The sequence below is a fragment of the Eikenella corrodens genome (genome assembly GCF_003990355.1).
GTDB classification, from domain to species: Bacteria; Pseudomonadota; Gammaproteobacteria; order Burkholderiales; family Neisseriaceae; genus Eikenella; species Eikenella corrodens_B.
Genome location: NZ_CP034670.1, coordinates 169,763 through 631,135, shown reverse-complemented (window position 1 = coordinate 631,135; position 461,373 = coordinate 169,763). Strand labels below are relative to the sequence as shown.

The 461,373-nt window shown below is 55.5% G+C and carries 429 protein-coding genes, 13 tRNA genes, 6 rRNA genes and 11 pseudogenes; 193 read left to right on the top strand and 266 right to left on the bottom strand.

Features of this window, described 5'->3' with window-relative positions:
* Positions 1-39: 39 nt before the first annotated feature.
* The 7 genes from narI to ELB75_RS03245 form a co-directional block, all read right to left on the bottom strand.
* Complete coding sequence (gene narI, locus ELB75_RS03275) at positions 40-726, bottom strand: respiratory nitrate reductase subunit gamma (RefSeq protein WP_126982698.1); 687 nt, start codon at positions 724-726, stop codon at positions 40-42.
* A gap of 24 nt (positions 727-750) precedes the next feature.
* A complete protein-coding gene (gene narJ / locus ELB75_RS03270) occupies positions 751-1,395 on the bottom strand; it encodes a nitrate reductase molybdenum cofactor assembly chaperone (RefSeq protein WP_003823941.1) in 645 nt (214 codons plus the stop codon).
* Complete coding sequence (gene narH / locus ELB75_RS03265) at positions 1,395-2,963, bottom strand: nitrate reductase subunit beta (protein ID WP_126982697.1); 1,569 nt, start codon at positions 2,961-2,963, stop codon at positions 1,395-1,397. The genes narJ and narH overlap by 1 nt, the downstream gene beginning before the upstream one ends.
* 73 nt (positions 2,964-3,036) lie before the next feature.
* On the bottom strand, positions 3,037-3,381 hold the full coding sequence (locus ELB75_RS03260; RefSeq protein ID WP_126982696.1) for a cupin domain-containing protein: 345 nt from the start codon (positions 3,379-3,381) through the stop codon (positions 3,037-3,039).
* Positions 3,382-3,445: 64 nt separating this feature from the next.
* A complete protein-coding gene (locus ELB75_RS03255; RefSeq protein ID WP_126982696.1) occupies positions 3,446-3,790 on the bottom strand; it encodes a cupin domain-containing protein in 345 nt (114 codons plus the stop codon).
* Positions 3,791-3,854: 64 nt separating this feature from the next.
* Positions 3,855-4,199 (bottom strand): cupin domain-containing protein, encoded by a 345-nt coding sequence (locus ELB75_RS03250; RefSeq protein WP_126982696.1) that lies wholly within the window; start codon positions 4,197-4,199, stop codon positions 3,855-3,857.
* A 63-nt stretch (positions 4,200-4,262) separates the two neighbouring features.
* Entirely contained in the window at positions 4,263-7,949 is a 3,687-nt protein-coding gene (locus ELB75_RS03245; RefSeq protein ID WP_126982695.1) for a nitrate reductase subunit alpha, read from the bottom strand.
* Positions 7,950-8,246: 297 nt separating this feature from the next.
* Between ELB75_RS03245 and ELB75_RS03240 the strand changes: the two genes are divergently transcribed.
* Entirely contained in the window at positions 8,247-8,675 is a 429-nt protein-coding gene (locus tag ELB75_RS03240) for a TOBE domain-containing protein (protein WP_035580707.1), read from the top strand.
* A 286-nt stretch (positions 8,676-8,961) separates the two neighbouring features.
* Positions 8,962-9,357 (top strand): annotated as a pseudogene (locus ELB75_RS13195) (TonB-dependent receptor plug domain-containing protein); the annotation flags it as partial.
* A gap of 674 nt (positions 9,358-10,031) precedes the next feature.
* On the opposite strand, the pseudogene ELB75_RS13190 reads toward ELB75_RS13195, so the two are convergent.
* Positions 10,032-10,138 (bottom strand): annotated as a pseudogene (locus ELB75_RS13190) (IS5/IS1182 family transposase); the annotation flags it as partial.
* A gap of 61 nt (positions 10,139-10,199) precedes the next feature.
* Here ELB75_RS13190 and ELB75_RS13110 point away from each other — a divergent pair.
* The 9 genes from ELB75_RS13110 (at position 10,200) to ELB75_RS12425 (ending at position 16,139) form a co-directional block, all read left to right on the top strand.
* Entirely contained in the window at positions 10,200-10,709 is a 510-nt protein-coding gene (locus tag ELB75_RS13110; protein ID WP_126982694.1) for a TonB-dependent receptor domain-containing protein, read from the top strand.
* 24 nt (positions 10,710-10,733) lie between these two features.
* A complete protein-coding gene (locus tag ELB75_RS13105) occupies positions 10,734-11,063 on the top strand; it encodes a TonB-dependent receptor (protein WP_126982693.1) in 330 nt (109 codons plus the stop codon).
* Between the two features lie 500 nt (positions 11,064-11,563).
* Positions 11,564-12,094 carry a DUF2478 domain-containing protein gene (locus ELB75_RS03220; protein ID WP_126982692.1) on the top strand — a complete coding sequence of 177 codons (531 nt, stop codon included), beginning with the start codon at positions 11,564-11,566 and terminating at the stop codon, positions 12,092-12,094.
* Positions 12,091-13,149 carry an ABC transporter substrate-binding protein gene (locus tag ELB75_RS03215; protein ID WP_126982691.1) on the top strand — a complete coding sequence of 353 codons (1,059 nt, stop codon included), beginning with the start codon at positions 12,091-12,093 and terminating at the stop codon, positions 13,147-13,149. The genes ELB75_RS03220 and ELB75_RS03215 overlap by 4 nt, the downstream gene beginning before the upstream one ends.
* Before the next feature lie 298 nt (positions 13,150-13,447).
* On the top strand, positions 13,448-13,765 hold the full coding sequence (locus ELB75_RS03210) for a hypothetical protein (protein WP_126982690.1): 318 nt from the start codon (positions 13,448-13,450) through the stop codon (positions 13,763-13,765).
* Between the two features lie 73 nt (positions 13,766-13,838).
* A complete protein-coding gene (locus ELB75_RS03205) occupies positions 13,839-14,144 on the top strand; it encodes a hypothetical protein (protein ID WP_126982689.1) in 306 nt (101 codons plus the stop codon).
* Positions 14,145-14,240: 96 nt separating this feature from the next.
* Positions 14,241-14,795: a hypothetical protein gene (locus ELB75_RS03200; protein ID WP_126982688.1), complete on the top strand. Its 555-nt coding sequence runs from the start codon at positions 14,241-14,243 to the stop codon at positions 14,793-14,795.
* A gap of 77 nt (positions 14,796-14,872) precedes the next feature.
* On the top strand, positions 14,873-15,175 hold the full coding sequence (locus ELB75_RS03195; protein ID WP_126982687.1) for a hypothetical protein: 303 nt from the start codon (positions 14,873-14,875) through the stop codon (positions 15,173-15,175).
* Between the two features lie 58 nt (positions 15,176-15,233).
* Positions 15,234-16,139 carry a methyltransferase domain-containing protein gene (locus tag ELB75_RS12425; RefSeq protein ID WP_164726777.1) on the top strand — a complete coding sequence of 302 codons (906 nt, stop codon included), beginning with the start codon at positions 15,234-15,236 and terminating at the stop codon, positions 16,137-16,139.
* Between the two features lie 70 nt (positions 16,140-16,209).
* On the opposite strand, the gene ELB75_RS03185 is transcribed toward ELB75_RS12425, so the two are convergent.
* Positions 16,210-16,773: a TIGR01440 family protein gene (locus ELB75_RS03185; protein ID WP_049258144.1), complete on the bottom strand. Its 564-nt coding sequence runs from the start codon at positions 16,771-16,773 to the stop codon at positions 16,210-16,212.
* Between the two features lie 314 nt (positions 16,774-17,087).
* Here ELB75_RS03185 and ELB75_RS12610 point away from each other — a divergent pair.
* Positions 17,088-17,197, top strand: a pseudogene (locus ELB75_RS12610) (IS5/IS1182 family transposase); the annotation flags it as partial.
* Positions 17,198-17,753: 556 nt separating this feature from the next.
* Here the strand turns inward: ELB75_RS12610 and recR are convergent.
* From recR to ELB75_RS03170, 3 genes are all read right to left on the bottom strand, one after another.
* Positions 17,754-18,380 (bottom strand): recombination mediator RecR, encoded by a 627-nt coding sequence (gene recR / locus ELB75_RS03180; RefSeq protein WP_126984188.1) that lies wholly within the window; start codon positions 18,378-18,380, stop codon positions 17,754-17,756.
* Between the two features lie 114 nt (positions 18,381-18,494).
* On the bottom strand, positions 18,495-19,679 hold the full coding sequence (locus ELB75_RS03175) for an LD-carboxypeptidase (protein ID WP_126982686.1): 1,185 nt from the start codon (positions 19,677-19,679) through the stop codon (positions 18,495-18,497).
* Positions 19,680-19,851: 172 nt separating this feature from the next.
* A complete protein-coding gene (locus ELB75_RS03170) occupies positions 19,852-20,283 on the bottom strand; it encodes an HIT family protein (RefSeq protein ID WP_126982685.1) in 432 nt (143 codons plus the stop codon).
* Positions 20,284-20,595: 312 nt separating this feature from the next.
* Here ELB75_RS03170 and ELB75_RS03165 point away from each other — a divergent pair, with 312 nt between their 5' ends.
* From ELB75_RS03165 to ELB75_RS03135, 7 genes are all read left to right on the top strand, one after another.
* Positions 20,596-22,368, top strand: a complete 1,773-nt coding sequence (locus tag ELB75_RS03165; RefSeq protein WP_126982684.1) for a M48 family metalloprotease — start codon at positions 20,596-20,598, stop codon at positions 22,366-22,368.
* Positions 22,369-22,445: 77 nt separating this feature from the next.
* Positions 22,446-22,952: a hypothetical protein gene (locus tag ELB75_RS03160; RefSeq protein ID WP_126982683.1), complete on the top strand. Its 507-nt coding sequence runs from the start codon at positions 22,446-22,448 to the stop codon at positions 22,950-22,952.
* A 253-nt stretch (positions 22,953-23,205) separates the two neighbouring features.
* Positions 23,206-24,144, top strand: a complete 939-nt coding sequence (gene ribF / locus ELB75_RS03155; protein ID WP_126982682.1) for a bifunctional riboflavin kinase/FAD synthetase — start codon at positions 23,206-23,208, stop codon at positions 24,142-24,144.
* Between the two features lie 228 nt (positions 24,145-24,372).
* A complete protein-coding gene (locus ELB75_RS03150) occupies positions 24,373-24,858 on the top strand; it encodes a hypothetical protein (protein WP_126982681.1) in 486 nt (161 codons plus the stop codon).
* A 151-nt stretch (positions 24,859-25,009) separates the two neighbouring features.
* Positions 25,010-25,318 (top strand): hypothetical protein, encoded by a 309-nt coding sequence (locus ELB75_RS03145; protein ID WP_126982680.1) that lies wholly within the window; start codon positions 25,010-25,012, stop codon positions 25,316-25,318.
* Positions 25,319-25,517: 199 nt separating this feature from the next.
* Positions 25,518-27,281, top strand: a complete 1,764-nt coding sequence (locus ELB75_RS03140) for an acyl-CoA dehydrogenase family protein (RefSeq protein ID WP_126982679.1) — start codon at positions 25,518-25,520, stop codon at positions 27,279-27,281.
* Between the two features lie 86 nt (positions 27,282-27,367).
* Positions 27,368-27,775 carry a VOC family protein gene (locus tag ELB75_RS03135; RefSeq protein WP_126982678.1) on the top strand — a complete coding sequence of 136 codons (408 nt, stop codon included), beginning with the start codon at positions 27,368-27,370 and terminating at the stop codon, positions 27,773-27,775.
* Between the two features lie 313 nt (positions 27,776-28,088).
* On the opposite strand, the gene ELB75_RS03130 is transcribed toward ELB75_RS03135, so the two are convergent.
* The 3 genes from ELB75_RS03130 to ELB75_RS03120 all read right to left on the bottom strand — a co-directional run bounded on the left by ELB75_RS03130 (position 28,089) and on the right by ELB75_RS03120 (position 31,294).
* Positions 28,089-28,382 carry a chaperone modulator CbpM gene (locus ELB75_RS03130; RefSeq protein WP_126982677.1) on the bottom strand — a complete coding sequence of 98 codons (294 nt, stop codon included), beginning with the start codon at positions 28,380-28,382 and terminating at the stop codon, positions 28,089-28,091.
* Between the two features lie 3 nt (positions 28,383-28,385).
* Entirely contained in the window at positions 28,386-29,351 is a 966-nt protein-coding gene (locus tag ELB75_RS03125) for a DnaJ C-terminal domain-containing protein (RefSeq protein WP_126982676.1), read from the bottom strand.
* 425 nt (positions 29,352-29,776) lie between these two features.
* Positions 29,777-31,294, bottom strand: coding sequence for a polyamine aminopropyltransferase (locus ELB75_RS03120; protein ID WP_126982675.1), 1,518 nt, complete (start codon positions 31,292-31,294; stop codon positions 29,777-29,779).
* Between the two features lie 261 nt (positions 31,295-31,555).
* Here ELB75_RS03120 and ELB75_RS03115 point away from each other — a divergent pair, with 261 nt between their 5' ends.
* From ELB75_RS03115 to speD, 8 genes are all read left to right on the top strand, one after another.
* Positions 31,556-31,954 (top strand): DUF350 domain-containing protein, encoded by a 399-nt coding sequence (locus tag ELB75_RS03115; RefSeq protein WP_023887633.1) that lies wholly within the window; start codon positions 31,556-31,558, stop codon positions 31,952-31,954.
* Between the two features lie 175 nt (positions 31,955-32,129).
* Complete coding sequence (locus ELB75_RS03110; RefSeq protein ID WP_126984187.1) at positions 32,130-33,179, top strand: SPFH domain-containing protein; 1,050 nt, start codon at positions 32,130-32,132, stop codon at positions 33,177-33,179.
* 130 nt (positions 33,180-33,309) lie between these two features.
* Positions 33,310-33,810, top strand: coding sequence for a hypothetical protein (locus ELB75_RS03105; protein ID WP_126982674.1), 501 nt, complete (start codon positions 33,310-33,312; stop codon positions 33,808-33,810).
* 36 nt (positions 33,811-33,846) lie between these two features.
* Positions 33,847-34,203 carry a hypothetical protein gene (locus ELB75_RS03100; RefSeq protein WP_126982673.1) on the top strand — a complete coding sequence of 119 codons (357 nt, stop codon included), beginning with the start codon at positions 33,847-33,849 and terminating at the stop codon, positions 34,201-34,203.
* A gap of 15 nt (positions 34,204-34,218) precedes the next feature.
* Positions 34,219-34,689: a GNAT family N-acetyltransferase gene (locus ELB75_RS03095; protein WP_126982672.1), complete on the top strand. Its 471-nt coding sequence runs from the start codon at positions 34,219-34,221 to the stop codon at positions 34,687-34,689.
* 51 nt (positions 34,690-34,740) lie between these two features.
* On the top strand, positions 34,741-36,294 hold the full coding sequence (locus tag ELB75_RS03090; RefSeq protein WP_126982671.1) for a DUF4178 domain-containing protein: 1,554 nt from the start codon (positions 34,741-34,743) through the stop codon (positions 36,292-36,294).
* A gap of 3 nt (positions 36,295-36,297) precedes the next feature.
* On the top strand, positions 36,298-36,477 hold the full coding sequence (locus ELB75_RS13100) for a hypothetical protein (RefSeq protein WP_126982670.1): 180 nt from the start codon (positions 36,298-36,300) through the stop codon (positions 36,475-36,477).
* Complete coding sequence (gene speD / locus ELB75_RS03080; RefSeq protein WP_126982669.1) at positions 36,474-36,827, top strand: adenosylmethionine decarboxylase; 354 nt, start codon at positions 36,474-36,476, stop codon at positions 36,825-36,827. The genes ELB75_RS13100 and speD overlap by 4 nt, the downstream gene beginning before the upstream one ends.
* Positions 36,828-37,050: 223 nt before the next feature.
* On the opposite strand, the gene ELB75_RS03075 is transcribed toward speD, so the two are convergent.
* The 6 genes from ELB75_RS03075 to ELB75_RS03045 all read right to left on the bottom strand — a co-directional run bounded on the left by ELB75_RS03075 (position 37,051) and on the right by ELB75_RS03045 (position 43,867).
* Positions 37,051-37,857, bottom strand: a complete 807-nt coding sequence (locus ELB75_RS03075; protein WP_126982668.1) for an integrase core domain-containing protein — start codon at positions 37,855-37,857, stop codon at positions 37,051-37,053.
* 620 nt (positions 37,858-38,477) lie between these two features.
* Positions 38,478-38,591 (bottom strand): 5S ribosomal RNA (rrf, locus tag ELB75_RS03065).
* Between the two features lie 171 nt (positions 38,592-38,762).
* Positions 38,763-41,735, bottom strand: a 23S ribosomal RNA gene (locus ELB75_RS03060).
* Between the two features lie 335 nt (positions 41,736-42,070).
* Positions 42,071-42,145 (bottom strand) — tRNA-Ala (locus tag ELB75_RS03055).
* A gap of 35 nt (positions 42,146-42,180) precedes the next feature.
* Positions 42,181-42,257, bottom strand: a tRNA-Ile gene (locus tag ELB75_RS03050).
* A gap of 69 nt (positions 42,258-42,326) precedes the next feature.
* Positions 42,327-43,867 (bottom strand): 16S ribosomal RNA (locus ELB75_RS03045).
* The 16S, 23S and 5S rRNA genes sit together here with 2 tRNA genes alongside, the layout of an rRNA operon.
* 432 nt (positions 43,868-44,299) lie before the next feature.
* On the opposite strand from ELB75_RS03045, the gene rplU reads away from it, so the two are divergent.
* From rplU to ELB75_RS02965, 16 genes are all read left to right on the top strand, one after another.
* A complete protein-coding gene (gene rplU, locus ELB75_RS03040) occupies positions 44,300-44,608 on the top strand; it encodes a 50S ribosomal protein L21 (RefSeq protein ID WP_126984186.1) in 309 nt (102 codons plus the stop codon).
* A gap of 30 nt (positions 44,609-44,638) precedes the next feature.
* The gene (gene rpmA, locus ELB75_RS03035) at positions 44,639-44,911 is read left to right on the top strand and encodes a 50S ribosomal protein L27 (protein WP_126982667.1); all 273 of its coding nucleotides are present in this window, start codon (positions 44,639-44,641) and stop codon (positions 44,909-44,911) included.
* 176 nt (positions 44,912-45,087) lie between these two features.
* Entirely contained in the window at positions 45,088-46,086 is a 999-nt protein-coding gene (pdxA, locus tag ELB75_RS03030) for a 4-hydroxythreonine-4-phosphate dehydrogenase PdxA (RefSeq protein WP_126982666.1), read from the top strand.
* A 249-nt stretch (positions 46,087-46,335) separates the two neighbouring features.
* A complete protein-coding gene (locus ELB75_RS03025; RefSeq protein WP_126982665.1) occupies positions 46,336-47,142 on the top strand; it encodes an ABC transporter ATP-binding protein in 807 nt (268 codons plus the stop codon).
* 9 nt (positions 47,143-47,151) lie between these two features.
* On the top strand, positions 47,152-47,688 hold the full coding sequence (locus ELB75_RS03020; protein WP_126982664.1) for a DUF4303 domain-containing protein: 537 nt from the start codon (positions 47,152-47,154) through the stop codon (positions 47,686-47,688).
* Positions 47,689-47,724: 36 nt separating this feature from the next.
* Entirely contained in the window at positions 47,725-48,501 is a 777-nt protein-coding gene (mlaE, locus tag ELB75_RS03015; RefSeq protein ID WP_126982663.1) for a lipid asymmetry maintenance ABC transporter permease subunit MlaE, read from the top strand.
* 7 nt (positions 48,502-48,508) lie between these two features.
* Positions 48,509-48,979: an outer membrane lipid asymmetry maintenance protein MlaD gene (gene mlaD, locus ELB75_RS03010; protein ID WP_126982662.1), complete on the top strand. Its 471-nt coding sequence runs from the start codon at positions 48,509-48,511 to the stop codon at positions 48,977-48,979.
* A gap of 44 nt (positions 48,980-49,023) precedes the next feature.
* Positions 49,024-49,614, top strand: a complete 591-nt coding sequence (locus tag ELB75_RS03005) for an MlaC/ttg2D family ABC transporter substrate-binding protein (RefSeq protein ID WP_126982661.1) — start codon at positions 49,024-49,026, stop codon at positions 49,612-49,614.
* A gap of 4 nt (positions 49,615-49,618) precedes the next feature.
* Positions 49,619-49,909: an STAS domain-containing protein gene (locus tag ELB75_RS03000; RefSeq protein WP_126982660.1), complete on the top strand. Its 291-nt coding sequence runs from the start codon at positions 49,619-49,621 to the stop codon at positions 49,907-49,909.
* Positions 49,906-50,841 carry an MlaA family lipoprotein gene (locus tag ELB75_RS02995; RefSeq protein WP_126982659.1) on the top strand — a complete coding sequence of 312 codons (936 nt, stop codon included), beginning with the start codon at positions 49,906-49,908 and terminating at the stop codon, positions 50,839-50,841. The genes ELB75_RS03000 and ELB75_RS02995 overlap by 4 nt, the downstream gene beginning before the upstream one ends.
* 110 nt (positions 50,842-50,951) lie before the next feature.
* Positions 50,952-51,305: a VacJ gene (locus tag ELB75_RS02990; protein ID WP_126984185.1), complete on the top strand. Its 354-nt coding sequence runs from the start codon at positions 50,952-50,954 to the stop codon at positions 51,303-51,305.
* Positions 51,306-51,350: 45 nt separating this feature from the next.
* Positions 51,351-51,779: an acyl-CoA thioesterase gene (locus ELB75_RS02985; protein ID WP_126982658.1), complete on the top strand. Its 429-nt coding sequence runs from the start codon at positions 51,351-51,353 to the stop codon at positions 51,777-51,779.
* Positions 51,776-52,273: a peroxiredoxin family protein gene (locus ELB75_RS02980; RefSeq protein ID WP_126982657.1), complete on the top strand. Its 498-nt coding sequence runs from the start codon at positions 51,776-51,778 to the stop codon at positions 52,271-52,273. Before ELB75_RS02985 ends, ELB75_RS02980 begins: the two co-directional genes overlap by 4 nt.
* 200 nt (positions 52,274-52,473) lie before the next feature.
* Positions 52,474-53,244 (top strand): transferrin-binding protein-like solute binding protein, encoded by a 771-nt coding sequence (locus tag ELB75_RS02975; RefSeq protein ID WP_164726773.1) that lies wholly within the window; start codon positions 52,474-52,476, stop codon positions 53,242-53,244.
* Positions 53,245-53,403: 159 nt separating this feature from the next.
* Entirely contained in the window at positions 53,404-54,306 is a 903-nt protein-coding gene (truB, locus tag ELB75_RS02970) for a tRNA pseudouridine(55) synthase TruB (protein ID WP_126982655.1), read from the top strand.
* Positions 54,307-54,440: 134 nt separating this feature from the next.
* The gene (locus ELB75_RS02965; RefSeq protein WP_126982654.1) at positions 54,441-55,229 is read left to right on the top strand and encodes a Slam-dependent surface lipoprotein; all 789 of its coding nucleotides are present in this window, start codon (positions 54,441-54,443) and stop codon (positions 55,227-55,229) included.
* Positions 55,230-55,448: 219 nt separating this feature from the next.
* Here the strand turns inward: ELB75_RS02965 and ygfZ are convergent, their stop codons facing one another.
* The 3 genes and pseudogenes from ygfZ to ELB75_RS12605 all read right to left on the bottom strand — a co-directional run.
* Positions 55,449-56,306: a CAF17-like 4Fe-4S cluster assembly/insertion protein YgfZ gene (gene ygfZ, locus ELB75_RS02960; protein WP_126982653.1), complete on the bottom strand. Its 858-nt coding sequence runs from the start codon at positions 56,304-56,306 to the stop codon at positions 55,449-55,451.
* Positions 56,307-56,422: 116 nt separating this feature from the next.
* Complete coding sequence (locus tag ELB75_RS02955) at positions 56,423-56,674, bottom strand: NGO1151 family protein (protein WP_035580518.1); 252 nt, start codon at positions 56,672-56,674, stop codon at positions 56,423-56,425.
* Positions 56,675-56,766: 92 nt separating this feature from the next.
* Positions 56,767-56,906, bottom strand: a pseudogene (locus ELB75_RS12605) (IS5/IS1182 family transposase); the annotation flags it as partial.
* A gap of 79 nt (positions 56,907-56,985) precedes the next feature.
* On the opposite strand from ELB75_RS12605, the gene ELB75_RS02950 reads away from it, so the two are divergent.
* Complete coding sequence (locus ELB75_RS02950) at positions 56,986-57,969, top strand: hypothetical protein (RefSeq protein ID WP_126982652.1); 984 nt, start codon at positions 56,986-56,988, stop codon at positions 57,967-57,969.
* Positions 57,970-58,198: 229 nt separating this feature from the next.
* A complete protein-coding gene (locus ELB75_RS02945) occupies positions 58,199-59,734 on the top strand; it encodes a DASS family sodium-coupled anion symporter (RefSeq protein WP_126982651.1) in 1,536 nt (511 codons plus the stop codon).
* Positions 59,735-60,213: 479 nt separating this feature from the next.
* Here the strand turns inward: ELB75_RS02945 and ELB75_RS02940 are convergent, their stop codons facing one another.
* Genes ELB75_RS02940 through ELB75_RS12600 form a run of 3 tightly spaced genes read right to left on the bottom strand, consistent with a single transcriptional unit; the run spans position 60,214 to position 61,584 of the window.
* Positions 60,214-61,101, bottom strand: coding sequence for a polyprenyl synthetase family protein (locus tag ELB75_RS02940; RefSeq protein WP_126982650.1), 888 nt, complete (start codon positions 61,099-61,101; stop codon positions 60,214-60,216).
* Positions 61,094-61,321, bottom strand: coding sequence for an exodeoxyribonuclease VII small subunit (locus ELB75_RS02935; protein ID WP_003823446.1), 228 nt, complete (start codon positions 61,319-61,321; stop codon positions 61,094-61,096). Before ELB75_RS02935 ends, ELB75_RS02940 begins: the two co-directional genes overlap by 8 nt.
* Positions 61,322-61,380: 59 nt before the next feature.
* Positions 61,381-61,584 (bottom strand): hypothetical protein, encoded by a 204-nt coding sequence (locus tag ELB75_RS12600; protein ID WP_206501482.1) that lies wholly within the window; start codon positions 61,582-61,584, stop codon positions 61,381-61,383.
* 109 nt (positions 61,585-61,693) lie between these two features.
* On the opposite strand from ELB75_RS12600, the gene ELB75_RS02930 reads away from it, so the two are divergent.
* Both ELB75_RS02930 and ELB75_RS02925 read left to right on the top strand, forming a co-directional pair.
* Positions 61,694-63,124: a sodium:proton antiporter gene (locus ELB75_RS02930; protein ID WP_126982649.1), complete on the top strand. Its 1,431-nt coding sequence runs from the start codon at positions 61,694-61,696 to the stop codon at positions 63,122-63,124.
* A gap of 380 nt (positions 63,125-63,504) precedes the next feature.
* The gene (locus ELB75_RS02925) at positions 63,505-64,110 is read left to right on the top strand and encodes a nitroreductase family protein (RefSeq protein ID WP_023887805.1); all 606 of its coding nucleotides are present in this window, start codon (positions 63,505-63,507) and stop codon (positions 64,108-64,110) included.
* A 217-nt stretch (positions 64,111-64,327) separates the two neighbouring features.
* On the opposite strand, the gene ELB75_RS02920 is transcribed toward ELB75_RS02925, so the two are convergent.
* From ELB75_RS02920 to ELB75_RS02895, 6 genes are all read right to left on the bottom strand, one after another.
* Positions 64,328-65,314, bottom strand: a complete 987-nt coding sequence (locus tag ELB75_RS02920; RefSeq protein WP_206501481.1) for an ankyrin repeat domain-containing protein — start codon at positions 65,312-65,314, stop codon at positions 64,328-64,330.
* Between the two features lie 341 nt (positions 65,315-65,655).
* Positions 65,656-66,924, bottom strand: coding sequence for a lipid IV(A) 3-deoxy-D-manno-octulosonic acid transferase (waaA, locus tag ELB75_RS02915; protein WP_126982647.1), 1,269 nt, complete (start codon positions 66,922-66,924; stop codon positions 65,656-65,658).
* 358 nt (positions 66,925-67,282) lie between these two features.
* Positions 67,283-68,062 (bottom strand): hypothetical protein, encoded by a 780-nt coding sequence (locus ELB75_RS02910; protein WP_126982646.1) that lies wholly within the window; start codon positions 68,060-68,062, stop codon positions 67,283-67,285.
* Between the two features lie 458 nt (positions 68,063-68,520).
* Positions 68,521-72,417, bottom strand: a complete 3,897-nt coding sequence (locus ELB75_RS02905) for a translocation/assembly module TamB domain-containing protein (protein WP_126982645.1) — start codon at positions 72,415-72,417, stop codon at positions 68,521-68,523.
* Positions 72,418-74,259, bottom strand: coding sequence for an autotransporter assembly complex protein TamA (locus ELB75_RS02900; protein WP_126982644.1), 1,842 nt, complete (start codon positions 74,257-74,259; stop codon positions 72,418-72,420).
* A gap of 103 nt (positions 74,260-74,362) precedes the next feature.
* A protein-coding gene (locus tag ELB75_RS02895; RefSeq protein WP_126982325.1) for an IS5 family transposase occupies positions 74,363-75,158 on the bottom strand; the annotation gives its coding sequence in 2 pieces (ribosomal slippage) (positions 74,363-74,791 and positions 74,793-75,158; 795 coding nt in all).
* Between the two features lie 347 nt (positions 75,159-75,505).
* Between ELB75_RS02895 and sstT the strand changes: the two genes are divergently transcribed.
* A complete protein-coding gene (sstT, locus tag ELB75_RS02890; RefSeq protein ID WP_126982643.1) occupies positions 75,506-76,747 on the top strand; it encodes a serine/threonine transporter SstT in 1,242 nt (413 codons plus the stop codon).
* Between the two features lie 269 nt (positions 76,748-77,016).
* On the opposite strand, the gene dnaJ is transcribed toward sstT, so the two are convergent.
* Entirely contained in the window at positions 77,017-78,138 is a 1,122-nt protein-coding gene (gene dnaJ / locus ELB75_RS02885) for a molecular chaperone DnaJ (RefSeq protein WP_126982642.1), read from the bottom strand.
* Positions 78,139-78,359: 221 nt separating this feature from the next.
* Between dnaJ and ELB75_RS02880 the strand changes: the two genes are divergently transcribed.
* From ELB75_RS02880 to ELB75_RS02865, 4 genes are all read left to right on the top strand, one after another.
* Positions 78,360-78,968, top strand: a complete 609-nt coding sequence (locus tag ELB75_RS02880) for a Maf family protein (protein WP_126982641.1) — start codon at positions 78,360-78,362, stop codon at positions 78,966-78,968.
* A 98-nt stretch (positions 78,969-79,066) separates the two neighbouring features.
* Positions 79,067-80,260, top strand: coding sequence for an NnrS family protein (locus ELB75_RS02875; RefSeq protein WP_126982640.1), 1,194 nt, complete (start codon positions 79,067-79,069; stop codon positions 80,258-80,260).
* Between the two features lie 227 nt (positions 80,261-80,487).
* Entirely contained in the window at positions 80,488-80,826 is a 339-nt protein-coding gene (locus ELB75_RS02870; protein WP_126982639.1) for a CidA/LrgA family protein, read from the top strand.
* A complete protein-coding gene (locus ELB75_RS02865; protein WP_126982638.1) occupies positions 80,823-81,518 on the top strand; it encodes an LrgB family protein in 696 nt (231 codons plus the stop codon). Before ELB75_RS02870 ends, ELB75_RS02865 begins: the two co-directional genes overlap by 4 nt.
* 123 nt (positions 81,519-81,641) lie before the next feature.
* Here ELB75_RS02865 and ELB75_RS02860 read toward each other — a convergent pair whose 3' ends face one another.
* From ELB75_RS02860 to cysS, 16 genes are all read right to left on the bottom strand, one after another.
* On the bottom strand, positions 81,642-82,604 hold the full coding sequence (locus tag ELB75_RS02860) for an IS110 family RNA-guided transposase (protein WP_126982637.1): 963 nt from the start codon (positions 82,602-82,604) through the stop codon (positions 81,642-81,644).
* Positions 82,605-82,780: 176 nt separating this feature from the next.
* On the bottom strand, positions 82,781-83,068 hold the full coding sequence (locus ELB75_RS02855; protein WP_064104049.1) for a DUF2523 family protein: 288 nt from the start codon (positions 83,066-83,068) through the stop codon (positions 82,781-82,783).
* A 29-nt stretch (positions 83,069-83,097) separates the two neighbouring features.
* Positions 83,098-84,378 carry a virulence factor TspB C-terminal domain-related protein gene (locus ELB75_RS02850; protein WP_126982636.1) on the bottom strand — a complete coding sequence of 427 codons (1,281 nt, stop codon included), beginning with the start codon at positions 84,376-84,378 and terminating at the stop codon, positions 83,098-83,100.
* Positions 84,379-84,390: 12 nt separating this feature from the next.
* Positions 84,391-84,705: a hypothetical protein gene (locus ELB75_RS02845; RefSeq protein WP_126982635.1), complete on the bottom strand. Its 315-nt coding sequence runs from the start codon at positions 84,703-84,705 to the stop codon at positions 84,391-84,393.
* Positions 84,677-84,949, bottom strand: a complete 273-nt coding sequence (locus tag ELB75_RS02840) for a type 2 periplasmic-binding domain-containing protein (protein WP_126982634.1) — start codon at positions 84,947-84,949, stop codon at positions 84,677-84,679. Before ELB75_RS02840 ends, ELB75_RS02845 begins: the two co-directional genes overlap by 29 nt.
* Before the next feature lie 11 nt (positions 84,950-84,960).
* Positions 84,961-85,116 (bottom strand): hypothetical protein, encoded by a 156-nt coding sequence (locus ELB75_RS12420; RefSeq protein ID WP_164726771.1) that lies wholly within the window; start codon positions 85,114-85,116, stop codon positions 84,961-84,963.
* Positions 85,117-85,578: 462 nt separating this feature from the next.
* The gene (locus tag ELB75_RS02835) at positions 85,579-86,706 is read right to left on the bottom strand and encodes a zonular occludens toxin family protein (protein WP_126982633.1); all 1,128 of its coding nucleotides are present in this window, start codon (positions 86,704-86,706) and stop codon (positions 85,579-85,581) included.
* A gap of 105 nt (positions 86,707-86,811) precedes the next feature.
* Positions 86,812-87,543 carry a hypothetical protein gene (locus ELB75_RS02830; protein WP_126982632.1) on the bottom strand — a complete coding sequence of 244 codons (732 nt, stop codon included), beginning with the start codon at positions 87,541-87,543 and terminating at the stop codon, positions 86,812-86,814.
* Complete coding sequence (locus ELB75_RS02825; RefSeq protein ID WP_126982631.1) at positions 87,540-87,845, bottom strand: hypothetical protein; 306 nt, start codon at positions 87,843-87,845, stop codon at positions 87,540-87,542. Before ELB75_RS02825 ends, ELB75_RS02830 begins: the two co-directional genes overlap by 4 nt.
* Before the next feature lie 18 nt (positions 87,846-87,863).
* Positions 87,864-88,079 (bottom strand): hypothetical protein, encoded by a 216-nt coding sequence (locus ELB75_RS02820; protein ID WP_126982630.1) that lies wholly within the window; start codon positions 88,077-88,079, stop codon positions 87,864-87,866.
* Between the two features lie 83 nt (positions 88,080-88,162).
* Positions 88,163-88,312, bottom strand: a complete 150-nt coding sequence (locus ELB75_RS12415; RefSeq protein ID WP_153715565.1) for a hypothetical protein — start codon at positions 88,310-88,312, stop codon at positions 88,163-88,165.
* A 267-nt stretch (positions 88,313-88,579) separates the two neighbouring features.
* Entirely contained in the window at positions 88,580-88,795 is a 216-nt protein-coding gene (locus ELB75_RS02815; RefSeq protein ID WP_064104057.1) for a hypothetical protein, read from the bottom strand.
* 13 nt (positions 88,796-88,808) lie between these two features.
* The gene (locus tag ELB75_RS02810) at positions 88,809-89,129 is read right to left on the bottom strand and encodes a hypothetical protein (protein WP_064087737.1); all 321 of its coding nucleotides are present in this window, start codon (positions 89,127-89,129) and stop codon (positions 88,809-88,811) included.
* A gap of 3 nt (positions 89,130-89,132) precedes the next feature.
* The gene (locus ELB75_RS02805) at positions 89,133-90,455 is read right to left on the bottom strand and encodes a replication initiation factor domain-containing protein (protein ID WP_126982629.1); all 1,323 of its coding nucleotides are present in this window, start codon (positions 90,453-90,455) and stop codon (positions 89,133-89,135) included.
* A gap of 68 nt (positions 90,456-90,523) precedes the next feature.
* Complete coding sequence (locus ELB75_RS02800; protein WP_126982628.1) at positions 90,524-90,814, bottom strand: hypothetical protein; 291 nt, start codon at positions 90,812-90,814, stop codon at positions 90,524-90,526.
* A gap of 258 nt (positions 90,815-91,072) precedes the next feature.
* Complete coding sequence (cysS, locus tag ELB75_RS02795; protein WP_126982627.1) at positions 91,073-92,515, bottom strand: cysteine--tRNA ligase; 1,443 nt, start codon at positions 92,513-92,515, stop codon at positions 91,073-91,075.
* A gap of 362 nt (positions 92,516-92,877) precedes the next feature.
* On the opposite strand from cysS, the gene ELB75_RS02790 reads away from it, so the two are divergent.
* Positions 92,878-93,540 (top strand): YiaD family glycine zipper/OmpA-like lipoprotein, encoded by a 663-nt coding sequence (locus ELB75_RS02790; RefSeq protein ID WP_206501501.1) that lies wholly within the window; start codon positions 92,878-92,880, stop codon positions 93,538-93,540.
* A 379-nt stretch (positions 93,541-93,919) separates the two neighbouring features.
* A complete protein-coding gene (locus tag ELB75_RS02785; protein ID WP_126982625.1) occupies positions 93,920-94,609 on the top strand; it encodes a pseudouridine synthase in 690 nt (229 codons plus the stop codon).
* Between the two features lie 61 nt (positions 94,610-94,670).
* On the opposite strand, the gene ELB75_RS02780 is transcribed toward ELB75_RS02785, so the two are convergent.
* Positions 94,671-95,351, bottom strand: a complete 681-nt coding sequence (locus tag ELB75_RS02780) for an IS1595 family transposase (protein WP_126982624.1) — start codon at positions 95,349-95,351, stop codon at positions 94,671-94,673.
* Positions 95,352-95,476: 125 nt separating this feature from the next.
* On the opposite strand from ELB75_RS02780, the gene nudB reads away from it, so the two are divergent.
* The 3 genes from nudB to metG all read left to right on the top strand — a co-directional run bounded on the left by nudB (position 95,477) and on the right by metG (position 98,828).
* Complete coding sequence (gene nudB, locus ELB75_RS02775) at positions 95,477-95,962, top strand: dihydroneopterin triphosphate diphosphatase (protein ID WP_126982623.1); 486 nt, start codon at positions 95,477-95,479, stop codon at positions 95,960-95,962.
* Between the two features lie 36 nt (positions 95,963-95,998).
* On the top strand, positions 95,999-96,472 hold the full coding sequence (gene pncC / locus ELB75_RS02770; protein ID WP_126982622.1) for a nicotinamide-nucleotide amidase: 474 nt from the start codon (positions 95,999-96,001) through the stop codon (positions 96,470-96,472).
* 289 nt (positions 96,473-96,761) lie between these two features.
* The gene (gene metG, locus ELB75_RS02760; RefSeq protein WP_126982621.1) at positions 96,762-98,828 is read left to right on the top strand and encodes a methionine--tRNA ligase; all 2,067 of its coding nucleotides are present in this window, start codon (positions 96,762-96,764) and stop codon (positions 98,826-98,828) included.
* Here metG and ELB75_RS02755 read toward each other — a convergent pair.
* The 35 genes from ELB75_RS02755 to rplC form a co-directional block, all read right to left on the bottom strand.
* Positions 98,825-99,439, bottom strand: coding sequence for a hypothetical protein (locus ELB75_RS02755; protein WP_126982620.1), 615 nt, complete (start codon positions 99,437-99,439; stop codon positions 98,825-98,827). The two genes, metG and ELB75_RS02755, sit on opposite strands and share 4 nt — an antisense overlap.
* A gap of 80 nt (positions 99,440-99,519) precedes the next feature.
* Positions 99,520-100,839: an FAD-binding domain-containing protein gene (locus ELB75_RS02750; RefSeq protein ID WP_126982619.1), complete on the bottom strand. Its 1,320-nt coding sequence runs from the start codon at positions 100,837-100,839 to the stop codon at positions 99,520-99,522.
* Positions 100,836-101,891: a lipopolysaccharide heptosyltransferase II gene (gene waaF, locus ELB75_RS02745; protein WP_126982618.1), complete on the bottom strand. Its 1,056-nt coding sequence runs from the start codon at positions 101,889-101,891 to the stop codon at positions 100,836-100,838. Before waaF ends, ELB75_RS02750 begins: the two co-directional genes overlap by 4 nt.
* A 281-nt stretch (positions 101,892-102,172) precedes the next feature.
* Positions 102,173-102,364, bottom strand: a complete 192-nt coding sequence (locus ELB75_RS02740; RefSeq protein WP_126982617.1) for a zinc-finger domain-containing protein — start codon at positions 102,362-102,364, stop codon at positions 102,173-102,175.
* Positions 102,365-102,649: 285 nt separating this feature from the next.
* Entirely contained in the window at positions 102,650-102,952 is a 303-nt protein-coding gene (locus tag ELB75_RS02735) for an AzlD family protein (RefSeq protein WP_023887672.1), read from the bottom strand.
* The gene (locus ELB75_RS02730) at positions 102,945-103,661 is read right to left on the bottom strand and encodes an AzlC family ABC transporter permease (protein ID WP_126982616.1); all 717 of its coding nucleotides are present in this window, start codon (positions 103,659-103,661) and stop codon (positions 102,945-102,947) included. The genes ELB75_RS02735 and ELB75_RS02730 overlap by 8 nt, the downstream gene beginning before the upstream one ends.
* A 282-nt stretch (positions 103,662-103,943) precedes the next feature.
* Positions 103,944-104,739 (bottom strand): IS5 family transposase gene (locus ELB75_RS02725; RefSeq protein WP_126982325.1). Its coding sequence is split into 2 segments (ribosomal slippage): positions 103,944-104,372 and positions 104,374-104,739, totalling 795 coding nucleotides; the frame shifts between segments, so codons are not numbered across the junction.
* 352 nt (positions 104,740-105,091) lie between these two features.
* Positions 105,092-105,478: a 50S ribosomal protein L17 gene (gene rplQ, locus ELB75_RS02715; RefSeq protein WP_126982614.1), complete on the bottom strand. Its 387-nt coding sequence runs from the start codon at positions 105,476-105,478 to the stop codon at positions 105,092-105,094.
* A gap of 27 nt (positions 105,479-105,505) precedes the next feature.
* Complete coding sequence (locus tag ELB75_RS02710; protein WP_126982613.1) at positions 105,506-106,483, bottom strand: DNA-directed RNA polymerase subunit alpha; 978 nt, start codon at positions 106,481-106,483, stop codon at positions 105,506-105,508.
* A 29-nt stretch (positions 106,484-106,512) separates the two neighbouring features.
* Complete coding sequence (gene rpsD / locus ELB75_RS02705) at positions 106,513-107,133, bottom strand: 30S ribosomal protein S4 (protein ID WP_126982612.1); 621 nt, start codon at positions 107,131-107,133, stop codon at positions 106,513-106,515.
* A gap of 17 nt (positions 107,134-107,150) precedes the next feature.
* On the bottom strand, positions 107,151-107,546 hold the full coding sequence (gene rpsK, locus ELB75_RS02700) for a 30S ribosomal protein S11 (RefSeq protein ID WP_003823823.1): 396 nt from the start codon (positions 107,544-107,546) through the stop codon (positions 107,151-107,153).
* A 13-nt stretch (positions 107,547-107,559) separates the two neighbouring features.
* Entirely contained in the window at positions 107,560-107,925 is a 366-nt protein-coding gene (gene rpsM, locus ELB75_RS02695) for a 30S ribosomal protein S13 (RefSeq protein WP_064088776.1), read from the bottom strand.
* A gap of 60 nt (positions 107,926-107,985) precedes the next feature.
* On the bottom strand, positions 107,986-108,099 hold the full coding sequence (gene rpmJ / locus ELB75_RS02690; protein WP_049259016.1) for a 50S ribosomal protein L36: 114 nt from the start codon (positions 108,097-108,099) through the stop codon (positions 107,986-107,988).
* Between the two features lie 20 nt (positions 108,100-108,119).
* Positions 108,120-108,338, bottom strand: a complete 219-nt coding sequence (infA, locus tag ELB75_RS02685; RefSeq protein WP_049259017.1) for a translation initiation factor IF-1 — start codon at positions 108,336-108,338, stop codon at positions 108,120-108,122.
* 25 nt (positions 108,339-108,363) lie between these two features.
* The gene (gene secY, locus ELB75_RS02680) at positions 108,364-109,635 is read right to left on the bottom strand and encodes a preprotein translocase subunit SecY (protein WP_241236100.1); all 1,272 of its coding nucleotides are present in this window, start codon (positions 109,633-109,635) and stop codon (positions 108,364-108,366) included.
* A gap of 49 nt (positions 109,636-109,684) precedes the next feature.
* Complete coding sequence (gene rplO, locus ELB75_RS02675; protein ID WP_126982610.1) at positions 109,685-110,125, bottom strand: 50S ribosomal protein L15; 441 nt, start codon at positions 110,123-110,125, stop codon at positions 109,685-109,687.
* A 2-nt stretch (positions 110,126-110,127) separates the two neighbouring features.
* Entirely contained in the window at positions 110,128-110,313 is a 186-nt protein-coding gene (rpmD, locus tag ELB75_RS02670; protein WP_126984184.1) for a 50S ribosomal protein L30, read from the bottom strand.
* A gap of 2 nt (positions 110,314-110,315) precedes the next feature.
* Positions 110,316-110,822, bottom strand: coding sequence for a 30S ribosomal protein S5 (gene rpsE, locus ELB75_RS02665; RefSeq protein ID WP_064088780.1), 507 nt, complete (start codon positions 110,820-110,822; stop codon positions 110,316-110,318).
* Between the two features lie 30 nt (positions 110,823-110,852).
* A complete protein-coding gene (rplR, locus tag ELB75_RS02660) occupies positions 110,853-111,209 on the bottom strand; it encodes a 50S ribosomal protein L18 (protein WP_126982609.1) in 357 nt (118 codons plus the stop codon).
* 16 nt (positions 111,210-111,225) lie between these two features.
* Positions 111,226-111,759 carry a 50S ribosomal protein L6 gene (gene rplF, locus ELB75_RS02655; RefSeq protein WP_126982608.1) on the bottom strand — a complete coding sequence of 178 codons (534 nt, stop codon included), beginning with the start codon at positions 111,757-111,759 and terminating at the stop codon, positions 111,226-111,228.
* Between the two features lie 33 nt (positions 111,760-111,792).
* Positions 111,793-112,185, bottom strand: a complete 393-nt coding sequence (gene rpsH / locus ELB75_RS02650) for a 30S ribosomal protein S8 (RefSeq protein WP_126982607.1) — start codon at positions 112,183-112,185, stop codon at positions 111,793-111,795.
* Between the two features lie 17 nt (positions 112,186-112,202).
* Entirely contained in the window at positions 112,203-112,508 is a 306-nt protein-coding gene (rpsN, locus tag ELB75_RS02645) for a 30S ribosomal protein S14 (RefSeq protein ID WP_082887683.1), read from the bottom strand.
* A 2-nt stretch (positions 112,509-112,510) separates the two neighbouring features.
* Positions 112,511-113,050: a 50S ribosomal protein L5 gene (gene rplE / locus ELB75_RS02640; protein WP_064088784.1), complete on the bottom strand. Its 540-nt coding sequence runs from the start codon at positions 113,048-113,050 to the stop codon at positions 112,511-112,513.
* A gap of 22 nt (positions 113,051-113,072) precedes the next feature.
* Positions 113,073-113,393, bottom strand: a complete 321-nt coding sequence (gene rplX / locus ELB75_RS02635; protein ID WP_126982606.1) for a 50S ribosomal protein L24 — start codon at positions 113,391-113,393, stop codon at positions 113,073-113,075.
* An 11-nt stretch (positions 113,394-113,404) separates the two neighbouring features.
* On the bottom strand, positions 113,405-113,773 hold the full coding sequence (gene rplN / locus ELB75_RS02630; protein WP_126982605.1) for a 50S ribosomal protein L14: 369 nt from the start codon (positions 113,771-113,773) through the stop codon (positions 113,405-113,407).
* Between the two features lie 193 nt (positions 113,774-113,966).
* A complete protein-coding gene (gene rpsQ / locus ELB75_RS02625; protein ID WP_064088787.1) occupies positions 113,967-114,230 on the bottom strand; it encodes a 30S ribosomal protein S17 in 264 nt (87 codons plus the stop codon).
* Positions 114,223-114,420 (bottom strand): 50S ribosomal protein L29, encoded by a 198-nt coding sequence (gene rpmC, locus ELB75_RS02620; RefSeq protein WP_126984183.1) that lies wholly within the window; start codon positions 114,418-114,420, stop codon positions 114,223-114,225. Before rpmC ends, rpsQ begins: the two co-directional genes overlap by 8 nt.
* Entirely contained in the window at positions 114,420-114,836 is a 417-nt protein-coding gene (gene rplP / locus ELB75_RS02615; RefSeq protein WP_003823806.1) for a 50S ribosomal protein L16, read from the bottom strand. Before rplP ends, rpmC begins: the two co-directional genes overlap by 1 nt.
* A complete protein-coding gene (rpsC, locus tag ELB75_RS02610; protein ID WP_126982604.1) occupies positions 114,820-115,515 on the bottom strand; it encodes a 30S ribosomal protein S3 in 696 nt (231 codons plus the stop codon). The genes rplP and rpsC overlap by 17 nt, the downstream gene beginning before the upstream one ends.
* A 9-nt stretch (positions 115,516-115,524) precedes the next feature.
* Positions 115,525-115,854 carry a 50S ribosomal protein L22 gene (rplV, locus tag ELB75_RS02605; RefSeq protein WP_064083613.1) on the bottom strand — a complete coding sequence of 110 codons (330 nt, stop codon included), beginning with the start codon at positions 115,852-115,854 and terminating at the stop codon, positions 115,525-115,527.
* Positions 115,855-115,862: 8 nt separating this feature from the next.
* Positions 115,863-116,138, bottom strand: coding sequence for a 30S ribosomal protein S19 (gene rpsS / locus ELB75_RS02600; RefSeq protein ID WP_003823801.1), 276 nt, complete (start codon positions 116,136-116,138; stop codon positions 115,863-115,865).
* Between the two features lie 5 nt (positions 116,139-116,143).
* A complete protein-coding gene (gene rplB / locus ELB75_RS02595) occupies positions 116,144-116,977 on the bottom strand; it encodes a 50S ribosomal protein L2 (protein ID WP_003823800.1) in 834 nt (277 codons plus the stop codon).
* Between the two features lie 5 nt (positions 116,978-116,982).
* The gene (gene rplW, locus ELB75_RS02590) at positions 116,983-117,297 is read right to left on the bottom strand and encodes a 50S ribosomal protein L23 (protein ID WP_023887662.1); all 315 of its coding nucleotides are present in this window, start codon (positions 117,295-117,297) and stop codon (positions 116,983-116,985) included.
* Positions 117,294-117,914, bottom strand: a complete 621-nt coding sequence (gene rplD / locus ELB75_RS02585; protein ID WP_126982603.1) for a 50S ribosomal protein L4 — start codon at positions 117,912-117,914, stop codon at positions 117,294-117,296. The genes rplW and rplD overlap by 4 nt, the downstream gene beginning before the upstream one ends.
* The gene (gene rplC / locus ELB75_RS02580; protein WP_126982602.1) at positions 117,914-118,558 is read right to left on the bottom strand and encodes a 50S ribosomal protein L3; all 645 of its coding nucleotides are present in this window, start codon (positions 118,556-118,558) and stop codon (positions 117,914-117,916) included. The genes rplD and rplC overlap by 1 nt, the downstream gene beginning before the upstream one ends.
* 307 nt (positions 118,559-118,865) lie before the next feature.
* Here rplC and ELB75_RS02575 point away from each other — a divergent pair, with 307 nt between their 5' ends.
* Complete coding sequence (locus ELB75_RS02575) at positions 118,866-119,708, top strand: class II glutamine amidotransferase (protein WP_126982601.1); 843 nt, start codon at positions 118,866-118,868, stop codon at positions 119,706-119,708.
* Between the two features lie 312 nt (positions 119,709-120,020).
* Positions 120,021-121,541, top strand: a complete 1,521-nt coding sequence (gene lysS, locus ELB75_RS02570) for a lysine--tRNA ligase (RefSeq protein ID WP_126982600.1) — start codon at positions 120,021-120,023, stop codon at positions 121,539-121,541.
* Between the two features lie 275 nt (positions 121,542-121,816).
* Here the strand turns inward: lysS and secA are convergent, their stop codons facing one another.
* Positions 121,817-124,561 (bottom strand): preprotein translocase subunit SecA, encoded by a 2,745-nt coding sequence (gene secA, locus ELB75_RS02565; protein WP_126982599.1) that lies wholly within the window; start codon positions 124,559-124,561, stop codon positions 121,817-121,819.
* Positions 124,562-124,871: 310 nt separating this feature from the next.
* Between secA and ELB75_RS02560 the strand changes: the two genes are divergently transcribed.
* Entirely contained in the window at positions 124,872-125,339 is a 468-nt protein-coding gene (locus tag ELB75_RS02560; protein ID WP_126982598.1) for a DciA family protein, read from the top strand.
* Positions 125,340-125,582: 243 nt separating this feature from the next.
* Here ELB75_RS02560 and bioB read toward each other — a convergent pair whose 3' ends face one another.
* Positions 125,583-126,671, bottom strand: coding sequence for a biotin synthase BioB (gene bioB / locus ELB75_RS02555; protein WP_023887657.1), 1,089 nt, complete (start codon positions 126,669-126,671; stop codon positions 125,583-125,585).
* A gap of 194 nt (positions 126,672-126,865) precedes the next feature.
* Here bioB and ELB75_RS13185 point away from each other — a divergent pair.
* Positions 126,866-126,975: pseudogene (locus tag ELB75_RS13185) on the top strand (IS5/IS1182 family transposase); the annotation flags it as partial.
* A 109-nt stretch (positions 126,976-127,084) separates the two neighbouring features.
* Here the strand turns inward: ELB75_RS13185 and ELB75_RS02545 are convergent.
* The 5 genes from ELB75_RS02545 to yaaA form a co-directional block, all read right to left on the bottom strand.
* Complete coding sequence (locus ELB75_RS02545) at positions 127,085-128,404, bottom strand: MFS transporter (RefSeq protein ID WP_126982596.1); 1,320 nt, start codon at positions 128,402-128,404, stop codon at positions 127,085-127,087.
* Positions 128,405-128,839: 435 nt separating this feature from the next.
* On the bottom strand, positions 128,840-130,207 hold the full coding sequence (mnmE, locus tag ELB75_RS02540) for a tRNA uridine-5-carboxymethylaminomethyl(34) synthesis GTPase MnmE (RefSeq protein WP_126982595.1): 1,368 nt from the start codon (positions 130,205-130,207) through the stop codon (positions 128,840-128,842).
* Positions 130,208-130,414: 207 nt separating this feature from the next.
* Positions 130,415-130,543: a hypothetical protein gene (locus ELB75_RS13180; protein WP_277600826.1), complete on the bottom strand. Its 129-nt coding sequence runs from the start codon at positions 130,541-130,543 to the stop codon at positions 130,415-130,417.
* A 9-nt stretch (positions 130,544-130,552) separates the two neighbouring features.
* Positions 130,553-131,950, bottom strand: coding sequence for an amino acid permease (locus ELB75_RS02530; protein ID WP_241236099.1), 1,398 nt, complete (start codon positions 131,948-131,950; stop codon positions 130,553-130,555).
* A 696-nt stretch (positions 131,951-132,646) separates the two neighbouring features.
* The gene (gene yaaA / locus ELB75_RS02520) at positions 132,647-133,420 is read right to left on the bottom strand and encodes a peroxide stress protein YaaA (RefSeq protein ID WP_126982594.1); all 774 of its coding nucleotides are present in this window, start codon (positions 133,418-133,420) and stop codon (positions 132,647-132,649) included.
* Between the two features lie 171 nt (positions 133,421-133,591).
* Between yaaA and leuE the strand changes: the two genes are divergently transcribed.
* The 5 genes from leuE (at position 133,592) to carB (ending at position 139,503) form a co-directional block, all read left to right on the top strand.
* Positions 133,592-134,245 (top strand): leucine efflux protein LeuE, encoded by a 654-nt coding sequence (leuE, locus tag ELB75_RS02515; RefSeq protein WP_126982593.1) that lies wholly within the window; start codon positions 133,592-133,594, stop codon positions 134,243-134,245.
* A 129-nt stretch (positions 134,246-134,374) separates the two neighbouring features.
* Positions 134,375-134,716 carry a hypothetical protein gene (locus ELB75_RS02510; protein ID WP_126982592.1) on the top strand — a complete coding sequence of 114 codons (342 nt, stop codon included), beginning with the start codon at positions 134,375-134,377 and terminating at the stop codon, positions 134,714-134,716.
* A gap of 70 nt (positions 134,717-134,786) precedes the next feature.
* A complete protein-coding gene (locus tag ELB75_RS02505; protein WP_126982591.1) occupies positions 134,787-135,074 on the top strand; it encodes a DUF3861 domain-containing protein in 288 nt (95 codons plus the stop codon).
* A gap of 510 nt (positions 135,075-135,584) precedes the next feature.
* Entirely contained in the window at positions 135,585-136,247 is a 663-nt protein-coding gene (locus ELB75_RS02485; RefSeq protein ID WP_126982589.1) for a hypothetical protein, read from the top strand.
* A gap of 46 nt (positions 136,248-136,293) precedes the next feature.
* Positions 136,294-139,503, top strand: a complete 3,210-nt coding sequence (gene carB, locus ELB75_RS02480; RefSeq protein WP_126982588.1) for a carbamoyl-phosphate synthase large subunit — start codon at positions 136,294-136,296, stop codon at positions 139,501-139,503.
* A gap of 571 nt (positions 139,504-140,074) precedes the next feature.
* On the opposite strand, the gene fic is transcribed toward carB, so the two are convergent.
* The 24 genes from fic to ELB75_RS02370 all read right to left on the bottom strand — a co-directional run bounded on the left by fic (position 140,075) and on the right by ELB75_RS02370 (position 156,612).
* Positions 140,075-141,184, bottom strand: coding sequence for a protein adenylyltransferase Fic (gene fic / locus ELB75_RS02475; RefSeq protein WP_126982587.1), 1,110 nt, complete (start codon positions 141,182-141,184; stop codon positions 140,075-140,077).
* Between the two features lie 939 nt (positions 141,185-142,123).
* Positions 142,124-142,273: a hypothetical protein gene (locus tag ELB75_RS12410; RefSeq protein ID WP_164726769.1), complete on the bottom strand. Its 150-nt coding sequence runs from the start codon at positions 142,271-142,273 to the stop codon at positions 142,124-142,126.
* 1,216 nt (positions 142,274-143,489) lie between these two features.
* Positions 143,490-143,807 (bottom strand): helix-turn-helix domain-containing protein, encoded by a 318-nt coding sequence (locus ELB75_RS02470; RefSeq protein ID WP_126982586.1) that lies wholly within the window; start codon positions 143,805-143,807, stop codon positions 143,490-143,492.
* The gene (locus ELB75_RS02465) at positions 143,804-144,145 is read right to left on the bottom strand and encodes a type II toxin-antitoxin system RelE/ParE family toxin (RefSeq protein WP_126982585.1); all 342 of its coding nucleotides are present in this window, start codon (positions 144,143-144,145) and stop codon (positions 143,804-143,806) included. Before ELB75_RS02465 ends, ELB75_RS02470 begins: the two co-directional genes overlap by 4 nt.
* Positions 144,146-144,344: 199 nt before the next feature.
* On the bottom strand, positions 144,345-144,785 hold the full coding sequence (locus ELB75_RS02460) for a hypothetical protein (RefSeq protein WP_126982584.1): 441 nt from the start codon (positions 144,783-144,785) through the stop codon (positions 144,345-144,347).
* A 26-nt stretch (positions 144,786-144,811) separates the two neighbouring features.
* On the bottom strand, positions 144,812-145,090 hold the full coding sequence (locus tag ELB75_RS02455; RefSeq protein WP_126982583.1) for a hypothetical protein: 279 nt from the start codon (positions 145,088-145,090) through the stop codon (positions 144,812-144,814).
* Positions 145,087-145,926, bottom strand: a complete 840-nt coding sequence (locus tag ELB75_RS02450) for an antA/AntB antirepressor family protein (RefSeq protein ID WP_164726767.1) — start codon at positions 145,924-145,926, stop codon at positions 145,087-145,089. The genes ELB75_RS02455 and ELB75_RS02450 overlap by 4 nt, the downstream gene beginning before the upstream one ends.
* Positions 145,927-146,056: 130 nt before the next feature.
* Positions 146,057-146,314 (bottom strand): hypothetical protein, encoded by a 258-nt coding sequence (locus ELB75_RS02445; RefSeq protein ID WP_126982581.1) that lies wholly within the window; start codon positions 146,312-146,314, stop codon positions 146,057-146,059.
* 504 nt (positions 146,315-146,818) lie between these two features.
* Entirely contained in the window at positions 146,819-147,205 is a 387-nt protein-coding gene (locus ELB75_RS02440; protein ID WP_126982580.1) for a terminase small subunit-like protein, read from the bottom strand.
* 15 nt (positions 147,206-147,220) lie between these two features.
* A complete protein-coding gene (locus ELB75_RS02435) occupies positions 147,221-147,508 on the bottom strand; it encodes a hypothetical protein (protein WP_126982579.1) in 288 nt (95 codons plus the stop codon).
* Complete coding sequence (locus tag ELB75_RS02430) at positions 147,505-148,182, bottom strand: KilA-N domain-containing protein (protein ID WP_126982578.1); 678 nt, start codon at positions 148,180-148,182, stop codon at positions 147,505-147,507. The genes ELB75_RS02435 and ELB75_RS02430 overlap by 4 nt, the downstream gene beginning before the upstream one ends.
* On the bottom strand, positions 148,179-148,478 hold the full coding sequence (locus tag ELB75_RS02425; RefSeq protein ID WP_126982577.1) for a helix-turn-helix domain-containing protein: 300 nt from the start codon (positions 148,476-148,478) through the stop codon (positions 148,179-148,181). Before ELB75_RS02425 ends, ELB75_RS02430 begins: the two co-directional genes overlap by 4 nt.
* 12 nt (positions 148,479-148,490) lie before the next feature.
* Positions 148,491-148,691, bottom strand: coding sequence for a helix-turn-helix transcriptional regulator (locus ELB75_RS02420; RefSeq protein WP_064086185.1), 201 nt, complete (start codon positions 148,689-148,691; stop codon positions 148,491-148,493).
* Positions 148,692-148,801: 110 nt separating this feature from the next.
* Entirely contained in the window at positions 148,802-149,512 is a 711-nt protein-coding gene (locus tag ELB75_RS02415; protein ID WP_126982576.1) for a hypothetical protein, read from the bottom strand.
* A gap of 51 nt (positions 149,513-149,563) precedes the next feature.
* Complete coding sequence (locus tag ELB75_RS12405; protein ID WP_164726765.1) at positions 149,564-149,701, bottom strand: hypothetical protein; 138 nt, start codon at positions 149,699-149,701, stop codon at positions 149,564-149,566.
* Positions 149,702-149,869: 168 nt separating this feature from the next.
* Complete coding sequence (locus ELB75_RS02410; RefSeq protein WP_126982575.1) at positions 149,870-150,190, bottom strand: helix-turn-helix domain-containing protein; 321 nt, start codon at positions 150,188-150,190, stop codon at positions 149,870-149,872.
* Positions 150,187-150,555 carry a type II toxin-antitoxin system RelE/ParE family toxin gene (locus tag ELB75_RS02405; RefSeq protein WP_126982574.1) on the bottom strand — a complete coding sequence of 123 codons (369 nt, stop codon included), beginning with the start codon at positions 150,553-150,555 and terminating at the stop codon, positions 150,187-150,189. Before ELB75_RS02405 ends, ELB75_RS02410 begins: the two co-directional genes overlap by 4 nt.
* Positions 150,556-150,622: 67 nt before the next feature.
* Complete coding sequence (locus ELB75_RS02400) at positions 150,623-151,855, bottom strand: tyrosine-type recombinase/integrase (RefSeq protein ID WP_126982573.1); 1,233 nt, start codon at positions 151,853-151,855, stop codon at positions 150,623-150,625.
* A gap of 223 nt (positions 151,856-152,078) precedes the next feature.
* A tRNA-Leu gene (locus ELB75_RS02395) sits at positions 152,079-152,163 on the bottom strand.
* Between the two features lie 133 nt (positions 152,164-152,296).
* On the bottom strand, positions 152,297-152,581 hold the full coding sequence (gene yhbY, locus ELB75_RS02390; protein WP_126982572.1) for a ribosome assembly RNA-binding protein YhbY: 285 nt from the start codon (positions 152,579-152,581) through the stop codon (positions 152,297-152,299).
* An 89-nt stretch (positions 152,582-152,670) separates the two neighbouring features.
* Positions 152,671-153,294 carry a superoxide dismutase [Mn] gene (gene sodA, locus ELB75_RS02385; protein ID WP_126982571.1) on the bottom strand — a complete coding sequence of 208 codons (624 nt, stop codon included), beginning with the start codon at positions 153,292-153,294 and terminating at the stop codon, positions 152,671-152,673.
* Between the two features lie 302 nt (positions 153,295-153,596).
* Positions 153,597-154,385: an SPOR domain-containing protein gene (locus tag ELB75_RS02380; RefSeq protein WP_164726763.1), complete on the bottom strand. Its 789-nt coding sequence runs from the start codon at positions 154,383-154,385 to the stop codon at positions 153,597-153,599.
* Positions 154,382-156,112, bottom strand: coding sequence for a biotin--[acetyl-CoA-carboxylase] ligase (locus tag ELB75_RS02375; protein WP_126982569.1), 1,731 nt, complete (start codon positions 156,110-156,112; stop codon positions 154,382-154,384). The genes ELB75_RS02380 and ELB75_RS02375 overlap by 4 nt, the downstream gene beginning before the upstream one ends.
* Positions 156,109-156,612 (bottom strand): adenylyltransferase/cytidyltransferase family protein, encoded by a 504-nt coding sequence (locus ELB75_RS02370; RefSeq protein ID WP_126982568.1) that lies wholly within the window; start codon positions 156,610-156,612, stop codon positions 156,109-156,111. The genes ELB75_RS02375 and ELB75_RS02370 overlap by 4 nt, the downstream gene beginning before the upstream one ends.
* Before the next feature lie 181 nt (positions 156,613-156,793).
* On the opposite strand from ELB75_RS02370, the gene ELB75_RS02365 reads away from it, so the two are divergent.
* From ELB75_RS02365 to ELB75_RS02345, 5 genes are all read left to right on the top strand, one after another.
* A complete protein-coding gene (locus ELB75_RS02365; RefSeq protein WP_003823759.1) occupies positions 156,794-157,447 on the top strand; it encodes a cell division ATP-binding protein FtsE in 654 nt (217 codons plus the stop codon).
* Positions 157,444-158,361: a permease-like cell division protein FtsX gene (gene ftsX / locus ELB75_RS02360; RefSeq protein WP_126982567.1), complete on the top strand. Its 918-nt coding sequence runs from the start codon at positions 157,444-157,446 to the stop codon at positions 158,359-158,361. Before ELB75_RS02365 ends, ftsX begins: the two co-directional genes overlap by 4 nt.
* Before the next feature lie 349 nt (positions 158,362-158,710).
* Entirely contained in the window at positions 158,711-160,735 is a 2,025-nt protein-coding gene (locus ELB75_RS02355) for a site-specific recombinase (protein ID WP_126982566.1), read from the top strand.
* A 103-nt stretch (positions 160,736-160,838) separates the two neighbouring features.
* Positions 160,839-161,366 carry a hypothetical protein gene (locus ELB75_RS02350; RefSeq protein ID WP_126982565.1) on the top strand — a complete coding sequence of 176 codons (528 nt, stop codon included), beginning with the start codon at positions 160,839-160,841 and terminating at the stop codon, positions 161,364-161,366.
* A gap of 80 nt (positions 161,367-161,446) precedes the next feature.
* Positions 161,447-162,049 (top strand): DUF6707 family protein, encoded by a 603-nt coding sequence (locus ELB75_RS02345; RefSeq protein WP_126982564.1) that lies wholly within the window; start codon positions 161,447-161,449, stop codon positions 162,047-162,049.
* Positions 162,050-162,213: 164 nt separating this feature from the next.
* Here the strand turns inward: ELB75_RS02345 and ELB75_RS02340 are convergent, their stop codons facing one another.
* Entirely contained in the window at positions 162,214-162,612 is a 399-nt protein-coding gene (locus ELB75_RS02340) for a VOC family protein (protein ID WP_126982563.1), read from the bottom strand.
* A gap of 236 nt (positions 162,613-162,848) precedes the next feature.
* On the opposite strand from ELB75_RS02340, the gene ELB75_RS02335 reads away from it, so the two are divergent.
* Together ELB75_RS02335 and ELB75_RS02330 are read left to right on the top strand one after the other, a co-directional pair.
* Entirely contained in the window at positions 162,849-163,298 is a 450-nt protein-coding gene (locus tag ELB75_RS02335) for a hypothetical protein (RefSeq protein WP_126982562.1), read from the top strand.
* Positions 163,299-163,361: 63 nt separating this feature from the next.
* Complete coding sequence (locus ELB75_RS02330; RefSeq protein WP_126982561.1) at positions 163,362-163,811, top strand: EVE domain-containing protein; 450 nt, start codon at positions 163,362-163,364, stop codon at positions 163,809-163,811.
* A 184-nt stretch (positions 163,812-163,995) separates the two neighbouring features.
* On the opposite strand, the gene ELB75_RS02325 is transcribed toward ELB75_RS02330, so the two are convergent.
* From ELB75_RS02325 to ELB75_RS02295, 7 genes are all read right to left on the bottom strand, one after another.
* Positions 163,996-164,802: an RNA methyltransferase gene (locus ELB75_RS02325; protein WP_126982560.1), complete on the bottom strand. Its 807-nt coding sequence runs from the start codon at positions 164,800-164,802 to the stop codon at positions 163,996-163,998.
* Between the two features lie 8 nt (positions 164,803-164,810).
* Positions 164,811-165,431, bottom strand: a complete 621-nt coding sequence (locus tag ELB75_RS02320) for a lysophospholipid acyltransferase family protein (protein ID WP_126982559.1) — start codon at positions 165,429-165,431, stop codon at positions 164,811-164,813.
* Positions 165,428-166,048, bottom strand: a complete 621-nt coding sequence (locus tag ELB75_RS02315) for a riboflavin synthase subunit alpha (protein WP_126982558.1) — start codon at positions 166,046-166,048, stop codon at positions 165,428-165,430. The genes ELB75_RS02320 and ELB75_RS02315 overlap by 4 nt, the downstream gene beginning before the upstream one ends.
* Before the next feature lie 82 nt (positions 166,049-166,130).
* A complete protein-coding gene (gene lptG / locus ELB75_RS02310) occupies positions 166,131-167,201 on the bottom strand; it encodes an LPS export ABC transporter permease LptG (protein WP_126982557.1) in 1,071 nt (356 codons plus the stop codon).
* Entirely contained in the window at positions 167,198-168,310 is a 1,113-nt protein-coding gene (gene lptF / locus ELB75_RS02305) for an LPS export ABC transporter permease LptF (protein ID WP_049259118.1), read from the bottom strand. The genes lptG and lptF overlap by 4 nt, the downstream gene beginning before the upstream one ends.
* 176 nt (positions 168,311-168,486) lie before the next feature.
* Complete coding sequence (locus ELB75_RS02300; RefSeq protein WP_126982556.1) at positions 168,487-168,843, bottom strand: RidA family protein; 357 nt, start codon at positions 168,841-168,843, stop codon at positions 168,487-168,489.
* 341 nt (positions 168,844-169,184) lie between these two features.
* The gene (locus ELB75_RS02295) at positions 169,185-170,621 is read right to left on the bottom strand and encodes a porin family protein (protein WP_126982555.1); all 1,437 of its coding nucleotides are present in this window, start codon (positions 170,619-170,621) and stop codon (positions 169,185-169,187) included.
* A gap of 384 nt (positions 170,622-171,005) precedes the next feature.
* Between ELB75_RS02295 and ELB75_RS02290 the strand changes: the two genes are divergently transcribed.
* Complete coding sequence (locus ELB75_RS02290) at positions 171,006-171,812, top strand: factor H binding protein domain-containing protein (protein ID WP_126982554.1); 807 nt, start codon at positions 171,006-171,008, stop codon at positions 171,810-171,812.
* A 202-nt stretch (positions 171,813-172,014) separates the two neighbouring features.
* Here ELB75_RS02290 and ELB75_RS02285 read toward each other — a convergent pair whose 3' ends face one another.
* Together ELB75_RS02285 and ELB75_RS13175 are read right to left on the bottom strand one after the other, a co-directional pair.
* Positions 172,015-172,773 (bottom strand): class I SAM-dependent methyltransferase, encoded by a 759-nt coding sequence (locus ELB75_RS02285; RefSeq protein WP_126982553.1) that lies wholly within the window; start codon positions 172,771-172,773, stop codon positions 172,015-172,017.
* Positions 172,774-172,883: 110 nt separating this feature from the next.
* Positions 172,884-172,993: pseudogene (locus ELB75_RS13175) on the bottom strand (IS5/IS1182 family transposase); the annotation flags it as partial.
* Positions 172,994-173,294: 301 nt separating this feature from the next.
* Between ELB75_RS13175 and ELB75_RS02280 the strand changes: the two are divergent.
* Entirely contained in the window at positions 173,295-174,089 is a 795-nt protein-coding gene (locus ELB75_RS02280) for a DUF5339 domain-containing protein (protein ID WP_126982552.1), read from the top strand.
* 407 nt (positions 174,090-174,496) lie between these two features.
* Here ELB75_RS02280 and rpoC read toward each other — a convergent pair whose 3' ends face one another.
* From rpoC to ELB75_RS02170, 22 genes are all read right to left on the bottom strand, one after another.
* Complete coding sequence (gene rpoC, locus ELB75_RS02275) at positions 174,497-178,672, bottom strand: DNA-directed RNA polymerase subunit beta' (protein WP_126982551.1); 4,176 nt, start codon at positions 178,670-178,672, stop codon at positions 174,497-174,499.
* A 194-nt stretch (positions 178,673-178,866) separates the two neighbouring features.
* Positions 178,867-183,048 carry a DNA-directed RNA polymerase subunit beta gene (rpoB, locus tag ELB75_RS02270; RefSeq protein WP_126982550.1) on the bottom strand — a complete coding sequence of 1,394 codons (4,182 nt, stop codon included), beginning with the start codon at positions 183,046-183,048 and terminating at the stop codon, positions 178,867-178,869.
* A 195-nt stretch (positions 183,049-183,243) separates the two neighbouring features.
* On the bottom strand, positions 183,244-183,615 hold the full coding sequence (gene rplL, locus ELB75_RS02265; protein WP_003823693.1) for a 50S ribosomal protein L7/L12: 372 nt from the start codon (positions 183,613-183,615) through the stop codon (positions 183,244-183,246).
* A 46-nt stretch (positions 183,616-183,661) separates the two neighbouring features.
* Complete coding sequence (gene rplJ, locus ELB75_RS02260; protein WP_126982549.1) at positions 183,662-184,165, bottom strand: 50S ribosomal protein L10; 504 nt, start codon at positions 184,163-184,165, stop codon at positions 183,662-183,664.
* Between the two features lie 237 nt (positions 184,166-184,402).
* Complete coding sequence (gene rplA / locus ELB75_RS02255; protein ID WP_126982548.1) at positions 184,403-185,098, bottom strand: 50S ribosomal protein L1; 696 nt, start codon at positions 185,096-185,098, stop codon at positions 184,403-184,405.
* Positions 185,098-185,529 (bottom strand): 50S ribosomal protein L11, encoded by a 432-nt coding sequence (gene rplK, locus ELB75_RS02250; protein ID WP_126982547.1) that lies wholly within the window; start codon positions 185,527-185,529, stop codon positions 185,098-185,100. Before rplK ends, rplA begins: the two co-directional genes overlap by 1 nt.
* Positions 185,530-185,628: 99 nt before the next feature.
* Positions 185,629-186,171 carry a transcription termination/antitermination protein NusG gene (gene nusG / locus ELB75_RS02245; RefSeq protein WP_126982546.1) on the bottom strand — a complete coding sequence of 181 codons (543 nt, stop codon included), beginning with the start codon at positions 186,169-186,171 and terminating at the stop codon, positions 185,629-185,631.
* 17 nt (positions 186,172-186,188) lie between these two features.
* Positions 186,189-186,632 (bottom strand): preprotein translocase subunit SecE, encoded by a 444-nt coding sequence (gene secE / locus ELB75_RS02240; protein ID WP_126982545.1) that lies wholly within the window; start codon positions 186,630-186,632, stop codon positions 186,189-186,191.
* A gap of 82 nt (positions 186,633-186,714) precedes the next feature.
* A tRNA-Trp gene (locus ELB75_RS02235) sits at positions 186,715-186,790 on the bottom strand.
* Between the two features lie 7 nt (positions 186,791-186,797).
* Positions 186,798-187,982 (bottom strand): elongation factor Tu, encoded by a 1,185-nt coding sequence (tuf, locus tag ELB75_RS02230; protein WP_003825050.1) that lies wholly within the window; start codon positions 187,980-187,982, stop codon positions 186,798-186,800.
* A 47-nt stretch (positions 187,983-188,029) separates the two neighbouring features.
* Positions 188,030-188,104, bottom strand: a tRNA-Thr gene (locus ELB75_RS02225).
* Positions 188,105-188,117: 13 nt separating this feature from the next.
* Positions 188,118-188,191: transfer RNA gene (locus ELB75_RS02220), tRNA-Gly, on the bottom strand.
* 23 nt (positions 188,192-188,214) lie between these two features.
* Positions 188,215-188,298: transfer RNA gene (locus tag ELB75_RS02215), tRNA-Tyr, on the bottom strand.
* A 105-nt stretch (positions 188,299-188,403) separates the two neighbouring features.
* Positions 188,404-188,661 (bottom strand): YfhL family 4Fe-4S dicluster ferredoxin, encoded by a 258-nt coding sequence (locus ELB75_RS02210; protein ID WP_064090311.1) that lies wholly within the window; start codon positions 188,659-188,661, stop codon positions 188,404-188,406.
* Between the two features lie 135 nt (positions 188,662-188,796).
* On the bottom strand, positions 188,797-189,363 hold the full coding sequence (rsmD, locus tag ELB75_RS02205; RefSeq protein WP_126982544.1) for a 16S rRNA (guanine(966)-N(2))-methyltransferase RsmD: 567 nt from the start codon (positions 189,361-189,363) through the stop codon (positions 188,797-188,799).
* A gap of 160 nt (positions 189,364-189,523) precedes the next feature.
* A complete protein-coding gene (gene rpsJ / locus ELB75_RS02200; protein WP_002642322.1) occupies positions 189,524-189,835 on the bottom strand; it encodes a 30S ribosomal protein S10 in 312 nt (103 codons plus the stop codon).
* Positions 189,836-189,851: 16 nt separating this feature from the next.
* Complete coding sequence (gene tuf, locus ELB75_RS02195) at positions 189,852-191,036, bottom strand: elongation factor Tu (protein ID WP_003825050.1); 1,185 nt, start codon at positions 191,034-191,036, stop codon at positions 189,852-189,854.
* 132 nt (positions 191,037-191,168) lie between these two features.
* Entirely contained in the window at positions 191,169-193,274 is a 2,106-nt protein-coding gene (gene fusA / locus ELB75_RS02190; RefSeq protein WP_064090309.1) for an elongation factor G, read from the bottom strand.
* A gap of 18 nt (positions 193,275-193,292) precedes the next feature.
* A complete protein-coding gene (rpsG, locus tag ELB75_RS02185; RefSeq protein ID WP_023887596.1) occupies positions 193,293-193,766 on the bottom strand; it encodes a 30S ribosomal protein S7 in 474 nt (157 codons plus the stop codon).
* A 117-nt stretch (positions 193,767-193,883) separates the two neighbouring features.
* Entirely contained in the window at positions 193,884-194,255 is a 372-nt protein-coding gene (gene rpsL / locus ELB75_RS02180; RefSeq protein WP_003824684.1) for a 30S ribosomal protein S12, read from the bottom strand.
* A 319-nt stretch (positions 194,256-194,574) separates the two neighbouring features.
* Positions 194,575-196,110 carry a helicase HerA-like domain-containing protein gene (locus ELB75_RS02175; RefSeq protein WP_126982543.1) on the bottom strand — a complete coding sequence of 512 codons (1,536 nt, stop codon included), beginning with the start codon at positions 196,108-196,110 and terminating at the stop codon, positions 194,575-194,577.
* Positions 196,111-196,230: 120 nt separating this feature from the next.
* Positions 196,231-196,431 (bottom strand): hypothetical protein, encoded by a 201-nt coding sequence (locus tag ELB75_RS02170; protein ID WP_126982542.1) that lies wholly within the window; start codon positions 196,429-196,431, stop codon positions 196,231-196,233.
* Here ELB75_RS02170 and pyrB point away from each other — a divergent pair.
* The 6 genes from pyrB (at position 196,430) to ELB75_RS02140 (ending at position 202,982) form a co-directional block, all read left to right on the top strand.
* Positions 196,430-197,350, top strand: a complete 921-nt coding sequence (gene pyrB / locus ELB75_RS02165) for an aspartate carbamoyltransferase (protein WP_126982541.1) — start codon at positions 196,430-196,432, stop codon at positions 197,348-197,350. The genes ELB75_RS02170 and pyrB overlap by 2 nt on opposite strands.
* A gap of 468 nt (positions 197,351-197,818) precedes the next feature.
* Positions 197,819-198,715 carry a glycoside hydrolase family 16 protein gene (locus ELB75_RS02160; RefSeq protein WP_164726760.1) on the top strand — a complete coding sequence of 299 codons (897 nt, stop codon included), beginning with the start codon at positions 197,819-197,821 and terminating at the stop codon, positions 198,713-198,715.
* A gap of 68 nt (positions 198,716-198,783) precedes the next feature.
* Positions 198,784-199,242: an aspartate carbamoyltransferase regulatory subunit gene (pyrI, locus tag ELB75_RS02155; protein ID WP_126982539.1), complete on the top strand. Its 459-nt coding sequence runs from the start codon at positions 198,784-198,786 to the stop codon at positions 199,240-199,242.
* Positions 199,243-199,431: 189 nt separating this feature from the next.
* The gene (pgl, locus tag ELB75_RS02150; RefSeq protein WP_126982538.1) at positions 199,432-200,130 is read left to right on the top strand and encodes a 6-phosphogluconolactonase; all 699 of its coding nucleotides are present in this window, start codon (positions 199,432-199,434) and stop codon (positions 200,128-200,130) included.
* A 467-nt stretch (positions 200,131-200,597) separates the two neighbouring features.
* Positions 200,598-201,812: a sodium/glutamate symporter gene (gene gltS / locus ELB75_RS02145; RefSeq protein ID WP_126982537.1), complete on the top strand. Its 1,215-nt coding sequence runs from the start codon at positions 200,598-200,600 to the stop codon at positions 201,810-201,812.
* A gap of 261 nt (positions 201,813-202,073) precedes the next feature.
* Positions 202,074-202,982 (top strand): acetamidase/formamidase family protein, encoded by a 909-nt coding sequence (locus ELB75_RS02140; protein ID WP_126982536.1) that lies wholly within the window; start codon positions 202,074-202,076, stop codon positions 202,980-202,982.
* A 191-nt stretch (positions 202,983-203,173) separates the two neighbouring features.
* On the opposite strand, the gene ELB75_RS02135 is transcribed toward ELB75_RS02140, so the two are convergent.
* The 3 genes from ELB75_RS02135 to dnaA form a co-directional block, all read right to left on the bottom strand.
* Positions 203,174-204,991 (bottom strand): tetratricopeptide repeat protein, encoded by a 1,818-nt coding sequence (locus ELB75_RS02135; RefSeq protein ID WP_126982535.1) that lies wholly within the window; start codon positions 204,989-204,991, stop codon positions 203,174-203,176.
* Between the two features lie 164 nt (positions 204,992-205,155).
* Positions 205,156-206,259: a DNA polymerase III subunit beta gene (dnaN, locus tag ELB75_RS02130; protein ID WP_064090530.1), complete on the bottom strand. Its 1,104-nt coding sequence runs from the start codon at positions 206,257-206,259 to the stop codon at positions 205,156-205,158.
* 15 nt (positions 206,260-206,274) lie between these two features.
* Positions 206,275-207,807 (bottom strand): chromosomal replication initiator protein DnaA, encoded by a 1,533-nt coding sequence (dnaA, locus tag ELB75_RS02125; protein ID WP_126982534.1) that lies wholly within the window; start codon positions 207,805-207,807, stop codon positions 206,275-206,277.
* Between the two features lie 215 nt (positions 207,808-208,022).
* Here dnaA and rpmH point away from each other — a divergent pair, with 215 nt between their 5' ends.
* The 5 genes from rpmH to ppk2 all read left to right on the top strand — a co-directional run bounded on the left by rpmH (position 208,023) and on the right by ppk2 (position 211,806).
* A complete protein-coding gene (gene rpmH / locus ELB75_RS02120; RefSeq protein WP_003824630.1) occupies positions 208,023-208,157 on the top strand; it encodes a 50S ribosomal protein L34 in 135 nt (44 codons plus the stop codon).
* 2 nt (positions 208,158-208,159) lie between these two features.
* Positions 208,160-208,501, top strand: a complete 342-nt coding sequence (rnpA, locus tag ELB75_RS02115; protein ID WP_126982533.1) for a ribonuclease P protein component — start codon at positions 208,160-208,162, stop codon at positions 208,499-208,501.
* Positions 208,495-208,707: a membrane protein insertion efficiency factor YidD gene (gene yidD, locus ELB75_RS02110; protein WP_003824632.1), complete on the top strand. Its 213-nt coding sequence runs from the start codon at positions 208,495-208,497 to the stop codon at positions 208,705-208,707. Before rnpA ends, yidD begins: the two co-directional genes overlap by 7 nt.
* A gap of 101 nt (positions 208,708-208,808) precedes the next feature.
* Complete coding sequence (gene yidC / locus ELB75_RS02105; protein ID WP_126982532.1) at positions 208,809-210,440, top strand: membrane protein insertase YidC; 1,632 nt, start codon at positions 208,809-208,811, stop codon at positions 210,438-210,440.
* Between the two features lie 439 nt (positions 210,441-210,879).
* Entirely contained in the window at positions 210,880-211,806 is a 927-nt protein-coding gene (ppk2, locus tag ELB75_RS02095; RefSeq protein ID WP_126982531.1) for a polyphosphate kinase 2, read from the top strand.
* 178 nt (positions 211,807-211,984) lie between these two features.
* On the opposite strand, the gene ELB75_RS02090 is transcribed toward ppk2, so the two are convergent.
* Both ELB75_RS02090 and tehB read right to left on the bottom strand, forming a co-directional pair.
* Complete coding sequence (locus ELB75_RS02090; RefSeq protein ID WP_126982530.1) at positions 211,985-213,856, bottom strand: ABC transporter ATP-binding protein; 1,872 nt, start codon at positions 213,854-213,856, stop codon at positions 211,985-211,987.
* 500 nt (positions 213,857-214,356) lie between these two features.
* Positions 214,357-215,220, bottom strand: coding sequence for a tellurite resistance methyltransferase TehB (gene tehB, locus ELB75_RS02085; protein WP_126984180.1), 864 nt, complete (start codon positions 215,218-215,220; stop codon positions 214,357-214,359).
* 298 nt (positions 215,221-215,518) lie between these two features.
* Here tehB and ELB75_RS13170 point away from each other — a divergent pair.
* Positions 215,519-215,617: pseudogene (locus ELB75_RS13170) on the top strand (IS5/IS1182 family transposase); the annotation flags it as partial.
* Between the two features lie 285 nt (positions 215,618-215,902).
* Here ELB75_RS13170 and ELB75_RS02075 read toward each other — a convergent pair.
* From ELB75_RS02075 to ELB75_RS02045, 7 genes are all read right to left on the bottom strand, one after another.
* Complete coding sequence (locus tag ELB75_RS02075) at positions 215,903-216,667, bottom strand: fimb protein (RefSeq protein WP_241236098.1); 765 nt, start codon at positions 216,665-216,667, stop codon at positions 215,903-215,905.
* Positions 216,668-216,684: 17 nt separating this feature from the next.
* On the bottom strand, positions 216,685-218,520 hold the full coding sequence (locus ELB75_RS02070) for a PglL family O-oligosaccharyltransferase (protein WP_126982528.1): 1,836 nt from the start codon (positions 218,518-218,520) through the stop codon (positions 216,685-216,687).
* Positions 218,460-218,924 (bottom strand): pilin, encoded by a 465-nt coding sequence (locus ELB75_RS02065; RefSeq protein WP_126984178.1) that lies wholly within the window; start codon positions 218,922-218,924, stop codon positions 218,460-218,462. The genes ELB75_RS02070 and ELB75_RS02065 overlap by 61 nt, the downstream gene beginning before the upstream one ends.
* Before the next feature lie 85 nt (positions 218,925-219,009).
* Positions 219,010-219,453, bottom strand: coding sequence for a pilin (locus tag ELB75_RS02060; protein ID WP_206501479.1), 444 nt, complete (start codon positions 219,451-219,453; stop codon positions 219,010-219,012).
* A gap of 566 nt (positions 219,454-220,019) precedes the next feature.
* A complete protein-coding gene (gene tsaA, locus ELB75_RS02055; protein ID WP_126982527.1) occupies positions 220,020-220,706 on the bottom strand; it encodes a tRNA (N6-threonylcarbamoyladenosine(37)-N6)-methyltransferase TrmO in 687 nt (228 codons plus the stop codon).
* A 386-nt stretch (positions 220,707-221,092) separates the two neighbouring features.
* Complete coding sequence (locus ELB75_RS02050) at positions 221,093-221,530, bottom strand: MliC family protein (RefSeq protein WP_126982526.1); 438 nt, start codon at positions 221,528-221,530, stop codon at positions 221,093-221,095.
* A gap of 321 nt (positions 221,531-221,851) precedes the next feature.
* A complete protein-coding gene (locus tag ELB75_RS02045) occupies positions 221,852-222,490 on the bottom strand; it encodes an MBL fold metallo-hydrolase (RefSeq protein ID WP_126982525.1) in 639 nt (212 codons plus the stop codon).
* Positions 222,491-222,619: 129 nt separating this feature from the next.
* On the opposite strand from ELB75_RS02045, the gene orn reads away from it, so the two are divergent.
* The 5 genes from orn to ELB75_RS12400 all read left to right on the top strand — a co-directional run bounded on the left by orn (position 222,620) and on the right by ELB75_RS12400 (position 226,653).
* Positions 222,620-223,189 carry an oligoribonuclease gene (gene orn, locus ELB75_RS02040; protein ID WP_126982524.1) on the top strand — a complete coding sequence of 190 codons (570 nt, stop codon included), beginning with the start codon at positions 222,620-222,622 and terminating at the stop codon, positions 223,187-223,189.
* A 185-nt stretch (positions 223,190-223,374) separates the two neighbouring features.
* Positions 223,375-223,770: an energy transducer TonB gene (locus tag ELB75_RS02035; RefSeq protein ID WP_126982523.1), complete on the top strand. Its 396-nt coding sequence runs from the start codon at positions 223,375-223,377 to the stop codon at positions 223,768-223,770.
* 7 nt (positions 223,771-223,777) lie between these two features.
* On the top strand, positions 223,778-225,427 hold the full coding sequence (gene pgi / locus ELB75_RS02030) for a glucose-6-phosphate isomerase (RefSeq protein WP_126982522.1): 1,650 nt from the start codon (positions 223,778-223,780) through the stop codon (positions 225,425-225,427).
* A gap of 508 nt (positions 225,428-225,935) precedes the next feature.
* Entirely contained in the window at positions 225,936-226,535 is a 600-nt protein-coding gene (ampD, locus tag ELB75_RS02025; protein ID WP_126982521.1) for a 1,6-anhydro-N-acetylmuramyl-L-alanine amidase AmpD, read from the top strand.
* Entirely contained in the window at positions 226,495-226,653 is a 159-nt protein-coding gene (locus ELB75_RS12400; RefSeq protein WP_164726758.1) for a hypothetical protein, read from the top strand. Before ampD ends, ELB75_RS12400 begins: the two co-directional genes overlap by 41 nt.
* Positions 226,654-226,706: 53 nt before the next feature.
* Here ELB75_RS12400 and ELB75_RS02020 read toward each other — a convergent pair whose 3' ends face one another.
* Together ELB75_RS02020 and pnp are read right to left on the bottom strand one after the other, a co-directional pair.
* A complete protein-coding gene (locus ELB75_RS02020) occupies positions 226,707-227,201 on the bottom strand; it encodes an Lrp/AsnC ligand binding domain-containing protein (protein ID WP_126982520.1) in 495 nt (164 codons plus the stop codon).
* Between the two features lie 196 nt (positions 227,202-227,397).
* Positions 227,398-229,503, bottom strand: coding sequence for a polyribonucleotide nucleotidyltransferase (pnp, locus tag ELB75_RS02015; RefSeq protein ID WP_126982519.1), 2,106 nt, complete (start codon positions 229,501-229,503; stop codon positions 227,398-227,400).
* A gap of 486 nt (positions 229,504-229,989) precedes the next feature.
* On the opposite strand from pnp, the gene ELB75_RS02010 reads away from it, so the two are divergent.
* From ELB75_RS02010 to yccS, 3 genes are all read left to right on the top strand, one after another.
* Positions 229,990-230,448, top strand: a complete 459-nt coding sequence (locus ELB75_RS02010) for an NTF2 fold immunity protein (RefSeq protein ID WP_126982518.1) — start codon at positions 229,990-229,992, stop codon at positions 230,446-230,448.
* A gap of 404 nt (positions 230,449-230,852) precedes the next feature.
* Positions 230,853-231,221: a hypothetical protein gene (locus tag ELB75_RS02005; RefSeq protein WP_126982517.1), complete on the top strand. Its 369-nt coding sequence runs from the start codon at positions 230,853-230,855 to the stop codon at positions 231,219-231,221.
* Between the two features lie 204 nt (positions 231,222-231,425).
* Positions 231,426-233,621: a YccS family putative transporter gene (gene yccS, locus ELB75_RS02000; RefSeq protein ID WP_126982516.1), complete on the top strand. Its 2,196-nt coding sequence runs from the start codon at positions 231,426-231,428 to the stop codon at positions 233,619-233,621.
* 315 nt (positions 233,622-233,936) lie between these two features.
* On the opposite strand, the gene dusA is transcribed toward yccS, so the two are convergent.
* The 4 genes from dusA to recC form a co-directional block, all read right to left on the bottom strand.
* Positions 233,937-234,938, bottom strand: a complete 1,002-nt coding sequence (gene dusA / locus ELB75_RS01995; protein WP_126982515.1) for a tRNA dihydrouridine(20/20a) synthase DusA — start codon at positions 234,936-234,938, stop codon at positions 233,937-233,939.
* A 55-nt stretch (positions 234,939-234,993) separates the two neighbouring features.
* Positions 234,994-235,069 (bottom strand) — tRNA-Lys (locus ELB75_RS01990).
* A gap of 2 nt (positions 235,070-235,071) precedes the next feature.
* A tRNA-Asn gene (locus ELB75_RS01985) sits at positions 235,072-235,147 on the bottom strand.
* Positions 235,148-235,386: 239 nt separating this feature from the next.
* Entirely contained in the window at positions 235,387-238,632 is a 3,246-nt protein-coding gene (gene recC / locus ELB75_RS01980) for an exodeoxyribonuclease V subunit gamma (RefSeq protein ID WP_126982514.1), read from the bottom strand.
* A gap of 630 nt (positions 238,633-239,262) precedes the next feature.
* Between recC and tatA the strand changes: the two genes are divergently transcribed.
* The 10 genes from tatA to apbC all read left to right on the top strand — a co-directional run bounded on the left by tatA (position 239,263) and on the right by apbC (position 249,732).
* Positions 239,263-239,472, top strand: a complete 210-nt coding sequence (gene tatA / locus ELB75_RS01975; protein WP_035581206.1) for a Sec-independent protein translocase subunit TatA — start codon at positions 239,263-239,265, stop codon at positions 239,470-239,472.
* Positions 239,473-239,475: 3 nt separating this feature from the next.
* Entirely contained in the window at positions 239,476-239,952 is a 477-nt protein-coding gene (tatB, locus tag ELB75_RS01970; protein WP_126982513.1) for a Sec-independent protein translocase protein TatB, read from the top strand.
* Positions 239,949-240,698: a twin-arginine translocase subunit TatC gene (tatC, locus tag ELB75_RS01965; protein ID WP_126982512.1), complete on the top strand. Its 750-nt coding sequence runs from the start codon at positions 239,949-239,951 to the stop codon at positions 240,696-240,698. Before tatB ends, tatC begins: the two co-directional genes overlap by 4 nt.
* A 288-nt stretch (positions 240,699-240,986) precedes the next feature.
* Positions 240,987-241,964, top strand: a complete 978-nt coding sequence (locus ELB75_RS12595; RefSeq protein WP_206501478.1) for a hypothetical protein — start codon at positions 240,987-240,989, stop codon at positions 241,962-241,964.
* Positions 241,965-242,305: 341 nt separating this feature from the next.
* Positions 242,306-242,653 (top strand): DUF2069 domain-containing protein, encoded by a 348-nt coding sequence (locus ELB75_RS01955; protein WP_431306055.1) that lies wholly within the window; start codon positions 242,306-242,308, stop codon positions 242,651-242,653.
* Positions 242,650-244,503: a PglL family O-oligosaccharyltransferase gene (locus ELB75_RS01950; RefSeq protein ID WP_126982510.1), complete on the top strand. Its 1,854-nt coding sequence runs from the start codon at positions 242,650-242,652 to the stop codon at positions 244,501-244,503. The genes ELB75_RS01955 and ELB75_RS01950 overlap by 4 nt, the downstream gene beginning before the upstream one ends.
* Before the next feature lie 302 nt (positions 244,504-244,805).
* Positions 244,806-245,483 carry a response regulator transcription factor gene (locus ELB75_RS01945; RefSeq protein WP_064084367.1) on the top strand — a complete coding sequence of 226 codons (678 nt, stop codon included), beginning with the start codon at positions 244,806-244,808 and terminating at the stop codon, positions 245,481-245,483.
* 182 nt (positions 245,484-245,665) lie between these two features.
* Entirely contained in the window at positions 245,666-247,105 is a 1,440-nt protein-coding gene (locus ELB75_RS01940; protein WP_126982509.1) for a sensor histidine kinase, read from the top strand.
* 192 nt (positions 247,106-247,297) lie between these two features.
* Positions 247,298-248,548, top strand: a complete 1,251-nt coding sequence (locus ELB75_RS01935; RefSeq protein WP_126982508.1) for a cell division protein ZipA C-terminal FtsZ-binding domain-containing protein — start codon at positions 247,298-247,300, stop codon at positions 248,546-248,548.
* 101 nt (positions 248,549-248,649) lie between these two features.
* A complete protein-coding gene (gene apbC, locus ELB75_RS01930) occupies positions 248,650-249,732 on the top strand; it encodes an iron-sulfur cluster carrier protein ApbC (protein ID WP_126982507.1) in 1,083 nt (360 codons plus the stop codon).
* A 221-nt stretch (positions 249,733-249,953) separates the two neighbouring features.
* On the opposite strand, the gene zwf is transcribed toward apbC, so the two are convergent.
* Complete coding sequence (zwf, locus tag ELB75_RS01925; protein WP_126982506.1) at positions 249,954-251,402, bottom strand: glucose-6-phosphate dehydrogenase; 1,449 nt, start codon at positions 251,400-251,402, stop codon at positions 249,954-249,956.
* 118 nt (positions 251,403-251,520) lie between these two features.
* On the opposite strand from zwf, the gene pmbA reads away from it, so the two are divergent.
* The 3 genes from pmbA to ELB75_RS12395 all read left to right on the top strand — a co-directional run bounded on the left by pmbA (position 251,521) and on the right by ELB75_RS12395 (position 255,566).
* A complete protein-coding gene (gene pmbA / locus ELB75_RS01920) occupies positions 251,521-252,849 on the top strand; it encodes a metalloprotease PmbA (RefSeq protein WP_126982505.1) in 1,329 nt (442 codons plus the stop codon).
* Between the two features lie 214 nt (positions 252,850-253,063).
* A complete protein-coding gene (locus ELB75_RS01915; protein ID WP_126982504.1) occupies positions 253,064-255,310 on the top strand; it encodes a FliH/SctL family protein in 2,247 nt (748 codons plus the stop codon).
* On the top strand, positions 255,288-255,566 hold the full coding sequence (locus ELB75_RS12395; protein ID WP_164726757.1) for a hypothetical protein: 279 nt from the start codon (positions 255,288-255,290) through the stop codon (positions 255,564-255,566). Before ELB75_RS01915 ends, ELB75_RS12395 begins: the two co-directional genes overlap by 23 nt.
* Positions 255,567-255,729: 163 nt before the next feature.
* On the opposite strand, the gene pheT is transcribed toward ELB75_RS12395, so the two are convergent.
* From pheT to ELB75_RS01840, 14 genes are all read right to left on the bottom strand, one after another.
* Positions 255,730-258,090, bottom strand: coding sequence for a phenylalanine--tRNA ligase subunit beta (pheT, locus tag ELB75_RS01910; RefSeq protein WP_126982503.1), 2,361 nt, complete (start codon positions 258,088-258,090; stop codon positions 255,730-255,732).
* 54 nt (positions 258,091-258,144) lie between these two features.
* Positions 258,145-259,170 carry a restriction endonuclease gene (locus ELB75_RS01905; protein WP_126984176.1) on the bottom strand — a complete coding sequence of 342 codons (1,026 nt, stop codon included), beginning with the start codon at positions 259,168-259,170 and terminating at the stop codon, positions 258,145-258,147.
* A 1-nt stretch (position 259,171) separates the two neighbouring features.
* The gene (locus ELB75_RS01900; RefSeq protein ID WP_126984175.1) at positions 259,172-260,266 is read right to left on the bottom strand and encodes a DNA cytosine methyltransferase; all 1,095 of its coding nucleotides are present in this window, start codon (positions 260,264-260,266) and stop codon (positions 259,172-259,174) included.
* 70 nt (positions 260,267-260,336) lie between these two features.
* Positions 260,337-260,783 (bottom strand): very short patch repair endonuclease, encoded by a 447-nt coding sequence (locus ELB75_RS01895; protein ID WP_126982502.1) that lies wholly within the window; start codon positions 260,781-260,783, stop codon positions 260,337-260,339.
* Positions 260,784-260,838: 55 nt separating this feature from the next.
* The gene (pheS, locus tag ELB75_RS01890; protein ID WP_126982501.1) at positions 260,839-261,831 is read right to left on the bottom strand and encodes a phenylalanine--tRNA ligase subunit alpha; all 993 of its coding nucleotides are present in this window, start codon (positions 261,829-261,831) and stop codon (positions 260,839-260,841) included.
* A gap of 150 nt (positions 261,832-261,981) precedes the next feature.
* Positions 261,982-262,425, bottom strand: a complete 444-nt coding sequence (locus ELB75_RS01885; RefSeq protein ID WP_126982500.1) for a DNA polymerase III subunit chi — start codon at positions 262,423-262,425, stop codon at positions 261,982-261,984.
* Positions 262,426-262,736: 311 nt separating this feature from the next.
* The gene (trxB, locus tag ELB75_RS01880; RefSeq protein ID WP_126982499.1) at positions 262,737-263,684 is read right to left on the bottom strand and encodes a thioredoxin-disulfide reductase; all 948 of its coding nucleotides are present in this window, start codon (positions 263,682-263,684) and stop codon (positions 262,737-262,739) included.
* 100 nt (positions 263,685-263,784) lie between these two features.
* Positions 263,785-264,192, bottom strand: a complete 408-nt coding sequence (locus tag ELB75_RS01875) for a ComEA family DNA-binding protein (RefSeq protein WP_126982498.1) — start codon at positions 264,190-264,192, stop codon at positions 263,785-263,787.
* A gap of 716 nt (positions 264,193-264,908) precedes the next feature.
* A 5S ribosomal RNA gene (gene rrf / locus ELB75_RS01865) occupies positions 264,909-265,022 on the bottom strand.
* 171 nt (positions 265,023-265,193) lie between these two features.
* Positions 265,194-268,166 (bottom strand): 23S ribosomal RNA (locus ELB75_RS01860).
* A gap of 335 nt (positions 268,167-268,501) precedes the next feature.
* Positions 268,502-268,577: transfer RNA gene (locus tag ELB75_RS01855), tRNA-Ala, on the bottom strand.
* A gap of 35 nt (positions 268,578-268,612) precedes the next feature.
* A tRNA-Ile gene (locus ELB75_RS01850) sits at positions 268,613-268,689 on the bottom strand.
* 69 nt (positions 268,690-268,758) lie between these two features.
* Positions 268,759-270,299, bottom strand: a 16S ribosomal RNA gene (locus ELB75_RS01845).
* Between the two features lie 123 nt (positions 270,300-270,422).
* Positions 270,423-270,740 carry a hypothetical protein gene (locus tag ELB75_RS01840; protein WP_126982497.1) on the bottom strand — a complete coding sequence of 106 codons (318 nt, stop codon included), beginning with the start codon at positions 270,738-270,740 and terminating at the stop codon, positions 270,423-270,425.
* On the opposite strand from ELB75_RS01840, the gene hemB reads away from it, so the two are divergent.
* Positions 270,720-271,727 (top strand): porphobilinogen synthase, encoded by a 1,008-nt coding sequence (gene hemB / locus ELB75_RS01835; protein ID WP_126982496.1) that lies wholly within the window; start codon positions 270,720-270,722, stop codon positions 271,725-271,727. The genes ELB75_RS01840 and hemB overlap by 21 nt on opposite strands.
* Before the next feature lie 115 nt (positions 271,728-271,842).
* On the opposite strand, the gene ELB75_RS01830 is transcribed toward hemB, so the two are convergent.
* The 6 genes from ELB75_RS01830 to ELB75_RS01805 form a co-directional block, all read right to left on the bottom strand.
* Positions 271,843-272,493 carry a DUF4328 domain-containing protein gene (locus tag ELB75_RS01830; RefSeq protein ID WP_126982495.1) on the bottom strand — a complete coding sequence of 217 codons (651 nt, stop codon included), beginning with the start codon at positions 272,491-272,493 and terminating at the stop codon, positions 271,843-271,845.
* Between the two features lie 210 nt (positions 272,494-272,703).
* A complete protein-coding gene (gene prfB, locus ELB75_RS01825; protein WP_126982494.1) occupies positions 272,704-273,807 on the bottom strand; it encodes a peptide chain release factor 2 in 1,104 nt (367 codons plus the stop codon).
* A 217-nt stretch (positions 273,808-274,024) separates the two neighbouring features.
* Positions 274,025-275,341 (bottom strand): putrescine-ornithine antiporter, encoded by a 1,317-nt coding sequence (potE, locus tag ELB75_RS01820; protein WP_126982493.1) that lies wholly within the window; start codon positions 275,339-275,341, stop codon positions 274,025-274,027.
* Positions 275,342-275,466: 125 nt separating this feature from the next.
* Positions 275,467-277,629 carry an ornithine decarboxylase gene (locus ELB75_RS01815; RefSeq protein WP_126982492.1) on the bottom strand — a complete coding sequence of 721 codons (2,163 nt, stop codon included), beginning with the start codon at positions 277,627-277,629 and terminating at the stop codon, positions 275,467-275,469.
* 518 nt (positions 277,630-278,147) lie between these two features.
* Complete coding sequence (locus ELB75_RS01810) at positions 278,148-279,944, bottom strand: aminopeptidase P family protein (protein WP_126982491.1); 1,797 nt, start codon at positions 279,942-279,944, stop codon at positions 278,148-278,150.
* A 362-nt stretch (positions 279,945-280,306) separates the two neighbouring features.
* Positions 280,307-281,800: a peptide MFS transporter gene (locus ELB75_RS01805; RefSeq protein WP_126982490.1), complete on the bottom strand. Its 1,494-nt coding sequence runs from the start codon at positions 281,798-281,800 to the stop codon at positions 280,307-280,309.
* A gap of 738 nt (positions 281,801-282,538) precedes the next feature.
* On the opposite strand from ELB75_RS01805, the gene ELB75_RS01795 reads away from it, so the two are divergent.
* Positions 282,539-283,386, top strand: a protein-coding gene (locus ELB75_RS01795; RefSeq protein ID WP_126982489.1) for an IS630 family transposase whose coding sequence is annotated in 2 segments (ribosomal slippage) — positions 282,539-282,854 and positions 282,854-283,386 — 849 coding nt in all. Because the reading frame shifts where the segments join, the coding sequence is not laid out codon by codon here.
* Positions 283,387-283,548: 162 nt separating this feature from the next.
* Here ELB75_RS01795 and ELB75_RS01790 read toward each other — a convergent pair.
* Complete coding sequence (locus ELB75_RS01790; RefSeq protein ID WP_126982488.1) at positions 283,549-285,342, bottom strand: aminopeptidase P family protein; 1,794 nt, start codon at positions 285,340-285,342, stop codon at positions 283,549-283,551.
* A gap of 120 nt (positions 285,343-285,462) precedes the next feature.
* Between ELB75_RS01790 and ELB75_RS12980 the strand changes: the two genes are divergently transcribed.
* Positions 285,463-285,585: a hypothetical protein gene (locus ELB75_RS12980; RefSeq protein ID WP_277600825.1), complete on the top strand. Its 123-nt coding sequence runs from the start codon at positions 285,463-285,465 to the stop codon at positions 285,583-285,585.
* A 3-nt stretch (positions 285,586-285,588) separates the two neighbouring features.
* On the opposite strand, the gene ELB75_RS01785 is transcribed toward ELB75_RS12980, so the two are convergent.
* The 13 genes from ELB75_RS01785 to ELB75_RS01725 form a co-directional block, all read right to left on the bottom strand.
* Positions 285,589-287,031: a peptide MFS transporter gene (locus ELB75_RS01785; RefSeq protein WP_126982487.1), complete on the bottom strand. Its 1,443-nt coding sequence runs from the start codon at positions 287,029-287,031 to the stop codon at positions 285,589-285,591.
* 222 nt (positions 287,032-287,253) lie between these two features.
* On the bottom strand, positions 287,254-288,699 hold the full coding sequence (locus ELB75_RS01780) for a peptide MFS transporter (RefSeq protein WP_126984174.1): 1,446 nt from the start codon (positions 288,697-288,699) through the stop codon (positions 287,254-287,256).
* Positions 288,700-289,328: 629 nt separating this feature from the next.
* On the bottom strand, positions 289,329-290,336 hold the full coding sequence (locus ELB75_RS01775) for an IS5 family transposase (protein ID WP_126982486.1): 1,008 nt from the start codon (positions 290,334-290,336) through the stop codon (positions 289,329-289,331).
* A 234-nt stretch (positions 290,337-290,570) separates the two neighbouring features.
* Entirely contained in the window at positions 290,571-291,263 is a 693-nt protein-coding gene (locus ELB75_RS01770) for an epoxyqueuosine reductase QueH (protein WP_126982485.1), read from the bottom strand.
* A gap of 319 nt (positions 291,264-291,582) precedes the next feature.
* Positions 291,583-292,155 carry a 50S ribosomal protein L25/general stress protein Ctc gene (locus ELB75_RS01765; protein ID WP_126982484.1) on the bottom strand — a complete coding sequence of 191 codons (573 nt, stop codon included), beginning with the start codon at positions 292,153-292,155 and terminating at the stop codon, positions 291,583-291,585.
* Between the two features lie 65 nt (positions 292,156-292,220).
* Positions 292,221-293,204: a ribose-phosphate pyrophosphokinase gene (locus ELB75_RS01760; RefSeq protein WP_126982483.1), complete on the bottom strand. Its 984-nt coding sequence runs from the start codon at positions 293,202-293,204 to the stop codon at positions 292,221-292,223.
* Positions 293,205-293,594: 390 nt separating this feature from the next.
* Positions 293,595-293,671, bottom strand: a tRNA-Gln gene (locus tag ELB75_RS01755).
* A 20-nt stretch (positions 293,672-293,691) separates the two neighbouring features.
* A tRNA-Gln gene (locus ELB75_RS01750) sits at positions 293,692-293,768 on the bottom strand.
* Between the two features lie 68 nt (positions 293,769-293,836).
* Complete coding sequence (ispE, locus tag ELB75_RS01745; protein ID WP_206501477.1) at positions 293,837-294,715, bottom strand: 4-(cytidine 5'-diphospho)-2-C-methyl-D-erythritol kinase; 879 nt, start codon at positions 294,713-294,715, stop codon at positions 293,837-293,839.
* Positions 294,712-295,305 carry an outer membrane lipoprotein LolB gene (locus tag ELB75_RS01740; protein ID WP_126982482.1) on the bottom strand — a complete coding sequence of 198 codons (594 nt, stop codon included), beginning with the start codon at positions 295,303-295,305 and terminating at the stop codon, positions 294,712-294,714. The genes ispE and ELB75_RS01740 overlap by 4 nt, the downstream gene beginning before the upstream one ends.
* Before the next feature lie 528 nt (positions 295,306-295,833).
* Positions 295,834-297,264, bottom strand: coding sequence for a dihydrolipoyl dehydrogenase (lpdA, locus tag ELB75_RS01735; RefSeq protein ID WP_126982481.1), 1,431 nt, complete (start codon positions 297,262-297,264; stop codon positions 295,834-295,836).
* A gap of 104 nt (positions 297,265-297,368) precedes the next feature.
* Positions 297,369-298,256 (bottom strand): toxin-antitoxin system YwqK family antitoxin, encoded by an 888-nt coding sequence (locus ELB75_RS01730; RefSeq protein ID WP_126982480.1) that lies wholly within the window; start codon positions 298,254-298,256, stop codon positions 297,369-297,371.
* A gap of 161 nt (positions 298,257-298,417) precedes the next feature.
* Positions 298,418-299,224, bottom strand: coding sequence for a cytochrome C assembly family protein (locus tag ELB75_RS01725; RefSeq protein ID WP_126982479.1), 807 nt, complete (start codon positions 299,222-299,224; stop codon positions 298,418-298,420).
* A 306-nt stretch (positions 299,225-299,530) separates the two neighbouring features.
* Here ELB75_RS01725 and ffh point away from each other — a divergent pair, with 306 nt between their 5' ends.
* From ffh to ELB75_RS01695, 5 genes are all read left to right on the top strand, one after another.
* Positions 299,531-300,892, top strand: coding sequence for a signal recognition particle protein (ffh, locus tag ELB75_RS01720; RefSeq protein ID WP_126982478.1), 1,362 nt, complete (start codon positions 299,531-299,533; stop codon positions 300,890-300,892).
* Between the two features lie 269 nt (positions 300,893-301,161).
* Positions 301,162-301,860, top strand: coding sequence for a DUF3108 domain-containing protein (locus ELB75_RS01715; protein ID WP_126982477.1), 699 nt, complete (start codon positions 301,162-301,164; stop codon positions 301,858-301,860).
* A gap of 127 nt (positions 301,861-301,987) precedes the next feature.
* Positions 301,988-303,250, top strand: coding sequence for an RsmB/NOP family class I SAM-dependent RNA methyltransferase (locus tag ELB75_RS01710; RefSeq protein WP_126982476.1), 1,263 nt, complete (start codon positions 301,988-301,990; stop codon positions 303,248-303,250).
* Positions 303,251-303,379: 129 nt separating this feature from the next.
* Positions 303,380-303,694 carry a Grx4 family monothiol glutaredoxin gene (grxD, locus tag ELB75_RS01705; protein WP_126982475.1) on the top strand — a complete coding sequence of 105 codons (315 nt, stop codon included), beginning with the start codon at positions 303,380-303,382 and terminating at the stop codon, positions 303,692-303,694.
* Between the two features lie 237 nt (positions 303,695-303,931).
* Positions 303,932-304,225 carry an H-NS histone family protein gene (locus ELB75_RS01695; protein WP_126982474.1) on the top strand — a complete coding sequence of 98 codons (294 nt, stop codon included), beginning with the start codon at positions 303,932-303,934 and terminating at the stop codon, positions 304,223-304,225.
* Between the two features lie 396 nt (positions 304,226-304,621).
* On the opposite strand, the gene ELB75_RS01690 is transcribed toward ELB75_RS01695, so the two are convergent.
* The 9 genes from ELB75_RS01690 to ELB75_RS01640 all read right to left on the bottom strand — a co-directional run bounded on the left by ELB75_RS01690 (position 304,622) and on the right by ELB75_RS01640 (position 314,084).
* Positions 304,622-305,200 (bottom strand): LemA family protein, encoded by a 579-nt coding sequence (locus tag ELB75_RS01690; protein WP_126982473.1) that lies wholly within the window; start codon positions 305,198-305,200, stop codon positions 304,622-304,624.
* Positions 305,201-305,593: 393 nt separating this feature from the next.
* The gene (locus ELB75_RS01680) at positions 305,594-305,953 is read right to left on the bottom strand and encodes a MerR family transcriptional regulator (protein ID WP_126982471.1); all 360 of its coding nucleotides are present in this window, start codon (positions 305,951-305,953) and stop codon (positions 305,594-305,596) included.
* Between the two features lie 241 nt (positions 305,954-306,194).
* Positions 306,195-306,560: a hypothetical protein gene (locus tag ELB75_RS01670; protein ID WP_126982470.1), complete on the bottom strand. Its 366-nt coding sequence runs from the start codon at positions 306,558-306,560 to the stop codon at positions 306,195-306,197.
* Between the two features lie 110 nt (positions 306,561-306,670).
* Positions 306,671-307,528 carry an EamA family transporter gene (locus tag ELB75_RS01665; protein WP_126982469.1) on the bottom strand — a complete coding sequence of 286 codons (858 nt, stop codon included), beginning with the start codon at positions 307,526-307,528 and terminating at the stop codon, positions 306,671-306,673.
* A 256-nt stretch (positions 307,529-307,784) separates the two neighbouring features.
* Entirely contained in the window at positions 307,785-308,747 is a 963-nt protein-coding gene (locus ELB75_RS01660) for an ABC transporter permease (RefSeq protein WP_126982468.1), read from the bottom strand.
* A 75-nt stretch (positions 308,748-308,822) separates the two neighbouring features.
* Positions 308,823-309,767: a hypothetical protein gene (locus ELB75_RS01655; protein WP_126982467.1), complete on the bottom strand. Its 945-nt coding sequence runs from the start codon at positions 309,765-309,767 to the stop codon at positions 308,823-308,825.
* Positions 309,768-309,882: 115 nt separating this feature from the next.
* The gene (locus tag ELB75_RS01650) at positions 309,883-310,893 is read right to left on the bottom strand and encodes a siderophore ABC transporter substrate-binding protein (protein ID WP_126982466.1); all 1,011 of its coding nucleotides are present in this window, start codon (positions 310,891-310,893) and stop codon (positions 309,883-309,885) included.
* Positions 310,894-310,932: 39 nt separating this feature from the next.
* On the bottom strand, positions 310,933-311,871 hold the full coding sequence (locus ELB75_RS01645) for an alpha/beta hydrolase (RefSeq protein WP_126982465.1): 939 nt from the start codon (positions 311,869-311,871) through the stop codon (positions 310,933-310,935).
* Positions 311,872-311,876: 5 nt separating this feature from the next.
* Positions 311,877-314,084, bottom strand: coding sequence for a FepA family TonB-dependent siderophore receptor (locus tag ELB75_RS01640; protein ID WP_126982464.1), 2,208 nt, complete (start codon positions 314,082-314,084; stop codon positions 311,877-311,879).
* A gap of 667 nt (positions 314,085-314,751) precedes the next feature.
* Here ELB75_RS01640 and ELB75_RS01635 point away from each other — a divergent pair.
* The 6 genes from ELB75_RS01635 (at position 314,752) to ELB75_RS01610 (ending at position 319,607) form a co-directional block, all read left to right on the top strand.
* The gene (locus ELB75_RS01635) at positions 314,752-315,372 is read left to right on the top strand and encodes a nitroreductase family protein (protein ID WP_126982463.1); all 621 of its coding nucleotides are present in this window, start codon (positions 314,752-314,754) and stop codon (positions 315,370-315,372) included.
* 130 nt (positions 315,373-315,502) lie between these two features.
* Positions 315,503-316,243 (top strand): SDR family NAD(P)-dependent oxidoreductase, encoded by a 741-nt coding sequence (locus ELB75_RS01630; protein ID WP_126982462.1) that lies wholly within the window; start codon positions 315,503-315,505, stop codon positions 316,241-316,243.
* A gap of 419 nt (positions 316,244-316,662) precedes the next feature.
* Positions 316,663-317,616 (top strand): iron chelate uptake ABC transporter family permease subunit, encoded by a 954-nt coding sequence (locus ELB75_RS01625; protein ID WP_126982461.1) that lies wholly within the window; start codon positions 316,663-316,665, stop codon positions 317,614-317,616.
* A gap of 106 nt (positions 317,617-317,722) precedes the next feature.
* Positions 317,723-318,250: a hypothetical protein gene (locus ELB75_RS01620; protein WP_126982460.1), complete on the top strand. Its 528-nt coding sequence runs from the start codon at positions 317,723-317,725 to the stop codon at positions 318,248-318,250.
* Between the two features lie 104 nt (positions 318,251-318,354).
* Positions 318,355-318,813: a hypothetical protein gene (locus tag ELB75_RS01615; protein ID WP_126982459.1), complete on the top strand. Its 459-nt coding sequence runs from the start codon at positions 318,355-318,357 to the stop codon at positions 318,811-318,813.
* Between the two features lie 35 nt (positions 318,814-318,848).
* On the top strand, positions 318,849-319,607 hold the full coding sequence (locus ELB75_RS01610; RefSeq protein WP_126982458.1) for an iron ABC transporter ATP-binding protein: 759 nt from the start codon (positions 318,849-318,851) through the stop codon (positions 319,605-319,607).
* 500 nt (positions 319,608-320,107) lie between these two features.
* On the opposite strand, the gene ELB75_RS01600 is transcribed toward ELB75_RS01610, so the two are convergent.
* Entirely contained in the window at positions 320,108-322,243 is a 2,136-nt protein-coding gene (locus tag ELB75_RS01600) for a DUF262 domain-containing protein (RefSeq protein WP_126982457.1), read from the bottom strand.
* Between the two features lie 347 nt (positions 322,244-322,590).
* Between ELB75_RS01600 and ELB75_RS01595 the strand changes: the two genes are divergently transcribed.
* From ELB75_RS01595 to ELB75_RS01570, 6 genes are all read left to right on the top strand, one after another.
* A complete protein-coding gene (locus ELB75_RS01595) occupies positions 322,591-323,250 on the top strand; it encodes an amino acid ABC transporter permease (protein ID WP_126982456.1) in 660 nt (219 codons plus the stop codon).
* Positions 323,240-323,908, top strand: coding sequence for an amino acid ABC transporter permease (locus ELB75_RS01590; RefSeq protein WP_126982455.1), 669 nt, complete (start codon positions 323,240-323,242; stop codon positions 323,906-323,908). Before ELB75_RS01595 ends, ELB75_RS01590 begins: the two co-directional genes overlap by 11 nt.
* A 1-nt stretch (position 323,909) precedes the next feature.
* Positions 323,910-324,647: an amino acid ABC transporter ATP-binding protein gene (locus tag ELB75_RS01585; RefSeq protein ID WP_126982454.1), complete on the top strand. Its 738-nt coding sequence runs from the start codon at positions 323,910-323,912 to the stop codon at positions 324,645-324,647.
* A gap of 79 nt (positions 324,648-324,726) precedes the next feature.
* Positions 324,727-325,620 (top strand): cysteine ABC transporter substrate-binding protein, encoded by an 894-nt coding sequence (locus ELB75_RS01580; RefSeq protein WP_126982453.1) that lies wholly within the window; start codon positions 324,727-324,729, stop codon positions 325,618-325,620.
* Positions 325,621-325,818: 198 nt separating this feature from the next.
* The gene (locus ELB75_RS01575) at positions 325,819-326,613 is read left to right on the top strand and encodes a 3'-5' exonuclease (protein WP_126982452.1); all 795 of its coding nucleotides are present in this window, start codon (positions 325,819-325,821) and stop codon (positions 326,611-326,613) included.
* 262 nt (positions 326,614-326,875) lie between these two features.
* Complete coding sequence (locus ELB75_RS01570) at positions 326,876-327,346, top strand: hypothetical protein (RefSeq protein WP_126982451.1); 471 nt, start codon at positions 326,876-326,878, stop codon at positions 327,344-327,346.
* 406 nt (positions 327,347-327,752) lie between these two features.
* Here the strand turns inward: ELB75_RS01570 and ELB75_RS01565 are convergent, their stop codons facing one another.
* Positions 327,753-328,934: a phosphoglycerate kinase gene (locus ELB75_RS01565; protein WP_126982450.1), complete on the bottom strand. Its 1,182-nt coding sequence runs from the start codon at positions 328,932-328,934 to the stop codon at positions 327,753-327,755.
* Between the two features lie 192 nt (positions 328,935-329,126).
* Here ELB75_RS01565 and ELB75_RS01560 point away from each other — a divergent pair, with 192 nt between their 5' ends.
* On the top strand, positions 329,127-329,486 hold the full coding sequence (locus ELB75_RS01560; protein ID WP_126982449.1) for a hypothetical protein: 360 nt from the start codon (positions 329,127-329,129) through the stop codon (positions 329,484-329,486).
* Positions 329,487-329,724: 238 nt separating this feature from the next.
* Here the strand turns inward: ELB75_RS01560 and hpf are convergent, their stop codons facing one another.
* The 4 genes from hpf to ELB75_RS01540 all read right to left on the bottom strand — a co-directional run bounded on the left by hpf (position 329,725) and on the right by ELB75_RS01540 (position 332,648).
* The gene (gene hpf, locus ELB75_RS01555) at positions 329,725-330,045 is read right to left on the bottom strand and encodes a ribosome hibernation-promoting factor, HPF/YfiA family (RefSeq protein WP_126982448.1); all 321 of its coding nucleotides are present in this window, start codon (positions 330,043-330,045) and stop codon (positions 329,725-329,727) included.
* A 43-nt stretch (positions 330,046-330,088) separates the two neighbouring features.
* On the bottom strand, positions 330,089-331,459 hold the full coding sequence (gene rpoN / locus ELB75_RS01550; RefSeq protein ID WP_126982447.1) for an RNA polymerase factor sigma-54: 1,371 nt from the start codon (positions 331,457-331,459) through the stop codon (positions 330,089-330,091).
* 18 nt (positions 331,460-331,477) lie between these two features.
* Positions 331,478-332,212, bottom strand: a complete 735-nt coding sequence (gene lptB / locus ELB75_RS01545) for an LPS export ABC transporter ATP-binding protein (protein WP_126982446.1) — start codon at positions 332,210-332,212, stop codon at positions 331,478-331,480.
* Between the two features lie 79 nt (positions 332,213-332,291).
* Positions 332,292-332,648 carry a protease inhibitor I9 family protein gene (locus ELB75_RS01540; RefSeq protein WP_126982445.1) on the bottom strand — a complete coding sequence of 119 codons (357 nt, stop codon included), beginning with the start codon at positions 332,646-332,648 and terminating at the stop codon, positions 332,292-332,294.
* Here ELB75_RS01540 and ELB75_RS12975 point away from each other — a divergent pair.
* Positions 332,647-332,781, top strand: a complete 135-nt coding sequence (locus ELB75_RS12975; RefSeq protein WP_277600824.1) for a hypothetical protein — start codon at positions 332,647-332,649, stop codon at positions 332,779-332,781. The two genes, ELB75_RS01540 and ELB75_RS12975, sit on opposite strands and share 2 nt — an antisense overlap.
* A gap of 29 nt (positions 332,782-332,810) precedes the next feature.
* Here the strand turns inward: ELB75_RS12975 and ELB75_RS01535 are convergent, their stop codons facing one another.
* The 4 genes from ELB75_RS01535 to ELB75_RS01520 are packed head-to-tail and all read right to left on the bottom strand — an operon-like array spanning position 332,811 to position 334,824.
* Entirely contained in the window at positions 332,811-333,191 is a 381-nt protein-coding gene (locus ELB75_RS01535) for an MmcQ/YjbR family DNA-binding protein (RefSeq protein ID WP_126982444.1), read from the bottom strand.
* Positions 333,192-333,201: 10 nt separating this feature from the next.
* The gene (lptA, locus tag ELB75_RS01530; protein WP_126982443.1) at positions 333,202-333,720 is read right to left on the bottom strand and encodes a lipopolysaccharide transport periplasmic protein LptA; all 519 of its coding nucleotides are present in this window, start codon (positions 333,718-333,720) and stop codon (positions 333,202-333,204) included.
* A complete protein-coding gene (lptC, locus tag ELB75_RS01525) occupies positions 333,698-334,279 on the bottom strand; it encodes an LPS export ABC transporter periplasmic protein LptC (RefSeq protein ID WP_126982442.1) in 582 nt (193 codons plus the stop codon). Before lptC ends, lptA begins: the two co-directional genes overlap by 23 nt.
* Entirely contained in the window at positions 334,276-334,824 is a 549-nt protein-coding gene (locus ELB75_RS01520; protein WP_126982441.1) for a KdsC family phosphatase, read from the bottom strand. Before ELB75_RS01520 ends, lptC begins: the two co-directional genes overlap by 4 nt.
* Before the next feature lie 592 nt (positions 334,825-335,416).
* On the opposite strand from ELB75_RS01520, the gene putP reads away from it, so the two are divergent.
* The 3 genes and pseudogenes from putP to ELB75_RS13165 all read left to right on the top strand — a co-directional run.
* Positions 335,417-336,934 (top strand): sodium/proline symporter PutP, encoded by a 1,518-nt coding sequence (gene putP, locus ELB75_RS01515; RefSeq protein ID WP_126982440.1) that lies wholly within the window; start codon positions 335,417-335,419, stop codon positions 336,932-336,934.
* A 273-nt stretch (positions 336,935-337,207) separates the two neighbouring features.
* Positions 337,208-340,520: pseudogene (gene putA / locus ELB75_RS01510) on the top strand (bifunctional proline dehydrogenase/L-glutamate gamma-semialdehyde dehydrogenase PutA); the annotation flags it as partial.
* 83 nt (positions 340,521-340,603) lie between these two features.
* Positions 340,604-340,807, top strand: a pseudogene (locus ELB75_RS13165) (L-glutamate gamma-semialdehyde dehydrogenase); the annotation flags it as partial.
* 314 nt (positions 340,808-341,121) lie between these two features.
* Here ELB75_RS13165 and ELB75_RS01505 read toward each other — a convergent pair.
* The 5 genes from ELB75_RS01505 to ELB75_RS01485 all read right to left on the bottom strand — a co-directional run bounded on the left by ELB75_RS01505 (position 341,122) and on the right by ELB75_RS01485 (position 345,032).
* A complete protein-coding gene (locus ELB75_RS01505; RefSeq protein ID WP_126982438.1) occupies positions 341,122-341,988 on the bottom strand; it encodes a DUF808 domain-containing protein in 867 nt (288 codons plus the stop codon).
* Between the two features lie 233 nt (positions 341,989-342,221).
* On the bottom strand, positions 342,222-342,521 hold the full coding sequence (locus ELB75_RS01500) for a DUF6968 family protein (protein WP_126982437.1): 300 nt from the start codon (positions 342,519-342,521) through the stop codon (positions 342,222-342,224).
* Between the two features lie 82 nt (positions 342,522-342,603).
* Positions 342,604-343,437 carry a CorC family transporter gene (locus ELB75_RS01495; protein ID WP_126982436.1) on the bottom strand — a complete coding sequence of 278 codons (834 nt, stop codon included), beginning with the start codon at positions 343,435-343,437 and terminating at the stop codon, positions 342,604-342,606.
* A 1-nt stretch (position 343,438) separates the two neighbouring features.
* Positions 343,439-343,966, bottom strand: a complete 528-nt coding sequence (gene ybeY / locus ELB75_RS01490; protein ID WP_126982435.1) for an rRNA maturation RNase YbeY — start codon at positions 343,964-343,966, stop codon at positions 343,439-343,441.
* Between the two features lie 406 nt (positions 343,967-344,372).
* Complete coding sequence (locus tag ELB75_RS01485) at positions 344,373-345,032, bottom strand: hypothetical protein (protein WP_126982434.1); 660 nt, start codon at positions 345,030-345,032, stop codon at positions 344,373-344,375.
* 187 nt (positions 345,033-345,219) lie between these two features.
* Between ELB75_RS01485 and ELB75_RS01480 the strand changes: the two genes are divergently transcribed.
* From ELB75_RS01480 to hpaR, 4 genes are all read left to right on the top strand, one after another.
* Positions 345,220-348,231: a valine--tRNA ligase gene (locus ELB75_RS01480; RefSeq protein WP_126982433.1), complete on the top strand. Its 3,012-nt coding sequence runs from the start codon at positions 345,220-345,222 to the stop codon at positions 348,229-348,231.
* A 246-nt stretch (positions 348,232-348,477) separates the two neighbouring features.
* Positions 348,478-349,002, top strand: a complete 525-nt coding sequence (fabA, locus tag ELB75_RS01475) for a 3-hydroxyacyl-[acyl-carrier-protein] dehydratase FabA (RefSeq protein ID WP_126982432.1) — start codon at positions 348,478-348,480, stop codon at positions 349,000-349,002.
* Between the two features lie 93 nt (positions 349,003-349,095).
* Complete coding sequence (fabB, locus tag ELB75_RS01470) at positions 349,096-350,307, top strand: beta-ketoacyl-ACP synthase I (protein WP_064083786.1); 1,212 nt, start codon at positions 349,096-349,098, stop codon at positions 350,305-350,307.
* A gap of 559 nt (positions 350,308-350,866) precedes the next feature.
* Entirely contained in the window at positions 350,867-351,313 is a 447-nt protein-coding gene (hpaR, locus tag ELB75_RS01465) for a homoprotocatechuate degradation operon regulator HpaR (protein WP_064089452.1), read from the top strand.
* A gap of 27 nt (positions 351,314-351,340) precedes the next feature.
* Here the strand turns inward: hpaR and ELB75_RS01460 are convergent, their stop codons facing one another.
* From ELB75_RS01460 to hrpA, 4 genes are all read right to left on the bottom strand, one after another.
* Entirely contained in the window at positions 351,341-352,462 is a 1,122-nt protein-coding gene (locus tag ELB75_RS01460) for a hypothetical protein (protein WP_126982431.1), read from the bottom strand.
* A gap of 144 nt (positions 352,463-352,606) precedes the next feature.
* The gene (locus ELB75_RS01455; protein ID WP_126982430.1) at positions 352,607-352,846 is read right to left on the bottom strand and encodes an SWIM zinc finger family protein; all 240 of its coding nucleotides are present in this window, start codon (positions 352,844-352,846) and stop codon (positions 352,607-352,609) included.
* A 183-nt stretch (positions 352,847-353,029) separates the two neighbouring features.
* Positions 353,030-354,667, bottom strand: a complete 1,638-nt coding sequence (locus tag ELB75_RS01450; protein ID WP_126982429.1) for an NAD-dependent malic enzyme — start codon at positions 354,665-354,667, stop codon at positions 353,030-353,032.
* Positions 354,668-355,009: 342 nt separating this feature from the next.
* Positions 355,010-360,616 (bottom strand): ATP-dependent RNA helicase HrpA, encoded by a 5,607-nt coding sequence (hrpA, locus tag ELB75_RS01445; protein WP_126982428.1) that lies wholly within the window; start codon positions 360,614-360,616, stop codon positions 355,010-355,012.
* Positions 360,617-360,861: 245 nt separating this feature from the next.
* Between hrpA and ELB75_RS01440 the strand changes: the two genes are divergently transcribed.
* From ELB75_RS01440 to ELB75_RS01410, 7 genes are all read left to right on the top strand, one after another.
* Positions 360,862-361,659 (top strand): phosphatidate cytidylyltransferase, encoded by a 798-nt coding sequence (locus ELB75_RS01440; protein WP_126982426.1) that lies wholly within the window; start codon positions 360,862-360,864, stop codon positions 361,657-361,659.
* Positions 361,660-361,717: 58 nt separating this feature from the next.
* On the top strand, positions 361,718-362,689 hold the full coding sequence (locus tag ELB75_RS01435; RefSeq protein WP_126982424.1) for a histidine kinase dimerization/phospho-acceptor domain-containing protein: 972 nt from the start codon (positions 361,718-361,720) through the stop codon (positions 362,687-362,689).
* A gap of 266 nt (positions 362,690-362,955) precedes the next feature.
* Positions 362,956-363,339 carry an MAPEG family protein gene (locus tag ELB75_RS01430; protein ID WP_126982422.1) on the top strand — a complete coding sequence of 128 codons (384 nt, stop codon included), beginning with the start codon at positions 362,956-362,958 and terminating at the stop codon, positions 363,337-363,339.
* Positions 363,340-363,354: 15 nt separating this feature from the next.
* A complete protein-coding gene (locus ELB75_RS01425; RefSeq protein ID WP_126982420.1) occupies positions 363,355-363,831 on the top strand; it encodes a low molecular weight protein-tyrosine-phosphatase in 477 nt (158 codons plus the stop codon).
* Between the two features lie 380 nt (positions 363,832-364,211).
* Complete coding sequence (locus tag ELB75_RS01420) at positions 364,212-364,745, top strand: cupin domain-containing protein (protein WP_023887579.1); 534 nt, start codon at positions 364,212-364,214, stop codon at positions 364,743-364,745.
* Between the two features lie 130 nt (positions 364,746-364,875).
* Positions 364,876-366,186 (top strand): M16 family metallopeptidase, encoded by a 1,311-nt coding sequence (locus ELB75_RS01415; protein WP_126982418.1) that lies wholly within the window; start codon positions 364,876-364,878, stop codon positions 366,184-366,186.
* Between the two features lie 127 nt (positions 366,187-366,313).
* The gene (locus ELB75_RS01410; protein ID WP_206501476.1) at positions 366,314-367,654 is read left to right on the top strand and encodes a M16 family metallopeptidase; all 1,341 of its coding nucleotides are present in this window, start codon (positions 366,314-366,316) and stop codon (positions 367,652-367,654) included.
* A 220-nt stretch (positions 367,655-367,874) separates the two neighbouring features.
* On the opposite strand, the gene ELB75_RS01400 is transcribed toward ELB75_RS01410, so the two are convergent.
* From ELB75_RS01400 to ELB75_RS01365, 8 genes and pseudogenes are all read right to left on the bottom strand, one after another.
* Positions 367,875-368,444 (bottom strand): DUF6707 family protein, encoded by a 570-nt coding sequence (locus ELB75_RS01400; protein WP_206501475.1) that lies wholly within the window; start codon positions 368,442-368,444, stop codon positions 367,875-367,877.
* A gap of 139 nt (positions 368,445-368,583) precedes the next feature.
* Positions 368,584-369,123, bottom strand: coding sequence for a COG4648 family protein (locus ELB75_RS01395; protein ID WP_126982414.1), 540 nt, complete (start codon positions 369,121-369,123; stop codon positions 368,584-368,586).
* On the bottom strand, positions 369,120-369,380 hold the full coding sequence (locus tag ELB75_RS01390) for an acyl carrier protein (RefSeq protein WP_064083727.1): 261 nt from the start codon (positions 369,378-369,380) through the stop codon (positions 369,120-369,122). Before ELB75_RS01390 ends, ELB75_RS01395 begins: the two co-directional genes overlap by 4 nt.
* A 130-nt stretch (positions 369,381-369,510) precedes the next feature.
* On the bottom strand, positions 369,511-369,771 hold the full coding sequence (locus ELB75_RS01385; protein ID WP_067529951.1) for a phosphopantetheine-binding protein: 261 nt from the start codon (positions 369,769-369,771) through the stop codon (positions 369,511-369,513).
* Positions 369,764-370,546, bottom strand: coding sequence for a lysophospholipid acyltransferase family protein (locus ELB75_RS01380; RefSeq protein WP_126982410.1), 783 nt, complete (start codon positions 370,544-370,546; stop codon positions 369,764-369,766). Before ELB75_RS01380 ends, ELB75_RS01385 begins: the two co-directional genes overlap by 8 nt.
* Complete coding sequence (locus ELB75_RS01375) at positions 370,525-371,268, bottom strand: beta-ketoacyl synthase chain length factor (protein WP_126982408.1); 744 nt, start codon at positions 371,266-371,268, stop codon at positions 370,525-370,527. The genes ELB75_RS01380 and ELB75_RS01375 overlap by 22 nt, the downstream gene beginning before the upstream one ends.
* Positions 371,269-371,367: 99 nt before the next feature.
* Positions 371,368-371,477, bottom strand: a pseudogene (locus ELB75_RS13160) (IS5/IS1182 family transposase); the annotation flags it as partial.
* A gap of 58 nt (positions 371,478-371,535) precedes the next feature.
* Positions 371,536-372,186 (bottom strand): 4'-phosphopantetheinyl transferase family protein, encoded by a 651-nt coding sequence (locus tag ELB75_RS01365; protein ID WP_126982406.1) that lies wholly within the window; start codon positions 372,184-372,186, stop codon positions 371,536-371,538.
* Between the two features lie 98 nt (positions 372,187-372,284).
* Between ELB75_RS01365 and ELB75_RS01360 the strand changes: the two genes are divergently transcribed.
* Positions 372,285-372,869: a hypothetical protein gene (locus ELB75_RS01360; RefSeq protein WP_126982405.1), complete on the top strand. Its 585-nt coding sequence runs from the start codon at positions 372,285-372,287 to the stop codon at positions 372,867-372,869.
* A 291-nt stretch (positions 372,870-373,160) separates the two neighbouring features.
* Here the strand turns inward: ELB75_RS01360 and ELB75_RS01355 are convergent, their stop codons facing one another.
* Positions 373,161-373,727: an inner membrane CreD family protein gene (locus ELB75_RS01355; protein WP_126982403.1), complete on the bottom strand. Its 567-nt coding sequence runs from the start codon at positions 373,725-373,727 to the stop codon at positions 373,161-373,163.
* A 243-nt stretch (positions 373,728-373,970) separates the two neighbouring features.
* Between ELB75_RS01355 and ELB75_RS01350 the strand changes: the two genes are divergently transcribed.
* The 8 genes from ELB75_RS01350 to ELB75_RS01315 all read left to right on the top strand — a co-directional run bounded on the left by ELB75_RS01350 (position 373,971) and on the right by ELB75_RS01315 (position 381,264).
* Positions 373,971-374,645 carry a response regulator gene (locus tag ELB75_RS01350; protein ID WP_126982401.1) on the top strand — a complete coding sequence of 225 codons (675 nt, stop codon included), beginning with the start codon at positions 373,971-373,973 and terminating at the stop codon, positions 374,643-374,645.
* 56 nt (positions 374,646-374,701) lie between these two features.
* Entirely contained in the window at positions 374,702-375,451 is a 750-nt protein-coding gene (locus tag ELB75_RS01345; RefSeq protein WP_126982399.1) for a class I SAM-dependent methyltransferase, read from the top strand.
* Between the two features lie 88 nt (positions 375,452-375,539).
* A complete protein-coding gene (locus tag ELB75_RS01340; protein ID WP_126982397.1) occupies positions 375,540-375,986 on the top strand; it encodes a tetratricopeptide repeat protein in 447 nt (148 codons plus the stop codon).
* A 20-nt stretch (positions 375,987-376,006) separates the two neighbouring features.
* Positions 376,007-376,987 (top strand): carboxylesterase family protein, encoded by a 981-nt coding sequence (locus tag ELB75_RS01335; protein WP_126982395.1) that lies wholly within the window; start codon positions 376,007-376,009, stop codon positions 376,985-376,987.
* A 146-nt stretch (positions 376,988-377,133) separates the two neighbouring features.
* Positions 377,134-377,730, top strand: coding sequence for a DUF4303 domain-containing protein (locus ELB75_RS01330; protein ID WP_241236097.1), 597 nt, complete (start codon positions 377,134-377,136; stop codon positions 377,728-377,730).
* 170 nt (positions 377,731-377,900) lie between these two features.
* Positions 377,901-378,608, top strand: coding sequence for an O-methyltransferase (locus tag ELB75_RS01325; protein ID WP_126982393.1), 708 nt, complete (start codon positions 377,901-377,903; stop codon positions 378,606-378,608).
* A gap of 56 nt (positions 378,609-378,664) precedes the next feature.
* On the top strand, positions 378,665-379,315 hold the full coding sequence (locus ELB75_RS01320; RefSeq protein ID WP_126982391.1) for a MepB family protein: 651 nt from the start codon (positions 378,665-378,667) through the stop codon (positions 379,313-379,315).
* 41 nt (positions 379,316-379,356) lie between these two features.
* Positions 379,357-381,264: an ATP-binding cassette domain-containing protein gene (locus tag ELB75_RS01315; RefSeq protein ID WP_126982389.1), complete on the top strand. Its 1,908-nt coding sequence runs from the start codon at positions 379,357-379,359 to the stop codon at positions 381,262-381,264.
* 195 nt (positions 381,265-381,459) lie between these two features.
* Here the strand turns inward: ELB75_RS01315 and ELB75_RS01310 are convergent, their stop codons facing one another.
* Complete coding sequence (locus tag ELB75_RS01310) at positions 381,460-382,476, bottom strand: zinc-binding alcohol dehydrogenase family protein (RefSeq protein WP_126982388.1); 1,017 nt, start codon at positions 382,474-382,476, stop codon at positions 381,460-381,462.
* A 104-nt stretch (positions 382,477-382,580) separates the two neighbouring features.
* Here ELB75_RS01310 and ELB75_RS01305 point away from each other — a divergent pair, with 104 nt between their 5' ends.
* The 3 genes from ELB75_RS01305 to ELB75_RS01290 all read left to right on the top strand — a co-directional run bounded on the left by ELB75_RS01305 (position 382,581) and on the right by ELB75_RS01290 (position 384,722).
* Positions 382,581-382,937 carry a winged helix-turn-helix transcriptional regulator gene (locus ELB75_RS01305; RefSeq protein ID WP_114921355.1) on the top strand — a complete coding sequence of 119 codons (357 nt, stop codon included), beginning with the start codon at positions 382,581-382,583 and terminating at the stop codon, positions 382,935-382,937.
* A gap of 424 nt (positions 382,938-383,361) precedes the next feature.
* On the top strand, positions 383,362-384,135 hold the full coding sequence (ygiD, locus tag ELB75_RS01295; RefSeq protein WP_126982386.1) for a 4,5-DOPA-extradiol-dioxygenase: 774 nt from the start codon (positions 383,362-383,364) through the stop codon (positions 384,133-384,135).
* 5 nt (positions 384,136-384,140) lie between these two features.
* On the top strand, positions 384,141-384,722 hold the full coding sequence (locus ELB75_RS01290) for a DsbA family protein (RefSeq protein WP_126982384.1): 582 nt from the start codon (positions 384,141-384,143) through the stop codon (positions 384,720-384,722).
* 179 nt (positions 384,723-384,901) lie between these two features.
* Here the strand turns inward: ELB75_RS01290 and ELB75_RS01285 are convergent.
* The 6 genes and pseudogenes from ELB75_RS01285 to ELB75_RS01260 form a co-directional block, all read right to left on the bottom strand.
* Positions 384,902-385,063: pseudogene (locus tag ELB75_RS01285) on the bottom strand (IS30 family transposase); the annotation flags it as partial.
* 228 nt (positions 385,064-385,291) lie between these two features.
* Complete coding sequence (locus ELB75_RS01280; protein ID WP_126982382.1) at positions 385,292-387,568, bottom strand: Tex family protein; 2,277 nt, start codon at positions 387,566-387,568, stop codon at positions 385,292-385,294.
* Positions 387,569-387,662: 94 nt separating this feature from the next.
* On the bottom strand, positions 387,663-388,193 hold the full coding sequence (locus ELB75_RS01275) for a restriction endonuclease subunit S (RefSeq protein ID WP_206501474.1): 531 nt from the start codon (positions 388,191-388,193) through the stop codon (positions 387,663-387,665).
* 26 nt (positions 388,194-388,219) lie between these two features.
* Positions 388,220-391,447 carry a restriction endonuclease subunit S gene (locus ELB75_RS01270; RefSeq protein WP_126982379.1) on the bottom strand — a complete coding sequence of 1,076 codons (3,228 nt, stop codon included), beginning with the start codon at positions 391,445-391,447 and terminating at the stop codon, positions 388,220-388,222.
* 84 nt (positions 391,448-391,531) lie between these two features.
* The gene (locus ELB75_RS01265; RefSeq protein ID WP_126982377.1) at positions 391,532-391,759 is read right to left on the bottom strand and encodes a hypothetical protein; all 228 of its coding nucleotides are present in this window, start codon (positions 391,757-391,759) and stop codon (positions 391,532-391,534) included.
* A 77-nt stretch (positions 391,760-391,836) separates the two neighbouring features.
* Positions 391,837-392,115, bottom strand: a complete 279-nt coding sequence (locus ELB75_RS01260; RefSeq protein WP_241236121.1) for a surface lipoprotein assembly modifier — start codon at positions 392,113-392,115, stop codon at positions 391,837-391,839.
* A gap of 58 nt (positions 392,116-392,173) precedes the next feature.
* On the opposite strand from ELB75_RS01260, the gene hemL reads away from it, so the two are divergent.
* From hemL to gnd, 4 genes are all read left to right on the top strand, one after another.
* The gene (hemL, locus tag ELB75_RS01255; RefSeq protein ID WP_126982375.1) at positions 392,174-393,460 is read left to right on the top strand and encodes a glutamate-1-semialdehyde 2,1-aminomutase; all 1,287 of its coding nucleotides are present in this window, start codon (positions 392,174-392,176) and stop codon (positions 393,458-393,460) included.
* Between the two features lie 135 nt (positions 393,461-393,595).
* The gene (galU, locus tag ELB75_RS01250) at positions 393,596-394,480 is read left to right on the top strand and encodes a UTP--glucose-1-phosphate uridylyltransferase GalU (protein ID WP_126982373.1); all 885 of its coding nucleotides are present in this window, start codon (positions 393,596-393,598) and stop codon (positions 394,478-394,480) included.
* A gap of 599 nt (positions 394,481-395,079) precedes the next feature.
* Positions 395,080-396,948, top strand: coding sequence for a ribonuclease catalytic domain-containing protein (locus tag ELB75_RS01245; RefSeq protein ID WP_126982371.1), 1,869 nt, complete (start codon positions 395,080-395,082; stop codon positions 396,946-396,948).
* Positions 396,949-397,268: 320 nt separating this feature from the next.
* A complete protein-coding gene (gene gnd, locus ELB75_RS01240; protein WP_126982369.1) occupies positions 397,269-398,735 on the top strand; it encodes a decarboxylating NADP(+)-dependent phosphogluconate dehydrogenase in 1,467 nt (488 codons plus the stop codon).
* 205 nt (positions 398,736-398,940) lie between these two features.
* Here gnd and lpxC read toward each other — a convergent pair whose 3' ends face one another.
* Complete coding sequence (gene lpxC, locus ELB75_RS01235; protein ID WP_126982367.1) at positions 398,941-399,858, bottom strand: UDP-3-O-acyl-N-acetylglucosamine deacetylase; 918 nt, start codon at positions 399,856-399,858, stop codon at positions 398,941-398,943.
* Positions 399,859-400,056: 198 nt separating this feature from the next.
* Between lpxC and waaC the strand changes: the two genes are divergently transcribed.
* From waaC to ELB75_RS01200, 6 genes are all read left to right on the top strand, one after another.
* Positions 400,057-401,046: a lipopolysaccharide heptosyltransferase I gene (gene waaC, locus ELB75_RS01230; protein ID WP_126982365.1), complete on the top strand. Its 990-nt coding sequence runs from the start codon at positions 400,057-400,059 to the stop codon at positions 401,044-401,046.
* A 119-nt stretch (positions 401,047-401,165) separates the two neighbouring features.
* Positions 401,166-401,915: an electron transfer flavoprotein subunit beta/FixA family protein gene (locus ELB75_RS01225; RefSeq protein WP_126982363.1), complete on the top strand. Its 750-nt coding sequence runs from the start codon at positions 401,166-401,168 to the stop codon at positions 401,913-401,915.
* Between the two features lie 10 nt (positions 401,916-401,925).
* Positions 401,926-402,861, top strand: coding sequence for an electron transfer flavoprotein subunit alpha/FixB family protein (locus tag ELB75_RS01220; protein ID WP_126982361.1), 936 nt, complete (start codon positions 401,926-401,928; stop codon positions 402,859-402,861).
* Between the two features lie 113 nt (positions 402,862-402,974).
* On the top strand, positions 402,975-403,613 hold the full coding sequence (locus ELB75_RS01215) for an IMPACT family protein (RefSeq protein ID WP_126982359.1): 639 nt from the start codon (positions 402,975-402,977) through the stop codon (positions 403,611-403,613).
* 169 nt (positions 403,614-403,782) lie between these two features.
* On the top strand, positions 403,783-405,048 hold the full coding sequence (purD, locus tag ELB75_RS01205; RefSeq protein WP_126982357.1) for a phosphoribosylamine--glycine ligase: 1,266 nt from the start codon (positions 403,783-403,785) through the stop codon (positions 405,046-405,048).
* A 327-nt stretch (positions 405,049-405,375) separates the two neighbouring features.
* A complete protein-coding gene (locus ELB75_RS01200; protein ID WP_126982355.1) occupies positions 405,376-406,575 on the top strand; it encodes an acetate kinase in 1,200 nt (399 codons plus the stop codon).
* 278 nt (positions 406,576-406,853) lie between these two features.
* Here the strand turns inward: ELB75_RS01200 and ELB75_RS01195 are convergent, their stop codons facing one another.
* The 3 genes from ELB75_RS01195 to ELB75_RS01185 form a co-directional block, all read right to left on the bottom strand.
* A complete protein-coding gene (locus tag ELB75_RS01195) occupies positions 406,854-407,816 on the bottom strand; it encodes a hypothetical protein (protein WP_126982353.1) in 963 nt (320 codons plus the stop codon).
* A gap of 624 nt (positions 407,817-408,440) precedes the next feature.
* Entirely contained in the window at positions 408,441-409,838 is a 1,398-nt protein-coding gene (locus tag ELB75_RS01190) for a dihydrolipoyl dehydrogenase (protein ID WP_126982351.1), read from the bottom strand.
* A gap of 180 nt (positions 409,839-410,018) precedes the next feature.
* Positions 410,019-410,774, bottom strand: coding sequence for a glutathione peroxidase (locus tag ELB75_RS01185; protein ID WP_126982350.1), 756 nt, complete (start codon positions 410,772-410,774; stop codon positions 410,019-410,021).
* Positions 410,775-411,177: 403 nt separating this feature from the next.
* Here ELB75_RS01185 and dnaK point away from each other — a divergent pair, with 403 nt between their 5' ends.
* Both dnaK and ELB75_RS01175 read left to right on the top strand, forming a co-directional pair.
* Positions 411,178-413,109, top strand: a complete 1,932-nt coding sequence (dnaK, locus tag ELB75_RS01180) for a molecular chaperone DnaK (protein WP_126982348.1) — start codon at positions 411,178-411,180, stop codon at positions 413,107-413,109.
* A 276-nt stretch (positions 413,110-413,385) separates the two neighbouring features.
* Positions 413,386-413,772, top strand: coding sequence for a hypothetical protein (locus tag ELB75_RS01175; RefSeq protein WP_126982346.1), 387 nt, complete (start codon positions 413,386-413,388; stop codon positions 413,770-413,772).
* A 196-nt stretch (positions 413,773-413,968) separates the two neighbouring features.
* Here the strand turns inward: ELB75_RS01175 and trkA are convergent, their stop codons facing one another.
* A complete protein-coding gene (trkA, locus tag ELB75_RS01170) occupies positions 413,969-415,378 on the bottom strand; it encodes a Trk system potassium transporter TrkA (RefSeq protein WP_126982344.1) in 1,410 nt (469 codons plus the stop codon).
* An 82-nt stretch (positions 415,379-415,460) separates the two neighbouring features.
* A complete protein-coding gene (fnr, locus tag ELB75_RS01165; protein ID WP_126982342.1) occupies positions 415,461-416,186 on the bottom strand; it encodes a fumarate/nitrate reduction transcriptional regulator Fnr in 726 nt (241 codons plus the stop codon).
* 174 nt (positions 416,187-416,360) lie between these two features.
* Between fnr and hemN the strand changes: the two genes are divergently transcribed.
* The 10 genes from hemN (at position 416,361) to ELB75_RS01115 (ending at position 428,136) form a co-directional block, all read left to right on the top strand.
* Positions 416,361-417,746: an oxygen-independent coproporphyrinogen III oxidase gene (gene hemN, locus ELB75_RS01160; protein WP_126982340.1), complete on the top strand. Its 1,386-nt coding sequence runs from the start codon at positions 416,361-416,363 to the stop codon at positions 417,744-417,746.
* A gap of 212 nt (positions 417,747-417,958) precedes the next feature.
* Positions 417,959-418,732 (top strand): ribonuclease III, encoded by a 774-nt coding sequence (rnc, locus tag ELB75_RS01155; RefSeq protein WP_241236096.1) that lies wholly within the window; start codon positions 417,959-417,961, stop codon positions 418,730-418,732.
* Between the two features lie 137 nt (positions 418,733-418,869).
* Entirely contained in the window at positions 418,870-419,301 is a 432-nt protein-coding gene (locus ELB75_RS01150; protein ID WP_126982338.1) for a hypothetical protein, read from the top strand.
* 76 nt (positions 419,302-419,377) lie between these two features.
* Complete coding sequence (gene era / locus ELB75_RS01145; protein WP_126982336.1) at positions 419,378-420,274, top strand: GTPase Era; 897 nt, start codon at positions 419,378-419,380, stop codon at positions 420,272-420,274.
* Between the two features lie 55 nt (positions 420,275-420,329).
* Positions 420,330-420,710, top strand: a complete 381-nt coding sequence (locus ELB75_RS01140) for a DUF4298 domain-containing protein (RefSeq protein WP_126982334.1) — start codon at positions 420,330-420,332, stop codon at positions 420,708-420,710.
* Between the two features lie 70 nt (positions 420,711-420,780).
* Positions 420,781-421,377 carry a LolA family protein gene (locus ELB75_RS01135; RefSeq protein ID WP_126982332.1) on the top strand — a complete coding sequence of 199 codons (597 nt, stop codon included), beginning with the start codon at positions 420,781-420,783 and terminating at the stop codon, positions 421,375-421,377.
* A gap of 71 nt (positions 421,378-421,448) precedes the next feature.
* On the top strand, positions 421,449-422,495 hold the full coding sequence (locus ELB75_RS01130) for a Gfo/Idh/MocA family protein (RefSeq protein WP_126982330.1): 1,047 nt from the start codon (positions 421,449-421,451) through the stop codon (positions 422,493-422,495).
* 89 nt (positions 422,496-422,584) lie between these two features.
* Positions 422,585-424,240: an ApeI family dehydratase gene (locus ELB75_RS01125; protein WP_126982328.1), complete on the top strand. Its 1,656-nt coding sequence runs from the start codon at positions 422,585-422,587 to the stop codon at positions 424,238-424,240.
* A complete protein-coding gene (locus ELB75_RS01120) occupies positions 424,233-426,545 on the top strand; it encodes an MMPL family transporter (RefSeq protein WP_126982327.1) in 2,313 nt (770 codons plus the stop codon). Before ELB75_RS01125 ends, ELB75_RS01120 begins: the two co-directional genes overlap by 8 nt.
* A gap of 172 nt (positions 426,546-426,717) precedes the next feature.
* Positions 426,718-428,136 (top strand): TIGR00341 family protein, encoded by a 1,419-nt coding sequence (locus tag ELB75_RS01115; protein ID WP_126982326.1) that lies wholly within the window; start codon positions 426,718-426,720, stop codon positions 428,134-428,136.
* A gap of 164 nt (positions 428,137-428,300) precedes the next feature.
* Here the strand turns inward: ELB75_RS01115 and ELB75_RS01110 are convergent.
* Positions 428,301-429,096 (bottom strand): IS5 family transposase gene (locus tag ELB75_RS01110; RefSeq protein WP_126982325.1). Its coding sequence is split into 2 segments (ribosomal slippage): positions 428,301-428,729 and positions 428,731-429,096, totalling 795 coding nucleotides; the frame shifts between segments, so codons are not numbered across the junction.
* Between the two features lie 141 nt (positions 429,097-429,237).
* Here ELB75_RS01110 and ELB75_RS01105 point away from each other — a divergent pair.
* From ELB75_RS01105 to ELB75_RS01080, 6 genes are all read left to right on the top strand, one after another.
* Entirely contained in the window at positions 429,238-430,482 is a 1,245-nt protein-coding gene (locus tag ELB75_RS01105; protein ID WP_126982324.1) for an NAD(P)/FAD-dependent oxidoreductase, read from the top strand.
* A 220-nt stretch (positions 430,483-430,702) separates the two neighbouring features.
* Entirely contained in the window at positions 430,703-431,065 is a 363-nt protein-coding gene (locus tag ELB75_RS01100; protein WP_126982323.1) for a nuclear transport factor 2 family protein, read from the top strand.
* Positions 431,066-431,368: 303 nt separating this feature from the next.
* A complete protein-coding gene (typA, locus tag ELB75_RS01095; RefSeq protein WP_126982322.1) occupies positions 431,369-433,180 on the top strand; it encodes a translational GTPase TypA in 1,812 nt (603 codons plus the stop codon).
* Positions 433,181-433,328: 148 nt separating this feature from the next.
* On the top strand, positions 433,329-433,973 hold the full coding sequence (pyrE, locus tag ELB75_RS01090; protein WP_126982321.1) for an orotate phosphoribosyltransferase: 645 nt from the start codon (positions 433,329-433,331) through the stop codon (positions 433,971-433,973).
* Positions 433,974-434,408: 435 nt separating this feature from the next.
* The gene (locus tag ELB75_RS01085; RefSeq protein WP_126982320.1) at positions 434,409-434,804 is read left to right on the top strand and encodes a hypothetical protein; all 396 of its coding nucleotides are present in this window, start codon (positions 434,409-434,411) and stop codon (positions 434,802-434,804) included.
* Positions 434,805-434,897: 93 nt separating this feature from the next.
* Positions 434,898-435,314 carry a hypothetical protein gene (locus tag ELB75_RS01080; RefSeq protein WP_126982319.1) on the top strand — a complete coding sequence of 139 codons (417 nt, stop codon included), beginning with the start codon at positions 434,898-434,900 and terminating at the stop codon, positions 435,312-435,314.
* Between the two features lie 310 nt (positions 435,315-435,624).
* Here the strand turns inward: ELB75_RS01080 and ispG are convergent, their stop codons facing one another.
* From ispG to pssA, 7 genes are all read right to left on the bottom strand, one after another.
* Positions 435,625-436,902, bottom strand: a complete 1,278-nt coding sequence (gene ispG, locus ELB75_RS01075; protein WP_126982318.1) for a flavodoxin-dependent (E)-4-hydroxy-3-methylbut-2-enyl-diphosphate synthase — start codon at positions 436,900-436,902, stop codon at positions 435,625-435,627.
* Positions 436,903-436,911: 9 nt separating this feature from the next.
* Positions 436,912-437,802, bottom strand: a complete 891-nt coding sequence (locus ELB75_RS01070) for a helix-turn-helix domain-containing protein (protein WP_126982317.1) — start codon at positions 437,800-437,802, stop codon at positions 436,912-436,914.
* Positions 437,799-438,572 (bottom strand): type IV pilus biogenesis/stability protein PilW, encoded by a 774-nt coding sequence (gene pilW, locus ELB75_RS01065; protein WP_126982316.1) that lies wholly within the window; start codon positions 438,570-438,572, stop codon positions 437,799-437,801. The genes ELB75_RS01070 and pilW overlap by 4 nt, the downstream gene beginning before the upstream one ends.
* 5 nt (positions 438,573-438,577) lie before the next feature.
* Entirely contained in the window at positions 438,578-439,669 is a 1,092-nt protein-coding gene (gene rlmN / locus ELB75_RS01060; protein ID WP_126982315.1) for a dual-specificity RNA methyltransferase RlmN, read from the bottom strand.
* Between the two features lie 126 nt (positions 439,670-439,795).
* Entirely contained in the window at positions 439,796-440,221 is a 426-nt protein-coding gene (gene ndk / locus ELB75_RS01055) for a nucleoside-diphosphate kinase (RefSeq protein ID WP_023887445.1), read from the bottom strand.
* 195 nt (positions 440,222-440,416) lie between these two features.
* Positions 440,417-441,229: a sulfite exporter TauE/SafE family protein gene (locus ELB75_RS01050; protein ID WP_126982314.1), complete on the bottom strand. Its 813-nt coding sequence runs from the start codon at positions 441,227-441,229 to the stop codon at positions 440,417-440,419.
* A gap of 141 nt (positions 441,230-441,370) precedes the next feature.
* Positions 441,371-442,159 carry a CDP-diacylglycerol--serine O-phosphatidyltransferase gene (gene pssA / locus ELB75_RS01045; protein WP_126982313.1) on the bottom strand — a complete coding sequence of 263 codons (789 nt, stop codon included), beginning with the start codon at positions 442,157-442,159 and terminating at the stop codon, positions 441,371-441,373.
* A gap of 240 nt (positions 442,160-442,399) precedes the next feature.
* Here pssA and lpdA (ELB75_RS01040) point away from each other — a divergent pair, with 240 nt between their 5' ends.
* Together lpdA (ELB75_RS01040) and ELB75_RS01035 are read left to right on the top strand one after the other, a co-directional pair.
* Positions 442,400-444,208, top strand: a complete 1,809-nt coding sequence (gene lpdA, locus ELB75_RS01040; protein WP_126982312.1) for a dihydrolipoyl dehydrogenase — start codon at positions 442,400-442,402, stop codon at positions 444,206-444,208.
* 472 nt (positions 444,209-444,680) lie between these two features.
* Positions 444,681-445,709 (top strand): ACP S-malonyltransferase, encoded by a 1,029-nt coding sequence (locus ELB75_RS01035; protein ID WP_126982311.1) that lies wholly within the window; start codon positions 444,681-444,683, stop codon positions 445,707-445,709.
* 442 nt (positions 445,710-446,151) lie between these two features.
* On the opposite strand, the gene ELB75_RS01030 is transcribed toward ELB75_RS01035, so the two are convergent.
* The 3 genes from ELB75_RS01030 to uvrA all read right to left on the bottom strand — a co-directional run bounded on the left by ELB75_RS01030 (position 446,152) and on the right by uvrA (position 450,910).
* On the bottom strand, positions 446,152-446,682 hold the full coding sequence (locus ELB75_RS01030) for an REP-associated tyrosine transposase (RefSeq protein WP_206501473.1): 531 nt from the start codon (positions 446,680-446,682) through the stop codon (positions 446,152-446,154).
* A gap of 277 nt (positions 446,683-446,959) precedes the next feature.
* Entirely contained in the window at positions 446,960-448,024 is a 1,065-nt protein-coding gene (locus ELB75_RS01025; protein WP_126982309.1) for a hypothetical protein, read from the bottom strand.
* Positions 448,025-448,060: 36 nt separating this feature from the next.
* Entirely contained in the window at positions 448,061-450,910 is a 2,850-nt protein-coding gene (gene uvrA / locus ELB75_RS01020; RefSeq protein ID WP_126982308.1) for an excinuclease ABC subunit UvrA, read from the bottom strand.
* A 303-nt stretch (positions 450,911-451,213) separates the two neighbouring features.
* On the opposite strand from uvrA, the gene mnmG reads away from it, so the two are divergent.
* From mnmG to ELB75_RS00995, 5 genes are all read left to right on the top strand, one after another.
* Positions 451,214-453,109 carry a tRNA uridine-5-carboxymethylaminomethyl(34) synthesis enzyme MnmG gene (mnmG, locus tag ELB75_RS01015; RefSeq protein WP_126982307.1) on the top strand — a complete coding sequence of 632 codons (1,896 nt, stop codon included), beginning with the start codon at positions 451,214-451,216 and terminating at the stop codon, positions 453,107-453,109.
* A gap of 140 nt (positions 453,110-453,249) precedes the next feature.
* Complete coding sequence (locus ELB75_RS01010; protein WP_277600823.1) at positions 453,250-453,549, top strand: tetratricopeptide repeat protein; 300 nt, start codon at positions 453,250-453,252, stop codon at positions 453,547-453,549.
* 518 nt (positions 453,550-454,067) lie between these two features.
* Positions 454,068-454,541 (top strand): OsmC family protein, encoded by a 474-nt coding sequence (locus tag ELB75_RS01005; protein ID WP_126982306.1) that lies wholly within the window; start codon positions 454,068-454,070, stop codon positions 454,539-454,541.
* A 101-nt stretch (positions 454,542-454,642) separates the two neighbouring features.
* Positions 454,643-455,542 carry a pirin family protein gene (locus tag ELB75_RS01000; protein ID WP_126982305.1) on the top strand — a complete coding sequence of 300 codons (900 nt, stop codon included), beginning with the start codon at positions 454,643-454,645 and terminating at the stop codon, positions 455,540-455,542.
* A 44-nt stretch (positions 455,543-455,586) separates the two neighbouring features.
* Positions 455,587-456,123: a DUF924 family protein gene (locus tag ELB75_RS00995; protein ID WP_126982304.1), complete on the top strand. Its 537-nt coding sequence runs from the start codon at positions 455,587-455,589 to the stop codon at positions 456,121-456,123.
* Between the two features lie 194 nt (positions 456,124-456,317).
* Here the strand turns inward: ELB75_RS00995 and hemA are convergent, their stop codons facing one another.
* Positions 456,318-457,574, bottom strand: a complete 1,257-nt coding sequence (hemA, locus tag ELB75_RS00990) for a glutamyl-tRNA reductase (RefSeq protein WP_023887496.1) — start codon at positions 457,572-457,574, stop codon at positions 456,318-456,320.
* Positions 457,575-457,699: 125 nt separating this feature from the next.
* Here hemA and pdxH point away from each other — a divergent pair, with 125 nt between their 5' ends.
* Positions 457,700-458,332, top strand: a complete 633-nt coding sequence (pdxH, locus tag ELB75_RS00985) for a pyridoxamine 5'-phosphate oxidase (protein WP_049259363.1) — start codon at positions 457,700-457,702, stop codon at positions 458,330-458,332.
* A gap of 109 nt (positions 458,333-458,441) precedes the next feature.
* On the opposite strand, the gene ELB75_RS00980 is transcribed toward pdxH, so the two are convergent.
* Positions 458,442-458,672 (bottom strand): DUF2798 domain-containing protein, encoded by a 231-nt coding sequence (locus ELB75_RS00980; RefSeq protein WP_126982303.1) that lies wholly within the window; start codon positions 458,670-458,672, stop codon positions 458,442-458,444.
* Positions 458,673-458,779: 107 nt separating this feature from the next.
* On the opposite strand from ELB75_RS00980, the gene ELB75_RS00975 reads away from it, so the two are divergent.
* Positions 458,780-459,646, top strand: coding sequence for a LysR family transcriptional regulator (locus ELB75_RS00975; protein ID WP_126982302.1), 867 nt, complete (start codon positions 458,780-458,782; stop codon positions 459,644-459,646).
* A gap of 282 nt (positions 459,647-459,928) precedes the next feature.
* Here ELB75_RS00975 and ELB75_RS00970 read toward each other — a convergent pair whose 3' ends face one another.
* Positions 459,929-461,347, bottom strand: a complete 1,419-nt coding sequence (locus ELB75_RS00970) for an OmpP1/FadL family transporter (RefSeq protein ID WP_126982301.1) — start codon at positions 461,345-461,347, stop codon at positions 459,929-459,931.
* Positions 461,348-461,373: the final 26 nt, after the last annotated feature.

The window sequence follows — 461,373 nt, the reverse complement described above, 5'->3', positions numbered from 1 at the left end:
TTCAGGTAGCCTTCCAGAAGGCTACCTGAAAATATTACCTTAGCGGCGGCGTACCAGCTGCCAGGGGCGGAATACGTAGAATACGCTGGCAAAACCGCTCCATACGTGCACCATACGGGTGAACGGGAAGATGAGGAAGAAGGTCATGCCCATAAACATGTGCAGTTTGAAGAGGATGTGCGCATCAGTAATGAAACCGGCGGCTTCCACACCACGGAAGGTAACGATGTGCTGCGCCCACTGCATGAGCAGGGTCATTTCGTGGCCGTCCATGTGGCCTGCGCTCACGCAAATGGTGGAGAGGCCGAGCAGTAGGGTAATCAAAATCCACACCAGCAGCAGCTTATCGCGCCAGGTGCTGTTGATATTGATGCGGTCGATGGTGAAGCGGCGTTTGATCAGAATCAGCAGGCCGACCAGCGCCATGGTGCCGAAGATGCCGCCGGCGGTCATGGCCAAGAGCTGTTTGGCCGCATGGCTCACGCCTAAGGCATGCCATACCCACAGCGGGGTGAGCAGGCCGACGAAGTGGCCGCCGAACACGGCCAATACGCCCACGTGAAAGAGGATATTGCCCAAGCGCAGCTGGCCGTCATACAGCAGCTGGCTGGAATCGCTCTTCCAAGTGTACTGCTCGCGGTCGAAACGCACGAGGCTGCCGAAGAAGAAAATTGCCAAACAAATATAGGGATAGATGGCAAAGAAGAAGAAGTGCAGGTTACTCATATCAAAACTCCCAAGCAGGTATGCTTACTTGCTTTTTGGATAAAATTGTACGGTTTGGATGCTCGGCTTGAGCAGGGGCTCGATACCGGATACGTCGGGGCCGAAGGTTTCCATGGCTTCGTCCATATCGCGCACAGGCGGCTCAGTTAGGGGCTGCGGCTCGACGGGGCTGAGCGCCACGATGTTCTCCAGCACGACGGCATAAGGCGAACCGGCGGTGCGCAAGTTTTTGCCGATATGGTTGATCACGTGCACGGCATCACCAAGCAGTTTTTGCGCATCGGCAGGCGGGATATGGGCGAAAAATTCCAGCAGCGCAGGCAGGAAGTCGGGCAGTTCGTCGTCGCCCAATTCAAAGCCGTATTTGCGGTATTCTTCCAATAAATCCACCATGGCGCTGCCGCGATCGCGGTCTTCGCCGAAAACGTGCTCGAAAATATACAGCGCATGCAGGCGGTTGCGGTCGAAGGTGGAAACGTATTCCTCCTGGATATGGCGCAGGCTGTTGCCGCCCAGATAATCCAGCAACGCTTGCAAACCCTCGCGGTGTGCGGCCAATTCGGGCATTTGGTCGAGTGCTGCCTGGAATTCAGGCAGCGCCTCCACCAATTCGGCTTCCGGATAGCACAGCAGCGCCGAGAAGAATTTGTATACCGGATTGCCCTGCATCAGCGCACCCCTTTTTCGCGGTTTTCTTCCAAGTCCTTACGGCGGTCGAAGAAGATGATGGGCGAGGCTTTGGGCTTGCCGAACAGGCTTTCTTTGGTCATGCCGTCCGAGCCGCCGGAGCAGCCGTTGCCGAAGGAGAAACCGCAGCTTGCTTTGTCTTCAAAGGTGTTTTCCACCTGCTCTTTGTGGCTGGTGGGAATCACGAAGCGGTCTTCGTAGTTGGCGATGGCCATAATCTGGTACATGTCTTCCACCATGGCGGGGGTCAGGCCGGTGCCGTCCAAGGTTTGCTCCAGCGTTTCGCCGTGTACCACTTGGCCGCGTTTGTAGCGGCGCATGGCGATCATGCGTTCCAGCGCGTCTTTAATCGGCTCGATTTTGCCGGCGGTCAGCAGGTTGGCCAGATAACGCAGCGGGATGCGCATTTCGTCCACGCTGGGGATAATGCCGTTTTCGCCCACCAGACCGTTTTCGATGGCGGATTGAATCGGGGAAAGCGGCGGGATGTACCACACCATCGGCAGCGTGCGGTATTCGGGGTGCAGCGGGAAGGCGATTTTCCATTCCATCGCCATTTTGTAAACGGGCGATTTTTTCGCCGCATCGAGCCAACTCTGGCTGATGCCCTGTTTCAGGGCTTCGCGCTGGATTTCGGGGTCGTGCGGATCGAGGAACACGCCCAGCTGCGCTTCATACAGGTCTTGCGGGTTTTCTACTGAAGCGGCTTCTTCGATTTTATCGGCGTCATACAGCAACACGCCCAAATAGCGGATGCGGCCTACACAGGTTTCGGAGCAAACGGTCGGTTCGCCCGCTTCGATGCGCGGGTAGCAGAAAATACATTTTTCGGCTTTGCCGCTCACCCAGTTGTAGTAGATTTTTTTGTAGGGGCAGCCGGACACGCACATACGCCAGCCGCGGCATTTGTCTTGGTCGATGAGCACGATGCCGTCGTCTTCGCGTTTGTAGATGCTACCGGAGGGGCAGGAGGCGACGCAGGTCGGGTTCAGGCAGTGTTCGCACAGGCGCGGCAGATACATCATGAAGGTTTGCTCGAACGCGCCCATCATGTCTTTCTGGATGCCTTCGAACAGGGTGTCTTTGGCGCGTTTTTCAAATTCGCCGGCCAAGTCGTCTTCCCAGTTGGGGCCCCATTCGACCTTGTCCATTTTCTTGCCGGTGAGCACGGAAATCGGCCGCGCGGTGGGCGGGGTTTTCATGCGCGGGGCATTTTGCAGGTGCTCGTAGTCGTAGGTGAACGGCTCGTAGTAGTCGTCGATTTGCGGTAGATTGGGGTTGGCGAAAATGTTGGACAGGATTTTCAAACGGCCGCCTTGCTTGGGCACGAGCTTGCCGTTGGGTTTGCGCATCCAGCCGCCGTTCCATTTTTCCTGGTCTTCCCAGTTTTTCGGGAAGCCGATACCGGGCTTGGTTTCAACGTTGTTGAACCAGGCGTATTCCACGCCGTCGCGGCTGGTCCATACGTTTTTGCAGGTAACGGAGCAGGTGTGGCAGCCGATACATTTGTCCAAGTTCAGCACCATGCCGACTTGTGCTCTGATTTTCATGATGTGTTCCTTAAAATGATTGGTCTTTTTCAGGTAGCCTTCCGTTGGCTCTTTAAGGCTACCTGAAAAACGGTTATGCTTTTTCGAATCCGGCTTTCGGGCTGACAATCGAAACCAAGATGCAGTCTTCCTGGCCGCTGTTGCGGGCGCCGTGGATTTGGTGGTCGCCCACCACTACGCTCTCGCCTGCGCGGATGGTGCGGCCGCTTTGCGCGTCGTCCACCAGCTTGGCTTCGCCCTGCAGCACAATCCAAATATCTACGCCGCACGGGTGGCGGTGGGCGGGCAACATGGTTTGCGGCGGAATCTGCCACAGCACCATGTTGTCGTGTTGGTCTTGATACAGCACGGTGCGCACGGCTTCGGAGGGGGTTTCCTTCAAATAATCGGAAAAACGGATAATCTGCGGGAGCTTCATGGTTTTGTTCCTTATCTGGTTTTCAGGTAGCCTTTTGTGCAGCAGGAGGCTACCTGAAAAACGGTTATGCTTTTTCGAATCCGGCTTTCGGGCTGACAATCGAAACCAAGATGCAGTCTTCCTGGCCGCTGTTGCGGGCGCCGTGGATTTGGTGGTCGCCCACCACTACGCTCTCGCCTGCGCGGATGGTGCGGCCGCTTTGCGCGTCGTCCACCAGCTTGGCTTCGCCCTGCAGCACAATCCAAATATCTACGCCGCACGGGTGGCGGTGGGCGGGCAACATGGTTTGCGGCGGAATCTGCCACAGCACCATGTTGTCGTGTTGGTCTTGATACAGCACGGTGCGCACGGCTTCGGAGGGGGTTTCCTTCAAATAATCGGAAAAACGGATAATCTGCGGGAGCTTCATGGTTTTGTTCCTTATCTGGTTTTCAGGTAGCCTTTTGTGCAGCAGGAGGCTACCTGAAAAACGGTTATGCTTTTTCGAATCCGGCTTTCGGGCTGACAATCGAAACCAAGATGCAGTCTTCCTGGCCGCTGTTGCGGGCGCCGTGGATTTGGTGGTCGCCCACCACTACGCTCTCGCCTGCGCGGATGGTGCGGCCGCTTTGCGCGTCGTCCACCAGCTTGGCTTCGCCCTGCAGCACAATCCAAATATCTACGCCGCACGGGTGGCGGTGGGCGGGCAACATGGTTTGCGGCGGAATCTGCCACAGCACCATGTTGTCGTGTTGGTCTTGATACAGCACGGTGCGCACGGCTTCGGAGGGGGTTTCCTTCAAATAATCGGAAAAACGGATAATCTGCGGGAGCTTCATGGTTTTGTTCCTTATCTGGTTTTCAGGTAGCCTTTTGTGCAGCAGGAGGCTACCTGAAAAACCTTATGCCTGATCGGCGGGTTCGTCCATCCAGTCGATGTCCTTCATCTTGCGGACAATCACCCACTCGTCGCGGTTGGAGCCGACCGTGCCGTAATAGTTGAAGCTGTACGCCAGCTGCGCATAGCCGCCTATCATGTGGGTCGGGTTCAATACCGCCTTGGTTACCGAGTTGTGGATGCCGCCGCGTTTCTTGGTGGTTTCCGCCGCAGGCGTGTGCACCAATTTTTCCTGAGCGTGATACATCAGAATCATGGTTTCAGGAATACGCTGGCTCACAATCACGCGGCAGGCGATCGAACCGTTGGTGTTGAACACTTCCACCCAGTCGTTATCCACCAACCCGGCTTTCTTGGCATCGATTTCGGAAATCCACACGTGCGGGCCGCCACGAGAGAGCGTGAGCATGCGCAGGTTTTCCGAATAGGTGCTGTGGATACCCCATTTCTGGTGCGGCGTGAGGAAGTTGAGCGTGATTTCCGGATTGCCGTTGGGCATTTTGCCCAAGAGTTTCTTGGTGGTTTTGGTGTCCACGGCGGGGCGGTACACGCAGAAAGCGGCACCGAAATCGCGCATCCATTTGTGGTCTTGGTAGAACTGCTGGCGGCCGGTGAGCGTGCGCCACGGAATCAGCTCGTGCACGTTGGTGTAGCCAGCGGTGTAGCACACTTCTTCGCTCTCCACGCCCGACCAAATCGGCGAGGTAACAATCTTGCGCGGCTGGGCGACGATGTCGCGGAAGCGGATTTGCGTGTGCTCGCTGGCGTTAATCAGGTGCGTGTGGTCGCGGCCGGTGGCTTTGCCCAGCGACTGCCAAGCTTTTTTCGAAACGTGGCCGTTGGTTTCCGGCGCCAGCGTCAGAACCATTTCGGCCGCATCGATGGCGGTTTCGATTTTCGGCTGGCCTTTGCCCGCACCTTCAGGCTGCACGCCGTTGAGTTTGCGCAGGAAGTCCACTTCGTGCTTGGTATCCCAAGCCATGCCTTTGCCGTTGTTGTTCACTTTCTCCAGCAAGGGGCCGATAGAAGTGAATTTCTCGTAAATCGCGCCGTAATCGCGTTCCACCACGGTCATCGCGGGCATGGTTTTGCCCGGAATCGGCTCGCACTCGCCCAGTTTCCAATCTTTCGGGTCGAAGGGCTGGCCGAGTTCCTGCGGGCTGTCGTGCATCAGCGGGGTGAGCACGATGTCTTTGCGCACGCCCAGATAGTCTTTGGCCAGCTCGCTGAATTTTTTGGCCAGGCCTTTATAGATTTCCCAGTCGGATTTGCTCTGCCACAAAGGCTGCACCGCCTCGGTAAACGGATGGATGAACGGGTGCATGTCGGACGTGTTCAGATCGTGTTTTTCGTACCAAGTGGCGGTCGGGAAAATCACGTCGGCGTACAGGCAGGTGGTGTTCATGCGGAAATCCAAGAGCGTGAACAAATCCAGCTTGCCTTCCACGCCTTCCCGCTGCTTCACTTCTGCCGGTTTCAGGCAGTCGTCTTCGTCGCTCATCAGGCCGTTTTGCGTGCCGAGCAGGTATTTCAGGAAATATTCGTGGCCTTTGCCGGACGAACCCAAAATGTTGGAACGCCAAATAAACATATTGCGCGGCCAATTTTTCGGGTTTTCCGGATCGTCGCAAGACATCTCCAGCGTACCTTCCTTCAAACCTTTCACAGTGTAATCCACAGGATTCATGCCGGCTTTTTCGGCCGCATCGGTTATATCCAGCGGATTGGTTTCCAACTGCGGCGCGCTCGGCGTCCAACCCATGCGGGCGGCTTTGGCGTTGTAGTCGATCATGGTCAGGCGGCGCATATCGTCGCCAGCGTCGGACGTGAGCAGCTCGTCAGCAGACACGGTTTCGTGGCGGTACTGGCCGGTGTGGCCGTAGAAGAATGAAGTACCGGCCATCTGGCGCGCGGGGCGGTGCCAGTCGAGCGCGAAAGTCAGCGGCGCCCAGCCGGACTGCGGACGCAGTTTTTCCTGGCCTACATAATGGCACCAACCGCCGCCGGATTTACCGATGGTGCCGCACATCATCAGCATGTTAATCAGGCCGCGATAGTTCATGTCCAGGTAATACCAGTGGTTCAGGCCGGCGCCGACGATAATCATCGAGCGGCCCTTGGTGTCGTGCGCGTTCTGAGCGAACTCGCGGGCTACCTGAATCACGCGTTCGGGCGCGACGCCGGTGTGTTTTTCCTGCCATTTCGGCGTGTAGGGCTTGTCGTCAAAATAATCTTTGGCCACGTTCTCGTCGCCCAAGCCGTTGTCCACGCCGTATTGCGCCACCAGAAGGTCGAACACGGTGGACACCAACCGGCTGCTGCCGTCGGCCAGGGTGATGCGTTTCACCGGCACTTTGCGGAAGGTTTTTTCTTCGTCGAATTCGCCGCCGAAGTAGTCGAAGCCGACGCGCACCACGTCATCGGCATAGTTTTTCAGCGACAAGGCCGCCTGAACGTCTTGATCATCCTGCGCCTTGGTTTCCAGATTCCATTTTTGGCTGCCGTCCCAACGGAAGCCGATGGAGCCGTTGGGCAGCATCAGGCTGTCGGTTTTCTCGTTCCACGCCAGCACTTTCCAATCGGGATTTTTCTCTTCGCCGAAATTACCGCTCAAATGGGAGGCGCGCAGGGTGTATTCCGGGCGGTAGCCTCCGCCGTCTTCTTTCAGGCACACCAGCACCGGCATATCGGTCAGGCGGCGGCAGTAGTCTTGGAAATAGTCGGAAGGATTGTCGATATGGAATTCTTTGAGGATAACGTGCCCCATCGCCATCGCCAGCGCGGCATCCGTGCCTTGGCGCGGCGCGAGCCAGATGTCGCTGAACTTGGCCATTTCGCCGAAGTCGGAAGATACGGCGACGGTTTTGGTGCCTTTGTAGCGCACTTCAGTATAGAAGTGGGCGTCGGGGGTACGGGTCATCGGAATATTGGAACCCCACACCAAAAGATAATTGGAGTTGTACCAGTCGGCGGATTCGGCCACGTCGGTCTGTTCGCCCCAAGTCTGCGGCGAAGCGGGCGGCAAGTCGCAATACCAGTCGTAGAACGACAGCGGCACGCCGCCGATCAAGCCCAGATAGCGCGCGCCTGCGGCGTAGCTGATCATTGACATGGCAGGAATGGGCGAGAAGCCGATAACACGGTCGGGGCCGTATTTCTTGATGGTGTAGCAGTTGGCTGCCGCCACCATTTCATAGGCTTCGTCCCAGTTGGAACGCACGAAGCCACCCAAGCCGCGCTGGGATTTGTAGGATTTGGAGCGCTCGGGGTCTTCCACAATCCATTGCCATGCTTCGATGGGGTCTTTGGTTTTGCGCGCTTCGCGCCACAGTTCGGCCAGCGCGCCGCGCATCATCGGATATTTGATACGCTGGGCAGAGTAAACATACCAGCTGTAAGACGCACCGCGCGGGCAGCCGCGGGGCTCGTGGTTAGGCAGGTCGGGGCGGGTACGCGGATAGTCGGTCTGCTGGGTTTCCCAGGTGATGATGCCGTTTTTAACGTAGATTTTCCACGAGCACGAACCGGTACAGTTCACGCCGTGGGTGGAACGGGCAACTTTATCGTGCGACCAGCGGCTGCGGTAGGCATTTTCCCACTTGCGGTCTTCGTTGATCAAAACGCCGTGGCCGTTGGAAAACGGCTCGCGTTTTTGCCTGAAGAAGGTCAGGCGGTCTAAGAAATGGCTCATGTGCGATCCCTATATGTATGCTTTGCCAGCAAAAACCACGCAAAGGTCTTCCTGTGCGAAAGCTATTCTCAAAACCGAAATACTTTTATACTCAGTGGATTGAACTATAAAGCAATCAAGCGGCAAAGAATATGCTTCCATCAGGTTTAACAGCCATTCATTAGACTAAGCCTTGTCTAGTTCGAAAGGATTAGATAGCTCTGCCTTTCGGATGGCTTTGCAGCAGCCCAGTTTAAACTCAGTACAAATCGGTTAGAATGCGCCTTTTATCTACCCGCTACAAAAGGAAAATCCACCATGAAAACCAGTGCGCGCAACCAATTCAGCGGCAAAATCAAATCCATCAAACACGGCCCGGTAACCAGCGAAATCACGCTTGTGCTTGAAAATGGCGCCGAGCTGGTGGCCACCGTAACCGAAGAAAGTTGCCGCGAGCTCGGCCTGGCCGAAGGCGGTATCGCCACCGCCCTCATCAAAGCCGGCAACATCATCGTGGCTACCGACTTGCACCCGATGAAACTCTCCGCCCGCAACCAGCTCAGCGGCCAGATTACCCATGTTGAACGCGGCGCGGTGAACTCCATTGTGTCGGTCGACATCGGCGGCGGCCTCATTCTCACTGCCGGCATCACCATGCAAAGCACCGAAACCCTCGACTTGCACCCCGGCCAAAGCGTTACCGCCATTTTCAAAGCCGGCAGCGTGATTTTGGGCGTAGTCGCTTAATACTCACCGAAGCAAAACCGGCAAAGGCTACCTGAAAACATGGTTCTGTTGAGAACATGCTTTCAGGTAGCCTTTTTCGTGTAGCCAAAGTAGCAGCTGTATCGCAGATTACGTTTGAACCAAGGCAAAATGGTAAGCTGCATACGGCACGGACAACAGGCGAGCCAACACAGCAACCTCCTTACTTTTAATTCACTCTATCTAATCCCTTCGGCTGATGGCACATGATTAGCGGGCAAGTTAGATTCACACAATCTTAACTAAACTATACACAAGCCACTATAGTATGTCTCCCCATTTCCCCCGCAATGCCATCCTGCTCGGCCTGCTTGCCTTGGCTACCGCCCCCCAAGCCTTTGCCGACGGCACCAGCCCCGAAGAACAATCCTTTGAATTGGGCCAAATTAGCATCACCGGCCAGCGTACCCGCAGCACCGATGCCGGCGAGCGCACCCTTACCGCCGAAGACATCCGCCGCAACAACAGCCAAAACATCGCTGAAGCACTCGAGCCACCGCCCGGAGTGAATATCGACTTTTCCGGCAGCCGCAACGAAACCGGCCTGCGCGTGCGCGGCTATGATGCCCGCCAAGTGCCGCTATTCCTCGACGGCATCCCGCAATACGTCCCCTACGACGGCTATGTGGACTTCGCCCGCTTTCTCACCCCCGGCCTCTCGTCAATCCGCGTGGCCAAGAGCGGCGCCTCACTGATGTACGGCCCCTATACTCTGGGTGGCGCCATCAACCTGGTTACGCGCAAACCGGGCAAACCGTTCGAAGGCGACATCAATGTCGGCTTCGACGACACTGTCGGCCACAACCTGTCCGCCAACTTCGGTTCCAACACCGGCCGCTTCTATGTTCAGGGCGGTTTTGCCTATTTGGATTCCGACCGCTTCCACCTGCCGCACCATTTCCACGACCCCAAACGCCGGCCCACCGACACCGGCTCCTACCGCGAAAACGCCGCCCGCACCGACCGCCACTACTCGCTCAAACTTGGCCTCACTCCTAACCTTACCGACGAATACGCTATCGGCTACAGCGGTATCCGTAGCGAAAAGCAGCAGCCCGTTTATGTCGGCACCGCCAACGTAGACGCCCGCTACTGGCGCTGGCCGTATTGGGATAAAGATAGCTACTACTTCATCGGCAACATCGGCCTCGGCGAAGCCAACCGCCTGAAAATCCGCGCCTACCGCGACACCTACAAAAACGGCATGCAGGCATACCGAGACAGCGACTACCGCGTGCCCGATGGCGACGTCAGCGCCTACAAAGACCGCACCACCGGCCTGAGTGTCAATTTCTCCACCACCGCATGGCAAAACCAGCTGTGGCAAATCGGCTACCAATATAGTGAATTAAATTTAAACCAGTACAGCGTTGTCTCGCCTTGCCGTACTATTTGTACTGTCTGCGGCTCGCCGCCTTGTCCTGATTTAAATTTAATTCACTATACAAAGCCGACCGCCACCACGACTTAAACCGCAACCAAGTTTTCCGCGACACCGCCCACCAAATTGCTGTCGAACACCAAATCGACTTCACCCCGGCCTGGCGGCTGCGCAGCGGCGTAGACTACGAACGCCTCGCCACCAAAGAATTGCCCGCCACGTTTCACCGCGGCAAAACCTCTTCGGTAAACGGCCTCATCGAACTGAGCTACCACCCGAACGACAACCACAGTTTCTACGGCACGGTATCGAGCAAATCACGCTTCCCCAGCCTGAAAGACCGCTATTCCTACCGCCTCGGACGCGCCATCCCCAATCCCGATTTGGAATCCGAGCGTGCCAACCACATCGAACTTGGCTGGCGCGGCAAACCGTGGGACGGGGCAGAAGCCGAAGCCGCCGTGTTCTACAGCCGCCTGCACAACGAAATTCAAAGCGCCTACGTGCCCGACCCCACCGGCCGCACCTGCCGCCGCTCCCCCGTGCGCGGCCACTGCCAGCAAACCCAAAACATCGGCCGCACCCGCCATACCGGCATCGAACTCAGTCTGCGGCAGAGCATTGGCAGCCACTAGACGCTCGGCGCCGCCTACGGCTACTTGAACCGCAAAGACCTGGGCAGCGCCGACACCCCGCTGCTGAACACGCCCAGCCACAAATTCTCCGCCTATGCCGAATACCGCCCCATCAAGCACGTCAGCCTGCACGCCTCCATGCTGACCGAAACCGGCCGCAAATCCTCCTACGGCGACAGCACGCGCACCCTCGGCAGCTACACAGTTTACAACGCCAAAGGGGTTTGGCGCATCCGCGAAGGCCTGAGCTGGGAAGCCGGCATAGAAAACTTCGGCAACCGCCATTACGAGCTGAGCGACGGCTACCCCATGCCCGGCCGCACCTGGTTCACCAACCTGCGCTATGTGTTTTAAACCGTAAACGGCCTGCATTTTCAGGTAGCCTGACGGTTCGGGCTACCTGAAAGCACAACTGCACAACCCATAGCGGATTAAATCGGCCTCCAACACAAAGCAGCACATTGCAGACAGCGCACGTAGGGCAAAGCAACGCCGTGGCAGCAATTCATCCGCGATCAACATTTACCTGCCCACACACGGCAAATAAGCAGCACCGCCGCCCGGCGGCACAATACGGCAGCCTTTGCCCACCCATATTCCCCGCCGCAAAACTGCCGCGCCTTGCGGCGAGCGCAACCGCCCGTTCCTTGCCAAAGCCGGGTATGGGGTAGGCCGAATTGGCTTCCGATACAAGGCAAACCGGCGCCATAGCAAAAGTTAAGCCGGTTTGCTATAGATATAGATAAAGCAGGCCGACCCTATTTTCAGGTAGCCTCTCCCAAGGGCTACCTGAAAACCCAACGTGCTGGAATTTCAGCAAAGTTAAACCCTCCCAACCCAAGCCGGTTCCCACCATGAACGATTTCTCCACCGCCGCCGTCCTCTACAGCGACAAAGGCGACGCCGCCACCGCCGCACTGTGGCACACCGCCGCCGAACTGCGCCGTCTCGGCTTCCGCCTGGGCGGCCTGCTCAACCCGCTGGACAGCCAAGGCCGCCACATCAATTCCCGCCTCGTTTCCATTGCCGACGGCGTGGAATTTTCCATCTTCCAAAAGCTCGGCAGCGGCTCGTCCGGCTGCAAACTTGATGGCGGCAGGCTGGCCGCAGCGGGTGCTGCGGTGCGCGATGCCGTCCAGGCACACGCCGATTTGGTCTTCATCAATAAATTCGGCCACGCCGAAATAGAAAACCGCGGGCTTTTGGCCGAATATCTTGCCGCGGCCGCCGCAGGCATCCCCGTGCTCACCACCCTGCCCCGCGCCTATTTAAATGACTGGCGCAGCTTCTGCGGCGGCGAAGGTGTTGAACTGGCCGCCGATGCCGATGCCATTACTGCCTGGGCGCTGGCCTCCATCGCCGAAAGGCGCGGAGCCGGCATATGATTAGCCGCCGCGATTTCCTCTGCGGACTGGTTGCCGGCAGCCTGCTGCTGGCCGGCTGCCGCCCCAATGAAGACGATACGCCCGAAGCCCCTGCTTCCGCCTCCCAATCCGCATCCGGCCTGCTGCACATCTTCAGGCTACCTGAAAGTAATATCAGTTCCTTCCGCCGCCTGTATGCCGCCGGGCCGCCCGCCGAAGTGCTGCTCTATGCGCTGGCACCGGAGCGCCTCGTCGGCTGGACGGCGCAAAAACGGCCGCAGGCACTGGCTATGCTCAACGAAAACGCCCGCCGCCTGCCCCTGCTCGGCGGCATCAACGGGCGCGGCTCGCCCGTATCGCTCGAACGCCTGCTGGCAGAAAAAATCGATGCCGTGGTAGACGTCGGCGTAGTGAGCGAAGCCACCGTTTCCACCGCACAGCAAACCGCCAAACAGCTCGGCGTGCCCTACCTGCTGCTGGAAGGCAGGCTGGCGCAGTCGGCAGAACAAATCCGCCAGTTGGGCAGCCTCATCGCCTCGCCGCACACCGAACGCCTCGCCGCACTGGCCGAGCAGGCGCTTGCCTTCGCCCGGCGCGAAGCCGCCGCCCGCAGCCGCCCCGTCAGCGTTTATCTGGCACGCGGCCGCGACGGGCTGGAAACCGGCCGCCGCAACTCCATCCACACCGAAGTGGCCGAACTGTTGGGCGCACGCAATGTGGGCGACGCACTCGCAGGCGGCGGCCTGGCACAGGTTTCCATCGAACAGATCATCCTGTGGCAGCCCGACTGGATTCTCACTCAGGAAGCCGATTTTGCCGTTCAGGTAGCCCGCAACCCGCTGTGGAAAAACGTGAAAGCCGTGCGCGCAGGCCGCATCGGCCTATTGCCGCGCCTGCCCTACGGCTGGATCGACGGCCCGCCCGGCATCAACCGACTGCCCGGCATTTACACACTGGCTGCCATCCTCTCCGGCCGGCCGCCGGCACACTACCGCGAACAGATCCTGCCCCTGCTCGAAGCGCTGTATCACCACCACCCCAACCCCGCGCAACAACGCCTGCTCGGGCTGGCTTAAACAGCCATGCCGACCCCGTGTTCCAGCAGTCCGGCACAGCATGATATAGTGGATTAAATTTAAATCAGGACAAGGCGGCGAGCCGCAGACAGTACACACGTTACGGCAAGGCGACCCAACGCTGTACTGGTTTAAATTTAATCCACTATAGAAGGCGCTTTTGCTGAAACTCCGCTTTCAGGTAGCCTTTTTCCGCCCGAACATTCTCTCTAAAGCCCTTCGGCTATAGACAACTTCCCCGCCAAACGGCACAATGCGGCTTCGTTCCTCATTCATCATATTTCAAAAGGAAACCACAATGAAAAAATATCTGTTTGCCGCCGCCGTATTGGCCGCCGTTGCCGCTCCTGCCGCCCAGGCCCAAACCCTGCGGCAAATGCGCAACGAATTCGTGAGCGCCTGCGCCCAGGGTGCCTCTTCCGGAAACAACGCCCTGAGCCCGCAAATGGCCCGCACCCTTTGCTCCTGCACCTTCGACGAAACCGGCAAACAATACGGCACCCGCTGGAAAGCCACGCTGGATGCCTACGACCGCACCGGCAACGACCCGCAGTTTGAAAGCCGTATGCGCCGCAACACCGAAGTGTGCTTCAACCGCCACCTCAACCGCCGCTAAACGAACACACAGGCAGCCCGCTGTTTTGCAGGCTGCCTGATTTTTATCCTCCACTCATCCACATCAAAATATTATGTTTAAAAAACCCCTCCCCGCCCTATTCCTGCTCGCCCTCATCCCTAGCGCCGCCGCCAACGGCCCCACATACAGCCCGCGCGATTTGTTTGTCAGCCGCTGCACCGGCGAAACCGCAACCACCGGCATTCCCCGCCAATCCGCAGCCAATATCTGCGCCTGCACTTTCGACCAAATCAGCAGCCGCTACGGCCGCAACTGGCCGCAAGCCCTCGACAGCCAAGACATCGGCAGCAACCCCGAACTCATCCGCTTCATCGACACCGCCACCCGGCAATGCGTCTCCCGCCATGTGCCCCGCTAAATGCGGCATGATTCAAACCCACTTTTCAGGTAGCCTTTGCCCGTTGTAAGAAAGGCTACCTGAAAACACAAACCCCACTGCTTAAGGAAACTCATCATGTTGATTCGCCACCTGTTCCCCGCAGTACTTGTCCTCGCCGCCTGCCAAACCACCGGCAGTAATCCCGCCAACCAAGTCCCCACCACCCCGCGCAGCAGCTTCGTTAACGCCTGCGCCGACAATGCCGCCTCGTGGCAAATGACCCCCAACCAAGCCGCCGGCGTCTGCGCCTGCGCCTACGACCGGGTCAGCAGCCGCTACGGCCACAACTGGATTCGCCAGCCCGCCAACCCCAACACCCCGCTGGGCCGCTACTTCATCAGCAGCGTGCGCCAATGCGCCGCCCGCCCCAACGCCAACCCCAACCGCCGCAGCATCAGCAGCCACCGCAGCGCCTTCCTCGATCTCTGCACTTCCCGCAATACCGGCATCACCCCCGCCCAAACCCGCCGCATCTGCGCCTGCACTTACGACACCCTGCGCAGCCGCTACACCACCGCCCAATGGCAGCAACACATCAACAACGACACCTCCCTCGACCGCGATCCCGTGCTCAAACGCCGCATAAATGAAGCCGCCAATACCTGCGTGCGCCGCCACTTCGCCCGCTGAGTTTCAGCCCCAACTTTTTCAGGCAGTCTCAAGCGGCAGAGGCTACCTGAAAATCCCCTCCTCCAAGGAATCCTGCCATGAAACCCATCCTCTTTCTATCCGTTCTACTCGTCCTTACCGCCTGCGCCTCCAATTCCGCAGTCGGCACTTCCCGCAGCGGCTTCATCGCCCAATGCACCTCGCGGTTCAACAGCCGCGCCAACACCGCCCAGCTGCGCCGTCTATGCGCCTGTACTTACGACACCCTGCGCAGCCGCTACAGCGCCCGCGAATGGCAACGCGTTACCGCCGCCTACGACCGAGGCCAAAGTAATCCTGTCCTCGAACGCCAGATGAGCGCTGCCGCAAACAGCTGCGTGCGCCGTTATCCCGTGCACTGAGTTGGTAGTCCCGCAACAATCCGCCCCCTCCAGCCCGACATCACTTTCAGGTAGCCCCATGCCCCAGCCCCGCCCCCTGCCCACCGACTTCGCCGCCGCCTACCGCGAGCGCATGGCCGAACTCGGCTTCAGCGAAAAGCCCGCCGCCGAATGGGACGACAAAGCCCCCAGCTTCAGCGCCAAAGCCCTCCAGCCCAGCCCCTACGCCGACGCCTTTATCGCCCGAATGCAGCTCCACCCCGGCGACACCCTGCTCGACGTCGGCTGCGGCCCCGGCACCCTCGCCCTGCGCTTTGCTCCAAAAGTGCGGCACCTCTACGGCCTCGACTACAGCAGCGGCATGCTCCGTTGTTTGGAAAGCAACGCCCAAGCCGCCAGCCTTGCCAACATCACCCCCATCCACCTGAGCAAAGAAGACAGCTGGCACAACGTGCCCGTGTGCGACATCGTCGTTTCCTCCCGCAGCGGGCTCGACCGCGACCTTGCCGCCCTCTTTGCCAAACTCAGCGCCCACGCCCGCCGCAGCGTGTATTTCACCATCCTCGCCGACGGCCATTTCAACCCGCCCCAAATCAGCCGCCTGCTCGGCCAAGATCGCAGCCCCTACCCCGGCTACATCTACGCCCTCAACATCCTCTACCAAATGGGCTACGACCCCACCCTCAGCTACATCACCACCCCTGGCCGCCTCGCCGACTGCACCCAACTGCCCGACTTCCTGCAACGCATGGCCGCCGCCTACGGCACCCTCACCCCCGAACACACCCGACTCCTCACCCAATTCTTCCACCGCCACCACAGCCAATTCGCCCAAGCCCCCTTCGCCATGAAATGGGCACTCCTGAGCTGGGATACTGAAGCCGCCGCATATAGTGGATTAAATTTAAATCAGGACAAGGCGGCGAGCCGCAGACAGTACACACGTTACGGCAAGGCGAGACAACGCCGTACTGGTTTTTGTTAATCCACTATAACAAGCGGAAATAGAAAGGCTACCTGAAAATTTCAGGTAGCCTTTGTCCTGCCGCTTGGTGTTACACGCGGCGGATGCTGTCTTTGTAGTGCCCGGCGCGTTCGCCGCCGATCAGGCGCGGGCGGCTGGCCAGGGCGCAGACGTGGGCGGCGCCCAGTTCGCGCTGTTGCGGGCGCAGGGGGATTTGCACGTGTTTGATGTGCATGCCGATGGAAGTGTCGCCAATGTCGAGCCCGGCGTGGGCGGTGATGAATTCCACTTCCACCGGGTCGCGCATATATTTGAAGGCGGCCAGCTGCGCACTGCCGCCTGCGTGCAGGCCGGGCAATACGTTCACGATTTCCAGCCCGTATTTTTCGGCCAGCTCGCGCTCCACGGCCAAGGCGCGGTTGATGTGCTCGCAGCCTTGCACGGCGAGGTAGATTTTGCGTTCGTTCAGGATGTCGAGCAGGGTTTTCACGATCACTTCGCCCACTTCCTGATTGGAATTTTTGCCGATACGGCCGCCGATCACTTCGCTGGTGGACAGGCCGAGCACAAAAATCTGCCCTTCGCCGATGGCGGATTGGTGCAGGATATCGAGCGCAAGGGCGCGGGTTTGCTCGGCTAATTGGGTTAGATCCATGGGATGCCTCCTTTATGCTTATTTTTGCTTATCGCCGTAAAACGGCGGCTGGAAAGATTTTAGCAGCTTCGTGCGGCGGCGATTTTGATGGAGGATAAGATACGGCTCGGCGGTTGGCAAAAGGCTACCTGAAAATGAAGCTTCAACGCAATAAAATGCAGCGTAGCGGAATTTCTGCGCAGCTAAACTTTCAGGTAGCCTTATATTACGCCCCGACAACAGGGGCAAGCAGTAAAAGCCAATCTGAACAGTATCTTAGGCGGTTGCTTGACAGCCAGCTTGCATTCGAGTGTTTGAACTTTCAGGTAGCCTTCACACATTATAGTGGATTAAATTTAAATCAGGACAAGGCGGCGAGCCGCAGACAGTACAAATAGTACGGCAAGGCGAGCCAACGTTGTACTGGTTTAAATTTAATTCACTATAGTATCCTGCTCACCTTTGCGCCTCATGCCGGCGCGGGGCACTTTCTTTTCTTTGCTTCGCCAAAGAAAAGAAAGCAAAAGAAAGGCGACTGCGGGCACAGGTTTGGCTTCGCCAAACTTCCCTCACTTCACGCAGTTTTTCGGGCGGGCTCGCAACTTGCGGCTGCGCCGCTTCGAACATGCAAGCCCTTGTTCCCCGAAAAACCGCGTTCCGTTCGGCTGCGCCAGCAGACGGGCGGCAAGCTCGCTTAAGAAGCAGTAGTTATTCTGTTGGCATTGTGAATTAACACACAGCGATACCGCATTGACTCATCTTGTATCGATGTATTGATTTATAGTGAATTAAATTTAAACCAGTACAGCGTTGGCTCGCCTTGCCGTAACGTGTGTACTGTCTGCGGCTCGCCGCCTTGTCCTGATTTAAATTTAATCCACTATAGCTATAGATGGACGAACTCAGACAAAATGTCGGCAGCAATGCCAACCTACAACATATATGATATGCAAAGGCTACCTGAAATTTCAGGTAGCCTCTTTTCCTTTCCTGCCCACTGGCTATTCTCCCTCCCCTCCCCGCTCTTTCACCAGCCGCCGTTCATACACGGATTGCGCCAGCGTGCCGGCGTCGATGTATTCCAGCTCGCTGCCCAGCGGCATGCCCTGCGCCAGGCGGCTCACTCGGTAGGGCAGGTTTTTGAACAGCTCGGCCAGCACATAGGCGGTGGCGTTGCCTTCGGGGGTGAAGGCGGTGGCGATGATCACTTCTTCCACTTCGCTCTCTTGCAGGCGGGCAACCAGTTTGTTGAGCGCGATGTGCTGCAAATCCATGTCCTGCGCGGGGCTGATTTGCCCCATGAGCACGAAATAGAGGCCGTCGTGGCAGTGGGCGGCTTCCATACCGGCCACGTCGGCGGGCAGGTGCACAATCATCAGGCGGCGGCCGTCGCGCGCGGGGTCGGCGCAGATGGCGCAGAGCTCGCCTTCGCAGAAGGTGTTGCACAGGCGGCAATGTTGCACGGCTGTGAGGGCGTGCTGCAAGGCGGCGGCCAGCTCGGCGGCGCCTTCGCGCTTGTGGCGCAGCAGCTCATACGCCATGCGGCGGGCGGATTTGGGGCCGATGTTGGGCAAAACTTCGAGGGCTTGGGTGAGGCGAGTGAAGGCGTCGGTTTTTTTGCGGGTCATGGCTTGGGTTTCAGGTAGCCTTTGGCGGGCAACGGATTGGGCGGCAGTATTCATATCACTGCTTTTTGTTTTTCAGGTAGCCTTTCTTTGGGCAGGCTACCTGAAATCCTGCGGCTATTCGCTGGCTTCGCTGTTGTCTTCTGTTGCAGCCGGGCTGTCGAATGAGGGCGGGGGCGGCAGCAGGTTGTTGAGCGTGAGGGCGGCGGGGTTGAGCACAGGGTGGCCGCTGAAGGAGGCACTGTAGCCGCCGGTGCTGTTGCCGCGGATGGCGGTTTGCACGCCCAGCGGGAAGGTGGCGATGTCGCTGATGTGGCCGAAGGGGAAGCCGGTGAGCACGGGAACGCCGCTGATGCGGCGCAGGGTACGGATGACGGTGGAGAGATCGTAGCCGCCGTCATACACGTCGCGCGCGCTGCCCATGCGGAAGTTGCCGAGCACGATGGCCTGCTGGCGTTTGAGGATGCCGGCCAGATGCAGGGTTTGCAGCATGCGCTCGAGGCGGTAGGGCTGTTCGCCCACGTCTTCAAGGAAGAGGATACCACCTTCGGGCTGCGGCAGGTAGGCCGAGCCGGCCAGCGAGGCAATCACGCTGAGGTTGCCGCCCCACATGGTGCCGTACAGGGTGGGCACGTTGGCGGCCTGCACTTCCGATACTTGAATGCTCAAATCGGCGCGGGTGCTGCCATCGATAAAGGCTTGCATGGTGTATACCGAGGGCTGGGCTTTGCCGAAGCCGCTATAAAGCATGGGGCCGGCGAAGCTGCACATATTGCCTTGGGCCAGCAGGGCAAGCTGGATGGCGCACACGTCGCTGAAGCCAAAAAGCTGGGTGCCGTGTTCGCGCATCCGCGCGCCGAGCGAGGGCCAGTCGATATGGGGCAGCAGGCGCACGGCGCCGTAGCCGCCGCGCATGCCCATCAGCACTTGCGGGGTGGGCACTTTGCCGGAAGCCACGTCTTGGAAATCGGCGATGCGTTCGGCGTCGGTGCCGGCAAACCGCTGGCTGCGGCGCTCCACCGCCTGCTGGTTGGTGATGGTGAAACCGGCGTTATACAGGCGCAACAGCCCGGCCTGCGCCTGTTCGGGCTTGGGCGCGAAGCCGGAAGGCGCCACCACGCGCAAGGTAGTGCCGCTACCGCTGCGGACGGGGCGGGCCGGCGCATTGCCGCTGTCTGTGCTGCTCTGGTTGGTCGGCAGCACGGGCATGGCGGGAGCACTGCACGCCTGCAACACGCCTGCCCCGGCCAGGGTGGCGGAGGCGCTGAGAAAACGGCGGCGGGAAAGATGGGGGAACAGCATGATGGGTTTCCTTAATCATTGGGTGGAGGCTACCTGAAAGCGCAAGCTTCAACGCAGTTCAAACGAAAAATCAAACTGAGGCTCAGACAACCTGTTAGCGGTGTGGAGGCTACCTGAAAATGTTGTGTCAACCATGTTTCAGGCAGCCTTTAACTTGGGCAGACGGCGGGCATTATACCAGCCCGTCCGCCGCCTCTTCCTCGGCCAACAGCTCGGCCACCTGCCGCTGCCAGCCTTCCGGCAGCTCGGGCACGGCTTCGCGGCGCGGCGCGGCCCAAATCGAATCGGGGAAAAACGCATCGTTTTCAAAGCGGGCAATCACATGCCAATGCAGGTGCGGCACTTGGTTGCCGAAACTGGCCAGATTGATTTTAGCCGGGCGCAACACCCGGCGCATCGCCGCTTCGGTGCGCCACACCGCCACCATCATTTCCTGCCGCGCTTCGTCGGGCAAATCCGTCATCTCGGCCACATGCCCGCGCCAAATCACGCGGCAAAATGCAGGCGCGGCGGGCGTGTCGTTTACAGCAATCACACGCAGACGGCTGTTTTGCCACAGCACGGTTTCATTTTCAGCACGGCACAGCGGGCAGGAGGCAGGCATTTCGGTTCCTTCCAAATGGTTTAACGAATCGGGGCAAGGGTATAGCACGGCGGCGGGTTTGCCAAGTGGGGCGGGAGAAAGGCTACCTGAAAGCGCAGCTTCAACGAAGTTAAAACTAATGCCAATCCTCTTTCAGGTAGCCTTTACCTTGCCCGCCGGATTGGCTATATTCAAGCTGTAGCTAAAATACTGATTCCTTCCTACTGCGTCGGCTCCCCTTGCCGTACTGCCTGTACTGCCTGCGGCTCGCCGCCTGGCATGAAGAAATCATTATTTCAGCCACATTCCTCCCACTTTCCCCAGGATTTCCCCATGCGCTTCTTCCACCGCCAGCAGCAATCGCGCCGCCGCACCGTGCGGCTGGTGGTGTTCTATGTGCTGGCCCTAATCGGCACAGTCGCCATCACTTCCGCCGGGCTCGGCAGCCTGCCGTTTTTGTTCGGCGCCAAAGTACAACACAGCCTGTGGTGGTACTACCTGCCGCCCGCCCTGTTTGTATGCGCGCTCACCATCGGCCTGAGCCTGCACCGCCTGCGCGAACTGCGGCGCGGCGGCGAAGCGATAGCCAAGCGGCTTGGCGGTGAGGCCTTGCAGCTGGCCGATGCCACCTTTGCCGAACGGCGGCTGCTCAACGTGGTGGCGGAAACTGCGCTTTCCGCCGGCCTGCCCGCCCCGCCGGTGTACCTGCTGCGCCGCGACGGCAGCATCAACGCCTTTGCCGCCGGCATGAGCCCGCGCAGCGCCGTGATCGGCGTTACCCAAGGCGCCGTCAACCTGCTCACGCGCGACGAGCTGCAAGCCATCGTCGCCCACGAATTCAGCCACATCCGCAACGGCGACATGCGCCTCAACTGCTACCTGGCCGCCTGGCTGCACGGCCTGCAGGGCATCGCCAGCAGCGGGCGCTACTTCCTCTACGGCCGCGACGACGAACACTATCTGGAATACCGCCGCCGCAAAAATGTAGACAACCATCCTTTCGACAACGGCGTGGAAATCGTGATGCAGTCCCTGCCGCTGCAAGCCCTCGGCGTGCTCCTGATTGCGCTGGGCTCGGCGGGCAGCGTGTTTGCCCTCTGGCTGCAGGCCGCCGTGTGCCGCGAGCGCGAATTTATGGCCGACGCCTCCGCCGTGCAGCTCACCCGCCAAACTGCCCCGCTTATCGAAGCCTTGCGCAAAAGTGCCCGCACCGCCTCCTGCCGCCTCGCTTCCCCCGAAGCCCCCGAATATGCCCACCTGATGTTCGGCCGCATCCGCCCCGGCAGCCTCGCCGCCACCCACCCGCCGCTCATCGAACGCATCCGCAGGCTAGATGCCGCCGCTGCCCGCCGCCTGGCCGAAGAACTGGCCGACGCCGACAGCCTCGCCCTGCCTTCCCCCGTCCACCTCAGCTTCGCCGCCCCGCAGCCGATGAGTGCCGAAGCAGAAGAAGCCGAAAACCTCTACCGCCAGCGTCAGGCTCTGATGCAGGCGCGTATCCGCCGCTGCCGCCCGCCCACCCAGCCGCTGCAGCTGCCCGCCGACTGGCAGGCCGCCGCCTACGACGGCGAATACGCATCCGCCGCCCTGCTCTGCCTGTTCCAAGTGCCCGCCCCGCCCGCCGAATACCAGTGCTGCGGCGGCATCAGCCCCTTCGTTTGGCAGCAGCTCGCCCGCCTGCGGCAGCATCCCCTGCTGCCCAGCGCCGAGCTGCTCGAACACCTCCTGCCCGCCCTCGTGATGCAGGAAGACCCTGTCCTGCAAGCCCTGCTCGACCAAATCCGCCGCTGCCGCCCCCAGCCCGCCACCCGCGAGCAAGACCACCTTTGGCTGCTGCTCGAAGCCTACCTCGCCCCCGCCCCGCAGCCCGGCCGCCTCGCGCAACACCCCGCTGCCGAAGCCCTAACCCGCGCTGCCGAACTCACGCCCGAGCAGCTGCAAACCGCCGTAAACGCCGCCCTGCTGCTCACCGAGCCCGCCAAAATCGCTCTGCTGCGCCCCTTAGCCGCCACCCTCCCCGTTCGCCGCCCCCTGCTCTGGCGCTACCTCTGCGTGCGCCTCGATGTCGGCGCCTGGCACTTCGGCCTGGCAGGCAGCAAAAGCTAAAGGCTACCTGAAACCTCCCCGCTGCCGTTTTTCAGGTAGCCTTCAGCCAAACAAAAACACATTCCAAAAGGAAAGCCATGAAACGCCTGCCCACCCTCCTCTCCTGTCTTTTCTTCCTTACCGCCTGCCAGAAAGACCCCGCCATGCCCACCGCCGCCTCCAGCCCGCAAACTAACGAACCACAAACCAGAGAACCGCAAACCAGCGAACCGCAAATTACCGAGCCGCGAACCAACGAAGAAATCCGCGACACCGCCGAAAAATTCCTCGCCCAATACCGCTATCTCGATGCCGCCTCCTGGGCATACGAACTCCAACAGCGCGGCGTAACCCTGCCGCCGCACCTGCAGGCCGTGCTGGACGAAATGCACTACGACCCCGAAGCCCCCCTCTCCACCGGCAGCATCTTCGCCCTCAGCCCGCAGCAAATCGCCCGCCTGCAACCCAAAGCCGAAAACGGCGACACCGCCGCCGCCATCCGCCTCGCCCAATACTACCGCATGGCCTCCGGATTCACCCCCGAAGACCAACGCCTGGCCGCCTACTGGGAAGCCAAAGCCGCCGGCGCCCGCCAAGCGCAATAAAACCACAGGCAAAAAAAGGCTACCTGAAACGCAACGCAGCAAGGTTTCTGCGAAGCTATAGCGGATGAACAAAAATCAGGGTAAGGCGGCGAGCCGCAGACAGTACACACGTTACGGCAAGGCGAGACAACGCCGTACCGGTTTTTGTTAATCCACTATAAATTTTCAGGCAGCCTTCTTCCGCCCGCACCGCACGGATGCTTTAATCCCCCCTTCCCGCTACAATAGCCCCTTTTTTCCCACCCCGCCCGCCATGAACATCCGCTTCGGCAACACCGTATTCCGCCCGCACCCGCACGGCAGCGCCGTCACCATCGGCAATTTCGACGGCGTCCATCTCGGCCACCGCCATATCCTCGAACGCCTGCGCCATGAAGCCGACGAGCGAGGCCTCGCCGCCGTAGCCATCGTATTCGAGCCCCAGCCGCAAGAATTTTTCAGCCGGCAGCGCGGTGCGGAAAAACCCTTCCGCCTCAGCCCCCTGCGCGAAAAACTGCGCCTGCTGCGCGACACCGGCTGCCTCGATGCCGTGTGGGTGCTGCGTTTCAATGCCCGCCTTGCCGCCGTATCCGCCGCCGACTTCATCCGACACCTGCTCATCGAGCAGCTGCACACCCGCCACCTGCTCATCGGCGACGACTTCCGCTTCGGCGCAGGCCGCCAAGGCGATTTCAGCCTCCTCAGCCGCTGCCCCCATTTCACCACCGAGCGCACCCCTTCCGTGATGGTGCAAGACGTGCGCGCCAGCAGCACCCTCGTGCGCCAAGCCCTCAGCGAAGGCCGCCTCGGCTACGCCGAAAGCCTGCTCGGCCACCCCTACTCCCTCAGCGGCCGCGTGAAACACGGCGCCAAGCTCGGCCGTACCATCGGCTGCCCCACCGCCAACCTCCACCTCCCCCCGCACCGCTACCCCCTCTGCGGCGTATTCGTCATCGCCGCCCACGGCGCATTCGGCACCCGCTACGGCGTGGCCAGCTTCGGCCAAAATCCCACCGTGTCCAGCCTACCCACGCAAAAACTGGAAGCCCACCTTTTCGACTTCGCCGACAATCTCTACGGCCAACGCCTGCGCATCGACTTCCTACACAAACTGCGCGACGAAACCAAATTCCCCGGCCTGCCCGAGCTGCAGGCACAAATCGCCGCCGACATCGCCCAAGCCCGCGATTGGCTGGCGCAACACCAGCGATAGCCCCGCCATCACGCATCGGCCATATTGCCGAACCTGACTGATATACAAAAGGCTACCTGAAAAAGCAGCAAGTAGGTTGGGTTAGCCGCAGGCGTAACCCAACAAATCAAATGATGGCATGTTGGGTTACGCCTGCGGCTAACCCAACCTACACGCTACACACTAAGAATGCAGCCTCAACAAAGTTAAAACTATATATAAAATGTTTAATAAGCGAGCGTAAATAAAATGGGTTTTTTAAGTGATGTCATTATCCCTAATGAGGGGGTTGCAAATATATGCTTGGGAGAAAATGTTAATATTGTTTTTAACAGATTAGACAAATTAGGATATGAAATAAGCGATATATGCGATACTTGCCTGAAAGTGAAGCAATCTTTCATCGATATTTATTTTAATCCCATCAGTTACGAAATATCCCTTATTTCATGCGGTATTAATTTTCATGGGTCTTATAAAACATCAAAAGGGTACATTAAAGCAGGTATGACAGTAGCTGATATTTTACAGAATACAACCGAACAGGTTGCGTGGGGTGGGTTTGTTATGGTTGATAGGATTCATGGTATTGGCTTCCCCTTGCCTGAAGAATTTGACGACTTTTCCAAATTAACAGATTTTTTAGATTATGACTTTGTTTTTAATGAATTGTCAGTATATAAGGCCATTAATTCAAATAATTTGGAAGGAAATAAGCGAAGCAAGCGCAGGTAGGCCATATGCGTTCTAAACACACCCTCATCCTGTAGACTGCACAGCAAGATTGGATTAGCCCCGGGCGTAACCCAACAAATTAAATTGCGGAATGTTGGGCTTACCAACCCAACCTATACGCTACCATTTAAATTCCAAGGAAGGAGGTATCATGCAAAACCATTCAATTCATTCCATGATGATAATATTGATATCCGGTCTGCTGCTTAATGCTTGCAGTATGTCTGATTGGTGGAATGGGCATTATGCAACAAGAGCTGCAATTATTGCTGATCAACAAGAGGCGGAAGCTTATTATGCTGCCGAATCTCCTGCTATAAAGGCCCTACGTGAGAAGAACCACCCTATTTGCTGGTCTGAAGCAGTACATGAAAAAGATAGGTCTCTATTTACTCCTGTGTATGATAGGTGTATGCGCCGCAGGGGCACACCTATGTGGCACGACGGCTTGGATCAATAATCTTAGTTGTTAGCTTTCAGGTAGCCCCTTTCAGGCTACCTGAAGAACCAAAGGCCAAAACACCCTGTTCAAGGCTACCTGAAAGTTTCAGGTAGCCTTTCTTGCTACGTATCAAGCCAGCCCGTCGCCGCCATACCCAAGCCCCTGCGGATTTGCTATGCTAGCCTGTATCTTCCCTTCTACTACAAAGGAGCCTCCCATGGCCTACCACGCCCCCGTAAACGAACTCTTATTCGCCCTGCAAACCCACGGCAACCTGGCCGAAATCGCCCGATGGTATGCCGAAAGCGGCCTGGACGAAGACACCGCCGCCGCCATCATCGAAGAAGCGGCCAAGTTCAGCGAAGAAGTCTTCCTGCCCACCGGCCGCACCGGCGATTTGCACGGCGCGCGCCTGGAAAATGGCAAAGTCGTCACCCATCCCGACCTTGCCGCCGCCTACCAAGCCTTCTGCGAAGCCGGCTGGCCCGGCCTGCGCGCTCCAGCAGAATACGGCGGCCAAGGCCTGCCTGCCGTGATTTCCGCCGCGTGCGAAGAAATGTACTACTGCGGCAACCTCGCCCTCTCGCTGCTGCCCATGCTCACCGTGGGTGCGGTGGAAACCATTGCCAAACACGGCTCCGAAGAGCAAAAGCAAACCTTCCTGCCTAAAATGAGCCAAGGCATTTGGAGCGGCACCATGAACCTCTCCGAGCCGCAGGCCGGCACCGACCTGTCCCAAGTGGCCACCAAAGCCGTGCCGCAGGAAGACGGCAGCTACCGCATCAGCGGCCAGAAAACCTTCATCACCTGGGGCGAACACGAACTGGCCGAAAACATCATCCACCTCGTGCTCGCCCGCCTGCCCGGCACCACCTCCGGCATCAAAAGCCTTTCGCTGTTTATCGTGCCCAAATACAAAATCCAGCCCGACGGCAGCATCGGCGGGAGAAACGGCGTATCCGCTACCGCCATCGAACACAAAATGGGCATCCACGCCAGCCCCACCTGCGTGATGCAGTTCGACGAAGCCGAAGGCTACCTCATCGGCAAAGCCGGTCGCGGCCTGCTTTATATGTTCACCATGATGAGCCATGCCCGCCTAGGCGTGGGCATCGAAGGCCACGCCGTGGCCGAAGCCGCCTACCAGCAGGCATTGGCCTACGCCCACGAGCGCATCCAAGGCAGCGCGCCCGACGGCACCCCGCTCACCATCATCCACCACCCAGACGTCGCCCGCATGCTACTGGTGCAAAAAGCCACCATCGCCGCCCAGCGCGCCCTGTATCTCCAGGCCGCCGCCGCGCTCGACGCCTCACACAAACACCCCGACCCCGCCGCCAAAAAAGCCGCCAAAGGCCGGCTCGACTACCTCATCCCCATCGTTAAAGCCTGGTGCAGCGACAACGGCACCGTGCTCGCCAACCTGGCCATGCAAGTATTCGGCGGCGCAGGCTATATAGAAGAAACCGGCATCGTCCAGCTCGTACGCGACGTGCGCATCACCGCCATCTACGAAGGCACCAACGGCGTGCAGGCCGCCGACCTCGCCCGCAAAACCGTGTCCGACAAAGGCAGCCTCGTGCGCACCCTGCTCGCCGAAGCCCAGCAGACTGCCAACGAACTCGCCGCCATCGAGCCCGCCACCGCCGAGCCGCTCCGGCGCGCCCTCGAATTGGCCGAACGCAGCACCTCTCTCCTCGTACAGCAGCACGAAACCAACCCCGCCGCCACCGCCCTCAACGCCGCCGCCTATCTGGAGCAAACCGCCCTCACCCTCGGCGCGGCCGCCCTGGCGCAAAACTTCCTCGCCGCCCGCAACGCAGAAGCACGCTTCGGCAGCGCATTCTGCCAAGCCCAGCAGCACACCGCCCGCGCCTACCTCGCCTACGTGCTGCCCCAAGCCCACGCCTGCGCCGAACGCATCCGCCAAGGCGCCGAGCCCCTGCTCGCCGTGCCGTTTGAAGCCTTCGCCTCGTCTTAAAGCGCGGCATGACAAAGGCTACCTGAAAATGCAGAACCGCTTTTCAGGTAGCCTCTCAATATCTCTTCCCGCCACAAGGAGAGCTGATGGAACAACATATCAACTACATTACGCTCGGCGTGGCCGACCTGGCCGAATCGCGCCGTTTTTATCGGGAGGTATTCGGCTGGCAGGAAACGGCCGACAGCAACGAAAATATTGCATTTTTCCAAGCCGGAAACGCGCTGCTGCTCGCCCTGTTCGGCAAAGCCGCCCTAGCGCACGACGCACAAATACCGGAGCAAAGCAGCGGCTTCCCTCGCTTTACCTTGGCGCACAACGTGGGCAGCGAAGCCGAAGTGGACGCACTGTTTGCCGGGTTTGCCGCGAAAAACGCCAACATCATCAAAGCCCCGCAGAAAGCATTCTGGGGCGGCTACAGCGGCTACCTCGCCGACCCCGACGGCTTTTTGTGGGAAATCGCGTTTAATCCGTTTTTGCAGAAATTGCGCTGAAACAGTGCTTTCAGGTAGCCTCCCCCCACCGCCATTTTCCGGCCCGACCATGAGCCAGCCTAAAAACAACCTCAGCAAGCCCCGCGCACAGCACCTGCCGCCACCGTTCGCCCAAAGCGCAGTTGCCCGAACGCCATAACGCCGCCGTACTGGTTTACATTTAACCCGCTATAAAACATAAAGGCTACCTGAAAATTTCCGGTAGCCTTTTTATAGCGGATTAGAATTGCAATGATACGGCGTTGCCAACGCCCTTATGTACTGCGTTGCCGCCTTGTCTCATTTTTATTTTAATCCACTATACTTAGCGACATTACAGCGGCAAAGCTCGGTTTGAATCATCCAAATGACCTTTGCGCAGGGTTTCCAATTCATCCAGCAATTGCAGGATCAGCGCGGTGGCGGGCACGCTGGCTTCGAAATCGCGGCTGATGCGGCGGGCGCGGCGGATGCGGGCGAGCTGCCAGCCGCTGAAACCGGCCTCGCGCGGGCTGCCCTGCACGGAAATGATTTCTTCCTCGATTACGTTGACCACCCAATCGGCATCGCCGTCGCAGGCGCGCACGATTTCGTTGAAGGTGAGCTGAATATCTTGTTCGCGGTTCATGGTTTATCCTTTCACGCCGTAATGCTCGGCCAGCTGCTGCCAGGCTGCACGGTCGGCTTCGCTCATGGTTTCCGGCAGGGTGATGTTGATGATGAGGTAGAGGTCGCCGGCTTCTTTGGCGGGAATGCCTTTGCCTTTGAGGCGCAGGTTTTGGCCGCTGCGGCTGTTGGCGGGAATGTTGATGTTGAGTTTGCCGGCGGGCGTGTCGATGGCGGTTTTGCCGCCGAGCGCGGCTATCCAGGGCATCACATCGATGCGCTGGTACACGTCTTTGCGGTTTTTCACATACAGCGTGTCGCTTTCGCGGAAGCGGATTTTTAAATAGAGGTCGCCGTTTGCGCCGCCGTTGAAGCCGGGCAGGCCTTGGCCGCGCAGGCGGATTTGCTGGCCTTCGCTGATGCCTTTGGGGATTTTCACCTGCAGGGTTTTGCGCTCGTAGGCCATTTGGCCGCCCGCACCGAGGGTGGGCATATCGAGGCTGAGCGAGCGTTCGCCGCCGGTGTAGGCCGCGGCGAGGTCGATTGTCAGCTCGGCGTGCTGGTCTTCGCCGGGAATGGGGCCGGTTTGGCGCTGGCGGCCTGCGCCGGCGTGGCCGAAGGCGGAAAAGATGTCGTCGAAGCGGAAGTCGCCGCTGCCGAAGGGCTGGCCTTCGCCGAAGCGGCTGCTGTCGAAGTGGTAGTATTGCCCGAAGTCTTGGCCGGGGTCGAAACCGCCCGCGCCGCCGTGGGCGCTGCCTGCGCGGCCGAAGGGGTTGGCCAGCATTTCATCGTATTCGGCGCGTTTGGCCTCGTCTTTCAGGGTGTTGTAGGCGAGGTTGATTTCACTGGTTTTTTGGTCGGCATCGGGGTCTTTGCTGATGTCGGGATGGTATTGGCGCACCAGCTTGCGGTAGGCCTTTTTGATGTCGGCCAGGCTGGCATCTTTGGCTACGCCGAGGATGTCGTAGTAGGTTTTCTGGTTGGCACTCATATATTGGATATTCTGTGGAATGGATAAAAATCAGGAGGCACCTCTTGCGATGAATGCGAGGCTAGGGCTTTCCAAAAGCCGTAGGCAGAGGTGTTGCCGCTGCAAATATAGTGGATTAACAAAAATCAGGACAAGGCGGCGAGCCGCAGACAGTACACACGTTACGGCAAGGCGAGACAACGCTGTACTGGTTTTTGTTAATTCACTATACAGAGAACAAGTGGGGCTGGACATAGGGAAATCAATACGCGGTTTGCGGCGGGCAAACCCTGTGTTCGCTCGATAAAGGCTACCTGAAAAACCGGAAACCTGTTTTTCAGGTAGCCTCTAATCCATTAGCCGCCGTTCCAAACCGTGTGCTTGCGTTCCGCACACCCTACACCTAGCAACAGAAAGGCTACCTGAAACTTTCAGGTAGCCTTTTCTCAGCGCATCACATTGCGCCAATCTTGTTCAAAATAATGCACCAGAATCTGCGTGTTCAAATAGTTCGGCTGCACATCGCGGCGCGCCATGTCGGGCGGGAAGCGGAACATTTCGGCGGCGGTGTCGGCGTTTAGAAAGCGGGTGGGCACGCTGAATTGTGCGGGCACGGGGAAATCGGGCTCGCGTGCGGCCAGCACGAAGCCCCATTCGCCGAAGGAGGGCACATACACATGATAGGGCGCGGTGGCGAGCCCGGCGGCTTCCAGCGTGGCCACCACCGACCAATAGGCGTTCGGGGCGAAATAGGGCGAGGTGGATTGCACCACGATTTTGCCGCCGGGCGCGAGATGCCGCGCCACCAGCCGATACATGGGCACGGAATAGAGCTTGCCCAGCGAGAAGTTGGAGGGGTCGGGCAGGTCGATGATGATGACGTTGAACTTTTCCTGCGCCTGTTCCAGCCATTTGGCCGCGTCGTCGTTCACCACGCGCACTTTGGGGCTGGCGAGCGAGCCGGCGTTGAGGCGGCTTAATTCGGCGGAGGTGCGGAAGGTGTTGGTCATTTGCGGGTCGAGATCGACCAGGGTGATGCCCTTCACTTGCGGGTATTTCAGCACTTCGCGCGCGGCCAGGCCGTCGCCGCCGCCCAGAATCAGCACGTTTTGCGCCTGCCCGCCCACCATCTGCATGGCGGGCAGCACGAGGGCTTCGTGGTAGCGGGCTTCGTCGCGCGAGGAAAATTGCAGGTTGCCGTTGATGTAGAGGCGCAGGTCGTCGTGCCATTTGGTGATCACCAGGCGCTGGTAGGGCGAATGGCTTTCGTATACCACCGGGTCGCCGAAATAGCTTTGTTCGGCCAGAAAGGTGATGCGGTTGGCGGCGGCGAAGGCGGCCAACAGGCAGGCCAGCACGATGCCGCCGCGCAGCCGGATGGCGCGGTAGCGCGGCAGCTCTGCTTTGAAGGCACGGGCGGTGAGCACGGCCACGGCGGCGTTGAGCAGGCCGAACAGCAGGGCGGAACGCGCCATGCCCAGCCGGGGTGCGAGCACCAGCGGAAACAGCAGCGACACGGCCAGCGCGCCCAAATAATCAAACGTCAGCACCTTGGCCACCAAGTCTTTAAAATCGGCCTGCCGCCGGTTCAATACGCGCATCACCAGCGGGATTTCCATGCCCACCACAATGCCCACCACCAGCACCAGCGCATACAGCAGCGTGCGGAACGGCGCGGCAGCCAGCCCGAACACCACAAACAGCACCAAGGCCGATACGCCGCCGATGATGCCAACCAGCAATTCGATTTCGATAAAGCGCGAAAGCGCGTCTTCATCGCGGATGTATTTGGTGAGGTGCGCGCCGATACCCATGGCGAAGAGATAGAGGCCGATGATGGAGGAAAACTGCAAAATGCTGTCGCCCAGCAAATAGCTGGCCAGCGCGGCAATGATGAGTTCATACGCCAGCCCGCAGCTGGCAACGATGAAGACGGAGATAATGAGGGTGCGGTCGGGTTTCATGTTTCAGGTAGCCTTGATGATGGGCTGAATTATATAGCTAAAGCCGTGCCTTTTTTCATCGGGCTTCTTACAGGAGCCAGCAAAAGGATGCTCGGGAGCGAATGATAAAGGCTACCTGAAAATTAACCAGCCGCTGCAAACCTCACAAGCCTCATAAATAAACGGCAAAGCAGGATGAACAACCGGCATTTGTATGGCATAATCAGCCGCATATCGCCGCCGCTGCGGTTTCTCTTTCCACCCTGATTGCAAAGGCAACCCATGAGCATTTCCCTGCAACAATATCTGTCGTATCTGCAATACCTGGCCGTGGGCCTGGGCATGACTGCGCTGTTTTCCGCCGTGTATCTGCGCATCACCCCGGCCGACGAATTGAAGCTGATTAAAAACGGCAACCTGGCCTGCGCGCTTTCCTTCGGCGGCGCACTCATCGGCTTTTGCCTGCCCTTGGCTTCCAGCATTACCCACAGTGTCGGGCTTTTGGATTTCGTGCTCTGGAGCTGGGCGGCCGCGGCAATTCAGATTGTGGTGTATTTCGCCGCCACCCGCCTCGTGCCCGATGCCGCCGGCGAGCTGGCCGGCAACAATGTGGCGGTGGGCGCGCTTTGCGCCGTGATTTCCGTGGCGGTGGGGCTGCTCAACGCCGCCTGTTTGGTGTAGTAGCAACGCGTACACAAAACAGGCTACCTGAAATTTGGTTTTGCCGGAATTTGCCCCATTTTAGCTGCGCAGCAATGCAGCTTTGGGCGCACCAAGATATTTGGCTGCCCCATTGCGGCTATGCTTTCAGGTAGCCTCCCCCTTCTCCCTATCCATCAAGAAAGGAATCCCCATGCTGGGCAATTTCATCAAGAAACAGTTTATCGACGTTATCGAATGGCCGAATCCCGAAGAAGGGCTGCTGATGTGGCGCTTCCCCGTGGCCGACCAGGAAATCCAAAACGGCGCCAGCCTCACCGTGCGCGAAGCACAGGCCGCCCTGTTTGTGGACGAAGGCAAAGCCGCCGACGCGTTCCAGCCCGGCCGCTACACACTCACCACCCAAACCCTGCCCATCCTCACCAACCTGAAAAACTGGGATAAATTATTCCAGTCGCCCTTCAAATCCGACGTTTACTTCTTCAACACCCGCCAGCAGCTCGCCCGCCGCTGGGGCACTTCCCAGCCGGTGACCGTGCGCGATGCCGATTTCGGCGTGATCCAGCTGCGCTCCTTCGGCATGTATGCCTACCGCATCAGCGATCCCGCCGCCTTCTTCCGCGAAGTCACCGGCGTGGGCGCCTCCTACAGCGGCGAGCAGCTCGAACAGCAGCTGCGCAACCTCGCCATGACCCAGCTGGCCGCCGCCTTCGGCACTTCCGGCATCCCCTTCCTCGATATGGCCGCCAACCAAGTGCTGCTGTCGCAGAAAATGAACGAGCTGCTGCTGCCTGAGTTTGCCAAACTCGGCCTCACGCTGGAAAACTTCACCGTGGAAAGCGTGAGCCTGCCCGAAAACGTGCAAAAAGCGCTGGACAGCAAAATGTCGATGGGCATCATCGGCGATATGGGCAAGTTCACCCAATACCAAACCGCCACCGCCATTCCGATGGCCGCGCAAAACGAAGGCGGCATCGCCGGTATCGGTGCCGGCCTCGGCGTGGGTGCCGGCATCGGCCAGGCCATGGCTGGCGCCATGAGCGGCATGATGCAGCCCCAGCAGCCTGCCCAAGCCGCCCCCACTCAAGCTGCCCAGCCTGCCGCCCCGGCTGCGCCCGCCGCGCTCGCCGCTGAAGACCCGCAAGCCAAGCTGGCCAAACTCAAAACCCTGCTCGACGGCAACCTGATTTCTGCCGAAGACTACGAGAAGGCCAAAGCCGAAGTGCTCAAGCAGCTGATTGGATAAGGCGCAGGGGCTACCTGAAAACAGGCACAACGGAATTGCCGTAAAGCCGAAGTGCCGCTTCAAATTTTCAGGTAGCCTCAAACACGGCTTAAAGGCTACCTGAAACCATAGCTTCAACAAAATTAAAACCATGCCCGCCCAATTAAACGCGCCGCCTGCCCTCCGCCCTTTGTGGCGCGACCTGCTGCCTACTTTGCTGGCCGGTGGCTTTGTGGCCTGGTTTGCCGGGCAGCCCGGATATGGTTTTTCGCTGGAATTGTTTCTGCCGCTGATTGCCCTATCGCGGCTATGGCGTACAGCCAAGGCTTTGCGTCCGCCACGCCGCGAACTGCGGCGGCAACTGGCTATCTGCGGCCTGTGGCTGCTGCTCCTCGGCGGCCTGGCCATCCTGCACAGGCACTACGCCCGCCTCGCACGGGAGGAAGCCGAACAGCTGCTTGGGCAAATCCTAAGCAGGCAGCAGCCCAACGGCAGCTTTGCCCCGATGCCGCTAACCACCAACCCGCGCTGGCGCATCCGTTACGGCGTAAATGAGGGGAAACCCTTTCTGCACTACAGCGACACCTACAACGTGTTTGACGTGCAAATATATGATTTTGAGCAACGCCGTTGGCAGCATCGAGCCGACTAGTTACCCACAGGCTACCTGAAAGGTTCATCCGCAATCATGCCAACCACAAATCCCGTACAAGTCATCGCCGAACATCTGCAAAGCCGACCCACCATTCTCGATTTTGCAGAGGAATTGCAAACCATTGCCGACTTGCAGGCCGTTGCGCCGGAGCAGGCTGCTGCCGATTGGGATGCGTTCAGCGCCGTGGTGAGCCGCCTCCGCGAGTCGCACCAAATCAACGGCATTTTCTGCCTGACGCCTCAAAACCAGTCTGTCTTTCTCGAGTTTGCAGGCTACCTGAAAACCGTTGCCGACATTGCAGGCCAAGATGCCGCCCCCTTGTGCGACGGCTTCGGTTTGAGCGCCGCCGAAATCGACGCCGCCTTTGCCGCCAAGCGCGAACGCCGTTAAACCTTAAGGAAACCCATGCCCATCCGCCCTGCCCAGGCCGCAGATGCCGAACGCATCGGCGAGCTGCTCTACCAAGTGCACGCCGTACACGCCGCTGCCCGCCCCGACCTCTACCGCGCAGGCGCGCGCAAATATTCCGTTGAAGAAGTGCGCGCCATCATTGCCGATGAAAACCAGCCCGTGTTCGTGTATCAAGACGAAGGCGGCAGGGTGCAGGGCTATGCCGTGTGCCAATTTCAGGTAGCCGCGAGCCATCCCGCGCTGGTGGAACGCAAAGTGCTGTATGTGGACGATTTGTGTGTGGAAGAATCTCAACGCGGCAGGAAAATCGGCGAAAAGCTGTATCGCCACCTGCTCGAATTCGCCCGCGAACATGGCTGCCACAGCCTCACCCTGCACGTGATGCACGGCAACGATGGCGCGGAACGCTTCTACCACAGGCTTGGCATGAATCCGCTGAAAACCCTTCTGGAACAACCGCTTTAAAGGCTACCTGAAAATTTCCCGCCCCAACTGCCCGCCCTTTAGGAACCCATCATGAGCGAACCCTTCTTTAAAACCGACTGCCCCAGCTGCGGCGCGCCCGTGCACGCGCATTCGGCCACGGCGGTTACGCTGGTGTGCGGCTTCTGCCACAGCCTCTTGGTGCGCCAGGGCGAAGGCATCATCGACAGCGGTCGCGATTCCGCCCTGCTGGAAGACTTCAGCCCGCTGCAAATCGGCACCTCCGGCACGTTTGCCAACCGCCCGTTTGCCATCATCGGCCGCCTGCAGGCCAAATACGATGCCGGCATGTGGAACGAGTGGTATGTGCAGTTTGAAGACGGCGGCAACGGCTGGCTCTCCGAATCGGGCGACCAATACGTCTTCACCCTGCCCGCTACCGAGCCCTTGCAGGAAATACCCGAATTTTCCGGCTTAGTGGCCGGCCGCAGCAGCCTGATATACCGCAACAAACGCTTCTGGGCGGCCGACGTGCGCGATATCGTGCTGGAGCAGGCCGCCACACAAGGCGAGCTGCCCTTTGCCGTGCCGCCGCAGATGAAAAACCAGGTGGCCGACTGGCGCTGCGAACAGATTTTTCTCACGCTGGATTATGCTTCCTCCCCGCCCGAAGTGTTTGTGGGGCGGGGCGTGCAACTGGCCGACTTGCAACTTGGCAATACGCGCAGCAGCGAGCAGGTGGCCGACAGCGCCGGCCGGCTCAAAGGCACGCGCCAGGCCGAAAGCTGCCCGAACTGCGGCTCGCCGGTGCAATGGATTACCGGCCTCACGCCTTCCATCCTCTGCCCCAGCTGCGGCAGCAACCTGGATGCGACAGAAGGTAAGCTGGAATTGCTGAAAGCCAATAATAGGCGCGAGGCGCAGGCTGATGCGTTCACCCTGAAAATCGGTTCGGAAGCCCGCATCAACAACCGCACCTACACCCTCATCGGCGCGGTACGCAAAGACGAATTGGAGCCGGAAGACGCGTTCAACCTGATGTTCGGCCAAAAGCCGCTCGGCATCGTGCCCGTCGGGCGCTGGACGGAATACCTGCTCTTCGAGCCGCAGGCCGGCTTTATGTGGCTGGTGGAAAGCGGCGACGGCGAATGGAGCGTATCGGAAACGCTTAACGTGTGGCCGCGCCTGTACGGCGATTTGTTCCAGCCGCAAGGCCTGCCCAAACTCTACGACTACGGCGGCCGCGTGGTCTTGGCTGCCGGTGCATTTTACTGGCATATCCGCCAAGGCGACGTGGATTTCTACAGCGACTACCGCCACAACAGCAACGGCAAACTCTGCGCCGAATCCAACCGGCACGAAGCAGCTTGGAGCCAAAGCACCACCATCCCCTACCGTACCGTGCGCCGCTGGTTCGGAGACACGGACGACACCCCGCAATACAGCGCCGATATGCGCCCGGACGAGCCATCACGTTGGTTGATGTTGCTGCTCACCACCGTATTCGTGGTAATCAACCTGCCCGCCTGGATCAGCATGTTCGTTACCGAAGAAGATATCAGCCTTGCCGCATTCGTATCGGCCATGGTGCTGTATTTCCTGGTTAAGCGCGGCAATATATTCACCGAAAGTGATGACGAAGAGTAAGCCATGTCGAAAAACACCTACCTTATCCTCAGCATAGTCGCCATCCTCGGCAGCACCGTATTCAACTACGCCTCTCTTGGTGACATGAGCAAATACCAAAGGAGCAGCAGCTCCCCCAGCTCTCGCTCCTTCGGCGGCTCGCACAGCGGTGGCGGCTACTCATCTGGCGGGTGGCACAAATGAGCCACAGCCCCGGTAGCCACGGCCTGCTTGATTTATACGGCTGCCCACCCGAATTACTGCGCAACGAAGGCTACCTGAAAACCGCATTAGAGCAAACCGCCCGCCATATCGGCGCCACCGTGCTCGAAAGCCGTTTCCACACCTTCGGCGGCGAAGGCGGTGTAACCGGCGTGCTGCTCTTGGCCGAATCCCACCTCAGCATCCACACCTGGCCCGAACACGGCTTTGCCGCCATCGATATCTTTCTTTGCGGCCGACTGCGGCCCGAAGCGGCGAAAGAAACGCTGCAACACGCCCTAAAGGCCGAACGCAGCGCTTGGCAAACCCATCCGCGTGGAGGGAATCTGTAACTCTTACGCGGATGTAACGAATAATAGCGCAATCTGTCAGAAACTTGCCCAGCAATTAAAAAACTGCCCACAAACATGGAACAGTGGAAATTCTGCAAAACTAACAACTTCAGACAGCTTTCCTCTTTTCTAATTATTTTGATTCTACGGCTCTTTCTTTTTTCTCCACACTCCTCTCTTTGCATTCTCCAGTCCCATTAACTGTAGAAAATAACCGCGTTGTTTACACCACAGGTTGAGAAAAATAAGCCTGCAACACCTCAAATGGCGTATCGCCGTTCAAACTGCGGTGCGACTTCACCGTGTTGTAAAAATTAACAAAGCGGCACGACTCCTTTTGCCGGTGTTCCGGGCTGTCGAAACTCTGCTTTTCATGCCACATCTCCATCAGGGTGCGGATAACCCGCTCAGCTTTACCGTTGGTCTGCGGACGGGCAACCCGGGTAAACTTTTGACCAATCCCGTTCTCGTAACAGGCTACTCCGAAAGCATGGTTGGCCGAGCCTTTGTATTCCGTACCGTTGTCGGAGTAAACGCACTCAATCAGGTAGGGACAGGGATCAATCAGGTGTTCGGTCAGAAACTTGGCGGCGCTGTCTGCGGTTTTGTCCGGCAGGATGGCGGCGTACAGCTCCCTTGAGAAATCGTCGATGGCAACAAACAGGTAATCCCGCTTATCGGTGGCTTTCTGCCCTTTAAGCAGCGGCAGCCGTTTGGTATCGAGATGCACTAACTCTCCGGGATAGGATTTATTGTAGCGTTTGGCCTGCTTTTTGAGTTTTTCCTGAATGCTGCGTTCTACCTTGGCCAGGCGTTTCATTCCGTACTTTGCCTGTTTGAAACGGTTGTTGGTACTGGTTTGGGGTTTGAGCAGCCTGCCCCTTGCGGCTTTCAGTGCGCGGTAGATGGTGACGCGGCTGACTTGGTAACGGCGTGCCAGGGAGGTGACGCTTTCCTTCTCCTGCGTGTAGGCCGGCCAAATGGCTTGGCGGTAGTGCGGGGTGAGGCGGGTATTTTTGTGCATGTTCATGTTTCAGTATTCTCCTGGAAATACTGTAAACAACGCTACTGTTTTCTACACATAACGGACAGTGTTTGTTTCTGATTAAACGCTTCTTAAGCAGCTATCCGTCATTATCCAAAATATAGTGGATTAACAAAAATCAGGACAAGGCGGCAAGCCGCAGGCAGCACACACGTTACGGCAAGGCGAGACAACGCTGTACTGGTTTTTGTTAATTCACTATAAATCAGGTTTCACGTGTCTATCGACATTCTTGGCAATACTAAGTAGCCGCTCAATCAGATCTTCAAGCAAAAGCCGAAAGTGTAAACAACCCTGTTGATTTCCACAGGAAGGGGCCAGTTGAATATTAATACCCAACCGGCCTCCCCTCATTTTATATAACCCCCCTTTTTTCTCCTGCCTGGTTCAACCCAAATCGTTTCCAAGGCAGGAGAGAGGCTACCTGAAACCTTCGGGCAGCCTCTTAAAGGTAGTCTCCTAATCAGCACCTTACCTATTCCTATACCCTTATTCCTATCCCGGTTTGTTTCCATTTTGTCTTTGCTTTTGTCTTCGCCGTATTTTCTTTTCGTTGTTTTCCATAAAACACAACACCCGCCATCAGACGGGTGTCATCAATAGGTGTTTGGCAGTGTCCTACTTTCACACGGGTAATCCGTACTATCATCGGCGCTGGTTCGTTTCACGGTCCTGTTCGGGATGGGAAGGCGTGGGACCAAACCGCTATGGCCGCCAAACTTAAACTGTACAAATCGTCAAGCCACCGCAGTATCCACTGCGGCCAATCAAATCAAACTGTTCTGTCCGGCTACAAACCAAACATCGGGTAATGTGTATCGATTCCAGTAAGCTTTATTCTATTGAGTACTCTTCCCGGTGTCTCCACACCGCAAAGCACTTCAAATGATAGAGTCAAGCCTCACGAGCAATTAGTATGGGTTAGCTGCACGCGTTGCCGCGCTTCCACACCCCACCTATCAACGTCCTGGTCTAGAACGACTCTTCAGGAGGGCTTAACCCTCAGGGAAGTCTCATCTCCAGGCAGGTTTCGCGCTTAGATGCTTTCAGCGCTTATCCTTCCCGAACTTAGCTACCCGGCGATGCCACTGGCGTGACAACCGGTACACCAGAGGTTCGTCCACTCCGGTCCTCTCGTACTAGGAGCAGCCCCTGTCAAACTTCCAACGCCCACTGCAGATAGGGACCAAACTGTCTCACGACGTTTTAAACCCAGCTCACGTACCACTTTAAATGGCGAACAGCCATACCCTTGGGACCGACTACAGCCCCAGGATGTGATGAGCCGACATCGAGGTGCCAAACTCCGCCGTCGATATGAACTCTTGGGCGGAATCAGCCTGTTATCCCCGGAGTACCTTTTATCCGTTGAGCGATGGCCCTTCCATTCAGAACCACCGGATCACTATGTCCTGCTTTCGCACCTGCTCGACTTGTCGGTCTCGCAGTTAAGCTACCTTTTGCCATTGCACTATCAGTCCGATTTCCGACCGGACCTAGGTAACCTTCGAACTCCTCCGTTACTCTTTGGGAGGAGACCGCCCCAGTCAAACTGCCTACCATGCACGGTCCCCGATCCGGTTCACGGACCTGGGTTAGAACCTCAAAGTCACCAGGGTGGTATTTCAAGGACGGCTCCACAGAAACTGGCGTCTCTGCTTCTAAGCCTCCCACCTATCCTACACAAGTGACTTCAAAGTCCAATGCAAAGCTACAGTAAAGGTTCACGGGGTCTTTCCGTCTAGCAGCGGGTAGATTGCATCTTCACAACCACTTCAACTTCGCTGAGTCTCGGGAGGAGACAGTGTGGCCATCGTTACGCCATTCGTGCGGGTCGGAACTTACCCGACAAGGAATTTCGCTACCTTAGGACCGTTATAGTTACGGCCGCCGTTTACTGGGGCTTCGATCCGATGCTCTCACATCTTCAATTAACCTTCCAGCACCGGGCAGGCGTCACACCCTATACGTCCACTTTCGTGTTTGCAGAGTGCTGTGTTTTTAATAAACAGTCGCAGCCACCGATTCTCTGCGACCCTCCAAAGCTTACGGAGTAAATCCTTTACCTCAGAGGGCATACCTTCTCCCGAAGTTACGGTATCAATTTGCCGAGTTCCTTCTCCCGAGTTCTCTCAAGCGCCTTAGAATTCTCATCCTGCCCACCTGTGTCGGTTTGCGGTACGGTTCGATTTAAGCTGGAGCTTAGTGGCTTTTCCTGGAAGCGTGGTATCAGTCACTTCGTATCCGTAGATACTCGTTATCGCTTCTCGGTGTTATGAAGAACCGGATTTGCCTAATCCTTCCACCTACCGGCTTGAACAAACTATTCCAACAGTTTGCTGACCTAACCTTCTCCGTCCCCACATCGCACTTAAATCAAGTACGGGAATATTAACCCGTTTCCCATCGACTACGCATCTCTGCCTCGCCTTAGGGGCCGACTCACCCTGCGCCGATGAACGTTGCGCAGGAAACCTTGGGCTTTCGGCGAGCGGGCTTTTCACCCGCTTTATCGCTACTCATGTCAACATTCGCACTTCTGATACCTCCAGCATTCCTTACGAAACACCTTCTCAGGCCTACAGAACGCTCCCCTACCATGCACGCTTCATTAAAACAGCTATCCCCACCTATTCATGCTCGACTTTGATGGGCGCTTTCCGTCGCTTCGCTCCGGCAAGCTGTTTTAAGGAAGCGTGCATCCGCAGCTTCGGTTATAGATTTGAGCCCCGTTACATCTTCCGCGCAGGATGACTCGACCAGTGAGCTATTACGCTTTCTTTAAATGATGGCTGCTTCTAAGCCAACATCCTGGCTGTCTAAGCCTTCCCACTTCGTTTACCACTTAATCTATCATTTGGGACCTTAGCTGGCGGTCTGGGTTGTTTCCCTTTCGACAACGGACGTTAGCACCCGCTGTCTGTCTCCCATGATTGCACTTTCCGGTATTCTGAGTTTGCCATGGGTTGGTAAGTCGCAATGACCCCCTAGCCATAACAGTGCTTTACCCCCGGAAGTGATACATGAGGCACTACCTAAATAGTTTTCGGGGAGAACCAGCTATCTCCGAGTTTGTTTAGCCTTTCACCCCTATCCACAGCTCATCCCCGCATTTTGCAACATGCGTGGGTTCGGTCCTCCAGTACCTGTTACGGCACCTTCAACCTGGCCATGGATAGATCACTCGGTTTCGGGTCTACACCCAGCAACTATGTCGCCCTATTAAGACTCGGTTTCCCTACGCCTCCCCTATCCGGTTAAGCTTGCTACTGAATGTAAGTCGTTGACCCATTATACAAAAGGTACGCAGTCACACCGCAAGGGTGCTCCCACTGTTTGTATGCATCAGGTTTCAGGTTCTATTTCACTCCCCTCCCGGGGTTCTTTTCGCCTTTCCCTCACGGTACTGGTTCACTATCGGTCGATGATGAGTATTTAGCCTTGGAGGATGGTCCCCCCATCTTCAGACAGGATTTCTCGTGCCCCGCCCTACTTGTCGTATGCTTAGTACCACTGCCGGAATTTCGGATACGGGGCTATCACCCACTATGGCGGAAGTTTCCAATTCCTTCTCCTATCCCGACGGCTATCACATACAGGCTGCTCCGCGTTCGCTCGCCACTACTTGCGGAATCTCGGTTGATTTCTTTTCCTCCGGGTACTTAGATGGTTCAGTTCTCCGGGTTCGCTTCTCTAAGCTTATGTATTGGGCTTAGGATACACATTGCTGTGTGGGTTTCCCCATTCGGACATCACCGGATCAAAGCTCTATTGCCAGCTCCCCGATGCTTTTCGCAGGCTTACACGTCCTTCGTCGCCTATCATCGCCAAGGCATCCACCTGATGCACTTATTCACTTGACTCTATCATTTGAAGTGCCTTTTTGACTTCGCCTGCGCTGCGTTGACGACAACTGGGGCTTAAGGCCTCTACTCTGATAAAGCTTACTGCTTGTTGTGTCCGAATCCTGCCTTTTGTGTTTCAGGATTCGGTCGATACAATCATCACCCAAATTCTGTATGACTTATCTCTGGGATAAGCCCTACTTCGTTTGTTTGTTGATTTCGGCTTGCCAATTTGTTAAAGATCGATGCGTTTTAACTTCGCAAATAAAAATAAACTACAAACTACCGCGTAAACTGCAAGCTGCAGCAGCTTACTCGCATATTTAGCATACTTTTATTTGGAAAGTATTGTGTGGTGGAGGCAAACGGGATCGAACCGATGACCCCTGCTTGCAAAGCAGGTGCTCTACCAACTGAGCTATGCCCCCAGTACCTGGGCGGATCTGCTCCGCTCTACGACTACTGGTGGGTCTGGGAGGACTTGAACCTCCGACCCCACGCTTATCAAGCGTGTGCTCTAACCAGCTGAGCTACAAACCCAACATTCTCTTCGCATCTGTATCCGATTACCGATAGGTGTGGATGCTCTACCCCTGCTTCTTTCTCTAGAAAGGAGGTGATCCAGCCGCAGGTTCCCCTACGGCTACCTTGTTACGACTTCACCCCAGTCATGAAGCATACCGTGGTAAGCGGGCTCCTTGCGGTTACCCTACCTACTTCTGGTATCCCCCACTCCCATGGTGTGACGGGCGGTGTGTACAAGACCCGGGAACGTATTCACCGCAGTATGCTGACCTGCGATTACTAGCGATTCCGACTTCATGCACTCGAGTTGCAGAGTGCAATCCGGACTACGATCGGTTTTCTGGGATTGGCTCCGCCTCGCGGCTTGGCTACCCTCTGTACCGACCATTGTATGACGTGTGAAGCCCTGGTCATAAGGGCCATGAGGACTTGACGTCATCCCCACCTTCCTCCGGTTTGTCACCGGCAGTCTCATTAGAGTGCCCAACTAAATGATGGCAACTAATGACAAGGGTTGCGCTCGTTGCGGGACTTAACCCAACATCTCACGACACGAGCTGACGACAGCCATGCAGCACCTGTGTTACGGCTCCCGAAGGCACCCTTCCGTCTCTGGAAGGTTCCGTACATGTCAAGACCAGGTAAGGTTCTTCGCGTTGCATCGAATTAATCCACATCATCCACCGCTTGTGCGGGTCCCCGTCAATTCCTTTGAGTTTTAATCTTGCGACCGTACTCCCCAGGCGGTCGATTTCACGCGTTAGCTACGCTACTAAGCAATCAAGTTGCCCAACAGCTAATCGACATCGTTTAGGGCGTGGACTACCAGGGTATCTAATCCTGTTTGCTACCCACGCTTTCGAGCATGAACGTCAGTATTATCCCAGGGGGCTGCCTTCGCCATCGGTATTCCTCCACATCTCTACGCATTTCACTGCTACACGTGGAATTCTACCCCCTCTGACATACTCTAGCTACCCAGTTCAGAACGCAGTTCCCAGGTTAAGCCCGGGGATTTCACATCCTGCTTAAGTAACCGTCTGCGCTCGCTTTACGCCCAGTAATTCCGATTAACGCTCGCACCCTACGTATTACCGCGGCTGCTGGCACGTAGTTAGCCGGTGCTTATTCTTTAGGTACCGTCAGCAAAAAGTGGTATTAGCACTTCCCTTTTCTTCCCTAACAAAAGTACTTTACAACCCGAAGGCCTTCTTCATACACGCGGCATGGCTGGATCAGGGTTGCCCCCATTGTCCAAAATTCCCCACTGCTGCCTCCCGTAGGAGTCTGGGCCGTGTCTCAGTCCCAGTGTGGCGGATCGTCCTCTCAGACCCGCTACTGATCGTCGCCTTGGTAGGCCTTTACCCCACCAACTAGCTAATCAGTTATCGGCCGCTCGAATAACGCGAGGTCTTGCGATCCCCCGCTTTCTCCCTCAGGACGTATGCGGTATTAGCCAATCTTTCGATTGGTTATCCCCCATTACTCGGTACGTTCCGATATCTTACTCACCCGTTCGCCACTCGCCGGACAGTAGTGCAAGCACTACCCCGCTGCCGTTCGACTTGCATGTGTAAAGCATGCCGCCAGCGTTCAATCTGAGCCAGGATCAAACTCTTATGTTCAATCTCTAACTTAATAACTTCTGGTCTGCTTCAAAGAAACCGACAGGACAATGTCAAACATCGTCTTGTCTTCTTCTCAACAGTGCAGGTGTAAAACACCCACACTTATCGGTAATCTGATTGTTAAAGAGCTGCCGAACCAAACTGACGCATAATCACAACTGCAAACAGTAAATAATCAAACCGCAAACAGCAAATTGTGCCGTAAGGAACAGCGAAGATGCGAACTATACGCCATCAAAATTACTTTGTCAAACATCTTTTGGTTCATTCCTTACCAACAGCAACCCAGTTGCCAGTCCGCAAAAGAAAAATAACCTTTTGACAAGATAACCACAGATGCAATAGAATGCCCAGTTCTCGTGCTTCAGGCATTATTAAGCACTAGATATAAAGTTAAATTCTTAAACATAACCCCAAATGGAGTTGAGTATGTACGCGGTCATAAAAACCGGCGGCAAACAATACAAAGTTGCTGTTGGCGAAAAATTGAAAGTAGAACAGATACCTGCCAAACTCGACAGCCAAATCGAACTGACTGAAGTTTTGATGATTGCTGACGGCGAGTCTGTAAAAGTAGGCGCACCTTTTATTGAAGGCGCAAAAGTAACAGCCAAGGTAGTGGTTCATGGTCGTGGCGAAAAAATCCGCATTTTCAAAATGCGTCGCCGCAAACACTATCAGAAACGCCAAGGCCATCGCCAGAATTTCACCCAAATTGAAATCGTGGCCATCGCCTAAAGTTTTTAACCTAATTCAGGAGTATCAAACATGGCAAGTAAAAAAGCAGGCGGCAGCACCCGCAACGGCCGCGATTCAGAAGCCAAACGCCTGGGCGTGAAAGCCTACGGCAACGAGCTGATTCCTGCCGGTTCCATCATCGTTCGCCAGCGTGGCACCAAGTTTCATGCAGGCAACAACGTAGGCATGGGTAAAGACCATACCCTGTTCGCCAAAGTGGACGGCTACGTAGAATTTACCGTAAAAGGCGTGCACAATCGTAAAACCGTTAACGTGCGCCCCTACACTGGCGTCGACGAATAATCAACGGCTAGCGCCAAATCTCAGGATGCTACTTCAGGTAGCATCCTTTTATTTTGCCCATATCAAACTACCCTAGCCAACCCCCTATATTCGGCACACAAGCATTATCCCATCAAAAATCTGCTTAACTGCCAACTGCTATAATTCTGCCATCTTTATTTTCAGGTAGCCTCACTATGTCCGCCACCCCCATCCTAGCCATCACCTCCGGCGAACCTGCCGGTATCGGTCCCGATATCTGCCTTACTTTAGCCCGGCAAACTTTGCCCTGCCGCTGCGTTGTCTTAGCCGACAAACAACTTCTCGCCGAACGTGCCCGGCAACTCGGCTACAATACCCCCCTTGCCGATTATCATCCCAACCATCCGCCCGCCCAGGGCACACTGGAAGTTTTGCACATTCCCCTCTCCACCCCCTGCCACACCGGCCAACTCAACCCCGCCAATGCCCGCTACGTACTCTCCCTGCTCGACCGCGCCTATAACGGCATCTGCCTAGGCGAATTTGCCGGCATGGTAACCGCCCCGTTGCACAAAGGCATCATCAACGATGCCGGCATCCCTTTCAGCGGCCACACCGAATACCTCGCTGCCATTAGCCACACCGAACAAGTCGTCATGATGCTGGCCGGCAACGGCCTGCGCGTTGCCCTCGCCACCACTCACCTCCCCCTCAAAGACATCCCCGCCGCCATCACCCGCCCACTGTTGCACTCCGTGTTGCACATTTTGCACACCGACCTGCAAACCAAATTTGGCATCGCCAAACCCACCATCCTCGTGGCCGGACTCAATCCCCATGCCGGCGAACAAGGTCATCTCGGCTGGGAAGAGATTCAAATCATTAAACCCGAATTACAATCCCTGCGCGAGCAAGGCCTCGACGTACGCGGCCCCTATCCCGCCGACACCCTATTCCAGCCTTTCCTGCTCAAAGATGCCGACGCCGTGCTCGCCATGTATCACGACCAAGGCCTGCCCGTACTCAAATACGCCTCCTTTGGCCAAGGCGTGAACATTACCCTCGGCCTGCCCTTCATCCGTACCTCAGTCGATCACGGCACCGCCCTCGACCTAGCCGGCACCGGCCGCGCCGACCACGGCAGCCTGCTCACCGCTATCCAAACCGCCCTCGATATGGCCGAACACTGGCAACACCACCGCGCGCCATCATAGCCGCACACTATCAGATACAAAGGCTACCTGAAATCCGACCCTCGTGCAGCAGCCTTAAAATTTTCAGGTAGCCTTCACTCCAGTCTATCTCAATGATGCAAAATTACTTTTTTAAACCTAAAGGCTACCTGAAAAAATCTACAACACTTCCAATCGGCACCCAGCCACACCCCCAGCAAAATCATTGAGCCCAGTGTGCTTTTTCCCTATAATCGACACCCTTGTATGTAAACCCAACCACTGCCGGCCATGGCCACACCCTTCATCGAAATGCAAAACGTCGCCTTTGCCTATGGCGAACGCCCCATCCTGAACAACGTTAGTTTTCAGGTAGCCCAAGGCACGTTTGCCGCCGTGATGGGTGGTTCCGGCAGTGGTAAAACTACCCTGCTGCGCCTGATTACCAGCCAAATTGCGCCCACTTCCGGCCGAGTGTTGATTAACGGCCGCGATCTTGCCGCATTCAACGCCAAAGAACTGCACCAGCATCGGCGCAATATGGGTGTGCTGTTCCAATTCGGTGCACTGTTTACCGATTTGTCCGTATATGAAAATGTAGCTTTCCCGCTGCGCGAACAAACCGATTTGCCCGAAGAAATCATCCGCGATTTGGTGCGCCTGAAGCTCAGTGCCGTCGGCCTGCACGGCACAGAAAACCTGATGCCGGACGAGCTATCCGGCGGCATGTCCCGCCGTGTCGCCCTAGCGCGCACCATTGCTCTCGACCCCGCGCTGATGCTGTATGACGAGCCATTTACCGGCCTCGACCCGATTTCACTGGGCGTGATTGCTGACTTAATCAGCAAAATCAACCGCGCCCTGCGCTCCACCAGCATGATGGTTACGCACGACGTGCCGCACTCGCTGCAGATTGCCGATCAAGTGATTTTCCTTGCCCACGGCGAAATCCTGTTTTCAGGTAGCCCGGAAGAAATGCGCAGTCTCGATTCGCCGTGGATTACCCAATTCATCAACGGCCTGCCCAACGGCCCGGTCGCCTTCCGCTATCCGGCCGAACGCGATATACGGCAAACCCTACTGCAACACAATCATTAAGGAGCGAACATGATCTGGAATAAATGGAATGCGGAAGAAAAAACCAAAATCCAACGGCAGCTACTGCAATTTACCTGCGAAAAAACTGCCGCCTTCCTAGCCGAACACCCCAGCGAAACTTTTTATGCTTTCGCCTACGACTGCAATACCGAATACGGACAAGTCAGCCTGTGCCTGAACAGCGAAGAATTCTTCCAAGAAGGCCTAAGCCGCAGCCAGGCCAAATTTCCCGAATACTACAGTTCGGAAGAAGACATACGCGAATACCGCTACAATACCGGCAACTGGCAGTATCAATGTTTCGACACCTTTACCTTTATAGAAGAAGATGAAATCGATCATATCCACGGACAAATAGACGGCGGCAACATTGACAAATGGTTTGCCCTGATTGGTGAATTCCGCGCCATGTGCCGCGAAACGGTGCGCGAATTTGCTGGCAGCGACGTATTCGCGCAAATTCCGAAAACCGCCGGTTTCCTGACTTATGCCGTTGATCACGAAGAAAGCATAGAAGAAGCCTTGCAACACGCCGTTTCCGTATAATCAGGCTACCTGAAACCGCACCACGGCAAAACCAATATGAATTTTTTCCGAACTCTAGGCGCGAAAACGCTGGCTTTCCTGCAGGAACTGGGCAAAACCACCCTATTCCTGTTTGCCGTGCTGGCACGCTCCGGCACGCTGCTGCCGCGCCTGCGGCTGGGCATCCGCCAAATGTATTTCACCGGCGTGCTCTCCATCATCATCATTGCCGTATCCGGGCTGTTTGTGGGCATGGTATTGGGTTTGCAGGGCTACACGCAGCTGGCCAAATTCAAATCGGCCGATATTTTGGGCTATATGGTGGCCGCATCGCTGTTGCGCGAACTGGGGCCGGTGCTGGCCGGCATTCTGTTTGCCAGCAGCGCCGGCGGTGCGATGACCAGCGAAATCGGCCTAATGAAGACCACCGAGCAGCTGGAGGCGATGAAGGTGATGGCGGTCGATCCCGTTGCCCGCGTGGTGGTGCCGCGTTTTTGGGCAGGCGTGATTTCCATGCCGCTTCTGGCTTCTATCTGCAATGTGGCCGGTATTTACGGCGCCTATCTTATCGGCGTGCGCTATTTGGGCTTAGATGGCGGCATTTTCTGGTCGCAGATGCAGGCGAATATCGATGTAGGCTACGATGTGGTGAACGGGTTGATTAAGTCGGTGGTGTTCGGCGTGGCCATTTCGCTGATTGCCGTGTATCAGGGCTTCCACTGCCGCAGTACGCCGGAAGGCATCCTACGGGCCAGTACCCGCACCGTGGTGAGCAGCGCGCTCACCGTTTTGGCCTTGGATTTTGTTTTAACCGCCATCATGTTTATCGGATAACCGGATTATGAAAAGAAGCACTTTAGAACTTTGGGTCGGCATTTTTGTGGCCTTGGGCATTGCCGCCGTGGTATTTTTATCGCTGCGCGTGGCTGGTGGACAAACGGTTTCCCGCCATTCGTCCTACACCGTTTCCGCCAGCTTTACCGACATCGGCGGCTTGAAGGTAAAAGCCCCGGTGAAGGCTTCTGGCGTGGTGGTGGGCAGGGTATCCTCCATCCAGCTCGACCCAAAAACCTACCGTGCCAAAGTCAGCCTGGATATCGACAGCCAATACCGCTTCAGCACCGACGTTTCCGCCGAAATCCTCACTTCCGGCCTGTTGGGCGAGCAATACATCGGCCTGCAGCAGGGCGCAGAGGAAACCGAACTGAAAAACGGCGACACCATCGAAATCACCAGCTCCGCCCTCGTGCTGGAGCAGCTGATCGGCAAATTCATGACCAACACCGTAGAAAAAAACGGCACCACGCAATAAACACACCGCAACATTTTTATTTTTCAACCGGAAAGGAAACACCAATGAAAAAATCCGCATTCACCGCCGCCCTGAGCATCGGCATCATGAGCATCGGCCTGGCCTTCGCCACGCCGCAGCAGGCAGTGGCACAGCTCAAGCAGAACAGCGCCCAAGTGCTGAACATCTTGAAAAACGCCAAAAACAACAACGATGTGCAAGTTCGCCGTCAGGCCGAAAACTACGCCATCCCCTATTTCGACTTCACCCGCATGACCGAGCTGGCCGTGGGCGCCAACTGGCGCAATGCCACCCCGGCGCAGAAAGCCGCGCTCACCGAGCAGTTTAAAACCCTGCTCATCCGCACCTATGCCGGCACCATGCTGCAATACCGCAACGCCAACGTGGTTATCCGCGAGAATGCCGTGCAGCGCGGCAACAGCGTTATCGTTACCGCCGACATCACCCCCGCCGGCGGCAAACCGGTAACCATGGATTACACCATGTACCAAAGCGGCGGCAAATACCGCGTGTATAACGTAGCCGTAGAAGGCGCCAGCCTGGTAACCGTATACCGCAGCCAATTCAACAACACCATCGCGCAAAAAGGCATCGACGGCCTGATTCAAGAGCTGCGCAGCAAAAACGGCAACTGAACCCATGCACAGCGAATGCCGCGATGAAACCGTGTACCTCAGTGGGGAAGTAACCGTTTCCACGGTAACCGCCCCGCTGTTTCGCGCCTATTGCCAACAATTGGGCTACCTGAAAAACAGCCCCGCCCCCGCAATCGATTTCTCCGGCGTAAGCCAAGCCGATTCCGTCTGCATTTCCCTCATGGCCGCCGCCAAACGCAGCCGCCCCGAAGCCGCCTGGGCGTTTCGCAGCCTGCCCGCCGGCGTGGCCGCTTTGGCCGAACTGTATGAAGTAGGCGGCTGGATAACATCATGAAAAAACTGCTCACCCTCACCCTGCTCACCATCGGCCTTTCCGGCAATGCCCTGGCCGAAGGCGTCGCCTACGACCCCTATGAAGGCTACAACCGCTTCATGTTCGGCGTGAACGACCGCATCGACCGCTATTTCCTCGCCCCCGCCGCACGCGGCTACCGCACCGTTACCCCCAAACCCGTGCGCAGCGGCATCGGCAACTTCTTCAACAACCTGCGCAACATCGTGAGCGTGGGCAGCAACCTGTTGCGGCTCAACATTTCCAAAGCCAGCACCGACCTTGTGCGCGTGGGCATCAACACCACCTTCGGCTTCGGCGGCCTTATCGGCATCGCCGGCGCCGCCCAAATGCCCAACAACAAAAACACCCTCGGCGACACCTTCGCCAGCTGGGGCTGGAAAAACAGCAACTACTTCGTCTACCCCCTGCTCGGCCCCAGCACCGTGCGCGATGCCTTAGGCAACACCATCGTCAGCGTTTACTCCCCCGAAAAACTCGCCCTCGGCAACGGCGCCGGCTATTGGGCCGTCACCGGCGTGAAAGCCCTCGACACCCGCGCCAACCTGCTCGAACTCACCGACGGCGTCAACCAAGTCGCGCTCGACCGCTACGCCTTCATCCGCGATGCCTACATGTCCGCCCGCGCCAAACAAACCGGCACCACCCTGCCCGGCAGCGAAGACGACTACGTGCCCAGCTTTGAAGAAGGCGGCGGCAACACCGGCAGCGAATCCGCAACCTCAGCCGCCACCGGGCAACCTGCCGCCGAACCGGCCACCGCCGAACCGCCGTCTGCCGAACCTGAGGCAAACAGCACCGCCCCCGCTGAAGCTCCTGCCCCGGCCAACACCGAACCAGCCGCCCCGGCAGACCAAGAAAACAACAGCCGCCCCGCCCCCAATACCATCCACGAAGAAATCCTCAGCCGCTAAAATTGCCGCCCTTCCGATTTTCAGGTAGCCTTTCCGCAAGCAGCAAAGGCTACCTGAAAAACAAAGGCTACCTGAAACCCTTCCCCACCGCCTCATCAAAGGAGCGCATCATGTACGAAATCAACCGCAGCGTATTCCGGCTGGTGCCGCTACAGCCGTTTTGGAACTGGCTCACCGCCCTGCCCGGTGCCGAACTCGGCGACCTCACCCTCGAAGACCTGCAAAACAACGCCAACGCCTACCTCACCAACCCTTGCGATGACGGCGAAGAAGTGTGGGCGGAAATCAAACCCCAAATCGACACCATTTTCGCCGCCGAACTGGCCGACTGGTGCGAAGACGAAAGCCAATGGCCCGATTTGCACCCCGACATCTTTGCCGAATGGTTCGACATCCAATTCTCCCCCATCCTCTGCGATTTGTCCGCCCGCGAAGTAGAACGCGAACCCTTCCAACCCCTGTAAAACCAACGGCCGGCAGCCCGCACGCCGGCCATTTCCATCCCCGCCATGCCACACCACACCCACCTCACCGTACGCGGCTACCACCTCGACGTATACCGCCACGTCAACAACGCCCGCTATCTCGAATTCCTCGAAGAAGCCCGCTGGGACTATTTCGACCACAACGGGCTGGCCGAATTCTTCCGCAACAGCCGCTACGGCATGGCCATCGTCCACATCGACATCCACTACCGCCGCGCCGCCCTCCTCGGCGACCGGCTCGACATCGAAACCGCCTTTGCCCAAACCGATGCGCGCCAAGCCGTAATCAGCCAAACCATCCGCAAAACCGGCAGCCCGCGCATCCTCGCCGAAGCCCGCGTCAGCTTCATGCTCATCGACCAAACCACCGGCCGCGCCATCCGCTTCCCTGCCGAGCTGCAGCAAGCCATTGCCGCCCATATCCCTTCCAACCCCGCAGAACCCGCCCCATGAAAAAATACCTCGGCGCCCTCCTCCTGCTGGCCGTGCTCGCCGCCGCCGGCTACATCCTGTTCGCCCCCAAACGCCAAAGCGCCCCCGCCTTCGCCCTGCCGAACCTGCAAGGCCAAACCGTGAACCACATCACCCTGCAAGGCAAAGTTACCCTCATCAACTTCTGGTTTCCCTCCTGCCCCGCCTGCGCAACCGAAATGCCCAAACTCATCCGGATGCACCAAGACTACCAAGGCAAAAACTTCCAAATCATCGCCGTTTCCATCCCCGTGCCGAGCGACCCCCTGCCCGTGGTGCAAACCTACGCCCAAACCCACCGCCTGCCCTTCACCGTGCTCCACGACGCACAAGGCTATACCCAGCAGGCCTACCAAGTCATCGCCGCCCCCACCTCCTTTCTGGTGGACAAAAACGGCCGCATCGTCAAAACCTATGTGGGCGAGCCCGACTTCGCCGAAGTGTACCGCCTGGCCGACCAACTGCTCGCTGAATAGACAGCACAATATTTTCAGGTAGCCTTCCTCCGAGGAAAGGCTACCTGAAAACGTCTTCATTATTTCAATACCGCCTTAGCCATACATTTTTTATGCTATAGTTACATTGCTTTACATTTCAGCGTAAAATCCAATACGCAACAAACTTCCCATTTATATAACAAATGGTTGTCTGCAACCACGCAATTAGGACTTGTATTATGAAATTTTCATCTTTATCCGCATTATTGCTTACGGCCTTTGCCCTGTCTGCCTGCGGTAGCGGGGGTGGAGGCGGAGGTGGTGGAGGCCCAACCATCCGCCTAATCGAGCCACCGCTAGGCCCAGGTGTTGTCCCCCGCTCCATCAGCTACATCCAACTTAATGGCTCCAACTATGCTAGACTAACCACCGGAGCCGTAAGATTTGCCAGAAATGGCAATATCAACTCTTTTGATATCATGGATCCGGTAACACACGCATGGCGGTCTATTGACATCATCCCCGCTGGAATGTCTTCTGGAGGATTTATTACGTTGAGAGATAACAACGGCATCTTCCGTTATGTTGATGGCGGCCAATTCCTCACCCATACCCGATTTGGCTATGTCCGAGATACAGACGGTAGTGGCTACTTGATGGCGCAAGGTGAAAAAGCTGTAAATATGCCGCATACCGGTTCAATCACCTACAATGGCAGAGTCGTCCACACCGAAAACTCCAGCCGCATGGAAGAAGGAACAGTCAGACTATTCGCACACTTCGATAGAAACGTCATTGGCGGACACGTAACCGTTCCCTCCCGAGGAGAATTCTACTTGGGAACTGCCTCCATCCAAGGTAATGAGTTCCACTCAGGGCTATATGACGGTGTCGGTTTTGCAGGGGCATTTTACGGCCCTAATGCCGAAGAGGTCGGCGGCACTTATTACAAGCGCAATCTCCATAACACCGCAGACGAATTTAACGGTGCATTTGGCGCCAAACGCTAACTTCCAGTACTACCACACAAAAGCTACCTGAAACCCAATCCGGCAGCATTTTTGCAACGCCGATATCTTCAGGTAGCCTTTATTTTCAGATAGCCTCCATCCACCCAAGGCTACCTAGGGAAACAACCCCAACAACACAACTAATCATCCATCCACACAATGAAACCTCAAAAACGCCCCCTCGACGGCGTCCTCCTGCTCGACAAAGCCACCGGCCTCTCTAGCAACAGCGCCCTCCAACAAGCCCGCCGCCTCTACCGTGCCGAAAAAGCCGGCCACACCGGCGTGCTCGATCCGCTGGCCACCGGCCTGCTTCCCGTCTGCTTCGGCCAAGCCACCAAATTCGCCCAATATCTGCTCGATGCCGACAAAGCCTACATCGCCACCCTCCGCCTCGGCCAAACCACCGATACCGGCGATGCCGAAGGCAGCATCACCGCCACCAGCCACGACGAAATCAGCCAAACCGATTTTCAGGTAGCCTGCCAGCAGCACCTCGGCGCACAGCAGCAGCTGCCCCCCATGTATTCCGCCCTCAAGCACCAAGGCAAACCCCTCTACCAATACGCCCGCCAAGGCATCGATATCCAACGCCAGCCCCGCAGCATCCATATCCACGACATCCAAATCCTCCGCTTCCAATACCCCGAAGCCCAAATCAGCGTGCAATGCAGCAAAGGCACCTACATCCGCACCCTCGCCGAAGATATTGCCAAAAGCGCCCACACCCTGGCCCACCTCACCGCCCTGCGCCGTACCGCCACCGCCGGCTTCCAAATCGAACACAGCCACAGCATCGAAAGCCTTGCCACGCTTACCGAAGAGCAGCGCGACGCCTTGCTGCTGCCCTGCGATGCCCTGGTGCAACACCTGCCGCAACACACGGCCAGCGAACAAACCATCCGCGCCCTGCGCTTCGGCCAAACCCCTGCCGCCCCGCCGGAACTGCCGGAAAACACCCCCCTGCGCATCTACACCGCCAACGGCGAATTCATCGGCCTCGTCACCAGCCAGCAAGGCTACCTGAAAGCCCTGCGCCTGATGAGCACGCAAGCCGACTGAATTAGGCCGACCCCATATTTATGCTAGAATTGCGCCCTTTTTTATCCAACGCTCTCTAAGCCACGCCGACCAACCATCGCTGCACGCAATACCCGGTCGGCAGGTCGAGAACCTTCTTAACGCAAGGAATAAGAATGAAAGCACAAACCCTACTGGCCATCGCCATCACCACCCTTGGCTTGGCCGCCTGCGGCAGCAGTGGCGGCGGCAGCCCGATCGACAACGACCGCAACAGCCCCAACCCCAACAGTCCGATCAATCCCGACGACCCCAATCCGGGCGGCGGCAATCCTCCCCCGCCTCCCGCCAATCAACGTACCGGCAAGGCCATCACCCTGTCGTCTAACGGCTATCAGCGCATCAGCGAGCAGGCTCTGTCCTTTACCCAGCAAAGCTTTGGCGTTCTGAAGGTAGATGGCCAAGAACTGTTCATTATCCCTCCTGGCGTGTCTGCCCTCGGCCTGCTCGATCTACAAGCAGGAAACACCGCGCATGTAGGCCAAATTATGACGCAATCCAGCTATGGCTATGTCCGCGAAGGAACCAATGCCCAAGGCTATATGTTTTCACAAGGCATCGTGACCTCAGCCAACGACATGCCCACCAGCGGCACATTTACCTATTCCGGTTATGCCGTTCACGCCCCAGTGTCCAACCAAACCAATGCCCAGATTGCAACCGGCGCGGCCAACTTCAATGTTGATTTCGGCAACCGCACCATCAGCGGCACGCTTACTCCCAACAACACAGAAGTTGTATTGGATAACGGCATCATTTCCGGTAACAGCTTTAGCGGCACGGCCAACTCTGGCGCGAAATTCAGCGGCCATTTCTATGGCGGCCATGCCGATGAAATGGGCGGTACCTACCAAAAATCAGGTGAGTACACCGGCGCTTTCGGCACACAGAAAATCGTGCCTTAATCAATCTGGCTGAACTGCTTTTGCTGTGGAATTCAGCCAAGCAGCAATACAACAGGCTACCTGAAATTTTTCAGGTAGCCTGTTTTTATTACGCTTGCATCCGGCAGGCGGCTATAGTGAATTAAATTTAAACCAGTACAGCGTTGCCTCACCTTGCCGTAACGTGTGTACTGTCTGCGGCTCGCCGCCTTGTCCTGATTTTTGTTAATCCACTATATCTCATTCATCCGCTTCCGTTTCAAACAACAGCTTCAGCGTTTGCAAATCCTGCCCGCCGGCCTGCAAGGCCTTGCCTGCCGCGACGTGTTTGATCACCGCCAGCAACACGAAAGCCTCATCATTCGCCGCGCTGTTGATCACAATGCCCACTTCCTCGCCATCGGCTTCCACCTTGCTGCCCACGGCTACCGGCTGGGCGCTTCGGCACACCGCCATACCGCGCCGCACTTGGCCGCGATATTGGGCGCGGGCGATGATTTCCTGCCCCGGATAGCAGCCTTTTTTGAAATGCACGCCGCCGAGCAGGTGCTGATTCAGCATTTGCGCCACACAACTTTCCACAGTGGGCTGCGAAATCCACGGCCGCCCCTGCAAAATTTCGGCGGCCTGCCAAGCTTCGGCAGCGGCAGGATGGTCGTCATCGGGCAGCGGCGCCGGGCTGAGCACCATGCGGTTGCCGCCGGCCAAAGCCAGCGTAATCAGCCCGTTATCGCCTTCTTCGGCAGCAAATTTGAGCGCGGCGGCATCCGCGCCCGTATCCGCGCCGCTTTGGCCGTACACCTGCCAGGCGCTGTCGGTGTGGAACACCGTTTTGCTGCGCAGCACAAACATCCGCAGACGCTTTATCGTGGCTTCCAGCAAATCCGCCGCCATCACCAGCAGGAAACGGTCGGCACAGCGCAACACCAGCATATTGGCCAGCACCCGCCCGCGCGGCGAGTTGTAGGTGGCGAAACAAGCCTCGCCCGGCTGCAAATCCAAAATGTGGTTGGAAAGCTGGCTGTGCAGAAATTCGGCGGCATCCGCGCCACTCACTTCCGCCACGCCGAAAAAGGGTAGTTTGCAAAGTGTGTGCATGGTTTTCTCCTGTGTTTTAGCAAACGAAATTTAAACCGATTCTGCATTGGCCCGACTGTACTATCTGGCCAGCCTTATCTCGATTTAAATCTAATAATTCACGGCACCTGATTGAGTCAGTAATTCTTCTCGCCAAAAAAGGTATAAGTTGCATCGTGGAACAGCTCGCTTTGTGCGCTGTCGGAATATTCCAGCCGCGCCAATTCATCATCAAAGCCCGCACGCACTGCCTCCAACACATCTTGCGCCATATCCGGCGGCAGGCTGCGCAGCAGGCTTTTCAACGCGCTGCCTAACACCAGGTTTTGCACGCGCAAAGCCTCGCAACTCTCTTCCAAATAGCTGATTCTCTGATTGATTTCTTCCATAACTTTCTTCCTTTCCGCCCTAAGTCACGCTGCCGGGCAACGGGGCGGATTATAAGCCCAAGCCCGGCGCTTGGACAGCCGCCACCCACAGAGGCATGTTTTATGAAATATAGTGAATTAAATTTAAACCAGTACAGCGTTGGCTCGCCTTGCCGTACTATTTGTACTGTCTGCGGCTCGCCGCCTTGTCCTGATTTAAATTTAATCCACTATAATATCGTCTGTTACGTTTTCAGGTAGCCTCACGGCGAGCAATCAAAGGCTACCTGAAACCGTCGATACCAAGCTAACCTCTCCTCGGAAAAACCACCATGACCCAAGCGCAAGATAATCTGGTTTTCACCCTCAACGACGATTCCTCTGCCCCGCAATCCACCACATCAGATACCGAAGATTGGGAAAAAGGCCTGGAGCGCCTACAACAAAAACGCCGCCATCTGGCCAAACAGGCACAACAACCGCCCGCCACCCAATCCAACCGCCATCCTTCTGCCACTCTTCTTTACGATACCTTGGTGGCCGAAGCCAGCCCAACGCCTGCACCGGCTGCCGCACCTACCGCAGAAATCCGCACCGCACCACTTCACACTCCCTCGCCCGTGGCCGTGGCCGAACCTGCCGCACAGCCCGCCAGCACCAACACGCGCCCCGGCGCGCTCAGCGGCAGCCGCCACCGCCGCCTGAATCTGGACGAACAAAAACAGGCCTATCAAGCCTATCTCCAGCATTGGCAGCAACAGCACAATCTGCAAACCGCCGGCTCCGAAGCCGAGCTGAACAACCCGCAAATCCTGTTTCAAGAAGACTGGCTGGCTGCACAACACTCCCTGCGCATCGGCCGTGACGAACCCGTGGCCGAGCAGGCCACCGTTTGGTTGGGCGGCGCACAGCCCACAGTAACGCCCAACCAAGACATAGCCGAACAAATCGAAGCCGCTGCCGAAGCCGCCACACAGCCCGAATACGATGCCCAAGTCGAACCCGGCACCGCAGAACTGGCCGCTGCTGCCGAGAAAGTAGTGCTGCTCAACGCCTACACCCTGCCCAGCAATCTGCAACACAAAATCCTCTGCCTGAGCGAGCAAGTCCTGCTCGAACGCCTGGCCGAAAAACTGCGCCCGCATCTGGCCGATGCCGTATCCGGCATGGTGAAAACCGCGTTGCAACGGCAAACCGCGCTGATGGTGCAGAATATGCAGCAGGCCTTCTTAGACGAAGTGCCCCGCCTGGTGGACGACGTATTGGCCTACAACCTCGCCCGCGCCTTGGCTGCCGTGAAAAAAGAGCAGCTATAACCATCAACCCCAAATCAAGGCTACCTGAAAATCACCGCCAATTTTCAGGTAGCCTTTGCCATTTTGCGCCGCCTCGATGCCTCCGCATTCGTTTCATTTCAACAATTCATTGTATTTACGAAAAATCCTAGAAAAGTAAATTCCTTCTGTTCGCGTAAAAAACTGCTAAAATGCACTAGACAATTCATTGGTTGCAGTACTTTCATCAACTTGAATTAAGGAGTAGGAAATGGACAACAAACTCGGGTTTAAACCCATACCGATGGCGGTGGCCGTGGCGCTCACGCTGTTGATTTGGTTTGTCATCCCCGTGCCGCAGGGCGTTACCCCCAATGCCTGGCATCTGTTGGCGCTGTTTGTGGGCGTGATTGCCGCCATCATCGGCAAAGCCATGCCCATCGGCGCACTGTCGATTCTCGCCATTATGCTGGTGGCCATTACCAAGGTAACCGTGCCCGAGCTTGATCCCGAAGGCAACCCGATCAAAAACCCGGCCACCGTGGCCATCAAAGACGCGTTAAGCTCCTTCGGCGACCCGCTGATTTGGCTCATCGGTATTTCCATCATGATTTCGCGCGGCATCCTGAAAACCGGGCTGGGCGCGCGTATCGGCTACTACTTTATCTCCTTGTTCGGCAAGAAAACACTGGGCATCGGCTACAGCCTGGCCATTTCCGAGCTGATTCTCGCCCCGGTAACGCCCAGCAACACCGCGCGCGGCGGCGGCATCATCCACCCGATTATGAAATCCATTGCGGGCAGCTTCGATTCCGACCCGGAAAAAGGCACGCAAAGCCGCATCGGCAAATACCTGGCCTTGGTAAACTACCACAGCAATCCGATTACCTCCGCCATGTTCATTACCGCCACCGCGCCCAACCCGCTGATCGTGAGTCTGATTGCCAAAGCCACCAACACCAAAATCCATCTGAGCTGGGGCACTTGGGCCATTGCCATGCTTGTGCCCGGTTTGGTAGCCATGTTCCTGATGCCGCTGGTGCTGTATTTCTTCTTCCCGCCCGAAATCAAGGAAACCCCGAATGCTTCTCAGTTTGCCAAAGACAAGCTGAAAGAATTGGGGGCGATGAACCGCGGCGAAAAAATCATGCTGGCCATTTTTGCCGTGCTGCTTATCTTATGGGCAGATTTGCCTCATTTGATTTACAACGACCTATTAGTTAAATGGTTTGCCCTTGAAGAGATAAGGCTCGCCGTCAACCCCACCACCACCGCCTTCCTCGGCCTCTCCCTGCTGCTGCTCAGCGGCGTGCTCACCTGGCAGGATGTCCTGACTGAAAAAGGCGCGTGGGACACCGTTACCTGGTTCTCCGCCCTGGTGATGATGGCCACCTTCCTCAACAAGCTCGGCCTGATTGCCTGGCTCTCCAAACTCTTGGAAACCGGCATCGGCGGCATGGGCATGGGCTGGGTTGGCGCGGTAACCCTGCTGCTTCTGGCCTATATGTATGCCCACTACATCTTCGCCAGCACCACCGCCCACATCACCGCCATGCTCAGCGCCTTCTATGCCGCCGGCCTGGCTCTGGGCGCGCCCCCCATGCTCTACGCCCTGCTGCTGGCCTCCTCTTCCAGCATCATGATGACCCTTACCCACTACGCTACCGGCACTTCGCCCGTGATTTTCGGTTCCGGCTACACCACCTTGGGCGAATGGTGGAAAGCAGGCTTTATCATGAGCGTGGTCAACCTCGCCGTCTTCGTGGTTATCGGCGGCGTTTGGTGGAAAGTGATGAATTACTGGTAACCCGAAGCTTTACATCGGTAACGTTGAAGCATAACGGAAGGCTACCTGAAAATGAGCAAGGCAAAGTTTCAGGTAGCCTTTATAGTGCAGTGGATTAACAATGCACAATTTAGGCCTATACGACAGAGCTTGAGCAATCAACATTCCAACTAGCCCGTACTGTTTCAGGCTACCTGAAAGCGAAAAAAGGGCGCACCTATAGTGGATTAACAAAAATCAGGACAAGGCGGCGAGCCGCAGACAGTACACACGTTACGGCAAGGCGAGACAACGCTGTACTGGTTTTTGTTAATTCACTATATTTTCAGGTAGCCCAAAATTGCAGAAGCCGGGTCGTACTCTCGAATCCGATATTTCCAGCATAACGTTTTGTCGGATACCAGTATCCGACCCACGGTTTAGTGCCAAATTAAAGGCTACCTGAAAATCCTTGTAGCAGGTTTTCAGGTAGCCTTTCTCTTTTTCGACCAGCAAATCTCTCAGTTCCGCCGTGCGGTAACGAAGGCGGCCAGTTGGCGCAGGCGGTCGGCGCGGGCGTCGAAGCCGGACAAGGCTTGCTGCGCTTCGGCCACGAGCCGTTCGGCATAGTCGCGGGCGGCGTTCAGCCCCATGAGTTTGACATAGGTGGGCTTGTCGGCTTCTTGGTCCTTACCGGCGGTTTTGCCCAAGGTGGCGGTGTCGGCTTCGCAATCGAGCACGTCGTCGATCACTTGGAAGGCAAGGCCGAGTTTGGCGGCGTAGTCATCGAGCCGCGCCAGGGCGGCATCGTCCAAATCGGGGCAGCTGAGCGCACCCAAGGCCACGGCAGCGCGGATGAGGGCGCCGGTTTTCAGGCGGTGCATGGTTTCCAATTCGGTCTGGCCGATATGCAGCCCCACGGATTGCAAATCGATGGCCTGCCCGCCGGCCATGCCGAGGCTGCCGGAAGCGCGGGCGAGGGTGTGCACCATTTGCAGCTGCCGTTGCGCGGGCAGGCCGTTGGGGCGGCTGAGCACATCAAAAGCGAGGGTTTGCAGCGCGTCGCCCACCAAGAGGGCGGTGGCTTCGTCGTATTGGACGTGGCAGGTGGGTTTGCCGCGGCGCAGGCTGTCGTTGTCCATGGCGGGCATGTCGTCGTGCACCAAGGAATAAACGTGCACCAGCTCCACGGCGGCCAGGGCGGCCTCGGCAGCGGCGGCTTCGGACTGCCCCAATTCGGAGGCAGCCAGCACCAGCAGCGGGCGCAGCCGTTTGCCGCTGCCGAGCACGACATAGCGCATGGCTTGGTGCAGCCGCTGCGGCAGGCTGTTTTCTGCGGGCAGCACGCGCTCCAGCACGAGTTCGGCTTGGGCGCGGGCGCGTTGTTGCCAATTATCGGGTTTATTCATCTTGTTCCAACACCAGCTCGCGTTCCACGCCGGAATCCAGCACTTGCAGCTTCTGCTCCACTTCGGCCAACCGCGCTTGGCAAAAACGCACCAGTTCGCTGCCTTCCTGATAGGCGGCCAGCGCGTCTTCCAGCGGCATATCGCTGGCCTGCATGGCTTGGTTGATGGCTTCCAGCCGGCTCACGGCTTCTTCAAAGGTTTTCGGTTTTTTCTTGGTCATGGCGGGTTTGCGGCAGTTCGATTCAAGGGCGGGATTGTAGCACAGCGGGCGGACAGGTTTCAGGTAGCCCCGTTGTGCGGCAGGCTACCTGAAAATCCATTTGCTCCGCCCAAGCGATATTTTTCAGGTAGCCCCCGCTTTCTGCAAACCCGAAAAGCGGCCAACAGAGTATTCACCACAAATGCGCCGCACTGTACCGCCCCTGTCGGCGCAGCCGAACTCCCCGCCGTTTTCAGGTAGCCTGCCGCGTCATCGGATAACACATACTGACACACCGCCTGCTTTCATTTACAATCGGCACAGTAAAGCAGCCGGAATAACCCGTCCGGCTGAAATATTTTGTTTGTGACCACCTGCCAATAAGGAAACCCGATGCGTATCCGAACCGCCCTCCTCCTGCCGCTGCTCGCCCTGCCGCTTCCCGCGCTGGCCGGCGAGCTCAACGGCGCCGAGCTGAGCCTGCCCTGGGGCATTCCCTTCGTGCTGATTCTGCTCTCCATCGCCACCGGCCCGCTGTTTTTCGCCCACATCTGGCATCACCATTTTGGCAAAATCACTGCGGTGTGGACCTTGGCTTTCCTCATCCCCTTCACGCTTGTTTACGGCTTCTCCACCAGCCTGCATGTGCTGGTGCACGCCTTAGTGGCCGAATACATCCCCTTTATTTTGCTGCTGTGGGCGCTCTACACCATCTCCGGCGGCATCCTCGTGTGGGGCAATCTGCACGGCAGCCCGCGCATGAACACCGCGCTGCTCGCCATCGGCACGCTCCTGGCCTCCGTGATGGGCACCACCGGCGCCGCCATGCTGATGATCCGCCCCATCCTCAAAGCCAACGACAACCGCAAGCACCGCGTGCACGTGGTGATTTTCTTCATCTTCCTCGTGGCCAATATCGGCGGCGGCCTCACCCCGCTGGGCGACCCGCCCCTCTTCCTCGGCTTCCTCAAAGGCGTGGATTTCCTGTGGACGGTGCAACACATGCTGCCGCCCGTGCTGATTAGCGCCGCCGTGCTGCTCACCGTGTTCTACATCCTCGACAGCAAATACTTCGCCCAAGCCGACGAAATCCTGCCGCGCGACCCGAGCCCCGACAGCCCGCCCGAAAAAATCAAACTCATGGGCAAATGGAACTTCCTGCTTCTGGGCGGCGTGGTGGCAGCCGTGATGATGTCCGGCATTTGGAAGCCCGCGCACCCCGGCCTGGAAATTTTCGGCATCCACTACGCCCTACAAAACCTCGCCCGCGATCTGATTTTGGTAGCACTGGCCGTTACTTCCCTCGCCATCACCCCCAAACAGGTGCGTGCCGGAAACGAATTCAACTGGGGCCCGATTGCCGAAGTGGGCAAACTCTTCCTCGGCATCTTCATCACCATCGCCCCCGTATTGGCCATGCTGCAAGCCGGCGAACACGGCGCGTTTGCCCCGCTGATTTCCATGGTGCACGACGCTTCCGGCAACCCAATCAACACCATGTATTTCTGGATGGCCGGCATGCTCTCCGCCTTTTTGGACAACGCCCCCACCTACCTCGTGTTCTTCAACATGGCCGGCGGCGACGCGCACACCCTGATGAACGGCCACCTGTTCCACACCCTGCTGGCCGTATCCATGGGCTCCGTGTTCATGGGCGCGCTCAGCTACATCGGCAACGCCCCCAACTTCATGGTGAAAGCCATCGCCGAACAACGCAAAGTGCCCATGCCCGGCTTCTTCGGCTATATGGCTTGGTCGTTCGGCATCCTCGTGCCGCTGTTTATCCTGCACACCTTGATTTTCTTCGTGTGGCAGATTCTGTGATTTCCTGAGGATAAAAGGCTACCTGAAAACATTGTTCTGTTTTTCAGGTAGCCTTTTGATTACCCTCCTTGCGAAACCAAATGCAGCACCGCAGGCCAATACTATAGTGGATTAAAATAAAAATGAGACAAGGCGGCAACGCCCGCCGTGTACGGGTAGTACATAAGGGCGTTGGCAACGCCGTATCATGGCAATTTTAATCCGCTATATTTTCAGGTAGCCCCTCCCATGCAGGCTACCTGAAAACCAATCCCCGCAAAATCACCCCCATCTTTTCCCGGCAAGAAACACCATCTTGCCGCAAAGCGCTACCACCCCGCGCCGCAAAACCCTTATACTGCCGCACATTACATTATCCATCACACCCGAAAGGAAAAATCATGACCCATCAAATCCTGCAAGAAGCCGCCCGCACCCGCCGTTCCGTATATGCGCTCAACAAAAACCTGCCCCTGCCCGCCGAAGAAGTGGCCGCCATCGTAGAACACGCCGTGCTGCACACCCCCTCTTCCTTCAACTCCCAATCCACCCGCGTCGTGGTGCTGTTCGGCGCCGAACACGAAAAGCTCTGGCAGCTTACCGAAGCCGCCCTGCGCCAAATCGTGCCCGCCGACAAATTCGAGCCCACCGCCCAAAAACTGGCCGGCTTCGCCGCCGCAGCCGGCACCGTGCTCTTCTTTGAAGACCAATCCGTCGTGCGCGGCCTGCAAGAGCAATTCCCCGCCTACGCCGCCAACTTCCCCGTGTGGGCCGAACACGCCGACGCCATGCACCAATACGCCGTGTGGACCACCTTCGCCGCCGCCGGCATCGGCGCCAACCTGCAACACTACAACCCCGTTATCGACCAAGCCGTGGCCGAACAATGGCAAATCCCCGCCAGCTGGACCCTGCGCGCCCAGCTCGTATTCGGCGGCATCGCCGCGCCCGCTGCCGACAAGCAGTTCGCCCCGGTTGAAGGCCGCTTTAAAGTACACGGCCTGTAAGCAGCCCCGCCTTTAAACGCAAAAAGCTGCCTGAAAACGAACCCGCAGAAACTTGCGGCATCCGTTTTCAGGCAGCTTTTTTGCCCGGCTTATGGCAAACCGACCGAACTTTCAACCAGGCGGCAAGCCGATCTACAGTTTTTCAGGTAGCCTGAAGGGGGAATGGGCTACCTGAAAACTGAAACCGCGTTCGTGCGGGGCGCACAGGTTACACTTACTACGCTTCTAGCTTTTCCGGAAAAGCCGGAATCACGGTGGCCGTATTGTCCCGTTGCCATCGGTAGCCGACTTTTTTCCATTTGGCCACCTTGTACCGTGCGATGAGTTTCTCGGTATTTTTCGGTAGCAGGTGGGAAAAAGGCACTAGCAGCCATAGGGTTACGTCTTCATCCTCTGTCTGATTATCCGTATCTTTTTCAAATTGGTAATCTACCAGCATCAGTCCATCCATATTGCTTGGCCAAAGAATAGAGTCAAAATCGGAACGGTCAAAAATCATGCCTTCTTTGGGCGTATCGTTTTTCAGGCAGCCTGCAATCTTTTCCAAAATCAGCATGAAAAAAGCATAGGGATTGTTTTCCGGAATCAGGCGTTGGTTTACCGGCCATTGGTAGTCGATGCAGACCATTAGTTCATAACGCGGCTGTCTTTTATACAGCCCGTTGGTAAACAGAAGTTTGAAGTCCCTGTCTCTTCTAATGGTTGCCAGCCGCAGCGAATATTCCGGATTTACGGCAAATTCGATATTCAAAATATTGCCGACATGGGTATGGATATGATCCAGTACGCCGCTGTTTTCATATTCTGAGAAATCAAACGGAATCCTAGCCTGTACTGCGCCGTATTCTTTCAGTAAATCCGCCAATTCGGTATGTCCGAAGGCAAGGCAGACATCCAGCGGCGTACAGTTTCTGGCGGAATAGAGAAAATTCGGTTCTGCCCCTGCTTCCAAAAGCGCCTTTACCGCCGCGCTATTGTTATCGACAACAGCCGGGTCGATAGCGGGCGCAAGGGCGGCAACATTGCCGTTGGGATTTGCCCCGATACTCAAAAGCCATCGGTATACAGCGGGATGATTGTAGCTAACCGCCTCCTGCAAGGCGGTATTTTGCAGCTGTCCTGCCACATCCTCCGGAGAAATACCTTTTGAGTGCAGCAGCTTGCAGATATTTAACGCATTCTCCCCTGCGGCAAATTGCAGCAAACCTTTGGAAAGAAAATTGCGGAAAGCGAAATATGAATGCTTTTCCAGGATTTTATCCAGTTCGGCTGCGTTGTCTTTGTAAACCAGTTCTCTGATTTTGTCTGATAATTCTTCCATGATTAAACCTTAATCAAACACTACGAATATTGCGAAAATATGCTCCAAGTTCTTTTAATATTCTCTCAGCATCTTGTCCATTCTTAGCTTTTGATAATTCATCGTATCCTTTTTTGTATCTGCAATAGCCAACGCAGCCTACAGGAGTAGGATATGCGTGGAATGGTTTTAACTTCGTTGCAGCTGGCGTTTTAGCTTCGCAGAAACTTCGCTTCGCTCCGTTTTCAGGTAGCCTCTTCCAAAGCCGCGCACACGGCTTCGGCAATCCGTTCGCTCGCGCCTTGGTGGGCTTGGATAAAGCCGGCGGCTTGGGCGGAGAAGCGTTCGCGTTCGGCGGGGTTCGCCAGCCAGTGTTGTACGGCGGCATACCATTCGGCGGGGGTGGCGACCTGAAGCGCGGCACCGGCGGCCAATGCGCCCGCGCAGGCGGCGGCGAAGTTGTAGGTGGAATAGCCGAACAGGGCAGGCTTGCCGCAGGCGATAGGTTCGATGATGTTTTGGCAGCCGGTGTCCACCAGGCTGCCGCCCACAAAGGCTATATCGGCGGCCAGATAGTAGGCGAACAGCTCGCCCATGCTGTCGCCCAGCCACACTTGCGTGTCGGGGCACACGGCGGCTTCCTCGCTGCGCCGCTGCACACGCAGGCCGAGCGCCGCCGCGCCTTCGGCCACGGCATCGAAGCGCTCGGGATGGCGCGGCACGATGACCAAAAGCGCATCGCCGCGATACTGCCGCCACTCTTGCAGCAGCAGCAGCGCTTCGTCTTGGCTTTGATGAAACCGCGTGCTGGCGCACACCACCACGGGTCGGCCGCCGATGCGTTGCTTAAACGCTGCGGCCAGCTCGCGCATGGCTGCGGGCGGGGCGATGTCGTATTTGGTGTTGCCGCACACCAGCACGTTTTCCGCACCGATGCCGCGCAGGCGTTCGGCATCGGCTTCGGTTTGGGCGAGCACGCGGCGGAAGGATTGCAGGGCGGGGGCGAACAGGGACGGCCAGCGTCGATAGCCCTGCGCGGATTGCTCGGAGAGGCGGGCGTTGGCCAGGAATACGGGCAGATCGGCCGCGCGGCAGGCGGCCAGCAGGTTCGGCCAGATTTCGGTTTCCATGATGATGCCGAAACGCGGCTTATGCTGGGCGAGGAAGGCGGCTGTCCAAGCCGGGTGGTCGTAGGGCAGGTAGCGGCATTGGGCATCGGGAAACAGGCTCTCGGCGGTGGCGCGGCCGGTGGGCGTCATTTGCGTGAGCAGCAGCGGGGCATCGGGAAAACGGCGGCGCAAAGCCCGCACCAGCGGCACGGCGGCGCGGGTTTCGCCCACAGACACGGCGTGCACCCAAATGGCGTGCTGCACGGGATTATCCAGCGGCTCGCCGAAACGCTCGCATTGATGCAGCAGATAGGCGGGGGAACGACGGCTGCGTTTGGCGAGCAGATGGCGGGCCAGCGGACGGCCGAGGAGACGGGTGAGCAGGCGGTAGAGGGCGGGGAGCATGATTGGATAAAGGGTTTCAGGTAGCCTTTGAGTAGGGAGAGGCTACCTGAAAAATGATGCTGTCGGGCATAAATGCCTGACTACGGCGGGTTTCGGGTTGCCGGGTTTTTAGTTTCGTTTTTGAGTAGCCATAGCTTGGGTTAGGGTGCAAACCGTAACCCAAGGTTGTCTAAGATTTATTGGTTGGCTATGCCTGCGGCTAAGCCAACCTACGCAGTCTGTGCGTCGGAGTAGTCAATTTCGTAAGCTTGTCCAATAGCGATGAGGGCTATTTCGATGATAAAAATGGATTTTTAGCCGGTATGTTTGGGTATGGATGAATCTCTTAATTGAATAGTATTGATGAAATTTTAGTGATTTATCTACGTTTTCCTAAGGTGGGTAAACCTCCCTGGGTATGCCAGCCTTCTAATCGATCAAAGTCTGGGCGTACAAATGCTCGATTTACCTTTTCTATAAAGTTTATATACTCTTTCATTTTATTAAGAAATTGATAGCTTTCTGAATTTGATAATTTATTATAAGTTCTATTATTTATTTTATTATTACCATATTTTTCTTTGGCATACTCTTGTTTTTCATTTGAATGTCCTCCATTTGCAATTTTTGTATTTGCCATTTTGGCTTGATTGGAAATCATGTTTACTTCATCAAGTTCAATGAAAAAATTATTTTCCAGCTTGATTAAGTTTACAGCTTTACATTTTCTTAATTTTTCCTGTTGTATAAAGTTTAGGCTTTCCATTAGGATCGGATTTAGTCCATCAATATAAAAAAAGAATTTTTCTTTTTCAATAAGAATTTTTCTATTTAGTAAAAAATTAGTTGGAGCTTTTCTATATATAAGCCAATATGGGATGAAATGATTTATCTGATGTATAAAGTTCTCTTTATTTTCTCTATCAAGTATTGATACTATATCTTTAAACTTACTCAATAGGTAAAGTTTAGCTCCTTCATATGAAATAATTTCAGACTCGGATGATTTAAGAAGAGAGGAAATATTTTCTAAAGTAGAGAACATTAGTTCCATTTTTTTATATTGTTTTTTATCTGGTAATAGTTTGATCTTTAATTTATTACCAGCCCTATTCTTGGCGGAATGCCAACTTTTTAATGCTCTCAGTAATCTCTCCAATATAAAATCATCTAACTTTTTTCATTTAAGAGAAGAAGGACAGCATTCCTAGGGAGATCGCAAATTTGATGTATTTCGTTATCAGATAAACTTGATAACAAAAAAGAAATTTCTTTTTCCATACGTCATCCCCATTTTTCTCAATAAGTAAACATAACAAGTTGTAGCCTGTATGCAGGGTGTGTGCAGTACGCACGTATTCTCAATTTCCCCGCAATCCACCTCCTTCCCCGTGTGGGAGGGCAAAGTCTCAATCCAATAGCAGCGTTTGCCGAAACTTGAACGGTTTCCCTCCCCCTAACCCTCTCCCATGGGGAGAGGGGACTTTGGGGCTGTTGGGAATAAGGATTGCGGCAAAACTTTATCTGCCATCGGGCAGCTGCTTTTCAGGCTACCTGAAACGACTGCCTGAAACTTTATCCAAGCCGAAACCCTGCGGCGGCTTGGCCGGACGGCGGCTAATCGAAGCGGACGGTGTAGCGCACTTCGCCGCTCACGGAATCGGTGCCGACGCGGCTGATGACCTGAAGGGCGCTGTTGATCTGCCAGATCAGCTTCACGGCCTGGTTGGCGCTGGTTACGCTGTATTCGTAGCCCAGATAGAGCTCGTTGGTGATGCGTTTGCCGAAGGTGATGACTTGTTCGGCCGGGTTGAGCTCGCCGGTTTGGGTGTTGCGGGTGCGGCGGGTGGTCATGCCGAAGTCGTCGAGGAGGCCGATTTTGTCGTTGATGTTGCCGGCCAGGAAGGCGCCGGCGGCGGCGGCCACGGTGGCTTCGTCGCTTTCGTTGCCGCTGCTGGCGCGGCCGAGGATGAGCCAGGAGAGTTTGTCTTTGTCGCTCATCGGCTCGCTGGATACGAGGCTCACGCGCGGGTTGTCGAGGCTGCCGAGTACTTCCACGCCGGCGCCCACGGGGGAATATTTGCGGGTGGCGCGCAGGTTGAGGTTGGGCGAGGCGATGGGGCCGACGAAGGAGATGTGGCCTTTGTTGATGACGAGGTCTTGGCCGTAGGCTTTATACTGGCCGCGCACGATGTTTACCGTGCCCACGGCGCGCAGGTTCTCTTTGGGTTTGGCGCTGATGGTGAGCTGGCCGCCGAGCAACACATCCAGCCCTTGGCCGCTGAAGCGGAAGTTGTCGTTCAAATCGAGGGTGAGGTTCATCTCGATGGGGGTGGCGGCGGTGGTTTCGGCGGGTTTTTCTTCGCCGAGCACCACTACGTCGTCATCCAGCCCGGGCATGCTGGATTTTTGGAAGCCGAAGTGCCCGCTGTCTACTTTGAGCCCGCCGTTGAGCGCCATGCCGCGCCCGGGGTTGTAGAGCAAGCGGCTGTTGCCGCTGAGGGTGAGCTTGCGGTTGGGGTTGTCGAGGATGGGGTAGCGGGTGAACTGGGCGTTGACGTCTACATCGGGGGTGGTGCCGGTGAGGTTGACGCGGCCTTTGAGCTCGACGCTGCCGTCTTTGCGGGTGAATTTGAGCGAGTCGATTACCCAGTCGCGGCCTTGGAAGCGGGAACTGAGGCTGCCGTTATCCAAAATCACGCCGGTGTTGCGGTCGCGGTAGTAGAGGTTTTTGCCGGTGGCGGTACCGTTGAGGCGGGGCTCGCCCACGTTGCCGGACACGGTGGTGTCGATGGCGAGCGCGCCTTTGGCGCTCATGCCGCCGGGCAGGAGATTGCGGATGGCGTCGAGCTCGGGGATGTCGAGTTTCAGGTAGCCGTTGATCGGGGCTTGGCTGATGGCGTTGCCGAACTGCTGACTCACGGCCACGGCGGCGTCGAGCGTGCCGTAGCGGGTTTTGCCGGTGAGGCGGTTGTCGATGCGGCCGCTGTGGAAGCGGGTGTCGAGCACGAGGTTGCCCAAGCCCAGCGCTTGCTGGCGATAGGGGATAACCACGTCGCCGGATTGCTGGGTGAGTTTCAGGTAGCCTGTGGCGTCGCGGCTGTAGCGCAAGTCCCAGTCGCCGGCCACCACGAGCTGCAGCTTGACGGATTTGTCGTCTTTGCCTAGACCGATCAGGTTGTCCAGCTCTTGCAGGTGCAGATTGGCGGCGTTGCCTTTGCTGCTGATGCCGGTTTGTTTTTCCCACATGAACGTGTGCAGGTTGAGGCTGCCGCCCATGGCTGCCCAGCGGGCGTTGTCGAGACGCACGCGTTTGGCGCCGGCTTCGATTTGGATGGGGTTGAGCAGCTTGAGGTTGAAGGCGCCGCCGATGTCGAGCTGGCCGATGCGGCCGTTCCATTGCTGCTCGTTGTTCAGCCCGCCATTGGCGGCCAGATTGAGGCGGAAGGGCTTACCGCTGAGGCTGAGGCTGCTGTTGCCGGTGATGCTGTGGCTTTTGCCGCTGCCGTTGGCGTTGAGGTTGATGTTGTCGATTTGGGTGCTGCCGATGTGGATTTGCCGGCCGTCGAGCTTGATGTTGAGCGGTTGGTTGAGGTCGGGCGAGCCTTTGAGGTCGAAATCGAGGCGGTCGATGCGCACGGCGTTTTGTACGGCGAGGCTGTCGGCGTGGCCGTGCAGGTCGGCAGTAAGCTTGGCGGGGTCGCCGGAGAGGAAGCCTTGGGCTTTCAGGTAGCCTGTGAGGCCGAAGCCGAAGAGGTTGAGGTTGGGCGCGTCGATGTCGAGATTAAGGCGGTCGCCCGCTTTGCCGAAGCTGCCGTCGGCGTGGATGCGGTTGCGGCCGAGCAAAAGGTTGAGGTCGGCTTTGGGCAGGTGGTCGTTTTGATAGCGCAAATCGGCCTTGCCGGCGAGGGGGGCGCCTGAGAGCTGGCTGTTTTGCCAATCGAGCAGGAGGTGAAGATTGGGCTGGTCGGCCAGGCTGCCGTCGAGCTTCACGCTGCCGTTCACGCTGCCTTGCGGCAAATCGGCCAGCACGGCGGCGGGGTTGAAGCGGGTGCTGTCGATACGGGCGGTGATTTTGCGGCCTTGGAAGAGCTCGAGCAGGGCTTCGCCGTGCATTTCGCCGCCGTTTTCGGGAGTAATTTTCACTTGTTGCAGGCGGATGCTGCGCTGGCGGTTGGTCTTGTCGGTGAGCAGTTGGAAGGTGCCGCTGGTGGCGGTTTGCCCGGCTTTAAGCTGCCAATCGGCCTGCGGGCTGGAAAGGCTACCTGAAAGTTTGATGCCGCCGTTTAGGCTGAGGTCGAGCTTTTGTTTGAGGATATCTTGCAGTTTGAACTGCTGCACGGCGGCATCCACGGCCATGTTCTGGCTGGCGCTGTCGATGTTGCCGTTGAAGGTGATGCGGCCGCCGGCGGCCAGCTCGGTATCGACATTGTCCAGATGCAGTTTGCCGCCGGTGTCCACTTTGAGCTTGCCGTTGATGCCGGCCACGGGGATGCCGTTGCCGTTGATGGGCGCGGGGGCTTGGTTGCGCACTTCGAGCAGGCCGGCGAGGGTATCGGCTTCTTCGGCGGGGTTGAGTGCGAGGTTGAACACCAAATCGGCGGCGGGCAGGGAGGGATCAAACCATGCGGGGTTGATTTGGCGGCCGTCGATGTTGAGGTTGACGATTTTGCGGTTGAGCAGCGGCTCGAAGGGGCGCAGTTTGCCGTTTACGGCAAAGTGGGAATCGCCGTTGTCCAGCTGGACGAGCAGCTCGGGGCTTTGCAGGCTGCCGTTTACGGCCACGGCGCTGTCGGCCTGTTTGCCGTCCAATTCGCCGCTGCCCACGATTTGGCCGTCGAGCTTGAAGGGCGTGGCGGTGTTGAGCGTGGCGCTGCCGCTGAAATTGTGCCAGGGCAGGCGCAGGGAAACGATGTTGAGCTGGTGGTTTTGGTGGTCGAACCGGTAGCTCACCGCGCCGGATTCCACCACCGGGTTGTTGCTTTTGCCCAGCAGGATGCGGCCGACTTCGATTTTCTCAATCTGCACGCTCAAGGGCAAATCCACGCTTTCAGGTAGCCTTATCGGCGGGCGGTCTTCTTTGGGCGGGGTAGGTTTGCTGATGATGCGGATGTCGCCGGCGGCCAGGCGGTTGACGTGCAGCTGCCGGTGCCACAATTCCTGCGGCTGCCATTGCAGCGCCACGCTGCTGATGTCTAAATCGGCGCCCTCGGTGGCTACCTGAATGCCGCTGCCTTGAAAGCCGCGCCACAGGCTGCCGTTTAATTCCTTCACGCTGATGTTCACACCAAACCAGGAAGGGATTTTGGTGATGCCGAAGCGCAGGCCGGATTCGGTGCCCACCAGCCACACCACGGCGGCCACCAAAAGCGTGAGCAGCAGCAAAAAGGCGGAAAGCAGGCGGCGCAGCCAGCGACGGCGCGGCTTTTTCGGCGGAGTGCTGCCTGCGGCGGCTTCGTTTTCGGCCTCGGGCGGCAGGGTGTCGGAATCAACGGGTAGGGCGGTGTCGGTCATTTAGAATCGGGTTCCCAGGCTGATGTGCCAGCGCAGTTTGCGGTCTTGGTGGCCGTAGGCCAAATCGAAGGAGAAGGGGGCAATCGGGCTAAACCAGCGCAGGCCGACGCCGCTGCCGTGATGCCAATTGATATTGGTGAAGTTGTGGCTCACCGAGCCCATATCGTGAAACAGCGCCAGCGCGAAGTTTTTGCCGATCGGTTTTTGGTATTCGAAGCTGGCTACGGCCAAGGCGCGGTCGGGCAGCACGGAATTGTTCGGGCCTTTCAGGCCGATACTGTCTTGCTCGTAGCCGCGCACGCTGTTGGCGCCGCCGCTGCGGAACAGCAATACGGAGGGCACTTCCGAATCTTGGTCGGAATGGGTGTAGCCCAACTCGCCGCGCACGATGAAAGTGCCGATATTTTTGTGTTCTTCGGGGGTGAAATAGTAGCCTGCGCGGCCATGTACGCGCTGCACGGCGGCGGAAGAGCCGAGCGAGCCGAGGGTGGCGCCTACTTTGCCTTCCAAATAATAGCCGTTGGCCGGGCGCAGCAGGGTTTCGATGTTCTGGCGGCGCCAGGCGGCGGTGAGCATCAGCACATTACTGCGGCCGAAGTCGGGGCCGCCCACAACACGACGCGATTCAGTGATGTATTCCAACCCGAAGCGCGCCTCGATGTCGTCTCGGTCGCGCACGCGCCAGATGCCGGATTGGAGGGTGCTTTTATCCAGTTTCTGCGTGATGGAGTTGTCATAGGCGATGTTGCCCGTCCAATACCAGCCGTTGCTGTTGCGCGGCTGGCTCAGGCCGATACTGGCGCTTTTTTCGTAGCGGTTCACGTCGGTGGCGCCGGCAAACACATAGCCCCGGTTGAATACGTTGTAGTGTTCGTAGCCCAGGCGGATGCCGGGGCCGTCTTTGGAATCGTAGCGCAGGCCGATATCGAATTTCTGGCGCGGCACTTCGCTCACCGACACCAGCAGCGGCACGCGGTCGTCCGCCATTTTGGAGAAATCGGCCTCCACCTGCGCGCGGCTGTAGTGGCTGTCTTGTTCCAGCGCCTGCTGGTAATCCAGAATTTTGTCGAAATCGTAGGGTTCGCCGGGCTTAAACTGCGCCATTCCGGTAATCACCGAGGCAGGGTAACGCTCGTTGCCGCTCACTTGGATATCACCGAAATACACCGGCTGTTTGCTGTCTACGCTCACGGAGAGCACGGCTTGGCTGGTTTGCGGGTTGATGGTGGCGCGGCTGTCGGCGAGCGCGGCCAGCGGGTATTTGTAGCGGCGCACGGCGGAAAGCACCGAGTCTTTGCTGCTGCTCCACTCGCTGTTCACAAACGGCTGGCCCACCGGCAAGGCCCAGTTGGCCATGGCGCGTTTGTAGTAGGCGGCCAAATCGGTATCTTCCAGAACTTTGCCCACAATCGACACTTCCACATCGCTCACCTGCGTGCGCGGCCCAGGCTTCACCGTGATGCGCCAGCCGCGGCCGTGCGGGGCTACCTGAATATCGGCACGGAAATAGCCTTGCGAACGCACAATCTGTTTGATTTCGTCCGGCGCTTCCTCGGCCAAAAACTGCATTTGTTCTTGGTCGACGTCGGCATCCGGCTCGGTTTGGCGGTTGATGATGGAAAGATGCTCGCGCAAAAGTGCGGCCAAATCGGCAGGCGCATCAATGAAAATGGGGAAAGGTAGTTTGTCCGGATTGGCCGTGGCGGGCTGCTCGATCGATTCTTTTTCTTTACGTTTCTGCACCGGATCGGCAGCCGCCTCCCCAACCTTGCCGTCGGCACGGGCGGGCAGGCTCAGCAGCAGGGCGGCAATCACGGCAAGGGGGAACAGAGGGGTTTTCATGGGCAATCTGCAATCGATAAACATCAAGCCGGTGTGTGGCGGCAAACGGCGGCATATTAGCATTTTTGCCTTATCTTTTATAGTAGACCTCTTGCGAAAATATTCATCCCATCGCATTAACCAGTCCTGCAATCAGATTTGCCCTTAACCCGAACCGTTTCCGCCTGTTGCGGTAAGGCAGCGACAATATTTTGAATATCTTCAGTTTCCTGTTGATGTGCTCGATGACGGTTCTGAGTTTGCCTAACCGCCTGTTCGCCTCTTTATCCTGTTTGTCCGGCGGATGACGTTTGGATTTCTTTTTCGGGGTCTGTAATCCGGTTTTGGCCAATCCTTGATAACCCTTATCCGCAATGACTATTTTGTAGGGATAAAGCTCTGCAAGGTGCCTCTTGGCTAAACGCATGTCATGCCGGGCACCCATCCCCGTCCGGATGCTGATGATTTTTTCCGTTTCCCTGCCGTATATGACCCGGATTTTAACCGTGTGCCGCCTTTTCTTGCCGCTGTAATACTGCCGCTGTTTTTTTGGGACGTTCAATCGGGCTTTCGGTAACGTCAATGATGACCGTTTGGTCGCCCGGATTCTTGTGCTTTGGCAGGGAGAAGCGTTTGCAACGGATGAGGGCGTCCTCGGTTTTACGGATGGTGCGGCAGACATTGCTTTCGGAAAGGCCGTAGATGGCGGCCAATTCGAGTTGGGTATGGTAATGGCGCAGATAGCTTAGGGTAAGCAGCAGTTGGTCTGCCAAACCGAGCGTATGCGGCCTGCCTGACTTGACCTTCCGGCTTTCTGCTTCTGTGGTGACTTGCAGCATTTCGTGAAAAAGGACGGGCGTTACACCTGTGAGCCGTTTGAATTCGCTATCGCTTCTTTGGATGAGGTTTTCGTATTTCATTTGGGAATTGTAAATCTTCAGGATACTTTCGCAAGAGGTCTAGTAAAGGCAGGCAAAAGAAACCCGGCCTGCCAATGCCGCCTGCAAGGGATGGTTGGAGGCTGATTACCCAACGGCTTGTTGTTGTGTGTTTCAGGTAGCCCTATCCGCACCAAGGCTACCTGAAAAACCTGCCCGCCCGCCGCAGGCAGTTTGTGTGCGGATATGCCGTCAGTAAATATTTGTGCCGATACGTTCGTTTCTGTTAGACTGAAGTCTTTTCCGCCCCGAACCACGGCCGAAGCAGGCTGGCGCACCGCGTGCAAAGCACTTCGGCCAAAACACAACCACACAACCTAGGATTTCCTATGCAAAACAATACTCAAAGAAAAAGCCCGTTCGGCTTTTTCACCAGCTTAGGGCTGGTAACGCAGATTGCCATCGGCCTCGCGCTCGGCATTTTGGTGGGCGTACTGGTGCGCAACACCGCCGCTGCCGACGCGGTGGTGGAAATCGGTGCGATTTTGGGCAGCCTGTTTGTGGGCGCGCTCAAAGCGGTGGCGCCGATTTTGGTGTTTGCCTTGGTTACCGCCGCCATCTCTCAGCACCGCAGCGGCAACCCCACCAATATCCGCCCGATTTTGGTGCTGTATTTGGTGGGCACGTTTGCCGCCGCCGTGGTGGCTGTGGGCGCAAGCTTCCTGTTCCCCTCGCAGCTCTTGCTCAGCGGCGTGGAAGCGGCCAGCAACGAAGCGCCCACCGGCATCGGCGAAGTGATGCGCCACCTGTTGATGAACCTGGTGTCCAACCCGATTCAGGCGCTGGCCGATGCCAACTACATCGGCATCCTCGCCTGGGCCTTGGTGCTCGGCACGGCGTTCCGCCAAGCCAGCGAGCACACCCGCACGCTGATCAACGACGTGGCCGAAGCCATTTCCAAAGTGGTGCGCGGCGTGATCCGCTTCGCCCCCTTGGGCATTTTCGGGCTGGTGCTGGTTACCATCGTGAAAGAAGGCTTCGACAAACTGGGCTTCTATCTGCACCTGTTGGCCGTATTGCTGGGCGCGATGCTGTTTGTGGCACTGGTGGTAAACCCCATCATCGTGTTTACCCAAACCCGCCGCAACCCTTTCCCGCTGGTGTTCACCTGCCTGCGCGAAAGCGGCGTAACCGCCTTCTTCACCCGCTCTTCCGCCGCCAACATCCCCGTAAACATGGCTTTGGCGAAAAAACTCGGCCTGCATGAAGACACTTATTCCGTATCCATCCCGCTGGGCGCCACCATCAACATGGCCGGCGCGGCCATCACCATCACCGTCCTCACCATGGCCGCGGTGCACACCTTGGGCATCGCCGTGGATTTCTGGACGGCGCTGCTGCTGAGCGTGATCGCCGCCATCGGCGCCTGCGGCGCATCCGGCGTGGCCGGCGGCTCGCTGCTGCTGATTCCCATGGCTTGCAGCCTGTTCAACATCCCCAACGACATCGCCATGCAGGTGGTGGGTGTGGGCTTCATCATCGGCGTCATCCAAGACTCCGCCGAAACCGCCCTCAACTCCTCCACCGACGTGCTCTTCACCGCCGCCGTGGATCAAGCGCACAAACGCTGACCCCCATCTTGCGGGCTAAAAAAGGCTACCTGAAAATGCAACGCGGCAAAGCTTTCAGGTAGCCTTTTGCTATGGGGGAACGGCAAGACGACGTTGCGCCATTATAGTGGATGAACAAAAACCAGTACGGCGGGCCCGTCTTGCCGTAACGTGTGTGCTGCCTGCGGCTCGCCGCCTGATCCTGATTTTTGTTAATCCACTATAAAGCAAAGGCTACCCGAAACGCCCTAACGGGTTTCAGGTAGCCTTTTGTGCGGCGGGCTGCCGCCTTAGTCGAACAGATCGTTTTTCAAATCGCGCAGTTTGTCCATAAACGATTTCTGGCGCGGGGTTTGGGCGCGGTCGAGGCCGGTGGAGATTTTTTCAAACTCTTCCAGCAGTTCGCGCTGGCGATCGGTGAGGTTGACCGGGGTCTCAACCACGATGTGGCAATACAAATCGCCCATCGAGGAAGAACGCAGCGATTTCATGCCCTTGCCTTTCACGCGCATGCGGCGGCCGGTTTGGGTTTCTTTCGGGATATTCAGCTTCACGCGGCCGTTGAGCGTGGGCACTTCCACTTCGCCGCCCAGCGCGGCAACGGTGAAGCTCACCGGCAATTCGCAGTGCAGATCCAAGCCGTTGCGCTCGAAGATTTCGTGGCGGCGGATGTGCACCACCACATACAAATCGCCCGCGGGCGCGCCGTGCGAGCCGGGCTCGCCCTCGCCGGAGAGGCGGATGGGCTGCTCGTTTTCAATACCGGCGGGGATGTTCACATCCAGCGTTTTGCGGCTCTTCACGCGGCCTGCGCCGTGGCATTTGACGCACGGCTCTTTGATTTCGCGGCCGGAGCCGCCGCAGGTGGGGCAGGTTTGCTGCAGCTGGAAAATGGCCTGGCGCACGTGTACCACGCCCGAGCCGTGGCAGGTGGAACAGGTGGTGGCCGAGGTGCCGGGTTTGGCGCCAGAGCCGTGGCAGATGTCGCACTCTTCGTGCGAGGGGATGGTGATGCGTTTTTTGCTGCCCGCTGCGGCTTCTTCCAGCGTGATTTCAATATCGTAGCGCAAATCTTCGCCTTGGAAGTTCTGCTGGCGCGCCCCGCCGCCGCCGAACATCTGGCTGAAAATATCGCCGAAATCGAAGCCGCCCGCGCCGCCGAAACCACCGAAACCGCCGGCATTGCCGTCTACACCGGCTTGGCCGAATTGGTCGTAGCGGCTGCGTTTTTCGCGGTCGGAAAGGATTTCGTAGGCTTTTTGGATGGTTTTGAATTTCTCTTCCGCTTCCTTGTTGTCGGGGTTGCGGTCGGGATGGTATTTCATCGCCAGCTTGCGGTAGGCCTTTTTGATTTCTTCATCGGAGGCATCGCGGGAGACGCCGAGGGTTTGATAGTAGTCTTGATCGCTCATTTTTGCTAAATTGGGTAAATAAACAGCTCGCCGCGCAAGATTAGGGCGGGAGCGGGAAAAACAAGCTCTCAAGCAGATTAACTTTGCTTCCGGCTGCGGGCGGCGCAAGGCGGGAATCCGCCACAACGCCCCGCCCGCGCAAATTCACCCGTTTTAGCTATCGCGGAAAACGGGATTTTCAGGTAGCCTTGGCGGCTTCCGCAGCTATGTAAAGAAACGCCATGCCCCACACCATCTATCTGGCCTCGGCCAGCCCGCGCCGCCGCGAAATTTTGGTTTCATTAGGTTTCCAGCCCGTGCTGCTGGCGGCGGAAATCGACGAAACGGCGCTGCCGGGCGAGGCGGTGGCGGATTATGTGGCGCGGATGGCGCGGCAGAAAAACGCGGCAGCACGGCAACTGGCGGCGCAACGCGGCCTTGCCTTGGCACAGCCGCTGTTGAGCGCCGACACAGTGGTGGCGCTGGATAATGCCATTTTGGGCAAACCACGCGATGCGGCACACGCCCGCGAGCTGCTGGAAAGCCTTTCCGGGCGCGAACACCAAGTGTGGACGGCGGTGTGCGTGTCACTCGGCGGCCAAACGCTGGAGGCGGCACAGCGCAGCGATGTGCGGTTTAAAGAACTGGGCGAGCAGGAAATCGCAGCCTATATTGCCAGCGGCGAACCGCTGGATAAAGCGGGCGCATACGGCATCCAAGGCATCGGCGGCGTGTTTGTGGCGCACCTTTCCGGCAGCTTCAGCGGCGTGATGGGGCTGCCCGTATTTGAAACCGTGCAGCTGCTGCGCCAATTGGGTTCGCCCGTGCCGCCGTTTGCCGGAGCTGCCTGAAACCGTATTGCCGCATGATTTAAGGGCTACCTGAAAGCCTGCCGTTTTTCAGGTAGCCTCTCCGTTTAACCTTCATCCCAACCAATAATCGACACATCATGAACCTGCTTTCCAAAAACCATCCCGTTTGGGGCATGGCCTTCCGCCCCTTCTACCCGCTGGCCGCCCTCTACGGCGCGTTTTCCATCCTGCTGTGGAGCTTCGGCTATCAGGGCACGGCCGCGCTGCCCAATTATTTCTGGCACGCCCACGAAATGATTTGGGGTTATGCCGGCGCGGTGGTGGTGGCTTTCCTGCTCACGGCAGTGGCCACTTGGACGAAACAGCCGCGCACCTGGGGCGCGCCGCTGATGATGCTGGCGCTGCTGTGGCTGTTGGCGCGCGCGTTTGCCTTTGCCGCGCCGCTTACCCTGGCCGGCGGCATCGCAGGCGTGGCGTTCTATTGGCTTGCGGCTTGGTATATGGGCGTGGCCGTGGTGCGCAGCCGCAACAAGCGCAATTATCTGGCGGTGGCCGCGCTGTTTATGTTCGGCCTGCTGCAGGCGCTGTTTCATTGGCAGCTGGCACGGCATAATTTCTCCGCGCTCGCCGGCGGGCTGTTTGCCGGGCTTTCCGTGGTGGCCGGCTTTATCGGGCTGGTGGGGATGCGCGTGATTCCGTTCTTCACCGCCAAACGGCTCGGCTGCGAGCAGGTGGGCAGCCATCCTTTGGTGATGACGGCTTCCTTGGTGGTGCCGCTGGCTATGGCTCTGCTCTACGGCTTGCAGGCGGTGCTGCCACCCTCGGCAGCCGATGCGGCGCTGGCTGCCGCAGCCGTGCTCAGCATGGCGGCGGGGCTGCTGGATATCGTGCAAACCGTGCGCTGGTGGCGGCCGGAAGTGGCTAAAGAGCCGATGCTGTGGATTCTGTTTGCGGGCTTCCTGCTCACCGGCGCGGGGCTGACCGTGATGGGCGCGGGATATTGGCTGCCGCGCTGGCAGAGCCTGGGCGTGCATTTGGTGGCCGTGGGCGGCATCGGGCTGATGACGGTGGGCATGATGGTGCGCACCGCGCTGGGGCACACCGGCCGGCCACTCTATCCCGCACCTGCCGTCATGCCGCTGGCGTTTTGGCTGATGGTGGCCGCCGCATTGGCGCGTGCCGCCACCGCAGTATTGATGTATCTGCTCCCCGCCGCCTACCAGCCCGGCCTGTGGCTCTCCGGCCTGCTGTTTGCCGCTTCGCTGCTGCTCTACACCTGGCGCTACCTGCCCTGGCTGACCGCGCCGCGGGTGGACGGCAAGGAAGGCTGAGTGGCAGACTACCTGAAACCGCATCGGCATTTTTCAGGTAGCCTTTGGCTGGCTTATGAAGGCTACCTGAAACAGCGCAAACGCAGCTTGCCATCAAGCATCGCCAAAGCATGTCGTACAAAAGCAAAGGGCTGCCCGAAAAAATCGCAGGCAGCCCTTTGCCATACTCCCCCTTACCGCGCCGGTGCTATAATTCTCCTTTTCCAACCTATCTTAGGCCGGTAACCATGTTACGCGCACTTATTATTGTTTTCGCCTGCCTGGCCGCAGGCGAAGTGTTTTTGCACCTTACCTACCTCAAACTGCCCGCCAGCATTGTGGGGCTGCTGATTTTGTTCGGCCTGCTCAAAGCCGGTTGGGTGAAGGAGGCCTGGTTTAAGCCGATGACCGAATTCCTCATGCAACACATGATGCTGCTGATGATTCCGGCCTGCGTGGCGCTGATGGATTATTTTTCCATCGTGGCGCACGATTTTTGGTCGATTGCCGCCGCCACCGTGGCCAGCAGCGTGCTGGTGCTGCTCTCCAGCGCGAAAACGCACGAAATTTTAAGGAGGCACAAATGAGGGAAATCGCCACCAATCCCGTTGTGCTGATTCTGATGATGCTCGCCGTTTACCGCTTCAGCCTGTTTTTGCGCCTGCGCAGCGGCAGCCCGCTGGCCAACCCGCTGATGGTGAGCACGGTTTTGGTCATCGGCTACCTGAAACTCTTCGGCATCCGCTACGACGATTTCATGCAAACCGGCCGCATGGTCGGCTTTTGGCTGCAACCGGCCATTGTGTGCCTGGCCATCCCCATGTATCAGCAGTGGCCGCGTATCCGCAGCCAATGGCTGCCGATTGCCGCCTCGCAGCTGGTGGGCAGCGTGGTGGGCATTGTGAGCGGCGTGCTGTTTGCACACTGGCTGGGCGCCAGCCACGACGTGAGCCAGTCGCTCGCCGCCAAATCGGTTACCATGCCGATTGCGCTGGAAATCACCCACGTGCTGGGCGGCATCCCCGCCGTTTCGGTGGCCGCCGTGCTGATTGCCGGGCTCACCGGCCAATTTATCGGCTTTTGGATTCTGCACCACAGCCACATCCGCAATCCCATCTCGCACTCCATCGCGCAGGGCACGGCCTCGCACGCCATCGGCATTGCCGCCAGCCTGGAAATCAGCGGCCACTTCGCCGCCTACGCCACCCTTGGCCTGATTTTCAACGGCATTCTCACCTCCTTCCTCGCCCCGATTATCGTGCCGCTGTTGGGCGTTTGAGCGTGCCGCATGAATGGGAAAGATACCGTAATCGAAAGTCAAGAACTTTTTAAAAACGCAAGCAACAGTTATGCAGCGATAGCCATCGGCTGCCGCTTTTTTGCAACAGTTTAAACTGCTGTTTTACGCCTGTTTGTGCCGCATCTCGTCAAACGGCTGACCTGTTTTAATCACGGCATAGGCGTATTTGACGATTTTGCACATCATCAGGACATAGATTTGCTTTGGGTGCTTGCCCTGTTTTATCTTTTGTTCAAACCAAGGCCGCCACAGTTTGGATCTTAGACAAACTGCCCGCGCCGGATAGTAAAGCGCTTTCCTTACTTTCTTATCGCCCATCTTGGATATTTTGGCTTGTCTAACACTTGTGCCTGAATCTTTGATTACGGGCGATAGTCCTAAATAGCTGATTAACTTCTTTGAGTTCTCGAATTTATCTATATCAACCAGTACGGACAAAAGCCATGCGGCTGTAGTTTTTCCTACCCCGCTGATTGTTTGCAATAGATTTTGGTTATGGCTTAATTCTTCGTCAGAATCTATCAGGTTTTGAATGGCTGTTTTACAGCTTTCTATTTCTTCTTTTATTGCGTTAATTATTCTTCCTATACCTGACTTTATTACCGAATCTGATACGTCTTTTCTATTGCTTTCCATGTTCAGTAATACGTTTAGTTGTTCGATACGTCTATTTAAAACTTTTAAAGTATTACGTTTTTCTGATAGCGGTTTCCATAATGGCGGATTTTCTTTTTCGCAATAATCGGCAATTAGTTTCGCATCCTGTTTATCGGTTTTTGTTCGTCTTAATCTGTATTCCCCGTATAGCTTGATAGAAAGCGGGTTGATTACGCTGATTTTGATTCCTGAATCATGCAATGAGCTGGCCAGCGGTAAGTAATAAACGCCGGTGTATTCGCAGCAAGCATGAATCTCCTTGCTTTGTTGCTGATAGTTTTTTATGCGCTCAATCAATTTTTCTATACCGGATTTATTGTTCATAACGCGGATAAAATCTTTTTGACCATTAAAATATGCGTCTATAGTCAATTTGGATATATCTAATCCAAGTGCGATTTTTTGCATGTTGCAATCCTTATATTGTGTCTGTGGACAAAGATACCGTATTGATTTTCGACATAAGTAAAGCCACATCCGCCAATCTTTCCCATTGTCTAAATGACAAGGCTAAATGCAGGCGTGATGCGGCTTTATGCTTTAAGCAAGTTTTGAACCAGTTAGATTGTCTATTCTATCCTGTGTTACTTCTGTCGAAAGATGCTGCCGAGCTTGGCTACCGAATTGAAGGAAACGAGAAAGGCTACTGCACCCAGTATCCAGTTTAGGGCCACCCCTAGACCGCCTATATACATAATCTGGACGGCGGAGAGCGGGGCAGCAGAGAGCTGGCCGGTTAGGGCGTTAATCATTTGGGTTTGCAGCAGGTTTAGGCCGGTGTAAGAAATAGCGGAAATGCCTAATGCCATGATGATTTTGCCTGCTAGGGTAGTCAAAACTGCGGTAAACATACCGGCTAGGGTTTTGCCCATATTCCTTCCTTTCAAGTTTTTCAGGCTGCCTAACGGCGATTAAGGGCACTGAATACCATCAAAAATGCGGCGGTCATCGCCATCATAATAATAAAAGGGCGTGCTTTGCGGGCAGTATCACACATTGGTTCATAACTCATTCTTTGCTGTGTACCCGCTATGCTAAACGTAGTAGGAGCGGGACAGGCTGCATCTGTATTAAAGATATGCAGCGGGGATAGGGCGATATTGATGTTTTGCTGTGGCAATACTAGGTCCTGATAATCGATATTGCCCATGGGCGCACACATCAAGCTATTCGGGTTTTGCGCGCAAATATCGGGCTTTTCTGCAGTACTGTTTTCTTTCGCTTGTCGCGTGTCCTGCGCCTGCTGCTGACTTTGCCCGACTTCTGCCCTGGTCGGTGCTTGGCTCGTGTTGGCGGCCAAATCAGGCCGCTGGACGATGGTTTGCGTTACGGTGCCGTCTTTATTAACTACAAACTGGGTTTGTTGGGCTTGATTGGAGCCGGCCGGGGTATAGGGTTCGGTTAAAAATGTGTTGTCGCCGGGTGTGCCGGTTACCATGCTTTGAGTATTGCCGGGGCCAATCACACCGGCGCCCCAAAGGGCATTAATTAATTCTGTGTGATTACGGTTGTTGTCGTTCAGGATCTGTTCGAGCAGGCGGGCTACTTCCGCTTCTTTGGGCACTATTTCGGACAACTGGGGAGCATTGGATAGGTTGTAATTTCGGATGTCTTGGGCGGTGGCCGGACGAACGACGAACATCACGAATCTATTGCCCGGCGGGAAGGTGTAGGTAAAAGTGTCATTTGTACTATTTATATTGTGCGTAAATGTTTGCCCATGGTCGTACATGTCATACCAACCATCTTCATAAGTTGCCTTACGGGTTGTTTTAACGACTATTTCATAACTGCTTCTATCCACATTAACAGGGTTGTCTTGAAAAAACTTAACGACGTTATACTGTGCATATTGATTAGGGTCTATACGCTGTGGTTGCTGTACTGCCTGATAGTTTTGAAACTGCTGTTGTGCCTGTGCCAAAGCCTGCTGTTGCAATTGTTGATTTAACTGCTGAATATCTGCATTGCCGTAAAGGCTGTCTGCTACGTTACTGCCGAAGCCTGTCCAGTCAAACAGCTTGGCGGTGGCGTTGGCAACCTGCCCCCAGTCTCCTTCTTCGAAGCCGCGGCTGTACATTTCAGACACGCCTTGGGCTTTGAGGTTGGTTAGATGTTGGTTGGCAATTTGCAGGACATAAATAGAGCCGAGACCTTGAGCTATTCTAGAGTTAGCAGGCATGGCGGTTTGTGTTTAGATCTGGCCGCGGGCGACGTTGCCGTAGTTGTCGGTCAGGTTGACGGGGTTGGTTTTGGTGCCGACTAGGCCACCTGCACCGCGATTGACATTCCGAAACCTATCAACCTTAGCTACACCAGAATTCATATCATAAGACCAATTACCATTAACAGAGCTATAGCCTGTCATTAATTGCCCATTCGGCGCAGCAGCCAAACGCTGGATTGAAGGTACATTCTGCGGCGGATAAGCTGGTACATCTGCCCATACCTGCACCGCTACACTCAGCAGAGAAAATAAACTAACCCACCTCCACTTGAAGCCTGTCATAGCTCTTTTGTAACCGTTCCAAAGCATCATTAAAACTCTCATCAAATAAATGCCGGTTAGCGCGCAATACAGCCAACTGCGCCGGACTCATCATTACGCCCAAATATACCGGTTTAAAAAAATCTGGCTGTCCATCCGGTACCAAACTGTTATACCCATTCACAACAAAAGTCAGATAATTATTAAAATTCGTTGCATAACTACCGCCATCAGGCTGCATCAAAAAACATTGATTCCAATCCATTTAAAGCCCCCTTATTCCGCATAATTAGCCATATAAAAACCATAGGCTAAAGCCGCCAAGAACAGAACCAACAAGACCCAAGCAAGCTTATCACCAAAACCGCTTGTCATTTTCTTACCGCTGGCAATATAAGAAAGAGCTAATAAAATCAATAAAGCCCAAATCATGTTTGCAACAACCTTTCATTCATAAAATAAACGAAAGGCCAGCTTAACCAATCCGGGCAGGTTTGGCTACCTTTTCAGGTAGCCTCATGCCGTTTGTAGCACCCCTGCCGCGCTATCGCTTGGCGGATACCTGCCGAAATCGACTGCAAGCAGTCAATTCCGTCAGGCATCTAATCTAGCCCCGCCTGCGGCAAGTTACCCTGTCTGCATCGACATAGCGTATGTAGCTCCTGTTTATCGAGTCCTTCCGAATAAAGTAACGATAGCCGAACACTTCGATTTTCAACCTGCCGTCAGACATTTTTTTCAATACGTTGCAAAACATCTGATACTCAATTTCAGAGTTATGGTTCAGTTGATGCAGACAATTAAGATAATGCACGCCATGCCATTTGTCGGGTTTGGGTAGGTCATCAGATATGATGTAGATAGCCATAATTCATCCTTAAATTTCAGGCAGCCTTACTGCCCCATAGTCCCCCTAGTTTCCGCATGTGCCATGGTGGATTTAGCCGGACTGTCCAAAGTCAGCACACTTGCCCCGCTGCCGCCGCCGTAACTGCCCTGCGGTACGTTGTCGGCGGTTTCCTGCCGCGCCTTATAGGGGTTGTATATGCCGTTCTTCACGTAGTTTTGACATTGCTTGGCAGGCAGTTCCAAAGGCGTGGCCTGTTCGGTGTAACAGGTGCAGCTTGTATCAGTTTGCACGCAGGCAACAGGGTAGGGCATGGTTTGGATATTGCGGTTATGGCCGTTGTAAATAGGAGCCGTCCACGGCTGGCCGTCTATGGCAGGTTGCCAATCTTCAGGCTTCAGGTTGTTATCGGGCGGCTGTTGTACGGTGGCCGTTTGTTCGGCATAGCTGCCTGCTGCTGGATACTGGCCGCCTGCCTGCTGCTGGTAGTTTTGCGGCTGCTGTTGATAAGGTTGTACCTGCTGCGGCTGGGCTTGTTCAGGATGGATTTTGCGTTGATAGCTTGCCCAAACGTAAGACATAAGATAGCCGACTATGACGATCACAACGGGGATGGTGTAAATCCACGCGCTGACCGAGCCTTTAAGCTTGGTGTGTTCGCTGGCGGATTTGTACATACCGAACACGCTTTTTTTCGGCATGAATATGCTATTTTTGGCTTCGGCCACGTCTGCCCTGGCTTCGGGATTGGCGCAACGCTGCCAGTAAGAGACACGGCGCAGGCCGAGCATGGTGCGGCTGATGTTGCGGTGCTCACCAATCAAACTTCTAAGGTGGACGTCAATCAACCGCGGATGTTGCGTGAGCACAAAGATATCAATGCCCTTATGGCGATGCGTTTCAAGAGCCTGAACATAGTCGGGTACTTTCGCCCCCGCGGGGCGTGGACGAAAGACCCTTTGGGCTTCGTCAATAACGAGGATTGAGCCATCCGGCGCCCATTTATGCCATGTTTCCATGCTTTCGCCTTCGGGTACTTCTTCATGTTTGACTTGTAGCTCCGGAATGCCGTCAACATAAACCGGCCTATTCTGCAAATCTTTGCGATTGAGCAGCATATAGACCATTAGGGAGGTTTTGCCCATGCCGGGCAGACCCGTAATCAGTGAAATCATTGTTGTTTACCTTTGAGTTTAAACATTGGCCGCAGTTTTATAAAAACATGATGACTGCTGGAATAACTACGGCAAAACCGGCCAGAAAGTAGATTTCAGGTGGCATTATTGATTTTCCTGTTGCAATTCCTGTTTTATTCGTTCCACACGCTCATCCAACGCACCGGAGTTAGCCTCTTTTTCCCAGTCATCTGATTCCGCAACCGCTATTTCCAAAGCTTCATCATCTAACGACATATCGGATTCCGGCGGCTCATCGTCAGATTCAGAAGGTTCATACTCTTCAACCAACCTATCCATTTCCTCTAATTCCGCAATACGGCTATAAAACTCATCCGAACCATATTCATGACCTTCTTGCAAAGCGGCACTGGCATTAATTTCCCACCGCTCATTTTCTAAATCGTATTGCAAACCCGGATCTTCTTCGGGACTGTCCGGCATATTGTCCGGCGGTTCTTCTCCGTCCAAACCTTCAAATTCAGTTAATGGGTCACTACTTGGAATATATGTTTCTTGTTCTTCTTCACTCATTGGATCTTGATCCAAGTTTTCCAATCCGTTTTCATTCAACGCTTCCGCTTCTTTGGCTTCCTTCCGGCTTTTTCTAAAGCCCAAGGCATCCATGATGGCGCTTCTAAACAAACGGAAAGCAGCATAAAAAGCCAGCCCAATCAATGCCCATTTAACCGCTTCGGCTCCGATCAAATACATATCGGTTTGAATGGGCGCGGTATGCTGCTGAACGCTGGTAGAAACGGCTTTAGCGGGATAGCCCCCGCCTTTAACCATTTCAATACCCTTCTTAGGCGGCTGAATTTTGTTCGGATCGCTCATTTTTCGGGATTTTCATTGGCTTGTTGGAATACGCGGATTGTCCAACGTATAACGAAGGCGAAAGCGGCAACTGATATGGCGACTGAAGCGATTAGGACGCCATCTGTAACGTAGGCGGCTGGATCGCACGGCGGAAAAGTCAGCTTGACTTCCTGCGAACCGTAATACCACTTGCCGTTTTGATAGACGGGAGTTTTTAGGCTCCCATCTGCGGTAATGGCAGGCACCACTTGAGACATTTTGTAATCGGACGCTTCCTGCACAGAGCCGAAGCATTGACCTCCTGCCAAATAGCCTTCCATGATGCCCGCCCTTACTCTTTAGACCGCGCGTTTAATCAAACGGATACCGGCGATGAAGGCGATACCGATCAGGCCGAGACCTACGGCAATACCGCCAACTGAAGCCAAGTCGGTTTTGAAATCGCCGGTAGCGGCGGTTACTGCGTCAGCTACCGCGCCTGCGGAAGCGTTAGTAGCGATGAAGGCGGAGGCCATAACGGCCAAGGCCGTAGCTTTATGTTTCAGTTTCAACATGATGTTTTCCTTTAAAACAAGTTTTCAAATCGGGCATTTACTTGATTAACGCCGCCCGGATAGCGTTAATTTCTTAAAAACAATCAGAACGGGATAAATTCGGCATCTTCGTCAAATACGCCATCCGGATACTCTTCCTGAAGCTCTTCCCAAGTATGGAAATCATCTACCATTTCATCATCGTCGATTTCTCCAACGGCTTCTTCAAATTCTTCATAACTATAAAATGGCATTTTTACTCCTCTCGAAAAATTAATGGATCGTGAAAGATTTTTCAGTTACTTACCGGATAACGTTAATGCTTCAAAACAAAAAAAAAGAAAAATTACTCCCAATATGACTCCCATATATTGAATCAGCATATCAATGAACCCCTGCTCTCTAATCAGCGGAACGATGATGTGTGCAATACCGGTTAACATTCCTGCTTCCAAAAAATTAGTGGGCGGCTTCTCAAAGGTTTAATGTCGCTGGCCGCCCGGCAACGACAGAAAGCCCCTTTATTGTTTGGTTTCTTTGTTCGATTCTTGCGGTACGAAGAAGGCGAAAACGGCAAACTCTGAACCCAGTTCGTCTATTCCGGCTTCCATTGCATCGGCACGGGTTGAGAAATGCCCGGCCAACTTGAGATAGGGCGTTAAACCTATTCCGCCCGTTCTTTCCGGGTACAGGAATTCGAAGGTGTCCAAATCCTGCACGATGTAGCGTTCTTCCATGGCTTACGCCTTTCTATTTTTTGGCTTCGGCAACCGGTCGGAAGTCTTTCATAACGACGGTTTCTTTGCCGCTGCCGTTGGTTACGCGGGCAAGCTGAATTTCCAGCTCACAAGGGAAGGTCAGACCGGCAAAACGGTCAAAGTTGCTGCTGCTGCCGAAACGAACTTTAGCCAGGCCAAGACCCATTGCATTGCCGCTGGCATCATTGAAGGGAGCAGCACGGAAAACGGTGCATGAATCAATTTCACTGCCGTCAATTTCGCCTTTAAAACGGGTTACGCCCATGATGATGGCGCGTTCGAAAAGTGGCTGTTGTAATTTGCTGAAATCCATTTGTTAATTCCTTTCTTGAATGAAAAAGTATTCGTAGTCTTGCTGATTTACTAATGCTTCTGCGACTCTATGAGCATTACTCAATCTATCTTCATAAGCATCATCTAAAAGATAGTTATCCAAGGTCATTTTGAATTGGTCTATATCCAATGGTTTGAAGCCTTCGTCATGCAGGTAATAAGTTTTGATGGCTTCGCAATCGTATTCGGAAGGATCTAAACCTTTCGGATATTTGTTTTGTTCGCCGCACAATCTTTTGACGATTTCTTTATCAGGTAGCCCTATATCGACTAGGAAACGGACGAAGCGGCCTACCTGGTTTTTTGCGTGAAATTCTTTTTGGTCAAAGGAAAGGTTCACAGTTTGGGTTTTGGTTTCTATACGGCTGGCGGGAGTGGTAAAGAGTTGCTCGCCAATCGGAAATGCGCCGGTCAGGTATTGCCCGGGATACAGCAAAATATCTATGGGTATCAGGCAATCGTGTTTTCTGAATTCGACTTCGAAACGAACCCACGGGCTGTTTTCATCGCCAAACTTTTTGCCTTTTTCATAAATTCGCAGCAGCTTGGAAGAGCCTTTGCGTCCTATGTAGAGGGTTTTGCCGGTGTTGTCCTCGTTCATCCATGCCGTGCCGCGGCGTTCGATTTTTGGGCGAATGTTATGGTTGTCATACAAACCTTTTGCATGATCGGAAATGCCTTGTTCCGGGGTGTATTCGCCGTTGAAAAAATCATGGGCAACGTCGCAACGGGTAATACGGGCGTTAATGGCTACCTGCAAAAATTGATAAAGGCGGACTTCCCAGCCGGGCTTTGCGGCTTGGCAACCGGTGCCGGTCAAGTCGACTAAGACGGTATCGCGCTGGCCGCCGTAATGCAGGGTGCCGTATGGGGCGTTATCGGGGCCGACTTGGTAATAGCCTTGATAGAAAAACTTGCCTTTGCCTGGCATTTTTTTGGTCAGGCCGTAGCCGAAGATTTTTTGTAACATTTCGCTGGCAACCACGATGTATTCGTTATCGCCGATGATGCGATTCTTGAAATATTCAATCAGGCTTTCCCTTCTGAAAGTGAAAGTCAGATAGTCGATTAGGGCGCCATCTTCACGGCCTTTGCGTAATGGGATTTCTATAAGCTTGCCGCGCTGGTTGGTCACGAAGGTTTTAAAGTATTCGCTTTCCTGATAGGCCGCCCAGTCAATTTTTTGCTCCCCCGCTAATGGTCTTTGGGTTTTTTGCTCCCCCCCTGTTAGCCTAGGGGGGCGATTGTCGCCGGCCGCTCCGGCGGCGGCCGCAGGGCGGCCATCCGCCGCCGCAGCCGGCTTCATCTTCGCCGCTTCTTCGGCATGACGAATTTCGGAGTAATCCGGTACGCGTTTTTATGCTTCTTAGCCATTTACGCCACCATTTCGAATCCGGGAACAACTTGCTCGAACTCGGTTTCTGATACGTTGCGGAAAAAGGGAATTTGTAATTCGATGGCGTCAATAACGAATCTGACGTAGGTATCGAGTAACCGGCGCACGCTGTCGGCTGAAAGGTGATCTGATTCGATTATGTGTTCAAAGAGGATGAAGCTGCGATCCGATTCGATGTTCAGTTTGATGGCGAGCTCGCAAAAGAGATCGCCTGGCTGCTGGCCTAGATAGGCGGTAATGTTTGGATAGGTAGGTAATTGATAAGACATAAAAAAGCTCCTTTGAGTTAGCTTGATCAAAGAGAGCTAGTCCAGCCTTATGATGTGGATAATGCCTGTCTGGCAAAGATACCGTCAGGACTAGCCCCCGACGGCGCGAAATATATAAGGGCTACCTGAAAAACCGTAGGTTGGATTCTCCAATCCGATACCCGCTAAAGGCTACCTGAAAAAAGGCTACCTGAAATTTCAGGTAGCCTTTGTTGCGGGAATCAACAGCGTGGTTGGCTCACAGCCAACTCCAACTTATCAGCCGCGTGTCCAGCTGGTGCCGTCCGCGCCGTCGCGCAGGGTGATGCCTTGCTCGGCGAGCAGGTCGCGGATGCGGTCGGATTCGGCCCAGTTTTTGTCGGCGCGGGCTTGTTTGCGCCGGGCGATGAGGGCTTCGATTTCTTCGCTGCTCAAACCGTTTGCGGGTGCGCCGCCTTGCAGGAATTCGGTGGGGTTGCGTTGCAGCAGCCCGATGGTGCCGGCAAGGGCTTTGAGGCAGCCGGCAAGCTCGGCAGACCGGGTTTTGTTGGCTTCGCCGGCCAGCTCGAACAATACGGCCACGGCCTGCACGGTGTCGAAATCGTCGTTCATGGCGGCGAAGAAGCGGCGAGTGTAGTCGTTGGTTTCGGAGGCTGCCTGAAGAGTTTCGGCTGAACCAAACTCGGCTGCGGGCGGCACGTTGGCCAGGGTGTTGTAGAGGCGGGTGAGGGCGTTTTTGGCATCGTCGAGGTGCGCATCCGAATAATTCAGCGGGCTGCGGTAGTGGGCGCGCAGGATGAAGAAGCGCACGACTTCGGGATCGTATTGCTTCAGCACGTCGCGGATGGTGAAGAAGTTGCCCAGGGATTTGGACATTTTTTCGCCGTCCACGCGGATAAAGCCGTTGTGCAGCCAGTATTTAACGTGGCTGGCGATGCTTTGGCCGTGGTGGGTGTGCGCGTGTTCGTGTCCGCAAACATGGCCGCTGGCGCCAACGCTTTGGGCGATTTCGTTTTCATGGTGCGGGAACTGCAAATCCGCGCCGCCGCCGTGGATGTCGAAGGTGTCGCCGAACAGGTTGTCGCTCATGGCGGAGCATTCGATGTGCCAGCCCGGGCGGCCGTTGCCCCACGGGCTTTCCCAGGCCGGCTCGCCTGCTTTGGCGGCTTTCCACAGCACGAAATCGAGCGGGTCGCGTTTGAAACCGTCCACTTCCACGCGCTCGCCGGCGCGCAGGTCGTCCAGCGATTTGCCGGATAATTGGCCGTAAGCAGCAAACTCGCGCACGGCGTAATAAACGTCGCCGTTGGCGGCGGGATAGGCTTTGCCGTTGCGAATCAGGGCTTCAATCATGGCAATCATCTGCGGAATGTTTTCCGTGGCCTTCGGCTCAACGTCGGGGCGCAACACGCCCAAGGCATCGGCATCTTCGTGCATGGCTTGGATAAAGCGGGCGGTGAGCTCGCCGATGGTTTCGCCGTTTTCGGCCGCGCGGGCGATGATTTTGTCGTCGATGTCGGTGATGTTGCGCACATAAGTGAGCGGATAGCCGCATTCGCGCAGCCAGCGGGCAATCATGTCGAACACCACCATCACGCGGGCGTGGCCTAAGTGGCAGTAGTCGTATACGGTCATGCCGCAAACGTACATGCGCACGTTTTCGGGATCGATGGGGGCGAAGGGCTCTTTTTGGCGGGTGAGGGTGTTGTAGATAGTTGGCATAGTGCAATGGAAGTGGTTGGTTAAAGATTGGAGGCTACCTGAAAATGCGGCCGCAGCGAAGTTTCTGCGCCGCTGAAAATTATTTGCTGTCAAGGCGAGCGCGGGCAGAAAGAAGTAGGATAGGCGCGGCCTGTTTTCAGGTAGCCCATCAGGTTGTTGGGAAGGGCATTGTAGCCGAAAGCCTTGTTTGCAGCCACCTGGCGGGCAAATGTAAACAAACATTTGGAAAGTTTTGAAAACGGTAAATGTTGCAGCGGCGGCTTTTGTTTGTGCGGCAGCTCGCCTATAGTGCCTGCTGTAGGCAGCGTGTTTTATATTAACTTGTTGTTTTCACCAAACTCTCCCAAAAAAGGATATCAATGATGATGAAACGTCTGACTGTATTAACCCTAGCCGCCACCTTTGCCCTGAACGGCTGCGTTACCGACCCGGTTACCGGTCAGCAAACCATTTCCAAAACCGCGCTCTACGGCCTCGGCGGCGCGGCGGCCTGCGGCGCCATCGGTGCCATCACGCACGGCAGTAAAGGCGCGCGCAATGCGGCATTGGGCTGCGGCGTGGTGGGCGCAGGCGTAGGCGGCTATATGGACCTTCAAGAGCGCCGTCTGCGCCAAGAGCTGGCCAACACGCCGGTGGAAGTGGAACGCAAAGGCGACCAAATCAAGCTGACCATGCCCAGCGGCGTTACCTTCGCCACCAACAGCGCCAGCCTGAGCCCGGACGCAGTCAATTCGCTCAACACCGTGGCCAATGTGCTGACGCAGTATCCGGAAACCACCATCACCGTGGCCGGACACACCGACAACACCGGCAACGACCGCATCAACAACCCCTTGTCTGAAAACCGCGCCCGCTCCGTTGCCGGTTATCTCACCGGCCGCGGTGTGGCTGCCAGCCGCATCAGCACCGTGGGCTACGGCTCACGCTCGCCGGTGGCCGACAACTCCACCGAAAGCGGCCGCGCACAAAACCGCCGTGTGGAAATCCTGATCAACCCCACCACCCAGGCAGGCCAGCAGCAGTAAGCACATAGATCAGACGGACAAAAGCACGCCGGAAGCCAATCGGCGTGCTTTTCTTTAAACGGCGGATAAACTTCAAACAAGCATGGTCACATTATTCATTATATTATCCGTCCGCATCAAGGCTACCTGAAACACGGTTGACCGTTTTCAGGTAGCCTTTTGCATATATAGTGGATTAACAAAAATCAGGACAAGGCGGCGAGCCGCAGACAGTACACACTTTACGGCAAGGCGAGACAACGCTGTACCGGTTTTTGTTAATTCACTATAACATCAGCCGCACGGGCAGGCCGTGCGCGAAGCAAGCCATACACGCGGTTTTCAGGTAGCCCCGGGCTGCCTGCTATAATCCCCACCCCCATCCCATTATCCGCCCGCCATGCAACTGACCAAATACCTGCAAGCCCAAGGCATCGGCAGCCGCAAGCAATGCCGCCGACTCATCGAACAAGGCCGCATTGAAATCAACGGCGAAACCGCCGAACGGCCCGATGCCGAAATCGAGCCCGCCCAAGTGCAGCGCCTTGCCATCGACGGCGAAGAGATTGCCGTCATTCCCCTGCCGCACTACTACATCCTGCTGCACAAGCCCGCCGGCTACGAAACTTCGCACAACCCGCGCGACTACCCCAGCGTGTTTTCCCTGCTGCCCGACCACATCCGCGCCACCGAGCCGCAAGCCGTCGGGCGGCTCGATGCCGACACCACCGGCGTGCTGCTCATCACCAACGACGGCGCGTTCAACCACCGCCAAACCTCGCCCAAACACCATGTGGCCAAACTCTACCGCGCCACGCTCAAGCACCCGGCCGACGAAAGCCTGTGTGCCGCCTTGCGCCAAGGCGTGCTGCTGCACGACGACAACGAAACCGTATCCGCCGCCGCGGCCGAATTGGAAAACCCGCACAGCCTGCTGCTCACCCTCACCCAGGGCAAATACCACCAGGTAAAACGCATGGTGGCCGCCGCCGGCAATCGAGTGGAAGCCCTGCACCGCCTACGCTTCGGCGATTGGGAATGTGGGGATTTGCTGCCGGGGCAATGGCGCTTTATCCAGCCAGGGGATTGAACGGCTTGCACATTTGAGGCCAAAGTATAGTGAATTAAATTTGGGGCTTAGGAAGCAAAATTCATTTTAAAGGGTTTTCCCGCAACATTTTCAATAGCACTTTATACAGATCATCATGCCGGTGGTTGAAGCGGAACTCGGTTTCTTTTAAATGCAGGTAAAAGGTATGCTTCGGCACCCCGTTAAATTGCACCAAGCGATGCTTGGCGTAGCTCCAAAAAGATTCAATATCGTTAATATGCCGCGTACCGCGGACAAACTCATTGTCACCATGATGTACCCTGAAATGTTTGGCAAAACCCATGTCAACCAATCCCTGATAACCGCGCCAACCGTCGGTATTGATGACGCTCTCGATACCGACACGACCTCTAATGACCTTTTGCAGCGTCGCTTTGGAAGCATCGGGAACAATCTCGGTATAAACCTTGTCCCCACGTTTCAAAATGCCGAAAACGATAGTTTTCCCACCCGCACCGCGCCCGCGTTTGCCCCTGATACGTTTGGCACCAAAATAGGATTCGTCCAATTCTACAATGCCGTATAAAGGTGCCTGCCTCCCGCATTCGTCAGCCAAACGCCGGCGCAATTTCAGGTACAGGCTGTTGACGCTTCTGACACTGATTCCGGTCAGTTTGGCGGTATCGGAAGCGGTCAAATCTAAGGCGAAAAGCCGCAGGATCTGACGGAATTTGGCCTCGGTAATTTTACTGCACTTTTGGTACTTGTTTTTTAAATCCATTTCAGAAGCTTATCACTATATTTTGTGATTTTGCTTCCTAAGCCCCTAAATTTAAATCAGTACAGCAAGGCGAACCGGCGCCACCGCACATTCCTTTTAAACCCCTTCGCAAAGAAAGCCCGCCCATGAACCGCCCCGCCTACAAACGCCCCGAATCCGTGCTCGTGGTGCTGCACGACGGGCAAGGCCGCGCCCTGATGCTCGAGCGCGTGTCCCCGCCCGGCTTTTGGCAATCCGTAACCGGCAGCCTGGAAGAAGGCGAAACCCCGTTTGCCACCGCCCTGCGCGAAGTGGCCGAAGAAACCGGCATCCTGCTCGCGCCGGAAGATCTCAAAGACTGGCACACGCAAAACGAATACGAAATCTACGAACACTGGCGCCACCGCTACGCCCCCGGCGTTACCCGCAACACCGAACACGTCTTCTCCGCCCGCATCCCTGCCGCCAGCCCCGTGCGCCTTTCCGCGCGCGAACACCGCGCCCACCGCTGGCTGCCGCTGGCCGAAGCCGCCCGTCTCGCCTTTTCCCCCTCCAACCGCGAAGCATTGTTGCGTCTGGCCGCCGAAACCGAAGGCAGGCTACCTGAAAAATTGACTGCCCCACCGCTTTGATAGATGATGGCGGCCATTCCCACAAACGAGCCTGTCATGGATACCCTGCTGCAAGAAGTTACCCAACAACTCGCCCAACGCGACGAAACCATCACCTGCGCCGAATCCTGCACCGGCGGCCTGCTCGCCGCCGCGCTCACCCGCCTGCCCGGCAGTTCCGCCTGGTTTGAAACCGGCTTCGTCACCTACAGCAACCACGCCAAACAGCAGCTTCTCAACGTAAACGCCACCACCCTCAGCCACTACGGCGCGGTGAGCGAGGAAACCGTGCGCGAAATGGCGCTGGGCGCACTCATCGCCACCAAGGCCGACTACGCCATCAGCATTTCCGGCATCGCCGGCCCCGACGGCGGCAGCGAAGACAAACCCGTGGGCACGGTTTGGTTCAGCCTCGCCACCAAACAGCGCATCTGGGCCAAAGAGCAGCACTTCGAAGGCGACCGCGAAGCCATCCGCACCCAAGCCGTGCGCTTTGCCCTGATGCTGATGAAAAAGTATTTGGAGCGATAGGGTTAGATTAAATTCCGAAAGGCTGCCGAAGCTGGCTCGCAGGTTTCCGCAAAGCTCAATTTCAGCTAACCCTTCTGCCATCCAAAGGCTACCTGAAACCCTTTCAGGTAGCCTTTGCGTCTGCTAAGCGCAGGCCCTTTGTGGCATAATATAGCGGATTAACTTTAAACCAGTACGGCGTTGCCTCGCCTTGCCGTACCATTTGTACTGTCTGCGGCTCGCCGCCTTGTCCTGATTTTTGTTAATCCGCTATACCGCCCATTTCCATCTTTCCAACAAACCGCGAATCATGACCAAATCACCGCAACGCAAAATCCTCGTTACCTCCGCCCTGCCCTATGCCAACGGCAGCATCCACCTCGGCCACATGGTCGAACACATCCAAACCGACGTTTGGGTGCGCTTTCAAAAACTGCGCGGCCACGAGTGCCACTACTGCTGCGCCGACGATACCCACGGCACGCCCGTGATGCTTGCCGCGCAAAAACAAGGCATCGCGCCCGAAGACATGATTGCCAAAGTGCGCGAAGAGCATCTCGCCGACTTCACCGGCTTCCACATCGGCTACAGCAATTATTACAGCACCCATTCCCCTGAAAACAAACAGTTTTCCCAAGACATTTACCGCGCGCTGAAAGCCAACGGCAAAATCGAAAGCCGCGTCATCGAGCAGCTTTTCGACCCCGAAAAACAAATGTTCCTGCCCGACCGCTTCGTCAAAGGCGAATGCCCCAAATGCCACGCCCAAGACCAATACGGCGACAACTGCGAAGTCTGCGGCACGACCTATTCCCCGACCGAACTGATCAACCCGTATTCCGCCGTTTCCGGTGCCAAACCCGAATTGCGCGAATCCGAACACTTCTTCTTCAAACTGGGCGAATGCGCGGGCTACCTGAAAGAATGGACTTCCGGCCACAACCCGCACGACGGCAAGCCCCATCTGCAAGCCGAAGCCCTCAACAAAATGAAAGAATGGTTGGGCGAAGGCGAAGAAACCACCCTGTCCGACTGGGACATCTCCCGCGACGCGCCGTATTTCGGTTTCGAAATCCCCGACGCGCCGGGCAAATACTTCTACGTCTGGCTGGACGCGCCCGTCGGCTACATGGCGTCGTTTAAAAACCTGTGCGACCGCATCGGCATCGATTTCGACGAATACTTCAAAGCCGACAGCCAAACCGAGATGTACCACTTCATCGGCAAAGACATCCTCTATTTCCACGCCCTGTTCTGGCCCGCCATGCTGCATTTCTCCGGCCACCGCGCCCCGACCGGCGTGTACGCACACGGCTTCCTGACCGTGGACGGACAAAAAATGTCCAAATCGCGCGGCACCTTCATCACCGCCAAATCCTATCTGGAACAAGGCCTGAACCCCGAGTGGATGCGTTACTACATCGCTGCCAAACTCAACAGCAAAATCGAAGACATCGATTTGAACCTGCAAGACTTTATCAGCCGCGTCAACAGCGACCTCGTCGGCAAATATGTCAATATCGCCGCCCGCGCATCAGGCTTTCTGGCCAAACGCTTTGAAGGCCGTCTGAAAGACGTTTCAGGTAGCCTGTTATTGCAAAAACTCGCCGCCGAAAGCGACAACATTGCCGAACAATACGAAAACCGCGAATACGCCCGCGCCCTGCGCGACATCATGGCATTGGCGGATGCCGTGAACGAATACGTCGATGCCAACAAACCGTGGGAGCTCGCCAAACAGGAAGGCCAAGACGAACGCCTGCACGAAGTATGCAGCGAACTCATCAACGCCTTCACCATGCTGACCGCCTACCTCGCCCCCGTGTTGCCGCAAACCGCCGCCAACGCCGCGCGTTTCCTCAATCTGGACGCGATTACCTGGGCGAACACGCGCGAAACCTTGGGCGAACACGCCATCAACAAATACGAACATTTAATGCAACGAGTGGAGCAAAAACAAGTGGACGATTTAATCGAAGCCAACAAACAAAGCATTCAGACGACCCCTGCGCCTGTTGAAGACAGCAAATACGAAAAAGTCGCCGAACAGGCGAGCTTCGACGACTTCATGAAAATCGACATGCGCGTCGCCAAAGTATTGAACTGCGAAGCCGTCGAAGGCAGCACCAAACTCCTGAAATTCGACCTCAATTTCGGTTTTGAAAAACGCATCATCTTCTCCGGCATCGCCGCGTCTTATCCCACCCCCGCCGAGCTGAACGGGCGCATGGTCATCGCCGTCGCCAACTTCGCACCGCGCAAAATGGCCAAATTCGGCGTATCCGAAGGCATGATCCTCTCTGCCGCCACCGCCGAGGGCAAACTGAGGCTGCTCGATGTCGATGCCGGCGCACAGCCTGGGGATAAAGTGGGCTAAATGCTAAAAAGGCTACCTGAAATTTCAGGTAGCCTTTTTCTATACTCCAGCTGCCGTTTATTTTTGCTGCTGCGGTGCAACCATCTGCTGCTGCCAGCGCTGCATATTCTGCTCCAGCTGCGTTTGATTGATAATGCCGGCCGCAGCAAACAGCACCATAATCGCCATGGCCGCACCCCGCAGAGGCGGGCATAGCCCATCACGCCCACAGCAAACGTCCAAGCCATCCAAACTTGCAGCAACAGTGCCAGACTGGGTACGTACAGAATCAACAAAGCAGGCAAAGAGAGCACTTCGGTAAGCAGCGTGTAGCCCCACAAAGATTGCCACCGGCCGCCGAGTGCGCCCATCAGCCGGGTCATCACGCCGGCAAACACCGGCCATTTCACCAGATTTAAACACAATACAAACGCTATCATGCCATATTGCCCGTTCAACACGGGTGAAAACATCGCAGTGTTCACCGCAGCCACCATCACCAGCGCGCCCAAGCAATCCGGCAATGGGTAGGTATATTCTTCGGCAGGGCGCAATCGCAGCCGCATCAGGTTGGCGGCATCACTCATCAATCGGTACATGGCAAGCAATCGTTGGTTGTGAAAAGGCTGCATTATAGCGCCAAAGCCAAAGGCTACCTGAAAGCGGCAACGAAGTTACCCGTTTTTCAGGTAGCCTTTAATATCGCCCTGCCCTAGCGCGCCCGATAATCCGCCACTGGCGAGGGGTAGCCGTTGGTGTTCACTTCGGCTGCGGCCAGCCACGGGGCGTGGATACGGCGGCTGTCGAGGTGTGCCAACTGCGGCAGATGGCGGCGGATGAATTGGCCGTCGGGATCGAGCTTTTGCGACCACACCACGGGGTTGAAGGGCTGCCGCTCAACCTGCTTGCCGCCCAAGCCGGCAGCCTGCTGCCAGTTGCCGCTGTTGGCGGCAGGCTCGAAATCCAGCAGTTGTCGGGCAAACCAGTCGGCACCATCCTGCCAGCGGCCGCCCAGCACGCGGCAGAAAAAGGCGGCGCAGAAACGGCGCAGGCTGTGCGGCAGCCAGCCGGTGTCGCGCAGCAGGCGCATGGCGGCATCGGCCAGCGGGTAGCCGGTTATGCCTTGCTGCCAAGCGGCCAGCAGCGCTTCGTTGGGCTGCCCGGCTGCGGCGCGGTGTTCGGGCAGGCCTTGCTGCAACACATCGGGATATTGGCGGAAATAATGCCGCCAAAATTCGCGCCGAGCCAAAGCCTCGTGCCAGGCAGCGGCATCGGGCGTATTGCTAGCGGCTGCCCACGCCCGGCGCACCGACAGCGTGCCGAACACCAGATGCGGCGAGAGCTGCGAACTGCCGTGTTGGGCGGGCAGGCTGCGCAACACGGGGTAATACGGCAGGCGCAGCAAAAACTCGGCCAACTGCCGCCGGGCGGCGGTTTCGCCGCCGGGAATGGTCAGCACGGCGCGGGGCACAACTGGCAGCCCGGCGGTTTTCAGATTTTCAGGTAGCCTTTGCTGCTGCGCGGCCAAATCCGGCGGCGGCCAGGCCGGTGCTTGCCAAGCGGCATATTGTTCAACGCACGCGGCCTGCCAAGCTACCTGAAACGCGGCAAAGGCCGGCTCGTTAAAATACGGCGCACGGATAAATTGGAAGGGCGGCTGCAATAAGCCGTCGGCCACGCTGTGCAGGCGGCAGCCCTGCTTTTCCAGCGCGGCGCGTAATGCGCCCTGCCCCACCCCGTCGCTTGTGCACACCACTTCCGCCGCGCGGCAATGTGCCGCCGTTTCGGCCACCGCCTGCACGGAGTTACCTTCGCGCACATGCAGCGGAATACCGCACTCGGCCAGCCGCGCCTGCAAATCGCGCAGGCTCTGCCAAATAAAATAGCGCCGCTGCGCCGTGAGCGCGCCTTCGTTCGGCCACACATACAGGCCGAGCAGCGGGCGGCCGCTGCGGGCAGCCGCTTGCAGGGCGGGTTGATCGTCGGTGCGCAGGTCGTGGCGGAACCAGACTAAGGTGGTGGGCACGCTCATTTTGCAGGGGTTTCCGGCATTTGTTCGGGGAAGCGGGAGCAGATGGCACGGCAGCCTGCTTGGTGCACCAATTCCGGGTCAAGTTTGTTGAGGCAGTCGGTGTGGCCGAGCGGGCATTCGCGTTTGAAGCAGGGGCTGCACTCGAGGTGCAGGCTCACCACCTGCGCGTACGGGCTCAGGGGCGGGGTGTGCTCGGGGCTGGACGAGCCGTACACGGCGGCCAGCGGGCGGTCTAGCGCGGCAGCCAGGTGCATCAGGCCGCTGTCGTTGCACACCACGATTTGCGCTAGGGCAAGCAAATCGATGGCTTCAGAAAGGCTGGTGCGCCCGCACAAATTGGTGCAGAGGCTACCTGAAAGCCGCTGCACTTCTTCGGCGGTTTCGTGGTCTTTGGCCGAGCCGAACAGCCAAATCTGATGGCCTTTGGCGGCATAGCGTTTGGCCAATGCGGCAAAATGGCGCGGCGGCCAGCGTTTGGCCGGGCCGTATTCTGCGCCGGGGCAGAAGGCGGCGATTGGCCGGGCGTTGTCTAGACCATGTGTCTGCATGGCGGCTGCGCTGGCGGCAGCGGAAACGGCGAGGCGGGGGAAATCGCCGGGACGCGGTTCGAACGGCACGCCTTTCGGGTAGGCCAAGGCGGTGTAACGATCAACCATCAGCGGCAACGCGGCCTTATCCAGCTTGCGGATGTCGTTGAGCAGCAGATAGCGGCTCTCGCCCACATAGCCGGTGCGCTGCACGATGCCGCCGGCGCGGGCAATCAGCGCAGATTTAAACGAGCCGGGCAACACGATCACTTGGTCATAGCCGCGACGCGCCAGCTCTTTGCCCAGCCGCCAACGCTCGCGCAGCTGCAATTCGCCGTGGGCGAAGGGGTTTTCCAAAATCCGGTTGATTTCGGGCATGCGCTCGAACACGGCCATCGACCACTTGGGCGCGAATACGTCGATCTGGCAGCCGGGGTGCAGTTCGTGCAGGCGGCGGTAGAGCGGCTGCGTCATCACGCAATCGCCAATCCAAGAAGGAGAGATGATAAGGATGTGTTTGGACATGGCAAGGAGTCGGCAGGATATAGCGAATGAATCGATCTGTCGCTATCTAGCAAGCCAAATTGACTTTCGATGTAAGGCAGTGAGCCGTAAACAATACAGGAGTACGACCCGGCGAACCAACGCCGTAGCGAAAGTTAAGCTGGTTTGCTAGAGAACAATAGGCAGGCATTTTTCAGGTAGCCTCTGGCGGCTTTGATTTGCCACAATAGAGAATTCCTGTGGAGATGCTTAAGCGGGCACAAGCGGTAGCCATAGAAGCCCCGCTATACTAAAACTGTGCGTTAGTGATGCCGATCTACTTCACCGTTGAGCTTATAGATGCTGCCGCAATACGGGCATTCGATACTGCCGTTGGAAGTAATCGGCAAAAATACACGCGGATGGCCATTCCAAGCCTCGTGCGTGGGGCCGCTGCAATGCAGGGGCAGGTCGGCAGGGGTGATGACGATGGGGGGTTGGGCTTGGTAGGGCATGGAAGTTGTCCTTATTGGGAGTTGGCATGGTGGCCGGCACATTTGGCAGCGATTGAGCCGCTTCGGTTGCATACCATCTACTTGGTATATTGCCGGGCCGCCTTATGCCTTATGATGGAAATGTATTTGACTGGCTTGCTGATTCAGCCGACATAACGGAATTATACCGATGCTTGAATGGGAGGTGTAGCGTGCAGCCATGGTGGCACACGTCCGTGTTGGTAGAAAGGCTACCTGAAAATAGGGGGCAATCAGACGGGGCTTAGCAGAAACTTTCAGGTAGCCTCATCCTGCCATCAGCCAGCCCAGCAAACCGCTGCTGGCTACGGCAATCAGTACGGTGGGCAGCATCGGCAGGCGGCTGGCTGCCAATAGCGTGATGGCCAGAGCCACTAATTCATGCGGTTTGTTAGACACGAAATGGGGTGCGATAACCGAAATCAGCACGCAACCGGGGGCAGCAGTCATCACACGCTTGGCCCTTGCCGACAACACGCGGTTGCGAAAGGCGAAAAAACCGAGCAGCCGAGTGGAGTAGGTTACGGCCAGCATGCCCAAAATGGCCAGCAGAGAGGTCCAACTAATCATGCTGTGCCCCTTGGTCGAAAAACGCCCACGCCAAGCCAACAAACGTGCCGGCCAGCACATACCAGCCGTTGTGCGGCGATAAGAGGTAAACACCGGCAGCACTTATCAAGCTGGCCAGCCACGGCAAGGCCGCCCGCCAAGTGCGCCACATTCCCCGTATCAGCACTAGAAACACGGCCGGGAAAGCCATACCGAAACCCAAGTTTTCCACATTCCCAAGCAAATAGCCAAATCGAGCACCGATGAAGCCGCAAGTTATCCACAGCAAATACAATGCAGTAGCCGTGCCGAAATAGTAAAGTAGACTAAACGCAGGCAGCCCTGCCTGCTGCCGCTTCCCGGCATCGGCTAGGCTCATCGCCCAACTTTCATCGGTCATAAAGAACAATACCGGCAACAGCTTCTTCAATGGCAAATGCCGGACAAACGGGATAAATGCCACGCCCATCAAAATATGCCGGCTGTTAATGAGAAAAGTAGTGCCGACAATCAGCAGAACGGGCAGTGGACTCCGCCACAAACTGACTGCGGCAAATTCAGAACCGCCCGCAAAGTTCAGCCCCATCATCAGCACCACCTCCAGCCAGCTCATCCCCTGCTGCGCCGCCCGAGTGCCCAAAATCAGCCCGAACGGCATCACGCCTATCAGGATAGGGACGGCTTCGATAATACCGCGTCGGAATTCGGCAAAAGTGGTGGAATGATACATGATGATAAAACTTGATTAGATTAGGTGGCATTAGATCAGCGCCATGAGAACTGGTACCCTGTTAACACTAGTACGCCTCTCTGCAATACAGCGGTACAAAATAACACAAAAAGAAGAATACCGGCTTTACTACGTGATCAACCTAACTAACATATAGAAATCAAAAGCTTTGTTTGCACTTTCGTACTTTACTAACAACTTGTTTAAAAGCTTTTAAACAAAAGAAAAACCACCAGCCATAGACAAAGTGTAAGCAATATAATAGACCTCTTGCGAAAATATTCATCCCATCGCATTAACCAGTCCTGCAATCAGATTTGCCCTTAACCCGAACCGTTTCCGCCTGTTGCGGTAAGGCAGCGACAATATTTTGAATATCTTCAGTTTCCTGTTGATGTGCTCGATGACGGTTCTGAGTTTGCCTAACCGCCTGTTCGCCTCTTTATCCTGTTTGTCCGGCGGATGACGTTTGGATTTCTTTTTCGGGGTCTGTAATCCGGTTTTGGCCAATCCTTGATAACCCTTATCCGCAATGACTATTTTGTAGGGATAAAGCTCTGCAAGGTGCCTCTTGGCTAAACGCATGTCATGCCGGGCACCCATCCCCGTCCGGATGCTGATGATTTTTTCCGTTTCCCTGCCGTATATGACCCGGATTTTAACCGTGTGCCGCCTTTTCTTGCCGCTGTAATACTGCCGCTGTTTTTTTGGGACGTTCAATCGGGCTTTCGGTAACGTCAATGATGACCGTTTGGTCGCCCGGATTCTTGTGCTTTGGCAGGGAGAAGCGTTTGCAACGGATGAGGGCGTCCTCGGTTTTACGGATGGTGCGGCAGACATTGCTTTCGGAAAGGCCGTAGATGGCGGCCAATTCGAGTTGGGTATGGTAATGGCGCAGATAGCTTAGGGTAAGCAGCAGTTGGTCTGCCAAACCGAGCGTATGCGGCCTGCCTGACTTGACCTTCCGGCTTTCTGCTTCTGTGGTGACTTGCAGCATTTCGTGAAAAAGGACGGGCGTTACACCTGTGAGCCGTTTGAATTCGCTATCGCTTCTTTGGATGAGGTTTTCGTATTTCATTTGGGAATTGTAAATCTTCAGGATACTTTCGCAATAGATCTAATGACTTCCTACAAATGAAAATAATCACTCCAGTCACACCCAGCTAACTTAGATCTCAATACAAAGTGGTAACAAAGCACAAACAGCACCGTAGCAAAATTTCGATTGATTAACTATAGTGGATTAACAAAAATCAGGACAAGGCGGCGAGCCGCAGACAGTACACACGTTGCGGCAAGGCGAGCCAACGCTGTACTGGTTTAAATTTAATTCACTATATAAGTCAACCTCAGTGCTTAACTTCCTATAAATTAAAAGCTGAATCCTATGTAATAACACATAGAATCCAGCTTTTAATTTAATTATGCAGTTATGCTGCTTCAATATTTGAGTCTTCTGCGGCCAAGTCGGTCAATTGAACCAGTGCCAACGGCGCATTATCACCCTTACGGAAGCCATATTTCAAAATACGTACATAACCACCATTGCGGTTGGCAAAACGAGTACCTAATTCGTCGAACAGTTTCACCACAACATCTCTGTCGCGAGTGCGATTAAAAGCAGTACGGCGATTAGCCAAAGAAGGCTTCTTACCCAAAGTAATCAAAGGCTCTACTACTCGTCTCAACTCTTTAGCCTTAGGCAAAGTAGTCACGATAGTTTCATGAGTTAAAAGCGAGTTAACCATATTACGTAACATTGCTGCACGATGGCTGCTTGTACGGTTTAATTTGCGGTTGGCATTACCATGACGCATAATCTTATTATCCTTTTCAATTAAATATTAAGGCTTATCCAAACCAACAGGTGGCCACACATCCAGTTTTGAGCCCAAGGTCAAGCCTTTTGAAGCCAGTACTTCTTTAATCTCGTTCAAAGATTTTCTACCCAGATTCGGAGTCTTCAGCAACTCAGTTTCAGTTCGCTGAATCAAATCACCAATATAGTAGATATCTTCAGCTTTCAAGCAATTCGCTGAGCGAACAGTCAATTCCAAATCATCTACTGGCCGTAGCAGAATCGGGTCGATAGGCGGAGCTTCTTCCTTCGACTCCTCAACCGGCGTACCTTCCAAGTCAGCAAATACTGACATCTGATCAATCAGTATCCGAGCGGCCCGGCGAACTGCTTCTTCTGGATCAATTGCACCATTGGTCTCTATATCTAAAACCAAACAATCTAAGTCCGTCCGTTGCTCCACACGTGCAGCCTGAACCTCAAAGCTAACACGATGAACCGGAGAAAAATTGGCATCCAAGTGAATAGCGCCAATTTGTTTGTGGTCATCATTCCTGCTACTAACGGTTTGATATCCACGGCCTTTTTTCACAGTAATTGTTAGTTCAATCTTGCCATTATCAGACAAGCGGCAAATAACATGTTCTGGATTAATTACTTCCACGTCATGTGGTAATTCCAAATCAGCAGCCGTCACCACACCGCTACCTGACTTATTTAAGCTAACCTGAACCGAATCACGACCCTGGAGCTTGAATACCACACCTTTAATATTCAGCAAGATGTCTACAACATCTTCCTGAACACCATCTAAAGTAGAATATTCATGCAATGCGCCATTAATTACCACCTCTGTAGGTGCGAAGCCATTCATTGATGACAACAATATACGACGCAATGCGTTACCTAATGTATAACCAAAACCCCGCTCAAATGGCTCCATAAAAACTTTTGCACGCGTTGCAGACAAAGCATCCACATCAATCTGTCGCGGCTTCAGAAATTCATAGGTGCTGTTTTGCATTTAACTGCCCCTTTTTTGAGCCAATGAAATTATTTTGAGTAGAACTCAACCACTAACTGTTCGTTAATATCACTATACAAGTCAACACGATCAGGCATATTCCTAAATACACCCTCTTGTTTCTCAGCATCCACAGAAACCCAACTTGGCAAGCCAATTTGAGTAGCTAACTGCAATGATTCCTGAATGCGAACCTGCTTCTTAGCTTTTTCCCTAACAGAAACAGTATCTCCAGCCTTTACTTGGAAAGATGGGATATTAACTACCTCACCATTTACCAAAATTGCCTTATGGGACACCAACTGACGAGCTTCGGCACGAGTAGAACCAAAACCCATACGATATACTACGTTATCCAACCGTGATTCAAGCAGTTGTAACAATAGCTCACCAGTAGCACCTTTACGGCGCGAAGCTTCTGCAAAATAACGGCGGAACTGTCTCTCTAACACACCATACAACCTGCGGATTTTTTGTTTTTCGCGCAGTTGGATACCATAATCAGACAAACGGCCCCTTCTCGCACCGTGCTGACCAGGAGCATTTTCGAGTTTACATTTTGATTCAATAGAACGGCGCGCGCTTTTCAAAAAAAGATCGCTACCTTCTCGACGAGCTAATTTGCATTTAGGGCCAATATAACGTGCCATAAGTTAATTACTCCAGATTAAATACGACGTTTTTTAGGTGGACGACATCCATTATGAGGCAATGGAGTAACATCAGTAATACTTACAATCTTAAAGCCAATAGCATTTAGAGAGCGAACAGAAGACTCTCGACCTGGCCCTGGCCCTTTAATGCGAACTTCCAAATTCTTCACACCGTACTCCTGCGCAGCCTTACCAGCAGCTTCTGCAGCTACCTGAGCGGCAAAGGGGGTACTTTTACGAGATCCTTTAAATCCCGCACCACCAGACGTAGCCCAAGACAGAACATTACCCTGTCGATCAGTGATTGTAATGATAGTATTATTAAAAGAGGCATGAATATGCACAATACCATCATTCACTACTTTCCGTACTTTTTTACGCGTACGCGCAGCTGTAGTTGCTTTAGCCATTTAACTTAATCTCCTAACCTTTTTTGCCTGCAATTGCCTTACGAGGGCCTTTTCTGGTACGTGCATTAGTCCTAGTACGCTGCCCGCGACATGGCAAGCCACGGCGGTGACGAAAACCACGATAGCAACCCATATCGATTAATCGCTTGATACTCATAGTAATTTCTCGGCGCAAATCGCCTTCCACTTCATATTGCGCAACCTGCTCACGTAAAGCATCCAACTGTCCTTCTGTTAAATCCTTTACCTTAGTATCAGGGGCAATAGCTGCATTACTACAAATCAATTTTGCACGACTTGCACCAATACCGTAAATCGCCTGCAAACCAATTACAACATGGGCATTATTAGGAATATTCACTCCTGCAACACGAGCCATTCTTCGTTTCCTTTAAGACGAAAAGCTACAAAAATATAGCATATTTTATTTTAAAACCAATTAGCCTTGTCGCTGTTTATGACGTGGATCTGTGCAGATCACCCTCACAACGCGATTGCGACGAATAACCTTACAATTGCGACAAATTTTCTTTACCGATGGTTGAACACGCATTTATTTTCCTTTTTCATAATTTAACGAGCTCGAAAAACGATACGAGCACGGGATAAGTCATAAGGCGTCATTTCTACAGTAACCTTATCACCAGGTGAAATCCGGATATAGTGCATCCGCATCTTTCCAGAAATATGCCCTAATACTTCATGGCCATTTTCCAGTTTAATCTTAAAAGTTGCATTAGGCAAAGTTTCCAACACCTCGCCCTGCATCTGTATAGTATCTTCTTTAGCCATAATCTCTTTTACTTACAGAGTACAATTACTTCTTAGCTGACCTCTTCCTCATCAAATGCTCATACTGTTGATTCATACGGTAGGAGGCAACTTGACTACCAAAGTCCATAGTAACAACAACTAAAATAAGAAGGGATGTCCCACCCAAATGAAATGGGATACCTAGCACTCCTGTAACAAACTCTGGAATCAAGCAAATAATAGTTATATACAACGCACCAAAGAAGGTAAGGCGCATAACTACTTTTTCCAAATAATTTGAAGTTTGCTCACCTGGTCGGATGCCTGGGACAAAAGCCCCGCTCTTCTTTAAATTCTCAGCCATCTCTCTTGGACTAAATACTAGTGCAGTATAAAAATAGCAGAAGAAAATTATGGCTGCTGCAAATACTACCAAATATAAAGATTTACCTGGGGAAAGGTTAGCAGAGATAAAATCAACAAACGCATTACCATCCACTCTTTTATCCAACCACCCAATAATCTGTGACGGGAACAAAATCACGCTAGATGCAAAAATCGGAGGAATCACGCCCGCCATATTTATTTTAAATGGCAAATGGGTTTTTTGCCCTTGTACAATTCGGTTCCCGATTTGTCGACGCGCATAATGAATAGGAATCTTACGCTGAGCACTCTCAATATAAACAACGATATAAATCAGGCACAACCCACCAAACAATACAAAAAGAATCGTCCCGTAGCCACCAGTACCGGTAATTGCTAGATTTAACAAGTTACTAACCGCACTAGGGAGAGCCGCCACAATGCCTGCTGTAATCAATAGTGAAACCCCATTGCCAATACCACGTTCAGTCATCTGCTCCCCAAGCCACATCAAGAACATGGTACCGGTCACCAGACATGTAATTGTAGAAATATAAAACTCTGTCCGCCCAATTACCACTAGATCCGGCTGTTGATAAACAAATGCTGCTGCCGTAGATGCTTGCACTACCGCAACCAACAAAGTTCCCCAACGAGTATATTTGGTCAAAGTTCGACGTCCCGCTTCACCTTCCTTTTTCAAGGCTTTTAATGATGGAAGCACCTCAGCAACTAGCTGGATAATAATAGATGCTGAAATATATGGCATAATTCCTATGGCAAAAATACTAAACCTCTCTAAAGAACCTCCCGAAAAGAGATTAAGCATTCCCAAAATACCAGCGTTACCTTCCTTAAAACTATTAGCGAGTGCTGCGGCATTGACTCCAGGCACAGGAATATGAGCCCCTACCCTAAAGACGATAAGAGCCCCAAGCAAAAACAATAGGCGTCTTCTTAAATCATTCATTCTTGCTAAATTCCTAATTACAGCTACCGCTTGATATTTTTAAAAAATATCAAGACAATTCTACAACTCCACCAACAGCTGCAATAGCTGCCTGAGCACCTTTTGTAACCTTAATGTCGCTATGGACAGTAAGTGCTTTAGCAATAGACCCAGTAGCAATCACCTTAACTGAGTTTACCCCAGAGTTTAATAGACCATTTTGTTTTAATGTCAGGATATCAACCTCTTTACCACTTACTTTATTCAAGTCAGAAAGGGTAATAACAGCAGTCTTCAAAGAAGAGATTGGCTTAAAACCTCTCTTAGGAAGGCGACGCTGGAGAGGCATCTGACCACCTTCGAAACCAACCTTATGAAATCCACCAGCACGGCTTTTTTGCCCCTTATGTCCACGACCACATGTCTTACCAAGACCACTACCAATGCCACGCCCAACACGACGCTTAACATAGAAAGAGCCTACAGATGGTTGAATTGTATTCAAAAACATAATCAGCTCCCAACCTTCAAGAGATAACTTACTTTATTAATCATTCCACGATTTTCAGGAGTATCCAGCACTTCAACTGAATGATGCCGATGGCGCAAACCCAAACCCCGAACACACTGTCGATGAGACTCAACCGTACCAATCAGGCTCTTAATAAGCGTTACAGTAATTGTCTTTTGCGTACCCATCATTAAACCCCTAACTCTTCCACAGATATACCGCGCTTAGCTGCTACCTCACTTGGAGTATATAATTTTGCCAAGCCATCTAAAGTAGCTCGAACGATATTATATGGATTAGTAGAACCATGTACTTTTGCAGAAATATTATGAACACCCATTGCTTCAAAAATTAATCGCATTGGGCCACCAGCCTTTACACCACTACCTTCTTTTGCAGGTTGCATAAACACCTTTGTAGCACCATGTTTACCAACCACCTCATGGTGAATAGTCCCATTATTCAACGACACCTTGATCATTGAACGTCTAGCCTGATCCATAGCTTTCTGAACTGCAACGGGCACTTCTTTAGATTTACCCTTACCCATTCCAATACGGCCATCGCCATCACCAACCACTGTCAGCGCTGAAAACGCCATAATTCGGCCACCCTTAACCACCTTGGTGACACGATTAACGGCAACCATTTTTTCAATCAAGCCGTCATTACGTTCTTCAACATCTTGCTTTGCCATTAGCCGATCCTCAACTCTGTAACTATTTTCCTAAAAATTCAAGCCATTTTCACGAGCGGCCTCTGCCAATGCTTTAACACGCCCATGATACTGAAAACCAGATCTATCAAAAGCAACTCTTTCGATACCCAATGCTTTAGCTTTTTCCGCGATTCTTTTACCTACTAAAGACGCCGCTTGAACATTACTGCATGAGCAGCCTAAGCTTTTCCTTACCTCTGACTCTAGCGTGGAAGCCTGAGACAAAACAGCACTCCCACTCGCATCAATTATCTGCGCGTAAATATGGTTATTGCTTCGAAATACACACAGCCTAATCTCTCCAAGCTGTTTTATGCGTGCACGTGCCTTATGTGCACGACGAGCTCTTCTAGTATACTTATCCATGAATGCAATTCCTTAGCTATTTTTTCTTTGCTTCTTTCAAAACCACTACTTCATCCAAATAGCGTACACCCTTGCCTTTATAAGGCTCAGGTGGTCGAAAACCACGAATTTCAGCTGCCACCTGCCCTACAATTTGCTTATTAGCACCTTTCAGCACTATTTCCGTAGGAGACGGTGTTTGAACGGAAACACCTTCCGGCATATCATAAACAACAGGATGAGAGAAACCTAAAGAGAGATTTAAGGCAGAGCCCTGAGCCTGCGCACGATACCCAACACCAACCAACTGCAACCTTCTCTCAAAGCCTTCAGCCAGCCCTTTAACCATGTTGGCCGCAATCGCCCGAATAGTGCCTGACATTGCATCTGCTTCTTTAGTATTAGCAACAGCAGAAAATGCCAACTGTCCATCAGCAAACTGAACTGAAATGCTACTTGGTACAGCAACACTCAACTTGTCACTTTTATTCTTTATTACCAGCTCGCCAGCCCCAAGCTCAACTTCAAGACCAGCAGGGATATGTACTGGATTTTTTGCTATACGAGACATTTTAAATAAAGCTCCTTAATTGTCCACTTAAAGTTAAGCCACAATGCATAACAACTCACCACCTACACCTGCAGCAAGAGCCTTATGCCCAGTCATTACACCCTTGGATGTACTAACGATAGCAATACCCAATCCATTCATAACTCGCGGAATGGAATCTGCACCCTTATATACTCTTAAGCCAGGACGAGAAACTCGCTTTATTTGCTCAATTACCGGGTTTCCTAGGTAATATTTCAACCGAATTTCCAAAATAGGCTTCACACCAGAAGACACCGAAAAGCCATCAATATACCCTTCCTCCTGCAGAACTTTAGCAATTGCACATTTCACCTTAGAAGAAGGCATAGCAACGGAAGCTTTATTTGCACGCTGCGCATTACGAATGCGAGTCAGCATATCAGAAATAGGATCATGCATACTCATTACTATTATCCTTAAATTTACCAGCTTGCCTTAATAACACCAGGAATCTCACCACGCATCGCAATTTCACGAATCTTAGTACGCCCCAAGCCAAACTTACGGAAGGTGCCACGTGGTCGCCCCGTCAAAGCACAGCGCCTTCTTTGACGAACAGGTGATGCATTCCGAGGAATAGCTTGCAGTTTTAAACGAGCTTCAAAGCGCTCTTGATCGCCTACTCCAGCATCATTAATTACTGCAAAAATTGCAGCCCTCTTCGCAGCATACTTTTTCGCAAGCGCAACGCGTTTGGCTTCTCGATTAATAAGAGCTTTTTTTGCCATGATTATCCCTTAAATGGAAATTTAAAAAGCGAAAGCAATGCTCTTGCCTCTTCATCCGTTTTTGCAGTAGTTGTAATAGTAATATTTAACCCACGAAGTGTATCAATCTTATCGTACTCAATCTCAGGAAAAATAATCTGCTCACGAATACCCATATTATAATTGCCTTGACCATCAAAAGATTTACCATTAACCCCTCGAAAGTCCCTAACACGCGGTAAAGCCACAGAAATCAATCTATCCAAAAACTCAAACATCCTCTCCTTGCGAAGAGTAACTTTACAACCAACTGGATAGTCATCACGAATCTTAAACCCAGCAATTGATTTTCTAGCTAGAGTAACAACAGGCTTCTGCCCAGCAATTTTCTCCAAATCGCTAACAGCGTGCTCCATCACCTTCTTATCGGCAACTGCTTCACCAACCCCCATATTTAATGTTATTTTTTCAATACGAGGAACTTCCATGATGGACTTATACCCGAACTGCGACATTAACGCAGGAACAACCGTCTCAATATAAAACTCTCTCAACCGTGCCATACCTAAATTTCCTTAGCTCAACTTAAGCCAACTCAGCACCGTTAGACTTAAACACTCTCACACGTCTAACCTTGCCATTATCATCGATCAACTTAATGCCAACTCGATCCGCTTTCTGCGTCTCTTTGTTATAAATAGCGACGTTTGAAATGTGAATGGGCATATTCTTAACAACCACACCCCCTTCAACATTACGCATAGGGTTAGGCTTCTGATGCCTCTTAACAAGATTCACACCCTCAACAACCACCTTATCACCTAACAAACGGGTAACTTGCCCCTGCTTGCCCTTATCTCTACCCGAGATAACAACAACATGATCGCCCTTAACAATTTTACTCATAATCTTATCTCTCAGATCACTTCAGGAGCCAACGAAACAATTTTCATAAATCGCTCAGTACGCAACTCACGCGTTACCGGCCCAAAAATACGCGTACCCATGGGCTCAAGCTTAGCATTCAGCAGCACAGCAGCATTGTTATCAAATTTAATTAACGCACCATCCGAACGGCGAATACCTTTAGCTGTACGAACAACAACAGCATTATATACATCACCTTTTTTTACCCGGCCACGTGGAGCCGCATCTTTAACCGATACCTTAATAACATCACCAACGCTTGCATAACGGCGTTTAGAACCACCAAGCACCTTAATGCACATAACGCGACGAGCACCAGAGTTATCAGCCACATCCAAAATAGTCTGCATCTGAATCATGTTATTACCTTTTTTAAAACCAACTTAACCTATCATCAATCGCAAATAGATGATCAACATCTACCAACAAATAGATCAGTTTTGGCCCCGACAGGGAGAAACTCCTAGGAAACTAGGAGCCAGAAAGGCGAGGAGTTTACAGCCTTTTCTTTTCCACTGCAAGACCTCGCCTACAAAAATACCAAAATTACAACTAAATTTCTTGAGACCTCTCAAGCAGGCTTTGAACAACCCATGACTTTGTCTTGGATAAAGGGCGACCCTCAGCAATTACCACCACATCACCCACTCTACACTCATTTCGCTCATCATGAGCATGAATTTTAGTGGATCGCTGGATAATCTTACCATACAAGGGATGTTTTACTCTGCGCTCAATCAAGACGGTTACCGTTTTATCCATCTTATCGCTGATTACCCTACCTTGCAAAGTTCGAACAATTTTGGCATCACTCATTGCCAACCCCTTTCTCAGCTAACTTGGTTTTTACGCGAGCAATATCACGGCGAACGCGCTTCAGCTCACTATTCTTGCTTAGCTGGCCAGTAGCATGTTGCATACGCAAACTAAATTGCGTCTTTAACAAACCAACCAGATCAGCTTCCAGCTGCTCCAATGATTTGTCTTTTAAATCACTCATTTTCATCATTTACCTACCTGCCGGGACACAAATGTTGTACGTATAGGCAATTTTGCAGCTGCCAAAGCAAACGCCTCTCTAGCCAAGGATTCTGATACCCCATCCATTTCATAGAGCACTTTGCCAGGCTTGATCTCAGCTACATAATACTCTACAGAGCCTTTACCGCCACCCATACGCACTTGGATTGGTTTTTCAGTAATAGGTTTATCTGGGAACACGCGAATCCAAATACGCCCACCACGCTTAATATGACGAGTCATTGCACGTCGAGCTGCCTCAATCTGCCGAGCAGTTAATCTGCCACGGCCAATTGCCTTCAAACCAAAATTACCAAAGCTGACATCGTATCCATTAGTAGCGACACCAGTATTGCGACCTTTATGCTGCTTGCGATATTTCATTCTAACCGGCTGTAGCATGACGGCCACCTCCTTTTCTACGCTTATTCTCAGTGTTGGTATTTTCCAACAGCTGTCCAGTCTCGCCCTTGTAAACCCATACTTTCAGGCCTATAACACCATAGGTGGTATGCGCCTCACTAGTAGCATATTCAACAGCTGCTCGCAAAGTATGCAACGGCACACGACCCTCACGATACCACTCGCTACGAGCGATATCTGCACCATTCAGACGGCCTGAGGTCATAATTTTGATACCCTTAGCTCCAGCACGCATAGCATTTTGCATAGCACGCTTCATTGCGCGACGGAACTGTACACGTTTCTCCAACTGCTGAGCGATACCATCAGCAATAACCTGCGCATCTAATTCAGGCTTACGAATTTCTTCGATATTCACATGAACAGGAACGCCAAGCAATTGTTGCAAATCTTGCTTCAATACCTCAATATCTTCGCCCTTTTTGCCAATCACGACACCGGGGCGCGCAGTATGAATGGTGATACGAGCAGACTTAGCCGGGCGCTCAATCACTACGCGACCCACTGACGCATTGGCCAAGCGCTTACGCAAATAATCGCGCACATCGATATCCTGCTTCAATACAGCAGCAAATTCTGTGCTCTTAGCAAACCACTTAGATGACCAGTCTTTATTTACAGCTAGGCGAAAGCCAGTTGGATGAATTTTTTGTCCCATAGCTTTTCCTTAGTTTCCTACTGTCACATTAATATGACACGTTTGTTTTTCAATACGGTTGCCACGACCTTTTGCCCGGGCACGGAATCGTTTTAAGCTCGGCCCCTTATCCACAAAAATCGTTACAACTTTAAGCTCATCAATGTCAGCGCCTTCGTTATGCTCAGCATTAGCGATAGCAGACTCTAATACCTTTTTAATCAGCTCAGCACCTTTCTTTGTGCTAAATGCCAAAATATTAAGAGCTTGCTCTACCTCTTTGCCTCGAATTAAATCAGCAACTAACCGGGCTTTTTGAGCAGAAATACGGGCATTTTTATGTTGTGCAGATACTCTCATGATTCACCTTATTTCTGAGCCTTTTTATCAGCCAAGTGTCCTTTAAAAGTACGAGTAAGCGCAAACTCACCCAACTTATGGCCAACCATATTATCGCTAATAAACACAGGCACGTGAGTGCGACCATTATGTACCGCAATAGTCAACCCAATAAAATCGGGGAGAATTGTTGAGCGGCGAGACCATGTTTTAATAGGACGCTTATCATTGCCGGCGCGAGCAGCATCAACTTTTTTCAACAGGTGCAGATCAACATATGGACCTTTTTTCAATGAACGAGCCATATCAATTAACCTTTATTTGAATAGCGGCGACGAACGATCATATTATCCGTACGCTTATTATTACGAGTTCGGTAACCCTTAGCCGGAGTACCCCATGGGCTGACAGGCTCACGAGCCTCACCGGTACGACCCTCACCACCACCATGCGGGTGATCTACAGGGTTCATTACCACACCGCGGACGGTTGGACGAATACCACGCCAGCGATTAGCACCAGCTTTACCAATTTTCTTCAGGCTTTGCTCTTCATTACCAACTTCGCCAACAGTGGCACGGCAATCGATATGGATCTTACGCACCTCACCTGAACGCAGACGAACTTGAGCGTAGACACCTTCTTTAGCCAGCAAAACCGCGGAAGCACCAGCTGAACGAGCAATCTGAGCACCTTTACCAGGTTTCATCTCGATACAGTGGATGGTGGTACCAACCGGAATATTACGAATCGGCAAAGCATTACCAACTTTGATTGCAGCTTCTGCGCCAGAAACCAACACGGCGCCCGCTTGGATACCGCGAGGAGCAATAATATAACGACGCTCACCATCAGCGTAGCAAAGCAACGCAATGAAAGCAGTACGGTTCGGATCGTACTCAATACGCTCAACTTTCGCAGGAATATTATCCTTATCGCGTTTAAAATCTACTACGCGGTAGTGATGTTTATGCCCACCACCTTTATGACGAGTCGTGATATGACCGTTATGATTGCGGCCAGCGATAGAGTTTTTCTTCTCTACCAGCGGTGCATAAGGAGCACCCTTATGCAGACCCTCTGCAACCACGCGAACCATGCCGCGGCGACCTGCAGAAGTCGGCTTCATTTTTACAATAGCCATAATATTTATTCCTTATCTGCAGCTGCTGCAACAGATTCCAAATCCAGCTCCTGTCCGGCAGCCAAGCTGACATAAGCTTTCTTCACATTACTGCGGCGACCCAGAGTGCGACCAAAACGCTTTACTTTCCCTTTGATTGCAACTGTAGTCACAGAGGCTACCTGAACACCAAACAACAATTCAACAGCAGCTTTAACTTCTGCCTTGGTTGCATCAGGCAACACTTTAAAAGTCATCTGGTTACGTTTCTCAGCCAACAAATTGCTCTTTTCAGAAACAACAGGAGCCAAAATTACTTTCATCAAACGTTGTTGATTCATACCCATTGCTCCTCAAGTTGTGCAACCGCTTCCTTAGTTACCACTACTTTTTTATAGCGAAGCAAGCTGTACGGATCAATCTGTTGAGCTTCTAAGACCAGTACATTCGGCAAATTGCGTGAAGACAAGTATACATTTTCGTCCAACTGTTTGGTAACAAACAGAACCTGCCCCATACCCAAATTTTTCACTTGCTCAGCAAAAGCTTTGGTTTTAGGAGTGGCAACAGACAGATCTTCAATCACAAACAAGCGCTCATCACGCACCAACTGGGACAAAATAGTCGCCATACCGGCACGGTACATCTTACGATTAACCTTCTGAGTAAAGTTTTCATCAGGCTTATTCGGGAATATGCGACCACCCCCTCTCCACAACGGAGAAGAAGACATACCAGCACGAGCACGACCAGTACCTTTCTGGCGCCATGGCTTTTTAGTGGAGTGCTTCACTTCAGCACGAGTCAGCTGTGCACGGTTGCCAGAACGGGCATTTGCCAAAAAGGCAGTAACCAACTGGTGAACCAACGCCTCATTGTATTCACGAGCAAACAGCGCATCGGAAGCAGCAAGGCTACCTGAAACTTGGCCTTTAGCATCAATTACTTTTAATTCCATTATGCACCTACTTTCACGCTGGGGCGCACAACCACATCACCATTGGCAGCACCAGGAACAGCACCCTTAACCAACAGCAGATTGCGTTCCGCATCCACACGAACCACTTCCAAACGCTGCACGGTCGCAGTGGTATTACCATACTGACCAGCCATACGTTTACCCGGGAACACACGACCCGGATCTTGGTTCATACCGATAGAACCGGGAACATGGTGAGAACGGGAGTTACCGTGAGAAGCACGCTGCGAACCAAAGTTATGACGCTTGATGGTACCGGCAAAGCCCTTACCTTTGGAGGTGCCGGTTACATCTACAAACTGGCCGGCTTCAAAAATAGCAACAGTTACTTCGTCGCCCACTTTCAATTCGGCCAATTTTTCTTCAGTTAAAGCGAACTCATGCAAACCACGACCCGCCTCAACACCTGCTTTCGCAAAGTGACCGGCTTCCGCCTTGTTTACACGATTGGCTTTCTTCTGACCAAAGGTAACCTGAACGGCCGAATAGCCGTCGGTATCTTTGGATTTTACCTGAGTGACGCGATTAGGAGACATTTCCAACACAGTTACCGGCACAGAAACACCTTGCTCAGTAAACACGCGGGTCATACCCACCTTGCGCCCAACCAGACCTAAAGTCATGATTTTTCCTTATATAACAAGGGGTCAGCTACGATTGGCCGACCTTTTGGACAAAACAAAAACTTGGCGAAAAATGCCAAGACGCACACTATACTATATTTTCACTAAAACTTTCAAGCAGAAACTTCGCCTTAGTTCTGCAGAATCAGGCTACCTGAAAATGCATGCTATTCAAACGCAAGCATATAGCCACGCGTTATATTGGTATGCCAACAGACAGGTTTTCAGGTAGCCTCAAGGTCGTTAAAATAATTATAGCGGTACAACACCTACCAGTTTCACTAAAACCAATCTTAAGGAACTCATCATGTGCCAGCTTTTGGGCATGAACTGCAACACACCCACCGACATTGTTTTCTCCTTCGAAGGTTTCCGACTGCGCGGCGGACTAACCGACCGGCATGCCGACGGCTTCGGCATCGGCTTCTTCGAAAACAAAGGCGTACGCATGTTTCACGACGACAAGCCCAGCGCCAGCTCGCCGGTGGCCGATTTGGTAAAAACCTACCAAATCAAATCCACCAACGTCATCGCCCACATCCGCAAAGCCACGCAGGGCAGCGTCGGCCTGGCCAATACCCATCCCTTCATCCGCGAAATGTGGGGCGAATACTGGCTGTTCGCCCACAACGGCCATCTTGGCGGCTTCCAGCCTGAAGAGGGCAAATACTACCGTCCCGTAGGCAGCACCGATTCCGAACGCGCCTTCTGCTTCATGCTGGAACAACTGCGCAGCCGATTCGAGCATAAGCCGCCTGTAGGCAAACTGTTTGCCGAAGTGGCCACACTCACGACACAAATCCGCCACCACGGATTATTCAACTTCATGCTGTCCAACGGAGACATCCTGTTTGCCCACGCCAGCACCCTGCTGCACTACATCATCCGCCAAGCCCCATTCGGCGAGGCACACCTCATCGACAACGACGTGGCCGTAGATTTTGCCGCCGTTACCACACCGAACGACCGCGTGGCCGTTATTGCCACACAACCCCTTACTGCCAACGAAACCTGGACGCAATTAGCCGTGAACGAACTGGTGGCCTTCCGCGACGGCGACATCATCCTGCGCGACTGTCCGGACAACCCGCGCTACCTCAGCCAGCAGGAAGGCTTGGCCATCGCCCGCGCCGTCGGTGTAGCCGCATAAACCCTCTCAGCATGGCAACAATCCGGCCGCCCACAGCCGGATTGTTTTCATTATCGCCACACCCCGAGCATTAACACTTGAAAAATTTTTAATTTAACCGCTTGACATACACCTCGCCTTTCCTATACTTTACAGCCATGCCTCTGCATAAAGCCGCAAAACCCGCGTAAACAAATGTACAAACATTGATTTGCGTCAAACCTGCGGCAAGGGCGATTGATGCAGCGGCATCTTCATAAATGAAGTTTTTCAACACCGAGGCAGGCTGCCTGCCCGAGACCGCCGCCTCTTATTAATATATGGATGAATATCATGAGTGACTCTCAACATACCGACACCCCCCAATTAGACGAAAATCAGGTCATGGCAGTTCGTCGTGAAAAATTGGCTGAAATCCGCAAGCACGGTGTAGCGTTCCCGAACGACTTCCGCCGCAATGCTTTTGCCGGCGACCTGCACAGCCAATACGGCGAACTGTCTAAGGAAGAGTTGGAAGAAAAGAACGTAACTGTTAAGGTAGCCGGCCGCATGATGCTGCAACGCGACATGGGTAAGGCCAGCTTTGCCACCCTGCAAGACGTTTCCGGCCAAATCCAGCTCTACGTAAACGACCAGGGTGTTGGTGAGAAGGTTCACGAAGAGTTCAAGCACTGGGACTTGGGCGATATCCTCGGCGCAGAAGGTGTGCTGTTTAAAACCAACCACGGCGAGCTGACCGTACGTGTAAGCCAAATCCGTCTGTTGGCCAAAGCCCTGCGCCCGCTGCCTGATAAAGTGCACGGCCTGAAAGACCAGGAAACCCGCTACCGCCAGCGTTATGCCGATTTGATCGTAAACGCCGAATCGCGCGAAATCTTCAAAAAACGTGGCCGCATCATCCAAACCATCCGCAACTTCATGACTGGCGAGCAGTATCTTGAAGTGGAAACCCCGATGATGCACCCGATTGCCGGTGGCGCAGCAGCCCGTCCGTTCGTTACCCACCACAACGCTCTAGACATCCCGCTGTATATGCGTATCGCTCCCGAGCTTTATCTGAAACGTTTGGTGGTAGGCGGCTTCGAGCGCGTGTTTGAAATCAACCGCAACTTCCGTAACGAAGGCGTGTCTGCCCGCCACAACCCCGAGTTCACCATGATGGAGTTCTACGAGGCATTCTCCGACTACCACCGCATGATGGACATGACCGAAGGCGTAATCCGCGCTTGCGCCAACGCCGTTTGCGGCAGCCTGCACGTTCCCTACAACGGTAAAGAAGTGGATCTGGAAAAACGCTTTGACCGCCTCACCATCGTGGACGCGATCAAAAAATACAATCCGCAATACACCGACGAGCAACTGAACGACGAAGAATGGCTGAAAAAAGAAGTGGTGAAACACGGCGAAGACCTGCCTGCCGCCCCCGGCATCGGCAGCCTGCAGCTGGCCTTGTTTGAAGGCTGCGCCGAAGGCAAGCTGTGGAACCCCACTTTCATCATCGACTATCCGGTTGAAGTGTCTCCCCTGGCTCGCGCTTCCGATACCAATCCGAAGCTCACCGAACGTTTCGAACTGTTTGCAGTAGGCCGCGAGTTGGCCAACGGCTACTCAGAGTTGAACGACCCGGAAGACCAGGCCGCACGCTTCAGATCACAAGTGGCTCAAAAAGAAGCCGGCGACGACGAGGCCATGAACTACGACGCCGACTACATCCGCGCCATGGAATACGGCCTGCCGCCCACCGGCGGTTGCGGTATCGGTATCGACCGCTTGGTAATGTTGCTGACCAACGCCCCGAGCATCCGCGACGTTATCCTGTTCCCGCATATGCGTCCGGAAGAAGGCCAGAACTAATCCTTCAGGCTTGATCAAAGGCTACCTGAAATTTCAGGTAGCCTTTTTATTGGCTGCTGCGCTTGTGAAGGCTACCTGAAAAATATAGTGGATTAACAAAAATCAGGACAAGGCAGCGAGCCGCAGACGGTACACACGTTACGACAAGGCGAGACAACGCTGTACTGGTTTTTGTTAATTCACTATATAAACCCTGCCACTCCAAACAAAAGGCTACCTGAAACCCTGTATCCGGTTTTCAGGTAGCCTTTTATACCCAGTTTAAACGGGGCTGTTTAGCTCAATTTGCCGTGGCATTGTTTGTAGCGCAGGCCGCTGCCGCAGGGGCAGGGGTCGTTGCGGTGCACCATTTGGCCGCGGGCGGTAAGGGCTTCGGGGCTGAAATCGTCTTCGGCAAAGTCGGCGGCATCGGCGGCGTTGCCATTGGCCGCCAGGTAGGTAATGTCCGGCGCAGCGGCATGATTTTCTTGATATGCCATCTGCATGGGCGCACTTTCCTCGGCCACCGGCTCATTCAGCTCGAAGCGCACTTGCGACAGGAGCTTGGCGGTTTCATTGCGGATGTTCTGCCACAGGTTTTGGAACATCTCGAAAGATTCCATTTTGTATTCCTGCTTCGGATTTTTCTGGGCGTAGCCGCGCAGGTGGATGCCTTGGCGCAGGTAGTCCATGGCGGAAAGATGTTCACGCCACTGGCTATCCATCACCTGCAGGAAGATATTGCGCTCGAACTGGCGCATCAATTCGGCACCGACCATTTCGGTTTTGGCAGCATAGTCGTCTTGCGCCAGTTTCCAAGCACGCTCTTTCACATCTTGGTTGTCGAGGGTGGGGTCTTGCTTGAACCACTCGGTAACCGGAGCATGAATATGGAAGTCGGCAAACAGCTGTTTCTCCAGCGCCACCAAATCCCACTGCTCTTCGATGCTGTCGGCGGGCATATACAGATCAACCAAATTCTCGATTGCCTCTTGCCGCATCTCGGTCATCATGGCGGAGTTGTCTTCGGTTTCCAGCACTTCATTGCGGCGGCTGTAGATAACCTTGCGCTGGTCGTTGGCCACGTCGTCGTATTCCAGCACTTGTTTGCGCATATCGAAGTTGCGGCCTTCCACTTTGCGCTGGGCGCTTTCAATCTGACGGGTGAGCAGGCCGTGTTCAATCGGCACACCGCGTTCCGGTGCCAGTTTTTCGAGCAAGGCAGCGTGGCGGTCGAGCGCGAAGAGTCGCAGCAGCGGGTCTTCGAACGAGAGGTAGAAGCGGCTGGAGCCCACGTCGCCCTGACGGCCAGAACGGCCGCGCAGCTGGTTGTCGATACGGCGGCTTTCGTGGCGCTCGGTGCCGACGATGTGCAGGCCGCCGGCAGCGATTACGCGGTCGTGCTCTTCCTGCCAGCCGTCTTCCAGCTCTTTGATGCGGGCGGCTTTTTCTTCTTCGCTCAAATCGGGATCGTTGCGGATGATGTGGCTGAGGTGTTTCACGTTGCCGCCGAGCACGATGTCGGTGCCGCGGCCGGCCATATTGGTGGCCACGGTAATCATGCCGGTTTTACCGGCCTGCGCCACGATATCGGCTTCGCGGGCGTGCTCTTTGGCGTTCAAAACGTTGTGTGCCAGGCCGGCGCGGGAGAGCATATTAGACACCAACTCGGAGTTTTCGATGCTGGTGGTGCCCACCAGAATAGGCTGTCCTTTGGCATGGCGCTCTTTAATGTCGGCCACCACGGCTTCGAATTTTTCTTCGGCGGTGCGGAACACTTGGTCGTTGAAGTCTTTGCGGATCATCGGTCGGTTGGTGGGGATGATCACGGTTTCCAGGCCGTAGATGCTTTGGAACTCATAGGCTTCGGTGTCGGCGGTACCGGTCATGCCGGAGAGTTTGCTGTAGAGGCGGAAGTAGTTTTGGAAGGTAATGGAGGCCAAGGTTTGGTTTTCTTGGCGGATTTCCACGCCTTCTTTGGCTTCCACGGCCTGATGCAGGCCTTCTGACCAGCGGCGGCCGGTCATCAGGCGGCCGGTGAACTCGTCCACAATCACAATTTCGCCGTTTTGCACCACATAGTGCTCATCCAAATTAAACAGGCTGTGGGCGCGCAAAGCGGCCATCAGGTGGTGCATCAGGGCGATGTTGGCGGTGGAATAGAGCGAATCGCCTTCCTGCAACAGGCCCATTTTGGTGAGGATTTGCTCGGCATGTTCATGGCCGGCCTCGCTGAGCAATACGGTGCGGTTTTTCTCGTCCACCCAATAATCGCCCTCGCCCTCTTCTTCTTTTTGGCGCACCAGCTGGGCGGGCACTTTATTCATCACCAAATACAAATCGGTGTTGTCGTCGGCCTGGCCGGAGATGATGAGCGGGGTACGGGCTTCGTCGATGAGGATGGAGTCCACTTCGTCCACCACGGCGAAGTTCAGCTCTCGCTGCACTTTGTCGCTCAGCTGGAGCACCATATTGTCGCGCAGGTAGTCGAAGCCGAATTCGTTATTCGTACCGTAGGTGATGTCGGCGTTGTAGGCTTCGTGCTTGGCGGCCTGATCCATATTGGCCACAATCACGCCCACTTTCATGCCGAGGAAGTTGTAGAGCGGGCGCATGATTTCGGCATCGCGGGCGGCAAGGTAATCGTTTACCGTCACCACGTGCACACCTTTACCGGCGAGCGCGTTCAGATACACGGCCAGCGTGGCCACCAGGGTTTTACCCTCGCCGGTGCGCATTTCGGCAATTTTACCCTGGTGCAACACCATACCGCCGATGAGCTGCACATCAAAATGGCGCATGCCCAGCGTGCGGCGGGAAGCTTCTCGACACACGGCAAAAGCTTCTTCCAAAATATCGTCCAAGGTTTCGCCCTTGGCGAGCCGTTGTTTGAATTCTGCGGTTTTGGCTTGCAGCGCCGCATCGTCGAGCTGCTGGATATCTTTTTCCATGCCGTTGATGCGTACCACGGATTTGCGGTATTGTTTCAGAAGCCTGTCGTTGCGGCTGCCGAACACTTTCTTGGCCAGTGAAGTAATCATAAAATATTTAATCCCTTATGCGGTATTGCCGTTGCCCTGTGTGCTCGATTCAAACTGCGGCGGCACTGCCCGCCGGTTGATTTCAGTTCAAATCTTATCCACTGCGATAGTAAAATAACGGGTAATTTTAGCATAATCAGACCCGTTCGCGCTTGGGAATATGGCCCGACCGGGCAGGATTTCAAGCGCATCGGGCAGGCTTTTTTACTGCCAGCAGCAGTTTGACTGTTTTCAGGTAGCCTCTTGACGAGGTTTTCAGGTGTATCCCGCCTGCTTTGCCATTGCCAACCCACTTTTCAGGTAGCCTTTCATGTCCGACCTCAACCGCCTCAACCCCAGCCGCCACAGCCTGCACAGCTGCGACAACCTCAGCCGCGGCGAATCGCGGCTGCACGACTTGATCGTGCAGGCCGAGGGCTGGCGGCATACCGCCCAAACATTGGAAGCACGGCTGCCGGCCAAGCTGCAGCAGCATTGCCGCGCGGTGCGGGTGCGCGAAGGGGTATTGGTTTGGTATGCAAGCAACAATATGGCGGCGGCGCGGCTGCGGATGCTCGCGGCAGGGCTGCTCCCGGCCTGGCGGGCGGTGTGCCCGGAGGTACGCGAAGTGCAGGTAAAAATCAGCCCGCCGGAGCAGGAGCGGCCGAAAGAGAAACAGGCCAAACTGAGCCGCACTGCCGCTGAACAATGCTTGGCCGCTGCGGATGATTTGGCGCACCACCCGGAGCTGGCAGCGGCGCTGCGGCATTTGGCAAGACATGCGGAGGAAAGCGAATAAGGCTGCTATCGGTTGGCAGACAACGGCAGCCAATATAGTGAATTAACAAAAACCAGTACAGCGTTGTCTCGCCTTGCCGTAACGTGTGTACTGTCTGCGGTTCGCCGCCTTGTCCTGATTTTTGTTAATCCACTATATTTTTCAGGTAGCCTCTCTACATATAAAAACAGCATGACGCAACATCATGCTGTTTTTTTGTTTTCCGCTTCAGGCTACCTGAAAAGGCTACCTGAAAGCTGAAACTCAATGCGCACAGCCGCAATGCCCGCCGCCGCAACCGCCGGCTGCGTGATGGTTTTCAGGTAGCCTTTCCGCCGCCTCGCCGGGTTCGGCATGATAATCCAGCGGCACCAAATCCAGCTTGGCCATCAGCAGGCGGTCGCCGTCTTCGTCGGGGTTTTCCGTGGTTAAAAGCTTGTCGCCGTAGAAAATCGAGTTCGCGCCCGCCATGAAACACATCGCCTGCATGGATTCGGGCATATTGCTGCGCCCGGCGGAAAGGCGCACGAAGCTGTGCGGCATGGTAATCCGCGCTACGGCGATGGTGCGGACGAACTCCGTCCAATCCAAATCTTCGGCATCGGCCAGCGGCGTGCCTTCCACTTTGACCAGCTGGTTAATCGGCACGCTTTCCGGCTGCGGGTCGAGGTTGGCGAGGCTGGCAATCAGCCCGGCGCGCTCGGCGCGGGTTTCGTTCATGCCCACAATGCCGCCGCAGCAGATTTTCAGGCCGGCGTTGCGCACCTTGCCCAAGGTATCCATGCGGTCTTCGTGTTTGCGGGTGTGGATGATGTCGTTGTAGCGCTCGGGGTCGGTGTCGAGGTTGTGGTTGTAGTAGTCCAGGCCGGCTTTTTTGAAGTCTTCCGCCATGCCGTCTTCCAGCATGCCGAACGTGCCGCAGGTTTCCATACCCAAACCCTTCACAGCTTTGATGATTTCGGACACCACCGCCACATCTTTCGGCTTCGGCCCGCGCCATGCCGCGCCCATGCAGAAACGGCTGGCACCGCGCGATTTGGCGATTTTGGCTTTTTCCACGATTTCGCCCACATCCATCATCTGCTCTTTACCCAGATTGGTGTTGTGGTGCGCCGATTGCGGGCAGTAGGCGCAGTCTTCCGGGCAGCCGCCGGTTTTGATGGAAAGCAGGGTGGAAAGCTGGATTTCGCGCGGATTGAAATTTTGGCGGTGGATTTCGGCGGCACGGAATACGAGGTCGAGAAAGGGCAGCCCGAACAAGGCTTCCACATCGCATTTTTTCCAATACTGCGCAGTGGGATGCGGCTTCGGCTCGGTTTGACGGCGCAAAGCCACCGGGGAGAGGGTGGTCATAGGCGTGTTCCTTCAATAAGAGTTTGCGGCGGCGCAATGTCGCCGACGGGCAAAACCGGGTCGCAATGTCCACGGCCTGCCCTGACTGGTCGGAAGCTTTGTTCCGAAGGCGGCAAGTGTAGCCAAAAACCAAACGGCAGGCTACCTGAAACATTCAAATCCCGTTTCAGGTAGCCTTTGATGAAAATGCCTGCACAATCTATAGTGGATTAAATTTAAATCAGGACAAGGCGGCGAGCCGAAGACAGTACACACGTTACGGCAAGGCGAGACAACGCTGTACTGGTTTAAATTTAATTCACTATAAATTGGCAAGCAGCGTCTGCTGCCTTTCAAATCTTCAGGTAGCCTCCAGCCGTCTTTAAAAAGGCTACCTGAAAATTTTCAGGTAGCCTTTTTAGCTCTCCACCCCATCAATCCGCGCTGATTTCCTCCAGCGTGCGCCCCTTCGTTTCCTCACCCAGCAGCACAATCACCAGTACCACCGCCGCCAGCACCGCCGCAAACATCACGAAAATCCGCGCAAAACCGCCGCTGCCGCTCATACCGGCTACCACCATCGGCGCCACAATCCCGCCGATGCGCCCCACCGCGCCCGCCCAGCCCGAGCCAAACGCGCGGAAGCGCACTGGATAAAGCTCCGGCGTGTAAGTGTAGAGCACGCCCCATGCGCCCAGGTTGAAGAACGACATCAAACTGCCCCACAGCATGATTTCCAGCGTAGAGCCGCTTTGGCCGAAGCAATAGGCGCACACCGCACACGCGCCCAAAAAGCCCGCCAGCGTGGCCTTGCGCCCGATTTTCTCCACCAGCACCGCCGCCGCAAAATAGCCCGGCAGCTGCGCCAGAATCATCACCAGCACATATTCAAACGTTTTCACCACCGAATAGCCCTGCCCCGCCAGCAGCTTGGGCAGCCAAGTGAAAATCCCGTAATAAGAAAACACGATGCCGAACCAAATCAGCCACAGCATCAGCGTGCGGCGGGCAAACGGCGGCCGCCACAGCTGCGCGAGACGGATTTTCTCCTTCTTCTGCGCAGTCGGCACAATCATTTCCGCCGCCTGCGCCACGCCCGATTCCTCCTCCAAACGGCACACCAATGCGTGCGCCTCCTCCGCCCTGCCCGCCGCAATCAGATAAGGCACCGATTCCGGCAGCCGCTTCCACACCGCAAACGCGTACAAAAGCGGCACCGAGCCCGCCGCAAACGCGCTGTGCCAACCGAATTTCGGAATCAGGAAATACGAAGCCAGCGCCGCCGCCAGCCAGCCCAAGCCCCAAAAACTCTCCAGCAGCACGATAAACCGCCCGCGCACCTTCGGCGGCGCATACTCGCTCACCAGCGACACCGCCACCGGCAGCTGCCCGCCCAAGCCGAAGCCCACCCAGAAGCGGAAAAACAGCAGCGCGGCCAAGTTCGGCGACAACGCGCACAAACCCGTGGCCGCGCCGTAGAGCACCATGGTGCCCGCAAACACATTGCGCCGCCCGAAACGGTCGGCCGCCCAGCCGCTCAACACTGCGCCCAGCGCCATGCCCACAAAACCGATACTCACCACCCAGCCCGACTGCTGCGCACTCAGCCCCCACTCTTTAGCCAAAGTAACCAACACAAACGACACCATACCCGTGTCCATCGCATCAAACAGCCAGCCCAGCCCGATTAAGGCCAGCAGGCGGTAGTGGAAACGGCTTAAAGGCAAAGCATGAAGGCGCGACAAAATATCCATCGGGTTTCTCCTAGTGAAATGTGGAAAGGCTACCTGAAACACAGCGGCGCAGTTTGAAAACATCGAAATGATATAGCTGAATTTATTTCAATTTCCAATAAGCCGTATCGCTATATGCCTGGTGTAAAACAGAATATGAATTGAGAAATTTAACTGCATAAAAATAATAATAGCTCGCATTATAACGAGCCGTAACAGCACATGCCAACTATTTGCCTCAAACCGGCGGCCACCGAGCCATATTTCCCGTGCCCGAAATCCCCTCACCACTATGCCACATAAATTCAACATAATATCAATGCATTAAATAATGAAACATCTAATCCCAAACGGCTCTGCCACGCAGCAAGGCTACCTGAAAATTCAGGTAGCCTTTCTCTTACCGCAAGCGGGAAACCAACCCGCAATGTGCGGCGTATCCGCCTTCCAACCGCTCTATTTGCCGATACAGAAGCGGCTGAAAATCACACCCAGGAGGTCGTCGGCGTTAAATTCGCCGGTGATGGTATTGCAGGCGTTTTGCGCCAGGCGCAGGTGTTCGGCAAAGAGTTCGAGCTGGTGGCGGCCGCACAGGGCGGCGAGTTCGAGCTCGGTTTGGGCGGCTTCCAGCGCGCGCAGGTGGCGGCTGCGGGCGAGAAACAGGCTTTCGCTTTCGCCCTGCCAGCCGATTTGCCGCAGCAGCGCCTGCTTAAGCAGATCGAGCCCGGCGCCGTTTTTGGCGGAAAGTTTGATCAGGGTGTCGGCGCCGCTGGGCTGGCCGCTTTGCCCGCAGCTTTCCGCCGCTTCGCCGCTGAGATCGATTTTATTGCGGATTTCAATGCGTTTGAGCCCGGGCGGCAGCTGGGCGAGGATTTTACAGGTAGCCTCGTTCAGCCCTTCGTTCGGATCGATCAGAATCAAGGCCACATCGGCCTGCTGCACGGCTTGGCGGCTGCGCTCGATGCCGATTTGCTCCACCGGGTCGGTGGTATCGCGCAGGCCGGCGGTGTCGATAATGTGTACGGGGATACCTTCGAGCGTAATCTGCTCGCGCACGGTGTCGCGGGTGGTGCCGGCGATGTCGGTAACGATAGCCACATCCTCTCCCGCCAAGGCGTTGAGCAGGCTGGATTTGCCCACATTGGGCGCACCCACCAGCACCACGTTCATGCCTTCGCGCAAAATCGCACCCTGCTCGGCTTGGGCAAGCACTCGGGCAAGACGCTCTTGCAAGGCGGTGAGGCGCTCGTCCACCTTGGCTTCGGCCAGAAAATCGATGTCTTCTTCGGGAAAATCCAGGGTAGCCTCCACCAGCATGCGCAGGGTGATGAGTTCGTCCACCAGCTCGTGAATCTGTTGGGAAAACGCGCCTTTGAGCGAGCGCACGGCCAGGCGTGCGGCGGATTGGCTGGCGGCATCGATAAGGTCGGCCACGCTTTCGGCCTGCGCCAAATCGAGCTTGCCATTTAAGAAGGCGCGTTTGGTAAACTCGCCCGGCTCGGCCGGCTGCGCGCCCAGCTCGAAGCAGCGTTGCAACAGCATCTGCAGCACCACGCGCCCGCCGTGGCCGTGCAGCTCGATCACGTCTTCGCCGGTGAAGCTGGCGGGGGCGGGGAAATAGAGCAAAAGGCCGTTGTCGATGGTTTCACCGGCGGCATCGACAAAATCGGTAAGGAGCGCACGGCGCGGCTGCGGGGTTTTGCCGCCGCTGATTTGCTGCGCCAGCGGCAGCAGCTGCTTGCCAGAAAGCCGGATAACGCCCACTCCGCCCTGCCCGGCGGCAGTGGCGATGGCGGCGATGGTGGGAGTAGATGGTGATGACATAAGGCTACCTGAAACCGTTAAAATAAAAAGCAATATATAGTGGATTAACAAAAACCAGTACAGCGTTGGCTCGCCTTGCCGTAACGTGTGTACTGTCTGCGGCTCGCCGCCTTGTCCTGATTTTTGTTAATCCACTATAACACAACCACAAAAGGCTACCTGAAAACTTGAAACTCGGTTTTCAGGTAGCCTTTTGCATGCAGAGGCTTATTCGTCTTCGTCCTCTTCCTCGTCGCCCAAATCCACTTCCTCAAGCGGGATCACCCGGGTGCGGTAGCGCAGTTTGTGGTAGAGGTAGAAACCGAAGAACACGGGCAGGCCCATATAGGTCACCATAATCCGCTGTCAATCCACGTCGCCATGCATCACCAGCTGAGTATCCTGTCCCAAAATCACCAGCACGCACAACACCAGCGCAATCAGCGGGCCGAAGGGGAACCATTTGGCGCGGTAATCCAAGTCTTTCAACTCAAAGCCCTGGGCGATATAGGCGCGGCGGAAGCGGTAGTGGCTGATGGCGATGCCCAGCCAGGCGATGAAGCCGGTGAGGCCGGAGGCCGCCACAATATACTGATACGCGCCGTCGTTGAAAATCTCGATTAAAAACAGCGCCATCACCACTACGGCTGTGGCCAGCACCGCCCGCATCGGCACGCCTTGCCGGTTTACCTTGCGCAAACCTTTAAACGCCATGCCGCTTTTGCCCATGGCATACAGCATGCGTGCCGAAGCATACATGCCGGAATTGCCAGCAGAGAGGATGGAAGTGAGGATGACCGCGTTCATCACCGCCGCCGCCATAGCCAAACCGGCGCGTTCAAACACCAGCGTAAACGGCGATTTGGCGATTTCTTCCACGCTTTCCGCGCCCAACAGCTCCGGGCTGGTATAAGGCACAAGCAGGCCGATTACCAAAATGGCCAAAATGTAGAAAATCAGAATGCGCCAAAACACCTGTTTCACCGCTTTCGGGATGCTCTCTTTTGGGTTTTCCGATTCGCCGGCGGTGATGCCGATGAGCTCCGTACCCTGAAACGAAAAGCCCGCAATCAGGAACACGCCCAACATGGTTAAGAAGCTACCTGAAAAACCGCCGCCCAAAAACGGCGCTTCGCCCACGGTGAAGTTGGCCAGGCCGACATATTTGCCGCCCAGCAGGCCGAAAATAGTGAGCACGCCCACGCCGAGGAAGACGACAACCGTAATCACCTTAATCAGCGCAAACCAATATTCCGACTCGCCAAATGCCTTAACCGACAACAGATTCAGCAGCACAATCAGCCCGAAAAACAGCAGGCTCCAGCCCCAGGGCGGCATAAAGCGCATCGGTTCCCAATACGTGATGACCAGCGCGGCAATGGAAATATCCGCCGCCACCGTAATCACCCAGTTAAACCAATAGTTCCAGCCCAAGGCATAGCCCAGCGAGGGATCGACAAACTTGGCGGCATAAGTGGAAAACGAGCCGGACACCGGCAGATAAGTAGCCATTTCGCCCAAGGAAGTCATCAGGAAATACACCATCAGGCCGATGGCGGCATAAGCCACCAACGCGCCGCCCGGGCCCGCCATATGGATGGCGCTGCCGCTGGCCATAAACAGGCCGGTGCCGATGCTGCCGCCGATGGCGATCATGGAAAGATGGCGCGACTTTAAATGACGGCGCACTTTGGTGCCGCCGGAAGAAGCCGGTACGGGCGCCACGGCCGCCGCCGCAGCAGAACCACCATCGAAAGAACTCATTTCGGTTCCTTTCAAAAAAGCATATAGCCAAAACCTTTTCTGCCATAAATTATTGAACAGCAACGAAAAATGATTTTAGCTATACGTTGTTACGCACAGCGGCGCATCAGCACCGCAACTCAATTTTGGGCGGATTATAAACTCTGATCGCCCGCTGCAAAACCCATAATCCCCCTGGCGGCTAAATCAGCCAAATTAGCCGCCTTTTTTAATTGGCACACTACCCAGCCGGCACCCAACCCTCTGCCCCGAAAGCCGCTTGACACCTGGCCTCACGCGCCAAGCAAACCCCGATTTGCCGCTGAGAAAAAACGTAACATAAAAACCACATTCGCCCGAGGGGCTCTCCCCAAAATATAGTGGATTAAATTTAAATCAGGACAAGGCGGCGAGCCGCAGACAGTACAGATAGTACGGCAAGGCGAGCCAACGCCGTACTGGTTTTTGTTAATTCGCTATACTTGCAGGCTACCTGAAAATGCCCGGTTGGGTTTCAGGTAGCCTGCTTGATGTGGGCGGTACGCGGTACTGAATAGTGCGCCCCTGCTGATTGGAAACGGGAAAAGCAACAGTAAAGCCGATTGGTGTGGGCATAACAAAAGGCTACCTGAAAACACCGGCCCAAAACGAAAATGCCGCCCCGGCTGCATTCTGAGTTTCAGGTAGCCTCCACTTCCCGTCACAGCCTGCCGCGCATCACTGCTCTCCACGCCTGAATACCCATTCGTTTTTCGAAGAAGCCGCCGCGCAGAAGGCGTAGCCCTCGCTGTTGAAATCCAGCAGCTGCTCCGGCTCGGTGATGGCGCGTTCCGCAGCGTAGCGCAGCATCAGGCCGCGGGCGCGTTTGGCGTAGAAACTGATGATTTTGTAGCGGCCGTTTTTTTCGTCTTGAAACACCGGGGTAATCAGGCGGCCGCCGAGTTTGGCCGGCTGCACGGCTTTGAAATATTCCTGCGATGCCAGGTTCACCAACACATCGGTTTTCGCCTCGGCCATGCGTTCGGCCAGCAATTCGGTAATCAGGCTACCCCAGAAGGCGTATAAATCCTTACCGCGCGGATTGGCCAGCTTGGTGCCCATTTCCAAGCGGTAGGGCTGGATTAAATCCAGCGGGCGCAACAGGCCGTAGAGCCCGGAGAGCAGGCCGGCATGGCTTTGCAGCCAATCGATTTGCGGCGGGGCGAGGCTCTCGGCATCGAGGCCTTCATACACATCGCCGTTAAACAAATACACCGCCTGCTTGGCGTTTTGCAGGCTGAAAGGTGGCTGCCAGGCCGCATTGCGCTCGGCGTTGAGGCGGGCGATTTTGTCCGACACGCCCATCAGCGCCGACAAATCCTGCGGCGCCAGCTCGCGCAGTTGCGCCATCAGAATGGCAGACTGCTCAAGCAGCGCGGGCTGGCTGTGTTCCTTAGTGGGCGCGGCGGCGGTTTCGTTCAGGTTTTTAGCGGGCGAGAGGATGAAAAACATGGCGTTCCCTTTAATTAAGGTGTGCAAATTGACGGGCAGTTTAGCTGCCTGCGGGGCAACAGGCAAACGGCGGAATAAATCGGCGCGATAGTTTGCAGATGGTTTTCAGGTAGCCTTTACCCCGCCTGCCTCATTAAAATAGCCGCCTCCATAAAAGGCTACCTGAAAACTATGTTCGGCATCATCAATCCCCTCTCTTACCTGATCGGCACCATCATCCTCATCATCATGCCCGGCCCGAACAGCATGTTTTGCCTCTCCGTAGCCGCACAACATGGCGCGCGCAAGGCCTACCGCGCCGTATGCGGCGTGCTGCTGGGCGATTCAGTGCTGATCCTGCTTACCGTGCTCGGCGCCGGCACCGTGCTCAAGCTCTATCCCGCCCTATTTCACGCCATGAAACTCGCCGGCGGCCTCTATCTGGCCTACATCGGCTTCGGCCTCTTGCGCGGCGCAGTGCGCAAATGGTTTGCCCCGCCGCCCGTTTTGGCCGCTAGCTTGCCGCCCACCCCGCCCGCCGGGCATATCTTCCAACGCGCCCTGCTACTCAGCCTCACCAACCCCAAAGCCATCCTGTTTTTGCTGTCGTTTTTCGTTCAGTTCGTCGACCCCGCCTATCCGCACCCCGCCCTCTCCTTCCTGCTGCTGGCACTGGTGATGCAAACCGTCAGCTTCAGCTACCTCACCCTGCTCGTTTTCGCCGGACACCGCCTCGCCAAGCTGTTCCGCCGCCACCGCCGCGTTACCACCGCCTGCACCGCCGCCACCGGCCTACTCTTTATCGGCTTCGCCGTGAGCCTGTGGCTGGCCGGAATCGAATTTTAATTTACAGCTTCAGGTAGCCCCGTCTCAGATAGAAATAACTGCGCAGGCTACCTGAAAAGCAAAACAGATTGCCGTATAATTGGCGGCATTTGACCTCGCGCCCCATCTTTGCCGAATTTAAGGAATCCCATGCGCAAACTTCTCCCCCTCCTCGCCGCCCTCGCCCTTTCCGCCTGCTCCAGCCTCGGCAACCAAGCCTTCAGCGGCGAAAGCGCCACTTTCGGCGGCGACAACATCCTGCGCGACGACGTGCTCAAAGTCGTGCGCACCGCCGAAGCCGCCTCGTTCAACTGCCGCAACATCGAATCCGTACACAGCAAAATCAACAGCGCCCACAAAGTGCACGGCCGTATGCAGGTACACGAAGTGTGGACCGTCCGCGCCTGCGGCCAAGCCCACCGCTACAACATCGGCCTCTTCGAAGACGCACGCGGCGGAACCAACTTCACCGTTAGCCTGATTTCCCGCTAAACACCAAAGAAAAGCTACCTGAAAACTCCTCCTGCTTTCAGGCAGCCTCCACCACACAAGCAGAACAGCCATGAAACAACACCAATTCCGCCTTACCCTCGAACACCTCGCCGACAAAGACGGCAACCCCGTTGCCGCTGAGCCGTTGGTGTTCCTCGCACCCAACCACGACAATATTTTCGACATCGTGAAGCTGATGGAACAACGCGAAGGCTTCACCCCCGAAATGGCGCAACGCTTCGCCGTGGGGCTGAAGCTGATGGGCGAAGTGATGATGGAAAATAAAGAACATCCGCTGTTTGTCGAATTGAAACCGCATTTTACGGAAATGATGAAGGTGATTAAGGGGAAGAAGTAGCGCAAGGCAACTGAAAAGCAACCTGCACAAGCTGATTAGTTTGCAGAAATCTTAGCCCTAACAGCCACCCCATCCCCTCTCCCCGTGGGAGAGAGCTAGAGAGAGGGCAACAAGCCGTAAGGCTTGTATTGGGGCGGTTAGGGTGTTGGGAAAGATTGCTGCAATTTGGAGAATGCCCTCTCCCCAACCCTCCCCCACGGGGGAGGGAGCGGATTGCAGCAGATTCAGGCGTTGCAGGTCGTCTGAAAAAGAATGCCCGAAATATCAACAGCGGGAATTTTTCAGATAGCCTTTATCGCCAGGCAGATGGAACAAACGCCGCGAGCGTTTTTTCAGACGGCCTTTGAACCCATCGGTAAGGTGTGTGCCGCAAGGCACGCACGCGGTGGGTTGGGGTTGCAGGGAAAATGGAGGACGCGTGCGTGCGTACCGCACACGCCCAAACATGCGGGCTACGGCTTGCTTGCTACGTTTGCTGATATATTAGATTAATTGGAAGGAGCTTAAATTATGATTTGGTGGGAAAAAACTGTTGAATATGCATTCATTGCATGGTCAAAATTACAATTCAACGCTGCTCCATTAGATGGCAGCCAAGAGCAAGCGGGAGATGCACTATTTTTGGATGAAAATAACCGACTTTTTCTAATTGAATTTAAAAGAAAAAAAGATACTCGATGTATTCAGCAGGAACTAGATAAGTTTATCAATTCTAATGAAGCAAAACAGCGAATTAGAAACAACCAAAATAATACATGTCATTTTGTTGTATATGGTGATACATGTCATTTTGATACATGTAAAAATAATAATATGTTCGGTTTAGTTTTTAATTTCTATGCTGATTTTATTGAGAATAAACAACAATGTGCATCAGCAAATTCTTTTCAACATGATTTCAGCTTACTTAAGGGATATGCGCTAAAACCAAATGATTTTTTGGAATATATTAAATTTTTCTGTTCTTTAAAAGAAGGAAAAGATTTATATGGGGGTTCTAGCTCTCCTTTCGCTAATACATTAGTAGCAACAACAGATGGCACAGTTCTTCCGTTGGACGAATTAATTAGCACATCCCCAATATTGCGGCTGGCTTTGGGTGTTCCTGAGCCAAACGCACAACCAAGTGAACCAACTTGCACTTATAACTCAAGTGGCCCAAGCGGCCCTTAGTAGTCTTAGCCGTTAAAATATAAATATTTTGTTGAAAGTAAACACCATGCCCAAACGTACCGACCTAAAATCCATCCTTATCATCGGCGCCGGCCCTATCGTTATCGGTCAGGCCTGCGAATTTGACTATTCGGGCGCACAGGCCTGCAAGGCTTTGCGTGAAGAAGGCTATAAAGTCATTCTGGTGAATTCCAACCCCGCCACGATTATGACCGACCCTGAAATGGCGGATGTTACCTACATCGAGCCGATTATGTGGCAGACGGTGGAGAAGATTATCGCCAAGGAGCGGCCCGATGCGATTCTGCCCACGATGGGCGGCCAGACCGCGCTGAACTGTGCGCTGGATTTGGCGCGCAATGGCGTGCTGGCGAAATACAACGTCGAATTAATCGGTGCGACCGAAGACGCGATTGACAAGGCGGAAGACCGCGGCCGCTTTAAGGAAGCGATGGAAAAAATCGGCCTCTCCTGCCCGAAATCTTTTGTCTGCCACACGATGAACGAAGCCTTGGCAGCGCAAGAACAGGTCGGCTTTCCGACGCTGATTCGTCCGTCTTTCACGATGGGCGGTTCGGGCGGCGGTATTGCCTACAATAAAGACGAGTTTTTGGCGATTTGCGAACGCGGTTTTGATGCGTCGCCTACGCATGAGTTGTTGATTGAGCAGTCCGTGCTTGGCTGGAAAGAGTACGAGATGGAGGTGGTGCGCGATAAGGCCGACAACTGCATCATCATTTGCTCGATTGAAAACTTCGACCCGATGGGCGTGCATACGGGCGACTCGATTACGGTTGCGCCGGCGCAAACGCTGACGGACAAAGAATACCAAATCATGCGCAACGCTTCGTTGGCAGTGTTGCGCGAAATCGGCGTGGACACGGGCGGCTCGAACGTGCAGTTTGCGGTAAACCCTGAAAACGGCGAGATGATTGTGATTGAGATGAACCCGCGCGTGAGCCGTTCGTCCGCGCTGGCTTCCAAAGCGACGGGCTTCCCGATTGCGAAGGTGGCGGCAAAACTGGCGGTCGGCTTTACGCTGGACGAGTTGCGCAACGACATCACCGGCGGCCGCACGCCCGCGTCGTTCGAGCCGTCCATCGACTATGTGGTTACCAAAATCCCGCGTTTCGCGTTTGAAAAATTCCCTGCCGCAGACGACCGCCTGACCACGCAGATGAAGTCGGTGGGCGAAGTGATGGCGATGGGCCGCACCATTCAGGAAAGTTTCCAAAAAGCCTTGCGCGGCTTGGAAACAGGCTTGTGCGGCTTCAATCCGAGAAGCTCCGACAAAGCGGAAATCCGCCGCGAACTGGCGAACCCCGGCCCCGAGCGTATGCTGTTTGTGGCAGACGCGTTCCGCGCGGGCTTCACGCTGGAAGAAATCCACGAAATCTGCGCCATCGACCCTTGGTTCTTGGCGCAAATCGAAGACTTGGTGAAAGAAGAGCAGCAGGTAAGTGCAGGCTGCCTGCAAGATTTGGATTTCGCCGCCTTACGTCGTCTGAAACGCAAAGGCTTCTCCGACAAACGCATCGCGCAGCTTTTAGGCGTAAAAGAAAAAGAAGTCCGCGAACACCGCTACGCGCTGAACCTGCATCCCGTGTATAAACGCGTCGATACCTGCGCCGCCGAGTTTGCCACCGAAACCGCCTACCTCTATTCCACTTACGAAGAAGAATGCGAAGCGCGTCCTTCCGACCGTAAAAAAGTGATGATTCTCGGCGGCGGCCCGAACCGCATCGGTCAAGGCATCGAGTTTGACTACTGCTGCGTTCACGCCGCGCTCGCCCTGCGCGAATCGGGCTTTGAAACGATTATGGTGAACTGCAATCCCGAAACCGTGTCCACCGACTTCGACACCAGCGACCGCCTGTATTTCGAGCCGCTGACGCTGGAAGACGTGTTGGAAATCGTCCGCATCGAAAACCCGTGGGGCGTGATTGTGCATTACGGTGGCCAAACCCCGCTCAAACTCGCCAACGCGCTGGTTGAAAACGGCGTGAACATCATCGGCACGTCTGCCGACAGCATCGACGCCGCCGAAGACCGCGAACGCTTCCAAAAAGTGTTGGACGATTTAGGCTTGCGCCAACCGCCCAACCGCATCGCCCACAACGAAGAAGAAGCGCTCGTCAAAGCCGAAGAAATCGGCTATCCGCTCGTCGTGCGCCCGTCTTACGTCCTCGGCGGCCGCGCCATGCAGGTCGTCCACTCCGCCGAAGAATTGCAAAAATACATGCGCGAAGCCGTGCAGGTATCCGAAGACAGCCCCGTGTTGCTCGACTTCTTCCTGAACAACGCGATTGAAGTGGATGTGGACTGCGTTTCAGACGGCAAAGACGTCGTTATCGGCGGCATCATGCAGCACGTCGAGCAGGCAGGCATCCACTCCGGCGACTCCGGCTGCTCGCTGCCGCCCTACTCGCTCAGCGAAGAAATCCAAGACGAAATCCGCCGCCAAACCAAAGCCATGGCCTACGCGCTGGGCGTGGTCGGCCTGATGAACGTACAGTTTGCCGTGCAGGACGGCGTGGTGTTCGTGCTGGAAGTGAACCCGCGCGCCAGCCGTACCGTCCCCTTCGTCTCCAAAGCCACCGGCGTACCGCTCGCCAAAGTCGGCGCGCGCTGCATGGCAGGCATTTCCCTGCAAGAACAGGGCGTGGAAAAAGAAGTCGTCCCCGATTTCTATGCCGTTAAAGAAGCCGTGTTCCCCTTCATCAAATTCCCCGGCGTAGACACCATCCTCGGCCCGGAAATGCGCTCCACCGGCGAAGTGATGGGCGTGGGCGAGACCTTTGGCGAAGCCTACCTCAAAGCCCAGCTCGGTGCAGGCGAGCGTATGCCCGCCACCGGCAAAGTGTTCCTTTCCGTACGCGAAGAAGACAAGCCGCTTATCGTGAAAACCGCGCAAAACTTCCAAGCCCTCGGTTACGGCGTTTGCGCCACACGCGGCACGGCAGGCTACCTGAAAGAGCACGGCGTGGTGGTGCAGGCAGTCAACAAAGTGCCCGAAGGCCGCCCGCACATCGTGGACGCGATTAAAAACGGCGAAATCGCGCTGGTGGTGAACACCGTCAGCAGCTCGGCGCAATCCATCGCCGACAGCCACAGCATCCGCCGCACCTCCCTCACCCAACGCGTGCCGCAATACACCACCATCGCCGGCGGCGAAGCCATGAGTGAAGGGATGAAAAGCTTCAACCTCCTCGGCGTGTATAGCGTGCAGGATTTACACGCCCGTTTGAAAGGCTAAGAGGCTACCTGAAAATGGTAAAAAGGCTATCCGGAGCATTGCCGGGTAGCCTTTTTGTTTCAATTTTGTATAGTGGATTAACAAAAATCAGGACAAGGCGGCGAGCCGCAGACAGTACACACGTTACGGCAAGGCGAGACAACGCTGTACTGGTTTTTGTTAATTCACTATAGGACAGTACGCACCACGCCCAGATTTCCCACCGCGAATATCCGTGTCAAAGAAGCGTTTTTGGTGTGGAAGAACAGAGATTGAGGGGTGGTTAAACCGCCAAAAAGAAAAGCGCCCGATGATGTGATTTGCACCACATTTGCACCAAGCGCTACATGGCGACGGAGAGACAAAAACTAGTGAATTAGGCATTTGATTCACAAATATATTATTTTCATTAATTAGCGATATACCCCCAAATATACCCCCTTTTTGCACAAGTCAAAATTTTAGGCAGAGGTTTTGTTGCCCCCCATGATACGCGGGCGGATGCCAGCTTTTCACTAGGGGAATACAAGGGGTCTCGGTTCTGGTGTAAAAATCCCTGTTCCGTGTTAGCCATGCGGGGATGAAGAGGGGGTTAGAATGAAGTAAAGCTGTTGCCCTCTCCCCGCAATAGTTCCATTAGGCGCGGATGAATGAATAGTTTGTCCCTGCCGATGGTGATTTCTTGCAGTACGCCTATGTCTGAAAGCTCTTTCAGGTACTTAGAGGCCGTCTGCCGTTTGGCTATCCCTGCCGATTCTAGGTTGGCAATGCGTGTATATGGCTGTTCAAACAGAAGATTTACCAGTTCGTGCGTGTAGATCCCTTGTGCGTGTGTCCGTATGTGTTGCCGTGTCTGCTCGAACAGTCGGCGTATCGCATCTATTTTCGATACCGTCCAGTCGGCGGTATCGGCTACGCCGTCTAAGATGTAGATTATCCAGCTTTCCCAGTCCTGCCGTTCGGTTACGCCTAAAAGCAGGCGGTAATAGTCCGCCCTGTTTTCGATAATGTAACGGCTCAAATACAAAATAGGCAAATCCAAAAGCCCTTTATCAATCAATAGCAGGCTGTTCAATATGCGCCCCGTCCGCCCGTTGCCGTCCGTAAACGGGTGGATGGCTTCAAATTGGTAATGTGCCGCCGCCATGATGATAAGCGGGTCTAAATCGCCGCTTTCGTGAATAAACCGCTCCCAATTTGCCAACTTGCCGCGTATGGTTTCTTCTCCTTCGGGCGGGGTATAGACAATATTTCCGCTGTTGCCTCCTTTTAGGGCTGTGCCGCCTGTTTTGCGGATGGCCATTTCGTAGGGGTGCTTGATGGCGTTGCAAACCATGATGGCGGTTTGTGTGCATAAAGGGCGGTTCGTCAGTGATTCATATCCTGCAAATAGGGCGGCGCGGTATTGCAGGGCTTCTTTCGTGGCAGGGTCTTGCCGTTCCGTATCCATTTGCAGGGATTGAAACAGCTTGTCCGTTGTGGTTACGATGTTTTCAATTTCCGAACTTGCGCGGGCTTCCATAACGGGAAGGGTGTTAATCAGCATGGCTTGATTCGGTATCAGTTCTGCCGCCTGCTTCAAACGGGCAAGGGATGTACGGGCGGCTATACAACGTTTCAGAATGGTTTTGCTTTCAATATCCTGTTTTGGTGGCAGGGGTGGTAAATCGTTATAGGGAATATCGGGCTTCCAGTTGCTCATGTTTAAAATCTCGGAAAATTTAAAGATGTTTCCAGTATATGTTTACGGCGTGTACATATCAAGGATATATGTTTAAAGATTTGGTTTTTGTAAATATATGGATGGGAAAGCCGCCGTAAAAGTCAATTTGCATGGGGTTAATTCAAAATCCGCCACCCGTCCGTGCCATGCGTCGAAGCATAGCCTGATGGCGGTCATGGCCGCGCCTGCATTGCATGGGATTGATGTTTCAAACCGGGCTTTCATGGGGTTGTTTTGCAAGTGCGGTTCGGCAAGGCGGTTTTAATCGGTTGCATGGCGCGGGGCTGGTGTCGGGGAGCGGGCGGCAAACGGCAGGGGGGGACTACCTGCCGATGTCTTGCCTGAAAAAACCAAACTTGGGACGGCAGGAGGGCAGGGGAACAGGCATTGCCCCGTTCCGATTTTCAGGAATCCTGCCGTCTTACCCTGTCAAACATCCCAAAACGTGCGCTAGGTGGTCTGGAATGCGCCAGGATTACGTTTATATGGTTGGGTAATGGTATGTAGCCTTCAAGGTATAAATCGCGTTAAAACGCAAAACAGGGCATTTATGCGCTTGTTGGTTTTTAGCGGGTGCTGCCGCTGCTTTTCTGCTTCCGGTCGGCATGGGTGGGGATTGGTTTGTTTGGCAGGCGGCAACGGCAAGATTACAGCAAGGTTTGAAACGGCGCGCCCTTTTTATATCGTTCGGATAATTCAGGCGTGGTAGTTTCACACGGTCATGCGATTTTCACACGGTCATGCGGGAAAAGCACGCCGAAGGGTTGCGCTGTGCCGTTGGCGGCCTGCAAGGGCTTGATGCGTAGGGAAGCCCCAAACTTGGGGGCTGGTGTCGGACGGCAGGGAAGGAAGCGGGCAGGGTTTGGGGCAGGTGTGCGGCCTGCCCTGCTTCAGGTAGTCCGGCGCGGCTGCTCCCGTTCAGTCGGCCTGCAGGTGTCGGCAGGGGTAGGACCCATGCAGGGCGGATAGTCTGCAAGGGATGGGGCGGCAGAGGATGGCCGCCGGGTGTTTTCCCGCCCCACAAGTTTTCAGGTAGTCTGCTTCTGTGTGCAAGGTTGGTTTTCCCATTGCCTGCCTACCCGAAAATTTGTCAGGTGAAAAGTTTTCAGGTAGCCCGAAATTTTCCGCCGCGTGCCGCCCATGTGTTTCTGCCTATATTTTGTGCAAGAGGGTGAAAGAAAAAATGGGGGTATATATGGCTTATATATAAAGGGGGTTAAAAATTAACTCTATTGAAATGGCAAAAATGGCCTGACAGCGTTAAAAATTAACTCTATTGCACATTTTTTAAGCAGGGGGTGGGTTAAAAAATAACGCTGTCATAAATCAATAGCGTTATTTTTTAACTCTCACGAATTAATTTTTTTTGAATAAATCTGTTACTGTATAACACAGAAACAGTCCCTGTTTTTCGAGGGTGGCAACCGGGGATTCTGCCGCCGCTCCGGTTGCTGAAAACTTGTCATGTTTTCCGGCTTGCCTGGTGCAACAGGTTCACTACCTAGTGCAGCAGGTTCACTAGGTGGTGCATTTGGTTCACCAGCTCCGCCTGAATCAGCGGCGGGAAAACCTGACAAAACCCTACATTGCAGCACGGGAAAACCTCACAAAACCTAACATCAAAGCTCGGAAATAAATCCGAACAACGGAAATAAATCCGGCTCTCGGATTTCAATCCGAACTACCGAAGAATGCAAAACACCAGCGCGGCGGCTGGTGTCGGGTTTCAGGTAGCCTTATATATAAAGGGGGTTAAAAATTAACTCTATTGAAATGGCAAAAATGGCCTGACAGCGTTAAAAATTAACTCTATTGCACATTTTTTAAGCAGGGGGTGGGTTAAAAAATAACGCTGTCATAAATCAATAGCGTTATTTTTTAACTCTCACGAATTAATTTTTTTTGAATAAATCTGTTACTGTATAACACAGAAACAGTCCCTGTTTTTCGAGGGTGGCAACCGGGGATTCTGCCGCCGCTCCGGTTGCTGAAAACTTGTCATGTTTTCCGGCTTGCCTGGTGCAACAGGTTCACTACCTAGTGCAGCAGGTTCACTAGGTGGTGCATTTGGTTCACCAGCTCCGCCTGAATCAGCGGCGGGAAAACCTGACAAAACCCTACATTGCAGCACGGGAAAACCTCACAAAACCTAACATCAAAGCTCGGAAATAAATCCGAACAACGGAAATAAATCCGGCTCTCGGATTTCAATCCGAACTACCGAAGAATGCAAAACACCAGCGCGGCGGCTGGTGTCGGGTTTCAGGTAGCCTGCGGCAGGGGGTTACCGCCTGATATTCAGCTCTGCGGTCTGGCCTGTGGCGGCCAGCATGGATAGCAGGGCATCAATCGTGAATTTGCCGATTTTGCCGTTTACCAAATCGGAAACACGGGGGCGGCTGGTGTTGAAGATGGCGGCGGCCTGCTCCTGCTTCAAATCCTGCTCGGTTATCCAATCGCTCACGCTCTTTGCCAGCTTCAGCTTGGTTTGGATAACCATATCGCTATGTGCTTTGAGTTTGGCGGCCTCCTCCGGGCTGAAACCCAAATCGGCAAAAACATTGCCGCCTGCGGGGGTGGTGTGGGTGGTTTTTGATTTCATTGCTGTAGCTCCTTTACCAAGGCGGCGTAACGCGCCTTAATGGTTGCCGTGTCTTTCGGGGCGGTCTTTTGGGTCTTTTTCTGAAAGCTGTGTAGCACAAAAACGGCTCTTTCAAATTTGGCAATATACACAACGCGGTATGCGCCGTCTGCCGTGCGCTTCCTCAATTCCATCACGCCGCTGCCAAGATTGGGCATGGGTTTGAAGTCGCTTGGCTCAAGCCCGTTTTGAATCAGCCCCAACTCGTAGCCAAAGTGCTTGATGGCTTCAATAGGGAAGGTTTTTAAATCTTCCAGCGAAGTATCCCGCCACTCGATGGGCTTTTCTCTTATGCTCATGTATCAAATTTTATACAGTTATGCCATATTGGTCAATTCTCGGTTTCAGGTAACCTTATCTGTAAATAGCTAATTTAGCCATCATGCGTCTAATAGTGGCTAATACAGGATTCCGGCAGCTGGGAAAATCGAACTAGTTCCAAAACGGAAATAGTTCAAACCGGATGCAAAACCGCCCATGCGGGCGGCTTGTTCTCTCTCAATGCGGCTTTAGCGCCGGGGCTGGGCTTAGCTCGTAGTGCCTGCGCTTCCAGTCGTCAGGGGCGCGGCTGGTAGGCGGCAGGTCGTGGCCGCAGTCGTCGATGCGGAAGCAGGTTAGGGCATACAGGCTGCATTGATTCTTGCCGCCCTGTCTGCTCACTATCAGAAACTCTGCGTCTTCCAATTCCTTCAATGCGCGGCGCATGGTTAGCTGCGTCATGTTCAACAATACCGCCGCCGATTTGGGGCAGGATAAGTTGCCGTTGTTGCTGCCCCGGTATTGCCCGGCTAGGTAGTTGAATACCTTTTGCGCATTGCCGGATAAGCTGTAGAAGTGCGGGCTGGCCAGCAGGTCTTGCCGCATCATGATGTACGGTTGGTTGTTGATGGCGGCGTGGTTATGCTGCCATCTCTCTGCCTTTCTCTTTCGGTTGCCCATTTCTCTGCTCCTTTTCGGGATGCTGCCTAGGCTTTCAGGGCGGCGGCGAATTTCTGATAAACGGCGGCCTGCTTGCTCGGGTTGGTTTCCAGTATCAGAAACAGCAAATCGGGGGCTTCCTGCTTCAATTCCTCTATCCGCTGCTTGGCGGCGGTTTTGGTGGGGAAGTGGCCGATTGGCCGGTATTCATACACCAGCGGGTTATCTGGTCGGCAATAGCCCACGGCCAGTAGGCAGGATTTCGGGGGCTTGGTCGGATAACGGGGTTTCATGGGTTTTGCGCTGTGCGGATGTTGGGTTTTCATGCTGCCTGCTCCTGTAAAAACACAGCCAGCTTTGCCAAGCCCCGGGCGGTTACCAAGGCTTGGGTGTATTGCCGCCCGTTGCGCTCGGAGATACCGGCCACCTGCACCATTACGCCGCTGTCGATGGCGGCCTGCGTGGCTTGGATGGGACTGCCCGCCCATATCCATTTGCTGTTGCGCAAAATACCGATTAACCGCTTGCGGGGGATTTTGAGGTGTTTGGCGGTCAGGCTAAGGTTGCTCGCGCCCCGGCTGTCGGCCAGCAAATCCAGCGCGGCAGCTTTCGGCTCGGCTTTCAATAACCGCTCGCCCTGCTCAATCAGGGTTTTGCGCTGCTCGGCGTTTTTCTCCACTTCCGCCGCCCATGCGCGGGCTGCTTCGGCAGGGTTGGTAAAGTCTGGCAGGGCAACGGCGGCCTGTTTGGCCTGCCGCTCGCATTCGATGAAGTAGCGGCGTGCCTCCCTGCCTTTGGCGTTGCGCTCTACCATAGCCAGTTCTTTTGCGGTGTCGAGTGTGAGGAAGTATTCCTTGGTCGGACGGCCCCTGCGGGTTTTTTCTAAAGGTTTAGCAAAAGTGCCTTGGGGATTTTTACTCAAATTTGAGTAAAACAAATTGCCATCCTGCCTTGTGGGGTTGGTTACTTGAATTTGAGTAACCAAAAAATCCGCGTTTTCGATGAAGCCGTATTCTTCGATGCGGCGGGCTATCCAGTCGTTGAAGCGGGCTTCCACTTCAAGGAAGGCGTGCAGTTCGCGGGCATTGACTGCCTGCCGCTCTTCGCCTGCGATGGCTTGGTTGGCAATAGGGATTAGTTGGGCTGTATTGGTGTTTTGCATGGTGTTTGTCCTTTCAGGTAGCCCTACCCCTTGCCCTGCGGCCTGAATGCAATCTGGGCGCATTCTGCGGCCTTTGGCGGGCAGGGGCAGGCTGCCCCGTTCCGATAGCGGGCGGGGCTGGTGTTTGGGTTTAGCGGGAAGTTTGGGGCAGTCGGGCAAGCAGCCTGTCGAATAATGGGCTGCCGGGCTGCATGATGCTGTAGCCTGCCTCTGCGGCCTGTTCGGGTGGCAGGGCGGCGATGAAGGTCAGGCAGGCTTGATGTGCCGCTTCGCGGTCGGTATAAAAGCCCAAGGGCTGCCAGCGGCAGGAAACCGCGTCTAGGTCTTGATGGTGGTTTTCGGGGATGGCTACGGCGGCGATAAGCTGCGCGGGGATGTTGTTTTGCATTTTCATGCTCCTAATCAATTTGAGATTTGAGAAGCCCGAATAGGGGGCGGTGCTCTCTCCTGTGATTAGTCAGGCGCGGGCGTTACCGTTACCGCACACCGCCATAACTTGAGATAGGCCGTCTGAAAAAACGGACTATGGGAAATGGCGTGAAAAAATCCGCAAGCCGTGCGGATGTTTCGGCTAATCAATTTGAGAGAGAAGCCCTATTCTGCTTCTCAAGGCTCAATCTGTCAATGGTTTTTACTGTGCCACACCAGCAGGAACAGCAGGGCGGCAATGGCGTACAGCATGGTTAATCCTTTGTTTTGCCAGCAGCCCTCAAATTTGAGGAGTGCTGATTGCGCTTTGCGGTTTCAAATAGTCTCTTGTCGGCGTTCAAATTTGAATCTTCGTGGTTCACGGATGAATCTTCGGCAGCCTCGGCGGCGGGGCTGAGGATTCCCCCATGCTTGGGCAGCTCAAAACCTAATAAAACTTAATATGCCGATACTTCAGGAAACTTCAGTCTGCCCCGAAAATATCGGCCAGGCTGCGGGTCTCAATCTTCACGGCGGCGGTGGCATTCAAGTCTAGGCGGTCGCCGTATTTCTTGGGCGCAAGGCGGGCAGCTTTCCATTTGCGGGTGTCTATCCGTACTTTGGCTTTGGCAATTTCTTCATGGATGGGCGGGCAGTTGTCGGCTATCTCTATGATTTCGTCGGCGTAGAAGTCTGCCTGTTGTTCGCGCGCGTGCGCGTATCGCTCCGAAAATTCGGGGCTTTCGGCCAGCCATTTGTAGATTGTGCTGGGGGCGGGCAGGTTCTTCCTGCGGCAGATGGCGGCTAGGCTGTGGCCTTGTGCCAGCAATTCGCAAATACGGGTTTCGATGGTTTCGCGGTTATTGTGCATAGCAGTTCTCCGGTTTCAGGTAGCCTTGTTCAGCAGCCTGCCAAGTTTGCCTAGGTAGTGGTCTGCTTCGGCCAGATGGTGGGCTAGGATGGCGGCGATGCCGTGGCGTTGCGGCTCGGCAAAGTCTTGTGCCAAGTCGCCAAGCTCTCCGGCCAGATGCTCGATTAAATCGCGCTCGTACCGGAACAGCGCCATCATGGCGATGATGCGCTGGTGTTTGCGGTGGATGCAGAAGGGCAGGCGTGTTTTCGTGATGTGGCAGATGGGGCAGCCGTGGCGGTAAGGGTGTTGGGGTTGGCTCATTGCAATGCTCCTTGGGATTGGTTGGCGATGGCGGTCAGTTCACAATCCCTTTCATGTGCCGGTTTGCCCATCATGTACAACGCGGCATTCTTCACTTCCAGCCTCCGAAGCGTGCGCAGTTGTTCGGTGGTCAGGCTGTTGCGGTCTAGCCCGCCCCATTTGCCGGTTAATGCCCGGTTGATGCGCCGTGCTTCGTTCATGTAGCTGAAACGGCTGGCCGTGCCGCCGCCTGCAAGACTGATTTCATAGATAACTTCGCTCATCAGGCGGTAACCGTCTGTGGCCTCCTTGCGGGCGGGTTGCCAGTCTTTGCCGTCTATCAGCAGGGCTTTGATGGTTTGGTCTACCCATATTTCAAAGTCCAAGCTGATAAAGCGGGCAAAACATATCATCAGGTCGGGATGCAACCATGTTCCGCTGTTGTACCGCCCCCTTCGGGTTTGGATTAGGGCGGGATAGTCGGCGGGGTTGAAGGGTTTTTTTAATTCCCTTGAATCGCAGGGAATTAAACCTTTCCGCTTGGCCAATGCCTGAATGTATTGCTGCGTGCGTTTCAGGCTGAAGAAGTTATCCAGCCGTTTACCGTGTTGCTCGGCTATCCCGGTGGCGTTAAACCATGCTTCGCGGTTGGCATGGACGGGCAGGCCTTGATAGTCCAGTTTGAGGATATTCATGCCCTGCCCTCCGGCATTAACCAGTAGCGCCCGCGTTTCACGGTTTGGCCGAACTGGTTTCTTGTCCGCTCCATAATGCAGACGATGTTGTGGCCTGCCTGCCGCAGTTCGCAGATGCGGGCGTTGCAGCCCATGATGCCCATCTGGTGCATATCGTAGGCGGTAAGGCTCTGCCCGCTCTGCAGGGCGGAGAGGATGCGCTGGTTTTGCGTGGGGATGGTAGAATGGCGGGCAGATGTAGATTCCTTTGTTTGGCCGTTCGGATGCTTGGCGTTCGGGCGGTTTTTGTTTTGCATGCTCTACCCTCCCTAGCGGTTCTCGGCCAGCTTGCAGATATAGCCGTCAATCTCTGATTGCAGCCAGCCGGTGGTATTGGCGGAAACTTTGAAGGGTTTGGGAAAATCCGGGCGGTATAGCCGGTGCTTGGGGTTGTTCCAGTTCCAAAGGGTGGAGAGGGAAACACCGAACAGGGCGGCGGCTTGTTTGGGGCGGATGATGCTTTGTTGCATGGTTTGATACCTCGTTAGCTGTTGTTGGATAACGGGGCAAAGAATAAGCCGCCTCGTGGGCGGCTAGTTCTAATTAGGATTGCTTTAGAAATGCTTAATTCTAATTAGATTCAGTTTGAAAGGCGTTCTATGCCTTGCAGAATGTATTTCCCGATAGTGTCCTTGCTGGGTGGATTGCCTAGTTTGTCAGACTGTCTTTGCCATTCTTGGCGTATGGTCTCGGCAGCCTCGTATGGCTTGCTGCAATCTGTTTTGGTGTACATACAGGCAAGGGCGGCTATGATGCAGGCTTGCATGTTTTCGGCTCTTTTCTGTTGCGGCGCACTTGCAGATGGTGGGGCTGCCTGTTCGATATCTTCGTCAGCGGTAATTTTCACTTTATTGATTTTACTCTCATTTTTAAACTCTTGCCAACCATGAAAATCTTTTATCCCGCATTCATTTTTTAAGAAAAAGGCAACGGATCTTTTTTTCAGATAGATATTTAAATACTCATTATGGCTTACCCAATTTAGGTTATCTTCCGAACAGCCATTATCAAAGCAGTTATAGGAAGCTACAAATTCTAAAAAATGAAGAAATGGGCGTTTATGATTAGCTCGTTTATATAGGCCGGATATAGTCCGAATAAAACATTCATCGTCTACATAGCCAAAAGGGATATCTTCAATGTAATTCTTCTCATATTTCTGCAAGAGGAATTTTGCGGTTGCCATAAGGCTTGGCTTGTCGCTATCCAAACTCTGAACTAGCAACACAATATCTTCCATCAGGATATATTTATCATCGTCTTTGCTGTTTTCAGATTCAATAAATCCCATATCACAATATCCTTAAATCATTTTCAGATAGCCTGAAACAGGTTCAAGCGGTCAATCTTCTGCAAAATCCACGGGCGGACGTTGCGCTTTGCTGCGAGGGGGAATGTCCAGCTCTATATCGGCGGCGGTATCGGGATAGTTCAGGCTTTGCAACGCCTCTAGTGTGTTGCCTGTGATGATGGCTGGCATGGTGTTCTCCTTTTGTTCGTTTGTTTCCGTTGTCTTGCCGCTATCTACACAATACGGCGTTATACGGCATTAGGCTGGATTAAGGATAATGCGAAGCAAAATAAAACACCAGCCCGCCCGTTGGTGTCTGATTTTTCAGGTAGCCTTTCGGCTAATATCCGGGCAGTTTCAGGCAATCGCCTCAATGCCTTTGTTTTTGACAATCGTCAGTAGTTTTAACGCTGTGCCGCTAGGCTTCTTGGTGCCGCGCTCCCATGCGGAAACTTGGTTTTTGCTGATATTCAGATACACGGCAAAGGTAGCCTGTGACAGGGCTTCCCGTTCGCGGATGGCACGGATGGCCGCCCCGTCCAGCGGCTCTATTTCGGTCAGGCATGATTTATCGAAGTGGCGCATGGTGGTTTTGTCTATTACGTCTATTTCATGCAGGGCTGTTGCCATTTCATGAATCACGCCGCTTATTTCGCTTTTGTATTGTCTCTGCTTCATTTCCCAAGCTCCAATAAACCCATTTTAACAATCAGCATTTCCAGCTCTTCATTGCTGCATTTGGTTGCATATCGCGCCAAGGTTTTCAAATCCGTCAATTCTTGGGCGGTAATGTTTTCCCGGTCGGATTTGGCAAAGGCATACATGAAAAACGCCCGCTCCCCATGCTTGAACAGTATCAGGCTGCGGTAACCGCCGCTTTTGCCCTGCCCCTTGCGGGCGATACGCTGCTTGATTACGCCGCCGCCCAAATCCGCATCTATCAGGCCGTTGTCTGCCCGCCGCACGGCTTCGATTAAGTCGCTGTCGCTAATGCTGTGTTTGGCGGCAAACTTGGTAATCCATCTGTTTTTGAATATCCGCATGTGTATTCCTTAGCATTATATTAGTGATGCCGTTATGCGGCAATATACGGGGTTAGGCGGTAAGTTTTCAGGTAGCCCCGGCTGTTGCAATCAAGGCTTGGGCTTGGCGGTATCGCTCCCGCAGATAGTCTGAATACCATTGCATCATCTCCCGCCGCTCGGCCAGATATTCCGCCCGATTGTAGGCGGCCTTAATCCGATTTTCTTCAACGTGGGCTAGCTGGCGTTCGATGGCGTCGGGGTTGTAGCCCTGCTCGTTCAGTATGCTGCTTGCCAAGCTGCGGAAGCCGTGCGGGGTGGCAATGCCCTTATAGCCCATGCCGTTCATGATTTTGCCTAGGGTATTTTCGCTGATATGGCCGTTTTGTTTGGTACGGCTGGGGAACAGATAGGGAGTATTGCCGGTTAGGCCATGCAGCTCCTGCAACAGCTCCAGCGCCCAATCGGAAAGCGGCACGGTGTGCGGCGGCTTGGGGGCAGTCTTCTCGTGCTTCATTCGTTCGGCGGGAATAACCCATTGCGCCGCTGAAAAGTCCACTTCCACCCATTGCCCGCCGCGTAGTTCGGTATTGCGGACAAACACCAGCATCAGCAGTAATAGGGCGATTTTGTTCGCCGGTTCAATCTCGGCCAGTATCAGGCGGCGGTAAAACTCAGTCAGTTCTTCACGCGGCAGGGCTGCACGGTTCTTTGCCGGTTGCTTGGCAATGTATTTGCGCAATGCACGGGCGGGGTTGCGGTCGGTTACTTCCAGCATGGCGGCATAATCGAAAACCGCGCCTGTCCATTCCCTCACTTTTTCGGCGGTGTTGCTCACGCCCCGCGCTGTGATACGGTCTAAAACTTGTTTGATTTGCCCTACCGTGATGCTGTCTATCGGTACTTCCCCAATCAGCGGAAAAACGTCGGTTTCAAAATAGCGCATGATGCGCTCCGCATGGTTCGGCTTCCAGCGGTGTAGGTTGTCGGTATGCCAGCGGCGGGTAAGGGCGGCAAAGGTATTCAGTAAGGCCGCCCGTCTTTCCTGTTTGGCCTGTTGCTTGGCAGCGGCGGGGTCTTGCCCCTGTGCCAGCATGTGGCGGGCGTTCTCTGCCTCCTGCCGCGCTTCGGAAAGGGAAACGGCAGGATACTTGCCGATAGTCAGCGTTTTTTCCTTGCCGTCGATACGGTATTTCAAGCGGAAGATTTTACCGCCTGCCGGAGTAACTTCCAGATACAGGCCGCCGCCGTCAAACAGCTTGGCCTTCTTTCCTGTGCCGGTAGGTTTCGCGTTCTTGATTTGGCGGTCGTTCAGGGGCATTCTGGGGGTATATTTTTGAGGGCGTTTTCTGGATGCCCCCAATCATACCCCCACAAAGGGGGCAATTCAATTAGACGGCATTAGACGGGATTAGCTTAGCAAGGAAAGAGAAAGGATAACTTGAATCAGCCTGAAACCCTTGCCTGTATTGAATTTGGCTGATTGCATTGGATGGCGTTAGACGTAAAAAAACAGCCCGAAAATTTGGGCTGTTTTGTGAAGGTGGTGCGGACGGAGAGACTCGAACTCTCACACCTCTCGGCGCCAGAACCTAAATCTGGTGCGTCTACCAATTTCGCCACGTCCGCAGGAAAGGCGGCATTATACTGCAATATGCTGGTTTGGCAAGATGCTATTTGAAATCGGATTATATTGCGGAATAACAAATCAACCAACGCTGATACAGCTTTGGCTGCCCTGCATAAAAAAATGTGCAGCGCCCTACTCTTTTTCTTCAGGCTTCGGCCGCCACAACACCAGCTGTTTGCCAATGTGCTGCACCAGTTCGGCGCCTGTGGCGGCGCAAAGGACTTCGGCGATGGCGATGCGCTCCTGCCTATCATCGCCGGCCACTTGCACTTTAATCAGCTCGCGGGCGGTGAGGCGGGTGTCGGTTTCTTTGATCACGGCCTCGGTGAGCCCTTGTTTGCCGATGAGCACGGTGGGGCGCAGTTGTTGGGCTTGTTGTTTGAAGCGGCGGATATCTTCGTTGCTGAGTGTTGCCATTTTATTGATTGGTATTTGCTAAGTAATTGGAAAAGGCTACCTGAAAATGCCGAACGGGCTTTCAGGTAGCCTGTTTCATCAGGCATGGCTTAGACGGCCACGCTTTCAAAACGGCGGGCGGCTTCGTCCCAGTTGACTACTTGCCAGAAGGCTTTGATGTAATCGGGGCGGCGGTTTTGGAATTTCAGGTAGTAGGCGTGTTCCCACACGTCCAAGCCGATAATCGGGTAGCCGGATGCGCCGGATACGGCCTGACCCATCAGCGGGGAGTCTTGGTTGGCGGTAGAAACGACTTTGAGCTTGCCGTTTTCATACACCAGCCAGGCCCAGCCTGAACCGAAACGGGTGGCTGCGGCTTTTTCAAACTCGGCCTGGAAGGCTTCCACGCTGCCGAAATCGCGCTCGATGGCGGCTTTGAGCTTGCCTTGCAGGGTGGTGCCAGTTTTCAGGATTTGCCAAAACAGGCTGTGGTTGGCGTGGCCGCCGGCGTTGTTGCGCAGCGGGGTGCGCACATTTTCGGGCAGCTCAGCCAAACGGGCGATCAGCTCTTCGGCCGACAATTTTTCCCACTCGGGCAGGTTGGCGAGCACGGCGTTGGCGTTGTTTACATAGGCCTGATGGTGCTTGCTGTGGTGGATTTCCATGGTTTGCGTATCGAAATGCGGCTCCAGCGCGTCGTAGGCGTAGGGCAGTGCGGGCAGTTGGTATGCCATAATCAGTTTCCTTTTTCAGATGTGTTTTGCATGGCTGGAGCATTGATTCCTTCCTATTGTGTTGGCTTGCCTGCCGTACAATTCGTACTGCCTGCGGCTCGCCGCCTGATGAGGAGAAATAATTGCTTCAGCTATAAAAGCGGCAATGATAAGTGCTATCCATTGGCAATTCAAGGTTTTTTTATCGCCACCTAATCGAGATAATGCGACAGCGGCTTGCCTCATCCCACCCGGAGCAATCATACAAGATAAACGGCTACCTGAAAATTTCAGGTAGCCTTTTGCTTATTCGCTAAAATTGTTTATCTACGACAAGGGGCGCGGCGTAAGTGCGAGTAGCGGCTGATAACGCTGCTGATACCGGCTGCGGCACTATCGTCCACGTTCATAAACGTTACCTGCATTTTGGATTCGCCCAATTCGGCGGATTGGTCGCCGCCGCTTGAGCCAGTGCGGATGATTTGCGGATTGAGGCCGGCTTGGCGGGCTCTGGCAGCAGTTTGCTCGGCCTGCTGTTCGCTGCCAAACGAGCCGAGGCTCATGCGACCGCCGGCTACGCTAGCGTTGCGGAAGCCCTGCGAGCGCACTTTGGCGGTGAATTCCTGCACGTCGCCTTCGATGGTTACGCTCACTTGGTAGCGTTCGCTGCCGCGCTGCGGACGGCCGGAATCGCGGCGGCGCTCCACCACGCGGGTGGCGGCGTGCGGCCAGCGGGCGAGCAGGCCTTTGATGCGGTGATAGTCGTCTTCCGGCAACACGGCCACGGCGGTGCAGGCGGTGTTGGGCGCGCGGATGCCGCTTTCGGGGGTGGGCTTGGGCTGGGTTTCGCCGGCAGATTTGGCGGGGGCGGCGGGGCGGCTCAGGGAAGCGGGCGGGCGCGGGCGGCCTGTGTCCAACGGCGGCACGGGCGTGGCCGGTTGCTGCGGGGCGGCGGGCTGGGCGGGGGCGGTTTGCACCACCACGGTGGTGGGCTGTGGCTGTTGCTGCTGCACAACGGGCACGGGCTGCTGTTGTTGCGCCATGCGCGTTACCAGCATCCCGCCGAAAACGATGATGTTTAATGCCACCAAAACGGCAAACAGCCACTTCATATTTGTGCAGCCCAGTTGAGTAATCCGTGAAGCACGAGATTATCCACAATTTGAATGGGGTTGTCCAAAGCAAATTGTTCAGGTAGCCCTTGTTTTACCTTGGCGGCACCGCCGCCGGTGATGATCACGGCCACGGTTTGGCCGGGGTGTTTCTGCTGCAGGCGGGTGTGCATCAGTAAAACCGCGCCGCAGATGGCATCGAGCATGCCGCCGGCCATGGCGTTGGCGGTGGTGGTGCCGAAGGGGTAGGCGCGGCCGGTGGGGCGGTTGAGGTTGGCGGTATGTTGTGCCATCGCCTCTTTCATCAGGTTGAAGCCGGGCATGATGCTGCCGCCCAAGTAATGATTGTCGGCGGTAAGCGCGTCGATGGTTACGGCGGTGCCGCAGCTCACCACCACGCAGGCGTGCTCGGTGAACAGGCGGCTGCCGAGGATGTTGAACCAGCGGTCGGCACCGTGTTCGCTCACGCGGCGGTAGTGGTTGCGGATGCCCAAGGCCTGCGGCATGGAGCCGAGCCATTCCGGCTCGCGGCCGAGTTGTTCGGCCACGGCCTGCTGTTTGGCTTCGTCGCACACTGCCGAGCCGATGATGCGCACGTGTTCGCCGCCGTGCTGCCGCCAGCTGTGGGCAAGCGGCTCGAGATTCCAATAGGCCGCCTTGTCTGCAGCCGTGATGCGGCCATTTTCCACCCATGCCCATTTGAGTTTGCTGTTGCCGGCATCGAGCAGCAGCATTTTGTCTTGTTTGCCATCGGGCGCTGCGGCATTTTGATTGTGTAGCGGGCGCAGGCTGATTTCGCCGCTCACCACATGATGCTCCGTGCCTTCGGCATCGCGAATCCGCAACGCACCGCCCTCATCTACGCCCAAGGCCGTGCCCTGCAGCAGGATTTGTCCGTCGCGCAGCAGGCGCACGGGCTGTTTTTGGTCGCGGTGGCAGGCGTGGTAACCAGCGAGGAAGGGAGAGAGGCCTTCACGGTCAAACTGCTCGAAAGTATCCGCCAGCTCGGGCAGCAGGCGTTCGGTGAGGCGGCTTACGGCGATATTGGGCGCGCTGCCCTGCACGGCTTCGGCATCGGCCACCGCTTTAGGCTGCACAAAATTGATGCCGATGCCGATCACAACCGCGGTTTGGCCGTTGCAACGCACGGTTTCCGTCAGGATGCCGCCCAGCTTTTCGCCGCCGATGACCAAATCGTTTGGCCATTTAATCTGCGCGGGCACGCCCAACTCACGCAGCACGCGGCAGCAAGCCAGCGCAGCAGCGAGCGTGAGGCCGCCCAACTCGGCCGGCGGACGGGAAAAACACCAACCGGCGCTGAACATCAGGCATTCGCCGATGCGACTCTGCCAGCTACGCCCTTGGCGGCCTCGGCCTTGGGTTTGATCGTGCACAAACACGATGCGGCGGTGGATCGGGCTGCCTGCTTTGGCTTGGGCGATGAGGTAGCTGTTGCTGGAGGGGTGCTCGTGCAACAATTCGGCCTGCCAGCCGGCGGCTGCAGCCTGCTGTTGCAAAATGGCGTTGTCCAAAATCGCCAGGGGGCGCACCAGCCGCCAGCGGCCGTCTTGCTGGCGCAGCAGGCCGCGGATGTGCGGCGGCACTTGCTGCCAGAGCGCGTTGAGCTGCGGCGGCTTGCGGCCGATGCGGCGCGCCAGCTCGGTAACGTGGTGTGGTCGGCCGTCTGCCAAGGCGGCCAGCAGCTGCCAGTGCACGGCCTGCATCATGAGCTTTGCTCCGCGGCACGGATTTTGGCCAGGGTTTGGGTGGTGGAAGTTTGGTGCAGGAAGGGGATGGAATACACTTGGCCGCCGCGCGCCAAGGTTTCGGCGGCGCCGACGATGTTTTCAGGTAGCCAGTCGCCTCCTTTCACCAAGATATCGGGGCGCACCAATTCGATGAGTTCGGCCGGGGTGTCGCTGTCGAACCAGGTAACCAAATCCACGCTCGCCAGCGAAGCGGCCACGGCGGCGCGGTTGGCCAGCGGGTTGATGGGGCGGTCGCTGCCTTTGCCCAACCGGCGCACGGAAGCGTCGGTATTGAGCGCGATCACCATCGCCGCGCCGAGCGCGCGGGCTTGGGCGAGGTAGGTAACGTGGCCGCGGTGCAGGATATCGAAGCAGCCGTTGGTGAACACCAATGGTCGCGGCAGCCCGGCCAATTTCCCGGCCAGCGCTTCGGGCGGGCAGATTTTGCGTTCGAAATCGGGGGTGGGCCAGGCAGTCATGGCAGCTCTTCCAAGATAATAAAGCGCGGATGATACCATTTCCGCGCCGCCGCTTGGTGTTGGGCGGGCGGGAATTGCCGTATAATCTGCAGGCTGTTTTCAGGTAGCCTCCCGTTTCAGCTAGCCTCAAACGGCGTTTCCTAAAGGCTACCTGAAACCCATTCACTCCCAAGCTCACATCATGATCCGTTTCGAACAAGTTTCCAAAACCTATCCCGGCGGCTTCCACGCCCTGCAAAACGTCAGCTTCAAAATCAGCAAGGGTGAGATGATTTTCGTGGCCGGGCATTCCGGCGCCGGCAAATCCACCGTGCTCAAGCTGATTGCCGGCATCACCAAGCCCACTTCCGGCAAAGTGTGGATGAACAACCAAGACCTCGGCACGCTCAACGACAGCCGCCTGGGCTATCTGCGCCAGCACATCGGCCTGGTGTTTCAAGACCACAAAATCCTGTTCGACCGCAACGTGCTGCAAAACGTATTGCTGCCGCTGCGCATCATCGGCTACGACCGCGCAACCGCCGAAAAACGCGCCCGCATCGCCATTGAAAAAGTGGGCTTGGGCGGGCGCGAAACGGCCGATCCGATCACCCTGTCCGGCGGCGAACAGCAGCGCCTGTGCATTGCCCGCGCCGTGGTGCACCAACCCGGGCTGCTGATTGCCGACGAGCCCTCCGCCAACCTCGACCGCGCCTACGCGCTCGATATTATGGAGCTTTTCAAAACCTTCCACGAAGCCGGCACCACCGTCATCGTGGCCGCCCACGACGAAACCCTGATGGCCGACTACGGCCACCGCATTTTGCGTTTGCAGGAAGGCAGGTTTGCCGCATGAAACACTATCTCTCTCTGCATCTGGAAGCCGCCTGCCAGGCCTTTGGCCGCCTCGTGCGCCAGCCCTTGGGCACATTGATGGTGCTGCTGATGCTGGCCGCCGCCATGACCTTGCCGCTGATGCTCTATTTAGGCGTGCAAAGCAGCACCGAAGTGCTCGGCCGGCTCAACCAAGCCCCGCAGATGACAATCTACCTCACGCCCGAAGCCGCCGAGGCCGACATCGCCGCCATCCGCGCCAAGCTGGCGGAAGACAGCCGCATCGAAAAAGCCGAATACGTAAGCAAACAGCAGGGCATGGCCGAGCTGCAGCAAGCGTTTCAGGGGCAGGATTTGGTGTCGATGCTCGATGCCAACCCACTGCCCGACGCCTTCGTGATCACGCCCAAAGACGGCGCCACCCCCGAAGAGCAAACCGCCCTGCGGGCCGATTTGGCCGCGCTGCCCAAGGCCGAGAGCGTGCAGATGGATGCCGAATGGATGCAAACCCTGTTCCAAATCAACGAATTCGTGCATCAAGTATTCCGCTTTTTGGTGATCACGCTGGGCGCGGCGCTGGTGTTGGTGGCGTATAACACCAGCCGCCTGCAAATCCTCAGCCGGCGCGAAGAAATCGAGATCACCAAGTTGTTGGGCGCACCCGCTTCCTTCATCCGACGGCCTTTCCTCTATCAGGCCTTGTGGCAGGGCGTACTGTCTTCCGCCTTGAGCCTGGTGCTGTGCGGCTGGCTGATGCGCAGCACCCGCCCGCTGGTGGACCGCATTTTCAGCCCCTACGGCCTGAACTTAGACTGGCGTTTCTTCCACGGCTGGGAAATGGCCGTGATTATCGCCGTGGTGTGCGGCCTGGGCATGGCCGGTGCCTGGCTGGCCGGCAGCCGGCATTTGCAGGAATTCAAAGCCAAGAGCCATTAACCGCAAAGGCTACCTGAAAGCCCTATCAAATCATTTTCAGGTAGCCTGATGCCATACCGATAAAGGCTACATGAAAACCCAAAAGCTCCGATAAGCCGCAGCCCCTTTGGCATAAAGTTTCAGGTAGCCTTTAATCACGCCATAAAGCTGCCTGAAAAGCGGAAACCTCTTATCAATCAATCTTTAGCCAACTCTATCCTTCTCTTTTCCCAGCCCGCCCTTTTTTCCCTCAAACCGCAATCTGTTACAATCGCTCCCCCTTTTTTTTTCGTGAGGCTACCTGAAAAGGTGGCCGCTGTTTTTCGCACATCCGCTGCCGGCTTTGGCCGGAGCAACAAAAAGGAAGCCCATGTTCACACGCAAACCACAACACACGCTACCTGAAACCATCAGCCGTGCCGCCGCCGAAGGCAACGCGCTGGGTGTGTTGCAGGCAGTGGTGACTTGGCTGCGGCAGGGCGGCGCGGCGGGCGCGCCGGTGCGGTTCGGCATCCTGTGCAGCCATTTGCGGCAGGAAGGCGAAGGCAAAACCATCGCCACCCTGCTTTGCCGCTGGCTCTCCAGCGTGCGCGTGTATCCCACCCTGATCACCATCGGCATCTTCTCCCGCTCCGGCTTCGGCCACGAATTCCGCCACCGCCTCTACGAGCGCATCAATCCCGCCTATAAAGACTGCAACAACCTGCGCGACGTACTCACGCTGCTGTTTTGCGGCGGCAACGACGGCGAATGGCTCGCCGCCATCCCGCTTTCCGCCTGGCTGCGCCTCCTGAGCACCATCCAGCGGCAAACCGAGCCCGCCGTGCGCGAAATGTGCGGCCGCCACCTGCGCGACGAAAGCCTGTATGCCGTGGAAATGCTCTCCATTTGGGTGGCCGCCGAAGACCTCGACCACGACCTCATCCGCCTCGAGCCCAGGCTGCTCGATGTGGATTCGCCCTTCGTCAGCCTGATGCGCGAAGTATCCGACTGGCTCGACTTCCAACGCAGCCGCCAGCCCGGCTCCCGCACCACCTATGATGCCAGCCATTTAAACGTGATGCTGGCGCAATGCCGCACCCTCATCGAACGCCTGCAGCGCAAAGGCACCGGTGCCGGCGCCGGCTCTTCCATGGCCGTGGCGCATCTGCTGCAACGCCTCCAGCAAACCCTCACCCGCATGGAGCGGCTCATGGCGCTGTTTGCCGCGCGCAACCGCACCCAAAGCCTGCTGCGCACCCTACTCCTGGCCAACGAAATCGCCGTGGCCGTGGTGGCACAGCGGCGCATCATGCCCCTGTGGCGCAGCAACGTGAAAATGCTCGCCCGCAGCATCAGCCAAAATTCCAGCCGCCACGGCGAACACTACATTACCCGCAACCGAAGCGAATACTGGGGCATGCTGCGCTCCGCAGCCGGCGGCGGCGTGCTCATCGCCCTGATGGCGCTGCTCAAAATCCACATCGGCAGCCTGCCCGGCGGCCACCTCTACCACGCCGTGCTCGCCAGCCTCAACTACGGCATCGGCTTCGTGCTCATCCACATGCTGCACTTCACCGTGGCCACCAAACAGCCCGCCATGACCGCCGCCCGCTTCGCCCAAGCCGTGGAACGCAGCAGCAGCGGCCGCGCCGTAAACCAGAAGCTCGCCCAGCTATTGATTGACGTAATCCGCTCACAGGGCGTGGCCGTGTTCGGCAACGTAGTCGTCACCGTGCTGCTTGCCGTTTTTATCAGCCACGCCTTCGCCCGCCATTTCGGCAGCCCCCTGCTGGATACGGCCACCACCGCCTACCAGCTCAAATCCCTCGCCGTATTCAGCACCCCCGCGCTTTTGTTTGCCGCCATCGCCGGCGTGTGGCTGTTTTGCTCCGGCATCATCGCCGGCTTCTTCGACAACCGCGCCGACTACCTCAACCTCAAACTGCGCCTGCGCGAACACCCCCTGCTCAAACGCATCCTGCCCGCCGCCTGGCGGCAGCGTTTGGCCGACTACATCCACCACCACTACGGCGCCATCATGGGCAACTTCTGCTTCGGCTGGCTCCTCGGCATGACCGGCTACCTCGGCCACCTCACCGGCCTGCCGCTCGACATCCGCCACGTTGCCTTCTCCTCCGCCAACCTGGGCTACGCCGCCGTGAGCGGCGACATCGGCTTCTTCTCCTTCTCCGCCTATTTATTGATGGTGCTGCTCATCGGCGCGGTAAACCTGCTGGTGAGCTTCTCCATCACCCTGTGGGTAGCCCTGCGCTCGCGCGACGCCGTGCTGGACAACCCGCTGCAAATCATCGGCAACACCGTCTCGCTGGTGAAACAAAAACCCAAAAGCCTGTTCTTCCCGCCCGGCGACACGCCCGAAGCCGAGAAAAAGCCCGCCGCGCCGGGCAAATAGCGGCATAGGCGGGCAGGGAAAGGCTACCTGAAACCACTTGAGCATAACGGCCGTCACGCCCACGCTGCGCTGGCCATAACCTATTTTTTATAGGGATGAACGCATGGATACCCAAAATTATCTTGTAAAAATCTCGTCGAAATTACGTGATATTAATGGTTCAGAATTAAAATATTCTCCCGGATACGAAGTTAAAAAAATCCCGACCTTAAAAAAAGGGGTCTACAGAAAGGCCTCCCCAATGCTATCCGTTAGATATTGCCAATATTCATCAATTTTAGACGCCACACATGGCGATTGGCTTTCCATTAGCGAAATGGAGGACTTATGGCTTCCTTACAAACAGATAAATAATGAAAGAATAAGCGGCATAAAACGTTCTTTGAGATCAAACATCAAAGAATGGGATAACAATGCGGGAAGCATTTTCCAACACGACAGATTATCCTTATTTGCAGGGAGTGCTTATACTTATGAACAAGTCTATCTTCTGTGGTTAGATGATTATATTGAGCCGCAGATTTGGGTTTACGATGCCAATGGAAATTCACGATTTGACAACCTTGATGATTATTTAATCGCCTTTTTAAAAGGTAATTCATACGAGCATAGTAAACCAATGATTTGGTAACCGTGAAATATGGCAATCTCCGGCCATACTTGTTTGTTTAAACACAACTTGCTTGTTTAAACTCATGATAAGGAACTGTTATGAACATAGATTTCGCGAAAATAGAAGAATTCTGCACGACCAAGCAACAGCTGAAAGAGGTAGCAAAATTAAAAAAGAAGTTTTCGATTACCAATACAGCTAATAAAACAGCATTGATAAATTTAATATACAGCTTTTTTATTCACGGGAATCTGCCGCCACTTTCGTTACTTGCACCCGATTTATTGACGGTAAAATTTGAGGGAAACTTTAACAAATGGAGCGGCATTGAGATCTTACTCGGCATCCTGTACGCATCGGGGGTCTTGGATGCACAGCAAAAAGAGAGGATGTTCTCCATCTTGGAATCTATCGGCAATTATCCATATGAAGATGAATCACTACGGGAATTTAATAGCATATACCTGAATAAGAAATTATCTCTATATGGGGTCAATAAGTATATCGACGAAATACAGAAAGCCGTTAATGAAAACGAAGATAGATATGAATATTCAATGCGTCTTGGGCTGATTTCCGCCGCTGCCATCGTTCAGGCGATCAATAAGGCTGCCGACACGGAATTAGAAGAAAAAATGAATGAGATTATTCGAGAACAGAAAACGTTGCTTACCGAAGCTAGGCTGTTTAAATACAGTTAGCCGCAGCCCGGATTCTTGAACCCGGCATTTCAGGCATGACGACAACAGCTTGCAATCATGGCAGCGTTGCAGGGTTTGTCGGATACCGCTATCCGGGCTACGCTTACTGCCGAGGGGAAAAAAGGCTACCTGAAAATTTCAGGTAGCCTCTCTCTCCGCCGAATCTATTCGTTCCAAGCCATTGCTTCGATTTTGTGCCCGTCCAAATCGCGCACGAAGCAGCCATAGTAGGCGTCGCCGTAGTGCGGGCGTTTGCCGGGCGCGCCGTCTGGCTTCGCGCCGTGGGCGAGGGCGGCGGCGTAGAAGGCGTCCACTTGTGCGTTGTTTTCTGCCAAAAAGGCGATGTGCACGCCGTTGGCGGTTTGCGCGGGCGGCCCGTCGTGGGGCGCCTGAATCCAGAATTCAGGGAAGGCGCGACCATAGGCGATGGCACGATGTTCGCTCAAATCCAGCACGCGGCGGATGCCCAGCGGGGCGAGCACGGCATCATAAAAGGCGACGGCCTGCTCAAATTGATTCGTGCCGAGGGAAACATGCGATAGGGCGCTTTGCAGTTGGGTCATGGCAAACTCCTTTTGCGAGGGTGGAAAACTATTTAGTGATTTTAATTGATTGGGAATGGCGGATTCAAGAATCCGACCTGCGCCCAAGTAAGGGCCACCTGAAAATGCACAACGCTTATTGGCTGCGCCCAAACATCATTTCAGCAAGCGTAGCCCGCATAGATAGGGCATATGTGGAACTCACGCGGTTTTAACCGCATTAAAGCTGCACTCTCAGGCAGCCTGCCGAGGAAATCATGATGGAAGAACCCAAACAAGATCATCACAACGATGCCGTCTCCAAACCACCGTATTCGTGGCGGGTGCTGATTATTTACAGCCTGTTCGGCCCGCCCTTGGGCATAGTGTCGCTCATACTGTTCCTCATAGTGGAGTTCCATGTTGTCGCGTCTGAGCCACTACCTCCCTCAAATCAGTTTTTCAGAAATATGCCAGAATTCTTCCTGGCCAGTTACTGGTTTGGCGGCATTCCCGCCATCCTTCCCGGCCTCTTGGCTATGCTGCTGCGCCTGAAGCGCAACCTGCCCGGCATCGCTGCCGTAACGGCAGCAGGCGCCCTGCTGTCGGTCATCTGTCAGGCCGTCATGTTCGGCATGTCTGGTTCGGATGAGAACTGGATGCTTTTTGGTTGCGGTGCGGCAGCGGCTTTCGTGTTATCGGTATTCCTGCCCAAGCCGTCAAAATAAAACTTCAGGTAGCCTTCTGCCAGCCGCATAAGGCTACCTGAAACCCATCTGAAAAGGACTCCCATGAAATACTGGATAGGCACAGTTTCCAAAGAGCACGTTCTGCGCGGCGTGGCAGGCGGCTTCTGCCAAGTGTGCCACGGCAAAGCCGCGCCGCTCAACCGTATGCAACGCGGCGACTGGCTGCTCTACTACAGCCCGAAAATCCGTTTGGACGGCCACGACAAACTGCAATCCTTCACCGCACTCGGGCAGATTGCCGACGACCAGGCCTACCCGTTTCAGATGAGCGCAAGCTTTATCCCCTTCCGCCGCAACGTGGCCTATGCCGAAATCCGGCGCGAATGCCCGATTGCCGTTATCCGCACGCATCCGGAATGGAAAAAATATGCCGCCCGGCTGCGCTACGGCCATTTTGAAATCAGCGAAGACTTCTTCAACTTCGTGCGCAACTATATGCTGGCAGAATCCGAAACGCCCGCAACCGATGCCCGCCAGGAAAGTTTGTTTTAGCCGCCGCAGGCCGCCCCTGAATCCGACACCCCGCTCAAAGGCTACCTGAAAGTTTCAGGTAGCCTTTTGCACGATTGGCGGATTCAATTCAAGCCAGTACGGCCTTGCCTTGCCATTCTATCCGTACTGCCTGCGGTTTCGCCGCCTTATCCTGGTTTTTGTTCATCCGCCATAACAGCGCCGTTTAATCCTTCAGCCGCTGCGAAATCCTGTTCCACAGGCCGCGCAGCAGGTCGATGTCTTCACGGCTGGGGGAGGCGCGGTTGAAGAGGCTGTGCAGGCGGCGCATCATGCGTTCTTGGTTGCGGCGGTTGGCAAAGCCGGTTTGCTCGATGATTTGCTCCAAGTGGTCTACCATGCCGCGCGTTTGGCTTTGTGTGGCGGGCGTGTGCGCCTGTTGCAGCTGGCTCATGCCGATGCCGGTTTGGCTAAAAATTTCGTAGCACACCACTTGCACGGCCTGGGCGAGGTTGAGCGAGAAATAGGCGGGATTGCCGCTGATGGTGAGCAGGCGGTTGCAGCGCTGCACTTCGTCGATGTTCAGGCCGAAGGTTTCGTTGCCGAATACGAGTGCTACCTGAAAACCTTGCCGCGCGGCCTGCAACAGCTCGGGCACGAGTTCACGCGGGGTGTGCAGCGGGGCGGAGAGTTCGCGGCGGCGGCTGGTGAGGGCGCAGCTCAAGACGGTGTCGGCCAGCGCTTCATCCAAAGTGGCCACAATTTGCGCCTGCTCCAGCACGTCGCGCGCGCCGGAAGCGAGAATGAAGCTTTCTTCCGGCAGCCGGAACGCGGCGGCCCGGGCGGCATCGAAGGCGGGCGGCTCGGGGGTCATCGGCGTGGCCATCAGGTTGGGCGCGACCAGGGTGAGGCGGCTCAAGCCCATGGTTTTCATGGCGCGGGCGGCGGCGCCTATGTTGCCGGGATGGCTGGTGCGGGTGAGCACCACGCGGATGTGGCGCAGATAGTCGGGAACGGTGGGGGTGTCTGTCATATCAATTATCAATCGGTTTCAGCCGTCCGGGCTTCACGCAGCGGCAAAGACAAACGGTGTTTATGCTTCGGCTCGATGCCGCGAAACAGCGCGGTCAGTGCGGCGTGGTCGGCGGCCATGTCGGCGGTGGGGGTAAACAGCGGCAGGAAGCGCACTTCACGCCGCCCGTAGTCGATCGCCACCGGCAACACCGGCACACCGGCGTCGCGGGCAATCCGCCAGTAGCCGCTTTTCCATTTGGGCGCGGCGTGGCGCGTGCCTTCCGGTGAGATGCCGAGAAACAGCTGCCCGCTGCGGTGAAAGGCAGCCACGGCTTCGTCCACCACGCCGCCGGCGCGTGCCCTATCCAGCGGCATCACGCCCGCCCAGCGCAAAAACGCCGCCAAACCGGGCACGGCAAACAGGCTTTTCTTGCCGAAGATGCTCATTTTCAAATCCAAAGCCAGCATGGCGGGCAACACATACAGCCCGTCGAAATTCGACGTGTGCGGCACGGCCACCACCACGCATTTGGCCACATCCGGCACGCTGCCTGCGACGCGCCAGCCCAACAGCCGGAGCAAAGCGGCCGCCACTCGGCGGCTGATTCCGCCGCCCCGGCGCGGCACTTGCGGCGGCAGCGGCATCATGCGTTGTCCTTTTCCGCCAAAATCCTCGCCACGGTGTCCACAATCACCTGCGTTTGCGGATCGATTTCCACATTCACCCGCTCGCCCGCCCGGCGGCTGCCAAACAGCGTGCGGCTCAGGGTTTCGGGGATGAGGTGGACATTAAATTCGCTGTCGCTTACCGTGCCGATGGTGAGGCTACAGCCGTCCAGCCCGATGAATCCCTTAGGGAAAACATAGCCTTTCAGATTTTCAGGTAGCCTAAACCACACGGTGCGGTTCAGCCCGTTCGCTTCGATGCGGCTGATTTCGGCGGTGGCGGTGATGTGGCCGCTCATGCTGTGACCGCCGATTTCGTCGCCGAAGCGGGCGGCGCGCTCGATGTTTACCTTGTCGCCCGGCTGCAATGCGCCCAGATTGGTTTTGGCCAGCGTTTCGCCCATCAGGTCGAAATCCGCCGCGCCGTTTTCGTGTACGCGGGTGATGGTGAGGCAGCAGCCGTTGTGCGCAACCGATGCGCCCACGCGCAAATCGGCATCCGCACCCTCGGGCAGGCGCACGGTGTGGCTGCGGAAATCGGGCGCGCGCTGATCCACGGTCAGCACTTCGCCCAAGCCTTGTACGATTCCTGTAAACATGGGTTCTCCTTGATTATATTGGTCTTACAACGGAATAAAGGCTACCTGAAAATACCAAATCTGTTTTTCAGGTAGCCTTTCCTCAACGCACTTCCTGCCGCCTAATCAGCCAGGCGGCGGCGATGGCGAATACCGCGCCGGGCAGGATGGCGGCACCGAGGGGCGGCATGTTGGAGAGTTGGGCGATGTAGCCGGAGAGCAGGCCGGCGAAGTGGAAGGCGAGGCCGAGGCAGATGCCGAGAAACAGGCGCACGCCGATGTTGCCGTGGCGCGAGCTTTGCGGCGTGAAGGCCAGCGCCACCAAGGCCATTACCGTGCAAATCAGCGGGTAGAGCAGCTTGCGCCACCAAGCGGTGGCATAGGCGGCGGTTTGCTGGCCGTTGCTTTGCAGGTGGTCGATATACATTTTCAGGCTGTGGGCCGACATTTGGTCGGTGTCCACCAAAAGCACGCCGAGCAGCTCCACGCCCACGTCGCTGGGCCATTCTACGCTGGCAAGCCGTTCGGTTTGGGTGCGATCGGCGGCAATATGGGTGCGCGCCACCTGTTTGAGCGTCCAAGTGCCGTTGCCGTTTACGAGGCCTTCATCTGCCTGCCAGGCGGATTCCAGTGCGGCGTGTTGGTTGTAGCGGTAGATGCGGATGCCGAGCAGGCGGCCGTCGGGCAGCATTTCGCGCACGTTGATGTTGTCGCTTCCCTGCCGAAACCACAGGCCGCTGCCGCCTAGGCTCACGGTTTGCTGCACGGCGTGCAGGCGCAGCCGCTCGGCGCGTTGTTCCATATACGGGGCAACCCATTCGCCCAAAGCCACGCCGAGCAGCCCGGCCAGCAAGCCTACCGAGGCTACGGTGGTAATGATGCGCTTGAGCGAAGCGCCGCTGGTGCGGATAACTGTCCATTCGCTGGCGGAGGCGAGCTGGCTTAAGGCGGCCAGGCAGCCGATGAGCACGGCCAGCGGCAGCAGGGTATACATATGCCCGAACAGGCGCATACCCACATACAGAATCAGGGTGAGCACGGTGTAGTTGCCGTCGCCCACGTCGTCCACGGCATTAATCACTTCAAAAAACGAGAACAGCGCCACTAAGGCCAAGAGCGCATACAGCGTAGCCATGCCTAAACGGCGGATCAGATAACGGGTGAGCAGTTTCATGCCGGCTTGCCTCCCAAGGCCAGGCGCAAGGCCTGCCAAAACGGCCGCGAAGGCTGGCTGCGCACGCGCAACAACAGCACGGCCAGCATCAGCATCAATAGATGCGGCACAATCAAACCCGGCCACAGCGGAATCTTGCCGCTGCTGATGCCGTCGCGCACCAGCGTGAGGCCGTTTTGATAGAGCAAAAATATGCCGATAGCGCTTAAAAGGCTGTAGCTGCGGCCGCTGCGGTTGTCCATATAGGAAAGCGGCAATGCCAACAGCGCCAAAATCAGCACGCTTACCGGCATAGTGATGCGCCACATCAATTCGCCGCGCAAGTCGGGGTTGGTATTGCCCCACAGCTTGGCGGTGGGCACGGTGCGGCGGTGGATATCGCGCTGCACCAGCTTGGGCGCGGTGCCCACTACCAAATGCAGGCGCTCAAACGATACTTCGTCGTAATCGGCCATACCTGGCGTGCCGCTGTAGCGGCGGCCGTTAAACAATTCCAGCGTGCGCTTGTTGTCGGCTTCGGCAAAGCGGCCGCGTTCGGCAGTAATCAGCGTATCGCGTCCCTGCGCGTTTTGCTCACGGATAAACAGATTGGCCGCCTCGCCGCTGCCGGCATCGAATTTTTCCACAAAATACACGCGCGGCGTGTTGCCGCCAAACTCCTGAAACACACCCGGGCGAACCATAGAAGTATCCTGCCGCCGCTTCAGCACTTCGGCAAATTCGCGGCTGCGCGCATCCGCCCACGGCATCACCAGCATCGATACCAATGCCGTGAGCAGGGCGAAAGGCACGGCAAACGCCATCAATGGCCTAATCCAGCCGTAAAGCGATAGGCCGGAAGAAAGCCATACCGCCATTTCGCTGTCGCGCCAATAGCGGGAAAGCACGGTAAGCGCACTGATATAGGCGGTAAGGATGAGCACGATGGGCATCAGTGCCACCGTCCAAAACGCCACCAGCGTGGCCACCGCGTCTGCCGCCACCTTGCCGCCGGCCGCGCCGCCCAACAGCTTCACTGCCTGCACCGCCACCAATGTGGCCAAGAGCAGCACGAATACGCCCATCGCCGTTTGCGATACTTCTTTAATGAATTTTCTCTGATAAACCATATTGTTCCGTAGTTATTCCGGTTTCAGGTAGCCTGAAGCAGCCGGTAGCTGAAGCCGATGCCTTCATACAAGGCACGCCGCCTTTGGGGCAAAGGGCGCGGAAACCGGTCGTTGTCGGCAGACCCTAGCTATATAAAAAGAAGCCGCGCGGATTGTACGGCAGAAGGCCGCTGCTGTCATGTTGTGCGCTGCAGCGCCGTAATCTTGATTTCCACTTTCCAGCCCGCATCCGCCAGCGCGGCCTGCACACAGGCGCGGGCAGGAGCTTTGCCGGGCGCCACCCAGGCATCCCACACCCGGTTCATGCCCGCGTAGTCGGCCATATCGGGCAGGTAGATGACCGCTTCGCAAATATGCGCCTTGTCGGAGCCGCAATCGGCCAGAATCCGATCGATTTGCGAGAGCACATCGGCGGTTTGCGCTTCGATATCGGCTTCAGGGTTGGCGGGCACTTGGCCGGAGAGGAAAACGAAACCGTTGGCCACCACGGCTTCGGAATAGCGCGCGGCGGGAAGATGGTGGCGGAGGGGCATGGAAAGTCCTTTCTTTGGGAATGGGAAACGGCGGGAAGGCTACCTGAAAACTTGGCTTCATTGAAATCATGCTTCAGGCACGGCTGAAACCAGTATAGCTTCACGTCGGGCGGCAGGCCGCTGTCGGTATGGAAACGAGGCGAATCTAGATTGGTTTGCTCCGGCAGTTGGGTGAACAGATTATATAGCGGGTTAACAAAAATCAGGACAAGGCGGCGAGCCGCAGACAGTACACACGTTACGGCAAGGCGAGACAACGCCGTACTGGCTTTTGTTCATTCACTATAGGCTACCTGAAATTTTCAGGTAGCCTTTCTTTTGTCCCTTACCGGCCTGCAACGTTAAAACGAACGCCCGAACTGGATAAACACGTTGCCTTTGCGGTAGGGGTAGAAGAAGTGGTTGCTGTTTACGCGCTGCCAGGTGGCCACCAGCTGCGGGGTGATGCCGGCAAATTGCAGTTTGCGGTGGGAGAGCACCAGGCTGGCGGCCAGCTCGCGGTCGCGGCGGGTGATGCGGAATAGGTCGGGGGCGTCGTAGCTGCGGTGGCCGGCGCTGATTTGGGCGGAGGTGGTGAGCCCCCAGCCCCATTGCTGCGTCCAACCCAGGCGCAGGCCTTTGCGGGTGTAGGATTCGCTGTTGTCTTCGGCGGTTTTGCGCAGCCAGTCGAGGCCGAAGCTGAAATATTGGGTGGGGCTGCGCACGAAGAGCCAGGTGCCGGAAGCGGTGTAGCTGTCGCCGTCGAGCCAGCGGCGGCGGTCGTGGCGCTGCTCGCCGATTTCAAGCGCGCTCAATATTTTATGGCGTGGGGTGAGCCAATATTGCCATTCGGCGCGCACGCCGACTTCGCGCGAGTATTTGTGTGTGCCATACCAGCGGCGCTCGTAATAAGGGGTAACGGCGGCTTCGGCACGGGCGGTTTTGTAGGCGGGGCCGCTGCTGAGGCGGGCGATTTGGTCGTCGAATTTGTGGTTGTTCCAATAGAATTTGCCGTAGTCGTCGAGGCTGAGCCGCCAGTAGAGGTTACCGTGTACGTTCCAGTCGCGATCGGCATTGAGGCGGTAGGCGAAGCCTTGGGCGGATTCGGGCTCAGGCAGCTTCCACACGCCGCGCGGGGTGCGGATTTCGCGCTCGCTGCCGGCGTTGTTCACATTGCTGTCGCTGATGAAGTTTACGCTGCCGCCGAAGCTCCAGCGGTCGCGTTTGCGCAGGGCTTCGAGGTATTGCCCGGCAAGCTGTTGCAGCTCGGGCACGAGATTGGGGGTTTGGCGGAAGTGTTCGAACTCTTGCCGCGCATCTTTGTCGGCACGGTTTTCAAACAGGCTCTGCGCCAGCGAAAGGCGCACGGGCGGAATGTCAGGGTCGGCTGCCAATACAGCGCGGTAGAGGCCGATGGCGCGTTGGTAGTCGCCCTCGGCGCGGGCAATCAGTGCCTGCGCCAAAGCCACCAGCAGCGCATCGTGTGGCCCGGGCAATTCGAGATAAATCGGCAGCAGCAGCGATGCGCCTTCGGCATTGTGGGTAAGCACGGCATAGCTGAGCGCCTGTTGCAGCAGCTCGGGGCGCTTAAGCAGCTCCTCGCGGCTCATTTGCAGGCGTTTGTCGGGCGGCGCGGCAGCAGGCGCGGGCGCGGCTTCCGCCTGCGGCGCGGCGGCTGGCGTGATGTCGAAGCCCGTATCCGGCTCGGTTTCCAGCCTGCCTTCCGGTGCGGCCAAGGCTACCTGAAAAGGCAACAGCAGCAGGTAGGCGGCCAAGCAAGGCTTGTTCAGTATGCTCATCCAACGCTTTCTTCACGGCAAAATCTATAAACGGGCGGATTATAGCGGATTCGACATGCCCGCCAAACCTGAACTAACGTTTGTAAAACGCAGTAAATGATAATGACTCCACTCCAATACAGTGGTTTCTTGTGGACAAAATGGCGAATTTCCCGCCCGTTTCAAACAGATTCGCCGCCCCGGCCTAACCATTCATATCTTTTTCTATAAATTTTACATTCAAATGGGAACGTAAACTTTCTTGCCTAAATTAACCAACAAACCGACAGCAAACTACCAATAAATACCAAACTATTTGATATTCGTCATATTTCCTGCCAATCGCCGTGTTATACTGTATCCAGCCCAAGCAGTATCCCTCGCAACGAAACGAAAGGATTTGACATGAAAAAACATCACATTCTTTACATGGTTCTCACCGCCCTCACCCTAGGCGGCTGCAGCAGCGCAGGCAGCTCGCTGGCCAATGCGATTACTGATCCGTTTACGCCGAGACCAAATGGCAAGCCCTCCTTAACAATTAATAGCGATACCAACGACGGTCTACTGCACAGCAATGGCAATACTGCCAGCTCAATTGAAATTGATGGCCAAACCTATACCAACGGCAGCTCGCTCAACATAGGCTACCTGTGGCAAAACAGATTGTCTGATTTCACGTATGTGTTGAAAAATGGCACACAGAAATTGGAAGAAGGGCAGCTTGGTGTGTACAAGCGTTCTTACACTGCCGTGGTTGGTGCTCAAGTTAATAAAGAATATGACCCTAATACAGGCAATGAGATCTCGTCAGATAAGTTTCAAATTCGAAGCATTCAGGGTGAACCTACCCTTGCTTCTCGGTTGCCTTCTGGTGTCGTCCGTTATGAAGGACATGCTTTTTCTGGTTTGGATGACCGCCGTCCCGACGGGCAGCCACACGGCAGGTTGAATTACACCATTGATTTCGCCAATCGCAAGGGGTCTGGCAGTATTACCGGCTTACGCGGCTTTGGCAATATCAACCTGAATGAAAGTCAATTATCTCCTGGCCAAGGTATTGTAGGTACAGCCTCTTCAGCCGGCAAAGGCCAAGGACATTACCGACTCAACATTTTCGGACCTAATGGTAATGAAATTGCCGGCAAGGCATACGACTTTAATGGCGACTCCAATCATGAAGTCGGCTTCGCCGGCGGCCGCGTAAATTAACCCTGCTTGCCGCGGCGGCCACCCGCTATCTACCCTCTGCTTAGCACGGTTTCCCTGCTGAAAAGCGCACTTCCCAAGGGTAGGGCACGGCTGCCGCCAATAAAGGCTACCTGAAATTTTCAGGTAGCCTTTTTCCATGTTTGCCTACCAGCCGGTTCAAACGGCGGCAGCAGTTGGGCGGATGCCCGGCCTGATTGGCAAGCTAGGCCTTGCGGCTGTGCACGGCGATATAGCCCATGGTTTTGGCCGGATCGTTGAAGGTGCGGTACATACGTTTGAAGGTTTCGCGGTTTTCGGCTTTGAGCGCGTTTTTCACGATTTGGAAGGCGCGCCGCCAGCCTTCGTCGTAAATCAAGCCTCTGGGCGAGAGCAGGGTCATGCTGCCGCTGATGGTGGTGATGTTGCTAAAGCCGCTGCGCTGGAAAAGATCGGTCCAGGCGCTTTCGGTGAGCGGGGTAACTTTCACTTGGATGGTGTCGCGCAGGCGTTCCACGGCCTCTTCGGTGTTGTGCTCGCTCACCACCACATCGTGCGTGAGCAGCACACCGCCGGGCTTGAGCACGCGGAAGTATTCGGCCACGGCCATTTCTTTGTTGGCCAGCGGCAGCATGGTGAGCATGGCTTCGTTGATGACGACATCGAAGCTGTTGTCGGGGAAGGGCAGCTCGGTGGCGTTGGCATGCTGCACCTGCACCAGGCTTTCCAGCCCGGCGGCGCGGATGTTTTGCCGGGCTTTGTTCAGCGCGTTTTCGTCCAAATCCACGCCGGTGATGTGGCAGCCGAAACGCTGCGCCAGCCCTACGGCGGTGGTGCCCATATTGCAGGCCACTTCGAGCACCTGCGTATCGGGGGCGAAGCGGGTTTGGTTGATCAGCCATTCGGTGGCGAAACGGCCGCCGGGGCGCAGGCGGGTTTTGCCCAGGCGGGCGAGGAAATGATGGCCGGTTTGGTCTTTCTTCATAAGATTCTCCTGTGCGGATGCGGTAAGCGGGGCTGCCGCGCCCCAAGGTTTGCGTGTAGAAGGTTCAAAATAAGAATGTTGTTGCGTTGTTTCGCCTAACCCCATTCTTATAGTGAATTAAATTTAAACCAGCACAGCGTTGCCTCGCCTTGCCGTAACGTGTGTACTGTCTGCGGCTCGCCGCCTTGTCCTGATTTAAATTTAACCCACTATATTTTGGTTCACTGCATATCCTGCCACGCAAACGGTTGGGCAAAAGGCTACCTGAAAAACAGACGGCATTTCAGCCACACACGCGGATGCGCGGCGGCCGACGGCAGTTGGGGGAAACGGTGAAGTGGTTTGACGCGCCGATGAATAATGATGTTGTTGTATGCGGCGCGGAGGTGGTTATACTGCAAAAGCGCGCCTGCGGCAAGCGGCAGGCTACCTGAAAAGGCTGCCCGGCAACCGGCCGAAACGCCGCAAAAACCGCCCTGCCCTGCCGTCGCTCTTCCCGAGCGGCACGGCTTGCGTGTAAGATGCGCAACGGCAACCGCCCCACACCCCTATTCATCATGATGCAAGGCAAACCAAACTGGAAACGATACCGGCAGCGGCTACAGGCCAAACTGCACGCCCTGCGGCCAAAGCGGCAAGCTAAGCCGCAGGCTCCTCAACCCAAACCGCAGGCAAAGCTGCACGCCCTGTGGCAGAAACTGCGGGACAAACTGCGCACCCTGCCGCAGCAGTTGCGGGCAAACCCGCAGCTGCCGGCCGCAGCCGCCATAGTGGCCGGCTGCCTGCTGCTCGCCTTCGGGCTTTTATCCGGCGGCAGCCGCAAACATCCGGCCACCGCCGCCGAAACCGCAGCTTCACAGGCCTCGGCACCGGCCGCAGGCAGCGCATCCGGCGTCGAAACGGCCACCGTATCGGTGGAGCTGGTTACCCCCGAAGTGTCGGACGGCAATGCCGAAGACGACCCGCTCACCGCCGCCGAAGCCAACCCCGAGCCAGAACATGCCCTGCCGCCCACTACCGCCGACCACATGAACCCCGTGTGCGAAACCTATTTCCAACGCGCCCGCGCCTGCTTCCGCCAAGCCCCCGACGGCCAGACCGATGCGCTGTTGCAATCGCTGGAGGCCACACGCGGCGACCTCTCGCAATTGGATGCCGAAGGCTGCGAAGTGGTGAGCCGCCAGTTTGAAGAAATGGTGCAGCAGATGGGCTGCGAACAAAAAGCCACCGAGGGCAAACCTGCCGACCCCCCGGCTCAGCAGGCCAAACCCGCCGAAGCTAAACTGCAGGCCGCCTCGGCAGCGCATAAGCGTTGAGGAGCAATACGAAAAGGCTACCTGAAATTTCAGGTAGCCTTTTGCATGGCTGTGTATAGTGAATTAACAAAAACCAGTATGGCGTTGGCTCGCCTTGCCGTAACGTGTGTACTGTCCGCGGCTCGCCGCCTTGTCCTGATTTTTGTTAATCCACTATACACCTGCGCCCGACTCAAGCTCTGCAACATCAAATATCGGATTCGAGAACCCGGCCTGCCGATTTCAGGTAGCCTTCAGCCAGGATAACCGCATGGGCGATCGCCCTTCAGGGCAGCTTGGGTTCTTGAATCCGACATTTCGCGTAAAGGCTACCTGAAAACGGAGCTTCATCGGCTTCCCACCCATTTCACCTGAAAAAAGGCTGAAACCGCGCCTTACGGTTTCAGCCTTTTGCTTTTCAGGTAGCCTTATTCGACATCGTCCACCTGGTCGTTCACTTGCGCCTCGTGATGCGCCTGCCACTGCGCACGGCGGCTGCGGTGGTAAGTGAGGCCGGTACCGGCCGGAATCAGGCGGCCGACAATCACGTTTTCCTTCAGGCCGCGCAGGTCGTCTTTCTTGCCCATGATGGCGGCTTCGGTGAGCACGCGGGTAGTTTCCTGGAAGGAAGCGGCAGAAATGAAGCTGTCGGTAGAGAGCGAAGCCTTGGTGATGCCCAGCAGGATGTTGTCGAAGCGTGCCGGTTCTTTGCCTTCGGCAATGGCGCGTTCGTTGGCCTGCATCACGTCGCCGCGCTCCACCTGCTCGCCGGTGATGAAGCCGGTTTCGCCGGGGTCGGCAATGTTTACGCGGCGCAGCATCTGGCGGATGATGACCTCAATGTGCTTATCGGAAATGCGCACACCTTGCAGGCGGTACACTTCCTGCACTTCCTGCACGATGTAGCGTGCCAGCGCTTCGATGCCTTGCAGGCGCAGGATGTCGTGCGGATCAACCGAGCCGTCTACGATAATCTCGCCACGGTTCACTACTTGGCCGTCGTGCACCAGAATCTGTTTCTCTTTGGAAATCAGGGTTTCGTGCGCCACGCCTTCCAAATCGGTAATCACCAGGCGTTGTTTGCCTTTGGTTTCCTTACCGAAAGACACCGTACCGGTTACTTCGGCCAGCATGCCGGCATCTTTGGGCACGCGGGCTTCAAACAGTTCGGCCACGCGCGGCAGACCGCCGGTAATATCGCGGGTTTTGGAGGAAGCCTGCGGGATACGCGCCAACACGTCGCCCTTGCCCACTTCCTGATCTTCGCGCACGGTAATCACCGCGCCCACGGGGAATGCCATGGAAACGGGGGTTTCGGTGCCGGGCACGGTAACCTCTTCGCCGTTTTCGTCCAACAGCTTCACCGTTGGGCGCAGCAGCTTGCTGGTGCTGGTGCGGCGTTTGCCGTCGATCACCACCAAAGTGGAGAGGCCGGTGATTTCGTCGGTTTGACGGGTAACGGTTACACCTTCTTCCACGTTTTCGAAGCGCACGCGGCCAGCGTATTCGGTAATCATCGGGCGGGTATGCGGATCCCAAGTGGCCAGGGTTTGGCCGGCTTTCACCGCAGAGCCGTCTTGCACCAGCAAGGTGGCACCATAGGGCACTTTGTGGCGTTCGCGCTCGCGACCCACTTCATCGTGAATCACCAGTTCGCACGAACGGCCGATCACTACCAATTCGCCTTTGTTGTTGGCCACATAGCGCATCTGACTGCTGAAACGGGCGGTACCGTTGGATTTGGCTTCCACTTGGCTGGCAGCGGCAGCACGGGAGGCGGCACCACCGATATGGAAGGTACGCATGGTCAGCTGTGTACCAGGCTCACCGATGGATTGGGCGGCAATCACACCCACGGCTTCGCCGGTGTTCACCAGCTTGCCACGTGCCAAGTCGCGACCGTAGCACTTGGCGCACAAGCCGTAGCGGGTTTTACAGGTAATCGGGGTGCGGACTTTCACTTCGTCCACGCCGGAGCGGTCGATCAGATCCACCAGCTGCTCGTTGAGCAGGGTGCCGGCTTCCACCAAAGTAGCGCCGCTGGAAGGGTCCACCACGTCTTGCGCGGTAACGCGGCCGAGGATGCGGTCGCGCAGGGCTTCAATCACATCACCACCCTGTACCACGGCTTTCATTACGAAGCCGTCGTTGGTGCCGCAATCGTCTTCCACCACAACCAAATCTTGGGTTACGTCCACCAAGCGGCGGGTCAGGTAACCGGAGTTGGCGGTTTTCAACGCGGTATCGGCCAGACCTTTGCGCGCACCGTGGGTGGCGATAAAGTATTGCAATACGGTGAGGCCTTCACGGAAGTTGGAAGTAATCGGGGTTTCGATAATCGAGCCGTCCGGCTTGGCCATCAAACCACGCATACCGGAAAGCTGTTTAATCTGGGCGGCAGAGCCACGTGCACCGGAGTCGGCCATCATGTAGATGGAGTTGAACGACTCCTGATCCACTTCTTTGCCTTCGCGGTCGATTACTTTCTGTTTGGAAAGATTGTCCATCATCGCCTTGGCGATTTTATCGCCGGCGCGGCCCCAAATATCCACCACTTTGTTGTAGCGCTCGCCGTTGGTCACCAAACCTTGGCGGTATTGGTCTTCGATTTCTTTCACTTCGGCGTTGGCTTCGGCCAAGAGTTTGGCTTTCTCTTTCGGCACTTCCATATCGTCCACGCAGATGGAGATGCCGCCTTTGGCTGCGAAGCTGAAGCCGGTGTACATCAGGTGGTCGGCAAAAATGACCGTATCGCGCAAGCCGCACAGGCGGAACGAAGCATTAATCAGGCGGGAGATTTCTTTTTTCTTCAGCGCCTTGTTGATGTATTCAAACGGCAGGCCTTTAGGCAAGATTTCGGACAATAAGGCACGGCCGGCCGTGGTTTCGTAGCGCTTGGTAACCGGCTCGAACTCGTCTTGGTTGTTTTTCACCCATTCCTGCAAGCGCACGGTGATTTTGGTGCCCAATTCCACCTGCTTGGTGTAGTAAGCACGGTGCACTTCTTTTACATCGGAGAACAGGCTGCCTTCGCCTTTGCCGTTGATTTTGTCGCGGGTCATGTAGTAGAGACCCAATACGATATCTTGAGACGGCACGATAATCGGCTCGCCGTTGGCGGGCGAGAGTACGTTGTTGGAGGCCAGCATCAGGGTGCGGGCTTCCATTTGCGCTTCCAGGCTCAACGGCACGTGTACGGCCATTTGGTCACCGTCGAAGTCGGCGTTGAACGCGGCGCACACCAAGGGGTGCAGCTGAATGGCCTTGCCTTCAATCAGAATCGGCTCAAAAGCCTGAATACCCAAGCGGTGCAGGGTCGGGGCGCGGTTGAGCATAATCGGATGTTCGCGGATCACTTCATCCAAAATATCCCACACCACCGGCACCTCCTGCTCCACCAGCTTTTTCGCCGCTTTCACGGTAGCCGCTTCACCGCGCACTTCCAGTTTGTGGAAAATGAACGGTTTGAACAATTCCAAGGCCATGCGCTTGGGCAGACCGCACTGATGCAGGCGTAGGTAGGGGCCTACGGTAATCACGGAACGGCCGGAGTAGTCGACGCGTTTACCCAACAGGTTTTGACGGAAGCGGCCGCCTTTACCTTTAATCATATCGGCCAGCGATTTGAGCGGGCGTTTGTTGGCGCCGGTCATGGCTTTGCCGCGACGGCCGTTGTCCAGCAGGCTGTCCACCGCTTCCTGTAGCATGCGTTTTTCATTACGCACGATGATGTCGGGCGCGTGCAGCTCCAACAGGCGTTTGAGACGGTTGTTGCGGTTGATCACGCGACGATAAAGGTCGTTCAAATCGGAAGTGGCGAAACGGCCTCCGTCCAACGGCACCAGCGGACGCAAATCGGGCGGCAGCACGGGCAGCACGTCCATAATCATCCATTCCAGCTTCATGCCGCTGCGCTGGAAGGCTTCCAATACTTTCAGGCGTTTGGCCAGCTTTTTGATTTTAGTTTCGGAGCCGGTGCTTTCCAATTCCTGGCGCAGGATTTCGATTTCAGCCGGCACGTCCAGCGAACGCAAGAGTTCACGAATGCCTTCGGCACCCATTTTGGCATCGAAGTCTTCGCCGTATTCATCCAGCTTGGCGTAGTAGTCTTCTTCAGTCAGCAGCTGGCGGCGTTGCAGCGAGGTCATGCCGGGGTCGGTTACCACAAAGGCTTCGAAATACAGCACACGTTCAATATCGCGCAGGGTCATGTCCAATACCATGCCGAGGCGGGAAGGCAGTGATTTCAAGAACCAAATATGAGCAACAGGCGCAGCCAGCTCAATATGCCCCATGCGCTCGCGGCGCACTTTGGAAAGGGTAACTTCCACACCGCATTTTTCGCAGGTTACGCCTTTAAATTTCAAACGCTTATATTTGCCACACAAGCATTCGTAGTCTTTTACCGGGCCGAAGATTTTGGCGCAGAACAAGCCGTCGCGCTCCGGCTTGAAGGTACGGTAGTTGATGGTTTCCGGCTTCTTCACTTCGCCGTAAGACCAAGAGCGGATGGTTTCGGGCGAAGCAATGCCGATTTTGATGGCATCGAATTCTTCTTCCATGCCGGCAGCTTGCAGGGGGTTAAACAGGTTCGACAGATTCATTTTTGCTCCCAATCAGGATTTTGTATTTTGCTCACTCTGTTTCAGACAGCCTTTTAGGCTACCTGAAAAATATGGGCGGGCGGCTTGGCCGGGTTTTGCCCGGCGGCAAACGGCGGCTCGGCGGAGAATATCGCGCCGGCACAATGGCCGTTTCTATTTTCAGGTAGCCTCTGAGGCTACCTGAAAAGCCCCGTTTAATACCGCTCCATATCGATATCCAAGCCCAGCGAACGGATTTCTTTTATCAACACGTTAAACGATTCTGGCATGCCGGCTTCGATTTTGTGTTCGCCTTTAACGATGTTTTCATACATCTTCGTGCGGCCGGTTACGTCGTCCGATTTCACGGTCAGCATCTCCTGCAGCGTGTAGGCTGCGCCATAGGCTTCCAGCGCCCACACCTCCATCTCACCGAAACGCTGGCCACCGAACTGTGCTTTACCGCCGAGCGGCTGCTGGGTAACGAGCGAGTACGGGCCGGTTGAACGGGCGTGCATTTTCTCGTCCACCAAGTGGTGCAGCTTCAGATAGTGCATCACGCCCACGGTTACCTTGCGGTCGAACGGTTCGCCGGAGCGGCCGTCGTACAGGGTGATTTGGGTTTTGGTGTCGTTGAAGCCCAGTTTCTGTACTTCGGGGTCGTCGCTCGGGTAGGCCAATTCGAGCATGTCGTAGATTTCCTGCTCTTTGGCACCGTCGAACACCGGCGAAGCGAAGGTGGCACCGCCCTTAAGATTCTCGGCCAAAGTGAGGATTTCTTCATCACTGAGCGATTTCAGGTCTTCTTTTTTACCGCTGCCGTTATAGAGTTTTTCCAAGAAGGAGCGGATTTCTTTCACTTTGCGCTGCTCGGCCAGCATTTTCTCAATGCGCTGGCCGATGCCTTTGGCAGCCCAGCCCAAATGTACTTCTAGAATCTGACCGATGTTCATACGCGAAGGTACACCCAGCGGGTTGAGCACGATGTCTACGGTGCGTCCATCGGCCATGTAGGGCATGTCTTCCACCGGCAGAATGCGCGATACCACGCCTTTGTTACCGTGACGGCCGGCCATTTTGTCACCGGCCTGCAGGCGGCGTTTGATAGCGATGAACACTTTGACCATTTTCTGCACACCGGGCGGCAGCTCGTCGCCCTGGGTCATTTTTTTCTTCTTGATTTCGTATTGTTCGTCGGCCTCTTCGCGTTTCTGCTGCAGGCTGAGCTTAATCAATTCAAGCTGTTTGGCCAGCTCTTCGTCTGACAGGCGGATGTCGAACCAGTCGTGCTTGGTCGGCAGAGAAGCCAGATATTCGGCAGTAATTTCTTTGCCTTTGCCCAGTTTCATCGGGCCGCCATTGGCTTTTTGGCCGACAATCATGCGCTCGATACGGTCGAAGGCATCGTTGTCGAAAATACGCAGTTGGTCGTTCAAATCCAAGCGGTAGCGTTTCAGTTCGGCATCAATAATGGATTGTGCACGCTTGTCGCGCTGGATGCCCTCGCGGGTGAACACCTGTACGTCGATTACCGTGCCGCTCATGCCGGTGGGCATACGCAGCGAGGTATCTTTCACATCGGAGGCTTTTTCACCGAAGATGGCACGCAGCAGTTTTTCTTCCGGCGTGAGCTGGGTTTCGCCTTTGGGCGTTACTTTGCCCACCAATACGTCGCCGGCTTCCACTTCGGCGCCGATGTACACGATGCCGCTCTCGTCCAAACGGTTTTGCATACGCTCAGACAGATTGGGAATATCGCGGGTGATTTCTTCCGCACCCAGCTTGGTGTCACGCGCCACCACATTGAGCTCTTCGATGTGGATGGAGGTGTAGCGGTCGGCGGCAGCCACTTTCTCGGAAATCAGAATCGAGTCTTCGTAGTTGTAGCCGTTCCAAGGCATAAAGGCAATGGTCATATTCTGACCAAGCGCGAGTTCACCCAAGTCAGTAGAAGCGCCGTCGGCAATCAAATCGCCGCGCTGCAACACATCGCCGGCTTTCACCGCCGGGCGTTGGTTGATATTGGTAGATTGGTTGGAGCGGGTGAATTTCACCAGGTTATAGATGTCCACACCCACTTCACCGGCTACAGTTTCTTCGTCGTGCACGCGAACCACGATACGGTTGGCATCCACGTATTCCACCACACCACCGCGACGGGCCACGATAGCAGTGGCGGAGTCCACAGCCACGGAGCGCTCAATGCCAGTGCCGACCAATGGTTTTTCAGCACGCAAGCAGGGCACGGCCTGACGTTGCATGTTGGCACCCATCAAGGCGCGGTTGGCGTCATCGTGTTCCAAGAAGGGAATCAGCGAAGCGGCAACGGATACCACTTGGCCGGTGGCCACGTCCATATACTGCACGCGGTCGGCACTGGCCATGATGGTTTCGCCTTTTTCGCGGCAGGTAATCAAATCGCCTTTCAGGTAGCCTTTCTTATCCACTTCGGCGTTGGCCTGCGCAATCACATAACGGCCTTCTTCAATGGCAGACAGATAGTCGATTTCATCGGTAACCTTGCCGTCTACCACGCGGCGGTACGGAGTTTCCAAGAAGCCGTAATCGTTGGTGCGGGCATAAACCGATAATGAGTTAATCAGACCAATGTTCGGGCCTTCAGGCGTTTCAATCGGGCACACACGACCATAGTGGGTCGGGTGTACGTCGCGCACTTCGAAGCCGGCACGTTCACGGGTCAGACCACCCGGGCCAAGTGCCGATACACGGCGTTTATGGGTCACTTCCGACAACGGATTAGTTTGATCCATAAACTGTGACAATTGGCTGGAACCGAAAAATTCTTTGATCGCCGCTGATACCGGTTTGGCATTGATCAAATCGGTCGGCATCAGGTTGTCAGCCTCTGCCTGATTCAGGCGCTCTTTTACTGCACGTTCCACACGGGCCAAACCGGAGCGGAACTGGTTTTCGGTCAGCTCTCCTACCGAGCGCACACGGCGGTTACCCAGGTGGTCGATATCGTCCACTTCGCCATGGCCGTTGCGCAATTCAACCAACGTAGCAATGGAAGCAACAATGTCTTCAGTGCTAAGAATAAATCCACCTTTTTCCGCGGCTCCAGCCAAAGTTTCGTTCAACAGACGGCCATACCACGATTGCTGCTGGTCTTCAGACAGTTTTTGCTCGTAGGTGCGGGTATTGAATTTCATGCGGCCGACACGCGATAGGTCATAGCTGGCTTCATTGAAGAACAGACGATCAAACAGCATTTCTACCGCCTCTTCGGTGGGTGGTTCGCCGGGGCGCATCATGCGGTAAATAGCGATACGTGCGGCCATTTGGTCGGTAGTTTCATCCACTTGCAACGTAGAAGAAATATAGCCGCCGTACCCCAATTCGTTGATATATAGGGTTTGGATTTCATTCACGCCATGAATTTCCAGCTGCGCCAGCAATTCTTCGGTAATTTCACTATTGGCCGATGCGAGAATTTCACCGGTATCGGGCACGATAACGTCTTTCGCCAGCATTTTACCGATCAAGGCCTCGGCATCCACCCGCAGACGCTTCAAGCCAGCTTTCTCAATATCGCGCAACCCTTTGGCAGTAACCCGTTTGCCTGCGGCAACCAGCACTTTGCCATCCGCATCACAAATATCGGTTTTTACGGTTTCGCCCTTCAGCCGCGACAGAACCAGATCGGTCTCCACACCATCTTTGTTTAGATAGAATGTTTCCTTGTCATAGAAGGTGTCCAAGATCTGCTCGGCACTGTATCCCAATGCTTTCAGCAAAATGGTTACCGGCATTTTACGGCGGCGGTCGATACGGAAGTAGAGTAAGTCTTTGGGATCAAACTCCAAATCCAGCCATGAGCCGCGATAGGGAATAATACGTGCAGAAAACAGCAGTTTACCTGAAGAGTGGGTTTTGCCCCGGTCATGTTCGAAGAATACACCCGGAGAGCGGTGCAGCTGAGACACAATTACGCGTTCAGTACCGTTGATAATGAATGAGCCATAAGGGGTCATCAGTGGGATTTCACCCATATAAACTTCATTCTCGCGCACTTCTTTCACCACATTGGGCTTAGAAGATTCTTTATCTAAAATCACCAAGCGGATACGGGCACGCAGAGGAGCAGCATAAGTAATGCCACGCAGTTGACATTCGGCAATATCAAATAATGGCTCACCCAAGATATAATGAGTAAACTCTAACCGAGCATATCCGTTGTGGCTCACAATCGGGAAAATAGAATTGAATGCAGCCTGCAAGCCTTCATCCAAGCGCTTATCAAAAGCAGTTTCCTGCTGGAGAAATTTTCGGTAAGACTCCAGCTGGGTAGCCAGCAAATATGGCACTTCCAGCACACTATCACGCTTAGCAAAGCTCTTTCGGATACGTTTTTTTTCAGTAACTGAATAACTCATTGTTGAACACTCCGGATAATGAGAGAGATTAATTCCCACTTGAACAGCAGCAACATCCACTACCACTCTAAAATTTACATATATTTGTCATAAAAGCCGGCTTAGATAGCAAATATATGTAAATTATTATTTAATCCTAATCTCCAAGCGAAACAAGGCTGGCAGATACCTGCCAGCCTGTTAGCGAGAAAATACTTATTTGATTTCCACTTTGGCGCCAGCTTCTTCCAGCTGTTTCTTGATTTCTTCAGCTTCAGCAGGAGTAACGCCTTCTTTGATGGTCTTCGGAGCGCCATCAACCATGTCTTTGGCTTCTTTCAAGCCCAAGCCAGTAATGGCACGAACCACTTTAATCACGCCTACTTTTTGATCGCCAGCGGCGGCCAAAATAACGTCTACCTCAGACTTGGCTTCAGCTTCACCACCAGCAGCACCAGGGCCAGCAGCAATAGCAACGGCAGCGGCAGAAACGCCGAACTTGGTTTCAAACTCTTTTACCAAGTCGTTCAACTCCATTACAGTCAAACCACCGATTGCTTCCAAAATGTCTTCTTTAGTAATAGCCATGCTATCAAACTCCTAATTGAATGAATAAGTAAAATATAAAAAATAGTTAAGCAGATGCTTCTTCAGTAGCTTTTTTCTCAGCCAGAGCAGCCAAGCCGCGAGCCATACCAGACAACGGAGCCTGCATGAGGAACAGCAATTTGGACAACAATTCTTCACGGCTCGGAATTGCAGCCAGCTGACCCACCTGAGCGGCATCCATTACAGCACCGTCATAAGAGCCTGCCTTAATAATCAGCTTCTCATCTTTTTTAGAGAATTGGTGCAACACTTTTGCAGCAGCTACAGCATCTTCAGACGCTGCATATACCAACGGGCCAACCATATGCTCAGCCAACCCAGCAAAAGGAGTGCCTTCCACCGCACGACGAGCCAACGTGTTTTTCAAAACACGCAAGTACACACCTTCCTTACGAGCATTGGCACGCAATTCGGTCATACTAGCAACGCTGATGCCGCGGTATTCGGCAAGCACCATGGTCTGAGCATTGCCGATACCGGCAACAATCTCTTCCACAACTGCTTTTTTAGTTTCAATACTAAGACTCAAGGTCTACCTCCTACTGTTTATCAAAGAATGCCTAACGACATCCACCAGCTCGGCAACCTGAAAAGACATTTTGCAAGCAATCGCTTGCTCATAATCTCAGGACCACCGTCTACGTAGGGTTAAATATTAAATCTTACGATCCCTACGGTCTTGGACTCCACTTACAATCAAGTATAAGCAGCCCATATTTCAGGTAGCCTCAGCAACTAGCAAAGGCTACCTGAAAATTTCTTCTAACTAGACAGACACACTACCAACATCCACACGGACACCAGGACCCATGGTGCTAGATAATGCGATTTTCTTCAAATACTGGCCCTTGGTAGCCGCTGGCTTCGCTTTCACCACCGCATCCAACAGGGTATTAAAGTTTTCGCGCAAATCAGCCGCTGCAAAAGAAGCGCGGCCAATGGTAGCATGCACCACGCCAGCCTTATCAGTACGATACTGAACCTGACCAGCTTTGGCATTACGCACAGCTTCTGCCACATTTGGCGTAACCGTACCCACCTTCGGATTTGGCATCAAACCGCGCGGCCCCAAGATAGTACCCAACTGACCAACGATACGCATCGCATCAGGAGAGGCAATAACAACATCAAAATCTAGATTTCCTGCTTTTACTTCTGCGGCCAGATCCTCAAATCCAACCACATCAGCGCCTGCTTCTTTTGCAGCCTCAACATTGGCACCTTGAGTAAATACTGCCACACGAACAGTTTTACCAGTACCCTTCGGTAGCACAACAGACCCACGGATGACCTGATCAGATTTACGCGAGTCCACACCTAAATTGATAGCAACATCAACAGACTCATCAAATTTGGCGGTAGCAGTTTTCTTCACCAACTCAATTGCTTCATCAATTGAGTAATGTACATTTGAATCAATAGAAGAGCGCAAACCTTGGAAACGTTTAGATAACTTAGCCATCACACACCCTCCACATCCAAACCCATGGAACGGGCAGAACCGGCAATAGTACGAACTGCCGCATCCAAATCAGCTGCAGTCAAATCAGGCTCCTTAGCCTTGGCAATCTCTTCCAACTGAGCACGAGTAACCTTACCTACTTTGTTAGTCAGCGGATTTGAACTGCCTTTCTGCAAACCAGCAGCCTTTTTCAGCAAAATACTGGCCGGAGGGGTCTTCATTACAAATGTAAAAGACTTATCCGCAAATGCAGTAATTACCACAGGAATAGGCAACCCAGGCTCCACATTTTGTGTAGCCGCATTAAATGCCTTACAGAACTCCATGATATTCAAACCGCGCTGACCCAATGCCGGACCAACTGGAGGAGAAGGATTAGCCTTCCCTGCAGGAATCTGCAACTTAATATAACCTACAATTTTCTTTGCCACATTTAGCTCCTAAATAACGGGTAACACGCAGAAATTCTGCTCCCCAAAAATCAAGCCGTGTATTATAACCAAACTCTTACTCATTGCCAAGCAATCAGACTAAATCTTCTCTACCTGACTAAAATCCAACTCAACAGGCGTTTCTCGACCAAAAATTTGCACAAGAACTCGCAGCTTATTGCGCTCATAGTCAACAACATCAACCAACCCATTAAAATCAGAAAATGGACCTTCACTTACCCTGATCTGCTGCCCAACCACAAACTCAACTCGCGGTTTCGGCTTCTTCTCCAAACCAGTAACATCCGACACCTGAGATATTATCGCATCCACTTCTCGCTGAGAAATTGGCAGCGGACGATTAGCCGTACCCCCAATAAACCCATTAACCCGAGGCGTGCTCTTGACCAAATGCCACGACTCATCCGTCATTTCCATTTCTATTAGCACATAGCCTGGAAAAAACTTGCGCTCACTAACTGTCTTCCGACCATTCTTAATACCAACAACCTCTTCAACAGGCACTAGAATCTGACCAAAAAACTCCTCCATTCCCTCTCTAGCGATCCGCTCCTTCAGAGTCTTCTGAACATTCTTCTCGAACCCAGAATAAGCTTGAATGACGTACCAATTTTTAGCCATTTTCTCGCCCCTAAAAATTACTCAGCAATTTTTGTAAATAACCATACCAAAAAAGAATCCACCAACCACAAAAATAAGGTTAGCACTGCCGTGAATATCAAAACAAAGAATGTATTACGCCAAGCCTCATTTTTAGGTGGCCAAACAACCTTCTTGATTTCAACAACAGAATCCTTGATATATCGAATCAAACCAGGACCAGTATCGCACCAAAAGAAAACAATTACCCCGGAGAGCAACAACGAAACCCCTAAAACGGCACCTCGTACATATAGCGGCTGCTGAGACAGGAATGAAAAGCCAATCGCCCCACCAACAATCAGAGCAGCTGCTAAAAATAATTTAGCACCATTTCTTCTTCCAGTCTTACATTGAGCACCCTGCCCTCGATCACGCAACTCCTGCCGAGCCTGCTTCGAAGCAACAGACATTTCTTTCACTTTCTGTTTACAATCACTCATTTGCAACCACCCTAAACTTCACAGTTCTTTATAAAACAGCATAAAACAAAAGACTAACCGGCAGGCCGGTTAGTCTTTCTTTTGGCAGGCCAGGAGGGTCTCGAACCCCCAACCCTCGGTTTTGGAGACCGATACTCTACCAATTGAGCTACTGGCCTCTAACCTTTAAGCGATCACGGAAGCCACCACACCAGCACCTACCGTACGGCCACCTTCGCGAATCGCAAAGCGCAGACCTTCTTCCATAGCAATCGGAGCAATCAGTTCTACGGTGATGGTTACGTTCTCACCAGGCATAACCATTTCTACACCAGGTTCCAGCTCTACAGCACCGGTTACGTCAGTAGTACGGAAGTAGAACTGTGGGCGGTAGTTGGCGAAGAACGGGGTGTGACGACCACCTTCTTCTTTGCTCAATACGTATACTTCGGCTTTGAATTTGGTGTGCGGAGTGATGGTGCCAGGTTTGGCCAATACCTGACCACGCTCAACTTCTTCACGTTTGGTACCGCGCAGCAGTACGCCTACGTTGTCACCGGCCTGACCTTCGTCCAGCAGTTTGCGGAACATTTCCACGCCGGTACAGGTAGTCTTCTGGGTAGGCTTCAGACCAACGATTTCGATCTCTTCGCCTACTTTGATGATGCCGCGCTCTACACGACCGGTTACCACGGTACCGCGACCAGAGATGGAGAATACGTCTTCGATCGGCAGCAGGAAGGGTTTGTCTACGGCACGCTGCGGAGTGGGAATGTAGCTATCCAAAGCGGCAGCCAGTTCGAAGATTTTTTCTTTGTAGCCGGCATCCCCTTCGAGGGCTTTGAGGGCGGAACCTTGTACGATCGGGCAGTCGTCGCCGGGGAAGTCGTAGCTGGAGAGCAGGTCGCGGATTTCCATCTCAACCAACTCAAGCAGTTCAGCATCGTCTACCATGTCGCATTTGTTCATGAATACGAGGATGTAGGGTACGCCCACCTGACGAGCCAACAGGATGTGTTCGCGAGTCTGGGGCATAGGACCGTCAGCAGCGGATACTACCAAAATAGCGCCGTCCATCTGGGCAGCACCGGTAATCATGTTTTTTACGTAGTCGGCGTGACCGGGGCAGTCTACGTGAGCGTAGTGACGACCTTCGGTTTCGTATTCTACGTGGGCGGTGTTAATGGTAATACCGCGGGCTTTCTCTTCCGGGGCATTGTCAATCTGGTCATAAGCTTTAGCCTGACCGCCGAATTTCTCAGCCAAAATGGTGGTCAATGCTGCTGTCAAAGTGGTCTTACCATGGTCAACGTGACCAATGGTGCCAACGTTTACGTGCGGTTTGCTACGTTCGAATTTTTCCTTAGCCATGGCAATTTCCTATTAGCTTAAATAAGTGAACAAAAGGGATAAATAGATGGTGCCCATGGGCAGATTTGAACTGCCGACCTCTCCCTTACCAAGGGAGTGCTCTACCCCTGAGCTACATGGGCCTTAAAAATTTATTGGAGCGGGTGAAGGGAATCGAACCCTCACCGTAAGCTTGGAAGGCTTCTGCTCTACCATTGAGCTACACCCGCCCTTAATGCCCCAACATAGTAATTGGTGGTGGGAGAAGGATTCGAACCTTCGAAGCTCTCGCAACAGATTTACAGTCTGCCCCCTTTGACCGCTCGGGAATCCCACCAAAAGAGAAGAGAAATATAGCGACTTTCCTAAGTAATCGTCAAGCAAAATTTTCTCTTTTATCTCAAATTATCTGCAACCCAATATTTTTAATTGGAATTCAACTCTATCCTTTTTTCAACAAAATAATCTTTTCATACTTCGCTCGCAGCTGTTCCTCAGTTTCCGGGTGCTCCTCATCAATCAAGATACAGTCTACCGGACAAACCTGCTGGCACTGTGGTTCATCGTAATGCCCAACGCACTGCGTACACAAATTAGGATCAATTTCGTAGATTTCCTCACCCTGTGAAATGGCATCATTTGGGCACTCTGGCTCACATACATCACAGTTGATGCACTCATCTGTAATAAAAAGAGACATGCGTTCCTCTTAATATCTTATAAGTTATCCAAAATTAAGGGGCGGGATTATAGCACAGGCTAGCCTTCAGGTAGCCTCATCCTTAGCAAATATAAAATTTTCTTCTTTGATAACAATTATTAAAATAGAACAGCGTCATTTCTTCTTAAGTAGCACATATTTACTCACCCCTGATCGTCCTGCATTCAACTCCAGCAGATAATCAGGCCAAACAGGCAAGTCTCCTGCCTCAACATATATGCATGCACCATTATGCAAACGCCGCTCCAGGCGTATAAAAAGCTCAGCCCAGCCCTGCCAAACAAATGGCGGGTCCAAAAACACTACATCAAACTGCTCATGTGTTTTTTCTAAGAATTCAAAAGCGTCAATTGATTGAGTTTCCATTTTTTCAGGTAGCCTCAATTCTTGTATTTGCTGTTGTAAACTTGTAGCAGTCCACCGATTATTTTCTACTAGCACAACCCGTTTCGCTCCTCGAGAGGCAGCCTCAAAACCCAAGGCTCCGCTACCAGCAAACAAATCCAACACCACTTGACCGGTTAAATCCTGCCCCAACCAGTTAAATAACCGCTCCCGCACACTATCTGCGGTTGGGCGCAAGCCTTCTGCATCAACAAACCGAACTTTCCGCCCGCGCAGCTCACCTCCAATAATACGGATTTGATTTTTGTGTTTATTGTGCTTATTTTGTTTTTGCATACCTGCTCCACAAAATGGGAAAACTCATAGCTGCCTATTTCCATAGAATAGCTGCTAAATGCCCCTTCCATACACCCTCAATTTATCCTGCTAAGAAAGAATCTTGGCCGCAAAAAGCCGAACGGAGATTCCGTTCGGCTTTGATATATCTGCAAGCAGATTACTGAACCTTGATTTCCACGTCCACACCGGCCGGCAAATCCAGCTTCATCAGTGCATCAGTAGTTTTGTCAGTCCAATCTACAATATCCATCAAGCGCAGATGAGTGCGGATTTCCAATTGCTCACGTGAAGTTTTATTCACGTGCGGAGAACGCAGGATATTGAAACGCTCAATTTTGGTCGGCAACGGAATCGGACCTTTTACCACGGCACCAGTGCGCTTAGCAGTTTCAACGATTTCCTGAGCAGAACGGTCGATCAGGCTGTAATCATAAGCTTTCAGACGGATACGGATTTTTTGGTTTGCCATTTATTCGATACCCTTCTTAAGCGATCACGGAAGCCACCACACCAGCACCTACCGTACGGCCACCTTCGCGAATCGCAAAGCGCAGACCTTCTTCCATAGCAATCGGAGCAATCAGTTCTACGGTGATGGTTACGTTCTCACCAGGCATAACCATTTCTACACCAGGTTCCAGCTCTACAGCACCGGTTACGTCAGTAGTACGGAAGTAGAACTGTGGGCGGTAGTTGGCGAAGAACGGGGTGTGACGACCACCTTCTTCTTTGCTCAATACGTATACTTCGGCTTTGAATTTGGTGTGCGGAGTGATGGTGCCAGGTTTGGCCAATACCTGACCACGCTCAACTTCTTCACGTTTGGTACCGCGCAGCAGTACGCCTACGTTGTCACCGGCCTGACCTTCGTCCAGCAGTTTGCGGAACATTTCCACGCCGGTACAGGTAGTCTTCTGGGTAGGCTTCAGACCAACGATTTCGATCTCTTCGCCTACTTTGATGATGCCGCGCTCTACACGACCGGTTACCACGGTACCGCGACCAGAGATGGAGAATACGTCTTCGATCGGCAGCAGGAAGGGTTTGTCTACGGCACGCTGCGGAGTGGGAATGTAGCTATCCAAAGCGGCAGCCAGTTCGAAGATTTTTTCTTTGTAGCCGGCATCCCCTTCGAGGGCTTTGAGGGCGGAACCTTGTACGATCGGGCAGTCGTCGCCGGGGAAGTCGTAGCTGGAGAGCAGGTCGCGGATTTCCATCTCAACCAACTCAAGCAGTTCAGCATCGTCTACCATGTCGCATTTGTTCATGAATACGAGGATGTAGGGTACGCCCACCTGACGAGCCAACAGGATGTGTTCGCGAGTCTGGGGCATAGGACCGTCAGCAGCGGATACTACCAAAATAGCGCCGTCCATCTGGGCAGCACCGGTAATCATGTTTTTTACGTAGTCGGCGTGACCGGGGCAGTCTACGTGAGCGTAGTGACGACCTTCGGTTTCGTATTCTACGTGGGCGGTGTTAATGGTAATACCGCGGGCTTTCTCTTCCGGGGCATTGTCAATCTGGTCATAAGCTTTAGCCTGACCGCCGAATTTCTCAGCCAAAATGGTGGTCAATGCTGCTGTCAAAGTGGTCTTACCATGGTCAACGTGACCAATGGTGCCAACGTTTACGTGCGGTTTGCTACGTTCGAATTTTTCCTTAGCCATGAGCTAATTCCTTTTCATATAAAGATCGATTAAAAGAACAAAGGCTACCTGAAAATTAGCTTCATCACCTGAAATGGTTTTCAGGTAGCCTGTAAACGGCTGCCCATCTCAAGGACAGCCTAAACTGCAAAGTTAACCTTTGCGGTCTGCTACAACTTTCTCTGCCACATGAGCCGGAGCTTCTGCGTATTTCTTGAACTCCATGGTGTAGGTGGCGCGACCTTGGGTAGCGGAGCGCAGGTCGGTTGAATAACCGAACATCTCAGCCAACGGCACTTCAGCACGTACTTTCTTACCGCCGATACCGTCGTCGTCCATACCCAATACGATGCCACGGCGACGGTTCAAATCGCCCATCACATCACCCATGTAGTCTTCCGGAGTTTCCACTTCTACAGCCATAATCGGCTCCAGCAGTACCGGAGAGGCTTTACGCATACCGTCTTTGAATGCCATAGAAGCGGCCAATTCAAACGCGATTTGCGAAGAGTCCACATCGTGGTAAGAACCGAAAGTTAGACGAACGCGGACGTCCACCACCGGATAGCCGGCTACAATACCGTTTTGCAGAGTGTCGCGGATACCTTTATCAACAGACGGGATGAATTCGCGCGGAATCACACCACCTTTAATTTCATCGATAAATTCATAGCCTGCACCACCCGGCTCCATCGGTTCCATTTTGATCACAACATGACCATACTGACCTTTACCACCAGACTGTTTAACGTGTTTAGCTTCGGATTCCACTTCCTTACGGATAGTCTCGCGGTAGGCTACTTGAGGCGCACCCACGTTTGCTTCCACACCAAATTCGCGTTTCATGCGATCCACAATAATTTCCAAGTGCAGTTCGCCCATACCGGAAATAATGGTTTGGCCGGACTCTTCATCAGTACGCACACGGAAAGACGGGTCTTCCTTAGCCAAGCGGTTCAGGGCAATACCCATTTTTTCTTGGTCGGCTTTGGTTTTCGGCTCAACGGCAACGTGGATTACCGGCTCAGGGAATTCCATACGTTCCAAAATAATCGGCGCATCTTCGGCAGCCAAAGTTTCACCGGTGGTTACGTCTTTCAAACCGATGGCGGCGGCAATGTCACCGGCACGCACTTCATCGATCTCGTCACGGTCGTTCGCAGTCATTTGCACCAAACGGCCGATACGTTCGCGAGTACCCTTCACAGAGTTCACCACGCTGTCGCCAGACTTCAGCACGCCTGAATATACGCGGATAAAAGTCAGCTGCCCAACGTATTTGTCGTTCATCAGCTTAAATGCCAAAGCAGAGAACTTAGCATCATCACTCGCTTCACGGCTGTCCGGCTCATCAGTTTCGGGGTTTACACCCTGTACCGGCGGAATATCGGTCGGAGCAGGCAGAAACTCCACAACAGCATCCAGCATACGCTGCACACCTTTGTTTTTAAATGCAGAACCACACAGTACCGGTTGAATCTCACCAGCCAGAGTACGCTGACGCAACGCACCAACGATTTCTTCCTCGGACAGTTCTTCACCGCCCAAATATTTGTCCATCAGCTCTTCACTGGCTTCAGCGGCGGCTTCGATCATATTCTGACGCCACTCTTCGGCAGTAGAAACCAAATCAGCGGGGATATCGCCATATTCGAAAGTTACGCCTTTATCAGCCTCATTCCAAATAATGGCTTTCATCTTCAGCAGGTCCACCACGCCTTCGAAGTTATCTTCAGCACCCACCGGAATCACCACCGGCACGGGATTGGCGCGCAGACGGGTTTTCATCTGCTCAACCACACGGAAGAAGTTGGCGCCCTGACGGTCCATTTTGTTTACAAACGCCAAACGCGGTACTTTGTATTTATTGGCCTGACGCCATACGGTTTCAGACTGGGGCTGCACACCACCCACCGCACAGTAAACCATTACACCGCCGTCAAGGACGCGCATAGAGCGTTCCACCTCAACAGTGAAGTCCACGTGTCCGGGAGTATCGATAATGTTAAAGCGGTGTTCTTTAAACTGGCCAGCCATACCTTTCCAATAGGCAGTTACGGCAGCGGAAGTAATGGTAATACCACGCTCTTGCTCCTGCTCCATCCAGTCGGTAGTGGCCGCACCGTCGTGCACCTCACCGATCTTGTGAGTCAGGCCGGTATAGAACAGAATACGTTCGGTAGTTGTGGTTTTGCCCGCATCAATGTGGGCGGAAATACCGATATTACGGTACAAATTAATCGGGGTTTTACGAGCCATTTCAATCGCCTTTCAAAATTAGAAGCGGAAGTGGGAGAAGGCTTTGTTGGCTTCAGCCATGCGGTGTACTTCTTCACGTTTTTTCATGGCGCCGCCACGGCCTTCTGCCGCATCAATCAGCTCGCCGGCCAGACGCAAATCCATGGATTTTTCACCACGTTTGCGGGCCGCATCGCGCACCCAGCGCATTGCCAAGGCCAAACGGCGGGAAGGACGAACCTCAACAGGAACCTGGTAGTTGGCACCACCAACACGGCGGCTTTTCACTTCCACGATGGGTTTGGCATTGTCGATGGCTTCGTTGAACACTTCGATTGCTTCTTTGCCCTGTACTTTCTTGGCAATTTGCTCCAGCGCGCCATACACGATACGCTCGGCAACCGATTTTTTACCGTCAACCATCAAGACATTCATAAACTTGGTCAGTTCAACGCTGCCGAACTTCGGATCCGGCAATACGTCGCGCTTGGGGACTTCTCTACGTCTTGGCATTTCAATTTCCTTTAATCTATTCAGCTGGGATAATTCCCGCGAATGCCCATTGGGGAACATTCACTTACTCGGCCGGCTTATATCAGCAACAACGGCCGACGTGCCCATATTAAAAAATTATTTCGGGCGTTTAGCACCGTATTTGGAGCGTGCCTGTTTGCGATCTTTCACGCCGGCAGTATCCAAAGAACCACGAACAGTGTGGTAGCGCACACCCGGCAAGTCTTTCACACGACCGCCGCGGATCAGCACCACGCTGTGCTCTTGCAAGTTGTGGCCTTCACCGCCGATATATGAAATCACTTCAAATCCGTTGGTTAGGCGCACTTTGCACACTTTACGCAAAGCGGAGTTCGGTTTTTTCGGAGTAGTGGTGTACACACGGGTGCATACGCCGCGTTTTTGCGGGCAGGCTTCCAGTGCGGGCACCTTGTTTACGTACTCGGGCTTTTTGCGGCCCTTGCGTACTAACTGGTTAATAGTTGGCATATTTTCTCGTCCTGTTGAGTTAAATATTTGCCGACACCATGCCGACAAGAGCGGAATTATAGTTCTTTTGCAAGCAGCGGGTCAATGGCAGTAGCGGAATATACCTTAGCTTTTCGTGGTTTACGGTCGGAGCTGTTGTTTTCTGCACAGAAGCAGAGAGGCTTCCCGCATCAACCGGCCAAACAGCAAAAGGCTACCTGAAACCGTCCTAGCCTGTTTTCAGGTAGCCTCTTAATGCCTATATATAAAGCATCTGCTTTTGGCTTGGCCGCGCCTCTGCCTTTGGCAGTACAACCCGGCTACAGCCTTCAGGTAGCCTTTACTTTATCGCATTGCGGATCACACCCATAATGCTGCGGGTAATGCTTCGGGTGATCTGCTTGTTCACCTGGCTGCCGAGCGAATCGGCTAAATCGTAGCCCAAGCCTTGGTTGGCGCGTTTGCGGCTGCCAAATAGGCCGCCGAGGAAACCGTCCAGCACGCCGCCTTTGTTGCTTTCGGCTTTTTGGGCAGACGCGGTGGCGGCATTTTGCGCTTTGGCTTCAGCTTCTGCCTGAGCGGCGGCAGCCTGTTCCTGCTCCAGCTGTTGCAAGGCTTCGTAGGCGGAGAAGTTGTCCACCGCATCTTTATAGTGCCGGTAAAGGATGTCGTTTTGGAAACGGCTGTCGCGTTCGGCGGTGGAAAGCGGGGCAAGCTGGGATTGCGGCGGCAGCACGAAGGCACGCTCCACGATGCCGGGCATACCTTTTTCATCAAGGAAAGACACCAGCGCCTCGCCCACGCCTAATTCGGTAATCGCCTGCGCCACATCCAAATTCGGGTTGCTACGGAAGGTTTCGGCGGCGGCACGTACGGCTTTTTGATCGCGCGGGGTAAAGGCGCGCAGGGCATGCTGCACACGGTTGCCGAGCTGGCCGAGCACAGTGTCGGGCAAATCGAGCGGGTTTTGGGTAACAAAATAAACGCCCACGCCTTTGGAACGGATCAGGCGCACCACTTGTTCCACCTGCTTGAGCAGGGTATCGGCGGCGTTATCGAACAACAAATGCGCCTCATCGAAGAACATAACGAATTTGGGTTTGTCCAAATCGCCGGCTTCGGGCAGGGTTTCAAACAGTTCGGCCAAAAACCACAGCAAGAACGCGCTATAGAGGCGCGGCGAGCGCATCAGTTTTTCGGCATTCAGGATATTGATTACGCCTTGTCCGCCTTCGGTTTGCAGCCAGTCTTGCAGATTGAGCTCCGGCTCGCCGAAAAACACATCGCCGCCCTCGCTTTCCAGCTGCAACAGCTGGCGCTGAATGGCGCCGACGCTGGCGGCGGAAACGTTCCCGTATTGGGTGCGGTATTCCTTGGCGTGCTCGCCCACGTATTGCAACATGCCGCGCAGGTCTTTTAAATCAATTAGATGCCAGCCTTTGTCGTCGGCGGCTTTAAATACCAGGTTGAGCAGGCCTTCCTGCGTGTCGTTCAGCCCCATCAGGCGGGAGAGCAGCAGGGGGCCCATTTCGGAAATGGTTACGCGCACGGGAATGCCGGTTTCGCCGTATACATCCCAAAAACGCACCGGACAGCCTTTCAGGTAGCCTTCCGCATCCAGCCCGAATTGAGCCATGCGCTCGCCCACCTTGCCCTGCCCGTCGCCCGGGTTGGCGATGCCGGAGAGGTCGCCCTTCACGTCGCTCATAAACACGGGGATGCCTTGCGCGCTGAAGCCTTCGGCCATTTTACGCAGGGTAACGGTTTTGCCCGTGCCGGTAGCACCGGCAATCAGGCCGTGGCGGTTGGCCATCTGGCCGAGCAAGAATAAATCGCGGCCTTCGGCCACGGTTTTGGCAATGTGGAATTCAGCCATTGCGCCTCTCCAACTGAAAAATTGATAACGGGCGATATTGTAACGGAATTGCGCCGTTTGACGGCAAATTTGTTTGGCTGCGGAGAGTAGCTTTCAGGTAGCCTGTTGTATGAACCAAGGCTACCTGAAAGTCAACTGCCACAAAGTGAAAACATCTTCATCCAAATTTTCAGGTAGCCTAATTGCCAATTTGAAAAAGGCTACCTGAAAATATAAGCCATCTCCCATGCAGCCGCTGCCATCAACACCGTTTTCAGGTAGCCTGTTCCCGGCAAACAGCGCATAATACGCCCGTTTGCCAACCCGCCCGGAGCCACCCATGCCCAACCCACTCTACGGCCAGCACCTCATCTCCATCCCCGACCTGAGCAACGAACAGCTCGAATGCCTGCTGGATACCGCCCTGCGCCTTAAGCGCGAACCGCACCGCAACCTACTTGAAGGCCGGCTCATCGGCTCCTGCTTCTTCGAGCCCTCCACCCGCACCCGCCTCTCCTTCGAGACCGCCGTGCAGCGGCTCGGCGGTAAAGTCATCGGCTTTTCCGACGGCGCCAACACCAGCGCCAAAAAAGGCGAAACCCTGGCCGACACCGCCCGCATCATCTCCAGCTACACCGACGCCATCATCATCCGCCACCCCAAAGACGGCGCCGCCCGAGTGCTTGCCGAATTCTCCGCCGTGCCCGTCATCAACGCCGGCGACGGCACCAACCAGCATCCCAGCCAAACCCTGCTCGACCTCGTTACCATCCAAGAAACCCAAGGCCGGCTGGATAATCTCGTTATCGCCATGGCCGGTGACCTCAAATACGGCCGCACCGTCCACTCCCTCGCCCAAGCCATGAAACGGCACCAAGCCGAATTCATCTTCGTCTCCCCGCCCAGCCTCGCCATGCCCGACTACATCACCGAAGAGCTCGACGAAGCCGGCTGCCGCTACCAAATCCTGCCCAGCCTCGAAGAAGCCGCCCGCCACGCCGACATCCTATACATGACCCGCGTGCAGCGCGAACGCTTCGACGAACAAGAATTCGCCAAAATCCAAGGCAAATTCAACCTTGAAGCCGCCACCCTCGCCCAGGCCAAACCCAACCTGCGCGTACTGCACCCCCTGCCCCGCGTCGACGAAATCCATCCCAATGTGGATGGCACGGTTTATGCTTACTATTTCGAACAAGCCAAAAACGGTGTATTCGCACGCATGGCCATGCTGTCATTAGTGTTAAATAAAACCATATAACGTCAATATTTGTAACAGGCTACCTGAAAACGGCAGTTTTAATGCAGCCCAGGTATTTATTACTTCGCCTGCCATGCATACACATTAAATCTGCCCATTTAGGAAACTCCCGCTTTCTCACTTAATTCGGATTCTATTTTTTATCTAACAAAGGGATTAATTATGCATGTCAAAAAGATTTTAGCTCTAGCATGTATAGTAGTGCTGGTAGGCGGTTGCAAAAATGATGACAAAGAGCGCCACAATAATTATTCGATAGGTTTTGCCAACGGCAGCTCCTCACGGAATTCGAATATATCCATTCCAAACGGGTCACAACCTCAGCCACAGCCCCAACCAGATTCTCCCCAACCACAGCCCGAACCCCCGCAACCTCAACCACAGCTCCCATCCAACGGTTGCGAAAGTGCGACCGATTCGTCGGGACAATGGCGCAGTCTCAAGTGTTATGAGTTTAAAGGCAACAACGTGCCAAATGATTGGGAGGCAAAAACCATACCCAACCATTTGGGCAGCCACCTCTCCTACCTCCCCGGCAATATTGGATTCGTAAACAACGACTTTGCCCAAATTACCACACGCCGCCATTGTGTACGGAGCGACAACGAGGCCCTAACCGACAGCAACACCAGGGAAACACCTTGCCAGGCCGGCGAGAAAACCAAATACTCAAGCGGCAGGTTGGAATCCAAACCCATCGTTGATGCCGGCAAACCCTTCCGTGCCGAAATCCGCGCCAAAATCAACTGGAACGGCTTGGTAGGGATGCGCACGGCACTGTGGATGCGTAACAGCGAAACCTTGCAGAATTGCAGCAACAACCCTGCCACCAACGATCCATACGGCGAACTCGATATTCTCGAGTGGTACTCCACCGCACAGGCATATGCCTGGTCCTCCTCCCATGCCAGCTGCTTTTTCAGCCGCAAAAGGAACACTTGGCGCACACGCGTTTTTGCACATCGCCTAGAACACCGCCCTGGCGGCATGGCAACATCATTGGCATACGATTGGCATGTATGGGCGATCGAGTTCGACGGCCAAAAAGTGCGTTACTATCTAGACGGCAAACTTATCCCCGTTTCCCACTACACGGCAGACGACAATACCACCGTAGATGTGATTGACCGCACCCGGTTCGATGAATCCGGAGGCTACCCCTCCACCATGCCGGATGAAGACTTTGCAAAACTCAATGTCAACCGCCAAATGCTGGATCAGGTATTCAGAGCAAAAGGCCCTTGGTATTTTATTCTGAACGAATATGTAGAATGGGAACCGAACTTGAGCCCACCCAGCCCCACCGATCCCTTCCCTGTCCAAACCACTTGGATCGACTACGTGCGGCTGTATCAGAAAAACTAACCCGGCTCTTGCAGGCTACCTGAAATTTCAGGTAGCCTGTATTCCATCCAACTCCATCGGAAATCCAAATGGACAACAAAAGCCTCAGCGTCGAAGCCATCGAAAACGGCACCGTTATCGACCACATCCCCGCCGGCCTCGGCCTCACCATCCTGCGCCAATTCAAGCTACTGCACGAAGGCTGTGCCGTAACCGTCGGCTTCAACCTGCCCAGCAAACGGCACGGCCGCAAAGACATCATCAAAATCAACGGTATCCGGCTCAACGAAGCCGCCGCCAACCGCCTCGCCCTGTTCGCCCCCGAAGCCACGGTAAACCTCATCGCCAACTTCAAAGTCGAACAAAAAATGCCGCTTCGGCTGCCCGAAACCATCGGCGAAGTCTTCCGCTGCCCCAACCCCAACTGCGCCAGCCACGGCGAACCCGTTGCCAGCCGCTTCTACGTACGCCGTCTGGGCAACCAAACCCGCCTCAAATGCCACTACTGCGAGAAAACCTACGACCGCAGCCTTGTAACCGAAGCTTGAACAGCAAACGCAGGGTCGGCTTGAAAACAACGCCCCCTGCTTCCGCCGCTATCATCCTGCCTGGTGAATTACTTAGCCCCAATTCGAATCATCATAAGTTTTCCAACCAGGCTGAAACAAAAAGTACTCCCCTTTCAGGTAGCCTGTGAGGCTACCTGAAATTTCGTACCCTCTACTGGAAAATCCTTTATGCCCCCATCCCTCACTTGGCACGCCTTCCCCACTCCCGCCGCCCAAGCTGCCGCACTGGCCGAAGCCGTAGCCACCGGCCTACGCACTTGCCTGCACACACAAGGCCATGCTGTGCTGGCCGTATCCGGCGGCCGCTCACCCATAGCGCTTTTTGAAGCCCTGGCGCAGCAAAAACTGGATTGGCCGAACGTCACCATCACCCTGGTGGACGAGCGGCTCGTGCCGCCACAGCACGCCGACAGCAACGCCGCGCTGGTGCGCCGCCACCTGCTGCAACACGCCGCTGCTGCTGCCCGCTTCCTGCCGCTGGTGGGTGAACAAACCGATGTGTCCGACCCTGCCGCCGCCTTGGCCGAAGCCGAGGCTGCCTTTCTCACGCCCGACATCGCCGTGCTCGGCATGGGCGCGGACGGCCACACCGCCTCGTTATTCCCGCAAGCCCCGCAGCTGGCCACGGCCGTGTCGCCTGAATGCCGCAACAGGCTGGTGCACACCAGCCCGGTTACCGCCGCACACGAACGCATCGGCATGAGCCTGAACGCACTCGCCGCCGTGCCGCAGCTGTTTTTATCGATTCAGGGCGCAGACAAACGCGCCGTACTGGAACAGGCCGCCGCCATGCCCTCGGGAGAACGCCCCATCAGCCTGCTGCTGCATCGGGCCAATGTGCGTTGCCAAGTGTATTACGCCGGTTGAGACGGCAAACCCGGCAACAAGCCTTCCTGCACGGCTGCCGCACTATAGTGGATTAACAAAAATCAGAACCAGGCGGCGAGCCGCAGACAGTACACACGTTACGGCAAGGCAAGCCAACGCTGTACCGGTTTTTGTTAACCCACTATAAAAGGCTACCTGAAAGTTTTCAGGTAGCCTTTTGATTGGCCATATCACGGCGACAAGCCACGCTAAAGCAAGCGGCAGATATCCACCCGACCCTTTGCCATACCCAAAATCCCCCTAATACAGCGACAAAAGGGTTAAAACCCCATAACTATCAAACATTACGGCCATCCTGCCGTTTTTCAGGTAGCCTCTGCCTATTGTAAAAAATAATCCATAGTCTTTGACAATTTTTAACCGCTATCCTAATATTTGCCCGAGGCCTGTTGGCGGACAACAGGCCTGCATTTAATTATTTCTCTATTTTCAATAGGAATAAAGCCATGATAGAAGTGAACAGCTACTACACCCTGATTGCAGCCACCTTGGTGCTGCTATTGGGTAAACTGATGGTTAACAAAATCAAGTTTTTGCGGGATTTCAACATTCCCGAGCCGGTGGCGGGCGGCCTGGTGGCGGCTATCTGCCTGTTTAGCCTGCATGCGGCCACGGGCATCGGCTTCCAGTTTCAAAAACCGCTGCAAGACGCATTTATGCTGATTTTCTTTACCTCCATCGGCCTGAGCGCGGATTTCTCCCGCCTGAAAGCCGGCGGTATTCCGCTGGTGGTGTTCACCGCCATCGTGGGCGCATTTATCTTTGTGCAAAACATTATCGGCGTGGGTTTGGCCAGTGTGTTCGGCCTGCACCCGATGACTGGCCTGATCACCGGCTCCATCACCCTCACCGGCGGCCACGGCACGGCAGCCGGCTGGGCGCCCGACTTAATCAAATACGGTGTGCCTGCCGCTGCCGAATTGGGCATGGCTTCAGCCACCTTCGGCCTAGTGGCCGGCGGCATCATCGGCGGCCCAGTGGCACGCCGCCTCATCAATAAAATGGGGCGTAAGCCTTTGGATTCTACTGTTTCGGCAGATGACCAGGCTCACGACAGCACCGACAATATGTTCGAGCGCGCCGGACAAACCCGCCTGATCACCGCCACTTCGGCCATCGAAACCCTGGCCATGTTTGCCGCCTGCCTATCATTTGCCGAAGTGATGGACGGCCTCGACAAACAATACCTGTTCGACCTGCCCAAATTCGTATGGGCGCTGTTTGGCGGCGTGGTGTTGCGCAACGTATTGGTGAGCGCGTTTAAATTCAATATGTTCGACCGCGCCATCGACGTGTTCGGCAACGCCTCGCTCTCGCTCTTCCTGGCCATGGCCCTGTTGAACCTGCAACTGTGGCAGTTGACTGACTTGGCAGGGAAGGTAACCATCATCCTGCTGATTCAAACCGTGGTGATGATTCTGTATGCCACCTATGTTACCTACGTATTCATGGGCCGCGACTACGATGCCACCGTGCTGGCCGCCGGCCACTGCGGCTTCGGCCTCGGCGCCACCCCCACCGCCGTGGCCAATATGCAGTCCATCACCGAGCGCTTCGGTTCTTCGCACAAAGCCTTCCTGATTGTGCCGCTGGTGGGCGCGTTCTTCGTGGACATCATCAACGCGCTGATTTTGGCCGGCTTCGTGAACTTCCTGAAATAGCCTGCCCCGGCATGAGCAAACGGCATCCGATTGGGGATGCCGTTTTTGTTCGCCGATTATCAGAGAACGCCAAAAAGGCTACCTGAAAATGTATAGTGGATTAACAAAAACCAGTACAGCGTTGCCTCGCCTTGCCGTACTATCTGTACTGTCTGCGGCTCGTTATCTTGTCCTGATTTTTGTTAATTCACTATAGAGCCCAAACCAATTTTCAGGTAGCCTTACAGCCAACCCATTCCCCTAACCTCAAGGACACCCGCCATGAGCACACTCCCCACCATTCCCGCCAGCCAAACCGTATTCGCCATATCGCCCGACAACGCCCCCGTGCTGCGCGCCGCATCCGGCAGCCGCGTGCGTTTTGAAACCTGCGACTGCTTCACCGACCAAATCCAAACCCCCGACGACACCTTTGACAATCTCGACTGGAACCGCATCAATCCTGCCACCGGCCCTCTGTTTGTGGAAGGCGCCGAGCCGGGCGACACCCTGCGCGTGCACATCCGCCGCATCGAATTGGGCAAACAGGCCGTGCTCGCCACCCTGCCCGGCGCAGGCGTGGCCGGTAAGCGGCTGGAACACGGTCGCATCGACATCGTGCCGGTGGAGGACAACCACGTTGTCTTGTTCGGCAAAGTGCGCCTGCCGCTCAACCCGATGATCGGCGTGATTGGCACCGCACCCGCCGAAGGTGCCATCAGCTGCGGCACGCCCGATGCACACGGCGGCAATATGGACACCAAAATCATCGCCGAAGGCACCACGCTGCTCCTGCCGGTAAACGTGCCCGGCGCGCTGCTGGCCATGGGCGATTTGCACGCCGGTATGGGCGACGGCGAGGTGGGCATTTCTGGCCTGGAAATCAAAGGCGCGGTGGAAGTGGACGTGAGCGTCATCAAAGGCCGCCCCTATCCCCTGCCGCTGGCCGTGACCGCCGACTGCTGCTACACCATCGCCTCCAGCCCCGATTTGGATCAAGCCGCCGAAACCGCCACCCTGATGGCCACCGACCTGCTCACCGCACACGGCGGGCTCGACGCCAACCAAGCCATCGCCTTGCAAAGCATCGCCGGCGATTTGCAGGTGTGCCAAGTGGTCGATCCCAACAAAACCTGCCGCTTCGCCCTGCCGCGCAGGGTAACGGAACAATTAGGGATTGAGTTGCCATAACGCGTTTGGCCCAGAATGGGAGCGGCAAAAGGCTACCTGAAAAGCGGCACGGCAAGATTGCTGCGCCGTTTTTCAGGTAGCCTTTTATGCGAAGGCGAGCCAACGCTGTACCGGTTTTTGTTAATCCACTATAAAACAAATGATAAAGGCTACCTGAAAACGGGAGAAACGATTTTCAGGTAGCCTTTGGTTTAATGGCCGCCGCTGCCTCCGCTACCGGCTTTCCCACCGGAAGGCGGGAGGCTTACGTTGAGGCGTTTCAGGGTTTCCTGTAAGACGGGTTTGTCGCCGCCTTTGCGTTGGGCGGTCTGCCAAACGGCCATGGCTTCGTTTTTGCGGCCGAGTGTCCACAATACTTCGCCGAGGTGGGCGGCTACATCATCGGCTTCCGACAGCTTGGCATGGGCGCGCTGCAAATACGGCAGGGCGGCTTGGGGTTGGCCTTGCTTGAACAACACCCAGCCCATGCTGTCTTGGATTTCGGGCGAATCGGGACGGCGGCCCAAAGCTCGCTCAATGTAGCGGCGTGCCTGGGCCAGGTCGGGATTGGGCAGGGAGAGCATGGTGTAGCCGAGGGAATTGAGGATGTCGGGGTTTTTGGGCACGAGTTCTTGCGCCTGCTTGAGGTCGGCTACGGCTTTCTCGGGCTGTTGCAGGCGGTCGGCATACAGGATGGCGCGCTGCTCGAGGATGAGGGCGAGCATGGCGGGCGGGGCGGAGTTGTCGCTGTAGCGGCGATAGAGGCTGCGGATGCTGTTGAGGGCTTCGGCAGGCGGCTGCTCGCGGGCGATGCGCAGGTGGGCAACGAGGAGGTCTTCGGCATCAAAGATGGCGTTGCTGCGGCCGGCCGATACGATGGATTCGGCACGCAGCAGGGCATCTTCGGCGGCTTTCCAGTCTTTCCCGGCCTCGGCGATGCGGGCTTCCAAAATATGTTTGTCGAACTGGGCCTCAGGATCGTTGGCACGGTCGAGCCAGTTGCGGGCCTCGGCTATTTTCTCGCTCTCAATCAAGCGCATGGCGGCGAGCAGGGCGGCGCGGCTTTTCTGCTGCTGGGTGCCGTACAGGTAGGCCTTGTCGAAGTAGTTGATGGTGGTGGCCACGGGCTCTTTGCGGCGCACGGAGAGGATGCCGGCTTGGATGTAGAGGTCGGCATCCGGGGTTTTGGCCAGCATATTTTGCAGCAGGCGGTAAGCTTCTTCTTCGCGTTTGGCGGCGATGAGGTATTCTACTTGCAGGTTTTGCCACATGGGGGAGAGGTGGCGGCTGTCGGTATGGCGGAAGAAGTATTCGAGTACTTCGGGCTGGCGGCGGGTAATCAGGCGCAGGGTGGCGCCGGTGATGGGGCGGATGTCGCTGTCGAGGCTGGAGAGGCGGCGCAGGGCGGCGTTGGCATCGGCGGTTCGGCGGGCGTGGGCGGAGTAGATGGCATCGGCAATGGCGGCTTCGGCCAGGCCGGGGAAGCGGGCGGCGGCCTGGTGCACAAGGCGGGTAGTTTGCGCGTCGGCGGCTTCGGGGTGCTCGAGGGCAAGCTGGGCCATACGCAGGAAGACGTTGCGCATGCGCTGGCGGTCGGTTTGGGCGAGGATTTCGGGCAGGCCGGCGCGCACCGTGGCAATATCGCCTTTGGCCGCAGCCACAATCCAGCGCATACGTTTTTGCCCGGCAGAAGGCTGGGGCTCGGCTTCCTGCCAGCGCTCAAGCATTTGCTCGGCCAACCGCACATTGGCGGAAAGAGCAATTTCCACAGCACGCTCGGCTACGGCAGGGTCTTTGGTGCGTTGAAAGAGGCGGTTATAAGAAGCAAGGGCTGCACTGCCTTGGCCTTGCTGGAGGATGATTTCGGAAGAGAAGGCAATCATCAGGTCGTTGGCACGGTCGATGACTTGGCGGCGGGTAAGCGGGGGCTGCGAGGCGGATTGGCGCGGTGCGGGCGCGGCTTGGGCGGCCAGCGGCAGCAGGAGGGCGGAGAGCGCGAGGGCGCGGATACGGAAATGCCGTGAAGACATGGTGGTTCCTTAGAATGGGTGTGCGGCGGCGAAAGGCTACCTGAAACGGTTAAAGGGCAAAGTTTATAGCGCGAGCTTGCTTGTTTGCCACATATTCTTCAGGCTACCTGAAAACTTTTACTTTGTCATTTTCAGGTAGCCTGTTGGCGTATGCTGATGCGGCCTTAGATGCGCATCGGCATCACGATGTATTTGAAATCGGCGTTGTCGGGGATGGTAAACAGGGTGGAGCGGTTGGCATCGCCGAAGGCCAGTTGGATGTCTTCAGCGTGTACGTTGCGCAATACGTCCATCAGATAATTGATGTTGAAGCCTACTTCCAGCTCGGCACCCTGATAGGCGATTTCCAGCTCTTCACGCGCTTCTTCCTGCTCGCTGTTGCTGCACAACACGCTCAGCAGGCCGGGGCGCAGCTGCAGGCGCACGCCGCGGAATTTTTCGTTGGCCAAAATGGCGGCGCGTTCCAGTGCGCCCAAGAGCGGCTGGCGGCCGAGCAGGAAAATTTTGTCGTTATCTTGCGGAATCACACGGTTGAAATCGGGGAATTTACCGTCCACCACTTTGCTCACCACTACGGTATCGTTGCAGCGGAAGCGCACTTGGTTGTTTAAGAGTTCCACGGTAACGGGCTCTTCGGGGCGGTTGAGCAATTTGAACAGCTCGAGCACGGTTTTGCGCGGCAGGATCACTTCGGCTTTGGGCAAGTCGGCATCAATCACGGCGGCGGAGTAGGCCAAGCGGTGACCGTCGGTGGCCACCAAGCGCAGATTGCTGCCTTCCACCTGCATCAGCAAGCCGTTGAGATAATAGCGGATGTCTTGCACGGCCATGGCATATTGCACTTGCGAGAGCATATTGCGGAAGGTTTCCTGCGGCAGGGTGAAGGCGGAAACCACTTCTTCGCCGATGCTCATCAGCGGGAAATCTTCGGCCGGCAGGGTTTGCAGGGCGAAGCGGGATTTGCCGGCCTTAAGGGTGAGGCGGTTTTGCGCCCAATCCAGCGCCACAATCGCGCCTTCGGGCAGGGCGCGCAGGATGTCTTGCAGTTTTTTGGCGTTGGTGGTGATGCGGAAGTCTTCGGCATCGGTGTGCGGGCCATGAGTATGGATTTGGATTTCCAAATCGGTGGCCAAAATATTGGTTTGCCCGCCGGTGCGTTCAATCAGCACGTTGGAGAGAATCGGCAAGGTGTGCTTGCGCTCCACAATGCCGGTAACGGCTTGCAGCGGTTTGAGCAGGGTGTCGCGCTCGGCTTCTAAAATCAACATACAGATTCCTTAGGTTTAATTTTTGATTATAATCAATAGTTTTTCGTAATCTTGGGCAATTTCGGCATTTTCCTGACGCAATTCATCAGCCTTTTTCACGGAGTTGAGCACCGTGCTGTGGTCGCGCCCGCCGAAGGCTTTGCCGATGTCTTCGTAGCTGTGGGTGGTCAGCTCGCGGGCAAGCTTGATGGCCAGATGACGCGGGCGGACGATGCTTTGCGCGCGCTTTTTGCCGATAAGGTCGGCAGTGCGGATGCCGTAATATTTGGCCACCGCATCCATAATCAACGGCAGGTTAATCGGCTTGAAGTTGCCGGCCACGATATCTTGCAGGGCTTCGGTGGCCAGTTCTACATCAATCGGCTTATGCTCGAAGCGGCTGCGCGCTTCCACCCGCTTAAACGCGCCTTCCAGCTCGCGCACGTTGGAACGGATATGGGTGGCGATGAAAAAGGCGGCTTCTTCCTTTAACTCCACGCCCACGGAATCGGCTTTTTTCTGCAAAATCTCCACCCGCATTTCCAATTCCGGCGGCTCCAGCTCCAGCGTCAAACCCCATGAAAAACGGGATTTCAGACGGTCGTCCATGTCGTCGATTTTGGTGGGCAACACGTCGCAGGTAAGGATAATCTGTTTTTTATGGTGGTGGCAATGGTTATACAGGTGGAAAAACTCTTCCATGCTGCGGTCTTTGCCTTTGATGAACTGGATGTCGTCGATAATGAGGAAATCGTAGGGCTTGTATTGCTGTCGGAAGGCATCGTGGGCGTGGTTGCGGAAGGCCTGAATCATACCGCGCACGAAGTCTTCGGCATGCATATAGTAAACCTTGGCTTCGGGTTTGAGGCGCAACAACTCATTGCCCACGGCCTGCGCCAGATGGGTTTTACCCAGGCCGGTGCTGCCGTATAAAAAGAAGGGGTTGTAGTTTTTGCCCGGGTTTTCGGCAATCGAACGGGCAGCGGCCACGGCCAGGCGGTTGCCTTTGCCTTCCACCAAAGTGTCGAAAGTATATTCCGGCGACAAATTGGTCTGCGCATAGCGCTGCTGCTGGCGCTCTTCGCGTTTGGCGGCAGATTTGGCTTGGGCAGGCTTGGCTGCCGGTTTGGTTGGTGCGGGTTGCCCGCTTGGCTCGGCCTGCAGATTGATGCCCAAGCTTTCCAATCGGGATTGCACGATTTCTAAGGCGCTGCGTTTGTCGGCATGTTGCGGGGCAGCCGGTTTGCTGGTTTGTTCAACTGGTGCAGCAGCTTTAGCAGTACGCACCGGTGCCGGCTTGTCGGCTGGGGCATAGTGTTTGCCTTCTCCTTGTTCGAACCGCAGTGTCGGAGTATTTTCAGGTAGCCTTTCTGCCAGCAGTTTGCTGATTTCGGCAGCATAGCGGGTGCGCAACATGTTCAACACAAAGCGGCTGGGCGCATACACTACCCATTCTCTGCCCGCACCTTCGCCCACGCTCAAAGGCTCAATCCAGCTTTGATACTGTTTGGCAGGCAGAGTGTGGCGCAAATGATGCAGGCAGTGTGGCCAGAATTGGTCGAGCGTCATGGTGGCGGTTCTGAAAAGAATATAAGGGAAGCGGTAAGGGTGTGTGATACACCGCCATATTCGTGCAGGCGTGAACGGTGGATTATACCCAAAATCCAGGGGGTGAACCAAGGCGGGAGGAAAAGCGGCATGCAGCACGAATAGTTTGACAATTTCAGCAAAATCAGGTGTAATACGCCGCTTTCTGATTTTAGATTATTTCCACGGGAAACATCATGAAACGCACTTATCAACCCTCCGTTATCCGCCGCAAACGCACCCATGGCTTCTTGGTTCGTTCCAAAACCCGCGGCGGCCGTGCCGTGTTGGCTGCTCGTCGCGCCAAAGGCCGTAAACGTTTGGCCGTATAACAGTGGAATACTGTTTCGGCAAACCATACCGCTTACTGAAAACGGATGATTTCTCATCCGTTTTTGCTTTACGCCGGCTGAAATCGCGGCCGGATATCCAACTGTGGCACAAGCCAAATGGACTGGGGCATCCCCGGCTGGGTTTGGTGGTGGCCAAGAAAACCGCCCGCCGTGCCAACCGCCGCAACTATATGAAACGCACGCTGCGCGAATGGTTCCGCCTTAATCGGCACCGTTTGGACAGCAGCGATTTGGTGGTTCGCGTGCGCCGTCCGTTCGGTAAGGCCGAACGGCAGCAGGTGTTGGCGCAGTTGGAACAAATTGTGCCGAAAAAACCATGCTAGCCAAAATCCTGCTGGGGCTGATCCGGTTTTACCAATACGCAATCAGCCCGATGCTGCCGCCGCGCTGCCGTTATCAGCCCACCTGCTCGCAATACGCTATCGAGGCGGTGCGCAAATACGGGGCGCTTAAAGGCGGCTGGCTGGCAGCCAAGCGCATCGGCCGTTGCCATCCGTGGGGCGGCAGCGGTTACGACCCTGTACCTTAAACCTGCCTGCTGCATTCATGCCGCATGGCAGCAGAATTTTCAGGTAGCCTGCATTGGAATGCAGACTGCCGTTTTCTCCTGTTTTCAAACGGAACCCGATTATGGAATCCAACAACGAATTGAAGCGGACGGCGGTTTTTGCCATTATCGCTATCCTGACCCTGATGGTTTGGAATTATTTTAATCCCCAGCCGCAACAACCCGAACAGGCAGCCGCGCAGGCGCAGCAGCAAGCCGCCGCTCCCGTGGCCGGGAACGATTTGCCGCCCACCAAGCCGATTACTGTAAGTACCGACACACTTAAAGCCGTAATCGATGAAAACAGCGGCGATTTGCGCGGGCTGGATTTGCTCAAACACAACTCCGCCGGCGATGCCAGCAAAACCTTCACCCTGCTCTCCGACAACAACGAGCACAAATACTTGGTGCAATCGTTGCTAATCGACCAAAAAGGCAACTATCTACTACAAGACAGCAGTTTCAAAGCCCCGCAAAACAACTACACCCTCAACGGAGATACGCTGGAAGTGCGCTTGAGCGCGCCGGAAACCAACGGCGTTCAGGTGGACAAAGTGTATACTTTCCGCAAAGGCAGCTACCTTATTGATGTACGGTTCGATATTACCAACCACACTGATGCCCCGCTGAAGCTGGACGGTGTGTACCGCGTATTGCGCGACAGCAGCACGCCCGAGGGTAGCGGCTATTTCAACCAAACCTATGTCGGCCCGGTAGCCTACACGCCCGATGGCAACTTCCAAAAAGTGCCGTTTAAAGATTTGGACGACGACTTCGAGAGCAAACGTGATCGCGCCGACTACCAGCGTACCGCCACCAGCGGCTGGGTTGGCTTCACCCAGCACTACTTCACCACTGTGTGGGTGTTACAGCCCAAAGATGGCAACAGCATCTGCCAAAACGGCAACTGCTTGCTCGATATCAAACGCCGCAGCGATAACCTTTACTCTGCCGGGGTGCGTGTGCCGCTGCCCGCGATTGCTGCTGGCCAGAAACTGAGCGTGCCTGCCGAATTGTATGCCGGCCCGCAGGAATATGCCGTGATCAGCAAAGTGGCTGACCGCTTGGAGCTGGTGAAAGACTATGGCCGCACCCATGTGGTGGCCGCACCGCTGTTCGGCCTGCTCAACTGGCTGCACAGCCTCATCGGCAACTGGGGCTGGTCCATCGTTTTGCTGACCATCATCGTCAAAACCCTGCTGCTGCCACTCACCAACGCCTCTTACCGCTCCATGGCCAAGATGCGCGCCGTTGCGCCTAAGCTGGAAATGCTAAAGAAACAACACGGCGATGATCGTATGGCGCTGCAACAGGCCATGATGAAGATGTATAAAGACGAGAAAATCAACCCGCTGGGCGGCTGCCTGCCCATGCTGTTGCAGTTCCCTGTGTTTATCGGCTTATATTGGGTACTGCTCGCCTCGGTTGAACTGCGCCAGGCTTCATGGGGCTGGATCGCCGACCTGGCCCGCCCCGACCCGCTCTACATTCTGCCGATTTTGATGGCGCTGACTATGTATATCCAAACCAAATTCAGCCCGCCGCCGAGCGACCCGATGCAGGCCAAAATGATGAAAATCATGCCGCTGGCCTTCTCCGTGATGTTCTTCTTCTTCCCTGCCGGCCTAGTGCTCTACTATGTGGTGAACAACCTCTTGAGCATGGCGCAGCAGTGGCTGATTAATCGGAAAATCAACGGTGCCGTCAAATCCTAAGATATAGCAAAATTAGCAACAGCCCGAATCCGCAAGGTTCGGGCTGTTTTGTTCTTGGCGGGAGGCAATAAACGCTTATTTTTCATACCGCATTGGCCCTCCTTGTATGGGAAAACAAATACTTCAATCATATATAGTGAATTAAATTTGAATCAGGACAAGGCGGCGAGCCGCAGACAGTACAGATAGTACGGCAAGGCGAGCCAACGCTGTACTGGTTTAAATTTAATTCACTATAGTTGTTCCAAGTAGGAACAATGCAGAGCTTACGCTCCCAACCATATCGTTCTCCTCCTGGCTTCATGCCTGCTTGAAATAAGCAGATTGGCATGAATGATAAAAGGTGAATCCGCTTTTCAGGTAGCCTGCCCTAATGTAAAATGGCCTTAATAGTTAAAAGGATAAATTTGATTTCCTAACACGCCATAAGGGGCACACCATGACCGACCACCAACTCAAACCATTTGAAGAAATCGATTTGGCCGAACACAAAGACCGCCTGCAAGTATTTGAAGAAAAAGTACTGCAATACAGCGGCAATCGCAGCGGCGAAGATTCATCCGTTGCACCGCTGCCCGAAAGCTATCCCTACCACACCCGTATCAGCCGCAATGTGTATGAGAAAGAAAAGAAAAAGCTACAAATCGAGCTGCTCAAAGTACAAAGCTGGGTGAAAGATAGCGGCAGCCGCATTGCCGCCATATTTGAAGGCCGCGATGCTGCCGGTAAGGGCGGTACCATCAAACGCTATATGGAGCACCTCAATCCGCGCGGCGCCCGCGTGGTGGCCTTGGAGAAGCCCAGCGACCGCGAGCGCGGCCAATGGTATTTCCAGCGCTATATCAACCACTTGCCCACTGCCGGCGAAATGGTGTTTTTCGACCGTTCCTGGTACAACCGCGCCGGTGTGGAGCGCGTGATGGGTTTTTGCGAGCCGCACGAATACCTGCAATTCATGCGCCAGGCACCCGAATTGGAGCGCATGTTGGTAAACAGCGGGATGCACTTGTTTAAATTCTGGTTTTCCGTTTCTCGCGAAGAACAGTTGCGCCGCTTCATCTCACGCCGCGACGACCCTCTGAAACACTGGAAGCTTTCCCCTGTAGACATTGAATCGCTCGACCGTTGGGACGACTACACCGAAGCTAAAAACACCATGTTCTTCCACACCCACACCGGCGACGCGCCTTGGACCATCATCAAGTCGGACGACAAAAAACGTGCCCGCCTCAACTGTATCCGCTTCTTCCTGCACGCCCTCGACTACCCCGGCCGCGATCTCAAAGCCATCGGCCCGGTTGATCCGCTGATCGTGCAAGTGCCCAACGCACAATTTAAAGACAACATCAATATGAACGCGGACTAAGGCAAATATGGCAAAAGGCTACCTGAAAGTTTTCAGGTAGCCTTTCTTTATGCTCGCGCGGCAACTATAGTGGATTAACAAAAATCAGGACAAGGCGGCACAAGCCGCAGACAGTACACACGTTACGGCAAGGCGAGACAACGCTGTACTGGTTTTTATTAATTCACTATAACTGGACTTACTCCTTCTCAAGTACCTGCCCGGCCTCCGGCTCTTTCACATTGAGAAAGCCGCCGCTCTGGTGCGCCCACAGGCTGGCGTAGAGGCCGCCTTTGGCCAAGAGTTCGGCGTGGTTTCCCTCTTCCACGATACGGCCTTTGTCGAGTACGATGAGGCGGTCCATGGCGGCGATGGTGGAGAGGCGGTGGGCGATGGCGATAACGGTTTTGCCTTCCATCATGGTGTCGAGGCTTTCTTGGATGGCGGCTTCCACTTCGGAATCGAGCGCACTGGTGGCTTCGTCCAAAAGCAGAATTGGTGCATCTTTGAGCATCACACGGGCGATGGCGATACGCTGGCGCTGGCCGCCGGAAAGCTTCACACCGCGCTCGCCCACGTGGGCATCGTAGCCTTTGCGGCCTTTGGCGTCAGAAAGCTGGGGGATGAATTCGGCAGCTTCGGCACGGCGGGCAGCTTGCAGCATGTCTTCTTCGGTGGCATCGGGGCGGCCGTAGACGATATTGTCGCGCACCGAGCGGTGCAGCAGGCTGGTGTCTTGCGTAACCAAACCGATTTGCGCGCGTAGGCTTTCTTGGGTAACGCTATCGATATTTTGCCCATCGATGCAGATTTGGCCGCTTTGCGGCTCATAGAAACGCAACAGCAGATTCACAATGGTGGATTTGCCGGCACCGCTGCGGCCGATGAGGCCGACTTTTTCGCCGGGGCGGATGTGCAGGCTGAAGCCGTTGAGCAGGGGCTTGCCGGACTCATAGGAGAAATCGATGTGGTTGAAGCAGATTTCGCCTTTGTTCACCAACAGCGGCTTGGCATCGGGCTTATCGAGGATGGTTTGCGGCTTGGAAAGCGTGCCCATGCCGTCGGCCACGGTGCCGATATTCTCAAACAGGCGGGCAGATTCCCACATGATGTATTGCGAGAGCCCGTTCACGCGCAGCGCCATCGCGGTGGCGGTGGCCACAGCGCCCACGCCTACTTGGCCATTGTGCCACAGCCAAATGCCGAGCACGGCGGTGGAAAGCGTGAGCGTGGTGTTTACTGCGGCGCTGGCGCTGTAGAGCAGCGTGGCCAGCCGCATTTGGGCGTGCACGGTGACCATAAATTCCTCCATCGAGCGGCGGGCATAATCGGCTTCGCGCGCCCCGTGGGAGAAGAGTTTCACCGTGGCGATGTTGGCATAGGCATCGGTAACGCGGCCGGTCATCAGCGAGCGGGCATCGGCCTGGCGGGCGGCGGTTTGGCCGAGCCTGGGAATCAGAAAGCGCATCACCAGGCTGAAGCCGATGAGCCAGCCCACGAAAGGCAGCAGCAGCCAGCCATCCAGCGCCACCAAAATCACACCGGAAGTGATGAAATACACCAGCACATACATCACCATATCGGCGATGGTCATCACCGTATCGCGCACAGCCAGCGCGGTTTGCATCACTTTGGCCGACACGCGGCCGGCAAATTCGTCTTGATAAAAGCTGAGCGATTGGCCGAGCATCAGGCGGTGGAAATTCCAACGCAGGCGCATGGGGAACACGCCCTGCAATACCTGCAGGCGGATGGAGGAAGTAAAAAACGTCCAAATCACCAGCACCACCATCAGCACGCCCATGCCAACGAGCGCCAAGCCTTTTTCGGCAAACAGCGTCTCGGGCGTATAGCGGCCGAGCCAATCGACGATTTTGCCGATAAATTGAAACAGCAAAGCTTCGCCAATGCCGATGCCGCCAGAGAGCAGCGCCAGTAGCACAAGCCAGCCGCGCACGCCTTCAAGATTACTCCAAATAAAGCCAAACAGCCCCTTGCGCGGGGTTTTCGGCTCGCTGGCAGGATAGGGGTCGACTCGGTTTTCAAACCAGGAGAATAAGCGGTTAAACATGGTGTGGTGCTTTATATTTAAAATAGGAATTTAGGTTTTAGCTTTAGTCGGGCTGATGTGTTCACTTCGCTGAAGCTCACACTTTCAGGTAGCCTATGTGATTGAGGCTACCTGAAAAATATGGCTGCCCGAGTGGTATTCAAGAACGGCTAAAAAGACGGCTATCATAACAGAAACAGAGGGCTGGGCACAAAACGGGGGCGATTGTATAGTGAATTAACAAAAACCAGGACAAGGCGGCGAGCCGCAGACAGTACAAATAGTACGGCAAGGCGAGCCAACGCTGTACTGGTTTTTGTTAATTCACTATAATCCACTATCCAACAATCCCCGTAAGTTTTGGCGAAGCAAAAATCTCAGGCTGCCTATTACATCCGATCGTCTGCCCATACGTCTTGTATGAGCATACATCTTGTATGAATAATTGCCTTACCCATATGCGCACCAAAGGCTACCTGAAAATTTTCAGGTAGCCTTTCTTCATACAAATACACAACTACTCAACCGGGCTTTTTCGCCAACATCGTCACAAACTTCAATTGAATCGACCGCCCTTGCGCATCGGTAGCGTGCATCGAGCCTACGGCTTCTTCGTATTTAAGTAATTCCCAGTCAGCATAATACTGCCGCAATTCATCTTCTTTGAATGTGAACGAAAACGGCATATGGCAAGGGTAGTCTGCCGTATCCATTGCCGACACAATCAAATTATAGCCGCCGGGCCGAGCATGCGCCTGCATATCGGCAATAATCTGTGGCACACGGCCTGCCTGGAGGAACATAAACACCACCGTGGCAAAGATAAAATCGTAATCTTCATTCAAAGCAGCGGCGTTAATATCGTAAGCATCCGCCCGCAGCGGCAACTGTTCGCGCGCAGCCATATCCAGCACCGAAGCCACTGCCGCCGAGCTGTGGTCCACAGCATGCACATCGTATCCGGCCAAACTCAAAAACAGCGCATTGCGCCCCTGCCCACAGCCTAAATCCAAGGTCTTGCACGGCGGTACGGTTTGCACCGCCTCGCAGATAGCTGAATGGGTGGCAGTCATACCGTATTTTTTGTGGAAATAATCTGCTTTTTCGCAATGAAATTCCAGCTGCACGGCAAAATCATCATCCAACGGCTCCACCTTGTGCCAAGCCTGCGGATAAATCGTCCACACCCCGCTTTTCGGCTGCAACACATGCTCCGCGAGCACCGTGCCGTCTTCCTGCAATTCATAAAACTTCAGCCGTCCGCGCAATACGCGCAGCTTGCCATACGTACCGGCCTGTGTGTTGTGTTGCGACAAAACTGCTGCCGGAATAGTGGCTTTATCCCATACTGGCATGGTTTTGTAGCAGATGAGTTCTGAATTCATTACTTCTCTCCCGATTTGAAAAATAAGAAGCCATATAATTAAGGGCTGTACTAGATTAGCCCCAGATTTCACACCAATCCAGCAGGATTTTAAGCTACTAGGAAGTATACTGAGGTTAAACCAGATTGAAATTACCGACCACCAACCGAACAGCTGCGATACGGCGGTACGGAATGAGTTGGATTTACAGCACAGTCTACCGATATTTAGAACTTTGAAATATCAACTTTGATGATTCAGATATCCCCGCATCGATACCCAATTGGCAAAATCGAACCTTTGCGACAAAACAAGCGATGTGGGGCGTACTGCTGCCGACAACCGTTTGTTTGTCGAAGCAGTATTGCAGATAGTGCGTGCAGGTAGCCTGTGGCCGGATCTGCTACCTCATCCGGCAATTGGAGCAGCATCCGCAAATGCTGCCGCCATCAGGGTTTGGCAGGCCGTTTCACCCCTATTTTTAAAACATTGTGCGGCGATATCGGTATAGAGAGAGTATGCCTGCACAGGTAGAACCGTTGTCAAAGTCCGCCGCCGCGATCGGGTGCGAAAGGAAGGCTGCACATCAGGCAACCAGCAAATCCAAAAGCAGAATTGGGATTAAGGTAAGTCTGAATACTGACAGCCCCTGGTACAGCCCCCAAAATTTTAGCCATATGGCAGCTATCGATACAATCTTACCCTAAAAAAAAGCATCTAACGGCACAAACCCCCTAAAATCTGCCTGCTCATCCAAAAGAACCGTCCAGCCCTTATTCTCCACACTGGTAAATGGCAAATAGTACAGCTTGTTTGCCGGCAATCCGCTTTTTTGTACTGCACTATCCAACTCTGCATTATGCAGATAATGCTGCTGCAAACGGAGCAATGGCCGCATCTTCTGCCGTACGGCAGCCCTAGCCCTACCATTATCTGCCTCCCAGCGATCTGGCCTAGCACTGGGTTCGACACCATTTAATGAAAAACCCAAATCCATATTACTCTCGGCTCCATCGCGGGGGGGGCGCACGGCTACACGTTCAACCCCCGTCCAAGACAAACGGTTAAATGGTGCCGTAGCCTTTGCTAATGATTCCTGATGAATGTCGGTTGCCCTGACAACCACAAAACGATCCACTTCAAACATAACTGCCACCGGCCGTGCAATGGCTACAGTATGCAATCCGTAGCATAAAGCCGAAATTTGAATCAACACTACCAACCCCATATCGACAGCAACAGCCCGGACAGACTTCTCCGGATCCGCCAATACTGCTGTAAGCATTGGACCACACACTACGTCGATACAAACAACCAAGAAGAAAAGCTCCAGCCCGCCCAACATTTGCCGATACGGATAGGGATACCATATGCCAAAAATTACTCCAGCAACCAATACTGCCACTACAATATTTGCACCCAAATGATATCCGGCCAGCTTTACCGCAAACCGCACTCTTTTATTCACAATGTATCATCCAATCCTTAATTATTTAGCCTTTTATGAAATCTAGATTCATACCACTGATGAAACCGGTTCAAATATGGTTTGTAATACGCCGGGTTCTCGTTTGATATCTCGGTCAAATATGTATTTACTTCATTGCAATTAGTTGCCATATTCAGCAAGCAGGCCGCCCGAAAGTAGTGGTCTGCCCGCTCAGAATTGCCGGCAACTGCCAATAGGCTACCCTGTTTAATCAATAAATCAACATTAAAATTCTTGTATGATACCCTATCCCCTAGTGCAATGCGTTCCTGTAAATTGTCTTCTGATATCGGTAGCAGCATAAATAACATTAACTCTTTCTCCTCGCTAAATCCGAATACGGGAGGAAGATGCGAATAAGTAAGCATTTTTTCTTCTGCCGATATCTCTTCTGAAAGTAAAAAATAGCTGAAATCCCGATATTTCTGATACTGGATAATATAATAAACACTGCCTATTGCCAGTAATCCGCTTATCGCAGCAACTGGAAGCTTAAAACTAACTTCCTTTTTATTCTTTCCGCCATCCTCGGCTAATATAATCTCGATAAAGAAAGCGGTAATCATGATAAAGCGGAGATGCCATAGCGGATATTCGCTAAATGAGTACATCCCGATCACTGCGAGTATCGTAAATGAAAATGCACGATCAGCAGAAAGATTAAATCCGAACTTTCGGATTAATAAGAAAATAAACCAGAAAACTATTATCAAACCGAGTATACCTAGCTCAGCCCCGATTTGTGCGATAAGGTTATGGGCATGGTGAGCCAGTGTAAACCATTGGAGCTGCTCGGCATGATCCAACCCGAACCCCTTAAGGTTCCCCCAGCCTATCCCTGTTAACCAATTCCCCTTTATCGCCATCCATGACTCTTGCAGCAAATATTGCCGTAATGCCATACTCTCATTGGTAAGCCTGGATACGGCAGTATTGCTATCTTCGATAAACGCAAGAAGCAATCTGCTGCCTAAATTATATCCGATTATAAATAGCACACCGAAGCCTACAACTGAAGCAAATCGTTTTTTCCACCCTCCGGCATAAAAAAGGCCGCTGCACAACACAACAGCAAGGCCGAGCAAAAAACCGCCCCTGCTGGAAGTAAACCCGATTCCCATAACCAACCAAACGGTGAATACGATACAGATGATTTTCCCCAGCCAGGTTCGGCTCAGATAAAACAAATAGATAGCGGCAGCCATCCCTAATGAGCTGACAAACGCTGCCTGATTCACTTGGGCGATATTTCCGGTTAACCGATTATCCGGACTCCTTGCAAACACGACCGAACCGATTAACCAGCTATCCGGCCAAACCAATTGAATGACTTGGGTAGCAACGGTTAATATGCCCCCCGCCAGCAAAACCACGGCCATAACATTTACGGCCCTACGCTTCTCCTCCCGATCCAAGCCAGAAACCGCCAGCGACACCAATAGGCAGAACAATATTGTCGCACCGGGGAATATCAAACCATCAGTATAAACGATTTGATTTAATATCGGTTGCAGCAATATGAGCATCAGCAAACCCAACCATAACCATGTGCTGATAGAAATAGGTATTTTCTTGCGATCGGAGGCCGTTGCCCACCCCGCCAATCCTACGGCAAGCAACCCGCCGACATAAATATTGACATATAAGTCTGTAGTGGACGGGTAATAATGCTGGATGCTTAATATGCCCCATAGATATGCGGCGGACATAAATACCAACAGCCACCATACTCCGAAAACCTGTTTTCTGCACATAGTAACCCCTTGGTGAATTAGTGTCGGCATACATCCGGCAGATACTTGCCGGGAAGGTTTGCCGAGGAGCAATGCCAAAGAACCGCTCCGCTGGTTACTTTCATGCTGAGCAGCAAAGAGTTTCCCTGCAGCGGAGCGGCACTGTCCGGCGCAGGTTTGAATGTTGCTTCCATTTCACAAACATAGCCCGGCTGGGTCGCTGCCCGGGTATGTACGGATGCAATATGGCTGCCGACAATCTGGTCTTTCTGCGCAATGCCAAAATAGCTGTTGCTCAGGTTATCCGGGCAGACGCTGCTGGCAAAATAATTGTCTGTTACAGAACTTTTCAGCCCGTCCAATAACGACATTCCCTCGGCCACTTGCGATTTGGCTATATAAGTTTGATACGTGGGTAGGGCAATAGCCGACAAAATGCCGACAATGGCAATCACAATCATCAGCTCGATCAGGGTAAATCCCCGTTCCTTATCTTTCCTCATTTCAACCCCCACAGGAATATTCGGTAAAAGTTATAAAAGGCCGCACTGTAACGTGCGGCCTTGGTGCATTCTATCCACCTAATTATTAACGGCGGCAAGAAGAAGGCAGGTATTTGGCGGGAACCGGGTTAGAGCTTGCGGCAGCACATTTCCAGTCGTAAGAGCCGGCATTCAGGGTCGGGGAAAGAACAACCTGTTTGCTTTGAATATCAGCATTTACGCCAGAGCCTTGCATTTTGGCAGTGATGGTACCATTGGTAATAGTTACGCTTTCAACATATTTGCTCTTGATGCTGGTAGCAGCAGCCACACCGGCAGCAGAATTGTTAGCCGGCCATGCGCCATGGTTGGCGTGGTATTCGGTTACGGCACCTTTCTGACCGCCAGCCAATTCCAAAGCCTCAGAAACTTGGGTGCGGCCAACGTAGTCTTGGTAAGCCGGCAGGGCGATAGCAGCCAAAATACCGATAATAGCGATAACGATCATCAACTCGATCAGGGTAAAACCTTTTTGTACTTGTTTCAACATGACATTTTCCTTTAATAAAAATGGAACTTAATAAAACCGAATCTTTCGACCCGGGAACTTCAACCAAAAGAAGGAGACAACTAAAACTTCATTTTCGGCTTCGGCTTGTTTGCCTCAACCACGAGAAACATAAAGCAACAGCTGTGCCAAAAAATAAAAAAACCGTTTGATTTATTTTGTAACCACATGTTTCTAAATCATCTTTTTCTTATTTTTAATTTAAGCGGCCGGCCTGTGCGGCTGTCTTGCGCGGGCGGCCTATCGGCAAAACTGACATTTATCGTCAGTTTGTGGCCCGCTATTTCGCACAGATTGCCGTTTTATGGATTTCATGGCCTGCCAATTTAGGGTTGCTGCCATTTTGGGCAACGATTTTTGGCATTCCCGCTATCTCTATCCGCATTCGGCGGTGGCAATACCACCCTACGGCATAAATCATGAATAAGGTAAGGTGGCATGATGATGCCGCCGTTTTGGGAGGAAGAATAGCTTGGTAGAAACCCACCACTTTGATGAGGGCTTCGATTTAGCTGCATGAAAGCTGTGCCACGGTTTTCAGGCAGCCTTTAGTCTTCCGCCGCCATCACCGCTTCAATTAAAGCTGTTCCGTTTTCAATCCGAAACGCCACTTCCCAATCTCCCACCGCCATCTTATATATCCGCTGCGACGTATCCTGATAAGCCGGGCGCGGGTCTTGGGCGATGCTTTGTTCAATCAGCAGGCGAATGGGCGGCGGCAAGGATGCTGCGCTTATCTCATCTACCCAAGCCACTCCGAGCGGCACAGGCGGAACGGCGGCGAAGCCCGGGGCGGCATCGGGCTGCGCTTCCACAAAGGGCAGGTAGGGCTTGATGTCTAACACCGGCGTGCCATCGAGCAAATCCGCCCCACCGCACCACAGCCGCACTCCGCCCTCGGTTTCAATGCGCTCCAGCTTGAGCAGGGAAAGCCCCAGCGGGTTGGGGCGGAACGGGCTGCGCGTGGCAAAGACGCCCATTTTCCGGTTGCCGCCCAAACGCGGCGGCCGCACCAAAGGCTGCCAGCCTGCCCCGGCCACGCCGTGAAACACAAACTGCACCCAGATATGGCTGAAGCTTTCCAACCCGCGCATGCAATCGGCAGAAAACTCGGGCAATAATTCGATACATACCCGGGCGGAAGGCACCAAGCCGGGCTGGCGCGGCACGCCGAATTTCTGTTTATAAGGAGAACGGACGTAGGCAATGGTTTGCAGGATGTGGGTGGCTGGCATGGCTTAGGACGGTTAAGAGGAAAAGATAAAAGGCTACCTGAAAGCGATGTCTTGGCATAGCCAAGGCGGAGCTTCTGCGAAGCTAAAGCGCAAGCTTCAACGGAGTTAAAGCGATGTCTTGGCGCGGCCAAGGCTGAGTTTCTGCGAAGCTAAGCACCGGTTTAGCGTAGTTCAAACAAAGTTTCCGCAAAGCGGAAATGAAGATTCCATAAAACAGAAGCGGAGTTTCTGTGCGGTTGAAATTAAGTTTTGGCAAGGCGGCAAGGCGGCAGTATCGCCCCGCCGTGCCGCCCACTTTGTTTTCCGCACCCGATAAAAACCGGCAGCCTCGGAATTTCCGGGCTGCCGGCCTGATTTCACTAATGCGGCGTTGAATTGAAATCAGCTTACTGCTGGCGTTGGCAAGCAGTTTCTACGCGGTTGCCATAGGGGTCTTTGAAGCTGAACGCGGCTTCATTGCCCTTACGGTGCCACTCGGCGCCGCTGCCGAACAGGCCGCGGTTGCTGGTGTAGCGCTCGCCGGAGCCGGAAGTGGCGCGGTTGAGCACGGCACGTTTGTCGTCCAGTTGCAGGCTTACGCGGTCGGTACCTTGCTGGCGCACGGTTACAGACAAGCCGTTTTCACAGCTGAAACGCTCAACACTTGCGCGGCGCTCGCCACGGCGCTCATGACGCGGAGCGGGCTCGTTGCCCTGGTCTTGAACGTCGTTGTCGTAGCGTTGGTGATGTTGATGACGGGGGCCGTCGTCTTGCGGGGTGGCCACCACGCAGGCAGACAACAGCAGAGCCAAAGAGGCCGGTACAGCCCAAGTACGTACTTTCATTGTGTATTTCCTATAAAATGAGAAAATACCGCCATAGCCGGCGGCAAGAGCATCTTAGCCCAAAGCGTGCGGCATAAAAAGGGGGATTAACCAAGATTTACGGCAATATCCGATTATTCTGGCAAAAAGGCTACCTGAAATGATTTGGCGGTTTTCAGGTAGCCTTTGTTTTGGCAAACATCCAACTTTGGTTTCGCGTTTTGGCTTTGCAGAAGCTCCGCCCCGGCTGCGCCAAGACATCGTTTTAACTTCGTTGAAGCTTACGCTTTCAGGTAGCCTCTTTTAAGACGGACTGTATGTATCGACTACCGCCCTCGGGCATTAATCCTGCAAAAACGGGTTGTGACGTTTTTCGTGGCCGATGGTGGTACTGCGGCCGTGGCCGGGCAGCACTATGGTGTCTTCGGGCAACACCAGCAGTTTCTCGCGGATATTGCGCAAGAGGTCGGCATGGCTGCTGCGTTCGAAATCGGTGCGGCCGATGGATTCGTAAAACAACACGTCGCCTGCGATCAGCAGGTTTTGTTCGGCGCAGTAAAACACCACATGGCCGGGCGTGTGGCCGGGGATGTGCAGCACTTGGAAGCGGTATGCGCCCACGTTCAACTCGTCGCCCTCTTCCAGCCAGCGGCTCGGGCTCACCGGCTGGGACACAGGAAAACCAAAGTTGGCGGTGATTTCTGGCAGGTTGTCGAGCAGCCATTGGTCGGCGCGGTGCGGGCCGATTACCGGAAACGGGGTACGCTGAATCATCTCAGCCACGCCGCCGGCATGGTCGAGATGGCCGTGGGTGAGCCAGACGGCCTTGGGCTGCACGCCGAGCTTGGCGGCTTCTTCCAACAGCTGCGGCACGTCACCACCCACGTCTATCCACACGGCTTCTTTGCTTTCTTCGTCCCACAAGAGCGAACAGTTTTGGCGGAAAGGGGTAACGGCGAACACGGTAAGGTTAAGCGACATAGTCAGGCTTTCTTTTATAAGAATTTTCAGGTAGCTCGCATTGTGCCGCCGTGCGCGCCAAAGGTAAACCTTTTTAAGGTTTGGCGTATCCGCTACAATGCACCATTTATTCCCTTTGCGAGCAAGTTCATGCACACGCCCAAGCCCAACCCCCTCAACCTCTGCTGGCTCGATATGGAAATGACCGGCCTCAACCCCGAGCACGACCGCATTATCGAAGCCGCCGTGGTGATTACCGATGCCGATTTAAACATCCTCGCCCAATCCGAATCCTACGCCATCCACCAAAGCGACGAACTGCTCAAAGGCATGGATGCCTGGAACACCAGCACCCACGAGCGCACCGGCCTCACCCGACGCGTGAAAGATTCCGCGCTTTCCGAAGCCGAAGTGGAGCAACGCCTGCTCGATTTTATTGCCCAATGGATTCCGCAGGGCGCCAGCCCCTTGTGCGGCAACACCGTGCACCAAGACCGCCGCTTCATGCAGCGCTACATGCCTAAGCTGGAAGCCTGGTTCCACTACCGCAACCTCGACGTATCCACCCTCAAAGAGCTTGCCCGCCGCTGGTATCCCGCTGCCTACAAAAGCTTCAGCAAAAAAGGCTCGCACCGCGCGCTGGATGACATCTTGGAGAGCATCGAAGAATTGCGCCACTACCGCCAAACCTTCCTGCGCCTGCCCGAAGCTGAGAAATAGGCTACCTGAAAGCGTAAGCTTCAACGAAGTTAAAATGATGTCTTGGCGCAACCAAGGCTGAGTTTCTGTGAAACTAAAGCGCAAGTTTTAAATGGAGTGACAACGAACGCAGCGACGTTTCTGCGAAGCAAAAACCTGTTTCCCGTTTTTCAGGTAGCCCTTCCTCCCATCCATATAAGAAAACCATGCCCCGCAAAATCCTCCTTCCCGCCCTTACCGCCCTGCTGTTAAGCGCCTGCGCCGCCAAGCCTTCGTTTGAACCAGCCATGCTCGTCCACGCCGTGCAACCGGTTTACCCGCCGCCGTTGGAAGAAGAAGGCATCGAAGGCCGCGCCATCGTGCGGATGCGCATCGACACCCGGGGCAGCGTGAGCGACACGCAGGTGCTCTCCGCCACCTACCCCTTATTCGCCCGCTCCGCCGTGCGTGCTATTAACCAATATCGCTTCACTCCGGCCAAACAAAACGGCCAACCTGTGGAATCCGACTTCACCCAAACATTTAGATTCCGAATGCCGGAAGAAAAACCCGACCCTTCAGAAACCGCCCAACCGCCCCGCCCACCCCTTCCCACACGCTAAACCCACCATGCTCCCCACCGCCCTCCCCGCCTGGCAAGCCCTGGCCGAACACCGCCGCGCCACCGCGCACCTCCACCTGCGCGAGCGCTTCGCCGCCGAGCCAAACCGTTTCGAGTGCATGCACGCCGAACTCAACGGCCTGCTGCTCGACTACAGCAAAAACCTCATCGGCGAAGACACTTTGGATTTGCTCTGCCGCCTGGCCGACGAATCCGGCGCGGCCGAACTGCGCCGCCAAATGTATGCCGGCGGGAAAATCAATCTGAGCGAACACCGCGCCGTGCTGCACACCGCCCTGAGGCTACCTGAAAACGCCGCGCCCGTGTATGTGGACGACATCAATATCGTGCCGCAGGTACACGCCGAACTAAACCGCGCCCTCGATTTCGCCGAACGCCTGCAAAACGGCACGCACACGGGCTGCACCGGGTTACCCATCCGAGACGTGGTGAACATCGGCATCGGCGGCTCGGATTTGGGTCCGCGCATGGTGGCGCAAGCCCTTGCCCCATACCGGCAAAACCTGAACGTGCACTTCGCCGCCAATCTCGACAGCGCCGATTTAGACGGCATCCTGCGCCGCGTAGCGCCCGAAACCACGCTGTTTATCGTGGCCAGCAAATCCTTCCGTACCCCCGAAACCCTGCTCAACGCCCAAGCCGCGCGCCGCTGGTTTCTGCAATCCGGCCGCAGCGAAGCCGATATCGCGCAGCACTTTGCCGCCGTATCGGCCAATGTGGCCGCCGCCGCCGAATTCGGCATCGCCCCGCAAAACGTGTTCGGCATGTTCGACTGGGTGGGCGGGCGCTATTCCGTGTGGTCGGCCATCGGCCTGCCCGTGATGTGCGCCATTGGCCACGAACATTTCCGCGAATTCCTGCGCGGCGGGCACGATATGGACGAACACTTCCTGCACGCCCCGTGGCGGCGCAACATCCCCGCCCTGCTCGCCCTCATCGGTATCTGGCAGCAAAACTTCTGCGGCAGCACCAGCCACATCGTCATCCCCTACAGCCACGGCCTGCGCCGCCTGCCTGCCCACCTCCAGCAGCTCGATATGGAAAGCAACGGCAAAAGCCGCAACCGCCACGGCAAGCCCGTGGATTTCGCCACCGGCGCCGCCATTTGGGGCGAAGCCGGCGTCAACTGCCAGCACGCCTTCTTCCAGCTCATCCACCAAGGCACGCAGGTGATTCCCGTCGATTTCATCGTCCCCCTCAGCGGCGAAGGGGCAGACGACGGCCGCCACCTCCGGCTCGTGGCCAACGCCTTCGCCCAAGCCGAAGCACTCATGCGCGGCAAAAGCGAAGCCGAAGCCCGCGCCGAAACAGCCGGACAAGGGCTACCTGAAAGCGAACAAGCCGCCCTCGCCAGCCAGCGCAGCTTCCCCGGCAACCGCCCCAGCAACATCATCCTCGTCGAACGCATCACGCCCTACACCCTCGGCCTGATTCTCGCCATGTACGAACACAAAGTCTTCATGCAGGGCGCCGTGTGGGACATCAACTCCTTCGACCAATGGGGCGTGGAATACGGCAAAGAACTTGCCCAAACCATCCTGCCCGAACTGCAAGGCGCCGCCCCCGCCGGGCACGACGCCTCCACCGCCGCCCTGATCCGGCGCTATCGGCAGCAGATGGGCAACAAACAGCCGTAACGGCCAAAGAGAAGGCTACCTGAAAGCCAAGCGGGCATTTTCAGGTAGCCTTTTTCTTTGCCATGGAAGAGTACCACTCAATGTTTGTGACAAGCCAAAATATTGCAGGCTAATGATTTGCTTTTAAAGGGTTAAAAATATACAATATCTATGTCTGACAGCAGAAATTTTCGCATCAGCTGCGTAATCTCAGGCAAATTATTATTGTCGAGTGATAAATGGTGGGGATTGCGGCCACCCAGACACAAAACATCCCTTGATACTTTATCATCTAGGGATGTTTTTTACTTACCCAAAACAACTATAATCAACCAAGAATAATCTTAATACTGTTTTTAAATTCAATCAAATATCAATAATCTTCTCTTTGTGATGCCACCTTACTAATTTTCTATTTCCCACACCTGGAGATTACCTCTCTCAATCATGCCAAACCTACAACCACTTTTCAGGTAGCCTGCCCCGCCAACCCGCTATAATCCCATTCCCTCCCCTTCGGAGCCCCATCATGACCACAACTTGGCACAACGGCTGGTGGCAGGGCGCGGTGCATTGCCCTTCGCCCAACTTCTCGCCCCGCCCCGCCGGCGAAACCGTTTCGCTGGTGGTGCTGCACAACATCTCCCTGCCGCCCTTCGAATACGGCGGCAGCGCCATCTGCGATTTGTTCACCAACCGCATTAACCCGCAGGCGCACCCCTTCTTCCCGCAGCTGGTGGATTTGCGCGTGTCCAGCCATTTTTTGATTGAACGCAGCGGACAGGTGGTGCAGTTTGTGTCGGGCAACGACGCGGCACACCACGCCGGCGTGTCGCAATATCGCGGCCGCAGCGGCTGCAATGCTTTTTCGCTCGGCATCGAGCTGGAAGGCTGCGATTTCGAACCGTTCACCGAGGCGCAATACCAAGCCCTGATTCCGCTGCTGCACAGCATGGCGGCGCACTACCCCATCGAAGCCGTAACCGGCCACCAACACATCGCCCCCGGCCGCAAAAGCGACCCCGGCCACTTCTTCGACTGGCCGCGCCTGGCCGCCGCAGGCGTGGTGCTGGCGGAAGGGATAACGGATGGACAAAACGCCCCGGCTGCCGCAACACAGGCTACCTGAAAATCCGCATAGCTTTTCAGGTAGCCTTCGCCAACTCGGCAGCCGCAAACTTCGTAGCATCGGCCTGATCCCCGCGCGTTTGCACAACCCAAGACTACCTGAAAGCGATGTCCCGTAGCTAAGGCTGAGTTTTAACTTCGTTGAAGCTTACGCTTTCAGGTAGCCTTTGGTTTATTCTTCCCAATCTTCCAGCGCCAGCGGCCCGTTTTCCTTCACTTCCTCCATCACCACATAGCTGCGGCTCTCTACCGCAGAGGGCAGTTGCAGCAGGATTTTGCCGAGCATGTCGCGGTAGGCGGACATATCTTGCAGGCGCACTTTGATCAGGTAGTCGTATTCGCCGGACACGAGGTGGCATTCGAGGATTTGCGGGATTTTCAGCACTTCGCGGCGGAATTCTTCAAAAATATCGCCGGATTTGGAATGCAGTTTGATTTCCACGAACACCAGCAAGCCGTAGCCCAAGCGGGCGGGGTTGAGGCGGGCGTGGTAGCCGCTGATGTAGCCGTCGCGCTCCAGACGGCGCACGCGTTCGGTTACGGGGGTGGCAGACAGGCCGACGCGTTCGGCCAGCTCGGTCATGCTCAGGCGGGCGTTTTCCTGCAAGAGCTTGAGGATGCGGTGGTCGATGCTGTCGGCTTCTTTGAAGGTGGGGCGGTGGGGCATGGGCTTCTCCTATCGTTATCGTGAATTGGAATAAGGATACTATCGCGTTACTTGGCCATACATGGGTATTGTCTGCGGCCAGTCGTCTTGTCCTATTCTTATTTTAATCCGCTATGAAAGTGCTTCTCTGTAGTTTCAAATAAAGGCTACCTGAAACTTTTTCAGGTAGCCTTTGCTTTATCTAGTCATCCTGCGCTTATTGCTCGCGGGTTTGATCCAGCAGGGCTTTCATGGAAAGGCGGACGCGGCCGCGGTCGTCCACTTCCAGTGCTTTCACCCGCACGTTTTGGCCGACTTTGAGGTAGTCGTTCACGTCTTTTACGCGCTCGTGGGCGATTTGGCTGATGTGCACCAGGCCGTCTTTGCCGGGCATCACGGATACGATGGCGCCGACGTTGTTGTCCAAAATCTTAATCACCACGCCGTTGTACACCTGGCCCACTTCCACTTCGGCAGTGATTTCCTCGATGCGTTTGCGGGCGGCTTCCACGGCTTCCACATTCACGGCGGCGATGGTGATGGTGCCGTCGTCTTCAATGTTGATTTCGGTGCCGGTTTCGGCGGTGAGGGCGCGGATGGTTTCGCCGCCTTTGCCGATAACGTCGCGGATTTTGTCTTGGTTAATCTTCATGGTGAAGAGGCGCGGCGCGTGCTGCGAGAGCTCCTGCGGGCCGGCCACGGCGGCTTTCATCTGTTCGAGGATGTGCAGGCGGGCTTCTTTGGCCTGTGCCAGGGCAATCTGCATGATTTCTTTGGTGATGCCTTGGATTTTGATGTCCATCTGCAGGGCGGTAACGCCTTCGGTGGTACCGGCCACTTTGAAGTCCATGTCGCCGAGGTGGTCTTCGTCGCCCAAGATGTCGGTGAGCACGGCGAATTTGTTGCCTTCCAAAATCAAGCCCATGGCGATACCGGCCACGTGGGCTTTGAGCGGCACGCCGGCGGAGAGCAGGCTCAAGCAGCCGCCGCATACGGAGGCCATGGAAGAAGAGCCGTTGGATTCGGTGATTTCAGACACCACGCGCATGGTGTAGCTGAATTCTTCGGGCGAGGGCAGCACGCCGAGCAGGGCGCGTTTGGCCAGGCGGCCGTGGCCGATTTCGCGGCGTTTGGGCGCGCCCATGCGGCCGCATTCGCCGGTGGAATAGGGCGGGAAGTTGTAGTGCAGCATGAAGCGGTCGGTGTATTCGCCGCTCAAGGCATCAATGATTTGCTCGTCGCGTTGGGTGCCGAGGGTGGCCACAGCCAGGGCTTGGGTTTCGCCGCGTGTGAAGAGGGCGGAGCCGTGGGTGCGCGGCAGCACGCCGATTTGGATGTTGATGGGGCGCACGGTGCGGGTGTCGCGGCCGTCGATGCGCGGCTGGCCGGCCAGAATCTGGCTGCGGACCACGTCGGCTTCCAAATGTTTGAAAATACCTTTGATTTGGTTGGCAGCGAGGGTGTCGGTGTCTTCCGTGATCAGTGCGGCTTCCACAGCGGCCCAGGCTTCGTTCAGTTTGGCGGTACGCGCCTGTTTTTGGCGGATTTTGAAAGCTTCGGCCACGGTTTGCCCGGCAATTTCCTGCACTTTGGCCACCAGGGCGGCATCGGTTTCGGGCGCTTTCCAGTCCCACACTTCGGGGTTGACCGCATCGGCCAGCTCGTTGATGGCGCGGATAACGGCCTGCATTTCATTGTGGCCGTATACCACGGCGCCGAGCATCACGTCTTCGGGCAGGATTTGGGCTTCGGATTCCACCATCAGCACGGCTTGCGCGGTGCCGGCCACCACCAAATCCAGCTGCGATTTGGCCAGCTGGGTTTTGGTCGGGTTCAGCACGTATTCGCCGTTCAGGTAGCCCACGCGGGCGGCGCCGATAGGGCCGGCGAAAGGCACGCCGCTCAATACCAGCGCGGCAGAAGCACCGATCATGGCGGGAATGTCGGAATCAATTTCCGGATCAACCGATACCACCGTGGCCACGATTTGGATGTCGTGGAAGAAGCCTTCGGGGAACAGCGGGCGGATGGGGCGGTCGATCAGGCGGCTGGTGAGGATTTCTTTTTCGCTCTGTTTGCCTTCGCGCTTGAAGAAGCCGCCGGGGATTTTGCCTGCGGCATAGGTGCGCTCCAGATAATCCACGGTGAGCGGAAAGAAATCCTGCCCGGCTTTCACTTCTTTGTTGGCGGTAACGGCCACCAGCACCACGGTTTCGCCCATGGATACTTTTACCGCACCCGCAGCCTGGCGGGCGATTTCGCCGGTTTCGATGGTTACGGTGTGCTGGCCGTATTGGAAGGATTTGACGTGTTTGTTAAACATTAGGATTCCTTTAGAAGAAGGCCGCTGCCGCTAAAACACTAAGCATAAGCCCGCACAAGCGCAGGCGCATGGTTAGGGTTTCAGACAGGCAGGGCAGGTTGGAAATAAAACAAAGGCTTGAGGCTACCTGAAAGTGCAGCCCGAAACCGGCGCGCATTCTAACACGCTGCCGGGCAGATTGCACTGTATAAACAAGATATAGTGAATTAACAAAAACCAGTACAGCGTTGTCTCGCCTTGCCGTACTATCTGTACTGTCTGCGGCTCGCCGCCTTGTCCTGATTTTTGGTAATCCACTATAACTTCGTTGAAGTTTGCGCTTTCAGGTAGCCCCTTCGTGCATACCCAAGGCTGCCTGAAGCCGCCTGCACGGCTGGAACTTTACTGAAACCTTGCTTTCAGGTAGCCTGCCGTCCGTCTTTACTTTTATCGGCAGCCAGCTGAGTTCCTTGCTAGGCCGGCCATTTACCAAATTAAGGATATGCCATGAACGCACCGACAACCCCGCAAGCCGCCTTGGTTACCGATTTCCTCAATGCGATGTGCCAATGGGAAATCTATATGGAGAAACGGGACAAGCAGCTGGATGAAGAAATATCGGACGATATGGACGAAGAAGAGGAAGAAGAATTAGACATGCAGGCAGAAGAGGAAATGAGAGCCAAGCTGCGCGCCATATTTGACCAATACCTCCATCCGTCTGTCTTGGAAACCAAATGGGTGGACAGGCTGCTTTCATTAAGCTATTCAATACCACCAGAATTTAGAGATTTTCAAATTTCAGACGTTCAGGAAAGGCGGATTAAATCCGAAGTCATTGTGAAGTTAAATAATGGATTTAAAAGCGTTTTAAAATACTGCATCCGCAAAGACGATGATATTTTTAAAATTGATGGGGTATATCGGAAGGATTATGCCGGAAAATGGAAGAAAAGTTATTTTTAACTAATGCAAGCATAGCCCGCCTGTATAGTGTGTGAGTATCCCGAACGCACGCGGTTTCAGCCTTCAGGCAGCCCTAGCAGGCTACCTGAAAGCGTAGTTTCAATGCAGTTAAAAAATGTAAGAAACATTTTCAACAAATGCGACAACAAGCTCCTATTCATTGGATTGATATGCCAAAAAAATTTAAAGGCCTTCTAAACAGAGCAGGCTCAAAAAAATTTAATAAATAAGATTGTTTCCAACCCATCAGAAGTAAGAGTTCAAGAATACATGACTATAGATAATGTAATTTGGAGAAAGCCTCATAATTCTTTAGTTATTTAAAAACCTGATGGAGAATTTCTAACTTATTTACGATGTTCATAAGGTGGTGCTGCTGATTTTTGTAATGGAGGACATAAATAATGATTTATACACAGGATTCAAATATAAATATTACAGTAGAAAATTTAGAAAATTTATATGTTCTACAAGACTCAGATACAAAAAATAATAATTTCATACTATTTAAAGATAATTTATGTTGGCATCAAATATATATAGATTGTTCAGCAATATTTATTCAGCCATTAGATCTTGATGATTTATATTCCTATATGGATGATTTATCTTGCTTTCCATTATTTGAATTTAAATTCAAGGGTTCTACAAGAATTGAATTTCATTCAAAAAATAGTGTGTTAACAATTGAAAACCCTAGAATAAAAATCAACTTTTTAGTTATGGATGACTCATTTAAAAAAATAACTCTTAAATTAAAAGAGCAAGCGTAGCCTGCATGGTTAGCAAGCATAACCCACCTGCGTAGTGTGTGTGCACCCCCTCGCGCACGCGGTTTCGGTTTTCAGGTAGCCCCTACGGAAACAGGGCTACCTGAAAACGCAATTTGAACTGAGCTAAAACCCAAAAGCCGCGCCCGTATTGTGCCGCCTGCGCTAAAATAGCGCCCTTTCCCACTCATCCTTTATTTACCCACCATGCCCCTTATCCCATCCCGGCTCAAATGGCTTTCCGCGCGCGTACTGGCTGCACTGCCGATGCTGGTTAGCGTATGCTTAGCCGTGCTGGCCGTGTGGTATTGGCAGAAGCCGCTGATGTGTATGCCGCTGGTGCTCGGCGTGATTGCCGGCGGCCTGGTGGATTTAGACAACCGCCTCACCGGCCGCATCCAAAACCTGCTCTCCACCATTGCAGCCTTCAGCGTTTCCTCGCTCACCGTGCAGTTTACGTTCGGCCAGCCGCTGCTGTTTCTGCCTGCGATGACGCTGCTCACTTTTGTGTTTACCCTGTCCGGCGCCATCAGCCTGCGCTACCGCACCATCTCCTTCGGCACGCTGGTGGTGGCGCTCTACACCATCCTTACCATCAACCACAGCATGGTTTGGTATGCCAACACCCTGCTGATTTTGTGCGGCACGCTGCTCTACAGCGGCAACACCCTGCTGCTGCACCTTATTTTGCCGCACCGCCCCGTGCAAGACAGCATGGCCGCTGCCTATACCGAGCTGGCGGGCTACCTCGACATCAAAGCCCAATTCTTCGACCCCGACGACACCGACCGGCTCGAGCAGCGGCAAATCGCACTGGCCATGCAAAACGGCAAAGTGATTGCCGCCTTCAACCAAGTGCGCAGTGCCTTGTTTTACCGCATGCGCGGCCAGCACCGCCACCCGCGCACCGCCCGCATGCTGCACTACTACTTTGCCGCGCAAGACATCCACGAGCGCGCCAGCTCCAGCTACATCGGCGAATACCGCCGCTTTGTGGCCGAGCTCAGCCACAGCGACCTCATCTTCCGCATCCAGCGGCTGATCGAATGGCAGGCGCAGGCCTGCCGCGATGTGGCGCACAGCCTGCAACGCGGCAGCACGGCGCCGGACAATGCCAAGCTGGATAAACTGGCCGCAGGCATCCGCCGCTCGCTCCAACACCACCAATCCACCCAAGCCGATAAGAGCCCGCGCAGCCTACGCCGCCTTATCGACAATCTCTACGGCATCAACTACCAACTCACCCACCTGGCCGGCGAGCAAGCAGACTACACCGAAGCCAACGAGCAAACCCGCATCGTGCGCGAAGATGCCGGCAGCTGGCGCAGCCATCTCAAGATCCTGCGCAATCATCTCAGCTTCGAATCCGGCGTATTCCGTCACGCCGTGCGGCTCTCCATCGTGGTGTTCCTCTGCATCGCCTTAGTGGAAAGCCTCAAGTTGCCCATGGGCTACTGGGTGCTGCTCACCGCCGTATTCGTGTGCCAGCCCAACTATTCCGCCACCAAAAGCCGCCTTATCCAGCGCGTGGTCGGCACGATGGCCGGCGTGGCCGTCGGCTCGCTACTGCCCTATTTCACCCCCTCGCTGGCCACCCAGCTGGCCGTGGTGGCCGCTTCCAGCACCCTGTTTTTCTTCTTCCGCACCAACAAATACAGCTACTCCACCTTCTTCATCACCATCCAAGCCATCACCAATCTCTACATCGCCGGCCTGCACGGCTTCGACGCCCTGCCTTGGCGGCTGCTCGACACCATCGTCGGCTGCGCGCTGGCCTGGTGGGCCGTATCCATGCTCTGGCCGGATTGGCACTACCTTTCCCTCGCCCGCACCGCCCAACGTGCCCTGGCCGGCAACGCAGGCTACCTGAAAAGCATCACCGACCAGCTCCAGCAAGGCGGCCAGTGCGACGATGCCGCCTACCGCAGCGAACGCCGCCGCGCCCACGAACGCGCCGCCCAACTGAGCAGCACCCTTTCCGACATGTCCGGCGAGCCGAAAAAATATGCCGCACATCTGCCCGGCGGCTTCACCCTGCTCAAAACCGTTTACGCCATTAACGGCTATATCTCCGCCCTTGGCGCCTACCGCAGCCGCCTCAGCCCCGGCCAAATCGAGCTCGATTTCAACGCCGCCTTCGCCCAAACCGCCAACGAAACCGCCCGCTTGCTCGAACGGCTGCCCGGCCTGCCCGAAGCCGATTTTCAGGTAGCCTACAGCGCCCTGCGCCAACAACTCACCGCCCTGCGCCCCGACAGCAGCGCCAGCCCCCACGCCCACACCCTCTGGCAGCAGCTTTCCTTGATTGCCAAACTCTTGCTCCCCGCCTACCAGGCCTTGCAAGACGTGGATGATACCCAAACCGAAACGCAGGAGGCGGCGGCAGTGGGCACCAGCGGCTAGGCGATGTTTGTGCTCTAAGAGGCTACCTGAAAGCGTAAGCTTCAACGGAGTTAAAACGTAGCGCAGCGAAGTTTCTGTGCGGCTAAAATGAAACACAGTGGAGTTTCTGCGAAGCCAGAACACAGCCGATTTTTGTGCAGCGAAGTGCCACAACAACGCAGTTCAAACGCGGCTTCCATCGGAGGCCGCGTTGCTATATAGGGTCTTCAGGTAGCCTGCACCGGCAGCCCGGCCATGCTGCCCTACATCATGCAGTTATTCAAACAAACGCCCAAGCAAAAGGCTACCTGAATTTTCAGGTAGCCTTTTATGCAGTTAAACCCCGGCGGAAACTTTCTCCCACGCTTCCAAAATCAATTCTGGGCGGTTGCTTTGCAGCAGAGTGGCATCGGAGAGCATCTGCCGCCACACCCGGGCATGGTTGCGGCCATGCAGCAGGCCGAGGTAGTGGCGCAGCATGTGGCGGATGGTGAGGCCGGGGTCGGCGGCGAGCGAGCGCTGCATATAGCGGTAGAGCGCGGGAATCAGGGTGTCGAAGTCGGTTTCAGGCAGCTTTTCGCCGTAAAACAACCTGTCCCACGATTGCATCAGCATCGGGTTGTGGTAGGCCTCGCGGCCAATCATCACGCCGTCGACGTGTTGCAGGTGCTCGGCGATTTCGGCATTGGTTTTGATGCCGCCGTTGATGATGATTTCCAGCTGGGGAAAGTCCTGTTTGAGGCGGTAAACATAGTCGTATCTCAAGGGCGGCACATCGCGGTTTTCTTTAGGCGACAGGCCTTCCAGCCAGGCATTGCGGGCGTGGACGATATAGGTGCGGCAGGCGGTTTTGTCGGTAAGCGTGCCCACGAAATCGCACACGGTTTGGTATTCGGTTTGGCGGTTGATGCCGATGCGGTGCTTCACGGTTACGGCGCAATCGGGCACGGCTTCCTGCATGGCATTGAGGCAATCAGCCACCAAATCCACTTCATTCATCAAGCAGGCGCCGAACGCACCTTTTTGCACGCGCGGGCTGGGGCAGCCGCAGTTGAGGTTAATTTCGTCATAGCCCCAGCTTGCTGCAATGGCAGAGGCTTTGGCCAAATCGGCCGGGTTGCTGCCGCCCAGCTGCAGGGCAACCGGATTTTCGCTTTCGTCTTTGCTCAAAAAACGCTCAGTCTGGCCGTGGATGATGGCGCCGGCATGGATCATTTCGGTGTAGAGCCAGGCATGGCGGCTGATTTGGCGTGCCATGTATCGATAATGCCGGTCTGTCCAGTCTAGCATCGGGGCAACGGATAGGCGGCGGGCGGGGAGGGTTTGGCGAATGGGCATGATGGGCAGGGGATAAAGAAAAAGCCTAAACGGGATGTTTAGGCTTTTTAAAATTTGGTGGGTCGTGAGCGATTCGAACGCTCGACCAACGGATTAAAAGTCCGCTGCTCTACCGACTGAGCTAACGACCCTTTGGCTCCCCGAGCTGGGCTCGAACCAGCGACCTGCGGATTAACAGTCCGTCGCTCTACCGACTGAGCTATCGGGGAAAGGAAGCGCGCATTTTAGAGACGAGGCGGGGAGTTGTCAATAGAAATTTGGCATAGATGAGGAAATTTTTTAACAGTTTGTGCACAAAATTTAAAAATATTATTTAAATACAGTTCATTAAATTATGGCGCAATTTGAAGTGAGGCTACCTGAAACTGGCTCGCAAGCCTGATGCGGCTAAACAAATTTCAGGTAGCCTCTGTTTTGGTGTGGTGTGTTCTGGGTACAGCCAGCCTGTTTAATTTGTCTGTTTGCCTTTGCCTTTTTCAGAAGCAAACCATAAATGCAGCGGGGCAAGCAGCTCTAAAACGAGGCGGGCGAATAGGGGGCTGTTAATCGGCTCGACTTCATCGCGGCCGTACACTTGGGCGACTTCGCGATCTTGGTTTTGGCCGGGGCAGTCGCGGCTGTCGCGGTATTTGCCGCGGGCGGCGGCGAGAGCTTTTTCAGGTAGCCCTTGGGCAGAGAGGTCTTCGGCGGTGCAGGCTTTGGCGGCGGCCAGGCTGGTGCGGGGAAAGAAGGGCAGCGGCTGTTGTTGACCGAGCAGATAGTAGTCGAACCAGCGGGCAAGTTGCTCGGCGGCTTCCGCTTGCGGCAGCGGCGGCAGGGTTTGCGGGCTGTCGAGGGAGACGAGGTGGGTGGTTTTTGCTTGGGGGTGAACGGCGCAATACACCAGGTGTTGCAGCCACAGCCTAATTTCGGCGGGGGCTTTGAGTTTGGCGGCGTGGTAGAAGATTTGGCCGTGCTGGTGCAGGTGGGTGAGGCTGCCGACGAGGGTGTGGCCGCCGTGCTCGAAGCGGAAGGGGAAATCGGGCTCGCGCGGGCTGGCGAGCAGCGCGGAATCGAGCTGCTTGGCGGCGGTGCGCTCGGGCTCTTGCAGGATTTCGCCGAGCAGACCGGCGGGCAGGAGGCTGTCGGCCTGCAGTTTAGCTTCGGTTTGGGCGAAATCTTCATGCTGGCAGCAGGCGTCGAGGTAGCGCTGTTTCACTTCGTCGGAATGTTCGATGGCGTATGGCTCGGCGGAATCGGTGGGACGGTCGGCATAGGGGCCTTTCCATTGCAGGGCGTGGCGCAGCCAATAGCGCACCGGGTTGTTCCAGAAGTTTAGGAAACTGTCGAGCGATACCGTGGGCTCGACAACGGCTTCGGGCGGGGCATCGCCAATAAAGGGGGCGGCTTCGGCGGCAGGCTGGTTGAGGGCTTGGGCGTAGTCTTGGCGGAGGCCGGACAGGCTACCTGAAAGCCCGTTTTCGCTAGGACCGGCTGAATTTTCCCCATTCTCTGGCGGGACAAAATAGCGGGTGGAAAAGGCTTGCAGGGGATGTTGGCACACATGGGCGGCGGCGAAATCGGTGCTGCTCTGGCCGGCCATTTGTGCCAGCGTGTCGATGAGTTCGCTCAGTAGTGGCGAGGGGGCTTGGGCTTCGTCTTTGAGATGGTCGCGGCCGATGTAGGACAGATAGAGGTGGCTGCGGGCGCTGAGCAGGGATTCGAGGAACAAGTAGCGGTCGTCGTCGCGGCGGGAGCGGTCGCCGGATTGGGGGTGGCGGGCGATCAGGTCGAAGGCGGGGGCGGGGGTTTGGCGCGGGTATTTGCCGTCGTTCAGGCCGAGCAGACACACAGTGTCGAACGGCAGGCTGCGCATGGGCACCATGCTGCAGAAGGTAATGCCGCCGCGCAAAAAGGCAGCTTCGCTGCTTTGGCCGAAGAAACGGCTCAGGTGCTGGCAGGCGGTGTCGGGTGGCAGGGCTGCGGCATAGCCCGCCAGCGCGGCTTCTTCCTGCCAGTCGGCCAAGGCCTGGCTGATTTGCTGCCAGGCGGCCTGGTCGGCTTCGGCAGGGGTATCGCCCGCGGCATCGGCTAAAAGGGCGCGGAAGCGTTCGATCCAGCCTTCGATGGACGCGGGGCTTTGCCAGCGGCGGTGGTGCTCGCGCAGTTTGCCCAGCAGCACAAACCAGGCGGCCTGGGCAGGCTGGCGGGCCAAATCGGCCGGCCAGGGGTGCACGCCTTGCCACAGCGTATCTTCGCCCTCGGGCAGCAGCCAACCCAGCACGCTGCGTTCGGCGGCCTGCTGCCAAGTGAAGGCTTTGCCGCTGCCGCCGTGCTCGGCGCGCATTTCGGCATCCGCGCCCCAATGCACGTTGAGCTCGGCCACGCTGCGGCGCAGGAATTCGGCATCGGTTTCGTCAATCTGCCAATGGCGGCACACCGCTTGCGCATCGAGCAGGGGCAGCAGACGTTCGGTTTCGAAGCGGCTTTGCATCAGGGTGATGAGCTGCTCGGCCAGCAGCATCAAAGGCTGGCTGCGGCTGAGACGCACGTCGGCCACGGAATACGGCAGGGCGCGGCTGCCGGGCGCGGCTTCGCCGAACACGGCGTGGATGAATGGCAGGTAGTCTTCCATGGCGGGGGTGAGCACGGCGATGTGGTGCGGTTGTAGTTTGGGGTTGTCTGTCAAACGGCGCAACAGGTGTTCTTTGAGGATTTGCAGCTCGCGCAGGGGGCTGTGGGCGGCTTGGATTACGATGCTGCCGTCCATCTGCGCGCTGCCTTTTTCAGGTAGCCTCAACAGCTGGATATCGGCCTGCAGGCGTTGCAGCAGGCCGGGCGATTCGGGCTGCGTAGGGAAGAGTTCCACCTGTTCCATGGTGCGGGTGCTCACGGCCAGGCGGTCGAAAAAATCGCGCCCCTGTTTGCCCAGCGAGGAGAGCAGCGGGTGGCCGGCTTCTTCGGCTGAGGGTTCGGCCTGTGCGGCCAGCCGTTTCGGGCTTTGGATGTCGCCCCAGTATTGCTGGCTGGGGTTGACCGCAAACAGGTGCACATCGGTGTGCTCGGCCAAGGCCTGCAACAAATCCAGATACACCGGCGCCAGTGTGGAAATGCCGAACGCCAAATAACGCTGCGGCAGGTGCGCCGGATTCAGCGTGGCCAGCAGCCGTTCGTGCTGCGCGGCGCGGTGGGCGGCGGGGGCTTCGGCGGCGAGCGTGCGCCACAACGCGGCCTGCCAGGCTTCGTCTGCGCCCAAGCCGTTGAGCTTGCCCTGCTCCCATTGCGCGAGCCAATGCGGGCGATACACCAAATATTGGTCGAACACGTCCGCCAGCCGCCCTGCCAAATGATAGGCCGCCGCCGTGCTGCTTTTCAGGTAGCCCTGCAATACGGCCGGCAGAGCCGAATCGGCATTTTCCAACAGCGGCAGCAGCCGCCAGCGCAACACTTCCGGCGCAAACGGGTTCAGGCGCGGCGCATCCGACAGAAAGCAGCGCGTGAGCTGCCAGCTCAAGGCTGCCGGCAGGCTGAAATTCAAATTGGCCGCAATGCCGCTGCGCTCGGCTAAATAATGATTGAGATAACGGCGCATCCCTTGGCTCTGCACCACGATTTCTTCCGGCGCAAACACCGCTTTCAGCGGCATGGTCTGCATCAGCGCAACGGCGGTTTCGGCAAGGAATTCTAGGCGGTTGGAAGAATAAAGATGGAGCATGGCGCGGGCGGAGGTAAGAAATTAAGAAGGAATCGGCATTATAGTGGATTAAATTTAAATCAGGACAAGGCGGCGAGCCGCAGGCAGTACACACGTTACGGCAAGGCGAGCCAACGCTGTACTGGTTTTTGTTAATTCACTATATAGCGAAAGGCCGGGTTTGGCGGCGCGGCAGCAGGCTACCTGAAATAATGAGAATGGGCTTGGAGGAGCATATAGCGGCTTGGCTAAGCCGGCATTTGGTTGGCCTCCCGTTTTCAGGTAGCCTTCATCCAGATTGGCAGGGGTAAGTTTGCGCCACAAGATTGCTTGCAGCCTGCTCTCCAGCAGGCTACCTGAAACCCGTGGGAATGGGCTTAATACCCGCCCGCCGCCGTAGCAAAGGCTACCTGAAATTAGCAAGGCATGGCTTGCGCCAACTGTTGGGCTGCTTGCCGCCCTGTTGCAATGCCATCCGCCCGCCGCGCCGTTCTTTCGGTTTGCCGCGCCCGCTGTTACAATCGCGGCTGTTTGCAGATTGGCGGCAGGGCGGTTTGATTCGGTTGGAAACAACGTTTTGGCGAAACCTGCCGCACCTGTTTCAGGTAGCCTTATGTGTGCTGCCGTTGAATGGATTGAAAGGAAAGAATGATGGGTATTTCTAGCGGCCTGCATTGGCTGGTGATTTTGATTGTGGTGGTGTTGATTTTCGGCACGAAGAAGCTGCGCAATGTGGGCAAAGACCTCGGCGGGGCGATTCACGATTTTAAAAAAGGCCTGAACGAAGGCAGCGAGGGTGAGAGCGAAACGGCTGCGCCAAAGCAGATTGTTGAACACAAAGAAGAGAAGCCGGGCGAATAGGCGATGTTTGATTTCGCGTTCAGCGAGATGCTGCTGGCGGCACTGGTGGCGCTGGTGGTGCTGGGGCCGGAACGGCTGCCGCAGGCGGCACGTGCTGCCGGACGGATGGCGGGCAAGCTCCAACGTTTGGCCGGCAGCCTGAAAGCCGAGCTGGCGCAGCATGCGGATATGGCCGATTTGCGCCGGATGCAGGAAACACTGGCGGATACGGCCAACGAGTTGCGCCAGGAAATGCAGCATTTGCGCTCTTCGGCCGCGCCGGATGTGCCGGCCTGGGAGCGGTTGCCGCCGCAGCGCACGCCGGCGGATTTCGGCCTGGATGAAGACGGCCTGCCTGCCCTGCGGGATGCGCCCCATGCCACGGGCTTTCACACGCCTTCGCTGGGGCAGCGCTCGCGCGCGTGCCGGCGTAAGCTGCAGCCGCGCGTGCGGGTGCGGCCGCGTTTGCGGGTGCGCAAACAGGCGGGAGGGGGCAGATGAACGCGCAGCCTTTGGTGGAACATTTGAAGGAATTGCGCCGCCGCCTGATGTGGGTGGCGGCGGTGTTGCTGCTGTGCCTGTTTGCGGCGGTGCCGTTTGCCAACCGGCTGTATGCGCTGGTGGCCAAGCCTTTGATGGCGAGCCTGCCGCCGGGGGCGCATATGCAGGCGATTGATGTGATTGCGCCGGTGTTTGTTCCGCTGAAGGTGGCGCTGATGGCGGCGTTTTTGGTGTCGCTGCCGCATACGCTCTACCAGCTGTGGGCGTTTGTGGCACCGGCGCTCTACCGGCACGAAAAACGGCTGGTGCTGCCGCTGTTGCTCTCGAGCGTGGGGCTATTTTTTGCGGGGATGGCGTTTTGCTATTTTTTGGTGTTCCCGCTGGTATTTAAAGTGTTTGCCTCGGCCACGCCGGAAGGGGTGAGCATGATGACGGACATCGACCGCTACCTTTCCTTCGTGTTGGGCATGTTTGTGGCTTTCGGTATGGCGTTTGAGCTGCCGGTGTTGGTGGTGCTGCTGCATCGGATGGGAGCGGTATCGCTCTCGGCGCTGAAAACGGCGCGGCCTTATGTGGTGGTGGCGGCATTTGTGGTAGCGGGGATTGTAACGCCGCCGGATGTGATTTCGCAGTTTCTGCTGGCGGTGCCGCTGATTGCGCTGTATGAAGCGGGCTTGCTGATGTGCCGGCTGTTTAAGCCGAATGCGGATGCGGCGAAAACCACGGAAGCGGATGAGGCTACCTGAAAGCCTCAGCTTTAGCGCCGCCAAGCCCTGCGTTGGCATTTTCAGGTAGCCTTTCCATTACGGCAGGCGAAGGGAAAACAAAAATACATTTTGCCACCAAGCTACCATGCCGCACATAAACGATACCGATACGACCCAATCCGGAGCCCAAATGGATTCCCCCGCGAACACGCCGTACCGCCGCACCACACAACAACACCGCTGCCGTCAGCATGGCCTTCATGCTGCGCACAGCGGTGTTTTTGTTTGACAGGTGCGGATGGGTAGAAGGCTACCTGAAAACAAGCGGTGAAGATTAGTAAAGAGCAAAGGAAAAGTTTTCAGGTAGCCTCTAAGATTCCAGATATGCTGCTGCCGGGCAAAACAAAATTAACTAGGAAAAACATGATTACATTACGAGACATCACCAGCTTAATCGCCATGCTGTATTGGGGCACGATGCTGGTATGCGCGCTAGGCTCGATATTTGTATGCTACAAAGCCCAGCCCAAGTTTTTGGAGAAATACCCATGGCTGCTGCCAGCTCCCGGGCTTGTTGTGGCAGCACTGTTTTTTCTGTTTCCCAAAACGCTCGTTTGGCAGGAAGAGCGGGAGAATGCCGAAAAAGCGGCCGAATGGCGCAAACGCTACGAGCCCGCCAAAGCCCGCTTCGACCAGCTGTGCCAAAACGCCGGTGAGAAAATCTACCGCACCGCGGACAATGTGGACAGCATCCTGCTGCTGAAAGTGCGGGGGGATGACGAAAAGTATCAGAGCAACAGCTACAACCCGCGGAAAGACCAGATGTGGGAGGATGCGGCGATAGAGAGCGAGTCAAAGCGGGAAGAATATGTTGCCAGTTTTTTGCCATATTATTCTTCTGTTCACTATGACAATGTTGATGTTTTACAAAAAGACGGCTCGATTATTCGTTACAGCGGTAATTGGTCTAGGTATGCTAAACCATTTGATCAAGAAGCGAATCCACCATATCCTGCCCGCTATGCCGTTACTTATGAAAATGATATTTCTTGGGAAAACCGAAAACATTGGATAGCGGGAACAACCATCAAGATTATCGATACCAAAACCAATACACTGATGGCCGAAAAAACGATGTATGTTTTTGTGCCGGAATTAGGCTATTCCAAATTTGAGCAGAATCCAAATCCTTGGGGCAGAGGCGAACGATGCCCAAGGGAGAGCGAGTTTGAGCAGCAAACTATTAGTTTTGTAAAAAAAGTTTTGATTTCACCATCATTCAAACCGGAGACTAAAAATGACTAATCAACAAAAGCAGAACCGGCGCAGCCACCACTAATAGAATGTGCAAACCGGTTCGCGCAATAAATCCATTCTGTCGCCAACAGCCTGCGGCCATCAGGCTACCTGAAAACTTCAGTGCTAACGAAGTGAAAACCAAGCTGCGGTTTGCCGCCTCTCTAGCGCTCCTCGGGCGGGGAGGCGGATTTCGGGCAGTTTTTTGTATCTGCCGTTTGTATGAAAACATGATTGCTTTGGCTATAATTTCTGCCGAGACAGGCGGGCGCGGCATCGTGCCTGCCGGTTTCAGGTAGCCTCTTTATTCATTCAACCCGATTCTTTTTTAATTCGAACAAGTAATGCCGATTTCGCCATCTTTTGCCTACCGAGCGGCTGCGTGCAGCCTGTTTGCGCTGATTTTCCTTTCCTTGGCTTGGGAGCTGTGGCTCTCGCCGTTGCGCCCGGGCGGCTCTTGGCTGGCGCTAAAGGCTCTGCCTTTGTGCCTGCTGCTGCCGGGGGTGTTGCGGCGCAACAGGCAAACTTTCCTGCTGGGCGGGATGCTGGTGTTGTTTTATGCGGCGGAGGCGGTGGTGCGGCTGTTTGACGCGCAGCCGGCCAGCCGGGTTTGTGCGGCGGCGGCTTTGGCTGCGGGCGTGGTGTTTTTTGTGTCGTGCCTGATGTTTATGCGAGCAGGCAAACGGGAGCGGGCATGATGTGGGAACGGTTTAAGGAAAGCTGGGTGGTGTGGCTGGGCATGGCGCTGATGGCGGTGGTGCCATTTTTGTCGTCTTGGCGCACGGGGCCGCAGGGCGGCTGGTTTATTGAGAGCGGCTCGCTGCTGTTTGCCGCTTTGTTTGCATTGCTCACGCTGTGGCGCAATCCGGCGCGCGCGCGGCTGCCGGGGGCGATGGTATTTTTTGTGCTGCTGGCGGGATTTTGGCTGGTGCAGGCGCGGATTTTGCGGCTGCCGTATCCGGAAATGTCGGATTTGACGGCGGCGGTGTTTTGCGTGATGGCGCTGCTGGCCTGGGCTTGCCGGCTTCAGGTAGCCCGGCTGGGGCAAGACCGGGTGGTGGAAATTTTTGCCTGGGCGCTGCTTTGCGGGGCGGTGTTGCAGGGCTTGGTGTGCGTGTTTCAGTTTATCGGCCACACGTCTTGGCTGCCGGGGATGATGCGCGCGCCGCAGAAGTATTTTGTGTTCGGCCAGGTGGGGCAGCGCAATCATTTGGGGCACTACATGATGTGGGGCGTGCTGGCACTGGGCTACCTGTGGAGCAGGCGGCGGCTGCCGGGGCTGATTGCTTTGGCGCTGGCGGTGTTTTTGCTGCAGGTGATCGGGGTGATTACTTCGCGCACGATTATGGTGTATGTGGGGGCCTTGCTGCTGCTGGTGCCGCTGCTGTATGTGCTGGGCGGCCGCCCGCTGCGCCGTTGGTGCGCGCTGACGGGGCTGTTGGTTTTGGGTGTGCTGGCGGCGCAGTTGATTATGCCTTGGCTGGTGGATACGTGGCTGGCGCCTGATGTGCAGTCCTCGGGCGTGGGGCGTTTGGTGTCGGGCGATGCGGCCAGCCCGGGGCGGGCTTCGGAATGGGCGAAGGCATGGACGGTGTTTACCGAGCACCCGTGGCTGGGCGTGGGCTGGCAGGGCTATGCGCACGAGAGTTTCGCGCTGGCCATGCGCGGCTCAGAGTTTCGCAATTATGACGTGGGGGTGCTGTTCACCCACAGCCACAACAGTATGCTGGAAATCTTGGCCGAGATGGGCGTGGCGGGCGCCATCTTGGTGTTCGGCGGCTGGCTGGCGGTGGCAAAGGGCTACCTGAAAAAGGGATTGGGCGCGTCTTCGGCGCTGATGCTGGCTCTGATGACCGTGTCGTTGTGCCACAGCCTGCTGGAGTATCCGCTGTGGTATGTGTATTTCCTCACGCCGTTTGCCGTGATGATGAGCCTCACCCCGGCCAAAGCGCCCGGCTGGTATATCGTGCAGGCGGGCAAGTGGCCGCAACGCTTCGGCATGGCCTTTGCCGCGTTGGCGTCCGTTATCATTGTGCAATACGGCTTTGCCTACCACCGCCTGGTGTTCGCCTACGCCAATCCCACCGAAAACTATCCGCAATACAAACAAGTGGATACCCTGCGCGAGCTGGAAGGCAAACACTATTTCCTCAAATACTACGCACAGATGGGCTTAATCCGCAAAGTGGATTGGCTGCGCCCGCTGCCTGAGTGGGGTCGTGATGCCGCCCTGCGCGCCAGCCTGTTCCGCCCCTATGCCAACACCGCCGTGCGCGCCTTCTATTTGGAGCAGGAAGGCCACCCGCGCGAAGCTGCCGATTGGCTGGTGAACATGGGCCGCTACTACCCCAAACAAATGCCCGGCCTGCTCAGCACCGCCGCTGCTTTCCGTGCCGCGCCAGAAGTGGTGCAGCCCCTGCGCGAGCAGTGCCGGCTGTATGTGCAAACCATGCCCCAGGCCGCCGGCAACCTGACTTGCGGCAATGCTTCCGCCCCCGCCGACAACAGCGGCAGCCGCCCGACTTCGCGCAGCGGCAGCGGGGTTTGACGAGAGATGAGGCTACCTGAAAGTGAAGCGGCAACCCAATTAAAACAAAGCGCCATTTGTTGCCGGGCTTAAACAAGCATAACATCCGTGATATCCCGCCCGGCTTACGCAAAGATACGCAAAAGAATTTGGCTTGTTCGCCCGTATCAGGCAAAGTGTTAAGACGCTTGAAATTCAACAGCCAACCAGCCTAATCCCGGCTACGGAGCTTGAAAAATCACGTTGGTTGGCCAAATTGCCGGGCAGTTCCCGGCGGCAAAATTTCCGTGCTGCAACGGCACATAAAATACTAAGGAGTAAGCATGAACCGTGTTTTATTGGTAGACGACGACGCCCTGCTCACCGAGCTCTTAACCGAATACCTGAGCGCCGAAGGGCTGGAAGTCAGCAGCGTGCCGGACGGCGAAGCCGGCGTGAACGAAATTCTCTCCGGCAACTACAACGTGGTGGTGCTGGACTCCATGATGCCCAAACTGAGCGGTCTGGATGTGCTCAAAACCGTGCGCCAGCAGAGCAAAATCCCCATCATCATGCTTACCGCCAAAGGCGACGACATCGACCGCATCATCGGCTTGGAAATGGGCGCCGACGACTATGTGCCCAAGCCTTGCCAGCCGCGCGAACTCTTAGCGCGCATCAACGCCATCCTGCGCCGCACCCGCCTGGCCGAGCCGGACAACAACACGCCCAACGTGATTTCCGTGAGCGACGTTACCCTCTATCCGGCCAAGCGCCAAGCCACCATCAACGAAGCCCCGCTGGAGCTCACCAGCACCGAATTCAACCTGCTGGAAGTGCTGATGCGCCATGCCGGCCAGGTGGTGAACAAAGAAACCCTCTCGCTCGAAGCGCTCGACCGCAAGCTGGCTAAGTTCGACCGCAGCATCGATGTGCACATTTCCAGCATCCGCCACAAACTGGGCGACGCCTCGCTCATCCAAACCGTGCGCGGCCTGGGTTATCTGTTTGTGAAAAACTGATATTTCAATTTTATTTTTTTGAAGCTTACGCTTTCAGGTAGCCTTCATCGAACGGGATAAAGGCTACCTGAAAATACCGTTCCTTCATTTGCACTATCCACCCAACGGCCGCCGCCAAGCCTAAACCGACTGACGGCGGCATTGTTTTGTGGCCGGGCAAACCTTCCCGCCAAAGCATATTCATGAAACTGTTCCAGCGGATTTTCCTCACCTTCTTCTTCGTTATCATCGCCGCCATTTTTGTGGCCAGCTTCTCCTTCTGGCTGGTGCAGGATAGAGTGGCCGAAAGCCGTTTCAAACAGCAGCGCGCCTTCGAAACCGGCCTGCTGAATAGCACCGTTACCGTGTTTCAAACCCGCGGCCTATCCGGCGTGCGCGAAACCCTGCAAGACTGGAACAACACCCCCACGTTCGACAACATCCTCGTGATTTCCGGCGACAGCAAAGCCGATATTTTCCAGCGCCAGGTAGAGCCCGCCCGCATCCTGGCCGCCCGTAAATTCGCCGCCGAATACCCCAACACCCGTGCCGTGCGCGTGGCCTACGACCCCTTGGGCGAAGAATACATCTTCATGCTGGCCGATTGGGACAAACAACAGCCCACCCGCCTGCCTTCCCCGCTGATGATTCCCGGCGTGGAAATGGCGCCGGTGTGGCACGAGCTCATCATCCTCAGCTTTATCATCATCGTCGGCCTGCTCCTGGCCTACATCCTTGCCCGCAATATTTCCCAACCTATCCGCACGTTGGAGCGCGGCATGAGCCGCCTGGCCGAAGGCGACCTCGAAACCCGTATTTCCCACCAGCTGCTCGGCCGGCGCGACGAGCTGGCCAAACTCGCCGTCCAGTTCGACCACATGGCCGGCCGCCTGCAAAAACTGGTGGAACGCGAACGCCACCTGCTGCACCACGTTTCGCACGAAATGCGCTCCCCGCTGGCGCGTATGCAGGCGCTGCTCGCCTTGTTGCAAGTGCAGCCGCACAAACAGGAGCAAAACATCAAGCGCCTGGAATCCGAGCTCACCCGTATGGACAAACTCGTGGGCGAGCTGCTCACCCTTTCCCGTTTGGAAACCGCCAACGTGGAAATGGAAAAAGACCCGCTCAAACTGGTACCCTTCTTGGAAAACTTGGTGGAAGACTGCCGCGCCATCGCCTGCCAAAACAATCAGCAAATCGATTTCACTTACGATCCGGAGGATGCCGAAGCCACCGTTTCCGCCAACGAGGGCTACCTCTACCGCGCTTTCGACAACGTATTGCGCAATGCCATGGCCTACAGCCCAGAAGGCAGCAAAATCCATGTCCGCCTCTCCGGCCACAAACACCATTGGCACATCGACATTGCCGACAACGGCCCGGGCGTGGACGAACGCCAGCTGCCGCATATCTTCACCGCCTTCTACCGCGCCGACAGCGGCGCGCACAAACCCGGAACCGGCCTTGGCTTGGCCATTGCCCGCCATGTAATCGGCAAACACAACGGCCGCATCAGCGCCTCTAATGTGCAGCCTAACGGCCTGAACATCCACTTCGAGTTGCCCGAGCTCACCGCCAAACAGCAGAAGCTGGAAGAAAAAGAACGCGAAGAAAAAGAGCGTGGGCAGGATGAAGGCAAATAAACCGGAAGCCGTTGCCGCAGCAGAAGCGCGTATTTTTCAGGTAGCCTTATTCCCGCCCGCACCCCGATAATCGTTTCACATTAAACCGAGCCAACACAATATGGCCGGGTTTGAAACGGCCGTCTATGGGAAAGAAAGCCTTTTCGCTATATAATTCCGCTGTTTCGACAGCTCCCCCATTCGGAAGTATCAATGAGCACCAACACTATTCTGATTATTGCCATCCTTATTTTCGCCCCCGTGTTTGGCGTATTGCTGTACAACACCTATCAGGAAAAGAAATACCGCGATTCCATCCGCGCCCAATTCGGCCATGCCGATAAAGACGCGCTGATGGAAAGCCACACCCATTCTGTGCGCGACGGCCAGCAGCAAGCTCCCGCTGCCGAAGCAGAGGCTGCCCCGCGCCTGCAGCCGGCTTTCGTTAAATTCAGCCGCTCAAGCGAGCCCGCCGCCGAAACCCATGTTGCCGAAACACCGGCCGCAGCCGACAGCGCCCCTGCCGAGCCGGTATTGCAGGCCGAACCCGCCGCCGAAGCCCCCGCGTTCAACTTCCAGCCCGTGCCGGCCGCCGCGCCTTCGCAAACCCAAGCGCCCGCCAAACGCAAGCTGCTGCTCGATTTGCAGGATTTGGCCAAACAACAGCTGCCCTGGTTCGACAGCCGCTTCGACTACCTCTGCTACATTTCCCTGAAAGAGCCGCAGGAATTGCACGCCATGCCGCGCCTTTCCAGCCGCCACCGCTTCCGCATCGCCGGCTGCACCATGGACGACCGCTTCCAAATCGCCGAGCCGATTCCCAGCGTGTACTACCAAGGCTTCGTGATCGGCCTGCAAGCCATCAGCCGCAACGGCTTGGCCAGCATTGCCGATTTGGAGCAATTCGGCGAACAGGCCAACGCCTTTGCCGAAAAAATGGACGGCGGCCTGCTGCTCACCGACATCGACACCTTCCTCTCCATCGCCCGCCCGCTGGACGATCTGTGCGCCCGCGTGGATCAAACCATCGCCATCCATTTGGTGTCGCGCAACAACGTGAGCGGCGTGGAATTGCGCAATGCCATAGAACGCCAAGGCTTCGAGCTTTCGCACGACGGCATGTTCTACCTGAACGACGCCAAAGGCCGGCCGTTGTTTGCCATCTCCACCCTCGACAACAGCGCCTTCACCGCCACCCTGCTCTCCACCCAGAATTATCGCGGCATCAGCATGCTGTTCGACGCCCCGCACATCCCCGACGGCGAGAAAAACTTCAACCGCTTCATGGATATCGCCGTTAAGCTTTCCAGCATGCTCGGCCTGGATTTGGTCAACGACAAGCTCGAAGAGCTTTCCACCCAATGGCTGAAAGAAATCCGCAGCTATGTGGTGGCGCGACAAGACGAGATGAAACGGGTGGGCATCGAGCCCGGCAGCGAACTGGCCAAACGGCTGTTCTCGTAGCCAACCCGCTAGAACACCAGCCAAACAGGCTACCTGAAACGGCATTTCCCGTTTTCAGGTAGCCTGTTTCCCCAATCCACACACACCTCAAGGAAAACATCATGCATAACGATAACGCCCTACACGCCGCCGTCGAGGCCGTCGCCATCCCCAACAGCAGCCTCACCGTCGGCAGCAGCCACGCCCTGCAAGCCATCGAACCAACCGACGATGGCCTGCAAATCAAACTCTGCTTCGGCTTTCCCGTCGGCCACATTGCCGACCGGCTCAAGCAAAACATCGCTTCCGCGTTGGCCGAAGCCGGTTGCACCCAAAACGTGCAAACCAACATCCGCAGCGAAATCACCGCCCGCAAAGTCCAGCCCGGCGTGCGCACCATCAGCGGCGTGAAAAACATCATCGCCGTCGCCTCCGGCAAAGGCGGCGTGGGCAAATCCACCACCGCCGCCAACCTCGCCGTGGCGCTGCACAACATGGGCGCGCGCGTGGGCATCCTCGATGCCGACCTCTACGGCCCCAGCCAGCCCACCATGCTCGGCGTGCCTGAGAGCAAACCGCAGCAGGAAAACAAACATTTCATCCCCGTGCGCTCGGCCGAAGGCATCCAAGTGATGTCTATCGGCTTTCTGGTCGACACCGACCAAGCCGTGGTGTGGCGCGGCCCCATGGTGAGCCAGGCCCTGCAGCAGCTGCTGTTTCAAAGCGAATGGGACAATGTGGACTACCTGTTGGTCGACCTGCCGCCCGGCACCGGCGACATCCAGCTCACCCTATCGCAGAAAATCCCCGTTACCGGCGCCATCGTGGTCACCACCCCGCAAGACATCGCCCTGATCGACGCGCGCAAAGCCGTGGATATGTTCGGCAAAGTCAACATCCCCATTTTCGGCGTGCTGGAAAACATGTCGGTGCATATTTGCAGCCACTGCGGGCATCACGAGCCTATTTTCGGCCAAGACGGCGGCAAAGCGCTGGCCGAACGCCTCGGTGTGCCGCTACTGGGCCAGCTGCCCCTGAGCCTGCCCGTGCGCGAAGCCATGGACAGCGGCAGCGCCGCCCAAATGCAGGCCGCCCACCCCGCCATCGCCCAAATCTACACCGAAGCCGCCTGGCAAACCGCCCTGGCCGTGGCCGCTAAAGGCAAAGACTTCAGCAACCGCTTCCCGCAGATTGTGGTGGAATAAACAGCACGGCGGGAATACAAAAAGGCTACCTGAAACCGTTTATCTGCGGTTTCAGGTAGCCTTTTGCTGGAATATGGCGGATGTATAGCGGATTAACAAAAATCAGGACAAGGCGACGAGCCGAAGACAGTACACACGTTACGGCAAGGCAAGCCAACGCTGTACCGGTTTTTGTTAATTCACTATAAATAAGGATAAGACAAGCAGCAAGCCGTACAGCGCTAGCGATTACGCCAATCCACGCCGCAGGCGGCGGCCATTTCGATGGCGGCTTCGGGGCCGTGGCTGCCGGCGGGGTAGGGCTGGGGTTCGGGCTGGTGTGCCGCCCAATCGTCGAGCACGGGCTGGAGCCAGCGCCAGGCTGCTTCGAGTTCGTCGCTGCGCATAAAGAGGGCGAGTTTGCCGTCTATCGCGTCGAGCAGCAGGCGCTCATAAGCGTCGGCACGGCGTTCGGGGAAGATTTTGAGCAAGTCTAAATCCAGTGCGGCTTCGTGTACGCACAGGCTGGTGCCGGGGGCTTTCATTTGCAGGAACAGTTTCACGGATTCCTGCGGCTGCAGGCGCACGCTGATGCGGTTGGGCGAGCCGCCGCAGCCAAATACGGGGTTGGCTTCGGGCCAGAAGTGGAGCACGATTTCGGCCAGCCGCCCGGCCATGCGCTTGCCGCTGCGCAGCAGGAAGGGCACGCCGCGCCAGCGCGGGTTGTCGATTTCGGCGCGCAGGGCGATGAAGGTTTCGGTGCGGCTTTGCTGGGAGACATTGGCTTCTTCGCGGTAGCCGCACACGTTTTCGCCCCGGATTTGGCCGGCGGTGTATTGGCCGCGCACCACGTCGGCGCGCACGCTGTAGGCGTTGAAGGGCTTGAGTGCGCGCAAGACGTTGAGCTTGGCGTTGCGCACGTCGCTATCGCCGAGGGAAAGCGGCGGCTCCATGGCGGTGAAGCACAAAAGCTGCAACAGGTGGTTTTGCAGCATATCGCGCAGGGCGCCGGTTTGGTCGTAGAACTCGCCGCGTTTTTCCACCCCGAGCTCTTCGGCAATGGTGATTTCCACGGCGCGGATTTGGGCGGCACACCACAAGGGATCGAACAGGCGGTTGGCAAAGCGCAGGGCGAGCAGGTTTTGCACGGGCTCTTTGCCTAGATAATGGTCGATACGGTAGATCTGCTCTTCGCGGAAGAAGGCGGCTACGGCGGTGTTGATGCTTTGCGCGGAGGCGAGGTCGTGACCGAGCGGTTTTTCCAGCACGATGCGGGTTGCGGGGCGGTTCAGCCCGGCAGCGGCCAGATGGCGGCAGATGGGCATGAAATAGTGCGGCGCGGTGGAAAGGTAAATCACCAGGGCGCGGCCATTTTGCCCGGCTTCGGCGCCGAGCAGCGCGGCGAGGTGGTGGAATTGTTCGGCGTTTTCAGCGTCTACGGGCAGATAGTTGATGCGTTGGCAGAAGGTATGCCACGTTTCGGCTTCGAGGTTGGGAATATGCGGCCGGGCGGATTCCTCTACTTTTTTCAGGTAGCCTCCGCGCCCTAAATCGCGGCGGCCGAGGCCGATGATGCAGCCGCCCGGGTGCAGCGTGCCGGCGGCGTGGGCTTGATAGAGGGCGGGCAGCAGCTTGCGCATCACGAGGTCGCCGGTACCGCCGAAGAAGACTATATCGAAAGGAGTGGGCATGGTTGGATAGGCCGTTAAGAAAAAATAGGCGCATTATAGCCCCGCCGTCAGGCTACCTGAAAATTTAGCATCGGCTCAGGTACAATACGGCGTTTTCATTTGATACGGGCACACCACCATGTTTAACCACAGCGAGCAAACCCTGCGCGATGTTTGCGCCCAAGCCATCGAGCTGGCCAAAGCCGGCGGCGCCACCGCAGCCGAAGCCGACGTGAGCGAATCCATCGGCCAATCCGTGCAGGTGCGGCTGCAGGAAATCGAGCACATCGAATACCAGCAAGATAAATCGCTCGACCTCACCGTGTATGTAGGTTGGCGCAAAGGCCGCGCCAGCACCGCCGATTTCTCCGCCGCCGCCATTGCCGATACCGTGCGCGCCGCGCTCGATATTGCCCGCTACACCGCCGAAGACCCCTGCGCCGGCCTGGCCGAAGCCGTCCTGATGGCCGCCGAATTTCCCGATTTGCAAAGCTACCACGAATGGCCGCTGAGCACCGCCGAAGCCGCCGAGCTCGCCCGCCGCAGCGAAGCCGCCGCCCGTGCCGCCGATTCCCGCATCACCAACTCCGAAGGCGCCCACATCCAAACCGGCCATTATCAATACGCATACGGCAACAGCCACGGCTTTATGCAACACCAGCGCAGCAGCCGCCACAGCCTGTCTTGCAGCGTCGTGGCCGGCAGCGGCAGCGGCATGCAGCGCGATTATTGGTACGACCTCGCCCGCAGCAGCGCCGATTTGGACACGCCCGAACACATCGGCCAAACCGCCGCCCGCCGCGCCGTGCAGCGCCTCGGCGCCCAAAGCCTGCCCACCGGCAGCTACCCCGTGCTGTTCGATGCCACCGTTTCAGGCAGCCTCATCGGCCACCTCGTCGGCGCACTCAGCGGCGGCGCGCTCTACCGCCAAACCAGTTTCCTGCAAGACAGCATCGGCCGCCAAATCCTCCCCGCCGCCCTCAGCCTGCGCGAAGAGCCGCACCTGCCCAAAGCCTTGGCCAGCACCGCCTTCGATGCCGAAGGCGTCGCCACCCGCCCCCGCTTCGTGATTGAAAACGGCATCATCCAAGGCTACTTCCTCAGCAGCTACAGCGCCCGCAAACTCGGCCTGCCCACCACCGCCAACGCCGGCGGCGCCCACAACCTCATCCTCAGCCACACCCACCCAAGCCAGGCCGAACTCCTGCGCGAAATGGGCAGCGGCCTGCTCGTTACCGAACTCATGGGCCAAGGCGTCAACACCCTCACCGGCGACTACTCGCGCGGCGCCGCCGGCTTCTGGGTGGAAAACGGCCAAATCGCCTACCCCGTGCAGGAAATCACCATCGCCGGCCGCCTGCAAGACATGCTGCCCAACATCGCCGGTGCCGCCAACGACGCCCTCAAACGCAGCGCCCACAAAACCGGCTCCCTCCTGCTCGAACAGATGACCGTGGCCGGGCATTGAGCGGGCGTGCGTCGGATGCAGCAAAAGAGGCTACCTGAAAACGCAGGCTGCAACGAAGCAAACATACCGCCTTGCCGTTTTCAGGTAGCCCTTTGCCTGATTCGCATGCCGGCCCCTTAATTTAAGCCGCAATTCAAAACAAGCTTCAAACCTCCGCCCCGTACAAAACCCGCCCCCCTGTTTCAGGTAGCCAGAACCCGGAAAGAAAGCCCCCATGACCCTATATCAAAAACTCCAAACCGCCCAAAGCGAAGAAGACGTAAAAGATGCTTATATCAGCGCGCTGAAGCTTAAAAAAGTTACCAAAGGCCTGATAGACATCCAAACCGAAGAAATCTGGTTTGAAGCCAAACACAAGCCCACAGACGTGTACACCATGTTCACGCAGCTTTTGTATTACGTCTGCCACGCATATCACGAAGGCAAAAATATAAAATCCCTGTTTTTGCCCCCGCTGCTCTGCGTCATCGACAACGAAAAAGCCGCGCTCATGTCCACCGCAAGCATTACCCCCATCTTCAGCGACAAAAAAATCGCATGGGGCAAATCCGCCAGCCAAGTCAGCCGCGAACTCATCGCCCAAGTCTCGCCCTACATCAACGACCACTTCATCGTTTACCGCATAGCCGAAGACGAAGCCGCCTTTTTGCAGGCCGTGCGCGACAGCATCAAAAACGGCGGCATCGTCCGCACCCAAATCACCCCCAACAACCTCAAACCCGTCTTCGACCGCTGGGTGGAACTCATCGGCGCGGAACTCGGCGACTTGCCGAACCCCGCAGACTACGCCCTGCTGTTTTACGCCGACATCATGCACGACGGCAACAAACTCGTTATCGATGACGGCCTGGACACCTGCCTCATCCCCAATTACAACGGCAAACCCGCCTTCTCCCTGCGCGGCCGGGTCCTCAAACTCGCCAGCGAAAAAGGCTACCGCGAATTTTGGAACATCTACCACCGCCCGCCCGCCGCAGAACACCGCAACTACCTGCTCGAACGCCGCGACCAACTCATCCCGCTGGACGAACGCCAATTCAAAGGCGCGTATTACACTCCGCTTAAAGTCGTGGAAAAAGCCTATGGATTATTAAGCGAAACGCTCGGCAGAAACTGGCAGAAAAACTACATCGTCTGGGACATGTGCTGCGGCGTGGGCAACCTTGAAACCAAACACGGCAACCTGCGCAACGTCTTCATGAGCACGCTGGACACCGACGACATCAACGTCATGCAGACCGGCGGCCAATTCCCCGCCGCCACCCGCTTCCAATACGACTACCTGAACGACGACATCGCTTCAGACGGCACAATCGACTACTCGCTGACCGATAAAATGCCGCACGAACTGCGCGCCCATATTCAGGCAGCCCGCTCCGATAAAAAGAAAAAGATTCTGGTGCTGATTAACCCGCCGTATGCCGAGGCGACGAGCAGTTTTAGTATAACAGGCGGGAAAAATAAAAAGGGAGTTGCTAGAACAAAAATGCTTGATATCGCGAAGAAAAAATTTGGTAAAGCCAGCAATGATTTATATACACAGTTTTTGTCGCGTATTGCATTGGAATTACCAAACTCTGTTGTTGCTGTTTTTAGTACATTGAAATATGTTGTTGCACCAACATTACAAGAATTTCGCAATAATTGGCATGCTGAATATAAAAATGGTTTTATTGTTCACAGTAAAAATTTTGATGGATTAAATGGAAATTTTCCAATTGGCTTTTTAATTTGGCGAATAAAGCAAAATCAACCGAATGTTACATTTCCAACAGAAATCCAAACATCCTCATATAACAAAAATGTTCAACCTGAAGGATCACGAAAATTTTTCGTAGAAGAACATTTGCTAACAGACTGGGTAGAACGGCCAGATACAAATGACACGCTAGCTGTCCCATTAAAAAATGCAATTGTTACAGCAACCGCCAAAAAAGATGTGCGTGGTACGAAATGGTCTGATAATGCAGTTGCTTGGTTAAATTGTGCAGGCAATGATTTTCAACAAGCGGCTAAACTAACTATGCTACTTTCATCAGGTTTTGGCAGTGGGCGTGGATTTTTTGTAAACAAAGATAATTTAGCCAAGGCCGCCGTTATCTTTGCCGTGCGTCGTTTAATTACACCCACATGGCTCAACGACCGCGACCAATTCCTACAGCCGCACTTCGGTCTGGAAGGAAGGAAGGAAGGAAGGAAGGAAGGAAGGAAGGAAGGAAGGAAGGAAGGAAGGAAGGAAGGAAGGAAATTATACCGAAATTCCGCAGGAATTCGCCCTCGACTGCCTACTGTACATGCTCTTTTCCGGCAGCAACCTCACCGCGGGCACGGCCAAAGACGCGCTGGAATGGAACGGCAGAAAATGGCAGCTCACCAACCACTTCATCCCCTACGACGAAGCGCAGGTGGGTTTCAACGGCAGATTCCAATCGCATTTCATGAGCGACTATCTGCGCGATAAAAAACTCTCCAAAGAAGCCCAAGCCGTGTATGACGAAGGCCTGAAACTGTGGCAGGCCTTCTACCAAGCCGACATCGAACGCAAAATCCGCGACGAATACCTGCTCGACAAAAGCGGCGCAGGCTGGTACCAAATCCGCAACGCCCTGAAAAAAGCCGCCCCGCAAACCGACTTCGCCCCCTTCGAAACCGCCTACGCCGCCCTCGCCGCCAAACTCGAACCGTTGGTGTACGAATACGGCTTTTTGAAAGAGTAGCAGCCGCAGAATACTCGTTGCCCACACGTTTTCAGGTAGCCTTTGAATAAAAGGCTACCTGAAACAGGGGTAGCCTCGCTGCCTCTCGGCAAAAGAGCAGGCCAAGTTCCGATGTGGTGCAGCCTGCCTTGCTGCATCAAAACCCAGCCACTGCAAGCCCTATCTACCGCAGCTGTGCCCCAATGGTTTGAGCAGCGGCAATCAACTTCTGCACGATCTCTTCAACCGTATCGTCCGTCAAAGTACGTTCTGCATCCTGCAAGATCACTTTTACTGCCATGCTCTTCATGTTTTCAGGTAACCCCACCCCGCGATACACATCGAACAACGTAATCTCCTGAATCAAATCGGATTTCACGCCGCGCAAAGCAGCCTGCAACTGCTCGAAAGTAGTGGTTTCAGGCATCACAAACGCCAAATCCCTGCGCACCGGCTGGAATTTCGATACCGCCTGATAGCGCGTTTTTTCGCGTTCCAACACGGCTGCCATATCGATTTCAAATACCAGCGGCGCTTGCGGCAAATCGTATTTTTGCAGCCATTTCGGGTGCAATTCGCCGACAAAGCCGATGACCTGGCCGTCTGAAACGATATTGGCGGCGCGGCCGGGATGTAGGGCGGGATGTTCGGTTTTAACGAACTCAACCGCTTTGTTTTTCAACAGATTTTCTACATCGGCCTTGATGTCGTAAAAATCCGCGTTGCGCGTTTTCTCTCCCCATTGTTCCGGCATCGCCGCGCCGTACCACAGGCCGCCGATGCGTTCGTTTTGTACAAACTGGCCATCTGAACCTTTGCTGAACACGCGGGCGATTTCAAACACGCGCACGCGGTTTTGTTTGCGGTTCAGATTGTTTTGCAGAATTTCCACCAAGCCGCCGATGAGCGTGGAGCGCATCACGGCATACTGCGCCGCCAGCGGGTTTTGCAGGCGGATGGGATTGGCGTTGGCGGCAAAATCGAGCTCCCATTGCTCGTCAACGAAGGCGTAGCTGACGACTTCGCGGTAGCCGCGCGCCGCCATTTCGTTATAAACGGCAAAACGCGGACGGCGGGTTTCGGGCAGCGCCAGCATTTTCAGACGGCCTGACGTGTAATCGTCGGGGATATTTTCATAGCCGTAAACGCGGCCGATTTCTTCAATCAAATCGGCTTCGATTTCGATGTCGAAACGGAAACTCGGCGCGGTAACACGGAAACCTTCCGCCGTTTTTTCAGGCTGCAAGCCCAAGTGCTGCAAAATGGTTTCCACCTGTTCGGCAGGAATGTCCACGCCCAACACGGTTTTCAGACGGCCTAAACGCAATTCGACCTGTTTGTTTTCAGGTAGCCTGCCCAACGCTTCCACCATTTCGCCTGCCGCACCGCCGCAGATTTGCAAAACCAATTCGGTAGCGCGTTCGATAGCATCAGCCTGCAAACGGCAATCCACGCCGCGCTCAAAGCGGAACGACGAATCCGAACCAAAACCGTATTGGCGCGATTTTCCTGCGATGATTTCAGGCGCAAACCAAGCCGCTTCCAGCACGATATTTTGTGTGTCGTCTGAAACCGCGCTCGCCGCGCCGCCCATCAGCCCTGCCAAACTCAACGCGCCTTTTTCGTCGGCCACTACCAGCGTATTTTCAGACAGAGAGACGGTTTTCTCGTTCAGGCATTCCAGCGTTTCACCTTCGCGCGCGCGACGAATGTGCAGGCTGCCTGAAAGTTTATTGGCATCAAAAACATGCATCGGCTGACCGATTTCCAGCATCACATAATTGCCAATGTCCACCAGCGCGGAAAGGCTGCGGATACCGCTGCGCTCCAAACGCTGCTTCATCCAATCCGGCGTAGCGGCGCGCGCGTTCACGTTTTCAATCACGCGACTGATAAAGCGGCCACAATCGGCAGGCGCATCAATCTGCACGGGCTGTTTGCGGCTGCCCGTGATGGGCGCGGCATGGATTGCAGGCTGCTTAAACGCGCAGCCGGTCAGCGCGGACACTTCGCGCGCAATACCTTTGATGCTCAGGCAGTCGGCACGGTTCGGCGTGATTTTCAGCGTGAACACCGTATCGTCCAAATCCAGATATTCGCGGATGTTTGTGCCGACGGGAGCGTCTTGCGGCAGAATGTGCAGGCCGTTCACGCCGTCGTCAGGCAAACCGAGTTCGTCGGTGGAACACAACATCCCGTTCGACACCACGCCGCGCATCTTGGTCGGTTTGATTTTGAAATTGCCCGGCAACACCGCGCCCAGCAGCGAACACGGCACTTTGATGCCCGCTTTCACATTCGGCGCACCGCACACAATCTGCACCAACTCACCCGTACCCGCATCGACTTGGGTAACGTTCAAACGATCGGCATCAGGATGTTTTTCAACGGATTTCACTTCGGCAATCACCACGCCCGTAAACGCAGGCGCGGCAGTCTCGGCTTCTTCCACTTCCAAGCCGGACATGGTTAACAGATGTTCCAGCTTATCGGCGGAAAGTTCGGTATCGGCTTGGGTTTTCAGCCATGAGTAGGAGAATTGCATGTTTTTCCTAAAGATTAAATTTGATTGGACAACTTAAGGGTAACCGAGTGTAAATTACATTACACATTTTTCCATAAAGCAGTCTAAAAATTCTTCATTGACAGCTTTATTTGTCAATTTCCGGCGAATGCACAAGGAATACAACTCTTCAACTGCGGAATAAGGAAAATATTGGGTATCTAAATTTTGAAACATCGGAACATTTGCTTCTTTAAAAACTTTATCCCTATCTTCATCAGGAGCAACGATAACCCAGCGCGTATTAGCATATGGTGGCAACAGGTCTTTCAACTGCTTCATCCGCGCAAGGCCGGAACGTACACCCGTACTATGTTCCACCTCCATCACCGCCGGCATCAGTTTTCCATTCCTGAACCAGATGCAATCAATATGCATTGCGGCCTGAACCGCGCCGTCAAACGAACTGATAAGTTTCTCGCATTCTATCTTTTGCACGATACCGTCCAAATCGGCAATTTTTTTATCCCCATAACTGATACCTTGGTCGTTTCTCGCAATCCACGTCCTGAAACCAAGCTGGAAACCTATTGCTGAAAGGGCAATCTGTATTTGTACGTGGCGGCGTTTTACATCTATATCTATTTCTGAATGGGTCGAAGGAAGGGATAAAGCATCGTAAACCACATTGTTGGAGGGGATTTCCGAAATAACGACATCTGTCTCATATTCCTTCATTACGCCTTTTTCATGCGGCCTATCGGGAAGCCAAATAATGTGCTTGTGCCCTTCCACCACCTCGCTTTTATTCAGACCCGGTTGTATCCGCTGCAATTTGCACCAGTAAATTTCGGGTGTATGGGCAAGCAATGCCTCTAGTGCGGAACGAAAGTTATAACTTGCGCCAAACACCCTGTCCACATTGACAGGCTCACCCGTTGACAACGCATCTGCCAACCGCCAAATTGCTTGTTTCGATATCGAAGTTTCCGTATCTCCCCTTTTAATCTTAATCGGACCTTCCGGTTTTTCAACATGGACGATTTGTATGGTATGCGTATTTGAGCTGTTCACATAGTTATAATTGACATTCTTTTTCAAGCTGTCAATCGCACTGACCAAATTAGCAGCCGTCAGTTTTTGTCCGTTCATAGTGATTCTCCAAATAAGATTTCAGTGTCATCGCTATCCCTTTTGCTGCCAAAAACGGTACACCGTTGCCTATAGTTTTGAACATATTGCTCAATGTCATGTTATCAGGCAGCTCAAACTCCTTCGGCAAAGACTGTATTGCCAATGCCTCCGCAGCGGAAATCCTTCTTGGCAGATAGGGATGAATGTGGACTTCGTTGTTTCCGTATGCGGCAGTCGGGGAATAACGCCAGCGGTGTAGGCGTTTATAGGACTTCTTTTTATCATCCCCTTCGCTTATGGTTTGGAATTTTTCTAAACCCGCTCTTGGTTGGAAGTGCTTGCTCGCATTCGGGTGCGTATCCACACCGTTGCGATCGAACCAATACTGAACGGTCAACTCGGGATATATGTTTGCAGGCTGACTGACCACTCTTCCTACTTCTTCTGTCGTAGGCCAATCTTTTTCCAAGGCATCAGGGAATGAAATATGGGCATCCCAATCAAACTTCTGCAAAGCATCGACATGCTGACTCAAAAAACCCACTAGGATAATCCTTTCCCTGTCTTGCGGTACGCCGTATTCGATGGCATTGATGAGTTTTTCAGTACATACATACCCAAAATCAGAAAGTTGCCGTTTCAGCGCATTGAAAAACTCCCTATGCTTGGCAGTTCTATATAGTCCTTTCACATTCTCAAATACAAAAAAATCAGGCTGGTTTTTACAAATTAAATCCACATAACTTTGTGATAACTTACCATTCTCCCCATCCCTACCTTTATTTTTCCCTGCAACAGAAAAATCCGGACATGGGGGACCCCCGATAAATCCGACAATAATGCCATTTTGTTTTTCCTTTTTAACCCAGCCAGCCAAATCTTTTGCTTTCTCCGCATAAAGACATTCGTCGATACTACCCTCAAAATATCCGTATTTAGGCTTCGGAATATCCATTCTGCTTCGAGAGTATTTATATGCTTCCAAAAATGGGGGATGGACTTCATTAACGAAGGCAATATCAAATCCTGACAACTCAAAGCCTAAATCCAAAAAGCCCGCACCGGAAAAAAAAGAAAAAATCAAAGTTTTTTTTCTTTCCTGCCGCATACTTATATCCAAATTGCAGCTTTTATCCGTCAACTGGAAGGGGAGATTATTTTTCTCCCGTTTGAAATTTTGACAATTCCTGTTTTTCGCGGACGGCTTGTCTGACTTTTTCGGCATGGCAGCCTGCATTTTTAACGACATCGTTACTCCAAAAACGTAAAACCGTCCAGCCCTCGGCTTTCAAACGGCCTGTTACTTCCATATCCCGCCGGATATTGCGTTCTATCTTGGCAATCCAAAACTCACGGTTTCCCTTTATTTCCGCCTTTTTCCGTTCCCAATCCTTGCCGTGCCAAAACTCACCATCGACAAATACGGCCACTTTGTATTTTTTAAATGAAAAATCAGGCTTCCCAAAAATGCTTCCGCTATTTTTCCGATACCTGAGCCCCAAAGCCCACATCGCTTTTGCCAACACAAGCTCGGGCTTCGTCCCTTTGCTTTTGTTGGACTGCATACATTTTTTGCGTTGCTCGGGGGTTAATCTGTCCATTTCTGGCTACCTGAAATATGCAGGCTGCTTTTCCATGTTCAGGCAGCCTGCACGATCATTTCGCAAACTGCTTCAAAAAGTTCAAATCGTTATCAAAAAACAGTCGCAGATCGTTCACGTTGTAACGCAGCATGGCAAAGCGGTCGAGACCGATACCGAAGGCGAAACCGGTATATTTTTCGGGGTCGATATTCACGTTTTTCAACACGTTGGGATGCACCATGCCGCAGCCGCCGACTTCCAGCCATTTGCCGTTTTCGCCCATGATGTCGATTTCGGCGGACGGTTCGGTAAACGGGAAGAAAGACGGACGGAAACGTACTTGCAAATCATCACGTTCGAAAAAGCGGCGGATAAAGTCGGTGAACACGGCTTTCAAATCGGCGAAAGTTACGCCCTCTTCTACCCACAAACCTTCAGCTTGGTGGAACATGGGCGAGTGCGTTGCATCGCTGTCCACACGGTAAACGCGGCCGGGGGCGATAATGCGGATAGGCGGCTCTTTTTTATCGAGCATATAGCGGATTTGAATCGGGGAAGTGTGCGTACGCAACACATCGCCGTTTTCAACGTAGAACGTATCCTGCATGGCGCGTGCCGGGTGGTTTGCAGGGATGTTCAAAGCCTGAAAGTTGTGGAAATCGTCTTCGATTTCCGGGCCGTCCGCCACTTCAAAACCCATGCCGTGAAAGAGTTCGACTACGCGCTGCAAGGTCAGGGTTACGGGATGCAGACCACCGTTTTCCTGCGCGCGTCCGGGCAGGGTAATATCGAGTGCTTCGGCGGCAAGTTGGGCTTGCAGCTTGGCTTCGGCCAACTCGGCGCGTTTGGCATCGTAGGCGGCTTGGAAACGCTGCTTGCATTCGTTGATGAACGCGCCGACGGTTTTTTTCTCTTCGGGCGGCAGGCTGCCGAGCTGTTTGAGCAGGGCGTTGAGTTCGCCCGTTTTGCCGAGATACTGGGCTTTGACGAGTTCGAGGGCTTGCTGGTCGGCGGTGTTTTGGATGGCGGCAATGCTGGCGGCGGCAATTTGTTCTGCGTTTTGCATATTTTATTGTGAAATGATGTTGGGAATGGGGCGGCACACCTGCAGGCTACCTAAAAAATCCGGCAGCAAAACCGAAGGCGGGAAAGGCGGCATTTTAGCTGAAAATGGGCTGTTTTTATAGCAGACCGGCCAAGCGGACGATAGACAAAACTAGGCTTTGCCCTGCATATTGTGGTGTTCGATTTTGAAACCGCCGTTACGGTAGGCGGCAAAGCGGCGGCGGGCGGCGGCAAGCTGGGTTTCACTGTGGCCGACGATTTCCAGCACACGTTCCGGCGTATTCGGAGCATCGATCCACAAGTCTGCCGATAAATTCAGCACCACCAGGCTGCTTTCTGCTGCGGGCAGGGCTTCGCCTTCGGCCAGCAGTATCGGCGGTTCTGTCGGGCACTGGTTTTCTTCTGGCAGCCAGATTTCGTGCGGCAGGAAGCTTTCGGCCTCGAACGCCCACAATTGGCGGTCGAGGGTTGCCAGCTGCTCCGAGCCGCCGCACCAAGCCAGCACGCGGCAACCGGCTTCGACTGCGCGTTTGGCCAAACGGCAGGCAAAGGTTTCTAAATCGGCAACGTGGGTGTAGAAGGTCACGGTGGGCATGGGGCTACCTGAAAAATGCCGGGGAGGCTGGAGTCGGCAAATCGTTTACCTGTGCCCTGCGGCCGGATTGGCTACAAATGGCTTGGACAGGGTGTTTGGAGTTTTCAGGTAGCCTGTATCGCTACCCGCCGCGCTTGTTCCCGGTAGGGAATATCGCGGGCAGGCTACCTGAAATCTGGTAAGGCTAAAGGCTACCTGAAAACGCAAGCTGCAATGTGGTTAAAACGATGTCTTGGCATAACCAAGGCTGTGGTTCTACGAGACTAAAACGGCTTGCGGAAGTTTCGTTTTTTCAGGTAGCCTGAGTACATTTAACGTTGCCGGTCGAGCCAGCGTTCGGCATCGAGAGCGGCTTGGCAGCCGGAGGCCGCGCTGGTGATGGCTTGGCGGTAGGTGTGGTCTTTTACGTCGCCCGCCGCCCAAATGCCTTCGATGTTGGTTGCGCCGACGTTATCGCCGCTGCCGCCTTTGGTTTTCAGGTAGCCTGCGTCGTCCATATCGAGCTGGCCTTTGAAGATGTCGGTGTTGGGTTTGTGGCCGATGGCGATGAATACGCCTTTGACGGCGATGTCTTCACTGCGGCCGTCGTTGAATTTCAACCGCGCGCCGGTTACACCGCTGTCGTCGCCCAATACTTCTTCCAATACGGCTTCGGTTTTCAGGATGATTTTGCCCTCTTCCACTCGGCGCATCAGTTTGTCCACCATAATTTTTTCGGCACGGAAGCTGTCGCGGCGGTGTATCAGGGTTACGGTGTTGGCGATGTTGGCCAGGTAGAGTGCTTCTTCCACGGCGGTGTTGCCGCCGCCGACAACGGCTATGTCTTGTTTTTTGTAGAAGAAGCCGTCGCAGGTGGCGCAGGCGGACACGCCGCGTCCGGCGAAGATTTCTTCGCTCAGCAGGCCGAGGTATTTGGCCGATGCGCCGGTAGCGACGATGAGTGCGTCGCAGGTATATTCGCCCGCATCACCGATGAGTTTGAACGGGCGTTGCTGCAGTTGTGCGGTGTGGATGTGGTCGAAAACGATTTCCGTGCCGAAGCGTTCGGCGTGGGCGAGGAAGCGCGCCATCAGTTCGGGGCCCTGCACGCCGTCGGCATCGGCAGGCCAGTTGTCCACTTCTGTGGTGGTCATGAGTTGGCCGCCTTGTTCCAAACCGGTGATGATGACGGGATTGAGGTTGGCGCGGGCGGCATAAACGGCGGCGGTGTAACCTGCGGGGCCGGAGCCGAGGATGATGAGTTTGTGGTGCTTAGACATGGCCTTCTCCAAATTAAAATGGCGTTTATTGTACCTGCTTTCGAACACAAAAACACCGCCGGCTACATGGCAGGCGGTGCTTAAAGTTCGGATTTATTAATTAGGGGTTGGCAGCAGCTGGTTTTGCGGTGGTAGGACGAGCAGCTGCAGGCTTGTTGGCAGCGGGTTTGGCTGCTGGGGTAGCAGGTTTAGCGGCGGCCGGTTGCGGCTGTTGTTGTTGAGCAGCCGGACGGGCAGCAGGAGTACGCACAGCCTGACCATTGCCTACGGTGATTTCTGAAGAAATTTTCTGATAAATACCATTGCCAATGCCGCGTACGTTTTTAATATCTTCAGGCGACTTGAACGGGCCGTTTGCGTTACGGTATTCCACAATAGCGGCGGCTTTAGATGGGCCGATACCATTCAAAGTTTGCAACTCTTGTGCAGTGGCGGTATTAATATTCACCTGTGCCAATGCCCAAGAAAAACTCAGCAAGCTAACGATAATGAATAAGAACTTCTTCATAGAATTAACTCCTTGATGTTGAGCAACAAAAATAAAATACCTTTGTACTATAATTTAATACCACTTTAAACGCAACCCAGCTTTTCCTTACATAACAAATAATTGCATTATTTGCAGAAAATCGTCGTATTGTTTACATTTTTCTATGGCACGGACAGTGTTTGTTTCTGATTAAACGCTTCTTAAGCAGCTATCCGTCATTATCCAAAATATAGTGGATTAACAAAAATCAGGACAAGGCGGCAAGCCGCAGGCAGCACACACGTTACGGCAAGGCGAGACAACGCTGTACTGGTTTTTGTTAATTCACTATAAATCAGGTTTCACGTGTCTATCGACATTCTTGGCAATACTAAGTAGCCGCTCAATCAGATCTTCAAGCAAAAGCCGAAAGTGTAAACAACCCTGTTGATTTCCACAGGAAGGGGCCAGTTGAATATTAATACCCAACCGGCCTCCCCTCATTTTATATAACCCCCCTTTTTTCTCCTGCCTGGTTCAACCCAAATCGTTTCCAAGGCAGGAGAGAGGCTACCTGAAACCTTCGGGCAGCCTCTTAAAGGTAGTCTCCTAATCAGCACCTTACCTATTCCTATACCCTTATTCCTATCCCGGTTTGTTTCCATTTTGTCTTTGCTTTTGTCTTCGCCGTATTTTCTTTTCGTTGTTTTCCATAAAACACAACACCCGCCATCAGACGGGTGTCATCAATAGGTGTTTGGCAGTGTCCTACTTTCACACGGGTAATCCGTACTATCATCGGCGCTGGTTCGTTTCACGGTCCTGTTCGGGATGGGAAGGCGTGGGACCAAACCGCTATGGCCGCCAAACTTAAACTGTACAAATCGTCAAGCCACCGCAGTATCCACTGCGGCCAATCAAATCAAACTGTTCTGTCCGGCTACAAACCAAACATCGGGTAATGTGTATCGATTCCAGTAAGCTTTATTCTATTGAGTACTCTTCCCGGTGTCTCCACACCGCAAAGCACTTCAAATGATAGAGTCAAGCCTCACGAGCAATTAGTATGGGTTAGCTGCACGCGTTGCCGCGCTTCCACACCCCACCTATCAACGTCCTGGTCTAGAACGACTCTTCAGGAGGGCTTAACCCTCAGGGAAGTCTCATCTCCAGGCAGGTTTCGCGCTTAGATGCTTTCAGCGCTTATCCTTCCCGAACTTAGCTACCCGGCGATGCCACTGGCGTGACAACCGGTACACCAGAGGTTCGTCCACTCCGGTCCTCTCGTACTAGGAGCAGCCCCTGTCAAACTTCCAACGCCCACTGCAGATAGGGACCAAACTGTCTCACGACGTTTTAAACCCAGCTCACGTACCACTTTAAATGGCGAACAGCCATACCCTTGGGACCGACTACAGCCCCAGGATGTGATGAGCCGACATCGAGGTGCCAAACTCCGCCGTCGATATGAACTCTTGGGCGGAATCAGCCTGTTATCCCCGGAGTACCTTTTATCCGTTGAGCGATGGCCCTTCCATTCAGAACCACCGGATCACTATGTCCTGCTTTCGCACCTGCTCGACTTGTCGGTCTCGCAGTTAAGCTACCTTTTGCCATTGCACTATCAGTCCGATTTCCGACCGGACCTAGGTAACCTTCGAACTCCTCCGTTACTCTTTGGGAGGAGACCGCCCCAGTCAAACTGCCTACCATGCACGGTCCCCGATCCGGTTCACGGACCTGGGTTAGAACCTCAAAGTCACCAGGGTGGTATTTCAAGGACGGCTCCACAGAAACTGGCGTCTCTGCTTCTAAGCCTCCCACCTATCCTACACAAGTGACTTCAAAGTCCAATGCAAAGCTACAGTAAAGGTTCACGGGGTCTTTCCGTCTAGCAGCGGGTAGATTGCATCTTCACAACCACTTCAACTTCGCTGAGTCTCGGGAGGAGACAGTGTGGCCATCGTTACGCCATTCGTGCGGGTCGGAACTTACCCGACAAGGAATTTCGCTACCTTAGGACCGTTATAGTTACGGCCGCCGTTTACTGGGGCTTCGATCCGATGCTCTCACATCTTCAATTAACCTTCCAGCACCGGGCAGGCGTCACACCCTATACGTCCACTTTCGTGTTTGCAGAGTGCTGTGTTTTTAATAAACAGTCGCAGCCACCGATTCTCTGCGACCCTCCAAAGCTTACGGAGTAAATCCTTTACCTCAGAGGGCATACCTTCTCCCGAAGTTACGGTATCAATTTGCCGAGTTCCTTCTCCCGAGTTCTCTCAAGCGCCTTAGAATTCTCATCCTGCCCACCTGTGTCGGTTTGCGGTACGGTTCGATTTAAGCTGGAGCTTAGTGGCTTTTCCTGGAAGCGTGGTATCAGTCACTTCGTATCCGTAGATACTCGTTATCGCTTCTCGGTGTTATGAAGAACCGGATTTGCCTAATCCTTCCACCTACCGGCTTGAACAAACTATTCCAACAGTTTGCTGACCTAACCTTCTCCGTCCCCACATCGCACTTAAATCAAGTACGGGAATATTAACCCGTTTCCCATCGACTACGCATCTCTGCCTCGCCTTAGGGGCCGACTCACCCTGCGCCGATGAACGTTGCGCAGGAAACCTTGGGCTTTCGGCGAGCGGGCTTTTCACCCGCTTTATCGCTACTCATGTCAACATTCGCACTTCTGATACCTCCAGCATTCCTTACGAAACACCTTCTCAGGCCTACAGAACGCTCCCCTACCATGCACGCTTCATTAAAACAGCTATCCCCACCTATTCATGCTCGACTTTGATGGGCGCTTTCCGTCGCTTCGCTCCGGCAAGCTGTTTTAAGGAAGCGTGCATCCGCAGCTTCGGTTATAGATTTGAGCCCCGTTACATCTTCCGCGCAGGATGACTCGACCAGTGAGCTATTACGCTTTCTTTAAATGATGGCTGCTTCTAAGCCAACATCCTGGCTGTCTAAGCCTTCCCACTTCGTTTACCACTTAATCTATCATTTGGGACCTTAGCTGGCGGTCTGGGTTGTTTCCCTTTCGACAACGGACGTTAGCACCCGCTGTCTGTCTCCCATGATTGCACTTTCCGGTATTCTGAGTTTGCCATGGGTTGGTAAGTCGCAATGACCCCCTAGCCATAACAGTGCTTTACCCCCGGAAGTGATACATGAGGCACTACCTAAATAGTTTTCGGGGAGAACCAGCTATCTCCGAGTTTGTTTAGCCTTTCACCCCTATCCACAGCTCATCCCCGCATTTTGCAACATGCGTGGGTTCGGTCCTCCAGTACCTGTTACGGCACCTTCAACCTGGCCATGGATAGATCACTCGGTTTCGGGTCTACACCCAGCAACTATGTCGCCCTATTAAGACTCGGTTTCCCTACGCCTCCCCTATCCGGTTAAGCTTGCTACTGAATGTAAGTCGTTGACCCATTATACAAAAGGTACGCAGTCACACCGCAAGGGTGCTCCCACTGTTTGTATGCATCAGGTTTCAGGTTCTATTTCACTCCCCTCCCGGGGTTCTTTTCGCCTTTCCCTCACGGTACTGGTTCACTATCGGTCGATGATGAGTATTTAGCCTTGGAGGATGGTCCCCCCATCTTCAGACAGGATTTCTCGTGCCCCGCCCTACTTGTCGTATGCTTAGTACCACTGCCGGAATTTCGGATACGGGGCTATCACCCACTATGGCGGAAGTTTCCAATTCCTTCTCCTATCCCGACGGCTATCACATACAGGCTGCTCCGCGTTCGCTCGCCACTACTTGCGGAATCTCGGTTGATTTCTTTTCCTCCGGGTACTTAGATGGTTCAGTTCTCCGGGTTCGCTTCTCTAAGCTTATGTATTGGGCTTAGGATACACATTGCTGTGTGGGTTTCCCCATTCGGACATCACCGGATCAAAGCTCTATTGCCAGCTCCCCGATGCTTTTCGCAGGCTTACACGTCCTTCGTCGCCTATCATCGCCAAGGCATCCACCTGATGCACTTATTCACTTGACTCTATCATTTGAAGTGCCTTTTTGACTTCGCCTGCGCTGCGTTGACGACAACTGGGGCTTAAGGCCTCTACTCTGATAAAGCTTACTGCTTGTTGTGTCCGAATCCTGCCTTTTGTGTTTCAGGATTCGGTCGATACAATCATCACCCAAATTCTGTATGACTTATCTCTGGGATAAGCCCTACTTCGTTTGTTTGTTGATTTCGGCTTGCCAATTTGTTAAAGATCGATGCGTTTTAACTTCGCAAATAAAAATAAACTACAAACTACCGCGTAAACTGCAAGCTGCAGCAGCTTACTCGCATATTTAGCATACTTTTATTTGGAAAGTATTGTGTGGTGGAGGCAAACGGGATCGAACCGATGACCCCCTGCTTGCAAAGCAGGTGCTCTACCAACTGAGCTATGCCCCCAGTACCTGGGCGGATCTGCTCCGCTCTACGACTACTGGTGGGTCTGGGAGGACTTGAACCTCCGACCCCACGCTTATCAAGCGTGTGCTCTAACCAGCTGAGCTACAAACCCAACATTCTCTTCGCATCTGTATCCGATTACCGATAGGTGTGGATGCTCTACCCCTGCTTCTTTCTCTAGAAAGGAGGTGATCCAGCCGCAGGTTCCCCTACGGCTACCTTGTTACGACTTCACCCCAGTCATGAAGCATACCGTGGTAAGCGGGCTCCTTGCGGTTACCCTACCTACTTCTGGTATCCCCCACTCCCATGGTGTGACGGGCGGTGTGTACAAGACCCGGGAACGTATTCACCGCAGTATGCTGACCTGCGATTACTAGCGATTCCGACTTCATGCACTCGAGTTGCAGAGTGCAATCCGGACTACGATCGGTTTTCTGGGATTGGCTCCGCCTCGCGGCTTGGCTACCCTCTGTACCGACCATTGTATGACGTGTGAAGCCCTGGTCATAAGGGCCATGAGGACTTGACGTCATCCCCACCTTCCTCCGGTTTGTCACCGGCAGTCTCATTAGAGTGCCCAACTAAATGATGGCAACTAATGACAAGGGTTGCGCTCGTTGCGGGACTTAACCCAACATCTCACGACACGAGCTGACGACAGCCATGCAGCACCTGTGTTACGGCTCCCGAAGGCACCCTTCCGTCTCTGGAAGGTTCCGTACATGTCAAGACCAGGTAAGGTTCTTCGCGTTGCATCGAATTAATCCACATCATCCACCGCTTGTGCGGGTCCCCGTCAATTCCTTTGAGTTTTAATCTTGCGACCGTACTCCCCAGGCGGTCGATTTCACGCGTTAGCTACGCTACTAAGCAATCAAGTTGCCCAACAGCTAATCGACATCGTTTAGGGCGTGGACTACCAGGGTATCTAATCCTGTTTGCTACCCACGCTTTCGAGCATGAACGTCAGTATTATCCCAGGGGCTGCCTTCGCCATCGGTATTCCTCCACATCTCTACGCATTTCACTGCTACACGTGGAATTCTACCCCCCTCTGACATACTCTAGCTACCCAGTTCAGAACGCAGTTCCCAGGTTAAGCCCGGGGATTTCACATCCTGCTTAAGTAACCGTCTGCGCTCGCTTTACGCCCAGTAATTCCGATTAACGCTCGCACCCTACGTATTACCGCGGCTGCTGGCACGTAGTTAGCCGGTGCTTATTCTTTAGGTACCGTCAGCAAAAAGTGGTATTAGCACTTCCCTTTTCTTCCCTAACAAAAGTACTTTACAACCCGAAGGCCTTCTTCATACACGCGGCATGGCTGGATCAGGGTTGCCCCCATTGTCCAAAATTCCCCACTGCTGCCTCCCGTAGGAGTCTGGGCCGTGTCTCAGTCCCAGTGTGGCGGATCGTCCTCTCAGACCCGCTACTGATCGTCGCCTTGGTAGGCCTTTACCCCACCAACTAGCTAATCAGTTATCGGCCGCTCGAATAACGCGAGGTCTTGCGATCCCCCGCTTTCTCCCTCAGGACGTATGCGGTATTAGCCAATCTTTCGATTGGTTATCCCCCATTACTCGGTACGTTCCGATATCTTACTCACCCGTTCGCCACTCGCCGGACAGTAGTGCAAGCACTACCCCGCTGCCGTTCGACTTGCATGTGTAAAGCATGCCGCCAGCGTTCAATCTGAGCCAGGATCAAACTCTTATGTTCAATCTCTAACTTAATAACTTCTGGTCTGCTTCAAAGAAACCGACAGGACAATGTCAAACATCGTCTTGTCTTCTTCTCAACAGTGCAGGTGTAAAACACCCACACTTATCGGTAATCTGATTGTTAAAGAGCTGCCGAACCAAACTGACGCATAATCACAACTGCAAACAGTAAATAATCAAACCGCAAACAGCAAATTGTGCCGTAAGGAACAGCGAAGATGCGAACTATACGCCGCCAAAAAAACTTTGTCAAATACCAGAAAACAAAATATCCAACAAATAAGATTAAACCTCTAACACAAAAGAAAATTTCATTGGCAGAAAATTGCGCAACATCTCTACCGCCCATCTTACTCACCCATTCCCCTGCTAAGCAGCGTAAAATATACGCCGTTAAAACACTCGATAGGTTTCCAGTATGAATTTCCCATTCCGCCAAGTTCCCTTCATCCGCCCGCGTCGGATGCGTAGAGACGATTTTTCCCGCCGCCTCATGCGAGAGCATACCCTCAGTGTTGATGATTTAATCTATCCCGTATTCGTGTTGGAGCAAGGTTCTGGAAACGAACCCATCCCTTCCATGCCCGGCATTGAGCGGCAAACCTTGGATAATCTGCTACGCCAAGCTGAGCAAGCTTGCGAACTGGGCATCCCGATGCTGGCCTTATTTCCTGCTTCCGTGCCACACAAAGATTTGACCGCCAGTGAAGCCTACAACCAGGAAGGTATCGTACCACGCACCGTGCGCGCCTTGCGCGAGCGCTTCCCGGAGCTGGGTGTGATGACTGATGTGGCGCTCGACCCCTACACCAGCCACGGACAAGACGGCCTAATTGATGAAAATGGCTACGTATTGAACGATGAAACTGTGGAAGTTCTGATCAAACAAGCGCTATGCCACGCCGAAGCCGGAGCACAAGTGATTGCTCCATCCGACATGATGGACGGCCGCATCGGCGCCATCCGTGAAGCCTTGGAAGATGCCGGCCACATCCACACCCGGCTGATGGCCTATTCTGCCAAATACGCTTCCGCCTTCTACGGCCCGTTCCGCGCTGCAGTGGGCAGCAGCGCCAACTTAGGCAAGGCCGACAAACGCACTTATCAAATGGACCCCGCCAACAGCAATGAAGCCTTACACGAAATCGCGCTCGACCTACAGGAAGGCGCAGATATGGTGATGGTGAAGCCCGGCCTGCCCTATCTCGACGTTATCCGCCGCGTGAAAGACCAATTCGGCGTGCCCACCTATGCCTACCAAGTGTCCGGCGAATACGCCATGCTCCAAGCAGCGATTCAAAACGGCTGGCTGGACAGCAACAAAGTTATCCTTGAAAGCCTGCTCGCCTTCAAACGCGCCGGTGCAGACGGCATTCTCACCTACTACGCCATCGAAGCAGCCAAACAGCTGAAGCAGCAAGGCTAACTGCCCCGCCATTAAAGGCTACCTGAAAACTGGTATACCGCTTTCAGGTAGCCTTTTATTGGCAGAATTACTCACTTCAGACAAACTTCAGGTAGCCTCTATACATACACTCAGGCTACCTGAAAACCCTATTCCCCAGCCAGTCATTCTGCCGCCGATTGATTTCGCCCACCAGCCGCAGCAAAGCATAAGCACTTGCTGCCGTTAGCCAAGCCGACAGTGTAAACAGCAACAGCCTTGCACCCCATTCACCGCTCTGCGTTTCCCAGCCTGCCGACATATCGGCAAACCGGCTTAACGCCATGCTGCCGAGCAGGCAGAACCACCAAATCTTCAGCCATATGCTGTCCGGCTCACTATCCACCGGCCCGTTTACCCAAATTTCCTTCACTGCCTGATAGGGCAGAAACAGATGGATAATCGGCACAAAAAAACCGCCCACCGCCCAAGCCGGACTCACCTGCATTCCCTGCGCCCCCAAAGCCCGCGCATTACAGGCCGCCCGGTATAGCCAACATAAAAACACCAAACCCGAGCACAACAGCAAGCCAGTCAGCACCCAAGTTGCCAACTCTGCCACTCCCGCTAAGCTGTTGGACTCCCCAGCCGACAACTCCAGCCAACCCAGTACCTTCAACAAAGCCATCCCTGTCATCAGCAGCCAACCTGATAATTGGCTCAGGCACACCAATGCCGCCAGCAGCTGCACCAGCTGGGTACGGCTGTCGTTTGAGCGAAAAGTGTATTCGCGTTGTCGTTTGGTCATTATTTTATCTTTCAGATTAAACAGTTGAGTCTACCTGAAAATCCTGCTGACACTTTTCAGGTAGCCTGATCTTTTGTAAAACCCACCCTCCCACCGGCTCCGGTATTTCTCATGCCAATCGCGCTATTCCGGCCTGGCAAGCAAAGGCTACCTGAAACCCATCCAATATTTTTCAGGTAGCCTTTTGCGTTCAATCTACTTAGGCAGCAATCACACGCCCTGTTTCAGGCTGGCTTCGATGAAGTCGTCCAAATCGCCGTCGAGCACGGCTTTGGTGTTGCCGGTTTCGTGGCCGGTGCGCAAGTCTTTGATACGGGAAGAATCAAGCACATAGGAGCGGATTTGGCTGCCCCAGCCCACGTCTGACTTCCCTTCTTCCAACGCCTGTTTTTCTTCGTTGCGTTTGCGCATTTCCAGCTCAAACAGTTTGGCGCGCAGCATTTCTTCACACACGCGACGGTTGTCGTGCTGCGAGCGGCTGTTTTGCGACTGCACCACGATGCCGGTGGGAATATGCGTCATGCGTACGGCGGAATCGGTTTTGTTGATGTGCTGGCCGCCTGCGCCAGATGCGCGGAAGGTATCGGTGCGCACGTCTGCCGGGTTGATTTCCACTTCAAAGCTATCGTCCACTTCGGGGTAGACGAATACGGAGGCAAAGGAAGTGTGACGTTTGTTGTTGGAGTCGAATGGGGAGTGGCGCACGAGGCGGTGCACGCCGGTTTCGGTGCGCAACAGGCCGTAGGCGTATTCGCCTTCCAAGCGGATGGTGGCGCGGTTGATACCGGCAATTTCGCCGTCGTCCTGTTCCATGATTTCCACTTTGAAGCCTTTGCGCTCGCCATAGCGCACATACATGCGCAGCAGCATGCCGGCCCAGTCTTCGGCTTCGGTGCCGCCGGCGCCGGCTGTGATGTCGATGAAGCAGTTGTTCACATCGGCAGGCTGATTGAACATGCGCTTAAATTCGAGCTCGGCCATTTGTTTTTCCAGCTCGGCTACGTCTTCCTCAATCGCGGCAAAGCTGTCTTCATCACCCTCTTCCAGCGCCATATCGATGAGCAGGCGGTTGTCGTCGATGCCGCCGGCGATATTGTCGAGCGTGAGCACGATGCCTTCGAGCACTTTGCGCTCTTTGCCGATTTCTTGGGCACGTTTGGGATTGTTCCAAAGCTCGGGATCTTCAGATAAACCGACCACTTCTTCCAGCCGGTCTTTTTTGCCGTCGTAATCGAGATACACGCGAATTTCACCACTGCGTTTTTCCAAGTCGGCGAGGGTGTTGTTGAGCAAATTGATGCGTTCGGCTTCCATGATTATTTTCTTGGTGTTTGATGCGTTAAATTCAGGGGGCGTATTGTAACAGATTCGGGAAGAGCGCCCGAAAGGCCGAAGAGTATTTTTCAGGTAGCCTTCAATCCATAAGGCTATCTGAAAAAGCGTAGCCCCCGAATTCTCCTCTATTTAGAATTCGGGGGCTGCTTTTAGCAGACTTGTCTAAACTGTGTTCAGACTGGTTTGCTGTAACCGATTAGTACGGCTGTTTCAGGTCGAATTTTTTACCAGCAACTTGGCCGTAAATTACCCAACCAAAGAAGGTTACCAAACCGCCGCCGAGCATAGCTTCAGCACCTGAACCATACAGAGCGTAGAAGCTGTAGATGTTACCAACCAAGGCAACGAAAGTAGTTACTTTCATTTCACCAGCCGGCACATTGCTGACTTTCTGCATTACATACAGGGCGGACATAGACAGTACGTAGGGCACGAGGTTAGTTACTACAGCGAGGTTCACCAATACGTCGAACTGTTCGCTCAAGCTCGGGCTCATGGTCATCAGGGAAAGCAGAGTTTGAACCACGCACAGAATGATCATACCTACCAACGGAGTGTTAGATTTGGTAACAGAGCTGAATACTTTCGGGAAATAGCCTTCGTCAGCACTGGATTTGAACACTTGAGCCACAGTGAACTGCCAACCCAACAGAGAACCAGTACAAGCCAATACCATCAGACCCATTACTACTTTACCGATAGTCGGGTTGAAGATTTGGGCAAACACCAAACCGAACGGACCATCAGAGGCAGCCAAAGTAGGATTGTCTACAATACCAGCTACTACGTTGGTAGAAACGATGTAGATTACCGCAGTCATCAGGGTACCGCCCAATACAGCGATCGGTACGTTTTTCTCGGGGTTTTCTACGGCATCGGAGTTCGCACAGGCAGATTCCAAGCCAAGGAATGACCACAGAGTGATTGAGATGGATTTCGGCAGAGCTTCAAACACACCGTAGTTATGCGGGTTCCAAGCAGCGGCATATTTAGCGCCATCAAACCAGAACCAACCAATAATGGAAATACCAACTACCGGGATTACTACGCCCCACACAGTGAAGCCACCGATCTTACCGGTAATAGACGGACCACCGAAGTTGGCCACAGTGGTAACCCATACGAATATGATGGTCCACAAGGTTACTTGGGTAGGCTCAAGTTTCCATTCCATCAACTGGGCAAGATAGCCTACTGCAGTGATGGCGATAGCGATGTTGGCAATTACCAGGGAAACGGCATAGGTATAGTTGGCAATGAAGTTGCCGGATTTGCCGAAGGCATACTCGGCATAACCACCCATACCGCCGGCGTTTTTACTAAAGCGGCCGCACTTGGCGAACGCATATGCCAAGGCCAGCGAACCGCCTGCGGTAACCAGCCACGACAAAATAGAAATCGTACCAACCTGAGCCAATTTGGTCGGCAACATGATGATGCCTGAGCCCATCATATTCACCATGGTGAGAATGGTCAGCTGTACCACGCCCATCTTGTTTTGAGAGGTTGACATAATACTTAATCCTTCTTAATGCGGCAGGCGGGTTTGGCCGATATTCCGGCGAAGCCTGCGCTGCCGCGCAATCAAATTTATCTGAAGGCTACCTGAAACCGTTTCAGGTAGCCTGATACGGCTTATCAGCCTTTAACCACTACGTGACCGAAGGCACGGCGGCTGCCGTCTTCCACGGTCTGCAGATATACGCCTTGCAGCTCGGGTTCGAAACCGGGCAGGCAGTTGATGCCTTCTTCGAGAGCCAGGAAGTATTTCTGCACCGCACCGCCCCAAACTTCGCCCGGGATGGTGCACAGTACGCCCGGAGGATAAGGCAGGGCACCTTCGGCAGCGATTTGACCGGCGATTTCGCTCAAGCGAACCAGTTTCACTTCGTTGCGGATGAAGGCTTGCTGTGCTTCGTAGGGCAGCATGGCTTGTTTCGGCCAGCCGTCGGCACGGAACATCTCGCTCTGCAACTGTTTCATGTTGTTGCGTTTGTAGAAGTCGTGCATTTCTTGGCACAGGCGGCGGATGGTGTAGCCTTTGTAGTATTCGGCGTTGCGGCCGTATACGGTGGGCACCACTTCGCTCATCGGGCTGTCGGCTTCGATGTGTTTTTCGAAGCGGGCGATCAGGGCAACCAAGTGTTCCATCTTGGCTAGGTCTTCGGCCGGGGTCATCAGGAACAGGATGGAGTTCAAGTCGCATTTTTCCGGAACGATGCCGTTGTCGCGCAGGAAGTTGGCCAAAATGGTGGCCGGTACGCCGAAGTCTTCGTATTCGCCGGTTTCCACGTTGATACCGGGAGTGGTCAACAGGAATTTGCAGGGGTCAACAAAGTATTGGCCTTTGCCGTAGCCGGGGAAGGAGTGCCATTTGGCGCCCGGTTCAAATTCGAAGAAGCGCAGGTCGTTGGCAATCTTCTCGGTTGGGTAAGATTCCCACGGTTTGCCATCGATGGTTTCCGGAATAAACGGTTTGATCAGTTTGCAGCTTGCACGCAGCATCTTACGGGCTTCAATACCAACGGTTACGCAGTCGCGCCACAGGTTGCGGCCTACTTCGCCATCCAAAACTCGAGCGTTCACGTCCAGAGAAGCGAACATCGGGTAGAACGGGCTGGTAGAAGCATGAATCATGAACGCATTGTTAAAGCGTTTGTGGCTGCAATAGCGTTTCTGGCCTTTAATGTGGCTGTCTTTTTTGTGAATCTGAGAAGCTTGAGAGAAGCCGGCCAGTTGTTTGTGTACGGATTGGGTAACGAAGATGCCGGGGTCGTTTTCGTTCAGTTCCAGCAGCATCGGTGAGCAGTCGCGCATCATCGGGATGAATTGCTCGTAGCCTACCCAAGCAGAGTCGAACAGGATGTAGTCGCACAAATGGCCGATGCGGTCTACCACTTGGCGGGCGTTGTACACGGTACCGTCGTAAGTACCCAGCTGAATGATGGCCAAGCGGAACGGACGTTCTTCTTTAGCGCGTTCCGGAGCAACTTTAGCCAGCTGTTCGCGGATGTAGGCTTCTTCAAAGCAGGCGTTGTCGATACCGCCGATGAAGCCGTAGGGGTTACGGGTAGTTTGCAGGTAAACCGGGATGGCGCCGCCGGTAATCAGCGCGCCGATGGTGTTGGATTTGTGGTTGTTGCGGTCGAACAATACCAAGTCGCCTTTAGCCAGCAGGGCGTTGGTTACCACTTTGTTGGAAGAAGAAGTGCCGTTCAGAACGAAATAGGTTTTGTCGGCATTGAACACTTTGGCAGCGTGTTGCTGGGCTGCACAGGCAGGACCTTCGTGAATCAGCAGGTCGCCCAAGCGAACGTCGGCATTGCACAAGTCGGCACGGAATACATTTTCACCGAAGAATTCGAAGAATTCGCGGCCGGCAGGATGTTTGCGGTAGAACTGGCCGCCTTGGTGTCCGGGGCAGTCGAACTGGGCGTTACCGATGTTCACATACTGTTTCAGTGCGCCGAAGAAGGGAGGAGCGAGTTTGGAACCGTATTGTTTTACGGCGGTGGCTACTTGTTTGCCATAGTACTCTTCATTGCCGCGACCCAGCTGGATAACACCGTTAATGCGGGTCAGCAAGCTTTCGGGCACGCTTTCGCCGGGTTGCAGGGCAACGAATACCGGAATACCGAAGCCGGTGGCTTCAACCTGCTCCACAGCCTTGGCTGCATCGGCAGTAGAAGCAACAACAGCACCAATACCTGCGAGGTCGGCACCTTGTACGTCCACCACGTCTAACTCAGTGGTGAAGCCCTGTTGAACAGACGGGCTGGCTGCTACTTTCAAAAACGTCATATCAAACTCCTATATGTGGAAAACACTACCGCCAAACCACAGCGGCAGCAATGGGAAAAACTCTTTATTTGGAGTGATGGGTGTATGTTTTGCGTTTTTTGTGTAGTTTTGTGAATTTGCCCGCCGACTCTGCAATCCGCCTAAACAAAATTTAGCATTTTACTTTTTATTAACCAAGTAACAAATTGCTGAATTCCAATGCGTTTAAACGGATGCAAACTCACGTCTCTATTTCTTCTATTGCTAACATAGCGCAATTCTTAAAATTTTTTTCTTACTGCGCGACGAAATAGTAGCATAACTGCCAAACGACTGCCAAATGTTTTTCACTAGAAAAACAGCAGAAAACATCTCTATTGGCCGTAAGTCTATTATTTGTAAAAATAAATTATGTAAAAATTTCTTTACACGAAGTAGGAAATATTCCTGTTCAGAAGAAGAATCCGGCTGAAAAGGCTAAAAAGGCTACCTGAAATTTCAGGTAGCCTTTTTATTAGCACATTATTAAAACCATATTATCAAATAGGTCGGGTACTCCTTTCCAGCCATTCCTTGGCCGCGCCTTCAGTATGCGGGGCGAGTTTGTCGCGCACGAGGGCATGGTAGCCATTGAGCCAAGCGGCTTCTTCATCGCTCAGCATACTGCGTTCAACCAGCTGCGTATCAATCGGACACAGGGTAAGCTGCTCGAAGCACAGGTATTGGCCAAATTCGGTTTCCTTCGGCTGTTTCACGCGGCGATGCACCACCAGGTTCTCAATACGGAAACCCCATTTGCCTGGGCGGTACAAACCAGGCTCATTGGAGGTAATCATATTTTCTTTCATGTTATTGCACTTGAGGCCGGAAGTATTGTAGGCAATTTTCTGCGGGCCTTGATGCACATTGAGGAAATAGCCCACACCATGGCCGGTACCGTGACCATAGTCGCACTGTTCTTTCCATAGCGGCGCACGGCAGATAGTGTCCAAAATCTGGCCGGATAGATTTTCCGGGAAGATGGCCTCAGCTAAAGCAATGTGTGCTTTGAGTACGAGAGTGTAGTCGCGCTTCTGCTCGGCAGTAGGCTTGCCGATGGGGATAACGCGGGTGATATCAGTCGTGCCATCCAGATAGTGTGCGCCGGAGTCGATCAACAGGATGCCCTGCCCTTTGATGGTGCTGTAGTATTCGGGCGTTGCGGCATAGTGCGGCAAGGCGGCGTTTTCGTTGAAGCCGGCAATAGTATCGAAGCTAAGTGAAACGTAATCAGCCTGACGGCTGCGGTGATCGATCAGCATGGTATCGATATCCAGCTCGGTAACGGTTTCGCCGGCAGCCAGTTTCTGCTCCAGCTCAGCAAAGAAGCCGCACAAGGCTACACCGTCGCGCACCATGGCGTTTTTAGTGTGCTCGATTTCAGCTTCAGGCTTGCAGGCTTTAAACAGAGTGCTGGGATTGATGCTTTCAATAACACGTACGCCAGCGGGTAGTTTACCCAAAGTGTAAACGGCGGTGCGGTCGGGATCGACCAGGAGGCTGCCGCTGAGTTTGCCCACGGCATCCACCACACTGCGGTATTCGGCCACATCGATTTTGGCTTCGCCCAGCACTTTGTGGCAGGCATCGGTAAGTTTGGCGGGATTCACAAACAGAGTGGCCCGTTCGGCATCAATCAGCAAATAGGAGATAAACAGCGGATTGAACGGCACGTCGTTGCAGCGCAGATTAGTAATCCACGCGATATCGTCGAGCGAAGAAACCAAATGGTAGTCTGCGCCAAGTTCTTTCATGGCAGCACGCACACGTGCCAGTTTTTCCGACACGCTCTCGGGCTCGAAACGGGCTTCATGCACGAAAATCAGATTCTCCGGCAAGCCCGGGCGGTCGTGCCAGAAGCTGTTGAGCAGGTCGATATCGAGCCGCAGATGGATGTTCTTCTTGGCAAAATCGGCTTGCATTTCATGCTTGAGCGAGAGTGATAAACCGTCTGCCGGAATACCGACTACAGAGTTTTCAGGTAGCCTTTCAGCCAAGGATTCAATCATAGTGGGATAGCCCTGGCCCAGCTTTTGCAACACGAAGCCGCTGCCTTCAAGCTGGCGTTTAGACTGTTCCCAATAGCGGCTGTCCACCCACAATTCGGCAAAATCGGCGCTCACGGCCAGCGTGCCAACCGAGCCGTCGAAGCCCGAGAGCCAAGTGCGGCCGCGCCAATGTTCGGGCAGGTATTCGGAAATATGCGGGTCGGCGGAGGGCGCGATCCAAACGTCGATTTCCTGTTCTTTCATGGCTTGCCGCAGTGCGGCGAGACGTTGCGCGTGAATATTACTCATAGCTTACTCCTTTGACAGTTGCTGGGAAGATGCTGCTGATGCAAGGTGTTGCTGCTTTAAGCTTGCCTGGTTGAAGTGTGTATGGCCGACGGCTATTGTTTTCATGTTAAGTACTGCCGACAGCTGTAAGGCTACCTGAAAATGGCTCACTTGCAAAGCAGCAAATATGATTTTTCAGGTGCAAAGTTTACACATCCCCTTACTCAACAAGGAAGCATGAAAACCGCCACGGCAGCATGAGCCGAGGCGGTTTTCATGATTGGATAGCTTCAGGCTACCTGAAATTATTTCATAACAAATATTCTTTCTGCCTCATACCAAGCCATCCCGGCCGACAGAGAGAATAATTCGTTTGAAATGATTTAATCCACATCACGCAGCATACGGTTCAACATCGGCATCATCACCAGCAGCAACACGCCGCCGCCGATACCCAATGCGCCGAGCAGGACGTAAAACTCCGCCTCTTTCTCAGGTACATAGCACTTGTCCACCAATACCCCGCCCAAAGTGAAGCCCAGCGACAAGGTCAGGAAATTGAACGACACCATCTGCGTTTTAAACGATTGCGGTGCGATTTTGGTGGCAAACGACAGCGAAATCGGCGAAAGCAGCAATTCGGAAATGGTGATGGTGAGCAGCAGCAGCGCCATAATGGTGAGCGGCATCACCTGGCCGGTGGACAAAAACGGGATGAAGCACAAATAAGACACGCCCAAAATAATCATAGACATCGTGAATTTCATCGGCGTTCTCGGCTGACGGTAGCCCATTTTGGTCCACAAAGCCGCCATCACACCGGCAAACACAATCACCCACAAACTCTGCAAAGAGCTCAGCCAGGCCACCGGAATTTCAAAGCTGCCTATCTTACGCAAGGCCGCCTGGGTTTGGTCGAAATACACCGTTACCACCGTGAACACCTGCGACCACACCGCCCAGAACAAGCACATCACAATAAACAGCGGCACATAGGCCAGCATATGCTGTTTCTCAGTTTTGGTAACCTGGGAATCGCTAAACAGGCGCACGAAATACAGCAGGCTGGTGAGGATTACCGTACCCAGCAAAACTTGTGAGAAGTTATCCAAACGCAGCAGGCCGGCGGCGATACATCCGCCGATTACTGCCAGCCCGGCAACAGCCACGCCCAGCGCAACACCGTATTTCTGTTTGGGCAGCGGATTGGACGGCGGCGTGTGCGGCAGGGAAACACGGCCGCGCCAGTATTGCCACAAGCCAAAAGCCATACCCACGGCAGCAGCGCCGAAGCCGTAGTGAAAACCGAATTGCACCTGCAATATGCCCACAATCAACGGGCCGACAAAGCCGCCGATATTGATGGCAGTGTAAAAAACAGAAAAACCGGCATCGCGCAAATCACGCGTGGATTCCGTTTCATACAACGAACCCACCATCGCACCGGCGGAAGATTTCACCCCGCCGCTGCCCAAAGCAATCAACAGCAGGCCGATCACCAAACCGCTCATATTGGGCAATGCGGACAATACAATATGCCCCAGCATCACCACTACACCAGACAGGAACAGCGTTTTTTCCGCGCCCAAGATGCGGTCAGACAGCCAACCGCTCAGGATGGTGGCCAGATAGATACTGCCGTTATACGCACCCACGATGCCGGAGGCCTGGGTTTCATTCATACCCAAACCGCCCTTGGAAACCTCATAATACAGATAAATCAGCAGGATGGCCTGCATGCCGTAGAACGAAAAACGTTCCCACAGCTCAATGTGGAATAAAGTACCCAGCTGGCGCGGGTGGCCGAAAAATTTGCCTTGTTCGGCTCCACCTTCGGTGGCGGGGGCGGTAAAGCGGTCGTCGGTTGGCGTGGTCATAAGGTGTTCCTTATTTGGAGTGTTTTTCTATGCCTGCGTACAGGCTACCTGAAAAATGCTGCGTTGCGCCCCGTCCAACCATGGCAAGCCTGCTTCCGGCCAAGCGGCGCTGTTGCAACAAAAAATAATTCCTCCTTTGGCAGAAAAATACGGGCGGTATCCAAATGAAAGCCGCATCCGCTTTTCCTTGCACAAAGGGGGACTTGGTGCGACAAATATAGTATGCGCTGCGCCTGTGTGCAAGCACAAATTTGCATTTCCCAACATTTACTTTCCCAGCCGCCAAAGCAAAATGCTTTACAAGCGGCGAATGCCGTGCCTTTCGGGGATTTTCAGGCAAGCCGGATAGAGTGTGCGGCCTAGTGATTTTCTCGTTCTTATATAGCGGCAAAGGCTACCTGAAAATGTGCGTTGGGGTTTTCAGGTAGCCTCATTCAGCAGTATGGTGGTGCCGCCCTATTCTATTGGGAAAATGGCGAAGCCGCGTTGCTGCACCCAAACCGATTGGGCGACACGACCCAATTTTCAGGTAGCCTTTGGCATGGTAGCGGGAGGGCACTAATCCCGTAACTACAAACTATAGTGGATTAAAATTGCAATGATACGGCGTTGCCAACGCCCTTATGTACTACCCGTACACGGCGGGCGTTGCCGCCTTGTCTCATTTTTATTTTAATCCACTATATTATAGTCAATTAAAAACAAAATAGTACAATACTCAACTTTGAAGGTCTAACCATGGCATACTCTGCGGACTTAAGAAACAAAGCTTTAAACTATTATGAACAATGCAAAAACATCAGCCGAACTGCAGCAACGTTTCACTTGTCAAGAAACACGCTTTACCTGTGGATTCGCCTTAAAAAACAAACAGGCAGCCTAAAACATCAAGTTACCGGTCTAAACGCCGTCAAATTGGATAGGCAAAAACCGGCTCAATATGTTGGGCAACACCAGGATGCCTATCTGCATGAAATCGCCAAACATTTTGATTGTACGGCAGCCGCCGTTTGCTATGCGCTCAAACAGATGGGGATGACGCGCAAAAAAAGACCACCACTTACAAAGAACAAGACCCGGCCACAGTAACGCATTATTTGACACAGCTGGCCGAATTTTCCGACTACCAACGTGTTTATTTGGATGAAACAGGATTTGACCGCTACCTGTTCCGTCCCTATGCCCGCAGCCTGAAAGGGCAAATAGTGAAAGCGCAGATAAGTGGAAAAAGATACCAACGCTTATCTCTGGTGTCCGCACAAGTCGGCAACCGGCTGATTGCTCCGATGGTTTATCAAAATACGATGACCGGAGTCTTTTTTGAAGCGTGGTTTCAGCAATGCCTGCTGCCCGCATTGACTCAAAAATCGGTGATTATTTTAGATAATGCACGATTTCACCGTATGGGTGTCTTACGGGAAATGGCGGAAAAATTGGGACATAAGGTATTGCCTCTTGCACCTTATTCACCTGAGCCCAACCCGATTGAGAAGGTGTGGGCGAATATTAAGCGGTATCTGCGAACCGTATTGTCTGATTACGCCCGATTTGACGATGCGCTACTGTCCTATTTTGATTTTAATTGACTATATCTGCCCTTTATCAATCTTGAGCATTGCAAACTATGTAGCGGTTTGTTTCATACCCGCTACTGAAATAAACAATAAAAAGGCTACCTGAAAACTTTCAGGTAGCCTTTCTTGCGCCAACTATTTCAACTTGGCTGATTTATCCAATAAGCCAACCGATTAAATCGACCGGGTATTTCTTTCCAGCCATTCCCTGGCCGCGCCTTGGGTGCGTGGGGCGAGTTTTTCGCGCACGAGGGCGTGGTAGTCGTTCAGCCATTGGATTTCGTCTTCGGTCATCAGGCTGCGGTCGATGAGTTTGGTGTCGATCGGGCAGAAGGTGATCGGTTCCATGCACAAATAGTTGCCGAACTGGGTTTCCTCTGGGTTTTTCACTTTGCGGGTAACCAGCAGGTTTTCAATGCGGATGCCCCATTTGCCCGGGCGGTAGAGGCCGGGCTCGTCTGAGGTGAGCATACCGGCTTTCATCACGTTTTGGCCGTTCACGGGCTTGAAGTAGGAAATAATCTGCGGGCCTTGGTGCACGTTGAGGAAGTAGCCCACGCCGTGGCCGGTACCGTGGTTGTAGTCGCGCATGGTTCGCCACATGGGGGCGCGGGTAATCACGTCGAGCAGCACGCCGCTGAGGTTTTCGGGGAAGATGGCCTGTTCGAGGGCGATGTGGGCTTTGAGCACCAGGGTGTAGTCGCGCTGTTGCTCGGGGGTGGGCTCGCCCACGCACACCATGCGGGTGATGTCGGTGGTGCCGTTGTGGTAGTGCGCGCCGGAGTCCACCAAGAGCAGGCCTTGGCCTTCGATATAGCTGAATTTTTCCTTGGTGGCGATGTAGTGCGGCAAGGAGCCGTTGGCGTTGAAACCGGCATGGGTGCCGAAGCAGAGGCCGACGAAGTTGGGCTGCTGTTGGCGGTGTTTGAGCTGCATATCGTCAATATCCAGCTCGCTGATGCGCTCACCCGCAGCCAGCTTCTGCTCGAGCTCGGCGAAGAAGCCGCACAAAGCCACGCCGTCTTGCACCATGGCTTCGATGTTGTGCTCGATTTCGGCATCGCTCTTGCAGGCTTTGAATTCGGTGCTGGGGTTGAGGCCTTCAATCAGTTTTACGCCGACGGGCAGGTTGCCGAGGGTGGATACGGCGGTACGGTCGGGGTTGATGAGGAGGCTACCTGAAAGTTTGGCCACGGCTTTGCCCACGTCGGCATAGGGGGCAACGGCCACATGGGCGTCGGCCAATACTTTTTTGCTGTCGGCATCGAGCTTGGTCTCGTCCACAAACAGGGTGGCTTCTTTGCCGCTAATCAGCAGATAAGACAGGAAGATCGGGTCGTATGGCACGTCGCTGCCGCGCAGGTTGGTAATCCAGGCGATATCGTCCAAGCCGGATACCAGGTGATGGTCTGCCCCGGCTGCCTGCATGGCTTGGCGGATGCGTTCGATTTTTTGAGCAGTGCTTTCAGGCACAAACTGGGCTTTCTGGGCGAATACGGGCTTATCGGATGCGCCGGGGCGGTCGGCCCAGATATCGTCCAGCAAATCAATGTCGTGGCGCAGGCTGATTCCGGCCTTGCCCAGCTGGCTTTCCAAATAGCGTTTTTCGCTCAGCGACAATACATCGGGGGCAATGCCGACCACGGCGCCGGATTTCAGGTTTTTAATCAGGGAATCCACATGGGGCGTGCCGGTAACGAGTTTGCCCAGCACGGTGCCGGTGCCTTTGAGGCAGTCTTCCGCGTGCTCCCAATAGCGGCCGTCCACCCACAATTCGGAAATATCGGCGGTGGTAATCAGCGTGCCGGCGGTGCCGCCGAAGCCGGTAAGCCAGTAGCGGCCTTCCCAGCGGGCTGGCAGGTATTCGGAAAGATGCGGGTCGGCGGTGGGGATGATCCAGGCGTCGATGTTTTTTGCTTTCATGGCGGCGCGTAAGGCAGCCAGGCGTTGGGCATAAGATGCAGTCATTTCGATTACTCCTTGTATAATCTGTATTTTTTTAATTTCCACTGCAACAGTAGGCGCAGCTACCCCACCGGCCTGCAACCGGGTGCAATCGGATACGGGCGGAAGTGTGGAAAATTAAGTTTGAATCGGTTGAATGAGCGTCGCTCCGAAGAAACTCCGCTCTATGATGCTTTCGCTATGTTGAAGTTGCGTTTTCAGGTAGCCTTACTTGGGAGGCTGTTGAGGCTACCTGAAAAACGCTAGGCTTTAATCTACGTCGTGCAACAGTTTGTTGAGTTTCGGCAACAGCAGCAGCAACACTACGAAGGAGCCGATACTCAGGCCGGCCAAAATTATGAAGTATTGCGTAGCGGCATCGTCCGAATAAAGTTTGTCGCCCAACACCCCGCCTAGCGTAAAGCCGAGGGAAAGGGTGAGGAAGTTGAACGCAACCATTTGGGTTTTAAACGCTTTGGGCGCAACTTTGGTGGCAAACGAGAGGGAAATCGGCGAGAGCAGCAGCTCGGAGACGGTAATCACCAGCAACAGTAGCATCAAGACGAAAATCGGCATCGGCGTACCGGAGGAAAGGAAGGGCACAAAGCCTAAGTAGCCCAAGCCCAACACCAGCATAGCCAAAGTGAATTTCATTTGGGATGTGGGCTGGCGTTTGCCCATTTTGGTCCACAAAGCGGCCATCACACTAGCCAGCACAATCACCACCAAGCTCTGATAAGTAACCAACCAAGCCACCGGCACGGTGAAGCTGCCGAAAGTACGGTTTACGGTCTTATCGAAATACAGGGTTACAGAACTATACACTTGGGAATAAATCGCCCAGAATACGCACATGGCAAGAAACAGCGGCACATAAGCGATGATGTGACGTCTGTCGGCCTCGGTGGCCTGCTTATCCTTCATCATCATCACAAAATAGCCGATACTGATGCAGCTTACCACGCCCAGCAGAATGCTGGAGAAGTTGTCTAGGCGCAGGATATTGGCTGCTATCAGGCCGCCGATAACGGCTAAGATAGCCACAGCCACACCGATGGCTTTGCCACGCTGCTCTTTGGGCAGTGGGTTGGGCAGCGACAAATCCGGCAGCTTGCTTTTGCCTTTGATAAAGAGTGTCAAACCAATGGCAATACCCACCACCGCACCGGCAAATGCCATGCGGAAGCCCATATTGGATTGCAGGTAACCCGCCACCAGCGAGCCGCAGAAACTGCCGGTATTGATACCGGTATAGAAAATAGAGAAACCGGCATCGCGCAAATCACGGGTGGATTCGTCTTCATACAGCGAGCCAACCAAGGTGCTACAAGCGGATTTCACACCGCCGCTGCCCAAGGCAATAAACGGCAAGCCAGCCAAACTGCCTACACCGGTAATCATCACCAACAGGATATGCCCAACCAGCATGGTGGCAACTGCAAAGAACAAAGTATTTTTAGGCCCAATCACGCGGTCGGCCAACCAACCGCCGATAATGGTGGAAAGATAGATACTGCCGTTATAGGCACCCACAATGCCCACCGCCAGCGCCTCCGGCATCGCCAAGCCGCCTTGGCTCAATTGATGGGACAAATAAATTACCAGAATGGCCTGCATGCTGTAGAACGAGAAACGTTCCCACAGCTCAACTTGGAACAATGTTCCCAGCTGATGCGGATGGCCGAAGAATTTTTTCTCGGTCGACGTATTCATGTTAACGCCCTTACATTACTTATATTAATCAATACAGCAACATTCATCCAAATCATCTGTGCGGCACGGGGCTTTTGGCCATACTACTCCAGCATATCAAATCATCTTTATTGCAAACCAGCCCCATGCCTCACTCAACGACCTTGCAAATTGTTGCCGTTTCGGGAACCTGCCCGAAGGCAGATTCCCGGGTCGCTCTTAAATACAAAGCTAGCTGATACATTAATCCACATCGTGCAGCAGGCGTTTGAGCATCGGCATCATTACGAACAGCACTACGGCAGAACCAATACCCATACCGGCCAGCATGATGTAGTAGCTGGTGGCCGTCTCGGCAGTATAGAGTTTGTCACCCAGCACCCCCCCCAAGGTAAAGCCCAAAGACAAGCTTAGGAAGTTGAACGATACCATCTGAGTTTTAAACGCCTCAGGTGCAACTTTGGTGGCAAAGGAGAGGGAAATCGGCGAGAGCAGCAGCTCGGCCACGGTCAGCAGCACCAGCACCACCATCAGCACAAAGATAGGCATCGGGGTACCAGTAGACAGGAAGGGAATGAAAGCCAGGTAGCCTACACCAGCCACCAATGCGGCCAAGGCGAATTTCATCTGGGATGAAGGTTGGCGTTTACCCATTTTGGTCCACAAAGCAGCCATGGCACTGGCCAGTACGATAACGCTCAAGCTCTGGAAAGTAACCAACCAAGCAATCGGTACTTCGAAATCACCGAACTTACGCGGCACGGTTTCTTCAAAATACACGGTTACCACGCTATACATCTGCAAATACATCGCCCAGAACAAACACATCACCACGAACAGGGGAACATAGGCAATCAGGTGGCGTTTATCGGCCTCGGTGGAGTTCTTATCGCCGAACATCACGAAGAAATAGCCAACGCTGATCACGCATACCAAGCCCAACATCACGCTGGAGAAATTGCTCAAATTCACCAAACCTGAGCCAATTGCACCGCCAATCACAGCAAAAATAGCCGCCACGATACCAATCACTTTGCCTCGTTGCTCTTTAGGCAGAGGATTAGGAATCGGCGTTTCCGGCAATTTGCTGCGACCTTGCAACAGGGTAATCAAACAGAGCACCATACCCCCCATGGCAGCGGCAAAAGCCACACGGAAACCGTATTTAGGCTGCAGATAACCCACCAGCAGCGTACCAATAAAGATACCTACGTTGATGGCAGTATAGAAAATAGAGAAGCCGGCATCGCGCAGCTCACGTTCGGATTCATCTTCATAGAGCGAACCCACCATGGCGCTGGCCGTGGCCTTGAAACTACCGCTACCCAAAGAGATGAATGGCAAGCCAACCAAGCTGGCATAGCCGGGCAGCAATACGAGGAGGACGGTACCGCCAAGCATCACAACGGTGGCCAACAACAGGGTATTTTTGGTGCCAAGCACGCGGTCGGCCAGCCAACCGCCCACGATGGTAGTCAAATAAATACTACCGCCGTACACACCCACAAGGCCTGCGGCAAGCGATTGCTCCATGCCCAAGCCACCGCCTTGAGAGGCCTTGTAATATAGATAAATCATCAAGAGGGATTGCCCGCCATAGAAGGCAAAGCGCTCCCACATCTCGATATAGAACAGCGTACCCAGCTGTCGCGGGTGGCCGAAGAATCTTTTTCCGGTCGACGTAGTCATCATAGCGTCCTCTTTAAATAGGGTTCACTTGAAATCCGGCCAACCCGCCGAGTTACCTGGCGTTACAGCACTGGAACATTTGCCTTACAACATGAAAATGCCAGTGTCGGTATTCGTTGAATCGGCCATACTCTGTACAACGGCCACTTGCCGTTGCCGTTACAGTACCGCCGTCGGGTGATAAAGCTGCCGCCGAGCGGCACATGTTTTGACGTCCCAGTTGGGCAATGCAGCACAATTGCTGCACCAACCAGGAAAAATTGTTAGTGCAATCTTAATCTTCGCAATAATATTCGTCAAGAAACATTAATTTTCTTCGTTGATGCAAGTCAAAACGCCACAAGAATCAGCATATCATTATTGTTTTCACACAGATAATTTTGCCACACAGAAAAATTATCTTTTATTAGATCATATATTTACATTAATCATATCTATACATAAACCCTCTGCCAACGGCGTCGGCGGTATACACTCGCTTGAAAATATTTGTAAATATAAAGAGACCTTTGCAAAAATCCCCCTCCACCCAACAGCCGAAGCCCAAACCCAGGCTTCCGGCTGTTTTTTGTTCCCAATCTCCTTTTTTTCTCCCCGGATACCTGATAATCGGGCATCCGAGCCTCCTTTTAGGCGGCAACAGGCATACTTAGCCTGTTAGCCGCTTTCAACAGGTTTAAACACATTGCCTTCAGATGGCTTTGCGCACTCACTTTAATCAGTCCGAAATAGGCTGCCCGGGCGTAGCGGAATTTACGGTGCAGCGTACCGAAGCTTTGTTCGACCACATAACGGGTCTTCGACAAATATCGGTTACGTTTGGTTTGCGCTTCCGTCAGAGGACGGTTGCGGTGGGCTTTGCGCATAATGCCGTCCGGCAACCGATGCTCTTTCAGGTGTTGCCGGTTTTCCGCACTGTCGTAGCCTTTGTCGGCATAGACGGTTGTGTCTTTGGCTATTCCTTCCAGCAAAGGCAACAGGTGGTTGCACTCATGGGTATTGGCGGGGGTGATGTGCAGTTTCTCGATATAGCCTTCCTCATCGGTACGGGTATGTTGTTTGTAACCGAGTTTGTAGAGGCCGTTTTTCTTTGTCCAACGGGCATCTTTATCTTTACTCGGTGTGGTTTGGCCGCTGACTTGTCCTTCTTCATCGACTTCTATGGCCTGACGCTGTTTGCTGCCGGCGGTCTGAATAATGGTGGCGTCAATGACGGCGGCGGATGCCTTCTCTACTTTTAGGTTTTTCTCGGCCAGTTGGCGGTTGATCAGTTCCAGCAATTCGGACAGGGTGTCGTCTTGCGCCAGCCAGTTGCGGTAGCGGCATAAGGTGCTGTAATCGGGGATGCTCAGTTCGTCAAAACGGCAAAACAGGTTGAAGTCGATGCGGGTGATGAGGCTGTGTTCGAGTTCGGGATCGGAGAGGCTGTGCCATTGTCCGAGCAGGACGGCTTTGAACATGGATAGCAGGGGATAGGCGGGACGGCCGCGGTGGTCTCGGACGTAACGGGTTCTTTGACGATTCAGGTATTGCTCGATCGGTTGCCAATCAATCACCTGATCCAACTTCAATAGTGGGAAGCGGTCGATGTGTTTGGCAATCATGGCTTGGGCGGTTTGCTGGAAGAAGGTGCTCATGAGAAATCCCCTAAATGTCTTGGTGGGAATTTAGGGGATTTTGGGGGATTTTGCAAAGGTCTCATAAAATGATGAAAAACCCCCGAGCTCGGCTAAAAACAAGATAAAAAGGCATAAATATCCCTTTGCTGCAATCATGTATTAAACCGTTGGATAACTTAAGCAATGTCGTGCATCAATGTATGAAGGCTACCTGAAATTTTCAGGTAGCCTTGCCATATAATCGGTAACACTCTAACGAGCCTCCTCTTCATCACCGTAATACTTCACCCCGATTTTAATCGGCGGCCGCCCTTGTGATTTGCGGTGGGCGTTGGAATCGCGCAGGGAATAGGCACAGCCGCAGTATTCCTGCTGGTAGAAGTGCTCGCGCTTGCTGATTTCTATCATGCGCGCGCTGCCGCCTCCTTTGCGCCAGTTGAAATCCCAATACACCAAGCCGGGATACTGTTCGGCGGCACGGCGGCCGCAATCGTTGATTTGGTTCATGTTTTTCCAGCGGGAAATGCCGAGGCTGCTGGTGAACACGGGAAAGCCGTTTTCGTGGGCATATTGGGCGGCTTTTTCAAAGCGCATGTCGAAACACATGGTGCAGCGGATGCCGCGCTCGGGCTCGAATTCCATGCCTTTGGCTTTTTCAAACCATTCTTTGCGGTCGTTTTCGTAGTCGTCATCCTTATCGATGAAAGGAATGCCGAATTTGTCGGCAAAGCGCATGTTTTCCTCTTTGCGCAGCAGGTATTCTTTGAGCGGGTGGATGTTGGGGTTGTAGAAATAGATGGTGTAGTCGATGCCGGAAGCAAGCAGGGCTTCCATCACTTCGCCGCTGCACGGGGCGCAACAGGAATGAAGCAAGACTTTATTTTGCCCGCCCGGCGGAACAAGCACAGGGCGGCTGATGGGGCTGACTTCAAGAGTGTGGTTCATGGTTTTTCCATAATTGGGTTTGGGCAGGATTTTAACACCAAACGCAGCAGGGCTGCGGGCTGAAGAAGACGGGGAAGCTTTTTCAGGTAGCCTTTCCCGAATACAAAGAGGCTACCTGAAACTGTGGGGCTATAGTGGATTAACAAAAATCAGGACAAGGCGACGAGCCGCAGACAGTACACACGTTACGGCAAGGCGGGACAACGCTGTACTGGTTTTTGTTAATTCACTATACAACTTTTCAGGTAGCCTTCACACCGAAACACCGGCCAAACAAAACCCCGCTTGGCAGCGGGGTTTGTCATCAAAACCGTCCGGCTTATTTGCCTGCGGCGGTTACCGTGGCCACGGCCAGGTTGGCGCCACGGCGCAGGGCGGTGCTTTCCACGCCTTCCGGATATTGGATGTCGGACAGGTGCAATACATCGCCGGCCACGATTTTTTCGCAATCCAAAACCAGTTCGGACGGGATGTGTTTCGGGTCCAGCAGCACTTCCACGCTGGTGCTCAGCAGAGCCACGCGGCTGTTTTGCAGTTTGACAGCCTGAGATTTCTCGGCATTAACCACATGCAGCGGCAGGCGGATTTTGATCGGTTTGCCGGCTTCCACGATTTGGAAGTCGATGTGGCGCACTTCGCGGCGAACGGGGTGCATCTGGAAGTCGCGCACAATCACGTCGTGCTCTTTGCCGTTCAGCGCCAGTTTGATGATGGCGGTGTGGAACTCTTCTTTCTGCAGGGCGAAGAATACGGTTTTGTGGTCAACGGAAACAGCAGTGGCGTCAGAGCCGGCGCCGTAAACTACGGCAGGCACACGGCCTTCGCGGCGCAGGCGGCGGCTCGCACCAGTACCTTGCTCTTCGCGCACTTGGGCTTCGATTTTGAAAGACATGGTAAAACTCCATTTAAGTTAAAAAAGCCGTCTGCCGGGCTGCGACCAACCCTGACGGCGAGGGATTACGGGAGGAACAATGCTCCCGGGGATGCCACATCCTCGTTGAAGAGGTATGAGACAGATTCTTCGTTGCTGATGCGGCGCATGGTTTCGGCCAGCAAGCCGGCAATCGTAACCTGGCGGATACGGTCGCAGTTGCGGGCGGCATCAGACAGGGCGATGGTGTCGGTAACCACCACTTGGTCGATATCAGACGATGCGATGCGGCTCACGGCTTCGCCGGAGAACACGGGGTGGGTGGCATAAGCCAGCACGCGTTCCGCACCGCGCTCCTTCAAGGCGGAAGCGGCTTTGCACAAGGTGTTGGCGGTGTCGATCATGTCATCCACAATCAGGCAGGTACGGCCTTGGATATCGCCGATGATGTTCATCACCTCGGCCACGTTGGCTTTGGGGCGGCGTTTGTCGATAATCGCCAAATCGGTGTTCAGCACTTTGGCCACGGCACGGGCGCGCACCACGCCGCCGATGTCGGGGCTGACTACGGTGAGGTTTTCGATGCGTTGTTGCAGGATGTCATGAATCAGAATCGGGGTGGCATAGATATTATCCACCGGAATATCGAAAAAGCCTTGGATTTGGTCGGCATGCAAATCCACAGTCAAAACGCGGTTGATGCCGGCGGTGGCGAGCATATTGGCCACCAGCTTGGCGGAAATCGGCACGCGTACGGAGCGCGGGCGGCGGTCTTGGCGGGCATAGCCGAAATAGGGGATGGCGGCGGTGATGCGGCCGGCGGAAGCGCGTTTGAGCGCGTCGGCCACAGTAAGCAGCTCCATCAGATTATCGTTGGTAGGGGCGCAGGTGGACTGCAAAATAAACACGTCGCGGCCGCGCACGTTTTCCAAGAGTTCTACGGCAACTTCACCGTCGGAGAACTTGCCTACGGAGGCGCGCCCCAAGGAAATACCGAGGTGTTTTACCACGTTCTCAGCCAAGCCGACACTGGCGTTGCCGGCGAATACCATTAAACTTTCGTATGCCATTTCTTCATTACCTGTGTTGTTTGCGGTCTCGCCGCCGACTGTGGGAAACATTGCCGCTCCCTCGCATTTGGGTTTGACTGGCTTGCAAACGGCGGATTATACGCCTAGCGCGGGCAAAACCAAAGTGCTGTTTGTGTGGAATATCCACCAATTTTGTCGGCTTGATATCAGGGCTAGGCAACAAATACCTGTGTCTGGTTTATCCCGACCCCAAATTAAGCAATCAAAATTGAATAAACGCGTTTCTATGGCAAGAAAATTCCTGTCGCTCTAGTTTCCATGCTGATTTTGTTTTGGCGAAACGCGCTACGCTTATTTTCAGGTAGCCTGTTGCGCCGCATGACGCAACGATAAAAATAAAAGCATGTACTGGTACATGCTTTTGTAAGGTGGCTGGGGATGTAGGATTCGAACCTACGCATGCCGGAATCAAAATCCGGTGCCTTAACCAGCTTGGCGAATCCCCAAAATGTATTGTTTATGAATCTGGCTGGGGATGTAGGATTCGAACCTACGCATGTCGGATTCAGAATCCGATGCCTTAACCAACTTGGCGAATCCCCAGTACAAACCTGCTGTTAAGGCAGGCGATTCAGGAAAGGCGCGAATTATGCGTTTTTTTCGGCATATTGTCAAGCATGTTTGATATTTTCGTTATTTTCCAAGACATCTTGCAAAGGATGCCGATCTAAACCGCGCGCACACCAGGCGGCCAGGTTTTCAGGTAGCCTGCCATAGATATACTCGGCTTCGCCTTGCGTGGCGCAGGCGATAAACAGACAGGCGCCGGAGCCGGTCAGCTGCGGCATGCCGTAATCTTGCAACAGACGGAAGGCGGCGGCTACGGGCGGATATTCGGCCAGCACCACGGCCTGCATATCGTTGCGGAAAGGTTGCAGTTGCGTGAAACCGGGTTGCGTGCAGGGCGTGCTGTTGCGGGTGAGATCGGGGTGGGCGAAGATTTTCGGCGTGGCCACATGCGCATCGGGGCGCACCACCACATACCATTGTTCCGGCAAGGCCAGCGGGCTCAGGATTTCGCCGATACCTTGCACAAAAGCGCTTTGGCCGAACAGGAAAAACGGCACGTCCGCGCCCAACTTCAGGCCGAGCGCCCGCAGCGTTTCGGACGGCACGGCGGTATGCCACAAATGATTGAGGGCAAGCAGCACGGTGGCGGCATCCGAGCTGCCGCCGCCCAGCCCGCCGCCACTGGGAATATGTTTATCCAGCCAGATTTCCACGCCGTTAGGGCTACCTGAAAACTGTTGCAGCAGGCGGGCGGCGCGATGGCTCAAATCTTGTTCGAACGGAATGCCGCCGGCGGGGTTGTGCAGGATGATTTGCCCGTCTTCGCGCGGCAGCAGCCATATTGTGTCGCACAAATCAATCAGGCAGAAGATGCTTTCGAGCAGGTGGTAGCCGTCGGCGCGGCGGCCGATGATGCGCAGATCGAGATTGAGCTTGGCCGGGGCGGGAAAGGCAAGGGCGGCGGGGTGCGGCTGCATCATACGGCCTGCCCGGCATGATCTGCGCAGCTGCCGGGGCGCTGCTCCGGTTGGCCGAAGCGGTCGAACACCAGGCGCAGGCTCAAGCCGGTGCGTTCCAGCAGCAACATGCGCACTTGGCCGTCTTCACCCAAATTGCGTTGGATTTTCCAGCCCATTTGCTGCAGGCGGCCGTCGGGCAATACGCTGTAGGGCTCGCTGGGCACGCGCAGGCCGTTGGCCCAGCGGTCAATATAGGCCACGGGCAGGTCGTAGCCGAGCAGCTGGCGGCTGAGTTCGGCGGTGGTGGCGGCGCGGTAAACTTGGCCGTCGGACGCCACCGCCTGCACTCCGCCGCTGTCTTGGCACAATCGGCCCACGCTGTTGCCCAACGGGGTTTTCACATCAAACAGCTGCACGGCGGCAGTGCGCAGCCAATCGAAATTGGCATAGCTGCCGCGTTCGTTTTCCTTCACGCCCATGCGGCCGGAGGCTTCAAACTCGGGCGTGGCGGCATCGTCACGCCAGCTTTCGGCAGACATTTGCGTGCCAAGGCTGGTACAGGCGGCGAGCAGAAGGGTGGCGAAGATGGGGAGGAGGCGGTGTCGGATCATGGGCTTTCGTATTCTGAATGGATGGCAAGAGCGGCCGGATGGATATGAAAATTTTCAGGCAGCCTCAAGCCGAGGAGAGGCTACCTGAAAATCAATCGGCCAACGGAATGGCCGTTATCCCTATCTGGCAACGGGCGGATTTTAGCACGGCATCAGCAGCTTGGGCGGGCGGATTATCAAGCCCGCCCCACGAAATCGGCTGCCGTCGGCAACGTTGCAGGTTACCTGAAAGCAAAGCGTCAACGAAGCCGGAAATACGTTCGCCCTATTTTCAGGTAGCCTTAGCTGTGGCAGCAGAGCGGATATATAGCGAATGGGAAAGAGAAGAAAACCTGGCGGAACAACGCCATTGATTCCCGCATCATCAAACCCGCCTCCCCGGCATTTCAGGCAGCCCCAACCAAGCCCGCTCCATAATCGGCAGGCACACAAAAGGCTACCTGAAATCTGCAAACCATTTCAGGTAGCCTTGATCACACTACGCCAGCCCTGTGCGCAATTTCGCCCAAGGCTGGCAGATGGGCAGGATTAGCCGTGCAGGGCGCGTTTGTCGGCGGCCAGGGCGGCTTCGTGCACCACTTCCGACAGGGTCGGGTGGGCGTGGACTATGCGGGCGATGTCTTCGCTGCTGGCGCAGAATTCCATGCCCACCACGCCTTCGCTAATCAGCTCGCTCACCATCGGGCCGATCATGTGCACGCCCAAGATACGGTCGGTTTTGGCATCGGCCAACACTTTAACCGTGCCTTTGGCTTTGCCCAAGCCCATGGCGCGGCCGTTGGCGGCAAAGCCGGACGTGCCTTTTTTGTAGTCCACGCCTTCGGCTTTGAGCTGCTCTTCGGTTTTGCCCACCCAGGCGATTTCGGGGTCGGTGTAGATGACCCACGGGATGGTGTTGAAATCGAGGTGCGGCTTCTGGCCGGCGATGCGTTCGGCCACAGCCACGCCTTCGTCGCTGGCTTTGTGTGCCAGCATCGGGCCGCGCACCACGTCGCCGATGGCCCATACGTTGGGCAGGTTGGTGCGGCATTCGCCGTCCACCACGATGAAGCCGCGCTCGTCTTTCTGCAGGCCGACCGCTTCGGCATTCAGGCCGTGGGTGTTGGGCACGCGGCCGATGGCCACGATGAGCTTGTCGAACTCGGCAGTTTGCGCTTCGCCTTTGGCGTTGCTGTATTCCACCACCACTTTGCTGCCGCTGGTGATTTTGTTCAGTTTCACGCCCAGCTGGATATCGAGCCCCTGCTCGCGGGTGAAGTATTTGAACGCTTCTTTGGCAATCTGCTGGTCGGCAGCGCCGAGGAACACGGGGGAGGCTTCCAAAATGGTAACTTCCGCGCCCACGCGTTTCCACACCGAGCCCATTTCCAAACCGATGACGCCTGCGCCGATAACGCCGAGCTTGGCCGGCACTTGGGTCAGATTCAACGCGCCTTCGTTATCCAGCACGTTCACGTTGTCGATGTCCACCAAGGGCAGCGCGCGCGGGGTGGAGCCGGTGGCCACGATGATGTGCTTGCCTTCAACCGTGGTTTTTGCGCCTTTGTCGTCCACTTCCAGCTGCCAGAAATCGCCGTTTTTGCCCACGAAGGAGGCCGTGCCGAACAGGCTGGTTACTTTGTTTTTCTGAAACAGGAATTTAATCCCACCGGTGAGCTTGGTGACGATGGCGTCTTTGCGCTCGATCATTTTGGCGGCGTCAAACTGCACATTGCCCACGGTGATGCCGTGTTCGGCAAAGTCGTGCTGTGCGGCATGGAAATGCTCGGACGATTGCAATAGGGCTTTGGAAGGGATGCAGCCCACGTTTAGGCAGGTGCCACCCAAAGCGGGGGCATCACCGGCCTTGTTCACGCCGGCATCGATACAGGCGGTTTTGAAACCCAGCTGTGCGGCGCGGATGGCGGCAACATAACCGCCGGGGCCGGCGCCGATTACCACTACGTCGAATTGAGACATTTGAAGCTCCTTTATGTGTGAAAAGCGGGGGTGGGGAAAGAATCAGCCGCTTAGCATGGGAACGTTGGCATCACTCCGTGTTAAGCGGCTGCAAGGTCATAAGATTATTTAGGTACGGAAGCGGATTGCCCGCCACCGTCCTTCAAGGCTCCGTGTCGATTTGCATATTCCTGCAGATCGGTCATGGCCGCCTGCACAGCTTCCAAATCCGCCCGAACGGCAGGCAGTTCGGTAGGTTTGCCTTGTTTGTCCCAGGCGGACATCACAGGATCTCCTTCACCATTCGCATTATGGATGGCACTGAATAGGATGCTGCCGCTGCCCGGGTAGTAGGTGCTGAGGATAACGTGCTGGTTGTCGGCAGCAGGGCGTACCCACATCATCGGTTTGCCGTCGTTATAGAAAAACACCACTTCACCATCTAAATCAGACTCGCTGTCGCGGCCTTGGATAACCAGGCGGCCGTTACGGTACATGCCCTGCCAGCCGTCCAGTTTGCCTTGAGTGAATTTACCGGCGGAAGATATCGCGCCGTCTTCCTCCTTCCACACCACCAGGCTGTCGTTCATATCGGTGGAGAAATTTTTCGGATCGCCACCTTTGGAGATGATGGCGGGCAGAATCTGCGGTTTGCCGCTGTCTTGGTAGAAGTCCTGCACCACTAGGCGGCCGTCGGGCATGGTACCCAACACTTCGCGATAGTAGCCGCCGGGGCTGGGTTTGTCGGCGGGTTTGGAATCTTTGTCGAAATAAATCACCTGCTTCTCGGCAGCGGGCTGATAGCCTTCCACGGCCTTGGCGGCAGCCGCTTCAAGCCCTGTTGCATCGACAGGCAGGGCCATAGCAGGCGCCTGTTGGCCTTCGGCTTGACCGGCAACTGGGCTGGAAGCAGCCGGTGGTGCAGACGCTGCATTGTTTTGGCTATTGTTTTGATTGGGATTACAGGCGGCCAGTAATAGGGCCGCAGCCACGGTGGCGAAGAGTTTGTTCATAGAGTTCCCCATAGGAATTAGTGAGTATCCGCGCGATTGGCAGACTGATGCAATTCTATAGCCAAACCCATTATTTTTCCATACGGGATGCTGCCCGCAGCACCATAGCAAAAGGCTACCTGAAAATCTTCAGGTAGCCTTTGCCATTCATGCCAACGCATTCACATCCGATGCAGCAACACCTGCAACACAAACTTGCTGCCCACATAAGCCAGCATCAGGCACACAAACCCGGCCACGCACCACAGCGCCGCCGTACGGCCGCGCCAGCGGCGGGTGCGGTGCAGCAGCAGGATACCGGCATACACCAGCCACGAAAGCACGCCGAACACGCTTTTGTGCGTGAGCGCGAGCGGCTTGCCGAAAATTTCCGGCGAAAACAGCAGCCCCCCGCCCACCGATACTGTGAGCAGCACAAAACCCGCCAGCATGCTTTGAAACATCAGTTTTTCCAAGCTCAACAGCGGCGGCAGGAAAGACACCAGCGGCGAAATGCGGTGGTTTCGCAGGCGGCGGTTCAGCAGCAGGATCAGCAGCGCCAGCAGCGCGGCAATGCCGAACAGGCTGTAGGAAAACACCGATGCGCCCACGTGCAGCGCGAAGGGCATATTGTCCACCGCATAATCCGCGCCCGGTGCCGGCCACAGCGCGGCGGCCAGCATGGAAAGCGCGGCAAAGGGATAGAGCAGCAGCTGCAAGCCCTTCAGCGGATAAAAGAAACTGCCGCACCAATACAACAGCAGCATCAGCCAGGTAGCCAAACACAGGGCATAGCCGATGCCGTTGGGGAAGCGGCTGAGCAGCAACGGCTGCCACACCGCCGCCGCGTGCGCAGGCAGTAGTGCCGCCAGCAACAGCAGCTCGCCCTTGAGCGGGTATGGCCGCCGGGCATTTTGCCGACCGAACCACCAGGCAAACATGCCCATGCCGCCATAGAGCAGCGCGAGCAAAACAAACAATACAGCCATGCTTTTTCCGTGTGTTGCGCGCCCGCTTTTCCATCAGGAAAGCCGCAAAGGCTGCGCGTAATAGTGTAAAATGCCGCGATTTTAGCAAACTTTGCCGCCTGCTAGGGGCTACCTGAAAGCAAAGCGTCAGCGCAATTAAAACGCCGCGCAGCGAAGTTTCTGCAAAACTAAGCCCCGCTTCAGTAAAGTGAACCAATCCGCTATCCCCATTCCGAATCAAACCCATTTATCGGTTGGGCGAAACCGCTAGCAATAAAACGAGCCAATACAGCATATTGGCGGTCTCCCAGCATGACAAGGAAAACTATGTTAGACAACCTATCCGGCCGCCTCAGCCAGTGGGCCAAAAAAATGCGCGGCCAGGCGCGCCTCTCCGAAGACAACATCAAAGAAGCCCTGCGCGAAGTGCGCATGGCGCTGTTGGAAGCCGACGTGGCGCTGCCGGTGGTGAAAGACTTTATGGCCAGCGTGAAAGAGCGTGCCGTCGGCCACGAAGTAATCGGCAGCCTCACGCCCGGCCAGGCCTTTATCGGCGTGGTCAACCAAGCGCTCACCGAGCTGATGGGCACACAAAACAGCAGCCTCAATCTGGCCGCCGTGCCGCCTGCCGTGGTGCTGATGGCCGGCCTGCAGGGTGCGGGTAAAACCACCACCGCCGGTAAGCTCGCCCGCCTGCTCAAAGAAGAGCAGCGCAAGAAAGTGCTGCTGGTGTCGGCCGACGTATACCGCCCCGCCGCCATCGAGCAGCTGCGCCTCCTGGCCGAGCAAGTGGGCGCGGATTTCTTCCCCTCCGACGTTTCCCAACAGCCCGTGGCTATCGCCCAGGCCGCGCTGGATTACGCCAAAAAGCATTTCTACGACGTGCTGATGGTCGACACCGCCGGCCGATTGGCGGTGGACGAAGCCATGATGGCCGAAATCAAGGCGCTGCATGAAGCCGTGAATCCGGTGGAAACCCTGTTTGTGGTGGATGCCATGCTCGGCCAAGATGCCGTGAACACCGCCCAGGCCTTCAATGAAGCCCTGCCGCTCACCGGCGTTATCCTCACCAAAATGGACGGCGACGCGCGCGGCGGCGCGGCACTTTCCGTGCGCCACGTTACCGGCAAACCGATTAAATTCATCGGCACCGGCGAAAAAATCGGCGGCCTCGAGCCCTTCCACCCCGACCGCATCGCCGGCCGCATTCTCGGCATGGGCGACGTGCTTTCCCTGATTGAAGACGTGCAAAAAGGCATCGATCAGGAAGTGGCCGAACGCATGGCCAAAAAGCTGCACAAAGGCAAAGGCTTCGACCTGAACGATTTCAAAGCCCAAATCCAGCAGATGCGCAATATGGGCGGCATCGAATCGCTGATGTCCAAACTGCCCGGCGAAATGGGGCAGCTTTCCGCGCAAATCCCCGAGGGCACGGCGGAAAAAGCCATGAGCAAAGTGGAAGCCATCATCAACTCCATGACCCCGAAAGAGCGTGCCAACCCCGCCCTGCTCAAAGCCAGCCGCAAACGCCGCATCGCCGCCGGCGCCGGCACCACCGTGCAGGAAGTGAACAAAATGCTCAAGCAGTTCGAGCAGTCGCAAAAAATGATGAAAATGTTCGGCGGCAAAGGCATGGGCAAACTCATGCGCATGGCACAAGGCATGAAAGGCCTGTTCCCCGGGCGTTAAACCCTCTGAATGAAATATCGGAAGGCTACCTGAAAACGGTTTTTCAGGTAGCCTTTTCCGTATCCGAACAGCTTTGTCGATTAAATAAAAATATAGCCGTAAACCCGCCTGCGCTACTTTCAGGTAGCCTCTTTCCCGCCGCAGGCTACCTGAAAATTCCCGTCAAACCATGTAACCGCACGCCCCCTATTCAAAACTTAAGGCTATAATGCCGCCCCAAAGCCGCTGATTCGCAGCGCACCTTCCCTTTTTCAGCAAAGGAATCACCCATGACCAGTCTCACCCTCCGCCTCGGCACGGCCGCCGCCCTGTGCGCCGCCGCGCTGGCCGCGCCCGCCGCCGCTGCCGAAACCGCCTTTCCCAAAAACGCCGAGCTGCACTACATCGGCCCCTACGGCGTGCCCGCCGTGATGACCTTCAACCAAAACGGCGGCCGCTACAACGTAAACGCCGACATCAACGTCCCGCTCTACAAAATGCGCTTTTCCTCCAACGGCAGCATCAGCGGCAACCGCCTGCAGCCCGCCCGCTACAGCGACACCCGCAAAGGCCGCGCCTACGCCGGCGCCACCTTCGACTACGGCAGCAAAACCATCACCTACGGCAAAACCGGACAAACCGAAAGCCAGCCCATCAGCGGCCCCACTTTCGACCTCTTCACCCTGGCCTGGCAGCTCGCGCTCAACAACGGCCAACTGCCCGCCAACCTGCACATCACCAACGGCAAACGCGTCTACCCCGTGCGCGGCATGACCCGCCTGCCACCCGCCCGCTACAACATCAACGGCGCCAGCATTGCCGTCAACCGCTTCCGCGTGCAGCGCGGCGACGACACCATCGAATATTCCTTCGCCCCCGATTTCGCCAACATCCCCGCCCTCATCAAATACACCGACGACGGCAAAACCTACGAGCTCAAACTGCGCAGCGGCAAAATCGACGGCACGCCCCTGCAGCCGCCCAGATAAGCAGCAACACAGGCTACCTGAAACCCAAACCAAACAGACAAGCCGCCCCGCAGCCTGTCTGTTTCTTATCTGCCCGTTTTCAGGTAGCCCATTCCCGCAACAGGCTACCTGAAACCACCACTCCGAAATGACTCCCGCCCAACTCCTCCACACTTCCACCCTGCTCGGCCAAGTGCTCGGCTTCGAACAGCCCGCCGATGCCCTCGTTTCCGCCTATTTCCGCAGCCACAAAAAACTTGGCCGCCAAGACCGGCACGAAATTGCCGAAACCGTGTTCGCCGCCTTGCGCCATTTGCAGAAAATCCAAAGCGTGCTGCCCGATCCCGTGCGCCAATCCCGCCGCGCCGCGCTGGCCGCCCTGGTATTGGGTCGCGGCATCAGCATTTCCGCCCTGGCCGATTGCGCCAATGCCGAAGAGACTGAGTTTCTAGGCTACCTGAAAGCCAAAAAAACCGAGTTTGCCGCGCAGCTGAACACCGCCGCCGAACTGCCCGAATGGCTCATTGCCCAACTGCGCGACCAAGGCTGGAGCGACGAACACATCCTCGCCTTCGGCCGCAGCACCGCCGCCCCCGCCCCGCTCGATTTGCGCGTGAACACCCTCCAAGCCAAACGCGACAAAGTGCTCGCCCGGCTGCAAGATGAAGGTATCCGCTGCGAGGCCACGCCTTATTCGCCGTGGGGCATCCGCCTGCACGACAAATCCGCCCTCATGCGCCACCCGCTGTTTTTGGAAGGCACCATTGAAGTGCAAGACGAAGGCAGCCAACTGCTCGCCCGCCTCACCGGCGCGCGGCGCGGCGAAATCATCGTCGATTTCTGCGCCGGCGCGGGCGGCAAAACCCTCGCCCTGGGCGCCGCCATGAACAACAGCGGCCGCCTCTACGCCTTCGACGTGGCCGAAAAACGGCTGGCCAAACTCAAGCCGCGCATGGTGCGCGCCGGCCTCACCAACATCAGCCCGCAACGTATCGGCAGCGAAACCGACCCGCGCCTCGAACGCCTCACCGGCAAAGCCGACCGCGTGCTGGTGGACGCCCCCTGCTCCGGGCTGGGCACCCTGCGCCGCAACCCCGATTTGAAATACCGCCAATCACCCGAGCGCCTCGCCGAATTGGCAAAGCAACAAGCCTCCATCCTCGAAGCCGCCGCCCGCCTGGTGCGCCCCGGCGGCCGTTTGGTGTATGCCACCTGTAGCGTGCTCGCAACTGAAAACGAACAGCAAGCCGAACGCTTCAGCGCCGCCCACCCCGATTGGCAGCCGGTAAACGCCGCCGAACTGCTGCCCGACTGCCCGGAATTATTTTCAGGTAGCCCCTATCTGCAGCTCTCCACCGCAGAACACCGCACAGACGGCTTCTTCGCCGCTGTGTGGGCGCGCCCGGAATAAACAATACCCCGGCTATGGCGCATCCGTTTCGCTGCCGCTTCCGGTATCGAAAGCAAATTTAATCCGCTATAATGGCCGCCGTTTCGTATCCGAATTTTGATTCATATTTAATCCATAAAAGGAAACACCATGAGCATCCAAGAAGAAATCAAACAATTCGTAAACAGCAACCGTATCGTACTGTTTATGAAAGGCACCAAACAATTCCCGCAATGCGGCTTCTCCTCCCGCGCCGTGCAAATCCTGCAGGCCGCCGGCTGCAATGATTTCGTTACGGTAAACGTATTGGGAAACCCCGAAATCCGCCAAGGCATCAAAGAATACGCCAATTGGCCCACCATCCCGCAACTGTATGTAAACGGCGAATTCGTGGGCGGATCCGATATTCTAATGGAAATGTATGAAGCCGGCGAATTGCAAGATTTGCTGAAAGCCGAAGCCTGATTTTCAATAAAGAAACCGAGCCGGTTGGGCGTATGTCCGTGCCCAACCGGCAATTTATAGTGGATTAAATTTAAACCAGTACAGCGTTGTCTCGCCTTGCCGTAACGTGTGTACTGTCTGCGGCTCGCCATCTTGTCCTGATTTTTGTTAATCCACTATATTTCTGGCACAACAAGTCGAAATACCCTTATAATCGACCCTGAAATAAACTTTAACAACCTCCGCAAAGGAAACATCATGGCAGCACGCGAAACTTTAGACCAACTTCTAGAACAGAAAAAAATGCTGGAAGACCGTATCCAACGCCGTTTGGCTTCCGAGCGCAAAAAGAAAGTGAACCAAATTTTGGCCATTATGGGCGATTTTGAAATCACCCTGGCCGATATTGAGGCAGGCCTGAAGGAAAAGCAAAACCGCCCGCAATACCGCAATCCGCAAACCGGCGCAACTTGGGGCGGCGTGGGCAAACGGCCGAAATGGATTGTAGAAGCTCAGAAAAAAGGCATCGACATCAAGAAATTCTTGGTATAACCGTTGCCCATACAGCATAAAAGGCTACCTGAAAACCAAACCATCCGTTTTCAGGTAGCCTTTTCCACATTAGGCAGCCAGGTTAATTGGATTTAATTGGCTATAGTGGATTAACAAAAATCAGGACAAGGCGGCGAGCCGCAGACAGTACACACGTTACGGCAAAGCGAGACAACGCCGTACAGGTTTTTGTTAATTCACTATATATGGCTCGGAATTGAAACTGCGCTTGCAAACAGCCCGTTTGCTAAACAAAAGCCGACCGACACGCCATCCCCGGAAAGCCTCATTTTCAGGCAGCCCGACCGATGCAATCCGGCGACTCGCAAAAAGGCTACCTGAAAACGAGAAACCCGCTTTCAGGTAGCCTTTAAACGTATTCCAGATTACCAGCCCTTAAAACTTCACCTCGGGCGGCGTTTGATATTTGGCGCGGTCGGGAAAGTCTAGCAGCTGTGCCGGCTGCCGATGGCCACAATAGGCGGCGACAATGCTGTGCGGAAACAGCTGGCACAGCGTGTTGTAACCCATGGCCGCATCGTTATAAGCCTGGCGGGCGAAGGCGATGCGGTTTTCCGTGCTGGTGATTTCCTCGGCCAGCTGCTGCATATTGGCGGCAGCCTGCAAATCCGGATAGGCCTCAATCTGTACCATCAGGCTGCGCACGGCCTGGGTGAGCCGGGTTTCGGCGGCAGAAAGCTGCGCCACCGCCTCCGCATTTTCCGGCCGTGTACCGCCCAACACACCAGCGGCTTGATTGCGCGCCTGCGTCACCTGCGTAAAGGTGTCGTTTTCATGTTTCAGGTAGCCTTTGGCGGCGGCCACCAAATTCGGAATCAAATCGTGCCGGCGTTGCAGCTGCACGCCGATTTGGGAGAAAGCATTGCGGTATTGGTTTTGCGCGATGACCAAACGGTTGTACACCATCACGCCCACCACGCCGCATGCGCCCGGCAGCAAAAGAATCCACAGCATCACGGTCTCCTGGAAATGTTTAAAACGGCCAGCCCATCTTACCATATCTAACAAACCAATTTAACTTTCGCCATAGCGTTGCTCCGCCTTGTATCGAAAGCCTATTTAACCTGCTATGGTTTATGCGGACACAGGCTTAAAACGTTTTCAGGCAGCCTGCATCCTATTCTCGGAAAATTCATCGAGCCCAACCTCCCCACCTGTATTTCCAAAACCCCGCACGCGCCCTACCGCGCCATGTTCCTCTACATCATTGCCGCATTCGGCATCGGCTGGTTTCTGCCCGTGAACGGCGCAATATGGGGGCTAGAGTTTCTACAAAGCTAAAATCCACAAAACAGCCTGCACCCTTATTTTTGAATGTACAGGCTGCCTTTTACGCTTTCAGGCTGCCTACTCCCACCCGCCCATCTTCTCCCGATACCACGCCAGCTTCCGCTCCAAAAACGCCCGATGCGCGTCCAATTCCTGCCGTTTGCGTTCCAACGCCGCCTGATGCTCCTGCAAAATCCGGTAACGTTCGGGGACGGTTTCATCGCCCAAATGCCGCAGCCGCGCGTATTCCTTGATTTGCGAGAGCGGCACGCCCATGTCTTTCAGCCGCAGGATGAAGCCCACCCATTCCAAATCGCGCGCGCCGTATTCGCGGTAGCCGTTGGCGTTGCGTTCGGGGCGCAGCAGCCCTTCCTGCTCGTAGTAGCGCAGAGTGGCGGCGGATAAGCCCGTTTGCTCAGCAAGTTCCTTGGTTTGCATCAAATCTCCTTGCTATAAAGTGCGCTTGATAGTTCAACCTGCCCGCGCAATTTTGCAAATTTGAGTATGGAGACGAAGAATGTTGAATCATCAGGATTTAATGGCACGCGGCTTGGCGAAGCTGAACGAAATCGACGGCGAGCAGGGCGGGGCAGTCCATAGGGGTTTCCTTTCTTGGGAACGGGCGGGGTTTAGGCAGTCTGAAAGGGTTTTGAATTAAGGTGCAGGCTGCTTTTTGCTTTCAGGTAGCCTGAAAACGCTTGGCCGCCTCTTCCAGCATTTTCCATTCTCCGCCGCTGCCGTGGTAGGTTTCGGCAAAAATTTCAAACACGGCGTTGCAGTGCGTGCATTGGAAATGGTGTTGCAGGAAATCGTACCAGCCGTGCAGGCGGCGGTTGCCCTGTGGGTCGGTGTCGATGATGTAGCCGCTGCGGGCGAAGGTTTGAACATAGTCGGGACTGATACGCCGGACTTTGGCGTAGGCGAGGGTGATGTCTGCCAGCGTGCCGTCTGCCAGGCGGTCGGCGGCGCGCAGCAGTATTTGCGACAGCATATCGGGGGTTTTGATGCGGACGGTGGGACGAAGGTCGGCGCAGTAATCGCACATGGTTCGGGTCTTTCGGTGGGGAGTGGGGTGCAGGCTGCTTTTAAAGTTTCAGACGGCTTCAGGCTACCTGAAAATGGAGTTCCTGCGAAGCCAAAAAGCAGCCTGCACTTTCAGCCAGCCTTCCCCGCCACCCGTTGCACCCCGAATATCGATACCAATACCAACGCAAATCCTGCCAGCGATTTCGCGTCCATGCCCTGTCCCAAAAACAGCCAGCCCAGCACAAATGCTGAAACAGGGCTAAGCAATCCCAGCGACGAAACCGCAGCGGGCGAAAGTTTGGCAATTCCCCTGAAAAACAAAACATAAGCCAACACTGCGCCAAACAGACACAAATACAGATAGCCGCCGATATTGGCAGGGCTTAAAGACTCCAGCGGCGGTTCGGCAATCAGGGCGACGGGCAGTAAAAACAGTCCGCCGATAAACAACTGCCAGCCGGTAAACGCCAGCACGGGCAGCGAAGTGCGGCGGTGTTTCGACAAATACACGCCCAACGCCATCGCCGCCGCGCCCGCCAGTGCCGCCAAAATCCCCGTCATGTCATAGCGCGCCTGCGGCGACAAAACCAAGAGTGCAATCCCCAAAACTCCAGCTGCCGCCCAGCCCCAAGCCGCTTTCGGCGGCATGGTTTTGCCAATCAGCCAAGTGAACACCAGCACCATCAGCGTCTGCGTGGAACTCAGCACCGCCGCCAGTCCGCCCGGTAAGCGATACGCCGCCACAGACAGCATGGCTTGGAAAAAGCCGATGTTCAGAAAACCGAGCAGGGCGACAATGCCCCATTCGCCGCGCCGAGGCAGCCTGCGCGTCCACGCCAACAGCAACAGCCCGGCCGGCAACACGCGGATAAGCGCGGCGGTGAACGGGCGGTTCGGCGGCAAGAATTCGGTGGTGACCAGATAAGTGCTGCCCCAAATCAGCGGGGCGAGCGCGGTGGCGAGGATGGCGGCGGTGCGGTTGGGCATGGTAGGTTTTCTTTTGTGTGCGGCGTTTTGTAGTGGATTAAATTTAAATCAGGACAAGGCGGCGAGCCGCAGACAGTACACACGTTACGGCAAGGCGAGACAACGCTGTACTGGTTTAAATTTAATTCACTATAGCTTCGCAGAAACTCGGCTTCCTTCGGAAACTCTGTTTTAGCTTCGCAGAAATTCGGCTTCCTTCGGAAACTTCGTTTTCAGGTAGCCCGAATGTTCTTTTTTATGCGGGTGCAGGCTGCCCCTAGCGTGCAGGCTGCCGCATCAGCAGCCCTAAAAACAGCACCGTCCCCAGCACGCCGAATACGGTGGATACGGGGATTTCAAACGGGAACACAATCACGCGGCCGACGATGTCGCACAGCAGCACCAGCGCCGCGCCCAGCAGTGCCACGGCGGGCAGGCCGGCGCGGAGTTTGTCGCCCAAAAGCAGGCTGACGATATTGGGCACCACCAGCCCGATAAACGGGATGTTGCCCACGGTCACCAGCACCAGCGAGGTAATCAGCGCCACCATCACCAGCCCCGCCCACAGCACGGTGCGGGGGTTGATGCCCAAGTTCACCGCCGCCGATTCGCCCAGCCCCACAATCGTGAGTTGGTCGGCAATGGCGTAGGCGGTGGCGGCCAATATGCCGGTGAGCCACAGCAGTTCGTAGCGTCCCTGCAGCACGCCGGAAAAATCGCCGCTCTGCCAGAAGCTGATGAGCTGCATCATGTCGGCTTCGTAGGCGATGAAGGTATAGACGGCTTCAATCACGCCGCCGTAAATAATGCCGACCAGCGGCACGAGCAGCTGCGCGGTGGGCGGCAGCCTGCGGACGAGCGTCATAAACAGCAGCATGCCCAGCAGCGCGGCCACGGCGGCCACGGACATTTTCGCCAGCAGGGGCGCGGCGGGCAGCAGCAGCGCCATCAGCAGCAGCGCCAAGGTCGCGCTCTGGCTTGCGCCCACCATGGACGGTTCGACAAAGCGGTTTTTCAGCAGAATCTGCATCATCATACCGGCCACGCCCATAGATGCGCCGGTAAGCACAATGGCAAACGTACGCGGCAGGCGGCTGGTGATCATGACTTGGGTGCTGCCGTTCAGGCTGCCTGAAAAAAGCTGTGTCCACGAAAAATCCGCCACGCCGATGGACAGGCTGGCGGCAAACAGGACAAGGGTAACGGCAACGGTTATCAGGGTGAGGGGTTTGGCGGTCATGTGTCGGTGTGTTGGTAGAGTTGGTTATCGGGGTGCAGGCTGCTTTCGGGGTTCGGGCTGCCTGAAAATATCGGGCTATCCGTCATAGGTTTCCCAGTACGCACAGTTTTCGGGCAGGGGCGGCAGCGGATAATTTTGCGGCGCAACTTCCAAGATTTCCCGCCCGCGTCCCTGCGCCGCCCAGCGGTTCAGCAAGGCCTGCACATCGTCCGGACGGCGGGCGGCAATACCGAAGCTGCGTTCGGGCTGCCACGATTCGGGCGCGGCGGGACTGCTTTCGTGTTCGTGCGGCGTGTTGCCGTAACTGCAACGCAGGCAGATGAAGCGGATGCTGCGCGTCCAGTCTTCGGCGAAGGTGTCGGTGTCCAACGACAGTTCGGACAGTGCGGCAGAGTCGGCTTCGTCGGGGCAGCGGACAAAGGCGGCGTAGGTATCGTGCGGCGACTGCTGCCAGCGTTCCAGCGCATTGAAGACGGACACTTCGCCGCCGAGCCCGTCCGGACGCGTGCCGGTGGGCGCGCCGTCGTGCAGGACGATGTCGCCGAAACGGTAGCCGCTTTCGGGCAGGGGGACGTTGGTAATTCGGGCGCGGCAGGGGTCTATCCGCCGCGCGTACACGCATTCGCCGTCTTCCCATGCGTTGAGCCGCAGCACGGCCGTGCCGAAATTGGCGCAGATTTCGCCGCCGCTTTCGGGTATTCCGATGCCGCAGGCTGCCCATAAGCGGCGGGCGGTCGGCCAGTCGTGCAGGGCGGTGGCGGCAATGGCGGCGTTCCAATGGGCGGCTTCGTCAAATTCGGCGGAACATTCGATGGCGCGTTGGTTGGCATGGAGCGATATTGCCCAATCCCTGCGGTATTTGGCGGCAAGCCCGAGCATATAGTGGTATGCGCTGTCTTCGGGGCAGACTTTAGCAAGTTTGGCAAACAGTTCGGCGGCGGTTTTCAGGTTGCCCGAATCAAAGGCCTGATAGGCTTGTTTGTGGCGTTTTTTGAGCTGTCGGCGGGTTGGGAAAGGCATGGGTTTGATTCCTGCGGTTTTAATTGGTATCAGTTTGCGGTGCAGGCTGCTTTTGGCGCGTTCAGGCTGCCTGAACGCGGAATCAAAAGCAGCCTGCACTTTGTTTCCATACCTGTTACTTCGCTTTGGCCAGCGCTTCCGCCACCTGTTTCAACGCAGTCTGCAACTGGCGTGCGCCGCCGGCGGCCAAATAAGTGCCGCTGTCCAGATAGACCACCTGTCCTCTTTTCCACGCGGTGGTTTCGGCCACCAGCGGGTTGTTCAGCACGTCTTTGGCGGCCTGGCCTTCTTCGCCGATGGCCGCGCTGCGGTCAAGCACGAACAGCCAGTCGGGGTTTTTCTCTTTCAAGTATTCAAACGATACGGGCATGCCGTGCGAGCCTTCCTTCATCTGCGCGTCCACGGGCGTGATGCCGATGCCTTGGTGAATCCAGCCGCCCAGCCGCGAAGTGGGGCTTTGGGCGGAGAGTTTGCCCGCGTTCACGATAATCACCAAACCGGTGCCTTTGCCCTGCGCGGCGGTTTTGGCGGCGGCCAGTGCGGCGTCGATGTCGGCTTTCAGTTTGTCGGCTTCGGCCTGTTTGCCGAAGATTTGCGCGTAAGCGTCGATGCGTTCTTTCGCGCTGGCAATCAGGTTTTTGGTGTCCGCCGTCATTTCAATCGTGGGGGCGATTTCGTTGAGCTGGTGGATGGCTTTGTTGGCGCGGCTGCCGGTGATGATGAGCTGCGGCTTGAAGGCGTTGAGCGCTTCGTAGTTCGGCTCGAACAGTGTGCCGACGTGCTGGGCTTTTTCCACGGTAGGTTTCAGGTAGCCCAGATTGGTTTTGTCCACCGTCGCGCCCACGTTCACGCCCAATGCGGTGAGCGTGTCCAGCGCGCCGAAGTCGTACACGGCCACGCGTTCGGGATTTTTAGGCACGGGAAACTCGCCGCGCGCGGTCTGCACTTTGACCACTTCGCCTTGGATGTCGGTATGCGGTTTCAGCGGCGTTTGGTCGGCTTGGGGTTTTTCTGCGGAGGCGGATGCGCCGGATGCAGTTGCAGGCTGCTTTGCCTGTTCGCCGTTCGGGTTGCACGCGGTGAGCGCGGCCAGAATCAACAGGACGGGGAGTTTGGTTTTTGTCATGAGATTTTCTTTCTTGATTAAAGTTGAAGGGATAAGGGTTTACGGTTCGGCGGCCAGCGCGAGGGCTGTCTGAAACGATAGTTTCATGATGCTGCCGTGCGTTTCGGCGGGGTATTCTTCGTAAACGGCGGACACATTGGGCAGCGCGTCCAAGCGGGCGGCAAGGCGGCGCAGGCGTTCGGGGTCGGGCGGCGGTATTTTGTCCTGCAATGCGCCGGGCAGCGCGCCGCCGCTTTTGTGCAGCCAGATGTTCCGCGTGCCGCGTCCGATTCGGGCATCCAATCCGTCCATATCGGGCAGGCCGCTGCCGCCGCGCAGCCACAAGGACGGGTCAGCGGCGACATAGCGGTCGAACGACTGCGGCGCGTGCAGGAAGGCATACAGCACAAACAGCCCGCCGTAGGAATGCCCCCACAGCGTTTGCCGTCGCGTATCCAGCATCGGCGCGGCTTCAGCTGCGAGCGGGCGGATTTTGCCGGTGAGCAGCCTGAAAAAGCCCAATGCGCCGCCGTTGCAGAGCGTGGGGTCAATCGGGTCGTGCAGGCAGGTTTGGCCGGACACGGGCGGGGTGTAGTCCCACGCGCGTTGGGCGCGGTCGATGCGCAGGCTGCTGTCGGGCGCGACCAACACGAGGATGACGGGATTTTTCCGCAGCCGCGCAAAGGCCGCGTCGTCCAGAAATGCGGCGGCAGCGTTGCCATCCAAGGCGTACAGCACGGGGAAGCCGCCTTCGGGTGCAGGCTGCTGCGGAATGCCGATATAGACGCGGTAACGCCGCCTGCCGTCTTCGGAAAGCAGCCTGCGTGTTACAAAACGGTAGCCGCTGTCGGGGTTGTCCAGCGCGGACAAATCGGCCTGCTGCGGTTGGTTGCCGCGCGGCGCGGGTGCGGCAGGGGCGGCGTTGTCGGCCGATGCGCAGGCAGGCAGGCCGAACAGCAGGGACAGGAACAGGGTGCGGATTAGGGGTGCAGGCTGCATTTTTATCAGAAGGAGACTTTCAGGCTGCCGTAAAACGCGCGGCCGTGTTCGTTGTAAACGTTCGCGCCCCTGCCGGAGCGGTAGATTTGCTTGTCAAACAGGTTGCTGATGCCCAGGCGCACATTGACGCGGCTGTTCCAGTTGTAGCCCGCGTTGATGCCCCACAGGCCGTAGCTGCCCAATTGGGTGGAATCCAGCCCGTCTTCAACCGGCCGTTCGTGGCGGACGATGACCACGCCGCGCGGCTTGGTGCGGCCGTAGTGCGTGAAGGTCAGGTTGGCGTCCCATTTTTCGTTCGGCGTCCAGTTCAGGGTGCTGTTGAGCGTGTATTTCGGAATCAGCGACAGGGGGTTGCCGTCCGCGTCTTCCGATTTCTGCATATAGGTGAAATTGTTGCTCCATTTCAGCGTGCGGTGCAGCGGGATGGTGATGTTGCCTTCGAAGCCGGACACGGTGGCGGTGGGGCTGTTTTCCCATTGCAGGACGTTGGTGTTGGGCGCGACGGTGCCGATGAGCGTGCGGCCGATGATAATCTTGTTGCGGTAGGCGTTGTGGAAATACGCCATGCTGGCCGACCAGCCGTCTTTCGCAAATTCAAAGCCCAACTCTTTGTTGAGCGCGGTTTCGGGTTTCAGGTGGGCGTTGCCTAAATAATAGCACGCGCCGGTGGTGGGGAAGCCGGGCACAATCGGACAGCCTTTGCCGCGCGTGGCAATCAGGTAGCTCGGGTGCGTCTGGTACAGGCTGGGGGCTTTGTAGGCGCGCGCGATGCCGCCCTTGATGCGCCAGTTCGCGCCGATGCCCTGCTCGAAGTTCAGGCCGCCGCTCACGTTGCCGCCGGAAATGCTGCTGTGGTCGTAGCGTAGGAAGGGAATCAGGTGGGTTTGTTCCCGCGCGGTCCAGTGGTCTTCGGCAAAGACCGCCCAGCGGTTTTCCGCCATGCGGCTGTCGTCCGTCCTGCGGCCGGGTATCGGGTTGCCCGTGCCGCGCCCGGTGTAGCTCATGGTGTAGGGGTCGTCCAGCGAGCTGCGCCCCAGTTCCGCGCCTGCGGTCAGGACGTGGCTGCCCGCCGCGTTGAACGGAATGTGGAATTCGGTGCTCAGGCGCGTGTTTTTCAGGCGGCTGTCGGTGAATTTGTCGCTGCTGTAGCTGCCTTCGGGGCCGCCCGCCATGTTGTCGGGGAAGCGGCTGTTTTTGGTTTCGTCATAACTGAGCCAGGTTTTGTTGTCGCCCCAGCCGAAGGTGCCGTTGTAGGTAAGCGAATAGGCGCGGCGGTACAGGCGTGAGGTTTCTTCTACGCCGTTGCGCAGCAGTTGCGACGTGATGCCGGTGTTGTTGCTGTTGAGCGTGTCGCCGTTATAAATATTGCCTTGGCGGCTGAAGCTGCCGTCCAGCGTTAAGCTGTGTTCGGGCGAAATGCTCCAGTGCAGCCTGCCTGCAATGTCTCGGTTGCGCACGCCTTCCACGCCTGCGGCCAAACCCCTGCCGTCCACACCGGCGTTGATGTCGTTGGCATCGGCTTCGGTTTTATTGATGTTGCCGTAGAGGCGGAACGAAAGCCTGTCTTTCACAATCGGACCGCTCAAAACGAACCCGATGCGCTGCGTGGCGCCTTCTTTGCTGTTTTGCGGCTGATTGGTGTAGTAGGTGGCCGAACCGCTGAAATCGTTGGTGATTTTTTTGGTAACGATATTGACCACGCCGCCCATTGCGCCCGAGCCGTAACGCGCCGCCGCAGGGCCGCGGATAACGCTGATGCTTTCAACCGCTTCCACGGGCACCCAGTTGCTGTCGCCGCGCGTGTTGCGTTCGCCGCGCATACCCATGCGCTCCGCATTGCGCGAAGTAACGGGTTTGCCGTCAATCAGAATCAGCGTGTTTTCGGGGCCCATGCCGCGGATATCGATTTGCCGCTTGTTGCCGCGCTGACCGGTGGCGGCATTGCCGGTCAGGTTCACGCCGGGCATGGTGCGGATGAGCTCGGACAAATCGTTGGCGGCAGGGCGTTTTTCAATATCCGCGCGGTTGATGCGCGACACGCCGAGCTGCTGCTGCAATTTGCGTTCGGCGGTGATGTAGATGGTTTCCAGCTCCTGCGTGTGTTCCGCAGGATCTGCGGGAGCGGAGGCCGCGTCGTCCGCATAAGCTGGCAGGCTGCACAAAGCGAGGGCAATCAGAGAGAGTCGGAAAACAGGTGTGCTGCGTGATTTCATGGAACAACCCCATTTGATATTAAGAATAAATACTATTTCATGACGAATAATAAACCAGCTTAACGTAACTTGTCTATTTCTTAGCCGCTGGTTTACATTTCTGCCGGGCAGAAGCAGGCACGCACGGCACAACGGACTTTCAGGCTGCCTGAAACGGCATCCGCTCCGATGAAAAGTTGCGTCCGGGCACGATAAAATGTCCGCTCCGCATATCCTTCCCGCGCCGTCCGAGCATATAATGCCAATTTGGGGAATGTTTCAGCAAGCGTAGCCCGCTTAGGTAGGATGTGTGCGGTACGCACGCACGCGAGTAGCCTGTTTCAGGCTACCTGAAACAGTGCAGGCCGCCATCGGCCTGATTTTTTGATTCAGCCAATCGATGAGCGTGCCTACGATGCTGCTTTTGCCCCACCCTACATATCCCGTTTTTCAGACGGCCTTCAGGCTACCTGAAAACGAAGCGAAGCGAGTTTCTGCGAAGCTAAAGCGCAGCTTCAACGAAGTTAAAACGAAGTTTCCGAAGGGAGCCGAGTTTCTGCGAAGCTAAAACACAGGCGGCAACGGGAGTAAAACGAAGTTGCCCAAGTAAGCGGGATTTCGGTGCAGCGGAAACGCAAAAAGCAGCCTGCACCTTTTCAGGTAGCCCGTTATCCCCCAAGGAGACCCGATGAACCACCAAACCATTATGCAGAACGCCGAAGCGCGCCGCTCCGTGTACGCGCTCAACCGCAACCTGCCCCTGCCGACCGAAGAAATCGCCGCCATCGTCCGCCACGCCCTGAAATACAGCCCTTCGCCGTTCAATTCCCATTCCACCCGCCTGCTCGTCCTGTTCGGCGCGGAACACGAAAAACTGTGGGACATCGCCTCCGAAGTGCTGCAAGCCGCCGTGCCGCCCGAAATTTTCGCCCAACAGACCGCGCCCAAACTTGCCGCCTTCCGCGCCGCCGCAGGCAGCATCCTGTTTTACCAAGACACGGACGTGGTTTCAGGCTTGCAACAGCGTATGCCGCTTTACGCCGACACCTTCCCCGTGTCCGCCGACAAAGAATTCGCCATGATGCAGTACGCGATTTGGACCACCTTCGCCGCCGCCGGAATCGGCGCGAACATCCAGCATTACAACCCGCTGATTGACGAAGCCGTCGCCCAAACGTGGCAGGTTCCCGCCCACTGGCGGCTGCGCAGCCAAATGGTGTTCGGCGGCATCGCCTCCCCCGCCGCCGAACGCGAATACGCCCCCACCGAGCCGCGCCTGCGGATTTTCGGGCTGGATGGCGGCAACTGACGAAATTGCCGTTTCAGGCAGCCCGAACGCACGGGCGGCAGCGGCGATAAAACGAAATCCCTGCGAAGCGGAATGTAAAAGCAGCCTGCACCTTTTCAGGCAGCCCGTCCGCACCACACAAGGAATACCCATGAAACGCTTTGAAAACAAGACCATTTTAATTACCGGAGCCAGCAGCGGCATCGGTTTGGCAGGCGCAAAACAGCTTGTTGCCGAAGGTGCGAAAGTCATCATCACCGGGCGTACCCCAAGCCGTCTGCAAGCCGCTGCCGAAGAACTGGGCGCAAACGCCGTGGCCGTGCTCGATGATGCGGCGGACGGCAAAACGCTGGAACGGCTGCTGCCCGTGGTGGAGCGCATCGGGAAGCTGGACGGCCTGTGGCTCAATGCCGCCTATGCCGCAGGCGCGCCGCTGGAAGCCACCGGCAAATCCATGATTGAACAGATGTTTCAGGTAAACGTGGTCGCCCCCATGCTGCAAATGGGCGCGCTCTCGCCGCATCTGAACAACGGCGCGTCCGTGGTCGTAACCTCGTCCAGCGCGGTGTACGAAGGGCAGCCGAATGTCGCCCTGTATGCCGCTACCAAAGCAGCGGTGCTGGCGGCGGCGCGCAGTTGGGCGGCGGAACTCGCCCCGCGCGGCATCCGTGTCAATTCGCTCGTGCCCGGCCCGATTACCAGCAACCTGCGTTCGGTGCTGCCCGACGAAATGCGCGCCCAGTTTGAAGAACAGCTTGCCGAAGTGGTGCTGCTCAAACGCGTAGGCGAAGCGCGCGAAGCGGCGGCGGTGGCACTCTTTCTGCTGTCGGACGATGCAAGCTACGTTACCGGCAGCGCGTATGCGGTGGACGGCGGGCTGCTGATGGATTGAGCCCGCACGTTTTCAGGCAGCCCGACAAACCTTTCCCCGTTTGGAGAACAAACAGATTGCCGACGACCCGAAAGCAGCCTGCACCCGTATAAAAAAACATTCGGGCTACCTGAAAACAGAGTTTCTGCGAAGCTAAAACGGAGTTTCTGCGAAGCTAAAATACGGGCTGCAATGGGAGTAAAACGAAGTTGCCCAAGTAAGCGGGATTTCGGCGCAGCGGAAACGTCAAAGCAGCCTGCACCTTATTCAGGCAGCCTGACAAGCCTACCTCCCGTTTGGAGACCAAACAGATTGCCGCCGACCCGAAAGCAGCCTGCAACCGCATCAATACAAAACCACCCGCCGAAGCCGAGCCCCGCATTCGGGCTGCCTGAAACCCTAGCCGCCACAAAAACCAAAACCCAAACCAAAACAACCCCATGACCCAAGACCGCAAAACCCTCCTCGCCCTCACCGCCCTGCTCCTGCTCTCCTGCGCCCTGTTCCTCACCTGGAACGCGCCGCACGGCGAATGGGGCTACATCCTCCCCCTGCGCGGCGCGAAACTGGCCGCCCTGCTGCTCGTCGCCTATTCCGTGGGCGTGTCCACCCTGCTGTTCCAAACGCTCACCAACAACCCCATCCTCACCCCGTCCGTGCTCGGCTTCGACGCGCTCTACGTCTTCCTGCAAACCCTGCTCGTGTTCGCACTCGGCAGCACGGGCTACACCCAGCTCCCGCCATACGGCAAATTCACGCTGGAACTGGCCGCCATGCTCGGCGGCTCGCTGCTGCTGTTCAGCCTGCTGCTGCGGCAGGGCGGGCGCGATTTGGCGCGCATGATTCTTATCGGCGTGATATTCGGCGTGCTCTTCCGCAGCCTGTCCTCCCTGTTGCAGCGCATGATCGACCCCGAAGAATACGCCGTCGCCCAAACCGCTATGTTTGCCAGCTTCAACACCGTCAATACCAAGCTGCTCGGCTTCGGCGGCGCGATTGCCGTTGCCAGCGTGCCCGTGTTGTGGCGCGAACGGTATCGGCTGGACGTGCACCTGCTCGGGCGCGATCAAGTGACCAACCTTGGCATCAGCTACCCGCGCCACACACTGTGGATTTTGGCGTGGATTGCGCTTTTGGTCGCCACCGCCACTGCCACGGTCGGTATCGTCAGCTTTTTCGGGCTGCTCGTCTGCGCGCTGGCCAACCACTTTTCAGGCAGCCTGCACCATGCCGTGCGCCTGCCGATGGTGTTCCTCGTTTCCGCCATCATGCTCATCGGCGGGCAGGCCGTTTTCGAGCACCTGCTGGGCATGAAGGCCGTATTGAGCGTGGTGGTGGAATTTGCCGGCGGGCTGGTGTTTTTGTGGCTAGTGCTGAAAAAACGGGCAGTTTGACGGCAACGGACGGGCTGCCTGAAAAAGCAGCCTGCACCCGAAATCCGACTGCCGACCCTGCTTTCAGGCAGCCTGCAGACCCAATTTCCACGATGCAACCTACAGAATGAAACGCTCTCCTTCTTATTTGACCGAACAGAATTTAGGCGAAATATTCCGTACATTCGTGCCCGACCTGAAATTTGAGCACAACAAAACAGTTCCCGGCTCAGGCATTAAAACGCGGCCGGACTATCGTTTTGACGAAATCGGCCTTATTGTCGAGTTTGACGGAAACCGCCATTATCAAGACGCAAACGTGATTTTCAGGGACGGGGAAAAAGACAAAGCCTATACGGATATGGGCTACCGTGTCGAACGCATCCCTTATTTTATTCAAATGACATCCGAACTCCTGTATCGGCTGTTCGGACAAAAAATTCCATATGCGCAAAGCTATCCGCACGGATTTATTGACGGCGATGCGGTTTTGCCGGCAAATTTTTGTGAATTGGGCATTAAGCAGTTTATTCGGGACTTGGATAAATTCGGCTGCTATAAAAATGACATTATTGCATCGCTGCGGCAGAAAATTGCGGAAAAGGAAGAAATCAATCTGGTCCTGCCGCCGACATTGCATTATTTGATTAAATAGCCGCTTTCAGGCTGCCTGAAAAAGCAGCCTGCACCCGCGAACAGAATTTCAGGTAGCCCGAAAAGCAGCCTGCACCCCGAAATCCCGCCAAAACAGAAATCCCTATGTGTTTCACCGTCCTCCTTGCCACCGACAGCCCGACCGACCTTTCCCTTTACGACGGCCAAGGCGTGCTGTTCCGGCCGGCCGAACCCGATGAAGCCCGCGCCGCCAAGCTGCCCTACCCGTATGTGTACGACGTGGCGGGCGACAAGGAAGGCTGCGCCTGCTGCTTCGACTTTTACGGCGACCCTTATGACAGCAGCCACCCGTTTTGGGACAACGGCGGTTTCAGGCAGTCTGAAAAAAGCGGGGAAGAAACCGCACAAGAACAGCGCGAAACACTATACCTGCTGGACCTTGTCCGCCGCCTCGTCCGAAACGGTGCCAAAGTGCAGGTTGCCTGCGTATGGAGCGGCAACTGGCCGCAACTGCGCGAACCCGCCGTAGAAGTCGCCCTGCACGCGCTGAATCCGCACGCCTTCGCCCTGTTTGAAAACGTGCGCTTCGAATTCGCCGAATAAGCAGCCTGCACCCTAAAAAACCAAGAAAGCACAATATGATACAAATCCAAAATATTTCCCACCAAATCAACGGCCACCCCATACTCAACAACATCACGCTCGACATCCCCCAAAACGGCATCACCGCCCTCATCGGCGCGAACGGCGCGGGCAAATCCACCCTGCTCTCGCTGATGGCGCGGCTGCAACCCACCCAGTCCGGCAGTATTGCCTACAACGGCCGCGACTTGGCCGCCACCCCCACCGCCGAAGCCGCCAAAATCCTCTCCATTCTCACGCAGGAAAACAGCATCCACAGCCGCATCTCCGTGCGCGACCTGCTCATGTTCGGCCGCTACCCCTACCACCAAGGCCGCCCCACAGGCGAAGACAAAGCCATTGTGGAACAGGCCGTCGTCCAATTCCAGCTCGAACCCATCGCCCACCGCTACCTCACCGAACTTTCCGGCGGGCAACGCCAGCGCGCCCTGATTGCCATGGTGTTCTGCCAGTCCACCGAATACGTGCTGCTGGACGAGCCGCTCAACAATCTGGACATGTATTACGCGCGCCAGCTTATGCAGCTCTTGCGCGAACTGACGCACCGCCACAATCGCACCACCGTGGTTGTGCTGCACGACATCAACATGGCCGCCGCCTATGCCGACCACGTCGTCGCCATGCAGCGCGGCGAAGTGAAATTTGCAGGCAGCCCCGACGAAGTCTTCACGGCGGAAAACATCAAAACGCTGTTCGATATGGATGTGGACGTGTTGGATTACAAAGGGAAAAAGCTGATTGTGCATCATGTTTAGCGGCGGGAAGGCAGCCGCACGCAGCCGGGCAGATTCGTCAAAGCCACGCTGCGCCCGCAGGTTACCATCACCCAAGCGCAGCACGTTGAACAGGCCAAAGCCCTGCATCACGAAGCCCATCGTTTATGCTTTATCGCCAATTCTTTGAATTTCGAAGTGGCGTGCGAATGCGAGATTACAGTGGAGTGAGGGCTGATAAAAAAGCCGCCTGCGTTTTGTCTGTAAAACGCAGGTGGCTTTCAGGTAGCCTTTCCCTCCGCAAAGCCCCAACAACAAACCCGACAAAATTTTTCAAAAACTACCGTGGCTGCCTTTTGGATTGGCTCAGTGGTAGCAACATATGAATCCATATACTGATACTGGCCGGCACAATATGATCGGCTTCTGTTTAGCTTTGGCTACGCTCTTCGCAATTGGGTTTATCGAAGAAGATTTAGCCGCACAGACATCTAAGTTCAAACGGTACGGCTTATCTAATCAGAAAATTAGTCTTTAGTATTTTATATCATATCCTTAACTGACAAATCATCAAACCACTGTTGGTACAGTTTGGCCAATCGTTCGTTAGTAGCCTTAATATATTTCTCCGCAGCCTCTTTATGTTTGCTTGCATCCAACGTCAGACTGAAAGCATCCAATTTATCTGCACCCAAAGCAAAAGCGGAGTCGATCAAGTCACGCTCTTCGTTTTCGCTGTCTTGATAATTCTGCAAAAAATCACCATCACTTTTCGAACGGTTCATGCTGAACGGCAAGGCCATCTGGTTGCCGATACTGCGTTGGAATATTTTGCATAAACTGGTGTATTTCCTTAGCCCTTTACCTTGCGCATTCAGTGCGGCGCTAGGCAGCATATGGTCGTAATCCCAAGGGCGGTTGTGGGTTTCCCACAGAGTTTTGTTGGAAGGATCGTATTCCACCATACCGGGAAGCTGGGCACGCTGAAAATAGACTAGGAACTCCTGCATATGCCAAAGTTTGAAGGCAAAATTAGCAAAGCGCAGATTTCCGTCGTTCTGATAGGTAAGCAGTTGCCACAAATTATGGAAGTCGGTATTCGAGTTTTCCATTGCCTCAAAAGCGGCGTTGATCTTCTCCTCGAGTTTTTCTTTCAATTCTTTGGGTTTAGTCAATTGGAACAATCTGTCCTCTATATTTAAGTCATCAAATGTCCACTCCTGCCAAGGTTTCCGAGCTTCAGGGGTGAATTGTAAATGCCAAAGTTGTCGGCAAATACGGTCTTTGCTGTCACTAAACCAATGAATAATTAATGAAATAGCCAAAATCCTTTTGGCATCTTTTTCTGATATTTCCGAATAATCGAACTCTGCTGCCAACATAATCCACCATAGGAACACTTCCTGGCTGCGCCAAGCAATGCTGCTGCGCAAATAAGGCGGCAGGCCGAAGCTTTTATCTTTGTATAGCAGATGGTCTTCAATCCATTTGATGGCTTCGGGAAACTGTTTTTTCAGGTAGCCTTTGATAATATCCTCATCCGCACCCTCTTTGAAAATGTTACGGATTTTCTGTGGTGTTAAGATAGGCTGATATTCCTGGTATTTCCGCATCAAGACAGCACGAATACCGAGGTTGATTAGGCGTGCCTCACTCACCGGCAGTTTCTCGATTTGACCGATCACTTTCTGCTCTACGTCAGGATAATAGGCTTTGATCATAGAATAACGCAGCTCTTCCTGATCAATTGGTGTACCGCGATTATTGATGCGGCTGAAAATTAGCTCGATGTTTTCTATGAAATTCCCATCTTCATTCTCATTGCTACTGTCTGGTGGGTTGAAGGCAATGGTAATAGCGGGAATAACCGTATCTAAAACGGGAGAGAAGGCAGTAGTTATTTCCTGCTGATTATCTGGGCTTTTCAGGTAGCCTGACAGGCTCTGTTCAGCTTCTTGCGTATTACCCTGCTTCTCTTTTCGAGCGTTTAACCAGTTGTCGATTTTTTCTACCCAAGGGTTGCGGATAATCTCATCCCAGTTAAACCCTTCTGCCGTTAAATTTTGCAACAGCAACCCGACAGGTATCGGCAGCGTGGCACGCCAAGGGATACTTTTCGCTACTAAGGGATATTTGTCATCCCCACAGCATTCTTGGTAAGTGTTGCGGAATGCTTCCATTTGGCTGTGGCTGATTCGACCGGAAGATTCATCAAGATCGTAGCCCCACGGATGGGCGCTGGTGGTTACGCGAAACAGGAATTTGCGCGAATGTGCAGCCTTACCACATTCTTCATTACCTTTCAAATCGTACCAAAGCATAGTTTGGGTTTTCGAATTGCCGTATTCAGGTAAATCAAAGGCCATGGCAATAGCGTTGCAGCGTTGTTGCCCGTCCAAAATATGATGGGTAACCTCTGATTCATTTGGGTTCGCCTCACCAAATTTACTGATTTTGCTGCTCTGCCCTTCGATACGGTTGCTCAATAAGATTGATCCGATGGGGAAGCAGCGCAAAATAGAATCCCACAAAAATTCGATTTGATCGGGTTTCCACACAGCGCCGCGCTGCAAGGCCGGCAATCTGGCAACAATGTCAGATTTGGCCTGCGGCAGGTCAATTTGCCAAGCGGCGATTTGCGGTAGCGAGAGGGTTACAATTGGTTTTGAGGCTGTCATAAAAACTCGTAAATAGGGGGATTGAAGAGTAAATGTTGGGTGGGGCTGGCTGGAGGGGTAATACAGGTTTTTACTGCCACGCGTGCTTCGGATGCTTACCCAGTCGAAACGCAGATTCTATTGCGCTTGGATATCTCCAAACTACTTACACGGCTTGTCCATCGATAGCCACAAGGATTATACAGCGCGCTGCTTTCAGTGAAAGAGGCTACCTGAAAACCGGCCAAACGGTTTCAGGTAGCCTCTTTTGCCTTATGCCTTTTCCCTCTAAGCATATTGCCAATGCTTCTTTCTCAAGCCGCACGGCGGTTTCTATAATGGCCGCCTGTTTTCAATTTTGCCTGATTATGAACTGGTCTTATTTTTGGCGTGTGGCGCCGAAGTTTGCCGATGCCGCGCTGATTACGTTGAAGCTGTCGGCCTACAGCATTGCGCTGTCGCTCCTGCTGGGGCTGGCGGTGGCGGTGGTAACGGCCTACCGCGTGCGGCCGCTGTATTGGCCGGCGCGGGCGTATATCGAGCTTTCGCGCAACACGCCTTTGCTGATCCAGCTGTTTTTCCTGTATTACGGCCTGCCGAAGGTGGGCATTAAGTGGGACGGCTTTACCTGCGGCATCCTGGCGCTGGTGTTTTTGGGCGCGAGCTATATGTCGGAGGCGCTGCGGGCGGGTTTGCTTTCGGTGCCCAAGGGGCAGGTGGAGGCGGCTAAGGCGATTGGTTTGTCGCGCTGGCAGGTGTTCCGTTTTGTGGTGCTGCCGCAGGCTTGGGCGGTGGCTGTGCCGGCGGTCGGGGCGAATGTGCTGTTTCTGATTAAGGAAACTTCGGTGGTGAGCGCGGTGGCGGTGGCGGAGTTGATGTTTGTCACCAAAGACATCATCGGCATGGACTATAAAACCAATGAGGCGCTGCTGCTGTTGTTTATCAGCTACCTGATTATTCTGCTGCCGGTGTCGCTGCTGGCGCGTTGGGCGGAAAGAAGGCTGCGGGAGGCGAAATATGGTGCTTGAATGGCTGTTTGCCGGCCAGAATGCGGCGCGTTTGGCGCAGGGCTTGTGGCTCACGGCGAAGATTTCGTTGATTTCGGTGGCGCTTTCCTGCGTGTTGGGCACGCTGTTCGGGCTGCTGATGCGGGTGCGCCATCCGCTGGTGCGCTTTGTGTGTGCACTGTATTTGGAAACGGTGCGGATTGTGCCGATTCTGGTGTGGCTGTTTGTGCTGTATTTCGGGCTTTCGGCTTGGACCGACATCCATTTGAGCGGCGTGTGGGTGTGCATTTGGGTGTTTGTGGTTTGGGGCACCGGCGAGATGGGCGATTTGGTGCGCGGCGCGCTGGAATCGATTGAAAAGCATCAGGTGGAATCGGCCAAGGCGCTGGGGCTGAACCGGTGGCAGGTGTTTTGGTATATCGAGCTGCCGCAGAGCGTGCAGCGGGCGCTGCCGGGGGCGATTAACTTATTCACGCGTATGGTGAAAACCAGCTCGCTAGCCGCCTTGATCGGCGTGGTGGAAGTGGTGAAGGTGGGGCAGCAGATTATCGAGAATTCGCTGCTCACCATGCCGAACGCTTCGTTTTGGGTGTACGGCCTGATTTTCATACTGTATTTCTTGTGCTGCTGGCCGCTGTCGCTGCTGGCGGGCTATTTGGAAAAGAAATGGGAGAGCTGATATGGCTTTGCTGAACGTGCGCCACCTGCGCAAGGGCTACGGCGATACCGTGGTGCTGCAGGATTTGGATTTGAGCCTGGAGAAGGGCGAGGTGGTAGTGATTTTGGGCCCGTCGGGCAGCGGCAAAAGTTCCCTGCTGCGCTGCATCAACGGCTTGGAGCCGCACCAGGGCGGCAGCATCGAAATGGAAGGCGTGGGCGAATTCGGCAAAGACGTGCCGTGGGAAACCGCTCGTCAGAAAGTGGGCATGGTGTTTCAGAGCTATGAATTGTTTGCCCACATGAATGTGATCGACAATATCCTGCTCGGCCCATTGAAGGCGCAAGGGCGCCACCGTGAAGAAGTGGAGGCACAGGCCGACAAGCTGCTGGCCCGCGTGGGCTTGCTCAACCGCAAAACCGCCTTCCCGCGCGAGCTTTCCGGCGGGCAGAAGCAGCGCATCGCCATCGTTCGCGCGCTGTGTATGAACCCGGAAGTGATCCTGCTGGATGAAATCACCGCCGCGCTCGATCCGGAAATGGTGCGCGAGGTATTGGATGTGGTGCTGGAGCTGGCGCGCGAGGGCATGAGCATGCTCATCGTTACCCACGAGATGGAATTCGCCGCCAAGGTGGCCGACCGGATTATCTTTATGGATCAAGGCCACATCATCGAAGAGAGCACGCCCGACAAATTCTTCACCAAACCAGAAAGCGGCCGCGCCCAGCAATTCCTCAGCGGCATGGACTATTCGATTTAACCCGTTTTAAAACCACTGCCGTATTTTCAGGTAGCCTTTACGGCGGTTTCACCCTACCTCTAACAGAAAAGGAAACATCATGCAGTTACACCAATCTTTCAAAACATTATTGGCCACAGTGGTGCTCGGCTTCGGCCTGGCCGCCTGCGGTGGCGGCGGCTCGCAGGGCAGCAGCGAACAGCCCGCTTCCGGCAGCAACGCAGCCAACGCCTCCGCCGCTTCCGGCGCCGCCAGCGATGACGCACTGGCCAAAATCAAAGAGCGCGGCGTAATCCGCATCGGCGTGTTCGGCGACAAGCCCCCCTTCGGCTATGTGGACGCCAACGGCAAAAGCCAAGGCTTCGATGTAGAAATCGCCAAATATCTGGCCAACGACCTGCTCGGCAGCCCCGACAAAGTGGAATTCGTACTCACCGAGGCCGCCAACCGCGTGGAATACGTGCGCTCCGGCAAAGTGGATTTAATCCTCGCCAACTTCACCCAAACGCCCGAACGCGCCGAAGTGGTGGATTTCGCCAGCCCCTATATGAACGTGGCCTTGGGCGTGGTTTCCCCCAAAGGCGCGCCGATTACCGACCTTTCCCAGCTGGAAGGCAAAACCCTGCTGGTGAACAAAGGCACCACCGCCGATGCCTACTTCACCAAAAACCACCCCAACATCAACCTATTGAAATTCGACCAAAACACCGAAACCTTCGATGCGCTGAAAGACGGCCGCGGCGTGGCATTGGCGCACGATAACGCGTTGTTATGGGCATGGGCTAAAGAAAACCCCAACTTTGAAGTGGCCATCGGCAACATCGGCCCGGCCGAACACATCGCCCCCGCCGTGCGCAAAGGTGACCAATCCCTGCTCAACTGGGTGAACCAGGAAATCGCCGCCATCAAACAAGACGGCCGCCTGCACGCCGCCTACGAAAAAACCCTGCGCCCGGTATACGGCGACAAAGAAGCGGAAATCCTGACCAAATAAAACGGTTCGGCAATCCGGTTGAAGTAAAGGCTGCCTGAATATTCAGGTAGCCTTTTGTTTGATACGGCAAACCGGCTTTCAGGTAGCCTAAAGCCTGCTCAAAACGCCAAGAGGCCGCCTGAAACCCATAACCGGCCTTGGCGAAACCCCCGCTTCGTGCCACAATCCATGCCGTTCCCACCCTCAAAGCCGCCCGTCATGACCCCCATCCTCGCCTTCGATATCGAAACCGTTCCCGATGCCAACGGCATCCGCCTGCTGCACGGCCTGCCCGCCGACACGCCCGCTGCCGACGTGGTGGCTTGGGCGCAGCAGCAGCGCCGCGCCACCCACAACGACAGCGATTTCATGCCCTATCATTTGCAGCAGGTGGTGGCCATTTCCTGCTGTATGCGCTGGGGCAGCGACAAAATCCATGTGGGCACCATCGGCGAAATCGGCGATAGCGAAGAAACCATCATCGCCAAATTTTTCGAGCTGATCGAAAACCACACCCCGCAGCTGGTGAGCTGGAACGGCGGCGGCTTCGACCTGCCCGTGCTGCACTACCGCGCCCTGATTCACGGCCTCTCCGCCGCCCGCTATTGGGACACCGGCGAGGGCGATTTCGGCGACAGCCGCGACTTCAAGTGGAACAACTACATCAACCGCTACCACAACCGCCATTGCGACCTGATGGACCTGCTCGCCCTCTACCAGCCCCGCGCCAGCGTGCCTCTAGACGACATGGCCAAGCTGTGCGGCTTCCCCGGCAAGCTGGGCATGGACGGCAGCAAAGTGTGGCAGGCCTTCCACGAAGGCCGCCTGCGCGAAATCCGCGACTACTGCGAAACCGACGCCGCCAACACCTACCTGATGTTCCAGCGCTTCCGCCTGATGAGCGGCGCCGCCGATGCCGACGAATACGAAATGGAAATCCGCCGGCTCAAAGGCTACCTGAAAACCCAGGAAGGCAAAGTGCACTGGCAGGAATTCCTGGCCGCATGGCGCTGAAATGCCGAAAGGCTGCCTGAAATTTCAGGTAGCCTTTATAGCGGATTAAAATAAATGTACCAGTCGGCGAACCGCAGGGCGGGCAGAAGGTATAGCGGATTAACAAAAATCAGGATAAGGCGGCGGGCCGCAGACAGTACACACGTTACGGCAAGGCGAGCCAACGCCGTATTGTTTTTTGTTAATTCACTATAACCCTCTATCCTTCGCCATCCGCTGCCGGATAAGGCCACAAACCTGAGCAGCCCGATTTCGCCGCCGCATGCCGACAGTGCCTGCAAACACCGGATTACGGCTCGCAGCCTGCCCGCTGCAATTTCAGCTGGCCTTGATGCGGCCGGTTTCGCGTAAAACCACTTCCGCCCCATGCCGCCTTCCCCTGCTTATCGGGGGCGGCCACACCCCGATCCGCAATATGGACTTCCTCTCCGAACTCCTGCTCCGCCTGGTTTTCCTCCCCATCGAGGCTCTGCTTGAATGGGTGCTGGAAAGCGCGTTCAAACGGTATCTGAAACTCGCTGCCGGCCTCATCGGCCTGTTCACGCTGCTGTTTCTCGCCCTGGCCAGGCGGCATTTCGGCACGCTGGTTTGGTATGCCTGGCTGCTCGCCCCCATGGCCGCCATGCTGTGTGCTTTGCCCCTAATCGGCATCTGGCATGTTGTCGGCCGGTTGTGCTTTCGGCCGCACCCGTCCGCGCAGCCGCCGAAACAGGGCAAACGGCGCAAACGCTGAAAGGCCGCCATACCGCAAGGGGCTGCCTGAAAGCAGGTATGGCTTGGCAAAATGCCCATAAACAAGGGCGGGCAGCCCGCTACCCGTTCGGATGCCGCCGCAGTTTGGTTTTTCAGGTAGCCTTCCCGGTAAGATCACGGATCAAAATAAAAGGGGGGCAAAGCTGTCCGACGCCGAAGCGTTTTTCGTTCATTCGCTATATAGTGGATTAACAAAAATCAGGACAAGGCGGCGAGCCGCAGACAGTACAAATAAAATAGTACGGCAAGGCGAGACAACGCTGTACCGATTTGAATTTAATCCACTATACATCGGGTATTTAGCCGGAAACGGTCAGACAAAAGGCTACCTGAAAATCGGTTCGGTCCGTTTTCAGGTAGCCTTTTCCCAAGCATTCAAACCGGCATCAGCCCGCCGCGCGTTTTTCCAGCATGGCCACGCCGGGCAGTTGTTTGCTTTCTAGGAACTCCAAGAACGCGCCACCGCCGGTGGAGATGTAACTGATTTTGTCGGCGATGCTGAATTTGGCGATGGCGGCCAGGGTATCGCCGCCGCCGGCGATGGAGAAGGCGCGGCTTTCGGCGATGGCTTCGGCCATCACGCGCGTGCCTTCGGCGAAACGGTCAAACTCAAACACGCCCACCGGGCCGTTCCACACAATCGTGCCGGCTTCGCGCAGCAGAGCGGCAAGCGAGGCGGCGGATTGCGGGCCGATGTCGAGAATCATGTCGTCTGCGGCCACCTCGGCCACGGCTTTGGTTTCGGCAGCGGCATCGGCGGCAAAGGCTTTGGCGCATACCACGTCTTGCGGCAGCGGCACGGCGCCGCCCTTGGCCGCCATTTTTTCGGCCACGGCGCGGGCTTCGGCGGCTAGGTCGGCTTCGGCCAAGGAGTTGCCGATGGGCTGCCCGGCGGCGAGCAGGAAGGTGTTGGCGATGCCGCCGCCCACGATCAGCTGGTCCACTTTATCGACCAGGCTGTTGAGAATGGTGAGCTTGGTGGACACTTTGCTGCCGGCCACAATCGCCACCAGCGGGCGGGCGGGGTTTTTCAGCGCCTTGCCCAGCGCGTCCAATTCGGCGGCCAGCAAAATGCCGGCGCAGGCAACGGGCGCGGCTTCGGCCACGGCCACCAGCGAGGCTTCGGCGCGGTGCGCGGTGCCGAAGGCATCGTTCACATAAATATCGCACAGCGCGGCATAGGCCTGGCCGAGCTCGGCGTTGTTTTTCTTCTCGCCTTGGTTCACGCGCACGTTTTGCAGCATCACCACTTCGCCGGGCTGCGGGCGCGGCGGGTTTTGCCGCCAATCGCTGCTCACGGGCACGGTAAGGCCGAGCAGGCTGCCCAAATGCGAGGCCACTGGCGCAAGGTCGTCTTCGGGCTTGAACTCGCCCTCGGTGGGACGGCCGAGGTGGCTCATCAGGATAACGGCCGCGCCGTTATCCAGGCAGTAACGTACGGAGGCGAGTGAAGCGCGGATGCGGGTATCGTCGCCGATTTTGCCGTCTTTAATCGGCACGTTCAGGTCGGCACGGATCAGCACGGTTTTGCCGCGCACGTTTTGTTCGGTGAGCTTGAGGAAAGACATGGTTATCTCTTTTGGTTTCAGTTATTTGGTTGGAAAAATCGGGCGGCTGTACCAGCCGCATAAAACGCCGCCATTATCTTATAAACAGTTGGGCGGTGCAAACGGGTGAAATGGGGGCAGTTTGGTTTTCAGGTAGCCTCTATATTTTTGTAGGTATATAATTTCGCTTATTTATTTCGTATGGGGCGTACCATGGGCAAAAGAATCAGTATTTCGCCTGCACAGCTGATGCCTGTGTGGTTGATCATGGGGTTTGGGCTGGTTTTATACTTTTGGCTGTCCAATGCCTATCGGGTCACCCAATCGTGCCGTGGGGCAGTGAACGCAGCGGTAATGTACCGTTTTGTAGAGATGACGGCTATGTTCGTGGTGGCTGCTTTGGTTGGATGGCTGTGGCAATTTTTTATCTTTCGGGATGTTCGAACTGCAAGCGGGCGGCCTTCTACCCGGAAACAGGCTTTATTATTGGTTTGCCTTTATCCTATTCTTGCGTACTTGGTTTGGTATGGTATTGTTGTATTGAGTATTTTTATGCTCTCACCCTGCATATAATCTAGGAGCTGGAGCTGCTCTGCTGTTTGCGGCAGTTTGATTTTCAGGTAGCCTTTTCCAATCCTCCCATCCCTAGTATAGTGGATTAAATTTAAATCAGGACAAGGCGGCGAGCCGCAGACAGTACACACGTTACGGCAAGGCGAGACAACGCCGTACTGGTTTTTGTTAATTCACTATAGTAAAAAAGCAGGCTTTTCAGCCTGCTTCATCTATGCCCGATCGGGCGGTTCAAAGCTTATTCGATGCTCACCTTGCCGCTGGGTTCGGCGCGGTGATGCTGTTTTTTCTCTTTGTGTTTGAGTACGGCGCGGTCGAGTTTGTCCACCAAAAGGTCGATGGCGGCGTACATATCTTTGTCGGTTTGGTCGAGGTGCAGGTCTTTGCCGGCCATATGCCAATCCACTTCTGCTTTCTGCACCAGTTTGTCCACCGACAGGGTCACGGTGGCGGAAATCACGTTGTCGCTGTGGCGGACGATGCGTTCGAGTTTGCCGCTGATGTAGTCGTTCAGGGCTTCGGTAACCTCGATGTTGATTCCGTTGATTTTCAGGTTCATAGCTCACTCCTTTACAGGTGGGTTGGCTGCGCGCGGCGGCAAGCTAGGCTTTCTGCTTGCGTTGGTGCGCAGGCGGGAAATTGAGTTCTTCGCGATATTTGGCCACGGTGCGCCTGGCGAGCACGATGCCTTGCAGGGCGAGCCGATCGGACATGGCTTGGTCGGAGAGCGGTTTGCGTTTGTCTTCGCCGGCAATCAGGCTCTCAATCAGGGCTTTCACTGCGTTGGCACTGATGCCGTCGCCGTCTTCTTCGCTGCTGTAGGCGGCTGCCTGGCTGAAAAAATAGCGTAGCGGAAATACGCCTTGCGGGCAAGCCAAATATTTTTGGTTCACGGCGCGGGACACGGTGCTTTCGGCCAGGCCGAGGTTGGCGGCGGTTTCTTTAATGGTGAGCGGCACGAGGCCGATGGCGCCGAAGGAGAAGAAGTCGGCCTGACGCTCCAGAATGGTTTCGGCCAGCCGCAACACGGTGCTTTTGCGCTGCTCCAGCGAGCTTAGCAATACTTTAGCCTCATTGAGCTTTTGTTTCAACTCCGGCGCTTCGCTGCCGTATTCGGCGAGCAGGTCGGAATATTCCTGATTGAGCTGCACCTGCGGCCAGGCCTGGCGGTACATGCCCACCGTCCATTTGCCGGTTTCGGGGTCGGGGTGGATCCATACGTCGGGATCGACGTATTCGGTGTGGCCGGAGCCGGACAGGCCGTAGGCGGGGAAGGGGTTGAGGGAGGCAACGAGGGCTTGGGCGGCTTCGATGGTGGCGGCGCTGTATTGGGGGAATTTTTTGCGCACTTGCTGCGGCAGGCTGCTTTTGGCGATGTCGGGCAGGAAGTGCTTCACCAGCTGCACGGCGCAGAATACGGTGTCGTCCGGCTGTCGACGCGCCAGCTGGAGCAGTAATGATTCGCCCAAATCGCGCGCGCCCACGCCGGGGGGGTCGAATTGCTGCAAATGGCGCAGGGCTTCGGCCATGTCGTCTTCATCGAGCATCCATTCCAGCGGGGAGTTTTCCACGATGTCGGTGAGGCTGTCGTTCAGGTAGCCTTGATCGTCAAGGTAGTCGATGAGCAAATGTACGCGGGCGGCCTGGTCTTCGTCTAGCGGGTGTTCGCATACCTGCTCGTGCAGCATGCGGCGGAAATCGGCTTCGTCGGCCACGGTTTCCCACACGTCGCCCTCTTCCATGCTGTTGGTTTTGCGGGTAACGGGCAGGGCGGCGGAATAATGGGGTTCGGGCTCGCCGCTGTCGGCCGGATCGTGTTCCGGCCGTTCGAGCAGGGGGTTGTCGGCCAGCCAGCTTTCCACTTCTTCGGCCAATTCCAGCGACGACATATGCAAAATGCGCAATGATTGCTGCTGCTTCTGATTGAGCTGCTGGGTTTGGCGCAGTTTGAGTTTGACGGATTGCTGGGTCATGTGAGGCTACCTGAAACCTTAGTAATCGAAGTTCTCGCCCAAATACACGGCGCGGACTTCTTCGTTACCCACCAATTCTTCGGGGCGGCCGCTGGCCAGCACGGCGCCGTTGTTGATGATATAGGCTCGGTCGCAGATGCGCAGGGTTTCGCGCACGTTGTGGTCGGTAATCAGCACGCCGATGCCGCGCTGTTTGAGGAAATTGATGATGTTTTGAATGTCGATTACGGCAATCGGATCAACGCCGGCGAAAGGCTCGTCCAACAGGATGAAACGCGGGCTCATGGCCAGCACGCGGGCGATTTCCACGCGGCGCCGTTCGCCACCGGAGAGGGCGGGGGCGGGGCTTTGCCGCAGGTGGGTGATGTTCAGGTCGGCCAGCAGGTCGTTGAGGTGCGTTTCGATGGCGTCGCGGTCGGTTTCGTGCAATTGCAGGATGGCGCGGATGTTTTCTTCCACCGTCATCTTGCGGAAAATCGAGGCTTCCTGCGGCAGATAGCCCAGGCCTAGGCGGGCGCGCTGATACACGGTCATGTGGCGCAGCTCGTGGCCGTCCAGCCGGATGGTGCCGTGATCGGCGGCCACCAGGCCGACAATCATATAAAAGCTGGTGGTTTTGCCCGCGCCGTTGGGGCCGAGCAGGCCAACCACTTCGCCGCTTTCGATATCGAGCGAGAAATCCTGCACCACTTGGCGCTGTTTGAAGCTTTTGCGCAGCTGTTTGACGCTGAGGCGGCTGTGCGGTGTGGTCATGGTTTGGTTTTCCCTTGTGTTTGTTCGGTATCACGGGCAGCGTTGGGGCTACCTGAAAATGGGGCTGTCATGCGCGGTTTCAATGTGCAGCAGGGTTTTGCAGCTGCATTATTTGGTCGCGCCGCACCTGCAGCACGCCCGGCACGCGCTCCAAGCGGCGGATGGCCTGCGCCATCTCCTGCTGCGGCGGGATGCGGGCGGCGATGCCGTTGATGTTTGTATAACGGTACACCAGCTCGGCCTGCATTTTGCGCACGGCCTGAAGCAGCGGCTCCGCGCCGACGGCGGGGTCGTATAACACAATCAGCACGCGGTCGGCGGCTTGCTGTTCCGGCTGGGTGCTGAGTGCACTTGGCGCGGCGGTGGCGGCAGGCTGCGGGGCGGCACAGGCGGTAAGCATGGCCAGGCAGGCTGGGAGGAAGACGCGGATATTCATGGTTGCTTGGTTTTCGGTTTCAGGTAGCCTGTGCCTGTGCGGCGTGGGGCTACCTGAAACATCCTGTTCAGTGATGCAAAAAGCGTTTTATTTTTCAGGTAGCCTCAAATGTGGGCTGCCTGAAACCGTTTAAAGGCTACCTGAAACCGGTATCGCAGGCTTTCAGGTAGCCTGTTTCCTAATCTTGGCTTTGCCCTGCGTGAGGCGGAAGCTGTCGTCAATCAGTTGGCGGATGAGCGCGTCGTCGGCCTGTTCCAGTTCGATGCTCAGCCAGTGTGCTTTGCTCATGTGGTAGGCGGGCAGGATGCCGGTTTGAGCGCGCATGGCGCCGATGTGCTCGGGGCGGCATTTTACGTTGAGCAGATGCACGGTGCGGCCGGGAGTGCGCCCGAGCTTTTCCGCCGGCACGGGCAGGTACACGCCAAACCATTTGCGGCTGCCGCTGTGGCGGAATACGGCGTATTCGGGGAAGCGGGAAAAGGGATGGTCGGGCGCGGCGCGGTAGCGTTCGGCCATTTCGGCAAACAGGGTTTCGGCCTTCATCCCGCCTCCGTTATTTCTGCTGCGGCTGGATGGTGATGCTCACGCGGCCTTTGTTGGCGTTGCTGCGGCTGCCGCCCAGCACGGTATAAACTTCGGTGCGGGTGTTGTAGGTAATGGTGTCGCCGCTGGCCCGGTCGCCGCCGCGTTCGAGCTTGGCGCCGCCGCTGAGTTTCACGATGCCGGTGGCGGATTGGTATTCCACGCGGGCGGCCTGGCCTTTCACGGTGCCTTGGCGGTCGAGCTGCTGGCCGAAGTGTACCGGGCTGCCGGAGGCGGTCATGGTTTGCGCGCCGTCGGCGGCTTTCACCACGCGCACCTTGGCGGCGCGGATATACATGGTGCCCTGCTGGATAACCACGTTGCCGGAAAATTCGGTGCTGCGGTTGCCTTGGTCGAGCGAGCCTTGGTCGGCTTCGATTTGGATGGGCTGGTTGCGGTCGGAGGTAAGCGCAGAAGCCGCGGCGGGCAATAGCAGGGCGGCAGCGAGGAGGAGGGCGCGGGCGGGTTTAATGCTGTTGTTTGGGGTCATAAATCACGGCCTTAATGCGGGAGGAGAGGTTGAGCAATCCTTGTTTGTGGTTGTAGGTCATGCCTTGGGCGGTGCCGTGGGAGGCGCCGTATTGATAGTTCACCAAATCTTGGGTTTGGGCGGTTTGGGTTTGGGTGTTGACGGTGAGGCTGTCGGTTTCGAGGCGGCCGGCGGGCTGGCCGTTCATGGCGGGTTTGTCGAACACCACGTTTTTCTCAAATACCACTTGGTTTTCTCTGCCGATATAGTGCGCTTGGTCGGCAGTGATGCGGTACACCATCTGCCCGCCTTGCGAAAACATTACGTTGGGTTCGGCCAAATAGCCGTCTTGGCGGTTGGGAAACTGCCAGGCGCGGGTGGCGGTGAGCTGCTGAGCCAGGCTGCCGTCGGCAGCGAAGCGGCGGCCTCGGATGCCGAAAATCTGGTATTGCGGCTCGTGCGGATCGAGCGGGGTTTCTTCGGTTTCTAGCTGGCTGATGCGGTCGAGCCAAAAGCTCACGCCGCCGAGCGCGAGTGCCAACACCAGCGGAAACCACCAGCCGCCGAATCGTTTAATCATTCTGTGTATTGCTCCCAAGCGGTTTTCAGGTAGCCTTTGGCCTGCATGATGACTTCGCACAATTCGCGCACGGCGCCGGCGCCGGCCGGGCGGCGGGTGATGTAGGCGGCGTGTTGCAATACCCATTCGTGCGCTTCAGGCACAGCAGCAGGCAGGCCGCAGCGCACCATCACGGGCAAATCCACCACATCGTCGCCGATGTAGGCGCATTCGTGTTCGGCCACACCGGCGGTTTCGCGCAATTCGGCGTAGGCCGCGCGTTTGTCGCTGATGCCTTTGAAGTAGTGGTGGATGCCGAGCTGTTTGGCGCGCACAGCCACCGAGGGGGCGTCGCGGCCGGTGATGATGGCGGTTTGCACGCCGCATTGGTGCAGCATTTTGATGCCGTGCCCATCGAGCGTGTGGAAGGCTTTGATTTCTTCGCCGTTGTCACGGATGAAGATGCGGCCGTCGGTGAGCACGCCGTCCACGTCCATAATCAGCAGTTTGATTTCGGTGGCGCGGCGGCGCAGGTATTCGGGCAATTCGGGCAGAATAGGGCTCATGCGGGCAATCTCAATTTCGAATTAGGCTAATGATAACATGCCCTAGCACGGGCACAAACCCGTTCGGCACGGTTTTTGCTTGGCACGGCCGGACAAAGGAAAGGCTACCTGAAAACAGTTTTACGTTTTCAGGTAGCCTTTTTGGGATTAGAAATATATTAACATACTGATAAATATGACAAATATCTTTTCAGGTAGCCTCTTTGGCTTTACATTTGCTTGCACGGCCCGCTCCCGCAGTAAGCAGCTTGCAATCTCGTTTTCGCTCCGTCGCAGCCTACGCTTGCAGCTAGCTTTCTCTTTTTTGATTTGGTTTATTTTGTTCTACTTCTAATAGTTATTTGCAAGTCTCTTTACGCATATTGACTTATTCTGTTGTTTTCAAGTATAAGCAAAACCAGGTTGCCCACTTTTGTAGCAGGCGGCCGTAGCTGAAGTACTTATTTTTCCTACCAGGCGGCGAGCCGAAGACAGTACAGGCAACATGGCGAGGCAAGCCGACACGGCAGGAAGGAATAGGTGTTTTAGCGATACACCGTCAAACCGCCCCGGGGCGGCCAGGAAAATCAAAGAAAATAAGAAGGAGCAGCACATGAACCCGATGTATATCACCTTCGGCATCTATCTGGTTGCCGTTCTGTTAATCGGCCTCGCGGCCTATTTCTCCACCCGCAATTTCGACGACTATATCCTCGGCGGCCGCAGCCTGGGCCCGTTTGTTACCGCCATGTCGGCCGGGGCTTCGGATATGTCCGGCTGGCTGCTGATGGGCCTGCCTGGCGCAGTGTATCTAAGCGGCCTGAGCAAATCTTGGATTGCCATCGGCCTGATTATCGGCGCGTATCTCAACTGGCTCTTGGTGGCCGGGCGGCTGCGCGTGCACACCGAATACAACAACAACGCGCTCACCCTGCCCGATTATTTCCACCACCGCTTCGGCGCGCAGGGGCAGGCAATGAAGGTGATTTCCGCATTCATCATTCTGTTTTTCTTCACCATTTACTGCGCCAGCGGCATTGTGGCCGGTGCCCGCCTGTTCCAAAGCCTGTTTACCGGCATGAGCTACACCAGCGCCATGTGGTTGGGCGCGGGCGCCACCATCGCCTACACCTTTATCGGCGGCTTCTTGGCGGTGAGCTGGACAGACACTGTGCAGGCCACACTGATGATTTTCGCCCTGCTGCTCACGCCGGTGATGGTGTATTTGGGTGCGGGCGGGGCAGATGAAGTTTCCGCCATCATCCAAACTGCTGCCGCTACCAGCGGTAAGGAATACGGCAGCCTGCTGCACGGCACGACTTTCATCGGCATCATTTCCACTGCTGCCTGGGGCTTGGGCTACTTCGGCCAGCCGCACATTCTGGCGCGCTTCATGGCTGCCGAAAGCGTGAAATCGCTGGTGGGCGCGCGCCGCATCGGCATGACTTGGATGATTTTGTGCTTGGGCGGTGCAGTGGCCGTGGGCTATTTCGGCATTGCCTACTTCGGCGCCCATCCCGAGCAAGCCGCTGCCATGCAGGGCAACCACGAGCGCGTATTCATCGCCTTGTCCACCCTGTTGTTTAACCCGTGGATTGCCGGCGTGATTTTGAGCGCGATTCTGGCTGCCGTGATGTCTACTTTGTCTTGCCAGCTTTTGGTGTGCTCCAGCGCCATCACCGAAGACTTCTACAAAGGCTTCCTGCGCCCGAACGCGCCGCAGAAAGAATTGGTGTGGATCGGCCGCATCATGGTGCTGGCCGTAGCCGTTATCGCCATCCTGATTGCTGCCGACCCCGAAAGCAAAGTGCTGCAACTGGTGGAATTTGCCTGGGCCGGCTTCGGCGCGGCATTCGGCCCCATCGTGATCCTTTCCCTGTTCTGGAAGCGCATGACCGCCAACGGCGCATTGGCTGGCATGATTGCCGGGGCGGCCGTGGTGGTGCTGTGGGTGCAGGTGGTGAATCCTGCGCTGGCCAACGCCGGCATGGCCACGCTGTATGAAATCATCCCCGGCTTCATCGCCTGCGGCCTGACTGCCGTGGCCGTGTCGCTGATTGGCAAAGCGCCTGCCGAGGAAATCTGCCAACGCTTCGAAAAAGCCGATGCGGATTACCGCGCCGCGAAATAAAGGGCGGCAAGAGGCTACCTGAAAATTTTCAGGTAGCCTCTTTAAGCCTGTATCAAACGGAATAAAGGCTACCTGAAGCTGCTCCGGCCTTTTCAGGTAGCCCTTAATCGATTAACCGAGCCCTACCCCTACCAAACATTTTTTCACATTATCCGCAGTTTGGTTTATGATTCCGTATTATCGAAGTTCCAACCAAGCAGCCATCCATAACGAAACAGAGGCTACCTGAAAAAGCGGTTTATCGGGCAGCCCCACCAACCACGGAGACCAACCATGTTCCAATTCGCCCATCCCCAACAAACCAACCTGCGCCAAGCCGTTACCGATGCCTACCGCCGCGACGAAGTTGAAGCCGTGCAGGATATGCTCGAACGCGCCCAGATGAGCCAAGACGAGCGTACCGCCGCCGACCGGCTCGCCCGCCGGCTGGTGAAGCAGGTGCGCGAAGAGCGCCGCCGCGCCAGCGGGGTGGACGCATTGATGCACGAGTTTTCCCTTTCCAGCGAAGAAGGCATCGCCCTGATGTGTTTGGCCGAAGCCCTGCTGCGTATTCCCGATAAAGCCACCCGCAACAAACTCATCCACGACAAAATCTCCGGCGGCGACTGGAAAAGCCACCTCGGCAACAGCCCCTCTTTATTTGTAAATGCTGCCGCCTGGGGCTTGCTGGTTACCGGCAAACTGGCTGCAGCCCCCAGCGGCCAGAGCCTCGGCAACGCGCTCACCCGCATCGTGAGCAAAGGCGGCGAGCCGCTCATCCTCAAAGGCGTAGACTACGCCATGCGCATGCTCGGCAAACAGTTCGTTACCGGCCAAACTATCGAAGAAGCCTTGAAAAACGGCAAAGAGCGCGAAAAACTCGGCTATCTCTATTCCTTCGATATGCTCGGCGAAGCCGCCATGACCGAAGCCGATGCCGAACGCTATTATCAAGACTACGTCAACGCCATCCACGCCATCGGCCAAGATGCCGCCGGCAAAGGCATTTATGAAGGCAACGGCATTTCCGTCAAACTCTCCGCCATCCACCCGCGCTATTCCCGCGCCCAACACGGCCGCGTGATGGGCGAGTTGCTGCCGCGCCTGAAAGAATTGTTCCTGCTCGGCAAAAAATACGATATCGGTATCAACATCGACGCCGAAGAAGCCAACCGCCTCGAACTCTCGCTCGATTTGATGGAAGCCCTGGTTTCCGACCCCGACCTGGCCGGTTACCACGGCATCGGCTTCGTGGTGCAGGCTTATCAGAAACGCTGCCCCTTCGTAATCGATTATTTAATCGACCTCGCCCGCCGCAACAATCAGAAGCTGATGATCCGCCTGGTGAAAGGCGCGTATTGGGACAGCGAAATCAAATGGGCGCAAGTGGACGGCTTGGACGGCTACCCCACCTACACCCGCAAAGTCCACACCGACATTTCCTACCTGGCCTGCGCGCGCAAACTGCTCGACGCGCAAGACGCCGTATTCCCGCAATTCGCCACCCACAACGCCTATACCCTGGCCGCGATTTACCAGATGGGCAAAGGCAAACAATTCGAACACCAATGCCTGCACGGCATGGGCGAAACCCTGTACGACCAAGTGGTCGGCCCGCAAAACTTGGGGCGGCACGTGCGCGTGTATGCGCCGGTGGGCACGCACGAAACCCTGCTGGCCTACCTGGTGCGCCGCCTGCTGGAAAACGGCGCGAACACCTCGTTTGTCAACCAGATTGTGGATGAAAACATCAGCATCGACACCCTCATCCGCAGCCCCTTCGACACCATCGCCGAACAAGGCATCCATCCCAACGCCAGCCTGCCGCTGCCGCGCAATCTGTATGGCGGAGAACGCCTCAATTCGCAAGGCCTCGACCTGAGCAACGAAAACACGCTGCAGGAACTGCAGGCCGCCATGAATGCCGTAGCCGCCGCGCCGGTGCAGGCCGTGCCGCTTTTGGCCGCGGCCGCCCCAACCCAGGCCGCGCATGAAGTGCGCAATCCGGCCGACCACAGCGAAGTGGTGGGCAGTGCCGCCTTCGTGGAAGCCTCTGCCATGCCGGAAATCATCGCCGCCGCCAAAGCCGCCGAAAGCAGCTGGGCCGCCGTTTCCGCCGCCGAACGCGCCAACATGCTGCGCCGCTTGGCCGACCTGATGGAAGCGCACATGCCCGAGCTGATGGCCTTGGCCGTGCGCGAAGCCGGCAAAACGCTGAACAACGCCATCGCCGAAGTGCGCGAAGCCGTGGATTTCTGCCGCTACTACGCCGACGAAGCCGAACACACGCTACCTGAAAACAGCCAGGGCGTGGGCACCATCGTTACCATCAGCCCGTGGAACTTCCCGCTGGCCATCTTCACCGGCGAAGTGGTGGCCGCATTGGCCGCAGGCAACACCGTGGTGGCCAAACCCGCCGAACAAACCAGCCTGATCACCTACCGTGCCGTGCAGCTAATGCACGAAGCCGGCATTCCGCGCAACGTGTTGCAGCTTGTGCTCGGCGCGGGCGACGTGGGCGCCGCCCTCACGCAGGACGAACGCATCAACGGCGTGGTGTTCACCGGCTCCACCGAAGTGGCCCGCCTCATTAACCAATCGCTCGCCCGCCGCAGTGGCCAGCCCGTGCTGATCGCCGAAACCGGCGGCCAAAACGCCATGATTGTGGACAGCACCGCGCTGGCCGAGCAAGTGTGCGCCGACGTGCTCGCCTCCGCCTTCGACAGCGCCGGCCAGCGCTGCTCCGCCCTGCGTATTTTGTGCGTGCAGGAAGACGTGGCCGACCGTATGGTGAACATGATTCGCGGCGCGATGGACGAATTGCGCGTGGGTAACCCCGCCGAGCTGAGCACCGATATCGGCCCGGTAATCGATGCCGAAGCGCAGGCCAATCTGCAAAGCCACATCGACCGCATGAAAGGCATCGCCAAATCCAGCCATCAAATCAGGCTACCTGAAAATGCCGATAACGCCACCTTCATCGCGCCTACCCTGTTTGAATTGAACAATTTGAACGACTTGCAGCGCGAAGTGTTCGGCCCGATCCTGCACGTTATTCGCTACCGTGCCGACGAGCTCGACCAGCTCATCGACCAAATCAACGCCAAAGGCTACGCCCTCACCGGCGGTATCCACAGCCGCATCGATGGCACGGTGGAACACATCCGCCGCCGCATCGAAGCCGGCAACCTTTATGTGAACCGCAATATCGTCGGTGCCGTGGTGGGCGTGCAGCCCTTCGGCGGCCATGGCCTCTCCGGCACCGGCCCCAAAGCCGGCGGCCCCTTCTACCTGCAACGCCTCAGCCGCCTCAACAGCTGGCGCACGCCCCCGCTCACCCGCAGCGGCCAGGCCGACGAAGACGCGCTCAACCGCCTGCAAAGCCTGCTGCAAAGCCTGCCGCTCACCCAAGAGCAGAAGCTGGACCTGGCCGGCAGCCTCGGCCGCGCCCGCGTACACACCCTGCGCCAGGCCGAGCAAGTGTTGCGTGGTCCCACCGGCGAACACAACGTATTGAGCTGGCAGGCGCCCAAACGTGTGTGGCTCTACGGCGGCAGCCTGCCGCAAGCCTTCGCCGCCTGGATTGAGCTCGCCGGCTCCGGCATCACCGCCCTCGTGTCCGACCAGCATCCCTTGGTCGCCTACGCCGAACAGGCTTCCGACCTGCTGGAAACCTCCGCCACGCCCGCTTCCGCCGGCATCAGCCACGTGGTTGCCCTGGAAGAATTGCCGGTGGAAATCAAACAGACACTGGCCGGCAGCGACGGCGCACTGGTGCGCATCATCAACGCCCAACACGGCGTGGACGTGCTGCAGCTGTTTGAAGAAACCTCCTGCAGCATCAACACCACCGCCGCCGGCGGCAACGCCCACCTGATGGCCGCAGGCGATTAAACCAGCGCTTATAGAGACAAGAAAAAGGCTACCTGAAAAGTTTCAGGTAGCCTTTATTACTGCTTAAATGGGAATGGGGCAAGACGGCAAGCCGCAGTCAGTACTGCTAGAACGGCTAGGCAAACCAATGCAGGTTTCATTCACCATCTTGAAAATATCAAATGCTTTGCTCGATGTTAAGTATCCGGCCTATCGTGCGTAGATAAGAAAAAGGCTACCTGAAACTTTTAGCTTCGCAGGAACTTTGCTGCGTTGCGTTTTGACTGCGTTGAAGCTGCGCTTTCAGGTAGCCTTTCGTTGCGCTACGCGCCAACTCAATCCTGCCGACGCTTTTCCCACAGCTTCATCAGCGGCAACACCACCGTGCAGGCAACCGCGCCCACGACGAGGCCGGTGATTAGGTAGGCGAGTGTGCCGGTGAGGCCGCTGTCCCAGTGGTGTTCGTTCAGCCAATGGTGCAGCGCGCCCCAATTGTGGGCAAAAATGCCGCCACCCACGAGGAACATGGCCAGCGTACCCACGATGCTGACGCCGCGCATAAACCACGGCATAAACAAAATAATGGCTTTGCCAACCGCAGCGGTGGCCGGGCGGCGCATCAGGGCGAAGCCGAAGTCGTCGGCCTTCACAATCACCGCCACGATGCCGTACACAAATATGGTGAGCCCGATGCCGATGAGCAGCAGGCTGATGATTTGGGTGGTAAGACTGGATTCGGCCACCACGCCCAGGGCAATGATGACGATTTCGGCAGAGAGGATGAAGTCGGTACGGATGGCGCCTTTGATTTTGGCGTTTTCGTCTATCAATTCGTCGGGCACGCTGTGGGCGCTGCCGTCGCGGCGGTGCATCAGCTTGTGCAGCAGTTTTTCCACGCCTTCGAAACACAAATAGCCGCCGCCGAGCATTAAAAGCGGCGTAATCAGCGCGGGCGCGAACACGGAAAGCAGCAGGGCGGCGGGAATCAGAATCAGCTTGTTCACCAGTGAGCCCTTGGCCACCGCCCACACGATAGGCAGCTCGCGGTCGGCGCGCACGCCGGTTACCTGGTTGGCATTGAGCGCCAAATCGTCGCCCACCACGCCGGCGGTTTTTTTGGCGGCCACTTTGGTCATCAAGGCCACGTCGTCGAGCACGGAGGCTATGTCGTCGAGCAGGGTGAGGAGGGAGGAGAAAACCATTTTGAATCCTTGTGATATAAATTTCAGGTAGCCTTTTGGACATGGAGGAAGGCTACCTGAAAATCGTGATGCTGTTGTTTTTGGGTGTGTTAAGCCAGAATACGGCGGCATTATAGCCAAAGTGCTTATTTCCTCATACGGCGTCGGCTCGCCTTGCCGCACTGCCTGCGGCTTGCTGCTTTGCCCCGTGCTTAATTTTTGCCCGACGGGGTTAAAAATGCAGTTGCTACTCGTTAGTTTAAATGATCGGGTAAGGGAAACCCAAGATTTTTGTCCCCATACCAAGATAAATTTTCCTTTTTCCAATAATCTGTGTGAGACAGGATGACACCGAGTTTGATCATGGCTAAATAAATAGCTTGCAGCATATCTTCACCGATTACCCTGCCCTCATCCAAATAATCCTGTTTGCTTATTTTATATTGGCAAATATATGCTTTGTATTCGTCGGAAAAAAAGGGCTGATACAAGGTAATCTCAACAAGTTCGCCATTTCCTGTACGTAATTCTCTGTATCCTATGATTCTATGCATACATTCACCATACGGGCACGTTGGCACGAAAGGCTACCTGAAAAAGAAAAATCCGTTTTCAGGCAGCCTTTATCATGCGGGCTTATTCGGGTTTGGCTTTCACCGCCATCAGCGTGTGCAGGCGGCGGTTGTCGGCGCGGGCCACGGTGAATTGCAGGGGGCCGATAACGGCTTTTTCGCCGCGCACGGGCAGATGGCCGAGCTCTTTGATTACCAGCCCGCCGATGGTGTTCACTTCTTCATCGCTGTAGTCCGTGCCGAAAAATTCGTTCACGTCTTCGATTTCGGTAACGGCGTTGATGCGCCAGCGGTCGGGGGAAACGGCGAAGATATTGTCTGCGCTGTCGTCTTCGTCGAACTCGTCTTCGATGTCGCCCAAAATCTGCTCGATTACGTCTTCCAGCGTGACCAGGCCGCTGATGCTGCCGTATTCGTCCACCACCACGGCCAGGTGGTTGTGCATATCGCGAAACTCTTTAAGCAACACGTTCAACGGCTTGCCCTCGGGCACGAACACGGCCGGGCGCAGCACGTTTTCAAGCTTGAATTGTTCGGGATTGAGGGTGTATTTGAGCAGGTCTTTGGCGTGCAGGATGCCGAGCACGTTGTCTTTGTCGTCGGCAATCACGGGGAAGCGGGAATGGGTGGTGCCCACCACATAGGCGATGATGCGGCTGATGCTGTCGCCGGCTTTCACCACGTCCATTTGGGCGCGGCTGATCATGGCGTCGCGCACTTCCAGCCCGCGGAAATCGATGATTTTTTCCAGCCATTGCTGGGTGTCTTCATCGAAGATTTTCTGTTCGCGCGCTTGGCGCAGCAGGGCGAGTATGTCTTCGGGGGAATCGGGGCCGTCGCCGGCGAGGCGGCCGAACAGCCGTTCAAAAAATCCGGGCTTGGCCGGGTGGTCGTCCATTTCAGTCTGCATCCTGTGCGTAGGGGTTGGGGTATCCTAACTGATTCATCAGGCGGATTTCAAGTGCTTCCATGGCTTCGGCTTCATTAGGCTCGATGTGGTCGTACCCCATCAGGTGCAGTACGCCGTGCAGGGTGAGGTGGGCGAAGTGCGCTTCCAAGGTTTTGCCCTGTTCGGCAGCCTCACGCGCCACCACCTGCGGGCAGATAACCAGGTCGCCGCGCAAAACGGGCAGGCTACCTGAAAGCCCGGCCAAAGCGGCCTGCTCGCCTTCATCCAGCGCAAAGCTGAGCACGTTGGTGGCGTAGTCTTTTTGGCGGTAGTCGCGGTTGTAGGCGTGGGCGGTTTCTTCGTCGAGCAGCAGCAGGCCGATTTCGGCACGGCGGTACTGCGATTTCACGGCCTGCCACGCCCAGCGGCGGAATTGCGCCTCGCCCGGGCAGCCGGGCAGCCGGGCTTGATCGGCAAAATACAGTTGCAGGCGTTGGCGCAACAGGGCGGGAAAGGGATAACGTTTGGCGGTTTTCATGGTTTGGTTTGAATCGGAAAACGGGCGCTATTATAGCGGGAAAGGCTACCTAAAAACCCGGGAATGCGTTTTCAGGTAGCCTTTTTGCGGGCTGACAGCGCAGGCACGACATGACATCCGAAACTAGCGTCCGTACAGTTCGCTAATCATGCGGATTTGTTCTTCGCTGGCTGCTTCCACGCCCAGCCTTTGCGCCAAGGCGAACTCGCCGCCCAACCCCTGTGCGGCAGCGGTCTGCCGCCATGCGTTCAGTCGCTCTTCGCCGCTTTGTTCTTTTTTAAGCGGCGCACGGTTTGTGCGGCGCGTTGTTTGTTGGTGTCTGTCATGGCGTCCTACTTTCCCGTTTTTAGGTTGGCCGGATGTTTCAGGCTGCCTGAAACAGAATTCCGGCAGAGCCGAGAGATTCTCAACGGCACGCGTTCCAGTTGAATTTGGCGGCGGCCAGTTCTTCCATGAAATGGTCGCGGTAAAGGTAGGTGTGGTCGTCCGCCTTGTCGTTCCAATAGCGGCGCAACGGTTGCAGTGCGGCGCGGCAGGCGGTTTTGTTGCCGCTGTTTTTATAGGCCACCGCCAAATCGTTGCGGGCGCGCATTTGTTCGGTAATAAACATGAAACTGTTGCAGGTGTTCACATACTGCTGCTGGATTTGCGCGGCTTGGGCGTAATTTTTGGCACGGTAGGCAGCCTGAAAGCGCTGTGCGGTGTTTTTGGCGGCAGACTCGGTGCAGGCGGCGGGCAGGCGGTGGTATTGATCCGCAAAATGTGCGTTGAGCCCGCAATATTCCGCACAGGCTTTGCGGGCGGATTCGGGCACGGTAACGTTTACTTTGTCGCGGGCAAAGGTAAAGCGCACTTCGCAGCCTTCGCCGTCGCGGTAAACATTGTTGTTCAGACGGCCTTCCAAATTGCACAGATTGCCGCTGGAATTGGTGGTGTTGATGGAAAAGGTTTTGCCGTCTGTGGACACGCCGACGCCGCCGCTTTCAAAGGGATGATCTTTGAACCTATATTCTTGCGCATGGGCGGCAGTTGATGCGGCCAGCAGGGCGATTAGGAGGTATTTCATGAGGTTTCCTTTCGGTAAGTTAGGTTTTTGGGGGGAGAGACTTTCCGTTTCAGGCTGCCTGAAAACGGAACGGGCGGGATAAACGGCACAGCCCGCCCGAACGGGGGCAGCCTGAAGCCAAGCCTGCCCCATTTTCCGCTATAATCGCCCGTCTTTCAACCAACCGAATTTTCAGGCAGCCTGCACTATGCTCAACAAATACGCCCCCTCCGAACTTGAATCCAAACACTATCAAAACTGGGAAGCCAAAGGCTATTTCTCCGCCGATTTTTCCAAACCCGAAAGTTTCTCCATCCAACTGCCGCCGCCCAACGTTACCGGCACGCTGCACATGGGCCACGCCTTCAACCAAACCATCATGGACGGACTGGCGCGCTATTACCGCATGAAAGGCCGCAACACCTGCTGGATTCCCGGCACCGACCATGCCGGCATCGCCACGCAAATCGTGGTCGAGCGCCAGCTTGCCGCGCAAAACGTGTCGCGTCATGATTTGGGTCGTGAAAAATTCTTGGAAAAAGTGTGGGAATGGAAAGAAGTGTCCGGCGGCACGATTACGCAGCAGATGCGCCGCGTGGGCTGCTCTGCCGACTGGACGCGCGAGTATTTTACGATGGACGACGTGCGCGCCGAAACCGTGACCGAAGTGTTCGTGCGCCTGTATGAGCAAGGCTTGATTTACCGCGGCAAACGCTTGGTGAACTGGGATCCCGTGCTTGGCACGGCGGTGTCGGATTTGGAAGTGGAAAGCGTGGAAGAACAGGGCTCTATGTGGCACATCCGCTATCCGCTGGCGGACAATCCTGCCGAAGCGGTGGTGGTGGCGACCACGCGCCCCGAAACATTGCTGGGCGACGTGGCCGTTGCCGTCCATCCCGAAGACGAACGCTACACGCATTTAATCGGCAAGCAATTAACCCTGCCGCTCACCGGCCGCACCATTCCCGTGATTGCGGACGAATATGTAGAAAAAGACTTCGGTTCAGGCTGCGTTAAAATCACGCCCGCGCACGATTTTAACGACTACGAAGTCGGCAAACGGCACAACACCGAACTCATCAGCGTATTGGGTTTGGATGCGAAAATCCTTGCCGAAGCGCAGGCCTGCGATTATCGCGGCACGCCCACGCAGGTGTGCAGGCTGCCTGAAAAATACGCGGGGCTGGACCGCTTTGAAGCGCGCAAACAAATCGTGGCCGATTTGGACGCAGCCGGCCTGCTGGTGAAAACTGAACCGCACAAACTGATGACGCCGAAAGGCGACCGCACCGGCTCCGTGATTGAGCCGATGCTGACCAACCAATGGTTTGTCGCCATGAATGCCAAGCCGCAGGGCATCGAGCCGAACAGCGAATACCGCGGCCTGAGTTTGGCGGAAAAGGCGAAAAAGGCGGTGGACAGCGGCGCGGTGCGCTTTATCCCCGAAAACTGGGTCAACACCTACAACCAATGGATGAACAACATCCAAGACTGGTGCATTTCGCGCCAACTGTGGTGGGGGCATCAAATCCCCGCGTGGTATGACGAAGAAGGCAGGGTGTATGTGGCGCAGGACGAGTTCGGCGCGTATTGGGATGCCTTTGCCGTCCGCTACGAAGCACGCCAAAACGCAGGTATCGCGGACAACAGCGATTTGCGCCTGATGGCGGATTTTATCCGCGTGGTGCAGAAGCTGGAAAGTTTGGAACTGCCCGCCGACAATGTGCAGGCTGCTTTGGCAGACGAAAAAGCCCGCGCTGTTAAGCAGGCGCAAGCCGCAGGTATACGGCTTACACGCGACGAGGACGTGCTGGACACATGGTTCTCCTCCGCGCTCGTGCCGTTTTCCACGCTCGGCTGGCCGTCCGAAACCGACGAACTCAAAGCCTTCCTGCCGTCCAACGTCTTGGTTACCGGCTACGAAATCATCTTCTTCTGGGTCGCCCGCATGATTATGATGACCACCCACTTCACCGGCAAAGTACCGTTTAAAGACGTGTATATCCACGGCATCGTGCGCGACCACGAAGGCAAAAAAATGTCCAAATCCGAAGGCAACGTCATCGACCCCGTCGATTTGATTGACGGCATCGACTTGGACAAACTGCTGGTGAAACGCACCACCGGCCTGCGCAAACCCGAAACCGCGCCGAAAGTGGAAGAAGCCACACGCAAACTCTTCCCCGAAGGCATCCCCAGCATGGGCACGGACGCCTTGCGCTTCACCATGGCGAGCTACGCCAGCCTCGGCCGCAGCGTGAACTTCGACTTCAAACGCGCCGAAGGCTACCGCAACTTCTGCAACAAAATCTGGAACGCCACCAACTTCGTCTTGATGAACACCGAAAATCAAGACTGCGGCTACGGCGCAACCGCCACCGAACCGCGCGGCTACTCCTTCCCCGATATGTGGATCATAGGCCGTCTGAATCAGACCATCGAGCAGGTTACGCAAGCCTACGAAACCTACCGCTTTGATTTGGCAGCGGAAACCCTGTACAGCTTCGTGTGGAACGACTATTGCGACTGGTATTTGGAACTCGCCAAAGTACAGCTCCAAACCGGCTGCGCCAGCCGCCAACGTGCCACACGCCATACCTTATTGCGCGTACTCGAAGCCGCCCTGCGCCTGCTGCACCCGATTATCCCGTTCATCACCGAAGAATTGTGGCAAACCGTCGCCCCCATGTGCGACGCGAAAACCGCCGACAGCATCATGCTCGCCCGCTTCCCCGAAGCCGACCGCGAACAAATCGTTCAGACGACCTTCGAGCAAATGACCGTGTTGCAGGATTTGATCGGTGCCGTCCGCAACCTGCGCGGCGAAATGGGCATCCAGCCCAACGTAAAAGCCCCGCTGTTTGTCGAAAGCGCGGACGACTTGGCGGACTACCTCAAATACCTGCCGATGATGACCCGCCTGACCGAAGCACAGCAAGTCGCCGCCCTGCCCGAAAGCGAAGACGCGCCCGTCGCCGTCTGCAACGGCGCGCGCCTGATGCTGAAAGTCGAAATCGACAAAGCCGCCGAAACCGCCCGCTTGAGCAAAGAAGCCGAGAAGCTGCAAAAAGCCTTGGACAAACTCAACGCCAAACTCTCCAAACCCGGCTATGTGGACAAAGCCCCCGCGCATTTGGTGGAAAAAGATAAAGCCGAACTGGCGGAGTTGGAAGAGAAGATGGCCAAAGTGCAAAGCGCATTGGCGAAGCTGAAAGAGTAAACCTCTCCTGCGCGTGAAGAAGGCTACCTGAAAAACCGTTTCAGGTAGCCTTTCTGTTATACAAGCCGCGCCGATAGGATTAAAATGCCGCTGGCAAAGACGGCCAGATTGCGCGGCACGGCATAATCAAATAGAATGCTTAATCTAGAGCTAAAACCTAAATTGTGCCGTAAGCGCTTCGCCAAGCAACAATTCTGGCTTTTCTCCCACTATATCAAGCTGCTTTTGGCAGCATTAAGGATACCCATGAGCAATTTCGTTCCACAAAACAGCTACACCAAAGAAGAACTCTTGGCCTGCGGCCGCGGCGAGCTTTTCGGCACGGGCAACGCGCAGCTGCCGCTGCCCGATATGCTGATGATCGACCGCATCGTGAACATCAACAACACCGGCGGTAAATACGGCAAGGGCGAAATCATCGCCGAATTGGATATCCACCCCGATTTGTGGTTCTTCGGCTGCCATTTCATCGGCGATCCGGTGATGCCCGGCTGCCTAGGTTTGGACGCCATGTGGCAATTAGTCGGCTTCTTCCTGGGCTGGACAGGCGCGCCCGGCCGCGGCCGCGCCCTGGGCTGTGCCGAAGTGAAATTCACCGGCCAGGTATTGCCCAAACACAAGAAAATCACTTACCACATCCACATGAAGCGCGTGATGAACAGCAAGCTGGTGTTGGGCATTGCCGATGCGGAAATGAGCGTGGACGGCCATAAGATTTACGAAGGCAACGGCCTGCGCGTAGGTTTGTTTACCAGCACAGACGATTTCTAGCCAACGGGCTACCTGAAAACGCCGGCTTTGAACCAATAGAAGCTTCTGCGTTTACTTTTCAGGTAGCCTACTTTCCTAACGGAGTTCATTATTATGAAACGAGTAGTCGTAACCGGTATCGGCATCGTGTCCAGCTTGGGCAACAACTGCCGCGAAGTGCTCGAATCGCTGCGCCAGCTCAAATCCGGCATCGCTTTTGATGAAAGCTACCGTGAAATGGGCTTGCGCTCACACGTGGCCGGCAACATCAACATCGATACCAAAGAGCACATCGACCGCAAAATCCTGCGCTTTATGGGCAATGCCGCAGCCTATGCCTATATCGCCATGAAAGAAGCCATCGCCCACGCCGGGCTCACCGAAGAGCAGGTGTCGAACGTTCGCACCGGCATCGTGGCCGGCAGCGGCGGCGCCTCTTCCGCCTCGCAAGTGGAAGCCGCCGATACCCTGCGCGAGAGCGGCGTGAAGCGCATCGGCCCTTACGGCGTAACCAAAACCATGGCCTCCACCGTGGCTGCCTGCTTGGCTACCCCGTTTAAAATCAAAGGTGTGAACTATTCCATCAGCTCCGCCTGCTCCACTTCCGCCCACTGTATCGGCCACGCTGCCGAACTGATTCAGCTTGGCAAACAAGACATCGTGTTTGCCGGCGGCGGCGAAGAAGTATCGTGGCAGATGAGTTCCCTGTTTGACGCCATGGGCGCGTTATCGAGCAAATACAACGACACGCCCGAACAGGCCAGCCGTGCCTACGATGCCGACCGCGACGGCTTCGTGATTTCCGGCGGCGGCAGCATTTTGGTGATGGAAGAATACGAACACGCCAAAGCGCGCGGTGCCAACATCCTGTGCGAACTCACCGGCTACGGCGCCACTTCCGACGGCCACGACATGGTGCAGCCGTCCGGCGAAGGCGCGGTGCGCTGCATGCAGATGGCGCTCGCCCAGCACGGCGGCAGCGTGGACTACATTAATGCCCACGGCACGTCCACCCCGGTGGGCGACACCAAAGAACTCGGCGCCATCCGCGAAACCTTTGAAGGCAAAGAAGTGCCGCTCATCAGTTCCACCAAATCCCTATCCGGCCACGCGCTGGGCGCTGCCGGCTCGAACGAGGCGATTTACTCCATTCTGATGATGCTCAACGATTTCGTGTGTGCCAGCGCCAATGTGCTGAACTTAGATGAAAAAGCCGCCGGCCTGCCGATTGTGCGCGAAAACATCAGCAAAAAGCTCAATGCCGTGATGTCGAACAGCTTCGGCTTCGGTGGCACCAATGCCACGTTGATTTTCAGCCGCGTGTAGAGGCTACCTGAAAAACAGCCGAACCTATTTTGAGGTTCGGCTGTTTTTATGTGGCTTTTTCTGGCGTAAAAACCGGCAACTTCAGCATACTGTATCTATTTATAGTGGATTAAAATAAAAATGAGACAAGGCGGCAACGCCCGCCGTGTACGGGTAGTACATAAGGGCGTTGGCAACGCCGTATCATTGTAATTTTAATCCACTATACCTGATAATGAGGCAAAGCATGCAACAGTGTTTGTAAAAATTTTGCCAATTATTTCAGGTAGCCTTGATAATCACCCAGCCTACCATTATCTTAGCAACAATAGATTTTTAAAAACATTCTTGCTAATGTGATTTATTTTGATTTTTCGGTCGATACAACCCTTTTTAGGCAGGCAATTTTGCCCAGCATGGTCAATAGCTTGACTTTAATCAAGAAAATCAAATATCCGCGCACTATAGGCTTGAGTTATATAATAAACTGAACAATACCCTGATTGTTAATAGGGAATTAATTATAAAAAACCACACAAAAATATTGCCAACTACTTTATCTGTACCAAGGGAGATCGCGATGATCAAGCATTCCAAACATTCTTCGCTCAATATTGCGTTAATACAGGCGCGCGAAGCGTTGATGACGCATTTTCGCCCGCTGCTCAACGAAATCGGCCTCACCGACCAGCAATGGCGCATCCTGCGCCTTTTGGCCGAAAACGGTACGATGGATTTCCAAGACCTAGCGCGCAGCGCCTGCATCCTGCGACCCAGCCTCACCGGCATCCTCACCCGCCTGGAAAAAATGAAGCTGGTGGTGCGCCTGCGCCCGGCCAACGACCACCGCCGCGTTTATCTCAAGCTTACCGAGGAAGGCGAGCGCACCTTCAACGACTTTGTCGGCAAAATCGATGCCTGTTACGACGGCATCGAAAATCAGCTTTCCAAAGAAAAACTGGAACAGCTGCATGAGTTGCTGAGCCAAATGGCTGCTATCCATGTAGCCACAATGGCGCGGATGTGAGATACGCTCAATCCGACAGATTGCCTCCTAAAACCCCGCCCGATCCAATTCCTCCAGCAGCGCAGGCCGACGCGGTTTTTCACTATATCGTTCCCTGATTTCGTCGGCAAAGTCTTCCATCGCCTGCCGTTGTGCGGAATATTGGCGGCGGAGGATCTTTAATTGGTTCAAGAGCTGGCGGTATTGTTTACGGTTGCTTGCCTTATTGATTTCAGCCGCAAAGATTTTCAGGTAGCAAGCTACGATTTGGTCGTGATACGGCTCGGGGAAAGACGGGGCAAAACGTTCCATCATGTACAACGAAAGGTGTTGCTGCAATAGGGCGAGTGGCCGGTCGAATTCCTGTTCATGCTCCAATATTTCAGCTTGCAGCGAATCTTGGTCAGACAAACGCGCAAGCAGGCGGTTGAATTCATGCGGCCATTCGGCGGCGGAAAACGTGGCTTTCCATGCCTCGTAATGCGGCAATGAAAGGCTGGTGGAAAACGCCAAATCCGCTGCGATTTCACGTACATTTTTGCCGATTTCCTTCAATACATCAAAAAGTTGCAGCTTCCATTTGTGCAGTGTGCCGAGTGTTCCTTCATCTTCGGCAATGCTGATGCCTTTGCGCAAGAGGCGCTCCACTTCCGCCCAATCTTGCTGACCAACTGCTTGTTCTACCGCAATTTGTCTGAATTTCGGCAGGCGCAGATGTCGTCTGAAATAATCCTGCACGGCAGCAGTATCGCCTTTCGCCTGCAAGACCTGCCACCCCTCAAATGCCCAAAGTTCATAATCCCAATTCCATTTGGCAACCGCCAAACGTTTAGCCACATAATCTTGCCAAGCCTGCCATTCGCCGCGCTGCCGCCAGATTCGGGCGCGGATTTGGTAGATTTTATTGCCTGCTTCGGAGGAGTCAAAATAGCGGCTGTCGTCCAAGCATTTGTCTAAAAAATTAATCAAACGCTTTGGGACGTTTTCCATGACCGCCTCTTCCAGCAGGTCGATTGCCATATACATAGCATCGCCCAACATACCGTCTGAATCATCCGCCTTTTCAAAAGCATCCTGCAAACGCGGTATCAACAGAGGCAAAGCCTGTTGCAACGCCGCCGTCCCCTCCTGCGCCACATCTTCCAACCAGTTTTGCAGCCTGAAGCCCAAATCAGCGGCTTCGTAGTAATCATAATATCGGGTTCGGGAAAAGATTCGGGAGAGCTGCTGCCGATACAGATTGCCGCCCTTTTTAGGCTGCTGCGCGTCAGATTCGTCAGGCTGCCCGTCCGGCGTTTGAGCGCGTACCGCATACTACAAAGCCGCCATATGCTTGCACGCCCCGCCATAAGGACAATCGCAGCCCCCGTCCTTAATGTATAAATCACTATCCAGCTTCAGCCATACCGAATAGTTTTCCGAACCACACACCTCCGCCCGATAACGCCCCGCAGAAGTTTTTTGGACATCGCGAACCTTGCCCTGCTCAAAATACAGCAGGTCGCGTTCGGCGATATGGGGCGGAAATAGGCGGGGTAGGTAGATACCGGACATGGTTTGCTTTCAAGAAGTTGTTGAAATATGGGAAGTTTACTGGTTCGGGCGACGTTTGGGGAGATAGTGGCGGGAATTCTTGTTTGGCAGAGTGGCAAAAGGTCGTCTGAAAATGGGTTTCAGACGACCTTTTAGGTGCTTGAAAGGAGGCGATAATTTATTTGGAATGCAATGATTGGATAATCAGCGGTATACAGGCTGCCACATTACATCCTGCACGGCCTGTACCCAGTTTTCAGACTGTTTGGTCGCTACACCGTCCTTGACCGCCTGTTTCGCCACGGCAACCGCCACAGTGGCGGATGACGCGCGCAGGTTGTCCACCGGTGGCAGCAGGGATGCGCCTGTATCTTGCGGGTTCACTTGTGATGCTACGGCTTCGGCAGCGGCAAGCAGCATACCATCGGTAACTTCTTTCGCGCCAGAAACGATAACGCCCAAGCCCAGGCCCGGATAAAGCATGGCGTTGTTGGCTTGCCCAATGTGGTAGTTCACGCTTTTATAAGAAACGGGCGGAACAGGTATGCCGACGGAAATTAACGCTTTGCCGTCCGACCATTGAACCGCGTCGGCAGGCATGACTTCGATTTTCTCCGTCGGATTGGACAGCGGCAGCAAAATAGGCCGTTCTACGCCCGCGCACAGCGCTTTTACCACTTCTTCGGTAAACGCGCCGTGATCGGTGGATGTGCCGATTAAGATGGTCGGCCTGATCTGTTTGACCACTTCCAGTAGGCTGATTTTGCCGTTGGTTTTCGTCCATGCAGCCACTTCGGCGGCAGGACGGGCATATTCCTGCTGATAATCCGGCAGATTCGGCATATCGTCGGTAACCAAGCCGTTGATGTCTATCAGCCATACGCGTTTCTTGGCTTCTTCGCGGGAGAGTCCGTCGCGCTGCATGGCCGCGCTGATTTGGTCTGCCATGCCTGTTCCCGCCGTACCCGCTCCATAAACAACCAAACGCTGTTCGGCAAAATCCTGTTTGGTTACTTTCAAACCCGAAAACACGGCCGCCATGACAATTGCGCCCGTGCCTTGCATATCGTCGTTGAAAATACGGTAGCGTTCGCGGTTTTCCACCAAAATGCGGCGCGCGTTGGACGGGCCAAAATCTTCAAAGTGCAGCAATGCATTCGGGAACAGCTCTGCCGCTGTTTTCAAGTATGCAGCAATCAGTGCGTCGTAGCGTTCGCCGCGCACGCGGGCGTGGCGGTTGCCGAGGTAGGCGGGGTCGTTGAGCAAGGCTTCGTTGTCTGTACCAACATCAAGATTGACGGCAATGGTGCGCGCTGGATCGATGCCTGCGGCAGCGGTGTAAACCGCCAGTTTGCCGACGGAAATATCCGTACCATTCACGCCCCAGTCGCCGATGCCGAGTATTTCTTCCGCGTCCGACACTACAATCAAATCCACATCGTCCGCACCCAGCCCCAAAGATTCAAGGGATTCGCGAATGGCTTCGGGGTGGTTGATATCCAAATACACCGCGCGCGAACGGCGGTAGTCACGGCTCCATTTCTTAATTGCTTCTCCTACGGTCGGGTCGTACACAATCGGCAGCATCTCCGCCAAATGGTCGGTCAGCAGTTTGTAATACAGCACTTCGTTGCGGTTGTGCAGCTGGTCGAGAAAAATATATTTTTCAATATTTTCGGCATATGAAGCGTATTGGCGGTAGGCGCGTACGGCTTGTTGGTCAAGCGTTTCCACCGCTGCGGGCAGGCGGCCGATTAAGCCGTATTTCTTACGCTCTTTAATGGTAAACGCCGTGTCTTTGTTGGTCAGCGGGTTTTGCAGGATTTCAGGGATGTTGCTCATGATGCAGTCTCCTATGAGGTGAGGTGGTTGGGGAATTCCCAATTCATTCTATACTCAATTTCATAAATTAGTAAAACAGATGAAAAATAAAGCGGAATAACGTACTCGGATATGAGAATACAGGTAAGCAATGACAAATCAGGTAAGAGAATATTAAAAAACGGTTGAATTTTTTGTACTCAAAATTACGTCTTACTTTCTGAAAACAAGAAAGGGGGTGTAGGCTGCTTTGGAATTGGTTGAAAAGGGTAGTAGTTAGAAAGACCACATTCCATACATTATTTTTTGAAATATAAAATTTAAATGTTTAAGGCTACCTGAAAATTTTCAGGTAGCCTTCATTTATTTCAACCCCTCCCACACCTTCAACAACCTCTTCACCGACACCGGATACGGTGTCTTCAATTCCTGCGCGAACAGCGATACCCTCAATTCTTCAATCATCCATTTAAACGCGGCGAGGTCGTCTGAAACGGGTTGTCCTTGTTTCACCAAACCGTCGGTTTTTTCCTGCCACATTTGTTCCAGCTCTTGAACATCGGCTTCGCGGGCTGCGTCGCGGGCGGGGTTGCTGCTGTATTTTTCGAGGCGCAGGGTCATGGCTTTGATGTACACAGGCAGGCGCGACCATTGTGTCCACGGGGTGCGGGTGGCGAAGCCGGCGGCGAGCAGGGTTTGCAGGCGTTGGCGCAGGAGGTGGGTGAGCGGGTGTTTGCCGAGTTTGCCGTTCAGTTCGGCGTAGGCGGCGGCGGTTTCCTGCAGGTAGCGGCTGAGGGCTTCTTTGACGGCGGGCAGGCGGCTGCGGGCGCGTTTGATTTGTTCTTTGAAGGCTTTTTCGTTGCGCGGCAGCTCGTCTTCGCCGATAAAGGCGCGATCGCAGACGGCTTGGGTGAGGTCGTCGCGCAGGGTGTCGGCGTTGATGTGTTTGAGCAGCATGGCGGCTTGGGTGAAGCCTTGGATGCCTTTGTTCAGGTCTTTAACTTGTTCTTTTAGTTGTAGTTTCATGAGTTCGATCACGCCTAATCGGTGGGCTTGCTCGGCGGCGGCGGACGTGTCGAACAGGCGCAGGGCGATGCGGCCGTCTTTTTCTTTTTGCAGGCCGAGGTAGCCGGTGAGCTGTTGTTTGCCGCGTGTGAATTTGATGGATTCGGGCAGGGTGCCGATGTCCCATGCGGTAACGTTGTCGCGCTCGAATTCTTGGGTGTTGTCGCGGAAGGTGGTGGCGGCGGCTTTGCCAAGTTGTTGTTGGATTTGGATTAAATCGCGCCCCATGGCTAATTCTTGCCCGCCGTCGTCGATGATGCGGAGGTTGAAATAGCAGTGTTCGGGCAGCCTGAACGCGGCCCATTCGTCTTGGTTGATTTGCTCCAGTATGCGGATGTCGCCTGCGGTTTTGGCGATGGCTTGGGTGAGTTGGGGCAGGATGGGGGCGTTGCGGTCGGGGTTTTGGCTTAAAAATTGTGTGATGAATTCGGGTACGGGCACGCAGATGCGGCGGATTTGTTTGGGCAGCGCTTTGATTTGCAACTGGATTTTCTCGCGTATCATGCCGGGCACGAGCCATTCGAGGGCGGCGGGGCTGATACGGTTGAGCACGGTGAGCGGCAGGGTGAGGGTAACGCCGTCGAGCGGGTGGTGCGGCTCGAAGCGGTAGCTGAGTTTGAATTTGCCGTCTGCGGTTTGCCAGTGTTTTGGGAATTGTTCTTCGGTGATGTGCGCGGCGGCGTGCTGCATGAGGTCGTCGCGGCTGAGGAACAGCAGGCGCGGGTTGTCGCGCTCGGCGGTTTTGAGCCAGGCTTGGAAGGTGCGGATGTCGGCGAGGGGTAGGGGTTTCAGACGGCCTTTTGGGGGTGCAGGCTGCTTTTTGGGTTTGGGGCCGTCTGAAACGTTTTGTAGGGTGTGTGAATTCGGTTCACGCACGCGGTTGTCCGTATCTTTGGAATCCGCGTGCGTGGCGTGTGCCACACATTCTACGTTGTGCTTTTTAGATTTTAGGACATCTGCTGCATCCGCTCGTGCCAATAAGATGAGTTCGCCGGCAGTCTCAGCATCGGGATAGTGCACCAAGCCTGCTTCATTAAATTGAGCCATTACGCCGCTTTGTAATGTCGCCCATTCTTCGGCGGAACCGATGGACGGGTCGCATTGCTGCTCGGCAATCAAGGCAACGATTTTGCCGTGCCATTGTTTGCTGTCGATAGTTACACGATCACCCAGCAGTATTGGTTGACCGTCGGCGTAGCATAGGGAGTTTTCAGGTAGCCTTTGAGCTTTGGAGTCGTCTGAAACCGTTGAAACACCGGCACCTTGTTCCCTCTCCTGCGGGAGAGGGTTAGGGAGAGGGCTTGCTGCGGTTGCGGAAAAGTTGGTTTGGGCGGCAACTGTTTTGCCTTCTCCCCAGTCCTCCCCCGCGGGGGAGGGGGTAGTTTGCTGAGGGTTTGCAGGACGCAGGTCGTCTGAAAATTGGGGTTCGCGGTTTTCAGGTAGCCTTTCGGAGTGCAGGCTGCTTTCGGTTTTAGTTTTAGCTTCGCAGAAATTCAGCCTTGCTTCGCAAGACGTCGTTTTCAGGCCGCCTGAAACCGTTGAAGCTGCGGTACTCTGTTCCCTCTCCTGTGGGAGAGGGCTTGCTGCGGTTGCGGAAAAGTTGGTTTGTGCGGCCGCATCAATGCTGTCGGTTTGCAAAATCATGCGGTAATTGATTAAAACCAAGCCGTTTCGCTGAATTTGGTTTTGATGTTGCAGTATAAATCCCTGTTTTTTAAAAAAGGGCAACGCGGCTGCGGACACATCTGCCGTTACCGTTTTATCTGCATCCGCCTGCGGCAAAACGGCAGACAACAGCGCGGAAGCGACGCCTTGCCGCTGGTGGGCAGGGTCGGTAAATAGGCAGTCCAAATGATTTTGCTCGGGCAGGTATTCGATAAAGCCGAGTATGCGGTCATTTTGCGCTGCCAATCGGATACAGCCGCGTCCAATCCGTTTTTGCCAAAAGGCGGCATTGTCCGCGCCCTGTATCCATGCGGTTTTTTCGCTGTCGCTATAATGGCTTGCTTCAATGTGCAGGACGGCGCGGCGGAACAGTTCGGCAATTTGGGCTGCATCATTATGTGTGCCGGGGCGTATGCGGAATGTTGCTGTGGACGATTTCAGACTACCTGAAACCGTTGAAACTGCGGTACTCTGTTCCCCCACGGTGGAGAATGGCTGCGGATTTACAGGATGTAGGCTGTCTGAAAATTGGGATGTGTGGCTTTCAGGTAGCCTTTGGGGGGGCAGGCTGCTTTCGGCTTTCAGGCTGCCTGAAATATTGTTTTGGGGAAACTTGCCGGATCCGTTTTCAGACGGCGTTTCGGCTTTGTCAGTTTCAGGAGTCCGACCTGCGGGTTCGCGGTTTTCAGGTAGCCTTCGGGGGGGCAGGCTGCTTTCGGTGTGCAGGCCGTCTGAAACCGCGTCCGCCGTATAAAAATCGGGCAGCCGTTCGTTATAAAACGCAAACAGCGCTTCGTCATCGACCAGCACGTCTTGCTTGCGCGATTTGTGTTCGAGTTCGGTAATTTCCTTAATCAGCTTTTTGTTGTGGGCAAAAAAGTCAGCCTTCAAATCGCATTCCTGCGCCACCAGCGCGCTGCGGATAAAGATTTCGCGCGCTTCTTCGGGGGCGATTCTGCCGTAGGACACGGGGCGGCGCGGCAAGACGGTCAGGCCGTAGAGCGTTACCCGTTCGCTGGCGACGACTTCGCCGCGTTTTTGTTCCCAGTGCGGCTCGAAATAGTGGTAGCGGACGAGGTGCAGCGCTTCCTGCTCGATCCATTCGGGCTGGATGGCGGCTACGTCGCGGGCATAAAGTTTTGTCGTTTCAACGAGTTCTGCCGCCATCACCCATTTGGGCTTCGCCTTGAACAGGGCGGAGGCGGGGAAAAGGTGGAAGCGGCTGCCGCGCGCGCCGGTGTAGTCGTTGCCGTCGGGCGATTTCATGCCGACGTTGGCGATGAGGCCGGTGAGCAGGGCGCGGTGGATTTGTTCGTAGCCCGCTTCTTTAGCAGCGCGGATTTGGGCGCGGTGTTGTTTCTTATCCAGTTGTTTTTGTTTGAGTTTGGCGGATAGGTCTTGGTCGCCCGCATTTTCAGATGACGTGAGCTGCCTGACTTCGGGAGGTCGTCTGAAAGCGGCTTCCTTGGTGGTCAAACCCATTTCAATCGCGGTTTGGGCAAGCTGGTGGTGCAGCTCGCGCCACTCGCACATCCGCAGGTGCGACAGGAAGTATTGGCGGCACCACTGCACCAACTGCTTGTTGGACAATCCTTTGTCACGCTCGCGCTGGAAGCTGTCCCAAATGTTCAGATAGGCAAGGAAATCGGACTGCTTGTCGGTAAAACGTTCGTGCGCCTTGGCCGCGGCATCGCGCGCTTCCAACGGCCGCTCGCGCGGGTCTTGAATCGACAGCGCGGACGCAATCACCAATATTTCCGCCATACAGTCGTGCTTCTTCGCCGCCAACAAAATGCGTGCGATTTTCGGGTCGATGGGCAGGCGCGCCATTTGTTCGCCGAGTTTGGTCAGGCCGTTATGTTCATTAACCGCCCCCAATTCCAACAACACCTGAAACCCGTCATTGATATACCGCGAATCGGGCATTTCTAAAAACGGGAATGCTGCTACGTCGCCGAGTTTCAACGCTGCCATGCGCAGGATGACGGCGGCGAGGTTGCTGCGGATGATTTCGGGGTCGGTGAATTCGGTGCGGCTGTTGAAATCTTCTTCTGAAAACAGTCGGATACATACGCCTGCGGAGACGCGTCCGCAGCGGCCGGAGCGTTGGCGTGCGGCGGCTTGGGAGATTTTTTCGACATGAAGCTGCTCCACTTTCGCCCGTGCGGAATAGCGTTTGACGCGCGCGAGGCCGGTGTCGATGACGTATTTGATGCCCGGCACGGTGAGCGAGGTTTCGGCGACGTTGGTTGCTAACACGATGCGGCGTTTCGCACCTGAAGGGTGGAAGATTTTGTGCTGCTCGGCGTGCGACAGGCGTGCGAACAGGGGCAGGATTTCGTCGTTGCGGCGCAGCGTGGATTTGCGCAGGGCTTCGGCGGCTTCGCGGATTTCGCGTTCGCCCGGCAGGAACACCAAAATATCGCCTTCGCCGTGTCGCGCCAATTCGTCCGCCGCATCGACAATCGCGTCGGTCAGCTCCACTTCCGCGTCGTCTTCGTCTTTGCTGGTCAGCGGGTGGTAGAGGATTTCGACGGGATAGGTGCGTCCGCTCACTTCCAGCACGGGCGCGCCGTTGAAGTGTTGGGAGAAGCGTTCTGCGTCTATGGTTGCCGAGGTGATGATGACTTTCAAGTCGGGGCGGCGCGGCAGGAGCTGTTTCAGGTAGCCCAAGAGGAAGTCGATGTTCAGGCTGCGCTCGTGCGCTTCGTCGATGATGATGGTGTCGTAGGCGGCGAGATAACGGTCGGTCTGCGTTTCCGCCAGCAGGATGCCGTCGGTCATCAGCTTGACGCAGGCATCGCGCGAGGTGTGGTCGGTAAAACGCACCTTATAGCCCACCGCGCTGCCGATTTCCGATTTCAGCTCTTCGGCAATCCGCTCCGCCACCGAGCACGCGGCCAAACGGCGCGGTTGGGTATGCCCGATTAGCCCCGCCGCCCCGCGCCCGAGTTCCAGACAAATCTTGGGCAACTGCGTGGTTTTGCCCGAACCGGTTTCGCCGCAAATAATCGTTACCTGATTTTCGGCAATGGTTTTTTTGATTTCGTCGAGCTTCTCGTGAACGGGCAGGGTGTTGTCGAATTCGGGTTTGGGCAATGCGGCCAAACGCTTCAAAAAGATTTCGTGCGATTTTCGGTATTTTTCTTCGACTTTGGACAAGCCGCCGTATTTGTTGGGATTTTTGAAGGCGGATTGCAGGAAGTGGCGGTCTTTGGAGAGGGTTTGGGAGAGATCCATTTGGCTGGGGAAAAATCGAGTGAAAACAAGGATGGGATTATAGCAAAAAGCGCTTGGCTGTTCGGCGGCGGGGGCAGGAGAAAGACTACCTGAAAACCCATTTTCAGTTTTTCAGGTAGCCTTTTTCTTAATGTATGGCGGTTTCGCTTATAATCCCGGCGTTTAAACAAATTGGCCATAAACCTTCAATACGGTATCGGTTTGGCCGCCATCCCTCCCCAAAGGCTACCTGAAAGAATCCAACTATGCTCAAACAACGAATCCTCACCGCTCTGGTTTTACTGCCGCTGATGCTCGGCATGCTGTTTGCCGCCGGCAGCGGCTTGTGGGCGCTGTTTTCCGGCCTGATTGCCCTGCTTGCCCTGTGGGAATACAGCCGGCTGTGCGGTATGCCGGAGCAAGTGCAGCGGCCTTATTTGGCCAGCACCGCGCTGTTTATGGCGCTGGCTTGGGCTGGCGGCTGGCGGCTGCCGGCGGCGGCGTGGGCAATCGTGCTTGCCTTCTGGCTGCTCGGCATGCCCGCCTGGCTGCGTTTCAAATGGCGTTTGCAGGCCGATTGGAAAGGCTTGGCTGCCGGTTGGCTGCTGATGCTGCCTTTCTGGTTTGCCCTGCTGGAACTGCGCCCCGACAGCCAATCCGCGCTCCATCTTTTGGCCGTGATGATGCTGGTGTGGGTTGCCGACGTGTTTGCCTATGTGTTCGGCCGGTTGTGGGGCAAACGCAAACTTGCCCCCGCCATCAGCCCCGGCAAAAGCTGGGAAGGCGTGTTTGGCGGGCTGTTGTGCGTGTTGGTGTACGCCTCATTGGCGCGCGCCGCAGGCTGGTTCGGCTTCAATATTTCCTGGCTCGGCATCATGCTCACTGCCTCCGTGCTCACTTTCGTGGGCATCGGCGGCGACCTCTTGGAGAGCTGGTTCAAACGTGCCGCCGGGGTGAAAGACAGCAGCAACCTGCTCCCCGGCCACGGCGGCGTGTTCGACCGCGTGGATTCGCTGATAGCTGTATTGAGCGTATATGCCGCCATCGGCGCGTTGTTCGGCTGAATAGGAAAGGCTACCTGAAAATTTTTCAGGCTACCTGAAACCCCAAACCAAGCTCCCCATGCTCAAATATTTCCAACACCTCAGCCTCCGCCTATTCTTCGCCATCCTCGGCATCCTCCTCCTGCTCACCGTGTGGGCACTGGCGCACGGCAGCCCCCACGTCCCCCACCTGCTCGCCGCCAACCTCGCCGTGCTCGGCACACTCGCCTGGTGGCTCGCCCGCAGCATCAGCCGCATCCGCCGTTATGCCGAAGCCATGGCCGCCAACCGCCCCGCCGCCCAACCCCAATTCGGCGACAGCTACCTCTACCGACTCGTCCACGCCGTCGCCCACCTGCGCGACGAACTCGACCACCGCCAACACATTGAAAATTATGTATTAGGCCTCACCCACGAACTCAAAACCCCGCTCACCGCCCAGCAGGCCGCCCTCGAACTGCTGCAAGACAGCCCCCTCAGCCCCGACCAACAGCAACTGCTCGACCGCATCCGCCGCAATACCGAAAAACAAAAGCAACTCATCGCCCGCCTGCTCGAACTCGCCCGCCTAGAAAACCGCGACAGCCTGAACGATACCCAAACCGTCGATTTGTCCAGCTTGGCCGTCCAAGCCGCCCAAGAAAGCCGCGCCGCCCTGCAAGCCAAACAGCTGCACATCGCCCTCAACTGCCCGCCCCGCGCCGTCCAAGGCGACCCGCTGCTGCTGCGCCAAGCCATCGACAACCTGCTATACAACGCCATAGACTTCGCCGAAACCGGCAGCGAAATCCGCCTCAGCCTCACCCGCAGCCGAAGCCGCACCGAACTGGCCGTTTACAACCAAGGCAGCCCCATTCCCGATTACGCGCTGGCCAAAATCCCCCAACGCTTCTACTCGCTCCCCCGCGCCGACGGCAGCCGCAGCAGCGGGCTGGGCTTGAGCTTCACCACCGAAATCATGCGTCTGCACCACGGCCGCCTGATGCTCGCCAACCGCGAAAACGGCGTGGAAGCGCGGCTGGTGTTTCCCGATGTAAAAGAGGCTACCTGAAAGCGAATTTCAACGCAGTTAAAACGCAGCTCAGTTTCTGTGCAACTCAAGTTTCAGGTAGCCTGCCAATATTGTCGTATCCCATGCCGCCTGCTGCCGGAAACAGCCCATCTGTCCCGCACCCGTGTATAATCATGCCTCTCACAAAACCAATCTTTCCAACCCATTACGGACGAAGCAATGTTCCTCCTGTCGGGCGGCGAGCCGCAGGCAGTACCGCTCGGAGAAAATAAGCGCTTTAGCCCTATTTTAGGAGCAAACACATCATGACCTTAGCCTACTGGTGCATCTTCTTCGCCATTTTCCTGCCCATTTTCTGCGCCGCCTATGCCAAATACCGCGCCGGCTTCTCTCCGGCCGACAACCACAACCCGCGCGCCTTCCTGGCCCTCGCCCAAGGCAAGGCCGCCCTCGCCAATGCGGCGCAGCAAAACAGCTACGAAATCTTCCCGCCGTTTGCCGCCGCCGTGATCATCGCCCACGTTACCGGCAACGCCGCCCAGTTCACCATCAACTTCTGGGCGCTGCTCTTCGTGGCCAGCCGCATCGCCTTTATCTATTGCTACATCAACGATAAAGCCATGTTGCGTTCGGCCATGTTCGGCGTGAACCTGCTGTGCATCGTGGCTTTGTTTATTGCGGCAATTTGATTTTCAGGTAGCCTTATGGAACGCCCCGTTAAGGTTTTGTTCGTTTGCCTGGGCAATATCTGCCGCTCGCCGATGGCCGAATATCTCTGCCGCAGCATGGCTGCCGCCCGCGGCCTGCCGGTGCACACCGCCAGCGCGGGCACATCCGGCTGGCACGACGGCGAAGGCATGCACTGCGGCAGCCTGGAAATCCTTTCCGACGAAGGCATCGACAGCAGCGGCTTTGTGAGCCGCCGCGTGCGCGCGCAGGATTTGGCCGATTTCGACTACCTGCTGGCCATGGACGACAACAACCTGGCCGAGCTGGAACAACGCTTCGACCGTCATCCCGGCAAAATCTTCAAAATCACCGACCTGCTGCCCGATAGCGGCTACAGCCACGTTCCCGACCCGTGGTACACCGGCAATTTCAACGAAACCCGCCATATCCTCACCGCCTGCTGCTCTGCGCTGCTGGATAAGATTGAAAAAGATTTGGCCTGCCGGCCATAGTCCGATAAATGCTAAAAGGCTACCTGAAAACTTTCAGGTAGCCTTTTCCTGTTCTTCCAGCCGACGGTAGCCCGAAATAGGCTGCCCGGGCATAGGGGATTTTGGGGAATTTTGCAGAGGTCTCTGTTTATGTGCCTGATGCCGGCCTATGTGGGCAGCAAGTTTGTGTTGCAGGTGTTGCTGCATCGGGTGTGAATACGTTGGGATGAATGGGAAAAGCTACCTGAAGATTTTCAGGTAGCCTTAAACAAACATCATATTTGGCATACATCAAATAAGCCGCAGATAAGCCCGCCTGAGGGTTTGACCGCTGCCCCGTTGCTGTTATTCTGTGCCAGATTCTTTTGTTTCCCCTTGATTTCAACCACAGGAGATACCCGATGAAAAAAGTGATTTTATCCGTTGCCACTGCTGCTTTGCTGGCCAGCGCCGGCGCTTGGGCGCATGGTACGCCGGCGGCGAATGAGCCGAGCAAAACGCCGGTAGACCGCAGCATTCAGGTGTATAAAGCAGCCGACTTCCAGCAGTGGGACCGCGAAAAAGCCGCCGGCGGCGAGGGCAAGCTGCTGGGGCGCTTCGCCTACACCCGCCACCAAACCGGCGAGCAGGATGCAATCCGCGAAATCGGCTGGCTCACACTGCCGCCGGGTGCGTCTATCGGCCTGCACGGGCACACCATTAATGAAGACGTATACCTGATTGTGGAAGGCCGCGGCATATTTGTGGGCTCAGACGGCAAGGAAGTGCCGGTGTCGGCCGGCGACGTGACCATCGCCCGCCCCGGCCAGTCGCACTCGCTGAAGAACACCGGCCGCCGGCCGCTGCGCTTCATCAACTTTATCGGCCAGCTGCAGAGCACTGCGCCCGCCGCTCCAGCCGCTCCGGCTGCGCCCGCTGCCCCGGCCGCGCGGTAATCTGACGCAATAACGGCAGAGGCTACCTGAAACTTTCAGGTAGCCTTTATCTTTATGCACAGACCGCGCCAAGTGCCCTTTGCCGAAAATTTCGGTATCATGCAGCCTCTTCCCGTTTTTAGGAAAACTTATGTTCCGTTCATTGCTTGTGGCCGCCGTGTTGGCGGCCTCTGTGGTGCCGGCGGCGGCAGAAACTCAGTCGCGCGTGCTGGCCAATGGTATGAAAGTGATTGTGCGCGAAGACCACCGCGCGCCGGTGGCGGTCACGCAGCTGTGGTTTAAGGTAGGCAGTGCCGACGAGCACGCAGGCAAAACCGGCCTGAGCCACGCCTTGGAGCATATGATGTTCAAAGGCACGCCCACTGTGCCCGCCGGCGAGTTTAGCCGCCGTATTTCCGCGCTGGGCGGCAGCGACAACGCCTTCACTTCACGCAACGAAACCGTGTATCACCAAGAATTTGCCGTAGCCAGCCTGCCGCAGGTGCTGGAGCTGGAAGCCGACCGCATGGTGAACCTGAATTTCAGCGACGCCGATTTTGAAAACGAAATGAAGGTAATCCGCGAAGAGCGCCGCCTCACCACGGATAACGACCCCGACGGCAAAATGTGGGAGCAGATTAATCTGAATGCCTATGCCAAGCCGGAAAACCGTGCGCCGGTTATCGGCTATGAAGCGGATTTGCACACGCTCAAGCCGGAAGATTTGCGCCGGTGGTACCGCGCCTGGTATGCGCCGCACAACGCCACGCTGGTGGTTGTGGGCGACGTGAAGGTGGGCGAAGTGCTGGATAACGCGGAAAAACTGTTCGGCAGCCTGCCCGACCACCCGCTGCCCGCGCGCAACGATTTAACCGAGCCGCCGCAAACGGCCAACCGCTCCGCCCGCTCCACCGCGCCGGTAAGCTCGCCGGTGGTGGGTTTGGCCATCCAGGTGCCCGCCCTGCGCAAAGTGGACGACAAGCTGCCCTATGCGCTGAATATGCTGGCCGACGTGCTCGACGGCAGCATGTCTGCCCGCATCGAGCGCAATCTGGTGCGCGGCCGCAAAGTCGCCGTGTCCGCCTCGCTGGGCTACGATATGCTCACTCGCTCGCCGGAAGTGATGCTGTTTAGCGGCACGCCCGCGCCGAATGTGAAGCCCGAGCAGCTCACGGCAGCATTTTTGAACGAAGTTCGCCAGATTGCCGAACACGGCGTGAGCGAAGAAGAATTGGCGCGTGTGCGCAACCGCAGCCTGGCCGCGCGCGAGTTTGGCAAAGACTCGATGGAAACCCAAGCCACCAACATCGGCTCGCTGGAATCGGCCGGCTTCTCCTACACGGATGAAGACGAAATCCGCCGCCGCCGCTTGGCCGTGAGCGCCGAAGAAGTGCGCGAGGCCGCCCGCTGGCTTCTAGCACAGAAACACACCACCGTGGTGCTGTATCCCGAATCCAAATAAGCGGCAAAGGCTACCTGAAAACGTAGGAATAATTTTCAGGTAGCCTTCCGGCTTGAATGAAAAGGCTACCTGAAAGCGCCCGCTTCAGCACAGCCCAAACCGTATCCAAATTTAGGAGTAAATCCCCATGAAACCCCTGTTCCGCACCCTGCTGCTGGCCTGCCTGCTGCCTGCCGCCGCGCTGGCCGAGAATATCCCGATTCAGCGCTGGCAAACCGCCGAGGGCACCAAAGTTCTGCTGGTGGAGCGGCATGAAAACCCGATTGTCGATATCGACGTGGCCTTCGATGCCGGCAGCAGCCGCGACAGCGCCAATAAAATCGGCGTGGCTGATTTCGCCGCCGGCTTAGCCGACACCGGCACCAAAAGCCTGGGCGAAGAAGCCCTGCTCCAGCGCGTGGCCGATTTGGCCGTAAGCCTTTCCAGCTACAACACTGCCGACACTTCCGGCGTGCGCCTGCGCAGCCTCTCCAAGCCGAATATCCTCAATCCCGCCCTCGGCCTGATGCGCGACGTATTGGTTGAGCCCCGCTTCGATCCCGCCGTGCTCAAACGCGAGCAAGACCGTGCGGTGGAAACCCTCAAGCAAAACCGCACCCAGCCCGATTTCCTCGCTTCCGTGGCCAACACCCGGCAGGTGTACCCCGCCCATCCCTACGGCTACCCCGCCCGCACCAGCGAGCAAACCATCCGCCGCATCACCCCTGTCGACCTGCACCGCTTCCACCAGCAATATTTCACCCGCCGCAATGCCGTGGTGGCGATTGTGGGCGATGTCAGCCGCAGCCAGGCCGAAGCAATCGTGAGCAAACTCACCGGCGACTTGCCAACCGGCCAAGCCCTGCCGCCCCTGCCCGAAGCCACCCATGGCGCGGTGCAAACCCAAACCCTGCCTCATAGCGGCACCCAGGCGCACATCGTATTGGGCATGCCCCTCCTCACGCCAAATGATCCCGACTACTACGCCTTGGTTGTGGGCAACTACATCCTTGGCGGCGGCAGTTTCGACAGCCGGCTGATGAAAGTATTGCGCGACCAACACGGCTACACCTACGGCGCTTCTTCCCGCCTCACCCCCCTGCGCGCCCGAGGCCCGCTCACCATCTCCTTCGCCACCGAGAAATCCCGTGCCGCCGCCGCCCTGGCCGACACGCAGAAAGTGTTGCAGGAGTTCGCCGCCAACGGCCCTACCGAAGCCGAACTGGCGCAGGCCAAGGCCAGCCTCGTGGGCAGCTTCCCCCTGCGCTTCGACACCAACGCCGAACTGTTGGGCTACCTGAAACTCATCGGCCTCTACAACCTGCCCGACGACTACCTCAGCCGCTATCCGGCAGCCGTTTCCCGCTTAAGCGCCGAAGAAGTGAAAGCCGCCTGGCAGCGCCGCGTAACCGGCCTGCACACCACCGTGGTCGGCATGCCCCAATCCGGCAAACCCGCCGCCCGCCGCAGCAACGGCAGAAGGCGTTAGGCATCAGCCGCCTGATTGAACCGGGCGCGGGCAAACCAAAAGGCTACCTGAAATTTTCAGGTAGCCTTTTGGTAGTGAATTAAATTTAAACCAGTACAGCGTTATCTCGCCTTGCCGTAACGTGTGTACTGTCTGCGGCTCGCCGCCTTGTCCTGATTTTTGTTAATCCACTATAGTGTGAGATTCTGCACGGGAAACAAAAGCCCGCTCATAGAACCGATTATGCCGCGCTTATTTCCCTTAATCTGGCCAGATTCTGATTAATGGCATCACGAACAACAGACGGGTTCAACGCCCCTGTCGCGCCCAGTGCCAACACGTGCAAATATGTTGTCAGTAAGTTAACGCGCCAGATATATTCTGTTTTTATTCCGTCTTCAATATACCGGTCTAATTGTTCTTGCGCATGCTTCACTAATTCGCCATCCAGAATTTTTTGTATCCATTCCTGGTGTTCGTCTTCGTCATCCCATTTCGATTTCACGTCTTCACGCAGCATCCGGGTGATTTCTTGTTTGATACTTTCGTCGTGGGTTAAGAAGTATTGCAAACAATAACCGGGTTCGATAAATGTCCACAAATTAAAATTGCCGTTGAATTTCAGCTTGGTTAAAACATCTAAGCAGATTTCCGTTTCTTGAATGCGGTTGGTGCAAAACAGGCTGAACAGCAGGTGGTAGGCCTTTTCCAAATCGGCTTTGTTGGTTGGGCTGAATTTCTTGCTCAACGCCGCCGCTTTTTTCATCTGGGCCGGGGATAAATTGTCCGAAAGCAGTAAATCAGAAAACATCAGGCTCACCTCTCCATCATTCAAATTTCTTCAGTTTGGTTCCGATTTGGACAGCGCATACGCTCTGTTTCATTTGCAGATAAGCTCAAAGGCTACCTGAAAACCGCCATCTCTGTTTTTCAGGTAGCCTTTTTGGGCTTTACAATTTCAACACCCACTTGCGGTAGGCAAACTCGCCGCCCATCAGGATGCCCATCAGGATGTAGGCGATGATGCCGGTGTAGAGCGCCCACCAGCGGTATTGTTCGAGCAGCACGAGCAGGGCGGCGAGGCCGCCGTTGAGGGCGAAAAAGCCGCACCAGATTTGGGTAACGCGGCGGGTGTAGGCCACGCCTTCAGGCGGGAGGTCGGGGTGTTGCAGGCGGGCGAGGCGTTCGATCAGGCTTTGTTTTTGCGTGAGGCTGAGGCCGAACAGCAGAAGCAGCAGGCCGTTTACCCACACGGGATACCAATACATGCTGCCGGGCTGCTTTAATAGGAGGATGGCGGCGAAGAAGGCGGCCACCAGCAAGGAAACGCGCCTCTGGCCGGGGTCGCGCTGCATGGCGGCGCGGGCGAGCCAGAGCAGGAGCATGAAGCCGGCCAGCGGATAAAACCAGCCCTGCTCGCGGCCGTAATACCAGAGCAGGGGGTAGAGTACGCTCAAGATGCCGAGCAGGATTTTGGCGGCGGTTTTCACGCTTCGGGCTTGGCTTCTTGGTAGAGCTTGGACACGGCGGCCACAATGTCGTCGATGGTGCGGACGTTGCGGAAGTCGTCGGCTTGGAGTTTGTAGCCGGTTTGGCGTTTGATTTGGTCGAGCAGGTCGATGGCGTCGATGCTGTCGATTTCGAGGTCTTCGTAGAGGTTGGTGCTGCCGGTTACGTTGCTGGTGTCGATTTCAAACATGTTTTCCAGTATGTCGAACAGGAAGGCGCGGATTTCGGTTTCGGTCATGGGTGTTCCTTAAATGATGGGTGGCGGCCGGGCAGAAATGCCCGGCCTATGTTTCAGGTAGCCTGCTGCCTTTGGCTTGGCGGAAGTCCGCTGCACTTGCTTTCAGGTAGCCTTAATCAAACTGCTTTGGCTAGCCGCGTTGTTTTTGCACGAAGGCGGCCAGTGTGGACACATTGGCGAAGCTGTCGCGCAATTCCTGGCTTTCGCCGTCGAGCTGGAAGCCGAAGTGTTTTTGCACGGCCAAGCCGAGTTCGAGTGCGTCTACGGAATCGAGGCCGAGGCCGCTGTCGCCGAACAGGGTTTCTTCGTCGCCGATGTCGGCAGGAGTAAGGTCTTCCAAGCCGAGGCTGTCGATAATCAGTTGTTTGATTTCTTGTTTCAAATCAGTCATGTTTTTGGCTTCTTTCATTGAAATATTGTTGCAGGTGGTCGTTGAGTCGGCGGGCGGCGATGGGCAGGGGGTGCTTGTTTAACCAGTCCTGCGGGTTGATGTCGTCGCCCACAATAAAGCGGTAGGCCGGTTTTTGCAGCGGGATTTTGTACCACGGCTGGCCTTTTTTGAAGTTCGGCGGCTGCATTTGAATCACCACGGGGGTGATGACCTGCGCGCTCCTGAGGCCGATGGATACTGCGCCCCGATGAAATTTCACCACGCCGTCCCAGCCGGTGCGCGTGCCTTCGGGGAATACCAACAGGCATTGCTGCTGCAAAACTTGGTGCACGGCTTCCACAAAATCCAAATCTTCCTGATTGGGCAGGTAGCCGCAGGCGCGGATTTGCCCGGCCATAGCCGGATTGCGCTGCAAATCGGCTTTCACGATGCAGTTGGCTTCGGGCACGCGGCCGAGCAGGAACACCACATCCAGCAGCGAGGGATGATTGGCCAAAATCAGCTGGCCGGGGCGGCCGAGCCGCTCGAAGCCTTCAAATTCCGCGCGCAAAATGCCGGAGCGCATCAAATAATAGCTAAACCACAGCCAGGTGCGCGTCACCAAGCGGCGCGCCTGCTTTTGCTGCGCCAAAGTGGGCGATGGGCGGCATAGCCAGGGCAGCAGCACGATTTGCAGCAGCACGCCGAACACGCCGAAAAACACGAAGCCCAGCCCGGTGGCCAGCAATCGCCACAGGCGGTTTAGGCGGGCGCTTAGGGGGTAAGGCGCTGCCATTGCCAAGCCTTGTCTGCATAACGGTTTATCCACCGGCGGCTGCCTGAATGCTGTTGCCGCAGCCATTCGAGCGCGCCCCAATAGCCGCAGTTTGCCGTTTCACCATCGGGCGCGGCGGGGGAAAGTTCCCATTCTTCGCCGGCGGTGAGCAGCAGCGCGAGCGCGTGAGCGAAGGGTGCGCGTTCTGCCGGTGCGGCGGGATATTGCGCCTGTAAGGGTTCGTCCACCACCAGCGCCAACACGCGCTCCGCCCCATCGGCCAGCAGGCCGGCTGCTTCGAGCACGGCGCTTTCCAAACCGCTCTGCCGCACCGAAAGCGCGGTGTATTCGCTCATGTCGCCGCGCAGCATCGACCATTGCCCGGCCAGGGCGTTGTGCACGGACAGGCCGAAGGAAGTGGGGGAAACTTCGTTGTCGCGCAACAGCGTAACCCACAAGCCGAAGCTGCGGTTGATTTCGCCGTCGTGCGAGGCGAGCACCAGCGGGCAGGGCTCGCTTTCCGCCAAAAGCGGATGCGCCGCCGCAAACAGCAGCCGCGCCGAGAGGCCGAGCCGCCGCCGCTGCATGGCGGGCAGGAAATCCACCTTCGGCGGCGTGTCGGACAAATCGGCGGCGTTTAAGCGGCCGGATGCCCACGCCGCCCAGTCTTCGCCTGTGTGCAGGCGGGTGGAGGCGGCGTGCCAGCTTTGGATGGAAAAGCGGAGGCGGAAATCGGCGGTCATGGTTTTCAGGCAGCCTTTTCGGGCCGGTAAAAAGTGGCGCGATTATAGCAAAAATGTGTTATGCGGGGCATCTTGCAGGCTACCTGAAAAATGCAGGCTGTATAGTGAATTAAATTTAAACCAGTACAGCGTTGACTCGCCTTGCCGTACTATTTGTACTGTCTGCGGCTCGCCGCCTTGTCCTGATTTAAATTTAATCCACTATATTTTTGTGGAAAGAAAGTGTCGGACGGCGGCGGGTTTGGGCTTGACGCCATCCGAAAACGCCTAGGTAAAGCGGTATAGCAGCTGCTTTCCCACTGTCTGCCATGCGCCGAAGCCGCGCCATTCCCATTCCGCAACCGCTTCCGGCGGCCATACCGCGCCGCACAGCCATTCCCCGCCCAACAAGAATACCGCGCCCTGCCAAAAGCAGCCGTCCGCACAGAGCCGCCAATCCCGTCCCTCCTGCCGCAGCCCTACTTGCGGCATATCGGCCAACCCCAATCCTACCGCCTTGAGCAAGGCTTCTTTCAGCGTCCACAGCGCATAATAATCGGCCGAATCGGCATGACTTTGCAGCCATTGCACTTCGTCTGCCTGCAACACCCAATCCGGCCAGGCATCGAAACGGCGCGGGCGCAGCCTTTCCAAATCCACGCCCACAGGGAAATCGGCAGACGGCACGGCGAGCACCGCATGGCCGCCGCTGTGGCTGAGGCTGCCTGAAAAATTCGGATTGTCTGAAAACCCGTCTGCCGCCGCCTGCTGCTTAAGGAAACGGCTTGCCCGCCAGCCGGTTTGCGCCGCGCGGGCAGGATGGCACGAAAGGTGCAGGCGGTCGGCCTCATCCAGCAGTTCGGCGCGGCAGCGGGCGGCGCAATCGGGTGTGGCAAGATAGAAGCGGAGGATGGGTTTTGGCGATAGACGGGTAGGCATGGGAAAGATTTTTTAATATACTTTAATTTCCGTGAACTCGCGGCTGAGTTTGCCGCGGATTTTTGGTTTTCCAACCAGCTTAAGAATAGGGAGCAAATATGAAGTCTCGCAAAATCATGCTGGCGGCTGCGATTGTAGCCGCTTTCGGCCTTGCCGGCTGCCAAAATAACCGTGCACCGGAAAACACCGACAGCCAGGCCAGCCGCGCCGAATCAGGCCGTACCGGAAGCAGCCGCAACGAAACCGCCCGCAGCAACCCCAACGCCACCGCCCAAACCACCGGCCGCGTGTGCCGCCTGCTGCAGGATGACGACCCCAACCGCGGCGGCCGCAAAGTAGTGTACCGCTGCAACGGCCGTACCGTATTGGCTTCCGAAGAAGCCAAGAGCGCGCTCAATTCCAGCGTGCCGGTGAGCTTCGGCGGCGGCGGCCATACCGTTCGTGCCAACCTCATCACCCGTCAGGCAGCCAATGCGGCCAACAAATCGGATGAAGCCGCCTGCGAACGCGCCTTTATCAACGCCGCCCTCAAATTCCAGCAAACCGCCCAATCCCACGGCGCCAACCGCGTAACCAACTTCCACAGCTACTACAACCGCCAAGTGTTGCGCGGCGGCCAGTATGACTGCGAAGTGGGTACGTTCCACGCCCGCGTGGTCATTCGCGGCAACATCGCCCGCTAAGCCGATTGCGGCATAAAGGCTACCTGAAAACCCGATTGGCGGTTTTCAGGTAGCCTTTTTGTTTTCTATAGCGGATTAACAAAAATCAGGACAAGGCGGCGAGCCGCAAACAGTACACACGTTACGGCAAGGCGAGCCAACGCCGTACCGGTTTTTGTTAATTCACTATATACAGCCTAAGCGCAAATGGTCTGGCATAAGGCTCAAGCATTTGCTGTTTATTTTTCAGGTAGCCTCCGCTCAAGCCTCAAGGCTACCTGAAAGCGAGGTTTTAACGCAGTTTCAACCCTATTACTTTTCCGGTTTGCCCAGCTCATACCAATCAATCTCCCGTGTGTAATACATCACCGCAAACAGCGCAGCAAACAGCAGGCAGGAACCGGCCAAGAGGTTGTATTGCTGCATTTTCACCAGCACAAACATCATGCCGTAGGCCGCCATGAGAAGCGCCGTCATCATATACACCCCGCGCACGGTGGCCAGCACGAAATGCAGATACCAAAACAGCAGGCTGATACAGGCAAAAGCGCCGACGGCATAGGCGGCAGTAAAGCCGATGTGTTCCGCCAGCGAGAGCAGCAACAGATAAAATATCGATAAAGCCGCGCCCACCAGCAAATACTGCATCGGGTGGATGCGCCACTCCTGCAACACCTCGCTCAAAAAGAACGAGGCAAACACCAGCACCACCAACACCATGCCGTATTTCACGCTGCGGATAATCATGCGGTAGTCTTCCTTGCTCAGCAACATGCTGGATTGGTAATACTCCCGCTGCTCCGCCAGGCCGTAAATCGAAAACAGCACCACGGCAAACACGATACACAGCCCAATCACGCTCCATATTTTCTGGTTCATTTTTTACTCCGTTAAAGAATTGAATGCGGCCAAGGCACAAGCCTGCCAACGGCGCACAGTATGCCCGGCACGCATCAATTTTTTGTGGAACAATGATGAAGATTTTATGAAGATTGCCGCGCCTAAGCGTGTGTAACCCAGCGCGTTTGCGTAGAATTGGCGGCAGCTTAACTTCCGCTGCCGCACTACTGCGCTGCTTGCGGTTTGCCGCCCTATATCCAAAGCTTGTAATCCGCCCTCCCCATGAACCCGCATATCCTCATCATCGAAGACGAACGCGAAATCGCCGAACTGGTCGAACTCTCCCTTGCCCGCGCCCATTTCACCGCACGCATCGCCCCCACCGCAGAGCAGGCAAGGCAACTGCTCGCGCGCGAACACTTCGACCTGCTCCTGCTCGACGTCGGCCTGCCCGACACCGACGGCTTCGAGCTGCTCAAAACCCTGCGCCCTCAACACCCCCAGCCCGTCATCATGCTCACCGCCCAAGACGAAGAAACCGACCGCATCCTCGGCCTCGAACTCGGTGCAGACGACTACATCGGCAAACCCTTCAGCCCGCGCGAACTCGTCGCCCGCGTAAAAGCCGTGCTGCGGCGCACACAAACCCAGCCCGCCGCCGAAGCCGCCCCCGTCTGGCACGACGACGCGCCCGCCTGCTGCATCCGCCACCAAGGGCGCGAACTGCCGCTCACGCAGGGCGAATACCGCCTGCTGCGCACCCTGCTGCACCACCCCGGCCGCGTGTTCAGCCGCGAAGAACTGCTCACTGCCATGTTCGGCGGCAACCGCCCCTCCGACCCCCACACCATCAACACCCACATCCGCGCCCTGCGCCACAAACTGCGCGCAGCCGGCATCGCCGACGAACACATCCGTACCCATCACGGGCTGGGGTACAGTTTTAACGAAACCTGAAGCACGGTTTTCAGACGGCCTTTCAAGCTGTTGCAACTATCCACAGGAGTAACACCATGTCTTCCGCCAAGCTCATCCAAAAGCTCAAACCCGCCTTACAAAACTCGCTTCCGCCCGAACAAAACGGCATCTTGTTGTGCCTCGATTCCGACAACGTAACGGGCGACAACGCCAAATACATGAAAATGTACAACCGCCTCGCCCGTTGGTACGACTTCGGCGAACGCTGGATAGCCCGCCTCAGATACGGCAACAGCATCAACGAAATGCGGCGCAGCCTGATGGGCGAACTGGAATGGCGGCAAGACTGTACCGCACTCTACGTCTCCATCGGCACAGGTACCGATTTAAACCACCTGCCCGCCGACATCGACCCCGCCGCGCTGGACTTGACCGGCGCCGACCTGTCGCTCGGCATGTTGGCACGCTGCCGCGACATATGGCGGAAAAAAGCGGCGGGCTTGGACTTGGTACACTGCAACGCCGAAGACTTACCGTTTGCCGACAATATGTTCGACGTCGTATTCCATGTGGGCGGCATCAATTTTTTCAGCAACAAACAAAAAGCCATCAACGAAATGCTGCGCGTCGCCAAACCCGACACCAAAATCATGATTGCAGACGAAACCACCGACTTCATCCAACAACAATATAAAAAAAGCCTATTCACGCGGAGCTACTTCCAAGACACCGATTTCGACCTGACACAAATTGAAAACTGCATCCCCGAAACCGTACGGGAAAAGAAAACGCGGCTGCTGTGGAGCAACCGCTTTTACTGCATCACCTTCCGCAAACCTGCTTGAAACAGCCGCCGCATTTGCTTTTTCAGACGACCTTCAGCCTTTTCTTGAAAGATCAATCGTGATAACCCTCCCCATTAAAGAAACGCCCATGAAACCCAAACTATCCGCACTTGCCATCTCTGTCCTTCTTGCAGCCTGCTCCGCCGTCCCGCAGCATAACGAGCAGGCGAAAGCCCTGCTGGACGAAGGCATCGCCCTGTATCAAAAACAGGATTACCAACACGCCCTGCCTTACTTTGAGCAGGCGCAGCAGGCGGGGCATATGAAAGCGCCGCGTTATCTGGGCCTGATGTATCTGAACGGCGAAGGCGTCGCCCAAAATGCGCAAACCGCCTTTGCCTACTTCACGCAAGCAGCCGAAGCGGGCGACATTACCGGGCAATATTGGCTGGGCTATTGCTACGAAAACGGCGTCGGCACGGCAAAAGACATGACCCAAGCCGTGCGCTGGTATCAGAACTCCGCCGCACGCGGCGACCATGTTTCCCAGCCCGCCATTGACGCGCTAAACCGCTTGGGCGTTAAAGCAAATTAATCCTTTCAAGGAGCAACCCCATGAAAAAGACCGCCGCCGTCATCGCCGCCGGCCTGCTGCTGGCAGCCTGCACCGCCACGCAAAACACCGCTGAAAACAGCCCCGCCGCCCAAAGCGCGCAAAATCCCGCTTGGGACAAACAATACGGCGGCGCGGACAAATCCTACGACAGCCGCCTGCTCGCCCTGCGCGAGCAAATCGCCCCGCGTTTTGAAGTGCTGACCTTCAAAGACCCGCAAACGGGCAAAGAAATGCAGTACAACCTGTATACGCCGAAAAACCTCGAACCCGGCCGCAAATACCCGCTGGTGATGTTCATTGCCGACGCCAGCACCGCAGGCAAAGGCGTGAAAGCCCCGCTGATGCAAGGCTACGGCGGCATTATTTGGGCAACCGACGAAGCGCAGGCAAAACACCCTGCCTTCGTCCTCGTGCCGTCCTACACCGAAACGGCGGTCAATGACCAATGGCAAACCTCAGACGAAGTCGGCATGACCCTGCGCCTCGTCAAAAGCCTGATGACCCAAAAACCGATCGACCCCGACCGCGTTTACACCACAGGCCAATCCATGGGCGGCATGATTTCCTTCTATCTCAACAGCATCGAGCCGAATTTCTTCGCCGCTTCCATGTTCGTCGGCAGCCAATGGGACATCAACGTATTGAAACCGCTGACGCGGGCGAAATTCATCTACACCGTTTCCGCCGCCGACCCGAAGGCATCGGCAGGCATGGCGCAAGTCGGCGAAATGCTGCAACAAAACAAAGTCGCCTACGCCGAAACCGAGTTTTCCGCCAAACTGCCGCAGGCGGAACAAGACGCAAAAGTCCAACAAATGCTCGCCCAAGGCAAACGCATCAACTTCATCCGCTTCACGCCGAATACGGTGATTCCAGAAAACAGCACCCACAAAGGCGCGGAGCATATGTATTCGTTTGATTACGCCTACCTGCTCGAACCCGCCCGTGATTGGCTGATGCAGCAGCGGCGCGGCAAGTAAGCCGCCAGCGCAGTTTGCAGGCTACCTGAAACCAAGTGCAGGCTGCTTTTGAGGTCGTCTGAAAACCCAAAAAGCAGCCTGCACTTTCCTTTACCGATGAAATCGGATTCCCGAATCCCGCCAACGCCACTAAAATACCGAACCCGATGCCCGCGAAACCGCCTTCATCTTTTTCAGGTAGCCTGAAAGGACACACCATGCCGCAGCCGGATTGGCAATCTATCGAAAACCTTGCCTATCAAATCATCGTGGATGCCGTGCACAGTATCCGTAGGCAGCACCCGCACGAAACCGTGTATGCCGCCATTTTCCACAACTTCTACTGCGACAATACCTATCTCTATTTCCCCTCACTGTCGGTCGGCACAGAAGAGCTGCTTGCGCGCGTGGTGGAAAAATACCAAAGCGAATACGGTTCGACCGCAAGCCGTGCCGAACTGGAGCAGTCGCTGCGCTGGTCGGGCGCGGATTTGGCGGAATATATGTTTGACGGCGGCGCGGCGGGCAATGCGGCGGCGCAAAGCGTGCAGGCTGCCGTGCGCCAAGAAGCCGATTGGGACGATTTATACGACCGCTTCCGCCAATGTTTTCCGCGCGCCTGCCGCCGCGCCACCGAAGATTTGCTGCGCGCCAAGCTCGTCGCCCCCGATTTTGTCGCCGTTGCCTGCGATGAAGACGAAGAACTGATTGCCCCCAGCCTCACGTCCGAACAACTGCAACGGCATTTCCCTGAATTTGTGTAACTTTCAGGCCGTCTGAAAGCCCAAAAACCAGCCTGCACCCCGCCCCTCAGGAGGGAACTGACTGCCGAAGCCCCGCCGTTTGCCGCACAGAACCCAAGTGCAGGCTGCTTTTGTATTTTTCAGGTAGCCTAAAAGCAGCCTGCAGGCAGCCCCCTCGGAAAGGAAAAACCATGCCCAAGCCCACCCGCCAAGACTTCGCTTTTTTAAACGACGCGAAAACCGAAGCCGTATTGTTCGACCTCTACACCGCCGCCGTACGCCAGATTCCCGGCCTGATATGGCATTTCCTACCCCAACTGCCCAAACTGCTGGGCAAAGGCAGCGGCTGGACGGGCGAAAACGAAGCCTATTTCGACGACAAATACATCCCCATCGTCCCGCAGCAGGGCGCATTCCTGTATATGCAGGCCTTGGCCAAGGGCGCGAAAAACATCGTCGAATTCGGCACGTCTTACGGCATTTCCACGCTTTATCTGGCCGCAGCGGCCAAGAAAAACGGCGGTCGCGTGATAACTACCGAATACCTGCCGCACAAAGCCGAAGCCGCCCGCCGCCACTTCGCCGCCGCAGGGCTGGCCGACCACATCGAACTGCGCGAAGGAGACGCGCTGGAAACTTTGCAAGACATCCCCGGCAGCATCGATTTCGTGCTGCTCGACGGCTGGCCGAACTTGGTTTACCCCGTGTTCAAACTGCTCGAACCCAAACTCGCCCCGCGCGCCGCCGTTGCCGTGGACGACGTGGAAGGCTACACCCCCGCCATGCAGGATTATCTGGACTACATCCGCAATCCTGCCAACGGCTACGTTTCCGCTACCTTAAAGCCGCATAAGGCCTTGGAATACAGCGTGAAAACAGGTGGGGCGGATGCTGTTTGAGGCCGTCTGAAAGCTAAAAAGCAGCCTGCAACCCCATCCCCTCAGGAGAGAGCAGATTGCCGAAACCCCGCCGTTTGTATCAACCCAAAGTGCAGGCTGCTTTCAGGCAGCCCGAAAGAAGGCTGCCCAAGCTTCCAATTTTCAAAGAGATGAACATGACACCGAACAACCCAACGGGCGCATCTTGGCATGCCGATCCATCGCAGGGCAGCCTACCCGATTCGTTCAACCGGTTTCAGGAACAATTCTTAAAGCCTTTGGGCAAAACCACTGCGAACATTGAACGGGAAAAAGAAAGTGCCGAATACGGCGCGGTTCGTTTTGAAATGGACGGACAAACCTGTTTGTTTCGTCAGGCCAAACACACGCCCAAAAAAATCGGCCAATTTGTCGCGCTTTGGAAACGCCCAGCAATATCCGGCGAAATCGCGCCGTTTGACCGCGACGACGGCATTGATAAGGTGATTGTCCTGGCAGACGAACATCCGCGCTTCGGCGTGTTCGTTTTCCCATGCCGGCTGCTGGCCGAAAAAGATATTTTTTCTGAGAAATCCATAGGGGGAAAACGCGCGTTTCGGGTTTACGCACCTTGGGTGATGCCGTCGGCGGCACAGGCCAAGCGAGCCCAAATTTGGCAATGCACCCACTTTGCAGAACTCACGGATACCAGCCCCCAAGGGCTGGCGCAATTAGCCAAGCTGCTTTAAGCCGAAAAGCAGCCTGCACCCCAACAAAACAAGGACTTACCATGACCATCCTCCAAGCCGAAAACCTATCCTTCGCCTTCGGGCACGTCGCGCTGCTCGACAAAGCGTCTTTCCAACTGGCCGCGGGCGACAAAGTCGGCCTGATCGGGCGCAACGGCGCGGGCAAATCCAGCCTGCTGAAAATCCTCGCCGGCGTGCAGAAACCCGACGACGGCCAGCTCATCCTGCAAAACGGGCTGAAAACCGTGTATGTGCCGCAGGAAAGCTTTTTCGACGGCGCGGCCACCGTGTTCGACATTGTGTCCGAAGGGCTGGGCAGCCTGCGCGGCGTGCTGCGGCGTTACCACGAAATCGGCCGCGAACTGGCGCACGGGCAAAACGACAGCCTCATCAAGGAATTAAACGAACTGCAAAACCAAATCGAAGCGCAAAACGGCTGGCAGTTCGACGCATTGGTCAGCCAGACCATCGGCGAGTTGGGGCTGCCCGAAAACGAAAAAATCGCCAATTTGTCCGGCGGGCAGAAAAAGCGCGTCGCGCTGGCGCAGGCGTGGGTGCAGAAGCCCGACATCCTGCTGCTGGACGAGCCGACCAACCATTTGGATATTAACGCGATTTTGTGGCTGGAAAACCTGCTGAACAACTTTTCAGGCAGCCTGATTGTGATTACCCACGACCGCCGTTTTTTGGACAATGTGGCCAACCGCATCGTCGAACTCGACCGGGGCAGCCTGCGCTCCTACCCCGGCTCGTTCGCCAAATACAGCGAGAAAAAGGCGGAAGAACTGGCCGTGGAAGCCGAACACAACCGTCTGTTCGACAAATTCCACGCGCAGGAAGAGGCGTGGATTCGCAAAGGCATCGAAGCGCGGCGCACGCGCAACGAAGGTCGCGTTAAGCGATTGGAAGAATTAAGGAAACAACGCGCAGCGCGGCGCGAACGGCAGGGGCAGGTGTCGTTCAAACTCGATTCGGGCGAGAAAAGCGGCAAAATCGTCGCCGAGCTGGAACACGCCTCGTTTGCGTATGGCAATAAATTGATTATGAACGACTTTTCCGCCGTGATTCAGCGCGGCGACAAAATCGGACTCATCGGCGCGAACGGCATCGGCAAAACCACGTTTTTGAAGCTGATTTTGGGCGAACTCGCGCCCACCGGCGGCAAAATCCGCCTCGGCAGCAAGCAGGAAGTGGCGTATTTCGACCAATTCCGCAGCGCGCTGAACGAAAACGACACCGTGTTCTACACGCTCGGCCAGGGCAACGATTATGTGGAAATCGGCGGCAAAAAGCGGCACGTGATGGGCTATCTGGAAGACTTCCTGTTCCACCCCGCCCGCGCCCAGTCGCCCGTGTCATCGCTCTCCGGCGGCGAGCGCAACCGCCTCTTGCTGGCCAAACTGTTCACCCGCCCCGCCAACATTTTGGTGCTGGACGAACCGACCAACGATTTGGACATCGACACGCAGGAATTGCTGGAAGAACTGCTGCGCGACTACGCCGGCACCGTGTTCCTCGTCAGCCACGACCGTATGTTTTTGGACAACGTGATTACGCAGAGCATTGTATTTGAAGGAGAAGGCCGTCTGAAAGAATACATCGGCGGCTATCAGGACTATGCCGACGCGAAGGCGCGCGAAGAAAAAGTGCAGGCTGCCTCCGCCCCCGCCGCCAAGCCCGAAAGGCCGTCTGAAAAAGACAAACCCAAGCCCAACCGCACGGCCAAGCTGTCGTACAAAGAACAGCGCGAACTCGACGCCCTGCCCGACGAAATCGCCGCGCTGGAAGCCGAACAGGCCGATTTGAATGCCCAGCTTTCCGACCCCGAAATCTTCAAAGACTACGAAAAAGCCGGCCGCCTGCAAGCGCGCGCGGAGGAAATCGAAACGCTGCTGCTGGAAAAATTGGAGCGGTGGGAGATGCTGGAAGGGAAACAGAACGGGGGGTGATTTGGGTTTCAGGTAGCCTGATGGGGCGTTTGGAAGGCTGCCTGAAAAATACAAAGCAGCCTGCACCTTGGTTTTCCGCGTGCAGGCTGCTTTCAGGTAGCCTAAATGACGCCATAAAAGACTCTCTAAAAACGAAGCCTTTTCAAGCAAGCCCGGTTTCTGCGAAGCTGAACATACGGGCTTCCGCCTGCAAACCTATTCCCAGCCTGCCACCACCAGCTTGCCGACCATATCCCCGCGTTCCACCCGCTCATGCGCACGGCGCAGGTTGGCGGCATTGATGCCGTGCAGGATTTGGGTGGCGGTCGGGCGGATGATGCCTTCGTCCACCAGCCGCGCGGTTTCGGCCAGGATTTCGCCCTGCCGTTCGATGTCTGCCGTTTCGCGCAGCGGGCGGGTAAACATAAATTCCCAATGCAGCGACAGGCTTTTGCCTTTGAGCGGGTTCACGTCCAGCGTTTCGGGGTCGTCAATCAGCGCGATTCTGCCTTGTGGGGCGATGAGTTCCACGATTTGCGGCAGATGGCGGTCGGTATGATTGGTGGAAAAAACAAACGATGGCGCGCCGATATTTAACGCGGCAACCTGTTCCGCCATGTTTTCATGATGGTCGATGACGAAATCCGCCCCCAATTCCTTCACCCACGCGCGGCTTTCGGGGCGGGAAGCGGTGGCGATGACTTGAATGTCGGTGCGCTTTTTCAGCAACTGGATGGCAAGTGAGCCGACCCCGCCTGCACCACCGATTAAGAGCAGCGCATTGGCGCCGCCTGCCACTGGTTTGTTCACGTCCAAGCGGTCGAACAGCGTTTCCCATGCGGTAATCGCCGTCAATGGCAGCGCGGCGGCTTGGGCAAAATCCAGCGAACGCGGTTTTTTGGCGGTAATGCGCGCGTCCACCGCCTGTAATTGAGCGTTCGAACCTTGGCGGTTGATGGCGCCCGCGTAATACACTTCGTCGCCGACTTTGAAATGCCGCACTTCGCTGCCGACTGCCTGAACGATGCCTGCCGCGTCGTAACCCAATACGCGGTACTGCCCTGCCGCAGGCGTATGCGCCGCCCGAACTTTCACATCGGCAGGATTCACCGAAACCGCCTGCACGGCAACCAAAATATCGTGCGGCCGCAGTTCGGGTTCGGGCAGTTCGATGTCGAGCAGGGCTTCAGGTTTGGAAACGGGCAAAGGACGGTTGAAACCGATGGCTTTCATGATGTTCTCCTGTTAGGTCGTCTGAAAGCGTGTATCATGCACCCGAAGTACACCATCAACAAGAACGCACTTATTTTTCATATAGTTACATAAAGGATACTGTCATGCCCCGCACACCGCACCCAAGCTACGACTGCGCCGAAGGCTGCTCGGTGGAAGCCGCGCTTTCCGTTATCGGCGGCAAATGGAAAGGCACAATACTCTACCGCCTGCACACGGACGGCACGCTGCGCTTCAACCAAATCCGCCGCATCCTGCCCGATGTGTCGCAGCGCACGCTGACCGCCCAACTGCGCGCATTGGAAGCCGACGGCATCATTTCGCGCACCGTATATCCCGAAGTCCCGCCGCGCGTGGAATACCGGCTAACGGATTACGGCAAAACGCTTGCCCCCGTGCTGCTGGCATTGAAGGCATGGGGCGACGGCTTAAAAGAAAACCGCGCGGCAGGCAAGGTGTAGAACGGCAACACCGAACCGAAAGGCTTCTGAAATTTTCAAAGACAACGAAAAAGCAGCCTGCAAGCGCGCGCGGAAGAAATCGAAATGCTGCTGGAGAAATTAGAGCAGTGGGAGATGCTGGAAGGGAAGCAGAACGGGGGGTGATTTGAGGTTTCAGGTAGCCTGAGAGGCCGTCTGAAAGGCTACCTGAAAAATAAAAAGCAGCCTGCACATTTGGAAAACAAAGTGCAGGCTGCTTTTGATCGCGCCAATCACGCACTCACCCATGTTTTCAGGTAGCCTTTAAAAAACGTGAGAGTAAAACATGAGGGTATTGAAGCGGCTAATGATTTCCCATTAAGAAAATATATTCTTCCCCAAACGGGATTGTTCGCACAAAAGTTTCCCTTAAAATCATCGGCATCAAAACGAATTGGGAAACACCATGAACAAAATGCCCGTATTGTTTGTCGGACACGGCAGCCCGATGAACGCGCTGGACGCGGAAAACCCGTTCAACCAAGGCTTCCGCCGCATCGTGCAGAAATTTGCCAAGCCCAAAGCCATTCTGATGATTTCGGCGCACTGGTACGGCAACCGTTTGCAGGTAACGTCCGGCGAACGCCCCGAAATGATTTACGATTTTTACGGCTTCCCCGCAGCACTCAGCCAAGTGCAATATCCCGCGCCCGGCTCGCCCGAACTGGCGGGGCAGGTGCGCTCGTTGTTGCAGCCTGCAAATGTGGAAACGAAACCGGAACGCGGCTTCGACCACGGCGCGTGGGCGGTGCTGAAACACCTGTATCCCGAAGCCGAGATTCCCGTGGTGCAGCTCAGCTTGAACCTGATGCAGCCTGCACAATGGCATTTCGATTTGGCGAAAAAACTCGCCCCGCTGCGCGAACAGGGCGTGCTGGTGGTCGGCAGCGGCAACATCGTGCACAACCTGCGCGCCATGCGCCGCGAACCCGCCGCGGGCTACGACTGGGCAATAGACTTCCGCAATGCCGTCAACCGCGCCCTTGCCGCGCGGGACAACGACACGCTGGTGCATTACGAACGGCTGGGGGAAGCCGCCACGCTCTCCGTTCCGTCGCCCGAACACTACCTGCCGCTGCTCTACACCGCCGCGCTGCGCGAACCGCAGGACGATATGGAAATATTCAATGACGAACTCGCCTTCGGCTCGATCAGCATGACTTCCGTCTTAATCGGGTAAAAATCATGACTAAACAAACCGTTCTCTATTTATTCGACCCGCTGTGCGGCTGGTGCTATTCTGTTTCAGACGGCATTTTAAAACTGGCGCAAACGGCCGATGTGAAACTCGTGCCCACCGGCCTGTTCTGCCGCGACAAAATCATGTCGCCGGATTGGACGGAACACGCATGGGAAAACGACCAGCGCATCGCCCGGCTCACCGGCCTGCCGTTCAGCGAAGCCTACCGCCGCAACATTTTGCAGCAGCCCACCAACTTCAATTCCTTTCCGCTTGTGCAAGCCTTAACCGCCGTGCAGGCCACCGAACCCGAACGCGAACCGGAAGCCCTGCGCGCCTGCCAAAAAGCCCGCTACGAAGACGGCTTGGACACGGCAAAATTGGATGTGTTGGCCGACATATTGCGCCAAATCGGCTGCACGCAGGCAGCGGAAATCCTGACCAACCCCGCTACCGAAGCGCAGGCCAAACAGCGTATTGCCGACGGCGCCAACCTTGCCCGACAATTCGGCGTGAGCGGCGTGCCGTTTGTGGTGCGGCAAACCGAAAACGGCTGGACGCAAATTGCTGCGGACAGTTTGCGCTAGATGGGTTGCAGGCTGCTAGAAAATGGTTTTAACTCCGTTGAAGCTGCGCTTTCAGGTAGCCTTTTGGCTGTTTGGGGCAGCCTGAAAACGCAAAAGCAGCCTGCACATTTGGAAAACAAAGTGCAGGCTGCTTTTTGTTGTGCCGACTTTATGTTTTCAGACGGTCTTGCATTCGGATTTCAAGTGCAACACTCAGACACTAGCGGTTGGAACGGATTCAAGAATAAAACACTTGGCGTTTCGTAGCCAAGTGTTTTTCTTGGCCGGTGGTTTAACTCATCTTGAACCCTGCGTATCTCCCGATCACTGATGTTTCGGAAATCGGTTTGTTTGGGGAAGTATAGTGGATTAACAAAAATCAGGACAAGGCGGCGAGTCGCAGACAGTACACACGTTACGGCAAGGTGAGACAACGCTGTACTGGTTTTTGTTAATTCACTATATCGTTCGTCTTGGGTCAGTTGCGTGTAGCCCATGGCAATCTTTCTTGCAGGAAAGGCCAGTATGCTACCGCATACCAGCCTTTTTCTATTATGGAAGTTGCACTTCAAATCCGAATCCGCCTACTGTTACCGCTTCAACTTCGCCAACGCATCCGCCATCGCCGAATTTGCAGGCTGCTTTTCGCGCTGTGGCTTGCTTGAACGGTTGTTTGCGCCGCGTTTTTCGGTTTCAGGTAGCCTGCGCCCGCGTTTTTCCGTATCGGCCTCGTCATCCAAGCGCATGGTCAGCGCGATGCGTTTGCGTGCGGCATCGACTTCCAGCACTTTCACTTTCACCACGTCGCCGGCTTTCACCACTTCGCGCGGGTCTTGGACGAACTTATTGGACAGGGCGGAGATGTGCACCAAGCCGTCCTGATGGACGCCGATGTCCACGAACGCGCCGAAGTTGGCGACGTTGGAAACCACGCCTTCGAGTATCATGCCGACTTGCAAGTCGCTGATTTCGTGGATGCCTTCGGCGAAGGAGGCCGTTTGAAACTCGCCGCGCGGGTCGCGGCCGGGTTTTTCCAGCTCGGACAGAATGTCCAGAATGGTCGGCAGGCCGAAGCGTTCGTCGGTGAAGTCGGATGCTTTGATTTGCTTCACGCGCTCGCGGTTGCCAATGAGTTCGGCGGCGGTAATGCCTTGTTGCGCCAGCATTTTGGCGACGACGGGATAGGCTTCGGGGTGGACGGCGCTCGCGTCCAGCGGCTCTTTGCCGCCGTTAATCCGCAAAAAGCCCGCTGCCTGCTCGAAGGTTTTTTCGCCCAAACGCGGCACTTTCAGCAGTTTTTTGCGGCTGTCGAACGCGCCGTTTTCATCGCGGTAGGCGACGATGTTTTGGGCAAGGGTTTGATTCAAACCGGAAATCCGCGCCAAGAGCGGGGCGGAGGCGGTGTTCACGTCCACGCCGACGGCGTTCACGCAGTCTTCGACCACCGCGTCCAGCGATTTGGCGAGCTGGCTTTGGTTCACGTCGTGCTGATACTGCCCCACGCCGATGGATTTGGGGTCGATTTTCACCAGCTCGGCAAGCGGGTCTTGCAGCCTGCGGGCGATGGACACCGCGCCGCGCAGGGAAACGTCCAAGTCGGGAAACTCGCGCGCCGCCAGTTCGGACGCAGAATAAATCGACGCGCCGGCTTCGGAAACGACGATTTTGTGCAGCCCCATTTCCGGCATTCCGCGCACCAGTTCGCCCGCAATTTTGTCGGTTTCGCGGCTGGCGGTGCCGTTGCCGATGGCGATGAGCTTCACGCCGTGTTGTTTAATCAGGTGCGACAGCGTTGCCAACATATTGTTTTCTTGATGCAAATAGACGATGACGGTATCCAGCAGCTTGCCCGTGTCGTCCACCACGGCGCATTTCACGCCGTTGCGGTAGCCGGGGTCGAGGCCCAACGTGGTCAGCCGTCCGGCGGGCGCGGCGAGCAGCAAGTCTTTGAGATTGCGGGCGAACACGGTAATCGCGTCGGTGTCGGCGGCTTCTTTCAGACGGCCTAAGGCTTCGAGTTCCAGCGATAAAAAGATTTTCGCGCGCCAAGTCAGGCGCACGGTGTCGCGCAGCCATTTGTGGCCGTCTGAAACCTTGAAGCGGCGGGCGATGATTTGCTCGTATTCGCTTTGCTGGGTAATCGGCGTGTCGTCGGGCTGGTATTTGAGCGCGATGTTCAACACGCCTTCGTTGCGGCCGCGCAAAACCGCCAGCGCGCGGTGGCTGGGCATGGCGCGGACGGGTTCGCGGTGGTCGAAATAATCGCTGAATTTTTCGCCTTCGGTTTCTTTGCCTTCAACGACTTGCGCGTGGATTTCGGCTTCGTTCCACAGCTTGTCGCGCAGCGTGCCGATGAGTTCCGCGTCTTCGGCAAACTGCTCCATCAGAATTGCACGCGCGCCGTCCAGCGCGGCTTTGGCGTCGGGGACGTTTTCGTTCAGGTAGCCTTGCGCGGCGGCTTCAACATCCTGCGGCTGCTCGGCAAGCAACACGTCCGCCAGCGGCTGCAAACCGTGTTCGCGCGCGATTTGCGCCTTGGTGCGGCGTTTGGGTTTGTAAGGCAGATACAGGTCTTCCAGCGCGGTTTTGTTGTCGGCGTCTTCGATTTGCGCCCTGAGGTCGTCTGAAAGCTCGCCTTGCTCTTCAATGCTTTTTAAAACAACGGCTTTGCGCTCTTCCAACTCGCGCAGGTATTGCAGCCGCTCGGCAAGCTGGCGCAACTGCGTATCGTCCAGCCCGCCCGTGGCTTCCTTGCGGTAGCGGGCGATAAACGGCACGGTCGCGCCGTCGTCCAAAAGCTCGACGGCGGCGGTGATTTGCGCGGCAGTGGCGGAGAGCTCTTGGGAGAGGATTTGGGTGATGTTCATGGGGGTCCTTTGGATGGGTGCAGGCTGCTTTTTCAGGCAGCCTGAAAAAGAATGAATAGATATATCCTTGTTCTAATATAGATATATCCTTGTTCTAATTTAGATACTTTGCCAACACTGCCTGCCTTTGCGCGGGCAGGGACTGGATTTCCCGCTCGCAGGCGGCGATTTCGGCTTCATATTCGTTAATTTGGGCGATGATGGATTTTTGGGTTTCCAAATCGGGAACAAAAAAAGCAATATTTCCAATGGTGCTTAAAGTCAGTTCAATTTGTCCGCTAGCACCATTTGCCATTTTCTCGATAGTTTTAAAGCCAATGTGTGCCAACGAATAAAGGGCAAATTTGGGCAGTACCTTATCATTGGTTCTAAAAATAGTGATGTGGCTGTCTGCGACAAAATCCCCATCTAAATCAAATAACGTAACTCGCCCGGCTGTTCCAACACCTGTCGAGTTAATCAAAATATCTCCCTTTTGTAGTTTTCGTTCGTCTAAAACGAAATCATCAGCTAAGAAAAAGGGTTCTTTGAAATCAAACTCGCCGTATCCGCGAGCTTGTCCCGACTTGATGACCTGGATAGCAGAGCTGCCATATTTTGGTGATTTGCCACGTTTTAACAGCACATTTAACTCACTGATCTTAAAGCGTTTTACCCCCCCCGAATCACTTCCAATCCATTGAATATATTGGTTATTTTGGCACGGTATTCTTCAATCTTCATGCGGGTGCGGTTAAATTCGTCATCAATTTTTTGACATTCTTCCACGATTTTTTGCTGGATATCTAAGGGTGGGAGCGGGATTTTAAAATTTCCAATCTCGGTTTTGCTAATTTCTTTATAAGTCATGCCGCTAGCTAGACTTTCAATATTTTTTGCTTGCTGTTTAAGGATGTAATACAGGTATTCATAATTTATAGCGTTTGGATTGCAGATGAAGTTTTTATATCCTTGGTTGGTTGCTGTTTCAACCTTTGCAATCGTTACATCTCCAATGGTTGCGCGACTTGAAAAAATAACTGTATTTACGGGTAATAATTTTGCACTACTAGAATTTAGCCCCTTCTCTGTTATTTTGCGCTCTGTTTTAGTTAAGTATTTCTCTTTGGTGTCAACAAGTGTTGCCCAAAAAATTGTACCATTATCCCAATACTCAGCATTATTTGTACTTGGCGTTCCCCCACTTAAAATTTCAGTAACATCAGCCAACTTCACCAATGGATACTTACTTACAATTTCCACCTTCTTCTGCACGCTCATCCGAATAGCTTTATCAAAATCCGCCCGCCCAAAATCAAGCATTTCCGCCAGCGGCAGCAGTGTGGCGAAGTTTGCCAGGTGTTCGGGTATGTTTTGCAGGCTACCTGAAAAATTTTGCCGTATCAGGCTGTTGAGTTTGTCTTCATCAAACAGGTTTTGCGGGTTGAAGAGCGGGGTTTGGATTTTGTTGATACCCTGCAAATGCTGCAGGCCTTCTTCGTCCTTTTCGGTCTGTCCTCCCAGATACTTGATACCTTCGTTGCCCTTTGCTGCGCTCCATTCATAACCCAAAAAGGCTTTTTTCTCTTTGGTTTCGGACGGCATTTTCACTACCAGCACATTTTGCGGATTGTTGGCGGCGAGCATGAAATGGCGCAGTTTGTCGGCTTCAATCTCTTTAGCGAAATCGAGCCACGCTTTTTCCACATCGGTGCTTTTGGGCAGTTTTTTCTTGTCGAAAATCTTACGGTATTCCTGAAATACTTCGGTTGCGGCGATTTCGGGCGGCATCTTGCTTTGTGCCGTTAAAAAGGCCTGGTATTGCGCCAAATCGAAACCGCAATGTCCGCAGTAGTTTTGAAGCAGATGGCTGTCTGCAAATAATCCGTCAAAGCCGAAATTGCCCGATTGCCATTGTTCTATACGGTTTTGGTAGTGTTCAGCCAGGTTTGGCGTGTCGGATTTGCGGCGCAAAAACAGGGTGGCGGTGTTGGTGCCGGTTTTTCCGAACGTGCCCGAGCCGAATTCGGCAATGGCGACCAAATCAAAGTATTGCAGGATGATTTCGCGGCATTTGATATAGATATTGCCGTTGGTTAGGATGCTGGACGGCAGCACGATGACGGCAATGCCGTCTGAATGCAAAAGCTGCTTGGCTTTTTCGATAAAGAAGGTCTCGATGCTGTTGAAGCTGTCTTCATCGGAAACGTGCGGGTAGAGCGTGAATTTTGCTTTGTCTTCTTCGCCCAATGTGGCAAGAAAGCCTTTAACGCTGTACGGCGGATTGGCAACGAGCAGGGAAAAGCTACCGTCTTTGAGGCCGTCATTTTGGGCGAGGGCGTCGGCATAGATGATGTTCATTTCGTCCTGTCCGTACATGAAGGCGGACACTTTGGCGACTTTGGAGAGGCGGTATTCTTTTTCCACGCCGTAAATGTGCGGGTAGAAATCGGCGGGGTTTTGCCCACTTTGCAGCAGAGATTTAATTTGGCTTGCGTATTCAGTGAGGAAATGCCCTGCGCCGCAGGCGTAGTCGATTACTTTGGGAGCTTCGCTGTTTTGCAGCAGTTCAGACAACGGCAGGCTGGAAATCAGGAATTTGACTATCGGCATGGGCGTGAAAAACTGTCCTTCGGACTGCTTTACGCCCTGATCTAAAAATCCTTCAAACAAATCACCGAGAAACTGGTGCTGCCCTTCTTCGTTTTTGAGTTTGATGTCCTGCAACATCTGCACGATTTCTTTCAGAATGACGGCGTTTTGGAAGAAGAGTTTTTCGTTATGCACATCCAAAAAAGCGAAGGGGTTGTTGGAATAGAATTTTAATTGGGTGAAATATTCCATTACCGTGCGCTTGGTTTCGTCTTTTTGGTTTTTAAACAGGTGAAAAGCGTTGTCCAGCGTTTCCGCGCTGATGTAGGTAACGTCTTCACCCAAAAATTCTTTCATGCCGGTCTGGTAAAGCTGTTGCAGGCGGTCTTGCAGGTCATAGTGGTTGTCGCTGGCCGCGCCTTTCCAATAGACTTTCAGATTTTCAGGATTTGCTTTTTCATCAACGACTTTGCACAGGAATAGGTTTACCAGTTTGTCAAAGGCATTTTCCCGCGCAGAAACATTATGCTGGCGCATGATGGTGGCAAACTGGTGATATTTTTTCTGAATGGTGTTGTTGTCCACGATTTTTAAATCGCGCACATTGTAGGGGCGACTGCCAATATTGAATGGTGCGGATTCAAATAGATTGTGGGAAATAAAGTCCTGCTGGTAGGTTTCGCTCCATACTTTGAAATAGTCGGATTTTGAGCCATTTTCCTCCTGCACTTTTTTGAAACTCAGTAGCTTTTCGTTACTACCCAGATATTCGTCGTTATCTTTCATAGAAATCAGGTGGTAAACGGATTCTGCCTGATTGTTGACGAAATCGCTTGTATACAGACACAGCCATTGTGCCTGGCGATAACTGTTGTAATAATTGAAAAGCTGTCCGCCGTCTTTCTGCATCTTCGCCCATGCACGGGAAAATTCTTTGCTTTTGTCGCCGTCTGCCGTTTTGCATTCGATAAGCAGATAGGGTTGCCCATCATTATCCTGCACAATGATGTCGCAAAATCCGCCCGTCATGCCGTGTCCACCGGGCATACCCTGCTCCAAAATGATGTGTTCGGGTTTGTAGCCCGATTGCAGCAGGTTGTGCACGCATTCGAACACAACGAAGTTTTCAGGTTGGCTGAAATTCTTGGTAGTGTCGCGGTGGGCGGTTACACCTTTAGGATAGATGATTCTTTCATTGGCAAAGTCGACTTTTAGTTCGTTTCCGTGCAGGGATTTTGTATAGATTTGGTTTTGTTGGGTAAAGCCCAAATAGGTTAGGAATTGGGGCAGGTTTTGTTTGTTAATCATAATTGAAAGGTTCTTAAAAAATAGGGGAAAAGAAAAGGCTGCCTGAAATGACCGTTTTAAGGTTTTCTTTGTTTGCAGGCTGGGCTATCTGAAAAATATCATAAGCTTATTCTGCATCATATTATTCGTCATTGTCATAAAAAATGTAGAGCCAGTTGTCCTAGCCGAATAATTCCAGCAGTGCGTCAAAGCAGTTTTGGTTGGCAGTACCGTTGCGTTACTATTTTCGGCACGTTCGCGCTTTTCGTTTTGGAAGCGGCGGGCAAATTGGGCGGCAAGGCGGTATTTGTGTTCGTAGGTGTGGGCGGTCATGGGGGGGACTTTCGGGGGTGCGGCCAGCCAATAGATTTGATTTTACTGTAACCAGCAAAGTGCAGGCTGCTTTTTTATCAGAACTGCTTGAATATATCCAAAAACACGCGGTGGTTGTTATAGCGGTAATAGAAATGGTTGCTGCGGATGTGCGACCATGTCCAGTTCAGGCGAGGGGTGAAGCCTTTCCAGGAGAGGCGGCTGTGCAACAGCGACAGGCGGGTGAAGTATTCGGTGTCGCGTCGCTGGATATTGAAGATGTCGGGGCCGCGGTAGTTTCTGCGCTGCACGCTGATGTTGAGCGATGTGGCGAAGGCGCGGCTGTTGCCCCAGTGGCGTGTCCAACCGCCGTGCAGGCTGCTTTTGTAATCTGCTAAAATCTGCCTATTCCCATTTTCCTAGCAAGGATTTCCCATGACCGACCGTAACGAACAACTCTTCACCCGCGCCAAAGCCGTGATTCCCGGCGGCGTGAATTCACCTGTGCGCGCCTTCGGCAGCGTCGGCGGCGTGCCGCGCTTCATTAAAAAAGCCGAGGGGGCGTTTGTGTGGGACGAAAACGGCAAACGCTATATCGATTATGTCGGCTCGTGGGGGCCGGCTATCGTGGGGCACGCGCATCCGGAAGTGTTGGAAGCGGTACGCGAAGCGGCTTTAGGCGGGCTGTCGTTCGGGGCGCCCACTGAAGCCGAAATCGTAATTGCTGAGGAAATCTGCCGTCTGGTGCCCAGCGTAGAGCGGCTGCGGCTGGTAAGCTCCGGCACCGAGGCCACCATGTCGGCCATCCGCTTGGCGCGCGGCTACACGGGGCGCGACCAAATCGTGAAATTCGAAGGCTGCTACCACGGCCATTCCGACAGCCTGCTCGTGAAAGCCGGCAGCGGCCTGCTCACCTTCGGCCACCCTTCCTCCGCCGGTGTGCCCGCCGATTTCACCAAACATACTTTAGTGTTGGAATACAATAATGTAGCCCAGCTGGAAGAAACCTTCGCCCAGGCCGGCAGCCAAATCGCCTGTGTGATTTTGGAGCCGTTTGCCGGCAATATGAACCTGGTGCGCCCAACGCGCGAATTCATCCGTGCCCTGCGCGAGCTGACGGCCAAACACGGCACGGTGCTGATTTACGACGAAGTGATGACCGGCTTCCGCGTGGCGCTCGGCGGCGCACAGTCGCTGCACGGCATCACGCCGGATTTGACCACCATGGGCAAGGTGATTGGCGGCGGTATGCCGCTGGCGGCCTTTGGCGGCAAGCGTGAAATCATGGACTGCATCTCGCCATTGGGCGGTGTGTATCAGGCCGGCACGCTCTCGGGCAATCCCATGGCCGTGGCAGCCGGTTTAAAAACGCTGGAAATCATCCAGCGCCCGGGTTTCTACGAAAACCTTACCGCACGCACCGAGCAACTGGTGCATGGGCTGAAACAGGCGGCAGTACAAGCCGGCATCGCCTTTACTGCCGACAGTGTGGGCGGCATGTTCGGCCTGTATTTTTCAGGTAGCCTGCCGCAGAACTATGCCGATATGGCTGCCTCCAATATCGAAGCCTTCAAAACCTTCTTCCACGGCATGCTTGATCGTGGTGTATCCTTCGGTCCATCAGCCTACGAAGCGGCATTTATGTCGGCAGCGCACACGGAAGAGCTGGTGGCGGAAACCGTGGCAATCGCAGCAGATGTGTTGGCACACATGGTTTCTTAATCTGTATGCGGTTTAAAGGCTACCTGAAACGAAACGCTGCTTTGAAGTTTACGTTTTCAGGTAGCCTTTAAGACATCCTATGTCCAGCCGCTGCTATAATGCGGCATCTTTACCAACCGACACCGAAGCCAAACCATGGAAAATTCCGCTCCAATCAAAAAAGCCGTCTTTCCCGTGGCCGGGATGGGCACGCGCTTTCTGCCCGCCACCAAGGCCAGCCCCAAAGAAATGCTGCCGATTGTGGATAAGCCGCTGATTCAATACGCAGTGGAAGAAGCCGTAGCCGCCGGCTGCACCGAATTGGTGTTCGTTACCGGCCGCAACAAACGCAGCATCGAAGACCATTTCGACAAGGCCTACGAGCTGGAAACCGAGCTGGAACAGCGCCACAAAACCGCGCTGCTCTCGCATGTGCGCGATATTTTGCCGCCCGATGTTACCTGCCTGTATATCCGCCAGGCCGAGGCCTTGGGCTTGGGGCATGCCGTGCTGTGTGCCCGCGCGGCGGTGGGCAACGAACCTTTCGCCGTGATTCTGGCCGACGATTTAATCGACGCGCCGCAGGGCGCGATTGCGCAGATGGCCGAAGTGTACCGCCAAACCGGCAACAGCGTGCTGGGCGTGGAAACCGTAGCGCCTTCGCAAACCGGCTCCTACGGCATCGTGGAAGTGTCGCCGTGGCAGCAATATCAGCGCATTCAAAGCATTGTGGAAAAACCGAAGCCGGAAGAAGCGCCGTCCAACCTGGCCGTGGTGGGGCGCTACATCCTCACGCCGCGCATTTTCTCCCTGCTGCAAACCGTAGGCCGCGGCGCGGGCGGCGAAATCCAGCTCACCGACGGCATCGCCAAGCTGCTGGAACACGAGCCGGTGCTGGCACACGCCTTTGCGGGCAAACGCTACGACTGCGGCAGTAAGCTGGGCTACCTAGAAGCCACGCTGGCCTACGGGCTGAAACACCCGGAAACGGCGGAGGCGTTCCGCACACTATTGCAGGAATACAGTCAAGCAGAAGCATAAACATATTGCATGCGGCATGTAGCGGATTAACAAAAACCGATGGGCACAAAAAATTCAAGCTGTTCCTTTCGTACCCCTTACTTACCAGGCCGGCACAGTTGTTAATCTGCTTCAAGCATCAAAAATTTCAGGTAGCCTTTATTCATAGAAATAACCCAGTAGTTCACCACAGGCTAAGAAAACAAGCCTATAACACTTTAAACGGCATATTGCCATCCAAACCTTGGTGCGGCTTCATCATATTGTGGTGATTAACGAAGCCGCACAAATTCTTCTACCGCTATTTCAGGCTATTAAGAAACTGTTTCTCATAACACATTTCCGTTAGGGTATGGATAACCCGTTTTACCTTACCATCGGTTTATATAGTGAATTAACAAAAACCAGTACGGCGTTGGCTCGCCTTGCCGTAACGTGTGTACTGTCTGCGGCTCGCCGCCTTGTCCTGATTTTTGTTAATCTAATATAGGTAGATAACCCGGCGATTTCCTCCATCTGCAAACAACGCTAGGGATTCCCACGCCTTAGAAACCAACAGTTTCTATGCTAAAATCCACCATCTCAATATTCCAACCAAATAAAGCGGTTTTCCCTTTTAAATGAATATATTCTACGAAGAAAGCGGCCAATTCAAAGTGGCCGCCGTGGTGCAGAAGAACGACAGCACCTACCAAGCCGACACCCGGCACGGCAAACGCGCCAAAATCAAAGCCAACAACGTTTTCGTGGAATTCACCGAGCCGATGGACGCTTTCCTCGAACGTGCCCAGGCCGAAGCCGCACAAATCGACACCGACCTGCTGTGGGAATTTTGCGGCGAAGACGAGTTTACCGCCCAAAGCATCGCCGCCGACTACTTCGGCCATCCCCCAAGCCAACACGAACTGGCCGCCACCCTGATTGCGCTCTATGCCGCACCAATGTATTTCTATAAAAAAGGCAAAGGCGTATTTAAAGCCGCGCCGGAAGACACCCTGAAGCAGGCATTGGCTGCCATCGAGCACAAAAAACAGCAAGACGCACAAATAGCCGCTTGGGCGGAAGAATTGGCACAAGGCCTCCTGCCCGCTGAAATTGCCGCCGATTTGTGTACCATCCTGCACAACCCGGACAAACAGTCGCTCACCTACAAAGCCTTTACCAAAGCCGCTGCCGAACTGAAAATTTCCGCCTACCAGCTGGCCCGGCAAACCGGCGGCGTGAGCTCATTGCCGCAATACCTGCTCGACGGCTTCTGCTGCAAACACTTCCCGCAAGGCACTGTAGCACCGGAAATCACCGTGCCTGCTATCCCTGAATTGCCGGATGCCGCCGATTTGCTCACATTCTCTATTGATGATGCCGAAACCAGCGAAATCGACGATGCCTTATCGGTGCAGGATTTGCCAAATAGCGGCAAACGTGTCGGTATCCATATCGCCGTACCCACACTGGCCATTGCCAACGGAAGCCCAATCGAAACCCTTATTAAACAACGACAAAGTACAGCCTACTACCCTGGCGGCAAAATCACCATGTTGCCGGAGAACTGGATTCAAACTTTCAGCTTAGATGAAGGCAAACGGCCGGTATTGAGCCTGTATGTGGAAGTGGATGCCGATTTTCAGGTAGCCTCCACACCGCAAACCCGCCTCGAAAATCTCACTATCAAGCATAACCTGCGTATCCAAGACATCGAGCCGCACTTCAACGCCGACACCGGCCTCTCCGAGAACGAGCCAACACAATTTCCCTGCCAACCGCAGCTGCGCTGGCTGTACCGCTTCGCCGTCGAACGCCAAAAACAGCGTGACCGCTACGAAGAAAACCGCGCCCCGCAATACGATTACGGCATCGAGTTCAATCCCGATGGCAGCGTGCGCATCAGCCGCCGCGAGCGCGGCTCGCCCATCGATACGCTGGTATCCGAAATGATGATTCTGGCCAACAGCACCTGGGCACAAATGCTGGATGAAAACGGCCTGCCCGGTTTATTCCGCGTACAAACCAGCGGCAAAGTACGCATGAGTACCCAATCCGAACCACACATCGGCATGGGTGTGGCACATTACGGCTGGTTCACCTCGCCATTGCGTCGTGCGGCCGACTGCATCAACCAGCTCCAGCTGCTCAGCTTAATCAAGCCCGATTTGCCGCCGCGTTTTGAAAAAAACAGCAGCGACCTATTCGCCGCCCTGCGCGATTTTGACGCTACCTACACTGCTTATGCCGACTTCCAACGCCAAATGGAAGCTTACTGGAGCTTAATATATCTGGAACAAGAACAATGCCGCGAGCTGACCGCCGTATTGCTGAAAGAAGATCTGGTGCGTATTGATGGCCTGCCGCTGATGAGCCGCGTACACGGCATACCGATCGACATCCCGCCCAAAACCCGCATGAAACTGGCCGTTACCCAATTGGATGCCGAACAGCAGCTGTTGTCTTTGAAATATTTGAACGTATTGCCGCCGGAATCAGCTGCTTAAATAACAGGGTACCGGCTCGGCACGACAACGGCTTGTTTCCACTATGCTCTGCGGACAAAGCAGGCAAATAATCGATTTATCCACAAACAGCCGATAAAACCAGCCACTATTCCACAACAATCCACAGTTGAACGACAAGTAAACAACAGGGATTAATTGGCTTATCTAAATGGTTTTAATGAATTTTCTGGATAATCCACTATTTTTATGCCGCTCTAATATAAACAACAAAAAATTAATTAAAAAATTAGGTTAAAGAAAGCCAACTCGGTTCAATCTAACCCAATACTAAATCTCAAACTTTGTAATCTAAAAATATCATGCAAAACCCTTTTCACAATAAAAACGATATTGCCATTATCGGCCTGGCCGTTATGGGGCAGAACCTGATTCTGAACATGAACGATTACGGCCTCCAAGTGAGCGCCTACAACCGCACGGCGGCCAAAACCGAGCAATTCCTCAACGGCCCGGCCAAAGGCACAAAAATTATCGGCGCCTACAGTTTGGAAGAACTAATCGGCCAATTAAAGCGGCCGCGCAAGGTGATGCTGATGGTGCAGGCCGGGCGGGCGGTAGACGAGTTGATTGCACAGCTGGTGCCGCACTTGGATAAGGGCGACATCATCATCGACGGCGGCAATGCCCATTATTCCGATACCGAACGGCGTACCGACGAGTTGGCCGCACAGGGTATTTTATTTATCGGCACCGGTATTTCCGGCGGTGAAGAAGGCGCGCGCCATGGGCCGTCTATCATGCCCGGCGGCAATCCGGAAGCCTGGCCGGCAGTGAAGCCGATTTTGCAGGCAGTAGCCGCCAAAACGGCCGGTGGCGAGGTATGTTGCCACTGGGTGGGCAAAAACGGTGCCGGCCATTTTGTGAAAATGGTGCACAACGGCATCGAATACGGCGATATGCAGCTTATCTGCGAAGCTTACCAGTTTATGAAAGACGGCCTGGGTATGAGCCATGCCGAGATGCAGGCCGCCTTTGCCGAATGGAACAAGACCGAGCTCAACAGCTACTTGGTTCAAATCACTGCCGATATTTTGGGCACAAACGACGCAGACGGCACGCCGTTGGTAGAGAAAATCCTCGATCGTGCCGGCCAGAAAGGCACCGGGAAATGGACCGGTATCAATGCCTTGGATTTGGGCACACCGCTCACGCTGATTACCGTAGCGGTGTTTGCCCGCTGTATTTCCGCTCTAAAAACCCAGCGGGTGCAGGCTGCAACGGCTTTCGGACATAAAATCGAACCGGTGGCCGGCAAGCGGGAAGAATGGCTGGCTGCTTTACGCCAAGCATTGCTGGCTTCCAAAATTATTTCTTATGCCCAAGGCTTTATGCTGATGCGTCAGGCCAGCGAGCATTACGGCTGGGATTTGGATTACGGGAATACCGCTTTGTTGTGGCGCGAAGGCTGCATCATCCGCAGCGCGTTTTTAGGCAATATCCGTGATGCCTACGCCGCCAATCCGGATTTGGTATTTCTTGGCAGCGATGCCTATTTCAAAGACCTGTTGCAGCAGGCTCTGCCGGGCTGGCGCAAAGTGGCCGCCGCCGCGATGCAGCACGGTTTGCCGATGCCCTGCACCGTATCCGCCCTCTCCTTCCTCGACAGCTTCACCTGCGGCCGCCTGCCCGCCAATCTGCTGCAAGCGCAACGCGACTACTTCGGTGCCCACACCTATGAGCGCATCGATCGGCCGGAAGGCGAGTTTTTCCACACTAATTGGACAGGCACCGGCGGCGATACTGCTTCCACTGCTTACAATGTTTGAAGCTACCTGAAAAACGGAGTAGCTGAACGATATTTCAAAAGAAAGGCTACCTGAAAACCAACAAACGGTTTTCAGGTAGCCTTTCCTTTTATTATAGTGGATTAACAAAAATCAGGACAAGGCGGCGAGCCGCAGACAGTACAAATAGTACGGCAAGGCGAGACAACGCTGTACTGGTTTAAATTTAATTCACTATACTGCCGATTTATGCCGCAGCCGGCAGGGCGTGGAAAGCGGCGGGCAGGTTTTGGTTGTGCGGGAAAGTGGCCCATTCGTAGCTTTCCGGGTCGGCAAGAATGGCGCGTAAGAGAGCGTTATTGATGGCGTGGCCGGATTTGTGGCCTTCGAATGCGCCGATTATCGGTGCGCCGATTACGTATAAATCGCCCACGGCATCGAGGATTTTGTGGCGCACGAATTCGTCGGGGTAGCGCAGGCCTTCCGGATTAAGCACGTCGTTGTCGTCAATCACTACGGCATTGCTCAAGTTGCCGCCCAAGCCCAGTCCGTGTGCGCGCATCATTTCCACTTCCTGCATGAAGCCGAAGGTGCGGGCGCGGGCGATTTCTTCCACATACGATGCGCCGGCAAAATCGATTTCAAAGGTGGGGTTGCTGCGGTTGAACACGGGGTGGTCGAAATTGATGGTGAGGCTGACTTTAAAGCCGTCATACGGGGTGAAGCGCACCCATTTGCCCGGCTCCTGTACTTCCACCGGCTTCAAAATACGCAGGAAGCGTTTTTCGGCTTTTTGATCCACGATGCCCGCATCCTGCAACAGATACAAAAAAGGCAGGCTGGAGCCGTCCATAATCGGGATTTCCGGCGCATTCAATTCAATCAACACATTATCGATGCCGTAGGCGGCCAGTGACGACATTAAATGCTCGATCGTGCCCACCCGCACGCCGTCTTCGGTAACGATGGTGGAGGAGAGGCGGGTGTCGTTGATCAGTTCGGGCACGAGTTTGATCGGGCGGCTCTGTTCGCCGGCCAAATCGGTGCGGCGGAATACGATGCCGCTGTTTTCGGCAGCCGGATGCAGGGTGAGCAAAACCCGCTCGCCGGAATGCAGGCCGACGCCGGTGGCTTGAACGGATTGGGCTAGGGTGCGCTGTTTCATAAAAAACTCCGGAAAATCTGCATAAGGCAGCCGCCATCATACGGGAAATATGTTTGCCTGTCTTTCCGATTAAATTTGGCTATGGTTTGTTTTCAGGTAGCCTCCAAGGGAAAAGGCTACCTGAAAACGTAATGCGGTCTATTTACCAAGCTTCATCTTGTATAATTCCACCCGTTCCAACCACAGGCTTTCCCTCCGATGAAGATTTTACTGGTGCGCCTCTCCAGCATGGGCGATCTTATCCATACCCTGCCGGCGGTGCAGGATTTGGCGCGGCATTGCCCGCAGGTGGAGCTGCATTGGCTGGCCGAGGCCGGGTTTGCCGATATTGCGCGGCTGCATCCGTTTGTGGCCAAGGTGATTCCGATGCGCTGGCGGCAGTGGCGCAAGCGGCTGTTTGCGGCGGATACGCGGCGGCAGATGCGTGCACTGAAGCAGGAGTTGGCCGGTGGCGGCTATGATTTCGTGCTCGACAGCCAAGGCCTGATAAAAAGCGCGTGGTTTGCCCGTCAGGCGGGCGTGCCGGTAAAGGGTTTGGACAAACACAGCGCACGTGAGGGCTGGGCGGCGGCGTTTTATGCACAAGGTTTTCAGGTAGCCAAAGGGCGCGATGCGGTGTGGCGCAACCGTGAGCTGTTTGCCCAAGTGTTCGGCTATCGGTTTGACGGCGCGGCGGATTTCGGCGTGCGTGTGCCGGAAGATGCGGCGGTGCAGGGGCTACCTGAAAGCTACCGCGTGGCCCTGCACGCCACCAGCCGCGAGAGCAAATTGTGGCCGGACGAATACTGGGTGGAATTGTTGAATCGGCTGCATGCGGCAGACGGTGTGGCGGTGTGGCTGCCGTGGGGCAGCGGGGCGGAACGGCAGCGCGCATTGGCCTTGGCCAATCAGATAGAGGCGGCGCAGGTGCCGGAAGAAAAGCTCGGCCTGCTGCAGGCGGCCTATGTATTGCGCGGCACGCGCAGCGTTATCGGCGTGGATACCGGCCTGCTGCATTTGGCCAATGCGCTGGATAAGCCGCTGATCGGTATTTATACCGACAGCGATCCGGTAAAAACCGGCGTGCAGCCCTCGGCTTGGGCGGAAAATATGGGCGGTATCGGCTGCCCGCCGCAGCCGGAGGAGGTGTTGGAACGGTTGTTCCTGCTGGAGCAGGCTTATCAAACCGGGCGGGGAGTTTTCAGGTAGCCCCAAGCGTTTGCAGCCGGGTTTTGGCCATACTTGCATTATTTCCGCCAAATCGGCACAATCAGCCCGTTTTGCCGGATAAGTGAATCACTAACTAGATAGAAGGAAAAGGAAATTTCATGAAAGCACTGGTTGCCGTAAAGCGGGTGGTGGATTACAACGTGAAGGTGCGGGTGAAGGCCGACGGTTCGGATGTGGACATCGGCAATGTGAAAATGTCGATGAACCCGTTTGACGAAATTGCCGTGGAGGAGGCGGTGCGCCTGAAAGAGGCCGGGAAGATTAGCGAAATCGTGGTGGTATCGCTGGGCGTGAAGCAGTGCGAAGAAACGTTGCGCACCGCGCTGGCGATGGGCGGTGACCGCGCCATCCATGTGCAGACCGATGATTATTTGGAGCCTTTGGCCGTAGCCAAGCTGTTGCGCAAAATCGCCGAGCGCGAGCAGCCGCAGCTGATTTTGCTGGGCAAACAGGCAATTGACGATGATGCCAACCAAGCCGCGCAAATGCTGGCCGCCTTGCTCAACGCGCCGCAGGGTACGTTTGCCAGCAAGGTGGAATTGGGCGAAAACGAAGTAACCGTGGTGCGCGAAGTGGACGGCGGTTTGGAAACCGTGGCCCTGAAGCTGCCGGCAGTGGTCAGCGCCGATTTGCGTTTGAACGAGCCGCGTTATGTGAAGCTGCCAAACATTATGCAGGCCAAGAAAAAACCGCTGGAAAAGCTTGCGGTGGAAGAATTGGGCGTGGACATTACACCTAAATTGCAGCAGCAGAAAGTGGCTGAGCCCAAACCGCGCAGCGGCGGCGTGAAGGTGCAAAGCGTGGCCGAATTGGTGGCCAAATTGAAAAACGAAGCCAAAGTAATTTGAGGATAAAGCCATGACTGTATTGATTATTGCCGAACACGACAACCAACATTTGGCCGCCGCCACGCGGCATGCCGTTACCGCCGGCAGCAAGCTGGGCGAAGTGCACGTATTGGTGGCCGGCAGCGGCGCGGCAGCAGTGGCCGAGCAGGCCAAACAAGTAGCCGGGGTGGCCAAAGTATTGCTGGCCGATGCCGAACATTATGCCGGTGGCTTGGCTGAAGAGCTTGCACCTTTAGTAGTGAAATTGGCAGCGGGCTACCGCTATATTACCGCTGCTGCCAGCACCTTCGGCAAAAACTTGATGCCGCGCGTGGCCGCCCTGTTGGATTGCCCGCAGGTGTCTGATTTAACCGAAATTGTGGACGGCAAAACTTTTGTGCGCCCGATTTATGCCGGCAATGCCTTTGCCACCGTTTCCAGCGATGCCGATAAATTGGCACTCACTTTCCGCATCACCGCTTTTACCGAAGCCGCCGCCAGCGGCGGTCAGGCCGAAGTGGTGCGGGTAGAGGCCGCTCCGGCTCAGGGCTTGAGCCGTTTCATCAGCCGTGAGCTGGTGAAATCCGACCGCCCCGAGCTGACGCAGGCCAGAGTGGTGGTTTCCGGCGGCCGGGCTTTGGGCAGTGTGGAAAAGTTCAACGAGTTATTGCAACCGTTGGCCGACAAACTCGGCGCAGCCATCGGTGCTTCCCGCGCGGCGGTGGACGCGGATTACGCGCCCAATGACTGCCAAGTGGGCCAAACCGGCAAAGTGGTGGCGCCGGAGCTGTATATCGCCATCGGCATTTCCGGCGCCATCCAGCACACTGCCGGCATGCAGGACAGCAAAGTGATTGTGGCCATCAACAAAGATCCGGAAGCGGCTATTTTCAATATTGCCGACTACGGCTTGGTGGCCGACCTGTTTGAAGCCGTGCCTGAGCTGACTGCGGCATTGGGCAATTAAGCGTTTCATGCGTTCGTGTTTCACGTGAAACACAGCAGGCTACCTGAAAACAATCTGCTTTCAGGTAGCCTGTTTCTTATATAATCTGCTTATTTCCCGATACCGCCGCCGCCATGCCGAATTCTGATATTCCCTGCACCTACCGCACTTTGGCCGAACCCGGCCAGGCCGAGTTTAAAGACAAAGGCAGCCGCTTTATCGCCTTTGCCTATCCCGTACGTACGGCGGCAGAAGTGAAAAACCATGTGGACGCACTACGGCAGGAACACCACAAGGCGCGGCATTGGTGCTATGCCTACCGCTTGGGTACGGACGGCCTGCAGTTTCGTGCCAACGACGACGGCGAGCCTTCCGGCAGCGCCGGCCGGCCGATTTTGGGCCAGATTGATTCGGCCGGGCTGACCGATGTTTTGGTGGTGGTGGTTCGCTATTTCGGCGGCACACTGCTGGGCGTGCCCGGCCTGATTCATGCCTACAAAACCGCCACCCAAATGGCTTTGCAGCAAACCGCGCAGGTGGAAAAAAATATTGAAAAACGTGTAGCCTTGCGCTGCGATTACCCGCATTTGAGCGAGGTTTTGCGGCTGGCCAAACAGTACGGCGCGGAAGTGTTGCAGCAGGATTTGCAACTGGATTGCCGCCTGCATTGCGCCGTGCCGCTGGCCAATTATGCCGCCTGCCTGGATGCCTGGCAGAAAATGCGTGCGGTGGAAATTTTGGAAGACGTGCAAGAAAACGAAGCGGCTACCTGAAAATCTGTTTCCAAGTTTCAGGTAGCCTTTCTATAGTGAATTAAATTTAAATCAGGACAAGGCGACGAGCCGCAGACAGTACAGATAGTACGGCAAGGCGAGCCAACGCTGTACTGGTTTTTGTTAATTCACTATAGCCAACGAAATCTTATTTGAAAAGGACAACTTCATGAAATTACTCGTTATAGGCAGCGGCGGGCGTGAGCACGCGCTGGCGTGGAAGCTGGCGCAGTCGCCCAAAGTACAAACCGTGTTTGTCGCACCCGGCAATGCCGGTACGGCGCAAGAACCCAAGCTGCAAAACCTGCCTTTGAAAACACATCAGGAACTGATTGATTTTTGCCGCCGTGAGCAGATTGCCTTTACTGTGGTCGGCCCCGAAGCACCGCTGGCAGCCGGCATAGTGGACGATTTCCGCGTCGCCGGTCTGCCCGTGTTCGGCCCCACCCGCGCCGCTGCGCAGCTGGAAAGCTCCAAAGATTTCGCCAAAGCCTTTATGGCGCGGCACGGCATCCCCACCGCGCAATATCAAACCTTTGCCGATGCCGACGCCGCACATAATTATGTGGCTGCCAAAGGCGCACCGATTGTGATTAAGGCAGACGGTTTGGCCGCCGGCAAAGGCGTAGTGGTGGCGCAAACTGAAGAACAGGCACATCAGGCCATCGATCAAATGTTGCTCGACAATAAAATGGGCGATGCGGGTGCGCGTGTGGTGATTGAAGACTTTTTGCAGGGCGAGGAAGCCAGCTTTATCGTGATGGTGGACGGCACAAATGTGCTGCCGATGGCCACCAGCCAAGACCACAAACGCCTGCTCGACGGCGACCTCGGCCCGAATACCGGCGGCATGGGCGCATACAGCCCCGCACCCATCGTTACGCCTGAGGTGTATCAGCGCGCCATGGAAGAAATCATTTTGCCTACTGTGCGCGGTATGCGCGAAGAAGATCATGAATTTACAGGGTTTCTCTATGCCGGCCTGATGATTGATGCCGATGGTGCGCCTTATACCGTGGAATTCAACTGCCGTTTCGGTGATCCGGAAACCCAGCCGATTATGAGCCGTTTGGACAGTGACTTGGTGGATTTGATTCAAGCCGCGTTGGATCGGAAGCTGGATACGGCCAAAGCCGAATGGAAACCGCAAAGCGCTGTGGGCGTGGTGCTGGCTTCGGAAGGTTATCCCGAACGTTCCAACAAAAACTACATCATCGAAGGCATCGAAGCCGCAAACCGCATCGGCAAAGTATTCCACGCCGGTACGGCCGCAGATGCCGACCACACTTTTACCAACGGTGGCCGCGTGCTGTGTGTGGTGGGTTTGGGCGACGATTTGGCTGCCGCCAAACAGCAGGCTTACCGAGCCGTGGCCGAGATTGATTTCCCCGGCATGCAGTATCGCCGTGATATTGCTGATAAGGCTTTGCGGTGAAACGATGTTTGAAAATAAAATGCGGCTCCGACTGAGCCGCATTTTTGTTGAATGAACGGATTGAGCCATGCTTGATAAGTTTCAGGTAGCCTTGCCGTAACGTGTGTACTGTCTGCGGCTCGCCGCCTTATCCTGATTTTTGTTAATCCACTATAATTTATACCTCGGCCGCATAAGATTACCCGCAGGCATAGAGAAGATAAAGCAGTTTTGTTACAATAGCCGCCAATTTTCTTAGCAAGTTCATTGTATCCGCAAGAAAAACAAGCAGCCGGCGGGCAGCCCGCCGTGTTTATGTAATCCACAATAAATATATAAAGGGACATCATGTCTGACAAACTGATTCTGGTATTAAACTGCGGCAGCTCTTCCGTTAAAGGCGCCGTATTGGACAGCACCAACGGCGAAGTTTTGCTGAGCTGCCTGGCTGAAAAACTCCACTTGCCCGATGCACGCATCATCTTCAAGGCAAACGGTGAAAAACACACTGTGAGCCTGGCTGAGAAGCCAGACCACACCGGCGCCGTGGAAGCCCTGATGGCCGAACTCGAAGCGCGCAAGCTCGACAAACGCATCGGCGCAGTCGGCCACCGCGTGGTTCATGGCGGCGAACGCTTCAAAGAATCCTGCCTGGTTGATGATGAAGTGATCAAAGGCATCGAAGAGTGCATCATGCTCGCGCCGCTGCACAATCCTGCCCACCTGCTCGGTATCCGCGCCGCCATGAGCATTTTCAGCCATGTGCCGCACGCCGTGGTGTTCGACACCGCCTTCCACCAATCCATGCCCGAGCACGCCTACACCTACGCCGTGCCGCGCGAGCTCTACCGCAAATACGGCCTGCGCCGCTACGGCGCCCACGGCACCAGCTACCGTTTCGTGGCTGCCGAAGCCGCCCGCCTGCTCGGCCGCAGCGAAGAAGGTTTGCGCCTCGTGATTGCCCACCTCGGCAACGGCGCTTCCATTGCCGCCGCCAATAGCGGCAAATGCCGTGATACCAGTATGGGCCTCACCCCGCTCGAAGGCCTCGTAATGGGCACCCGCAGCGGCGACATCGATGCCAACGTGTTCCCCTTCCTGTACAACAACGCCGGCCTGAATATTGAGCAGATCACCGACCTACTGCACAAACAAAGCGGCCTGCTCGGCATTTCCGAACTTTCCAACGACTGCCGCGAAATCGAAGAAGCCGCCGGCAAAGGCCACGAAGGCGCCAAACTCGCGCTGGAAGTATTCTCCTACCGTCTGGCCAAATACGTTGCCTCCATGAGCGTCGCCGCAGGCGGCTTGGATGCGTTGGTGTTTACCGGCGGCATTGGTGAAAACTCCAACACCATCCGCAGCAAAACCATCGGTTACCTGGGCTTCCTCGGCCTCACCGTAGATGAAAAAGCCAACCTTGCCGCTCGATTCGGCGAAGGCGGCATCATCAGCCAAGCCGGCCATACTCCGCTGGCCATGGTGATCCCCACCAACGAAGAGCTGATGATTGCCCAAGATACCGCCCATCTGGCCGGTATCGAATAAGCCAAGCGGCTGTTAAAGCAAAATAAAGGCTACCTGAAACCGAAGATAAGCGGTTTCAGGTAGCTTTTTTGTTCTATCATCAGGCCGGCTTAGAATGGGGCTACCTGAAATGATTTCCCACACCATACAGGCTGGCTGTAGGCAGTGCAGCCGCCAGAATCAACACAATAGGAAATTAAAGTGTTTTAGCTATACCTGAAAGCTGCAGAACGAGTGAAAATGGATACCAGCAGAATGGCCTACATTTTTTCAGGTAGCCGGAAAGTAATTACAGATTTCTAATCTAGAATTACCATTCTGTTTTCATGCAAATTATAAAAGTAAATTAACCCATCTACCGCATCTACTCTGACAACTGTATCCGGTGCAGATAGCACCCTTAATATCCTTGCCCTTTCCTGCTGTAATTTCTCATATGTAATAAATCTATGAAACTCCTCTCCAAACCCTTCATATCCTATCAATCCCATCAATGAATTTTCTTGCCTGTCCATTGCAGATACACATGAGTACCTATAACTTTCATCAGGTGTAGATTGCCTGCCACCATCAACCTTAGGAATAAATCTTGTATTCTCATCTATCTGATTACGATAAGTTAAAAAATTATCTAAATATTTTATTGGAAACCATATTGTTCTAAACTTCCTATACCCAGTAGATAGCATTTCAATATATTCAATCTCAATCCATTTCTGATTACCATCCTTATCATAATATGGTTTAAAGTTATATTTATTAGCAAGCCTATCATTTAGCTCATTAATTAAACCATTTTTATTATAATATTTAACATCTTCTGCCAGTTCATAGCTATACACCCCACACACCACATAAGGAGGACCATCACTAGCATCTCCATCATAATCCTTTAATTGGAATGAATAAACTTGTTTGTTTAACATGTAAAGATCTCTTTGGTGTTCTATCGTCTTGTCAGATAGAAAAATCTTAAAGTCCGTATATATGCTGTTACTCGGCTTCATCATGCTTCTTGGTAACAACGAAAAAGGAAAAAATGTTGATAGAATAACCCCTATAACATACAGCAATAATATTTTTAACATAAATAGTTTATAGCTACCTGTTGCTTCTTTATTCTGGTTCTCTGATTTATCTTGTTTTTTCATTTTTAAATACCATATTTTAAAGTCGTGCAATACTTTAGCAGGAAGCGTAGGTATTGCCTCCCTCAGAGGCTCTACCTGAAACCCCTGCCTTACTTCTTTACCAATCTTCACCGCTTGTTTTCAGGCAGCCTCTTCCGCACCAATACCCGTCAAACAAAAACACCGCTGTGTGCAGCATGAAGGATATGCTGGCGGCAGCGGTGTTGTTGTTGGTACGGCGTGTTCGCGGGGGGAATCCATTTGGGCTCCGGGTTGGGTCGTATCGGTATCGTTTATGTGCGGCATGGTAGCCTGCGGGGGCGGTGGCTGGCAAGGGTTTGTTGGTGGGGGGTGGGTTGCCTGTGCAGGTATTCGGCCGGATATTTTGGTTTTGTAGAGCGGGAGGGCTCGTTGCTTTCTTCAGGTAGCCTTAAGCGGTGTTCAGCGGGAAGGTGTGGCAGGCGGATAAAGGCTACCTGAAACTATAGTGGATTAACAAAAATCAGGACAAGGCGGCGAGCCGCAGGCAGTACACACGTTACGGCAAGGCGAGATAAGGCTGTACTGGTTTTTGTTAATTCACTATATTTTTAGGCAACACGCTTTTTACACCGACCAAAGGCGAACAAAAAACGGCAAACGGAATCAATCCGTTTGCCGTTTTTTCTCACTCCGATGCCGCTGCGTTTTGATTAACGCCTCAGCTTCGTCGAAGCCCAAGCTTGGCTGTGCCAAGGCTGGGCTTTCAGGTAGCCTTTAGGCCAGTTTGGCGGCTACATCGCGCAGGGCGGTGCGCAGGCCTTCTTCGATTACGGGGTGGTAGAAGGGCATATCGAGCATCTGCGGCACGGTCATGTGCTGCTGGTGTGCCCAAGCGAGGAGGTGGGCGATGTGTTCCAGCGCGGGGCCGACACCTTCGGCGCCGAGGAAGCGGCCGGTTTCGCGGTCGGCATACACGCGCAGGCTGCCTTGGTTTACCAGCATCACGCGGCTGCGGCCTTGGTTGCGGAAGGATACTTGGCCGGTTACCAGTTTGCTGCCGTATTCTTTTTCCAGCTGGGCAAAGCGCGCACCCACGCTGATGATCTGCGGGTTGGAGAACACCACGCCGATCATGCTGCGGCGCAGGCCGTCCCGTACATCGGGGTAGCGGCCGGCATTTTCACCGGCGATTTTGCCTTGGTCGGAAGCTTCGTGCAGCAGGGGTAGCTGGTTGGAGGCGTCGCCGGCAATGAAAATGTGCGGGATGCTGGTTTGCATGGTGCGCGGGTTGGCTACGGGCACGCCGCGTGCGTCTTTCTCGATATTGAGGTTTTCCAGCCCGATGTTATCCACATTGGGGCGGCGGCCGATGGCGGCGAGCAGGTAGTCGGCGGTGAATACGCCGCTTTCGCCGTCTTGCATCCACGCTACTTCCACTTGGCCTTTATCGTTGAGCCGGGTTTCGGTTTGGGCGTTGAGGTGCAGCGGGATTTCTTGGCCGAAGATGGCTGTGGCGTCTTCCAGCACCACGGGGTCGGAAATGCCGCCGATGAGTCCGCCCAGGCCGAACATTTCCACGCGCACGCCGAGGCGGCTCAGGGCTTGGCCGAGCTCGAGGCCGATTACGCCGGTACCGAATACGGCCACGCTTTCGGGCAGTGTGTCCCATGAGAATACGTCGTCGTTGATGACGAGGCGGTCGCCAAGCGCCTGCCATTGCGGCAGTACGATGGGGCGGGAGCCGGTGGCGATGATGATGCGTTCGGCGCGGATTTGGGTGTGATCGTCGATTTGCACGGTATGCTCGTCGATGAATTTGGCCTGCCCCATGATTCGGCGCTCGGCCGGCCAGGCTTCTACGTCTTCCAGTACGAAGCCGACGAAGCGGTCGCGCTCGGATTTGACGCGGCTCATTACTTCTTCGCCGTTTACGCTGATGCTGGATTTGTCCAGATGCACGCCGAAGGGATCAGTGTGCAGGGCGTGGTGGCGGGCTTCCGCGGCGGCAATCAAGAGTTTGGAGGGCATGCAGCCGACGCGGGCGCAGGTGGTGCCGAAAACGTGGCTTTCGATGAGATAAACGTTTTCGGTGTAGAGGCGGGCATTGCGGAAGGCGCCCATGCCGGCGGTGCCGCCGCCGATAACGACGACGTCTGCGGTGAGGTGTTTCATGTCTGCTTTCCTTATGTGGGAAGACCTTTCAGGTAGCCTGTATGGTTGGCTAAGAGGCTACCTGAAAAAGATCGGCTGCTGCGGTGTAACAGGCTACCTGAAAGGCCTTGGGAAAAGAGCCGCCCTGTTCGGGCGGCTCGCAAAGCTATCTACTGTATTGGCAACTGGATAGCTGGAAAATCAGGCGCGTTTGGCCAAGTATGCGTCCAAGTCTTCGCTGCCGCCGATGTATTTGCCGCCGATGAACACTTGCGGGGCGGTTACTTTGCCGGTGATGGCGCGTACGGAAACGATGCTGGCGTCTTTGCCCAATACGATTTCTTCGTAGGCCAGGCCTTTTTCTTTCAAAGCGGCTTTGGCTTTGGCGCAGAAGGGGCAGCCGGGTTTGGTGAAGATGGCGATGGATTCTTGCGGTTTCCAGTTCGGAGCCACAAATTTCAGCATGGTGTCGGCATCGGAAACTTCAAAGGGGTCGCCTTCTTTGATCGGCTCGATGAAGGCTTCCACGATTTTGCCGTCGTCCACCAGTATGGAGTAGCGCCAAGAGCGTTTGCCGAAGCCGATGTCTTCATCGCTCACTTCCATGCCCATACCGCGGGTGAATTCGCCGTTGCCGTCGGGAACCATGGTGATGTTGTGGGCTTCTTCGTCGGCTGCCCAAGCGTTCATCACGAAGGTGTCGTTTACGGACACGCACAGGATGTCGTCGATGCCGTTTTCTTTAAATGCAGGAGCCAGCTCGTTGTAGCGCGGCAGGTGGCTGGAAGAGCAGGTGGGGGTGAACGCGCCGGGCAGGGCGAATACCACTACTTTTTTGCCTTTGAACAAGTCGTCGGTGGTAACGTCTTTCCAAGAATCGGCCACGCGGGTGTGGAAGGTTACGTTCGGAACTTGCTGACCAACCAGTTGGTCGCGGGTTTTGATGTTGATAGACATATAGAGCTCCTTATATCAGGGTGTCAGAAATAATGCGAATGAATTTGTGAGATACGGTGTATCGACAGGGCGGCATTCTAGCCGCCGCCAGGCGATTTGTATAATTTATAGTTCAAATAATACGAATTGCTTTTAGCTATAAATTCCGGCAACGCCGTATCGGTGCAAATATGCAGGAACAACAGTTATTCTTAATTAGGGCTGGCGGCAGAAATTCAATAGGCCGGGCGGAAATTTGTTGCCCAAGGCCGCCTGAAATTATTTAATCATATAAAAATCAATATATTAAAACGAAAATAGCCTTTTCCCTTGAAAAAAAAACGGCCAAACCCATTTACTGGGCAAGTTAAAGCGCCAGCAAGGCGCTGTCTGAATCCTACTAATCTCTAAGGAGCAATCCATTATGGCAAAAGTTATCGGTATCGATTTGGGTACTACCAATTCCTGCTTGGCTATTTCTGAAAACGGTCAAACCAAAGTTATTGAAAACGCAGAAGGCGCACGCACCACTCCCTCTGTTATCGCCTATCTGGACGGCGGCGAAATCCTCGTGGGCGCGCCGGCCAAACGCCAGGCCGTTACCAACGCAAAAAACACCATCTATGCGGTAAAACGCCTGATCGGCCACAAATTTGAAGATAAAGAAGTGCAGAAAGACATCGACCTGATGCCTTTCAAAATTGTAAAAGCCAAAAACGGCGACGCTTGGGTGGAAGCGCAAGGTAAAGAGCTTTCTCCGCCGCAAATTTCCGCAGAAGTCCTGCGTAAAATGAAAGAAGCCGCCGAAGCCTATTTGGGCGAAAAAGTAACCGAAGCGGTGATTACCGTGCCGGCCTATTTCAACGACAGCCAACGCCAAGCCACCAAAGACGCAGGCCGCATCGCCGGTTTGGACGTGAAACGCATCATCAACGAACCGACCGCAGCCGCACTGGCTTTCGGCATGGACAAAGGCAGCAAAGGCGACCGCAAAATCGCCGTATACGACTTGGGCGGCGGCACATTCGATATTTCCATTATCGAAATTGCCGATTTGGACGGCGAAAAACAGTTTGAAGTGCTCTCCACCAACGGCGACACCTTCCTCGGCGGCGAAGACTTCGACCAACGCCTGATCGACTACATCATTTCCGAGTTCAAAAAAGACCAGGGCATCGACCTGAAAACCGATGTAATGGCCTTGCAGCGCCTGAAAGAAGCTGCCGAAAAAGCCAAAATCGAGCTTTCCAGCAGCCAGCAGACCGAAGTGAACCTGCCTTACATCACCATGGACGCCACCGGCCCCAAACACTTGGCCATGAAGATTACCCGCGCCAAGTTTGAAAGCCTGGTGGAAGACCTGATCGAGCGTTCCATCGAGCCCTGCCGCACCGCCATCAAAGATGCCGGCCTGAGCGTGAACGACATCGACGACGTGATTTTGGTGGGCGGTCAGAGCCGTATGCCCAAGGTTCAGGAAACCGTGAAAGAATTCTTCGGTAAAGAACCGCGCAAAGACGTGAACCCCGATGAAGCCGTGGCCTTGGGTGCCGCCATTCAGGGCGAAGTATTGAGCGGCGGCCGCAGCGACGTATTGCTGCTCGACGTAACCCCTCTGTCTTTGGGTATCGAAACCATGGGCGGCGTGATGACCAAACTCATCAACAAAAACACCACTATCCCCACTAAGGCTTCGCAAGTGTTCTCCACTGCCGAAGACAACCAGAGCGCCGTAACCATCCACGTGTTGCAAGGCGAACGCGAACGCGCTTCTGCCAACAAATCACTCGGCCAATTCAACCTCGGCGACATCGCCCCCGCTCCGCGCGGCATGCCGCAGATTGAAGTAACCTTTGATATTGATGCAAACGGCATCCTGCATGTGTCTGCCAAAGACAAAGGCACCGGCAAAGCCGCCAACATCACCATCCAAGGTTCTTCCGGCTTGAGCGAGGAAGAAATCGAACGCATGGTGAAAGATGCTGAAGCCAATGCCGAAGAAGATAAAAAACTGCACGAACTGGTGCAGAGCCGCAACCAGGCCGAAGCCTTGATTCACTCCGTGAAAAAATCACTGGCCGACTACGGCGACAAACTGGACGCAGCCGAGAAAGAAAAAATCGAAGCCGCGCTGAAAGAAGCCGAAGAAGCCGTGAAAGGCGACGACAAAGCCGCCATTGATGCCAAAGCCGAAGAGCTGGGCAAAGCCAGCCAGAAACTGGGCGAAATGCTGTATGCCGATGCCCAGAAGCAGGCTCAGGAAGCCCAAGCCGGCCAGTCCGCCGACAACGGGCAGCAGAAAAAAGGCGACGATGTGGTGGATGCCGAGTTTGAAGAAGTGAAAGACGACAAATAAGCATCAGCCGCTTACTTTAGTATGATGAAGGCTACCTGAAAATGTTCAGGTAGCCTTTTTGTTTGGCAGGATGCTTTATATAGCTGATGTTCTATGGTGGATTAAAATTGCAATGAATACAGCTTTAACAACCCCTCATATCCTATCCGTACACAGAGAGCATTGCCGCCTTGTCCTGATTTTTGTTAATCCATCTACCTTAGCCGGATAGGATTGCCAAAAACCACAAAATCGTTATAATCCGATGTTTTATTTTGAATAAACGGGAAAACAAAAATGTCGATATTAATCCGATTAATTCAGTTGACTGTGATTGCTTGGGCAGTGTTGCTGTTCGGGCTGAAGTTTGAGCCGCACCACCCCGATCCGAACATGAACGAATATATCAAGTCTGCCTTCTACCTAGTGCCGGTGGCCTGCCTTTCGCTGCTGCACGGCTGGGGGCGCGAAAGCAAGGGGCTGCACGGTGCGGGTTGGGCGGCAAGGGGGTTTATGCTGCTGATATTCGGCGGTTTTGCATTTTCGCTGTATCACGGCAAGGAGGCCGTGCCCTTGCAAAACTATCTGTTGAGCACGGCGGTAACGCTTGGCATTGTGCTGGTGTTGTTCTGCGTGCCGTATTTCCTCGGCAGGAAAATGTGGCGGATAAGCGCGGGATATTGAAAGGCTTCGGCTTGCGCCGAGTCAACGGAAAGGCTACCTGAAAACGGGAAATCGTTTTTCAGGTAGCCTTCTATAGTGAATTAAATTTAAACCAGTACAGCGTTGTCTCGCCTTGTCGTAACGTGTGTACTGTCTGCGGCTCGCCGCCTTGTCCTGATTTTTGTTAATCCACTATATATATTCCAAGCCGCGGTTTCTAGCCAAAAAAGCCCATGCGCACTTGAATCAGTTTTTCCAATTCGCTCACCACGCGGCGGCGGGCTACGAACAGGATGATGTGGTCGCCGTCGGCCAGCTGCACGTCTTGATGCCCCATAAACACTTCTTCGCCGCGCACCACGGCGGCAACGTGGCAGCCGTTGGGCCAGCGCACGGCGCTCACGCGGCGGCCGACCAGCTTGGACGTGTCTTTGTCGCCGTGCGCCACGATTTCGATGGCTTCGGAATTGCCGCCGCGCAGGGGGTGGACGGCTTCCACGTCGCCGCGCCGGATGTGCGCCAAAATCGAGCCGATGGTCACCAAGTGGGGCGATACGGCGATGTCGATGGTATTGCCTTGCAGCAAATCCACATAGCTGGAACGGTTGACGATGGCGATAACGCGCTTGGCGCCGAGACTTTTGGCCAGCATGCCGGCCATGATGTTGTTTTCGTCGTCGTTGGTGAGCGCGCAGAATACGTCGATTTCGTCGATGTATTCGCCTTCCAGCAGGCTTTCGTCGGCGGCGGAGCCGTGCAGCACGAGGGTGCTGTTGAGGTTTTCCGAAAGCCATTCGGCACGTTTTTCGTTGATTTCGATGATTTTCACATCGAAGCGGTCTTCCAGCTGGCGGCTGAGGCGGAAGCCGATTTGGCCGCCGCCGGCAATCATCACGCGCCGCGTGGGCTGCTGCTGCGGGCGCAATTCGCGCAACACTTCGGCCACTTGCGAAGTGGCGGCCGCCACGAATACTTCGTCGCCCTGCTGAATCACGGTTTGCGGCGTGGGCATAATCAGCTTGTTGTTGCGGTAGATGGCGCAGATTTGGCAGTCGGTGCCTTCGGGCAGGTGTTCGTGGATGGTGTGGATAGGCTGCCCCAACAGCCGCCCGCCGCTTTGCGCGCGCACCACCAGCATGCGCACTTTGTCTTCGGCAAAGGTGAGCACCTGCAGGGCGCTGGGGTGGCAGAGCAAATCGGCCAGCCGCTCGGTAACCAGCTGCTCGGGGCAGATGGATTCGCTCACGCCGAACAGATCGAGCGTGCCGCGGCCGTCGTTATCTTCTTCGGCGTCGGGGCCGGTGAATTCCAAATAATCGGAAAGGCGCACGCGGGCGATGCGGTTGGGGATGTTGAACAGGCTGGAAGCAAGCTTGCAGGCGGCCAGATTGGTTTCGTCGTGGCGGGTGAGGGCGAGCAGCAGGTCGGTGTCGTAGGCGCCGCCTTCGGCCATCACGGCAGGAGAAGAGCCGTTGCCCAGTAAGGTTTGCACATCGAGCTTGCTGCCAATGTTGCGCAGGGCTTCGGGATCGTTATCGATAATGGTAACGTCGTGGTTGGGGATTTCCACCAAATTCTGTGCCACGGCAGTGCCCACTTGGCCGCTGCCTAAGATGAGGATTTTCATATTGGAAGGTTGGGCTTGGCGGCCGAAGTTTCAGGTAGCCTGCCAAGCGGTTGGGAAATAAAGACAAATGCGGAAAGCTGCTTCAAACCACAGCGGGCTGGGTACCGGAAGCCAGCTGTTTGAGCCGTTCGGGCTTGAGCAGGCGGATGTGTTTGTATTCCACTTCCACCAGCCCCTCCTGGCCGAATTTGGAGAGCGTGCGGCTCACCGTTTCCAGCTTCAGCCCCAAATAGCTGCCGATTTCCTCGCGCGACATGCGCAAAATAAAATCGTTGGCCGAAAGGCCGCGTTTTTTCAGGCGTTGCGACAGGTTAATCAGAAAGGCGGCCAGCCGCTCTTCGGCGCGCATATTGCCCAAAAGCAGCATCACGTTTTGGTCGCGCACGATTTCTTGGCTGAACAGCCGGTAGAAATGCAGCTGCAATTCCGGCACCGCCGCGCAAAGCTCCTCCATATTGGCATAGGGCAGCTCGCATACTTCCGTGTCTTCCAGCGCCACCGCATCGCAGTAGTGCATTTGGTTGCAGATGCCGTCCATGCCCACCAGCTCGCCCGACATAAAAAAACCGGTAACCTGATCGCGCCCGTCTTGGCTGGCAACAACTGTTTTCAGGAAACCGGTGCGCACCACGAACAGTGAATCAAACCTGTCGCCGTTGCGGAACAGGAAATCGCCCTTTTTCAGGCGGCGGCTGCGCTTGATAACCGCATCAACGCGCTCCACCGCCACCGCAATCGCGGCATTGGGCTGGCATAACTCTTTAAAAACGCAGCGCGAACAAGTCGTGGCGAGGGGCATGGCTTTCATGTGTGTGCTAACTTTCTAAGCAAACTGGGCTTATGAAGCGGCGGCAATTATCGTTTATACTTACCGCCCGGCAATAGTCGGGGCAATTTGCAAACATCCGCATTTTACCCGATTTCACAAACAAAACCTATTGCCGCATATTTCCCAAATAATAACATTAATTTAAACACAATCATGTCTGCCAACCGCACCCAAGAAATCATCTTCGACCGCAAGCTCATCGCCTCCTTGCCCGCCAACGGCCCGCGCTACACCTCCTACCCCACCGCCGACCGCTTCCACGCAGGCTTTACCGCCGAAGACTACACCCGAGCCGTGCGCAACCGCACGCCCGGCTCCCTCTCGCTCTATATCCACATCCCCTTCTGCAACACCATCTGCTACTACTGCGGCTGCAACAAAATCATCACCAAAGACACCGCCCGCGCTGACCAATACCTGGGCTACCTGAAAAAAGAATTCGCCCTGCAGGCCGAACTCCTGCAAGGCAAACCCGAATTGGCGCAGCTGCATTTTGGCGGCGGCACCCCCACCTTCCTCTCCGATGCCCAGCTCGATTTCGTGTTCGGCCTTATCCGCGAGCACTTCACCCTGATGCCGCAGGGCGAATACTCCATCGAAATCGACCCGCGCAAAGTAAGCCGCGAAACCGTGCTGTTTCTCGGCTCGCTCGGCTTCAACCGCATGAGCGTGGGCATTCAGGATTTCGATCCCCAAGTGCAACAAGCCGTAAACCGCATCCAGAGCGAAGAAGAAACCCGTGTGGTGATCGACGCCGCCCGCGAAGCCGGCTTCCAATCCGTGAGCGTCGATTTGATTTACGGCCTGCCGCACCAAACCCCCGCCACCATGCAACAAACGCTGGACAAAGTGCTCGCCCTCAACCCCGACCGGCTGGCGGTTTACCACTACGCCCACCTGCCGCACATCTTCAAACCCCAGCGCCGCATCGACACCAATGCCGTGCCCGACAGCAACACCAAGCTCGACATGCTCCAGCAAATCGTGCAGCGGCTGGGCAGCGAAGGCTACGTCTTCATCGGCATGGACCACTTCGCCAAGCCCCAAGACGAGCTCGCCGTCGCCCTGCGCGAAGGCCGCCTGCAACGCAACTTCCAAGGCTATTCCACCCACGCCGACTGCGACCTCATCGCTGTCGGCCTATCCTCCATCGGCAAAATCGGCCGCATCTACAGCCAAAACCAGCGCCAAATCGAAGCCTACTATGCCGACCTCGATGCCGGCCGGCTGCCCCTGTTCCGCGGCTACCTGCTCGACGAAGACGACCTGCTGCGCCGCCGCCTCATTCAAGACCTCATGTGCCGCTTCGGCCTCGAGTTTGCCGATTACGAAGCCGAATGCCGCCAGCCCTTCGCCCAATATTTCGCTGCCGAGCTGGCCGATGCCGCCACCCTCGCCGCCAAAGGCCTGGTTGAGCTTAATGCAACCGGCCTAACCGTCACCCCCAAAGGCCGCTTCCTCATCCGCAACATCGCCATGGTGTTCGACCGCCACCTGCGCTCCCGCGACACCGCCGCCCAATATTCGCAAACCGTGTGAACAAGGTTTCAGGTAGCCTTTATCCGGCAAACAAAGGCTACCTGAAAGCACAAGCCGCCAGGCAGGCAAAACATCGAGCCAATGCAGCGGCATTCTTTTTAATACCCATAATCCGCCACTTTTCAGGTAGCCTACCGCAAACCGCATAGAGGCTACCTGAAAACCATCTATTGCCTGCGCCGCGCTGCCAAACCCGATATAATCCCGCCATCATGAGCAAACCCACCGCCAAACCCCGCAAGCTCCCGAAGCCCGATCCGCGCCGCGCCCGGGCCGGCGAAGAGCTGCAACGCCACCTCGGACACAGCTTCCAGAATCCCCGCCTCCTCGAGCAGGCGCTCACCCACCGCAGCTACAGCGCCCAAAACAACGAACGCTTCGAGTTTGTCGGCGACGCCATCCTCGATTACAGCGTGGCCAAAATGCTGTTCGACGCCTTCCCCGGCTATAGCGAAGGCGAACTCTCCCGCCTGCGCGCCAATCTGGTCAACCAAGACGTGCTCGCCGAAATCGCCCGCAGCATGGGCGTGGGCGGCGCGCTGTATTTGGGCGTGGGCGAACTCAAAAGCGGCGGCTTCGACCGCCCCTCCATCCTGGCCGATGCCGTGGAAGCCCTGCTGGCCGCCATCAGCTTCGATGCCGATTTCGCCGCCGCCGAGCAAACCGTGCGCCGCCTGTTTGCCCGGCGCATTGCCAACATCGATTTGAGCAACCAGGGCAAAGACCCGAAAACCCTGCTCCAAGAAGCCCTGCAGGCCCGCCGCCTGCCCCTGCCCAAATACCGCATCGAACACCAATCCGGCGAGGGCTGCGATGCCCGTTTCGACATCTCCTGCGACTTGGGCGAACTCGCCCACATCACCCGCGCCCAAGCCGCCAGCCGCCGCGCCGCCGAACAAGCCGCAGCCAAAGAGGCGCTGGATTGGCTGCAGGAACATCACCCCCTGCCCGGCAAAAACAAAAAACAGCGCAAATCCCATGCCTGAATCGCTGCTGATGCCGCTATCATTCAGGCCAATAATATTTGAGCTAATGCAAACAAGCCTTGCAGGCAGGATTTACCGACAGAAAACGGCATGCTATATATTAGCTATTCATTTTCAACTTAATAAAGGATTCAATCATGGTTTTTGTGTTCAGCGTCTTATTTGGCGCATTTATCGGCATTTTCTTCTTATGGTTCTCCTCCAAAAACGCGGTAAAAGACTATCCCGAGCTGCGCATCCACGTGCCGGAAGGTGCGGAAAACTCACCCGAATGGCAGGCTTGGGCAAAGGAGAACGGCTATAAACTGAACGACAAAGGCGTGTGGGCCAAAGGCACCGGCATGCTCACCAGCGCCACCGAAATCCGCTTTGAAGGCAACGATATGTTGGTGCAGGAGTGCATTAACTTCCTGCTCGGCATCAACCGCTTCGCCATCAACGCTCCCATTCTGGCCGGCAAACCCGTGCGCATGTTGAAAATCAGGGCACTGAACAAACTCATGGCGCAATGGCATCTGCCCGAAATCGTGTTTGACAGCCCCGAAAGCAAAATTCGCATTAAAAAATAGCGCCCGCCAAACTTTCAGGTAGCCTGTGCCTAGCGGGTTAGAGGCTACCTGAAAAATATATCGTCAGGAAAAACGCATGAACCAAACACCCTCTTCCGATTTCCGCTGCGGCTTCGTGGCCATCGTCGGCCGGCCGAACGTGGGCAAATCCACACTGATGAACCACCTCATCGGCCAGAAAATCAGCATCACCAGCAAAAAGGCCCAAACCACCCGCCACAAAATCACCGGCGTTTATACCGATGAGCGCAGCCAGTTCATCTTCGTGGACACCCCCGGCTTCCAAACCCGCCACCGCAACGCGCTCAACGACCGGCTCAACCAAAACGTTACCGAAGCCCTCGGCGGCGTGGACGTGGTGGCTTTCGTGGTGGAAGCCATGCGTTTCAGCGAAGCCGACCGCGCCGTGGTCCGCCTGCTGCCCAAACACCTGCCCGTCATCCTCGTGGTGAACAAAATCGACCGCGCCAAGAGCAAGGCCGAATTGGAAGAATTTATCGAAACCGTGCGCCGAGAGTTTGATTTTGCCGGCGCGGAAGCCGTGAGCGCCAAACACGGCCTGCGCATCGGCGAGCTGCTCGCCATCCTGCGCCCCCATCTGCCCGAGGGCGTGCCGCTCTATCCCGAAGACGCGGTCACTGACCGTTCCGCCCGCTTCCTCGCCGCCGAAATCGTGCGCGAAAAACTGTTCCGCCACCTCGGCGAAGAGCTGCCCTATGCCGCCAACGTGGCGGTGGAACAGTTTGAAGAAGAAGACGGGCTATACCGCATCTACATCGCCGTGTTGGTGGATAAAGACGGCCAAAAAGCCATCATCATCGGCAAAGGCGGCGAAAAACTGAAAAAAATCTCCACCGAAGCCCGCCTGGATATGGAAAAACTGTTTGAAACCAAAGTATTCCTCAAAGTTTGGGTGAAAGTGAAATCCGGCTGGGCAGACGATGCCCGCTTCCTGCAGGAATTCGGGCTGTAGGTTTTCAGGTAGCCCGAAGCCCGCGCCACCCAGTCAACAAACACCGGAGGCAACCATGCCGAACCTCACCCCCGAAGCCGCCCAAGCGCGTATCGACCGCATCCAAGCCCTCTACCGCGAATGGGAACGCCTGCTGCCCGAACTGGAGGCCGCCCAAGAGCAATGGCGGCACGCCATGTGGCTGATGCGCGAAATGTCCGAATTCTACGACCGCGAATACATGCCGCTGCACCAAGCCATCGAAAACGGCCTGCCCGTTTCCCTGGCCACCGAAGGCGAATACAGCATCATGAGCGAAGACGCCCTGTGGAACGCTTTCCAGCAGCAATACGACCTATCCTGGGCCTGGCTGCGCGCCGCCACCCGCGAGCTCGATCCGCAAAACCGCCTCCGCCCCGATGCCGCGGAAGCCGACGGGCAGGCAGAGGCTACCTGAAAAACCGCAGCCGCCCGCAAATCCACTATACTACGCTCCTTGTTCCACTCCCCGTATTACCCCGAAAACCATGAAAAAACTCCTTCTCAGCCTCCTCCTCTCCCTCACCGCCCTCCCCGCACTCGCCTTCAGCACCGCCGAGCTCACCATGCAGCTGCAAGCCCCGCAGAGCGTGCAGGGCGGGTTTACCCAGCAGCGTTTTTTGCGTTCGGCAGACAAGCCCGTGCAAACCGGCGGCCGCTTCGCCCTGCGCCCCGGCCGCGGCCTGTTTTGGCATCTGCAGAAACCGTTTGACATGAAACTGCGCGTACGCCGCGACGGCATCAGCCGCCAAGACGCGCAAGGCCAATGGCGCGCCAATGGCAGTCAAACCGCACAGGCCGCACAAGTAAAACTTTTCATGGCCGTGCTCGGCGGCGACACCGCCGAACTGCAGCGCCACTTCAACCTCGCCCTTTCCGGCAGCAAACAGCAATGGCAGCTCACCCTCACCCCGAAAACCACCGTGATGCAGCAGGTGTTCAACAAAATCGTCATCAGCGGCGGCCAGTTGGTGCAGAAAGTGGAGCTGGACGAAAAACAGGGCGACCGCACCGTGATGCAGTTTAACCAGCTGCAAACCAACCAGCCGCTCAGCCCTGCCGCCCAACAGGCCCTAGGCGAATAAGCCGCCATTTTTCAGGTAGCCCCTCTAAGGCTACCTGAAAACCCGAAATCCTTTCCTTCAGGAACATCCGAATGAACCATCCAATCCAATCCCGCAAAATCCGCGTCGGCATCATCGGACTGAGCGCGGACGGCGGCTGGGGCGCATCAGCGCACTTCCCCTCCCTGTCCAAACTGTCCGAGCTGTTTGAAATCACAGGCCTGACTGTCAGCACACCCGCCAAAGCCCAAGCCGCCGCACAAAAATACGGCGTGCCGTTTGCCACCGACAACGCGGCGGAATTGGCAGCACGCAGCGATGTGGATTTGCTGGTGGTCGCCGTCAATCTGCCGCAACACCAAGCCCTGCTGGAACAAATCCTGCCTTCCGGCAAAGCCGTTTATTGCGAATGGCCGCTGGGCACAGACCCCGGCCAATCCCGCCATCTCGCCGCCCTGGCCGCCCGATACGGCTGCCGAAACTTCATCGGCCTGCAAGCCCTGCATTCACCCTACGTAAACAAAATCAAACAATTATTGGACGCCCCTGCGACAGGGCGGATGCTCGCCTGCACCATTCAAGGCAGCGACCCTTCCCGTGCCCGCACCTCCCTTTCCCGCTACCGCTACGCCCAATTTCAGGAAAACGGCGTAAACACACTCACCATCCCCTTCGCCCACCTGCTCTCCGCCCTTCGTTTCCTGTTTGGCAGCCTGAACCAAATGCACGCGCTCACCGCCTGCCAATATGCCGAAATCCTGTTGCAAGACACCGGCGAAACCGTGCACCGCACCGCCACCGACCATGTGTTTTTCCATGCCCGCACCGCGCAAGGCGGCTTGATTGATGCGGCTTACGGCGGCAGCTTGGAAGGTCTGAAGATCAGCATCGAGTGTGAACATGCCCGCATTACCGTTACTGCCGCCAACGGCCACATCCAATACCAGCCGCTAACCATTGAAATCGCCCGCAGCAACGGCAGCCGCGAAACCTTCGCACCGCATACGGAAGCGCAGGAAAACCTCGTGGGCGCCTACCGCGCCGTGTACCGCGATTTAACCGAAGGCACGCACACCGTTCCCGATTTCGCCGCTGCGGCAGAACACCAGCAAATATTGTTTGATTTGCAGCAGCCGTAGGCGGGCATTCATGTCCATCGCGCTTTCAGGTAGCCTTCAAGGCTACCTGAAATACCGTTAATCCCTTATCCAACAGCCAATCCGAAACCATGCCCATACTCCCGCTTTTAAACCGTTCCCCCGATTCCCTGTTGGCCGAAGGCTGGACAGCCTCGCAGTTTTCCGCCGCCACGCTCTCGCTGGCCGCGCGTTTGCGTGCGCACAATGTGCGGGCCGCCGCGCTGTGGTTCGACGATGCGGCGCGGTTTGCATCCGCGCTGCTGGCCGCGTGGCTGGCCGGGGCGGAGGTGTATCTGCCGCCGAATTTGGCGGAGGAAAACCGCCGTTGGGCGGAAGCAGGCGGGGCGGTATGGTTGAGCGACGTGCCGGAAGTTTCAGACGGCCTCTGGCTGTACGACGGGGCGGCGGAGCGGGCGGCCGCGCCGGCGGAAGCGTTGGAATGGCCGCGTGAAAACGTGCTGTATCTGAAAACTTCCGGCTCTTCGGGCGAGGCGAAGGTGGAAACCAAAACGCGCACGCAGATGCTGGCCGAAGCGGCGGCGCTGGCCGACAGGCTGCCTGAAAGCTGGCGCGGCTTGGCCGCCGTGGGCAGCGTGAGCCCGCAGCATTTATACGGGCTGACCTTCCGCGTGTTCGTGTCGCTGGCGGCGGGCTGGGCAATCGGGCGGCGGCAGTGCGTGTATCCCGAATTGCTGCTGGCCGATTCGCGCCGCGAGTGCGTGTGGATTGCCAGCCCCGCACTGTTGAACCGCTTGGGCGAAGGGCGCGATTGGGCACGGCTGCAGCAGAATGTGCGCGGCATCATCAGCGCGGGCGGAATGCTGCCGGAGGCCACCGCCGCGCTGCTGCAAGAGAAGCTGGGCTTTGCGCCGCACGATGTGTACGGCAGCACGGAAACCGGCGTCATCGCGTTGCGGCAGGGCGGTGCTTGGGAACTGCTGCCCGCAGTGGAGGCTTCGGTGAACGAAGAAAACATTTTTCAGGTAGCCTCGCCGTGGAGCGGCGGGGTGCGGCACACCGCCGATGCGGTGCGGCTGGACGGCCGCCGATTGGAGCTGCTCGGCCGCCAAGACCGCATCATCAAGCTGGAAGACAAGCGCGTGTCTCTGGCGCAGCTGGAGCACGATTTGCTCGCCCACGCCTGGGTGGCCGATGCGCATTGCGCCCGCCATCCGCAGCACGGCCGGATTGCCGCCTGGGCGGCACTTTCCGCCGAGGGCATTGCCGCACTGCGCGAGCAGGGGCGCGCCGCCGTGGTGCAAACCCTGAAACAGCATCTGGCCAAAACGCAGGACACCGCCGCGCTGCCGCGCTATTGGCGTTTTGCCGCCGCCTTGCCGCGCAACCCGCAGGCGAAAATCCGCGAACAGGATTTTCAGGTAGCCTTTACCCGGCCGCAAACCGCGCCGCAGTGGGCTGTGCTGCACGAAAACGCAGAAACGCGCGAATATGCGTTTGAAGGCGTTGTGCCGCTGGATTTGGCTTGGTTTGGCGGCCATTTCGCCGATTTCCCGCTGGTGCCCGGCGTGATTGAAGTGCAGTGGGCGATGGATTTGGCGGCACGCTTCGACTGGGGCAGAAAAACGGTGCAACACATCGAAAACCTGAAATACCAGCACTTTGTGCGCCCGCACGACACCGTGCAGCTCACGCTGCGGCACGACGCGGCGAAAAACAAAATCCATTTCGCCATCAGGCAGGGCGACACGCCTTGCGCTTCGGGCAGGGTGGCGCTGCATGACTAGGCTCGCGTGGCTGTATGCCCTGCTGCTGGCCTTCGCCGCCGCGTGGCTGGGCTGGGGGATAGCGCAAGGAGGCCGCCTGCAAACCGACCTCACCGCGCTGTTGCCCGCCGACACGCAGGTGGACGCGGTGTGGCGCGCGGCAGATGAAGCGGGCGAAAAACAGCTCAACGGCCAAATCCTGCTCTTGGTGGGCAGCGAAGATGCCGACCGCGCCTTCGCCGCCGCCGAACAAGTGGCCGACCGCTGGCAGAAAAGCGGCCTGTTCTCCGCAGTGGACAGCCGCCTAAACCCCGATTTGGCGCAACTGCGGCAGGAAATCCGCCGCCTCGGCGTGAACGCCCTGCCGCGCGAACAGCAACAGCTGCTCTTGCACGACCCCGCCGCCTATTTCCAACAGCGCGCCGAAGACGCGGCCAACCCGTTTGCCGCTCAAATTGTGCCGCTGGAAGACGACTGGCTCGGCTTCGCCCGCTTCGTGCAGCAAAAACAGCCCTCCGGCCGCCTGCAATGGCACAGCGGCAACGGCATGATGTATAGCGAACAAGACGGCATCACTTGGGTGTGGCTGCGCGCCAGGCTACCTGAAAAAGCCGCCGCCGATCAGGCCGAACGCCTGCTGCCGCTTCTGGCCGATTCCCGCGCCCAAGCCGAGCGCGGCGGCTACCGCCTGCTGGCCGCCGGCGGCGCATTGTTTGCCGCCGAAGCCAAAACCCAATCCGAACGCGAAAGCGGCCTGATGTCCGCCATCGGCCTCACGCTCACCTTCGCCCTGCTGCTGGCCGTGTTCCGCAGCCCGCGCGTGTTTGCGCTGGTGTTGCCGCTGGGCGCGGGCATGCTGCTCGGCGCGGCGGCCGTGGTGGGCGCGTTCGGGCAGATTCACATCCTCACCGTCGTGATCGGCACCAGCCTGGTGGGGATGCTGGTGGACTTCCCGCTGCACTGGCTCACGCCTTCGGTGTTCTCTCCCGACTGGGCGGCCAAAGAAGCCATGCGCCGCGTCCTGCCCGCCTTCCTCGCCGGGCTGGGCATCACCGCCACCGGCTACCTGCTGCTCGCCTTCACCCCGCTGCCCGTGCTGCGCCAAACCGCCGTGTTTTCCGTGGCCGCGCTCGGCGGCGCGTTTGCCGCCACCGTGCTCCTGCTGCCGCCGCTGTTTCGCGGCTACCGCCCCCGCGCCGCTTGGTTTGCCGCCGCCATGCACAAACTCGCCGCCGCCCGCCTGCACTGGCTGCTCCTGCCTATTCTGCCGCTGGCCGCCGCAGGCTACCTGAAAACCGACTGGCGCGACGACATCCGCGACTGGGCGGCCCTGTCGCCTCAACTCATCGCCGAAATGCGCCAAGTGGCCGACATCAGCGGCAACGACACCGGCGGCCGCAGCATCCTCGTGCAGGCCGACAATGCAGACGAACTCTTGCGCCGCAGCGCGCAAGTGGAAGCCGCCCTGCAACCCTTGGTCGGCAAAGGCGGTCTCGGCGGCGTGCAGTCGCTCAACCAATGGCTGCTGCCCGCTGAAGAGCAGCAAGCCCTGCTCGCCCAACTGCGCCGCCTGGCCGAACAACCCGCCCCGTCGGCGGACCCCATGCTCCAGCTCGGCCTGAAGCCCGACACCATCCAAACTGCCCTGCAACAGGCCGCCGCGCAACCCGTCGTCCCGCTTGATCAAGCCTTAAGCGGGCAAACCGCCGAAGCCTGGCGCACCCTCTATCTGGGCAACATCCAAGGCCAAGAAGCCGCCCTCGTGCGCGTGCAAGGCCTGAACGATGCCGCCGCCGTGCAAACCGCGCTCTCCGCCCTGCCCTGCAACCAAACCGGCACCTGCGCCCGGCTGGTGGACAAACGCGCCCGGCTGAACGAACTCTTCCGCCACACCCGCAACCACGCCGCCTGGCTCAAACTCGCCTCCTTCGCCCTGGCCTGGCTCGTGCTGTGGCACATCTTCGGCGCACGGCGCGGCAACCTCATCCTCGCCGTACCGCTGATTTCCGCCGCCGCCACCGTCGGCCTGCTCGGCTGGCTCGGCCTGCCCGTCAGCCTGTTTGCCATGTTCGGCCTGCTCTTGGTGGCCGCCGTGGGCGCGGACTACGCCGTCTACGCCCTCACCGCCCGCGAAACCCCCGCCGCCAAACTCGGCGGCATCCTCCTCGCCGCCCTCACCACCGCCATCTCCTTCCTGCTGCTCGCCATCAGCACCACCCCCGCCGTCGCCGCCTTCGGCATCACCGTATCGCTCGGCGTGGGGCTGAACGTATTGCTCTCGGCCTGGCTGCTGAAGAAGGAAGGCGCGGGGCGGGAGGCCGTCTGAAAAAGGCTACCTGAAAGCATCAGCTTCAACTAATGAATCGACATCTTGGCAAAGCTAAGGTTGGACTTCTGCAAAACTAAAATATAGCTTCTTATAAAAAGTGTGCCGCCTATCCTTGATCACAATTGTGAGGTAGCATTCAAAACAATCGTTAAAATTTGAGGATAAGAAAATGCAAGAACAGGAAAATAGTAAAAATCAGGAAGTACAAGACAATCACACAATGACCAAACTGCAAGATGTATTCAACCTTGCACATGACCAAGCTCATCCTGACAAAATCGATGCCGCCATCCGTGCCAATACGCGGGTATCTGGAACTAACATGTGGGTATTAATGTTTGCCATTGCCGTGGCGAGTATCGGTTTGAATGTAAACAGCACGGCGGTAGTGATCGGGGCGATGTTGATTTCCCCGTTAATGGGGCCGATCGTCGGTATGGGTTACGGTGCCGCGGTAGGCGATACTGCACTGATCCGCCAAGCAGCACGCAATATTATTGTGTTCATCGCCATCAGTTTGGTTACCGCTACACTGTATTTCCTGCTAACCCCGCTGAAAGAGGCACAAAGCGAGCTTTTGGCACGTACCCAGCCAACCCTATGGGACGTGTTAATTGCCTTCTTCGGCGGTAGTGCAGGCATTGTGGCATTAACGCGCAAAGAAGGAGGCAATGCCATCCCGGGTGTGGCAATTGCCACTGCACTGATGCCTCCTCTGTGCACGGCGGGCTATGGACTAGCACACGGTAACTGGCACTATTTTTTCGGTGCTTTTTATCTGTTTGCCATCAACTGCGTGTTCATCGCTTTTTCCACCCTACTGTTTTCCAAACTACTTAAGCTGCCGCGCAGGGGGCTGGTAAGTAAGACCAAACGCAGACTGCACCGTATTATTATCACAGCCGTAGTGTTGGCAGTGATGATTCCGAGCGGATATATGGCATCGGGACTAGTGCGTCAGGAGCTGTTTAATACCAAAGCCAACAATGCCATCGCCGCTGCACAACAGCAGGAAGATTTTTTCGTGCTGCGTAAAATGGTGAACTACAAAGAACGTGCAGTCGGGCTGATTGTCAACGGAACAGGGAATGCCGAGAAAATTACCACTCTGCTGGTCACAAATCTGAAAGCGGCAGGTATAAAAGAACCGCAAGTGAAAGTAGTCTATGCGGGGGGCAGTGACACCAGAATTGAAGAACTGCTGGCAAGCCATAACAACTCGGTGCAGTTACAGAACAAGCTGGAAGAGCAGCAGGCCTACATCGATACCGTGCTTGCGGGCAAAACCACCAGTCCCGAAGACGTAGCAGTACTGAGGGAAATCAAAGCCCAATATCCGGAAGCCGAAAAAATCGTTGTTGGGCGCGGTTTGGTTTGGGAAAAAGCACAAACTGCACCCGCTACGCAGGAGCAGCCTGAGAGAGTTCAAAGCGAAGAAGCGGACGCAAGTAACAATATTGTTGTCTCCCTCGAATTCGACCAACCTCTGCCCGCCAAAGACCGCGAACGGTTACAGGCATGGTTGAACCAGCGTTATGAAGGTACAACGGTGCGCTTGTTGGTCAATACCAAAGTTTTGGACAAATAGGCATCCCTCAAATATTTCGCCTGAACCCCGGAGGCTAGCTAGAACTTTTCAGGTAGCCTCCCTTAGTGTGAATTATGAATGACGAAACCCGCCCGCTACTACAAAAAGGCCGTCTGAAACTTAAACCCATACGGTTTTATATATTAGACCTCTTGCGAAAATATTCATCCCATCGCATTAACCAGTCCTGCAATCAGATTTGCCCTTAACCCGAACCGTTTCCGCCTGTTGCGGTAAGGCAGCGACAATATTTTGAATATCTTCAGTTTCCTGTTGATGTGCTCGATGACGGTTCTGAGTTTGCCTAACCGCCTGTTCGCCTCTTTATCCTGTTTGTCCGGCGGATGACGTTTGGATTTCTTTTTCGGGGTCTGTAATCCGGTTTTGGCCAATCCTTGATAACCCTTATCCGCAATGACTATTTTGTAGGGATAAAGCTCTGCAAGGTGCCTCTTGGCTAAACGCATGTCATGCCGGGCACCCATCCCCGTCCGGATGCTGATGATTTTTTCCGTTTCCCTGCCGTATATGACCCGGATTTTAACCGTGTGCCGCCTTTTCTTGCCGCTGTAATACTGCCGCTGTTTTTTTGGGACGTTCAATCGGGCTTTCGGTAACGTCAATGATGACCGTTTGGTCGCCCGGATTCTTGTGCTTTGGCAGGGAGAAGCGTTTGCAACGGATGAGGGCGTCCTCGGTTTTACGGATGGTGCGGCAGACATTACTTTCGGAAAGGCCGTAGATGGCGGCCAATTCGAGTTGGGTATGGTAATGGCGCAGATAGCTTAGGGTAAGCAGCAGTTGGTCTGCCAAACCGAGCGTATGCGGCCTGCCCGACTTGACCTTCCGGCTTTCTGCTTCTGTGGTGACTTGCAGCATTTCGTGAAAAAGGACGGGCGTTACACCTGTGAGCCGTTTGAATTCGCTATCGCTTCTTTGGATGAGGTTTTCGTATTTCATTTGGGAATTATAAATCTTCAGGATACTTTCGCAATAGGTCTATTGACGTCGCGCAAACCTCATTCTACGATTTTCAGGTAGCCTTCCAGGCCGTCTGAAAGGCTACCTGAAACCCACACCCCATCCTTAAGGAGACCAAACATGTCCCAATCCTGCGATATCGCCATCATCGGCGCCGGCCCCTCCGGCGCAGTTGCCGCCGCCCTGCTGCTCAAACACGGCTTTTCCGTGTGCGTGCTCGAAAAGCAGCATTTCCCCCGCTTCGTGATCGGCGAAAGCCTGTTGCCGCACTGCATGGAATTCATCGAAGAAGCCGGCTTCTTGCCCGCCGTAGAGGCCGAGCCCAGCTTCCAATTTAAAAACGGCGCCGCCTTCACCTGGGGCAGCCGCTACACCTATTTCGACTTCACCGACAAATTCACCCCCGGCCCCGGCACCACCTACCAAGTGCGCCGCGAAATCTTCGATAAAATCCTGATCGACGAAGCCGCCAAACAAGGCGCGGACGTACGCTTCGGCCACGCCGTTACCGCCTTCGACAACAGCGGCGACACCGCCCGCCTCAGCGTGGAAACCGACAACGGCGAAACCTACGAACTCACCGCCCGCTTCGTGCTCGACGCCAGCGGCTACGGGCGCGTCCTCCCTTGCCTGCTCGGCCTCGACACCCCGTCCGACCTGCCCATGCGCGAAGCCCACTTCACCCACATCGACGACAACATCGCCGACCCCAGTTTCGACCGCAACAAAATCCTCATCTCCACCCACCCGGTGCACCGCGATGTATGGCTCTGGCTCATCCCATTCGGCGACAACCGCTGCTCCATCGGCGTGGTCGGCCTGCCCGAACGCTTCGCCGGCCTGGGCGATTCCGAAGCCATCCTGCGCCGCTACGCCGCCGAAATCCCCATGCTCGCGCGCGTGTTGGGCAACGCCCAATGGGAAAACGACTTCCCCTTCCGCCACATCAAAGGCTATTCCGCCAACGTCAAAACCCTGCACGGCCGCCACTTCGCCCTCTTGGGCAACGCCGCCGAATTCCTCGACCCCGTCTTCTCCTCCGGCGTCACCATCGCCATGCACTCGGCCAAACTCGCCGCCGACCTGCTCGCCCGCCAGCTCAAAGGCCAAGAAGCCGATTGGCAGCGCGAATTTGCCGAACCGCTGATGACGGGCGTCAACGCCTTCCGCACCTATGTGAACGGCTGGTATGACGGCAGCTTCCAAGACGCCATCTACGCCCCCAACCGCAACCCCGAAATCAGCCGCATGATCAGCTCCATCCTCGCCGGCTACGCCTGGGACAGCAACAACCCCTACGTGGAAAAACCCGAACGCCGCCTCAAAGCCCTGGCCGAAACCGTGGGTGAGCAGAAGTGCGAATAAGCGGATGAATTTTCAGGTAGCCTTCGATGCCATACCGGCCGGAAGGCTACCTGAAAGCATCAGCTTCGGCGAAGTTCAAATCGGCACTATAGTGGATTAACAAAAATCAGGACAAGGCGAGCCAACGCTGTACTGGTTTAAATTTAATTCACTATATTTGTACTGTCTGCGGCTCGCCGCCTTGTCCTGATTTTTGTTAATCCACTATAGGAGATAAAACATGACCGACGCACACAAAATCTACAACGCATGGACGCAGATGTGGAACGGCCATCTTGATATTGCCGACGAGCTCCTGTCGCCCCATTTCAAAGCCCACCTGACCGCCGACTCCACCCCGCCGCCCGCGCCCGTTACCGACATTGCCAGCGCGAAGGCTTGGATTGCCACCATCCGCGCCAAAGCCGATTTGCATTACGAACTCGTGCTCGGCCCGTTTTGCGACGGCGACATGATTTCCGCCTATTGGCGCGTAACCACCACGCTCGGCGGCAAAACCGCCGTCAAAGTCGGCACGGATTTCCTGAAAGTCAAAGACGGCAAAATCACCGACTGCTGGACGATGAACAACAACGCCGCATAAAGCGCAGCCCGATGGGTTTCAGGCAGCCTGCACTTGGGAAACTTCAAGTGCAGGCTGTTTTCAAATTTCAGGTAGCCCTAAATGACTCAAAGATTATAGTGAATTAAATTTGAATCAGGACAAGGCGGCGAGCCGCAGACAGTACAGATAGTACGGCAAGGCGAGCCAACGCTGTACTGGTTTTTGTTAATTCACTATGCTTGAAAATGCGGCTTTAACGAAGCTAAAAATGCATACCCAACCGTGCTATAATGCAGAGTTTTTCCCATTCCCAATCCGATTACAAAACAGCAGACAAACCCCATGAAAAATATCCGCAACATTGCCATCATCGCCCACGTGGACCACGGCAAAACCACGCTGGTGGACCAACTCCTGCGCCAGTCCGGCACCTTCCGCGAAAACCAGCACGTCGACGAGCGCGTGATGGACAGCAACGACATTGAAAAAGAACGCGGCATCACCATCCTCGCCAAAAACACCGCCATCGAATACGAAGGCTACCACATCAACATCGTCGATACCCCCGGACACGCCGACTTCGGCGGCGAAGTAGAACGCGTGCTCGGCATGGTAGATTGCGTGCTGCTGCTGGTGGACGCGCAAGAAGGCCCGATGCCGCAAACCCGCTTCGTCACCAAAAAAGCCCTCGCGTTAGGCTTGAAACCCATCGTCGTCATCAACAAAATCGACAAGCCCACCGCCCGCGCCAGCTGGGTCATCGACCAAACCTTTGATTTGTTCGACAACCTCGGCGCCAGCGAAGAACAGCTCGATTTCCCCATCGTCTATGCCTCCGGCCTCTCCGGCTTCGCCAAGCTGAACGAAGAAGACGAGAGCAGCGACATGCGCCCGCTGTTCGACACCATCCTCAAATACACCCCCGCGCCTTCAGGCAGCCCCGATGCGCCGCTGCAACTGCAAATCTCCCAGCTTGATTACGACAACTACACCGGCCGCCTCGGCATCGGCCGCATCCTCAACGGCAAAATCCGCCCCGGCCAAACCGTGGCCGTGATGAACCACGACAAACAAATCGCCCAAGGCCGCATCAACCAGCTCTTAGGTTTCAAAGGCTTGGAACGCGTACCGCTTGAAGAAGCCGAAGCCGGCGACATCGTGATTATTTCCGGTATCGAAGACATCGGCATCGGCGTAACCATTTGCGACAAAGACAACCCCGTCGGCCTGCCCATGCTCAGCGTGGACGAACCCACCCTCACCATGGACTTCATGGTGAACACATCGCCGCTGGCCGGCACTGAAGGCAAATTCGTGACCAGCCGCCAAATCCGCGACCGCCTGCAACGCGAACTGCTCACCAACGTCGCCCTGCGGGTGGAAGACACCGCCGATGCCGACGTATTCCGCGTGTCCGGCCGTGGCGAACTGCACCTCACCATCCTGCTGGAAAACATGCGCCGCGAAGGCTACGAACTGGCCGTGGGCAAACCGCGCGTCGTGTACCGCGACATCGACGGCCAAAAATGCGAGCCGTATGAGAACCTCACCGTGGACGTGCCCGACGAAAACCAAGGCGCAGTGATGGAAGAACTCGGCCGCCGCCGTGGCGAACTCACCAACATGGAAAGCGACGGCAACGGCCGCACCCGCCTCGAATACCACATTCCCGCCCGCGGCCTTATCGGCTTCCAAGGCGAATTCATGACCCTCACGCGCGGCGTCGGCCTGATGAGCCACGTGTTCGACGACTACGGCCCAGTCAAACCCGATATGCCCGGCCGCCACAACGGCGTGCTGGTGTCGCAAGAACAAGGCGAAGCCGTGGCCTATGCCCTGTGGAACTTGGAAGACCGCGGCCGCATGTTTGTGTCGCCCAACGACAAAATCTACGAAGGCATGATTATCGGCATCCACAGCCGCGAAAACGACTTGGTGGTGAACCCGCTCAAAGGCAAAAAGCTCACCAACGTGCGCGCCAGCGGCACCGACGAAGCCGTGCGTCTCACCACGCCGATTAAGCTCACGCTGGAAAGCGCAGTGGAATTCATCGACGACGACGAACTGGTGGAAATCACGCCCAAATCCATCCGCCTGCGCAAACGCTACCTAAGCGAACTGGAACGCCGCCGCCACTTTAAAAAATTGGACTAAAGCTACCCGAAAAGCCTCAGCCATATCAGCAAAGGCTACCTGAAACCCTTCTGCCGGTTTTCAGGTAGCCTTCTTATATCCGCCGAAGAGTGCCACAGAATCGGCTATAATGCCGACGTTTCTAATTCTTGATTTCAGGGAAGGCATCATGAGCGATTTTCGGCAGGATTTTCTGCGCTTTGCGCTGGAGCAGGATGTGTTGCGCTTTGGCGAGTTTGTTACCAAAGCCGGGCGGCTTTCGCCCTATTTTTTCAACGCCGGGCTGTTTAACGACGGCGCCTCCACCCTTGCGTTGGCGCGGTTTTATGCGCGTTCGATTCTCGAGAGCAGGGTGGAGTTCGATATGCTGTTCGGCCCGGCTTATAAAGGCATCGTGCTGGCCTCGGCCACGGCGATGATGCTGGCCGAAGCGGGGCGCAACGTGCCTTTTGCCTACAACCGCAAAGAAGCCAAAGACCACGGAGAAGGCGGTACGTTGGTGGGCGCGCCGCTGGCCGGGCGGGTGTTGATTATCGATGATGTGATTTCCGCCGGCACTTCGGTGCGCGAATCGGTACGTCTGATTGAGCAGGCGGGTGCGACACCGGCCGGGGTGGCGATTGCGCTCGACCGCATGGAAAAAGGCACGGGCAGCCAATCGGCGGTGCAAGAGGTGCGCCAGCAATACGGGCTGCCGGTGGTGCCGATTGCCAGCCTGGCCGATTTGCTCGCGCTCTTGCAAGACGATGCACAGTTCCGGCAATACCTCGAGCCGGTACAGGCTTACCGCGACCGCTACGGGGTGGCAGGCTAAGAATATAGTGTAGGAAATCGTCGCGCTGTTTACATTTTAGGTCCTTGCCTGGCATCCGATATTGTCGGGGGTATCAGCAGATACGAGAAATCTGCCCTCTTCGTGATAATGACGGATAATTGCCTGATAAGTTATAGTGGATTAACAAAAATCAGGACAAGGCGGCGAGCCGCAGACAGTACACACGTTACGGCAAGGCAAGCCAACGCCGTACTGGTTTTTGTTAATTCACTATATTTGGGGAAAGTGAAATCCATCTGCAATAGAGGAAATGCTAAACAACGCAGCGGTTTCCAACTTTCCCTATTGAATCATTACGGCAGCAGCATGCTTATTTTAATTCGTCAAAAATATACCGAGGCTATCGCTTTAGTATCCGCAGATTGGCTATAATGCCCCAACCGCAGCTATAGCGGGCATACAAAGGGAAACATCATGGCCGCCGACCTCCGTCAGCTTTTGCTCAAACTCTATCTGCTCAACAACCCCAAACTCGAACATAAGGTTTACATCTACACTTATCGCGGCGTAACCGATGTGGCTACCAACCCCTTCCAATATGTGAGCGGCGATTTGGCCGAGAACGTGAAGAAAAGCCTGATTCTGCAAAACCTGGCAGGCGGCGAAATGCTGCAGGCCTTCATCGTGCCCACGCCCGACAGCAAAGGCAAAACCCACAGTGCCTACGAAATTGAAAACACCGTGCTCTACGGCAACAAAACCGGCGTCATCATCGAAATCGGGCTCGGCAAAGACAAAATCGAAAAAACCGATAAATACCGCCAGTTTAGCCACTTGGCTGTGAGTATGCTGCGGCAGTTTATCGATTGAACCTGAACCAGAATCCCCCTCAGGCTACCTGAAACCCCAAGAGGCGGCCTGAGCAGGATCATCCTGCAAACGCTATAAATGAAAGGAAACATTATGCAAACATGGAAAACCGCCCTCTGCCTCGTCACCCTGCTCACCGCGGCGGCCTGCGCCAAACCGCCTGCTTCGGCTACAGGCGAAGTGCAGCGGCAAACGGTAACCGATGCGGAAAGCTACTGCAAAACCTCGGCAGCCGTTTCCCATGATGCCATTTTGGCACGCTTGGAAGGCGAAAAACCGGCTGACACCGAAGCCCGCCTGCGCCAGAAATATGTAACTGCCGCCCAAAACGACGAATCCCGCAGGCTGACGCTCAGCGCCATCAGTATCGCCATCAGCAAAGCCCAGCGTACCAACGTGCCTGCCGATTCAAAAACCTCGGTCAGTGCCGAGACTAAAAACCGCATCGCCGACCGCATCGGCGAAGAAGAATACCGCTTCTGCATGAACACGCTTAATGCCAATCAATAAGCGGGTCAGGAGGCTACCTGAAAACATAAGCCCAAACCGCTTCAAACGCGGTTTGAGGGATATTTGAAATAGCTTTGGATGGCTGATGGCAAGCCAACTGGACTTTCACTGAAGCGTCGGCTTGCCTTGTTATGATCCTGTGCTGTCTGCGGTTTGCCGCCGCTGTACTGGTTTTTGTTAATCCACTATAGTGAAAGCCGATTTGGCTTACGCCGGCTATAGAGAGTAATCAATTTGTTTACAGGCCGTATTCGCCCCAATAGAAAAACCTTTGCCGAACCGGCAAAGGTTTTTTTGCGCGCCAATCTGGCTAAGCTTGGCGGATGGGGATGATTTTAGCGGTTTGGCCGAGGCGTTTTTTGCCGCCTTCGCCGTAGTTTTCGGCCACATAATTTTCCACAATCTGCAAAAACTCGGCAGCCATGTTATCGCCTTTGAGCGTTACCGTGCGCTCGCCGTCCACATACACGGGGGCAACCGGGGTTTCTCCAGTGCCGGGCAGGCTGATGCCGATATCGGCCAGTTTGCTCTCGCCGGGGCCGTTGACCACGCAGCCCATCACGGCCACGTTCAGGCTTTCCACGCCGGGATATTTGTGTTTCCACACAGGCATCTGCATCCGCAGGTGCAGCTGGATATCGCGCGCCAGCTCTTGGAAGACGGTGCTGGTGGTGCGGCCGCAGCCCGGGCAGGCAGTTACCATCGGCGTGAAGGAACGCAGTCCCATGGTTTGCAGGATTTCTTGCGCCACAATCACTTCTTGCGTGCGCGAGCTGCCGGGTTCGGGGGTGAGCGAGATGCGGATGGTGTCGCCGATGCCTTCTTGCAGCAGCACGGCGAGTGCGGCGGTGGAAGCCACAATGCCTTTGCTGCCCATACCGGCTTCGGTGAGCCCCAGATGCAGCGGATAGGCGCAGCGGCTGCCCAAATCGCGGTATACCTGAATCAAATCCTGCACGGCGCTGACTTTGCACGACAGGATGATTTTGTTTTCAGGTAGCCCCAAATCCACGGCTTTTTGTGCGGATTCCAGCGCAGAGAGCACCAATGCTTCCTTCATCACAGCTTCGGGCGGCAGCGGCTCGGGGCGGTTGCGGTTGGCATCCATCAGGCGTTTGGCCAGGCTTTGGTCGAGGCTGCCCCAGTTCACGCCGATGCGCACGGCTTTGCCGTTTTCGGCTGCAGTGCGGATTAAAAAGGCGAATTTCTCATCGCCTTTCGCGCCTTTGCCCACGTTGCCGGGATTGATGCGGTATTTGGCCAAGGCCTTGCCGCATTCGGGAAATTCGGCCAGGAGACGTTCGCCGTTGAAGTGGAAATCGCCGATGAGCGGGGTGGGGCAGCCCATGTCGTCGAGTCGGCTGCGGATTTCGGCCACTTTGGCGGCGGCCTGCGGGTTATTCACCGTAATCCGCACCATTTCCGAGCCGGCTTCGCTGAGCTCTTTCACCTGTAAAGCGGTGGCTTCGGCGTCGGCGGTGTCGGTGTTGGTCATCGACTGTACCACCACCGGCGAGCCGGAGCCGATGGTGATGTGTTCGATTTCTACCTGATGCGTTTGCCGGCGGGAAGGAAGGGTTGTGTTCATAAACGGGTATTATTGTTTGGCGGCATCGTCTGATCCGCCTGCGGTGAAGGCGGCGGTTTTGTGGTCTACCATATGCTCGGCTACGTTGATGTCGCGGCCGCTGTAGCTGGCCAGGCTGTTTTTGGCAAAGCCGATGCGTACGCGGTAGGGGCCGTTGCCGGAGAAGCGGTGTTCGCTGCCGGCCGGCACGATTTTGGCAATCAGCATTTGGCCGTCTTTATCGGTTACGGTGAGGAAAGAGCGGAAACGCAGTTTGAGCACCAATTCGCCTTGAGCCGATTGGATGCCTGCGGCAGCCGGTGCGGAAGCAGGGTTTTCCGCCGGCTGCGGCTGGCTACCTGAAACCGCCGGCAGGGAGGCAGCGGGCGCAGAAGCTTCTTGCAAGGGCAATACCTGCACATTGCTGCTGTCTAAGTTGGGCGGCAGGATTTGGTTTTCCGGAATGCTGGTTTGGGCATTCTGTTTTTGGTGTTCGGTGTTGGACTTCATCTGCCACAACACCACCACCCCCACAATCGCGGCAGCGGCGGCCACACCGAAAATCCAGCGCGGGAAGGGTTTTTTGATCGGGGTGGTGTGATAGGTCATCTTCACATTGCCGTCTTCTTTGGCCGAGGGGCTTTGGAATTGGCTGGGGGCAACTATCTGCTCCAGATAGTTGTTTAATACGGTTTCGTCCAAATTCAGGTAGCGTCCGTAGCTGCGCAGAAAGCCGCGCACAAACACGGGCTCGGGCAGTTTGCTGAAATCGGCGTTTTCCAACGCCTCCACCTGGCGGGCGGGCAGTTTGAGGTGTTCCGACACGTCACCAATCGACAGCTGTTGCTGTTCGCGGTTGTGGCGCAACAGTTTGCCCAGTTCTTCAGCGGCGGCCAGTTGGGGGGTTGAGATCTCGGTCATTGGGGTCTTCCTGTGGTAATTTCTTGAAGTTCTGGCGAATACGGATAGTTGGTGCGCAACTGCGCTTCGTATTCGTAGGCGGCCTGGGTTTGGCCGCGGGCGCGGGCAATCTTCCAGCCCAGCAGCAGATCGTCGGCACCTAGCCGGTCTACCTTACTTTGATATTGGCGGAACTGGCGGTCGGCCTCGCCCAAATTGCCTTCGAGCATGCGTACGCGTGCCATTTCTTTTTGCGCGGGGGCGAAACTCGGGTCGGCCGCTTGGGAGCGTTCCAGATAGGCCATGGCCAGGTTGTATTGCCCCAGGCGGGCGCTACAGATGCCTTTGTTCATGTAGGCCACCTGCGGGCTGGGATAAGTGGGGTCGGCCAAGGCACGGTCGAAATAAGTCAGCGCTTGGTTCGGACGGCCGCCGGAATTGCACAAGAACCAACCGTAGTTGTTGTTGATTTCCGCACTGTCGGGTTTGATAGACAAGGCGCGCTGGAAGCTCTCTTCCGCTTTCTCCGGTACTTTCAGAAATTGATAAATTTCGGCCCGCACCAGCCAGGCGTTTTCGTTGCGCGGCTGAACCTGCAAGGCCTCTTCAATCGCCGATACGGCGGCACGGTAGTCGTGCGAATTCATGTATTCGATGGCCAGCTGGGTTTTGATGGCGGCAATTTCTTCCGGCCGGTTGCGCACTTCTTTGTTGCCGGTGTGGATGGTGATGCCGCCGCAGCCGGCGAGCAAGGCGAGCGTCGTCAGGGAGGCAATTAAACCTTTTTTCATGATAATCAACCTTTCACAACTTGTAATTGCAGCCATTTTTGTTGGCGGCGGGTTTTGTCTTGTACCTGTCCGGCCAGCTGGCCGCAGGCTGCATCGATGTCGTCGCCGCGCGTTTTGCGCACGGTAACCACCAAGCCGGCCTGATATAGGATATCGCGGAACACGCGGATATTCTCATCGCTGGAGCGGTTGTAGCCGGAATTGGGGAAGGGGTTAAACGGAATCAGGTTGAATTTGCAGGGAACGTCTTTAACCAATTCCAACAGCTCGCGGGCGTGTTCGGGTTTGTCGTTTACGCCGTCGAGCATAACATATTCGAAGGTAACGAAGTCGCGCGGGGCTTTAACCAGATAGCGCTGGCAGGCGGCCATCAGCTCTTTGAGCGGATACTTTTTGTTCAGCGGCACGATTTCGTTGCGGATGGCGTCGTTCGGGGCGTGCAGCGATACAGCCAGCGCCACCGGCATGTCTTCTTTGAGCCTGTCCATCTGCGGCACCATGCCGGAGGTGGACACGGTAACGCGGCGGCGGCTGAGGGCGTAGCCGTGGTCGTCCAACATGATGGAGAGCGCGGTCACCACATTATCGTAGTTGGCCAGCGGCTCGCCCATGCCCATCATCACCACATTGGAAATCACGCGTTCGTCTTTGGGCGTGGCGCCCAGTGCTTTGTTGGCCCACCATAATTGGCCGATGATTTCGGCAGTGGAGAGGTTGCGGTTGAAGCCTTGGCGGCCGGTGGAGCAGAAGGTGCATTCCAGTGCGCAGCCCACCTGCGAGGAAATGCACAACGTGCCGCGGTCGGTTTCGGGGATGAACACGGTTTCCACGCCGTTGCCGGTGCCCACGTCCAACAGCCATTTGCGCGTACCGTCGCGGCTTTCCTGCGCCGCCATCAGCGCGGGCACGCCCACTTGCGCACTCTCGTTGAGCTTGGCGCGCAGTGATTTGGCCAGGTCGGTCATTTCGTCGAAATCGCCGGCTGCGCCTTGGTGCATCCAGCGCATCACTTGGCGGGCACGGAAGGGTTTTTCCCCCATTTGGGCGAAATGGGCGGTGAGGCCGGTGAGGTCGTAGTTGAGCAGGTTGGTTTTCATATGAGCGCCGCAAATCGGCTGGTTGTGTTCTTAGGTTTTATGGTTTGTATATAAAGGCTTAAAGGCTACCTGAAAACTGAGTTCCAATCCGTTTGAAACTTTCAGGTAGCCTGCAGCCCGGCCGGTTTAACGCGGGCAGATTTCCTGCTCGCCGAAGAAATAGGCCACTTCGATGGCGGCATTGGCCAAACTGTCGGAACCGTGTACGGCATTCGCATCGATAGAGGAAGCAAAGTCGGCGCGGATGGTGCCGGGAGCGGCTTCTTTCGGGTTGGTGGCGCCCATCAGCTCGCGGTTTTTCGCTACGGCGTTTTCGCCTTCCAACACCTGCACCATCACCGGGCCGCTGGTCATGAATTTCACCAGCTCGGCAAAAAACGGGCGCTCTTTGTGCACGGCGTAGAAGCCCTCGGCTTCTTCGCGGGTGAGGTGCTTCATTTTGGCGGCCACGATTTTCAAGCCGTTGCTTTCAAAGCGGCTGTAGATTTTGCCGATAACGTTTTTGGCCACGGCATCGGGCTTGATGATGGAAAGAGTGCGTTCAACGGCCATTTGGTTCTCCAATCCGATTCGCTGTCAATATATTGGCCGCTACGGATGTTTATCCCGCCCAAAGGCGTGCGGCTGGCGGACGGCATTTTAACAAGTTTTCCGCGAGATGGCTTGTTCGGATACGGATTTTTGCATTTATCGGTTTGGCTTTGCATAAGCGGCTTGGAGGCTACCTGAAAACTGGCGCGGGTTGTTTTAAACCCCGTGCAGCAATTTCCACAGCATCTGGCTGCCAATCACCACCATCAACATGCCAAACGCCCGCTTCAAACCGGCCGGTGGCAGGTGGTGTGCCGCTTTCACGCCCAAGGGCGCGAACAGCACCGTGCACGCCCCCAGCACCACAATGCACGGCACATACCAAAAGCCCACTGCACCCGCAGGCAGCCCCGGCACATTCCAGCCGGAAAGCAGATAGCCCAGCGCCCCCGCCACCGCAATCGGCCAGGCCAGCACGCTGGAAGTGGCCACCGCCTGGTGCACCGGCACGCGGCAATACATCATAAACGGCACCGACAACGACCCGCCGCCGATGCCCACCCAGCTGGAAAGCAGCCCGAACAGCCCGCCTGCTCCCGCCTGCACCCGTCCGCCGGGCAGCTCGGCTGCCGGTCTCGGATTGAGCTGAAACAGATTTTTTGCAGCCACCGAATAGCAAAATACGATGAACAACACCTGCAGGCCGAAAGTGGGAATCCGGTTCGACACCAGCGAGCCCAGCAGGCTGCCCGCCACCAGCCCGGGCGCCATGCGCCGAACGAATTCCCAGCGCACCGCGCCCTTCTTCTGCTGCGCCCACGCGCTGGAAAAGGTAGTGAACACCATCACCGCCATCGATGTACCCACCGCCAAATGCTGGCCGTGCTCGCCAGAGATGCCCTGCCTGCCCAGCGACCACAGCACAATCGGCACGGTAACCGCCCCGCCGCCGATGCCCAGCAGCCCGGCCAAAAACCCCGCCGCCGCACCCACCGCCGCTAGCGGCAGCAACACTTCCATGCTCCACATTGCTTTGCCTCCACTATAAAACCGCTGCCGGAAAGCAAATCGGCAGCGGCGTTTCATTTTTGAATTTTTAGGTAGCCTTTAGCTGTTCAGGCCAAACCGGCTTGGCACCTGCCATCCCTCAATTTAGGCTGTGGCCGTTTTTCAGGTAGCCTCTTGCCCGCCGTCCGGCTTTTGTGGCGCCTTTTGCCTGCGCCCGCGCTGCCAAAACCACATCACATAGCCAGACAGGCTGTAGGCCAGAAACAGCAGGAACAGCACCAGCGAAGGCTCCCAAGTAATCACCAAAAAGCCGATTACCGCCAAGAGCAGCCCGAAAAACGGCACCTTGCGTCGCACGTTGATTTCCTTAAAGCTCCAAAACCGCACCTGCGCCACCATCGACAGCCCGGCAAACAGCGTGATGATCAAGCACCACCAACGCGCCAGCGGCAGGCTGCCCAGATTGTGATCCATCCACACCAGCCCGATGACCAGAGCGGCCGCCGTCGGGCTCGGGATGCCGATAAACCAGCGTTTGTCCACCTTGCCGATTAAAGTGTTGAACAAGGCCAGGCGCAAAGCCGCGCAGGCGCAATAGATAAAGGCCGCCGAATAGCCGATGCGCCCGAACTCGAAAAGCTGCCACTTGTAGGCAATCAGCGCGGGCGCCACGCCGAAGCTCACCATGTCGGCCAGGCTGTCGAGCTGTTCGCCGAACGCGCTTTGGCTGTTGGTCCAGCGCGCCACACGGCCGTCCATACCGTCGAGCAGCATCGACACAAACACCGCCACCGCTGCCGTTTCATAGTGGCCGTGCATGGATTGGGTGATGGCGAAAAATGCGCAAAACAAAGCCGCCAGCGTAAACGAATTGGGCAGCAGGTAGATGCTGTTTTGGCGGAAGGCTTCGCGGCGGCTGATAGGCTGTTCGGGGGAGCGTGGTTGGGTCATTTGAGGCTACCTGAAAACTCGATAATCAGAAGCCTATTATATACCCATCCGGCCATCGCCGCGCCCGCAGCAGCAAAACCTGCGTTGATAAAGCTGCAGGGAAAGCGGCGAAGTGCGTTATAATCCGTTTCGTCGAGCAATTAATCGGGCTGGATACCGAAAACTTGGCCGCATCGCGGCGCTTCATTTTTCAGGTAGCCCTTTGTTAATTAATCCAATACTCAAGAAAGGCACAACACAATGAGCTTAATCGAATTGAAAGTACCCGATATCGGCGGCCACGAAAACGTGGACATCATCGCCGTAGAAATCAAAGCAGGCGACACCATCGCCATCGATGACACGCTGATTACATTGGAAACCGACAAAGCCACCATGGACGTTCCTGCCGAAGCCGCAGGCGTGGTGAAAGAAGTGAAAGTGAAAGTGGGCGACAAAATTTCCGAAGGCGGTGTGATTGCCGTCATCGAAGCCGCCGGTGCGTCTGCCGCTGCCGAAGCGCCCAAAGCCGCCGCTGCGCCCGCCCCTGCCCAAGAAGCCCCCCAAGCCGCTGCGCCCGCACCGCAGGCTGCACAATTTGCCGGTTCTGCCGATGCCGAATACGACGTGGTGGTATTGGGCGGCGGCCCGGGCGGATACTCTGCCGCTTTTGCCGCAGCCGACGAAGGCCTGAAAACCGCCATCATCGAGCAATACAGCACCTTGGGCGGCGTGTGCCTGAACGTGGGCTGCATCCCGTCCAAAGCACTGCTGCACAACGCCGCCGTGATTGATGAAGTGAAACACTTGGTGAAAAACGGCATCAAATTCGGCGAACCCGAAATCAATGTGGACGAACTGCGCGGTTATAAAGAAAAAGTCATCGCCAAACTGACCGGCGGCCTGGCAGGCATGGCCAAAGCCCGCAAAGTGGACATCATCCAAGGTAACGGCCAATTCGTGGGCGCAAACCACATCGAAGTGTCGCTCACCGAATCCGCACAATACGAACAAGCCACCGCAACCGGCGCGAAAAAAACCGTTGCCTTCAAAAACTGTATCATCGCCGTGGGCAGCCGCGTGGTGAAACTGCCCTTCATTCCTGAAGACCCGCGCATTGTGGACAGCACCGGCGCGCTGGAACTGCGCCAAAACGGCGGCAAACTGCCGGAAAAAATGCTGGTTATCGGCGGCGGCATCATCGGCTTGGAAATGGGCACCGTGTACAGCACGCTGGGCGCACGATTGGACGTGGTGGAAATGATGGACGGCCTGATGCAGGGCGCCGACCGCGACTTGGTGAAAGTGTGGGAAAAAATGAACGCCCACCGCTTCGACAACATCATGACCAACACCAAAACCGTGGCTGTGGAAGCCAAAGCAGACGGCATCTACGTGACTTTTGAAGGCGAAAAAGCGCCGAAAGAACCGCAACGCTACGACTTGGTGTTGGTGGCCGCCGGCCGCGCGCCGAACGGCAAACTCTGCTCCGCCGAAAAAGCCGGCGTGGCTGTTACCGAACGCGGCTTTATTGAAGTGGACAAACAAATGCGCACCAACGTGCCACACATCTACGCCATCGGCGACGTGGTCGGCCAGCCCATGTTGGCACACAAAGCCGTGCACGAAGGCCATGTGGCAGCCGAAAACTGTGCCGGCCACAAAGCCTACTTCGACGCGCGCGTGATTCCGGGCGTGGCCTACACCGACCCCGAAGTGGCTTGGGTGGGCGTTACCGAAGAAATCGCCAAACGCGACGGCATCAAAATCACCAAAGCCGTATTCCCGTGGGCTGCATCCGGCCGCGCCATCGCCAATGGCCGTGACGAAGGCTTCACCAAGCTGATTTTCGACGCGGAAACAGGCCGTATCATCGGCGGCGGTATCGTCGGCACGCACGCGGGCGACATGATTGGCGAAATCTGCTTGGCGATTGAGATGGGCTGCGATGCGGAAGATATCGGCAAAACCATCCATCCGCACCCGACCTTGGGCGAAAGCATCGGCATGGCGGCAGAAGTGGCCAACGGCACTTGCACCGACTTGCCGCCGCAAAAGAAAAAGAAATAAGCGTTTGACAGCTTAAACGCCGAATAGAAAAGGCTACCTCAAACCGCGTTTGGCGGTTTTCAGGTAGCCTTTTAGTATGGCAGAGGCTACCTGAAAGCATCGTTTCAACGGAGCGGGTTGATTGTTGGTTCAACCAAAGCTGCGTAGAAACTCCGTTTTAGCCATACCAAGACATTGTTTTTCAGGTAGCCACTCCTATAGTGGATTAACAAAAATCAGGACAAGGCGGCGAGCCACAGACAGTACACACGTTACGGTAAGGTGAGACAACGCTGTATTGGTTTTCGTTAATTCACTATATTTCCCGCGCGTTCTCTCTTTTCTCTATAAGCAACCTGATGTTTGACCCAGCACAGCATCTGCTATCACAGCAGCCCGTATAGTTATCGTAAGCAGTTTATCCGCCAGCATTGATTGGCATCTTGCAAACGGCACAGGCCGTCTGAAATCCATCACTTACGGGAGCGACATCATGGCTGAACAAAAACGCCTGCTTGAACAACTGCATAACGAACCGTTCGCCCTCTGCTTTTCCGGGCAGGGCTTCGATTGGATAAGCAGCCTGCGCGAGGCTTTGGCCGAAGGGGCGCGGGACAGGGCAAACGAAGTGGCCGCCGAAGCCGCCCGAATATTGAAGCCTGCGGCCGGACAGATTGCCGCCGCCCGTCCACAAGGTTTCGAGCCGATAAAATGGGCGGAAAACGGCGCGGACGGCATCGATTTGGTGTGTGCCGCCGTGAGCGCGCCCGGCATTTTCCTTTCGCAAATCGCCAATCTGCACACGCTGGAAACCCGCGGGCTGGACAGCGGCAAGGCGGCGGGCGTTATCGGGCATTCGCAGGGCATACTCGGGCGTTATCTGATACGCGAGCCGCAGCATGCCGCCAAACTGCTGGCTTTGGCCGAATTGATTGGCGCGGTGGCCACGCTGCAAGGGCGCGCAACGGGCATGTATCTGCACGACGACTTGCATCCGATGGTAATGGTGCAGGGCGTGAGCCGCGGGCAGCTTGCTGCCGTGATTGACGAACTGTTCCCCGCGGATTCGGCCGCCCGCCCGTGTATCGGCTTGCAGAACAGCGCGGACGGTTTTGTCGTCAGCGGCAAGCCCGAATCGGTGGCGCGCGTATGCGGCGTGTTGACGGACACGGTGAAAGACGCCAACGGCCAAACGCCCGAAAACCTGCTGTGGCGGCTGGACGTGGAAGTCGGCTTCCACCACCCCGCCATGCTGCCCGCCGTGGCGCAAACAGCCGAATGGGCGGCCGCCTGCGGTTTGGACGCGGAACAGGCGCACGGCATCGCGCAAAATGTGTTGGTCAATCCCGTGGACTGGGTGGCCGAATGCCGCAGCATGGCCGCGCTGGGCGTGCGGCGGATTTTGGAAATCGGCCCCTCCGGCGGCGTGGCCATGCTGACGCAGGCCGTGTTGGAGGGGGAAGGAATTGAAGTGCTGGATGTTTCCGGCGCGGAAGGCAAAACGGCACTGTTTGGCGGATAACGGCGGTTTCTGATTTTTGAAACTGCGGCTGCCGCCAAGTTAAGAAAAGGCTGCCTGAAAAATATTCAGCTTTGTTGAGTCGGATATTTTTAGCTTCGCAGAAACTCACTTCGTTCGTTTTCAGGTAGCCTTTATTGATAGGATATTTGAATGGTAGCTTGCCGAAAACGAAGCTTCAACAGAGTTGAAAAGCAGCCTGCACATTGGTTTGTCTTAGGTGGGTGGGTAGTTTTGGGATTAACGGGTAGGCCGTATTGGTATTTGAGGCCGTCTGAAAAGTGGCAGCTTCAACGAAAGTAAATTTGGAAACGGCAAACCGTCAATCAAGCAACCGCGTGCGTGCCGCACACACCCTACGCGTTGGTTTTGGGGTTCCTCATGATTCATGGGTAGGGTGTATGGCGCAGCCACGCACGCGGTCAGTAGTTTTTTATTATGGCATTCACTCTCCAAAACTCATTACCGCAGTTTCTTTTGTACCGCCCCAATCTAACGGCAGCCATCCGTCCCGCACATAACGGTGAAACGACGAAAACGGCCAATCGCGGACATTGCCGCACAATCCATGTTTGACGGGATTGAAATGGATATAGTCTGTGCAACGCTGCAAATCGATTTCGTCGCGCACGGTGTGTTCGTAAAAACGCCGTTGCCAAATACCGCGTTCGTGCCGCCGCTGTTTGCTGGCGGACAGGTTTTCGGCATGAGGGAAATGTGCGGAGAATTTGGTTTTAATCAGCCGCCAGCGCAAGGAATAATCCGCATCGTCGGGCGGCAGCGTCCAAATGGCGTGAATGTGGTTCGGCAGCACACATACGGCGACGGTTTCAAAGGGATATTGTTTTTGCACATCCATATAAGCCGCACGCAATAAGTCGATATGTTCGACAAGCAGGCGTGATTTTGGGTCGGCGAGTTTGACAGTGAAAAAGAATGTGCCGCCCGCAACGAAGTTTCTGCGATAACGCGCCATAGGATTTTTGTTTGTGGTTTGGGTGTTGGAGAAGGAATGGTTTGTTTTTTAAGGTTTTAACTTTTTCGAAGCTGACGTTTTCAGACAACATTGGAGGCCGTCTGAAAGTGCTAGCTTCAACGAAGTTAAAAGTTGAAGGCAAACCGTCGATCAAACAACCGCGTGCGTGCGTACCGCACACACCCTACGTATTGGTTTTGAAGTTCCATGTAATTTACAGGTAGGGTGTGTGGCGCAGCCACGCACGCAGTTGATTGGGTATGCAGGCTACTCCTTGTTAAATCTTCTTGGAATCTTCTTCTAATGACAAAGAAAGCTGATTTTCAGTGAATTTTTTTCGTTCTTTGAATTTTTTCCCTTGTTCCGTTTCAGTAAATATTTCGCCATCTATTTTTTGTAAAACTGTAAGTACAGAGTAAGATCGAGAGGATTCATTCCCAGTTTCATCAAATTTAATTTTTATTGATAAAACGGCATCAATCATTGAACCATTTCTAAAATTTATCAATCCAGCTTCAATATTTTCTTTGAATTCAGTGTCTTTCATACTAAAATCAATAATAATATTTTCTTTTTCATAATATCCGCGCCATTTATGTTTTCCTTTTACTAAACTTGGTGCATATATATGAATCCTAGCATTTTCATCGTAATCAAATAATATATCAGAATCTATAATAAATTCTTTAAATTGATTTTTTAAAACAGTACGCTTTTTATCAATCAGATTTAAATTAATATCGTAATGTGAATAACTAATGTAAGTTATTTTTGGATAGTCTAAAAGTGTTTTATAGAAATTGGATAAATGTTTTTTTATATAAATATTTTGACTTAAGATTTCAAAAAAAGAATCTTGCAGCATAGAAACCTTTTTATTGATTTCCTCAATACTGTCTCTTGTGGCTTCTTCATTAATAGCAGAAAGTTGCCTTTTAAGAATTTCTAGTTCTACTTTGCGCTTTTCAGCTTCTAATCGTTTATTTTCAATGTCCAGCTTTTTAGATTCAATATCTAAAATCTGATTTTCCTCGTCTATTTTTGACTTATAGGGTTTTACTGGAATCCTAGAAAAAATTAGGGCAAGAATAGATACTAGCAGTGAAGCTGAAGCAATAATATTTGCATAAAATGTGGTTTGAAGCCATTCATCATAACTTCCCTCTCTTGCTGGAAGAGTTTCTAATCTGATTTGCTTGTTAATTCCTAATTCTTTTGAGATTGCCTCTATTATTGCTAGCATTTCTGCATCGCATTTATTTTTAATAAAGGCATCCATACCATGACTATCATCATGAAATGAATAGATAGTTTCAAAGTAGTTTTTATAAGAATTTTCCATAACGAATTACCAAGAAATTTAAGAAAACAAATCAAATTACAGAACCACCTTCAAATACTTCCCAGTATAACTCTTCTTAACCTTCGCCACCTGCTCGGGGCTACCTGAAGCAATAATTCTTCCCCCACCATCGCCGCCTTCCGGTCCTAAATCCACAATATAATCAGCCGTTTTTATAACGTCCAGATTATGCTCGATAATCACAATCGAGTTGCCTTTGCCTTTCAGACGGCCTATGACTTCCAGCAACAGGGCGATGTCGGCGAAGTGCAGGCCGGTGGTCGGTTCGTCGAGGATGTAGAGCGTTCTGCCGGTGTCGCGTTTGGAGAGTTCCAAGGCGAGTTTGACGCGTTGGGCTTCGCCGCCGGAGAGGGTGGTGGCGGATTGGCCAAGGCGGATGTAGCCGAGTCCTACGTCCATCAGGGTTTGCAGTTTGCGCGATACGGTGGGGACGGCGTCGAAAAATTCGCGGGCTTCTTCGACGGTCATGTCGAGGACTTGGCTGATGTTTTTGCCTTTGTATTGGATTTCCAGGGTTTCGCGGTTGTAGCGTTTGCCGTGGCAGACTTCGCAGGGGACGTACACGTCGGGCAGGAAGTGCATTTCTACTTTGATGACGCCGTCGCCTTGGCAGGCTTCGCAGCGGCCGCCTTTGACGTTGAAGGAAAATCTGCCGACGTTGTAGCCGCGTTCGCGCGAGAGGGGGACACCGGCGAAGAGTTCGCGGATGGGGGTGAACAGGCCGGTGTAAGTGGCGGGGTTGGAGCGCGGGGTGCGGCCGATGGGGGATTGGTCGACGTTGATGACTTTGTCGAGGTGTTCGAGGCCGCGGATGTCGTCGTATGGGGCGGGTTCTTCTTGGGCGCGGTTGAGTTCGCGGGCGGTGATTTTGGCGAGGGTATCGTTAATCAGGGTGGACTTGCCGCTGCCGGATACGCCGGTGATGCAGGTAATCAAACCGAGCGGCAGTTCGAGGGTAACGTTTTTGAGGTTGTTGCCGCGCGCGCCTTTGAGGACGAGCATTCGGTCGGGATTGACGGGCGTGCGTTCAGACGGCACGGCAATGGATTTTTTGCCGCTGAGATATTGCCCGGTAATGGATTTTTCGCATTTGGCGACGTTTTCGGGGGTGTCGGCAATCAGTACGTTGCCGCCATGTTCGCCCGCGCCTGGGCCCATATCGACGACGAAATCGGCTTCGCGGATGGCGTCTTCGTCGTGTTCGACCACAATCACGCTGTTGCCCAAATCGCGCAGGCGTTTGAGGGTGGCGAGCAGGCGGTCATTGTCGCGCTGGTGCAGGCCGATGGAGGGTTCGTCCAAAACGTACATCACGCCGGTCAGGCCGCTGCCGATTTGGCTGGCGAGGCGGATGCGTTGAGCTTCGCCGCCGGAGAGGGTTTCGGCGGAGCGGGAGAGATTGAGGTAATCCAGCCCGACGTTAATCAGGAAGCCGAGCCGCTCGGTGATTTCTTTGAGGATTTTTTCGGCGATTTGTTTTTTGTTGCCGTCCAAATCCAGCGTTTCAAAGAATTGGTGGGTTTTGGTCAGCGGCCAGGCGGAGACTTCGTGCAAGGGTTCGCCACTGACGTAAACGTAGCGGGCTTCTTTGCGCAAACGTGCGCCGCAGCAGCTCGGGCAGGCGCGGTGGTTTTGGTATTCGCGCAGTTTTTCGCGCACGGTTTCGCTATCGGTTTCGCGGTAGCGGCGTTCGAGATTGGGGATGATACCTTCAAAGGCGTGGCTGCGGTTGAAGGTGGTGCCGCGTTCGGACAGGTAAGTAAAATCAATGACTTCTTTGCCCGAGCCGTGCAGCACGACTTTTTTGACTTTTTCAGGTAGCGTTTCCCAAGCAGCCTGCACATCGAAACCATAGTGCCGCGCCAGCGACTGAATCATTTGGAAATAGAATTGGTTGCGCTTGTCCCAGCCGTCAATCGCGCCCGTTGCCAATGACAATTCGGGGTGGGCGACCACTTTTTCGGGGTCGAAGAAATTGGTGTTGCCCAAGCCGTCGCAAGTCGGGCAGGACCCCATCGGGTTGTTGAACGAAAAGAGGCGCGGCTCCAATTCGGGCAGGCTGTACGAACACACGGGGCAGGCGAAACGGGCGGAAAACCAATGTTCTTCGCCGCTGTCCATCTCCATCGCCAATGCGCGCTCGTTGCCGTGGCGCAGCGCGGTTTCAAAACTTTCCGCCAGCCGCTGCTTAATATCCGCCTTCACTTTCACGCGGTCGATGACCACGTCGATATTGTGTTTGATGTTTTTTTCCAGCTTCGGCACTTCGTCAAGCTGATAGACCTCACCGTCCACGCGCACGCGCGCAAAACCCTGCGCCTGCAAGTCGGCAAAGAAATCGACAAACTCGCCCTTACGCTCGCGCACCGCCGGCGCCAGAATCATCACGCGCGTGTCTTCCGGAAGCTTCAACACGGCATCGACCATCTGCGACACGGTCTGGCTCGACAGCGGCAAATTATGTTCGGGGCAATACGGCGTGCCGACGCGGGCGTACAAAAGGCGCAGGTAATCGTGGATTTCCGTTACCGTGCCGACGGTGGAACGCGGGTTGTGGCTGGTGGATTTCTGCTCGATGGAAATCGCGGGCGACAAGCCTTCGATCAAATCGACGTCGGGTTTGTCCATCATCTGCAAAAACTGCCGCGCATAGGCGGACAGGCTCTCGACATAACGCCGCTGCCCTTCGGCATACAGCGTGTCAAACGCCAGCGACGATTTGCCGCTGCCCGACAGCCCCGTGACCACCACCAGCTTGTGGCGCGGAATGTCCAAATCGACGTTTTTCAAATTATGCGTGCGCGCGCCGCGGATGCGGATGGTGTCGTTGTCGCGGGTGTGGTGGGGATGGTTGTGGTTGCACATGATGAAGTCGGGAAACTCGAATAAAAAGAAACCGCGTATTGTAACACTTTCAGCCCGCCTCTTGCCCCGCGCCGCAAACCGGAAAGGCTACCTGAAAGCTGTTTCTCAAGCACACAACTTTTTCAGGTAGCCTCTATCCCAGCACAGGCTACCTGAAAATGAGCAAAGCGAATTGCGCCAAAACGAGATTTACGGAGGAAGCCGAGTTTCTGCCAAGCTCCAAACCCGTTTCCGTTTTTCAGGTAGCCTCATCCGGCGGCAAAACCGCGTATAATCGCTTGATTTTTTACCGGCCACACAATCATGCCCACCATCCTCTACCCCAAAACCTACGACGTCATCGTCGTCGGCGGCGGCCACGCAGGTACGGAGGCCGCGCTTGCCGCCGCGCGCATGGGCGCGCAGACGCTTTTGCTCACACACAACATCGAAACGCTCGGACAAATGTCGTGCAACCCCTCCATCGGCGGCATCGGCAAAGGCCATCTCGTGCGCGAACTCGACGCGCTCGGCGGCGCGATGGCGTTGGCCACCGACAAATCCGGCATCCAGTTCCGCCGCCTGAACGCCAGCAAAGGCGCGGCGGTTCGTGCCACGCGTGCGCAGGCGGACCGCATCCTGTACAAAGCCGCCATCCGCGAAATGCTGGAAAACCAAGAAAATCTCGACCTCTTCCAGCAGTCGGTTGACGACGTAACGCTCGACGACGACCGTATTTCAGGCGTAATCACCGCGATGGGCGTGGAATTTAAAGCCCGCGCCGTCGTGCTGACCGCAGGCACGTTTTTGTCCGGCAAAATCCACATCGGTTTGGAAAACTACGAAGGCGGCCGCGCCGGCGACCCCGCCGCCAAATCGCTGGGCGGACGTTTGCGCGAATTGAACCTGCCGCAAGGCCGTCTGAAAACCGGCACGCCGCCGCGTATCGACGGACGCACGATTGATTTCTCCCAGCTCACCGAACAGCCCGGCGATACGCCCGTACCCGTCTTTTCCGTGCGCGGCAATGCCGATATGCACCCGCGCCAAGTGTCCTGCTGGATTACGCATACCAATTTGAAAACCCACGAAATTATCCGCAGCGGCTTCGACCGCAGCCCCATGTTCACCGGCAAAATCGAAGGCGTCGGCCCGCGCTACTGCCCGTCTATCGAAGACAAAATCAACCGCTTCGCCGACAAAGACAGCCACCAGATTTTCCTCGAACCCGAAGGCCTGACCACCAACGAATACTACCCCAACGGCATCTCCACCAGCCTGCCGTTCGACATCCAAATCGCGCTCGTGCGCAGCATGAAAGGTCTGGAAAACGCCCATATCCTGCGCCCCGGCTACGCCATCGAATACGACTACTTCGACCCGCGCAACCTCAAAGCCAGCCTCGAAACCAAAACCATCCAAGGCCTCTTCTTCGCCGGACAAATCAACGGCACGACCGGCTACGAAGAAGCCGCCGCACAAGGCCTGCTTGCAGGCGCAAACGCCGTGCAATACGTCCGCGAACAAGACCCGCTCCTGCTGCGCCGCGAACAAGCCTACCTCGGCGTATTGGTGGACGACCTCATCACCAAAGGCGTGAACGAACCCTACCGCATGTTTACCAGCCGCGCCGAATACCGCCTGCAACTCAGGGAAGACAACGCCGACATGCGCCTGACCGAAGACGGCCACAAAATCGGCTTGGTACCCGAAGCGCAATGGCGCATGTTCAACGAAAAACGCGAAGCCATCGAACGCGAAATCCAACGTTTGAAAACAACGTGGTACACGCCGCAAAAACTCGCCGAAGACGAACAAATCCGCGTATTCGGACAAAAACTCAGCCGCGAAGCCAACCTGCACGACCTCCTGCGCCGCCCGAACCTCGACTACGCCACACTGATGACGCTCGAAGGCGCACAACCCGAGTGCAGGCTGCCTGAAAACGTGATTGAGCAAGTGGAAATCCAAGTCAAATACCAAGGCTATATCGACCGCCAAAACGAAGAAATCGACAGCCGCCGCGATTTGGAAACGTTGAGGCTACCTGAAAACATCGATTACAGAAAAGTCAAAGGCTTATCCGCCGAAGTGCAGCAAAAGCTCAACCAGCACAAACCCGAAACCGTCGGCCAAGCCAGCCGCATTTCCGGCGTAACCCCTGCGGCAGTGGCGTTGCTGATGGTGCATTTGAAGCGCGGGTTTAAGGGGGCGAAATAGGCTGCCTGAAAGTGCAGGCGGCGCACAAATAACCGTCATGAAATGCAGGGGATAAAATCCGTTTTTCAGACGGCACAAAGATTTCGGGCACATATGAAGCGCCCATACATTAGTGTTTTAAAAACTATAAGAGAATTAAAATGAAGCATTTGACAAAATTACTGGCAGCCGCATTGCTGGCTTTAGGTTTGAGCCAGGCAGTTTGGGCGGATAACGCATCGGATTTCCGGCAAACCCTGCATTTGGCGGAACAGGGGAATGCCGATGCCCAATATAATCTGGGTGTGATGTATGACAACGGACAAGGCGTACGCCAAGATTATGCCGAAGCAGCCAGATGGTATCGCAAAGCGGCGGAACAGGGGTATGCCAAAGCTCAATATAATCTGGGTTCGATGTATTACATACGGACGAGGCGTGCGCCAAGATTTTTATCTTAGCAAGGCATGGTTCGGCAAAGCATGTGATGGTGGAGTTCAAGAAGGCTGCGACCAATACCGCTATTTAAATCAGGCAGGTTATTGAACGGCTTGTGATGCCCTTGCATCCGCACTTCAAATGCAACGCTTCAATGCTATCGGCGAGCGTCGCTAAAAAGAATCAACCGGCATCTCATCATCCAATGTCTTGCTCGCCCAGCAGTTGAGGGCTTCTTCAACCGCCTTAATCCGTTTAATAGTCAGCATACGCAGTCCGCTTGGCAGAGTGTATGCGGAGCGCACGCACGCGGTTTTCAATTTTCAGGTAGCCCCTTTCAGGCTACCTGAAAACAACGGTAGCCATATTTTCAGGTAGCCTCTTCCCAATTTATAGTGGATGAGCAAAAATCAGGACAAGGCGGCGAGACAACGCTGTGCTTTTTGTTAATTCACTATAATTCAGGTAGCCTGCATTGCTATCTAAAGGCCGTTTGCAAAGCAGCCTACAACCCGAAACCCGCACCACAAAGGAAAAACCCATGAGCAAACAGCACACCTACCGCGCCACCGTCGAATGGGCGGGCAATTTGGGCAGCGGCACATCGTCCTACACCGCCTATTCGCGCGATTACACCGTCAAAATCACCGGCAAACCCGAACTGCACGGCTCGTCCGACCCCGCTTTTCGCGGCGACAAAACCCGTCACAATCCCGAAGACATGCTGCTGGCCGCCATCTCCGCCTGCCACAAACTCTGGTATCTGCACCTGTGCGGCGCGGCGAGCATCATCGTAACCGCCTACACCGACCACGCCGAAGCCGTGATGGACGAAGGCGACAACGCCCTGCCGGGCAGGTTCATCAAGGCCACGCTGCGCCCGCAGGTCACCATCACCCAAGCGCAGCATATCGAACAGGCCAAAGCCCTGCACCACGAAGCGCACCGCCTGTGCTTTATCGCCAATTCGTTGAATTTCGAAGTGGCGTGCGAATGCGAAATTACGGTAGCGTGAGGAGCTAAACAGCAGCCTGTATTGAGAAAAACGGGTACAGGCTATTTTCAGGTAGCCTGAAGGCCATCTGATCCCTCAATCATTCCAAACAACACAGCCCCATGACCATCACCAAAATCACCGCGAAAACCCACGATGTCGGCGGCATCCCGATTGCCCGGCTGCTGCCCAACCGCAGCCACCGCACCATCGGCGCATGGTGCTTTCTCGACCACGCCGGCCCCGCGCATTTTGCCGAGCAGGAAGACGACTTGCAGGTTGGCGCACATCCGCACACCAACCTGCAAACCTTCACGTGGATGCTGGAAGGCGAAGTGCTGCACCAAGACAGCCTGGGCAACCGCCAAACCATCCGCCCGAAACAAGTCAATCTGATGACCGCAGGTACGGGCGACAACCACGGCATCAGCCACACCGAACAAACGCCCGCAGGCATCAAAACCCTGCATGCCGTGCAGCTTTGGATTGCCCTGCCGATGGGTAAAACCATCGCCCCCGATTTCCGCCATTACCCCGAAATGCCCGAATGGTCGGACAATGGCGCAGATTTCGTGCTGGTGAACGGCAGTTTCGCCGGCCGCACCGCGCCGACCGAACAGCACAGCCCCTTACTGGGCTTGGACATCCGTACCCGTCAGGCGCAAATCTTGGAAATCCCCGCCCGAGCAGGCTGGGAATACGGTGTGCTGGTGCTCAAAGGCGAAGTGGAAATCGACGGGCAAACGTTCACACAAGACGAATTGGCAAAATTCGCCCGCACCGATGCTGCCCAAACCCTGCGCATCCGCGCCCAAGCAGGCAGCCACATTATGCTGCTGGGCGGCGAACCACTGCCGCACCCGACGCTGATTTGGTGGAACTTCGTTGCAGACAGCCGGGAAGCGCTGGAAAAAGCCGTGGCCGATTGGAACGGCGGGCATCCGCGCTTCGGCAGCATCGATTTGGCGGGCACAAAATTGCAACGCCTTGCAGCGCCTGAATTGCGCGGGAAGGTGCGTTAGGACCAGACATTCCATCCAACCCGATAGAGAAAATCAAGCTCAATATGACCTCGCAAAACGTACTCGACTTCTGGTTTGCCGAAGAAAACCGCCCGTTCTGGTTCGCCAAAAGCGACGAGTTCGACCAAGCCATCCGTAGCCGGTTTGTCGGCCTTCGGCAACAGGCCGCCCGCGCCGAACTCTACGGATGGCGCACCACGCTTGAAGGCCGCCTGGCGGAAATCATCGTGCTCGACCAATTCTCGCGTAACCTGTTCCGCAACAATCCGCAAGCCTTCGCCTGCGATGCCATGGCGCAAGTGCTTGCCCAAGAAGCCGTTAAACAGCCCGGTTTCGCCAGCCTGCCCGATGCCTGGCGGCACATGATGCTGATGCCGCTCATGCACAGCGAAAGCCGCACAATCCACGCCCTTGCGTTGGAACTCTTCACCCGCCACGCTGCCCATGCCCTGATACATGAAGAACAGCACAAAGCCATCATCGACCGCTTCGGCCGTTATCCACACCGCAACGCCGTACTCGGCCGCACCGGCACGGCGGAAGAGATTGAGTTTTTGAAACAGGAAGGCTCGTCGTTTTAAAGCCGGATTTTCAGGCGGCCTTCAGATGGGTTGGGTTTTTTAAAAAACGGAGCGGCCGCAATTCCCACCGCATTGGTGCTCCGCAGCCTTGCATCAATATCATTTGATTGTGGAGGCAATCATCGTCCCCGCTGCTTATGAAAAAGGCTACCTGAAAATTTTCAGGTAGCCTTTTCTGCTTTTGGGCCAAGCCTTTAAGAGCGCGGTTTGTCCAGCCCGTACACCTGCACCAGCGCCTCGGTAAGGTGGGCGGTTTGGTTGTCTACTTTGGAAAGCGCGCTGGTGGGCGCATGCAGGAGTTTGTTGGTGAGCTGTACCGAAAGCCGCTCGAGCACCTCTTCGGCGGGCACGCCTTTGGCCAGCAGGCGGGTGGCGTTGTCGAGCACTTGCCGACGGGCGCGTTCGCCTTCATCGCGCAGGGAGCGGATCAGCGGCACGCTTTGGCGGCGGCGCTGCCAGCTCATGAATTCAGCCACTTTACTATCCACCATTTGCTCGGCTTCGGCGGCGGCGCGCTGCCGGGCGGCCTGGCCGCTGCTCACCACCTGCATCATGTCGTCTACCGTATAAAGATAGGCATCGCCCAAATCGGCCACTTCGGCTTCGATATCGCGCGGCACGGCCAAATCGAGCAGGAAAACGGGGCGGTGGCGGCGTTCGCGCAGGGCGCGTTCCACCATGCCTTTGCCGATAATCGGCAGCTGGCTGGCGGTGGAAGACACAATCACGTCGTATTGGTGCAGCCGCTGCGGCAGTTCGCTCAAAGGGCAGGCGGAGGCGGGCGAGGCCAGCTTGTTGCATAATTCTTGAGCGCGCTCGGCGGTGCGGTTAGCCACGGTGATGCCGCGTGGCGATTTGGCAGCGAAATGGGTGGCCACCAATTCAATCATCTCGCCCGCGCCCACGAATAAAATATTCAATTCGCCAATGTCGGGGAAAATACGGGCGGCCATTTTCACGGCAGCGGCGGCCATGCTCACCGAATTTTCGCCCACTGCCGTGCTGGTGCGCACTTCTTTGGCAATGGCGAAGGTTTTTTGAAACAGGGCATGCAGATTGGAAGCTAAAGTTTGCTGTTCCTGCGCCACGCGCACGGCGTTTTTGATTTGACCGAGAATCTGCGGCTCGCCCAGCACCATGCTGTCAAGCCCGCAAGATACGCGGAAAGCATGGCGCACGGCTGCTTCGGTTTGGTAGCGGTAGAGGTAGGGTTCCAGCGTGCTGTTTGGAATCTTGCGGTAGTCGGCCAGCCAGCGCACAATATCGTCCGGCTCGCCCACGCAATAGAGTTCGGTGCGGTTGCAGGTGGACAAAATCACGGCTTCTTCAGCCGTGCGGCTGCCCACCAGCTCGCGCAATGCCTCAGGCAGCGCGGCGGCAGCAAAAGCCAACCGCTCACGTATGCTCAACGGAGCGGTTTGGTGGTTCAAGCCGATGGCGGTAAGCTGCATGGCGGATTATCCCAAAAACCGAAACTGCGCTATTATAGCCAAACCGCACCGGATGGTGAATAAAATCTTTTAATAACTTCAAGATGATAGTATTTATCAGTTAGCAATTGAGAAAGGAGAAACCGATGGATTTGCACAATATCCGCGAAGACTACAGCAAACAGGAGCTTTCCAAGGCCGATTGCGCCAATACGCCGCTGCCACAGTTTGAAAAGTGGCTGAACGAAGCCATCCATTCCGCCGCCAAAGAGCCCACCGCCATGAGCGTGGCTACGGTGGATGAGGCCGGCCGGCCCAACAGCCGCATCCTGCTGTTGAAAGAGGTGAACGACCGGGGCTTTGTGTTTTTCTCCAACTACCAAAGCCGCAAAGGCCGCGCGCTGGCGGCACATCCGTTTGCCGCACTCACCTTTTTCTGGCCGGAGCTGGAACGGCAGGTGCGCGCCGAAGGGCGGGTGGAAAAACTGGATGCCAAATCTTCAGACGAATACTTCGCCAGCCGCCCCTACACCAGCCGCTTAGGCGCTTGGGCCAGCGAGCAGAGCAGCGTGATTGCTGGCAAAAGCATCATCGTGGCACGCGCAGCGGCCGAAGCGGTGAAACACCCCCTGCACGTACCGCGCCCGCCACACTGGGGCGGTTATCTGCTGATTCCTGATCGGGTGGAGTTCTGGCAAGGCCGCCCCAGCCGCCTGCACGACCGCATCCAATACCGCCTGGAGGGCGATAAGTGGATTAAAGAGCGGCTCGCGCCGTAGTCCGGCCGGGGGAAAAGACTACCTGAAAAAATTGGGCTGATGGATAGAGATGGTTTTCCCGTCCCTTCTATCCTTCAGCCCTTTTTCAGGTAGCCTTTAATTTTCAGCCTCAATCGGCCACCGAAGCCGCCACCCATTTCATCACCAGCGGACGCACGCCGAGCAGGCTGGCGAATGCCACCGGCCAAGTAATCAAATATGATTTCAACAAACGCAGCGGGTAGCCCGCGTCGATGCCGGTATTCAGAGCCACCAGCACCGCGCTCACAATCAGCACCATCACCGCCGAAGCGTAAAAAGAAAACAGCACGCCCGCGTATTTTTTCGGTAGTTTTTTCATCTCGTTCCCCTCAAAAAATCCATATTGCACAGTTTATACCGTTTATAAAAACACGAAAATAAGATAAATTGGCAAGCAAAGCTAAAAAATGCACAAAGGAAGCAATAATGGATTGGGACTGGAACGGCATCCGCCACTTCACCGCCCTCGTGGAAAAACAAACCCTTACCGCTGCCGCCGAACACTTGGGCGTGCAGCACAGCACCGTCTCGCGGCAAATCACCCAGCTGGAAAACGCCCTCGGCCTGCGCCTGTTCGACCGCATCGGCAAACGCTACCTACTCACCCCCGAAGGAGAACGGCTTTACCGCCATGCCTGCGAAATCTGCAAAGATATGAGCATGTTGCAGCGTACCGCGCGCGAACAGGCCGAACTGCGGCACAGCGTCGTCATTTCCGCACCGCCATTCGTCGCCCGACTCCTGCTGATGCCCCACATTACCGATTTCTACAGAAAACATAACGATATACGCCTTATCATCCAAAGCGATGCCGCACTCGCCGACCTGCACGGCCGCCAAGCCGACATCGCCCTGCGCCTCGTCCGCCCCACCCAAAACGACCTTACCGTGCGCCGCATCGCCCATTTTTCCTACCGCATCTACGGCCATGAGGGCTACCTGGAAACCACCCGCCGCGAAAACTGGCGTTTTGTACAAATTGCCGTAAACACCCGTTTTTCCCGCTGGTTTGCCGAACAAATCGGCGAAGATGCCGACATTTCCTTCGCCAGCAACGACTTCGCCGCTGTCAAACAAGCCGTGTGCGAACAAATCGGCATCGGTATCCTGCCTGATTTCGCCGTTTTCCCCGCCGACAGGCTGCATCCCGTCTCACTCAATCCGGATAAGCCGCCGCCCGAATTCCCGGCGGAACTCTTGCTGGTGATGCACGAAGACGTGCGCCGCAGCCCCAGCGTAAGGGCGGTGGCGGATTATTTTGGGGAGGTGTTTGGGAAAGAGGGTTCAGGCTGATTGAAAAACGGTTGCCGTGTTGAATCCGGGTTTTCAGGTAGCCTCGGGGATACAGCAGGCTACCTGAAAAACAAACGGCAATGTGATTACCAGCGCTACAGATTGCCGGATACGAACGCTGGGCTTGCCCGGCTTCAGGCAGCCTCAAACCCTACCGGCCGGATAAGGCGCAAACATACGGAAGGCTACCTGAAAATATCGGCTTCGCAGCAATTCGCTCTGCTTGTTTTACTGCGTTGAAGCCCATGTTTTCAGGTAGCCTTTTGGCCGCCATGAATCGAATTAGAATTTGTAAGTGTATTGCAAGCCTAAGATATGGGAGCGGCTTCTGAATTTGGCCGAGCCGTGGGTGCGGCTGGACACGCAGGCTTGCGAGCCAGGGCCGGAGGCTGTGCCGCCGCACCAGCCGTTTACGTTGGCGGAGGTGTTTTTCACGTGCACATAGCTGTAGGCGAGGTTGAGGCTGTGCTGCTGATTGATGTCGTATTTGCCGCCGAAGGAGAACCAGAGGCGGTCGGCATCGGGCAGGGTGCTCATGCGGGTGTTGGCGCCGCGTACGGGGGATTGGTCGTAGGCGATGCCGAAGCGCAGTTGCAGGGGGTCGGTGATTTGGTAAGACGCACCGAGGGAGAGTTTATAAGTGTTACGCCACTGGGGAGTGAGGATGGTTTGGTTACTGCGGGCGGGTGCAGCAGGATTCTGCGGGTTGGCCACGGTTTTGCTGTTGCCGAAATTCAACTCGGCACGGTTGAAGCGGGAGTGGCGTGTCCAGGTGGCGTCGCCATAGAGCGACCAGCGCGGCGTAAGTTTGTACATGCCGTGCAGGGAGAATGATTCGGGGGTAACGATGCGCACGTTGGCGGCTTCGGATTCGGCATAGCCGTTGGCGCGGATGGCATTGGAAAGTGTGCCGCCCATCGGGGTTTGGAAGGCCGCGCCCACCAGTTTCCATTCGGCATCGCCGCGCAGGTTGTGGCTGACTTTGGAGCGGTAGTTTGCGCCCAAACGCAGGGAGTCGTTCACGTCCCACAGCCAGGCGAGGTTGTAGCCGAAGCCCCAATCGCTGCCTTCCACGCTGGCATAACCATCGGCAAAGCCGTTGCGGCGCAGCGGAGGGAAGGCGCCGAAGTTGGCGTATTGGCGCAAATTGGCAGTGGTGTGCTGCGCCACCAGGCCGAGGGCAACGGAGTGCTGATCGTTGATTTTATAGGCAACGGTGGGCTGGATAGCGATGGTTTTCACGCTCAACTCGTTCAGGTTGTAGCGTAAAACGGCATCATGCTGGTATTCGGTGCCGGAGCCGAAGGGAACGTACATGCCCAAGCCTAGGGCAAGGTTATCATTCAAGCGGTGCGACAAATAAAAATGCGGCGCAAACACCACGCTTTTCGGGCGGATGTTGCCGGAAGTGGCGCCTTGTACGGGTTGGTTGGTGCCGGGGTAGTAGGCTTCGGCATCGCTGTATTTCACACTGGGCGCAACAAGGTTGACGTTGATACTGACCTGCGTGCCTTCGAGTTTGGTGAGGCCAGCGGGGTTGTGGAACAGGGTGGAAGGATCGGCGGCTTCAGCGGAGGATGAATTGGCCGTGGATTGGCTGCTCACGGATTGAGTGCCGAAATGGTAGCCGGAAGCCCAGGCTTGGGCGGAAAAAGCGGTGGCCAGCAACAGGGCGAGGCGGGAGAAATGGCGGGTTGTCATGATGTATTCGGTTGAAGGAAAAGCTG

Bases quoted from the DNA above. Each gene is read 5' to 3' on its own strand.
- narI (WP_126982698.1), bottom strand. From the start codon at position 726: ATGAGTAACCTGCACTTCTTCTTCTTTGCCATCTATCCCTATATTTGT.
- narJ (WP_003823941.1), bottom strand. From the start codon at position 1,395: ATGCAGGGCAATCCGGTATACAAATTCTTCTCGGCGCTGCTGTGCTAT.
- narH (WP_126982697.1), bottom strand. From the start codon at position 2,963: ATGAAAATCAGAGCACAAGTCGGCATGGTGCTGAACTTGGACAAATGT.
- ELB75_RS03260 (WP_126982696.1), bottom strand. From the start codon at position 3,381: ATGAAGCTCCCGCAGATTATCCGTTTTTCCGATTATTTGAAGGAAACC.
- ELB75_RS03255 (WP_126982696.1), bottom strand. From the start codon at position 3,790: ATGAAGCTCCCGCAGATTATCCGTTTTTCCGATTATTTGAAGGAAACC.
- ELB75_RS03250 (WP_126982696.1), bottom strand. From the start codon at position 4,199: ATGAAGCTCCCGCAGATTATCCGTTTTTCCGATTATTTGAAGGAAACC.
- ELB75_RS03245 (WP_126982695.1), bottom strand. From the start codon at position 7,949: ATGAGCCATTTCTTAGACCGCCTGACCTTCTTCAGGCAAAAACGCGAG.
- ELB75_RS03240 (WP_035580707.1), top strand. From the start codon at position 8,247: ATGAAAACCAGTGCGCGCAACCAATTCAGCGGCAAAATCAAATCCATC.
- ELB75_RS03220 (WP_126982692.1), top strand. From the start codon at position 11,564: ATGAACGATTTCTCCACCGCCGCCGTCCTCTACAGCGACAAAGGCGAC.
- ELB75_RS03215 (WP_126982691.1), top strand. From the start codon at position 12,091: ATGATTAGCCGCCGCGATTTCCTCTGCGGACTGGTTGCCGGCAGCCTG.
- ELB75_RS03210 (WP_126982690.1), top strand. From the start codon at position 13,448: ATGAAAAAATATCTGTTTGCCGCCGCCGTATTGGCCGCCGTTGCCGCT.
- ELB75_RS03205 (WP_126982689.1), top strand. From the start codon at position 13,839: ATGTTTAAAAAACCCCTCCCCGCCCTATTCCTGCTCGCCCTCATCCCT.
- ELB75_RS03200 (WP_126982688.1), top strand. From the start codon at position 14,241: ATGTTGATTCGCCACCTGTTCCCCGCAGTACTTGTCCTCGCCGCCTGC.
- ELB75_RS03195 (WP_126982687.1), top strand. From the start codon at position 14,873: ATGAAACCCATCCTCTTTCTATCCGTTCTACTCGTCCTTACCGCCTGC.
- ELB75_RS12425 (WP_164726777.1), top strand. From the start codon at position 15,234: ATGCCCCAGCCCCGCCCCCTGCCCACCGACTTCGCCGCCGCCTACCGC.
- ELB75_RS03185 (WP_049258144.1), bottom strand. From the start codon at position 16,773: ATGGATCTAACCCAATTAGCCGAGCAAACCCGCGCCCTTGCGCTCGAT.
- recR (WP_126984188.1), bottom strand. From the start codon at position 18,380: ATGACCCGCAAAAAAACCGACGCCTTCACTCGCCTCACCCAAGCCCTC.
- ELB75_RS03175 (WP_126982686.1), bottom strand. From the start codon at position 19,679: ATGCTGTTCCCCCATCTTTCCCGCCGCCGTTTTCTCAGCGCCTCCGCC.
- ELB75_RS03170 (WP_126982685.1), bottom strand. From the start codon at position 20,283: ATGCCTGCCTCCTGCCCGCTGTGCCGTGCTGAAAATGAAACCGTGCTG.
- ELB75_RS03165 (WP_126982684.1), top strand. From the start codon at position 20,596: ATGCGCTTCTTCCACCGCCAGCAGCAATCGCGCCGCCGCACCGTGCGG.
- ELB75_RS03160 (WP_126982683.1), top strand. From the start codon at position 22,446: ATGAAACGCCTGCCCACCCTCCTCTCCTGTCTTTTCTTCCTTACCGCC.
- ribF (WP_126982682.1), top strand. From the start codon at position 23,206: ATGAACATCCGCTTCGGCAACACCGTATTCCGCCCGCACCCGCACGGC.
- ELB75_RS03150 (WP_126982681.1), top strand. From the start codon at position 24,373: ATGGGTTTTTTAAGTGATGTCATTATCCCTAATGAGGGGGTTGCAAAT.
- ELB75_RS03145 (WP_126982680.1), top strand. From the start codon at position 25,010: ATGCAAAACCATTCAATTCATTCCATGATGATAATATTGATATCCGGT.
- ELB75_RS03140 (WP_126982679.1), top strand. From the start codon at position 25,518: ATGGCCTACCACGCCCCCGTAAACGAACTCTTATTCGCCCTGCAAACC.
- ELB75_RS03135 (WP_126982678.1), top strand. From the start codon at position 27,368: ATGGAACAACATATCAACTACATTACGCTCGGCGTGGCCGACCTGGCC.
- ELB75_RS03130 (WP_126982677.1), bottom strand. From the start codon at position 28,382: ATGAACCGCGAACAAGATATTCAGCTCACCTTCAACGAAATCGTGCGC.
- ELB75_RS03125 (WP_126982676.1), bottom strand. From the start codon at position 29,351: ATGAGTGCCAACCAGAAAACCTACTACGACATCCTCGGCGTAGCCAAA.
- ELB75_RS03120 (WP_126982675.1), bottom strand. From the start codon at position 31,294: ATGAAACCCGACCGCACCCTCATTATCTCCGTCTTCATCGTTGCCAGC.
- ELB75_RS03115 (WP_023887633.1), top strand. From the start codon at position 31,556: ATGAGCATTTCCCTGCAACAATATCTGTCGTATCTGCAATACCTGGCC.
- ELB75_RS03105 (WP_126982674.1), top strand. From the start codon at position 33,310: ATGCCCGCCCAATTAAACGCGCCGCCTGCCCTCCGCCCTTTGTGGCGC.
- ELB75_RS03100 (WP_126982673.1), top strand. From the start codon at position 33,847: ATGCCAACCACAAATCCCGTACAAGTCATCGCCGAACATCTGCAAAGC.
- ELB75_RS03095 (WP_126982672.1), top strand. From the start codon at position 34,219: ATGCCCATCCGCCCTGCCCAGGCCGCAGATGCCGAACGCATCGGCGAG.
- ELB75_RS03090 (WP_126982671.1), top strand. From the start codon at position 34,741: ATGAGCGAACCCTTCTTTAAAACCGACTGCCCCAGCTGCGGCGCGCCC.
- ELB75_RS13100 (WP_126982670.1), top strand. From the start codon at position 36,298: ATGTCGAAAAACACCTACCTTATCCTCAGCATAGTCGCCATCCTCGGC.
- speD (WP_126982669.1), top strand. From the start codon at position 36,474: ATGAGCCACAGCCCCGGTAGCCACGGCCTGCTTGATTTATACGGCTGC.
- ELB75_RS03075 (WP_126982668.1), bottom strand. From the start codon at position 37,857: ATGAACATGCACAAAAATACCCGCCTCACCCCGCACTACCGCCAAGCC.
- rplU (WP_126984186.1), top strand. From the start codon at position 44,300: ATGTACGCGGTCATAAAAACCGGCGGCAAACAATACAAAGTTGCTGTT.
- rpmA (WP_126982667.1), top strand. From the start codon at position 44,639: ATGGCAAGTAAAAAAGCAGGCGGCAGCACCCGCAACGGCCGCGATTCA.
- pdxA (WP_126982666.1), top strand. From the start codon at position 45,088: ATGTCCGCCACCCCCATCCTAGCCATCACCTCCGGCGAACCTGCCGGT.
- ELB75_RS03025 (WP_126982665.1), top strand. From the start codon at position 46,336: ATGGCCACACCCTTCATCGAAATGCAAAACGTCGCCTTTGCCTATGGC.
- ELB75_RS03020 (WP_126982664.1), top strand. From the start codon at position 47,152: ATGATCTGGAATAAATGGAATGCGGAAGAAAAAACCAAAATCCAACGG.
- mlaE (WP_126982663.1), top strand. From the start codon at position 47,725: ATGAATTTTTTCCGAACTCTAGGCGCGAAAACGCTGGCTTTCCTGCAG.
- mlaD (WP_126982662.1), top strand. From the start codon at position 48,509: ATGAAAAGAAGCACTTTAGAACTTTGGGTCGGCATTTTTGTGGCCTTG.
- ELB75_RS03005 (WP_126982661.1), top strand. From the start codon at position 49,024: ATGAAAAAATCCGCATTCACCGCCGCCCTGAGCATCGGCATCATGAGC.
- ELB75_RS03000 (WP_126982660.1), top strand. From the start codon at position 49,619: ATGCACAGCGAATGCCGCGATGAAACCGTGTACCTCAGTGGGGAAGTA.
- ELB75_RS02995 (WP_126982659.1), top strand. From the start codon at position 49,906: ATGAAAAAACTGCTCACCCTCACCCTGCTCACCATCGGCCTTTCCGGC.
- ELB75_RS02990 (WP_126984185.1), top strand. From the start codon at position 50,952: ATGTACGAAATCAACCGCAGCGTATTCCGGCTGGTGCCGCTACAGCCG.
- ELB75_RS02985 (WP_126982658.1), top strand. From the start codon at position 51,351: ATGCCACACCACACCCACCTCACCGTACGCGGCTACCACCTCGACGTA.
- ELB75_RS02980 (WP_126982657.1), top strand. From the start codon at position 51,776: ATGAAAAAATACCTCGGCGCCCTCCTCCTGCTGGCCGTGCTCGCCGCC.
- ELB75_RS02975 (WP_164726773.1), top strand. From the start codon at position 52,474: ATGAAATTTTCATCTTTATCCGCATTATTGCTTACGGCCTTTGCCCTG.
- truB (WP_126982655.1), top strand. From the start codon at position 53,404: ATGAAACCTCAAAAACGCCCCCTCGACGGCGTCCTCCTGCTCGACAAA.
- ELB75_RS02965 (WP_126982654.1), top strand. From the start codon at position 54,441: ATGAAAGCACAAACCCTACTGGCCATCGCCATCACCACCCTTGGCTTG.
- ygfZ (WP_126982653.1), bottom strand. From the start codon at position 56,306: ATGCACACACTTTGCAAACTACCCTTTTTCGGCGTGGCGGAAGTGAGT.
- ELB75_RS02955 (WP_035580518.1), bottom strand. From the start codon at position 56,674: ATGGAAGAAATCAATCAGAGAATCAGCTATTTGGAAGAGAGTTGCGAG.
- ELB75_RS02950 (WP_126982652.1), top strand. From the start codon at position 56,986: ATGACCCAAGCGCAAGATAATCTGGTTTTCACCCTCAACGACGATTCC.
- ELB75_RS02945 (WP_126982651.1), top strand. From the start codon at position 58,199: ATGGACAACAAACTCGGGTTTAAACCCATACCGATGGCGGTGGCCGTG.
- ELB75_RS02940 (WP_126982650.1), bottom strand. From the start codon at position 61,101: ATGAATAAACCCGATAATTGGCAACAACGCGCCCGCGCCCAAGCCGAA.
- ELB75_RS02935 (WP_003823446.1), bottom strand. From the start codon at position 61,321: ATGACCAAGAAAAAACCGAAAACCTTTGAAGAAGCCGTGAGCCGGCTG.
- ELB75_RS02930 (WP_126982649.1), top strand. From the start codon at position 61,694: ATGCGTATCCGAACCGCCCTCCTCCTGCCGCTGCTCGCCCTGCCGCTT.
- ELB75_RS02925 (WP_023887805.1), top strand. From the start codon at position 63,505: ATGACCCATCAAATCCTGCAAGAAGCCGCCCGCACCCGCCGTTCCGTA.
- waaA (WP_126982647.1), bottom strand. From the start codon at position 66,924: ATGCTCCCCGCCCTCTACCGCCTGCTCACCCGTCTCCTCGGCCGTCCG.
- ELB75_RS02905 (WP_126982645.1), bottom strand. From the start codon at position 72,417: ATGACCGACACCGCCCTACCCGTTGATTCCGACACCCTGCCGCCCGAG.
- ELB75_RS02900 (WP_126982644.1), bottom strand. From the start codon at position 74,259: ATGAAAACCCCTCTGTTCCCCCTTGCCGTGATTGCCGCCCTGCTGCTG.
- sstT (WP_126982643.1), top strand. From the start codon at position 75,506: ATGCAAAACAATACTCAAAGAAAAAGCCCGTTCGGCTTTTTCACCAGC.
- dnaJ (WP_126982642.1), bottom strand. From the start codon at position 78,138: ATGAGCGATCAAGACTACTATCAAACCCTCGGCGTCTCCCGCGATGCC.
- ELB75_RS02880 (WP_126982641.1), top strand. From the start codon at position 78,360: ATGCCCCACACCATCTATCTGGCCTCGGCCAGCCCGCGCCGCCGCGAA.
- ELB75_RS02875 (WP_126982640.1), top strand. From the start codon at position 79,067: ATGAACCTGCTTTCCAAAAACCATCCCGTTTGGGGCATGGCCTTCCGC.
- ELB75_RS02870 (WP_126982639.1), top strand. From the start codon at position 80,488: ATGTTACGCGCACTTATTATTGTTTTCGCCTGCCTGGCCGCAGGCGAA.
- ELB75_RS02865 (WP_126982638.1), top strand. From the start codon at position 80,823: ATGAGGGAAATCGCCACCAATCCCGTTGTGCTGATTCTGATGATGCTC.
- ELB75_RS02860 (WP_126982637.1), bottom strand. From the start codon at position 82,604: ATGCAAAAAATCGCACTTGGATTAGATATATCCAAATTGACTATAGAC.
- ELB75_RS02855 (WP_064104049.1), bottom strand. From the start codon at position 83,068: ATGGGCAAAACCCTAGCCGGTATGTTTACCGCAGTTTTGACTACCCTA.
- ELB75_RS02850 (WP_126982636.1), bottom strand. From the start codon at position 84,378: ATGCCTGCTAACTCTAGAATAGCTCAAGGTCTCGGCTCTATTTATGTC.
- ELB75_RS02845 (WP_126982635.1), bottom strand. From the start codon at position 84,705: ATGACAGGCTTCAAGTGGAGGTGGGTTAGTTTATTTTCTCTGCTGAGT.
- ELB75_RS02840 (WP_126982634.1), bottom strand. From the start codon at position 84,949: ATGGATTGGAATCAATGTTTTTTGATGCAGCCTGATGGCGGTAGTTAT.
- ELB75_RS12420 (WP_164726771.1), bottom strand. From the start codon at position 85,116: ATGATTTGGGCTTTATTGATTTTATTAGCTCTTTCTTATATTGCCAGC.
- ELB75_RS02835 (WP_126982633.1), bottom strand. From the start codon at position 86,706: ATGATTTCACTGATTACGGGTCTGCCCGGCATGGGCAAAACCTCCCTA.
- ELB75_RS02830 (WP_126982632.1), bottom strand. From the start codon at position 87,543: ATGAGCGATCCGAACAAAATTCAGCCGCCTAAGAAGGGTATTGAAATG.
- ELB75_RS02825 (WP_126982631.1), bottom strand. From the start codon at position 87,845: ATGGAAGGCTATTTGGCAGGAGGTCAATGCTTCGGCTCTGTGCAGGAA.
- ELB75_RS02820 (WP_126982630.1), bottom strand. From the start codon at position 88,079: ATGTTGAAACTGAAACATAAAGCTACGGCCTTGGCCGTTATGGCCTCC.
- ELB75_RS12415 (WP_153715565.1), bottom strand. From the start codon at position 88,312: ATGCCATTTTATAGTTATGAAGAATTTGAAGAAGCCGTTGGAGAAATC.
- ELB75_RS02815 (WP_064104057.1), bottom strand. From the start codon at position 88,795: ATGGAAGAACGCTACATCGTGCAGGATTTGGACACCTTCGAATTCCTG.
- ELB75_RS02810 (WP_064087737.1), bottom strand. From the start codon at position 89,129: ATGGATTTCAGCAAATTACAACAGCCACTTTTCGAACGCGCCATCATC.
- ELB75_RS02805 (WP_126982629.1), bottom strand. From the start codon at position 90,455: ATGAAGCCGGCTGCGGCGGCGGATGGCCGCCCTGCGGCCGCCGCCGGA.
- ELB75_RS02800 (WP_126982628.1), bottom strand. From the start codon at position 90,814: ATGTCTTATCAATTACCTACCTATCCAAACATTACCGCCTATCTAGGC.
- cysS (WP_126982627.1), bottom strand. From the start codon at position 92,515: ATGCCAACTATCTACAACACCCTCACCCGCCAAAAAGAGCCCTTCGCC.
- ELB75_RS02790 (WP_206501501.1), top strand. From the start codon at position 92,878: ATGATGAAACGTCTGACTGTATTAACCCTAGCCGCCACCTTTGCCCTG.
- ELB75_RS02785 (WP_126982625.1), top strand. From the start codon at position 93,920: ATGCAACTGACCAAATACCTGCAAGCCCAAGGCATCGGCAGCCGCAAG.
- ELB75_RS02780 (WP_126982624.1), bottom strand. From the start codon at position 95,351: ATGGATTTAAAAAACAAGTACCAAAAGTGCAGTAAAATTACCGAGGCC.
- nudB (WP_126982623.1), top strand. From the start codon at position 95,477: ATGAACCGCCCCGCCTACAAACGCCCCGAATCCGTGCTCGTGGTGCTG.
- pncC (WP_126982622.1), top strand. From the start codon at position 95,999: ATGGATACCCTGCTGCAAGAAGTTACCCAACAACTCGCCCAACGCGAC.
- metG (WP_126982621.1), top strand. From the start codon at position 96,762: ATGACCAAATCACCGCAACGCAAAATCCTCGTTACCTCCGCCCTGCCC.
- ELB75_RS02755 (WP_126982620.1), bottom strand. From the start codon at position 99,439: ATGCAGCCTTTTCACAACCAACGATTGCTTGCCATGTACCGATTGATG.
- ELB75_RS02750 (WP_126982619.1), bottom strand. From the start codon at position 100,839: ATGAGCGTGCCCACCACCTTAGTCTGGTTCCGCCACGACCTGCGCACC.
- waaF (WP_126982618.1), bottom strand. From the start codon at position 101,891: ATGTCCAAACACATCCTTATCATCTCTCCTTCTTGGATTGGCGATTGC.
- ELB75_RS02740 (WP_126982617.1), bottom strand. From the start codon at position 102,364: ATGCCCTACCAAGCCCAACCCCCCATCGTCATCACCCCTGCCGACCTG.
- ELB75_RS02735 (WP_023887672.1), bottom strand. From the start codon at position 102,952: ATGATTAGTTGGACCTCTCTGCTGGCCATTTTGGGCATGCTGGCCGTA.
- ELB75_RS02730 (WP_126982616.1), bottom strand. From the start codon at position 103,661: ATGTATCATTCCACCACTTTTGCCGAATTCCGACGCGGTATTATCGAA.
- rplQ (WP_126982614.1), bottom strand. From the start codon at position 105,478: ATGCGTCATGGTAATGCCAACCGCAAATTAAACCGTACAAGCAGCCAT.
- ELB75_RS02710 (WP_126982613.1), bottom strand. From the start codon at position 106,483: ATGCAAAACAGCACCTATGAATTTCTGAAGCCGCGACAGATTGATGTG.
- rpsD (WP_126982612.1), bottom strand. From the start codon at position 107,133: ATGGCACGTTATATTGGCCCTAAATGCAAATTAGCTCGTCGAGAAGGT.
- rpsK (WP_003823823.1), bottom strand. From the start codon at position 107,546: ATGGCTAAAGCAACTACAGCTGCGCGTACGCGTAAAAAAGTACGGAAA.
- rpsM (WP_064088776.1), bottom strand. From the start codon at position 107,925: ATGGCTCGTGTTGCAGGAGTGAATATTCCTAATAATGCCCATGTTGTA.
- rpmJ (WP_049259016.1), bottom strand. From the start codon at position 108,099: ATGCGTGTTCAACCATCGGTAAAGAAAATTTGTCGCAATTGTAAGGTT.
- infA (WP_049259017.1), bottom strand. From the start codon at position 108,338: ATGGCTAAAGAAGATACTATACAGATGCAGGGCGAGGTGTTGGAAACT.
- secY (WP_241236100.1), bottom strand. From the start codon at position 109,635: ATGAATGATTTAAGAAGACGCCTATTGTTTTTGCTTGGGGCTCTTATC.
- rplO (WP_126982610.1), bottom strand. From the start codon at position 110,125: ATGTTTTTGAATACAATTCAACCATCTGTAGGCTCTTTCTATGTTAAG.
- rpmD (WP_126984184.1), bottom strand. From the start codon at position 110,313: ATGGGTACGCAAAAGACAATTACTGTAACGCTTATTAAGAGCCTGATT.
- rpsE (WP_064088780.1), bottom strand. From the start codon at position 110,822: ATGGCAAAGCAAGATGTTGAAGAACGTAATGACGGCTTGATTGAAAAA.
- rplR (WP_126982609.1), bottom strand. From the start codon at position 111,209: ATGGATAAGTATACTAGAAGAGCTCGTCGTGCACATAAGGCACGTGCA.
- rplF (WP_126982608.1), bottom strand. From the start codon at position 111,759: ATGTCTCGTATAGCAAAAAATCCAGTACATATCCCTGCTGGTCTTGAA.
- rpsH (WP_126982607.1), bottom strand. From the start codon at position 112,185: ATGAGTATGCATGATCCTATTTCTGATATGCTGACTCGCATTCGTAAT.
- rpsN (WP_082887683.1), bottom strand. From the start codon at position 112,508: ATGGCAAAAAAAGCTCTTATTAATCGAGAAGCCAAACGCGTTGCGCTT.
- rplE (WP_064088784.1), bottom strand. From the start codon at position 113,050: ATGGCACGGTTGAGAGAGTTTTATATTGAGACGGTTGTTCCTGCGTTA.
- rplX (WP_126982606.1), bottom strand. From the start codon at position 113,393: ATGAGTAAAATTGTTAAGGGCGATCATGTTGTTGTTATCTCGGGTAGA.
- rplN (WP_126982605.1), bottom strand. From the start codon at position 113,773: ATGATTCAGATGCAGACTATTTTGGATGTGGCTGATAACTCTGGTGCT.
- rpsQ (WP_064088787.1), bottom strand. From the start codon at position 114,230: ATGAGTGATGCCAAAATTGTTCGAACTTTGCAAGGTAGGGTAATCAGC.
- rpmC (WP_126984183.1), bottom strand. From the start codon at position 114,420: ATGAAAATGAGTGATTTAAAAGACAAATCATTGGAGCAGCTGGAAGCT.
- rplP (WP_003823806.1), bottom strand. From the start codon at position 114,836: ATGCTACAGCCGGTTAGAATGAAATATCGCAAGCAGCATAAAGGTCGC.
- rpsC (WP_126982604.1), bottom strand. From the start codon at position 115,515: ATGGGACAAAAAATTCATCCAACTGGCTTTCGCCTAGCTGTAAATAAA.
- rplV (WP_064083613.1), bottom strand. From the start codon at position 115,854: ATGAGAGTATCTGCACAACATAAAAATGCCCGTATTTCTGCTCAAAAA.
- rpsS (WP_003823801.1), bottom strand. From the start codon at position 116,138: ATGGCTCGTTCATTGAAAAAAGGTCCATATGTTGATCTGCACCTGTTG.
- rplB (WP_003823800.1), bottom strand. From the start codon at position 116,977: ATGGCTATTGTAAAAATGAAGCCGACTTCTGCAGGTCGCCGCGGCATG.
- rplW (WP_023887662.1), bottom strand. From the start codon at position 117,297: ATGAATCAACAACGTTTGATGAAAGTAATTTTGGCTCCTGTTGTTTCT.
- rplD (WP_126982603.1), bottom strand. From the start codon at position 117,914: ATGGAATTAAAAGTAATTGATGCTAAAGGCCAAGTTTCAGGTAGCCTT.
- rplC (WP_126982602.1), bottom strand. From the start codon at position 118,558: ATGACTTTAGGTCTGGTTGGGCGCAAGGTGGGTATGACCCGCGTGTTT.
- ELB75_RS02575 (WP_126982601.1), top strand. From the start codon at position 118,866: ATGTGCCAGCTTTTGGGCATGAACTGCAACACACCCACCGACATTGTT.
- lysS (WP_126982600.1), top strand. From the start codon at position 120,021: ATGAGTGACTCTCAACATACCGACACCCCCCAATTAGACGAAAATCAG.
- secA (WP_126982599.1), bottom strand. From the start codon at position 124,561: ATGATTACTTCACTGGCCAAGAAAGTGTTCGGCAGCCGCAACGACAGG.
- ELB75_RS02560 (WP_126982598.1), top strand. From the start codon at position 124,872: ATGTCCGACCTCAACCGCCTCAACCCCAGCCGCCACAGCCTGCACAGC.
- bioB (WP_023887657.1), bottom strand. From the start codon at position 126,671: ATGACCACCCTCTCCCCGGTGGCTTTGCGCCGTCAAACCGAGCCGAAG.
- ELB75_RS02545 (WP_126982596.1), bottom strand. From the start codon at position 128,404: ATGGATATTTTGTCGCGCCTTCATGCTTTGCCTTTAAGCCGTTTCCAC.
- mnmE (WP_126982595.1), bottom strand. From the start codon at position 130,207: ATGTCATCACCATCTACTCCCACCATCGCCGCCATCGCCACTGCCGCC.
- ELB75_RS13180 (WP_277600826.1), bottom strand. From the start codon at position 130,543: ATGGTGACCTATATGGGCCTGCCCGTGTTCTTCGGTTTCTACCTCTAC.
- ELB75_RS02530 (WP_241236099.1), bottom strand. From the start codon at position 131,950: ATGAGTTCTTTCGATGGTGGTTCTGCTGCGGCGGCGGCCGTGGCGCCC.
- yaaA (WP_126982594.1), bottom strand. From the start codon at position 133,420: ATGTTTTTCATCCTCTCGCCCGCTAAAAACCTGAACGAAACCGCCGCC.
- leuE (WP_126982593.1), top strand. From the start codon at position 133,592: ATGTTCGGCATCATCAATCCCCTCTCTTACCTGATCGGCACCATCATC.
- ELB75_RS02510 (WP_126982592.1), top strand. From the start codon at position 134,375: ATGCGCAAACTTCTCCCCCTCCTCGCCGCCCTCGCCCTTTCCGCCTGC.
- ELB75_RS02505 (WP_126982591.1), top strand. From the start codon at position 134,787: ATGAAACAACACCAATTCCGCCTTACCCTCGAACACCTCGCCGACAAA.
- ELB75_RS02485 (WP_126982589.1), top strand. From the start codon at position 135,585: ATGATTTGGTGGGAAAAAACTGTTGAATATGCATTCATTGCATGGTCA.
- carB (WP_126982588.1), top strand. From the start codon at position 136,294: ATGCCCAAACGTACCGACCTAAAATCCATCCTTATCATCGGCGCCGGC.
- fic (WP_126982587.1), bottom strand. From the start codon at position 141,184: ATGAGCAACTGGAAGCCCGATATTCCCTATAACGATTTACCACCCCTG.
- ELB75_RS12410 (WP_164726769.1), bottom strand. From the start codon at position 142,273: ATGGGAAAACCAACCTTGCACACAGAAGCAGACTACCTGAAAACTTGT.
- ELB75_RS02470 (WP_126982586.1), bottom strand. From the start codon at position 143,807: ATGAAATCAAAAACCACCCACACCACCCCCGCAGGCGGCAATGTTTTT.
- ELB75_RS02465 (WP_126982585.1), bottom strand. From the start codon at position 144,145: ATGAGCATAAGAGAAAAGCCCATCGAGTGGCGGGATACTTCGCTGGAA.
- ELB75_RS02460 (WP_126982584.1), bottom strand. From the start codon at position 144,785: ATGGGCAACCGAAAGAGAAAGGCAGAGAGATGGCAGCATAACCACGCC.
- ELB75_RS02455 (WP_126982583.1), bottom strand. From the start codon at position 145,090: ATGAAAACCCAACATCCGCACAGCGCAAAACCCATGAAACCCCGTTAT.
- ELB75_RS02450 (WP_164726767.1), bottom strand. From the start codon at position 145,926: ATGCAAAACACCAATACAGCCCAACTAATCCCTATTGCCAACCAAGCC.
- ELB75_RS02445 (WP_126982581.1), bottom strand. From the start codon at position 146,314: ATGCAAAACAACATCCCCGCGCAGCTTATCGCCGCCGTAGCCATCCCC.
- ELB75_RS02440 (WP_126982580.1), bottom strand. From the start codon at position 147,205: ATGCACAATAACCGCGAAACCATCGAAACCCGTATTTGCGAATTGCTG.
- ELB75_RS02435 (WP_126982579.1), bottom strand. From the start codon at position 147,508: ATGAGCCAACCCCAACACCCTTACCGCCACGGCTGCCCCATCTGCCAC.
- ELB75_RS02430 (WP_126982578.1), bottom strand. From the start codon at position 148,182: ATGAATATCCTCAAACTGGACTATCAAGGCCTGCCCGTCCATGCCAAC.
- ELB75_RS02425 (WP_126982577.1), bottom strand. From the start codon at position 148,478: ATGCAAAACAAAAACCGCCCGAACGCCAAGCATCCGAACGGCCAAACA.
- ELB75_RS02420 (WP_064086185.1), bottom strand. From the start codon at position 148,691: ATGCAACAAAGCATCATCCGCCCCAAACAAGCCGCCGCCCTGTTCGGT.
- ELB75_RS02415 (WP_126982576.1), bottom strand. From the start codon at position 149,512: ATGGGATTTATTGAATCTGAAAACAGCAAAGACGATGATAAATATATC.
- ELB75_RS12405 (WP_164726765.1), bottom strand. From the start codon at position 149,701: ATGCCAGCCATCATCACAGGCAACACACTAGAGGCGTTGCAAAGCCTG.
- ELB75_RS02410 (WP_126982575.1), bottom strand. From the start codon at position 150,190: ATGAAGCAGAGACAATACAAAAGCGAAATAAGCGGCGTGATTCATGAA.
- ELB75_RS02405 (WP_126982574.1), bottom strand. From the start codon at position 150,555: ATGCGGATATTCAAAAACAGATGGATTACCAAGTTTGCCGCCAAACAC.
- ELB75_RS02400 (WP_126982573.1), bottom strand. From the start codon at position 151,855: ATGCCCCTGAACGACCGCCAAATCAAGAACGCGAAACCTACCGGCACA.
- yhbY (WP_126982572.1), bottom strand. From the start codon at position 152,581: ATGGCAACACTCAGCAACGAAGATATCCGCCGCTTCAAACAACAAGCC.
- sodA (WP_126982571.1), bottom strand. From the start codon at position 153,294: ATGGCATACCAACTGCCCGCACTGCCCTACGCCTACGACGCGCTGGAG.
- ELB75_RS02380 (WP_164726763.1), bottom strand. From the start codon at position 154,385: ATGAAGTGGCTGTTTGCCGTTTTGGTGGCATTAAACATCATCGTTTTC.
- ELB75_RS02375 (WP_126982569.1), bottom strand. From the start codon at position 156,112: ATGATGCAGGCCGTGCACTGGCAGCTGCTGGCCGCCTTGGCAGACGGC.
- ELB75_RS02370 (WP_126982568.1), bottom strand. From the start codon at position 156,612: ATGACTGCCTGGCCCACCCCCGATTTCGAACGCAAAATCTGCCCGCCC.
- ELB75_RS02365 (WP_003823759.1), top strand. From the start codon at position 156,794: ATGATCCGTTTCGAACAAGTTTCCAAAACCTATCCCGGCGGCTTCCAC.
- ftsX (WP_126982567.1), top strand. From the start codon at position 157,444: ATGAAACACTATCTCTCTCTGCATCTGGAAGCCGCCTGCCAGGCCTTT.
- ELB75_RS02355 (WP_126982566.1), top strand. From the start codon at position 158,711: ATGTTCACACGCAAACCACAACACACGCTACCTGAAACCATCAGCCGT.
- ELB75_RS02350 (WP_126982565.1), top strand. From the start codon at position 160,839: ATGGATACCCAAAATTATCTTGTAAAAATCTCGTCGAAATTACGTGAT.
- ELB75_RS02345 (WP_126982564.1), top strand. From the start codon at position 161,447: ATGAACATAGATTTCGCGAAAATAGAAGAATTCTGCACGACCAAGCAA.
- ELB75_RS02340 (WP_126982563.1), bottom strand. From the start codon at position 162,612: ATGACCCAACTGCAAAGCGCCCTATCGCATGTTTCCCTCGGCACGAAT.
- ELB75_RS02335 (WP_126982562.1), top strand. From the start codon at position 162,849: ATGATGGAAGAACCCAAACAAGATCATCACAACGATGCCGTCTCCAAA.
- ELB75_RS02330 (WP_126982561.1), top strand. From the start codon at position 163,362: ATGAAATACTGGATAGGCACAGTTTCCAAAGAGCACGTTCTGCGCGGC.
- ELB75_RS02325 (WP_126982560.1), bottom strand. From the start codon at position 164,802: ATGACAGACACCCCCACCGTTCCCGACTATCTGCGCCACATCCGCGTG.
- ELB75_RS02320 (WP_126982559.1), bottom strand. From the start codon at position 165,431: ATGATGCCGCTGCCGCCGCAAGTGCCGCGCCGGGGCGGCGGAATCAGC.
- ELB75_RS02315 (WP_126982558.1), bottom strand. From the start codon at position 166,048: ATGTTTACAGGAATCGTACAAGGCTTGGGCGAAGTGCTGACCGTGGAT.
- lptG (WP_126982557.1), bottom strand. From the start codon at position 167,201: ATGAAACTGCTCACCCGTTATCTGATCCGCCGTTTAGGCATGGCTACG.
- lptF (WP_049259118.1), bottom strand. From the start codon at position 168,310: ATGGTTTATCAGAGAAAATTCATTAAAGAAGTATCGCAAACGGCGATG.
- ELB75_RS02300 (WP_126982556.1), bottom strand. From the start codon at position 168,843: ATGCCCCTCCGCCACCATCTTCCCGCCGCGCGCTATTCCGAAGCCGTG.
- ELB75_RS02295 (WP_126982555.1), bottom strand. From the start codon at position 170,621: ATGAGCATACTGAACAAGCCTTGCTTGGCCGCCTACCTGCTGCTGTTG.
- ELB75_RS02290 (WP_126982554.1), top strand. From the start codon at position 171,006: ATGAAAAAACATCACATTCTTTACATGGTTCTCACCGCCCTCACCCTA.
- ELB75_RS02285 (WP_126982553.1), bottom strand. From the start codon at position 172,773: ATGAAGAAAGACCAAACCGGCCATCATTTCCTCGCCCGCCTGGGCAAA.
- ELB75_RS02280 (WP_126982552.1), top strand. From the start codon at position 173,295: ATGCGCAACGGCAACCGCCCCACACCCCTATTCATCATGATGCAAGGC.
- rpoC (WP_126982551.1), bottom strand. From the start codon at position 178,672: ATGAATCTGTCGAACCTGTTTAACCCCCTGCAAGCTGCCGGCATGGAA.
- rpoB (WP_126982550.1), bottom strand. From the start codon at position 183,048: ATGAGTTATTCAGTTACTGAAAAAAAACGTATCCGAAAGAGCTTTGCT.
- rplL (WP_003823693.1), bottom strand. From the start codon at position 183,615: ATGGCTATTACTAAAGAAGACATTTTGGAAGCAATCGGTGGTTTGACT.
- rplA (WP_126982548.1), bottom strand. From the start codon at position 185,098: ATGGCTAAGTTATCTAAACGTTTCCAAGGTTTGCGCTCTTCTATTGAT.
- nusG (WP_126982546.1), bottom strand. From the start codon at position 186,171: ATGGCTAAAAATTGGTACGTCATTCAAGCTTATTCTGGGTTCGAGAAG.
- secE (WP_126982545.1), bottom strand. From the start codon at position 186,632: ATGAGTGATTGTAAACAGAAAGTGAAAGAAATGTCTGTTGCTTCGAAG.
- tuf (WP_003825050.1), bottom strand. From the start codon at position 187,982: ATGGCTAAGGAAAAATTCGAACGTAGCAAACCGCACGTAAACGTTGGC.
- ELB75_RS02210 (WP_064090311.1), bottom strand. From the start codon at position 188,661: ATGTCTCTTTTTATTACAGATGAGTGCATCAACTGTGATGTATGTGAG.
- rsmD (WP_126982544.1), bottom strand. From the start codon at position 189,363: ATGCAAAAACAAAATAAGCACAATAAACACAAAAATCAAATCCGTATT.
- rpsJ (WP_002642322.1), bottom strand. From the start codon at position 189,835: ATGGCAAACCAAAAAATCCGTATCCGTCTGAAAGCTTATGATTACAGC.
- tuf (WP_003825050.1), bottom strand. From the start codon at position 191,036: ATGGCTAAGGAAAAATTCGAACGTAGCAAACCGCACGTAAACGTTGGC.
- fusA (WP_064090309.1), bottom strand. From the start codon at position 193,274: ATGGCTCGTAAAACCCCGATTAATTTGTACCGTAATATCGGTATTTCC.
- rpsG (WP_023887596.1), bottom strand. From the start codon at position 193,766: ATGCCAAGACGTAGAGAAGTCCCCAAGCGCGACGTATTGCCGGATCCG.
- rpsL (WP_003824684.1), bottom strand. From the start codon at position 194,255: ATGCCAACTATTAACCAGTTAGTACGCAAGGGCCGCAAAAAGCCCGAG.
- ELB75_RS02175 (WP_126982543.1), bottom strand. From the start codon at position 196,110: ATGGCTGAATTCCACATTGCCAAAACCGTGGCCGAAGGCCGCGATTTA.
- pyrB (WP_126982541.1), top strand. From the start codon at position 196,430: ATGCCCAACCCACTCTACGGCCAGCACCTCATCTCCATCCCCGACCTG.
- ELB75_RS02170 (WP_126982542.1), bottom strand. From the start codon at position 196,431: ATGGGTGGCTCCGGGCGGGTTGGCAAACGGGCGTATTATGCGCTGTTT.
- pyrI (WP_126982539.1), top strand. From the start codon at position 198,784: ATGGACAACAAAAGCCTCAGCGTCGAAGCCATCGAAAACGGCACCGTT.
- pgl (WP_126982538.1), top strand. From the start codon at position 199,432: ATGCCCCCATCCCTCACTTGGCACGCCTTCCCCACTCCCGCCGCCCAA.
- gltS (WP_126982537.1), top strand. From the start codon at position 200,598: ATGATAGAAGTGAACAGCTACTACACCCTGATTGCAGCCACCTTGGTG.
- ELB75_RS02140 (WP_126982536.1), top strand. From the start codon at position 202,074: ATGAGCACACTCCCCACCATTCCCGCCAGCCAAACCGTATTCGCCATA.
- ELB75_RS02135 (WP_126982535.1), bottom strand. From the start codon at position 204,991: ATGTCTTCACGGCATTTCCGTATCCGCGCCCTCGCGCTCTCCGCCCTC.
- dnaN (WP_064090530.1), bottom strand. From the start codon at position 206,259: ATGTTGATTTTAGAAGCCGAGCGCGACACCCTGCTCAAACCGCTGCAA.
- dnaA (WP_126982534.1), bottom strand. From the start codon at position 207,807: ATGACGCTCGACCAATTCTGGCCACACTGCCTGCATCATTTGCGCCAC.
- rpmH (WP_003824630.1), top strand. From the start codon at position 208,023: ATGAAACGCACTTATCAACCCTCCGTTATCCGCCGCAAACGCACCCAT.
- yidD (WP_003824632.1), top strand. From the start codon at position 208,495: ATGCTAGCCAAAATCCTGCTGGGGCTGATCCGGTTTTACCAATACGCA.
- yidC (WP_126982532.1), top strand. From the start codon at position 208,809: ATGGAATCCAACAACGAATTGAAGCGGACGGCGGTTTTTGCCATTATC.
- ppk2 (WP_126982531.1), top strand. From the start codon at position 210,880: ATGACCGACCACCAACTCAAACCATTTGAAGAAATCGATTTGGCCGAA.
- ELB75_RS02090 (WP_126982530.1), bottom strand. From the start codon at position 213,856: ATGTTTAACCGCTTATTCTCCTGGTTTGAAAACCGAGTCGACCCCTAT.
- tehB (WP_126984180.1), bottom strand. From the start codon at position 215,220: ATGAATTCAGAACTCATCTGCTACAAAACCATGCCAGTATGGGATAAA.
- ELB75_RS02065 (WP_126984178.1), bottom strand. From the start codon at position 218,924: ATGAGGAAAGATAAGGAACGGGGATTTACCCTGATCGAGCTGATGATT.
- ELB75_RS02060 (WP_206501479.1), bottom strand. From the start codon at position 219,453: ATGTTGAAACAAGTACAAAAAGGTTTTACCCTGATCGAGTTGATGATC.
- tsaA (WP_126982527.1), bottom strand. From the start codon at position 220,706: ATGCCAGCCACCCACATCCTGCAAACCATTGCCTACGTCCGTTCTCCT.
- ELB75_RS02050 (WP_126982526.1), bottom strand. From the start codon at position 221,530: ATGAAAGTACGTACTTGGGCTGTACCGGCCTCTTTGGCTCTGCTGTTG.
- ELB75_RS02045 (WP_126982525.1), bottom strand. From the start codon at position 222,490: ATGTCGCTTAACCTTACCGTGTTCGCCGTTACCCCTTTCCGCCAAAAC.
- orn (WP_126982524.1), top strand. From the start codon at position 222,620: ATGCACACGCCCAAGCCCAACCCCCTCAACCTCTGCTGGCTCGATATG.
- ELB75_RS02035 (WP_126982523.1), top strand. From the start codon at position 223,375: ATGCCCCGCAAAATCCTCCTTCCCGCCCTTACCGCCCTGCTGTTAAGC.
- pgi (WP_126982522.1), top strand. From the start codon at position 223,778: ATGCTCCCCACCGCCCTCCCCGCCTGGCAAGCCCTGGCCGAACACCGC.
- ampD (WP_126982521.1), top strand. From the start codon at position 225,936: ATGACCACAACTTGGCACAACGGCTGGTGGCAGGGCGCGGTGCATTGC.
- ELB75_RS12400 (WP_164726758.1), top strand. From the start codon at position 226,495: ATGGACAAAACGCCCCGGCTGCCGCAACACAGGCTACCTGAAAATCCG.
- ELB75_RS02020 (WP_126982520.1), bottom strand. From the start codon at position 227,201: ATGCCCCACCGCCCCACCTTCAAAGAAGCCGACAGCATCGACCACCGC.
- pnp (WP_126982519.1), bottom strand. From the start codon at position 229,503: ATGTTTAACAAACACGTCAAATCCTTCCAATACGGCCAGCACACCGTA.
- ELB75_RS02010 (WP_126982518.1), top strand. From the start codon at position 229,990: ATGAACGCACCGACAACCCCGCAAGCCGCCTTGGTTACCGATTTCCTC.
- ELB75_RS02005 (WP_126982517.1), top strand. From the start codon at position 230,853: ATGATTTATACACAGGATTCAAATATAAATATTACAGTAGAAAATTTA.
- yccS (WP_126982516.1), top strand. From the start codon at position 231,426: ATGCCCCTTATCCCATCCCGGCTCAAATGGCTTTCCGCGCGCGTACTG.
- dusA (WP_126982515.1), bottom strand. From the start codon at position 234,938: ATGCCCATTCGCCAAACCCTCCCCGCCCGCCGCCTATCCGTTGCCCCG.
- recC (WP_126982514.1), bottom strand. From the start codon at position 238,632: ATGCTCCATCTTTATTCTTCCAACCGCCTAGAATTCCTTGCCGAAACC.
- tatA (WP_035581206.1), top strand. From the start codon at position 239,263: ATGGGTATTTCTAGCGGCCTGCATTGGCTGGTGATTTTGATTGTGGTG.
- tatB (WP_126982513.1), top strand. From the start codon at position 239,476: ATGTTTGATTTCGCGTTCAGCGAGATGCTGCTGGCGGCACTGGTGGCG.
- tatC (WP_126982512.1), top strand. From the start codon at position 239,949: ATGAACGCGCAGCCTTTGGTGGAACATTTGAAGGAATTGCGCCGCCGC.
- ELB75_RS01950 (WP_126982510.1), top strand. From the start codon at position 242,650: ATGATGTGGGAACGGTTTAAGGAAAGCTGGGTGGTGTGGCTGGGCATG.
- ELB75_RS01945 (WP_064084367.1), top strand. From the start codon at position 244,806: ATGAACCGTGTTTTATTGGTAGACGACGACGCCCTGCTCACCGAGCTC.
- ELB75_RS01940 (WP_126982509.1), top strand. From the start codon at position 245,666: ATGAAACTGTTCCAGCGGATTTTCCTCACCTTCTTCTTCGTTATCATC.
- ELB75_RS01935 (WP_126982508.1), top strand. From the start codon at position 247,298: ATGAGCACCAACACTATTCTGATTATTGCCATCCTTATTTTCGCCCCC.
- apbC (WP_126982507.1), top strand. From the start codon at position 248,650: ATGCATAACGATAACGCCCTACACGCCGCCGTCGAGGCCGTCGCCATC.
- zwf (WP_126982506.1), bottom strand. From the start codon at position 251,402: ATGCCCACTCCTTTCGATATAGTCTTCTTCGGCGGTACCGGCGACCTC.
- pmbA (WP_126982505.1), top strand. From the start codon at position 251,521: ATGTTTAACCACAGCGAGCAAACCCTGCGCGATGTTTGCGCCCAAGCC.
- ELB75_RS01915 (WP_126982504.1), top strand. From the start codon at position 253,064: ATGACCCTATATCAAAAACTCCAAACCGCCCAAAGCGAAGAAGACGTA.
- ELB75_RS12395 (WP_164726757.1), top strand. From the start codon at position 255,288: ATGAGCGACTATCTGCGCGATAAAAAACTCTCCAAAGAAGCCCAAGCC.
- pheT (WP_126982503.1), bottom strand. From the start codon at position 258,090: ATGCAATTCTCCTACTCATGGCTGAAAACCCAAGCCGATACCGAACTT.
- ELB75_RS01895 (WP_126982502.1), bottom strand. From the start codon at position 260,783: ATGGACAGATTAACCCCCGAGCAACGCAAAAAATGTATGCAGTCCAAC.
- pheS (WP_126982501.1), bottom strand. From the start codon at position 261,831: ATGCAAAACGCAGAACAAATTGCCGCCGCCAGCATTGCCGCCATCCAA.
- ELB75_RS01885 (WP_126982500.1), bottom strand. From the start codon at position 262,425: ATGCCCACCGTGACCTTCTACACCCACGTTGCCGATTTAGAAACCTTT.
- trxB (WP_126982499.1), bottom strand. From the start codon at position 263,684: ATGTCTAAGCACCACAAACTCATCATCCTCGGCTCCGGCCCCGCAGGT.
- ELB75_RS01875 (WP_126982498.1), bottom strand. From the start codon at position 264,192: ATGAAGAAGTTCTTATTCATTATCGTTAGCTTGCTGAGTTTTTCTTGG.
- hemB (WP_126982496.1), top strand. From the start codon at position 270,720: ATGAATTTCCCATTCCGCCAAGTTCCCTTCATCCGCCCGCGTCGGATG.
- ELB75_RS01830 (WP_126982495.1), bottom strand. From the start codon at position 272,493: ATGACCAAACGACAACGCGAATACACTTTTCGCTCAAACGACAGCCGT.
- prfB (WP_126982494.1), bottom strand. From the start codon at position 273,807: ATGGAAGCCGAACGCATCAATTTGCTCAACAACACCCTCGCCGACTTG.
- potE (WP_126982493.1), bottom strand. From the start codon at position 275,341: ATGTCAACCTCTCAAAACAAGATGGGCGTGGTACAGCTGACCATTCTC.
- ELB75_RS01815 (WP_126982492.1), bottom strand. From the start codon at position 277,629: ATGACGTTTTTGAAAGTAGCAGCCAGCCCGTCTGTTCAACAGGGCTTC.
- ELB75_RS01810 (WP_126982491.1), bottom strand. From the start codon at position 279,944: ATGAGTAATATTCACGCGCAACGTCTCGCCGCACTGCGGCAAGCCATG.
- ELB75_RS01805 (WP_126982490.1), bottom strand. From the start codon at position 281,800: ATGACCACGCCAACCGACGACCGCTTTACCGCCCCCGCCACCGAAGGT.
- ELB75_RS01790 (WP_126982488.1), bottom strand. From the start codon at position 285,342: ATGACTGCATCTTATGCCCAACGCCTGGCTGCCTTACGCGCCGCCATG.
- ELB75_RS01785 (WP_126982487.1), bottom strand. From the start codon at position 287,031: ATGAATACGTCGACCGAGAAAAAATTCTTCGGCCATCCGCATCAGCTG.
- ELB75_RS01780 (WP_126984174.1), bottom strand. From the start codon at position 288,699: ATGACTACGTCGACCGGAAAAAGATTCTTCGGCCACCCGCGACAGCTG.
- ELB75_RS01775 (WP_126982486.1), bottom strand. From the start codon at position 290,336: ATGAGCACCTTCTTCCAGCAAACCGCCCAAGCCATGATTGCCAAACAC.
- ELB75_RS01770 (WP_126982485.1), bottom strand. From the start codon at position 291,263: ATGAACCACACTCTTGAAGTCAGCCCCATCAGCCGCCCTGTGCTTGTT.
- ELB75_RS01765 (WP_126982484.1), bottom strand. From the start codon at position 292,155: ATGTCTTTCAAAATCGAAGCCCAAGTGCGCGAAGAGCAAGGTACTGGT.
- ELB75_RS01760 (WP_126982483.1), bottom strand. From the start codon at position 293,204: ATGGCATACGAAAGTTTAATGGTATTCGCCGGCAACGCCAGTGTCGGC.
- ispE (WP_206501477.1), bottom strand. From the start codon at position 294,715: ATGATGCAGCCGCACCCCGCCGCCCTTGCCTTTCCCGCCCCGGCCAAG.
- ELB75_RS01740 (WP_126982482.1), bottom strand. From the start codon at position 295,305: ATGATCCGACACCGCCTCCTCCCCATCTTCGCCACCCTTCTGCTCGCC.
- lpdA (WP_126982481.1), bottom strand. From the start codon at position 297,264: ATGTCTCAATTCGACGTAGTGGTAATCGGCGCCGGCCCCGGCGGTTAT.
- ELB75_RS01730 (WP_126982480.1), bottom strand. From the start codon at position 298,256: ATGAACAAACTCTTCGCCACCGTGGCTGCGGCCCTATTACTGGCCGCC.
- ELB75_RS01725 (WP_126982479.1), bottom strand. From the start codon at position 299,224: ATGGCTGTATTGTTTGTTTTGCTCGCGCTGCTCTATGGCGGCATGGGC.
- ffh (WP_126982478.1), top strand. From the start codon at position 299,531: ATGTTAGACAACCTATCCGGCCGCCTCAGCCAGTGGGCCAAAAAAATG.
- ELB75_RS01715 (WP_126982477.1), top strand. From the start codon at position 301,162: ATGACCAGTCTCACCCTCCGCCTCGGCACGGCCGCCGCCCTGTGCGCC.
- ELB75_RS01710 (WP_126982476.1), top strand. From the start codon at position 301,988: ATGACTCCCGCCCAACTCCTCCACACTTCCACCCTGCTCGGCCAAGTG.
- grxD (WP_126982475.1), top strand. From the start codon at position 303,380: ATGAGCATCCAAGAAGAAATCAAACAATTCGTAAACAGCAACCGTATC.
- ELB75_RS01695 (WP_126982474.1), top strand. From the start codon at position 303,932: ATGGCAGCACGCGAAACTTTAGACCAACTTCTAGAACAGAAAAAAATG.
- ELB75_RS01690 (WP_126982473.1), bottom strand. From the start codon at position 305,200: ATGCTGTGGATTCTTTTGCTGCCGGGCGCATGCGGCGTGGTGGGCGTG.
- ELB75_RS01680 (WP_126982471.1), bottom strand. From the start codon at position 305,953: ATGCAAACCAAGGAACTTGCTGAGCAAACGGGCTTATCCGCCGCCACT.
- ELB75_RS01670 (WP_126982470.1), bottom strand. From the start codon at position 306,560: ATGTGCGATTACTGCGCCGACCTTCGTCCCACCGTCCGCATCAAAACC.
- ELB75_RS01665 (WP_126982469.1), bottom strand. From the start codon at position 307,528: ATGCCCAACCGCACCGCCGCCATCCTCGCCACCGCGCTCGCCCCGCTG.
- ELB75_RS01660 (WP_126982468.1), bottom strand. From the start codon at position 308,747: ATGACCGCCAAACCCCTCACCCTGATAACCGTTGCCGTTACCCTTGTC.
- ELB75_RS01655 (WP_126982467.1), bottom strand. From the start codon at position 309,767: ATGCCTTTCCCAACCCGCCGACAGCTCAAAAAACGCCACAAACAAGCC.
- ELB75_RS01650 (WP_126982466.1), bottom strand. From the start codon at position 310,893: ATGACAAAAACCAAACTCCCCGTCCTGTTGATTCTGGCCGCGCTCACC.
- ELB75_RS01645 (WP_126982465.1), bottom strand. From the start codon at position 311,871: ATGCAGCCTGCACCCCTAATCCGCACCCTGTTCCTGTCCCTGCTGTTC.
- ELB75_RS01640 (WP_126982464.1), bottom strand. From the start codon at position 314,084: ATGAAATCACGCAGCACACCTGTTTTCCGACTCTCTCTGATTGCCCTC.
- ELB75_RS01635 (WP_126982463.1), top strand. From the start codon at position 314,752: ATGAACCACCAAACCATTATGCAGAACGCCGAAGCGCGCCGCTCCGTG.
- ELB75_RS01630 (WP_126982462.1), top strand. From the start codon at position 315,503: ATGAAACGCTTTGAAAACAAGACCATTTTAATTACCGGAGCCAGCAGC.
- ELB75_RS01625 (WP_126982461.1), top strand. From the start codon at position 316,663: ATGACCCAAGACCGCAAAACCCTCCTCGCCCTCACCGCCCTGCTCCTG.
- ELB75_RS01620 (WP_126982460.1), top strand. From the start codon at position 317,723: ATGAAACGCTCTCCTTCTTATTTGACCGAACAGAATTTAGGCGAAATA.
- ELB75_RS01615 (WP_126982459.1), top strand. From the start codon at position 318,355: ATGTGTTTCACCGTCCTCCTTGCCACCGACAGCCCGACCGACCTTTCC.
- ELB75_RS01610 (WP_126982458.1), top strand. From the start codon at position 318,849: ATGATACAAATCCAAAATATTTCCCACCAAATCAACGGCCACCCCATA.
- ELB75_RS01600 (WP_126982457.1), bottom strand. From the start codon at position 322,243: ATGACAGCCTCAAAACCAATTGTAACCCTCTCGCTACCGCAAATCGCC.
- ELB75_RS01595 (WP_126982456.1), top strand. From the start codon at position 322,591: ATGAACTGGTCTTATTTTTGGCGTGTGGCGCCGAAGTTTGCCGATGCC.
- ELB75_RS01590 (WP_126982455.1), top strand. From the start codon at position 323,240: ATGGTGCTTGAATGGCTGTTTGCCGGCCAGAATGCGGCGCGTTTGGCG.
- ELB75_RS01585 (WP_126982454.1), top strand. From the start codon at position 323,910: ATGGCTTTGCTGAACGTGCGCCACCTGCGCAAGGGCTACGGCGATACC.
- ELB75_RS01580 (WP_126982453.1), top strand. From the start codon at position 324,727: ATGCAGTTACACCAATCTTTCAAAACATTATTGGCCACAGTGGTGCTC.
- ELB75_RS01575 (WP_126982452.1), top strand. From the start codon at position 325,819: ATGACCCCCATCCTCGCCTTCGATATCGAAACCGTTCCCGATGCCAAC.
- ELB75_RS01570 (WP_126982451.1), top strand. From the start codon at position 326,876: ATGCCGACAGTGCCTGCAAACACCGGATTACGGCTCGCAGCCTGCCCG.
- ELB75_RS01565 (WP_126982450.1), bottom strand. From the start codon at position 328,934: ATGTCTTTCCTCAAGCTCACCGAACAAAACGTGCGCGGCAAAACCGTG.
- ELB75_RS01560 (WP_126982449.1), top strand. From the start codon at position 329,127: ATGGGCAAAAGAATCAGTATTTCGCCTGCACAGCTGATGCCTGTGTGG.
- hpf (WP_126982448.1), bottom strand. From the start codon at position 330,045: ATGAACCTGAAAATCAACGGAATCAACATCGAGGTTACCGAAGCCCTG.
- rpoN (WP_126982447.1), bottom strand. From the start codon at position 331,459: ATGACCCAGCAATCCGTCAAACTCAAACTGCGCCAAACCCAGCAGCTC.
- lptB (WP_126982446.1), bottom strand. From the start codon at position 332,212: ATGACCACACCGCACAGCCGCCTCAGCGTCAAACAGCTGCGCAAAAGC.
- ELB75_RS12975 (WP_277600824.1), top strand. From the start codon at position 332,647: ATGGTTGCTTGGTTTTCGGTTTCAGGTAGCCTGTGCCTGTGCGGCGTG.
- ELB75_RS01540 (WP_126982445.1), bottom strand. From the start codon at position 332,648: ATGAATATCCGCGTCTTCCTCCCAGCCTGCCTGGCCATGCTTACCGCC.
- ELB75_RS01535 (WP_126982444.1), bottom strand. From the start codon at position 333,191: ATGAAGGCCGAAACCCTGTTTGCCGAAATGGCCGAACGCTACCGCGCC.
- lptA (WP_126982443.1), bottom strand. From the start codon at position 333,720: ATGACCCCAAACAACAGCATTAAACCCGCCCGCGCCCTCCTCCTCGCT.
- lptC (WP_126982442.1), bottom strand. From the start codon at position 334,279: ATGATTAAACGATTCGGCGGCTGGTGGTTTCCGCTGGTGTTGGCACTC.
- ELB75_RS01520 (WP_126982441.1), bottom strand. From the start codon at position 334,824: ATGAGCCCTATTCTGCCCGAATTGCCCGAATACCTGCGCCGCCGCGCC.
- putP (WP_126982440.1), top strand. From the start codon at position 335,417: ATGAACCCGATGTATATCACCTTCGGCATCTATCTGGTTGCCGTTCTG.
- ELB75_RS01505 (WP_126982438.1), bottom strand. From the start codon at position 341,988: ATGGTTTTCTCCTCCCTCCTCACCCTGCTCGACGACATAGCCTCCGTG.
- ELB75_RS01500 (WP_126982437.1), bottom strand. From the start codon at position 342,521: ATGCATAGAATCATAGGATACAGAGAATTACGTACAGGAAATGGCGAA.
- ELB75_RS01495 (WP_126982436.1), bottom strand. From the start codon at position 343,437: ATGGACGACCACCCGGCCAAGCCCGGATTTTTTGAACGGCTGTTCGGC.
- ybeY (WP_126982435.1), bottom strand. From the start codon at position 343,966: ATGAAAACCGCCAAACGTTATCCCTTTCCCGCCCTGTTGCGCCAACGC.
- ELB75_RS01485 (WP_126982434.1), bottom strand. From the start codon at position 345,032: ATGAAATACCTCCTAATCGCCCTGCTGGCCGCATCAACTGCCGCCCAT.
- ELB75_RS01480 (WP_126982433.1), top strand. From the start codon at position 345,220: ATGCTCAACAAATACGCCCCCTCCGAACTTGAATCCAAACACTATCAA.
- fabA (WP_126982432.1), top strand. From the start codon at position 348,478: ATGAGCAATTTCGTTCCACAAAACAGCTACACCAAAGAAGAACTCTTG.
- fabB (WP_064083786.1), top strand. From the start codon at position 349,096: ATGAAACGAGTAGTCGTAACCGGTATCGGCATCGTGTCCAGCTTGGGC.
- hpaR (WP_064089452.1), top strand. From the start codon at position 350,867: ATGATCAAGCATTCCAAACATTCTTCGCTCAATATTGCGTTAATACAG.
- ELB75_RS01455 (WP_126982430.1), bottom strand. From the start codon at position 352,846: ATGTCCGGTATCTACCTACCCCGCCTATTTCCGCCCCATATCGCCGAA.
- ELB75_RS01450 (WP_126982429.1), bottom strand. From the start codon at position 354,667: ATGAGCAACATCCCTGAAATCCTGCAAAACCCGCTGACCAACAAAGAC.
- hrpA (WP_126982428.1), bottom strand. From the start codon at position 360,616: ATGGATCTCTCCCAAACCCTCTCCAAAGACCGCCACTTCCTGCAATCC.
- ELB75_RS01440 (WP_126982426.1), top strand. From the start codon at position 360,862: ATGCTCAAACAACGAATCCTCACCGCTCTGGTTTTACTGCCGCTGATG.
- ELB75_RS01435 (WP_126982424.1), top strand. From the start codon at position 361,718: ATGCTCAAATATTTCCAACACCTCAGCCTCCGCCTATTCTTCGCCATC.
- ELB75_RS01430 (WP_126982422.1), top strand. From the start codon at position 362,956: ATGACCTTAGCCTACTGGTGCATCTTCTTCGCCATTTTCCTGCCCATT.
- ELB75_RS01425 (WP_126982420.1), top strand. From the start codon at position 363,355: ATGGAACGCCCCGTTAAGGTTTTGTTCGTTTGCCTGGGCAATATCTGC.
- ELB75_RS01420 (WP_023887579.1), top strand. From the start codon at position 364,212: ATGAAAAAAGTGATTTTATCCGTTGCCACTGCTGCTTTGCTGGCCAGC.
- ELB75_RS01415 (WP_126982418.1), top strand. From the start codon at position 364,876: ATGTTCCGTTCATTGCTTGTGGCCGCCGTGTTGGCGGCCTCTGTGGTG.
- ELB75_RS01410 (WP_206501476.1), top strand. From the start codon at position 366,314: ATGAAACCCCTGTTCCGCACCCTGCTGCTGGCCTGCCTGCTGCCTGCC.
- ELB75_RS01400 (WP_206501475.1), bottom strand. From the start codon at position 368,444: ATGTTTTCTGATTTACTGCTTTCGGACAATTTATCCCCGGCCCAGATG.
- ELB75_RS01390 (WP_064083727.1), bottom strand. From the start codon at position 369,380: ATGACCGAAACCGAAATCCGCGCCTTCCTGTTCGACATACTGGAAAAC.
- ELB75_RS01385 (WP_067529951.1), bottom strand. From the start codon at position 369,771: ATGACTGATTTGAAACAAGAAATCAAACAACTGATTATCGACAGCCTC.
- ELB75_RS01380 (WP_126982410.1), bottom strand. From the start codon at position 370,546: ATGGCAGCGCCTTACCCCCTAAGCGCCCGCCTAAACCGCCTGTGGCGA.
- ELB75_RS01375 (WP_126982408.1), bottom strand. From the start codon at position 371,268: ATGACCGCCGATTTCCGCCTCCGCTTTTCCATCCAAAGCTGGCACGCC.
- ELB75_RS01365 (WP_126982406.1), bottom strand. From the start codon at position 372,186: ATGCCTACCCGTCTATCGCCAAAACCCATCCTCCGCTTCTATCTTGCC.
- ELB75_RS01360 (WP_126982405.1), top strand. From the start codon at position 372,285: ATGAAGTCTCGCAAAATCATGCTGGCGGCTGCGATTGTAGCCGCTTTC.
- ELB75_RS01355 (WP_126982403.1), bottom strand. From the start codon at position 373,727: ATGAACCAGAAAATATGGAGCGTGATTGGGCTGTGTATCGTGTTTGCC.
- ELB75_RS01350 (WP_126982401.1), top strand. From the start codon at position 373,971: ATGAACCCGCATATCCTCATCATCGAAGACGAACGCGAAATCGCCGAA.
- ELB75_RS01345 (WP_126982399.1), top strand. From the start codon at position 374,702: ATGTCTTCCGCCAAGCTCATCCAAAAGCTCAAACCCGCCTTACAAAAC.
- ELB75_RS01340 (WP_126982397.1), top strand. From the start codon at position 375,540: ATGAAACCCAAACTATCCGCACTTGCCATCTCTGTCCTTCTTGCAGCC.
- ELB75_RS01335 (WP_126982395.1), top strand. From the start codon at position 376,007: ATGAAAAAGACCGCCGCCGTCATCGCCGCCGGCCTGCTGCTGGCAGCC.
- ELB75_RS01330 (WP_241236097.1), top strand. From the start codon at position 377,134: ATGCCCGCGAAACCGCCTTCATCTTTTTCAGGTAGCCTGAAAGGACAC.
- ELB75_RS01325 (WP_126982393.1), top strand. From the start codon at position 377,901: ATGCCCAAGCCCACCCGCCAAGACTTCGCTTTTTTAAACGACGCGAAA.
- ELB75_RS01315 (WP_126982389.1), top strand. From the start codon at position 379,357: ATGACCATCCTCCAAGCCGAAAACCTATCCTTCGCCTTCGGGCACGTC.
- ELB75_RS01310 (WP_126982388.1), bottom strand. From the start codon at position 382,476: ATGAAAGCCATCGGTTTCAACCGTCCTTTGCCCGTTTCCAAACCTGAA.
- ELB75_RS01305 (WP_114921355.1), top strand. From the start codon at position 382,581: ATGCCCCGCACACCGCACCCAAGCTACGACTGCGCCGAAGGCTGCTCG.
- ygiD (WP_126982386.1), top strand. From the start codon at position 383,362: ATGAACAAAATGCCCGTATTGTTTGTCGGACACGGCAGCCCGATGAAC.
- ELB75_RS01290 (WP_126982384.1), top strand. From the start codon at position 384,141: ATGACTAAACAAACCGTTCTCTATTTATTCGACCCGCTGTGCGGCTGG.
- ELB75_RS01280 (WP_126982382.1), bottom strand. From the start codon at position 387,568: ATGAACATCACCCAAATCCTCTCCCAAGAGCTCTCCGCCACTGCCGCG.
- ELB75_RS01270 (WP_126982379.1), bottom strand. From the start codon at position 391,447: ATGATTAACAAACAAAACCTGCCCCAATTCCTAACCTATTTGGGCTTT.
- ELB75_RS01265 (WP_126982377.1), bottom strand. From the start codon at position 391,759: ATGACCGCCCACACCTACGAACACAAATACCGCCTTGCCGCCCAATTT.
- hemL (WP_126982375.1), top strand. From the start codon at position 392,174: ATGACCGACCGTAACGAACAACTCTTCACCCGCGCCAAAGCCGTGATT.
- galU (WP_126982373.1), top strand. From the start codon at position 393,596: ATGGAAAATTCCGCTCCAATCAAAAAAGCCGTCTTTCCCGTGGCCGGG.
- ELB75_RS01245 (WP_126982371.1), top strand. From the start codon at position 395,080: ATGAATATATTCTACGAAGAAAGCGGCCAATTCAAAGTGGCCGCCGTG.
- gnd (WP_126982369.1), top strand. From the start codon at position 397,269: ATGCAAAACCCTTTTCACAATAAAAACGATATTGCCATTATCGGCCTG.
- lpxC (WP_126982367.1), bottom strand. From the start codon at position 399,858: ATGAAACAGCGCACCCTAGCCCAATCCGTTCAAGCCACCGGCGTCGGC.
- waaC (WP_126982365.1), top strand. From the start codon at position 400,057: ATGAAGATTTTACTGGTGCGCCTCTCCAGCATGGGCGATCTTATCCAT.
- ELB75_RS01225 (WP_126982363.1), top strand. From the start codon at position 401,166: ATGAAAGCACTGGTTGCCGTAAAGCGGGTGGTGGATTACAACGTGAAG.
- ELB75_RS01220 (WP_126982361.1), top strand. From the start codon at position 401,926: ATGACTGTATTGATTATTGCCGAACACGACAACCAACATTTGGCCGCC.
- ELB75_RS01215 (WP_126982359.1), top strand. From the start codon at position 402,975: ATGCCGAATTCTGATATTCCCTGCACCTACCGCACTTTGGCCGAACCC.
- purD (WP_126982357.1), top strand. From the start codon at position 403,783: ATGAAATTACTCGTTATAGGCAGCGGCGGGCGTGAGCACGCGCTGGCG.
- ELB75_RS01200 (WP_126982355.1), top strand. From the start codon at position 405,376: ATGTCTGACAAACTGATTCTGGTATTAAACTGCGGCAGCTCTTCCGTT.
- ELB75_RS01190 (WP_126982351.1), bottom strand. From the start codon at position 409,838: ATGAAACACCTCACCGCAGACGTCGTCGTTATCGGCGGCGGCACCGCC.
- ELB75_RS01185 (WP_126982350.1), bottom strand. From the start codon at position 410,774: ATGTCTATCAACATCAAAACCCGCGACCAACTGGTTGGTCAGCAAGTT.
- dnaK (WP_126982348.1), top strand. From the start codon at position 411,178: ATGGCAAAAGTTATCGGTATCGATTTGGGTACTACCAATTCCTGCTTG.
- ELB75_RS01175 (WP_126982346.1), top strand. From the start codon at position 413,386: ATGTCGATATTAATCCGATTAATTCAGTTGACTGTGATTGCTTGGGCA.
- trkA (WP_126982344.1), bottom strand. From the start codon at position 415,378: ATGAAAATCCTCATCTTAGGCAGCGGCCAAGTGGGCACTGCCGTGGCA.
- fnr (WP_126982342.1), bottom strand. From the start codon at position 416,186: ATGAAAGCCATGCCCCTCGCCACGACTTGTTCGCGCTGCGTTTTTAAA.
- hemN (WP_126982340.1), top strand. From the start codon at position 416,361: ATGTCTGCCAACCGCACCCAAGAAATCATCTTCGACCGCAAGCTCATC.
- rnc (WP_241236096.1), top strand. From the start codon at position 417,959: ATGAGCAAACCCACCGCCAAACCCCGCAAGCTCCCGAAGCCCGATCCG.
- ELB75_RS01150 (WP_126982338.1), top strand. From the start codon at position 418,870: ATGGTTTTTGTGTTCAGCGTCTTATTTGGCGCATTTATCGGCATTTTC.
- era (WP_126982336.1), top strand. From the start codon at position 419,378: ATGAACCAAACACCCTCTTCCGATTTCCGCTGCGGCTTCGTGGCCATC.
- ELB75_RS01140 (WP_126982334.1), top strand. From the start codon at position 420,330: ATGCCGAACCTCACCCCCGAAGCCGCCCAAGCGCGTATCGACCGCATC.
- ELB75_RS01135 (WP_126982332.1), top strand. From the start codon at position 420,781: ATGAAAAAACTCCTTCTCAGCCTCCTCCTCTCCCTCACCGCCCTCCCC.
- ELB75_RS01130 (WP_126982330.1), top strand. From the start codon at position 421,449: ATGAACCATCCAATCCAATCCCGCAAAATCCGCGTCGGCATCATCGGA.
- ELB75_RS01125 (WP_126982328.1), top strand. From the start codon at position 422,585: ATGCCCATACTCCCGCTTTTAAACCGTTCCCCCGATTCCCTGTTGGCC.
- ELB75_RS01120 (WP_126982327.1), top strand. From the start codon at position 424,233: ATGACTAGGCTCGCGTGGCTGTATGCCCTGCTGCTGGCCTTCGCCGCC.
- ELB75_RS01115 (WP_126982326.1), top strand. From the start codon at position 426,718: ATGCAAGAACAGGAAAATAGTAAAAATCAGGAAGTACAAGACAATCAC.
- ELB75_RS01105 (WP_126982324.1), top strand. From the start codon at position 429,238: ATGTCCCAATCCTGCGATATCGCCATCATCGGCGCCGGCCCCTCCGGC.
- ELB75_RS01100 (WP_126982323.1), top strand. From the start codon at position 430,703: ATGACCGACGCACACAAAATCTACAACGCATGGACGCAGATGTGGAAC.
- typA (WP_126982322.1), top strand. From the start codon at position 431,369: ATGAAAAATATCCGCAACATTGCCATCATCGCCCACGTGGACCACGGC.
- pyrE (WP_126982321.1), top strand. From the start codon at position 433,329: ATGAGCGATTTTCGGCAGGATTTTCTGCGCTTTGCGCTGGAGCAGGAT.
- ELB75_RS01085 (WP_126982320.1), top strand. From the start codon at position 434,409: ATGGCCGCCGACCTCCGTCAGCTTTTGCTCAAACTCTATCTGCTCAAC.
- ELB75_RS01080 (WP_126982319.1), top strand. From the start codon at position 434,898: ATGCAAACATGGAAAACCGCCCTCTGCCTCGTCACCCTGCTCACCGCG.
- ispG (WP_126982318.1), bottom strand. From the start codon at position 436,902: ATGAACACAACCCTTCCTTCCCGCCGGCAAACGCATCAGGTAGAAATC.
- ELB75_RS01070 (WP_126982317.1), bottom strand. From the start codon at position 437,802: ATGACCGAGATCTCAACCCCCCAACTGGCCGCCGCTGAAGAACTGGGC.
- pilW (WP_126982316.1), bottom strand. From the start codon at position 438,572: ATGAAAAAAGGTTTAATTGCCTCCCTGACGACGCTCGCCTTGCTCGCC.
- rlmN (WP_126982315.1), bottom strand. From the start codon at position 439,669: ATGAAAACCAACCTGCTCAACTACGACCTCACCGGCCTCACCGCCCAT.
- ndk (WP_023887445.1), bottom strand. From the start codon at position 440,221: ATGGCCGTTGAACGCACTCTTTCCATCATCAAGCCCGATGCCGTGGCC.
- ELB75_RS01050 (WP_126982314.1), bottom strand. From the start codon at position 441,229: ATGTGGAGCATGGAAGTGTTGCTGCCGCTAGCGGCGGTGGGTGCGGCG.
- pssA (WP_126982313.1), bottom strand. From the start codon at position 442,159: ATGACCCAACCACGCTCCCCCGAACAGCCTATCAGCCGCCGCGAAGCC.
- lpdA (WP_126982312.1), top strand. From the start codon at position 442,400: ATGAGCTTAATCGAATTGAAAGTACCCGATATCGGCGGCCACGAAAAC.
- ELB75_RS01035 (WP_126982311.1), top strand. From the start codon at position 444,681: ATGGCTGAACAAAAACGCCTGCTTGAACAACTGCATAACGAACCGTTC.
- ELB75_RS01030 (WP_206501473.1), bottom strand. From the start codon at position 446,682: ATGGCGCGTTATCGCAGAAACTTCGTTGCGGGCGGCACATTCTTTTTC.
- ELB75_RS01025 (WP_126982309.1), bottom strand. From the start codon at position 448,024: ATGGAAAATTCTTATAAAAACTACTTTGAAACTATCTATTCATTTCAT.
- uvrA (WP_126982308.1), bottom strand. From the start codon at position 450,910: ATGTGCAACCACAACCATCCCCACCACACCCGCGACAACGACACCATC.
- mnmG (WP_126982307.1), top strand. From the start codon at position 451,214: ATGCCCACCATCCTCTACCCCAAAACCTACGACGTCATCGTCGTCGGC.
- ELB75_RS01010 (WP_277600823.1), top strand. From the start codon at position 453,250: ATGAAGCATTTGACAAAATTACTGGCAGCCGCATTGCTGGCTTTAGGT.
- ELB75_RS01005 (WP_126982306.1), top strand. From the start codon at position 454,068: ATGAGCAAACAGCACACCTACCGCGCCACCGTCGAATGGGCGGGCAAT.
- ELB75_RS01000 (WP_126982305.1), top strand. From the start codon at position 454,643: ATGACCATCACCAAAATCACCGCGAAAACCCACGATGTCGGCGGCATC.
- ELB75_RS00995 (WP_126982304.1), top strand. From the start codon at position 455,587: ATGACCTCGCAAAACGTACTCGACTTCTGGTTTGCCGAAGAAAACCGC.
- hemA (WP_023887496.1), bottom strand. From the start codon at position 457,574: ATGCAGCTTACCGCCATCGGCTTGAACCACCAAACCGCTCCGTTGAGC.
- pdxH (WP_049259363.1), top strand. From the start codon at position 457,700: ATGGATTTGCACAATATCCGCGAAGACTACAGCAAACAGGAGCTTTCC.
- ELB75_RS00980 (WP_126982303.1), bottom strand. From the start codon at position 458,672: ATGAAAAAACTACCGAAAAAATACGCGGGCGTGCTGTTTTCTTTTTAC.
- ELB75_RS00975 (WP_126982302.1), top strand. From the start codon at position 458,780: ATGGATTGGGACTGGAACGGCATCCGCCACTTCACCGCCCTCGTGGAA.
- ELB75_RS00970 (WP_126982301.1), bottom strand. From the start codon at position 461,347: ATGACAACCCGCCATTTCTCCCGCCTCGCCCTGTTGCTGGCCACCGCT.